439 protein-coding genes and 5 tRNA genes (2 of these 444 running past the window's edge) are annotated in these 444,264 nt (G+C 63.8%); 180 read left to right on the plus strand and 264 right to left on the minus strand.

Annotated features, from left to right (window positions below; genetic code table 11):
* The 3 genes in view from tssC to LSQ66_RS13580 are tightly spaced (at most 9 nt apart) and all read right to left on the minus strand, a layout consistent with a single transcriptional unit that may run on beyond the window.
* Positions 1-145 carry the beginning of a type VI secretion system contractile sheath large subunit gene (tssC, locus tag LSQ66_RS13570; RefSeq protein WP_231765733.1) on the minus strand. It extends 1,334 nt beyond the left edge of the window, so the window shows 145 of its 1,479 coding nt (coding positions 1-145); it begins with the start codon at positions 143-145; the stop codon falls past the left edge of the window.
* Position 146: 1 nt separating this feature from the next.
* Positions 147-653 (minus strand): type VI secretion system contractile sheath small subunit, encoded by a 507-nt coding sequence (gene tssB / locus LSQ66_RS13575; protein ID WP_231765734.1) that lies wholly within the window; start codon positions 651-653, stop codon positions 147-149.
* A 9-nt stretch (positions 654-662) separates the two neighbouring features.
* Positions 663-1,256 (minus strand): tetratricopeptide repeat protein, encoded by a 594-nt coding sequence (locus LSQ66_RS13580; protein WP_231765735.1) that lies wholly within the window; start codon positions 1,254-1,256, stop codon positions 663-665.
* A 158-nt stretch (positions 1,257-1,414) separates the two neighbouring features.
* On the opposite strand from LSQ66_RS13580, the gene tssJ reads away from it, so the two are divergent.
* From tssJ to icmH, 3 genes are read left to right on the plus strand one after another with little or no spacing between them, the layout of a single operon-like run.
* Positions 1,415-1,915 (plus strand): type VI secretion system lipoprotein TssJ, encoded by a 501-nt coding sequence (gene tssJ, locus LSQ66_RS13585; protein WP_231765736.1) that lies wholly within the window; start codon positions 1,415-1,417, stop codon positions 1,913-1,915.
* Positions 1,916-1,931: 16 nt separating this feature from the next.
* Positions 1,932-3,275: a type VI secretion system baseplate subunit TssK gene (gene tssK / locus LSQ66_RS13590; RefSeq protein WP_231765737.1), complete on the plus strand. Its 1,344-nt coding sequence runs from the start codon at positions 1,932-1,934 to the stop codon at positions 3,273-3,275.
* A complete protein-coding gene (icmH, locus tag LSQ66_RS13595; protein WP_231765738.1) occupies positions 3,272-4,048 on the plus strand; it encodes a type IVB secretion system protein IcmH/DotU in 777 nt (258 codons plus the stop codon). Before tssK ends, icmH begins: the two co-directional genes overlap by 4 nt.
* A gap of 4 nt (positions 4,049-4,052) precedes the next feature.
* Here the strand turns inward: icmH and LSQ66_RS13600 are convergent, their stop codons facing one another.
* The 4 genes from LSQ66_RS13600 to LSQ66_RS13615 form a co-directional block, all read right to left on the minus strand.
* Positions 4,053-4,802 carry an OmpA family protein gene (locus LSQ66_RS13600; RefSeq protein WP_231765739.1) on the minus strand — a complete coding sequence of 250 codons (750 nt, stop codon included), beginning with the start codon at positions 4,800-4,802 and terminating at the stop codon, positions 4,053-4,055.
* 9 nt (positions 4,803-4,811) lie between these two features.
* Positions 4,812-5,750, minus strand: coding sequence for a type VI secretion system-associated protein TagF (tagF, locus tag LSQ66_RS13605; RefSeq protein WP_231765740.1), 939 nt, complete (start codon positions 5,748-5,750; stop codon positions 4,812-4,814).
* The gene (tssM, locus tag LSQ66_RS13610) at positions 5,747-9,421 is read right to left on the minus strand and encodes a type VI secretion system membrane subunit TssM (protein WP_231765741.1); all 3,675 of its coding nucleotides are present in this window, start codon (positions 9,419-9,421) and stop codon (positions 5,747-5,749) included. Before tssM ends, tagF begins: the two co-directional genes overlap by 4 nt.
* 75 nt (positions 9,422-9,496) lie before the next feature.
* On the minus strand, positions 9,497-10,246 hold the full coding sequence (locus LSQ66_RS13615; RefSeq protein WP_231765742.1) for a M15 family metallopeptidase: 750 nt from the start codon (positions 10,244-10,246) through the stop codon (positions 9,497-9,499).
* A gap of 126 nt (positions 10,247-10,372) precedes the next feature.
* Here LSQ66_RS13615 and LSQ66_RS13620 point away from each other — a divergent pair, with 126 nt between their 5' ends.
* Positions 10,373-10,975 carry a hypothetical protein gene (locus LSQ66_RS13620; RefSeq protein ID WP_231765743.1) on the plus strand — a complete coding sequence of 201 codons (603 nt, stop codon included), beginning with the start codon at positions 10,373-10,375 and terminating at the stop codon, positions 10,973-10,975.
* Between the two features lie 9 nt (positions 10,976-10,984).
* Here the strand turns inward: LSQ66_RS13620 and LSQ66_RS13625 are convergent, their stop codons facing one another.
* Positions 10,985-11,749, minus strand: coding sequence for an alpha/beta fold hydrolase (locus LSQ66_RS13625; RefSeq protein ID WP_231765744.1), 765 nt, complete (start codon positions 11,747-11,749; stop codon positions 10,985-10,987).
* 87 nt (positions 11,750-11,836) lie between these two features.
* On the opposite strand from LSQ66_RS13625, the gene LSQ66_RS13630 reads away from it, so the two are divergent.
* The 3 genes from LSQ66_RS13630 (at position 11,837) to LSQ66_RS13640 (ending at position 14,427) form a co-directional block, all read left to right on the plus strand.
* Positions 11,837-12,403: a type 1 glutamine amidotransferase domain-containing protein gene (locus LSQ66_RS13630; protein ID WP_231765745.1), complete on the plus strand. Its 567-nt coding sequence runs from the start codon at positions 11,837-11,839 to the stop codon at positions 12,401-12,403.
* 71 nt (positions 12,404-12,474) lie between these two features.
* Positions 12,475-13,221: a YoaK family protein gene (locus LSQ66_RS13635; RefSeq protein WP_231765746.1), complete on the plus strand. Its 747-nt coding sequence runs from the start codon at positions 12,475-12,477 to the stop codon at positions 13,219-13,221.
* A gap of 156 nt (positions 13,222-13,377) precedes the next feature.
* Positions 13,378-14,427: a hypothetical protein gene (locus LSQ66_RS13640; RefSeq protein WP_231765747.1), complete on the plus strand. Its 1,050-nt coding sequence runs from the start codon at positions 13,378-13,380 to the stop codon at positions 14,425-14,427.
* Between the two features lie 96 nt (positions 14,428-14,523).
* Here the strand turns inward: LSQ66_RS13640 and LSQ66_RS13645 are convergent.
* From LSQ66_RS13645 to LSQ66_RS13655, 3 genes are all read right to left on the minus strand, one after another.
* A tRNA-Asn gene (locus LSQ66_RS13645) sits at positions 14,524-14,599 on the minus strand.
* Between the two features lie 44 nt (positions 14,600-14,643).
* Positions 14,644-16,845, minus strand: coding sequence for a TonB-dependent receptor (locus LSQ66_RS13650; protein WP_231765748.1), 2,202 nt, complete (start codon positions 16,843-16,845; stop codon positions 14,644-14,646).
* 201 nt (positions 16,846-17,046) lie between these two features.
* Positions 17,047-19,242 (minus strand): family 10 glycosylhydrolase, encoded by a 2,196-nt coding sequence (locus LSQ66_RS13655; protein ID WP_231765749.1) that lies wholly within the window; start codon positions 19,240-19,242, stop codon positions 17,047-17,049.
* A gap of 227 nt (positions 19,243-19,469) precedes the next feature.
* Here LSQ66_RS13655 and LSQ66_RS13660 point away from each other — a divergent pair, with 227 nt between their 5' ends.
* A complete protein-coding gene (locus LSQ66_RS13660; protein ID WP_231765750.1) occupies positions 19,470-20,918 on the plus strand; it encodes a serine hydrolase domain-containing protein in 1,449 nt (482 codons plus the stop codon).
* A gap of 2 nt (positions 20,919-20,920) precedes the next feature.
* On the opposite strand, the gene galB is transcribed toward LSQ66_RS13660, so the two are convergent.
* The gene (gene galB / locus LSQ66_RS13665; protein WP_231765751.1) at positions 20,921-23,428 is read right to left on the minus strand and encodes a beta-galactosidase GalB; all 2,508 of its coding nucleotides are present in this window, start codon (positions 23,426-23,428) and stop codon (positions 20,921-20,923) included.
* Positions 23,429-23,609: 181 nt separating this feature from the next.
* Between galB and LSQ66_RS13670 the strand changes: the two genes are divergently transcribed.
* The 5 genes from LSQ66_RS13670 to LSQ66_RS13690 all read left to right on the plus strand — a co-directional run bounded on the left by LSQ66_RS13670 (position 23,610) and on the right by LSQ66_RS13690 (position 31,326).
* The gene (locus LSQ66_RS13670; protein ID WP_231765752.1) at positions 23,610-24,884 is read left to right on the plus strand and encodes an ABC transporter substrate-binding protein; all 1,275 of its coding nucleotides are present in this window, start codon (positions 23,610-23,612) and stop codon (positions 24,882-24,884) included.
* 22 nt (positions 24,885-24,906) lie between these two features.
* Entirely contained in the window at positions 24,907-25,620 is a 714-nt protein-coding gene (locus tag LSQ66_RS13675; RefSeq protein WP_231765753.1) for a response regulator, read from the plus strand.
* Positions 25,613-27,049 (plus strand): ATP-binding protein, encoded by a 1,437-nt coding sequence (locus tag LSQ66_RS13680; RefSeq protein ID WP_231765754.1) that lies wholly within the window; start codon positions 25,613-25,615, stop codon positions 27,047-27,049. Before LSQ66_RS13675 ends, LSQ66_RS13680 begins: the two co-directional genes overlap by 8 nt.
* A 337-nt stretch (positions 27,050-27,386) precedes the next feature.
* Positions 27,387-29,996 carry a TonB-dependent receptor gene (locus LSQ66_RS13685; protein WP_231765755.1) on the plus strand — a complete coding sequence of 870 codons (2,610 nt, stop codon included), beginning with the start codon at positions 27,387-27,389 and terminating at the stop codon, positions 29,994-29,996.
* A 19-nt stretch (positions 29,997-30,015) separates the two neighbouring features.
* Entirely contained in the window at positions 30,016-31,326 is a 1,311-nt protein-coding gene (locus tag LSQ66_RS13690) for a sugar MFS transporter (protein WP_231765756.1), read from the plus strand.
* A 42-nt stretch (positions 31,327-31,368) separates the two neighbouring features.
* Here LSQ66_RS13690 and LSQ66_RS13695 read toward each other — a convergent pair whose 3' ends face one another.
* Positions 31,369-32,910 (minus strand): eCIS core domain-containing protein, encoded by a 1,542-nt coding sequence (locus LSQ66_RS13695; protein ID WP_231765757.1) that lies wholly within the window; start codon positions 32,908-32,910, stop codon positions 31,369-31,371.
* Between the two features lie 14 nt (positions 32,911-32,924).
* Positions 32,925-33,998, minus strand: coding sequence for a DUF5694 domain-containing protein (locus LSQ66_RS13700; protein ID WP_231765758.1), 1,074 nt, complete (start codon positions 33,996-33,998; stop codon positions 32,925-32,927).
* A 284-nt stretch (positions 33,999-34,282) separates the two neighbouring features.
* On the opposite strand from LSQ66_RS13700, the gene LSQ66_RS13705 reads away from it, so the two are divergent.
* From LSQ66_RS13705 to LSQ66_RS13715, 3 genes are all read left to right on the plus strand, one after another.
* Entirely contained in the window at positions 34,283-36,748 is a 2,466-nt protein-coding gene (locus tag LSQ66_RS13705; protein WP_231765759.1) for an eCIS core domain-containing protein, read from the plus strand.
* 29 nt (positions 36,749-36,777) lie between these two features.
* Positions 36,778-37,596 (plus strand): AraC family transcriptional regulator, encoded by an 819-nt coding sequence (locus tag LSQ66_RS13710; protein WP_231765760.1) that lies wholly within the window; start codon positions 36,778-36,780, stop codon positions 37,594-37,596.
* A 79-nt stretch (positions 37,597-37,675) separates the two neighbouring features.
* Positions 37,676-38,062: a cupin domain-containing protein gene (locus LSQ66_RS13715; RefSeq protein WP_231765761.1), complete on the plus strand. Its 387-nt coding sequence runs from the start codon at positions 37,676-37,678 to the stop codon at positions 38,060-38,062.
* A gap of 11 nt (positions 38,063-38,073) precedes the next feature.
* Here LSQ66_RS13715 and LSQ66_RS13720 read toward each other — a convergent pair.
* A tRNA-Asn gene (locus LSQ66_RS13720) sits at positions 38,074-38,149 on the minus strand.
* A 149-nt stretch (positions 38,150-38,298) separates the two neighbouring features.
* Between LSQ66_RS13720 and LSQ66_RS13725 the strand changes: the two genes are divergently transcribed.
* From LSQ66_RS13725 to LSQ66_RS13750, 6 genes are all read left to right on the plus strand, one after another.
* Complete coding sequence (locus tag LSQ66_RS13725; RefSeq protein ID WP_231765762.1) at positions 38,299-40,944, plus strand: S8 family serine peptidase; 2,646 nt, start codon at positions 38,299-38,301, stop codon at positions 40,942-40,944.
* 118 nt (positions 40,945-41,062) lie between these two features.
* A complete protein-coding gene (locus tag LSQ66_RS13730; protein ID WP_231765763.1) occupies positions 41,063-41,707 on the plus strand; it encodes a hypothetical protein in 645 nt (214 codons plus the stop codon).
* Complete coding sequence (locus tag LSQ66_RS13735) at positions 41,704-42,408, plus strand: ABC transporter ATP-binding protein (protein ID WP_231765764.1); 705 nt, start codon at positions 41,704-41,706, stop codon at positions 42,406-42,408. Before LSQ66_RS13730 ends, LSQ66_RS13735 begins: the two co-directional genes overlap by 4 nt.
* A complete protein-coding gene (locus LSQ66_RS13740) occupies positions 42,398-43,624 on the plus strand; it encodes an ABC transporter permease (RefSeq protein WP_231765765.1) in 1,227 nt (408 codons plus the stop codon). Before LSQ66_RS13735 ends, LSQ66_RS13740 begins: the two co-directional genes overlap by 11 nt.
* Positions 43,617-44,342: an outer membrane lipoprotein-sorting protein gene (locus tag LSQ66_RS13745; protein WP_231765766.1), complete on the plus strand. Its 726-nt coding sequence runs from the start codon at positions 43,617-43,619 to the stop codon at positions 44,340-44,342. The genes LSQ66_RS13740 and LSQ66_RS13745 overlap by 8 nt, the downstream gene beginning before the upstream one ends.
* Complete coding sequence (locus tag LSQ66_RS13750) at positions 44,339-45,364, plus strand: hypothetical protein (RefSeq protein ID WP_231765767.1); 1,026 nt, start codon at positions 44,339-44,341, stop codon at positions 45,362-45,364. The genes LSQ66_RS13745 and LSQ66_RS13750 overlap by 4 nt, the downstream gene beginning before the upstream one ends.
* Here LSQ66_RS13750 and LSQ66_RS13755 read toward each other — a convergent pair whose 3' ends face one another.
* The gene (locus LSQ66_RS13755) at positions 45,365-46,132 is read right to left on the minus strand and encodes a LytR/AlgR family response regulator transcription factor (protein WP_231765768.1); all 768 of its coding nucleotides are present in this window, start codon (positions 46,130-46,132) and stop codon (positions 45,365-45,367) included.
* A 4-nt stretch (positions 46,133-46,136) separates the two neighbouring features.
* Positions 46,137-47,219, minus strand: coding sequence for a sensor histidine kinase (locus LSQ66_RS13760; protein ID WP_231765769.1), 1,083 nt, complete (start codon positions 47,217-47,219; stop codon positions 46,137-46,139).
* Positions 47,220-47,423: 204 nt separating this feature from the next.
* On the opposite strand from LSQ66_RS13760, the gene LSQ66_RS13765 reads away from it, so the two are divergent.
* Positions 47,424-48,278: a DUF5694 domain-containing protein gene (locus LSQ66_RS13765; protein ID WP_231765770.1), complete on the plus strand. Its 855-nt coding sequence runs from the start codon at positions 47,424-47,426 to the stop codon at positions 48,276-48,278.
* Positions 48,279-48,333: 55 nt separating this feature from the next.
* Here the strand turns inward: LSQ66_RS13765 and LSQ66_RS13770 are convergent.
* A tRNA-Asn gene (locus tag LSQ66_RS13770) sits at positions 48,334-48,409 on the minus strand.
* A gap of 96 nt (positions 48,410-48,505) precedes the next feature.
* Positions 48,506-49,702 carry an amino acid aminotransferase gene (locus LSQ66_RS13775; RefSeq protein WP_231765771.1) on the minus strand — a complete coding sequence of 399 codons (1,197 nt, stop codon included), beginning with the start codon at positions 49,700-49,702 and terminating at the stop codon, positions 48,506-48,508.
* 109 nt (positions 49,703-49,811) lie between these two features.
* On the opposite strand from LSQ66_RS13775, the gene uvrB reads away from it, so the two are divergent.
* A complete protein-coding gene (gene uvrB, locus LSQ66_RS13780; protein WP_231765772.1) occupies positions 49,812-51,896 on the plus strand; it encodes an excinuclease ABC subunit UvrB in 2,085 nt (694 codons plus the stop codon).
* A gap of 45 nt (positions 51,897-51,941) precedes the next feature.
* On the opposite strand, the gene LSQ66_RS13785 is transcribed toward uvrB, so the two are convergent.
* The 17 genes from LSQ66_RS13785 to ndk all read right to left on the minus strand — a co-directional run bounded on the left by LSQ66_RS13785 (position 51,942) and on the right by ndk (position 69,040).
* The gene (locus tag LSQ66_RS13785; RefSeq protein ID WP_231765773.1) at positions 51,942-52,538 is read right to left on the minus strand and encodes a MarC family protein; all 597 of its coding nucleotides are present in this window, start codon (positions 52,536-52,538) and stop codon (positions 51,942-51,944) included.
* Between the two features lie 71 nt (positions 52,539-52,609).
* Entirely contained in the window at positions 52,610-53,155 is a 546-nt protein-coding gene (locus tag LSQ66_RS13790; protein WP_231765774.1) for a phosphoribosyltransferase, read from the minus strand.
* Between the two features lie 22 nt (positions 53,156-53,177).
* A complete protein-coding gene (locus tag LSQ66_RS13795) occupies positions 53,178-54,491 on the minus strand; it encodes an adenylosuccinate synthase (protein ID WP_231765775.1) in 1,314 nt (437 codons plus the stop codon).
* Positions 54,492-54,495: 4 nt separating this feature from the next.
* A complete protein-coding gene (locus LSQ66_RS13800) occupies positions 54,496-55,656 on the minus strand; it encodes an ATP phosphoribosyltransferase regulatory subunit (RefSeq protein ID WP_231765776.1) in 1,161 nt (386 codons plus the stop codon).
* A gap of 269 nt (positions 55,657-55,925) precedes the next feature.
* Positions 55,926-56,801, minus strand: coding sequence for a protease modulator HflC (gene hflC / locus LSQ66_RS13805; RefSeq protein WP_231765777.1), 876 nt, complete (start codon positions 56,799-56,801; stop codon positions 55,926-55,928).
* Positions 56,801-58,084 (minus strand): FtsH protease activity modulator HflK, encoded by a 1,284-nt coding sequence (hflK, locus tag LSQ66_RS13810; protein ID WP_231765778.1) that lies wholly within the window; start codon positions 58,082-58,084, stop codon positions 56,801-56,803. The genes hflC and hflK overlap by 1 nt, the downstream gene beginning before the upstream one ends.
* A 7-nt stretch (positions 58,085-58,091) precedes the next feature.
* Entirely contained in the window at positions 58,092-59,237 is a 1,146-nt protein-coding gene (hflX, locus tag LSQ66_RS13815) for a GTPase HflX (protein WP_231765779.1), read from the minus strand.
* Between the two features lie 53 nt (positions 59,238-59,290).
* A complete protein-coding gene (gene hfq / locus LSQ66_RS13820; RefSeq protein WP_231765780.1) occupies positions 59,291-59,530 on the minus strand; it encodes an RNA chaperone Hfq in 240 nt (79 codons plus the stop codon).
* Positions 59,531-59,712: 182 nt separating this feature from the next.
* Positions 59,713-61,056: a ribosome biogenesis GTPase Der gene (gene der / locus LSQ66_RS13825; protein ID WP_231765781.1), complete on the minus strand. Its 1,344-nt coding sequence runs from the start codon at positions 61,054-61,056 to the stop codon at positions 59,713-59,715.
* A 9-nt stretch (positions 61,057-61,065) separates the two neighbouring features.
* The gene (gene bamB, locus LSQ66_RS13830) at positions 61,066-62,217 is read right to left on the minus strand and encodes an outer membrane protein assembly factor BamB (RefSeq protein ID WP_231765782.1); all 1,152 of its coding nucleotides are present in this window, start codon (positions 62,215-62,217) and stop codon (positions 61,066-61,068) included.
* Positions 62,218-62,245: 28 nt separating this feature from the next.
* Entirely contained in the window at positions 62,246-62,908 is a 663-nt protein-coding gene (locus LSQ66_RS13835) for a YfgM family protein (protein WP_231765783.1), read from the minus strand.
* Between the two features lie 28 nt (positions 62,909-62,936).
* Positions 62,937-64,280, minus strand: a complete 1,344-nt coding sequence (hisS, locus tag LSQ66_RS13840) for a histidine--tRNA ligase (RefSeq protein ID WP_231765784.1) — start codon at positions 64,278-64,280, stop codon at positions 62,937-62,939.
* 2 nt (positions 64,281-64,282) lie between these two features.
* Positions 64,283-65,545 (minus strand): flavodoxin-dependent (E)-4-hydroxy-3-methylbut-2-enyl-diphosphate synthase, encoded by a 1,263-nt coding sequence (gene ispG / locus LSQ66_RS13845; RefSeq protein WP_407659514.1) that lies wholly within the window; start codon positions 65,543-65,545, stop codon positions 64,283-64,285.
* 12 nt (positions 65,546-65,557) lie between these two features.
* Positions 65,558-66,532: a RodZ domain-containing protein gene (locus tag LSQ66_RS13850; protein WP_231765786.1), complete on the minus strand. Its 975-nt coding sequence runs from the start codon at positions 66,530-66,532 to the stop codon at positions 65,558-65,560.
* A 13-nt stretch (positions 66,533-66,545) separates the two neighbouring features.
* Positions 66,546-67,352, minus strand: a complete 807-nt coding sequence (pilW, locus tag LSQ66_RS13855) for a type IV pilus biogenesis/stability protein PilW (protein ID WP_231765787.1) — start codon at positions 67,350-67,352, stop codon at positions 66,546-66,548.
* Entirely contained in the window at positions 67,352-68,524 is a 1,173-nt protein-coding gene (rlmN, locus tag LSQ66_RS13860; protein ID WP_231765788.1) for a 23S rRNA (adenine(2503)-C(2))-methyltransferase RlmN, read from the minus strand. The genes pilW and rlmN overlap by 1 nt, the downstream gene beginning before the upstream one ends.
* Positions 68,525-68,614: 90 nt before the next feature.
* Positions 68,615-69,040: a nucleoside-diphosphate kinase gene (gene ndk, locus LSQ66_RS13865; protein WP_231765789.1), complete on the minus strand. Its 426-nt coding sequence runs from the start codon at positions 69,038-69,040 to the stop codon at positions 68,615-68,617.
* 231 nt (positions 69,041-69,271) lie between these two features.
* Here ndk and LSQ66_RS13870 point away from each other — a divergent pair, with 231 nt between their 5' ends.
* Positions 69,272-69,955, plus strand: a complete 684-nt coding sequence (locus LSQ66_RS13870) for a Bax inhibitor-1/YccA family protein (protein ID WP_231765790.1) — start codon at positions 69,272-69,274, stop codon at positions 69,953-69,955.
* A gap of 49 nt (positions 69,956-70,004) precedes the next feature.
* Here LSQ66_RS13870 and LSQ66_RS13875 read toward each other — a convergent pair whose 3' ends face one another.
* Both LSQ66_RS13875 and LSQ66_RS13880 read right to left on the minus strand, forming a co-directional pair.
* Positions 70,005-70,982, minus strand: coding sequence for an aldo/keto reductase (locus tag LSQ66_RS13875; protein WP_231765791.1), 978 nt, complete (start codon positions 70,980-70,982; stop codon positions 70,005-70,007).
* Positions 70,982-71,866: a DMT family transporter gene (locus LSQ66_RS13880; protein WP_231765792.1), complete on the minus strand. Its 885-nt coding sequence runs from the start codon at positions 71,864-71,866 to the stop codon at positions 70,982-70,984. Before LSQ66_RS13880 ends, LSQ66_RS13875 begins: the two co-directional genes overlap by 1 nt.
* A gap of 97 nt (positions 71,867-71,963) precedes the next feature.
* Between LSQ66_RS13880 and LSQ66_RS13885 the strand changes: the two genes are divergently transcribed.
* A complete protein-coding gene (locus LSQ66_RS13885; protein ID WP_231765793.1) occupies positions 71,964-72,845 on the plus strand; it encodes a LysR family transcriptional regulator in 882 nt (293 codons plus the stop codon).
* A 2-nt stretch (positions 72,846-72,847) separates the two neighbouring features.
* On the opposite strand, the gene rlmD is transcribed toward LSQ66_RS13885, so the two are convergent.
* From rlmD to LSQ66_RS13935, 10 genes are all read right to left on the minus strand, one after another.
* Positions 72,848-74,191, minus strand: coding sequence for a 23S rRNA (uracil(1939)-C(5))-methyltransferase RlmD (gene rlmD, locus LSQ66_RS13890; RefSeq protein WP_231765794.1), 1,344 nt, complete (start codon positions 74,189-74,191; stop codon positions 72,848-72,850).
* Positions 74,192-74,341: 150 nt separating this feature from the next.
* Positions 74,342-75,352 (minus strand): RNA polymerase sigma factor RpoS, encoded by a 1,011-nt coding sequence (gene rpoS, locus LSQ66_RS13895; RefSeq protein WP_231765795.1) that lies wholly within the window; start codon positions 75,350-75,352, stop codon positions 74,342-74,344.
* An 11-nt stretch (positions 75,353-75,363) separates the two neighbouring features.
* The gene (locus LSQ66_RS13900; protein ID WP_231765796.1) at positions 75,364-76,296 is read right to left on the minus strand and encodes a peptidoglycan DD-metalloendopeptidase family protein; all 933 of its coding nucleotides are present in this window, start codon (positions 76,294-76,296) and stop codon (positions 75,364-75,366) included.
* Positions 76,297-76,312: 16 nt separating this feature from the next.
* Positions 76,313-77,179: a protein-L-isoaspartate(D-aspartate) O-methyltransferase gene (locus tag LSQ66_RS13905; protein WP_231765797.1), complete on the minus strand. Its 867-nt coding sequence runs from the start codon at positions 77,177-77,179 to the stop codon at positions 76,313-76,315.
* Positions 77,176-77,913 (minus strand): 5'/3'-nucleotidase SurE, encoded by a 738-nt coding sequence (gene surE, locus LSQ66_RS13910; RefSeq protein WP_231765798.1) that lies wholly within the window; start codon positions 77,911-77,913, stop codon positions 77,176-77,178. The genes LSQ66_RS13905 and surE overlap by 4 nt, the downstream gene beginning before the upstream one ends.
* A 72-nt stretch (positions 77,914-77,985) precedes the next feature.
* Positions 77,986-79,764 (minus strand): KGGVGR-motif variant AAA ATPase, encoded by a 1,779-nt coding sequence (locus LSQ66_RS13915; protein WP_231765799.1) that lies wholly within the window; start codon positions 79,762-79,764, stop codon positions 77,986-77,988.
* Positions 79,765-79,773: 9 nt separating this feature from the next.
* Entirely contained in the window at positions 79,774-80,376 is a 603-nt protein-coding gene (locus tag LSQ66_RS13920; RefSeq protein ID WP_231765800.1) for a toll/interleukin-1 receptor domain-containing protein, read from the minus strand.
* Positions 80,377-80,568: 192 nt separating this feature from the next.
* On the minus strand, positions 80,569-81,516 hold the full coding sequence (locus LSQ66_RS13925) for an IS110 family RNA-guided transposase (RefSeq protein ID WP_231765801.1): 948 nt from the start codon (positions 81,514-81,516) through the stop codon (positions 80,569-80,571).
* Between the two features lie 289 nt (positions 81,517-81,805).
* Positions 81,806-83,767 (minus strand): ATP-dependent DNA helicase, encoded by a 1,962-nt coding sequence (locus LSQ66_RS13930; RefSeq protein WP_231770109.1) that lies wholly within the window; start codon positions 83,765-83,767, stop codon positions 81,806-81,808.
* Positions 83,768-83,865: 98 nt separating this feature from the next.
* Positions 83,866-84,066, minus strand: coding sequence for a YdcH family protein (locus LSQ66_RS13935; protein ID WP_231765802.1), 201 nt, complete (start codon positions 84,064-84,066; stop codon positions 83,866-83,868).
* A gap of 113 nt (positions 84,067-84,179) precedes the next feature.
* Between LSQ66_RS13935 and LSQ66_RS13940 the strand changes: the two genes are divergently transcribed.
* Positions 84,180-84,986, plus strand: coding sequence for a PP2C family protein-serine/threonine phosphatase (locus tag LSQ66_RS13940; RefSeq protein ID WP_231765803.1), 807 nt, complete (start codon positions 84,180-84,182; stop codon positions 84,984-84,986).
* Here the strand turns inward: LSQ66_RS13940 and LSQ66_RS13945 are convergent.
* From LSQ66_RS13945 to LSQ66_RS13970, 6 genes are all read right to left on the minus strand, one after another.
* Positions 84,979-85,689, minus strand: a complete 711-nt coding sequence (locus LSQ66_RS13945) for a hypothetical protein (RefSeq protein ID WP_231765804.1) — start codon at positions 85,687-85,689, stop codon at positions 84,979-84,981. The two genes, LSQ66_RS13940 and LSQ66_RS13945, sit on opposite strands and share 8 nt — an antisense overlap.
* Positions 85,690-85,707: 18 nt before the next feature.
* Positions 85,708-86,805 carry a cell division protein ZapE gene (zapE, locus tag LSQ66_RS13950; RefSeq protein WP_231765805.1) on the minus strand — a complete coding sequence of 366 codons (1,098 nt, stop codon included), beginning with the start codon at positions 86,803-86,805 and terminating at the stop codon, positions 85,708-85,710.
* 53 nt (positions 86,806-86,858) lie between these two features.
* Complete coding sequence (gene lpdA / locus LSQ66_RS13955) at positions 86,859-88,289, minus strand: dihydrolipoyl dehydrogenase (RefSeq protein ID WP_231765806.1); 1,431 nt, start codon at positions 88,287-88,289, stop codon at positions 86,859-86,861.
* Positions 88,290-88,293: 4 nt separating this feature from the next.
* Positions 88,294-88,632, minus strand: a complete 339-nt coding sequence (locus tag LSQ66_RS13960; protein ID WP_231765807.1) for a PspC domain-containing protein — start codon at positions 88,630-88,632, stop codon at positions 88,294-88,296.
* 119 nt (positions 88,633-88,751) lie between these two features.
* Complete coding sequence (gene odhB / locus LSQ66_RS13965) at positions 88,752-90,011, minus strand: 2-oxoglutarate dehydrogenase complex dihydrolipoyllysine-residue succinyltransferase (RefSeq protein WP_231765808.1); 1,260 nt, start codon at positions 90,009-90,011, stop codon at positions 88,752-88,754.
* Positions 90,012-90,072: 61 nt separating this feature from the next.
* Positions 90,073-92,928, minus strand: a complete 2,856-nt coding sequence (locus tag LSQ66_RS13970) for a 2-oxoglutarate dehydrogenase E1 component (RefSeq protein ID WP_231765809.1) — start codon at positions 92,926-92,928, stop codon at positions 90,073-90,075.
* Between the two features lie 305 nt (positions 92,929-93,233).
* On the opposite strand from LSQ66_RS13970, the gene LSQ66_RS13975 reads away from it, so the two are divergent.
* Positions 93,234-93,620, plus strand: coding sequence for a BlaI/MecI/CopY family transcriptional regulator (locus LSQ66_RS13975; RefSeq protein ID WP_231765810.1), 387 nt, complete (start codon positions 93,234-93,236; stop codon positions 93,618-93,620).
* A gap of 210 nt (positions 93,621-93,830) precedes the next feature.
* Positions 93,831-95,834, plus strand: a complete 2,004-nt coding sequence (locus LSQ66_RS13980) for a putative bifunctional diguanylate cyclase/phosphodiesterase (protein ID WP_231765811.1) — start codon at positions 93,831-93,833, stop codon at positions 95,832-95,834.
* A 45-nt stretch (positions 95,835-95,879) separates the two neighbouring features.
* Here the strand turns inward: LSQ66_RS13980 and gltA are convergent, their stop codons facing one another.
* From gltA to LSQ66_RS14015, 7 genes are all read right to left on the minus strand, one after another.
* Positions 95,880-97,184 carry a citrate synthase gene (gene gltA / locus LSQ66_RS13985; RefSeq protein WP_231765812.1) on the minus strand — a complete coding sequence of 435 codons (1,305 nt, stop codon included), beginning with the start codon at positions 97,182-97,184 and terminating at the stop codon, positions 95,880-95,882.
* 42 nt (positions 97,185-97,226) lie between these two features.
* The gene (locus LSQ66_RS13990) at positions 97,227-97,499 is read right to left on the minus strand and encodes an FAD assembly factor SdhE (protein ID WP_407659515.1); all 273 of its coding nucleotides are present in this window, start codon (positions 97,497-97,499) and stop codon (positions 97,227-97,229) included.
* 8 nt (positions 97,500-97,507) lie between these two features.
* Positions 97,508-98,218, minus strand: a complete 711-nt coding sequence (locus tag LSQ66_RS13995; RefSeq protein WP_231765814.1) for a succinate dehydrogenase iron-sulfur subunit — start codon at positions 98,216-98,218, stop codon at positions 97,508-97,510.
* 16 nt (positions 98,219-98,234) lie between these two features.
* Positions 98,235-100,013 carry a succinate dehydrogenase flavoprotein subunit gene (gene sdhA / locus LSQ66_RS14000; protein ID WP_231765815.1) on the minus strand — a complete coding sequence of 593 codons (1,779 nt, stop codon included), beginning with the start codon at positions 100,011-100,013 and terminating at the stop codon, positions 98,235-98,237.
* Positions 100,014-100,016: 3 nt separating this feature from the next.
* Positions 100,017-100,382 carry a succinate dehydrogenase, hydrophobic membrane anchor protein gene (sdhD, locus tag LSQ66_RS14005; RefSeq protein WP_231765816.1) on the minus strand — a complete coding sequence of 122 codons (366 nt, stop codon included), beginning with the start codon at positions 100,380-100,382 and terminating at the stop codon, positions 100,017-100,019.
* 2 nt (positions 100,383-100,384) lie between these two features.
* Entirely contained in the window at positions 100,385-100,807 is a 423-nt protein-coding gene (gene sdhC, locus LSQ66_RS14010; RefSeq protein WP_231765817.1) for a succinate dehydrogenase, cytochrome b556 subunit, read from the minus strand.
* Positions 100,808-100,985: 178 nt separating this feature from the next.
* Positions 100,986-101,786, minus strand: coding sequence for a GntR family transcriptional regulator (locus tag LSQ66_RS14015; RefSeq protein ID WP_231765818.1), 801 nt, complete (start codon positions 101,784-101,786; stop codon positions 100,986-100,988).
* A gap of 232 nt (positions 101,787-102,018) precedes the next feature.
* Between LSQ66_RS14015 and LSQ66_RS14020 the strand changes: the two genes are divergently transcribed.
* The 5 genes from LSQ66_RS14020 to LSQ66_RS14040 all read left to right on the plus strand — a co-directional run bounded on the left by LSQ66_RS14020 (position 102,019) and on the right by LSQ66_RS14040 (position 108,766).
* Entirely contained in the window at positions 102,019-103,008 is a 990-nt protein-coding gene (locus tag LSQ66_RS14020; RefSeq protein ID WP_231765819.1) for a malate dehydrogenase, read from the plus strand.
* 102 nt (positions 103,009-103,110) lie between these two features.
* Positions 103,111-104,100, plus strand: coding sequence for an HpcH/HpaI aldolase/citrate lyase family protein (locus LSQ66_RS14025; RefSeq protein WP_231765820.1), 990 nt, complete (start codon positions 103,111-103,113; stop codon positions 104,098-104,100).
* Positions 104,100-104,612, plus strand: coding sequence for a hypothetical protein (locus LSQ66_RS14030; RefSeq protein ID WP_231765821.1), 513 nt, complete (start codon positions 104,100-104,102; stop codon positions 104,610-104,612). The genes LSQ66_RS14025 and LSQ66_RS14030 overlap by 1 nt, the downstream gene beginning before the upstream one ends.
* A 61-nt stretch (positions 104,613-104,673) precedes the next feature.
* Positions 104,674-107,382 (plus strand): aconitate hydratase AcnA, encoded by a 2,709-nt coding sequence (gene acnA / locus LSQ66_RS14035; RefSeq protein WP_231765822.1) that lies wholly within the window; start codon positions 104,674-104,676, stop codon positions 107,380-107,382.
* A gap of 130 nt (positions 107,383-107,512) precedes the next feature.
* Positions 107,513-108,766, plus strand: a complete 1,254-nt coding sequence (locus LSQ66_RS14040; RefSeq protein ID WP_231765823.1) for a DUF2863 family protein — start codon at positions 107,513-107,515, stop codon at positions 108,764-108,766.
* Positions 108,767-108,792: 26 nt separating this feature from the next.
* On the opposite strand, the gene LSQ66_RS14045 is transcribed toward LSQ66_RS14040, so the two are convergent.
* The 5 genes from LSQ66_RS14045 to LSQ66_RS14065 all read right to left on the minus strand — a co-directional run bounded on the left by LSQ66_RS14045 (position 108,793) and on the right by LSQ66_RS14065 (position 113,174).
* Positions 108,793-109,116, minus strand: a complete 324-nt coding sequence (locus LSQ66_RS14045) for a hypothetical protein (protein WP_231765824.1) — start codon at positions 109,114-109,116, stop codon at positions 108,793-108,795.
* A gap of 29 nt (positions 109,117-109,145) precedes the next feature.
* On the minus strand, positions 109,146-109,610 hold the full coding sequence (locus LSQ66_RS14050) for a CYTH domain-containing protein (protein ID WP_231765825.1): 465 nt from the start codon (positions 109,608-109,610) through the stop codon (positions 109,146-109,148).
* Positions 109,610-110,734: a M14 family metallopeptidase gene (locus LSQ66_RS14055; RefSeq protein ID WP_231765826.1), complete on the minus strand. Its 1,125-nt coding sequence runs from the start codon at positions 110,732-110,734 to the stop codon at positions 109,610-109,612. The genes LSQ66_RS14050 and LSQ66_RS14055 overlap by 1 nt, the downstream gene beginning before the upstream one ends.
* Before the next feature lie 99 nt (positions 110,735-110,833).
* Positions 110,834-112,294, minus strand: a complete 1,461-nt coding sequence (locus tag LSQ66_RS14060; RefSeq protein ID WP_231765827.1) for a catalase — start codon at positions 112,292-112,294, stop codon at positions 110,834-110,836.
* 94 nt (positions 112,295-112,388) lie between these two features.
* Complete coding sequence (locus LSQ66_RS14065) at positions 112,389-113,174, minus strand: transporter (RefSeq protein WP_231765828.1); 786 nt, start codon at positions 113,172-113,174, stop codon at positions 112,389-112,391.
* A 73-nt stretch (positions 113,175-113,247) separates the two neighbouring features.
* Between LSQ66_RS14065 and LSQ66_RS14070 the strand changes: the two genes are divergently transcribed.
* Positions 113,248-113,649, plus strand: a complete 402-nt coding sequence (locus LSQ66_RS14070; protein WP_231765829.1) for a DUF4349 domain-containing protein — start codon at positions 113,248-113,250, stop codon at positions 113,647-113,649.
* Here the strand turns inward: LSQ66_RS14070 and LSQ66_RS14075 are convergent.
* On the minus strand, positions 113,643-114,386 hold the full coding sequence (locus LSQ66_RS14075) for a metallophosphoesterase family protein (protein ID WP_231765830.1): 744 nt from the start codon (positions 114,384-114,386) through the stop codon (positions 113,643-113,645). The two genes, LSQ66_RS14070 and LSQ66_RS14075, sit on opposite strands and share 7 nt — an antisense overlap.
* A gap of 84 nt (positions 114,387-114,470) precedes the next feature.
* Here LSQ66_RS14075 and LSQ66_RS14080 point away from each other — a divergent pair, with 84 nt between their 5' ends.
* Entirely contained in the window at positions 114,471-114,755 is a 285-nt protein-coding gene (locus LSQ66_RS14080) for a hypothetical protein (protein ID WP_231765831.1), read from the plus strand.
* A gap of 3 nt (positions 114,756-114,758) precedes the next feature.
* On the opposite strand, the gene LSQ66_RS14085 is transcribed toward LSQ66_RS14080, so the two are convergent.
* Entirely contained in the window at positions 114,759-115,241 is a 483-nt protein-coding gene (locus tag LSQ66_RS14085) for a DUF6644 family protein (protein WP_231765832.1), read from the minus strand.
* Entirely contained in the window at positions 115,238-115,579 is a 342-nt protein-coding gene (locus tag LSQ66_RS14090) for a DUF6152 family protein (protein ID WP_231765833.1), read from the minus strand. Before LSQ66_RS14090 ends, LSQ66_RS14085 begins: the two co-directional genes overlap by 4 nt.
* Before the next feature lie 87 nt (positions 115,580-115,666).
* On the opposite strand from LSQ66_RS14090, the gene LSQ66_RS14095 reads away from it, so the two are divergent.
* Positions 115,667-116,017, plus strand: coding sequence for a hypothetical protein (locus tag LSQ66_RS14095; protein WP_231765834.1), 351 nt, complete (start codon positions 115,667-115,669; stop codon positions 116,015-116,017).
* Between the two features lie 3 nt (positions 116,018-116,020).
* Here the strand turns inward: LSQ66_RS14095 and LSQ66_RS14100 are convergent, their stop codons facing one another.
* From LSQ66_RS14100 to LSQ66_RS14190, 19 genes are all read right to left on the minus strand, one after another.
* Positions 116,021-116,194 (minus strand): hypothetical protein, encoded by a 174-nt coding sequence (locus LSQ66_RS14100; RefSeq protein ID WP_231765835.1) that lies wholly within the window; start codon positions 116,192-116,194, stop codon positions 116,021-116,023.
* Between the two features lie 143 nt (positions 116,195-116,337).
* Positions 116,338-116,476, minus strand: a tRNA-Pro gene (locus tag LSQ66_RS14105).
* A 25-nt stretch (positions 116,477-116,501) separates the two neighbouring features.
* Entirely contained in the window at positions 116,502-117,620 is a 1,119-nt protein-coding gene (locus LSQ66_RS14110; RefSeq protein WP_231765836.1) for a tyrosine-type recombinase/integrase, read from the minus strand.
* Entirely contained in the window at positions 117,617-117,823 is a 207-nt protein-coding gene (locus LSQ66_RS14115; protein WP_231765837.1) for a DUF4224 domain-containing protein, read from the minus strand. The genes LSQ66_RS14110 and LSQ66_RS14115 overlap by 4 nt, the downstream gene beginning before the upstream one ends.
* A 3-nt stretch (positions 117,824-117,826) precedes the next feature.
* Positions 117,827-118,471 (minus strand): ASCH domain-containing protein, encoded by a 645-nt coding sequence (locus LSQ66_RS14120; protein WP_231765838.1) that lies wholly within the window; start codon positions 118,469-118,471, stop codon positions 117,827-117,829.
* Positions 118,468-119,448: a hypothetical protein gene (locus tag LSQ66_RS14125; RefSeq protein WP_231765839.1), complete on the minus strand. Its 981-nt coding sequence runs from the start codon at positions 119,446-119,448 to the stop codon at positions 118,468-118,470. The genes LSQ66_RS14120 and LSQ66_RS14125 overlap by 4 nt, the downstream gene beginning before the upstream one ends.
* 24 nt (positions 119,449-119,472) lie before the next feature.
* The gene (locus LSQ66_RS14130; protein ID WP_231765840.1) at positions 119,473-119,793 is read right to left on the minus strand and encodes a hypothetical protein; all 321 of its coding nucleotides are present in this window, start codon (positions 119,791-119,793) and stop codon (positions 119,473-119,475) included.
* A 47-nt stretch (positions 119,794-119,840) separates the two neighbouring features.
* The gene (locus tag LSQ66_RS14135; RefSeq protein WP_231765841.1) at positions 119,841-120,224 is read right to left on the minus strand and encodes a hypothetical protein; all 384 of its coding nucleotides are present in this window, start codon (positions 120,222-120,224) and stop codon (positions 119,841-119,843) included.
* Complete coding sequence (locus LSQ66_RS14140; protein ID WP_231765842.1) at positions 120,221-120,595, minus strand: hypothetical protein; 375 nt, start codon at positions 120,593-120,595, stop codon at positions 120,221-120,223. The genes LSQ66_RS14135 and LSQ66_RS14140 overlap by 4 nt, the downstream gene beginning before the upstream one ends.
* A gap of 163 nt (positions 120,596-120,758) precedes the next feature.
* Positions 120,759-121,094, minus strand: coding sequence for a hypothetical protein (locus tag LSQ66_RS14145; RefSeq protein WP_231765843.1), 336 nt, complete (start codon positions 121,092-121,094; stop codon positions 120,759-120,761).
* Positions 121,087-121,572, minus strand: a complete 486-nt coding sequence (locus LSQ66_RS14150; protein WP_231765844.1) for a hypothetical protein — start codon at positions 121,570-121,572, stop codon at positions 121,087-121,089. The genes LSQ66_RS14145 and LSQ66_RS14150 overlap by 8 nt, the downstream gene beginning before the upstream one ends.
* A gap of 221 nt (positions 121,573-121,793) precedes the next feature.
* Complete coding sequence (locus LSQ66_RS14155; protein ID WP_231765845.1) at positions 121,794-122,453, minus strand: lambda exonuclease family protein; 660 nt, start codon at positions 122,451-122,453, stop codon at positions 121,794-121,796.
* Positions 122,450-123,412, minus strand: coding sequence for a recombinase RecT (locus tag LSQ66_RS14160; RefSeq protein ID WP_231765846.1), 963 nt, complete (start codon positions 123,410-123,412; stop codon positions 122,450-122,452). Before LSQ66_RS14160 ends, LSQ66_RS14155 begins: the two co-directional genes overlap by 4 nt.
* Before the next feature lie 118 nt (positions 123,413-123,530).
* Positions 123,531-123,746, minus strand: a complete 216-nt coding sequence (locus LSQ66_RS14165) for a hypothetical protein (protein ID WP_231765847.1) — start codon at positions 123,744-123,746, stop codon at positions 123,531-123,533.
* Positions 123,739-123,918, minus strand: a complete 180-nt coding sequence (locus LSQ66_RS14170) for a hypothetical protein (protein WP_231765848.1) — start codon at positions 123,916-123,918, stop codon at positions 123,739-123,741. Before LSQ66_RS14170 ends, LSQ66_RS14165 begins: the two co-directional genes overlap by 8 nt.
* A 10-nt stretch (positions 123,919-123,928) precedes the next feature.
* Positions 123,929-124,513, minus strand: coding sequence for a hypothetical protein (locus tag LSQ66_RS14175; protein WP_231765849.1), 585 nt, complete (start codon positions 124,511-124,513; stop codon positions 123,929-123,931).
* Positions 124,514-124,565: 52 nt separating this feature from the next.
* Positions 124,566-124,820 carry a hypothetical protein gene (locus LSQ66_RS14180; protein WP_231765850.1) on the minus strand — a complete coding sequence of 85 codons (255 nt, stop codon included), beginning with the start codon at positions 124,818-124,820 and terminating at the stop codon, positions 124,566-124,568.
* A 34-nt stretch (positions 124,821-124,854) separates the two neighbouring features.
* Complete coding sequence (locus LSQ66_RS14185) at positions 124,855-125,031, minus strand: hypothetical protein (RefSeq protein WP_231765851.1); 177 nt, start codon at positions 125,029-125,031, stop codon at positions 124,855-124,857.
* Between the two features lie 36 nt (positions 125,032-125,067).
* A complete protein-coding gene (locus LSQ66_RS14190) occupies positions 125,068-125,256 on the minus strand; it encodes a hypothetical protein (protein WP_231765852.1) in 189 nt (62 codons plus the stop codon).
* 144 nt (positions 125,257-125,400) lie between these two features.
* Between LSQ66_RS14190 and LSQ66_RS14195 the strand changes: the two genes are divergently transcribed.
* A complete protein-coding gene (locus tag LSQ66_RS14195) occupies positions 125,401-125,592 on the plus strand; it encodes a ubiquitin family protein (protein ID WP_231765853.1) in 192 nt (63 codons plus the stop codon).
* A 72-nt stretch (positions 125,593-125,664) separates the two neighbouring features.
* Here the strand turns inward: LSQ66_RS14195 and LSQ66_RS14200 are convergent, their stop codons facing one another.
* From LSQ66_RS14200 to LSQ66_RS14215, 4 genes are all read right to left on the minus strand, one after another.
* Complete coding sequence (locus LSQ66_RS14200; protein ID WP_231765854.1) at positions 125,665-126,405, minus strand: DUF3800 domain-containing protein; 741 nt, start codon at positions 126,403-126,405, stop codon at positions 125,665-125,667.
* Positions 126,406-126,597: 192 nt separating this feature from the next.
* A complete protein-coding gene (locus LSQ66_RS14205; protein ID WP_231765855.1) occupies positions 126,598-127,263 on the minus strand; it encodes an SOS response-associated peptidase in 666 nt (221 codons plus the stop codon).
* Between the two features lie 901 nt (positions 127,264-128,164).
* Complete coding sequence (locus tag LSQ66_RS14210; protein WP_231765856.1) at positions 128,165-128,629, minus strand: hypothetical protein; 465 nt, start codon at positions 128,627-128,629, stop codon at positions 128,165-128,167.
* Positions 128,630-129,038: 409 nt separating this feature from the next.
* Positions 129,039-129,401 (minus strand): hypothetical protein, encoded by a 363-nt coding sequence (locus tag LSQ66_RS14215; RefSeq protein WP_231765857.1) that lies wholly within the window; start codon positions 129,399-129,401, stop codon positions 129,039-129,041.
* Between the two features lie 70 nt (positions 129,402-129,471).
* Between LSQ66_RS14215 and LSQ66_RS24725 the strand changes: the two genes are divergently transcribed.
* The 24 genes from LSQ66_RS24725 (at position 129,472) to LSQ66_RS14335 (ending at position 149,706) form a co-directional block, all read left to right on the plus strand.
* On the plus strand, positions 129,472-129,708 hold the full coding sequence (locus LSQ66_RS24725) for a transcriptional regulator (RefSeq protein WP_269449076.1): 237 nt from the start codon (positions 129,472-129,474) through the stop codon (positions 129,706-129,708).
* Between the two features lie 4 nt (positions 129,709-129,712).
* Complete coding sequence (locus tag LSQ66_RS14225; RefSeq protein ID WP_231765858.1) at positions 129,713-130,015, plus strand: hypothetical protein; 303 nt, start codon at positions 129,713-129,715, stop codon at positions 130,013-130,015.
* A gap of 15 nt (positions 130,016-130,030) precedes the next feature.
* Positions 130,031-130,498: a FaeA/PapI family transcriptional regulator gene (locus LSQ66_RS14230; protein ID WP_231765859.1), complete on the plus strand. Its 468-nt coding sequence runs from the start codon at positions 130,031-130,033 to the stop codon at positions 130,496-130,498.
* A 166-nt stretch (positions 130,499-130,664) separates the two neighbouring features.
* Entirely contained in the window at positions 130,665-130,841 is a 177-nt protein-coding gene (locus tag LSQ66_RS14235) for a hypothetical protein (RefSeq protein WP_231765860.1), read from the plus strand.
* 3 nt (positions 130,842-130,844) lie between these two features.
* Complete coding sequence (locus LSQ66_RS14240) at positions 130,845-131,651, plus strand: hypothetical protein (protein WP_231765861.1); 807 nt, start codon at positions 130,845-130,847, stop codon at positions 131,649-131,651.
* On the plus strand, positions 131,648-132,997 hold the full coding sequence (locus LSQ66_RS14245) for a replicative DNA helicase (protein WP_231765862.1): 1,350 nt from the start codon (positions 131,648-131,650) through the stop codon (positions 132,995-132,997). The genes LSQ66_RS14240 and LSQ66_RS14245 overlap by 4 nt, the downstream gene beginning before the upstream one ends.
* Complete coding sequence (locus tag LSQ66_RS14250) at positions 132,994-133,605, plus strand: recombination protein NinG (protein WP_269449077.1); 612 nt, start codon at positions 132,994-132,996, stop codon at positions 133,603-133,605. Before LSQ66_RS14245 ends, LSQ66_RS14250 begins: the two co-directional genes overlap by 4 nt.
* A complete protein-coding gene (locus tag LSQ66_RS14255; RefSeq protein ID WP_231765864.1) occupies positions 133,602-133,826 on the plus strand; it encodes a hypothetical protein in 225 nt (74 codons plus the stop codon). Before LSQ66_RS14250 ends, LSQ66_RS14255 begins: the two co-directional genes overlap by 4 nt.
* A 185-nt stretch (positions 133,827-134,011) precedes the next feature.
* The gene (locus LSQ66_RS14260) at positions 134,012-134,398 is read left to right on the plus strand and encodes a hypothetical protein (RefSeq protein WP_231765865.1); all 387 of its coding nucleotides are present in this window, start codon (positions 134,012-134,014) and stop codon (positions 134,396-134,398) included.
* A 217-nt stretch (positions 134,399-134,615) separates the two neighbouring features.
* A complete protein-coding gene (locus LSQ66_RS14265) occupies positions 134,616-134,807 on the plus strand; it encodes a hypothetical protein (RefSeq protein WP_231765866.1) in 192 nt (63 codons plus the stop codon).
* Positions 134,807-136,204, plus strand: coding sequence for a terminase large subunit domain-containing protein (locus LSQ66_RS14270; protein ID WP_231765867.1), 1,398 nt, complete (start codon positions 134,807-134,809; stop codon positions 136,202-136,204). Before LSQ66_RS14265 ends, LSQ66_RS14270 begins: the two co-directional genes overlap by 1 nt.
* A complete protein-coding gene (locus LSQ66_RS14275) occupies positions 136,201-136,470 on the plus strand; it encodes a hypothetical protein (protein WP_231765868.1) in 270 nt (89 codons plus the stop codon). The genes LSQ66_RS14270 and LSQ66_RS14275 overlap by 4 nt, the downstream gene beginning before the upstream one ends.
* Positions 136,470-138,542: a molecular chaperone gene (locus LSQ66_RS14280; RefSeq protein ID WP_231765869.1), complete on the plus strand. Its 2,073-nt coding sequence runs from the start codon at positions 136,470-136,472 to the stop codon at positions 138,540-138,542. Before LSQ66_RS14275 ends, LSQ66_RS14280 begins: the two co-directional genes overlap by 1 nt.
* Positions 138,542-138,862 carry an FmdB family zinc ribbon protein gene (locus tag LSQ66_RS14285; protein ID WP_231765870.1) on the plus strand — a complete coding sequence of 107 codons (321 nt, stop codon included), beginning with the start codon at positions 138,542-138,544 and terminating at the stop codon, positions 138,860-138,862. The genes LSQ66_RS14280 and LSQ66_RS14285 overlap by 1 nt, the downstream gene beginning before the upstream one ends.
* 120 nt (positions 138,863-138,982) lie before the next feature.
* Complete coding sequence (locus tag LSQ66_RS14290; protein WP_231765871.1) at positions 138,983-140,029, plus strand: hypothetical protein; 1,047 nt, start codon at positions 138,983-138,985, stop codon at positions 140,027-140,029.
* Positions 140,030-140,080: 51 nt separating this feature from the next.
* Positions 140,081-141,052 (plus strand): phage major capsid protein, encoded by a 972-nt coding sequence (locus LSQ66_RS14295; RefSeq protein WP_231765872.1) that lies wholly within the window; start codon positions 140,081-140,083, stop codon positions 141,050-141,052.
* A 41-nt stretch (positions 141,053-141,093) separates the two neighbouring features.
* A complete protein-coding gene (locus tag LSQ66_RS14300) occupies positions 141,094-141,579 on the plus strand; it encodes a hypothetical protein (protein ID WP_231765873.1) in 486 nt (161 codons plus the stop codon).
* Between the two features lie 91 nt (positions 141,580-141,670).
* Positions 141,671-142,261 carry a hypothetical protein gene (locus tag LSQ66_RS14305; RefSeq protein WP_231765874.1) on the plus strand — a complete coding sequence of 197 codons (591 nt, stop codon included), beginning with the start codon at positions 141,671-141,673 and terminating at the stop codon, positions 142,259-142,261.
* Complete coding sequence (locus LSQ66_RS14310; RefSeq protein ID WP_231765875.1) at positions 142,261-143,166, plus strand: hypothetical protein; 906 nt, start codon at positions 142,261-142,263, stop codon at positions 143,164-143,166. Before LSQ66_RS14305 ends, LSQ66_RS14310 begins: the two co-directional genes overlap by 1 nt.
* Positions 143,167-143,264: 98 nt before the next feature.
* Positions 143,265-144,701, plus strand: a complete 1,437-nt coding sequence (locus LSQ66_RS14315; protein ID WP_231765876.1) for a hypothetical protein — start codon at positions 143,265-143,267, stop codon at positions 144,699-144,701.
* Positions 144,698-145,123 carry a GNAT family N-acetyltransferase gene (locus LSQ66_RS14320; protein ID WP_231765877.1) on the plus strand — a complete coding sequence of 142 codons (426 nt, stop codon included), beginning with the start codon at positions 144,698-144,700 and terminating at the stop codon, positions 145,121-145,123. The genes LSQ66_RS14315 and LSQ66_RS14320 overlap by 4 nt, the downstream gene beginning before the upstream one ends.
* Positions 145,113-146,492, plus strand: coding sequence for a tail fiber domain-containing protein (locus LSQ66_RS14325; RefSeq protein WP_231765878.1), 1,380 nt, complete (start codon positions 145,113-145,115; stop codon positions 146,490-146,492). The genes LSQ66_RS14320 and LSQ66_RS14325 overlap by 11 nt, the downstream gene beginning before the upstream one ends.
* Positions 146,492-147,790 carry a hypothetical protein gene (locus LSQ66_RS14330; RefSeq protein ID WP_231765879.1) on the plus strand — a complete coding sequence of 433 codons (1,299 nt, stop codon included), beginning with the start codon at positions 146,492-146,494 and terminating at the stop codon, positions 147,788-147,790. Before LSQ66_RS14325 ends, LSQ66_RS14330 begins: the two co-directional genes overlap by 1 nt.
* Positions 147,790-149,706 (plus strand): hypothetical protein, encoded by a 1,917-nt coding sequence (locus LSQ66_RS14335; protein ID WP_231765880.1) that lies wholly within the window; start codon positions 147,790-147,792, stop codon positions 149,704-149,706. Before LSQ66_RS14330 ends, LSQ66_RS14335 begins: the two co-directional genes overlap by 1 nt.
* A 126-nt stretch (positions 149,707-149,832) precedes the next feature.
* Here the strand turns inward: LSQ66_RS14335 and LSQ66_RS14340 are convergent, their stop codons facing one another.
* A complete protein-coding gene (locus tag LSQ66_RS14340; protein WP_231765881.1) occupies positions 149,833-150,150 on the minus strand; it encodes a hypothetical protein in 318 nt (105 codons plus the stop codon).
* A gap of 64 nt (positions 150,151-150,214) precedes the next feature.
* Between LSQ66_RS14340 and LSQ66_RS14345 the strand changes: the two genes are divergently transcribed.
* The 8 genes from LSQ66_RS14345 to LSQ66_RS14380 all read left to right on the plus strand — a co-directional run bounded on the left by LSQ66_RS14345 (position 150,215) and on the right by LSQ66_RS14380 (position 154,486).
* Positions 150,215-151,555, plus strand: coding sequence for a hypothetical protein (locus LSQ66_RS14345; protein WP_231765882.1), 1,341 nt, complete (start codon positions 150,215-150,217; stop codon positions 151,553-151,555).
* Between the two features lie 10 nt (positions 151,556-151,565).
* Complete coding sequence (locus LSQ66_RS14350; protein ID WP_231765883.1) at positions 151,566-152,072, plus strand: DUF4376 domain-containing protein; 507 nt, start codon at positions 151,566-151,568, stop codon at positions 152,070-152,072.
* Positions 152,073-152,074: 2 nt separating this feature from the next.
* Entirely contained in the window at positions 152,075-152,362 is a 288-nt protein-coding gene (locus LSQ66_RS14355; protein WP_231765884.1) for a hypothetical protein, read from the plus strand.
* 124 nt (positions 152,363-152,486) lie between these two features.
* Positions 152,487-152,882, plus strand: a complete 396-nt coding sequence (locus tag LSQ66_RS14360; protein ID WP_231765885.1) for a hypothetical protein — start codon at positions 152,487-152,489, stop codon at positions 152,880-152,882.
* A 23-nt stretch (positions 152,883-152,905) separates the two neighbouring features.
* Positions 152,906-153,154, plus strand: a complete 249-nt coding sequence (locus tag LSQ66_RS14365) for a hypothetical protein (protein WP_231765886.1) — start codon at positions 152,906-152,908, stop codon at positions 153,152-153,154.
* Entirely contained in the window at positions 153,151-153,648 is a 498-nt protein-coding gene (locus LSQ66_RS14370; protein WP_231765887.1) for a hypothetical protein, read from the plus strand. The genes LSQ66_RS14365 and LSQ66_RS14370 overlap by 4 nt, the downstream gene beginning before the upstream one ends.
* Positions 153,645-154,169, plus strand: coding sequence for a hypothetical protein (locus tag LSQ66_RS14375; protein ID WP_231765888.1), 525 nt, complete (start codon positions 153,645-153,647; stop codon positions 154,167-154,169). The genes LSQ66_RS14370 and LSQ66_RS14375 overlap by 4 nt, the downstream gene beginning before the upstream one ends.
* A 44-nt stretch (positions 154,170-154,213) precedes the next feature.
* Positions 154,214-154,486, plus strand: a complete 273-nt coding sequence (locus LSQ66_RS14380) for a hypothetical protein (RefSeq protein WP_231765889.1) — start codon at positions 154,214-154,216, stop codon at positions 154,484-154,486.
* Positions 154,487-154,556: 70 nt separating this feature from the next.
* Here the strand turns inward: LSQ66_RS14380 and LSQ66_RS14385 are convergent.
* Positions 154,557-154,633: transfer RNA gene (locus tag LSQ66_RS14385), tRNA-Pro, on the minus strand.
* A 75-nt stretch (positions 154,634-154,708) separates the two neighbouring features.
* Between LSQ66_RS14385 and LSQ66_RS14390 the strand changes: the two genes are divergently transcribed.
* The gene (locus tag LSQ66_RS14390) at positions 154,709-155,545 is read left to right on the plus strand and encodes an SIR2 family NAD-dependent protein deacylase (RefSeq protein WP_231765890.1); all 837 of its coding nucleotides are present in this window, start codon (positions 154,709-154,711) and stop codon (positions 155,543-155,545) included.
* On the opposite strand, the gene LSQ66_RS14395 is transcribed toward LSQ66_RS14390, so the two are convergent.
* The gene (locus LSQ66_RS14395; protein WP_231765891.1) at positions 155,536-156,246 is read right to left on the minus strand and encodes a fumarylacetoacetate hydrolase family protein; all 711 of its coding nucleotides are present in this window, start codon (positions 156,244-156,246) and stop codon (positions 155,536-155,538) included. The two genes, LSQ66_RS14390 and LSQ66_RS14395, sit on opposite strands and share 10 nt — an antisense overlap.
* A gap of 143 nt (positions 156,247-156,389) precedes the next feature.
* On the opposite strand from LSQ66_RS14395, the gene LSQ66_RS14400 reads away from it, so the two are divergent.
* Positions 156,390-156,878, plus strand: coding sequence for a GNAT family N-acetyltransferase (locus LSQ66_RS14400; protein ID WP_231765892.1), 489 nt, complete (start codon positions 156,390-156,392; stop codon positions 156,876-156,878).
* Positions 156,879-156,940: 62 nt separating this feature from the next.
* Positions 156,941-158,301, plus strand: a protein-coding gene (locus tag LSQ66_RS14405; protein WP_231765893.1) for an IS3 family transposase whose coding sequence is annotated in 2 segments (ribosomal slippage) — positions 156,941-157,420 and positions 157,423-158,301 — 1,359 coding nt in all. Because the reading frame shifts where the segments join, the coding sequence is not laid out codon by codon here.
* A 64-nt stretch (positions 158,302-158,365) separates the two neighbouring features.
* Here LSQ66_RS14405 and LSQ66_RS14410 read toward each other — a convergent pair.
* Positions 158,366-159,121, minus strand: coding sequence for a hypothetical protein (locus LSQ66_RS14410; protein ID WP_231765894.1), 756 nt, complete (start codon positions 159,119-159,121; stop codon positions 158,366-158,368).
* Positions 159,122-159,334: 213 nt separating this feature from the next.
* Between LSQ66_RS14410 and LSQ66_RS14415 the strand changes: the two genes are divergently transcribed.
* On the plus strand, positions 159,335-159,739 hold the full coding sequence (locus tag LSQ66_RS14415; protein ID WP_231765895.1) for a hypothetical protein: 405 nt from the start codon (positions 159,335-159,337) through the stop codon (positions 159,737-159,739).
* Here the strand turns inward: LSQ66_RS14415 and LSQ66_RS14420 are convergent, their stop codons facing one another.
* Positions 159,740-161,626 (minus strand): MFS transporter, encoded by a 1,887-nt coding sequence (locus LSQ66_RS14420; RefSeq protein WP_231765896.1) that lies wholly within the window; start codon positions 161,624-161,626, stop codon positions 159,740-159,742.
* A 230-nt stretch (positions 161,627-161,856) separates the two neighbouring features.
* Here LSQ66_RS14420 and LSQ66_RS14425 point away from each other — a divergent pair, with 230 nt between their 5' ends.
* The 4 genes from LSQ66_RS14425 to LSQ66_RS14440 all read left to right on the plus strand — a co-directional run bounded on the left by LSQ66_RS14425 (position 161,857) and on the right by LSQ66_RS14440 (position 165,738).
* Positions 161,857-163,275: a sensor histidine kinase gene (locus LSQ66_RS14425; RefSeq protein WP_231765897.1), complete on the plus strand. Its 1,419-nt coding sequence runs from the start codon at positions 161,857-161,859 to the stop codon at positions 163,273-163,275.
* Entirely contained in the window at positions 163,268-163,834 is a 567-nt protein-coding gene (locus tag LSQ66_RS14430) for a hypothetical protein (protein WP_231765898.1), read from the plus strand. Before LSQ66_RS14425 ends, LSQ66_RS14430 begins: the two co-directional genes overlap by 8 nt.
* The gene (locus tag LSQ66_RS14435; protein ID WP_407659519.1) at positions 163,831-165,213 is read left to right on the plus strand and encodes a sigma 54-interacting transcriptional regulator; all 1,383 of its coding nucleotides are present in this window, start codon (positions 163,831-163,833) and stop codon (positions 165,211-165,213) included. The genes LSQ66_RS14430 and LSQ66_RS14435 overlap by 4 nt, the downstream gene beginning before the upstream one ends.
* Before the next feature lie 204 nt (positions 165,214-165,417).
* Positions 165,418-165,738 (plus strand): BON domain-containing protein, encoded by a 321-nt coding sequence (locus tag LSQ66_RS14440; protein WP_231765899.1) that lies wholly within the window; start codon positions 165,418-165,420, stop codon positions 165,736-165,738.
* 94 nt (positions 165,739-165,832) lie between these two features.
* Here the strand turns inward: LSQ66_RS14440 and LSQ66_RS14445 are convergent, their stop codons facing one another.
* Positions 165,833-167,155: a homoserine dehydrogenase gene (locus tag LSQ66_RS14445; RefSeq protein WP_231765900.1), complete on the minus strand. Its 1,323-nt coding sequence runs from the start codon at positions 167,153-167,155 to the stop codon at positions 165,833-165,835.
* A 30-nt stretch (positions 167,156-167,185) separates the two neighbouring features.
* Positions 167,186-168,409, minus strand: coding sequence for a pyridoxal phosphate-dependent aminotransferase (locus LSQ66_RS14450; RefSeq protein WP_231765901.1), 1,224 nt, complete (start codon positions 168,407-168,409; stop codon positions 167,186-167,188).
* A 142-nt stretch (positions 168,410-168,551) separates the two neighbouring features.
* On the opposite strand from LSQ66_RS14450, the gene LSQ66_RS14455 reads away from it, so the two are divergent.
* The 3 genes from LSQ66_RS14455 to LSQ66_RS14465 all read left to right on the plus strand — a co-directional run bounded on the left by LSQ66_RS14455 (position 168,552) and on the right by LSQ66_RS14465 (position 171,454).
* Positions 168,552-168,929 carry an Mth938-like domain-containing protein gene (locus LSQ66_RS14455; protein ID WP_231765902.1) on the plus strand — a complete coding sequence of 126 codons (378 nt, stop codon included), beginning with the start codon at positions 168,552-168,554 and terminating at the stop codon, positions 168,927-168,929.
* 74 nt (positions 168,930-169,003) lie between these two features.
* The gene (locus tag LSQ66_RS14460; protein ID WP_407659641.1) at positions 169,004-169,447 is read left to right on the plus strand and encodes a peroxiredoxin; all 444 of its coding nucleotides are present in this window, start codon (positions 169,004-169,006) and stop codon (positions 169,445-169,447) included.
* 237 nt (positions 169,448-169,684) lie between these two features.
* Positions 169,685-171,454, plus strand: coding sequence for a PhoH family protein (locus LSQ66_RS14465; RefSeq protein ID WP_231765903.1), 1,770 nt, complete (start codon positions 169,685-169,687; stop codon positions 171,452-171,454).
* 103 nt (positions 171,455-171,557) lie between these two features.
* Here LSQ66_RS14465 and LSQ66_RS14470 read toward each other — a convergent pair whose 3' ends face one another.
* Positions 171,558-171,986, minus strand: coding sequence for a VOC family protein (locus LSQ66_RS14470; protein WP_231765904.1), 429 nt, complete (start codon positions 171,984-171,986; stop codon positions 171,558-171,560).
* 84 nt (positions 171,987-172,070) lie between these two features.
* Here LSQ66_RS14470 and LSQ66_RS14475 point away from each other — a divergent pair, with 84 nt between their 5' ends.
* Positions 172,071-172,271: a heavy-metal-associated domain-containing protein gene (locus LSQ66_RS14475; protein WP_231765905.1), complete on the plus strand. Its 201-nt coding sequence runs from the start codon at positions 172,071-172,073 to the stop codon at positions 172,269-172,271.
* 1 nt (position 172,272) lies between these two features.
* Here the strand turns inward: LSQ66_RS14475 and LSQ66_RS14480 are convergent, their stop codons facing one another.
* From LSQ66_RS14480 to LSQ66_RS14515, 8 genes are all read right to left on the minus strand, one after another.
* A complete protein-coding gene (locus tag LSQ66_RS14480; protein ID WP_231765906.1) occupies positions 172,273-172,992 on the minus strand; it encodes a glutathione S-transferase in 720 nt (239 codons plus the stop codon).
* Complete coding sequence (gene cueR, locus LSQ66_RS14485; RefSeq protein WP_231765907.1) at positions 172,993-173,397, minus strand: Cu(I)-responsive transcriptional regulator; 405 nt, start codon at positions 173,395-173,397, stop codon at positions 172,993-172,995.
* Positions 173,394-175,598, minus strand: coding sequence for a heavy metal translocating P-type ATPase (locus LSQ66_RS14490; RefSeq protein ID WP_231765908.1), 2,205 nt, complete (start codon positions 175,596-175,598; stop codon positions 173,394-173,396). Before LSQ66_RS14490 ends, cueR begins: the two co-directional genes overlap by 4 nt.
* A gap of 92 nt (positions 175,599-175,690) precedes the next feature.
* Positions 175,691-176,542, minus strand: coding sequence for a FecR family protein (locus tag LSQ66_RS14495; RefSeq protein WP_231765909.1), 852 nt, complete (start codon positions 176,540-176,542; stop codon positions 175,691-175,693).
* Positions 176,508-181,691, minus strand: coding sequence for a two-partner secretion domain-containing protein (locus LSQ66_RS14500; RefSeq protein ID WP_231765910.1), 5,184 nt, complete (start codon positions 181,689-181,691; stop codon positions 176,508-176,510). Before LSQ66_RS14500 ends, LSQ66_RS14495 begins: the two co-directional genes overlap by 35 nt.
* A 10-nt stretch (positions 181,692-181,701) precedes the next feature.
* A complete protein-coding gene (locus LSQ66_RS14505) occupies positions 181,702-183,282 on the minus strand; it encodes a ShlB/FhaC/HecB family hemolysin secretion/activation protein (protein ID WP_231765911.1) in 1,581 nt (526 codons plus the stop codon).
* Between the two features lie 264 nt (positions 183,283-183,546).
* The gene (locus LSQ66_RS14510; protein ID WP_231765912.1) at positions 183,547-185,838 is read right to left on the minus strand and encodes a CHASE2 domain-containing protein; all 2,292 of its coding nucleotides are present in this window, start codon (positions 185,836-185,838) and stop codon (positions 183,547-183,549) included.
* Between the two features lie 15 nt (positions 185,839-185,853).
* Positions 185,854-187,470, minus strand: a complete 1,617-nt coding sequence (locus tag LSQ66_RS14515; RefSeq protein WP_231770113.1) for an HD family phosphohydrolase — start codon at positions 187,468-187,470, stop codon at positions 185,854-185,856.
* A 259-nt stretch (positions 187,471-187,729) separates the two neighbouring features.
* Here LSQ66_RS14515 and LSQ66_RS14520 point away from each other — a divergent pair, with 259 nt between their 5' ends.
* Both LSQ66_RS14520 and LSQ66_RS14525 read left to right on the plus strand, forming a co-directional pair.
* Positions 187,730-188,623, plus strand: a complete 894-nt coding sequence (locus LSQ66_RS14520) for an MBL fold metallo-hydrolase (RefSeq protein ID WP_231765913.1) — start codon at positions 187,730-187,732, stop codon at positions 188,621-188,623.
* Positions 188,624-188,626: 3 nt separating this feature from the next.
* A complete protein-coding gene (locus LSQ66_RS14525; RefSeq protein ID WP_231765914.1) occupies positions 188,627-190,954 on the plus strand; it encodes a GspE/PulE family protein in 2,328 nt (775 codons plus the stop codon).
* Here the strand turns inward: LSQ66_RS14525 and LSQ66_RS14530 are convergent.
* The 12 genes from LSQ66_RS14530 to rpsF form a co-directional block, all read right to left on the minus strand.
* The gene (locus LSQ66_RS14530) at positions 190,947-191,399 is read right to left on the minus strand and encodes a GNAT family N-acetyltransferase (protein ID WP_231765915.1); all 453 of its coding nucleotides are present in this window, start codon (positions 191,397-191,399) and stop codon (positions 190,947-190,949) included. The two genes, LSQ66_RS14525 and LSQ66_RS14530, sit on opposite strands and share 8 nt — an antisense overlap.
* Positions 191,396-191,914 (minus strand): GNAT family N-acetyltransferase, encoded by a 519-nt coding sequence (locus LSQ66_RS14535; protein ID WP_231765916.1) that lies wholly within the window; start codon positions 191,912-191,914, stop codon positions 191,396-191,398. The genes LSQ66_RS14530 and LSQ66_RS14535 overlap by 4 nt, the downstream gene beginning before the upstream one ends.
* Positions 191,902-192,468 (minus strand): helix-turn-helix domain-containing protein, encoded by a 567-nt coding sequence (locus LSQ66_RS14540; protein WP_231765917.1) that lies wholly within the window; start codon positions 192,466-192,468, stop codon positions 191,902-191,904. The genes LSQ66_RS14535 and LSQ66_RS14540 overlap by 13 nt, the downstream gene beginning before the upstream one ends.
* A 32-nt stretch (positions 192,469-192,500) precedes the next feature.
* The gene (locus LSQ66_RS14545) at positions 192,501-193,058 is read right to left on the minus strand and encodes a nucleotidyltransferase family protein (protein ID WP_231765918.1); all 558 of its coding nucleotides are present in this window, start codon (positions 193,056-193,058) and stop codon (positions 192,501-192,503) included.
* Positions 193,055-194,026, minus strand: a complete 972-nt coding sequence (locus LSQ66_RS14550) for a bile acid:sodium symporter family protein (RefSeq protein ID WP_231765919.1) — start codon at positions 194,024-194,026, stop codon at positions 193,055-193,057. Before LSQ66_RS14550 ends, LSQ66_RS14545 begins: the two co-directional genes overlap by 4 nt.
* 73 nt (positions 194,027-194,099) lie before the next feature.
* Positions 194,100-195,110, minus strand: coding sequence for an inorganic phosphate transporter (locus LSQ66_RS14555; protein WP_231765920.1), 1,011 nt, complete (start codon positions 195,108-195,110; stop codon positions 194,100-194,102).
* A gap of 33 nt (positions 195,111-195,143) precedes the next feature.
* Positions 195,144-195,770, minus strand: coding sequence for a DUF47 domain-containing protein (locus LSQ66_RS14560; protein ID WP_231765921.1), 627 nt, complete (start codon positions 195,768-195,770; stop codon positions 195,144-195,146).
* A gap of 55 nt (positions 195,771-195,825) precedes the next feature.
* Complete coding sequence (locus LSQ66_RS14565) at positions 195,826-197,226, minus strand: replicative DNA helicase (protein ID WP_407659522.1); 1,401 nt, start codon at positions 197,224-197,226, stop codon at positions 195,826-195,828.
* A gap of 112 nt (positions 197,227-197,338) precedes the next feature.
* Positions 197,339-197,791 (minus strand): 50S ribosomal protein L9, encoded by a 453-nt coding sequence (gene rplI, locus LSQ66_RS14570; protein ID WP_231765922.1) that lies wholly within the window; start codon positions 197,789-197,791, stop codon positions 197,339-197,341.
* A gap of 21 nt (positions 197,792-197,812) precedes the next feature.
* Positions 197,813-198,103: a 30S ribosomal protein S18 gene (rpsR, locus tag LSQ66_RS14575; RefSeq protein WP_107143310.1), complete on the minus strand. Its 291-nt coding sequence runs from the start codon at positions 198,101-198,103 to the stop codon at positions 197,813-197,815.
* Between the two features lies 1 nt (position 198,104).
* A complete protein-coding gene (priB, locus tag LSQ66_RS14580; RefSeq protein ID WP_231770115.1) occupies positions 198,105-198,425 on the minus strand; it encodes a primosomal replication protein N in 321 nt (106 codons plus the stop codon).
* Positions 198,426-198,444: 19 nt separating this feature from the next.
* Positions 198,445-198,825, minus strand: a complete 381-nt coding sequence (gene rpsF, locus LSQ66_RS14585; protein ID WP_231765923.1) for a 30S ribosomal protein S6 — start codon at positions 198,823-198,825, stop codon at positions 198,445-198,447.
* A gap of 218 nt (positions 198,826-199,043) precedes the next feature.
* Here rpsF and lexA point away from each other — a divergent pair, with 218 nt between their 5' ends.
* Together lexA and LSQ66_RS14595 are read left to right on the plus strand one after the other, a co-directional pair.
* Entirely contained in the window at positions 199,044-199,685 is a 642-nt protein-coding gene (gene lexA, locus LSQ66_RS14590; protein WP_231765924.1) for a transcriptional repressor LexA, read from the plus strand.
* 2 nt (positions 199,686-199,687) lie between these two features.
* Complete coding sequence (locus LSQ66_RS14595; RefSeq protein WP_231765925.1) at positions 199,688-200,314, plus strand: glutathione S-transferase family protein; 627 nt, start codon at positions 199,688-199,690, stop codon at positions 200,312-200,314.
* Between the two features lie 49 nt (positions 200,315-200,363).
* Here LSQ66_RS14595 and LSQ66_RS14600 read toward each other — a convergent pair whose 3' ends face one another.
* The 19 genes from LSQ66_RS14600 to LSQ66_RS14690 all read right to left on the minus strand — a co-directional run bounded on the left by LSQ66_RS14600 (position 200,364) and on the right by LSQ66_RS14690 (position 221,662).
* A complete protein-coding gene (locus LSQ66_RS14600; protein WP_231765926.1) occupies positions 200,364-200,813 on the minus strand; it encodes a hypothetical protein in 450 nt (149 codons plus the stop codon).
* Positions 200,814-200,892: 79 nt separating this feature from the next.
* Positions 200,893-202,128 carry a cystathionine gamma-synthase family protein gene (locus LSQ66_RS14605; protein ID WP_231765927.1) on the minus strand — a complete coding sequence of 412 codons (1,236 nt, stop codon included), beginning with the start codon at positions 202,126-202,128 and terminating at the stop codon, positions 200,893-200,895.
* Entirely contained in the window at positions 202,128-203,651 is a 1,524-nt protein-coding gene (gene purF / locus LSQ66_RS14610) for an amidophosphoribosyltransferase (RefSeq protein ID WP_231765928.1), read from the minus strand. Before purF ends, LSQ66_RS14605 begins: the two co-directional genes overlap by 1 nt.
* Before the next feature lie 37 nt (positions 203,652-203,688).
* Positions 203,689-204,177, minus strand: coding sequence for a CvpA family protein (locus LSQ66_RS14615; RefSeq protein ID WP_231765929.1), 489 nt, complete (start codon positions 204,175-204,177; stop codon positions 203,689-203,691).
* A 22-nt stretch (positions 204,178-204,199) separates the two neighbouring features.
* Positions 204,200-205,114 (minus strand): SPOR domain-containing protein, encoded by a 915-nt coding sequence (locus tag LSQ66_RS14620; protein ID WP_231765930.1) that lies wholly within the window; start codon positions 205,112-205,114, stop codon positions 204,200-204,202.
* 11 nt (positions 205,115-205,125) lie between these two features.
* Positions 205,126-206,415 (minus strand): bifunctional tetrahydrofolate synthase/dihydrofolate synthase, encoded by a 1,290-nt coding sequence (gene folC / locus LSQ66_RS14625; RefSeq protein WP_231765931.1) that lies wholly within the window; start codon positions 206,413-206,415, stop codon positions 205,126-205,128.
* A gap of 58 nt (positions 206,416-206,473) precedes the next feature.
* Positions 206,474-207,346, minus strand: a complete 873-nt coding sequence (gene accD, locus LSQ66_RS14630) for an acetyl-CoA carboxylase, carboxyltransferase subunit beta (RefSeq protein ID WP_231765932.1) — start codon at positions 207,344-207,346, stop codon at positions 206,474-206,476.
* Between the two features lie 109 nt (positions 207,347-207,455).
* Positions 207,456-208,253, minus strand: a complete 798-nt coding sequence (gene trpA, locus LSQ66_RS14635; RefSeq protein WP_231765933.1) for a tryptophan synthase subunit alpha — start codon at positions 208,251-208,253, stop codon at positions 207,456-207,458.
* Positions 208,254-208,355: 102 nt separating this feature from the next.
* Positions 208,356-209,588 (minus strand): tryptophan synthase subunit beta, encoded by a 1,233-nt coding sequence (trpB, locus tag LSQ66_RS14640; RefSeq protein ID WP_231765934.1) that lies wholly within the window; start codon positions 209,586-209,588, stop codon positions 208,356-208,358.
* Positions 209,572-210,264, minus strand: coding sequence for a phosphoribosylanthranilate isomerase (locus LSQ66_RS14645; protein WP_231765935.1), 693 nt, complete (start codon positions 210,262-210,264; stop codon positions 209,572-209,574). The genes trpB and LSQ66_RS14645 overlap by 17 nt, the downstream gene beginning before the upstream one ends.
* Before the next feature lie 7 nt (positions 210,265-210,271).
* Positions 210,272-211,102, minus strand: a complete 831-nt coding sequence (gene truA, locus LSQ66_RS14650; protein ID WP_231765936.1) for a tRNA pseudouridine(38-40) synthase TruA — start codon at positions 211,100-211,102, stop codon at positions 210,272-210,274.
* A gap of 45 nt (positions 211,103-211,147) precedes the next feature.
* Entirely contained in the window at positions 211,148-213,943 is a 2,796-nt protein-coding gene (locus LSQ66_RS14655) for a FimV/HubP family polar landmark protein (RefSeq protein WP_231765937.1), read from the minus strand.
* Between the two features lie 279 nt (positions 213,944-214,222).
* Entirely contained in the window at positions 214,223-215,350 is a 1,128-nt protein-coding gene (gene asd / locus LSQ66_RS14660) for an aspartate-semialdehyde dehydrogenase (RefSeq protein WP_231765938.1), read from the minus strand.
* A 22-nt stretch (positions 215,351-215,372) separates the two neighbouring features.
* Complete coding sequence (gene leuB, locus LSQ66_RS14665; RefSeq protein ID WP_231765939.1) at positions 215,373-216,443, minus strand: 3-isopropylmalate dehydrogenase; 1,071 nt, start codon at positions 216,441-216,443, stop codon at positions 215,373-215,375.
* Between the two features lie 15 nt (positions 216,444-216,458).
* A complete protein-coding gene (gene leuD / locus LSQ66_RS14670; protein WP_231765940.1) occupies positions 216,459-217,106 on the minus strand; it encodes a 3-isopropylmalate dehydratase small subunit in 648 nt (215 codons plus the stop codon).
* Positions 217,107-217,162: 56 nt separating this feature from the next.
* Positions 217,163-217,285, minus strand: a complete 123-nt coding sequence (locus LSQ66_RS14675; RefSeq protein ID WP_231765941.1) for an entericidin A/B family lipoprotein — start codon at positions 217,283-217,285, stop codon at positions 217,163-217,165.
* Between the two features lie 31 nt (positions 217,286-217,316).
* Positions 217,317-218,720 carry a 3-isopropylmalate dehydratase large subunit gene (gene leuC / locus LSQ66_RS14680; RefSeq protein ID WP_231770116.1) on the minus strand — a complete coding sequence of 468 codons (1,404 nt, stop codon included), beginning with the start codon at positions 218,718-218,720 and terminating at the stop codon, positions 217,317-217,319.
* Between the two features lie 252 nt (positions 218,721-218,972).
* Positions 218,973-220,838 (minus strand): chemotaxis protein CheA, encoded by a 1,866-nt coding sequence (locus LSQ66_RS14685; protein WP_231765942.1) that lies wholly within the window; start codon positions 220,836-220,838, stop codon positions 218,973-218,975.
* On the minus strand, positions 220,838-221,662 hold the full coding sequence (locus LSQ66_RS14690; RefSeq protein ID WP_231765943.1) for a protein phosphatase CheZ: 825 nt from the start codon (positions 221,660-221,662) through the stop codon (positions 220,838-220,840). Before LSQ66_RS14690 ends, LSQ66_RS14685 begins: the two co-directional genes overlap by 1 nt.
* A 322-nt stretch (positions 221,663-221,984) precedes the next feature.
* Here LSQ66_RS14690 and LSQ66_RS14695 point away from each other — a divergent pair, with 322 nt between their 5' ends.
* The 6 genes from LSQ66_RS14695 to LSQ66_RS14720 all read left to right on the plus strand — a co-directional run bounded on the left by LSQ66_RS14695 (position 221,985) and on the right by LSQ66_RS14720 (position 226,196).
* Positions 221,985-222,452 (plus strand): universal stress protein, encoded by a 468-nt coding sequence (locus LSQ66_RS14695; RefSeq protein WP_231765944.1) that lies wholly within the window; start codon positions 221,985-221,987, stop codon positions 222,450-222,452.
* A 93-nt stretch (positions 222,453-222,545) separates the two neighbouring features.
* Entirely contained in the window at positions 222,546-223,190 is a 645-nt protein-coding gene (locus tag LSQ66_RS14700) for a response regulator (protein ID WP_231765945.1), read from the plus strand.
* Between the two features lie 310 nt (positions 223,191-223,500).
* A complete protein-coding gene (locus LSQ66_RS14705) occupies positions 223,501-224,298 on the plus strand; it encodes a Crp/Fnr family transcriptional regulator (protein WP_231770117.1) in 798 nt (265 codons plus the stop codon).
* A gap of 130 nt (positions 224,299-224,428) precedes the next feature.
* Positions 224,429-224,632, plus strand: a complete 204-nt coding sequence (hemP, locus tag LSQ66_RS14710) for a hemin uptake protein HemP (RefSeq protein ID WP_231765946.1) — start codon at positions 224,429-224,431, stop codon at positions 224,630-224,632.
* A gap of 62 nt (positions 224,633-224,694) precedes the next feature.
* Positions 224,695-225,021: a hypothetical protein gene (locus LSQ66_RS14715; RefSeq protein ID WP_231765947.1), complete on the plus strand. Its 327-nt coding sequence runs from the start codon at positions 224,695-224,697 to the stop codon at positions 225,019-225,021.
* Positions 225,022-225,026: 5 nt separating this feature from the next.
* Entirely contained in the window at positions 225,027-226,196 is a 1,170-nt protein-coding gene (locus tag LSQ66_RS14720) for a DUF2325 domain-containing protein (protein WP_231765948.1), read from the plus strand.
* On the opposite strand, the gene LSQ66_RS14725 is transcribed toward LSQ66_RS14720, so the two are convergent.
* The 5 genes from LSQ66_RS14725 to LSQ66_RS14745 are packed head-to-tail and all read right to left on the minus strand — an operon-like array spanning position 226,193 to position 230,569.
* A complete protein-coding gene (locus tag LSQ66_RS14725) occupies positions 226,193-227,542 on the minus strand; it encodes a sulfite reductase subunit alpha (protein WP_231765949.1) in 1,350 nt (449 codons plus the stop codon). The two genes, LSQ66_RS14720 and LSQ66_RS14725, sit on opposite strands and share 4 nt — an antisense overlap.
* Positions 227,539-228,555 (minus strand): FAD:protein FMN transferase, encoded by a 1,017-nt coding sequence (locus LSQ66_RS14730; RefSeq protein WP_231765950.1) that lies wholly within the window; start codon positions 228,553-228,555, stop codon positions 227,539-227,541. Before LSQ66_RS14730 ends, LSQ66_RS14725 begins: the two co-directional genes overlap by 4 nt.
* Before the next feature lie 3 nt (positions 228,556-228,558).
* On the minus strand, positions 228,559-229,377 hold the full coding sequence (locus tag LSQ66_RS14735; RefSeq protein ID WP_231765951.1) for a DUF4198 domain-containing protein: 819 nt from the start codon (positions 229,375-229,377) through the stop codon (positions 228,559-228,561).
* A gap of 10 nt (positions 229,378-229,387) precedes the next feature.
* On the minus strand, positions 229,388-229,903 hold the full coding sequence (locus LSQ66_RS14740; RefSeq protein WP_231765952.1) for a DUF2271 domain-containing protein: 516 nt from the start codon (positions 229,901-229,903) through the stop codon (positions 229,388-229,390).
* An 18-nt stretch (positions 229,904-229,921) separates the two neighbouring features.
* Entirely contained in the window at positions 229,922-230,569 is a 648-nt protein-coding gene (locus LSQ66_RS14745) for a PepSY-associated TM helix domain-containing protein (RefSeq protein WP_231765953.1), read from the minus strand.
* 191 nt (positions 230,570-230,760) lie between these two features.
* Between LSQ66_RS14745 and LSQ66_RS14750 the strand changes: the two genes are divergently transcribed.
* Entirely contained in the window at positions 230,761-233,019 is a 2,259-nt protein-coding gene (locus LSQ66_RS14750) for a catecholate siderophore receptor Fiu (protein WP_231765954.1), read from the plus strand.
* Positions 233,020-233,067: 48 nt separating this feature from the next.
* Here the strand turns inward: LSQ66_RS14750 and LSQ66_RS14755 are convergent, their stop codons facing one another.
* The 9 genes from LSQ66_RS14755 to LSQ66_RS14795 all read right to left on the minus strand — a co-directional run bounded on the left by LSQ66_RS14755 (position 233,068) and on the right by LSQ66_RS14795 (position 245,977).
* Positions 233,068-233,307, minus strand: a complete 240-nt coding sequence (locus tag LSQ66_RS14755) for a hypothetical protein (protein WP_231765955.1) — start codon at positions 233,305-233,307, stop codon at positions 233,068-233,070.
* Positions 233,308-233,339: 32 nt separating this feature from the next.
* A complete protein-coding gene (locus LSQ66_RS14760; RefSeq protein WP_231765956.1) occupies positions 233,340-233,639 on the minus strand; it encodes a KGG domain-containing protein in 300 nt (99 codons plus the stop codon).
* A 194-nt stretch (positions 233,640-233,833) separates the two neighbouring features.
* Positions 233,834-234,490, minus strand: a complete 657-nt coding sequence (gene pdeM / locus LSQ66_RS14765) for a ligase-associated DNA damage response endonuclease PdeM (RefSeq protein ID WP_231765957.1) — start codon at positions 234,488-234,490, stop codon at positions 233,834-233,836.
* Positions 234,487-236,955 carry a ligase-associated DNA damage response DEXH box helicase gene (locus tag LSQ66_RS14770; RefSeq protein WP_231765958.1) on the minus strand — a complete coding sequence of 823 codons (2,469 nt, stop codon included), beginning with the start codon at positions 236,953-236,955 and terminating at the stop codon, positions 234,487-234,489. The genes pdeM and LSQ66_RS14770 overlap by 4 nt, the downstream gene beginning before the upstream one ends.
* Positions 236,952-238,589, minus strand: a complete 1,638-nt coding sequence (locus LSQ66_RS14775) for an ATP-dependent DNA ligase (protein ID WP_231765959.1) — start codon at positions 238,587-238,589, stop codon at positions 236,952-236,954. The genes LSQ66_RS14770 and LSQ66_RS14775 overlap by 4 nt, the downstream gene beginning before the upstream one ends.
* The gene (locus LSQ66_RS14780) at positions 238,582-239,709 is read right to left on the minus strand and encodes a ligase-associated DNA damage response exonuclease (RefSeq protein WP_231765960.1); all 1,128 of its coding nucleotides are present in this window, start codon (positions 239,707-239,709) and stop codon (positions 238,582-238,584) included. Before LSQ66_RS14780 ends, LSQ66_RS14775 begins: the two co-directional genes overlap by 8 nt.
* A 71-nt stretch (positions 239,710-239,780) precedes the next feature.
* Positions 239,781-241,481, minus strand: coding sequence for a RecQ family ATP-dependent DNA helicase (locus LSQ66_RS14785; RefSeq protein WP_231765961.1), 1,701 nt, complete (start codon positions 241,479-241,481; stop codon positions 239,781-239,783).
* 87 nt (positions 241,482-241,568) lie between these two features.
* Entirely contained in the window at positions 241,569-244,865 is a 3,297-nt protein-coding gene (locus LSQ66_RS14790) for a hybrid sensor histidine kinase/response regulator (protein WP_231765962.1), read from the minus strand.
* Positions 244,862-245,977, minus strand: a complete 1,116-nt coding sequence (locus LSQ66_RS14795) for a hybrid sensor histidine kinase/response regulator (RefSeq protein ID WP_231765963.1) — start codon at positions 245,975-245,977, stop codon at positions 244,862-244,864. Before LSQ66_RS14795 ends, LSQ66_RS14790 begins: the two co-directional genes overlap by 4 nt.
* A gap of 225 nt (positions 245,978-246,202) precedes the next feature.
* Here LSQ66_RS14795 and LSQ66_RS14800 point away from each other — a divergent pair, with 225 nt between their 5' ends.
* Together LSQ66_RS14800 and LSQ66_RS14805 are read left to right on the plus strand one after the other, a co-directional pair.
* Positions 246,203-246,709, plus strand: coding sequence for a GAF domain-containing protein (locus tag LSQ66_RS14800; RefSeq protein WP_269449079.1), 507 nt, complete (start codon positions 246,203-246,205; stop codon positions 246,707-246,709).
* 73 nt (positions 246,710-246,782) lie between these two features.
* Positions 246,783-247,220, plus strand: a complete 438-nt coding sequence (locus LSQ66_RS14805) for a DUF29 domain-containing protein (RefSeq protein ID WP_231765964.1) — start codon at positions 246,783-246,785, stop codon at positions 247,218-247,220.
* Here LSQ66_RS14805 and LSQ66_RS14810 read toward each other — a convergent pair.
* Positions 247,217-248,053, minus strand: coding sequence for an HDOD domain-containing protein (locus LSQ66_RS14810; RefSeq protein ID WP_231765965.1), 837 nt, complete (start codon positions 248,051-248,053; stop codon positions 247,217-247,219). The two genes, LSQ66_RS14805 and LSQ66_RS14810, sit on opposite strands and share 4 nt — an antisense overlap.
* A gap of 93 nt (positions 248,054-248,146) precedes the next feature.
* A complete protein-coding gene (locus LSQ66_RS14815; protein ID WP_231765966.1) occupies positions 248,147-249,304 on the minus strand; it encodes a M23 family metallopeptidase in 1,158 nt (385 codons plus the stop codon).
* A gap of 332 nt (positions 249,305-249,636) precedes the next feature.
* On the opposite strand from LSQ66_RS14815, the gene LSQ66_RS14820 reads away from it, so the two are divergent.
* Positions 249,637-250,389, plus strand: a complete 753-nt coding sequence (locus tag LSQ66_RS14820; RefSeq protein ID WP_231765967.1) for a hypothetical protein — start codon at positions 249,637-249,639, stop codon at positions 250,387-250,389.
* A gap of 450 nt (positions 250,390-250,839) precedes the next feature.
* On the opposite strand, the gene LSQ66_RS14825 is transcribed toward LSQ66_RS14820, so the two are convergent.
* Together LSQ66_RS14825 and LSQ66_RS14830 are read right to left on the minus strand one after the other, a co-directional pair.
* Positions 250,840-251,118, minus strand: coding sequence for a hypothetical protein (locus LSQ66_RS14825; RefSeq protein ID WP_231765968.1), 279 nt, complete (start codon positions 251,116-251,118; stop codon positions 250,840-250,842).
* A gap of 107 nt (positions 251,119-251,225) precedes the next feature.
* Entirely contained in the window at positions 251,226-251,873 is a 648-nt protein-coding gene (locus LSQ66_RS14830; RefSeq protein ID WP_231765969.1) for a hypothetical protein, read from the minus strand.
* A 101-nt stretch (positions 251,874-251,974) separates the two neighbouring features.
* Here LSQ66_RS14830 and LSQ66_RS14835 point away from each other — a divergent pair, with 101 nt between their 5' ends.
* From LSQ66_RS14835 to LSQ66_RS14850, 4 genes are all read left to right on the plus strand, one after another.
* Positions 251,975-252,937: an SOS response-associated peptidase family protein gene (locus tag LSQ66_RS14835; protein ID WP_231765970.1), complete on the plus strand. Its 963-nt coding sequence runs from the start codon at positions 251,975-251,977 to the stop codon at positions 252,935-252,937.
* A gap of 85 nt (positions 252,938-253,022) precedes the next feature.
* Positions 253,023-253,196, plus strand: a complete 174-nt coding sequence (locus tag LSQ66_RS14840; protein ID WP_231765971.1) for a DUF3606 domain-containing protein — start codon at positions 253,023-253,025, stop codon at positions 253,194-253,196.
* Between the two features lie 40 nt (positions 253,197-253,236).
* Complete coding sequence (locus tag LSQ66_RS14845) at positions 253,237-253,866, plus strand: ATP-dependent DNA ligase (RefSeq protein ID WP_231765972.1); 630 nt, start codon at positions 253,237-253,239, stop codon at positions 253,864-253,866.
* The gene (locus tag LSQ66_RS14850; protein ID WP_231765973.1) at positions 253,863-254,063 is read left to right on the plus strand and encodes a hypothetical protein; all 201 of its coding nucleotides are present in this window, start codon (positions 253,863-253,865) and stop codon (positions 254,061-254,063) included. The genes LSQ66_RS14845 and LSQ66_RS14850 overlap by 4 nt, the downstream gene beginning before the upstream one ends.
* A 1-nt stretch (position 254,064) precedes the next feature.
* Here LSQ66_RS14850 and LSQ66_RS14855 read toward each other — a convergent pair whose 3' ends face one another.
* The 24 genes from LSQ66_RS14855 to LSQ66_RS14970 all read right to left on the minus strand — a co-directional run bounded on the left by LSQ66_RS14855 (position 254,065) and on the right by LSQ66_RS14970 (position 279,417).
* On the minus strand, positions 254,065-254,523 hold the full coding sequence (locus LSQ66_RS14855; RefSeq protein ID WP_231765974.1) for a DUF2514 family protein: 459 nt from the start codon (positions 254,521-254,523) through the stop codon (positions 254,065-254,067).
* Positions 254,523-254,960, minus strand: a complete 438-nt coding sequence (locus LSQ66_RS14860) for a D-Ala-D-Ala carboxypeptidase family metallohydrolase (protein WP_231765975.1) — start codon at positions 254,958-254,960, stop codon at positions 254,523-254,525. The genes LSQ66_RS14855 and LSQ66_RS14860 overlap by 1 nt, the downstream gene beginning before the upstream one ends.
* Complete coding sequence (locus tag LSQ66_RS14865) at positions 254,957-255,388, minus strand: hypothetical protein (protein ID WP_231765976.1); 432 nt, start codon at positions 255,386-255,388, stop codon at positions 254,957-254,959. The genes LSQ66_RS14860 and LSQ66_RS14865 overlap by 4 nt, the downstream gene beginning before the upstream one ends.
* Before the next feature lie 35 nt (positions 255,389-255,423).
* The gene (locus LSQ66_RS14870) at positions 255,424-255,948 is read right to left on the minus strand and encodes a hypothetical protein (RefSeq protein ID WP_231765977.1); all 525 of its coding nucleotides are present in this window, start codon (positions 255,946-255,948) and stop codon (positions 255,424-255,426) included.
* Positions 255,945-256,451 carry a hypothetical protein gene (locus LSQ66_RS14875; protein WP_231765978.1) on the minus strand — a complete coding sequence of 169 codons (507 nt, stop codon included), beginning with the start codon at positions 256,449-256,451 and terminating at the stop codon, positions 255,945-255,947. Before LSQ66_RS14875 ends, LSQ66_RS14870 begins: the two co-directional genes overlap by 4 nt.
* Positions 256,448-258,796 carry an autotransporter outer membrane beta-barrel domain-containing protein gene (locus LSQ66_RS14880; protein ID WP_231765979.1) on the minus strand — a complete coding sequence of 783 codons (2,349 nt, stop codon included), beginning with the start codon at positions 258,794-258,796 and terminating at the stop codon, positions 256,448-256,450. The genes LSQ66_RS14875 and LSQ66_RS14880 overlap by 4 nt, the downstream gene beginning before the upstream one ends.
* A complete protein-coding gene (locus LSQ66_RS14885; RefSeq protein WP_231765980.1) occupies positions 258,793-259,779 on the minus strand; it encodes a hypothetical protein in 987 nt (328 codons plus the stop codon). The genes LSQ66_RS14880 and LSQ66_RS14885 overlap by 4 nt, the downstream gene beginning before the upstream one ends.
* 68 nt (positions 259,780-259,847) lie before the next feature.
* On the minus strand, positions 259,848-264,794 hold the full coding sequence (locus tag LSQ66_RS14890) for a phage tail length tape measure family protein (protein ID WP_231765981.1): 4,947 nt from the start codon (positions 264,792-264,794) through the stop codon (positions 259,848-259,850).
* Positions 264,787-265,047: a DUF1799 domain-containing protein gene (locus tag LSQ66_RS14895; protein ID WP_269449080.1), complete on the minus strand. Its 261-nt coding sequence runs from the start codon at positions 265,045-265,047 to the stop codon at positions 264,787-264,789. The genes LSQ66_RS14890 and LSQ66_RS14895 overlap by 8 nt, the downstream gene beginning before the upstream one ends.
* A 101-nt stretch (positions 265,048-265,148) precedes the next feature.
* The gene (locus tag LSQ66_RS14900; RefSeq protein WP_231765983.1) at positions 265,149-265,496 is read right to left on the minus strand and encodes a phage tail assembly chaperone; all 348 of its coding nucleotides are present in this window, start codon (positions 265,494-265,496) and stop codon (positions 265,149-265,151) included.
* A 31-nt stretch (positions 265,497-265,527) separates the two neighbouring features.
* Positions 265,528-266,499: a phage tail tube protein gene (locus LSQ66_RS14905; RefSeq protein WP_231765984.1), complete on the minus strand. Its 972-nt coding sequence runs from the start codon at positions 266,497-266,499 to the stop codon at positions 265,528-265,530.
* 3 nt (positions 266,500-266,502) lie between these two features.
* Entirely contained in the window at positions 266,503-266,694 is a 192-nt protein-coding gene (locus LSQ66_RS14910) for a hypothetical protein (protein WP_231765985.1), read from the minus strand.
* Entirely contained in the window at positions 266,691-267,131 is a 441-nt protein-coding gene (locus LSQ66_RS14915) for a hypothetical protein (RefSeq protein WP_231765986.1), read from the minus strand. Before LSQ66_RS14915 ends, LSQ66_RS14910 begins: the two co-directional genes overlap by 4 nt.
* Positions 267,128-267,433, minus strand: a complete 306-nt coding sequence (locus tag LSQ66_RS14920) for a head-tail joining protein (RefSeq protein ID WP_231765987.1) — start codon at positions 267,431-267,433, stop codon at positions 267,128-267,130. The genes LSQ66_RS14915 and LSQ66_RS14920 overlap by 4 nt, the downstream gene beginning before the upstream one ends.
* Entirely contained in the window at positions 267,433-267,765 is a 333-nt protein-coding gene (locus LSQ66_RS14925) for a DUF2190 family protein (protein WP_231765988.1), read from the minus strand. The genes LSQ66_RS14920 and LSQ66_RS14925 overlap by 1 nt, the downstream gene beginning before the upstream one ends.
* A 61-nt stretch (positions 267,766-267,826) precedes the next feature.
* A complete protein-coding gene (locus LSQ66_RS14930) occupies positions 267,827-269,893 on the minus strand; it encodes a ClpP-like prohead protease/major capsid protein fusion protein (RefSeq protein WP_231765989.1) in 2,067 nt (688 codons plus the stop codon).
* Between the two features lie 123 nt (positions 269,894-270,016).
* The gene (locus LSQ66_RS14935) at positions 270,017-271,561 is read right to left on the minus strand and encodes a phage portal protein (RefSeq protein WP_231765990.1); all 1,545 of its coding nucleotides are present in this window, start codon (positions 271,559-271,561) and stop codon (positions 270,017-270,019) included.
* A complete protein-coding gene (locus tag LSQ66_RS14940) occupies positions 271,561-271,791 on the minus strand; it encodes a hypothetical protein (RefSeq protein ID WP_231765991.1) in 231 nt (76 codons plus the stop codon). Before LSQ66_RS14940 ends, LSQ66_RS14935 begins: the two co-directional genes overlap by 1 nt.
* Positions 271,792-271,869: 78 nt before the next feature.
* A complete protein-coding gene (locus tag LSQ66_RS14945) occupies positions 271,870-272,148 on the minus strand; it encodes a Mor transcription activator family protein (protein WP_231765992.1) in 279 nt (92 codons plus the stop codon).
* Entirely contained in the window at positions 272,148-274,211 is a 2,064-nt protein-coding gene (locus LSQ66_RS14950) for a phage terminase large subunit family protein (protein WP_231770119.1), read from the minus strand. The genes LSQ66_RS14945 and LSQ66_RS14950 overlap by 1 nt, the downstream gene beginning before the upstream one ends.
* Positions 274,212-274,216: 5 nt before the next feature.
* Entirely contained in the window at positions 274,217-274,756 is a 540-nt protein-coding gene (locus LSQ66_RS14955) for a terminase small subunit (protein ID WP_231765993.1), read from the minus strand.
* A gap of 123 nt (positions 274,757-274,879) precedes the next feature.
* Positions 274,880-275,653, minus strand: a complete 774-nt coding sequence (locus LSQ66_RS14960) for a hypothetical protein (protein WP_231765994.1) — start codon at positions 275,651-275,653, stop codon at positions 274,880-274,882.
* 250 nt (positions 275,654-275,903) lie between these two features.
* Positions 275,904-278,660, minus strand: a complete 2,757-nt coding sequence (locus LSQ66_RS14965; RefSeq protein WP_231765995.1) for a DUF5906 domain-containing protein — start codon at positions 278,658-278,660, stop codon at positions 275,904-275,906.
* A gap of 253 nt (positions 278,661-278,913) precedes the next feature.
* Positions 278,914-279,417, minus strand: a complete 504-nt coding sequence (locus LSQ66_RS14970; protein WP_307730215.1) for a phage regulatory CII family protein — start codon at positions 279,415-279,417, stop codon at positions 278,914-278,916.
* 402 nt (positions 279,418-279,819) lie between these two features.
* Here LSQ66_RS14970 and LSQ66_RS14975 point away from each other — a divergent pair, with 402 nt between their 5' ends.
* From LSQ66_RS14975 to LSQ66_RS15045, 15 genes are all read left to right on the plus strand, one after another.
* Positions 279,820-280,500, plus strand: a complete 681-nt coding sequence (locus LSQ66_RS14975) for an XRE family transcriptional regulator (protein ID WP_231765997.1) — start codon at positions 279,820-279,822, stop codon at positions 280,498-280,500.
* Complete coding sequence (locus LSQ66_RS14980; protein ID WP_231765998.1) at positions 280,409-281,317, plus strand: hypothetical protein; 909 nt, start codon at positions 280,409-280,411, stop codon at positions 281,315-281,317. The genes LSQ66_RS14975 and LSQ66_RS14980 overlap by 92 nt, the downstream gene beginning before the upstream one ends.
* 143 nt (positions 281,318-281,460) lie before the next feature.
* The gene (locus LSQ66_RS14985; protein ID WP_231765999.1) at positions 281,461-281,871 is read left to right on the plus strand and encodes a DUF1566 domain-containing protein; all 411 of its coding nucleotides are present in this window, start codon (positions 281,461-281,463) and stop codon (positions 281,869-281,871) included.
* Positions 281,872-281,906: 35 nt separating this feature from the next.
* Positions 281,907-282,191, plus strand: coding sequence for a hypothetical protein (locus LSQ66_RS14990; protein ID WP_231766000.1), 285 nt, complete (start codon positions 281,907-281,909; stop codon positions 282,189-282,191).
* Positions 282,188-282,397 carry a hypothetical protein gene (locus tag LSQ66_RS14995; protein ID WP_231766001.1) on the plus strand — a complete coding sequence of 70 codons (210 nt, stop codon included), beginning with the start codon at positions 282,188-282,190 and terminating at the stop codon, positions 282,395-282,397. The genes LSQ66_RS14990 and LSQ66_RS14995 overlap by 4 nt, the downstream gene beginning before the upstream one ends.
* A 97-nt stretch (positions 282,398-282,494) precedes the next feature.
* Positions 282,495-282,686, plus strand: a complete 192-nt coding sequence (locus LSQ66_RS15000; protein WP_231766002.1) for a hypothetical protein — start codon at positions 282,495-282,497, stop codon at positions 282,684-282,686.
* A 9-nt stretch (positions 282,687-282,695) separates the two neighbouring features.
* On the plus strand, positions 282,696-283,085 hold the full coding sequence (locus LSQ66_RS15005; protein ID WP_231766003.1) for a nucleoside triphosphate pyrophosphohydrolase family protein: 390 nt from the start codon (positions 282,696-282,698) through the stop codon (positions 283,083-283,085).
* A 24-nt stretch (positions 283,086-283,109) separates the two neighbouring features.
* Positions 283,110-283,307, plus strand: coding sequence for a hypothetical protein (locus LSQ66_RS15010; RefSeq protein WP_231766004.1), 198 nt, complete (start codon positions 283,110-283,112; stop codon positions 283,305-283,307).
* Positions 283,304-283,657 (plus strand): hypothetical protein, encoded by a 354-nt coding sequence (locus tag LSQ66_RS15015; protein ID WP_231766005.1) that lies wholly within the window; start codon positions 283,304-283,306, stop codon positions 283,655-283,657. Before LSQ66_RS15010 ends, LSQ66_RS15015 begins: the two co-directional genes overlap by 4 nt.
* Complete coding sequence (locus LSQ66_RS15020; protein WP_231766006.1) at positions 283,657-284,553, plus strand: DUF2303 family protein; 897 nt, start codon at positions 283,657-283,659, stop codon at positions 284,551-284,553. The genes LSQ66_RS15015 and LSQ66_RS15020 overlap by 1 nt, the downstream gene beginning before the upstream one ends.
* Entirely contained in the window at positions 284,553-284,714 is a 162-nt protein-coding gene (locus LSQ66_RS15025) for a hypothetical protein (protein WP_231766007.1), read from the plus strand. Before LSQ66_RS15020 ends, LSQ66_RS15025 begins: the two co-directional genes overlap by 1 nt.
* Before the next feature lies 1 nt (position 284,715).
* Positions 284,716-285,117, plus strand: a complete 402-nt coding sequence (locus LSQ66_RS15030) for a hypothetical protein (RefSeq protein WP_231766008.1) — start codon at positions 284,716-284,718, stop codon at positions 285,115-285,117.
* 32 nt (positions 285,118-285,149) lie between these two features.
* Complete coding sequence (locus LSQ66_RS15035) at positions 285,150-286,091, plus strand: phosphoadenosine phosphosulfate reductase domain-containing protein (protein ID WP_231766009.1); 942 nt, start codon at positions 285,150-285,152, stop codon at positions 286,089-286,091.
* Positions 286,088-286,384 carry a hypothetical protein gene (locus LSQ66_RS15040; RefSeq protein ID WP_231766010.1) on the plus strand — a complete coding sequence of 99 codons (297 nt, stop codon included), beginning with the start codon at positions 286,088-286,090 and terminating at the stop codon, positions 286,382-286,384. The genes LSQ66_RS15035 and LSQ66_RS15040 overlap by 4 nt, the downstream gene beginning before the upstream one ends.
* Before the next feature lie 276 nt (positions 286,385-286,660).
* A complete protein-coding gene (locus LSQ66_RS15045) occupies positions 286,661-286,885 on the plus strand; it encodes a helix-turn-helix transcriptional regulator (RefSeq protein WP_231766011.1) in 225 nt (74 codons plus the stop codon).
* Here LSQ66_RS15045 and LSQ66_RS15050 read toward each other — a convergent pair.
* The 4 genes from LSQ66_RS15050 to LSQ66_RS15065 form a co-directional block, all read right to left on the minus strand.
* On the minus strand, positions 286,882-287,418 hold the full coding sequence (locus LSQ66_RS15050; RefSeq protein ID WP_231766012.1) for a hypothetical protein: 537 nt from the start codon (positions 287,416-287,418) through the stop codon (positions 286,882-286,884). The two genes, LSQ66_RS15045 and LSQ66_RS15050, sit on opposite strands and share 4 nt — an antisense overlap.
* 8 nt (positions 287,419-287,426) lie before the next feature.
* On the minus strand, positions 287,427-288,443 hold the full coding sequence (locus LSQ66_RS15055; RefSeq protein ID WP_231766013.1) for a hypothetical protein: 1,017 nt from the start codon (positions 288,441-288,443) through the stop codon (positions 287,427-287,429).
* A gap of 101 nt (positions 288,444-288,544) precedes the next feature.
* The gene (locus LSQ66_RS15060) at positions 288,545-289,072 is read right to left on the minus strand and encodes a hypothetical protein (RefSeq protein WP_231766014.1); all 528 of its coding nucleotides are present in this window, start codon (positions 289,070-289,072) and stop codon (positions 288,545-288,547) included.
* Positions 289,069-290,409 (minus strand): tyrosine-type recombinase/integrase, encoded by a 1,341-nt coding sequence (locus LSQ66_RS15065; RefSeq protein WP_231766015.1) that lies wholly within the window; start codon positions 290,407-290,409, stop codon positions 289,069-289,071. The genes LSQ66_RS15060 and LSQ66_RS15065 overlap by 4 nt, the downstream gene beginning before the upstream one ends.
* 195 nt (positions 290,410-290,604) lie before the next feature.
* Here LSQ66_RS15065 and mutS point away from each other — a divergent pair, with 195 nt between their 5' ends.
* Positions 290,605-293,274 (plus strand): DNA mismatch repair protein MutS, encoded by a 2,670-nt coding sequence (gene mutS, locus LSQ66_RS15070; RefSeq protein WP_231766016.1) that lies wholly within the window; start codon positions 290,605-290,607, stop codon positions 293,272-293,274.
* A complete protein-coding gene (locus tag LSQ66_RS15075) occupies positions 293,271-294,209 on the plus strand; it encodes a hypothetical protein (RefSeq protein WP_231766017.1) in 939 nt (312 codons plus the stop codon). The genes mutS and LSQ66_RS15075 overlap by 4 nt, the downstream gene beginning before the upstream one ends.
* Before the next feature lie 29 nt (positions 294,210-294,238).
* Here LSQ66_RS15075 and LSQ66_RS15080 read toward each other — a convergent pair whose 3' ends face one another.
* Positions 294,239-295,396, minus strand: coding sequence for an AlbA family DNA-binding domain-containing protein (locus tag LSQ66_RS15080; protein ID WP_231766018.1), 1,158 nt, complete (start codon positions 295,394-295,396; stop codon positions 294,239-294,241).
* A 91-nt stretch (positions 295,397-295,487) separates the two neighbouring features.
* Positions 295,488-295,979 (minus strand): Hcp family type VI secretion system effector, encoded by a 492-nt coding sequence (locus LSQ66_RS15085; RefSeq protein WP_231766019.1) that lies wholly within the window; start codon positions 295,977-295,979, stop codon positions 295,488-295,490.
* Between the two features lie 124 nt (positions 295,980-296,103).
* Between LSQ66_RS15085 and LSQ66_RS15090 the strand changes: the two genes are divergently transcribed.
* Both LSQ66_RS15090 and LSQ66_RS15095 read left to right on the plus strand, forming a co-directional pair.
* The gene (locus LSQ66_RS15090; protein WP_231766020.1) at positions 296,104-296,652 is read left to right on the plus strand and encodes a lysozyme; all 549 of its coding nucleotides are present in this window, start codon (positions 296,104-296,106) and stop codon (positions 296,650-296,652) included.
* 68 nt (positions 296,653-296,720) lie between these two features.
* A complete protein-coding gene (locus LSQ66_RS15095) occupies positions 296,721-297,146 on the plus strand; it encodes a hypothetical protein (RefSeq protein WP_231766021.1) in 426 nt (141 codons plus the stop codon).
* Between the two features lie 32 nt (positions 297,147-297,178).
* Here LSQ66_RS15095 and LSQ66_RS15100 read toward each other — a convergent pair whose 3' ends face one another.
* A complete protein-coding gene (locus LSQ66_RS15100) occupies positions 297,179-297,724 on the minus strand; it encodes an FKBP-type peptidyl-prolyl cis-trans isomerase (protein ID WP_231766022.1) in 546 nt (181 codons plus the stop codon).
* Between the two features lie 82 nt (positions 297,725-297,806).
* On the opposite strand from LSQ66_RS15100, the gene LSQ66_RS15105 reads away from it, so the two are divergent.
* The 3 genes from LSQ66_RS15105 to LSQ66_RS15115 all read left to right on the plus strand — a co-directional run bounded on the left by LSQ66_RS15105 (position 297,807) and on the right by LSQ66_RS15115 (position 299,966).
* On the plus strand, positions 297,807-298,931 hold the full coding sequence (locus LSQ66_RS15105; protein WP_231766023.1) for a cupin domain-containing protein: 1,125 nt from the start codon (positions 297,807-297,809) through the stop codon (positions 298,929-298,931).
* 6 nt (positions 298,932-298,937) lie between these two features.
* On the plus strand, positions 298,938-299,408 hold the full coding sequence (locus LSQ66_RS15110) for a DUF7931 domain-containing protein (protein ID WP_231766024.1): 471 nt from the start codon (positions 298,938-298,940) through the stop codon (positions 299,406-299,408).
* Between the two features lie 291 nt (positions 299,409-299,699).
* Positions 299,700-299,966, plus strand: coding sequence for a hypothetical protein (locus LSQ66_RS15115; RefSeq protein ID WP_231766025.1), 267 nt, complete (start codon positions 299,700-299,702; stop codon positions 299,964-299,966).
* Positions 299,967-300,235: 269 nt separating this feature from the next.
* Here LSQ66_RS15115 and bamC read toward each other — a convergent pair whose 3' ends face one another.
* From bamC to LSQ66_RS15160, 9 genes are all read right to left on the minus strand, one after another.
* On the minus strand, positions 300,236-301,399 hold the full coding sequence (gene bamC / locus LSQ66_RS15120; RefSeq protein WP_231766026.1) for an outer membrane protein assembly factor BamC: 1,164 nt from the start codon (positions 301,397-301,399) through the stop codon (positions 300,236-300,238).
* 31 nt (positions 301,400-301,430) lie between these two features.
* Positions 301,431-302,309, minus strand: a complete 879-nt coding sequence (dapA, locus tag LSQ66_RS15125; RefSeq protein WP_231766027.1) for a 4-hydroxy-tetrahydrodipicolinate synthase — start codon at positions 302,307-302,309, stop codon at positions 301,431-301,433.
* A gap of 80 nt (positions 302,310-302,389) precedes the next feature.
* On the minus strand, positions 302,390-302,941 hold the full coding sequence (locus LSQ66_RS15130) for a class I SAM-dependent methyltransferase (protein ID WP_231766028.1): 552 nt from the start codon (positions 302,939-302,941) through the stop codon (positions 302,390-302,392).
* Positions 302,941-304,143 (minus strand): tryptophan--tRNA ligase, encoded by a 1,203-nt coding sequence (locus LSQ66_RS15135; RefSeq protein ID WP_231766029.1) that lies wholly within the window; start codon positions 304,141-304,143, stop codon positions 302,941-302,943. Before LSQ66_RS15135 ends, LSQ66_RS15130 begins: the two co-directional genes overlap by 1 nt.
* A 5-nt stretch (positions 304,144-304,148) precedes the next feature.
* On the minus strand, positions 304,149-304,820 hold the full coding sequence (locus LSQ66_RS15140) for a site-2 protease family protein (RefSeq protein WP_231766030.1): 672 nt from the start codon (positions 304,818-304,820) through the stop codon (positions 304,149-304,151).
* Positions 304,821-304,880: 60 nt separating this feature from the next.
* Positions 304,881-305,504 carry an L-threonylcarbamoyladenylate synthase gene (locus tag LSQ66_RS15145; protein ID WP_231766031.1) on the minus strand — a complete coding sequence of 208 codons (624 nt, stop codon included), beginning with the start codon at positions 305,502-305,504 and terminating at the stop codon, positions 304,881-304,883.
* A gap of 3 nt (positions 305,505-305,507) precedes the next feature.
* Positions 305,508-306,389, minus strand: coding sequence for a protease HtpX (htpX, locus tag LSQ66_RS15150; RefSeq protein ID WP_231766032.1), 882 nt, complete (start codon positions 306,387-306,389; stop codon positions 305,508-305,510).
* Positions 306,390-306,455: 66 nt separating this feature from the next.
* Positions 306,456-307,289: a 3',5'-nucleoside bisphosphate phosphatase gene (locus tag LSQ66_RS15155; protein ID WP_231766033.1), complete on the minus strand. Its 834-nt coding sequence runs from the start codon at positions 307,287-307,289 to the stop codon at positions 306,456-306,458.
* Positions 307,290-307,335: 46 nt separating this feature from the next.
* Entirely contained in the window at positions 307,336-308,217 is an 882-nt protein-coding gene (locus LSQ66_RS15160) for an alpha/beta fold hydrolase (protein ID WP_231766034.1), read from the minus strand.
* Between the two features lie 146 nt (positions 308,218-308,363).
* Here LSQ66_RS15160 and LSQ66_RS15165 point away from each other — a divergent pair, with 146 nt between their 5' ends.
* Both LSQ66_RS15165 and hslO read left to right on the plus strand, forming a co-directional pair.
* The gene (locus LSQ66_RS15165) at positions 308,364-308,888 is read left to right on the plus strand and encodes a gamma carbonic anhydrase family protein (protein WP_231766035.1); all 525 of its coding nucleotides are present in this window, start codon (positions 308,364-308,366) and stop codon (positions 308,886-308,888) included.
* Positions 308,889-308,891: 3 nt separating this feature from the next.
* Positions 308,892-309,830: an Hsp33 family molecular chaperone HslO gene (gene hslO / locus LSQ66_RS15170; protein ID WP_231766036.1), complete on the plus strand. Its 939-nt coding sequence runs from the start codon at positions 308,892-308,894 to the stop codon at positions 309,828-309,830.
* Positions 309,831-309,972: 142 nt separating this feature from the next.
* Here the strand turns inward: hslO and ftsB are convergent, their stop codons facing one another.
* The 4 genes from ftsB to LSQ66_RS15190 all read right to left on the minus strand — a co-directional run bounded on the left by ftsB (position 309,973) and on the right by LSQ66_RS15190 (position 314,293).
* On the minus strand, positions 309,973-310,293 hold the full coding sequence (ftsB, locus tag LSQ66_RS15175; RefSeq protein WP_231766037.1) for a cell division protein FtsB: 321 nt from the start codon (positions 310,291-310,293) through the stop codon (positions 309,973-309,975).
* A 44-nt stretch (positions 310,294-310,337) separates the two neighbouring features.
* Positions 310,338-311,621 carry a phosphopyruvate hydratase gene (gene eno, locus LSQ66_RS15180; protein ID WP_231766038.1) on the minus strand — a complete coding sequence of 428 codons (1,284 nt, stop codon included), beginning with the start codon at positions 311,619-311,621 and terminating at the stop codon, positions 310,338-310,340.
* Positions 311,622-311,756: 135 nt separating this feature from the next.
* Complete coding sequence (gene kdsA / locus LSQ66_RS15185) at positions 311,757-312,611, minus strand: 3-deoxy-8-phosphooctulonate synthase (protein WP_231766039.1); 855 nt, start codon at positions 312,609-312,611, stop codon at positions 311,757-311,759.
* On the minus strand, positions 312,608-314,293 hold the full coding sequence (locus tag LSQ66_RS15190) for a CTP synthase (RefSeq protein ID WP_231766040.1): 1,686 nt from the start codon (positions 314,291-314,293) through the stop codon (positions 312,608-312,610). The genes kdsA and LSQ66_RS15190 overlap by 4 nt, the downstream gene beginning before the upstream one ends.
* Positions 314,294-314,444: 151 nt before the next feature.
* Between LSQ66_RS15190 and LSQ66_RS15195 the strand changes: the two genes are divergently transcribed.
* Complete coding sequence (locus LSQ66_RS15195; protein WP_231766041.1) at positions 314,445-314,864, plus strand: PRC-barrel domain-containing protein; 420 nt, start codon at positions 314,445-314,447, stop codon at positions 314,862-314,864.
* Between the two features lie 80 nt (positions 314,865-314,944).
* Here the strand turns inward: LSQ66_RS15195 and LSQ66_RS15200 are convergent, their stop codons facing one another.
* Positions 314,945-315,406 carry a GNAT family N-acetyltransferase gene (locus tag LSQ66_RS15200; RefSeq protein ID WP_231766042.1) on the minus strand — a complete coding sequence of 154 codons (462 nt, stop codon included), beginning with the start codon at positions 315,404-315,406 and terminating at the stop codon, positions 314,945-314,947.
* Positions 315,407-315,424: 18 nt separating this feature from the next.
* Positions 315,425-318,556 carry an error-prone DNA polymerase gene (locus tag LSQ66_RS15205; RefSeq protein ID WP_269449082.1) on the minus strand — a complete coding sequence of 1,044 codons (3,132 nt, stop codon included), beginning with the start codon at positions 318,554-318,556 and terminating at the stop codon, positions 315,425-315,427.
* 127 nt (positions 318,557-318,683) lie between these two features.
* Between LSQ66_RS15205 and LSQ66_RS15210 the strand changes: the two genes are divergently transcribed.
* A complete protein-coding gene (locus tag LSQ66_RS15210) occupies positions 318,684-319,466 on the plus strand; it encodes a PhzF family phenazine biosynthesis protein (protein WP_231766044.1) in 783 nt (260 codons plus the stop codon).
* A 107-nt stretch (positions 319,467-319,573) separates the two neighbouring features.
* Entirely contained in the window at positions 319,574-321,988 is a 2,415-nt protein-coding gene (locus tag LSQ66_RS15215) for a TonB-dependent receptor plug domain-containing protein (RefSeq protein WP_231766045.1), read from the plus strand.
* A gap of 60 nt (positions 321,989-322,048) precedes the next feature.
* Here the strand turns inward: LSQ66_RS15215 and LSQ66_RS15220 are convergent, their stop codons facing one another.
* The 8 genes from LSQ66_RS15220 to LSQ66_RS15255 form a co-directional block, all read right to left on the minus strand.
* The gene (locus tag LSQ66_RS15220; RefSeq protein WP_231766046.1) at positions 322,049-322,363 is read right to left on the minus strand and encodes a hypothetical protein; all 315 of its coding nucleotides are present in this window, start codon (positions 322,361-322,363) and stop codon (positions 322,049-322,051) included.
* An 857-nt stretch (positions 322,364-323,220) separates the two neighbouring features.
* Positions 323,221-325,527: an RHS repeat-associated core domain-containing protein gene (locus LSQ66_RS15225; RefSeq protein WP_231766047.1), complete on the minus strand. Its 2,307-nt coding sequence runs from the start codon at positions 325,525-325,527 to the stop codon at positions 323,221-323,223.
* The gene (locus LSQ66_RS15230) at positions 325,524-327,854 is read right to left on the minus strand and encodes a DUF6531 domain-containing protein (protein WP_307730216.1); all 2,331 of its coding nucleotides are present in this window, start codon (positions 327,852-327,854) and stop codon (positions 325,524-325,526) included. Before LSQ66_RS15230 ends, LSQ66_RS15225 begins: the two co-directional genes overlap by 4 nt.
* Positions 327,855-328,032: 178 nt before the next feature.
* The gene (gene coaD / locus LSQ66_RS15235; protein WP_231766049.1) at positions 328,033-329,178 is read right to left on the minus strand and encodes a pantetheine-phosphate adenylyltransferase; all 1,146 of its coding nucleotides are present in this window, start codon (positions 329,176-329,178) and stop codon (positions 328,033-328,035) included.
* Between the two features lie 33 nt (positions 329,179-329,211).
* Positions 329,212-330,546, minus strand: coding sequence for an ATP-binding protein (locus tag LSQ66_RS15240; protein WP_231766050.1), 1,335 nt, complete (start codon positions 330,544-330,546; stop codon positions 329,212-329,214).
* Positions 330,543-331,202 (minus strand): response regulator, encoded by a 660-nt coding sequence (locus LSQ66_RS15245; RefSeq protein WP_231766051.1) that lies wholly within the window; start codon positions 331,200-331,202, stop codon positions 330,543-330,545. The genes LSQ66_RS15240 and LSQ66_RS15245 overlap by 4 nt, the downstream gene beginning before the upstream one ends.
* 33 nt (positions 331,203-331,235) lie before the next feature.
* Positions 331,236-332,741, minus strand: a complete 1,506-nt coding sequence (locus LSQ66_RS15250; protein ID WP_231766052.1) for a DegQ family serine endoprotease — start codon at positions 332,739-332,741, stop codon at positions 331,236-331,238.
* 164 nt (positions 332,742-332,905) lie between these two features.
* Positions 332,906-333,370: an Hsp20 family protein gene (locus tag LSQ66_RS15255; protein WP_231766053.1), complete on the minus strand. Its 465-nt coding sequence runs from the start codon at positions 333,368-333,370 to the stop codon at positions 332,906-332,908.
* A 190-nt stretch (positions 333,371-333,560) separates the two neighbouring features.
* On the opposite strand from LSQ66_RS15255, the gene LSQ66_RS15260 reads away from it, so the two are divergent.
* Positions 333,561-335,456, plus strand: coding sequence for a M61 family metallopeptidase (locus LSQ66_RS15260; RefSeq protein ID WP_231766054.1), 1,896 nt, complete (start codon positions 333,561-333,563; stop codon positions 335,454-335,456).
* A gap of 74 nt (positions 335,457-335,530) precedes the next feature.
* Positions 335,531-336,148 carry a glutathione S-transferase family protein gene (locus LSQ66_RS15265; RefSeq protein ID WP_231766055.1) on the plus strand — a complete coding sequence of 206 codons (618 nt, stop codon included), beginning with the start codon at positions 335,531-335,533 and terminating at the stop codon, positions 336,146-336,148.
* Positions 336,149-336,152: 4 nt separating this feature from the next.
* On the opposite strand, the gene LSQ66_RS15270 is transcribed toward LSQ66_RS15265, so the two are convergent.
* Together LSQ66_RS15270 and imuA are read right to left on the minus strand one after the other, a co-directional pair.
* Entirely contained in the window at positions 336,153-337,622 is a 1,470-nt protein-coding gene (locus tag LSQ66_RS15270) for a Y-family DNA polymerase (protein ID WP_231766056.1), read from the minus strand.
* On the minus strand, positions 337,552-338,262 hold the full coding sequence (gene imuA, locus LSQ66_RS15275; protein WP_231766057.1) for a translesion DNA synthesis-associated protein ImuA: 711 nt from the start codon (positions 338,260-338,262) through the stop codon (positions 337,552-337,554). Before imuA ends, LSQ66_RS15270 begins: the two co-directional genes overlap by 71 nt.
* Before the next feature lie 209 nt (positions 338,263-338,471).
* Between imuA and LSQ66_RS15280 the strand changes: the two genes are divergently transcribed.
* Entirely contained in the window at positions 338,472-339,113 is a 642-nt protein-coding gene (locus LSQ66_RS15280) for a PRC-barrel domain-containing protein (protein ID WP_231766058.1), read from the plus strand.
* Between the two features lie 4 nt (positions 339,114-339,117).
* Here the strand turns inward: LSQ66_RS15280 and hrpA are convergent, their stop codons facing one another.
* Positions 339,118-343,227: an ATP-dependent RNA helicase HrpA gene (hrpA, locus tag LSQ66_RS15285; protein WP_231766059.1), complete on the minus strand. Its 4,110-nt coding sequence runs from the start codon at positions 343,225-343,227 to the stop codon at positions 339,118-339,120.
* A gap of 54 nt (positions 343,228-343,281) precedes the next feature.
* Here hrpA and argA point away from each other — a divergent pair, with 54 nt between their 5' ends.
* Together argA and LSQ66_RS15295 are read left to right on the plus strand one after the other, a co-directional pair.
* Complete coding sequence (argA, locus tag LSQ66_RS15290) at positions 343,282-344,592, plus strand: amino-acid N-acetyltransferase (protein ID WP_231766060.1); 1,311 nt, start codon at positions 343,282-343,284, stop codon at positions 344,590-344,592.
* A 35-nt stretch (positions 344,593-344,627) separates the two neighbouring features.
* Positions 344,628-344,900 (plus strand): oxidative damage protection protein, encoded by a 273-nt coding sequence (locus tag LSQ66_RS15295; protein ID WP_231766061.1) that lies wholly within the window; start codon positions 344,628-344,630, stop codon positions 344,898-344,900.
* A 14-nt stretch (positions 344,901-344,914) separates the two neighbouring features.
* Here LSQ66_RS15295 and LSQ66_RS15300 read toward each other — a convergent pair whose 3' ends face one another.
* The gene (locus LSQ66_RS15300) at positions 344,915-346,366 is read right to left on the minus strand and encodes a PEGA domain-containing protein (protein ID WP_231766062.1); all 1,452 of its coding nucleotides are present in this window, start codon (positions 346,364-346,366) and stop codon (positions 344,915-344,917) included.
* A 77-nt stretch (positions 346,367-346,443) separates the two neighbouring features.
* On the opposite strand from LSQ66_RS15300, the gene LSQ66_RS15305 reads away from it, so the two are divergent.
* Positions 346,444-347,619: a hypothetical protein gene (locus tag LSQ66_RS15305; protein ID WP_231766063.1), complete on the plus strand. Its 1,176-nt coding sequence runs from the start codon at positions 346,444-346,446 to the stop codon at positions 347,617-347,619.
* A gap of 78 nt (positions 347,620-347,697) precedes the next feature.
* Here LSQ66_RS15305 and LSQ66_RS15310 read toward each other — a convergent pair whose 3' ends face one another.
* Positions 347,698-348,060, minus strand: coding sequence for a hypothetical protein (locus LSQ66_RS15310; RefSeq protein WP_231766064.1), 363 nt, complete (start codon positions 348,058-348,060; stop codon positions 347,698-347,700).
* 1 nt (position 348,061) lies between these two features.
* The gene (rpiA, locus tag LSQ66_RS15315) at positions 348,062-348,739 is read right to left on the minus strand and encodes a ribose-5-phosphate isomerase RpiA (protein ID WP_231766065.1); all 678 of its coding nucleotides are present in this window, start codon (positions 348,737-348,739) and stop codon (positions 348,062-348,064) included.
* A gap of 167 nt (positions 348,740-348,906) precedes the next feature.
* Here rpiA and LSQ66_RS15320 point away from each other — a divergent pair, with 167 nt between their 5' ends.
* The 3 genes from LSQ66_RS15320 to LSQ66_RS15330 are packed head-to-tail and all read left to right on the plus strand — an operon-like array spanning position 348,907 to position 350,878.
* Entirely contained in the window at positions 348,907-349,275 is a 369-nt protein-coding gene (locus LSQ66_RS15320; RefSeq protein ID WP_231766066.1) for a response regulator, read from the plus strand.
* A gap of 2 nt (positions 349,276-349,277) precedes the next feature.
* Entirely contained in the window at positions 349,278-349,907 is a 630-nt protein-coding gene (locus tag LSQ66_RS15325; RefSeq protein ID WP_231766067.1) for a chemotaxis protein CheC, read from the plus strand.
* 2 nt (positions 349,908-349,909) lie between these two features.
* The gene (locus LSQ66_RS15330) at positions 349,910-350,878 is read left to right on the plus strand and encodes a diguanylate cyclase (RefSeq protein ID WP_231766068.1); all 969 of its coding nucleotides are present in this window, start codon (positions 349,910-349,912) and stop codon (positions 350,876-350,878) included.
* Positions 350,879-351,022: 144 nt separating this feature from the next.
* On the opposite strand, the gene LSQ66_RS15335 is transcribed toward LSQ66_RS15330, so the two are convergent.
* The 10 genes from LSQ66_RS15335 to edd form a co-directional block, all read right to left on the minus strand.
* The gene (locus LSQ66_RS15335; protein WP_231766069.1) at positions 351,023-352,114 is read right to left on the minus strand and encodes a protein-glutamate methylesterase/protein-glutamine glutaminase; all 1,092 of its coding nucleotides are present in this window, start codon (positions 352,112-352,114) and stop codon (positions 351,023-351,025) included.
* Positions 352,111-352,941, minus strand: a complete 831-nt coding sequence (locus tag LSQ66_RS15340) for a CheR family methyltransferase (protein ID WP_231766070.1) — start codon at positions 352,939-352,941, stop codon at positions 352,111-352,113. The genes LSQ66_RS15335 and LSQ66_RS15340 overlap by 4 nt, the downstream gene beginning before the upstream one ends.
* A gap of 4 nt (positions 352,942-352,945) precedes the next feature.
* On the minus strand, positions 352,946-353,446 hold the full coding sequence (locus LSQ66_RS15345; RefSeq protein WP_231766071.1) for a chemotaxis protein CheW: 501 nt from the start codon (positions 353,444-353,446) through the stop codon (positions 352,946-352,948).
* Positions 353,447-353,456: 10 nt separating this feature from the next.
* On the minus strand, positions 353,457-355,097 hold the full coding sequence (locus LSQ66_RS15350; protein ID WP_231766072.1) for a methyl-accepting chemotaxis protein: 1,641 nt from the start codon (positions 355,095-355,097) through the stop codon (positions 353,457-353,459).
* 32 nt (positions 355,098-355,129) lie between these two features.
* A complete protein-coding gene (locus LSQ66_RS15355; RefSeq protein ID WP_231770120.1) occupies positions 355,130-357,262 on the minus strand; it encodes a chemotaxis protein CheA in 2,133 nt (710 codons plus the stop codon).
* A 2-nt stretch (positions 357,263-357,264) separates the two neighbouring features.
* Positions 357,265-357,561, minus strand: coding sequence for an STAS domain-containing protein (locus LSQ66_RS15360; RefSeq protein ID WP_231766073.1), 297 nt, complete (start codon positions 357,559-357,561; stop codon positions 357,265-357,267).
* A gap of 33 nt (positions 357,562-357,594) precedes the next feature.
* The gene (locus LSQ66_RS15365; protein WP_231766074.1) at positions 357,595-357,963 is read right to left on the minus strand and encodes a response regulator; all 369 of its coding nucleotides are present in this window, start codon (positions 357,961-357,963) and stop codon (positions 357,595-357,597) included.
* Between the two features lie 12 nt (positions 357,964-357,975).
* A complete protein-coding gene (locus tag LSQ66_RS15370; protein ID WP_407659528.1) occupies positions 357,976-359,133 on the minus strand; it encodes a methyl-accepting chemotaxis protein in 1,158 nt (385 codons plus the stop codon).
* A 343-nt stretch (positions 359,134-359,476) separates the two neighbouring features.
* Entirely contained in the window at positions 359,477-360,097 is a 621-nt protein-coding gene (gene eda / locus LSQ66_RS15375; protein WP_231766076.1) for a bifunctional 4-hydroxy-2-oxoglutarate aldolase/2-dehydro-3-deoxy-phosphogluconate aldolase, read from the minus strand.
* A gap of 2 nt (positions 360,098-360,099) precedes the next feature.
* On the minus strand, positions 360,100-362,022 hold the full coding sequence (edd, locus tag LSQ66_RS15380; RefSeq protein ID WP_231766077.1) for a phosphogluconate dehydratase: 1,923 nt from the start codon (positions 362,020-362,022) through the stop codon (positions 360,100-360,102).
* A 220-nt stretch (positions 362,023-362,242) separates the two neighbouring features.
* On the opposite strand from edd, the gene pgi reads away from it, so the two are divergent.
* The 4 genes from pgi (at position 362,243) to LSQ66_RS15400 (ending at position 367,191) form a co-directional block, all read left to right on the plus strand.
* Positions 362,243-363,892, plus strand: a complete 1,650-nt coding sequence (gene pgi, locus LSQ66_RS15385) for a glucose-6-phosphate isomerase (RefSeq protein WP_231766078.1) — start codon at positions 362,243-362,245, stop codon at positions 363,890-363,892.
* Positions 363,892-364,782 (plus strand): SMP-30/gluconolactonase/LRE family protein, encoded by an 891-nt coding sequence (locus tag LSQ66_RS15390; protein WP_231766079.1) that lies wholly within the window; start codon positions 363,892-363,894, stop codon positions 364,780-364,782. Before pgi ends, LSQ66_RS15390 begins: the two co-directional genes overlap by 1 nt.
* Positions 364,783-364,849: 67 nt before the next feature.
* Entirely contained in the window at positions 364,850-366,322 is a 1,473-nt protein-coding gene (gene zwf, locus LSQ66_RS15395; RefSeq protein ID WP_231766080.1) for a glucose-6-phosphate dehydrogenase, read from the plus strand.
* A 14-nt stretch (positions 366,323-366,336) separates the two neighbouring features.
* Positions 366,337-367,191, plus strand: a complete 855-nt coding sequence (locus LSQ66_RS15400; protein ID WP_231766081.1) for an SIS domain-containing protein — start codon at positions 366,337-366,339, stop codon at positions 367,189-367,191.
* Here LSQ66_RS15400 and LSQ66_RS15405 read toward each other — a convergent pair.
* Together LSQ66_RS15405 and LSQ66_RS15410 are read right to left on the minus strand one after the other, a co-directional pair.
* Positions 367,181-368,362: an MFS transporter gene (locus LSQ66_RS15405; protein ID WP_231766082.1), complete on the minus strand. Its 1,182-nt coding sequence runs from the start codon at positions 368,360-368,362 to the stop codon at positions 367,181-367,183. The two genes, LSQ66_RS15400 and LSQ66_RS15405, sit on opposite strands and share 11 nt — an antisense overlap.
* A complete protein-coding gene (locus tag LSQ66_RS15410) occupies positions 368,359-369,384 on the minus strand; it encodes a zinc-binding alcohol dehydrogenase family protein (RefSeq protein ID WP_231766083.1) in 1,026 nt (341 codons plus the stop codon). Before LSQ66_RS15410 ends, LSQ66_RS15405 begins: the two co-directional genes overlap by 4 nt.
* A gap of 93 nt (positions 369,385-369,477) precedes the next feature.
* Between LSQ66_RS15410 and LSQ66_RS15415 the strand changes: the two genes are divergently transcribed.
* The 6 genes from LSQ66_RS15415 to LSQ66_RS15440 all read left to right on the plus strand — a co-directional run bounded on the left by LSQ66_RS15415 (position 369,478) and on the right by LSQ66_RS15440 (position 378,363).
* A complete protein-coding gene (locus LSQ66_RS15415) occupies positions 369,478-370,371 on the plus strand; it encodes a LysR family transcriptional regulator (protein ID WP_231766084.1) in 894 nt (297 codons plus the stop codon).
* Between the two features lie 59 nt (positions 370,372-370,430).
* Complete coding sequence (gene tal, locus LSQ66_RS15420; protein WP_231766085.1) at positions 370,431-371,366, plus strand: transaldolase; 936 nt, start codon at positions 370,431-370,433, stop codon at positions 371,364-371,366.
* A 145-nt stretch (positions 371,367-371,511) separates the two neighbouring features.
* Positions 371,512-372,681: an efflux RND transporter periplasmic adaptor subunit gene (locus LSQ66_RS15425; protein WP_231766086.1), complete on the plus strand. Its 1,170-nt coding sequence runs from the start codon at positions 371,512-371,514 to the stop codon at positions 372,679-372,681.
* Positions 372,682-372,693: 12 nt separating this feature from the next.
* Complete coding sequence (locus LSQ66_RS15430) at positions 372,694-375,843, plus strand: efflux RND transporter permease subunit (RefSeq protein ID WP_231766087.1); 3,150 nt, start codon at positions 372,694-372,696, stop codon at positions 375,841-375,843.
* Positions 375,840-377,285, plus strand: a complete 1,446-nt coding sequence (locus LSQ66_RS15435; protein WP_231766088.1) for an efflux transporter outer membrane subunit — start codon at positions 375,840-375,842, stop codon at positions 377,283-377,285. Before LSQ66_RS15430 ends, LSQ66_RS15435 begins: the two co-directional genes overlap by 4 nt.
* Positions 377,286-377,289: 4 nt before the next feature.
* Entirely contained in the window at positions 377,290-378,363 is a 1,074-nt protein-coding gene (locus LSQ66_RS15440) for a patatin-like phospholipase domain-containing protein (RefSeq protein WP_231766089.1), read from the plus strand.
* 89 nt (positions 378,364-378,452) lie between these two features.
* On the opposite strand, the gene hemW is transcribed toward LSQ66_RS15440, so the two are convergent.
* From hemW to LSQ66_RS15465, 5 genes are read right to left on the minus strand one after another with little or no spacing between them, the layout of a single operon-like run.
* Positions 378,453-379,694, minus strand: coding sequence for a radical SAM family heme chaperone HemW (gene hemW, locus LSQ66_RS15445; protein ID WP_231766090.1), 1,242 nt, complete (start codon positions 379,692-379,694; stop codon positions 378,453-378,455).
* Complete coding sequence (gene rdgB / locus LSQ66_RS15450) at positions 379,691-380,275, minus strand: RdgB/HAM1 family non-canonical purine NTP pyrophosphatase (protein ID WP_231766091.1); 585 nt, start codon at positions 380,273-380,275, stop codon at positions 379,691-379,693. Before rdgB ends, hemW begins: the two co-directional genes overlap by 4 nt.
* Positions 380,276-380,278: 3 nt before the next feature.
* A complete protein-coding gene (gene rph / locus LSQ66_RS15455) occupies positions 380,279-381,007 on the minus strand; it encodes a ribonuclease PH (protein ID WP_231766092.1) in 729 nt (242 codons plus the stop codon).
* A 7-nt stretch (positions 381,008-381,014) separates the two neighbouring features.
* Positions 381,015-381,947, minus strand: a complete 933-nt coding sequence (locus tag LSQ66_RS15460; protein ID WP_231766093.1) for a PP2C family protein-serine/threonine phosphatase — start codon at positions 381,945-381,947, stop codon at positions 381,015-381,017.
* Between the two features lie 4 nt (positions 381,948-381,951).
* The gene (locus LSQ66_RS15465; RefSeq protein WP_231770121.1) at positions 381,952-382,941 is read right to left on the minus strand and encodes a serine/threonine protein kinase; all 990 of its coding nucleotides are present in this window, start codon (positions 382,939-382,941) and stop codon (positions 381,952-381,954) included.
* A gap of 87 nt (positions 382,942-383,028) precedes the next feature.
* On the opposite strand from LSQ66_RS15465, the gene LSQ66_RS15470 reads away from it, so the two are divergent.
* Entirely contained in the window at positions 383,029-383,919 is an 891-nt protein-coding gene (locus LSQ66_RS15470) for a YicC/YloC family endoribonuclease (protein ID WP_231770122.1), read from the plus strand.
* 86 nt (positions 383,920-384,005) lie between these two features.
* On the opposite strand, the gene ltrA is transcribed toward LSQ66_RS15470, so the two are convergent.
* From ltrA to LSQ66_RS15490, 4 genes are all read right to left on the minus strand, one after another.
* Positions 384,006-385,373 carry a group II intron reverse transcriptase/maturase gene (ltrA, locus tag LSQ66_RS15475; protein WP_231766094.1) on the minus strand — a complete coding sequence of 456 codons (1,368 nt, stop codon included), beginning with the start codon at positions 385,371-385,373 and terminating at the stop codon, positions 384,006-384,008.
* Positions 385,374-385,801: 428 nt separating this feature from the next.
* Positions 385,802-386,818: an extracellular solute-binding protein gene (locus LSQ66_RS15480; protein ID WP_231766095.1), complete on the minus strand. Its 1,017-nt coding sequence runs from the start codon at positions 386,816-386,818 to the stop codon at positions 385,802-385,804.
* 33 nt (positions 386,819-386,851) lie between these two features.
* A complete protein-coding gene (locus LSQ66_RS15485; protein ID WP_231766096.1) occupies positions 386,852-387,757 on the minus strand; it encodes an alpha/beta hydrolase family protein in 906 nt (301 codons plus the stop codon).
* 3 nt (positions 387,758-387,760) lie between these two features.
* Positions 387,761-388,336, minus strand: coding sequence for a TetR/AcrR family transcriptional regulator (locus tag LSQ66_RS15490; RefSeq protein ID WP_231766097.1), 576 nt, complete (start codon positions 388,334-388,336; stop codon positions 387,761-387,763).
* Between the two features lie 113 nt (positions 388,337-388,449).
* Between LSQ66_RS15490 and gmk the strand changes: the two genes are divergently transcribed.
* From gmk to LSQ66_RS15505, 3 genes are all read left to right on the plus strand, one after another.
* Positions 388,450-389,091 (plus strand): guanylate kinase, encoded by a 642-nt coding sequence (gene gmk, locus LSQ66_RS15495; RefSeq protein ID WP_231766098.1) that lies wholly within the window; start codon positions 388,450-388,452, stop codon positions 389,089-389,091.
* A gap of 27 nt (positions 389,092-389,118) precedes the next feature.
* Positions 389,119-389,322, plus strand: a complete 204-nt coding sequence (gene rpoZ / locus LSQ66_RS15500; RefSeq protein ID WP_107143459.1) for a DNA-directed RNA polymerase subunit omega — start codon at positions 389,119-389,121, stop codon at positions 389,320-389,322.
* A gap of 73 nt (positions 389,323-389,395) precedes the next feature.
* A complete protein-coding gene (locus LSQ66_RS15505) occupies positions 389,396-391,678 on the plus strand; it encodes a RelA/SpoT family protein (RefSeq protein ID WP_231766099.1) in 2,283 nt (760 codons plus the stop codon).
* A 52-nt stretch (positions 391,679-391,730) separates the two neighbouring features.
* Here the strand turns inward: LSQ66_RS15505 and LSQ66_RS15510 are convergent, their stop codons facing one another.
* Together LSQ66_RS15510 and greB are read right to left on the minus strand one after the other, a co-directional pair.
* A complete protein-coding gene (locus LSQ66_RS15510; protein ID WP_231766100.1) occupies positions 391,731-392,405 on the minus strand; it encodes a transposase in 675 nt (224 codons plus the stop codon).
* A 131-nt stretch (positions 392,406-392,536) separates the two neighbouring features.
* Positions 392,537-393,091: a transcription elongation factor GreB gene (gene greB / locus LSQ66_RS15515; protein ID WP_231766101.1), complete on the minus strand. Its 555-nt coding sequence runs from the start codon at positions 393,089-393,091 to the stop codon at positions 392,537-392,539.
* 51 nt (positions 393,092-393,142) lie between these two features.
* On the opposite strand from greB, the gene LSQ66_RS15520 reads away from it, so the two are divergent.
* From LSQ66_RS15520 to LSQ66_RS15570, 11 genes are all read left to right on the plus strand, one after another.
* On the plus strand, positions 393,143-394,546 hold the full coding sequence (locus tag LSQ66_RS15520) for a sensor histidine kinase (protein WP_231766102.1): 1,404 nt from the start codon (positions 393,143-393,145) through the stop codon (positions 394,544-394,546).
* Between the two features lie 9 nt (positions 394,547-394,555).
* The gene (locus tag LSQ66_RS15525) at positions 394,556-395,203 is read left to right on the plus strand and encodes a response regulator (protein ID WP_231766103.1); all 648 of its coding nucleotides are present in this window, start codon (positions 394,556-394,558) and stop codon (positions 395,201-395,203) included.
* 127 nt (positions 395,204-395,330) lie between these two features.
* Positions 395,331-396,914, plus strand: coding sequence for a GGDEF domain-containing protein (locus tag LSQ66_RS15530; RefSeq protein ID WP_231766104.1), 1,584 nt, complete (start codon positions 395,331-395,333; stop codon positions 396,912-396,914).
* A 303-nt stretch (positions 396,915-397,217) separates the two neighbouring features.
* The gene (locus LSQ66_RS15535) at positions 397,218-398,699 is read left to right on the plus strand and encodes a flagellin N-terminal helical domain-containing protein (RefSeq protein ID WP_231766105.1); all 1,482 of its coding nucleotides are present in this window, start codon (positions 397,218-397,220) and stop codon (positions 398,697-398,699) included.
* A gap of 85 nt (positions 398,700-398,784) precedes the next feature.
* Positions 398,785-399,156 carry a flagellar protein FlaG gene (locus LSQ66_RS15540; protein WP_231766106.1) on the plus strand — a complete coding sequence of 124 codons (372 nt, stop codon included), beginning with the start codon at positions 398,785-398,787 and terminating at the stop codon, positions 399,154-399,156.
* 153 nt (positions 399,157-399,309) lie between these two features.
* On the plus strand, positions 399,310-401,982 hold the full coding sequence (fliD, locus tag LSQ66_RS15545) for a flagellar filament capping protein FliD (RefSeq protein ID WP_269449085.1): 2,673 nt from the start codon (positions 399,310-399,312) through the stop codon (positions 401,980-401,982).
* A gap of 30 nt (positions 401,983-402,012) precedes the next feature.
* Entirely contained in the window at positions 402,013-402,465 is a 453-nt protein-coding gene (gene fliS, locus LSQ66_RS15550; protein WP_231766107.1) for a flagellar export chaperone FliS, read from the plus strand.
* 4 nt (positions 402,466-402,469) lie between these two features.
* On the plus strand, positions 402,470-402,802 hold the full coding sequence (locus LSQ66_RS15555; RefSeq protein ID WP_407659529.1) for a flagellar protein FliT: 333 nt from the start codon (positions 402,470-402,472) through the stop codon (positions 402,800-402,802).
* Between the two features lie 14 nt (positions 402,803-402,816).
* Positions 402,817-404,217 (plus strand): flagellar hook-length control protein FliK, encoded by a 1,401-nt coding sequence (locus tag LSQ66_RS15560; RefSeq protein WP_231766108.1) that lies wholly within the window; start codon positions 402,817-402,819, stop codon positions 404,215-404,217.
* The gene (locus LSQ66_RS15565; RefSeq protein ID WP_231766109.1) at positions 404,207-404,554 is read left to right on the plus strand and encodes an EscU/YscU/HrcU family type III secretion system export apparatus switch protein; all 348 of its coding nucleotides are present in this window, start codon (positions 404,207-404,209) and stop codon (positions 404,552-404,554) included. Before LSQ66_RS15560 ends, LSQ66_RS15565 begins: the two co-directional genes overlap by 11 nt.
* Positions 404,554-405,318 (plus strand): flagellar brake protein, encoded by a 765-nt coding sequence (locus tag LSQ66_RS15570; protein WP_231766110.1) that lies wholly within the window; start codon positions 404,554-404,556, stop codon positions 405,316-405,318. Before LSQ66_RS15565 ends, LSQ66_RS15570 begins: the two co-directional genes overlap by 1 nt.
* A 66-nt stretch (positions 405,319-405,384) precedes the next feature.
* Here the strand turns inward: LSQ66_RS15570 and fliE are convergent, their stop codons facing one another.
* Positions 405,385-405,744: a flagellar hook-basal body complex protein FliE gene (fliE, locus tag LSQ66_RS15575; protein WP_231766111.1), complete on the minus strand. Its 360-nt coding sequence runs from the start codon at positions 405,742-405,744 to the stop codon at positions 405,385-405,387.
* A gap of 242 nt (positions 405,745-405,986) precedes the next feature.
* Between fliE and fliF the strand changes: the two genes are divergently transcribed.
* The 13 genes from fliF (at position 405,987) to fliR (ending at position 417,370) form a co-directional block, all read left to right on the plus strand.
* Positions 405,987-407,705, plus strand: coding sequence for a flagellar basal-body MS-ring/collar protein FliF (gene fliF / locus LSQ66_RS15580; protein WP_231766112.1), 1,719 nt, complete (start codon positions 405,987-405,989; stop codon positions 407,703-407,705).
* A gap of 18 nt (positions 407,706-407,723) precedes the next feature.
* Positions 407,724-408,725, plus strand: coding sequence for a flagellar motor switch protein FliG (fliG, locus tag LSQ66_RS15585; RefSeq protein ID WP_231766113.1), 1,002 nt, complete (start codon positions 407,724-407,726; stop codon positions 408,723-408,725).
* Positions 408,726-408,748: 23 nt separating this feature from the next.
* On the plus strand, positions 408,749-409,510 hold the full coding sequence (locus LSQ66_RS15590) for a flagellar assembly protein FliH (RefSeq protein ID WP_231766114.1): 762 nt from the start codon (positions 408,749-408,751) through the stop codon (positions 409,508-409,510).
* A gap of 1 nt (position 409,511) precedes the next feature.
* On the plus strand, positions 409,512-410,918 hold the full coding sequence (fliI, locus tag LSQ66_RS15595; protein WP_231766115.1) for a flagellar protein export ATPase FliI: 1,407 nt from the start codon (positions 409,512-409,514) through the stop codon (positions 410,916-410,918).
* 32 nt (positions 410,919-410,950) lie between these two features.
* Positions 410,951-411,391 (plus strand): flagellar export protein FliJ, encoded by a 441-nt coding sequence (gene fliJ, locus LSQ66_RS15600; RefSeq protein ID WP_231766116.1) that lies wholly within the window; start codon positions 410,951-410,953, stop codon positions 411,389-411,391.
* A gap of 28 nt (positions 411,392-411,419) precedes the next feature.
* Positions 411,420-412,874: a flagellar hook-length control protein FliK gene (locus LSQ66_RS15605; RefSeq protein WP_231766117.1), complete on the plus strand. Its 1,455-nt coding sequence runs from the start codon at positions 411,420-411,422 to the stop codon at positions 412,872-412,874.
* 125 nt (positions 412,875-412,999) lie between these two features.
* Positions 413,000-413,512: a flagellar basal body-associated protein FliL gene (fliL, locus tag LSQ66_RS15610; protein ID WP_231766118.1), complete on the plus strand. Its 513-nt coding sequence runs from the start codon at positions 413,000-413,002 to the stop codon at positions 413,510-413,512.
* 10 nt (positions 413,513-413,522) lie between these two features.
* Positions 413,523-414,515, plus strand: a complete 993-nt coding sequence (gene fliM, locus LSQ66_RS15615) for a flagellar motor switch protein FliM (protein ID WP_231766119.1) — start codon at positions 413,523-413,525, stop codon at positions 414,513-414,515.
* Positions 414,516-414,527: 12 nt separating this feature from the next.
* Complete coding sequence (gene fliN, locus LSQ66_RS15620; protein ID WP_231766120.1) at positions 414,528-414,947, plus strand: flagellar motor switch protein FliN; 420 nt, start codon at positions 414,528-414,530, stop codon at positions 414,945-414,947.
* Positions 414,944-415,534, plus strand: coding sequence for a flagellar biosynthetic protein FliO (gene fliO / locus LSQ66_RS15625; RefSeq protein WP_231766121.1), 591 nt, complete (start codon positions 414,944-414,946; stop codon positions 415,532-415,534). Before fliN ends, fliO begins: the two co-directional genes overlap by 4 nt.
* Complete coding sequence (gene fliP / locus LSQ66_RS15630; RefSeq protein WP_231766122.1) at positions 415,524-416,273, plus strand: flagellar type III secretion system pore protein FliP; 750 nt, start codon at positions 415,524-415,526, stop codon at positions 416,271-416,273. Before fliO ends, fliP begins: the two co-directional genes overlap by 11 nt.
* Before the next feature lie 11 nt (positions 416,274-416,284).
* A complete protein-coding gene (gene fliQ, locus LSQ66_RS15635) occupies positions 416,285-416,554 on the plus strand; it encodes a flagellar biosynthesis protein FliQ (protein WP_231766123.1) in 270 nt (89 codons plus the stop codon).
* Entirely contained in the window at positions 416,555-417,370 is an 816-nt protein-coding gene (gene fliR, locus LSQ66_RS15640; protein ID WP_231766124.1) for a flagellar biosynthetic protein FliR, read from the plus strand.
* 74 nt (positions 417,371-417,444) lie between these two features.
* Here the strand turns inward: fliR and flgL are convergent, their stop codons facing one another.
* Genes flgL through flgB form a run of 11 tightly spaced genes read right to left on the minus strand, consistent with a single transcriptional unit; the run spans position 417,445 to position 428,174 of the window.
* A complete protein-coding gene (gene flgL, locus LSQ66_RS15645; RefSeq protein WP_307730218.1) occupies positions 417,445-418,686 on the minus strand; it encodes a flagellar hook-associated protein FlgL in 1,242 nt (413 codons plus the stop codon).
* Positions 418,687-418,703: 17 nt separating this feature from the next.
* Positions 418,704-420,677: a flagellar hook-associated protein FlgK gene (flgK, locus tag LSQ66_RS15650; protein ID WP_231766125.1), complete on the minus strand. Its 1,974-nt coding sequence runs from the start codon at positions 420,675-420,677 to the stop codon at positions 418,704-418,706.
* A 51-nt stretch (positions 420,678-420,728) separates the two neighbouring features.
* Entirely contained in the window at positions 420,729-421,691 is a 963-nt protein-coding gene (gene flgJ, locus LSQ66_RS15655) for a flagellar assembly peptidoglycan hydrolase FlgJ (RefSeq protein WP_231766126.1), read from the minus strand.
* 9 nt (positions 421,692-421,700) lie between these two features.
* Positions 421,701-422,819 carry a flagellar basal body P-ring protein FlgI gene (locus tag LSQ66_RS15660; RefSeq protein ID WP_231766127.1) on the minus strand — a complete coding sequence of 373 codons (1,119 nt, stop codon included), beginning with the start codon at positions 422,817-422,819 and terminating at the stop codon, positions 421,701-421,703.
* Positions 422,820-422,821: 2 nt separating this feature from the next.
* A complete protein-coding gene (locus LSQ66_RS15665) occupies positions 422,822-423,469 on the minus strand; it encodes a flagellar basal body L-ring protein FlgH (protein ID WP_231766128.1) in 648 nt (215 codons plus the stop codon).
* A 13-nt stretch (positions 423,470-423,482) separates the two neighbouring features.
* Positions 423,483-424,265, minus strand: coding sequence for a flagellar basal-body rod protein FlgG (flgG, locus tag LSQ66_RS15670; RefSeq protein WP_231766129.1), 783 nt, complete (start codon positions 424,263-424,265; stop codon positions 423,483-423,485).
* 60 nt (positions 424,266-424,325) lie between these two features.
* On the minus strand, positions 424,326-425,069 hold the full coding sequence (flgF, locus tag LSQ66_RS15675) for a flagellar basal-body rod protein FlgF (RefSeq protein ID WP_231766130.1): 744 nt from the start codon (positions 425,067-425,069) through the stop codon (positions 424,326-424,328).
* A gap of 20 nt (positions 425,070-425,089) precedes the next feature.
* Positions 425,090-426,634 (minus strand): flagellar hook protein FlgE, encoded by a 1,545-nt coding sequence (locus LSQ66_RS15680; protein ID WP_231766131.1) that lies wholly within the window; start codon positions 426,632-426,634, stop codon positions 425,090-425,092.
* A gap of 24 nt (positions 426,635-426,658) precedes the next feature.
* Entirely contained in the window at positions 426,659-427,348 is a 690-nt protein-coding gene (locus LSQ66_RS15685) for a flagellar hook assembly protein FlgD (protein ID WP_231766132.1), read from the minus strand.
* A 2-nt stretch (positions 427,349-427,350) separates the two neighbouring features.
* Positions 427,351-427,755 carry a flagellar basal body rod protein FlgC gene (gene flgC, locus LSQ66_RS15690; RefSeq protein ID WP_231766133.1) on the minus strand — a complete coding sequence of 135 codons (405 nt, stop codon included), beginning with the start codon at positions 427,753-427,755 and terminating at the stop codon, positions 427,351-427,353.
* Positions 427,756-427,757: 2 nt separating this feature from the next.
* Complete coding sequence (flgB, locus tag LSQ66_RS15695) at positions 427,758-428,174, minus strand: flagellar basal body rod protein FlgB (protein ID WP_231766134.1); 417 nt, start codon at positions 428,172-428,174, stop codon at positions 427,758-427,760.
* Between the two features lie 162 nt (positions 428,175-428,336).
* Between flgB and flgA the strand changes: the two genes are divergently transcribed.
* The 3 genes from flgA to LSQ66_RS15710 all read left to right on the plus strand — a co-directional run bounded on the left by flgA (position 428,337) and on the right by LSQ66_RS15710 (position 429,910).
* Entirely contained in the window at positions 428,337-429,026 is a 690-nt protein-coding gene (gene flgA / locus LSQ66_RS15700; RefSeq protein ID WP_231766135.1) for a flagellar basal body P-ring formation chaperone FlgA, read from the plus strand.
* Positions 429,027-429,120: 94 nt separating this feature from the next.
* Positions 429,121-429,441, plus strand: coding sequence for a flagellar biosynthesis anti-sigma factor FlgM (gene flgM / locus LSQ66_RS15705; protein ID WP_231766136.1), 321 nt, complete (start codon positions 429,121-429,123; stop codon positions 429,439-429,441).
* 7 nt (positions 429,442-429,448) lie between these two features.
* On the plus strand, positions 429,449-429,910 hold the full coding sequence (locus LSQ66_RS15710; protein ID WP_231766137.1) for a flagella synthesis protein FlgN: 462 nt from the start codon (positions 429,449-429,451) through the stop codon (positions 429,908-429,910).
* Positions 429,911-430,000: 90 nt separating this feature from the next.
* Here LSQ66_RS15710 and motD read toward each other — a convergent pair whose 3' ends face one another.
* The 8 genes from motD to flhB all read right to left on the minus strand — a co-directional run bounded on the left by motD (position 430,001) and on the right by flhB (position 438,822).
* Complete coding sequence (gene motD / locus LSQ66_RS15715; RefSeq protein ID WP_231766138.1) at positions 430,001-430,774, minus strand: flagellar motor protein MotD; 774 nt, start codon at positions 430,772-430,774, stop codon at positions 430,001-430,003.
* 1 nt (position 430,775) lies between these two features.
* Positions 430,776-431,525 carry a flagellar motor protein gene (locus LSQ66_RS15720; protein ID WP_231766139.1) on the minus strand — a complete coding sequence of 250 codons (750 nt, stop codon included), beginning with the start codon at positions 431,523-431,525 and terminating at the stop codon, positions 430,776-430,778.
* The gene (locus tag LSQ66_RS15725; protein ID WP_231766140.1) at positions 431,507-432,238 is read right to left on the minus strand and encodes an RNA polymerase sigma factor FliA; all 732 of its coding nucleotides are present in this window, start codon (positions 432,236-432,238) and stop codon (positions 431,507-431,509) included. Before LSQ66_RS15725 ends, LSQ66_RS15720 begins: the two co-directional genes overlap by 19 nt.
* A gap of 46 nt (positions 432,239-432,284) precedes the next feature.
* On the minus strand, positions 432,285-433,079 hold the full coding sequence (locus LSQ66_RS15730; protein WP_231766141.1) for a MinD/ParA family ATP-binding protein: 795 nt from the start codon (positions 433,077-433,079) through the stop codon (positions 432,285-432,287).
* Positions 433,072-434,499, minus strand: a complete 1,428-nt coding sequence (gene flhF, locus LSQ66_RS15735) for a flagellar biosynthesis protein FlhF (RefSeq protein ID WP_231766142.1) — start codon at positions 434,497-434,499, stop codon at positions 433,072-433,074. Before flhF ends, LSQ66_RS15730 begins: the two co-directional genes overlap by 8 nt.
* Positions 434,500-434,634: 135 nt before the next feature.
* Positions 434,635-435,237 (minus strand): DUF4351 domain-containing protein, encoded by a 603-nt coding sequence (locus tag LSQ66_RS15740; protein WP_231766143.1) that lies wholly within the window; start codon positions 435,235-435,237, stop codon positions 434,635-434,637.
* 280 nt (positions 435,238-435,517) lie between these two features.
* Complete coding sequence (gene flhA / locus LSQ66_RS15745; RefSeq protein WP_231766144.1) at positions 435,518-437,638, minus strand: flagellar biosynthesis protein FlhA; 2,121 nt, start codon at positions 437,636-437,638, stop codon at positions 435,518-435,520.
* A 23-nt stretch (positions 437,639-437,661) separates the two neighbouring features.
* Positions 437,662-438,822 carry a flagellar biosynthesis protein FlhB gene (gene flhB, locus LSQ66_RS15750; protein WP_231766145.1) on the minus strand — a complete coding sequence of 387 codons (1,161 nt, stop codon included), beginning with the start codon at positions 438,820-438,822 and terminating at the stop codon, positions 437,662-437,664.
* 148 nt (positions 438,823-438,970) lie between these two features.
* On the opposite strand from flhB, the gene LSQ66_RS15755 reads away from it, so the two are divergent.
* Positions 438,971-439,756 (plus strand): hypothetical protein, encoded by a 786-nt coding sequence (locus tag LSQ66_RS15755; RefSeq protein ID WP_231766146.1) that lies wholly within the window; start codon positions 438,971-438,973, stop codon positions 439,754-439,756.
* Positions 439,757-439,765: 9 nt separating this feature from the next.
* The gene (locus LSQ66_RS15760; protein ID WP_231766147.1) at positions 439,766-440,968 is read left to right on the plus strand and encodes a glycosyltransferase; all 1,203 of its coding nucleotides are present in this window, start codon (positions 439,766-439,768) and stop codon (positions 440,966-440,968) included.
* A gap of 4 nt (positions 440,969-440,972) precedes the next feature.
* On the opposite strand, the gene LSQ66_RS15765 is transcribed toward LSQ66_RS15760, so the two are convergent.
* Positions 440,973-441,689 (minus strand): pseudouridine synthase, encoded by a 717-nt coding sequence (locus LSQ66_RS15765; RefSeq protein ID WP_231766148.1) that lies wholly within the window; start codon positions 441,687-441,689, stop codon positions 440,973-440,975.
* Between the two features lie 179 nt (positions 441,690-441,868).
* On the opposite strand from LSQ66_RS15765, the gene LSQ66_RS15770 reads away from it, so the two are divergent.
* On the plus strand, positions 441,869-442,165 hold the full coding sequence (locus LSQ66_RS15770; protein ID WP_231766149.1) for a hypothetical protein: 297 nt from the start codon (positions 441,869-441,871) through the stop codon (positions 442,163-442,165).
* Positions 442,166-442,312: 147 nt separating this feature from the next.
* Here LSQ66_RS15770 and LSQ66_RS15775 read toward each other — a convergent pair whose 3' ends face one another.
* The 3 genes in view from LSQ66_RS15775 to LSQ66_RS15785 are tightly spaced (each overlapping or abutting the next) and all read right to left on the minus strand, a layout consistent with a single transcriptional unit that may run on beyond the window.
* Positions 442,313-443,320 carry a S49 family peptidase gene (locus tag LSQ66_RS15775; RefSeq protein ID WP_231766150.1) on the minus strand — a complete coding sequence of 336 codons (1,008 nt, stop codon included), beginning with the start codon at positions 443,318-443,320 and terminating at the stop codon, positions 442,313-442,315.
* Complete coding sequence (locus tag LSQ66_RS15780; RefSeq protein ID WP_231766151.1) at positions 443,313-443,699, minus strand: Rieske (2Fe-2S) protein; 387 nt, start codon at positions 443,697-443,699, stop codon at positions 443,313-443,315. Before LSQ66_RS15780 ends, LSQ66_RS15775 begins: the two co-directional genes overlap by 8 nt.
* Positions 443,699-444,264, minus strand: partial view of an HAD-IIIA family hydrolase gene (locus tag LSQ66_RS15785; protein ID WP_231766152.1) — the 3' portion only. 94 nt of this gene lie beyond the right edge of the window; 566 of the gene's 660 nt are visible here — the last part of the coding sequence; its start codon lies off the right edge, out of view; its stop codon occupies positions 443,699-443,701. Before LSQ66_RS15785 ends, LSQ66_RS15780 begins: the two co-directional genes overlap by 1 nt.

Raw genomic sequence — 444,264 nt, forward strand, 5'->3', positions numbered from 1 at the left:
TGACCTGGTCCACGAGTTCCCCAATGATGTCGCGGGCGCGCTCGTGCTCCGCGCCGGACTTCGCCACCTTGCTGCGTTCGACGATTTCGTCCAGCAGATCGGTTTCCGGCAGGGCCGTCTTGAGTGCTTGCAGTTGTGCCGACATATCACGCATCTCCTTCCGCGGCATTGCGGCGTATGGCTTTCATCCGGTCCGTGTTCTGCAGGACTTCCGTCAGCAGGTCCTCCAGCTTCTCGTTTCCGGCCAGCTTGTTGCGCAGGTCGGCCAGCTTGGTGCGCGCATCGAGCAGGCTGTTGAGCGGCGCCACCTGGCGCACCACGGATTCCGGGCGGAAGTCGTCGATGCACTTGAAGCGCAGTTCGACCGCCAGCTCGCCTTCCCCATTCAGGCGGTTCGGCGCCTGGAAGCGCGCCACCGGCTCAACGCCAGCCAGCACTTCATCGAAATTGCTGTTGTCGATGCTGACGAACTTGCGGTCCTTGAGCCGCTTCTGCTCCACGTCCGAGTTCCCGCCGAAATCGCCCACCACGCCAAGAACGAAAGGCAGTTCCTTGCTTTCCATCGCGTCCCCGATTTCCACGTCGTAGCTCATCTGGACGCGCGGCGGACGCACCTTGGCCAGACGCTTTTGCACACTGTCGTTGTTTGCCATCCCCTGCTCCTATTTGAGTGCGCCGAATGGGTCGGCGCTGCCGGATTGTCCTGAGCCTGATTTCTTCGCAGCGCCGCCTCCCTGCACCTGCGCTGCCCTGCGTGGCGGCGGCGCCTTGGCGCGGGTTGCCGACGCAGGCACCAGCACCTCCTCGCCGAGCGCTCCGCGCAGCAGGTTCGCCAGCTCCTGGGCCTCGGTGCGCAGGCTTCCGCCCAGGTTGTTCTGCTGACTGAGGTCGGCCAGGGCCTTGGTGGAGAGGCGCAGGCCGCTCACCGCGACGATGCTGTTGCCCTGCCGGTCGGCGGGATCGCGCTGCAGCGCCTCGAGCGCGTTGCTGATCGCCTCGCCGTAGCTGCCGCGTTCGAACTTCATCTGCGCCATCTGCAGCCAGGGCGCCTTTTCCGCCGGGTAGCTGGCGCTTGCCGACTTCAACGCGGCATAGGCCTTGTCCTGCTGCCCGGCCACGGCGTGGCGCTCCGCTTCGGCCATGAGCGATTCGAGCGTAGGCCTGGGTGGCCGCTCCGCCCGCAACTGCGGAGCATCCGTGGCGCAGGCGCTGAGCAGCAGCGCGCAGGCCAGGCATGGAATGATCGAGCGTTTCATTGACTCCTCCGTGCTGATAGGTGGAGGCCATTATTGGTGGGATGAAGGCCGGTGCAGTTGCGTTGAAACAAATTGCGTGGCGGCGCTTGCGGCGCCGCAAACAGGCATTGTCAACGCTTGGGTCTAATGGACATCCCGATTCCATGGAGCGCCCGGCCATGCGGCACACCGTACTCGCACTTGCATTTCTCGCGCTGACAGGCTGCGGTGGCGCGGCGCCGCTGGCCGGCGCCATGCTGCACGACAGCCAGGGACCGGCACGCAGTGTGCCGATACGCCTGCACGCCGCCCTGTCGCTCAACTCTGGCCGCGAAGGCAGGCCGCTGGCCCTTGTGGCGCGCATCTACAAGCTGCGCCAGAGCGCGGCCTTCGAACGGGCTTCCTTCGAGAGCTTCATGAACCCGGCCATCGAGCGCGAATTGCTCGGCGCAGACCTGATCGGCGTGCGCGAAGTGCAGCTCGTGCCGGGACAGCGCTACGAGGCTGTGGAGAAGGTGAGCCGCGAGGCTGCCTTTATCGGCGTTGTGGCGCTGTTCAGGGAGCCTGCGGCGAACCAGTGGCGGGCCAGCTTCTCCGCCGCGGACGCGGAGCGCCAGGGCATCACGCTCGGGCTCCAGCGCTGCGGAATGACCGCAGGCGCCGCCGCGGCAACGTGCTAACCAGTGAGGAAACGATATGGCGACACCGTCGAAAGTGCTCTGGTCCGAAGGCCTTTTTCTGCGTCCCCAGCACTTCCAGCAGCAGGACTACTACCATGAAACCCGCCTCCAGCGCATCGCGCACGCGCTGCACGCCTATCCCTGGGGCGTTCTGGAGGCCGAATGGGACGCCGCGGCACTGCGCAACAACACGCTCAGGGTGACAAGGCTGAACGCAGTATTCCGTGACGGCGAGATCGTCGACGCGCCATCGGCAGATGCCCTGCCGCCGCCTATCGACCTCGGCGTCCTGCCGCAGGAAGTGCAGGAGATGGTCTTCTACGCAGGCCTGCCTTCGCTGAACAGGGACGGCGTCAACCTCCCTGCCGATCCGGGAGAGGTCAATTGCCGCTACGCGCGCAAGGAAGCCGACACGCCGGACATGTTTACCGGCGCATTGCCTGCGGAACTGAGCTACCTGCGCAAGACGCCGCGCATGCTCTCCGCTCTCGAACCGCGCGGCAGCTTCGACTGCCTGCCGCTGTTGAAGCTGAGGCGTTCCGTGGCGGGCGGATTCGAAGCCGATGCCGCCTTTGTCGCGCCCTGCCTCACGATTGGCAGTTCGCCATGGCTGCTGGACAGGCTCGAGCAGCTGCTCGAAGCCCTGCAGGCCAAGGCTGGCGCCCTGCAGGGCCATATGCGGGAACCCAGCCGCAATGTGGTGGAGTTCCGCTCAGGCGACGTGTCGGCGTTCTGGCTTCTGCACACGGTGAGCGCCGCGGCCGCGACGCTGCTGCACCATCTGCGCAATCCCGCCCTGCATCCGGAACGCCTGTTCGAAGCGATGCTGACGCTGGCGGGTTCCCTGATGACCTATTCCCGCAGCTACCAGCTGGGCAGCCTGCCGATCTACGCACACGCCGATCCCGGCCCTGCCTTCGCCCAGCTCGACGCCATTATCCGCGACCTGCTCGACACGGTGATCTCCGCCCGCTACTTCTCCATTGCGCTCACCGAAGAAAAGCCCTCCTATCACCTCGGCAAACTCGATTCCGGCAAGATCGATGGCAGCACTACTCTCTATCTCGCGATCGGCGCGGCCATGCCGCTGCTCGAACTGGTGGAGGCGGTGCCGCTGCGGGTAAAGGCAGGCGCGCCCGACGACGTGGAGCAGTGCGTCCTGTCCGCCATGCCGGGGGTCCGGCTGGTCCATGCGCCGCAGGTTCCCTCCGCCATTCCGGTGCGGCCCGATACCTGCTACTTCGTGCTCGAACCGCGCGGCGTTCTTTATGAACAGATGCTGAAGGCGCAGTCGATCTCGGTGTACGTCCCGGCAGGCATCCGCGACCTGCGCCTCGAACTGCTGGCGGTGGCGGCATGAACGCCCACATCGAACGGCGTGCGGCGCCCACGCTCTTCGGCACGGCCCCGGCGGCGGCTGGCGGCGTGCGCGTGCAATCCCTGGTGGACCTGATGCAGCAGGGCTTCCATCTTCTCTTCCTGCTGAAGAACGGATCGGCGCCTCCGGGCGAGGCCGAGTTCGCCGCCAGGGTGATGGAGTTCCTGGATGGCTTCGACCGCGAGGCGCGCGCCCTGTATGCGCACGGCGAGGATATCGAGGCTGCCAAGTATGCATGGTGCGCGGCGCTGGACGAGATCATCCTGTCCTCCGATGCCCCGCTGCGGGAGGCGTGGGAACGCAAGCCGCTGCAGCTCACGGTATTTGGCGATCACCTGGCGGGCGAGCACTTCTTCGACCGGCTCGACGCCCTGCGCAGCAAGGCCACGGCGCGGCTTCAGGCGCTGCAGGTCTTCCATCTCTGCCTGCTGCTGGGGTTCCGGGGCAAGTATGCGCTGGATGCGGCGGACCGCTTGGCCTATCTCACCGCGCGCCTGGGCGACGAGATCGCCCACATCCAGGGCAAGAGCAAGGGTTTCGCCCCCCGCGCCGAGCGGCCGGACCAGGTGGCGCACCGCCTGCGCAGCAGCGCTCCGGCGTGGGCGGCCGGCGCCCTGTTCCTGGTGCTCGCCCTGTGCGTGTATTCGGGCCTGCGCGCTTCCCTCGGCAGCTCCACCCAGGAGGCCCTGGCTGGCTACGCAGACCTTGTGAAGATGCCGCCGCGTGCCGCCAGCTTCTCGGTCACGCTGCCCTGACCGGTCAATCCACCACGCGGAACTCGATACGCCGGTTGCGCGCCCTGCCTTCGCTGCTGGCATTGTCCGCCACGGGGCGGTCGGGGCCATGGCCCGCCACGCTGATCATGCCGGGTGCAATGCCGTGCGCGATCAGGTAGCTTCGCACGGCTTCGGCGCGTGCGAGGCTGAGCGCCAGGTTGCTTTCGCGCGCCCCGGTGTCGTCGGTGTGGCCGATCACCTCGACGCGCTTGCCTTTCACCTTCCGCAGTGCCAGCACCATTTCGTCCAGTATCTGCTGGCCGCCGGGCCGCAGCACTGCCTGCGCCGTTTCAAACTCGATGATGCGCTTTGCCAGCGCGGCGTCCAGGAGCTGCTGCTCCGCAGCGCCGACACGGAGGCCGTTGCGCACGGTGTAGGTGGGGTTGAGCGCAGCGGCCATTTCGCCTGCAATCTGCTGCCGCTGCGCCTCATTCGCCACTTCGCCGCGTATGCCGACGTTATTGCCTTCCACTGTCAGCTGGCCCTTGGAGACCAGCTTGAGATTGGGCTGGATGAGTTTCTGCACATTCGCGCTCCAGCTCGCAGGCAGCACCACGTTGCCTATCGTGACCTGGTCCACCACCCGTTCGGCGCCGTACAGATCGCGCAGCCGAAGAAGGAGCGCGGCCTTGGTTGCCTCGTCGGGCACCACGCCGCTGGCGATGACTTTGTCCGTTCCCTGCGCCTGGCACAAGCCGCAGGCCAGCAACAGCAGCGGAAGATAATGGCGCATCGCGTCTCCTCAAGCGAAGGTTTCATGGAACATGGCGCAGGCCGAACGGATGGAAAGGTCGCCCTGTTCCAGGCAGGCCGCCAGGCGCAGCACCCCGCCATCGTGCTCGATAAGGTCGTCGACCCAGCGCGTATCGTTGAAGTGAATCTGGTGTTCACCCGCGAACTGGGGGTCGATCAGCGCGCGCAGCGGCGCTGGGGAGGCTCCGGAGAAGCCCACTGCCAGCACCGGCCGGCCTTCGCTCTCCGACAGAAAGACGAGCAGCTCCAGGTCCAGATGGCTGAGGAAGGGCGCCATCAGGGAAAGCCAGAAGGCGGCCACCGGAACCTGCATGCCGCGTTCATCCGGCAGTGGCAGCACGAGGCTGCGTTCCAGCTGGCGCGCCCCGCTCCAGCGGAAGGGCTGCAACAGCAGGCCGATGCCGAGCATGGCGCCGCGCACGCTGAAGCCTCCTTTCCCGCTCAGCATCTCCTCCAGGCTGCCCAGCGTTCCATCGAGGCCGCGGCTCTCCTGCGCTTCCGGACGGCTGTTCAGCAGCCGTTCCAGCGCAGGCTCCGGGTCCCCGTCCGCCAGCGCGGCCGCCGCGCCGCTGCGCGCCTGCTGCCAGAATCCCGCGAAGGCCTGCACCGCTGCTTCCAGGCCGCTGCCATGCGGCCTCCCCTCGAGGAGGCTCATGACGACGAAGGGGAAGCGCCGCTGCGAGCGGTCGTGGCTTGCGGCCAAATGCCCGCCAATGGCATGCCTGCTGCGCGTGCCGACAATAGCGAAATCGCAGGGCGGCAATGCGTCGTAGTGCTGCTTCCAGCGCGGGTTGGCGCTCAGGTCGGCCATCGCCGCAGCGACCCATTCGTCCAGAAGACCTGCGAGCTGGCGATGCTCGCCGGCCTTGACGAAGTCCGGCTGGGACGGCAGTTTGCCGAAATAGCTGGTGTGCATGCATGCGTTCATGGCGATCCTCCTGCCGCGCTGCCGGCGGCGGCCAGTTCTGAGGGGCGTGTGCTGCCGACGATGCGGTCCGGCAAACGCATATTGCGGAAACCCTGATCCTGCGGGCCGGAGTCCGCGCTCGCGGCGGGGTTGCTGATGATACGGAGGTCGAGCGCCACGGTCATTCCGCCGCCGCTCCAGCGCAGTTCATGCACGCCGTTCGCCTTCTTCGTCTTCGCCGCCGCCTCGATCAGGCGGCCCAGGCCAGACTGGCCCGGCTCATTGAACAGTTCGACCGAACGGCCATCGAAGCCCACGGCGCTGATGCGCGCTCCAGCAACACCCTGCGGTCCCGGATGCGTCATGCTGGTCCACTGCGCGGGCGTATTCCGGTAGCGCAGCACCTGGCCGTCGATCTCCACGGTGTATTCCAGCGTGTTGGGAGCGGGGCTGGGCAGAATCTGGAACACGGTCTGTGCCGAGGCCTGGGCGTTCGCGCCCGTTGCGGATATCCAGCCCGCAAACTGCTGCACGGCCTCCGGCTGCAGCGATATCCCCATGTCGGCCCAGGTGCGCGGCGTCAATGTGTCGCCACGGCGCACAACCAGCGCGCCCATGGCGGTGTCGACGAACTTTGCCACCTGGCCGGAAGGGCCGAAGATCTGGGCGATTTCAGCGGCACTGGCTTCCATGCGCGCATTGCCGTCGAAAGGATACTTCGAGGCCAGGGTGCGCTTGAACGGCTCCACGACCTGGGCCTGCCAGGTGCGGTTCAGTTCCGCCTCCGCCGGGTTCACGATCACGGCGAACACCTGCATCAGGGGCCTCACCAGCAGTGGACGCAGCGCCTGGCGCTGGCTGTCGCTCATCCCTGTCAGCATCTGTTCGTCGACGAGCTTCAATGCATCGGCCAGTTCGGAGCCGCTGCCCTCGAGGGTCTGCTGCATGAGCTGCCGGGCTCCCGGACCGGGATCACCCTGGTTCTTCAGCAGGTTCAAGCGCGTGCGCAGCCGCGACAGCGCCTCCATATAGCTCTTCATCAGCGTCGCCTGCGAATCGCCGGTCCCCAGCAGCTTGCCCAATCCGGCGAACTCCCGTCCGATGGGCCCCACCGGCCTTTCCAGCCTGCCGGAATCGAGCTGGATGTTGACGTTGACGTTTCCGTTCACCGGCGAAGGCGTCATGCGCAGCACATTGGCCTTGACCCAGTTGAGGAAGCCCGTCTGCGCCTGCTTCATCTGCGCGTTCAATGCTGCGGGGTTGTCCCATGAAGTCTGCAGATGGACGGCCTCCAGCACTTTGGCTATGGGCGAGAACTGCGGGTCTCCAAGCCGGTTCATCGCGGCCACCGCTCCCGGAAAACCGTCCATGCCGGCGATACTCACGCCCTGCACGAACTTCCGCCATTCCCGCGTATAGTCGTTCTTGTACATCTCCACCAGACCCTTCTGGATCTGCTCGGGGCTGCCTTCCAGCGTCAGGTCCTCCTTGCTGGCGGCATTCAGCACCCAGTCGGCGCTTTGCAGCTCCTTGTTCGCCGCATCGCGAATGGCCCCCTCCACATAGCCCTGCCAGGCTTCGCGGGTGAAAGCCCCCGGCACCGCGTGGCTGCCCAGCACCAGCGCCTTATCCTGTTCGCCGACCATGCGCGCCACCGTCATCGCCGGATACCGTGTGCTCGCGCGGGCCCGGATCTCGGCATAGACCCGCTCACGCGCAGGCATGCCGCGCACCACCTGCCGCAGCCTCTCGCGCGCCGCGTCCACCAGCGCGAGCTTGTTCTCGATCACCGGCCAGCCAGGTTCCCCGACGTGCGCCAGGTAGAAAGCCATGAGCCGCTCAGCGCTGCGTATCATCTGCTCGCGCGGCATGGCGCCGCGATTGGCCTCCAGCCAGGTGCGCCAGTAGCGCGCCAGCTGGTCGTTCAAGTGACCGGGCTCCGCATGTCCCGTGTCCGCAAGCATCAGATAGGCTTTGAGAGCGTTGTAGGTTTCCTCGGCGCGGCCTGGCGTCAGCGGCTCGCTGCCGTCACCGGCGGCTTCGTGAAGTTTCGCCTCCAGCGCCGCCGCCACAGGTTTGAGCATGACTTCGCGCATGCCTGCGAAATACTCCCTGTCCAGCATTCGTTCCAATGCAGCGCCCTGATAGAGCCCGAACCCCAGCTGCCACGGTTTTCCATCACGATAGCCGTGCAGCTGCTCCGCCCTGTCCTGCAGAAGAACGAGAGCCTCCAGGCGGGACTGAAGGTCGATGCGGCCCTTCTGAAGGCGCACGGCCTTGTCCAGGTCTGCCTGGACGTTCGACAGGAGCTGGCGATTGCCCAGATAGGACCAGGTCCACCCCGCAAGCGCGCTCCCGAGCAGCAGCACCCCGCAGAACAGCGCCGCATACTGGAGGCGGATGCGGTATGGGCTGGCATACTGCCTCACGAGGTCGCGGTCGGCGAAGATCACCTTGCGGAAGAGGGACAACAGGAAATAGCCCGTTTCTCCGGGAGCCTTGTCCTGGGCTTCCTGCATGCGGAGCTGGAAGCGGTCCGCTACGCGGCGCGACTGCACGCATTCCGCATGTCCTTCCTGCAGTGCGCTGGTAAAGTAGAAGCCACGGAACACCGGCTTGAACTGGAAGGGGTTGTCCTCGAACAGCGTGGCGAGGAAGGCGCGCAGCGGAACCTTCAGCGCAGCGAACTCCATCGGGAAGGTGAACACGCCCGCTGGCATCCGTTCCCTCCCCTGCTGCGTCATGTTGGCGATTGATGTCTCCTTCAGGCCTTCGTGCAGTTCGTCGAAAGCCTGGTCGAAGAAGGCCAGCACTTCCTTGCTGCCCGCCTTGCGCTGGTAAGGCATGGTTGCGCCCCATACCCTTTCACGCTCGCTGCGCTCCGACTGCGCGAAGAAATCGCCGAACCCCGCCACCAGGTCCACCTTCGTAAACATGACATACACGGGCGCGAACACCTCGAGATGCTCGATCAGGTCCTGCACGCGCTTGCGCAGGCTGCGGGCGAGGCGAATCGCGCCATCCGGGTCGCCGCTTCTCAGCTCCGCGATGCTGACGGCGATGATGAGCCCATTGACGGGCGCACGCGAACGGTGCTTCTTCAGCAGGTCGAGGAAACCATGCCATTCAGCCCGGTGCTCGTCCTGCACGGCGTAGCGCCCTGCTGTGTCGAGGAGAATGCCTTCTGACGTGAAGAACCAGTCGCAGTTGCGCGTGCCGCCAATGCCCTGCACCACTTTGCTGTCGGCGAATGGGAACTGCAGACCGGAGTGCGTGATGGCGCTGCTCTTTCCGGCGGACGGATTGCCGATGACCATATACCAGGGCAGCTCATACAACGCCCTGCGTCCCGACACCACACCAAGTCGCGAGCCCTTGATGGTGGCAATCGCCTTGAGCACCCCGTCCCGGACGATCTCGACATCCTTGCGGCTGTTGGCCTCGGCCAGCTGCGCCGGATCGGGTTCCACAATTGCCTTCTCGAGCGCCGCGGCGCTGGCCTGGGCCGAGCGGCGCCGCAGCCACCACACAAGGAGCCAGCCGAGCAGCAGGACAGCGCTCAGCGCAGCGGCCCAGATCAGTGCGATATCGAGAATTTCGGCGCCCAGATAGAAGGCGGCAACCATGAGGAACAGGCCAGCGATCGTCAGCCTGCGGGTGTCGGTAGCAAAAAGCCAGATTCGTCGGAACATGAGATTTCGTTCTCCGAAACGCTTGACGGGTCGGCTGATGGTGCCACCACGCGGCGCATCCGCCTTTGAGAGAACTCAACGGCGATGCCGCAGCTCGGCATGACCGAAATCACGCATGGCCCAACGTCCGCCCCAGGTCAGGCCCGCCGCTTCCGCCAGGCGGCCATACAGTTCGTATCCCCGCATTGCCCACTCATCGCGTTCGCTGATCACGACCTGGCCTCCGCGCAGGAAGGCGCAATCGGCGGCGAGCCCGGACTGGTGATAACTCTGGAACGCCCGCGCCGCGGTCACGTGCGTGCCAGCGCCAGCCAGCCGGTTCTGGCGTTCGGGACTGCGATACCCCTCCAGCATCACCATCTCATACCCGTGCTGCTCGCGCATTGTGCGGAATACCCAAAGAAGGCGCTGGGTGAACTCCCGGTCCAGCAATGCCCAATCCCGGTTCGCGCCGTCCAGCATGGGCCTGGCGAGCGCCACTTCCGCAGTCGTGAATACCTCAGGCGGCAATGGCGAGGGCGGCGCAAGCTGTTCTCCCCGCAGCAAATCCGCGATACGGCCATCCATGGCGCCTGAATCCTCGGCAAACCCGGGCAGGTGGATGCGCGCGCCGGACAGAAAGATGCCTGCGGCGGGAAGCGTCACGATCAGCAGCATGACCGTGGCAAGAAGCACCTGGCGCCGGAAGCGGCGGCGTCCTTGCGACACCCTTTGCAAGAATGCGACCAACGGCGCAAGCACTGCGTCCCGGCCGCCAGGGAAGATAAGGCACCAGGCGCTCATGCAGGCCAGCAGAAAGAGCAAGGCGATAGAGAAGATCAACATGGTGAGCTCCATCAAAGCGCAACGCTGAAGCGCACCGCACACTGGCGGGCGACGACAACGGACGGCTGATCGTAATGCCTCTCACCCGAAGCGGCATGCGGCCAGATCAAAGCTTGGGAGAATGGAGTGAACCCGACAGAAGAAAAATCGCCCAGCAGGGGCATCCTTGCCAGCCTGGATGGCGCGAACCCCGCACAGGGCGCATCGCTTTCGAGGAGGCTCGCCGCACGGTGGCAACCTTATCGCGGGCGCCTTGCGCTGCGCCGCAGCCGCGTCGTGCTGCTGTTCCTGGCCGCCGCGCTCCCAGCCATTTTCTGGATGGCGCGCGGCCCCGGCAAGCCCGTCGCGGGACACGACGCCGTCTTCGCAGCGGCCCCCGCCATGGTCCCGCTCCCGGATGGCAAAGCCGAAGAGATGGCCGCTGCCATTGTCAACGAACCGCTGGCGGTCCCTGTGCCCCGCGCAGAAGCTGCGCCACCAACGGCGCACGCTACTGCAAACCAGCGTCCGCTGGTGCGCAAGCCTGTGCCCCGTCGCACGGCCCGCGAACCGGCGCCGCCCGACAGCGATGTGGCGCTCCTTGCCGCCCTGGTCGCGCATGACAATGCTGCCGCCGCGGCCCTGAGCAAAGCCTTGCCTGCACAGGAGCCGCGCTGCGGCAATCCCCGTGGGGAACGTACACGTGCCTGCGCTTGCGCCCAGAACGATGCTTCATGCCTGCCGCAATAGGCACTGCATTCAGGTGTTCCGCAGAATGAAGCCCAGCATGGCTTCCAGGGTGGCCTCCGCCGCCTCTGCGTGCGGCGAATGGCCGCAGTCCGGCAGCACGGCCTGGCGGGCATTGGCCGCCTGCCCGGCGATGGCGTCGAGCTGCGCCGCGGATCCGTACTGGTCGCGCGCCCCCTGCAGCGCCAGCACGGGACAGTCCATTGCGGGCAGCAGGTATTCGATATTCCAGTGCGCGAACGCGGGATCGAGCCAGGTGTCGGCCCAGGCCGCGAAAACGGCATCCGTCTTGTCGCCGTGATAGCGCTGAAGGCCGCGCAGCTTTCCCTCCGCATACGCCGCCTTCGCGGCGCGGATACCTTGCAGCGTAATGTCTTCGACGAAGACATGAGCCGCCCCGGTGACGACCGCGCGCAGCCCTTGCGGCCGCGCCGCCGCGTGAATCAGCGCGATGCTGCCGCCATCGGAATGGCCCACCAGCAGATACTCGCGTCCAGACAGCAGCGCCTCAAGCACGGCCGGGAGCTCCGTCAACGCAAATTCGTGCAGGTAGTGGATGCTGCGCCGGCGCCGCAGCGGCGACGAGAGCCCATATCCAAGCCGGTCGTACACGAGGCCCTCGCAGCCGGTAGCGGCGCACAGCCTCGCGGGAAAGTCTTTCCACATGGCCGTGCAGCCCAGGCCCTCATGCAGGAACACCAGCACCGGCCGGGAGTCCGCCCCTTCGATCCTGTCGAAGTAAAGCTCAGTATCGGGGCCAAGGCTCAGCAGAGGCATTCAGGTTCTCCAATGTTCGCGGGCGCACAGCGCGGCCCCTGCCATTGTGGCACGCTTTCACCATGCACTTTCAACAGGAGAAACAACATGGCACAAGAACTGAAAGGTAAGCGCGTCGCCGTGCTGATGACCGACGGCGTGGAACAGGTAGAGTACACGGAACCGCGCAGCTTCCTGGAGCAGCACGGCGCCAAGGTCACGCTCGTATCGCCCAAAGGCCAGGGTGAGCAGATCCAGGGATTCAATCACCTTGAACCGGCGCAGAAGTTCGAGGTGGAGATGGACGTGCGCGACGCCCGCCCTATGGAATTCGATGCACTGGTGCTGCCGGGTGGCGTGGCCAATCCCGACCAGCTTCGGCTGAGCACCGAGTCCATCACCTTCATCAAGGAATTCGCCCGCGAGAACAAGCCGATCGCCGCCATCTGCCACGGTCCGTGGACGCTCATCGATGCGGACCTTGCCAAGGGCAAGCGCCTGACCAGCTGGCCGACGCTGGAGCTGGACCTGCGCAATGCCGGCGCCGAATGGACCGACGAGCAGGTAGTAGTGGACGGAAAGCTCGTCACCAGCAGAAAGCCCGACGATATCCCCGCCTTCAATCAGGCCTTGTTGCGTGAACTGAGTGGGGGTAGCGCTGGCACCCGTGCCTGAGCAGGCTGCCCGGCTGGGCCGACACCAATCTGGTCTATCATAGGAACCAGATTCCGCCTGAATGCCCAGCCATGCCAGTCCAGTATCTACGCACCTTTACCGCCGCCCAGCGCACCGAGGCCTCCAATATCCGGCTTGGCCGCGTGCTGGCCTTCGTGGCCGGCGCCGTGAACGCGGGCGGCTTCCTTGCGGTTGGCCAGTACACCTCGCACATGACGGGGATCCTGTCTTCGGTGCCGGACCAGCTCCTCCTGGGCAATCCCGGCCTGGCGGCGACGGCTGCGGGATCCGTGCTGCTCTTCCTGTTCGGGGCTGCCACCTCGGCCATCCTGATCAACTGGGGCCGCCGGCGCCAGGCGCACAGCGAGTATGCGACGCCGCTGGTCCTGGAGGCGGCGCTGCTCCTGGCTTTCGGCCTGGTGGGCGCACGGCTCGGGCAGGAGCGGCTCTTTCTCCTTCCCGCCACCGTGGGCCTGCTGTGCTATGTCATGGGCCTGCAGAACGCCATGATCACCAAGGTCTCCCGCGCCGAGATCCGCACCACACACATCACCGGTATCGTGACGGACATCGGCATTGAGTTGGGCAAGCTCGCCTACTGGAACGGAGCCCTGTCCCGCCAGTCCCCCGTGCGCGCGGACCACGCACGCCTGCGTGTGCTCGCATCGCTGCTCGGGATGTTCCTGCTGGGCGGCGCTGCGGGCGCCGCCGGTTTCGCCTACCTCGGCTTTCTTGCCACGGTGCCGCTGGCCGCGCTGCTCCTGCTTCTGGCTGGCGTTCCCGTTCTGGACGATCTACGCCAGAGGCAAAGCTCATGAAACTCCTTCTCGCGCCGGCCGGCATGGGCAAACCGGCCGCCGAGGCCAAGTGCGGCAGGGGCTAAGCCTGCAGCGTCACCGGGACGCAATTTAGTTGCCTTCCAGATCACTTTAGGTTAAAAAAGTACCCTGACCCGCTAAAAGACTGGAAACCGCATGAACGTGAACCCGAGACCCTGCATCTACGCACTGGCCCTTTCCGCCGCGCTTTCTGGCTGCGCCAGTCCTCCTGCAGAACAGGCCATGTTTGGCAATCCACAGCCGCTGTCGGAGATGATTCTGCGTGGCCAGCTCCAGGACCTGAATGCGCGTCTTCCATCCAGCAATGTCGACTCCAGGATGGCAGTGACACCACTCTGTGCCTTGTCCAGCAATGCCGCTCGAGCGGCGCCCGCCATCGACTATTTGCTGGCACGGGGAGTAGATGTCAACAAGCCTTGCGACGAAAGGAGTCCTAATACGGCAATGGATTACCTGATCGCCGAAATCATCAATCGCGCTTCGCCCGACTCGCCCTACAGGGCCAACCCGCAATATCGACCGTCTGACTTGCCTGTTCTCTACGCAGTCGCACAAAAAATGATCGATAAGGGTGCAGTCACTCACATACGCAGATACACAATTGCTGATATTCAGGAGAAAGTGAGAGAAGCTGTCGGCCAAAATAACGCCAACCTGGTGGCACATCACGAAACGTATAAAGCTACGGTAGCGCGCAATCAGCAGATCCTGGGTGCAGCAGGTGCAGTGGCAGGCGTGGTGGCTGGGGCGAAGATCCTGGCTAGCGACTCCACTGCCGGAGGTATTGCACGCAACAGCTTATCGGCGCTTTCCAATCGGGCGGATGACAAACCAGGTCCGAGCGTCGCCTCTGCGGCAGGTGGTCCTGCCGTACAGAGCCCGTCACGCTTGCCGGCCAACGCTGCTGCCGGTGCGAAGGGCCAGATTTGGCGTGACGACTACAGGAATGAAGTTATAGCTACAGGCGAAATCAAGGACTACCCGGACCATGAACGCAATATCCCAGGTGACGTCGTCATGGCCAAGGTTGGCTCTCGTACGTCTGCCGAACAAGTGTGGACGCAACAGGGAGGCACCGTTACTGATTATTCTCATTGCGGCAGCTGTGGTGTTGGTTCGCGGATTCGCGTAGTCGTAAAATTCAGGCAGATTATCGACTATCACGACTATGTGCGAGAAAAGTAAGCCTTTTTCGCAGCCAGTCCCCGCATAGGCTCCAGAACGAAAAAAGGGCTTACACGCCGAAGCATGTAAGCCCTTGATTCTGCATGGCTTGAATTCTGGCTCCCCGACCTGGACTCGAACCAGGGACCTGCGGATTAACAGTCCGTCGCTCTACCGACTGAGCTATCAGGGAAAAGAGGCCGCATTATATACGGCCGATTTCAGGCTGTCCAGTCCTTAGAACGTGCCCTTGAACTGCACACCCCACTGGCGTGGCTCGTTGATAAAGCCGGTCAGGTTGTTGAAGTCGATGGCGCCGGTGATGCGCTGCGTGCCGGTGATATTGCGGCCGAACGCGGCGATCTCGTACTTGCCGCCTGCCCAGTTGTAGCCGACGCGCAAGCCGCCTTCGGTCATGGCCTTGCCGCTGAACTCCACCGCCTCATACAGGAAGAAGTTCACCTTGCTGCGGTAGGACCAGTCGGTCAGCACGAAGAGATTGCCGTCCGCCAGAGGGTAGTTGTAGCGCGCGCTGGCGTTGATGATCCACTTCGGCGCCTGCGGCAGCGGGTTGCCATTGATGATCACGCGGCCCGACGCGTTCAGCGGATCGGTCACGGTGCACTGGGCGCACTTGTTCACCGACAGGGACGGATCCTTGATCTCGGTGAAGTTGTACGAGGCGCTGGTCGAGACCTTGAAGTCGGGGGTTACGAAGCCTTCCAGTTCCGCTTCGATGCCGCGGCCCTTGGTCTTGGCAGCGTTGATCAGCTTCGTCACGTTCGAATTGCCGCCCACAACGGTCAGCTGCTGGTTCTTCACGTCGAAGTCGTACACGCTCAGGGAGGCGCGCGCGCGGCGGTTCAGCAGGTCGGCCTTGATGCCTGCCTCGTACGAGGTGATGGTTTCCGCATCCGCCACGGTGATCGGCACGGAGGTCGACGCCGCGGCAACGGAAGGCGCGCGGAAGCCGGTGGCCACGCGCGCGTACACGTTCACGTCCTTGTTCAGCACATAGGTGCCGCTCAGGTCCCAATTGAACTTGTCCTTGTCGGCGTGCACGGACTGCGGGCCTACCAGCACGGTGTTCACGGCTTCCAGCGTGCGGAAGTCCTTCACGTCCTTGGTGTAGCGCAGGCCGCCGCGCACGGTCAGTGCGTCGTTCACGGCATAGTTCACGGAGCCGAAGGCCGCCGACGCGCGGTTCTGCTGCTGGCTCAGCACGTGGGTGGTGCGGGCGCCGGCGGTGTTGTAGCCGTCGCTGCCGCCGCGCGCGTCTTCGTTGAAGTAGTAGACGCCTGCCTGCCAGCTCAGGGGACCCGCCTTCTTCGATTCGACGCGGAACTCCTGCGAGTACTGCTGCAGCTCGGGAATGAAGCCTGCGGTCTCCACCTGGAATGGCACCACGCCCGGGCCGTTGACCGGATTGCCGCCGTCGATGTCGCCGCGGCTGTTGTAGTCGGATACAGTCTCATAGCCGCTGATCGAGTACAGCTTCACGGAACCCAGGTCCCAGCTCAGGCGGATGCTGCCGCCCTTGGTGTTCAGGTTCTGGTAGTTCTGGCCGTTGGTGAAGATCTTCTCGGCGTCGAAGCCGTCCACCAGGTCGTTCGTGCCCTTCTTGATGATATTGGCACGGAACAGGCGCGAGCTGCCAACGCCGCTGCGCTGGTGGATATTGAACAGCGCATTGAAGGTGCTGCTCGGCTGGAACAGGAACTGCACGCGCTCGGCGTGCTCGTTGTAGCCTTCCATCGAATCCGGCTGGTTCAGGAAGGCGTTGCTCACGTAGTCGTCGCGGTGCTGGCGCAGGGTCGAAACACGCATGGCCCAGACGTTCGACAGCGGAATATTGGCGGCAGCTTCCACGTTCGCGGTGCCATGCGTCGCGTAGGACAGGTTGTAGAAGCCTTCGATGCCTTTCAGGCTCGGTTTTGCGGATTCGAACTTCACCACGCCGGCCGGGGTGTTGCGCCCGAACAGGGTGCCCTGCGGGCCGCGCAGCACTTCCACGCCGGCCAGGTCGAACATCGGGTAACCCTTCAGGATCGGGTTCTCCTGCACCACGTCGTCATAGATCAGGGAAACGGGCTGGGAAGCGAAGGTGCTGAAGTCCGCATTGCCGTAGCCGCGGACATAGAAGCGGGGGAAAACGCGGCCGGTGGAAGATTCCACGTTCAGGCTCGGTACTTTACCTGCCAGCACGCGGATATCCTGCCCGCTGGAGAGGATCACGTCCAGCTTTTCGTGCGCCAGCATGGACACGGAGACCGGTACTTCCTTGATGTTTTCAGTACGGCGCTGGGCGGTCACGGTGACCGTTTCCAGCTGGCCGCTGGCGGCAGGAGCCGTTTGGCCGGCTTCCTGGGCCATGGCGGTCATGGGCAGCATGGCGCTGAGAGCGAGTAGACGCTTGTGCATCCGGGACAGTTTCATCATCAGTTTTCCTAGGTTTGAAAAAATCGTGCGAAATACAACCCTGTCTCCGTTCTCATTTGTCTGCTGGTCTGCCTGAAATAGCAAAAAGGCCGCGCTCTTGGCGCGGCCCAGCATTTTTGTGGACCGCAAGGATAATGCGTTCCACAACATTAGTCAATCGACACCGCCTTCCGGCAAGCCGGAAGGCGGGCGTTTCGCGCCTCAGGCGCCGCAGCTGCCCAGCACTCCTCCGTCCTTCTTCAGGTGGGCTGGCACGGCGCTCGGCGCCACGCAGATTTCGTGCGACGTTCCGCCGGACTTCTTGCAAACCTTGACCTTGTCGCCGCCGCAGCGCGCGTCGATCACGGGAATCGTCACGGAACCGGCGGCGCTGCAGGCATTCTGGTTCGTGGCCTGGACCGTGAAGCTGTAGGTGCCTGCCGCCGCTGGCGTGAACTGGGTGACGGCGCCGGTGGCGGTGCTCAGGCCTTCCGCAGGCGACCAGGCGTAGGCGCTCACCGAGCCGCTGGCGCCATCGGACGCCGTCAGGGTCAGGCTCTGCGCTCCGTAGCCGAGAACGATGGTATTGGCCGGTGCGCCGGTGGCGGTGCTGTCAGTGCGGCTCACGGCAATCTGCGGCTGCGGAATCGCGCCCAGCACCTTGACGATGGCTGGCGCGGTGCCGACATTGCCTGCCTTGTCGGTTACGCTCAGTTCCACCTGGTTGTCGCCGATATTGCTGCAGCTGAAGCTGTTCTTGCTCAGCACACGCGATTCGATGCCCCAGTTGTCGGTGCTGCCGTTATCCACTTCGTCGGCAGCGATGCTCACATTGCCGCCGACCAGCGTACGCTCGATCGCCCGGGTGCGGACCACCGGCGCTTCCTTGTCGTTGCTCGCCGTGTTGGAGGCCGCGCTTTCGTGGTGCAGGCGGTTCAGGGCGGTCACGGCGTAGTAGTAGTACTTCCCGGCCGGGATGGCGCTGTCGGTGTAGGTGGTCTCGCCGCCGCTGGTCAGCGCCAGCAGGTTGTTGCGGTCTTCCAGGTCGATATTCGGCTGCTCCGAACGGTAGATGGCGTAGCGGCGCGCCTTATCGAATTCGTCCGCGCCTTCCGCGCGGCTCCAGGACAGGGTCAGGGAGCCGTCGCCATTCAGAACGGAGCTCAGCTCATTTGCCGCCGAAGGCACGGTGCTGTCCTTCCAGGGCATGGCAGGCAGCAGCGCAGGCTTGTTATAGATGTTGTCCTTCAGATCCGTGCGGTAGCCCAGCGCGTTCGCCTGCAGGAAGGCGTGGCGGAAGTGGATCTGGCCCGCGATATGGCTGCTGCCGCGGTTCATGGCGATCTGGTTGGCGATCTGCGCAGGGCTGGTCCAGCCAGCGGTGTTCATCTTGTAGTCGGCCAGGCCAATGTACATGTGGCGACCGAAAGCGTTCTCGTTCCACCATGGCACGAGCAGCTGGTAGTCCGAGCCGGTCTGGCCGATGTACCAGTAGACCTGCGGGGCCAGGTAGTCGATCCAGCCCATCTGCAGCCACTTGCGCGAGTCCGCGAACATGGCGCTGTAGTGCTGCAGGGCGCCTGCGGACGTCGGCGAACCGACCGCCGGATCGGTGCTGCTGCGGTAGATGCCGGACGGCGAAATGCCGAACTTCACCCAGGGCTTGGCGGCGGCAATGCTTTCACCAACGCGGGAGATCAGCAGGTTGATGTTGTCGCGGCGCCAGTCCGCACGGCCTGCCGCGGTGTTCGGGAAGCCGCGCGGATCGGCATTGTAGGCCGCATCGTCGATGGTGGCCGGGGTGCCGTTCGGGTAGAAATAGTCGTCGAAGTGGATCCCGTCCACGTCGTAGCGCTGAACGATATCCATCACCACGGCGTGCACGTGATCGCGCACTGCTGGCAGGCCGGGGTTCAGGATCTGCACCGTGCCGATCGTCAGCAGCCATTCAGGATGGGTGCGCGATACGTGGGTGGGGCCGTACATGGCGGTGTTACCCGCGTTCGAGAGCGTGGCCACGGCGCGGTAAGGGTTGATCCAGGCATGGAATTCCAGGCCGCGCTTGCGCGTTTCCTCAAGGGCGAACTGCAGCGGGTCCCAGGCTGGCGACGGCGCCGTGCCGGAGCTGTTGGTCAGGTAGTAGGACCACGGCTCAAGGGTGCTGGGGAACATGGCGTCTGCCTGGCTGCGCACCTGGAAGTAGGCGGCGTTCATGCCGGTTGCCTTGTTGTGGTCAAGGATGGCGGTCAGGGCAGCGCGCTGCTGGGCGGGAGTCTGGGTCCGCACCGGCCAGTCCAGGCCAATGTGTGTACTGATCCATACGCCGCGCATCTCGCGCTTCGGGGCCGTCGTCTGGGCTTGGGGCTGGCCTGCGGCGAACACGCACAGGGCCGCGACCGCACATAGTAGTCTCTTCATATTCCTCGTATATTTTTTAAGGGTTATGGGGGGCATGTCGTCGTGGCGCATGCTCTTTTTACAAGGTGGCCGGCCAAGAGTACGCGCGGGCGCGGAGTGCGCCCAATGAATTTTCGCAGCCAGGCCATAACTTTTGGTATGCAATTTTCAATACCAATTCCTGGCGCAGCTTGGCCTGGCCGCCCCGCTGCCATACAGTAGAGCCACTTCCACCACGAGAGCACAAAATGAGACAACTCTGGATCGCCTTTGCGCTGGCCGTCACGGTCCCTGCGTGGGCCACCCCGGCCTCTGAGCTGGACCGCCTCGCCACCCGCTACCACGCCCTCGGCCAGCTGGATGGCAGCGTGCTGGTCGCCGACCAGGGCAAGGTGGTCTACCACCGCGCCTTCGGCCTCGCCAACCGCGAATGGGAGGTGCGCAATACCACCGATACCGTTTTCCGTGTCGCCTCGCTTACGAAGCAGTTCACCGCCACGCTGATCCTGCAGCTCGCGGAGCGCGGCAAGTTGCGCCTGGACGACAGGATAGGCCGCTACGTTCCCGATCTGCGCCCGGAAATCGGAGAGAAGGTCACCCTGCATCAGCTGCTGAACCACACCTCGGGCATTGTGGACTACGCCAATTTTCCCGGCTTCTGGGCACGGCGGCTCGGCGAGAAAGTGCCAAGGGAGGACTTCCTGGCCATCATGAACCGGCCCCTCGAATTCGAGCCGGGTTCAAAGGGCCACTACAGCAGCTCGAACTACACCCTGCTCGGCTGGGTGATCGAAAAGCAGACCGGCAGGAGCTACGGGGAGGCGCTGGATGAAATGATCCTGCGGCCATCGGGAATGCGCCAGACCGCCTATGATGCGCCGGAGCGCATCATTCCGCGCAAGGCCTCGGGCTATGTGCGCGTTCTGGGAAGCTACCAGCCTGCCGCGCCCCTGTGGATTCCCAATATCGGCGCCGGCGGCGGCGTGGCCAGCACCACGGGGGACTTCTTCAAGCTCGATCGCGCCCTGGCTGGCGATGGCCTGCTCAAGCCGGAATCGAAGCGCCTGATGTTCACGCCCTACGTCAAGGACGATGTCTGGGGCGACCTTGGCTACGGCTACGGATGGCTGGCCGGCACGCGCGTCATTGCGGGCAAGCCGCGCCTCGTTCACGAACATGGCGGCAATGGCAACGGCTTCCGCACGCTCATCACGCGCTATCCGGAGGATGGAAAGCTCGTGATCATTTTCCTCAATGAGGGCAACGGCAACAAGGGCCCCGAAATCTACCGCATGCGCAGCGACTTCACCGATGCGCTGTATGGCAGGAAGGTTCCCGATCCAAAGCCCGCGCTTCACGACATGCTGGCAGAGGAGATCCGCCGCCTGGGAGCCGGCGCCGCCCTGGCCCGCTTCGATGCACTGCTTGCGCGCAGCGAAAAACCGTCGGACGGCAACACGCTGAACCGGCTCGCCTACCAGTACGTGGAAGCAGGCCAGCCTTCAACCGGCATTGCCATCCTCAAGCGCGCCGCCGAGCTCTATCCTCAGGACGGCAATCTCCACGACTCGATGGGCGAGCTATATCTGGCCACCGGGGACAAGGCCCGGGCGCGTATTGCCTACGCGCGCGCCCTGGAGCTCGACCCGGGCAACACGAATGCCGCCGAGGTGCTGAAGACGCTTCAGGAGCGGTAAGCCTAAGGCTTGCTGCTCAGGCTTACCTTGGCGCTTCCCAGCCCTTCGCTCGTGGCGGTCACCGTGATCGCCCCGCCCTGGCCAGGCCTGGTCCGCACGATCGCCAGCGCCAGTCCGTTGTAGACAGCGCGCTCCAGCGACTGGAAAGACACATGGCTGGTGGCATCGCCATTATCTGTCGCCACCAGTTCCGCCGGACCGGTCACGCTGAAGCGAACCTTGTTGCTGGAACGCGGCACCATCCGGCCCTGCCTGTCGGTGACGGCCACCGTCACGAAGGACAGATCCTTGCCGTCCGCCGCAAGTGCCTTGCGGTCGGCAGTCAGCGACAGCCTGGCAGGTGCTCCGGTCGTCTGCACCGTATCTTCGGCCCAGGGCTTGCCCTGTTTGTAGACGACGGCGCGCACCGTGCCGGGCTGGTACTTCACGTCATCCCAGCGCAGCCGGTAGTCGTTCGGCCCGCGCTTCTTGCGGCCCTGCGACTGGCCGTTGACGAAGAGTTCCGCCTCGTCGCCCGATGTGTACAGGTGCACAGGCGTGACCTGGCCCACGCGCTCCGGCCAGTTCCAGTGCGGCAGCAAGTGCGCCATCGGCAGCTCCGGACGCCAGCGCGCCTGATAGAGGTAGAAGCGGTCCTTCCTGAAGCCGGCCAGGTCCACGATGCCGAAGTAGGAACTGCGCGAGGGCATCTGCACTTTCTTCATCGCCGCCAGCTCCTTCGCGGCACGCTCGCGCGCCGCGGGATCGGTGAAGTTCAGTGCATTGGTCGAGTCGCTGTTGTAAGGGGTGGGTTCGCCAAGGTAATCGAAACCCGTCCAGACGAATTCGCCCGCGGCGTAGGGGCTGGCGTCCAGCCCCCTGAACTCCACGTCCGGCGACCAGGCCCAGGGCGGCGCGGTCAGATCGTAGCTGCTGACCTGGAAGTTGACGGCGCCTTCCTTCTTGTCGTCGCTGACGGGGAAGAAGTATTCGCCCCGCGAGCTCACGGTGGATGCGGTCTCGCTGCCATACACCGGGATGTGCGGCGAGCTGCGATGGAATTTGGCGTACTCCAGCGGCTTGTAGTTGAAGCCCACTACATCCACGGCGGTCTGGAAACCGTTATAGCCCGAAATGATGTGGTTGAAGCCGCCCGTTGTCGGCCGGGTGCGGTCTTCGCTGCGCACGATGTCGGCCAGGTGGGCCGCCACCCTCCAGCCTTCCGGCTCGCCCTGCTCCATGATCTCGTTACCGATGCTCCACATGATCACGCTGGGGTGGTTGCGGTCGCGCTTTACCATGGAGCGCAGGTCCTTCTCGTGCCATTCGTCGTAGAGCGTGCCGTAGTCCTTTGGCACCTTGCTGACGCGCCACGCGTCGAAAGCTTCTTCGACGATCAGGAAGCCCATGCGGTCCGCCAGCTCCAGCATCTCGGGTGCAGGAGGATTGTGCGTGGTGCGGATGGCGTTCACGCCCATGTCGCGCAGGATCTCGAACTGGCGTTCCAGCGCCCGGACGTTCAATGCCGTACCAAGCGCGCCAAGGTCGTGGTGCAGGCACACGCCCTGGATCGGCACATGCTCGCCGTTGAGAACAAAGCCGCGCGCCGCCTCGAATACCGCGGTACGGATGCCGAAGGGTGTTTCCACCTCGTCCACCACCTTGCCTTCGCCGGTCACGGTGGTGACGGCGACATAGCGCTGCGGGTCGCGCAGGCTCCACAGCTTCGGCTGCGTAACCTCAAGCGACTGCGCCAGAAGGCTCTGGCGGCCCGCCTTGACCTTGGTCAGCGGCGACACTTCGCTCTGCGCCAGCACCGGTCCGGTCTGCCGCCCCGCGGCATCCAGCGCATAAATCGCGGTGGAGACCTGGGCTGCGGTGTCGCCGCCATTGTTGTCCAGCGTGACCTGGACATTGACCGTGGCCGACTCCTTCTTGATGATAGGCGTGGTGACGTAGGTGCCGTTGTGCGCCACGTGCAGGGGTGACGTCTTCACCAGCCACACATTGCGGTAGACGCCGCCGCCGGGATACCAGCGCGACGATTCCTGTGGATTGTCGACACGGATCGCCACCACGTTCTCCGCCCCCGGCTTCAAATGCGGCGTCAGGTCTACGCGGAAGGATGCGTAGCCATAAGGCCAGCCCCCGACCTGTTTTCCGTTCAGCCAAACCGTTGCGTGCGACATGGCGCCGTCGATATCCAGATAGACGCGCTTGCCCGCGTCGCTGGCGGGCGATGTGAAATGCTTGCGATACCACGCCACGCCCCACCAGGGCAGCTTGCCGGTCTCGCCATCGTATTCCTGCCTGAACGGCCCTTCGATGCCGAAATCGTGAGGCAGGTTCAGTTTGCGCCAAGCCTTGTCATCCAGCGACGGAGATGCCGCGCCTTCGGCGGGCTCACCCTTCAGGAAGCGCCAGTCGGCATTGAAGGAGGCGCGTTCGCGTACGGCCTGTTCGGCGGCATGCGCGGGAAGGACTGCCGCAACGGCGGCGCCGGTGAGGGCAAGCAGGGATACAGTTCGCATATTCATCTGTGTGGGCAGGAAGAAGAGGCTAGTATCGGCCCGTCATGGTCTTTTGAATAATATCGATTTCAAGATAGGATTTTGCCGAAATCGGATAGCTCCGGGGGGTTCGATATAATTGCCCCTCATTTTTAGGGGGAATTGCGTGGGTGCGTCGATTCGTCAGGTGAGCTCCTTGGCCATGCGCGGCAGACTGCTGCGGGCGGCCCTGCTTGGCCTGGCGTGCGCGGCCCCTCTTCCCGCCCTCCCTTCCACCGAATCCCACGACGCCTCGCTGCAGGTGCTGCACTGGTGGACGTCCGCCGGGGAAAGGCGCGCCGCGAAAATCCTTGCCACCCGCCTGGGCGAGGAAGGCATCGAATGGAAGGACAACGCCGTGCCAGGCGGAGCGGGCCTCGGCGCAGGCAAGGTACTCAAGAGCCGCGTCCTCGCGGGTGATTCTCCCGGCGCCACCCAGATCATCGGGGTTTCGGTCGGCGAATGGGCGGAACTGGGCCTGCTGCGCGGCTTCGACAGCGTGGCCGCCGCAGGCAACTGGAACCGCGTGCTCTTCCCCACTGTGTACTCCCTGGTGCAGCATCACGGCCATGTGGTGGCGGCGCCGCTCGGCATCCACCGCATCAACACCCTGTTCTACAACCGCAAGCTGTTCACCCGCCTGCAGCTTTCACCGCCCTCGAACTGGGCCGAATTCGAACAGGTCTCCCGCAAGCTGCGCGCAGCAGGCGTTGCGCCGCTGATGCAGAGCAGCGAGCCATGGCAGGTGGCCACGCTCTTTGAAAATCTTGTACTGGCCGAGAGCGGCCCCGAATACTACCGGGACCTGTTCGTCCGCCTGAGCCCCCAGGCAGCATCGGACAAGCGCCTGCGCGAAGCCCTTTTCCGCCTGCGCGGCATGAAGGGCTGGATGGCGCCGCTCGAAGAACTGTCCTGGCCCGATGCCGTGCGCCGCTTCTCGCGCCGCGAGGCGGCCATGCTGGTGATGGGCGACTGGGCCAAGGCGGAACTGAACGAATGGGGCTTCGCCACGGACGACGAATTCTCCTGCGCCCCGATGCCGGGCACCGCCAAGCTGCACCTGTACAGCGTGGACACGCTGGCCATGCTGGGCACGGACAGCAGCCGCATGGCGGCCCAGGAAAAGCTGGCGAAGCTCGTGGTCACGCCAGCGGTGCAGCAGCAGTTCAATGCCGCGAAAGGCGCGGTCAGCGTGCGGCGCGACGCCGATCCTACCGGCATGGACAGCTGCGCCCGCGATTCCTGGACCACCTTCGCCGGCGGCGCTGCCGCCCAGGCGCCCAGCCTCGTGCACCGCATGGCGGCGGACGAGGAGAGCCGCGACGCGATCATCGCGGAGGTGCACCGCTACTTCATGAACGACAGCATCACCGAAGCCGACGTGCAGCGCCGCCTTGCGGCTGTCCTGCGCGCGCTGAACCTGCGCCGGCGCAAATGACCGGCCACCACGAGGAAAGAGCATGGCACGCAAGATCCTGATTGTCGACGACGACCAGAAAACCCGGATGCTGCTCAAGACCTATCTTGAGAAGAACCAGTACGAGGTGATCCTTTCGCACAATGGCGAAAGCTTCCTGTCCGAGCTGCACCTGCATGCAGGCCAGCTCTCGCTGGTGATCCTGGACGTGATGCTTCCCGATACCGACGGTTTCGCCCTGTGCCGCATTGTGCGCCAGCAGTCCAATGTGCCCATCATCATGCTGACCGCCAGCTCGGACGAAACGGACCGCGTCGTCGGCCTGGAGCTGGGAGCGGACGACTATATCGCCAAACCCTACAGCCCGCGCGAGCTGCTGGCCCGCATCAAGGCTATACTGCGGCGTGTGTCGGCGGAACCGGCGGCCGCGCCGCGCTACTACCGCTTCAACGGCTTCACGCTCGATGCGCTGGAGCGCAAGGTGGTCGACAGCGAAGGCCAGCCCCTCGCGCTCACGGGCCTGGACTTTCAGCTACTGAAGTACTTCGTGGACCATCCGGGCGATATCCTGGACCGCAGCATCCTGTGCGAGGAAACCCGCGGCCGCGACGCCGGTCCTCTGGACCGTTCGCTCGACGTGCAGATCAGCCGCCTGCGCCTGCGCCTGAACGACGACGGCAAGCAGCCCATGCTGATCAAGACCGTGCGCGGCGCAGGCTATGTGTTCTCGGCGGACGTGAGCGTTTCCCATGTCTGAACGGCGCTGGTGGCCCCAGTCCCTTCTGGGCCGCCTCTCGCTGGTGATGGTGGCGGGCCTGCTCATCACACAGATCGCGGGCAGCGCCATCTGGGCCACACAACTGCGGGCCAAGGCCGAGGCGGACGCCAAATCCGCCGCCCAGTACCTGGGCCAGGGTGCGGCCAGTTCCATCCGCTTCTTCCGCAGCCTGCCTCCCAGCTACCGCAGCCTGCTGATCCAGCAGCTGCGCGAAATGGGCGGCACGCGTTTCTTCGTGTCCCTGAACCGCGCCTATGTGCCGGTGCCGCCCATCGCCCCCAACGCGCTGGCCGACACGGCGCTCGGCACCGTCGGCGCCACCCTGCGCAATGACCTGAACCACGACCAGTTCCGCCTCGCCTTTGCCTGGCCCGACCAGCTGGCCGTGTCGCCGGACGGCGTGCATCTGGGCGAGCTGCCGGAGAACTGGGTGCGCCACATCCTGCTGCCAAAGCCGGACCCCGCGCCCATTCTCGTGATCCAGACGGAGCTCGAACCCGGCAACTGGCTGTACATGGCCACGCTGATGCCCGACCCCTACTTCCTCCGCAACAGCGATCCGCTGTCGCCGGACCGGCTGGTGCTGCAGGGCCTCTCGCTGGCCGCCGTACTGCTGCTCTCGATCCTGGTTGTGCGCTCCATCACGCGCCCGCTGGCCGCGCTGTCCGACGCCGCAGAGGCCTTCGGCAAGGACGAAAACGCGCCTGCGCTGCCGGTGACGGGCAGCCGCGAGTTCGTGAACACGGCACGCGCATTCTCCGCCATGCGCGACCGCATCGCGCGCTATATCGAGGATCGCGAACGCCTCTTCATCTCGATCTCGCATGACCTGCGCACGCCCATCACCCGTCTCAAGCTGCGCGCCGAGCTGCTGGACGACGAAGCCCTGCGCAACGAGTTCGAGGAGGACCTGGACGAACTGGACATGATGGTCAAGGGCGCGCTGCAGTGCGTGAAGGACAGCGACATCCACGAGAACCCGGCCGAGATCCGCCTGGACAGTTTGATCAAGCGTCTGGTGCGCAGCGCCCAGCTGGCAGGCCACAGCGTGGCTTTCGGCGGCACGAGCGCCGTCGTGCGCGGCAAGCCGCTTGCACTGAAGCGCGCCATCGGCAACCTGCTGGACAACGCCCTGTTCTACGGCGAGCGCGCCGAGATCAGCGTGCGCACGCTCGATGGCTGGGTGGAAATCGCCGTGCGCGACCACGGCCCCGGCGTGCCGGAAGATGCTTTCCCCAGCCTGTTTGAACCCTATGTGCGCCTGGCCCACGGCCGCGAACGCAACGACGGCGGCATGGGACTGGGCCTCGGCATCGCACGCGGCGTGATCGAAGGCCATGGCGGCAAGCTCCTTTTGGCAAACCATCCCGAGGGCGGACTCAATTCCGTGATCCATCTCCCCGCATGAAGCGTTATTTAGACAAGTGTTTTGTAATGTTTTGTAAGCCTGCCTGACGCTGGGTTTCAGCGCTTTCGGCAGCCCGGCGGGTCCAATGTAAAGATACGTAAGCGGCCGCGCCTTCCCGTCGCATCAATTCCCAATCAAATCAATCAGTTAGCCGAATCCAGCTGCCCATGGAGGCGCGCTGGTGTCACACGGCAGGCCGGTGCTAGCATCGGTTCATCGACACGGTAACTCACACTCCCCTCTTGTGTGTGAGCTTTGTCCGGCGCCACCCCGGCGGCGCCGGTTTTTTTTGGCCTAAGCGATACCGACACTGAAAAAAACATCCAAGGGAGAACGTATGTCCGAGCCATTGATCCGAAAAAAATACCTGACCCAACTGATCGCGATGGCGCTTGGCGCACTATCCGCGCAGGGCCACGCGGCAGGCCAGGCCGATACCTCGGCCGCAGCCGATGCCGCCCCTGTCGTGGAAGTGCGCGGCATCCGCGAAACGCTGAAGCGCAATCTGGCGGAGAAGCGCGATTCGTTGAACATCGTCGACACGGTGACCGCGGAAGACCTGGGCAAATTCCCGGACAAGAACGTGGCGGACTCCCTGCAGCGCGTGCCCGGCATCTCCGTGGACCGAACCTGGGGCGAAGGCCGCGACATCTTCGTGCGCGGCACGGACAAGAACCTGAACATGACGCAGCTGAACGGCCAATCCGTGGCCTCGGCCTACTGGTGGAAGAACGACGCGCAGAGCCGCGGCTTCAACTACGACATCCTTCCTTCCGAACTGGTGGGCAGCCTGGACGTGTACAAGAGCCCTTCCGCCGACCTGGATGAAGGCAGCATCGGCGGCTTGGTGATCGTGAAGACGCGCAAGCCCCTGCAATTCAAGCAGCCCCTCACGGCGCAGTTCTCCGCCGAAGCCACCTACAGCGACCTGCCTTCCAAGACCGATCCCCAGTTCTCCGGCCTCGTGGCATGGAAGAACGAGGCGAAAACCTTCGGTATCCTTGCAGCCTTGAGCCGCCAGCAGCGCACCATGCGGCGCGACGGCCTGGAGAACTTCACCGACGCCACGAAATACAACATCGTGGACCAGAACGGCGCCGTCACGCCGAACGCCTATGCCTCGTGGGGCGGCGGCTCCGCCATCTTCCGCCAGGACCGCGAGCGCACCACCGGCAACCTGACATTGCAACTGCGTCCAACGCCTTCCTCCGATATCTCATTGAACTACATGAATTCGGACATGGACATGGACAACAATAACCAGAACTACCTGTGGCAGGCAGGCGGTCTGGCGGACGCCAATGGCACGCTGCGCGTGACCAACCCGCGCTTCATCACCACCTCGGACGGCACGAAAGCCCTGGTGGGCGGCACCGTGGGCCCGACCACGGGCGTATCCTTCGAGCCCATCTACCGCGAGGCCTATATCAAGTCCAAAGTGCTGGACCTGGAAGGCAACGTGGACGGCGACGGCTGGCAGCTGCACGCCCAGGCGGGCACCACCTCCGGCGCGGGCGGCAGCCTCCACGACCGCAACTTCTGGTTCACCGGGAACACCCGCGCCACCATCAACCTCGCGCCGGACACCTATGAGGTCACCTATCTCGACATGAACCCGCTCGATCCCACGAAGCTTACGCTGCAGGGCGCGCGCGACTGGATCCGCCGCATGGAGAGCAAGGAGAAGTACGGCCAGGCCGACCTCACGCTGGACGTGGACAAGGGCTTCATCAAGAACGTGAAACTGGGCGCCAAGCTGCGCGACAACACGGTGCAGAACCGCCGCGTCATCGGCACGGTGGGACCAGGCAGCACCGGCTGGCAGTCCTTCTCGCTGGCGGACCTCTCCACCGGCCCCTCGCCGAAACTGAGCCAGGAAGCCGCCACGGCAGGCTCCCTTACCCAGTACGCGTGGGTGGACGACGCGCTGGCCTTCAGCAAGGGCTTCCCCATGTACGACAAGGGCATGGTGTATGCGGAAGCGAAGGGCGAGTACTACCGCATCAAGGAACGCATCTCTGCACTGTACGGCAAGGCGGAATTCGCCTACGACAAGTGGCGCGGCGACTTCGGCGTGCGCTATGTGCGCACCCGCCAGACGTCGGAAGCGAACCAGAACCTTGGCGGCACGGGCAACTACACGCTGGGCAGCGTGGAGCGCAGCTACAACGACATTCTGCCCAACCTGAACTTCGTGTACGAACTGCGGCGCGACCTGCTGGTGCGTGGCGCCGTGTCGCGGGTGATGGCAAGGAACACCTTCAGCGACCTGAGCGCCAGCACGGAAGTCAGCGGCACCACGAATGCCGCCACGGCAGGCAACCCGCTGCTGAACCCATACCATGCCAACCAGGCCGAGATCGGGGCGGAATGGTATTTCGCCGACGCGTCCCTGCTGTCCGCCACCCTGTTCAGCAAGCGCCTGGATACCTTCATCTACACCTCCACCGCCATCGAGAACGTGGCAGGCGTGATGCGTCCCGTCACGCGGCCGCACAACGCAGACAACGGCGCCACCATCAAGGGCCTGGAGCTGCAATGGCAGCAGGCATTCGGCAACGGCTTCGGCGCCATCGTCAACTACACCTTCACCGACGCCAAGGCCGGCTCGGTGGCGGGCGGCCGCAAGCTCAATGTGGTGGGCAATTCGCGCAACCAGCTCAATGCCAGCGGCTACTACGAGAAGCACGGCTACAGCCTGCGCGTGTCCTACAACTACCGGTCCAAGTCCTATGGCGGGCTCGATGAAGGCGGCCAGGACGTGACCAGCGCCTACGGCCAGTGGGATGCCACGGCAAACTGGGATATCACTCCCAAGTACAGCCTGTACGCGTCGGCCGTCAATATCGGCAACGAGGTAATCCGCACCAACACCACGGACGGCCTGCCGGTTGGCGTCTACGAAAACGGTGCCCGCTACAGCATCGGCCTGCGCGCGAAGTTCTGAAGCAATGAGGAATCAGGCAATGGAAGTTCCCGGCCAGGCGGCCAAGTCCAGGGAGGTGGCGGTGGCGATGGCCTTCATCGGCCTCATGTTCTTCATCCTCGGCTTCGCCACCTGGCTGAACGGGTCGCTGATCCCCTTCCTGAAAATTGTTTGTGACCTGAACAATTTTCAGGCCCTGTGGGTCACCTTCGCGTTCTACATCGCCTATACGGTGATGGCTCTGCCTGCGGCGGCCGTGCTGCGCCGCACGGGCTACCGCAAGGGCATGGCGCTGGGTCTGGGCGTGATGGCCGTGGGCGCGCTGCTCTTCATACCGGCGGCGCGGACAAGCTTGTACGGCCTGTTCATGCTCGCTCTGTTCACCCTCGCCAGCGGCATGACGCTCATGCAGACGGCGATCAATCCCTACATCGTCTGCATCGGCGCCCGCGAAAGCGCCGCCATGCGCATCAGCGTCATGGGCTTGCTGAACAAGGCGGCGGGGGTGATTGTGCCGCTGGTGTTCTCAAGCCTGATGCTGTCGGGCATAGGCCACTTCTCGGACGCCGAACTGGCCGCGCTGGCGCCCGCCGCACGCGACGCACTGCGTTCCGAGCTCGCGCTGCGGCTGGTGTTCCCCTACATGGCCATGGCGGGCTGCCTGCTGCTCGTGATGCTGCTGGTGCAGTTCTCGCCGCTGCAGGAGATCGCCGCGGAGGAAGAGGAAACGCCGGTGGAACGCTTCGGCGTGCTGCGCTTCCCGCAGCTCGTGCTGGGCGCTCTCTCGCTGTTCGCTTATGTGGGCGTGGAAGTGATTGCGGGCGATACCATCGGCCTGTATGGGCGCCATCTGGGCGTGGAGAAGTTCGGCATCCTCACCTCCTATACGATGAGCTTCATGGTGCTGGGCTACATTGTAGGTGTGCTGGCGATACCGAAGTTCCTGTCGCAGAAGGAGGCGCTGCTGCTGTCCGCCATCAGCGGCATCGCTTTCACGGCGGGGGTTGCGCTCAGCTCACCCGCCAGCACCGGCATCTCGCAGGTGCTGGTGACCTGGGCAGGCGTGCCGGCGGTGCCGGACTCGGTGATGTTCCTCGCCATGCTGGGCTTCGCCAACGCGCTGGTGTGGCCGGCCATCTGGCCGCTCGCACTGGAAGGCCTGGGCAGGTACACGGCCAGCGGCTCCGCGCTGCTGATCATGGGCATTGCGGGCGGCGCCCTGCTGCCCATGCTGTACGGCTACCTGTCCGACGCGCACAGTGCGCAATCGGCGTACTGGCTGATGCTGCCCTGCTATGCGCTGATCCTGTTCTACGCTGTGAGGGGCCACAAGATCCGTTCCTGGCCTTGAGCACGCTGAACCCGGAGGCAGCCGAGGCTCCGCTGGCCGCTACTATGGATAGACCAGCTGAGTATCCGCATACCCAACGCCCTTCTTCACGGCGTCCTTCTCCGGGTTCATTTTTCTGAATCCCAAAGACTCGTACCAGCCCACTGCGGAAAACGCCGAATCGACGCGCAGCTCCGTGCACTCCTTCTGCGCCTTGAAGCGCGCAATGGCATCCTTCACTAGCGCCGATCCGCCGCCCCCTTTGTCCGGGTGGCCAATCAGCCAGCGGATGTACATATAGTTCACCCCCATGTAGTGATCCTTCTCCAGCACCATATAGGCGACCGGCTCCCGATGCGCTCCCTGGTAACTCGCGCTGAGTACATGCTGGTCCTCCGCCTTGCCGAACGGTATGCGTTCGCTGGGCTTCTTCATATCGCCCGAAACGTTTTCCCCTTCGTCGTACTTGTCCCAGTTCCATCCTGATGTGATGTCGTCGCCGTGCTCAGTGCTCTCACCGTCGAACTTCTCGGCGCCGACGACGCGGCCAATACTGCGCCTTCTCTTCTTTGCGGCCTCGCTCCAGGCATCATGGAAACCCTGCAGATCGTGGGACACTGTTTCGTCCTCCGCCTTGTGCCTCTCTATGCCGATCTTCTTCTGCGGAGGCTTCTCCACCGCAGGCAGCTTGACGGTTTCGGCGCGCACATAGCTGTCCTCCGGAGGTTTCACAAACGCTCTGCCGTCCCATACGAACAGCACCTTCAGCCATTTATGCCGGAGTTCGTCGGCCTCCCGGTCCGCCTCGCGCCGGGAAGCCTTCTCCTGGTTTCCACCGCGCCGGGACATGAACACTGCCTCGTCGTCCACAACAATCTTCTGGCCATGCGACAGCTGGCCCAGCTTCCCGGGAACTTCCCTCGACTGCCAGTCATCATGCTCGCCGAACAGCGACTCGCCCCTGGCCTGGACCAGATGGGTGATCGCCCAGCTGACCGTTGCTTCCTTTACGGCCCTTTGCACAGGGCTTGCGCCCGCCGCCGGGGCGCTTGCCGCGCGGGATGGGAGCGTCGCCGGTCCGGGTTTCATCTGTAAGGCTTTCGCCCCCATCACATCGGCCTCGCGCTCCAGCCTCTTGTCGTCATTGACCGGCGTGCCGCGCTTCATCTGCATGGTGGGCTTCACCCTGCCCTGCTTCTGCTGCACCACGTGCCATGCTTCGTGCGCCAGGTGCTTCTCCTGGCCCGATGCCAGATGGATATCGCGGCCCTGCGCATAGGCATGGGCATTCAGCTGGGCAGGCTTGCTGGAGTTGTAGTGAACCTTGACATCGTCCATCGAATGCCCGGAAAGGCGTTCGATGCCTGATTTCAGATTGTCCGGCAGGCCCGTATGATTCTTGGCGCGCTGCGCGACGCCGCTATTGGCCACACCTTCGAGCGCGTGCAGCTGCGCTACTCTTGGGCTGCTGTTGGCCGCCTCCTGCAGCTTTCGCTGCACGGCGGCCTGGGGCCGATTGTCCGCCAGTCCGGCTAACGGCTTAAACCGCCTCTGAACAGGCTCCTTTGCTTCGGACTGTCGCTTATTGCCAGCGTAAGCCTTCATTTGCAGGTCCTTCCCTACAGTAGCGGTGCCGCGTCGACAATGCGCACATCATGCATCTGGTGCAGGTAGGCTTCGAGATAGCCCTTGTGCGAAGCGCCCACCACCACCAGGACGCGCATGCCGGGCTGCGCCTCCATCACCGCGCGGATATTGGACGCCATGCGCAGATTGCGTATCTCCCAGTACGCCACATAGGCGCGGCCGAAGCGCTGCGGCGATGGCTCGTTGAGCGCGGCGCCGAAATCGCTGTCGAACACCAGCTTTCCGGTTCCAGGCACCGTGTTATAGGTGCGGTACATCGACAGCACACCCTCGGGCGTGCGCAGGCCTTCGCGCATCGCCTCGTCCGTTTGCTTGCGCTTTTCGGTCGCCGGATTGTTCCAGGCCTTCATCAGCGCTTCGCCGTATGCCTTCTGGTCCGGCGTCGGGCTGTCGGCAGTATGGTCGTCCATGGGGTACACGCGCTCATGGCCCAGCCGCACCGCGAGCCGTACCGCTATCTGGTAGCTCTCATCGCGTTTGCGTTCCAGCGTCTGAAGCCGTTCGACAAGTACGGCATCGAGCCCGTCGCCAGTCCGCCGTTCGGCTTCCGGTAGCCGGAGCCACTGAACGAGAGCCGAAGCCTGCTCGCCTCCCGCGAGGAAGACTGCCGCCAGGCGGCGGCGCTCGGAGGCGCTGGGCGATGCCGGCCATACGGCCAGCATCTGCTCGGCCTGCGCTGTCGCCGCAGGGATATCCAGCCCCGTCGCTGCTTGCGCAGGCGCGGTATTCCAGCAATAGGATTCGATTGTGTCCTGATAGCGCTGCGGGTGGCGGCGGACGAAGTCGCACTGCACTCCGGAGAGCGCTTCGATGGCGATAGCCTTGGGCTTCCACGCGGCGAGCCTGTCGTTCAGCAGCCGCAGGCTGGCGGTTTCGAAAGTGGACGGCAGTTGCGAGAGATGGGGAGACCCCAGGACCAGGACTTCATTCTGCGTCCCGTTGGCTGGCCCCTTCAGCGCAGCAGGATTAAAATCCGGCTGATAGCCCTGTGCCGCCGCCATCCCGGAAAACGCCAGCGACACCATCAAGCAAGGCAGTTTTGACACGTATCCCCTCCATGCGCATATCGATAATCATCTGATAATTACACTTCCGCGATAAAAAGTCACCTCGGCATGTGACGGGCTGTGACAAAGTGATAGTTTCTTCGAAATCCCCACATGATAAATTCGCTCTCTGAGCGACATCTTCCGGGATGATGATGGAGAAGCTGGTCAAACCTGAACCACCAAGATCACAGGCGCAAGGTGGCCAGAGGGAAGCGCCATCCCGCGGCGCCCTCAGCCAGCAACCCGGACGCCTGGCGCAGGCCGTGCAAGGCAGTCCCCGCATGCTCGCCCAGCGAAAGCTTGCGGACAACATCGCGAACAGCCCGCGCAGCGTGGCCCAGCGCCAGCTCGGCGAAATCGTACAGACGGCACAAGAGAGCGGAGCCGAGGGCCGCAGCGGCCTGCCCGGGCCTTTGAGATCGGGCATCGAAAGCCTGTCCGGCATGTCGATGAGCGGCGTGAAAGTCCATTACAACTCCTCCAGGCCCGCGCAGCTGCAGGCGCACGCCTATGCCCAGGGCAACGACATCCATCTCGGTCCGGGCCAGGAGAAGCATCTGCCGCACGAGGCCTGGCATGTGGTGCAGCAGCGCCAGGGCCGAGTGAAAGCGACGCTCCAGGCCAAAGGAGTGGCGATCAACGACGATAGCGCGCTGGAGCAGGAGGCCGACGTCATGGGTGCGCGGGCGGCCCAGGCGAAGGCTATGCCGCCACAGGGCCGCGAAAGTGCGGCTCCTGCCAGTGTGGGACAGCTGCAGGCGGCGCCGGTGGTACAGGCCTTCTGGCTCCGGCAGGCCGACACCGTCAGCTGGATCGACGACGCCAACCGGGTAGCGCCCCTTCTGGTCGTCAACAAGGTGCCTGAACAGCGCAAGGTCCTGCATTCCAAGAAGTCCGGTAAATACAAGACCAAAATCGTGGATGTCGACGAAACCAGGAGGAGCTACGGTTTCGTCGGCGAGAAAACCAAGGTCTATCGCCTTGCAGGGATTGTCAAGGTCTCCTGGTCCGTCATCCAGAGCCTGATCGACGAACTGGGCGTGCAGCGCGTCGATATCATCTACACGGGCCTCGATTCACGATGGGGGACGGCGCCAGGCATAGGCGCCATCCGCAAGCACAGCGCAAACCTCGCGAACCTGGATATCAGCGTGTTCACGCGGCTGTTCTCGCAACCTTCGCTGGACGTGAGCACATTCCTCAACCTGCTCGGCGTGCACGACTTCGACGAATACTTCCAGGGAACGGTGGCCGAGCAGCTCAAGCTGGTCACGGGCCCCGAACTGAAAGCCTTCCACGGCCTGCTCCAGGCGGAATCCAGCCTGACGTACAGGCGCGTGCTCGATCTCAGCCCCACGGCCAGCCAGGGCGCCCACTTCCTCAAGGAACATGGCGCGCACAGTACACTGCACCAGACCATCGCGCGCGCGGTGGAATACGGCATGGCGCACGGGAACCAGGCCACCAAAGGGAACTGGGCGTCCAACCTGATTGCATCGAGAGCGGTGCAGTGGGCGACGCGAAAAATGGACAACGATGTCAACCGGGCCAACAACGACAAGACGCGCACGGTCGCAGACCTGGATGTCATCACTCCCGCCGCTGCGGCCGCGACAGGCATATTCGCCAACGTCCGCGCCAATGTGCGCAACGCGATCACGAACGGCCCTTATCACACGGGGAACCTGACGGGCGGCCGCGGCGCAGTGACCGCGGCAATCACCGGCACCTACACGGACACCCCAGGCCACACTCACGCCATCCGCGGTAACTTCACCGGCAATCTGATGGGCCCACTGCCGGGCGCCCCTGTCGTCAACCAGCCGGTCACGATAGAACGCCTGAGCGGCAATGGCGCCACGACCGCGGCGATGACAGCACGAACCAGTGCCGCCGGCGTCGCACCTCCGACCCTCAACGGGACGTTGGTCGCGAACCTCCACTACACCGATTCGCATGTGGGCCTGACGATAGGTGGCAACCACTTCGACGGCGTTGGCGATCTGCGTACGGCCATGGATGCTCCGGTCAACGGCGCCCATGCGACGTGGGGCACCACAGGTGCGTACACCGGAGGTTATATCAACGCAAGCGTCAACCAGCAGACCGTGAACGACGGCGTTGGCAACCAGGCCAGGTTGAACCAGGGCGACTTCGTCGCGGGTTACTGGACGAGCCCCAACAATCACGCGGTGAGAGGGAACCTCACGGGCTATTCGAACGGCTGGAATCAACCGGTTGCAAGCGGCGGCAAATACACGAACCTTGTGGCCACGCTGGGCAACCTGCCGCTAGCGGCAGCGGGAGGTTTCGAGCCCAGGACTTTGCATGCGATTGTCAACAACGCGGATGTCGCAGGCAAGACCCTGCACTACGTGAAGATCGCCGGGGGGCCCGGACCACTCACGATCGACGGCAAGCTGCTCGCGCCCACCGTCACGGTCAACGGCACCCTGGCCGACCTGAAGGCGGACCATCTCGTTCCGCTGGCGGTGGCCAGCATCGCCTCGCTGCGGCTGACGACCGACAATATCGTCAAGAACAATGCGACAGCCGCGCCAAACATCGATACCGTGGCCGCGCCGGTTGCCGGAACAACCTACTACAAGCAGATCGGCGCCGACCGCATCGAGTTCCGGCTGCAGGCGCTGGACCTGCCCCCGGCATGGACCGAAACGAACTTCCGCGTGCTGTTCAAACTGACCAGCGCCCACAAGGCGCACTACGAGCCCTTCACCGCGTACTGATTCCATGCCGTTCACGGTATCATCGGCACATGGACCGCAGACTGGAAACAGGTGAGTACTTTGGCAACAGCACCGTGCTGTATGAGCGCGGCGGGCTGGCGCTGAGCGCGACCCGCTTCGCCGGTGAGCTGGATATTCCCAGCCATCAGCATGAGAACCCCTTCTTCTGCCTGGTGCTGGACGGCTGCGGCACACGTCGATGGCCGGGCCGCGCGGGTGAGCAGGCGCCCATGGCCCTGACCATGTTTCCAGCCGAGATGCCGCATGCGAACCACTGGCATGAAGGAGGCGGCAGCGTACTCCACGTGGAGTTCTCCGGCAGCTGGCTGGAACGCATGCGCGAGTCCCGCGCACTGCTCTCGCGCCCCCTTGACTTCGACCGGGGAGCGCCAATGCTCACGGCCCGGCGCCTTGCCCTGGAAACGCGGGTCTTGGACAGCGCATCGCCACTACTGATCGAAGGCCTGGTGCTGGAGCTGCTGGGAGAGTGCGCGCGCAGCCGTGCCGCGCCCACGGGCGCACAGCTGCCAGCGCGCATCCGGCGCCTGCAGGAACTGCTGCATGCCCGCTTTGCCGAGCGCCTGGACCTCGATGAGCTGGCAGACAGCAGCGGAGTTTCGCCCGACTTCCTGGCGCGTGAATTCAAGCGCCACACCGGCAGCAGCATAGGCGACTATGTGCGCCAGCTGCGCGTGGAGTATGTGTGCAATCGCCTGCGCGGCAGCCGGCAAAGCATCGCGGAGATCGCGCTGGCTGCCGGCTTCAGCGATCAAAGCCATTTGAACCGGGTTTTCCGGCGCCTCATGCGCATCACGCCCGCAGCCTACCGGCGCGCCACTACGGATTAGTCCAAAAACAGCGCCTGCGTTCAAGCGCGCGGGGACGGCGCATCCTATGCTGAATGTTCATTCACTCAGGAGCCGCGCCATGCCCATCAACGCCACCCCGGATACGCCCTACCATACCCGCCTGGATGTGCTTTTCGGGCCGCTGGAAATCGTGGATGCCGCCGCTGTGGCAGCGGCCAACGAGCATCCCTGGTTCAACCAGACGCTATGCCGCGTGAACGATTCCGTGGTGCGCCTGGGCGTGCTGCAGGGCGAGTATCACTGGCACAAACACGACAACGACGATGAGTTCTTCTTTGTGGTCAGCGGGCTGTTCGTCATTGACCTGGAGGGCCGCAGCGTCACGCTGCATCCGGGCCAGGGCTTCGTGGTGCCGAAAGGCGTCATGCACCGGCCTCGTGCGCCGGAGAAGACAGTCGTGCTGATGATGGAAACGGCCTCGATCGTGCCGACAGGCGACAGTTGAAGAAAAAATTCTGGCTCCCCGACCTGGACTCGAACCAGGGACCTGCGGATTAACAGTCCGTCGCTCTACCGACTGAGCTATCAGGGAAAAGAGGTGACATTATAGCCGCGTGCAGCGAGCTCTACAACACACTTTCTTTGGACGCACCGTGAGCTAGCGCAAACCTGCGGCGGATACGGGTCATAGACTGAGACAGGCGAGTGATACCCGCTCCCTTACTCCTGAGGAGACCCGTCATGAAGAATTTTCCGCAACACCTGTCACACGCTTCCGGCGCGCCCCTCGCGCTGGAACCCACCCGTCTGCTGCTGGCGCTGAAAGCGCCGCGCGAGCGGTCCGAGGTGGCCCAGTTCCTGCACGGCCTGGACCTTTTCCTGGAGGACGATCCTGACGGCGAGGGCGTCCCCGGCGAACGCGTCAACCACACGCGCAGCCGCTACTTTGTGCAGGCGCGCCGCGCGCTGGACGATGGGCATGTCGCCAAGATCGAGTCCGCCGGCCAGGCGATTGGCCTGGACTGGGTGGGCCCCGTCTACCGCATGGCCGGCCAGGAAGGCCGGCGCGGCCTGATGACGCCCCTGCCCAATGTGGGCGTGATCCGCCTGCGCGACCAGAACGGCCCCGGCTTCGCGGCGGAAGGCCTGAAGACCCAGGGCGCCGAGCCCGTACTCAAGGAAGTGCCGGAGAAATCGCGCTACCTGAACGGCTACCGCTACTTCCAGATCACCAATGCGCGCGAGGTCAACGCCTACGAGCTGCGCGACCGCATCCGTCGCCTGCCCAACGCCGGGGTGATCGACTTCCAGTTCGAAACCATGCCGCTGCTGACACCGACCTCGATTGCGCCCAACGATACCCTCTTCCCGCAGCAATGGGACATGACCCGTATCGAAGCGGGCGGCCCTGGCGTTACCGGCTGGGACATCACGACCGGCGTCGCTACCCAGGTGGTGTGCGTGCTGGACGAAGGCTGCGACCTTACCCACCCGGACCTGCAGTTCTCTGACCCCGGAATCAACCTCGGCACGATGATGCCGGACGGTTCGCCCACCGGCAATCACGGCACTGCCTGTGCAGGCATCGTGGCCGCCACCTACAACAACGGCGCGGGCGTGACGGGCGTGGCAGGCAACGCGCGCATCCTGCCCGTGGCCTTCGATGCCTGGACCGACGTGGAAGTGGCCGCGGGCATCAACTACGCCACCGCCAACGGCGCCAGCGTGATCAGCATGAGCTTCGGCTTCAATGGCTGGAGCACGGCGATCATCGATCCGGCCATCCAGAACGCCTTCAACAACAACCTCGTGATGTGCGTGGCGACCCACAACTACAACGGCCCTATCACCTACCCGGCCACGAACCCGCTGGTGATTGCCGTGGGCGCCTCGGACGAAGTCGACAACCGCAAGACTCCCATGAGTCCGGACGGCGAACCCTGGGGCTCGAACTTCGGCCCCGAGATCTCCGTCGTGTCGCCCGGCGTGCACATTCCCACTACCGACCGCCAGGGAGCAAGCGGCTACGATCCCGGCGACTACGAGTTGGCCTTCAACGGCACCTCCTCGGCCACGCCGCACGTGGCAGGCCTGGCTGCCCTGATCCGCAGCGCCTATCCCACGCTGAGCAACGTGCAGGTGCGCGCCCACATCGAGCGCACGGCGCAGAAGGTCGGCGCGGTGGCCTACGCCGATACCCCCGGCCGCCCGAACGGCAGCTGGAACCAGGAAATGGGCTATGGCCGCATCAACGTCTACCGCGCGCTGGATGAAGCGGACGTGATGATCAAGGACGCACCAGCCGACAATGGCGCCGAGCCTTTCACCGGCGGGAACTTCTGGGACTTCTCCGACATTGTAGTGCGCATCTTCGACGACAACGTCTTCGTGCCGAGCGATCCGGCGCAATCGAAGAACGTGGAACGCGGCCAGGCCAACTACATCTACGTGCGCGTCACCAACAGCGGCTCGCGCGACGCCCGCAACGTCACCGTCAGCACCCGCATCACGCCTTTCGTCGGCCTGCAGTTCGTCTACCCGCAGGACTGGACGGTGTCGGATGCCACGCACGTGAGCCCTACCCCGCTTGCCGCCAGCTTCGGCACCGTGCCGGCGGGTTCCACCGTCATGGCCAAGTTCCGCATCGAAGCGGCGCAAGTGGAAAGCCTGTACGGCTGGATCACGAACAGCGGCTGGCACCCCTGCCTGCTGGCCGTGGTCAATGCGGACAACGACTATGCCTTCGCCACCGCCCCGCTGACGGGCGATCCGATCAGCGCGCGGCGCAACAACCTGGCACAGCGCAACCTGTCCGTGATCGACGTGCTGGCCAATGCCAGCGCCACCTTCCCCTTCGTCATGGGCAACCGCTACAACCTTGAGCGGCGCATGTCGCTGCTGGTGGACCGCAGCCGCCTGCCCGCCGCCATGCCGCTGACGCTGTCGCTGGATGAAGAAGGCCGGGAATTCCCGGCCGTGGACTTCAACAACCAGATACTGCCGGACGACCAGGGCGACAGCATGTGCGACAACGCGCTTGTCTTCCTCGAGGAGACCAGGATCAAGACGCGTTTCGGCTGCTGCACGGGTATCCTCACCCTCGGCAAGGACTCGCGCTTCGACTGCGCCACCCGTCACAAGCTGGGTAATATCAAGGTGGACGGCGGCGAGGTCGTGCTGCGCGATGGCCGGCGCTATGTCGAGATCCGGCAGTCGCTGGTGCGCATCAGCATGGACAAGGAGCCTGGGGCCATCTATCCCCTGGCGCTGCGCACCACCATCCCTGCCTCCGCAGCGGACGGCCAGCAGTACATGCTGGGCGTATCGCAGCAGAATACCCAGGGCATTACCGCCGGCGGCGCCGGTGTGGTCTACGTTGTGAGGTAATTTTCACGGTCGCTGGCGCCATGTTCGGCGCCAGTAAAACAGGTTTCGTCGCATCTCCATGGAGATCGCTCCGGGCGGCCGATAGCCTTGCGCTATCCCTCACCACCCGGAGAAGACGATGAAACACACCACCCTTTCCCTGCTGCTGATCGGCCTATGCGGCAGCGCCCTTGCCGCTCTCGAAGAAATCGCGCCTCCCGGCCTTGCCCAGGCCCGCCAGCAGTTCTTTGCCGCCTCGGGCGGCAACCGCGACGCCAGCGATGGCGCCATCGAGGCGTTCCACAAGCTCGGCGCAGCCCAGCCGGGCCATCCCATCTTCACCGCCTACGAGGGCGCGGCCCTGGCCCTGAAGGCGCGCGACGCCATTCTCCCATGGGAGAAGATGAAGCATGCCGAACGCGGCGCCGACCTGGTGGACAAGGCCCTGTCCCAACTCACCCCTGCGCACGACGAAGCCCTGTTCCATGGCACGCCCGAGAGCATCGAAGTGCGCCTCGTCGCCGCGAACACCTTCCTTTCCCTGCCGGACTTCATGAACCGCCGGGCCCAGGGCAAGCGCGCGCTGGAAACCGCGCTGAACTCCCCTCTCCTGCCGCAGGCCAGCGACCATACCCGCGCCGCGCTGTACGCGGCGGCGGCAAAGCTGGCTGGCAAGGAGCAGCGCAGCAAGGACGAAGCGGCATGGCTGCAGAAGATCGTGGCCCTGCCCAGGACCGCGCAGCACGAGCGCGCCGCCGCCCGCCTGAAGGAGCTGGGCCAATGAAGCGGGATCAATACGGTCCGCTGATGTCGCTGCGCGGCGTCAGCAAGGCCTTCACGCTGGGAGGCGCCACCATTCACGCCCTGCGCGGCGTGGACCTCGATATCGCGCGGGGCGAAATCGCCGCCGTCACGGGCCCTTCGGGCAGCGGCAAAAGCACGCTGCTCAACCTGTGCGGCCTGCTGGACAGCACCGACCAGGGCGAGCTGCTCTTCGAAGGCGAGGCCCTGCCCCGTTCCGACGAAGCGGCGCGCACTGCCCTGCGCCGCGAAACCATCGGCTTCATCTTCCAGAGCTTCAACCTGGTGCCCGTGATGAATGCCCACGACAACGTGGACTTCCCCCTCTATCTGCTCGGGCTGTCCGCCTCGGAGCGCCGCCGGCGCGTCGGCGAGGCGCTGGAACAGGTTGGCCTGTCGGCTTTCGGCAAGCATCGGCCGGACCAGCTCTCCGGCGGCCAGCGCCAGCGTGTGGCGATTGCCAGGGCCATCGTGAAACGGCCCCGCCTTGTCATCGCGGATGAACCCACGGCCAATCTCGACGCCATCACGGCGGCCCAGATCGTGGAGCTCATGCGCCAGCTGGCCCACGAATACGGCACCACCTTCCTCGTGGCCACCCACGATGACCGCATGCTGCCGCACTGCGACCGGTCCCTGAACCTCGACGACGGCGTGCTCGCAGGAGGCGGCCATGTCCATTAATTTCCCCTGGCTGTCCATGGCGCTGAAGAACGCCATGCGCAATCGCCGCCGCTCCCTCGTTACGCTGGCCATTGCCGCCACCGGCACGGCCGCCGCGCTCCTCGGCGGCGGCTTCGCGCTGCACACCTACCAGTCGCTGGCACAGGCCGCCGCGCGGGAAACGGGCCACGTCATCGTCGGTGCGCCGCAGTCCTTCGATGGCGTGGAGAATGCGCCGCTGGAACATGGGCTGGAAGACAGCGGCGCCGTCACACAGCGCCTGCTGGCACTGCCGGAAGTGCGGCGTGTGCTGCCGCGCCTCCAGTTTTCGGGGCTGATCAGCAACGGCGAGCGCAGCGAGATCTTCGTTGGCACTGGCGTCGACCCGATGCAGGAATTCCTTGTCAAGGGCCCCTTCATGCAGCGGGTGTCCGGCGAACTGCTGGACGCCGTGCCGGAAGGCCAGGGCCCCGGCATTGTGCTGGGCAAGACGCTGGCGCGCACGCTGAATGCGGAGCCGGGCAGCTCGCTCACGCTCATGTCCTCCACCGTTTCCGGAAGCCTGAGCGCCGTCGATGTCACCGTCACCGGCATCGTCACCACCGGCATCACGGATTTGGACAAGCGCCTCGCCGTCGTCGATATCGCAACGGCGCAAACCCTGCTGGCGACAAGGAAGGTCAGCTCCCTCGGCGTCTACCTCAACGAGCTGGAAGACAGCGGGCGCGTGGCCGGGCAGTTGCGCGGCGACCGCGCCATCGAGGTGCGCAGCTGGCTGGACCTCGCGCAGTTCTACCAGAGCGTGAAAGGCCTGTACAACCGCATATTCGGCTTCCTCGGCGTGATCGTGCTGGTCATCGTGCTGTTCGCGGTCACCAATACCCTGGCGATGGCGGTGCTGGAACGCACCCGTGAAATCGGCACGCTGCGCGCGATGGGCGCCACACCCCGCGAGGTGATGAAGGTGTTCACGCTGGAAGGCCTCTCGCTTGGCGCTGGCGGCGCCGTGGCGGGCATGGCGGCGGCAGCGGGTATCGCTTTCCTGCTGGTGTTCCTCGGCATACAGATGCCGCCGCCTCCCGGCCGCAGTGGCGGCTATCCGCTGGTCGTGGTGATCTCGCCCCTCATGTTCGCGGTGGCGGCGCTGGCGGTCACACTGCTGTCCGGCCTCGCGTCTTTCCTCGTCAGCCGCAAGGCTGCCCGCCAATCCGTTGTGGAGGCGCTGTCCCATGTTTAAGACCTTCGCTGTAACGATGCTCCTGTGCGGCGCCGCGCAAGCCGCCGACATCGACGCCATCCTGAAAAAAGCCGACAGCTTCCGCATGCTGGAAAGCTCGGCCCAGATAGAAACCCTCGTGCAGACGCTGAAGAACGGCAGTCCGGACAAGGAGAAGCGCTACCAGGTGCTGGTACGCCCTGGCGGCAAGGCCCTTATCCTGTTCCGCTCCCCCGGCGAGGCTGGCCAGAAAGTACTGATGTCCGGCGACGATTTCTGGATGTTCCTGCCCGGCAGCGCACGCCCCATCCGCATCACGCCCCTGCAAAAGCTGCTGGGCGACGCATCGACTGGCGACATCGCCACCATGACCTGGTCCGGCGACTACACGGGTTCCGTCGCTGGCGAAACCACTGTGGACGGTGTGCCCTGCCTGGAGCTCGAACTGAGCGCACTGCGCAAATCCCTCAGCTACCAGCGGGTGGTGCTGCACGTCGCAAAGAATGACTACCGGCCGCTGCACGCAGACCTCTACGCCGCTTCCAACCGCAAACTGAAGCAGGCCTACTACGTGGTGGAGCAGCGCGAAGGCCGTCCGCAGGTGACGCGCATGGTGCTGAAGGACGAAGTGCAGACCTCGCGCGAAACGGTCGTGAATATCCTTTCGACCAGGCCGCGCCAGTTTGGCGATGAGCTGTTCAACGCCATGTACCTGAGCCGGAACGACGTAAAACCATGAGATTGCGCCACACACTGGCCCTGGCCATGCTGCCGCTGGCGCAGCAGGCATGGGCGGATGACTATGCCTATGCCAGCGTACGCGGCCAGTTCGAATCGCGGGAAGCCCAGCCCGGCAATCCGCTTCGCATGAGAGACAGCACCCGGCTGTTCGAACACGCGGAACTGCGCTGGCAGCTGGACGCCCCGCTGCAGAACGCCCTGCGCGGCACCTTCACGGCGCGCCACGACCGCGATGGCGGCAGCACAATCCGCATCAACGAGCTCTCGCTCGAACGCCCGCTGGGCGGCGGCTTCCTCACTGCTGGCAAAAAGGTCATGAGCTGGGATGTTGGCTACGCTTTCCGTCCCCTCGACGTGGTGCAGCAGGAGGACCGGCGCGCGCTCAATCCCGTCACGCTGGAAGGCGTTCCCATGCTCGCCTGGGAGTCCTTCGGCGAAGACAGCGCCATGACGGTCGTGCTCTCCAATCCCGGCCATGGCCGCGCGGACCAGCCCCGCGACGATGGATCGCTGGCCCTGCGGCTCTACCGCCACCGCGGCGAGCGTGATGAATATGCTGTGCTTCGCCTCTCGCGCCGCAACGGCACCGAGGCCGGCGCTTCCTTCTCGCACGTGTTGAATGAAGGCGTGGAGCTGCATGCATCCCTGCTATGGCAGCAGCGCCACGAAGAATGGCAGCGCCAGCGCTGGCAGCCCGCAGGCCGTGGCGCCAAGGCACTGGCGGGCTTCACCTGGACGACCGAAAGCCAGTTCTCCGTGCTCGGGGAAGCCTGGGTGGACCGCAGTGCGGTCTCCGGGCAGGAACGCAATCTTCTGCTGCGCGCGGCCCAGCACTGGGACACGGTGGACGTATCGGCCGATGTGCTTTACCAGCCACAGAACGGCGGCAGGATCGGCACCATGTCCATCTCATGGAAGCAGGGTCCGTGGCTGCTATCAGCGAGCTGGCGGCATTACGGTGGCGCGGCAGGCGCGCTCACACGCAGTGTCGCAGTCGCCACCATCGAGCGCGGCTTCTGACTACATCTGGCGGAAGAGATGCGCGTAAAGGGGACTGACGCGCGGCTTCTCGCTGCGATGCTTCAGGTTGAGCGAGAGCTTGCCGGATTCGTCGCGCACTGCGCTCAGCACGCAGCTGGAGTTGACGATGGTGCCGCGATGGACCTGCCAGAAAAGCTTCTCGTCCAGCTGCGGCAGAAGCTCGCGAAGGCTCATGCGGATCAGTGCTTCACCATCGGCGGTGACCACGTTCACGTACTTGTCCGCGGCTTCGAAGTAGACCACGTCCTGAACGGGAATCATGCGCACCTGGCTGCCCACAGCGGCGCGGATCACGCCCAGGCGCTCGGCCGGGGCAGGCGCCAGCGCCTTCAGCTGCGCCAGCAGCGCATCCATGCCGCCGTTGCGTGCGTTCAGCCGTTCCCTCAAACGCTGCACGGTGCGCGACAGGCGCTCATCGCTGACAGGCTTGAGCACGTAGTCGGCGGCCGCACGGTCGAAGGCCTGCACGGCGAATTCGTCGTAGGCGGTCACGAAAACGATCTGCGGAAAAGGTTCCGAACCGCTCCACTGCTCCGCCAGTTCCTCGGCGACTTCCAGTCCGGTCTTGCCGGGCATTTTGATATCGAGGAAGAGGACCTCGGGGCGCAGGAGCTGCGCCTGATCCAGGGCGGCGACGCCGTTCGGGCAGGTCGCCACGATGCGCAGGTCGGGCCACAGTTTCTGGAGGGTGTTCGCCAGCGTGGCGGCGAGAATCGGCTCGTCTTCGGCAATCAGTGCGGTGGTCATGGTCTCAGGATGGAAGAAGGATGCGGGCAACGGTGCCGCCGTCCGGTGCAGCTTCGAGCGCCACGGATGCCTTGTCGCCGTACAGCGCTTTCAGGCGCTCGCGCGTATTGTGCAGGCCAAGCCCGGTGCCAGGCTTGCCCGGGCCTGCGTAGGGACCGCGCCCCGTGTCGCAGACGGCAAGCTGCAGACGTCCCTCATGCAGCTCCGCACTGATGGCAATGCGGCCGCCGCCGATACTCGGCTCGATGGCGTGCGCAATCGCGTTCTCCACCAAAGGCTGCAGCAGCATCGGCGGAACTGCCGCCTCGCGCAGGGGTTCCGGCAGCGACAGCGAGTACGTCAAGCGTTCGCCCATGCGCACCGCCATCAACCCCAGATAGGCATCGAGCAGGCCGAATTCCTGCGCCAGCGTCGTGCTCTCCGAACGCGAAGATGACAACGTAGCGCGCAGGAACACGATGAGCTGGTCGAGCATGTGCTGCGCGCGCTGCGGGTCGATGGCGATGAGACCTTGAAGATTAGCCAGGGTATTGAACAGCATATGCGGCTCGATCTGCGCGCGCAGCAGCTGCAACTGCGCCTGCACCGCCTGCCGCTCCACCGCCTCCGCCCGCGCCTTCTCCAGCGCCATCGCCGCCTCGGCGCGAATGGCCCGGTCGCGGTTGCGGAAAATAAGGCTCACCGTGACAGTTGCAAGCAGCGTAAAGAGCAGCATGCCGTTGGTCTTGGAGTGTCCTGCCGAATGCAGCATGCCCAGATCGGCGTCCAGGACGTAGCCCGCCAGATGCGATCCCGCGAACTGGCCAAGCGGCACCCCGATCGTCACGATCAGGAGGAAAAGTGCCAGCTTCGGCTTCTGGTCCGCGCCCCACAGCAGGAGGCGCAGGCCGTCGATAAAGGCGAACGCGATGCCGCCGATGCAGTTCGAGATGAAGAGATTGCTCCAGAAATGGTTCCCGCTGCCGAACACGAAAGTGATCAGCAAGGCGCAGATAAGATTGAACGCCGCGACATAAAGCGCATCGATGCCGAAACGGCGCCAGGGAAAGCGGCGTTTCGCTGGCAAGGCGGTGAGGACAGAAGACATGGCGGAACCCGGCTGGAACTTGCCTGATTGTCACCTGCGGCGCTTGGAGCTGGCAAGGCTCTTGCGACGAAACCGGGATTGCCATCCGCGAAACGGGGCAAGCCTACACTTTTGTTGCAATTGTTCTACATTTGTTGCCAGATTCAAATGTAGAATTTCCTAATCCCTCGCGCTGGTGCCAGGGGTTTCAGACACAGGATAACAATGCGATTCACTTCTCTCCGCCCTCTCTGGGCGCTGGCCGGGCTGCTCACCGCCGCCCAGGCCATGGCTGCCGATTTACCCCTGCTGCGCGATCGCACTGAGGCCAACCGCCCGACGCTGATGCTCCTGGGCACGCCCCACTTTGCCAATTACAACCGCGACATCGTCAACACCCAGGTTCCGGATATCCTTTCACCCCAGCGGCAGGCCGAAATCGCGAAGGTCGCGCAAGCGCTCGCCGCCTTCAAGCCGACCAAGGTCGCGGTTGAGATCGCTGCCAAGGGGCAAGACAAGCTCAGCGCCACCTACCGCGCCTATGTGGCGGGCAGCCATAAGCTGCAGAGCGACGAATACCAGCAACTGGGCATGCGCATCGCCGCCGCGGCGGGCCACGCGGACATCTATGCCGTGGACTGGAATGAGATGCCGCCCGGGAAAATCGAGGATATCGATTACGACGAATGGGCGACGAAGAACGGCAAGGCGGCCTTGCTGGACCAGATTCGCCTCAACCCGGCCGTTGCCGAGTACAACAGGCAGCTGCCCCATACCACCGTGGCCCAATGGCTGCTGAAATACAACCAGCCGGAAGCGCTGGCGGACAGCCATCGCCGCTATTTTGATTACGCCATGCTGGGCAACAGCGAACAACAGCCCGGCGCGAACTGGCTTGCCAGCTGGTACGGCCGCAACCTGAAAATCTTCAGCAAGCTCGTGGCCCTGGCCCCGCAACCGGGCGATCGCATTCTCGTTATTTACGGCGCCGGCCACATCCCCCTGCTGCGCGAATACGCCTTGCAATCGGGCGCCTTCAACCTGGCCGATCCCCAGCCCCTGCTGCAGCAGGCGCGCTAGGGAATACGTCAAAAGCAAAAAGCCCAGCCGGTTAAGGCTGGGCTTTTCTGTATTCTGGCTCCCCGACCTGGACTCGAACCAGGGACCTGCGGATTAACAGTCCGTCGCTCTACCGACTGAGCTATCAGGGATTAGAGGCAACATTATATACAGCTCAAACACTCTTTACAAGCACTGTTCCGCACACTTTGTTGCCATCTCGCTGCCGGGCAGCGAGAGACAGGATATTAAAGCACTTTGGCGACCGCGTCAACGACGGTATCGATGTTGCGCGAGTTCAGGGCGGCAACGCAAATACGGCCGGTGTCGACAGCGTAGATCGACTGTTCGCGCAGCTTGCCCACCTGTTCCTTGGAGAGGCCTGAATAGGAGAACATGCCCACCTGGTGGCGCACGAACTCGAAGTCGTGGCCCTTCTCTTTCAGTTTCTTCACGAACTCGTCGCGGGTCTGCTTGATGCGCACGCGCATGCCGGCCAGCTCTTCTTCCCACAGCTGGCGCAGCTCGGGCGTGGACAGCACCGTGGCCACCACCTTGCCGCCGTGCACCGGCGGGTTGGAGTAGTTGGTGCGCACCACGCGCTTCAGCTGGGACAGCAGGCGGGCCGCTTCGTCGGCGCTGGCGGCCACCACGCTCAGGGCGCCCACGCGCTCGCCGTACAGCGAGAAGGATTTCGAGAAGGAATTGGACACCAGCAGGGGCACGCCGGTGGCCGCGAAGCGGCGCACCACGGCGCCGTCTTCCGCGATGCCCGCGCCGAAGCCCTGGTAGGCCATGTCCAGGAATGGAATCAGCTTGGCGGACACGACAGCGTCGATCACCTGGTCCCACTGCTCCTGGGTCAGGTCGGCGCCGGTCGGGTTATGGCAGCAGGCGTGCAGCACGACAACGGAACCGGCAGGCATGGCTTTCAGGTCGGCCAGCATGCCCGCGAAGTTCACACCATGGGTGGCGGCATCGAAGTAGGCGTAATTGTTGACTTTGAAACCGGCGCTTTCGAACAGGGCGCGGTGGTTTTCCCAGCTCGGGTCGCTGATGTAGACCTCGGAGGACGGCGAGAAACGCTTCAGGAAGTCAGCGCCCAGCTTCAGGGCGCCCGTGCCGCCCAGGGCCTGCACGGTGATGGCGCGCTTCTCTTGAATTACGGCGCTGTCGGCACCAAATACCAGCTCCTGCACCGCCTTGTCGTACTGCGCCAGGCCTTCGATAGGCAGGTAGGTACGGGGAGCGGGCTGCTCAATCAGAATGTTTTCAGCCTTCTGTACGCAAGCCAACAGCGGCACTTTGCCGTTGTCGTCATAATAGACGCCTACGCCCAGGTTGATCTTGCTGGGGTTGGTGTCGGCGTTAAAAGCTTCGGTGATCCCCAGGATAGGGTCGCGCGGAGCCATCTCGATGGCACTGAAAACGGAAGGGTTCGTCATGATAAGATTGGATTCGATTGGAAGCGGTTCGCAGCGGGTTGATGTCAGAAGCCCGAAATTCTCTGGCTGGGCTGCTGGCAGCTCTCTATTCTAGCAAAGGTCTGACTTCATGGCTGATTTATCACTGGCGGGCGCTCCCGAGGCGACCGTCGTCACGTTTCCCGACTCGCCTTTCAAGCTGCACCAGCCCTTCCCGCCTGCAGGCGATCAGCCCACCGCGATCGAAGGCCTGTGCGAGGGCATCAGCGACGGCCTGTCCTTCCAGACCCTGCTGGGGGTGACCGGTTCGGGCAAGACTTATACGATGGCCAACGTCATCGCCCGCATGGGGCGGCCTGCCATCGTGTTTGCGCCGAACAAGACGCTGGCCGCGCAGCTCTACAGCGAGTTCCGCGAGTTCTTCCCGCAGAATGCGGTCGAGTACTTCGTGTCCTACTACGACTACTACCAGCCGGAAGCCTATGTGCCCCAGCGCGACCTGTTCATCGAGAAGGACTCGTCGATCAACGAGCATATCGAGCAGATGCGCCTGTCCTGCACCAAATCGCTGATGGAGCGGCGCGATGTGGTCATTGTGGCCACGGTGTCGGCCATTTACGGTATCGGTAATCCGAACGAATACCACCAGATGATCCTGACCTTGCGCGCCAAGGACAAGGTCAGCCAGCGCGACGTGATCGCGCGCCTGATCCAGATGCAGTACACGCGCAACGAGGTGGACTTCGGCCGCGGCACCTTCCGCGTGCGCGGCGACACCATCGACATCTTCCCGGCCGAACACGCCGAACTGGCCGTGCGCCTGGAGATGTTCGACGACGAAGTCGACTCCATCCAGCTCTTCGACCCGCTTACGGGCCGCGTGCGCCAGAAGATTCCGCGCTTCACCGTCTACCCCGGCTCGCACTACGTGACGCCGCGTTCGACCGTGCTGCGCGCCATCGAGACCATCAAGGAAGAGCTGCGCGAGCGCCTGGAATTCTTCCGCAAGGAAGGCAAGCTGATTGAAGAACAGCGGCTGGAGCAGCGTACCCGCTTCGACCTGGAGATGATGGCCGAAATCGGCTTCACCAAAGGCATCGAGAATTACTCGCGCCACCTGTCCGGCGCCCTGCCCGGCCAGCCGCCGCCAACCCTGATCGACTACCTGCCGCAGGACGCGCTGATGTTCCTGGACGAATCGCACGTGCTGATCGGCCAGCTCTCGGCCATGTACAACGGCGACCGCTCGCGCAAGACCAACCTTGTGGACTACGGCTTCCGCCTGCCGTCCGCACTGGACAACCGCCCGCTCAAGTTCGAGGAATTCGAGAACAAGATGCGGCAGACGGTCTTTGTGTCGGCCACGCCCGCCGAGTACGAGCAGAAGCACGCGGACCAGGTGGTGGAACAGGTGGTGCGTCCGACCGGCCTGGTGGACCCGCAGGTCATCGTGCGCCCGGCGCGCACGCAGGTGGACGATCTGATGTCCGAGATCCAGGACCGCATCGCGAAGAACGAGCGCGTGCTGGTCACCACGCTGACCAAGCGCATGGCCGAGCAGCTCACCGAATACCTGGGCGACCACGGCATCAAGGTGCGCTACCTGCACAGCGACATCGAGACCGTGGAGCGCGTGGAGATCCTGCGCGACCTGCGCATCGGCACCTTCGACGTGCTGGTGGGGATCAACCTGCTGCGCGAAGGCCTCGACCTGCCGGAAGTGTCGCTGGTGGCGATCCTGGATGCGGACAAGGAAGGCTTCCTGCGGTCCGAGCGTTCACTGATCCAGACCATCGGCCGCGCGGCGCGTAACCTGAACGGCGTCGCCCTGCTCTACGCGGACCAGATGACCGATTCGATGAAGCGCGCCATCGACGAAACCGAGCGCCGGCGCGCCAAGCAGATCGCGCACAACGAAAAGCACGGCATCGTGGCGCGGGGCGTATCGAAGGTCATCAAGGACATGATCGACGGCGTCTACGATCCGAACAAGGAAAGCACGCAGCTGGAGGCGGCCCAGAAGACGGCGAAGTACGAGTCGATGAACGAGAAGCAGGTTTCGAAAGAGATCAAGCGCCTCGAAAAGCTGATGATCGAGCACGCCAAGAACTTGGAGTTCGAAAAGGCGGCGCAAGTGCGCGACCAGCTGCACTTGCTGAAGGAGCAGCTCTTCGGCGCGCCCGGCGCCGACGTCATCTCCATCACCGGCAAGTGATCGTCATTCCCGCGAAGGCGGCGGTCCGCCGATGCGGAATGACGGTTAAAGGGTTTTGACGAATTCGCGGATGCCGCCGAGGAGCATTTCGACGGACATCGCCGCCAGGATCAGTCCCATCAGCCGCTCGAATGCAGTCATCACCTGCGTGCCCAGCACCTTCTGCAGCTTCTCCGCACCGAGGAACACCGCCAGCCACACGATCACCACCGCCGCCAGCGCGGCGACGTGGATCACCACTTCGCCCGTGCTTTCGCGCGAGAACAGCAGCACCGTCGCCAGCGCCGAGGGACCGGCCAGCGCGGGAATCGCCAGCGGAACGATGAAGGGCTCGCCGCCTTCCGTGCGCCCCAGCACGCCGTCCGGATGCGGGAAGACCATGCGGATTGCAATGAGCAGCAGGATCACGCTGCCCGCAATGCGCAGCGATACTTCCGAGAGGCTCAGGGCCGCCAGGAAGTGGCGGCCGAAGAACATGAAGACCAGCAGCACAATGAAGGCGATCAGGCATTCGCGCACAACGATGCGCCGCCGACGCGACGCCGGCACCGGCGCCAGAGCGGTCGCGAACAGGGGCACGTTGCCGAAGGGATCGGTCACCAGCAGCAGCAGGATAAAGGTCTGGAAGAAGTTTTCGGTCATGCTTTCCTCTTGATGTAAAAAATGGCGGGAGACCTTGCAGCCTGCCGCCATCTTCGCCGGGAGTCGCCTGCTTACGCGGCGCTCTCGCCTTTCTTGATCCAGGCCGCCAGCTGGTGCGGGCGCAGCGCGTCGTAGTCTTCGAACGGCTGGTGGATCCACGGGTTGTGCGGCAGTTCTTCCATCTGGTAGTCCGGCTTGAAGGCCGAGCAGCCCTTGGTCCAGATCACGGCCGAACGCACTTCGCTCACGCCTTCGAAGTTGTCCTTGATGTGCTTCATGACCTTGGTGAGGGTCACGCCGGAATCGGCCAGGTCGTCCACCAGCAGGATCTTGCCGGACAGCGGGCCCTTGGTCATCGTCATGTACTTGGCGATGTCCAGGTCACCGCGCACGGTGCCCGCCTCTTCGCGGTAGGAGCTGGTGGAGAGGATCGCCAGCGGCACGTCGAAGATGCGCGAGAACACGTCGCCGGGACGCACACCGCCGCGCGCCAGGCACAGCACCATGTCGAACTTCCAGCCGGATTCGTGCACCTTGAGCGCCAGGCGCTCGATCAGGCGGTGGTACTCGTCCCAGGATACCCAGAGGTGCTTTTGGTCGGATTGAGGGATGGTCATTGTTTTCCTCTCTTTGTATTTTTTATTCGAACGGATGGCGCAGGACGATGGTCTCTTCGCGGTCCGGGCCAGTCGATACCATGTCGACCGGCACGCCAACCAGTTCCTCGATGCGCTTGATGTAGGCGCGTGCGGCGGCGGGCAGCGCGGCCAGCGACTTGGCGCCGACAGTGCTTTCCTTCCAGCCCGGCATCTCTTCGTAGATCGGCTGGCAGCGGGCCGCGTCTTCGGCGCCGACCGGGAAGATGTCCACCTTCTCGCCGTCCAGGGTGTAGCCGGTGCACAGCTTCAGCGTTTCCAGGCCATCCAGCACGTCCAGCTTGGTCAGGCACATGCCGGACACGCCGTTGATCTGCACGGAGCGGCGCAGCAGCGCAGCGTCGAACCAGCCGCAGCGGCGGGCGCGGCCCGTCACGGTGCCGAATTCATGGCCAACGGAGGACAGGTGGTGGCCCACGCCGGCATCGGTCGGCAGTTCGGACGGGAACGGGCCCGAACCCACGCGGGTGGTGTAGGCCTTGGTGATGCCCAGGATGTAGTGCAGCATGTTCGGGCCCACGCCGGAACCGGCGGCGGCATTGCCCGCCACGCAGTTGGACGAGGTGACGAACGGGTAGGTGCCGTGGTCCACGTCCAGCAGCGAGCCTTGCGCGCCTTCGAACAGCAGGTTGGCGCCTGCCTTGTGGGCTGCGTACAGGGCGCTCGACACGTCGGCCACCATCGGGCGCACGCGCGGCACGTAGGACAGCGCGTCGTCCAGGGTCTTCTGGTAGTCCACCTTCGGCGCCTTGAGATAGTTCTCCAGCACGTAGTTGTGGTAGTCCAGGTTCTCGGCCAGCTTCTCGGCAAAGCGCTTTTCGTTCAGCAGGTCGGCGATGCGGATGGCGCGGCGCGCCACCTTGTCTTCATAGGCCGGGCCGATGCCCTTGCCGGTGGTGCCGATCTTGGCTGCGCCGCGCGCCGCTTCACGGGCCGCGTCCAGCGCGGTGTGGTAAGGCAGGATGACGGGCGAAGCTTCGGAGATCTTCAGGCGCGAGGACACTTCCACGCCAACGCCTTCCAGCTTGTCGATTTCGCGCAGCACGTCCGGCACGGAAACCACCACGCCATTGCCGATGTAGCAGGCCACGCCGGGACGCATGATGCCCGAAGGGATCAGCTGCAGCGCGGTCTTCACGCCGCCGATCACCAGCGTGTGGCCTGCGTTGTGGCCGCCCTGGAAACGCACCACGCCTTGCGCGTGCTCCGTCAGCCAGTCGACGATTTTGCCCTTGCCTTCATCGCCCCACTGGGTGCCGATAACGACGACGTTCTTTGCCATGATTTTCTTTGACATCACACTAACCTAAGTTTTTAAGAATCCAGTTGCTGCCTTGATCGTCGAGCACCAGCGCGCGGTCGCACTCGAACTCGTCCTGCTCATCGTTGTGACCCGGCAGGGACTGGATCACAACTTCGCCGGACTTGCGCAGTTCGGCGATCTTGTCTTTCAGCTCGGGCGCATTGCCCCAGGGCGCGCGGATGGCGTGCTTGCGGTCTGCCGTGGGCAGCAGGCGGGCCAGCTCGCGCAGGTCCATCGAGAAGCCGGTGGCGGGACGCGCGCGTCCGAAGGCTTCGCCCACGTGGTCGTAGCGGCCGCCGCGCGCCACGGCGTTCGGCAGGCCGGGCACGTAGAGGGCGAACATGGCGCCGCTTTCGTACTGGTAGCCGCGCAGGTCCGCGAGGTCGATGGCCACGTCGGCCTTGCCGATGGCCGATGCGGCCAGCGCCGCCAGTTCAGCGAGCGCCTTGGTGATGCCGGGCAGTTCCGGCAGCTTCTCGCGCGCCTGCTTCAGCACTTCCACATCGCCGTAGAGATGCGGCAGGGCCAGCAGCGCTGCGCGGGTTGCGGGCGCGTAGCTGGCAGTTTGCGCTTCCAGGCCGGGAACGTCCTTCGCGCGCAGCAGCTGCACGATGGCGTTGTGGTCCTTTTTGGCGGCGGCGTCCTGGTCCAGGATGGCGCGCAGCACGCCCACATGGCTCAGGTCCAGGCGCACGTCGGTAAAGCCTGCCATCTCCAGGGAGGCCAGGGCCAGTTCCTGGATTTCGGCGTCCGCTTCGAGGCCGGCATGGCCGTAGATCTCGGCGCCGATCTGCAGCGGCTCGCGCGTGGCGTGCAGGCCGGAGGGACGGGTGTGCAGCACGGGACCGGCATAGCACAGGCGGGTCACGGAGGCGCGGTTCAGCAGGTGGGCGTCGATGCGGGCGACCTGGGTGGTCATGTCGGCGCGCAGGCCGAGCATGCGGCCGCTGATCTGGTCCACCAGCTTGAAGGTGCGCAGGTCGGTGTCCTCGCCGGCGCCGGTCATGAGGGACTCGACATATTCCAGCAGGGGCGGCATAACCAGCTCGTAGCCGTAGCGCCGGAAGTTGTCCAGCATCAGGCGGCGCAGCTCCTCGATCTTGCGCGCCTCGGACGGCAAGACGTCGGCAATATGTTCAGGCAAAAGCCAATTCGGCATTGGATTCGGTGTTATTGAATTTCGGGCAATGGGGGCGCAAGAGCGCCGTTCGGCAGCGGAGGCCGAACCGCATATTTTACGCGAAAATGGTGTTAAAGAGGAAAAAAGGTGGTGCCGCGGCGGAGGGGACAGACCCCGGATGGGGTCTGTCCCCGAAAGCATAGTCCACCACTAAACATAGTCGGCCAACTATGTTCGGTGGCGGACTGAGGCACCGGGGACAGACCCTGGTTTCGGCTTCGCCGAAAGCAGGGTCTGTCCCCTCTCCATCATTTGCCCGAACCGGCGCCCTTGAAGTATTTGAAGAAGTCGGAGTTGGGGTCGACCAGCATCACGTCGGCCTTGTTCTTGAACGAGGCGCGGTAGGCTTCCAGGCTGCGGTAGAACTTGTAGAACTCGGGATTGCGGCCGAAGGCCTCCGCGTAAATGCCGGATGCCTTCGCGTCGCCCTCGCCGCGGATCTTCTCCGCTTCGCGGTAGGCTTCCGCCAGGATCACGGTGCGCTGCTTGTCCGCATCCGCACGGATCTTCTCGGATTCGGCGGAGCCGGTGGAACGCAGTTCGTTGGCCACGCGCACGCGCTCGGCCTTCATGCGCTCATACACGGAGTTGTTGATCTGCTCGACGTATTCCACCCGCTTGAGGCGCACGTCCACGATCTGCACGCCGATCTTGCGCGCCTCTTCCACCACCTTCACGCGGATGGCTTCCATGGTCTTGCCGCGCTGGCCGGAAATCACTTCGCGCACGGTGCGCTTGGTGATCTCTTCGTTCAGCGCCGCCTTCACGATCTGCGCCAGGCGGTCGCGCGCACGGTTTTCCTCGCCGCCGAAGCTCACGAAGTACAGGCGCGGCTCGATGATGCGCCACTTCACGAAGGAATCGACCAGGATGTTCATCTTCTCGGCGGTGATGAAGCGGTCAGCATCAGCCGAATCCAGGGTCAGGATGCGCTTGTCCAGATACAGCACGTTCTGGAACGGGGGCGGCAGCTTGAAGTGCAGGCCCGGCTCACTGATCACCTGCTTCACTTCGCCCAGTGCGAACACGATGGCGAACTTGCGCTGGTCGACCACGAAGACGGTCGAGGACAGGATCATCAGGGCGATAAAGCCCGTCACGAGTATGGTAACGAAGCGGTTCATCAGCGGCCCTCCCGGTCACGGGACGATTCGCGGGAACGGCTGTCGCGGCGGTTCAGGTCCATCGAAGAAGTCTCCGGTGGCGGCAGCAGCACCGCGGTGGGCGGCGGCGCCGTAATGTTGGCACGGTTGGCTTCAGTGGCGGCCACTTGTGCAATCAGCTTGTCCAGCGGCAGATACAGCAGGTTGCTGCCCGCCTTGGCGTCGACCATCACCTTGCTGGTGCTGGAGAAGATCTGCTGCATGGTTTCCAGGTACATGCGGTCGCGCGTCACGCCGGGCGCCTTCTGGTACTCGGCGAGCACGGACTTGAAGCGGTCGGCATTACCCTGCGCGTTCTCGGTGACCATGGAACGGTAGGCTTCCGCCTCCTGCACCAGGCGGAAAGCGGCGCCGCGCGCCTTGGGCACGATATCGTTGGCGTAGGCCTGGCCCTCGTTCTTCTGGCGCTCGCGGTCCTGGCCCGCCTTCACCGCGTCGTCAAAGGCGGCCTGCACCTGCTCGGGCGGCTGCACGCCCTGCATGGTCACGTTCGTGATCAGCACGCCGGAGGCGTAGCGGTCCAGGATCTGCTGCATCATCTGCTGCGTGTCCTGCGCCACCTTCTCGCGGCCTTCGTACAGCACGTAGTCCATCTTGCTGCGGCCCACGATCTCGCGGATCGAGGTCTCGGCCACCTGGCGCACGTTCTCCTCCGGGCCGCTGTTGTTGTACAGCCAGGCCACGGGGTCCTTCAGGCGGTACTGCACGGCGAACTGGATGTCGATGATGTTCTCGTCGTCCGTGAGCATGAGCGATTCGCGGGTCTGCTTGTTGCGGGTATTGCCCTGGTAGCCCACTTCCACGGTGCGCACCTGGGATACGTTCACGGTCTCGTTGGCCTGGAAGGGATAGGGCCAGCGCCAGTTGAAGCCCGCGGGCGTGGTGTGGCTGAAGCGGCCGAAGGTGGTCACGACGCCCGTTTGGCCTTCCTGCACGATGAAGGAGCCGGTCGCCAGCCAGACCAGCAGCCCGATCACGGTCACCGCGCCAACGGTGGCGCCGGCGCCTTTCATTTCGCCGCCGCTGCCGCCACCGCCGCCGTTATTGCCGTTGCGGTTCTTGCCGCCGAAAAGGCCGTTCAGGCGCTGGTTGAAGTCGCGCCAGAGCTGGTCCAGGTCCGGCGGGCCATCGCCGGGCTTCTTACCTTCCTGGGCCTTGTTCGTGTCCTTGCTGCCGTTCCCCCAGCGAGGGTCGTTCAGGGACAGCTTCAGGCCTAGTCTTTTCAAGAGAGAGGAAAAGGGCATGTTTTTCTTAGTGTGATCCAGCATGGGTGAATGTGGAGATACTATCCGGCGCAACATCCTCTTGCGGATGCAGGCTGGCTTCCTGCGCGTCGAGCGCTGCCTCGCTGATGGCGGCGCGCAGCAAATCTAGGCCCTGGCCCGTGCGGGCACTGATGAAAACGCGGGAAATTTTATCATATTCATCACGTTCCACCGCCGGCTCCAGGCCGGTGGCATCGATCTTGTTCCAGACCAGGATTTGCGGAATATGGTCGGCTCCGATCTCCTTGAGCACGAGGTTGACCTGTTCGATCTGCTCCATGCGCACGGGGCTCGCCGCGTCCACCACGTGCAGCAGCAGGTCGGCATGGATGGTCTCTTCCAGGGTGGCGCGGAAGGCGGCCACCAGCTGGTGCGGCAGCTCGCGCACGAAGCCGACGGTGTCCGACAGCACGATATTGCCCACCTCTTCGCCCATGTAGACGCGGCGCGAGGTGGTATCGAGGGTGGCGAACAGCTGGTCGGCGGCGTAGACGCCTGCCTTGGTCACGGCATTGAACAGCGTGGACTTGCCCGCGTTGGTGTAGCCCACCAGGGACACGGAGAAGGTCTGGCTGCGGCCGCGCGAGCGGCGCTGGGTCTCGTGCTGCTTGCGCAGCTTTGCCAGGCGGGCGCGCAGCATCTTCACGCGCTCGCCGATCAGGCGGCGGTCGGTTTCGAGCTGGGTCTCACCCGGACCCCGCAAGCCGATACCGCCCTTCTGGCGTTCAAGGTGGGTCCAGCCGCGAATCAGGCGCGTGGCCAGGTGCTGCAACTGCGCCAGTTCCACCTGCAGCTTGCCCTCGTGGCTCTTGGCGCGCTGGGCGAAGATGTCGAGAATAAGGCTGGTGCGGTCCAGCACCCGGATGTTCAGGCGCTTTTCCAGGTTGCGCTGCTGCGCGGGGGACAAGGCATGGTTGAAGATGACGATTTCGAGCTTCTGGTCCAGCACCGCATGGCCGATCTCGTCGGCCTTGCCGCTGCCCACGAAGTAGGCGGCATCGGGACTGGAACGCTTGCCCGTGATCGTGGCGACCGGCTCCGCTCCCGCGGAGCGCGCGAGTAGGTTCAGTTCCTCGATACTGGCAGCGAAATCGCCCTGACCGAAATCGACACCGACTAAGGCTGCGCGCATAAGACGGTCAGGGAGCAATGAAGCGGTTCGGCACGGCGTTCAAACGCAATGCCTTACTCCGCCTCGTTGTTGTCGATGTTGAGGTTGACGGCGCGGGCCGGCACCACGGTCGAAATGGCGTGCTTGTACACCATCTGGGTCACCGTGTTACGCAGCAGGACGACGTACTGGTCGAAGGATTCGATATGGCCTTGCAGCTTGATACCGTTGACCAGGTAGATTGAGACGGGAACGTGCTCTTTGCGCAGCGCATTCAGAAATGGGTCTTGTAACAATTGCCCTTTGTTGCTCATGACAGCTCCAGTTATGTTGTTGTGTTCGAATTGGAGGCGAAACGCTTGAATTCAAGTGCCGGCTGACACCCCCTACTGCTTTCAGATCGCAGTGGGGATGCTCCGAAGCTACTGTAACCTGTTTTTTTGAATTGTGCAGGGTGTCCGAATGAAAACCAGCTTAAATCGCCGGTTTTCCTCAACTATTTTTCGGATTTCGCGAAGGGATTCTTGCTCGTGCGCAACTCAATGCGCAATGGCGTGCCGACCAGGGAGAAGGTGTCACGGAAGTGCTTCTCGAGGTAACGTTTATACGGTTCGCTCACCGCATCCAGCGAGTTGCCGTGGATGACGATGATGGGCGGATTCATGCCGCCCTGGTGGGCGTAGCGCATCTTCGGCCGCACGCCGCCCTTGCGCTTGGGCTCCTGCTTCTCGATCGCTTCCTGCAAGGCGCGCGTGAGCTTCGGCGTGGAGAGGTCGGCGGTCGCCGCCGCATAGGCCGCGTCCACGGACTTCATGAGCGGGCCGATGCCCGTGCCCTTCAGCGCCGAGATGAAGTGGGTCTTGGCGAAGCTGAGGAAGTCGATCTTGCGGTCCATGTCCATCTTGATCTGGTCGCGCTGGTCCGAAGTCAGGCCGTCCCACTTGTTCACGGCCAGCACCAGGGCGCGGCCCGATTCGAGGATGAAGCCCGCAATGTGGGCGTCCTGCTCGGAGATGTTCTGCTGCGCATCCAGCATCAGGATCACGACGTTCGCTTCCGAGATCGACTGCAGGGTCTTCACCACCGAGAACTTCTCGATGGCTTCGAACACCTTGCCGCGGCGGCGGATGCCGGCCGTGTCGATCAGGGTGTAGTGCTTGCCGCCACGCTCGAATGGAATCTCGATGGAGTCGCGCGTGGTGCCGGGCATGTCGAAGGCGATCACGCGCTCTTCGCCCAGCAGGGTGTTGATGAGGGTGGACTTGCCCACGTTGGGACGCCCCACCAGCGCCAGCTTGATGCCCCGCTCTTCCGGCAGGAGCTCCTCTTCGTCCGCCGGACGGAAGGCGAAGGCCTTGTCCAGCGCCTCCTGCACCAGGTCGTGCACGCCGTCGCCATGGGCGCCGGAGATGGCATAGGGGTCGCCCAGGCCCAGCTCATAGAAGTCCGACACGGCCGAGGTGTACTTCATGCCCTCGGCCTTGTTCACCACCAGCAGCACGGGACGGCCGCTCTTGCGCAGGAAGTCGGTAATGGTCTTGTCGTGCGGCGTCATGCCCTGGCGGCCATCCACCAGGAACACGACGACATCCGCCTCGGCGACGGCCTGCTTGGTTTGCAGGGCCATCTGGTACATGATGCCTTCCTTGGCGACCGGTTCGAAACCGCCGGTATCGATGACCAGGAAGGGACGGTCGCCGACGCGGCCCTCGCCATAGTGACGATCGCGCGTCAGACCAGGCAAGTCCGCCACCAGCGCGTCGCGCGAGCGGGTCAGACGATTGAAGAGGGTCGATTTCCCGACGTTCGGGCGGCCCACGAGTGCAATTACCGGCTTCATTTATTCTTGTTAGTCGACCGTGATAGCGGCCACTGTTCCTGCTTGAGTTTGGAAAATCATGCTGTTGCCGGCCACTTGCGGGGCCGACTTGATGGCGCTGCCATCGGTTTCGACGCGGCCCAGCATGGAACCGTCTTCGCGCGACAGCAGGTGCACATAGCCCTGGTAGTCGCCCACGGCCACCACGCGGCCATAGGATACGGGGGTGGACAGCACGCGGTTGCCCAGCGAGTCGTTCTTCCAGGCGCTGGCGCCCGCGTCGCGGCTGTAGCTGTTCACATTGCCCTTGTCGTCCGCCACGAAAACGAAGCGCTGGTCCACGGCCACGCCCACGTCGGTGGAGGTTTCCTTGGCCCAGCGGCCCACGCCGGTGGCGGAGTCGAAGCAGCCCACCTTGCCCTGCCAGGTCGCGGTGCACACGTCCTTGTCGAAGACCACGGGCGCGCCGCCGATATCGGACACGCGCTCCAGTTCCGTCGCGCCCTTCGGATCGGCCACGGAGACTTCGAAGCGCGGCACGCCGTTGGCGAGAGCCAGCGCAATCAGGCGGCCCGCAGGCTGCGGCACGTACACGTTGCCGTTGGCGACCACCATGCCCGAGGCGCTGCGCAGGGTCAGTGCAGGCGTCGTACGCTGCAGGAACCATTTGCGTTCGCCGGTCTTGATGTCGTAGGCGGTAATCTTGTTATCCAGGCTGCGCACGATCACCAGTTCGTCGCTGATCGCCGGGCTGGCCAGCACTTCGCTCGATGCCTGGGTTTCCCACAGCAGCTTGCCGCTGCCGTCGTACACATACACGGCGCCTTTCAGGCCGCCCACTGCAACCACCTTGCCGTTGGTGCCCACGCCCGCGGTCAGCTCGCCCGGCGCCTTGATGCGCCACTGCGAACGGCCCGTGGCCGCTTCCAGGCGCTCGATGGTGCCGTCGTTGGCGGCCACGAAGACGCTGCCGTCCGCCACGGCGGGCGTGAACTGGTACAGGCCAGCCTTGCCGACCGAATGCTTCCACAGCACCTTGCTGGGGACCGGCGACTTGATCTCCACCAGCTTGGCGGGCGGGTTCTTGTCCTTGTCCTTGAAGGGGTTCAGCCAGCTCAGGGAACTGCAACCTGCCGTCAGCGCCAGCAGGCTCACGCCAACTACTTTTCCGGTGATACGCATATTGTTCTTGACCTTGTGTCTCGGTTACTCAGGCAGCGGGCGCCGCCGGCTTCTGTTCAGGCACCGTGCCGCCGATGGCTTCCAGTTTCAGCTCGATCAGCTGGCGGCCCGGGTTCTTCTTGTCGGTGCCTTCCAGCGCGGCCTTGTAAGCGGCGCGGGCGTCGGCCAGCTTGTTCTGCGCGGCCAGCACGTCGCCCTTGCGGTCGTTGACGGCGGCGGCGAACTGCGGCTTGGTGTCGCCTGCCAGCACCTTCAGCGCCTCGCCGTAGGCCTTTTCGTCCAGCAGCACACCGGCCAGGCGCAGCTTGGCCACGGCCTGGTATTCGTCGTTGCCGTGCTCGATGGCCCACTGCAGCTGGGCCTTGGCGGTCTTCAGGTCGTTCGCTTCGAAGGCGCTCTTGGCGGCAATCAGCGCGCCCATGCCCGCATAGGCGGTGCGGCCGAATTTGCTTTCCATGTCGCCCGCGGCGCGCTGCACCTTGGCGTTGTCCTTCTTGCCTGCGGCGTCCTGCAGCTCGTCGTACAGCGCCGAGGCCTGCACCGCCTGGGTGCGGATGTAGTACTGCCAGCCCGCCCAGCCGGAATAGGCGGCAAGGCCTGCCACCAGCAGCCAGGTGGCCAGGTTGCCGTATTGCGCCCACCATGCTTTGAGGGAGGCCAGCTGTTCTTGTTCTTCGAGATCGTATGCCATGTTTCGGTCTGCTCGTCAGGTTGGTCGATTAATGATGATAGTGAACGTGGTCGTGGTCATGATCGTGGTCTCCAACGATCTGGTCCACCACGTGGTCCACCACGCCGTCGAACGGCACGGAGGTTTGCTGCGCTTCGCCCTCTTCCCCGCGCAGCGCCTTTACGCTGGCGGTGTTGTTGGCCACTTCGTCCTCGCCGATGATGATGGCGAAGGCGGCGCCGCTGGCGTCGGCCTTCTTCATCTGGGACTTGAAGCTGCCCGCGCCGCTGGCGGTCGCGCAATGGAGCATCACGTCCAGGCCCGCATCGCGCAGGCGCTCGGCCAGCACGAAGGACTGGAGCTGGGCCGCTTCGCCCTGGTGCACCATGTACACGTCGCACTGGTTCGGCGCGGCGGTCTCGCCGCTTTCGCGCATCAGCTCAATGAGGCGCTCCACGCCCATGGCGAAGCCCACCGCCGGTGTCGGCTTGCCGCCGAACATTTCGATCAGGGGATCGTAGCGGCCGCCCGCGCACACGGTGCCCTGGGCGCCCAGCTGGTCGGTCACCCACTCGAACACGGTGCGGTTGTAGTAGTCGATGCCGCGCACCAGGCGGGTATTGATGGTGTAAGGGATGTTGTTGTGCTTCAGGATCTTCTGCACGCCCTCGAAGTGGGCCAGCGATTCCGCGCCCAGGTAGTCCAGCAGCTTCGGCGCACCGTTCACCATGTCCTGCATGGCAGGGTTCTTGGTGTCCAGGATGCGCAGCGGGTTGGTGTGGAGGCGGCGCTTGGCCTCCGCATCCAGGATGTCCTCGTGCTTCTCGAGGTAGGCGATCAGGTCCACGCGGTGGCGTGCGCGCTCCTCGGCATCGCCGATGGAATTCAGTTCGAGGCGGATGTTCTGCAGGCCCAGGTCGTCCCACAGGCGGCGGCACAGCATGATCAGTTCCGCGTCCACATCCGGGCCGGTGAAGCCCACGGCTTCCGCACCGATCTGGTGGAACTGGCGGTAACGGCCGCGCTGCGGCTTCTCGTGGCGGAACATCTGGCCCTTGTACCACAGGCGCTTGGGGCCTTCGTAGGTCAGGTTATGTTCCAGCACGGCTCGCACCACGCCTGCCGTGCCTTCCGGGCGCAGGGTGAGCTTGTCGCCGTTCATGGAGTCTTCGAAGGAATACATCTCCTTCTCCACGATGTCGGTCACGGCGCCGATGGCGCGCGAGAACAGGCGGGTCTCTTCCACGATGGGAGTGCGGATCTGCTGGAAGCCGTAGCTTTGCAGGATGGACTGCGCGGTGTTCTCGAAGATTTCCCACAGGTGGGCATCGGCCGGGAGGATGTCGTTCATCCCCTTGATGGCTACGATCTTTTCGGCTTTTTTGTCGGTCATGTTTATGCTGCTTGTTTGCTGTAGTTCTTCTGTACGTAGTCCAGCACGATGGCCTGGAACTCCTGCACGATATTCTCGCCGCGCAGCGTGGCCACCTTCTGGCCATCGACGAATACCGGCGCGGCGGGCGATTCGCCGGTGCCGGGCAGGCTGATGCCGATGTTGGCGTGCTTCGATTCGCCGGGGCCGTTGACGATGCAGCCCATCACGGCCACGTTCATCGCTTCCACGCCCGGATAGGTCTTCTTCCACTCCGGCATCTGCTCGCGCAGATAGCTCTGGATGTCGTCCGCCAGTTCCTGGAAGACGGTGGAGGTGGTGCGGCCGCAGCCCGGGCAGGCGATCACCATGGGAGTGAACTTGCGCAGGCCCATGGTCTGCAGGATCTCCTGGCCCACCACCACTTCCTTCGTGCGGTCGCCGCCCGGCTCGGGGGTCAGCGAAATGCGGATGGTGTCGCCGATGCCTTCCTGCAGCAGCACGGAGAGCGCCGCCGTGGAGGCCACGATGCCCTTGCTGCCCATGCCCGCCTCGGTCAGGCCCAGATGCAGCGCGTAATCGCAGCGCTTGGCCAGTTCGCGGTAGACGGCGATCAGGTCCTGCACGCCGGAGACCTTGCAGGACAGGACGATCTTGTCCCGCCCCAGGCCCAGCTCCTCGGCGCGCACGGCGTTCTCGATGGCGGAGGTGATCAGCGCCTCGTACATCACCTGCTGCGCGGTCCAGGGATTCTCGCGGCTCGCGTTTTCATCCATGATGCGGGCCAGCAGGGCCTGGTCCAGCGAGCCCCAGTTGACACCGATGCGCACCGGCTTGTTGTAGCGCGCCGCCACTTCGATCATCTGGGCGAACTGCGTGTCGCGCTTGGCGCCCTTGCCCACGTTGCCGGGGTTGATGCGGTACTTGGACAGCGCCTGCGCGCAGTCCGGATAGTCGGTGAGCAGCGTGTGGCCGTTGTAGTGGAAATCGCCCACCAGCGGCACGTCGATATCCATGCGGTCCAGCTGCTCGCGGATATAGGGTACGGCGGCCGCCGCTTCCGGACGGTCCACCGTCAGGCGCACCAGCTCCGAGCCGGCGCGCGCCAGCTCCTTGATCTGGATGGCCGTCGCCACCGCGTCGGCGGTGTCGGTATTGGTCATCGACTGCACCACCACGGGCGCATTGCCGCCCACCCAGACCTGCTTTTCCTTGTACGCGACCAGCACGCCGCGGCTGGCGCGGCGGGCGGACGGACCGGATGGGATGGCGGTATTGGAATCCATGCTCATGTTTCTTTACTTGATGTTCACGCGGGCGATGGTGCCGTTCGGGACCACCGGCAGCTCCAGCGGCTGGCCGCGCAGCGTGGCGCGCACGTTGCCCGGCTTGCCGACGATGAGCAGCGCGTCGCCGTCGATTTCGAAGGTCTCGGTGCTGCCGCCCTTCACCAGGCGGGCGATCATGGACGACTGGCCGCCCGGACGGCGGATCTCGATCCAGGAATCGTCCACCACGTTCAGCACCAGGGTGCCCGGCGCGGCGGCGGCGGGAGCGGCCGGCGCGGGCGCGGGCGCCGCAGGCGCCGCTGCGGGCGGCGTGGCCGCGGTACCCGGCGCGGCGGGCGTTGCGCCCTGCGCAGGCGGCGTGCCTGCGGGGGCGGCCGGTGCGGCGCTTTCGCTTGCAGGAGCCGCGGCGGGCGCCGAAGCGCCATTGTTCACCAGCGGCACCACGGGCGCGGGCAGCGGCGTGCTGGCGACACCCGGCTGTTCGGCGGCGGCCGGCGCCGAACTCTCCGCGGAACCGCCCTGGGCGCCCAGCATCTGCGGCGAGATCAGGCCCGCCTGCCAGGCGCCGATGGCGGCGGCCACCACCACGGCCACCAGGCCGAAGGCGATCAGGCCGCTCGGCTTGGACTGGCGCTCGGTCATCGACGGGAAACGCGACTCGCTGAAGGACGTGGCCTTGTCGCGGCGCGGCGCGGCCGTTTCCACGATGGGCGCGGGCTCCACTTCAATCATGGCCACCAGCGGCGCCGGGTCCATGCGCAGCACTTTCGCGTAGGCGCGGATGAAACCGCGCGTCACGGCCATATTCGGCAGCGCGGCGTAGTCGCCCGCTTCGATTGCAATCACCTGGCGCTGGGCCAGCTTCAGCTGGTCGGCCACCTGTTCGACGGTGAGGCCCATGGCCTCGCGCTGTGCCGCCAGCGCTGCTCCGGGCGTAGGAGCCTTGCGCTGGTTGTCCGGCTGTTCCTGCCATTCAGAATCCATTGGTACTCCAGTATCACTCATCAAACGCCCCACGTTGATACGCAGCGTATTCAGGCGAAGTTGCATGGTGGCGGCGCAGCTGCGTCGCCAGGGCCTGTTCCGCGCTGGTGTCTCCCAGCTTGTGCTGCACTTTGATCGCCAGCCACAGCACGTCGGCGGGCAGGCTGTCTGGTTTGCTCACTTTGCTCAGCCGGGTCACGAAGAACCCGGCGCGCGTGTAGTCGCGCTTCTCATAGTAGACCCGCGCCAGGTTGGCATTGGTCGCGGGCAGGTCCGGCGTCTGCTGCAAGGCGGGCAGCAGGTATTTCTCGGCAAGCGCGTAGTCCTTGATCCGGATCGCGCAGGCGCCCGCATTGTTCAGGGCCCGGCCCGGCGCGGCATAAGTGCGCATCGCCAGGGCCGCATCGAAATACTTGAAGGACTCGGCGGCATGCCCGCCCTGGCACAGGAAATAGCCGTAGTTGTTGCTGATCTCCGGATTGTTCGGCGCCAGCCTGAGCGCCTGCTGGAAGCTGCCGTCCGCCAGGGCCGTTTCGCCCATGGCCATGTAGATCAGGCCGCGCACGCTGTACGCCTCGGCGTCCTCCGGCGAAGCGGCAATGGCCTTCTTGATCTCGTCCAGCGCCACGGTGTACTGCCCGGTCTCGTAATAGCCTACCGCCAGCTGCAGGCGGATCTCGGCGCGCTTCTGCGCGCTGGTCTGGTCCGACGCGGTCGGCAGGTCGGCCTGCTTGCCCGGTCCCGCCGCGCAAGCCGCCAGCAGGCCCGCCAGCGCAAAGGCGGCAAGGCGAAGGAAGCGGCGCGGGCTCAGGTCTGCCATCAGGAACGGATCTCCACGATCTTGCCGAAATCGGCGCCGAATTTCTGCTGGTACTCGGCCATTTTCTCCATGCGCTCCTGCACGCGGGTGCGGTCCTTGACCTCGCCCGCCAACTGGCCGCAGGCGGCGTCGATATCGTCGCCGCGCGTCTTGCGGATGGTGGTCACGATGCCCGCATTCATCAGGATCTCGGCGAAGGCCTTGATGCGCGGATTCTTCGAGCGCTTCAGCCCCGACTCCGGGAAGGGGTTGAAGGGAATGAGGTTGAACTTGCAGTTCACGCCGTATTCCGGATGGTTCACCAGCGCCACCAGTTCGCGCGCATGCTCGTCGCTGTCGTTGAAGCCGTCCAGCATGCAGTATTCGAAGGTGATGAAGTCGCGCGGCGCGAATTCCAGGTAGCGCTTGCAGGCCGAGAGCAGCTCGGCCAGCGGGTACTTCTTGTTCAGGGGGACAAGGCCGTTGCGCAGCTCGTCGTTCGAAGCGTGCAGGGACACGGCCAGCGCCACCGGCACTTCCTGCGAGAGCTTGTCGATCATGGGCACCACGCCCGAGGTGGACAGGGTCACGCGGCGGCGCGACAGGCCGTAGGCGTTATCGTCCAGCATGAGCTTGAGCGCCGTGGCCGTGGGCTCGTAGTTCAGCAGGGGCTCGCCCATGCCCATCATGACCACGTTGGTGATCTGGCGTTCGCCCTTGGGGCCGGGCTCGATGCCCTTGGTCTTGCGCAGTTCGAATTCGGCCATCCACAGCTGGCCGATGATTTCGCCCACCGTGAGGTTGCGGTTGAAGCCCTGCTTGCCGGTGGAGCAGAAGCGGCAGTTCACCGCGCAGCCGGCCTGGGTCGAAATGCAGAGGGTGCCGCGGTTCTCTTCGGGGATGAACACGGTTTCCACCGCGTTGCCGTTGCCCACGTCCACCAGCCATTTGCGGGTGCCGTCGGCGGAAGTATGGTCGCTGATGACGGCGGGCGCCGTGATGTGGGCGCGCGTCTTCAGCTTCTCGCGCAGGGACTTGGCGAGGTCGGTCATGCTGTCAAAGTCGGAGGCACCGAACTGGTGGATCCAGCGTTGCAGCTGCTTGGCGCGGAACGGCTTCTCCCCCAACTCCGCACAGTAGGCGATCAGTTGCGCGGGATCCAGGTCCAGCAGATTGGTGAGAGTCGATTCCATAAGCACAAGTATTTCAAAAAAGCCTTTGCCCCGGACATCAGGCCGGGGCAAACGGGGTACAGCTACAGCAGCGCTAATCGCCGAAGCGGATTAGCGGGAGTACACGTTCAGTGCTGGGAAGAAGTAAGCGATTTCCACAGCGGCGGTTTCGGCAGCGTCCGAACCGTGAACGGCGTTGGCGTCGATGGAGTCGGCGAAGTCGGCGCGGATGGTGCCCTTCTCGGCCTTCTTCGGATCGGTAGCGCCCATCAGGTCGCGGTTCTTGGCAATGGCGCCTTCGCCTTCCAGAACCTGGATCATGACAGGACCGGAAACCATGAAGTCCACCAGGTCCTTGAAGAAGGGACGGGCGGCGTGCACAGCGTAGAAGCCTTCGGCTTCAGCGCGCGACAGCTGGGTCATGCGAGCAGCAACGACCTTCAGACCAGCGCCTTCGAAACGGCTGTAGATCTGGCCGATCACGTTCTTGGCTACTGCGTCTGGTTTGATGATCGACAGGGTGCGTTCGATTGCCATTATAAAAAACTCCAATAAAAAGAAAGGTTTAAAACGAAATTGATATCTCGATCAACCTTTGATTTTACCATACAACACACCATATACTGTCGATATTGGGGCAGAAGATGGCGTGGAGGGCGATTTAAGCCAATCCTAAGACCGTCAAGCCGGGCTTTAAGCCCATTTTATGGCACCTGCGTGCTATGCTTTTAGTAAAGGTACGCCTGTACCGCATCCTTTTGGAGGGCAATGATGGATCTGCAAAAAACCTATGACTACTCTGGCAGCCGAGCGCTGGTCCAGAACCGCGTCCTGCGTAACACTTACTGGCTGCTGGCCCTGTCGATGGTGCCAACCGTGCTCGGCGCGGCAATCGGCGTCATGTTCGGCGTCCCGATGCCGCGCGGCTTTATGGGCGCCCTGCTCTTCCTGGGCGTAGCCTTCGGCTTTATCTGGGGCATCGAGAAGAACAAGGACAGCGGACTGGGCGTCGCCCTGCTGCTCGGCTTCACCTTCTTCATGGGCCTCATGCTCACGCCCCTGCTGAACCGTACCCTGGGCTTCACCAACGGCGGCTCGCTCATCATGCTGGCCTTTGGCGGTACGGCTGCCGTGTTCGCCACCCTGGCCAGCGTGGCCACCGTGTCCAAGCGCGACTTCTCGGCCATGGGCAAGTGGCTGTTCGCGGGCGTGATCGTGCTGATCCTGGCATCGCTGGCGAACATCTTCCTGCAGATTCCGGCGCTGTACCTGACGATCTCCGTGATCGCCATCGGCATCTTCTCCGCCTACATCCTGTATGACGTGCAGCGCATCGTCAACGGCGGCGAAACGAACTACATCAGCGCCACCCTGGCCCTGTACCTGGACGTGTACAACATCTTCACCAACCTGCTGTCCATCCTGGGCATCGCAGGCGGCAGCCGCGACTGATCCTCGGTGGCAGCGCAAAAGCCCCGGCATGCCGGGGCTTTTTTTTTGCTCAGCGGTCCACGAAGGCCATGCGTTCCTTGCTGTAACGCTCGCCGGACACCTGCTGCAGCGCCCTCTCCAGCTCCGCCACTTCGCCGGCGCTGAGCACCAGCTGCGCGGCGGCCGCGTTCTGCTCCAGGTAGCGGCGGCGCTTGGTGCCGGGAATCGGCACGATATCGTCCCCGCGCTGGAGCACCCAGGCCAGCGCCACTTCGGCCGGGGTAACGCCGCGTGCCGCCGCCAGCTCCGTCACCGCCTGGGCCGCGCGCATGTTGGCGTCGAAGTTCTCGCCCTGGAAGCGCGGATCGAGATGGCGGAAGTCCGACGGCGGATAATTCTCCGCGCGCTGCGCCGTGCCGCTCAGGAAGCCCCGGCCCAGCGGGCTGAATGGCACCAGGCCGATGCCCAGCTGACGCAGCAGGGGCAGGAGTTCCTCGTCCAGGTTGCGCTCCCACAGCGAATACTCGCTCTGCAAAGCGCTGATGGGGTGCACGGCGTGCGCCCGGCGGATGGTGCCGGCGCCCGCCTCGGACAGGCCGAGATAGCGCACCTTCCCCTCCCGCACCAGGTCGGCCATCACGCCCACCACCTCCTCGATGGGCACGGCCGGATCGACGCGGTGCTGGTACAGCAGGTCGATGTAGTCCGTATCCAGGCGCCGCAGCGAGCCCTCGACCGCCTTGCGGATCGTCTGCGGGCGGCTGTCCACGCCGTTCAGCGCGCCCTTGGTGAGATCGAAGCCGAACTTCGTCGCCAGGATGACCTGCTGGCGGCGGCCCTTGAAGGCGCGGCCGAGGAGCGACTCGTTCTCGTAAGGTCCGTACTGTTCGGCCGTGTCGAAGAAGTTGATGCCAAGGTCGATGGCGCGGTGCAGAGTCGCGATAGACTCCGCTTCGTCGGCCTCGCCGTAGATGCCGGTCATGCCCATGCAGCCCAGGCCAATGGCCGATACCGTCAAACCTTGCGATCCCAATGTGCGCTGTTCCATTACGAGCGGCTCCGATGTGTGAAGAGTTGAAGGACGCCCTTGCCCGCGAACTGGTTCGCCAGCACCGCGGCAAGGATCATGGCCATGCCCAGCACCTGCGCGCCGCTCAGCACCACGTCGAAGAACAGCACATCGACCGCGATGGCCACCAGCGGATAGATGAAGGAGAGCGTGGCGATGGCTTCGGTGCGCAGGCGCTGGAAGGCGGCGTACATCAGGTTGTACATCAGGCCAGTATGCACGATTCCGAGCGTGAGCACGCAGGACCACGCCTTCAGCGGCAAGCTGTCAAGGCTGAAGCGGCTGAATGGCGCCAGCACCAGCGCGCCGACGATCAATTGCAGGCCTGCGATCTGGGCGGGGGCAAGGCAATTCAGCTTGCGCGTTGCCAGCGTGGCGATGGCGTAGAGAAAGGCTGCGGCCAAGGCGAGCAAGGCCCCTGCCAGCATGCCGGTATCGGCGCCGGAAAGATCGATATCAGCCGCCAGGGCCACGCCTGCGAAGGCCAGCGCCAGCCAGGCCAGCTTCGCGACCGGCGGCAGCTCGCGCTGCAGCAGCGCCCCGAGCAGGATCAGGAAGAACGGCTGCACGTGGTAGACCACGGTGGCCACCGAAATGCTGCTGCGGCCATAGGCCGAGAACAGGCAGAGCCAGTTCAGGATCAAGGCGGCGGCGCCGCCCAGGAGCCAGAGCATTGCGCGCCTGTCCAAGGCCTGCCATTGCCGCTTCAGGAGCAGCCAGCCCAACAGCGCCGCCCCGCCGATCAGGCAGCGGAAAAACACCACAGTGAGCGGTTCCAGTCCGCTGCCCACCACCAGCATGCCTATCGTTCCCGACAGCGCCATTGCCACCGTCAACCGCCATTCCCCGCCCCGTTTTTCCATTGCCGCCTCCATTCAAGTTGCTTGCAGTATGGTTTAGGCACAAAAAATCCACAATTACACTAGAATGCAATAGATTATTGATGCAGGTGCAACGATCATGGAAATGCTGAAGGAAATGGCGATTTTTGCTGCCGTGGTGCAGCACGGCGGTTTCTCGGCCGCTGCGCGCCAGCTGGGGCTGACCACATCGGCTGTCAGCCGCCACGTCACGCGGCTGGAGGCCTATATGGGAGGCCGGCTGCTGCAGCGGACGACCCGCTCCCTCTCCCTGACGGAGCTGGGAACGGAAGTGCATGCCGGATGCGTGCGCCTGCTGAATACTGCCCGGGAGATCCATGCTTTCGCGGGCAGCTACCGCGCCCAGCCGAGCGGCCTTATCAAGGTCAGCGCGCCTATCGTGTTTGGCCAGGTCTGGCTCGCGCCGAAGCTGCCGGGATTCCTCGCGCGCCATCCCGAAGTCGACATCCGCCTCACACTGGTGGACCGCAAGGTTGACCTGATCGAGGAAGGCATGGACGTGGCGATCCGCATTTCAAACGAGCTTGCGCCCGGCCTGGCAGCCCGTCCTTTGTGCGGGATGCGCTATGTGCTGGTCGCCACGCCCGCCTATCTGCAGCGGCACGCGCCGCCCGGCGAGCCTGCGCAGCTCGCGGATCATTCCTGCATCTATCTGGGATACTCCGACTTTGGCGAGCATTGGCCGCTCCAGCGCGGCAGCGAGCAGGTCACCGTCAAGGTCAGGTCGCGCATGACGATCAATAACAGCGCGGCCATTCTCGCGGCTGTGGAGGCGGATGGCGGCATTGGCCTGATGCCGGACTTCACGGCGAAGGCCGCATTGGAAACGGGCCGTGTGGTGCAGGTGCTGCCGGATTGGTCGCTGCGCGAACCCTATGCGGGCGCGGTGCACGCCGTGTACGTGCCCGGCCGCCACGTGGCGCTCAAGATCCGCGCTTTTATCGACTACCTGCTTGCCTGACTTCAGTCGAGGTCGAATACCGCCATCGATTCCACGTGCGAGGTGTGAGGGAACATGTTCACCACGCCCGCCTGGCGCAGCGTGTAGCCTGCGCGGTGCACCAGCACGCCCGCGTCGCGCGCCAGCGTGGACGGGCTGCAGGAGACGTAGACGATGCGCTTCGGCAGCAGCTCGGGGTTTGCATCTTTCAGTTCCGCCAGCGCCAGGCCCAGGGCCATGGCGCCGTCGCGCGGCGGGTCGATCAGCATGCGGTCGAATTTGCCGAGGGCGACCAGGTCGTCCTTCGTCACTTCGAACAGGTTGCGGGTCGAGAAGCTGGTCTTGGCATCGAGGCCGTTGACCTTGGCGTTCGCCAGCGCGCGCTCGGTGAGCGCCGTGCTGCCTTCGATGCCCACCACTTCGCGCGCCTGCGTCGCCAGCGGCAGCGTGAAGTTGCCCAGGCCGCAGAACAGGTCGGCCACGCGGTCGGTGGGCTGAACATCCAGCAGGCGCAGGGCTTTCGCCACCAGCACGCGGTTGATGTGGTGGTTCACCTGGGTGAAGTCCACCGGCTTGAATGGCATCTTCACGCCGAATTCGGGCAGCAGGTAGTGCAGCTGCTTGTCCAGCGGGTAGAAGGGATAGGCGGTGTCCGGGCCCTTGGGCTGCAGCCACCACTGAATCTTGTATTCGTCGGCGAAGGCTTTCACCTTCGCTTCGTCGTCCGCCGTGAGGGGCTCCATATTGCGCATCACGAGCACCGTCAGGTCTTCGCCGATGGCCAGTTCGATCTGCGGCACCTTGTCGAAGATGGAGAGCGAGTGGATCAGCGCGCGCAGCGGCATCATCATGTCCGATACGTGCCTGGGCAGGATCTGGCAGCTCTGGATGTCGGCCACGTAGACGGACTTCTTCTCGTGGAAGCCCACCAGCACCGTGCCCTTCTTGGCCACGTAGCGCGAGGACAGGCGCGCGCGGTAGCGGTAGCCCCACGTCGGGCCGTACATCGGGCGCATCATGGTTTCCGGCTTCACCTTGGAGAGGTGCCAGAGATTGTCCTCCAGAACGCGCTGCTTGATCGCTACCTGGGCCGAGGGCTCCAGGTGCTGCATGGAGCAGCCGCCGCAGTAGTCGAAATGGACACACTTGGGCGCCACGCGCATCGAGGATTCGCGGTGCAGCTCGATCATGCGGGCTGCTTCCCAGTTTTTCTTCTTGCGGAAGGTTTCGAAGCTTACCCGCTCGCCTGGCAGGGCGCCTTCGACAAACACCACCTTGCCCGGGGTGCCGTCCTCGTTGTCCTGCATGTGGCCGACGCCGCGCGCGTCCATGTCGAGGGATTTGATGTCGATGGTGTTGTCTTGCATATTAGGTGCTGCGGGTGGTGTGGGGAACCCGGTATGATAGCAGATCGCGGTTGTTACTGACTGTGGTTGGTGGCTGACTGCGGTACCGGGGACGGACCCCGGTTTCGGCTGCACCGAAAGCGGGGTCCGTCCCCTGCGCCGCCTTTTCCCCTACAGCAGGGAGTCGCGGACGACGCCGCGGGCGGCCATGGCGCGTTTGAGCTTTACGAGCGCTTCCTGCTGGATCTGGCGGACGCGCTCGCGCGTGACGCCCATCTCCTCGGCCAGGGTCTCCAGCGTCGCGGGGTCGTCGTTGTCGAGGCCGAAGCGGCGCATGATGACGATGCGCTGCTTGTCCGGCAGCTTGGTGAGCCAGTCGCGCACCAGCACCCGCATTTCATGGTGCTCGGCCCGCGCATCGGGGCTGTCTTCGCTGTCGCCGGGCAGCATGTCCATCAGCGAGGACTGCGGGTCGTTGTCCAGCGGCGCATCGAGCGATGTGGCGTGCTCGGAGAGCGCAAGGATGTCCTGCACCTCCTCCACCGGACGTCCCACCAGGTCGGCGATGTCCTCGGCGGTGGCGTCCTTGCCGTTGTGGTGCTGGGCTTCGAGATGGTATTTGCCGCGCAGGATCTGGTTCAGCTCGCGCACCATGTGCACCGGCAGCCGCACCGTGCGCGCCTGGTTCATGATCGCGCGCTCGATGCTCTGGCGGATCCACCAGGTCGCATAAGTGGAAAAGCGGAAGCCGCGCTCGGGCTCGAACTTGTCGATGGCGCGCATCAGGCCGATATTGCCCTCCTCGATCATGTCGAGCAGGACCACGCCCCGGTTGATGTAGTGCTTGGCGATGGAGACCACGAGCCGCAGATTGTGCTCGATCATCTTCTGCCGGGCCGCAAAGTCGCCCTGCTTGGCCAGGGTCGCGTAATGGACTTCCTGTTCCGCCGTCAGCAGGGGCTTGGCGCCGATCTGGTTGAGGTAGTGCTGGGTGGTGTCGGTGGAGAGCTCCGCCGCCAGCACCTTTTTCAGCTCGTCGACACTCTCGATGACGGTAGTGCTGGCCTCGACGGCGGTGGGACCGTCGATCTCGCCCGCCTCGGCCCCATCGTCGATTGGCTCGTCCGGGTAATCCTCCGGAACCGAGTCGTCTTCCAGGTGGTTATGCGGCGAGCGTGTCATGGGCGGCTTGTCTAACGGTTCGGCAGGAACTTCGATGGATCCACCGGCTTGCCCTGCTGCCTTATCTCGAAGTGCAGCTTGACCGAGTCGGTATCGGAATCCCCCATTTCGGCAATTGCCTGGCCCTTGTTCACCGTCTGCCCCTCCTGCACCAGAATGGAGCGGTTGTGCGCATAAGCCGACAACAGGCCGTTACTGTGCTTCACGATTACGAGATTACCATAACCACGGATCCCGCTGCCTGCATACATTACCTTGCCTGCACCGGCCGAGACCACCTGCTGGCCCGCGCGTCCGGCGATGTCGATGCCCTTGTTCTTGCCTTCGTCGAAGCTGCCCACCACCTTGCCATCGGTGGGCCATTGCCAGCTCACGGCGCGATCTTCGGTGCTGAGCGCGGGCGCTGCCGGTTTCGGCAGGCTGGGCGCCACACTGGCCAGCTGGGTCGGCTTCTCGGCAGGCTTGTCGGCCTTCTCAGGCTTGTCGTTGCCGTTCTTCTGGAGATCGGCCAGGTTGTTGTCGGTGTAAGGCTGTTTGTCGGCCTTGGGCGAGGTCTTCTTCGGCGCGGACGGCTCGGCCGGGGCGCGCGTCAGCGAGGGCGGCGGCGCCACCGAAGCGGTCTGCACGCCGCTGCGCTCTTCCGGGGGCTCCACGCGCAGCACCTGGTCCACCTTGATGTCGTTCGGGTTGGACAGGTTGTTCCAGGCCACCAGGTCGCGGTAGTTCTGGCCGTGATCGAGGGCGATGCGCAGCAGGGTGTCGCCCTTCTTCACCGTGTACATGCCGGGCTTGTCTTCCACCTTCGGCGCCGGGGCGGGCGTCGGCTGGGCCGGCGGACGCGAAATGTGCAGCTCGGATACCGGGGCCTGGTTCGGCGTGGACGTACAGGCGCTCAGCAGCGCCAGCGTGATCGTGCTCAGGAACAGGGAACTTGTTTTCGTCATTCTCATCTAATCAGGTCTAAACGATTCCAGGCCGCAAGGGCACAAAATGGCAGTCTTCGAGCGTCTGGCGCACCCACTCGGCCTTGCCGGTGCGGGTGACGAGTTCCAGATGCTGAGTGCGTGCGCCCACGGGCGCGACCAGTCTGCCGCCAATGGCGAGCTGTTCCAACAGCGCCTGCGGCACCTCCAGCCCCGCCGCAGCAAGGATGATGCCGTCGAAGGGGGCGGCCTGGGGCAGCCCAAGCATACCATCTCCATAATGCAGACGCAGATTCGCTACCCGCAGGGGCCGCAAGTTGGACTTCGCCAGCTCATGTAACGGCTTGATGCGCTCAATGGAATACACCTCTTGCGCAACACAGGCCAGAACAGCCGCCTGGTAGCCGCAGCCGGTGCCGATTTCCAGGACGCGCTGCAGCTGGCCGCCGTTGCGCATCACTTCGATCATTCTGGCAACAATATACGGCTGGGAAATGGTTTGGTGGTGTCCGATTGGCAAGGATGCATCGATATAGGCCTGGGAAGCCAGGCCCTCATCCATGAACATATGCCGCGGCACGGTTTCCAGCGCCGACAGCACCACCTGGTCCTGCACGCCCTGCCTGGCCACGCGCTGCACCATGGCGCGGCGCACCGCGTCCGACACGAGGGGATTCTGGCGCGGCGCGGCAAGCGGCTGGGGCTGGGCCCGCTCCTGCGCATAGCTGTGGGCGCGCGAGGGAGTCGCGGCGGGAGGCGGCGGCGCCCAGGGGCTCTTGGCCGCCGTGGTGGCCGCGTTGCGGGTCGCCGTCTGGGGCGTGGCCACGGTGGGCCGGAATTCCGTGCCCGGCTTCTTCGCCGTCACCGAGGACAGGGGCAGCGGGAAGCGGGGCTTGGCGCTCATGCCAGCACTTCCTTCAGCTGGGCCAGCTGGGGCTTGTGGGTGAGGTCGATCTGCAGGGGCGTCACCGAAATCTTGCCCTGCTGCACCGCGTGGAAATCCGTGCCCTCGCCCGCATCCTTGCAGGCGCCAGGCGGGCCGATCCAGAAGATTTCCCGGCCGCGCGGGTCATGCGCCTTGATGACGGGCTCGGCCTGATGGCGGCGCCCAAGGCGGGTAGCGGTCAGGGGGCCCAGTTCCTCGTACGGCAGGGTCGGGATGTTCACGTTCAGCAGATAGGGCTTTTCCAGGGCATCGCGGTAGCGCTCCACGATGTCGCGCGCCACGCGGGCGGCCGCGTCGATGTGGGCCCAGCCGTAGGCGCCTTGGGAAAAAGCGATGGCGGGAATACCGAAGAGATAGCCTTCCGTCGCGGCAGCCACCGTGCCGGAATACAGGGTGTCGTCCCCCATATTCGGCCCATTGTTGATGCCGGACACGATGAGGTCGGGCCGCTCGGTCAGCATCCCCGTGAGGGCGATGTGGACGCAATCGGTTGGCGTGCCGTTAACAAAATAAAAGCCGTTGGCGGCCTGCTGCACGGACAGGGGCCGGTCCAGGGACAGGGAATTGGAGGCCCCGGAACGGTTGCTGTCCGGGGCCACGACCACGATATCGGCGATGGGCGCCAGGGCTTCGGCCAGCGCATTGATGCCGGGCGCCAGGTAGCCGTCGTCGTTACTGATAAGGATACGCATGCGACTAATTTTACCTGAAGCAACGCTCAGCCAGCGCATGCCGGGAGCCGCCGGGCGGAAAAAATCGCCGCTTCAGCGCGCGCCGATGCGCGGTTCCGACAGTTCCTCTTCTTCGCGTTCGTGCTCGCTGCCGGCCGGCGCCATGCCCCGGTAGCTGCCCAGTTCCTGCTCCACGTTCAGGATGCGGTGGCGCACGCCGTCGCGCCGGCCCTGCTCGGGCATCTGCTCCAGTTTGCCGCGCAGCTGGGCCAGGCCGCGCCGCACCCGTTCGGTGTCCGGATGCAGGGTGCCCAGCAGGCGGCTGCGGGAGGCCAGCACCCGTTCGAGCAACGGCAGGGCCAGCTCCAGCCGCCCTGCCCTGGCCAGGATGTCCGCCCGCACGGCGAGGGCGTCGATGGTGGCGGGGTGGTCGTCGCCCAGCTCGCGCTCGTGGGCATCGATGACGGTGTCCTGCAGGGCCAGCGCGTCGGGGAACTGGCCCAGTTCGGCCAGGGTCACGCCCAGGGCCGTGCTGGCGAGCAGGGTGGCGCCGGCGCCCGCGCCTTCCGCCGCCTCCAGTGCGGCCAGCACGGCCTCCTGCAGGAAGCGCGCCTCCTGGAATTTTTCCTGCTGGAAGAGCACGTCAGCCAGGGCGGCCTTGCTGTGGAGGGTATCGGGATGGTCTTCGCCCAGCAGCAGGCGGCGCAGGGCTACGCTTTCGTCCAGCACGGTGAAGGCCTGGGACAGGGCCCCGTCGCGCCGGTACAGCCTGCCGAGGTCCAGCAGAGCTGCCGCCAGGGCCAGCGAGGCAGGCCGTCCGGCGCCCTCTTCCAGCGCCCGGCGCGCATGGGCGGCGGCGGACAGAAGGGGAATCTCCTCGCGCGACTGCCAGGGGCAATGGCCGCCCTCGAACCAGTCCAGGAAGGCGGAGAAGCTGCGCGTCAGGGAGAAGCGGTCGCTTTCCTCGTCGCTCAGCACGGGCAGCGGCTCGCCATATGCCAGGCCGCCCAGCTGCTGGAGCTGTACTTCGTCGAAATAGCTCTCCAGCGACAGGCGGGACTGCCCATAAGCCTCCGCCAGGCTGCGCTCGAACTGCTGCTGGTAGCCAGGAATGTTGCGCGCCGGGTCGCCGCGCCGCCACAGGGAGCGGACGGCGGCGTCGCCCGCGTCGATGCGGGTCGGCAGGGGGTAGATCAGCAAGGGGCGCTGCTCGTCCTCATGGCTGCGGCGGTAGGTGGTGGCGCGCTGCACCAGGCTGTCCAGGCCCTGCAGGCTCTGGCGGCCGGGTGTGAAGACCAGTACCAGACGGGTGGGAAGCAGGGTGGTGCAGATGCCCGCCACGTCCCCCTGCCCTGCGGGCGAATCGACCAGCACATGCCGGAAATGGTGGGCCGTGCAGGCGGCGAAGGTGCGGAACAAGGCGGGACAACTGTGGAAGAGCCGGTCCCAGTTCAGGCTGGCGAGGCGCTCGGCGTAGCTGGCGTCCTGGCGCCCGGCCCGCATGAGGAACAGGGGGCGGGCCTGGTCGGCCCTTACCACGTAATCCTCCCAGCCCACGGCGTCGAGCACGGCCTGTGCCAGGTCGGCGTCGTTGCGCTCGCGCCGCCCGCGCTGGAGCTGGGCGTCGCAGGCGGCGAACAGTTCCAGTACCCCCGGCCCGTCCGCGTCCACGCCGAAATAATGGTGCAGGGACGGCGCCTCGAGGTCCCAGTCGATCATCAGCACCGGCCTGCTGCCGCCCTCGCGCCTGGCCAGCAGCAGGGCCAGGTTGGCCAGCGCCATCGTGCGGCCGGCGCCGCCCTTGTGGGAGTGGAAGGTGACGACTTCGCCAGGCTCGTTGCGTGGCGGGAGGGACAGGCGCTGGGGTTCCATGACGGGCCTTTAACGTGGAAAGTGTGGAGGCGGGGTGGCGCGCCACTCCGGTGGAATGTCGGGCAGGACAAAACGGCTGCAGTCGTGTCCCGGCGGGATGCTGTACTTGAGGAAATGGTAGTGGGCGACGATGCGCTGCACGATGCGGTCGATGTCGGGCAGGAAGTCCGGGTTGGTCTTCAGGTCGCCCGTGGCGAGCGTGTAGCGCGAAAAGTCCACATACATGCCCTCGCTGATCTGGGGCGGCAGGCTGAGCGGATGGCGCGTCATGATCACAGGAATAATCAGGTGGCTGGGCAAGGGATACCAGTGCCGCCTCTCCTCTTCGATAAGTTGCATGGCTGCAAATTCACGCCGGGTGTAGGCGTGGGCTTCGTACTTCGGCGTGTAGATCACGATCATGCACACGCTCTGGCAGAGCGCGAGCGCAATCTTGCGGTCCAGGTCGTCACCGCCGCCCAGCTGCTCGCTGTCCACGAACAGCTCGGCTTCGTTATCGAGATGGGGTTCCAGATAGCAGCGCAGGGCATCGGCCAGGTCGGTCTTGAACTTGCTCATGTAGGCATGGTGGCCATGCGCATAACTGAAGAAACAGCCGTAGCGGATCGTCATGTCGTCCCCTCCTGTTTCTCCCCTGACATCTTGTTCTTTTCACGATTTCCGTTCCACTTTAACAATCCCTTCCGTGGGGACTTTGCGCTAGCGCAAACGTGCAGGACTGCTGGGCTACGTGCAAAATGCTGGCGCGAATATGCTGGAAGTTGGCATAACGAAGACGCAGGGGACAGCAACTGTCTTGATTAATTAATCGAGGGTTGCTGCCCACCTCTCGTTGTTATGCAACATGGCGTTCATGGTGACGAGCAGCTTGCGCATGCAAGCCACGATGGCTACTTTCTTGAGTTTTCCTGCCGCGAGCAGCCGGGCGTAGGCGCTTTTGAGGACGGGATTGTGTCGGATGGCGACCAAGGTGGCCATGTAGAGGACCGCCCGTACCGATGCCCTGCCACCCCAAATTCTTCGCTTCCCCCGCATCTTGCCGCTGTCACGGCTGTATGGGCAGACGCCAACCAGCGCACCGATTTCGCGCCGATTGAGCGTGCCAAGCTCGGGTAACTGCGCCAGCAGGGTTGCGACGGTGATGGAGCCTACGCCGGGGATGGATGAGAGCAGGTCGGCTTTAGCGTGCCATAGCGGACTTTCCTTGATAGCCCGCCCCAGATCACCATTGGTGCCCTTGATACGCTGCTCGAGCCATTCAATATGCTCATTGATCTCTTTTGCAATGAGAGCGGTCGCCTGCAGCTTTCGGTTCTTCTCAGCTGTGAGCATATCGACCAACTGGCGTCTTCGAGTCAGAACGTCCTCCAGATGGCGTAGCTCACCGTCTTTAATTGGACGCAGTGCCGGTTTGACCGCTTGCCCGAAGCGGGCCAGAACAATGGCATCGACCTGGTCAGTTTTCGCAAGCACGCCAATGGCCTTGGCGAAATCCCTGGCCTGTTTGGGATTGATGACCGCCACTGGCAACCCCGCAGTTGCCAGTACGCTGACCAATTCCATTTCGAGACCGCCGCTCGCCTCCACCACGATCCATCGCGGCTGTAGCTGCAACAACCTGGCTTTCAGGTTCTGATGACCACCCGCGTCATTGGGGAACTGCGCCCGATGTGACAGCGGAAGACTATCGACGTCCAGACTCTTCTTGCTGACATCGATCCCGACGTACAACCCATCGTCTGCGTTCTGCATGATTCTTTCTCCCATTCTTACTGATCCGGGGTTCGCCCCCTGACAACTGTTCGGGCTACAAAGAATCGAGCATGCCGTCATTGGCTGTCCCACGGGATTTGCTCCCACAGACCTATCAGACTGGCATGCCCGCAGACATAATTTAGCGTATGTTGAAGATATAAGACCCCGGATGGGGTCTGTCCCCGGTAACCTGGTCGACCACCGAACACAGTCGGCGCGGACTGGAGTTCGGTAGCGAACCGAGCTTTCGGGGACAGACCCCGTCCGGGGTCTGTCCCCTCTGCCGCTACTGTTCTGGGGAGAAGAAGGCGATCACCTCGGCGGCGTCGCGGGTGCGCTTGAAGGGGGGCAGGCTCTGCCAGATGCGGCGGCCGTAAGGTTTGGAGATGACGCGCGGGTCGCACAGCATGAGCACACCCCGGTCCGTTTCGTCGCGGATCAGGCGGCCCGCGCCCTGCTTCAGGTTGATGATGGCTTCCGGCAGGGTGTGGTGCATGAAGCCGTTCAGCCCCTGCCGCTCCATCACCTCGATACGCGCCGCCAGCACGGGATCGTCCGGCGGAGCAAACGGCAGCTTGTCGATAATGACCAGGGACAGGGCGTCGCCCCGCACGTCCACGCCTTCCCAGAAGCTCTGGCTGCCGATCAGCACACCGTTGCCCGCCTTGCGGAACTGGTCGAGCAGCTCGGTGCGGCCGCGGTCGCCCTGCACAAAGAGGGGGAAGCGCAGGCCGCGCTTCTCGAACTCGTCGCGCAGGCGCTCGGCGGCCCGCTTCACGGCACGTAAAGTGGTGCAAAGCAGGAAAGTCCGGCCGCCCGCCGCCTCGATGATGGGCAGGGCGCAGTCCAGCACGGCGTCCGTATAGCCGAGGGAATTGGGGTCCGGCAGGCCTTGCGGCACATACAGCATGCCCTGCTGCTCATAATTGAAGGGGCTGGGCCAGGTGCGGGCGACCTCGCCGGTCAGGCCCATCTGCTCGGAGAAGTGCTTGAAGTCGTTCTTCACGGCCAGGGTGGCCGAGGTGAAGATCCAGCTGCGCGGCACGCCTTCGCGCTGGCTGTTGAAGATGGGCGCGATGGACAGGGGCGTCTTGTGCAGCTGGAGGGAGCTGGTATAGGCCTCCACCCAGAACACGGCTTCCTCGCCCGGCGCCACCTTGGCCTTGGGGTCGTATTTCCAGTTATCGAGCTTCTGCTGCAGTTCGTGGCCGCGCACCCGGCACTGTTCCAGGGTCTCGGCGCGCTCGGCCTGCTTTTCCAGCACGGCCAGCAGGCCCGCCAGCTGCTCGCGCAGGACATCCAGCGCCGGGAAGAAGTCGCTGGAGGGTGCAATCTGTGGCAGCGAGAGGCGCACCACGTCCTGCGGGAAGGTCAGGCGCAGGTCGCGCGCCGCCTTTTCCACCACGGACACTGTCTTGCCCCAGTCCGCGCCGTCGCGGGCGTGCGCCAGGCCTTCGGCCAGCACGTCGCGGCACAGTTCCAGCACCTGGGAGGTGGAGAAGGTCTCGCCGAAGAAGAGGGTCGCCGTGTCCGGCAGCTGGTGCGCCTCGTCGAAGACGATGGTGTTCGCCGAGGGCAGGAGTTCGGCCACGCCCGTGTCCTTCAGGGCCACGTCGGCGAAGAACAGGTGGTGGTTGACCACCACCACGTCCGCCTGCTGCGCCTCGCGGCGCGCCTTCATCACGAAGCAGTCCTGGTAGTACTGGCACTCGGCGCCCACGCAGTTTTCGCGGGTCGAGGTGACGAGGTTCCAGACCGGCGCGGTTTCCGGCACGCGCGCCAGTTCGGCCTTGTCGCCGGTGCTCGTCATCTTCAGGAAGCGGGAGATCTCGCGCAGGTAGCCCACGTCCTCGCGCGAGGTCATGCGGCCGTTCTGCAGGGTGCGTTCCAGGTGGTAGTGGCACAGGTAGTTGCCCCGCCCTTTCAGCAGCGCCACCGACACGGGCGCCTGCAGGGCGGCGCGCACGGTGGGAATGTCGCGCAGGAAGAGCTGGTCCTGCAGGTTCTTGGTGCCGGTGGAAATGATGGTCTTGCCGCCCCACATCAGGGCCGGCACCAGGTAGGCGAAGGTCTTGCCGGTGCCGGTGCCCGCCTCGGCGATCAGGGTCTGCTGCTCGGAAATGGCCTGGGCGATGGCCTTGGCCATCTCCGTCTGGGATTTGCGGGGACGAAAACCGCCGACCGCCGGCCCCAGCGGGCCGCCGGCGCCGAACAGGCGCTCGATGTCGGCGTCGTGCTTGCCGGGCATGGCAGGTACGCCTGCTTCGCCTTGCGGCGGCAGCTCGGGCAGCGGAAGTGAATCGGTCAAAATAGGATCAGGTGGGGCAGCGGCGCATCGGGCGCCGGTCAGGCCGGAACATCAGGCACCAATTGCATTTTCAGCAAGGTGATATAGTCTTTCAGTTGCAGCTTGCGCTTTTTGAGGCGACGCAACTGCAGCTGATCGTGGTGGCCATCCAAGGTGAGCATCTCAATCACCGCGTCCAGGTCCCGGTGCTCGACGTCCAGTTCGATGATACGGCGCTTGATTTCTTCTACGTTGGTCATGAGCTTCGAAAAGTGTTTCGCGTGGACAACATGCGCTTGCGGCTAAACCGTCTTACAGTGCATAGTTTAACTCAGGTAAGCACCAGAAAGAAGCAGCAAGGACTTCCTCCACAATGAGCGCCTATAAAATCGAGGCCGGCACCGCGCAGCATCTTGGCAGCCGTCCGCAGCAAAACGACCGCGCCGCCCTGTTCACCGCTCCGCACGCCCCCGGCTATGTGCTGGCCGTGGTGGCGGACGGCGTGCATGGCGGCGCCGTCGCCTCTGAACAGGCCCTGCACACGGCAAGGCAGCTGTTCGACGAGTACAAGGTCGGCGACGCGCCGAATCCCGCCCGGGTGGCGGAGCTCCTGCGCGGCATCGCGCAGGAGGCGCACGACATTCTCCTGATGAACGCCATCAGCAGCAGCGCCGAGCCCCAGGCCACGCTGGCCCTGCTCATGCTCACGCCGCAGCAGCAGGCCATCTGGGCCACCGTGGGCGACACCCGCATCTACCGCTTCAGCGGCGGCGCCTGCACGGGCCGCAGCAACGACACGGACTACGTGGAGCACCTGGTGCGCAACGACGGCCTGCCACCCGATGCGGCGCGCAAGCACCGCAGTTCGCGCCTGCTGGCCAATGTACTGGGGAACAAGTTGAAGAAGCCCTTCGTGAGCACCGGCACGCAGGAGAACCTGAAGGCGGGCGACGCCTTCATGCTGTGCAGCGACGGGCTGTGGCAGTACTTCACGGACAGCGAGCTGGCCACGGTGGTGGCGCGCAAGACGCCGCGCGAGGCGGCAGAACTTCTCATCAACAAGGCGGGGGAACGCGCCCAGGGCAAGGGCGACAACTGCACCATGGCGATCGTGAAGCTGGCGGCCCTGCCGAAGGAAGTGCCGACCTACACCGTGCAGAAGCTGCGCAAGGCTATCTAGCTCCGGCCTTCGCGCGGGCCGCTTCGATGGCGGCCTGTTTCGCCGCTTCCGCCTCCGCGCGGCGGCGGCGCTTCTCTTCCTTCTCCGCCAGGCGCCTGGCGACGCGCGCCTGCCTGCGTTCCGATTCCTCCACGCGGCGCTGGTGGTCCTCTGCGTTCTGGGCGCGCTGCGGCGCTTCCGCCGCATCCTGCGCCTGCTGGCGCTTCACCTTGGCGTCGTGTTCGGCCTGGCGCTGCACCGGCGTGACGGCGGCGGGACGCGCCGGCGCGCGTTCTGCCGGCTCCTCGCGCGGCGCAGGCGCAGGCTGGGCGGCACGGGCCGCCTCTTCCGCCGCATCCTGCTGCGCGCGGTCCTCCAGCTCGCGGTCGCGCTGGTCAACGGCGTACTTGCGCTTGAAGTAGTTGGCTTCGATCTCGATGGCGCGCAAGCCGGCCAGGCGCTCGCGGCGCACTTCCTTGGCCTTGTCCACGCAGGCATTGACGAAGAATTTCGTGTAGCAGACCTGCTCTGCGGCGCTGAATTGCGCTTCCACGGCCTCGCGGTCCTGCTTCACCTGGGCCAGGCGGGAATCGGCCTGCTCGACCGAGTGGCTGGGCGGCACGGCGGGCGCGCCGATGGGCATCTGGCCCAGCTTCTGCGCCATCGCCGGCATGGTGATCGCGGCCAGCACGGCGGCGCACAGCAGTTTGATTGGTTGCGGCATCTTGTTCTTGTCCCCGTTTCAGGCCAGTGCGGCGGCTGCGCCGCGCTGCGCCTTCTCCATGTACTCGCGCGACTGCATCTCCACGATGCGCGACACGGTACGGTGGAATTCATTGGCCAGCATACCGCTAGTGTACAGCTCCTCCGGCGGCACTTCGGCCGACATGATCAGCTTCACGCCCTGGTCGTAGAACACGTCGATCAGCCAGGTGAAGCGGCGCGCCTCGGAGGCCATACCGGCCGACATCATCGGTATCCCGGACAATATCACGGTATGGAAACGGCTGGCGATTTCGAGGTAGTCGTTCTGGGAACGCGGTCCGCCGCACAGGGTGGCGAAATCGAACCACACCGTGGTGCCCGCGCGTCGCAGCGCCGCGATCTCGCGGCCCTCGATATGAATATGCCTGTCCTCGTCCGAGGTTTCGGCGACGCGGGTAAAGGCATCGCGCAGGGCCTGGTCGGTGGCGGCATTGAGCGGCGTGTAATAGGCCTGCACCTGTTCCAGGGCGCGGCCCCGGTAATCGACACCGGCGTCCACGTTCAGCACATCCATCTTCTCCTTCAGCAGGGCGATGGTGGGCAGGATGCGGTCGCGGTGCAGCCCGTCGGGATACAGGGTCGAGGGCTCGTAGTTGGAAGTCATGATGAAGGACACGCCGTTGTCGTACAGCGCCCGCATCAGGTTGTACAGGATCATGGCGTCGGCCACGTCCGATACATGGAATTCGTCGAAGCAGATCAGGCGGTACTTCTTGGCGATGCGCCTGGCCACTTCGTCCAGGGGATCGGCCACGCCCATCAGCTCGTCGAGCTGGATGTGCACGGCGCGCATGAATTCGTGGAAGTGCAGGCGCGTCTTGCGCACCACGGGCACCACGGAATAGAAGGCGTCCATCAGGAAGGACTTGCCGCGCCCCACCCCGCCCCACATGTACACGCCGCGCGGCACATCGGGACGGTTCAGGAAGCGCTTGAAGCCGTTCGAGCGCTGGGCCTTGTATTCCACCCACTCGTCATAGCACTGCTGCAGGCGTTCCACGGCGCGGCGCTGGGCTTCATCAGCCTTGAAATCGCGCTGTTCAAGCGCATGCTGGTAGTACTCTAGGACGTTCATGGGAAGAGACAGAAGCCCCAACGCCCGCCGTAGCGGGCGCCGGGCGGAGGGACTTAGAAGTTCAGCGTGCGCTTGTCGACGGCCAGCGCGGCTTCCTTCGTTGCTTCGGACAGCGAAGGGTGAGCGTGGCAGATGCGCGCGATGTCTTCGGCGGAGGCCTTGAACTCCATCGCCACCACGGCTTCGGAGATCAGCTCGGAAGCCATCGGGCCGATGATGTGCACGCCCAGGATCTCGTCGGTCGCGGCGTTGGCCAGGAACTTCACCATGCCCGAGGTATCGCCCAGCGCGCGCGCGCGGCCGTTGGCCAGGAAGGGGAAGGTGCCAGCCTTGTAGGCCACGCCTTCAGCCTTCAGCTGCTGCTCGGTCTTGCCGACCCAGGCGATTTCCGGCGAGGTGTAGATCACCCAAGGAATGGTGTTGAAGTTGGTGTGGCCGTGCTGGCCGGCGATACGCTCGGCCACGGCAACGCCCTCTTCTTCCGCCTTGTGCGCCAGCATCGGTCCGCGCACCACGTCGCCAATCGCCCACACGTTCGGCAGATTGGTCTTGCAGTCGCCGTCCACGGCGACGAAGCCGCGCTCGTCCAGCTGCAGGCCCGCCTTGTCGGCGCCCAGGCCGTTGGTGTTCGGGGTGCGGCCGATGGACACGATCAACTTGTCGAAGGTCGCGTTCTGCGCTTCGCCCTTGGCGTCGGTGTATTTCACGGTGACGTCGTTCTTGCCCGCGGTGACGCTCTCGATCTTGCAGCCCAGGTTGATGCTCAGGCCCTGCTTGGTGAACATCTTCTGCGCTTCCTTGGCAATCTGCTCGTCGACTGCGCCCAGGAAGGTTGGCAGGCCTTCCAGCACGGTGACCTTGGAGCCCAGGCGGCGCCATACGGAGCCCATTTCCAGGCCGATCACGCCGGCGCCGATCACGCCCAGATTGGCAGGCACCTCGTCGATGGACAGCGCGCCGGTGTTCGACAGGATCAGCTTCTCGTCGAACGGAGCGCCCGGCAGAGCGCGCGCGTTGGAGCCGGTGGCCACGATGATCTGCTTGCCGGTGATGGTGTCGGTGGTGGGACCGCTGATGGCGATCGGGTAGCCTTCGGCGCCAGCCGCGCCGGCGAATGCGCCGCGGCCGTGGAAGAAGGTGACCTTGTTCTTCTTGAACAGGAAGAGGATGCCGTCGTTGTTCTGCTTCACGACGGTGTTCTTGCGCTTGATCATCTGGCCCAGGTTCAGGGACAGGCCAGCCACGTCGATGCCGTGCTCCTTGAAGGCATGGCCGGCGTGCTCGTAATGTTCGGAGGACTGCAGCAGGGCCTTGGACGGAATGCAGCCCACGTTGGTGCAGGTGCCGCCCGGTGCGGGGCCGCCCTTTTCGTTGGCCCACTCGTCGATACAGGCCACGGAGAAGCCCAGCTGCGCGGCGCGGATGGCCGCGATATAGCCGCCGGGACCGGCGCCGATCACTACTACGTCGAATTGTTTGCTCATTGTCTTATTTTCCAATCAGTTCGTCCTCGGGGACGAATATCCACAGGAGGATGTAGATCACCGCGCCGAAGCCGAAGGAGATGGTGAAGAGCGCGAACACCAGGCGCCAGATCCAGGAATCGACACCGGACGCGCGCGCGAGGCCGCCGCAGACGCCACCGAGCCAACGGTCGGTGCGCGAACGGCGCAGGCTGGAGAACTCGCTGGCGAAGTCGCCGCCGCCCGGCGCAGCGGGCGGCGCGCCGTTCAGCAGGCGCTCCTTGGCGCGGGCAAATTCTTCGTCGCTCAGGGCGCCGGCCTGGTGCAGCTCGTGCAGGCGTTTGATTTCTTCGGATACGCTCATTGAAACCTCTCACTTCAGTGGGGGTGAACTACAGCGCTAACGTCGCTCCCGCAGCAGCGGGAGCCCAGGGGTGAGCCGCGGACGGCACTCCTGGGCCCCCGCCTGCGCGGGGGTGACACTTACAGGTCCAGCAGCAGGCGGGCCGGATCTTCCAGCGCTTCCTTCATCGCCACCAGGCCCAGCACGGCTTCGCGGCCGTCGATGATGCGGTGGTCGTAGGACATGGCCAGGTAGTTCATCGGACGGATGACGATCTGGCCGTCTTCCACCACGGCGCGGTCCTTGGTCGCGTGCACGCCCAGGATGGCCGACTGCGGCGGGTTGATGATCGGGGTCGATAGCATGGAGCCGAAGGTGCCGCCGTTCGAGATGGAGAAGGTGCCGCCCGTCAGGTCTTCCAGGGTCAGCTTGCCTTCCTTGGCCTTGGCGCCGAACTCGCCGATCTTCTTCTCGATCTCGGCGATGCTCATCTGGTCGGCATTGCGCAGGATAGGCACCACCAGGCCGCGCGGCGAACCGACGGCGATACCGATGTCGAAGTAGCCGTGGTAGACGATGTCGTTGCCGTCCACGGAGGCGTTCAGGATCGGGTACTTCTTCAGCGCGGCCACGGCCGCCTTCACGAAGAAGGACATGAAGCCCAGCTTCACGCCGTGCTCTTTCTCGAACTTGTCCTTGTACTTGTTGCGCAGGTCCATGACCGGCTTCATGTTCACTTCATTGAAGGTGGTCAGGATGGCGTTGGTGGACTGCGATTCCACCAGGCGCTCGGCGATACGGGCGCGCAGGCGGCTCATCGGCACGCGCTCTTCCGGACGGTCGCCCAGGTTGGCGACGGCAGGAGCGGCCACTTTCGGCAGCGCGGCCTTGGCGGCCGGTGCGGCCATCGGTGCGGGCGCTGCGGGCTTCGGTGCGGCGGCGGCAGCCAGGGCGTCGCCCTTGGTCACGCGGCCGTCCTTGCCGGAACCGGCAACGTCGGAAGCGGACAGGCCGGCTTCGGACAGAATCTTGGCGGCGGCCGGCATGGCCACGTCGCCCTTCGAACCGCCGGTGGCGGCAGCGGGAGCGGCGGCAGGAGCCGGTGCGGCGGCTGGCGCAGGCGCGGCAGCGGCGGCCGGCGCGGCGGCCTTGGCGGAGGCGTCGGTGTCGATGATGGCGATCACTTCGCCTGCGACGACGGTTGCGCCGTCATTCTTCAGTACCTGGACCACCACGCCCGCGTCCGGGGCCGGCAGTTCCAGCACGACCTTGTCGGTCTCGATGTCGATCATGTTCTCGTCGCGCGCAACGGCGTCGCCGACTTTCTTGTGCCACGAGAGCAGGGTCGCTTCCGCGACGGATTCGGACAGCTGGGGGACTTTAACTTCGATTTGTGCCATGTATTACTCCGTAAATTCGATGTGCGTAGGCGCCGCCTGCAAGGCAGGCGGCGCGCCGTGATTATTTGGTGAGGATAAAGCCCTTCAGCTTCGAGAACGCCGTTTCGAGCAGCTCTTTCTGCTGCGCGTAGTGCTTGTCGTAGTAGCCGACAGCCGGCGAGGCGGAAGCGGGACGGCCGGCATACGCCAGGCGCTGGCCCGATTCCATCGATTCGAAGATGTTGTGCTGGATCTGGAACCAAGGGCCCTGGTTCTGCGGCTCGTCCTGCGCCCACACCACTTCCGTCGCGTTCGGGAACTTCTTCAGTTCGGCGGCGAAGGCCTTGTGCGGGAACGGGTACAGCTGCTCGATACGCACGATGGCGGTATCGGTCTGGCCGCGGGTCTTGCGGGCGTTGGCCAGGTCGTAATACACCTTGCCGGAGCAGGCGATCACGCGCTTGACCTTCTTGGCGTCGATTTTCTCGTCGACTTCACCGATCACGGTCTGGAAGGCGCCCTTGGCCAGTTCGGCCAGCGGGGAGCCTGCATCCTTGTTACGCAGCAGCGATTTCGGGGTCAGCACGACCAGCGGCTTGCGGAACTGGCGCACCATCTGGCGGCGCAGCAGGTGGAAGATCTGCGATGCGGTGGTCGGCTGCACCACCTGCATATTGTTGTCCGCGCACAGCTGCAGGAAGCGCTCGGGGCGTGCGGAGGAGTGCTCCGGACCCTGGCCTTCGTAGCCGTGCGGCAGCAGCATCACGAGGCCGGAGGCGCGGCCCCACTTCACTTCGCCGGAGCTGATGAACTGGTCGATCACGACCTGGGCGCCGTTGACGAAGTCGCCGAACTGGGCTTCCCAGATGGTCAGGGTGTTCGGCTCGGCGGTCGAGTAGCCGTATTCGAAGCCCAGCACCGCCTCTTCGGACAGCACGGAGTCGATCACGGTGAACGGCGCCTGGCCTTCGGAGATGTTCTGCAGCGGCACGTAGGTGCCCGCATCCCAGCGCTCGCGATTCTGGTCGTGCAGCACGGCGTGGCGGTGGGTGAAGGTGCCGCGGCCCGCGTCCTGGCCGGTCAGGCGCACGGCGTAGCCGGAGGACACCAGGGAAGCGTAGGCGAGGTGTTCGCCCATGCCCCAGTCCAGGTTCAGCTCACCACGGCCCATGGCAGCGCGGTCGGCCAGCACTTTCTCGACCAGGGAGTGCACCTTGAAGCCTTCCGGCACGGTGGTGACGCGGGTGGCCAGGCGTTTCAGTTCCGTCAGCGGCACGGCGGTATCGGCCGCGTCGGTCCACTTGCGGTTCAGGAAGGGCAGCCAGTCCACGGCGAACTTGTTCTTGAAGTTCGAGATGACCGGATCGACCGTGTGCTTGCCGGCGTCCATGGCGGCGCGGTAGGCGGCCACCATCTGGTCGCCGCCGTCGGCCGCGATCACGCCCTGGGCGGCCAGCTTGTCCGCGTACAGCTTGCGGGTGCCTGGGTGCTGGGCGATCTTCTTGTACATCAGCGGCTGGGTCAGTGCAGGCGTGTCCTGCTCGTTGTGGCCCAGTTTGCGGTAGCAGATGATGTCGACCACGATGTCCTTCTGGAACTGCACGCGGTAGTCCAGGGCGATCTGCGAGGCCAGCACCACGGCTTCAGGGTCGTCGGCGTTCACGTGCAGCACCGGGGCTTCGATCATCTTCACGACGTCGGAGCAGTAGATGGTGGAGCGCGCGTCGCGCGGATCCGAGGTGGTGAAGCCGATCTGGTTGTTGATCACGATGTGAACCGTGCCGCCCGTGCCGTAGCCGCGGGTCTGCGCCAGGTTCAGGGTTTCCATCACGACGCCCTGGCCAGCGAAGGCGGCGTCGCCGTGCACCAGGATCGGCAGCACCTGCGCGCCGGCCTTGTCGCCGCGGCGGTCCATGCGGGCCTTGACGGAGCCTTCCACCACCGGATTCACGATCTCCAGGTGGGAAGGGTTGAACGCCAGCGACAGGTGCACAGGGCCGCCTGCGGTAGCGATGTCGGAGGAGAAGCCCTGGTGGTATTTCACGTCGCCAGCCGGCAGGTCGTCGGCGTGCTTGCCCTCGAACTCCTCGAACAGGTCCTTGGGCGCCTTGCCCAGGGTGTTCACCAGCACGTTCAGGCGGCCGCGGTGGGCCATGCCGATCACGATTTCCTGCACGCCCTTCTCGCCGGCGCGCTGGATGATCTCGTCGATGGAGGCGATGAAGGTCTCGCCGCCTTCCAGCGAGAAGCGCTTCTGGCCGACGTACTTGGTGTGGAGGTAGCGCTCCAGGCCTTCGGCCGCGGTCAGGCGCTCCAGGATGTGCTTCTTCTTCTCGGGCGTGAAGTTCGGGGTCGAGCGGATCGACTCGAGGCGCTCCTGCAGCCAGCGCTTCTCGGCCGGGTCGGAGATGTACATGAACTCGGCGCCGATGGAGCGGGTGTAGGTGTCGCGCAGGAAGTTGGTCAGGTCGCGCAGGGACGCGGTCTCCGGACCGAAGTAGGTATTGCTGATATTGAACACGGTGTCCATATCGGCGTCGGTGAAGCCGTACGATGCAGGCTCCAGCTCAGGAATATTGGGACGTTCCTGGCGCTGCAGCGGGTCCAGGTTGGCCCAGCGCGAGCCCAGGTAGCGGTAGGCGGCGATCAGCTGGGTGGCGGCCACGCGCTTGCGGCCCATTTCGGCGTCGCCCGAGGCCGTCACGGTGCGGATCGGGCCCTGCTTCGCGCGTTCGGCGAAGGAGGCGATCACGGAGGCGTGGGCCACGTCGGGTTTGTTGGAGCCGTCGACGGCCGGCACGTGCTGCATGGCGTCGAAATAGGCGCGCCAGTTGTCTGGCACGGAACCTGGGTTGGCCAGATACGCCTCGTAGAGTTCTTCTACGTACGGCGCATTCCCACCAAACAGGTAGGAGTTGGACGTGAGTTGCTGCATCATTCTTGCTCACCTTTCTTCGCGCTTCGCGAGGAATTAGCGGGTTAGTCTAACCTTCCGCGACACGGCCTGACCGGTTAGCGGATTGCACATCAAGTTGTGGGGGAAGGGCTGTGGTACTTTTCTCGTTACAAAAACGGTTGTTTAGGATAGCACGCGGCATTGTATACGGACAACCGCCGCGTGAGGAAAAATAGGCAGTCCCGGCCATCCTGCAATGCCGGAAAATTAACATTTCGCGGCCCGGCTAGACATTTTGATCTAGATAATTTATTCTACTTCCATCCCCTCCCCTTGAGAGATGCGCCATGAGCACCCCTGCCCTGCCGAAACCGACCGCCGCCGAACTGGAGATGCTGCGCCTGCTGTTCGCCCTCGGCCCGTCCACCGCGCGCCAGGTGCACCAGGCTGCCCTGGACAATAAACCTGAGACCACCTACGCCAATGTGCTGCGCCAGCTCCAGCTGATGCACGCCAAAGGCCTGCTCACGCGCGACGAAAGCCAGCGTGCCCACGTCTATGCGCCCGCCCAGGAACAGGAGTCGGTGCAGACCAATCTGCTCAAGGAACTCATCCATAAAGCCTTCGCGGGCTCGGGCAAGGCCCTCGTGCTGGCCGCGCTCAAAGGCGGCCATGTCAGCGCCAAGGAAAGGGCCGAAATCCAGGCCCTCCTGGACGAAGACCCTGAAAAATAAGGCTTCCGGGCTCAGCAGTTGACCAATTGGACGGCGCTCCCCCGCCCTTTCATGCACACTATCCACATGAAATGAACGACGCCTGCCTGCCGGGAGCAGCCGCCGTGGCCGTTACTCCGGCATATAAGACCAATCATTCAGGGGAGCGGTATGAGCGAAAGCGGGCAGGAGCCGGCCGTCGCGGTCGGGGCTTTGCCTCTACGGGACATCATGAACTTGCTTGTAGGCACTTTCTATGTTCTCGACGAGGCCGGCTACTTCGTTTTGTGGAACGAAAAGGTTGAACAGCTGACCGGCTTCGGTCCCGAACAGCTGCGCGGCATGCACATGCTGGAGCTCTTTCCGGCGGAAGAAAAGCCCAGGGTCGCCCGCGCCTTCTGCGCCGTGTTCCAGCAGGACGAAAAGATCCAGCTCGAAGCTTGGATACGCCTCAAGGGCGAACTCGTTCCCTATCTGTTCTGGGGCGCGCGCATGCGGGCCGGAGAGACCATGTACATGTTCGGCATGGGCATGGACCTCTCCGCCCCGCACCGCCAGCAGTCGGCCCTGGACCTGCGCGAGCGCGCGCTGCACGCCGCCAGCAACGGCATCGTCATCACCCGGCACGATGGCATGAACAATCCCATCGAATACGTCAATCCGGCCTTCGAGCGCATCACCGGCTACAGCGCCGAGGAAGCGCTGGGGCGCGATTCGGGCTTCATGGCCATCCCCGGCATCGACGAGGAACAGCGCGGCATCCTCGCCGCCGCCATCGCCGCCCAGCGCCCGGCCAGCGTGACCTTCCGCAACCACCGCAAGAACGGCGAGGTGTTCTGGAACCACCTGACCATCACCCCCGTGAGCGACCGCAACCGCCAGGTCACGCACTACATCGGCATCATCGAGGACATCACGGCCCTCAAGGTGCGCACCGCCGAGCTTGAGCACCAGGTGACGCACGATCCCCTGACCAACCTGGCCAACCGCATCCTCCTGCGCGACCGCCTGGAGCAGGCCATTCACGCCGCCCAGCGCAACCAGCACCTGGTGGCCACCATCCTCATGGACCTGAACAAGTTCAAGGAGATCAACGACACGCTCGGCCACGCGGCGGGCGACCATGTGCTGCGCGAAGTGGCCAGCCGCCTGCAGTCGGCGGTGCGCGAGAGCGATACCGTGGCGCGCCTGGGCGGGGACGAATTCGTGCTGGTGCTGGCCAACCAGCCCTCCTTCCGTTTCACCCTGCAGATGATCGAGCGCGTCCGCCGCGCCATGGCTCCGGAAATGGACATCGACGGCCGCCCTCTGGCCGTGGGCGCCAGCATGGGCGTGGCGCTCTATCCCAGCGACGCCCTCGGCGCCAGCGAACTGCTGCACGCCGCCGACACGGCCATGTACGAGGGCAAGCACGGCGGCCCGGATGCGGTGCACTTCTACTCGCCCGCCATCGCCTCCAGTTCCGCCGCCCGCCAGCGCATGGAGCACGCGCTCAAGGAGGCCCTGGAGCGCGACGACCTCTATCTGCTCTTCCAGCCGGACGTGTGCATCACCTCCGGCCGCATCCTCGGCCTGGAGGCTCTGCTGCGCTGGCGCCATCCCGAGCGCGGCGAGCTGCTGCCCGCGGACTTCCTGCCCGAGGCCGAGGAGAACGGCCTCATTGTGCCCCTGGGGCGGCGCGTGCTGGAGGAGGTGTGCGACACCCTGCACCACCTGGCGCAGCTGGGCTTTCCCGACCTGCCCATCTCCCTCAACGCCTCCGGGCGCGAGATCAGCCAGCGTGATTACCTGCCCCATATTGCGCGCCGGGTCGCCCACCACGGCGTCAAGCCGAGCAGCCTGGCGGTGGAGGTGAGGGAGGAGCAGCTGGTGAACAATATGGCTCAGGCCAAGCGCCTGGCGGACGGCATGAGCGAGCTGGGAATCAAGCTCTCGGTGGACGATTTCGGCGCCGGGCTGTCCAACCTCAGCTACCTGCAGGAGCTGCCGGTCAGCCAGCTCAAGCTCGCGCGCCGCTCGGTCAGCAATCTGAGCCAGGGCAACGGCAGCTGGGCGCTCGCCAAAACCATGCTGGACATCGGCCACAACCTGAACATCCGCGTGGTGGCCACGGGGGTGGAAACCCAGTCCCAGCACGACTTCCTGGCCGCCAACGGCTGCTCCAGCATCCAGGGCAACTACGTCAGCCGCCCCATGAGCCGCCCGGCCCTGGACCGCTGGCTTACTGCACAATGAAAAAAGCGGGCCGCAGCCCGCTTTTTCCATGCGCGAGGCATGGGATTACTTGCGGTCCTTCAGCGGCGGCACGTTGCGCACCGGGGAGCCGATGAAGAGCTGGCGCGGACGGCCGATCTTCTGCTCCGGATCGGCGATCATCTCGTTCCACTGGGCGATCCAGCCGATGGTGCGGGCCATCGCGAAGATGCCGGTGAACAGGGACACAGGGATGCCCAGCGCCGACTGCACGATGCCCGAGTAGAAGTCCACGTTCGGGTACAGCTTGCGCGACACGAAGTATTCGTCGTTCAGGGCGATCTTTTCCAGTTCCATCGCGAGCTTGAACAGCGGGTCGTCCTGCAGGCCCAGTTCGTTCAGCACTTCGTGGCAGGTCTCGCGCATCAGCTTCGCGCGCGGGTCGAAGTTCTTGTACACGCGGTGGCCGAAGCCCATCAGCTTGACGCCGGAGTTCTTGTCCTTCACCTTGGCGATGAAGTCGGGGATGTTCTCGACCGAGCCGATTTCCTTCAGCATGGTCAGCGCCGCTTCGTTCGCGCCGCCGTGGGCAGGGCCCCACAGGCAGGCGATGCCGGCAGCGATACAGGCGAAGGGGTTGGCGCCCGAGGAACCGGCCAGGCGCACGGTGGAGGTGGAGGCGTTCTGCTCGTGGTCCGCATGCAGGATCAGGATGCGGTCCAGGGCGCGCACCAGCACGTCGTTGACCTTGTACTCTTCGCAGGGATTGCCGAACATCATGCGCATGAAGTTCGCGCTGTACGACAGGTCGTTGCGCGGGTACATGAAGGGCTGGCCGATGGAGTACTTGTAGGCCATGGCGACCAGGGTCGGCATCTTGGCGATCAGGCGGATCGCGGAGATCTCGCGCTGCTTGGCGTCGTTGATGTCCAGCGAGTCGTGGTAGAAGGACGCCAGCGCGCCCACCGTGCCCACCAGCACCGACATCGGGTGCGCGTCGCGGCGGAAGCCGCGGAAGAAGAACTGCATCTGCTCGTGGACCATGGTGTGCTTAGTCACGGTGTCCACGAATTCGCTCTTCTGCGCGGCGTTCGGCAGTTCGCCGTTCAGCAGCAGGTAGCAGGTTTCCATGAAGTCGGCGTTCACGGCCAGCTGCTCGATCGGGTAGCCGCGGTACTGCAGCTCGCCCTTGTCGCCGTCGATGTAGGTGATCGTCGAGTTGCACGAGGCGGTGGACATGAAGCCCGGATCGTAGGTGAACTTGCCGGTGCCCGCGTACAGCTTGCGGATATCGATCACGTCCGGACCAACCGTGCCCTTGTAGATCGGGAATTCGACCGATGGGCTGCCGTCGGAGAACGACAGTGTGGCTTTGTTATCAGAGATGTTCATGTGCTCTTCCTTTTCCTGGAGAGATGCGGCTATTAAAAAAAATCAGGCGCGGCGCAGGCGTGCCAGCAATGCGTGCACATGCGGCAGATCGATCTCGCCCTCCGGCTCCTTGCGGGCCAGCACCAGATCCATCAGCGCATTGTCCGACAAGTCGAGGAGCCGCGTGAACGCGTCCACTTCCTCGTCAGTCAATTCCGTTTCGTGCGCATCCAGAAAACGCGTCAGGATGATGTCGTTTTCCAGCAGGCCCCGCCGCGCACGCCAGCGCAGGCGCGCGCGGTTGGCGGGGTCCGACTGATGCGCAGGATGTTCCATTTGCGTCATCAGATGGCGCGGCGGACCATCAGCTCCTTGATCTTGCCGATGGCCTTGTTCGGGTTCAGGCCTTTCGGGCACACGTCCACGCAGTTCATGATGGAGTGGCAGCGGAACAGGCGGTACGGGTCTTCCAGGTTGTCCAGGCGCTGGCCGGTGGCTTCGTCGCGCGAGTCGGCGATGAAGCGGTAGGCCTGCAGCAGGCCCGCAGGACCGACGAACTTGTCCGGGTTCCACCAGAAGGACGGGCAGGAGGTCGAGCAGCAGGCGCACAGGATGCACTCGTACAGGCCGTCCAGCTCTTCGCGCTCGGCGGGCGACTGCAGGCGCTCCTTCTCGGGCGGAATGGAGTCGTTGATCAGGAAGGGCTTGATCGAGTCGTACTGCTTGAAGAACTGGGTCATGTCCACGATCAGGTCGCGGATCACCGGCAGGCCTGGCAGAGGACGCAGCACGATAGGCTCGGTCAGCTCGTTCAGGTTGGTGGTGCAGGCCAGGCCGTTCTTGCCGTTGATGTTCATGGCGTCCGAACCGCACACGCCTTCGCGGCAGGAGCGGCGCAGGGCCAGGGAATCGTCCACGTCGGACTTGATGCGCTGCAGCGCATCCAGCAGCATCTTGTCGGTATCCTTCAGCTCGACCGTCAGGTCTTGCATGTAAGGCTTGGCGTCCTTGTCCGGATCGTAGCGGTAAATCTTGAATTTGAGAGTGCGTGGCATATCTGTGAGCCCTTGCTTAGAAAGTACGTGCTTTTGGCTTGAAGGTTTCGACCGTCAGCGGCTTGGTGACGACTGGCTTGTACTCCAGGCGGTTGCCTTCGGAGAACCAGAGGGTGTGCTTCATCCAGTTTTCGTCGTCGCGGTTCGGGAAGTCGCTGTGCGCGTGGGCGCCGCGCGATTCCTTGCGCGCTACTGCCGAGGTGATGGTGGCCTTCGCGGTCTCGATCAGGTTGTCCAGCTCCAGCGCTTCCACGCGGGCGGTGTTGAACACCTTGGACTTGTCCTTGAACGACACGTGCTTGCGGCGCTCGTCCAGCTTCATGATTTCTTCGTAGCCCTGCTTGAGCAGATCGTCCGTGCGGAACACGCCGCAGTACTTCTGCATCGTGGCGCGGATGTCGTTGGCTACGCCCTGAACCTTCTCGCCGCCGGTGGAGGTTTCCAGGCGGTTCAGGCGGTCCATGGCGAAGTCGGCCGCATCCTTCGGCATCGGCTTGTTTTCCTTCTGCTTCAGGTTCTGCGCCACCACGTGGTTGCCGGCCGCGCGGCCGAACACCACCAGGTCGAGCAGGGAGTTGGTGCCCAGGCGGTTCGCGCCGTGCACCGACACGCAGGCGCATTCGCCGATCGCGTACAGGCCGTTGACCACCTTCTGCGAGCCGTCGCCGGCGGGCACGACCACCTGGCCGTGGATATTGGTCGGAATGCCGCCCATCTGGTAGTGGATGGTCGGCACGACAGGAATCGGTTCCTTGGTGGCGTCCACGTTGGCGAACTTGTGGCCGATCTCCAGGATCGACGGCAGGCGCTTCTCGATGGTTTCCTTGCCGATGTGGCGCAGGTCCAGCAGCACGTGGTCCTTGTTCGGGCCGCAGCCGCGGCCTTCCTTGATCTCCTGGTCCATGGAGCGGGACACGAAGTCGCGCGGCGCCAGGTCCTTCAGGGTGGGCGCGTAGCGCTCCATGAAACGCTCGCCTTGCGAGTTGATCAGGATGCCGCCTTCGCCGCGCACGCCTTCGGTGATCAGCACGCCCGCGCCGGACACGCCGGTCGGGTGGAACTGCCAGAATTCCATGTCCTGCAGCGGCAGGCCGGCGCGCGCCGCCATGCCCATGCCGTCGCCGGTGTTGATGAAGGCGTTGGTGGACGCGGCGAAGATGCGGCCTGCACCGCCGGTGGCGAAGATGGTGGTCTTCGCTTCCAGGATCATGCACTCGCCGGTTTCCATTTCCAGGGCCATCACGCCCACCACGTCGCCTTCGGCGTCGCGGATCAGGTCCAGGGCCATCCACTCCACGAAGAAGTGGGTGCGGGCGCGCACGTTGCGCTGGTACAGGGTATGCAGCAGGGCGTGGCCGGTACGGTCAGCCGCGGCGCAGGCGCGCTGCACGGCCTTCTCGCCGAAGTTCGCGGTGTGGCCGCCGAAGGGACGCTGGTAGATGGTGCCGTCCGGGTTGCGGTCGAAAGGCATGCCGAAGTGTTCGAGCTCGTACACGACTTTCGGCGCTTCGCGGCACATGAATTCGATGGCGTCCTGGTCGCCCAGGTAGTCGCCGCCCTTGACGGTGTCGAACATGTGCCAGAACCAGTTGTCCTCGGCCATGTTGCCGAGGGAGGCGCCGATGCCGCCCTGCGCCGCCACGGTGTGGGAGCGGGTCGGGAAGACCTTGGACAGCACGGCCACGTTCAGGCCCGCTTCCGCCAGTTGCAGGGAGGCGCGCATGCCGGAACCGCCGGCGCCAACGATCACCGCGTCGAAGCGGCGGGTAGGGATTGCAGATTTGATAGCTGCCACGATTTACACACTCCAGAGAATCTGCACCGACCACACGGCACAAGCGATCAGCCAACCGATGGTGGCAATTTGCAGGGTCAGGCGGATGCCGACCGGCTTCACATAGTCCATCCAGATGTCGCGCATGCCCACCCAGGCGTGGTAGAACAGGCCCAGCAGGGTCACCATGCTGAAGAGCTTGAACCACTGCTTCGCGAACAGGCCGGCCCAGCCTTCATACGTGAAGTTGCTGCCGGTGAGGAAGGAAATCAGGAGGACGGCGGTGTAGATCACCATCAGGACGGCGGTCACGCGCTGGGCCAGCCAGTCCTTCACGCCATAGTGGGCGCCCACGACCAGGCGCTTCGGGCCGATATTGTTGTTAGCCATTTTTAGAACACTCCGAACAGTTTCAGGGCAACCAGGGCCGTTACGATCAGGCTGATCACCAGCACGGTGGCGGCGCTCTTGCGGGCCGAATCCTTGTCCAGGCCGACGTGGGTGTCCATGATCAGGTGGCGCACGCCCGCGCAGAAGTGCTGCATGTAGGCCCACACCAGGGCCAGGATGACCAGCTTGGCGAACCAGTGGGAGGCGATGCCCTGGAAGTAGGCGAAGGAGATTTCGGATTGAATGCTCAGTTGCAGCAGGTACAGCACCACCGGCAGCAGCGCGAACATCAGGAAACCACTGATGCGGTGCAGGATGGAAACGACGCCGGCTAAAGGCAAGCGGTAGTTGGACAGTTCCAGGACATGGATGTTACGGAACTCCCGCCGTTCTTTTTTGGGTGCTCCCCTTACGGCTTCTGACATGACAAAACCTCCCTATGCTATTGCTAAATTATGATTCCCGCAGAGCCCGGCTACGGGAGTGAGACTGCGATTTTCGCCGATTTCCCACATCTCACCAATATGTATTCTTACATATAACAAAAATTATGTTGCGGCGCGGTCTATTTCTTGCAAACCCGATAATGCCATTTCCTTATCGCTAATTCAGGTCGTTCTGGTAGTGGTGGCGGTCCGTCAAATACAGGCCGCGGCGCAGCTCGACCGGCTTGTCGCCGTAGGTGAAAGACACGCGCTCGGCGCTGAGCAGGGGCGTGCCCGGTTCCACCTTGAGCAGGCCCGCGTCTTCCGCACCTGCACAAACGGCTTTCACCTTTTCCTCTGCGCGGATCATGCGGGTGCCGAATTCGGATTCGAACAGGCCGTACATCGGCCCCTTATATTCGGACAGGCGCTCCGCCGTCAGGCCCTTGAAGATGGCGCCAGGCAGCCAGAGTTCTTCCACGATGGTGGGCACGGCGTCGAAGGACTGCACGCGCTTGATGTAGATGACGGCGTCGCCCGATTTCAGGTCCAGCAGGCGCGCCACGTCGGCGGGCGCGCGCAGGCGCTTGACTTCGATGAAGGTGGAGGCGGGGTAGCTGGGCTGGCCCTCGTCCGGGCGCAGGCGCAGGAAGCGGATATGGGCGCGCGCCTCGTGGTGGGTGGCCACGAAGGTGCCCTTGCCCTGGCGCCGCATCACGAGATTCTCGGCGGCCAGCTCGTCGATGGCCTTGCGCACCGTGCCCTGGCTCACCTTGTAGCGGTTGGCCAGCTCCACTTCGCTGGGGATCATCTCGCCCGGCTTCCACTCGCCCGACTGCAGGCTCTGGGTGATGAGGGCCTTGATCTGCTGGTACAGCGGAGAAAAGGTGGGGGACGGCGCGGACGCTCCGGAGCTCGCCGCAGCGGGCGCGCCCGAGGCTGCACCTGCACTGGTATTGTTGGGCGGGACCGGGTTCATAGACCGCGATTTCACCACAAAAGGCAAAACCCGTCCAGTAAAACCCGACAACTTATCTGTCTTATATAAGACATAAGATATGATTGACAGAAGGCCATGCTGAGCCTACACTCGCCGTCGAAATTGCCGCGCGCGCGGCAGAAAGACCCTGCCGGTTTTGGTATCATTATAAGTTCCCAAGCCAGGCACAGGCCCAGCTTCGACCGTTTTCTATCCACTTTGGAGATTCACCATGGCTAAAACCCCAATGCGTGTTGCCGTCACCGGCGCCGCCGGCCAGATCGGCTATTCCCTGCTGTTCCGCATCGCCAACGGCGACATGCTGGGCAAAGATCAGCCAGTCATCCTGCAACTGCTGGAAATCCCTGACGAGAAAGCCCAGAAAGCGCTGAAAGGCGTGATGATGGAAATCGACGACTGCGCCTTCCCGCTGCTGGCCGGCATGACCGCCCACTCCGACCCGATGACCGCCTTCAAGGACGCCGACGTGGCCCTGCTGGTGGGCGCCCGTCCGCGCGGCCCGGGCATGGAGCGCAAGGACCTGCTGGAAGCGAACGCCCAGATCTTCACCGTGCAGGGCAAGGCGCTGGACGCCGTCGCCTCGCGCAACGTGAAGGTGCTGGTGGTGGGCAACCCTGCCAACACCAACGCCTACATCGCCATGAAGTCGGCCCCTTCCCTGCCGGCCAGGAACTTCACCGCCATGCTGCGCCTGGACCACAACCGCGCCCTGTCGCAGGTTGCCGCCAAGACCGGCAAGGCCGTCAAGGACATCGAGAAGCTGACCGTGTGGGGCAACCACTCCCCGACCATGTACGCCGACTACCGCTTCGCCACCGTGGAAGGCAAGTCGGTCAAGGACATGATCAACGACCAGGAATGGAACGCCAACGTGTTCCTGCCGACCGTGGGCAAGCGCGGCGCCGCGATCATCGAAGCGCGCGGCCTGTCCTCGGCTGCTTCGGCTGCCAACGCCGCCATCGACCACGTGCGCGACTGGGTGCTGGGCACCAACGGCAAGTGGACCACCATGGGCGTGCCGTCCGACGGCTCCTACGGCATCCCTGAAGGCATCATGTTCGGCTTCCCGGTCACCACCGAGAACGGCGAATACAAGATCGTGCAGGGCCTGGAAATCGACGCCTTCTCGCAAGAGCGCATCAACATCACGCTCAAGGAACTGACCGAAGAGCGCGAAGGCGTGAAGCACCTGCTGCCGTAATTCCTTAACGCTGTGGAGCCGGTCAAACCGATCCGCAAGACCCGCCGCGCTGCCGACAGCAGCGCGGCGGCATCCGTTTCTGTACCTGTTTCCGCTACACCGATGCACCCATCCGAGGTTTTATTCCAGGGCAAACGCCAGCCGCATCTGCTGCCGGCCTGCGACCATTACGCAGGTTCCGAAAAGCTGATGCGCAAGTCGATGGCCTTGCAACAAGAGCTTGGCCCTGTCTTTGACATCACCTTCGATTGCGAGGACGGCGCCGCCGCCGGCAACGAAGAAGCGCACGCCCAGCTGGTGGCCCAGCTGCTGCTGGACGAAGCGAACCAGCACGGCCGCATCGGCGCCCGCGTGCACGACCTGCACAGCCCCCATTTCGAGCGCGACGTGGAAATCATCGTCGGCGCCGCCGCGCACAAGCTGGCCTATATCGTGCTGCCCAAGCCCGAAAACGCGCAGGAAGTGATGCGCGCCATCGATATCGTCAACAAGCACGCGGCCAAGGCGGGCCGCGCCGACCTGCCCCTGCACGTGCTGATCGAAACTCACGGCGCCCTGCGCGAAGCGTTCGAGATCGCCGCCCTGCCCCAGGTCGAATGCCTGTCCTTCGGCATCATGGATTTCGTGTCCGCCCACCACGGCGCCATTCCGGCCAATGCCATGCGCACGCCGGGCCAGTTCGCGCACCCGCTGGTGGTGCGCGCCAAGCTGGAGATCGCAGCGGCCTGCCACGCCCACGGCAAAACGCCGTCGCACAACGTGACCACCGAGATCAAGGACAGCGCCGTCGTGGCCACGGACGCCCAGCGCGCGGCCGCCGAATTCGGCTACACGCGCATGTGGAGCATCCATCCCAGCCAGATCAAGCCCATCGTGAAGGCTTTCACGCCGCGCGCCTCGGAAGTGAACGAGGCCGCCGCCATCCTGCATGAGGCGGAGAAGGCGCAGTGGGGCCCGATCAGCATGCACGGCCGCCTGCACGACCGCGCCAGCTACCGCTATTACTGGACCGTGCTGCAGCGCGCCCGCCTCGCAGGCCTGCCGCTGCCGGAAGCGGGAGCGGCGCTGATGAACGAACAAGGAGCATCGTAATGCGTCTGAACAAACTGCTCACCGCCCTCAGCCTGGCCGCCCTCGCCGCCAGCACCCTGCTGTTCTACAGCGAAGCCCTGGCCGCCGATACGCCCAAGGCGGAGGCGCAGAAGAAGCCAGCCGCCAAGCCGAAGGCGAAAGCCAGGGCAAAGGCTGCCCCTGCGCCCAAGGCGCCCGACCCCGAGGCCGACGAGCCGGATACGCAAGGCTCCACCGTCACCGATTACACCTGCGAAGTGGGCAGCAACATCACGATCTACGAGAACGCGGCGGACGATTCGCATATCGCGCTGCGCTGGAAGAAGCGCCTGCACCGCCTGACGCGCGTGGCCACCACCACCGGCGCGCAGCGCTTCGAGAACAAGCTGTATGGCCTGATCTGGATCGGCATTCCCGCCAAGGGCATGCTGCTCGATTCGAAACTGAACCGCCAGCTTGCCAATGAATGCCGGAATGCCGAGCAGTTGAAACCGGCCAGCGTGGAGGCCCCGCAGGCCGCCCCGCAAACCTGAATGCAGTAACAGTTTTAGCTTCAACATCAATAACAGACGATACCCACCTGAAGGAGAGGTCATGTCCCGCAACACACTGAATACGCTCAAGGAATTCCCTATTTCCGGCAGCAAGAAAGGTAAGTTCTACTCCCTGCCTGCGCTGGAAAAAGCCCTGGGCGCCAAAGTCTCCCGCCTGCCGGTGTCGATCCGCGTCGTGCTGGAATCCGTGCTGCGCAACTGCGACGGCAAGAAGGTCACGGAAGAGCACGTGCGCCAGCTGGCGAACTGGGGCGCGACCGCCGACCGCGTCGACGAGATTCCATTCGTCGTGGCCCGCGTGGTGCTGCAGGACTTCACCGGCGTTCCGCTGCTGGCCGACCTGGCCGCCATGCGTAACGTGGCCTCCAAGATGGGCGTGAACCCGAAGAAGATCGAGCCGCTGGTTCCGGTGGACCTGGTGGTGGACCACTCCGTGACCATCGACCACTTCCGCGAGCCCAAGGCCCTGGACCTGAACATGAAGCTGGAATTCTCGCGCAACAACGAACGCTACCAGTTCATGAAGTGGGGCATGCAGGCCTTCGACACCTTCGGCGTCGTGCCTCCGGGCTTCGGCATCGTTCACCAGGTGAACCTGGAATACCTGGCGCGCGGCGTGCACAATGCCGACGGCGTGTACTACCCTGACTCGCTGGTGGGCACCGACTCGCACACCACCATGATCAACGGTATCGGCGTGGTGGGCTGGGGCGTGGGCGGCATCGAGGCGGAAGCGGGCATGCTGGGCCAGCCTGTGTACTTCCTGACCCCGGACGTGATCGGCGTGAACCTGACCGGCGCCCTGCGCGAAGGCTGCACCGCCACCGACCTGGTGCTGACCATCACCGAGATGCTGCGTAAAGAGAAAGTGGTGGGCAAGTTCGTCGAGTTCTTCGGCGAAGGCACCGAGTCCCTGACCGTGACCGACCGCGCCACCATCGCCAACATGGCGCCGGAATACGGCGCGACCATGGGCTTCTTCCCCGTGGACGACGCCACCATCGAGTACTTCGAAGGCACCGGCCGCACCCGCGCCGAGATCGACGCCTTCGCAGGCTACTTCAAGGCCCAGGGCATGTACGGCGTGCCGAAGGCCGGCCAGATCGACTACACCCGCGAACTGCACCTGGACCTGTCCACCGTGACCCCGTCGCTGGCTGGCCCGAAGCGTCCGCAGGACCGTATCGAGATCGGCAACGTGAAGGCCACCTTCACCGACCTGTTCTCCAAGCCGACCACCGCCAATGGCTTCAACAAGAACCCTGAAGACCTGACCACCGTGTACGAAACCAGCAATGGCGTGCACGTGAAGAACGGCGACGTGCTGATCGCGGCGATCACTTCCTGCACCAACACCTCGAACCCGAGCGTGCTGCTGGCCGCGGGCCTGCTGGCCAAGAAGGCCGTGGAAGCCGGCCTGACCGTCGCCCCGCACATCAAGACCTCGCTGGCCCCCGGCTCGCGCGTGGTGACCGAGTACCTGACCGCCGCCGGCCTGCTGCCCTACCTGGAAAAGCTGGGCTTCGGCGTGACCGCCTACGGCTGCACCACCTGCATCGGCAACGCGGGCGACCTGACGCCGGAACTGAACGCCACCATCACCAGCAACGACATCGTGGCTGCTGCGGTGCTGTCCGGTAACCGCAACTTCGAGGCGCGCATCCACCCGAACATCCGTTCGAACTTCCTGGCTTCGCCGCCGCTGGTGGTGGCCTACGCCATCGCCGGCAACGTGACCCGCGACCTGATGACCGAGCCGGTTGGCAAGGGCACGGGCGGCAAGGACGTCTACCTGGGCGACATCTGGCCGACCTCCGCCGAGATCAACAAGCTGATGAAGTTCGCCATGAACTCCAAGGTCTTCAAGGAGAACTACGCCGACGTGAAGGGCGCTCCGGGCAAGCTGTGGGAAGCCGTGTCCTCGACCGAGGGCCAGGTGTACAACTGGCCTGAGTCCACCTACATCGCCGAGCCTCCATTCTTCGAAGGCTTCCAGATGAAACCTGCGGCCGCCGCAGCGGGCATCACCGGCGCGCGCGCGCTGGGCGTGTTCGGCGACTCCATCACCACCGACCACATCTCCCCGGCAGGCTCGATCAAGGAAGACGGCCCGGCAGGCAAGTGGCTGAAGGAAAACGGCGTGATGAAGGCCGACTTCAACTCCTACGGCTCGCGCCGCGGCAACCACGAGATCATGATGCGCGGCACCTTCGCCAACGTGCGTATCAAGAACAAGATGATCCCGCCGAAGGCCGACGGTTCCGCAGTCGAAGGCGGCATCACCATCCACCAGCCGAGCGGCGAACAGCTGTCGATCTACGACGCGGCAATGAAGTATGTGGCGGAAGGCACCCCGACCATGATCTTCGGCGGCGAAGAATACGGCACCGGCTCCTCGCGCGACTGGGCGGCCAAGGGCACCCAGCTGCTGGGCGTGAAGGCCGTGATCTGCCGTTCCTTCGAGCGTATCCACCGTTCCAACCTGGTGGGCATGGGCGTGCTGCCGCTGCAGTTCATCGGCAACGACAGCGTCGAGACCCTGGGCATCACCGGCAAGGAGATCTATGACCTGAAGGGCCTGGAAGGCGAGATCAAGCCCCAGCAGCTGGCAACGCTGGTGATCCACCGCGAAGACGGCTCCAGCCAGGAAGTGAAGGTCCTGCTGCGCATCGATACCCCGATCGAAGTGGACTACTACAAGCACGGCGGCATCCTGCCATTCGTGCTGCGCCAACTGCTGGCAGCTTAAGCGCCCGCCGGAGGTATCGCACCAAAAACGCCGGGTCATCCCGGCGTTTTTCATTGAACGTCCCCACCCTTGCCGAATCCACTACAATACGAGTAATTGCAATTTTTTCTGACTGAGAACCGTAAGCGCCATGCGTCGCCCATCCAAAGATTCATCCCATAAGTTGTCCGCCGACAGCCAGCGCCTTCTCACCCTTGCCCAGGCCGTGGGCCAGGCGTCCAGCCGCATTGAAGAGCGCAACTGGGAGCGTGCGCTCGACAACCAGCTGCACAAGCTGCTCAAGACCGGCCACCAGGACACCGTCGACGGCGCCCTGAACGCCCTCTTCAGCCTGGACCTGAACGCCTACGACATCCTCATGGACAGCGTGGAAGCGGTCAGCGAGTCCGCCACCATCGTGCATGAGGACGCCGAATACGACGTGCTGCTGGTCGCCGCCCCCATCCTGGCCTGGACCCGCTTCTCGATCGCCTCGGGACCGATTCCGGCCGATGTGCTGAACACCCTGTCCGCCCACTTCTCGGCGCATCTGCTGGCCGACAACACGCATATGGCGATGTCGTCCATGCTGTTCTCCATCGACCAGCTGCCGCGCACCCATGCCGAGGCCTACAGCAAGACCCACAAGCTGGCCCTGGCCGCGCTGAAGGGCGCGGCCGTGAAGACGGAAGTGAAGATCCAGGAAACCGCTCCCTTCCTGGCCGACACGCGCTACCTGGTGGCCGCCGTGGTCGCCCCGGCAGGCGAAGCGATGTTCCGCTGGCAGATGCCGGGCGCCCACCTGCACCAGGCCGAGGAACGCCGCCTGGCGCTGGAACAGTGGCGCACCCAGGCCATGCCCACCGTGGCGCGCCTGCTGCCCGGCTGCGGCATCGAACTGCTGCTGCCGGAGGCCTACTACATGGCCTGCCGCGAGGCGGACAAGCAGATCCGCCCCATCTCGATCCGCGCCGCCGTGCACTACCTCACGCATTCCCTGGCCTGGGAGCCCTCCGACCTGCGCGCCGTGATTGCGGGCTTCGGCGAGGAGAACGCGGACGGCCAGATCGACGAATACCGCGTGGCCTTCACCCGCCGCGCCGAGTCGGACGTGATCTATGGCGTCGTGTGGCCACTCTACGGCCAGGAAGACGAGGAAGGCACGCCGCCCGAAGGCCCGCTGGCAGGCGGCCTGGCCGAGCTGCTGCAGCCGCGCACGCCGGTCGAGGAAATTGTCGAGCACTTGAATGCCGCAGGCGTGACCATCGTGAAGAAGCTGGGCGAACGCTATGTGGCCGAGTATTGCGACGACTGCGGCGCCCCTCTCTTCGCCGACCCGTCAGGCGAGCTGGTCCACGCCGAAATGCCGGAAGACGCCCCAACAGGCACCGAGCACTTCCACTAAACAAAAGCCTCGCACTGCGAGGCTTTTTATTTGGATGGCGGCTGAGGCGGGTTAATTGTCACCGATCCCCATTGCTGAACCGGCGGCGCTGCTCCTGCTGCTGGTTGCGGCGCGGGGCTGGCCTGGACCGGGGGCGGCGGGGGCTGCTGTTTTAGATAGAAGTTCCCCATCGCCAAAAACAGCCCGCCGAAACCTATGAATATTCCAATTACGGAAGCAAACATCCATTTCTGCGTTTCGCTGGCAACCCTGAGCATTTCCGCATGCAATGCCTCCACGTCGGCCTTTGTTGCCAAGGTCGGCAGGATGGCTTCGATGTGCGCGAGGCGCGAATGAACGTCGTTGTCCATTCCTCCAGACTAGTACGAAAGCGCGCGCCTTACCAGCGGGAGTATGGATGTTTGATGAGGTTGGAGTTGAGGTAGCGCACGTCGTGGGTCACTTCCTCGCCCACCCAGTCCGGCTTCTCGAAGGCCTGCTCTTCCGAGGGCAGCTCGATCTCGGCCACCACCAGCCCGGCGTTCGCGCCGAGGAACTCATCGACTTCCCACACGAAGCCGCCGTAGGGGATGCGGCGGCGGTATTTCTCGATGATGGGCTGCTCGCACAGCCTGTCAAGGAACTCGGCGGCGTCCGCCATCGGCAGCTCGTATTCCCACTCGCCCCGGCTGACGCCCACCGCCTTGCTCTTGATCGTCATGACCGCGCGCTCGCCCTCGATCCGCACGCGCACCACGCGCTCCGGATGCGAGGACAGGTAGCCCTGGCGCAGCAGTACCGGCTCGCCCTGGCGCAGCCAGCCGTCGTGAGCCACCAGGAACTTGCGTTCGATCTCGACGCCCATCAGTCGTCCAGCGACAGCAGGATGGGCTGCAGGATGGCCATGCCCAGCGCCGCGCTGCGCGCGCCGTTCCAGCCCACCGTCGGCGACGGCAGGTCGGCGTTGTCCTTGAAGGGCATTTCCAGCGTGAGCGAGAGCACGCCGAAGTGGTGGCCCACGTACTTGGATGCGAGCGTGAGCATGTCTTCCTTGTACTTGCTGACCGGGTAGCCCACTGCGTCCTGGAAGTCCGGGCTGGCCGCCTTATAGCGCTCGATGAAGGCCTTCTGCGCCGCCATGCGTTCCGGCGTGAAGTTCTCCAGCATCTCGTTACCGGCCACGAAGTTGTAGGGCAGGTTCTCGTCGCCGTGGATGTCGAAGAACATGTCGATGCCCACTTCGTGCATCTTCTGCTTCACGCACAGCACTTCCGGCGAACGCTCCAGGGTCGGCGTCATCCACTCTCGGTTCAGGTTCGCGCCCGCTGCATTGGTGCGCAGGTTGCCGCGCACGGAACCGTCCGGATTCATGTTCGGCACGATGTAGAACACGCAGCGCTGCAGCAGCTTGCGGGCGATGGGGTTGGCGTCGTCCAGCAGCGCATCGATCAGGCCTTCGATGAACCACTCGGCCATCGATTCGCCCGGGTGCTGGCGCGCGATGAACCAGATCTTCTTTTCCGCTTTCGGGTCGCCGATCACCACCAGGTTCATGTCGCGGCCATCGACGCTGGAGCCGATATCGTGCACGCGCGCCAGGGGATTTTCGGCCACTTCGCCCAGCAGGCGCAGGTGGCGCTCCCACGAGTAGGGCTCGAAGTAGGCGTAGTAGCAGCTGTCCAGGTCCGGCGTATGGCGGATGGTCATCACCTTGCCGTCGAAGGAGGTGGGCACGCGGAACCAGTTCTCGCCGTCGTAGCTCGCGCAGGCATTGTAGTTCTCGTAGCCTTGCGCATAGGTTGCCTCGCCAGCGTTCAGCACTTTCATGTGAAGCGCCTGGCCGCGCGCGCCCTGTACGCGGAAGTGGAACCACTGCCAGATGTCGGCGTGCGAATCCTTGCGCAGTTTCAGTTCGATGTTGGCTGCATTGTCCGCGTTCACCACCTCGATGGCGCCCGAGTCGAAGTTCTGGCTGATTTTGATTGGCATTGTCGGTTCCCGCTCCACGAAATTGCGATCCCGCTATTGTCCTCGCTTTGCCGGGTTTACGCAAAAAGGGCAAACGTTCCCGCTTGCCCTTTCGTCAACTCAGTCGATGTTGCGGCCGCGCGCTTTCAGCGCCGCGCGAACGCCCGCGCCGTAGGCGGGATCGGCCCTGTCGAAGTGGCCCAGCTGGCGCAGGATGATCTCGTCGCTCACCTGGCTCATGGGGCCTGCCAGGTTGTCGAAGAGGTTCTGGCGTTCCTGCGGCGGCATCAGGCGGAACAGGTTCCCTGCCTGCGTGTAGTCGTCCTCGGCGCCCCGGCCGTCGTAGCGCGCAGCCGCGCCATGCAGCGCCAGCGGCGGTTCGCCATGGCCCAGGCCTTCCCGTTTGGCGCCGCCCGCGGCCACCGTGCCGTAGTTCTGCGCCGAGCCGCCGTTATTGATCGCCATTGCGCCATCGCGCTGGTGGTTATGCACGGGGCAGCGCGCCGCGTTCACGGGCAGGTGCTGGTGGTTGGTGCCGACGCGATAGAGCTGGGCGTCGTGATAGGCGAACAGGCGGGCCTGCAGCATCTTGTCCGGCGAGAAGCCCATGCCGGGCACGATGTTCGCCGGAGACAGCGCGGCCTGCTCCACTTCCGCGTGGTAGTTCACGGCATTGCGATTCAGCTCGAACACGCCCACGGGAATGAGCGGGAAGTCGCCGTGCGGCCAGACCTTGGTGAGGTCGAAGGGATTCCAGCCGGTGCGGGCGCTCCATGCGTCCAGCTCCGCCTCCGTCGCCACCTGCAGCATGACATTCCAGCGCGGGAAGTCGCCACGGTCGATGGCGTTCACCAGGTCGCGCTGCGCGTAGTCGGGATCTTCGCCTGCAATACGCACCGCGTCCGCCGCGCTCAGGTTGCGGATACCCTGCTGCGTTTTCAGGTGCCACTTCACGTACACGCGCTCGCCAGCTTCGTTGATCAGGCTATAGGTGTGGCTGCCGAAACCGTCCATGTGGCGGTAGCCGTCCGGCGTGCCGCGGTCGCTGAAGAGCATTGTCACCTGGTGCAGGCTTTCGGGCGCCTTGCTCCAGAAGTCGAACATCATTGTGGGTGACTTCAGATTGGTGCGCGGGCAGCGCTTCTGGGTGTGGATGAAATCCGGGAACTTGATGCCGTCCTTGATGAAGAACATGGGCGTGTTATTGCCCACGAGGTCCCAATTGCCCTCTTCCGTGTAGAAGCGGGCCGCGAAGCCGCGCGGGTCGCGTTCCGTATCTGCGCTGCCCTTCTCGCCGCCCACGGTGGAGAAGCGCACGAAGGTTTCGGTCTGCTTGCCGATGGCGGAGAACAGCTTCGCTTTGGTGTAGCGCGTGATGTCGTGCGTGACGGTGAAGGTGCCGTAGGCGCCGGAGCCTTTCGCATGGACGACGCGCTCGGGAATGCGCTCGCGGTTGAAGTGCTGGAGCTTTTCGATCAGGTGAAAGTCCTGCAGCAGCAGGGGGCCGCGCGCGCCGGCACTGGCGGAATTCTGGTCGTCCGCAACGGGGATGCCGGAGGCGGTGGTAATTGGCGGATTCATGGTCTTGCACTCCTCTGTTTGAACATGTGTTCATTCTATGGAGGGCAAGACGATTAACAAAGATAATTAATTAAATCAATTCAATAGCAATTTACTATATCTTGATGGAGATGCCGATAGTAAAAGCATTGTCCGGCGTGTTGCGGTTCAGGCCGCGCGACCAGGCCGCGTCCAGCTGGCAGTTCTTGCTCAGCAGCCAGGCGCCGCCCAGGTCGAAGGTGTATTGCGAACCGCCGTTGCGGGCCTTGGCGATCTGCGGCGCGGAGAGTTCGACGAAGGTGCGGAAGCTGTCGGTCCAGGACTTCCCGACGACGATGCCGAAGATGCCGTTCACGGCGCGCTTGCCGGTGTCGTTCTTGTCCCAGATCAGGCCGGGCATGATGCCGAGCGAATAGTCGTCCGGCAGCTCCCATTCGGCGGCCAAGCGCAGGGACGGGCGTACGCCCTGCCCGCGGAACGCGCTCGAGCCGGAGTCCAGGTCGGCGTGCAGCAGCAGGCCGATGGACGGGCCCTTGTCGTCCTCGTCGCGCGCGTGCCATTTCACCCCGATAGAGGTGTCGGCGTAGCCGCGCTGGCGCAGCGCGCCTTCCGGCCCGTCGCTGCGATAGCGCATGCGGCCATCCGTTTCGGCGCGCAGCTCCAGCGTATCGCTGACGCCGTAGCGCAGCAAGGTTGGTGTGGAAGAGGTGCGTTCGCGCACGCCCGCGTCGCGGTTACGCTCCAGCGCTACGCTGGTCTCGATCTGGAAGCGGCCCTTGCCCACCACATTGCTCGACTCCACGAAGTCCGGCCGGTCGGTGACGATGCTGTCGTCCTCCGGCTCAGCGGCCTGCGCAGCTTGTGCGCACAAAATCAGTCCAAGCAATATCGGTGCACGCATCTTCTCTCCCGGCGGCTAAGTCTTCAGTTCAGCGCCCCCCGTGCATTGCCGTTCGACAGACTCAGGAGGACCTATGAATGGTACACCGGTTGACGCCCGCCACGACAGGGCGGATGATGGTCGCGAGGCACGATTGGCAAGATTGGAGGCCGCTGTGGAAGCGCTGGCGAAATCTCTTGATACGCTGCAGCAGCATACCGAGCAGCTTATCGAGATTCGCGCCGAACTTCGCGTGCTACAGGCGCGCATAGCCGCACTTGAGGCACAGGTGAGTTCGCTCCAATCCCGCGTATCCGCGCTTGAATCGCGCTTCTCTGCGCTTGAGATTCGGCTCGTCGCCCTGGAGGAATCCAGTCGGGACATCAAAACCGAAGTCCGCGCCCTGCGCAATGAAATCCGTTGGGTAATTGGCACGCAGATTGCCACACTCCTTGCAGCCTTCTCCCTCATCGGCCACGCAAGCGGACTTTACTGACGCGGCATGCGGCCGGTAGCCAGCGCATGCGCCCAATCGGGGCGTCCGTTGGCGTTGGCGAGCGAGCTCATCTCATCCCAGTTGTAGGCCACCGCAATGTGCTCCACCTGCCACTGCTGCCCAATACGTTCGATGATGACGTAGCGCGCATGCGGCGTGCCGTTCTCGGCCTTGTGGGGCAAAGGATGCACATCCGAATACGCCTGCAGCCCCACGCTGCCGGGGTTGACGATCAGCCGCCCGTCATCAAGCAGCACACTGCGCGGCACATGCGTGTGGCCGCACAGGATCAGCGAAGCCTGCGCATCCCCTGCCCGCTCCAGCACCTCCTCGTAACTGGCCTGCCGCTGCCCACGGTCATCCACCGACTCCATCCAGTACACCAGATCCGACGACGGCGTGCCATGCACCAGCAGCACATCGGGCGTGAGCCGCAAGGTGGACGGCAGGCTGCGCAGCCAGGCGCGCTGCAGCTCGGTGATTTCGTCATAGGCGAAGCGGTCCGAGTCCCCCATGCGCTCCACAGCGTGCGTCAGCACCTGGCGCTCGTGGTTGCCCGCGATGGTGGGGAAGTCCAGCGCCATCAGCCGCTCCGCCGTGGCACGCGGCTGAAGCGGGCCGGACAGGATATCGCCGAGGTTGACCGTGACATCCGCGCCACGCTTGGCGATATCGGCCAGCACCGCTTCCAGAGCGGGAAGGTTCCCGTGGATGTCAGAAATTGCTGCAATTCGCATAAGCATTGTTACTTTTTTGAACGGGCTTGTTAGAATAGAATACGTCTTGCCGTAATGCCAGCTTGATTATTAAAGAGGAAACAAATGCAACAGTTTGAAATCGCCCACATCCGCGAACAGGGCGTGGATCTGATCATCATACCGCTCGATACGGAATTCGGCGACAAGGATCCAGGCGATCAGCAGACCATTCTTATCACGCTCCAGGAAGCGGCGAAGTTCGCGGGCCTGGCGGGCACCGTCGTGCCCGTATGGCGCGTGGGGAACAGCCACAACTTCATCGCGCCCAAGAACTGGCACCCCTTCTTCGCCAGCCTGCCTTACTCGCGCGTGGTGGCCAGCCTCAACAAAGTACTCACCATCAACTGACGCTCAGGTATACGCCAGCAGCCGTCCGCAGCAGATCACCCCGATCCACAAGCACAGGGAAAGAAACCCATGCAGGCGCGCCAAAGGCGGCGCGCTGCGCCGGGTATCCCATTCCTCCGCCGAGCGGTAAACACCGACATGGAACAGTGCGGCATTCACCCCCGCCGCCGCAATCAAGCCCATCTTCAGCCAGAAGGTACGGTTTCCCAGGAAGTCCTGCGGCTGCGCGCTCAGCATCAGCAGCCCCGCAGGCACAATCAGCAGCAGGCTGGCGAGCGACCAGGGCAGCAGGTGCGCCGCAAGCGCCCGCACGGACAACGCCTTCGCGCAGCCCAGCAGGCGCAGGTCGAACATGGCAATCGAACCCACCAGCACCGCGAAGCCGACGATGTGCACGATCTCCACCGAGGGATACAGCCATACGCTGCCCCGCATGGCTTCGGAGAGCGGCGTCGCCTCCAGCCAGGCCGCGAGCGAGGAAATCAACGCAGCTCCGTGGTCTTGTCCTGGATGGTGATGCGTTCGGCGCGCAGCTCATTGTTCACCGTGCGGTGCGGGTAGCCATAGACGATGGCCTGCGCGCCCGCCGCCATCACCTCCTTCTTCAGACCGCGGCTTTCCATGCGCGATGGCGGAGCCAGCACGACGGTCCAGTTCTTGTCCGCCGTTTTCAGGTGCAGCATGCCGTGCGGCTGCCCGTAAGTGCTGTCGATGATGGTGCCGCTTAGCTGGAGCGGCTTGCTGGAGTCGTATTCGCTCCAGCCGTGATGGGCAAAGGCCGAGGTGGCGGCGAGCGCCGCCGAAAAGAACAGAATCGCTTTCATACGCCCTCCGTGAGGTATTGGGGAAGATCGCAAAACCGGAGGCGATTGTAGCGCAGGCCCTTACAATGTGCGCAACAGGAGGAAATCATGGAATCATTTCAGCAGCGCGTGCAGCCATGGATGCTGGCCTGCTTCGGCGCGGAGATTGCAGCCGACAGCACCGAGCGCAATCACCGCTTTCTTGAAGAATCGCTGGAGCTCGCGCAGTCCTGCGGCTGCACGGCGCAGGAAGCGCACCAGCTGGTGGACTACGTGTTCGGCCGCGCGGCGGGCGAGAAGCGGCAGGAAGCGGGCGGCGTGATGGTCACCCTGGCCGCGCTGTGCCTGGCGCACGGCATCGACATGCACGCCTGCGGAGAAGAAGAGCTGGACATGATCTGGGAACGGATCGACGCAATCCGTGCCAAACACGCGGGCAAGCCGAAGATCCGTGCGTGAGCGCTACTGGAGCTCCATCTGGTCCACCAGCAGGCGTCCCAGTTCAATGCCGCCATCGCCCGCTCCCAGCGGCACGAAGTAGCTGAACACCACCTTGCCGTCCTTGTAGACGGAACCCATGCAGATCTGGTAGCCCTTGTAGTCGATCGATTTGTCGTCTGTGGCGATTTGCAGCATCGCAGCCTCCCTGTCACGTTTGGCTTGAGTGTAGCGTGGCGCGCGCGGCGCTTATGTGCGCGCACTCACCGACGCCAGCGGGCTGCCCGGCGTGCAAATGAAAAAGGCCAGCTCAAAGAGCTGGCCTAAGTCATTGAATCTAATGGTCGGGGCGAGAAGATTCGAACTTCCGACCCCCTGCACCCCATGCAGATGGTTTCTGGCTTGAAACCCGCATGAATGCTGGCTTTGCAGTAGAGCTGTATAAAATACAGTATCTCAACGACTGCCGTCCACGCCCCGAGAACATGCTATTTCCGGCGCGGTTTTATACAGGTTTCCAGGGTAGCGCCATCGCCAGTTCGGACACGTCCGGCACCAGTTCCTTGATGTAGATCTCGGTGGTCTCGGCACTGGTGTGAGCCAGGCGCTTCTGGATTTCTTCCCTCTGCTGGCCGCGCAGCGCCGCATCCGTCGCCGCCCTGGCGCGGATATCCTTGAACGTCACCTCCCCCTCCAGGCCTGCCCGGTCCTTGGCCCGGCGCAGCATCGAGGACAGCCCGGACTTCGTGTACGGCTTGCCGCTCTTCGACGGGAACAGCGTGTCGCCTGGGATGCCTCGCTCCGCCTTGATGCGCCTGGCGCGGTCGATCACCTCCTGAATGGCTGGTGTGATCAGGATGTCCACCGCCTTGCCGCTGCTCTTCGCCGTCTTGGTCGGCCGCATGCGGATATAGCGGTCCACGATCTGCTCTTCGCGCATGAGGCGGATATCGATGGCGCGCTGCCAGAGCAAGTAGGCCATGTCGATGATGCAGGCGAACATCGGTCCGCTGGCCGTTGGCGCCGTGCTCCCGGTATCCTTCCTGGCAATGCTCTCCATCCCGGCTGCCCGCAGTTTCGCCAGCTGCTCGTGCGTCGGAACGGCTGTGCGGCCCTCAGGCTTGTAGCGGCTCAGGTCCACCTGGTCGAGCGGGTTGTCCTGCCGCAGCCCCAACTCCGATATCCCGTACCGGAATACCTTACGGGCCAGCGCGGTGATCTTCCGCGCGCTGTTGGCCTTCCCCTTGTAGTTGTTCTTCAGGAACTCGGACCAGTCCCGCGTGCGCACGTCGCCGACCTGGAACTCCTCGAAGTCCGCGGCGATCTGGTCCAGGTATCGGCCGTAATCCTCGATGGTCGTCTTGCTGTAGCCGTTGAGGCGCTCCGCTTTGAACATGGCGCACAGGTGCGGCATCGAGCCTTCCTCGTTCACCTTGGCGCCCAGCAGCTCTCCCAGGGCGATCAGCATGCGGCTCTCGCCCTCTTCCACCGTGGCCAGGTGAATCCAGCGTTGCAGCCGCTTTGAGCGCGGGTCCATCATCGGCTCAGCCGCCAGGTAGCGGTACGCCCCGTTCTTCAGGTAGACCCTGCGCGGCAAACCCTTGTTGGTCTTCCGCTTCCTCATTTCTTCGAGGACTTCAGGCGAGGGCCGACGGGCGCTGCGGTGCCAGCGGCCGGCGCCTGCAGGTGCATGCGCATTACGCGCACCGTGTTGTCGCGCAAGCGCTTGGCAGGTATTCCCAGGGCAGCCAGAGTTTCCAGCTGCTCCTTCGGGCGCTTGTAGTGCGTCAGCGCTACGATTTCTTCTGGACTAAGATACTCGGTCATTGCTCACTCCTTCCCTGCGCTGGCGCGCTTGAACTCGACTACCCATACCCACGGGTTGGCGTCCCAGGCGCCAGCGCCGTTGATGGTCTCCCATAGGTTGCAGTAGGCATCCCGGTAGTCCGGCATCGGGAAAGAGCATGCGCACTTCGCTTCTGGCTCGCCGCAGTTCACGCAGTCGCCGTCCGTGATGCCTTCCGCACGTGCGTCATCCTGGCTGATGTCCTGCAGGCGCTCCACGCGCACCGACACGATCTCCAGCAGGATGCGGCTGTCGGCGCGGAACATATGGATCGCAGGCGTCCAGCGCTGGACGACGCAATGTGCGCCGTCATCTGTATCGGCGCGGTAGGTAAGACGCGGGCCGATGTCGGCGTAGGTTTCGCGCACCCACAGGCGGTCGCCAGGCTGGCCGTAGGGGCATGGAATCTGCCGCAAGGACTCATCGCCGTCGGTTTGCAGCACCCACCACTGGGCCGTTTCGGCACACTCAAATCCCCAGCACGTGGGGTCATTAATCTGGCCGTTGCCGCCGACGAAATCGAACGGGAAGCGAGAGCTGCGCTTCACAACGCGCCGCGTCTGCGTCTTGCTGCCGTCCAGGATGGCGCGGACCATCGGCGCGGAGAAGAGAATTGGGCGCTCTTTCATGCGTTCTCCCCTTTCTCAGCGCTGGCGCTAAGGGCGGCGGCCTGGGCATCCTTCAACCGATGCAACTCCAGTTCCAGCACCAGCTTTTCAGCCAGTTCCGGCAGGTCCTGATAGCCGTGACGATGCCGCGCCGCCTCCGGGCCTTTCAACGCCACGGCCACCCCCGCCAGCAACTTGCCCATGCGGTCGATGACATAGGCGTCCTCTTCGGCCTCGTCGCTCACCGCTTCCTTGCTGGCTACAGGGGCGACTGCATGCTTGCGCACCATCTCGATCATGCGCTTGGCCTCGCCCGCGTAGCGCTGCCAGACCTCGCCCCACGGCTCGGGCGGGTTGCCTTCCCAGATCAGTTGATGCGGGTCTGCGCCTTCTTCCTCGGCTAGCGCCATCGCCAGTACTTCCCAGCCTTCGCAGTTGTCGTCAGGGTGGGCTCCAGGCTGCGCGGCCAAGCGCTCGCGTTCGCCGTAAAGGAATGCCATGCGAGCAGCGTGCTGCTCATCCGTGTCTACTGGATATTCTTCGTCCGTATTGTCTACAGGCTGCGCGGCGAGAAGGGCGCGGACATCGCTGACAAGATAGAACTCTTCGTGCTTTTGCCAGTAAGTCTTGCTGATGCTGTCGCCGGTGTATTCGGGCAGCCCGCTCAAGTCCACCGCTCCTTTCTCTGCGGTGGTGGGGGTGGGCTGCATGGCATTCTCGGCATCAGAAATATGCACTTTTTGCATATTTTCGTTAACTGCTTTCTCGGCAAGGGCGATCAGTTCCGGAGCAGCGTTGCGGATCGCGGCTATGAAGTCGGCGTCCTCCTGCTTGCCGAACCTCTCTCCGGGCTCGGCATGTTCATGTGGGAAGCAGATTTCGGCAACGCTATCGTGCGATTCCATGTGAATCTCACCCATCCCAGGCGAGTGCCACGGCCCCTCAGTGGCTAAGGCTTCGAGTTCTTTCAGGTCTTTCAGGTCTTTGGCATTCATCATGTTCCTTTCAGGGAAGGCGGGAAATTAGGAGGCGACGCGGCGCGCCCAGACCCAATACGGAGTGTCTTCGCCCATGTGGATGCTCAGGGTATGCCAGCCTTCGCCAGCGGCGGGCAGCACCGGAGTCCAGTCCGAGATGTCAGCCTCGCCGTCATCGAAGTAACGGACGTATGCTGGGTGGTCGATGTCTTCCGACTCCAGCGCAGCGTAAGTGGTTTCAAGCCCTTGCGCCTCCAGCCATGCCTTGTAGGCTTCGTGGTCTTCATCGAAGTTAGGCACGCCTGGATTCGTCCAGCAGCCTTCTTTATCGCGTTGCACCGGCACATTCAGTTCGATCAGTTCCAATTCATTCTCCTTCAGGGTAATAGCCGCCACTTTGGGCGGGGTGGTGTTCAGGGGCGGTTGTCCGCGCCGCAGTTGGGACAGTCGTTTAGGTAGCGTTGGATGTCCCCGATAAACCGACCGCAGCCGGTGCAGTTATGGACCTCGGCGCGCGGTCTGCGCGGCTTCGTGAGAACGATTCCCGTGCCCGCAAGCGCCTCGTCGCACTTCACATACTGCATATCCACTGCCGGGCGCGTCTTGGCATCGATATAGCTCTTCGGCCAAGGGATATCGGTTTCCCGGATCTGGTGCCGAGCCACGGCGTCGGCCTTGCTATAGACCTGGGCCTTGCTGATATCGGTCGTATAGCCATTGCCGTCTTTCGCCCAGAACAGCATGTCGTTACCGACGTAGCTCCTGCTGTCTTGCAGGTAGAACAGGTCGTCGCTCACTTGCCCGCCTCCTTGCCCATAGCCTTGCGGGCGCCTTTGTACTGCGGCTGAGGCTTGTCAAGCGGGTCAGGCAGCGCGAACTCCAGGATGCAATTCCAGTTCGTGCGGTTGTTCAACACCACCGGCCCAGCATCGCCATCCACGGTTCCCTTCACTGGCGGCACGCCCAGGTTATCAACCAGCATGCATGGCACAGCGATAGTGCTCACCCCATTGTGGTAGTAGTCCTTATTGGCAAGCACATCGTCCTCGGCGTACCTGCCAGCCCAAGAAAGCGGCCATGCGTACCCGCAGTCATCAGGGCGCCAGAACGTGATGTATGGGCTGTCACGGCGTGTCCACTTCACGCTGACGATGTAGCAGGCGCTCATGCCCCTTCCCCGCCTTCCTGCTTAGGCGCTGGCCCTGCAACGATCTGGCGCATACAGCGGCACAACGGGCAATAGGTGGATACCTTGCGGCCAGCGGTGGTCACACGACGAAAGATGTGAAACTTGTGGCCCTTCGGGCATTTCGCCCTGTCCATGTAGGTCTTCATGCGGCACCGCCTTCCTGCTTGCCCATGGCTGCGATAGCGGCGTCGATGGCGGCATCGAGCTCTTCGCCAGATCGGTACTCCCACCGCCCCGGAGCAAATTCCTTGTCAATCACGTTGCCAATGGCTTGATCCGCATTACGCAGCCAGCGATAGCGCGCAGCATCTACGGCATCCTGAGATTGGCTGTTACCGGCAGCGGCCAGGAGCGCGCGCAGCTTCTTCGGAACGTCCGTCAGCGCCTCGCCTTCTTTCATGCCCAGCATGGATGCACACTCTTCCAGCGTTGCGGCCCATTGCAGGGCAGCCGCATCCTTCTCGTATTGGTCATCCATTCTCTTGCTCCTTCTGTTTAGAAGTGGGAGGGGATGGCAGGGGCTGCCAAGTCGAAGGAAAGTAAGCGCGCCCACCGTCCTGCAAGAAGTTACTGGCGCCGCCTTCGTGCTCCCACCACCGACCACGAACCACACTCCAGCCATCACTCAGGAGAATATGTGGGCCGTATTGATGCCCTCCATCGCGGAAAACGCAATCCTTCGAAGCCGTCTCAATCGGCATCCACCCCTGCACCGCTGGCTGTACTGGTGCTGGTGGAGCGGCGGCGAGCATGGCGGCGTAGCAAAGGCGTGCTGCGAATGCGGATTGCTGGCAGCCGGACATTTGCTCGTACGCGTCCCAGTGCTCGGGCTGGAATACTGGATCGGGCCGCGACTCAAATCCGCGTATGACCATGTCCTCGGTCGGCTCCACCGGCACCAGCTTCCAGCCTTCCGCCACCGCCCCTACAGCTTTAGCATCGTTATCCTTGTTCATTTCATCCCCTGTTCTGTTAGTGCGGCTCTAACCATGCCGCCATGGGCCTGTGCGCATTCAGGCTAGCGTGCCGTCCCTCCGGCATGTGACCTACGAGGTCGTTGGCCCTTCCCCAACTGGCACCCGTTACCGGGCACGTCGCGCAATCACCAACCGGAACACCAAGGAGAAAGCTGGCTCACGCTGCGGGTGTTTTGCCCCACTACCCGCTTGGGGCCCGGTCACGCTGCTTGTTTGCGAAAGATGCGCTCGTAGCGGCCTACGAGGTCGTTGAACTGCTCCAGGCGCGTGGCCATGTCGGCGATGAACGCTTCGTCGCGGTGGATGCGCTTCACGTACAGGTCACGCTTTACAGGTGCTAATTCGGGCACGTACATGATGAAATCGCACCACTCCCGCTCAGTGATCCACATGCCTCCCTGCATCTGGTGGATGTACTCGGATACGTCGCCGGTTTCCAGAACGTGCGCAATCTTCACGGTGTCGATTGGAGCCTTGACCTCGATCAGGCCATCGCGCTCTACCAACCCGTCCGAGCTGTAGGCGAATACGTTGCGGTCATCGATGCAAATGCCAGCCTCGGTTACGAACGCCTCTTGACCTGGGCGAGCCTCGTACAGTCGGCGTGCAACCGACTCCATTTCGTGCCCGCGCTCCAGAACCCAAGCCTTCACCGGTTCACCATGTGGGCGACCGCTGATCCGCTCCATGGCTACATCTGCGGCATAGCGCTCAGCGACGGCGGTTGGATCGCCCACATTGCGCTCAGTTGACTTGCGGGTGCAGACCGATACAGCGTCGGCAAAGCGGCTGGCAGTGATGAGGCCCGCACGCATTTGGAGCCAGTCGGGGCTACCCTGTGGAACCTCGATGAACTTCATTCCTGTACCCCCGCGAATGCGTCTTCGTATGCCTGGGTGTCGGTCGCTGGCACTTCGGTCGCCTGAACGTCCACCACATCGCCAGCGGACTTTTTCCGCAGCTCGGCGCGGTGGCGGGCAATCTCGGCCTTCAGCTTGGCGTGATCCTGGGGCTGCTTCGCAAGGCGTCCGTTGTTCGCCTTCCAGTACGCGAGCGCCTCGTCGTCGGTCTTGGTGCGCAACGCTTCCGCAATCAGCGGCGCAACGTCCAGCCAGTCATTCGGCTGATCGGGCGCTGCCAGCCCTTCCCCGTTCTCGTTATTGAGCTGGTTCATGGCGGTATCCATGCGCTCGGTCTTGGGCCACAGCTTGTAGGCGCGCTTGATGACCGTCTTCTTGATCATTTCGCCCTCGTCGGTCGCCCATGGGCCGCTGCTGTTGCGCTTCCACGATTCGGAGCGGTTGCGGATGGAGTAAATGTCCTCAATCGCCATCGTGGTAGTTAGGTAGTCGCCGTCCGCTGTCTTGGCCACCACGTATGCGCCGACGATATCCCCGCGATCCGTGCCGAACGGGTTGAATGCGTGCGTAGGCGGCTTGTCGAAGCCGTTGAGGGTGAAGGCGTCATTGGCCCGCACAACCTCCGCTTGGCCCCATTTGATCGATCCAGAAGCCACAGCCAGATCCAGCAAGCCGATATAGCTGATGTCGAGGCAGATTTTCCCGCCGCGAGGCACCAGATACGCCTGTTTGCGCGCGGGGTTCAGGCTGATGCCGATTGCCGCGATGTTCGTGACCGCTGCGAGCAGAGATTGCTTGCTGCCCATGGCGATCTTCATGGCGAAATCGTTGTTCTGCAGGATTTGGATAGCAAACCCCGATTCCCGCTCAAAGCTGATGGAACGATCCACCAGCACGCGGGAGAAGTCCTCGCGGGCCTCCTGGATTGCGCCAGTGACGATTGCAAGTGCGTTGCTCATGGTGTCCTCAGTAGCCGTGACGGTAGGTGTTCAGAGCACGCATGAAGGCTGCACGTGCGCCCATGCCAATGCGGCGGTAGAAACGGTAAAGGCGGAAAACGACTCGCATGCTCTGCTCCTAGTCTGTGTATTCGGGTTCTGTTGCTCGTACTGCTGCCTCGTGGATCGCTGCTAACCTGGGCTTGAACCCTTCCAGGCTGCCGAAGTTCTCGATCCACTCTTCACGCTCGGCCTCAACCAGTCGGTCGAACTCGGCTTGGTACGCATCCTCTTGCTGCTCGCGCAGCTCGTCGTACTTCTCGCCGCTCACGATCCGACCATGGAAGTTAGGCATGGCTTGTCTCTGGATGAAGAGGCGTTACGGTCACCTTCTTGGGCGCGTCTTCGAAGCCGTAGCGGCGAGCCTCACGCAATGCCATGCTCTCGGCCTTAAAGCGGTCGTCCGCTTCAACGTCCGTGCCGAAGCTCGGGCCCTTCTTAAAGTCGATGTTCACGATGTAGCGCATGGCTAGCTCCTTACGCCGCAGCCTTGAGCTGATCGGCTTCCCACTTCGCGCAAACCTCGCGCAGGCGCTTTTCTTGAGCGGCCCTGGCAGCGTCCCCGGCAGCGGCCCAGGCAGCGGCCCCGGCAGCGGCCCTGGCAGCGTCCCTGGCAGCGTCCCCGGCAGCGGCCCTGGCAGCGGCCCAGGCAGCGGCCCTGGCAGCGTCCCTGGCAGCGTCCCCGGCAGCGGCCCTGGCAGCGGCCCAGGCAGCGGCCCAGGCAGCGTCCCCGGCAGCGTCCCCGGCAGCGGCCAGTTCGTCGTCGGTGGCTTCGCCATTCGCGTGGCGCTCAGCGACAACCAGCGCCCGCTTGCTGCGCTCGTCTTCCATCAGATGCTCCACTTGCCGTGCACACCAAACTGCATACAGGCGAATCTCGCAGTCACAGCCTTTCACTGCGCGCAGGCACCAGAGCGCATCATCCAGCCCGTTGCTGTCGAGGATTTGAATGATGCTGACCAGCTCATCGTCGGCCTTGGTCTTATCCAGCGAGCGCAGCAGCTTCGCCCAGCCTTCCTCGCAAGGGCTGTGTTTGCGGATTTCGTTCAGGGTAGTTTTCAATCTCTGCTCCTTCAGGTTTTTATCTGCGCCCCATGCTGGCGGCGCGGGTGATTTAGTATTTCTCGGCACAGAACGGGCAGTATGTGAAAACCATGTTTTGCGTCTGCCTCTTTTCTTTCATGCCGCCCTTCTTCAAGGGGAAAGAAGCGGTAGAAGCGATGGTCATGCAACCTTTTTGCTCCAGCTTCTCGCCAAAAATCAGCGCGTAGCCTTGCAGCGAAACGCAGTGCCCATTGGCTTCTGGGCTTTGCTCCTTAAAGCGCTCCAACAGCTTTTCTTCCAGATCCTTTTTGCAGTTGCACGCCATATCGTTCTCCTTTGCTGGTGGTGCGGTGGGGTTGTTAGGCGGCAAGTACCACACGGATGCCCCCAATCAGTCCACGGGCGTCAAATTCGTTTTGCTTCTGCACTTCGGTTTGCGTGCGCAGTTGGCCTTCCCGGAGAGCGGTCGAAATGATCCGCTCTGCATCGGTCAAAGCCGCTTCCAACTTGGCGATACGTTTCTCGGTGGCATTCATGTTCTTCGCTCCTGTTATCTGCCGCGCCCAATGCGCTTAGAAAGTGTTCGCCGCGCGCTTGGCTGCGGCCCGTGCTGCGTGCGCCTCGTGAACCTGCTTACGAAGACGCAGATCCGGACGCTGCTCTTCAAAGTGCGCAATCAGCGATGCGCCGAAGTAGCCGCGCAACTGCCCTGCCTTGCGCTTCTCTGCTCGCTTTTGTTCCCGGGTCGATTTCGTGTTCATGGGTTCTCCTGGGGTTTCTTGGGTGTTTGTGGAGTGTTTGTGCCGATGAGTGAACTTTAGTTCTAACTAAATTCAATGTCAAGTGTTTTATAAACTCTAGGACGATATTTTTCTCCGTGCTAAGGTGTGACCAAGGAGGAGGCTATGAACGACCTATGGGAAGAGAGAAGGAAGAAGCTGGCTGCCGAGCTTGAGCGGGCGGCTTTGGAGGTGCTGGGGCAATCCGGCGCCGCGTCGGTCTGGATACCGATAGAAGGGACAAGCCCGCAGCTTTACGTGGCTGTGGGAGGGCTAGAGGATATTGCCAGGGCTGTGGAGCGGAACAGGCGGGAATGAAAAAGCCCGCTCGGGGCGGGCTGGTGGGGCAGGCAGTACTCGCTGTTCTGCGTAGCGGCCTCCGGAGAGGACTTAGGCCCGATGCTTCTGCAGAGGGGGTGCGGACAAAGCTGCCGTCGATTCGGCGAAAAACAACTCTTTCACTCTAACAAACGGCTTGAGTGTTTCCCAGTGGTTTGATTTTTTGAACTCATAGTGAGTCCCGACGACCCCAGCCAACATATCGACAAACTGAAGATTTAGGCAGGACTTACTGTCCCGGTTCAGTATCTCCACCGTAGTATCCGCTTCGATTTCGTAGAGTGCCATTTCGAGATAGCTGTGGAGACAATTGCCATTCTCTACTTTGATCGACCGCGGATCAGGGACCAGGGTAACGTGACGATAGCGCCGCATCTCGTCCAAAAGGAGTAGCTTCAACATATAGTTGTAAAGCTTGTTACTATCGGCCCGAAGGTTCGGGGCTACCCGCTGTTTGTTGACGACGATGGCTCTGTAAGCGACCTCTTTGTGTTTGGCGCAAAGGTCAACTGCAGACTTGGCGTAGGTTTCGCGGGATGCCTCGGGCATGTCCACCCACTTCTTTTCTCGGGTTTTATCCCATCGTCCGGCATGGTACAGGTGCTTAACCTTGCGAGCTGGCAAATGATCAAGAGCATCCGGTATAAGCATTGCAGCTATCGTCAGGTAACGACTGGATCCCCTCTTGCCGTAAGGCTGATCAAACGACCAGCCCAGGTCGCCACTCTCATCGACGTAAATCAGCACTAACAGCCCCAGAAAGAAAAATGGCCCCGCGTCAGACGGAGCCATTGGAATTAGGTGGCAGCCCCTAGGATCGACGCGTTTACAACGCGCTTACGACGCCTTTTCGGTATCGCGGTTGCCCTAGGATTTACCTGCTCGGTACCGATGATACCCATACGGGCATACTCAGTCAATATGATTCCGCAATGCAGCCTATCATTTAGCAATGCCGCAGCTCTATTGCTCCTGGCATGTCGGTCAAATCGGCAGCGCCAACTGCGAACCCTGATTCCGCACGTTGCCCACTGCCCTATCGACTTTGTGCCAGGCGAAGTACTCAGGGCCCAAGGCGCACTCTCGGGCCAACTGTTCGGCCAGCTCGGGCGGGGTAGCAGGATCTAGCCAGGTTGCGGCATCGGCTGCCGTGAAGACAATGGGCCTGCGGTCGTGGATATCGATCATGCCGCCATGGGCGTCAGCGGTAATAAGGGTGAAGCCATTTGCAGCTTGTATCTCCCCTTCCGGCCCGAAGCTGGCCAGGCCCGCCAGGTACAGCAAGTGCCCGTCTGCCCGGTGAATGTGCCATGGTTGCTTATTGGGCTTCTCGCCGGTCCACTCGTACCAGCCATTCGCGGGCATGATGACGCGGCCCCGCTTCAGGAGCCCGGACCAGTATTTGCCAGTGATCTTCTCAAGCTTGGCGTTGATGGCCATGGGGACTTTGCCGACCGCCCAGGCAGCCTGATATCCCCAATGCAGATCATCGAGTGCCAGCGCCCCTCCCTCCACGTGCAAGACTGCCCTGCGCATCGTCGGCGCCACGTTCCAGCAAGGCTCCGCCCGGCTCCGCCGATAGGCTTCATCTGCCCAGCTGAAGTCGCTGAGTAGGTCGTCAAGATCGCTTTGGTCAATGCGGCCGCACATGAGGAGAGGATATCAAGAATGTGGAAACGCTGGTAAACCGCTGGGTTACGTCGTAAACTTTGAGGACGGACAACTGCCAGGGAGGTCTGATGAAGGCGCGGACGCTACAGATCAGCAGCAGATCGAACGGAGTCTATAAGGTGCGGGAAACGGGGCCTGACGGCTATCTATTGACTACTAACTGTCACAGTTGGGCAGACGTGCAGGTATTGATCGACCGTATAAAGCCGCCATACACAGCGCAAGAAAAACGCGAAAAGTCACCTGTTGCGCGTCGCGCTTTCGATTCGCACATGGCTCTGATCACTGCAGCGCTGCAAGAAGGGATTGATGCAGGATCTCAAATGCCTGGATCTTCTGATCGGAAGATTGCCCAGCCAGGAGGCTCGCATGCTTGCGCTCAAGCGCGGTGGAAAGCTCTGCAATGGCTTGTGAATCTCCTTTGTGGAGAGCCAGGCAGAGGCGATTCCTGCCACAACCGTAACCATCCCACCTAAGAAAATCTCAATTCGAAGCATTAGGCAAGGCAAGCAACCATCGTAATTTCCCGATCTGGCCGGTTGCCCCCGCTAGCTGACCATCCAGCATTGACTTGTCGGAACAAGACCATGTAGAAGCGTCTTTGACCGAACAGCCATGCAAGGTTATAGGGTAACCCTCTGACCAAAACGTTACCGTCCCATTGTTGGAGTCTGCCCTGAACGTCGTCTTGGTGAGCACGTACGTCTTACAATTCTCAAGGCATATTTTCTGATGGACGACCACTTCGTCGCTGAAGGGGTTAGGGATGAGCCATGCTACCAAACCCAAAAATGCGAGGAAAAACACGAATTCGACAGTCCGGTTTAGCTCCATGATTAGTCGCTTAATCTCCATAAATTCCTCTCCGGTTTGTGTCGCGTCAATGCGCCGGAATGTCGTTCTCAAACAAATAAGCCTGGATTCGTTCTCTTTCGTCATCGATTGACACTTCCGCACCAGAGATTTTGAGCATTCCTCGGATGATCTCGTCAAGTGGCAGATCAAGGTTTCGCATACGCCAGCGAAATTCTTTGACCTCCTGTGGGGCACCATAGTCTTTCGCATGGGCGTACAGTATTGCCCCTATGGCCCAGAGGACATATCCCCAGCTGAGAATTACCGACACCAAAGCAACCGACTGGATGAGCGCAAACTTGCCAACAGTTCCCAAAATGCCACGCTTGGCGTCGGACGCGGTACGCTGCTTGGGCGTTTGTGTAAGCCAGCTATGGCGCATGCCGATCTTGCGTAGGTTTCGCTCTGCCTGTGAATTGATCTTAGTTAGAAGCAGGATCAAATTGCAGAGCCAAACTAAAAACGCTACGCCGAGGCCAGTTTCATACATCTCAGTACCCCCCACTTAACGCTTAAAACTTGTAACAAAAAGAAACATCCAAAATATAGGTTTCATGTAGCCCGGCCCGTGGCACCACGCGGTTGCCCAATGGAAATTGCGTTAAATGTTAAAAGCCTAATTGTTACGACCTGTAACAACCACAGGTGGAACTTTTTGAGCTACCTCACTACAGTGAAACGACACGCGAAGCTAAGAATCTGGCTGCCAGCAGAGCAAACCGCTCCGTGATCCCGCAGAGGAAAATTAACAATTCCACCGCAGCGAGGACGATATGCACCGGGCCACCGAACTTGTTCAACTCTTCTACGGCTGCGACCCCCACGCCCAGGACACCTTACTTCGGATCGCTCGTCGGTACGCTAGCGCGTGGCCAGCGTCTACGAAAAGCGAGCTCCGCTTAGTAACCAGTGGTCCTGGCTGCAATATGTCCTCTGACAGCCTCCACCGCTTCGTCAATCTCCCTACGCTCTCGCTGGTTGGCGAGTCGATAGACGGTGAGAAGTCGTAGCTCCTCCGCACTCTCCACACGTAGACCTATCGCATCAACTGGCGAAACGGGCTGCTCAACTGCCACCTCCGCATCGAGTCTGTCTAGAAAACCATCGCCCATCTTGTAGTCACGCTCTAGCCTTCGGGCAAGCCTTTCTCCGAAGGAAGCTCCGCTTTTCAGCTGGGAAAAAAAACTACGCTCTTTCACTGGCACGCCGTTTTTCTCGACCCACCGCCTTAAGTTCTCACGCCGTATTTCCATTATGTCCATTCTGAAAGTTTAGCTGCGGCTCAATTAGTAATCACTTGACTTCGTGTTTAGTGCACACTAAAGTATCGCTATGAATCTCAAAACCTACATTGCGAGCGAGCGCGGGCGAGCTTCCACCCTGGCTGCAGCGCTTGGTGTGTCCCCTTCTTACCTCTCCCAAATGGCGAGCGGCAAGACTCCCATCTCTCCCGAACGATGCGTGGCTATCTGGCATTTCACTTGCGGTGTTGTAACCCGTCAAGAGTTGCGTCCGGACGATTGGATGCGGATCTGGCCGGAACTCGACACCACAGACAGGGAGGGCTAACCCAATGACGCCAGTGTCATCCGCCGACGCTGAAAAGGCACGCAAGTACCACTCGCTGGCCTTGCAACGGATTTCGTCCGTTGGTCAGAACAACATGGCGGAGCGTCTGAAGACATCGGAATCGACGGTGTCTCGCTTCGTGGCAGCCGATCTGGAGCGCGCGTGCGCCTTCCTGAGTGTGCTGGGTTTGAAGGTCGTGCCGAGCGAAATGAAGTGCTACGACGCCAAGACCATCGACACGTTGATGCACCTGGCGCGCGAGCACCTGAACCGTCTTGAAACCCCGGAACAGCTTTCTTTCGACTGATTGCAGGAGGTCGCCATGCCAGAGCGTCATTACGTAAAGGGCCTGAACCAGATGAACTACGCGCTTGCGTATGCAGTGCGTAAGGATCGCCCGGTGAATGCTGCGGAAGTCGCGCGCCATATTGGCACGACCATTTCATCGGCTCTGTACTACCTGCATCAATTGACCACGGCCAAGAGACTCCAGCGCGAGCCCTGGAAGCGCGGCGTTGAGGGGATGACGTTCAGTGTGCTGGACGCTACACCGATCCCGCTGCCTGAGCCTGTGGTGAGAGCGAAGCCACCCAAGGTGCCACGTGTCCGCAAAGAGCGCCCCATCGAGCTGCCTGTTAAGCGTCCCTCTATGAAGGCCATTAAAGCACCCTCCATTGCCGCCGCCAAGAACGTCGCTCAGCGCCGCGTCATCCACAAACAGGCCGAGCAGATCGGCATGGTCCGGGATGCCCTCGTAGCCGCGTTATTTGGTGCCTGGAAGGCCGCGTAATGAATTCCCAAGGCCCCACCACCCTCCGCCCTGACGCACACCTTGCAGGGCCGAAAGAGATTGACGACGCCCAGCTCTTGCAGATGCTTGCACAACTCGACCCATACGGCAAAAAGGTTGCAAAAGCATTCCTGATTGCCCTCGTAACGCTTAACCGGAAATAGCCATGCGCCACGCCATCAAAGGTCTTTACGGCCGCAAACGCGCCACACGCCGCGCGCCAGCCACAGACATGTACCGCTACGAGGCCATGAAACTGGAATGGGCCACGTTGAACCCTGGTGCTACTGGCCAGCAGTACGAGGCCGCTATGCGCAAGATTGCTCAGTACTGCGGGGTGTGAGCAATGGCAAGGATTCGCACCATCAAGCCTGAGTTCCCCCAGTCGGAGAGCATGGGCAACGTTTCGCGCGATGCTCGGCTGACGTTTCTCCAACTCTGGACGATTGCCGACGATGAAGGGAGGCTTCGCGGAAATTCGCGAATGCTCGCGAGCCTTCTTTTTCCATACGATGACGACGCTCCAGCACTCATTGACGGATGGCTTGCAGAACTTGAGCGCGAAGGCTGCATCGTTCGCTATCAGGTCGGTTCGCAGAACTATCTGCAAATCGCTAACTGGTTGATTCATCAGAAGATTGATAAGCCCAGCAAGTCAAAAATCCCTGAATTCGTTCCTGCCCCGAGAGTCATCGCGAATGTTCGCGAATATTCGTCGGAGGATCAAGGATCAAGGATCAAGGATCAAGGAAAGGATCACATAAGTGCTCCGCCCGTCGCTGTCGCTCCTCCCGTTTCTGAAATCGAGAAACCAAAGCGAAAAGCAGCGATTGACCTCCCGACATTCCTGTCCACCTGCAAGGCGAACAACGAGAAGCCCATTCCTGACGGCTCTCCGGTGTTCGTGTACGCCGAGGAGGCGGGCATACCGGACGACTTTCTGCGGCTTCACTGGCTGGAGTTCAAGGAGCGCTACGGGAGCACTGACGGCAACGGGCGGCACAAGAAGTACGCCGACTGGCGCAAGGTGTTCAGCAACTCCGTTCGCGGCAACTGGTTCACGCTGTGGCGCGCCAGCAGCGAGGGCGGCTATGTCCTGACGACACAGGGCGTACAGGCGAAGAACAAGCACGCAGCTGGAGGCCACGCATGAGCGACATGTCGAACACAATTTCCATTGAAGCCGAGCAGTCCGTCCTAGGCGCGCTCCTGGCTGACCCGCTTGCCCTGGATCGCGTCACCTTCCTGCAGGCCGAGCACTTCTACCGCCCGGAGCATCGCGTGATCTTCGCCGAGATCCTGCGGCTGGTTGCGGCGAACCAGGCCATCGATCCCATGACCGTCGCCGACAAGGTCAGCGGTCGGGTTGAGGACGCCTTGGCGTACCTGGGGAAACTGAGAGCCGTGGAGCCAACCGGCGCCCGCGTGCGTGGCCACGCCGACATTGTGGTCGAGAAAGCAAAGTGCCGTGACCTCCTGGCCCTGACAACGCAGATCCAAGACGCTGTCGCGGGCCAGACGGACGTGCGCGAGATTGCCGACATGGTGGTGGGGCGTATCGAGGCGCTGGTCCGGTCTAGCGCGACGCAGGAGCCACAGCGGATGGCGACCATGATGTCGGCCTACTGTGACACCCTGGAGGGACGCCATACCGGGGCTATCAAGCCCGTTTCGACCGGCCTGACAGACTTGGACAAGATTCTCGGCGGCGGGCTGGATCGGGGAACCCTCAACATCGTCGCCGCTCGACCGGCCATGGGCAAGACTGCATTCGGTCTCGGTCTAGCACGCCATATCGCGATGGATGACGGAATCTCCACCTTCCTCTCCATGGAAATGGCTCGCGATCAGGTCATTGACCGGAACATTTCGGCAATGGCCCAGATCCCCCTGGCATGGCTTCGCTGCCCGGACTCCAACACTGACTACTGGAACCGCTTCACCGCGACCGCCCAGCGGGTGAACGATATGGGACTGTTCATTGACGACCAGACTGGCCTAAACATGATGGCGATCCGGGCAAAGGCGAGGAAGGTCAAGCGCTCGGCAGGCCGCCTCGACATGCTGGTGATCGACCAGCTGAGCTTCATCGTGGGATCGAAGCTGGAACGGCGGCACGAGCAGGTGAGCGAGTACACGCGCTCGCTACTCGCCCTGGGGAAGGAACTGGACTGCCCCATCGTGCTCCTGTGCCAACTGAGCAGGAAATGTGAAGAGCGCCCGAACAAGCGCCCGATGCTATCCGACCTAGCGGAATCGGGTGCCATCGAGCAGGACGCAGACACGATCATTTTCCTGTACCGGGACGAAGTCTACAACCCGGAATCGCCCGATCGGGGAACCGCTGAGGCGATCGTGGCGAAGAAGCGCCAAGGATCGACCGGCATGGCGCGACTAACTTACGTCGGCGCGCAGACACGCTTCGACAACCTGTCGCACAGCTGGAGGCCGGAACTCAGACCAGAGCAGTACAAGATCAAGAAGCGGGGGTTCGATTGAACGCCCCCCTTCCCCGCACCGCATTCAAACGGAAGGCAACACGCAAGTGCGTGATCTGTCGTACAGAGTTCGAATCTCGGGGGATGGGGCATAAGGCGTGTTCTCCAGGTTGTGCTGTGGAGGTAGCAGTACGGGCCAGGGTGAAGAAGGAGGCGCACGCGAAGAAGATGGAGCGCAGGGCGGATCGGGCGAAGCGAGAGAGCTTGAAGACGTATCCGCAGCTCGTCGCGGAGGTGCAAAAGGTCTTTAACGAAGCAATCCGGCTCCGGGACGCTGGCAAGCCGTGCATCTGCTGCGGCAGGACTGAGACAAAGGTTGACGGGCTGAACTCCCACGGATGGGACGCTGGCCACTACCGCTCTACCGGCTCCGCGCCTCACTTGCGCTTCAACGAGGACAACGTGCACGCCCAGCTTGTGTACTGCAACAGGAACAAAGCCGGGAACGCTGTCGATTACAGAATCGGCCTGATCGCACGAATCGGCTTGGAACGGGTCGAGGCACTGGAATCGGACAACACACCACGCAAGTGGACACACGAAGAACTCAGGGCCATGAAAGCGCACTACCAGGCCAAGGTTAGGGAATTGAGGAAGGAGAGAGCATGAGAATCCTGAACAAAATCAAATGCGCGCTCGGATTTCATCCCAGCTACATGGTGCTTCAGCAGTTCTCGCCAGGGACGCGACGCATCTACTGCCCGCACTGCATGAAGGACTACGCAATGAACGACTACGAGCGCATTTCGGTTCCATGGGACTGCAGTTTTCAGGAGTTCTATGAAGGCCTGGGCCACGTCATCAAGCCTTTGCCAGCGAGGAAGCCATGACCGCGCATCCAGTCCGAATGTACAAAGACCCTCTCGATGCATTAATCGAGGAAGAGGAAAGGACCTGTAAGGGCTGCATCCACAGGGACAGGATAGGAAACACAGATGTATGCAACAACCCTGAAGTAAAGAGCGTGCTGGCAAAGCGGCGCTGTGATGAATACGAGACTGTTTAGGGAGGGGGAATGAAACAAGACATGAGCCGCATCAAGGAGCTGCTAAACGAGTGGGCCGGGTTCTACATGGACTTTGTAGGAACCGGCTACCCGAAGCAGTCCGCATTTGCGACGGAGCGAGTTCAGACTAGCAACCGCTCGACCGAGACCCTTAGGTCAATCCCTGATGACGTACTCCGTCTGAATCGGGAGATTGAACTAATGGCCCCGGCATTCAAGCAGATCATCCATCTGGAGTACATGGACAAGCGACCGGCAAAGACTAAAGCCGCCGTCATCAAAATTCCGCGCCAGGTGTACCACCTTCGGTTGAACTGGTGCTACGAGCATTTGGACTATCGCATGTGGCATACAGCGGAGGAAAAATACCTCCTGCAACGAATGAAAGTGTCATGACAAAATACCCCGAGACAAAAGTGTCATGCAGGAATTACTATCTAATCTGTAATCTGTCTCAGTGTCACTAGACGGACTTTCCCTGTCTCCTCCACTACCCTAAGCGGTGGACTTCGCCCGGCTCCCGCTGGGCTTTTTTTTTGCTCACGGCACCGAAGCGAAAGCTCCACGGTGATGAGATATGGCCGCAAGAATGCGTAAGAGGCACCAAGACGAGGTGCGAACGAAGATCCAGGCAAGTCAGCTGATAAATCGTCTTACCGATCATGCACTTGGCCTGAACGATTTGACGCCAACACAGATCAAGGCAATCGAAATACTGCTGCGCAAGTCGCTGCCCGATCTTAGTGCCGTTGCCCATGAAGGCGAGATTGATAGCAGTATCACTGTCAACATCAAACACTTCTAATGGACATCGACCTGCCCAACGGGTGGGAGCCACGCCAATACCAGCTCCCAGCATGGCGGTATCTGCAGGGTGGTGGGCGGCACGCGGAGTTGATCTGGCACCGACGTAGCGGGAAGGACGAGATTGCGCTTCACAGGGCCGCGTGTGCGGCTTTTGAGCGGGTGGCGGGCTACTGGCACATGCTGCCGGAGTACAGCCAGGCGCGTAAGGCAATCTGGGATGCGGTGAATCCGCACACCGGGAGGCGCAGGATTGACGAGGCTTTCCCGCCCGAGCTGCGCAAGACCACGCGCAACCAAGAGATGATGATCGAGTTTAAGAACGGATCGTCATGGCAGGTGGTTGGGTCAGATAACTACAACAGCCTTGTGGGTTCGACGCCTGCAGGGATTGTGTACTCGGAGTGGGCGCTAGCCAATCCAACAGCACGCGCCTATCTCAGGCCGATCCTGCTGGAGAACAACGGCTGGCAGATATTCATCACAACGTCGCGGGGCAGGAATCACGCCTACACGACACTGAAAGCAGCACAGAAGACACCCGGATCGTTCGCCCAGATATTGGATGCGAATCAGACGGGCGTTTTTACGCCTGAGCAGCTTGCTGTAGAGCTGGAGGCGTACATAGCCGAGTTTGGCGACGAGTACGGGCGCGCGAAGTTTGAGCAGGAATATCTGTGCTCCTTCGATGCGGCGAACCTCGGGGCCATCCTGGCGCGCTCCATCGGGATTGCGGAGCGTGAAGGCCGGGTCAGCGATGAGATTGACTTCGATCCGAACGGTGCACCGTTTGAAGTCTCTGCCGACCTTGGCAGGCGCGATACGGCTACATGGTACTTCTGGCAGTCGCGTCTAGGTGGGCATCACGTCTTCGACTACGACGGCGGTTGGGGCCTGGATGCGGAGCAATGGGCAGACAGGCTGGAAGCTAAGTTCAGGCCTTACAAGCTGAGCGACGGCAAGCCAGCACTCGGAAAGATCTGGCTTCCCCACGATGCCAGGGCCAAGACGTTCGCCGCAAAGCATAGCGCCTTGGAGATATTCATCAAGAAGTTTGGCGCGGATCGCGTTCGCATCACGCCTGACTCCAAGAAGGCCGACCGGATCAATGCGGCCAGGGTGGTAACACCGCATGTGGCATTCAACGCCGCTCGGTTAGAGCGCGGCCTTGACGGACTTCGGGCATGGTCGTTTGAGTACGACGAAGAGAAGAAGATCTTTAGCAGCGAGCCTAAGCACGATTGGGCATCGCACGATGGCGACGGGTACAGCTACGGCTGCCTGATTATGCAGATGACCAAGCCTCCCATCATCAAGCCTGAGAACAAGTTCCTTGAACAGGCCACGCTTAACGATCTGTGGAAGGCACAGCGCCCGAAAGGGAAAGGAAGAATATGATCTACTCAAACACTGGCGCACCGGTCAATAAGACGGCGACGGGAGTTGTTGCAACGGCCTCCGCGCAGCTTATCGGCGTCTTCTGCGCTTCGTCCAGCTCTGGAACGCTCAAGCTGTACGACAATGCCTCGGCTGCCTCTGGGACGGTCGTGGTGAACACCTTCAGCCTGACGGCGGCTACCTTCTACCCTATCCCGGCTTCGCTCGCGAATGGCCTGCACGCCACCATTGGCGGGACTGCTGACGTTACGTTCTTCGTCGCCTAATGGATAAAGAGTTTGATCTCGCTTCGCTGAAGCGGCGCTACTTGCTCGATATCGAGCTGTACGAGCGCACCTATGAGTCGTGGCATAAGCGCGGCAAGAAGGTCGTCAAGCGCTACCGCGATGAGCGAAACGATCTGGCAGAAGCAACAGGTACGACCGAGGCTCGCTACAACATTCTGTGGGCGAACGTTCAAACGGTCGTCCCGGCCGTATTTGCACGCCTGCCTAAGCCGGAAGTGACGCGGCGCCATAAGGACAAGGACCCAGTAGCGCGTGTCGCGTCCATGATCCTTGAGCGCGCGCTGCAGTACGAGATTGAGCAGTACACCGACTACTCGTCGGCGGTCCTGAATAGCGTAGAGGATCGCGTACTACCTGGGCGAGGGATTGCATGGGTCCGCTATATCCCGGTGATGAAGTCCCTGGCGTTGCCGTCAGCACAGATCACCGAGGACGTGCCCGAGGTAGACAAGCAAGCGGAAGGCGCCCAGCCTGACACGGCAGAGGTTATCGACTACGAGTGCAGCCCGGTAGATTACGTCCACTGGGAGGACTTCGGCCATAACGTCGCCCGTACTTGGGAAGAGGTGTCCGTTGTCTGGCGCATCGTTCCGCTAGACCGCAAGGAGTTAATCAAGCGCTTTGGCGAAGAAAAGGGCAAGCAGATAGCCCTGGACATGAAATCGCCGCTGGAGGACGAGGCGCTTGCCACTCCCGAGGGCGAATCGCTGAAGAAGGCGCGGATCTACGAGGTCTGGGACAAGAAAGCCGGGCTGGTTGTCTGGCTATCGAAGTCGAGCGAAGAGGCGCTGGATGCGAAGCGCGACCCGCTGGGTCTGGAGGCCTTCTTCCCCTGCCCCAAGCCAATCTATTCGACGGTCACGACCAACAGCCTTATTCCGGTACCGGACTACTGCCTTTATCAGGACCAGGCCAAAGAGCTCGACCTGATCTGCGAGCGGATCGAGGGGCTGACCGAAGCTCTCAAAGTAGCGGGCGTCTACGACTCGTCGCAGGACGGAATCAAGCGTCTATTCACCGAAGGAGGCAATACCCAGCTGATCCCCGTAGATACCTGGGCCGCGTTCGCGGAAAAAGGTGGCATCAAGGGCGTGATGGACTTCGTGCCTCTGGATCAGATCGTCCAAGCGCTCAATGCCCTGTACATGGCGCGGGAGCAGGCAAAGGCGGTCATCTATGAGGTGTCGGGTATCGCGGACGTCATCCGTGGGGCATCTGACCCCAACGAGACCGCTACAGCCACCCGCACCAAAGGGCAGTTCGCCTCCCTCCGTTTGAAGAAGATGCAGGGTGCAGTTGCGGAGTTTGCTACCGATCTACTGCGCATCAAGGCGCAAATCATCTGCAAGCACTACCAGCCAGAGACCATCGCCATGATCTCGGGCGTGGAGCAGATGTCAGAGCAGGACAAGGCTCTTGTGGGCCCGGCTATCGAGCTTCTGCGCAATGAGCCGATGCGCGGCTTCCGCATCGATATCTCGTCGGACTCCTTGCTTGAGGTGGACGAGCAGCAGGAGAAGCAGGACCGCATGGAGTTCATCACAGCGGTAGGTGGATTCGTCCAGCAGGCATTGAGTGCTCCGCCAGAGATTGCGCCATTGCTCGGCGAGGTCCTGCTTTTCGCTGTACGCGGCTTCAAGGCTGGCCGCAGCCTGGAGGGCGCCTTCGAAGAAGCTATCGAGAAGCTGCGCAAGAAAGCCGAACAGCCGCAAGGCCCCGACCCGGAACAGCAAAAGCTGCAAGCAGAACAAGCCCTGGCTCAGGCAAAGCTCCAAGGCGAGCAGCAGCTTGAACAAGCCCGCCAGCAAGCCGAAGAAGCCCGCCACCAGCGCGAAATGCAGATGGAACTGGCTTTGGCGGAGCAGAAAATGGCCATGGAAGAGCGGATGCGCACCATGGAAGCGGCGATGGATGAACGCTTTGAGCGCTGGAAGGCAGAGCTGGATGCTGCAACGAAGATCGAAGCAGCAAACATCGCGTCCAAGGCCAAGGTTGAGGACGAAGCCACCCAGGCAGCCACGAGCGAGATTGCCAGTGAGGTGCAGCAGTAATGCCGATCTACGCGACCAAATGCCCAGCCTGCGGCAAGAAAGAGGACGTATTCCTGCCCGTGTCCCGCTACAAGGAACTACCGGAGTGCTGCGGGAAGATGGTGGAGCGCGTTATCTGCGCACCGTTCGTCGCTGCAGATATCCAGCCTTACAAGTCGATGATTACCGGCGAAATGATTACCAGCCGCAGCCAGCACCGCTCACACCTGAAGGCGCACGGAATGGTAGAAGTGGGCAACGAAAAGCTGCCAGCGCCGAAGAAAGACATTCCCGAAGTCGGAGGGCTGCGGGAAGAGCTCTACGCCCGCATATCGGGCTGACCACACCACGCCGGGAGGTGTCACGGTCCCTTTGATGGATTGGCCCTTGTGCCATGCAGTACCCCGCTGGGAAGCGGGTCTTTCCCCACGCCCGAAGCATGGGCCTTTGATGGAGTTTTTATGTCGGACGCTGAAATGAACGGCGCCACCGATGACGGCCTGCGCGATTCGCTGGCAGCCGCATTGAGTGGGGCAGAAGAAGCACAGACGGAAACCAGTGATCCAAGTGAGGCTGTGTCCACAGAGACAGCAGCCGAAACCGAAGCACGGTTGCGCGATGAGCGAGGACGATTTGCCAGCAAGGAGGCGGAGCAAGCCGCCCAGCAGGCGACCGACCAGCAAGCAGCCGAACCCGCCCCGCCTGTCCAGGCCAAGAAGGCCCCGCAGAGCTGGCGGCAAGAGGTCAAAGACCACTTCAACAACCTACCGCCCGAAGTGCAGGACGAAATCTTGCGCCGGGAGACAGATTTCAACAAGGGCATCCAGAAGTACGCCGAAGCCGCCAAGTTCGCGGAGTCGGTGAAGCCGGTCTTTGACCAGTGGATGCCATACATAAGCCAACTAGGAGCGACACCGGAACAGGCGTTCCAGGCGCTCATCCAGGCTGAGTACACGCTGCGCACCGGCTCCCCGGCGCAGAAGCAGGCGGCTTTCGCCAAGCTTGCACAGGATTACGGTCTTGCGATGCCAGAACAGGCAGAGCCGGGCCAGTTGGACCCCAATCTGCAACACGCACTGAGCCGTGTCCAGCAGTTGGAAGCGTATATCCAGAAAACGGAGTACGAGAAGCAGCAGGAAGCAGCAAGGCATCAAGAAGCCGAGATGGCCGAGCTCCAAAAGCAAGTTGAGCAGTTTGCGTCCGGTGCGGATGCCCCTCACTTCGACAGTGTGCGTGACGACATGTCCCGTCTGCTGCAAGCGGGGTATGCCACCGATCTGAAAGACGCATACGAGAAGGCTTGCTGGGCGCGGCCAGATATTCGCGCATCGCTACTCCAAGCGGAGGAATCGAAGCGGATTCAGGAAAAAGCCGAGCTTGCAACGAAGGCAAAAGCGAAAGCCGTCAGCGTCACGGGGTCCCCGTCAGGCGCAGCCGTGCCGGTAACTGGCGTCAGCATTCGTGATGACCTCATGGCCGCGATGAGCGGTACTGCTGGTCGCATGTAACTCACTTAGCACCGCTGGGAAGCGGCGCATTCCTATTTACGGAGATATCACATGGCTTCGCCTAATCTTTCTGAAATCGTAACTACCACGCTCCGCAATCGGAGCGGCAAACTGGCTGACAACGTCACCAAGAACAACGCTCTGCTGAACCGCCTGAATAAGCGCGGCAACGTGAAGCCTGTCGATGGTGGGCGCACTATCGTTCAAGAGCTGGAATACGCCGAGAACAGCACCTACAAACGCTACTCCGGCTATGAAACCCTGAACATTCAGCCGTCCGACGTGTTCACCGCAGCAGAATTCGACTGGAAGCAGGCCGCTGTCGCGGTGTCGATCTCTGGCCTGGAACAGCTTCAGAACTCCGGCAAAGAGAAGGTCATCGACCTGCTGGAGTCGCGCATCAAGAACGCCGAGCGCACCATGCAGAACAACCTGTCTGCTGACTGCTACTCGGACGGCACTGCAGACGGTGGCAAACAAATCGGCGGTCTGCAACTGCTGGTGGCCGACAGCCCTAGCACTGGCACCGTCGGCGGCATCAATCGCGCTACTTGGTCGTTCTTCCGCAATGTGTCGTATGACGCAACAACGGATGGCGGCGCCGCAGCTACGTCGGCGAACATTCAGAGCTACATGAACCGCGTCTGGCTGCAACTGGTTCGTGGCACTGATCGCCCGGACCTGATCATCGCAGACAACAACTACTTCCGCTTGTACTGGGAGTCGCTGCAAGCCATCCAGCGCATTACGTCGGACGACATGGCCCAGGCTGGCTTCAGCTCCCTGAAGTTTATGGACGCCGACGTGGTGTTCGACGGCGGCTACGGTGGTGCGGCTCCAAGCAACCACATGTACTTCCTCAACACGAACTACATCTACCTGCGCCCGCACAAGGACCGCAACATGGTTCCGCTTGACCCAGACCGCTTCAGTGTCAATCAGGATGCAATGGTGAAGCTGACCGCCTGGGCGGGCAACATGACCCTGTCGAACGCCTTCCTGCAGGGCGTGCTGAAGGACTAATCGAGGGGGCTACGGCCCCTTCACTCTTTTCGGAGAATCATATGTATATCTTTGGCATTGACCCTACCAAAACCAGCACGACGGCTGAATTCGATGTGGGCCAGATCGGCTTCAACACTAGCAGCGACGGCGCGAAGGGCTACATGTATGTTCAGGCGAACGGCGCCATCACTGGCGACGGCTACGTCTGCGACATTGATGTGAGCTCGTTTGACGCCGCCATGTCCACCACCACCACTACTGCGCCGGGCACCGGCCAGGGCAAGCCCGTAGGCATTGCACGAGTCGCATTCGCAGATAACGACTACGGCTGGGTGCAAATCTACGGTGTCGGTGTGGTCCGCGTGGCGGCGTCGTGCGCCGCGTACACCGCCCTGAACTCCACCGCTACTGCTGGCCAGATCGATGACGATGCTACCGCAGGCGCGGAAGTCATTGAGGGCGTGATTCTGGATGCAGCAAACGGTGGTTCCGCTGGCACCGTGGCGGGCTTCATCAACTGGCCGCGCGTCGGTCGCACGCTGTAACGCTTGCCGATATAGGCATTTCGCGCAGCAACCCGCTGCGCTTTCCAAGGGGGGGCTTCGGCTCCCCCTTCTTCATTAAACAGGAGTCCCAATGTTTGCAGAAACGACCGTCCATGGCGGCCACGTAAAGCACGGTAGTGACGATTCGGCTTACGTCCGCTTTTACAAGCGCAACGAGAAGGGCGTAGCCAAGGATTTTGTTGAGATCATCTTCCCAGGCGATAACAAGACAGTAGTCAATCGCCAGGTCAAAGAGGATGACACACACCGCTGGCCGAAGCACTGGCAAGCGTACCTATCGGGTGAAGAGATCAAGGCATCCGGATTCCCTCTTGAGCAATGGCCAGAAGTGGCCGCAGATGAAGGCATGCTCCGTGACCTCACCCACAAGCATATTTACACCATTGAACAACTGGCAGCCGTTTCGGACCAGAACCTAGCGAACATCGGGCTTGGCGCACGCGCACTGGTGGCGAAAGCGCAGGCGTTCCTGGCCGTTCAGAAGGACTCTGGCGCAGTGGCCCGATACGCAGCGCAATTCGAGCAGGTTTCCGAGGAAAACGCCATGCTCAAACAGCAGTTGGCAGACCTTGCTGCACGTTTGCAAGCTGTCGAGGACGGCACGGAAGACCCCAAAGCAGAAGACAAGCCACGCCGTGGCCGTCCACCAAAGGCTGAGTAATGACCCTCCTTGAACTCGCCCAGGCTGTTGCCGGTGAGCTTGGCTTGCCGAGTCCGAGCTCGGTCGCCACGAGCACCGATAAGCAAGCCGTCCAGATACTCGCCCTACTGAACAAGGTCGGGCAGGATCTCGTTACCGAGGCAGAGTGGCAACGCCTGGACAAGGAATATAGGTTCACCACGACGGTGCTAACCCTCACCGGATCGATCACTAGTGGATCGGCCATCGTCACTGGACTGTCTTCGACCGCTTCTCTTGCGGCGGATACCTTCATGGCAACCGGTGATGGTATCGCTTCGGATTGCTACATTCAGTCGGTTGACTCGGGAACCCAGGTCACGCTTGATCAAGCGGCTACCGAGACTGGATCGGTATCGATCACCTTCACCAAGACAAAGTACGCCCTTCCCTCGGATTGGAACCGCCCAATCAATCGCACCGATTGGGATAAGACGAACCATTGGGAGCTGCTCGGCCCGAAGAGCGCGCAGGAATGGCAGTACCTCAAGGGCGGCATCGTGGCCACTGGGCCGCGCATGCGTTACCGCATCCTGGGGAATACCCTACAAATCTGGCCTCCCGCCACCACGACATCGCGCCTTGGACTTGAGTACATGTCAAAGAGCTGGGTAGTGGCTGTTGACGGCACGACCTACAAGACATCGTTCACGGCAGACACCGATAGCGCGCTCTACCCGGATCGCCTGATGATTACCGGGGCCAAGTTCGAATTGTGGAACGCTAAGGGCCTCGATGTCACAACCTTACGTGCAGACTACGACGACCAGTTAGAGAAGGCGAAGGCACAAGACAAAGGCGCGCCAACGCTCAGCATGGGCAATCGCTCTACCCAAATGTTTATTAGCCCGGGGTCGATCCCGGATGCTGGTTACGGCCAACAGTAATGGTCTCTCGTCGCAAACCTCCGCGTGGACAAGTAAGCCAGTCCGCATCCCTTCCTGCGCCTGTAGGGGGATGGAATGCTCGTGACCCGCTGGCCAATATGGCACCAACCGATGCTGTCATTCTAGACAACTGGTTCCCGCGCACGGGCGATGTGCTCATGCGTCTTGGCTCCCAGGATTGGGCGACCGGCCTCCCAAATCAGGTCAATACCCTTATGGCGTACGCGGGGCCGACTAGCAGCAAGCTGTTCGCAGTGTGTGGTCCACAGATCTTCGATGCGAGCTCGCAAGGCGTAGTCGGCGCAGCCGTGTACTCAACGCTGACCAGCGACAAGCTGAATTACATCAACTTCCGTACGGCTGGAGGGCAGTTTCTTTGGGCCGTGAATGGAGCTGACCTAGCGCTTCTGTACGACGGCACGAGTTGGACGAATCCCGCAGTAACGGGAATCGGGTCTCTAACAACGGCGAACTTCAGCAACATCAATATTTGGAAGCAGCGAATATTCCTAGTGCAGAAGGACAGCATGTCCATCTGGTATCTCGGTATTAATTCGATCTCAGGCACAGCTTCGGAAATTCCTCTCGGCCCGCTCTTCAAGTTGGGCGGCAAGATCGTCGCTACGGCTACATGGACGCTTGACGGTGGCTACGGCATGGACGATCACTTGGTGATTGTCACGTCCAAGGGCGAGATAGCGGTGTATCGCGGTACGGACCCGGCATCGGCATCGGAGTTCGCACTGGTCGGCATTTATCAGTTGGGCGCCCCAGTGTCGGATAAATGCTTTGTGAAGGTCGGCGGCGATCTGGTCTTGATGACCCTCGACGGCTTCTTCCCGCTCTCTGCAGCCCTGGAATCCACACGCCTGGACACGCGCAGCGCGATCTCCGACAAGATCTCGGGCGCCGTGACACAGGCAACCAGCAGCTACCTCAATAACTTCGGCTGGCATCCGATTCTCTTCCCGAAAGAGAACATGCTGCTCTTTAACGTCCCTGTCAATCCTGGGATCGAGACCCACCAATACGTGATGAACACCCTCACGAATGCATGGTGCAGGTTCAAAGGATGGAATGCCAACTGCTTCGAGCTGTTCAACGATAACCTGTACTTCGGCGCGAATGGCAAAGTTTGCCGGGCCTGGCAGTACAACGACGACAGCACTGTAGCCATTACTTCAGAGGTAAAAACGGCCTTCAACTACTTCGGCGCGATGGGGCGCACAAAGCACTGGAAGATGGCGCGGCCAGTCTTCACCGCATCCGAAACCCCGATGCCGAGCTTCGGCTTGAACGTGGACTTTGAGGACGCGGACGTAACTGCTTCTATCACGGTGTCAAATGCATCGGCGCTCTGGGACGTGGCGAAGTGGGACCAAGCAGTGTGGGGCGGTCCCACGATCTACCGTGACTGGCAGTCCATCCAGGGGCTTGGCTACTGCTGCGCTCTGCGCATGAAGATCGTTTCAGCTACCAATGAGGTCTCCTGGGCCGCTACTGACTGGTTATACGAGGTCGGGGGCGTCGTGTGAGGCGGATCATTGCCTACGAGCCAGAGCGCGTCGGCGCATTCGTTTCAACCATACTCGGCGGTGCGTGCTGGTCGTCCTATCAAGCTATTGGCCTAGAGGATGAAGGGCAGCTAATAGCGGGCGTCGTGTTCGACAACTACAACGGTGCTTCCGTGTGCATGCACGTAGCGGCCCTCCCCGGCAAGCGCTGGCTAACGCGGGAATTCCTTTGGTACGCGTTCTATTACCCCTTCGAAGAACTGAAGGTCCGTCGAATTACGGGCCTGGTCGCAGAGGGCAATGCGGCCGCACGCAAGTTCGATGAACACCTCGGGTTCAGGTTGGAAACGCGCCTCAAGGACGCTGACCCGACCGGAGACCTACTCGTCTACTGCATGACCAAAGCCGATTGCAGATTCTTGGAGCTTAAACATGGGAAGTAAAGGTAAGCCACCACCAGCGCCGGACTACGTGGGCGCAGCACAGGCCCAAGGTGCCGCAAATGTTGACGCAGCGCGCACTAGCGCCAAGCTCAGCAACCCGAACATCATCAACCCCTACGGCACCCAGACTGTCACGTACAACGGCGACCAGGCGACAGTAAATCAGCAGCTCAGCGATGTCGGCCAGAAGCTCTTCGACCAGCAGAATCGCATTAGCCAGGGTATGGGGGATCTGGCTGAAGGAGGCATTTCCCGGGTCGGCAACATGCTCGGCACGGGGTTCGACACCAGCAAGCTTCCGACAATGACAGGTCGCGTTGGGGTGCAACCGACCGAGGCAGGTACGGATGGTATCACTACCCAAATTGCCGACCCTCGCAGGGCGGTGCAATACGATATCGCCGGTCAACAGAACGCCATAAAAGGGAGCATTGATCCGCGCTTTGATCAGTCTGGGCAACAGGTCGAAGACGCGCTGTACCGCCGCCAGACATCGCGGCTAGACCCGCAATTCCAGCAAAGCGAAGCCGATATGACGGCACGCTTGGCGAACCAGGGGATTATGCAAGGCAGCGAGGCGTACAAACGCGAGATGGACAATTTCGCCCGGGCGAAGAATGATGCCTACTCCGGCGCCCGTGATTCGGCCATTCTGGCGGCCGGTCAGGAGCAAAGCCGCCTGAACGATATGGGCCTGTCGCGGGCTAACTTGGCCAACACTGCTAACGCGCAGGAATTCGGGCAGGCGGCCACCCGCGCTGGCTTCAGCAACGCAGCCAACGCACAGGAGTTTGGTCAGAACGCGCAGAGGGCTGAATTTCAGAACGCGGCTGCCGGGCAGATGTTCGGGCAGAGGCTCGCGGCAAATGGCCAGAACTTCAATCAGGGTCTCGCTGCCGGTCAGTTCGGTAACCAAGCACGCCAGCAGCAGCTTCAGGAAGATCTCACCACGCGCCAACTGCCATTGAACGAGATCAATGCGCTCAGAACTGGGGCGCAAGTCAACGTCCCTCAGTTCCAGCAGTACTCAGGCCAGCAAGTCCAGGCTGCCCCAGTCTTCCAAGGTGCGCAGGCACAGGACCAGGCTAATATGTCACGGTACAACGCTCAGGCTGCGCAGGGCGGCAACATGATGAACGGGCTCTTTGGTCTGGGCAGTGCCTATCTCATGTCTGACAGACGCGTCAAAGAGGGAATCAAACGCATCGGCACGACCGACGGAGGCATGCCGGTCTACACCTTCCGTTATAAGGGCGATCTGGCTACCCACATGGGTGTGATGGCGCAGGATATTGAGAAGATCCGTCCAGACGCGGTGATCGACCACCCATCCGGCGTCAAGATGGTTGACTATTCCAAGGTGGCGTAATGGCGATCAACAATGTAAGCCTCGTTTCCCAGCCAGACCTGGCCGCGCAGCAGTCCGCACTGGAGCGTCAGCGGAGAATGGCCGAAGCGCTCCAGCAGCAATCCCTGACTCCAGACCAAGGCCAGAACGTCGGAGGCATCTACGTCCCTCCCAGTATCACTCAGCACGCGGCTAAACTCGCCCAGGCATTGGTGGCTAAGCGCAGCTTTGATGAGGCTGACAAGAAGCAAGCGGGCTTGGTGCAGCAGCAGCGGCAACGCTTGGCCGACATAATCACTACCTCTGCGCCAGAGGGCATGTTTGCCGAGGGTTCGAGCGAAGCAAAGGTGGAGGGTCCCGGATTCACCCCGCCAAAGTACAAGCCAGAGGAAAAGCGCAAGTGGGAACAGCTTCGTGCGATCTACCCTGATAACCCAGCGCTGGGCGGCAAGATGCTAGAAAGTCTGCTGGCCGAGGACGAGTATTCGACCGATCCAAAATACGATCAGTTCGGTAATGCCTACGTTCAAAGCAAGCGCGGAAAAACCAAATACATTGATGGTGTGAAAGATCGCACCAAGATCATCAATGATAACGGTACTTACCGCAGCGAGTACGATACGACGCCTCAGGGATTCGCCCCAATGAACCCTAATGAGCCGTTCGCTATGGGACCAAACGGCCCCGTACCCAACATGCCGTACCAAGAGTATGCAACCAAGAAGGCAAGGGCTGGCGCGCCCAGTGTGTCTGTTAAAACCGACCTGAAGGCCGCAGAAAGCATCGCTGGCCAAGTCGGGCCAATCCTCACCAAGTCGCAAGAGCAGGCAGAGGGAGCCGTAGGACAAATTGACGCAGCGGACCGCGTCCTGAAAGCCGTAGAAACTAACAAACTGTTCACCGGCCCGCTGGCGTCTAAGCGCATGGCTTTTGCGCAGCTCGGAGATACGCTTGGGATTGCTGGCAGGGACGAGCAAGAGAAGATCGCGAATACCCGCCAGGCTGTGCGTGGCCTGGCTGAGTTGACCTTGGAAGGCCGCAAGCTCATGCAGGGTCAAGGCCAGGTTACCAATCAAGAAAGTGAGCTGGCCGAGAAGGCTATCTCGGGGAATATCGACAGCATGACCCCGGCAGAACTGCGGATCGTCGCTAATGCGTCAAGGCGAGTGGCTCAATTCAAGTTCGCGCAGCACCAAAAGAAAGTAGAGAAGGCTAGATCTAATCCCGCAACGTCTGGCATTGCCGATTATTTCAACGTCGATCTGCGCCCGAGTGGCGGGGATATCGATTCGCTTCTCAAGAAGTACGGGGGACGGTAATGGCTGATATCGCACGGCTCGAACGCGCACTACGCAACGCTGATGCTGCTGGCGACGTTGATGCGGCGCGCATGCTGGCTGCCGAAATCATGAAGATGCGCGGAGCTACCACGACGCCCCAATCCGCCGCACCATCCGACCCAACAGAAGGCATGAGCGGAACGCAGAAGTTCCTAGCGGGGACTGGCAAGGCGTTCGTGGATATCGGGCGCGGTGCTGGTCAACTTTTGCGCGAAGGTATCGAGGCAGTGGCGCCACCACAAAAGCGACTCTCCGATTTGGTTACTGGCGGTCGCGGTTCGTCGTTTGCCGATACCATGGGGTTGCCAACTAGGGCGGACATCGACGAGGCTAAGAAGCGCGACGCTGCTCTGATGAATACCGGCGCCGGGCTAGCTGGCAATATCTTTGGCAATGTCGCAGCCGCCGCCCCAACGGCCATGATCCCCGGTGCGAACACTATCACTGGGGGCGCGCTGGTCGGCGCTGCCTCATCTGCTATACAGCCAGTGGGCACCGACGATAGCCGTTTCAAGAACATCGGTATAGGCGCGGCTGCTGGTGGCGCTGTTCCGCTTGCCATCAGGACAGGCAAAGTACTTAAGGCCCTTTCCGATCCTCTTACTGAAAAAGGGCGTCAGCAAATTGCTGGCAGGGTGATTAATAGCGCAGTTGGTGACCGGGCAAAGGCGATGGCTAACTTGGTCGCCAATCGTGGTGCCACGCCAGGATTTTCCCCGACTGCCGGGCAAGCAGCACAGGATGCAGGCATGGCGTCCTTGGAAAGGACAGCGCGGGCAATAGACCCTGGTGGCTTTGGTGCAGTTGATGATACCCAGCGAGCGGCCCTGGTCAATGCTCTACGTGGCATTGCGAAGAATCCAGAGGACAAGGCAGCCGCTATCGCGGCGCGAGACGAGGCGACGAACTCCTTGTACGACACCGCAAAGAAAGCAACCGTACCCGGCGACTCAGAGTTTGAACAGCTCATGCAACGCCCGTCCATGCGGGCTGCGATGGAAGAGGCAAAGAACCTCGCCCAAGAGAGGGGCCAGGCTTTTGCAATGCCGCAGGGCCCTGCCCCGGCAGGTGCAGGGATTCTGGACGCCTCCGGCAACCCAATGCGGAGCGCAGCACAACAAGCACCCGCACAATACTCTGGTCAAGCGCTTCATGACCTGAAGATGGGCCTGGATACTGCTATCAAAGATCCCGCAAGGGGGTTCGTTGAGGCCAAGCGAAAAGCCGCAATGGGGACCAAAGACGAGTTCTTGCAGTGGCTTGAACAGCGCATTCCAGAGTACGGCGCTGCTCGGCAAACGTACGCTGAAATGAGCAAGCCGATCAACCAAATGGATATCGGCCAAGAGCTCTACAACCGGTTTGTTCCTGCCTTGGCCGATAACACGGCAGTTCCATTCAAGTCACGCGCTGATGCCCTCGCCCAAGCACTACGCAATGGAGATGAGCTAGCAAAAAATGTAACGGGTATGCGTGGTGCCACTATGGCAGGAACCATGGAGCCCGAGCAAATGCAGACACTGGCTGGCATTGTGAAGGACGCGCAGTTAAAGGCAGCGGCAGACAGCGCCGGGCGTGGTGTCGGTTCGGACACAGTACAGAAAATGTCTATGTCCAACCTGATTGACCAGTCCGGCATTCCTACCTGGGCTGGGGCTATACCGTTCGGTAGCCGTCTGGGTGGCTTGGCTCAGATGGCTGGCGACAAGCTGTACAAAGGGGCGGACGAGCGCATGCGCAATCTATTAGCTGAGACCCTGATGGACCCGGAAGCAACACTCAAGGCAATGCAGCGGGCAGGTGTCCCACCGTCCAAGATCGCTGAATATCTGCGCATCTCCGCGCAAGGTCAAGCAATGGCACTACCAGCGGTTGTGAATGGGGCGCAGCAGTAAGCGCTTCCACTTTCCATCCTTCATATGGCGCTGGACGAAGATACGTCCAGGGAGCGCGCAGCAACCGAATAGAAAAAGCGCACCAAGCGGTTTTAGGATCAAAGCGATTGTCCAAGTCTCCATACGTTACCCCTTGCATTTCACAAACATATTGCGTTTAGTGCTGACACCAGAGACAGCGTTAAATGATCCTTTAGATTTGTTGCGGTCAGCCTCGATGCCGCCAGACGCAACCGAAAAAGGCACCGCACTGCCGTACTGATCTACGATAGAAAATCCAGCTGCGCCGCAGATCTCGCCTGCTTTCTCAACGCATGCGCCCATTGTCTGGTAACCGCCGTTACAGGTAATTGAGTGGCCCATGGAGCCATCCGCAAGATAGGTCGGTTTAACGCTGACACAGCCAGATAACACTACGCAAAGAAAAACAAGCAAGGTTTTCATTTTCTTTCCTTCAGCCGCTCATGCGGCTTTTTTTTGCACGTCGGGATGACGTTCAGGAGTTCATATGCCCCGTAATGGCAGTGGCGTCTTTACGCCCTTCACGCCCGGTAATCCGGTCGTTACCAATACTACCATCAGTAGCACGGCGTTCAATAATACCATTGATGATATAGCAACCGGCCTAACCCAGAGTATTTCCAGCACGGGGGTTACTACGCCGTCTGCCAATCTGCCGATGGGCGGGTTCAAGTTCACGGGAATGGGCGCTGGTACTGCGGCGACGGACTCCGCGACCCTGGGCCAAGCGCAGACGCAAACCGCAACATTCGCGGGAACTGCTGGTGGCACCGCGAATGCGCTGACGCTCACTCCTACCCCTGCGATCACCGCCTATGCGATAGGCCAGTATTTCCGATTCAAGTCTGGGGCTTCGGCCAATACCGGCGCAACGACCGTGGCAATTTCTGGCCTAGCTGCCGTTACGGTGCAGGTGAATGGAGCCGCCTGCGTTGGCGGCGAGATTATGCCAAATCAGTGGTACGAAATTCTGCTGGATACCGCTGGCACTTGCCAACTCAAGCGCATTGGCGATAGCGCCGGGATCAAGGGGCCGGATATCGCCAGCGCTGCAACAATCAACCTTGACACCGCGCCTGGCGATTTTGCGCACATCACCGGGACCACCACAATCACCGCTATCACACTCACCTCGGGGCATGAGTACGAATTGGTATTTGATGGCGTACTTACGCTGACGCACAACGCTACGAGCCTGATCCTCCCAGGTGGCGCAAGTATCACCACCGCAGCCGGCGACCGCGCAAAGTTCCGTGGCGACGGGGCCGGAAACGTGCGATGCATGTACTACACCAAGGCTAGCGGTACCTCCGTTATCTCGCAGTCCCCGGGGGTAATCTTTATCGCATCACTTACGCCGACAGCGGCAGCCAACGTAGATTTCCTCAGCACCTTTACGTCAACTTATGACAACTATCTCATACAGATCAGTGGTGTTATCCCTGCGTCATCGGATGTCCTGCGTGCTAGGTTTGCGATTGCCGGCTCAGTGAACTCTGGCGCAACATACGGTAATGATTCTGTAACTGCGGGCACGGCCACAACGGGCGATTCGTTTATGTCTGTAACCACGGCTAGTGTTCTGGCAAACAGTACGGGCGGGGTCTGTGGCACTCTCCACGTCCACAACGCCAATAGCGCAGCGTCCGCAAAGGTCCTGATTTCGCACACCATGTGCATGACTGGTACGGCGACCCAGGCGCAAGCAGACACCATCGGATCAAACTTCGTGTCCGCCAATGCTGTCAGCGGCATTCGATTCTATTGGTCAGGCGGAGCTAATTTTGCAGCAGGCGGGAGTATCAAGATTTACGGGGTACTAAACTAGAGGTCAGCTAATGGACAAAATTTGCTATTGGGACGACACCGAAAAGGTGCAGAAAGAGCGTGATGCCACGCCAGAAGAACAAGCGGAGATCGATGCTAACCGGGCTGCTGCCGTTTCTCTGGCCGCGCTGCGGCAATGGGAAGCGATCAAGCAGCTCCGTGATGCCAGGATCTTGCAAGGCGGATTCCCGGTCGGTCCTCACTGGTTCCATAGTGATCTGATCTCCCGTTCTCAATTCTTGGCCGCAGCACGGCGCGCGGATTTGGTGGCGGCGTCTGGGGGCGATATGAATGCGATTCTGACGAACTCGGAAGGCAATGCAATAGCCGTTAAAACGATGGACAACGGGCATGTCCCAGTAACGGCTAGTTTGGCCCACACGATTATGAGTGCTGCCGAGTTGCAGGAATCGAACACCTACAAAGTCGCCTTGCAACATAAGGCCGGCATGGAAGCCGCCGAAAACCCGGCAAGCTACGACTACAAAACTGGCTGGCCACCCATTTTTGGAGAATAGAAATGAACGTGAGGCACGGCTTCTACCAACTGTTTATCGCCTTCGATCAGCTTTGCAATGTCGTTCTAGGCAATCCGTTTAGCACCGAGACTTGGGCAGACGAGACTGTCTCGTCGCGTTGCGGCCGCCTCGGCGACCGTTACCCGTACAAGGTATTCAGAGTCGTCATCGACAGCTTGTTCTATCCATTCCAGGGTCCGAACCACTGCTGGAACGCCTACCAGAAGGAGCTTAGCCGGTATCAGTTCCCGCCCGAGCAGCGCAAAGTTTCCAACGACCAGCCCGCATAAGCGGGCATTTTTTTGAAAGGTAGCAAATGAAAAAAGACCTGTTCGCAGTGGGTGCAGGTGGTGGCCAACAGCGACCGCCTGAAAAGAAAACTTCCACCCCACCCCAGACTCCGAAGCCTAAGAAATGAACTGCTGGCGCTCCCGCTTGATCCTCGGAGTGGTGTTCTGGCTCGCCATGGACATTCACGCCGTTGTGACCGCTGATCTGCCGAACACGCCCGCTGGGATGCTGATCTTTCACGGGAGCGCCGCGGCGGTTGATTTTTTCTTGCTGTGGTCAACGCCCTGGCTATTGTCTGGGCGACTTTGTACCGACATGGAGACCCTATGTCTCGTTTCCATTGTCGGCAATGCGCTCGGATGGGCGCTCTATCTGGCCTATGCCCCGCCAGTGATTTACAACACTTTCATGTGGGGCTTGAGCTATGTGCAATGGGGCAGATTGTTACTACCAGACCGTCATGCTGCTGATTATCTCGGGATCGATATGGTTTGCGGCGCTGCTGGTCGGCGCGGTTGATCGGATTTTAAAGAGGCGAATGAATGAACGAGCCAGAAATCGTACGCACGGCCGTAGAAGCGGCTAGCAATCCGAAAGTAGCTACCGGCGTGGCAGCGGCGGTGACTTCGGCTGGAGCGGCTGCCAAGCTAGATTTGATTCAGGGCTGGTTGAGTACGGCGACGATGAGCATTGGCTTGGTGACGGCAGGCGTAGTCCTGGCGATCCAGCTGATCAAGCTGGCGCGCACGTGGCGCGCCTACCGCAAGGACGAACGGGAGAATGAAGAATGACGCCCATCCGCCTGCTGCAGACCGCCATCATGCCCGCGCTGAACGAGCTGGCGACCCTTGGCATCCCCGCTAACATCCGCGCCGCGCGCTTTATGCTGGCCATCGCCCTGCAGGAAACCGGCTTGAACCACCGCCGCCAGGTGCTGGCCGGGGGCGCCGAGGAAGGCCCCGCTTGCTCCTTCTGGCAGTTCGAGAAGGGCGGCGGCTGCAAGGGCGTGCTCACCCATCGAAGCACTGCGGCCCACATGGCCGAGCTTTGCGACGCATTCAACGTGAAGCCCGAACCGCAAGCGCTATGGGAAGCCATGCGCTACCAGGACCTCGTCGCCGCCGCAGCGGCCCGGCTCCTGATCTACACGGTCCCGAAGGAGCTCCCCCAGAACCCGGACGAAGGCTGGCAGCAGTATCTAGCGGCCTGGCGGCCTGGCAAGCCGCACCCAGAGACCTGGGCGCGCAACTGGGATATCGCCACCACCACCGTAGGAGTGAAATGATGGGCCCCCTGATTCCGATTGCTATGCAACTGGCGCAGTATGCGCCGAACATCATCAAGATCCTGTCCGGCAGCGACAAGGCGGCCGAGGTTGCGGAGAAGGTTGTCGGCGTGGCCCAGGCCATCACCGGCCAGCCGGACGGCGAAAGCGCGCTGGCCGCCCTGAAGGCTGATCCGAACAAGGTGCTGGAGTTTCAGGAGGCCATGGCCGCGCAGCAGCTGCAGCTGGAGCAGATGTACCTGGCTGACACCCAGAACGCCCGAGCCCGCGACGTGGATCTGGCCAAGGTCGGCATCCTGAACTACCGCGCCAACATGCTCGCGGGCGGCGCGGGCGCGCTGGTGGTCTTCTGCCTGGCGATCATGGTGTGGCGTTCGGGCTTGGACAACGATGCGAAGGCAGTCATCACCTTGATCCTTGGCCGCGCCCTGGGCTGGATTGAGCAGGTCTTCTCGTTCGAGTTCGGCACGACGCGCGCCAACAAGGTGAAGGACGACACGATCAAGGCACTTTCGAAGTAATCCCCGCTGACTGATATACTGTGTTTGCATACAGTACATTGGCCATGAAATATCCTCCTTCGCTCACCAAGGCTGAGCTTCTCGAAATCCAAGCGCGCCGCAGTGCCGACGACGTGCTGCGGCTTCTATGGGAGATCGCACGCCTGCGCCGCCGTATCATGAAGGCACGCCAGATCGCACACATGATCTACGGCAAGAATGATGCCCTGGGCATGCTGGCCGAGCAGTTTCGGAAAGATCTGGAAGAAGAGGCGGTAGTTGCCGAGTGGAATGCGGAATGGGCTGGGCGCCATCCGAAGGGCGAGGAGAACAGCTGAGTATTATACGGCTGTATAAAATACAGTGCTGAGTATACATACACCCAGCACTGTAAGTGCCTGATTCTAATGGTCGGGGCGAGAAGATTCGAACTTCCGACCCCCTGCACCCCATGCAGGTACGCTACCAGGCTGCGCTACGCCCCGACGAGCCACGAATTATAGCAGAGGGGTTGAAGGTTTTGCTATCCTTTCTTGCGAACTGATTGCACTCATCTTTCCATGGCCCTCGATACCGCCCAGATCCGCCGCGCCGCCGACCTTCTCGACGAGGCCGACGGCCTTATCATTGCCGCCGGCGCGGGCATGGGCGTGGACTCGGGATTGCCGGATTTTCGCGGCAATGAAGGCTTCTGGAAGGCCTACCCTGCGCTCGGCCGCAGCCGCATGGACTTCGCCCGCATCGCCTCCCCCGTCGCCTTCGAGCGCGATCCTGGCCTGGCCTGGGGCTTCTACGGCCACCGCCTCGCACTGTACCGGTCCACGCGGCCGCATGCGGGGTTCGGCCTGCTCCGCGCCTGGGGCGAGGCCATGCCGCAGGGCTGCCGGGTTTTCACGAGCAATGTGGACGGCCAATTCCAGCGCGCAGGCTTCGATCCCGCGGCAATTTACGAATGCCACGGGTCCATCCACCACCTGCAATGCATGGACGGCTGCGAGAGCGCCATCTGGGAAGCCGAGTCCTTCGCGCCCGAGGTGGACCAGGAACGCTGCCGCCTGCTGAACGAGGCCCCGCGCTGCCCCCACTGCGGCGGACTGGCCCGGCCCAACATTCTGATGTTCGGCGACGGCGGCTGGATCGAACGGCGCAGCGCGCAGCAGGCGCGGCGTCTGGAGGCCTGGCTGGAGATGGTGGAGCGCCCGCTCGTCATCGAGCTGGGCGCGGGCACGGCGGTGCCTTCGGTGCGCTACTTCAGCCAGGGCATCGTGGCGCGCGGTGGGCGGCTGGTGCGGATCAATCCGCGCGAGCCGGAGGTGGCCAACCGCCGCGACGCCGGCATCGCCGCCGGAGCGCTGGAAGGCCTGCAGGCCATCGCGGCGCTGCGCGCTCAAACGTAGCGGACGGAGAGCTCGGACAGGCCTTCGATACGCGCGGTCAGGGTCTGGCCGCGCTGCACGGCACCCACGCCTTCCGGCGTGCCCGTGAAGATCAGGTCCCCCGGTTCGAGCGTGAACAGGGTGGAGAGGTTGGCGATCGTCTCGGCGATGGACCAGATCAGGTGGCTGACATGGCTGTCCTGCTTCATCACCCCATCCACCTGCAGGCTGATGGCCGCCTTCTCGATGCCCGGCACCGAAGCGGCCGGGTGCAGCAGGCCCACGGGCGCGGAATAGTCGAAGGCCTTGCCGATTTCCCAGGGGCGGCCCGCGTCTTTCATTTTTCCCTGCAGGTCGCGCCGCGTCATGTCGAGGCCCACGGCGTAGCCAAACACATGCGAGAGCGCCTCGCCGATCGGAATATTGGCGCCGCCCTTGCCGATGGCGGCAACCAGTTCGCACTCGTGGTGGAAGTTGCTGGTCTGGGGCGGGAAAGGCAGTTGCGCCGTGACGCCCGGCATCACGGCCACAACGGCCTGGGCATCGCCGGGCTTGCAAAAGAAGAAAGGCGGTTCGCGCGTGGGGTCCGATCCCATTTCGCGCGCATGGCCCGCATAGTTGCGGCCTACGCAATAGACACGGCGCACGGGGAAGCGCGCCTCCGTTCCTGCTACCGGCAGGGCCGCCATCTGTGGCGCAGGAATCACGAAATTGCTGCTCATATTGCTCCATTGGAGAGGGAAGTTCAGCCTCCACTGTGTACACACAGCAGTGATTTGTCAAACCGTCCAATCTTGGTGTTATGATGATTACGCAGCTCCCGCTTCGCCAACGCCGTTCTCTCGCTCAGGAAAGACGCACCGCTATGGCCACCCGGACTCCACGCACTATCGAAATGCGCGCCGCCGAACCTGCCGACCAGGCTTTCATGGAGCAGCTGTACGCGCTCACGCGCGGCGATGTCTCCCATATGGAGGGCTGCGACGCCAGCACAGGCGCCCTTCTGCTCTCCCTGCTGTACCGGGCCCGCCAGAGCCACTTCGAAAAGCTCTATCCCTATGCCGACCTGGCCATCATCACCGAGCACGAGCTGCCCATCGGCCGCCTCTACGTGAATTACAGCCAGGACGAAATCCGCATCATTGACATGAGCCTGCTGCCCGAATGCCGCAACCGGGGCATCGGCCTCGGCCTGCTGCGCAGCCTGCAGGCCCAGGGCGTGCGCATGCGCGTACCGCTGCACGTGGATGTGCTGCTGGGAAGCCCGGCCCAGCGGCTTCTGCAGCGCTGCGGCTTCGTATCGCAGGGCAGCAACGGGGTCTACAACGCCATGAGCTGGCAGGCTCCGGGATAAAAAAAAGCCCGCATCAATGAACTGAACCCCAAGAGTTGGACACCAACTTTTGGGGTTTTTTCATGACGAAGTACGATGAGAAGTTCAAGCTAGCGGTAGTTCAGCAGTACCTGCGCGGCGGGGCCGGTTACAGGACGATCGCGCAAGAGCATAGGGTCGCATATGGGATGGTGCGACGCTGGGTGGAGTCGTTCCGGGCCCATGGTGTCGGAGGACTCAAGAAGAAGTTCAGCCACTACAGTGCCGAGTTCAAGCTCTCAGTCTTGCGGCACATGTGGGAAAATGAACTTTCATACGGTCAGACGGCCGCTCAGTTCAATATCCGCAATCCTGGCATTCTGGCTGCTTGGGGGCGTAGTTACGAAAATGGCGGGCTGGATGCCCTGCAGCCCGGCCAACGAGGAAAACCGAGCAAGATGGCAACCGCAACGGAAAAAACAGAAGATTCCCCCAACGATGACACGCGCACCCGCGAGGAGCTGCTGGCGGAGGTAAACCATCTCCGCATGGAGGTGGCATATCTAAAAAAGTTGCGAGCCTTGGTTCAAGCACAGCAGAAGGCGACTCCCGCCAAAAAGCGCAAGTAGTGCAGGAACTAAGGCAGCAGTATCCAATTGCCGGATTGTTGAAGCTGGCAAAGCTGCCGCGCAGCACCTTCTACTACCAGCAGAAAGTGCTTCAAGGCGGCGACAAGCACGCGCAGGTTAAAGAGCAGATCAAGACGATATTTAATCGTCACCAGGGACGTTATGGCTATCGCCGCGTCACTGCCGCGGTGCGTCAGCTGGGTCTGCTGGTCAACCATAAAAAAGTACAGCGCTTGATGGGAACGCTGGGACTGAAATCGCTGGTTCGACCCAAGAAATACCGATCATTCAGGGGCGAGGTGGGGCGTGCTGCATCGAACGAGCTGAACCGCCAGTTCCAGGCCGATGCCGCCAACCAGAAGTGGGTTACCGATGTGACCGAGTTCAATGTGGCCGGCAGGAAGCTGTATCTTTCGCCTGTGCTCGATCTCTACAACGGCGAAATCGTCGCCTTCGAAACCGCCGAGCGTCCCAAGTTCGAATTGGTCAGCTCAATGCTGAAGCAGGCACTGGCGAAACTCGGCCCCAACGACAAACCGATGCTTCATTCCGACCAGGGGTGGCAATATCGTATGCCCGCCTACCAGCGTCAGCTCCACCAACGCGAGCTGGTGCAAAGCATGTCGCGGAAGGGAAACTGCCTCGATAACGCGGCGATGGAGAGCTTTTTCGCGGTGTTGAAGACCGAGTTCTTCTACCTCAATAAGTTCAACAGCGTCGAGGAACTCAGGGCTGGGCTGAAGCGCTACATCCATTACTACAACCATGACCGCATCAAGCTCAAACTAAAAGGGCTGAGCCCGGTACAATTCCGGACTCAGCCCTTGGCTGCCTAACTAAACTGTCCAACTCTTTGGGGTCAGTTCACAAGCGGGCCCTTTCTTTGAGATGGCTTCGGAATCAGGTAGTGGTGACTGGTACGAAGCTGATCGTCAGGCTTTGCAGGTAGATGCTGCTCGTGTCCTCGAAGCCGGAGTCGATACCGAACAAGACCCACACCTTGCCTTCCGCATCGGTCTTGACCGTGATGCCGGTGGTGTTGCGCAGCAGCTTGGCAACGTAGCGCGGAGGCGCATTGCAGGCCACGCCGTTGGCGATATTGCCCAGCACCATGCTGGCCGCGCCAGGGGTGCCCTGGTTGCCGCGGTCGATGTTCACCTTGGTGTAACCGGTGCTGTCCGCCGTGGCCTTGGGCTCGGTCGGCGAGGCGGCCGCAATCACGTACACCGATTCGCCCGGAGCGCCGCCCACACCCAGGCAGCCGGAAGGCGCGCTGCTCACCAGGTTGGCCTGGATGGTGAAAGTGTAGTTGGTGGATGCCGTCAGGCCAGTGAACTGCTTCTTGATGTACAGGAAGGCGTCGTCGCTGTTGTTGCGCCCGCCGATGAACATGGCCTTGGTGTCGACATACGGTGCAGGAAGCGCACGCTGCTCGAATGCCACGCCGGTCGGCGCGGTAGCCGCCGTGTAATCGCTGGATTCGCCGTTCCAGCCTGCCCAGTTTGCCGGGGCCTGGCTGAAGTCGGAAGTGTAGAGGCCGCTCACGGCCACCGGGGTGCTAGTGCTCGGCGCAGCGGGATCGTCGCCCCCGCCGCCGCAGGCGGTCAGCAAGGCAAGGGTGGCGGCGGAGAGACTGGCAAGCCAAATGCGCTTCATTATTGTTCGTTCTTTCTGTGAGTCGGAAGTTTTGATTGTAAGAAGTATCAATTACTTCCGCATAATCATTTTGTAACGAGTTGTACAGATTGCGGACGATACAGTACCACGTTCGGCGCCTGTTGCAAAACCGGCATGGGCGGGGCCCGAAGCGTTGCCGAGCATGGTCCCGTCCGCTAGAATGCCTGCGCTATCCAACCACCGGGGAACGCCGTGAAACAAACCGCAGTACGCCAAGTCAAGAGCTCCTTCACCATGGCCGACCTTGTCGGCAACGCCCTGGTGGTCAAGTTCACCTACACGGACAACAAGGCGTCGAGCGTGATCTTCCCCGGCTCCATCGTGCTGTGGCTGCTGCGCCATATCCCCGTGAACCAGAATCCCGACCTGAAACAGCCGCCCGAGCCGCAGCCGCTGTTCCGCGAAGAGTGGGACGACGCCGTGACGCCGCGCGTGCTGTCGGTGCAGTGCAAGCAGTTTGAGGATGGCGTGCGCATGAACCTGGAGCTGAACCGCAAGCCGGACCTGAGCCTGCTGCTGGATGCCGGGAACCTGGAGCTGATTCGCCAGGTCTTCGGCATGTACGCAAACGAGCTCGTCAACATCGACGGGCTCTGATTACTTCCAGTCTCCCCGCAGGTCGAGCACGGCCTGCTGCAGCCGTTCCGGCGTTGCCACGGTCGGCGCCACCGGCTGTCCCACGGCGAGGGCCAGGCGCGAGCGCAGCCCCTTGCGGAAGGCGCGCTCGAAGACGTTATCCTTGCTGCGGCTGAGCAGGTGGCCCCACAGGCCGCGCAGCGCCATCGGAATCACCGGCACCTGCGAACGTTCGATGATCTTCGCAATGCCTCCCTTGAACTCATTGATCTCGCCCGTTGCAGTCAGGCGTCCTTCCGGGAAGATGCACACCAGCTCCCCGTCGTGCAGCGCGTGCGCGATATCCACATAGGCCTTCTCCAGCAGCCACGGGTCTTCCTTGGCGGGCGCAATCGGAATCGCCTTGGCAGTACGGAAGATCCAGCCCAGTAGCGGCGTATTGAAGATGCGGTGGTCCATCACGAAGCGGATCGGACGCGGGCTCGCCGCGCCGATCACAATGGCATCCACATAGCTCACATGGTTGCAGACCAGGACTGCCGCGCCCTCCTCCGGAATGCGGTCCGCGCTCTGCACTTTCACGCGGTGCAGGGTGTGAATGAGCAGCCAGGCGAGGAAGCGCATGAGGAACTCCGGCACCAGCGAGAAGATGTACACGGCCACCACCGCGTTCATGATCGCCGTCGCCAGGAAGAGCTGGGGAATGGTGAAGCCATGGCCGAGCAGCAGCATGGCCACGCCCGCGGCGGCCACCATGAACAGCGCATTCAGGATATTCATGCCCGCGATGGTGCGCGAGAGATGCTTGGGATCGCAGCGCAGCTGGATCAGCGCGAACAGCGGCACAATATAGAAGCCGCCGAACACGCCGATCATCACCACATCGAATGCCACGCGCCAGCCGCCGGGCTGCGCCAGCATGCCCAGCGCATCCACCGAGGAGGCGGCGGTGTAGCCAAGGCTGGCGAAGTACAGGTCGACGCCGAACAGGGAAAGGCCGATGGAGCCGAAGGGCACGAGGCCGATCTCCACCTTATGCCCGGACAGGCGCTCGCACAGCAGGGATCCCGCGCCGATGCCGAGCGAGAAAGCCGTCAGCAGCATCACGAACACGCTATGGTCGCCATGCAGGTAGTTCATGGCATAGACGGGGAACTGCGCCAGCACCAGGGCGCCGTAGAACCAGAACCAGGAGTTCCCCAGCATGGAAAGGAAAACCGTCCGGTTCTGCTTTGCATAGGAGATGTTGCGCCAGCTTTCCGTGAGCGGATTCCAGTTGATCTTCAGTTCGGCGGCCGGTGCGGGGGTGACGGGAATGCGGTAGGCTGCCATGAGGCCCAGCACGGCGAACAGCAAGGTTCCCGCCGCCACCATGTGGATGCCGTAGGGCTGCTGCATCACGATCACATCGCCCGCGATCTGGCCCAGCAGGATGCCGACAAAAGTCCCCATCTCCACCATGCCGTTACCGCCGGTGAGTTCTTCGGGCTTGAGCTGCTGCGGCATATAGGCGTATTTGACGGGGCCGAACAGCGTGGAGTGCGTGCCCATGCCCACGATAGCGAGAATCAGCAGCCAGAGCGTATGCGTAAACCAGCCTATGCCCGCCACGGCCATGATGCCGATTTCCAGCCACTTGATGAAGCGCGTGAGCCCGGACTTCTCGAACTTCTCCGCGATCTGCCCTGCCGTGGCGGAGAACACCACGTAAGGAAGAATGAAGAGACCTGGAATGAGGTTCGTCACCATCGAGGGCGAGAGCGTGGTCCACTTCGCCGCGTCGAAGGTGAGGATGACGATCAGCGCCGTCTTGAACAGGTTGTCGTTGAAGGCGCCGAGGAACTGCGTCCAGAAGAAGGGGGCGAAGCGGCGCTGCGTCAGCAGCGTGAACTGGCTGGATTTGCTCATGTCGCTGAGGTTGATTATTAAGAATCGACAACATACATCACAATGGCACGGCGGACAACATGGCAAGTCAACGCCCCAGCCAGGCTTGAGCGCTCTCAAGCCGAGCCCGTGTCACCTTCTGGTGCCAGGCACCAGAAGGTGACACGGGCTCAGGCGTTGGGCTGCTGAGCCAAGCGGACGCGCCGCTGCTGGGTTTTCTCCTATGATGCTAGGTCAACCGCCCTCGCATCATGATCACAAAGCTTTCGTTCCGCCAACTTCTGCTGGGCGTCTTCCTGCTGATTGCCCTGCTGCTCAGCGCGAGCTCGATCCACGCGCTGGTGACGCTCGACCAGTTGGCGGCGCTGAGCCGGGCCACCGGGCGCGACGCGCTTCTCCTTACCGCGAATGCCCAGCGCCTGGCGGAGCGCAGCGTGGCCATGGAGCGCAGCGCGCGCCAGTTCCTGGTGCTGAACGATCCCGTCTTCCGCGAGCGCTACGCGGAGGCCTGGCGCGATGCCCAGGCGTCCCTCGAAGCGATTGCCGGCGGGCTGCCGAACGCGCAGCGCGGCGCTTTCGAGGACTGGCGCCGCCAGGGCGAGAACGCCTGGAAGGCGCTGGACATGCCGCGTTCGCGGCGCAACGCGCGCCAGCAGCTTCTGAATGCTGCCCTCCTCCGCCTCCCGGCCATCAACGAGGAACTGGCGGACGAGGTGAAGATGGAGGTCGACCGCCGCAACAACGAGGTGCTGCGCGAGCTGGAAGCGCGGCGGCATACGATGACAGGCCTCGCCGCGGGCTCCATCGGCCTCGCGGCCATCCTGGCTTTCGGCTTCGGCGTATGGCTGGCGCGCCCGCTCAAGCAGATCGAAACGGCCGTGGGCCGCCTGGGCGGCAACCGCTACGACCTGCCCATCGTGGTGGAAGGCCCGCACGACCTGCGCCGCCTCGGCCAGCATCTGGACTGGCTGCGCCAGCGCCTCGCCGCACTGGAGGCGGACAAGTCGCGCTTCGTGCGCCATATCTCGCATGAACTCAAGACGCCGCTCGCCGCGCTGGTGGAAGGCGTGGCCTTGCTGGAGGACGAAGTCGCCGGTCCGCTCGCGCCCAACCAGCGCGAGATCGCCGCCATCCTGCACCAGAACACCGCGTCACTGCAAAACCAGATCGAGGACCTGCTGCGCTACAACGCCGCCAGCTTCGAGGCCCAGCGCCTTCTGCGCGAGCCTGCCGACATGAAGGCCCTGATAGAGAAAGTGATCGAAACCCAGCGCCTGCAATGGCAGGCGCGCGGCCTCACCGTGACGGTGGAAGGCGATGCGCCTCCCGTCAACGTGGATGCGGACAAGCTCTCCGCCGCCGTGAGCAATCTGCTGTCGAACGCGGTGCGCTTCAGCCCCGAAGGGGGCGCGGTGCGCTTCCATCTCTCGGCCTACCGCAAGCTGCTTACCCTCGATTGCATCGACAACGGGCCCGGTGTCGCGGATGCCGACGCCGACCATATTTTCGAGCCCTTCTACCAGGGCCAACGCCAGCCGCCGGGCGCCAGACGCGGCAACGGGATCGGCCTTTCCATCGTGCGCGAATACATCAACGCGCACGGCGGCAGGCTGCGCCTTCTTCCCTCGCCGCAGGGTGCTCACTTCAGGATCGAACTGCCTTATGAATAAGAATATCCCCTCGCTCTGCCTGCTGGCGATGCTGGCCGGGTGCGCCGCGCAGCCGCCACGCCCTCCCGCGCACGTGCTGCCCTCTCCCCCTCCGGTGAAGCCGGTGCCGCTATCGGTGGCGCCGGTGCCGCCGCCGGACGAGGTCTCGCCGCTGCTGGCCTATCACCAGTCGCTGCGCCGCATGACGCAGGGAGAACTGCTCAAGGAATTGAGCGGCCTCACTCTCCAGCAGCGCACGCCCAAGCTCATGCTCCAGTCGGGAATGATCCTGATGCTCACGCATGGCAATGGCGACCTGGCGCGGGCCCAGGCCCTGTTCGATACCGTGGCCACAGCGGGCGAGCCAGAAGCGCAGGGACTGAAGTCCTTCGCGCAGCTGCTCTCCACGCATTGCGCCGAGGCGCGCAGGCTGGCCGACCATGCGGAGAAGCTTCAGGCGCAGCTGAAGGAGAACCAGCGCAAGACGGACCAGCTGAACGAAACGCTGGAGGCGCTGAAGGCCATCGAGCGCGGCCTCCCTGTCCGGCCGCAAACCGGCAGCACACCGGGAGGCAAATGATGGCGAACGGCGCCCATCTCCTCCTGGTCGACGACGATGCCGACCTGCTGCGCCTGCTCTCCATGCGGCTCACCGCCAACGGCTACCGCGTGACGGCCGTGGACAGCGCGGAGGCGGCCCTCGCCCGCATGTCCATCGAACTGCCTGCCATGGTCATCAGCGATATCCGCCTGCCCGAACGCGACGGCATGGCCCTGTTCCAGCAGATCCGCAGCGAATACCCTGCCCTGCCCGTGATCCTGCTGACCGCGCACGGCACCATTCCCGATGCGGTGGAGGCCACGACGCTTGGCGCCTACGCCTACCTCACCAAGCCTTTCGATGCGAAGGTGCTGCTGGAACGCATCGAGCAGGCCCTCAGCATGACGGCGCCCAGCGCATCGCACACCTCGCGGGACGACGAATGGCGCGCGGAGATCATCAGCCGCAGCCAGTCCATGGCGGAGCTGCTGGCGGAGGCCCGCCTCGTCGCGGCATCGGATGCGAGCGTGCTGATACGCGGAGAGAGCGGCACGGGCAAGGAGCTGCTGGCCCGCGCCATCCACCGCGCCAGCCGCCGCGCCAAGGCGCCCTTCATCGCCGTCAACTGCGGGGCGATACCGGAACAGCTGCTGGAGTCGGAACTGTTCGGCCATGTGAAAGGCGCCTTCACGGGCGCCGTGGCGAGCCGCGAAGGCCTGGTGCAGGCGGCGGATGGGGGCACGCTCTTCCTCGACGAAATCGGCGACATGCCCTTGCTGCTGCAGGTGAAGCTGCTGCGTGTACTGCAGGAGCGCGTGGTGCGCCAGCTGGGATCGGACAACGGCCGCCCGGTCGACGTGCGCGTGCTCTCCGCCACCCACCGCGACCTGGACGCGGCCATGCTGGAAGGCCAGTTCCGCGAAGACCTTTACTACCGCCTGAACGTCATCACGCTCACCTTGCCGCCCCTGTCGCAGCGGCGCGAGGATATCGGCCTGCTGGCCACGCAGTTCCTGCAATCCCTGGCGGCGAAATACCAGAAGACCGTGAACGGTTTCGCGCCGGACGCGCTGGAAGCGCTGACGCGCGCCTCGTGGCCGGGCAACGTGCGCCAGCTCTACAACGTTGTGGAACATGTATGCGCGCTGGCCACGGCGCCCCTGGTGCCGCTCTCGCTGGTCCAGCGCGCCTTGCGGGTGCCCTCGCTGGAAGTGCTCAGCTATACGGAAGCGAAGCAGCGCTTCGAGCGCAACTATCTCGTGCAGCTGCTCAAGCTGACGGATGGCAATGTCGCCGACGCGGCCCGGCTCGCCGAGCGTAACCGCACGGAGTTCTACCGCCTGCTCCAGAAATACGACCTCAACGCCAGCCAGTTCAGGGGGGACGGTCCACCTGTCGCCGAGGAGCGACAAGAATAGTTCCTTAAAAATCAGCCACTTATACGATTGCGCCCGCCATCTGTCGCCAGGTCCCGACAGATGGCGGGCGTTTTTTATTTCTGGTCGGAACGGCAATATTGCAAGCCCTTGATTTTGCTGGCTTTTCGCAAGCTGGCACGGCACTTGCGATACAGGGGCTAACGTCACACTCGGCGTTACTCAACCATGAATGGAGATAAGACCATGACGCATACCAAACTGATCGCCTCCCTGCTGGCCGCTGCCACCATGGGTGCCGCTTCGCTGACCGTCATTGCTGCCGAGCCGCAACAAGATGCCGCGATGGCGGGCGCCGCTGCGGCGACCGGGGATACCGCGCTGACTTCCAAGGTGAAGGCTGCGCTGGCAGACCAGAAACAAATCGGTGTCACGACCAACCAGGGCGTGGTGGTGCTGACGGGCACCGTTGCCAGCACCGATGAAGGCACGAAGGCGATCCAGGCGGCATCCGCCGTGGCCGGTGTGAAGGAAGTGAAGAGCGAACTGACCGTCGCTAGCAAGTGAGCAAGTCCCAGTAGTACCCGCAGTACCAGCATCTGAGAGTAGTAGAAGTACCTCCCCTTAGAACGGGTGACGCGCAAGCGTCACCCGTCTTTTTTTACGCGAGGTTTTCGAGGCGGATCTTGGTCACGCTGCCCAGCACCGTGGGCAGGCCTTCCATGCGGGCGATGGCCGCCTGCACGTTCTTTTCCTGCGACTGGTGCGTGAGCATGATGATGTCGGCGTGGGTTTCGCCTTCCGCCGGCTCCTTCTGCAGCATGGCGTCGATGGAGATCGAGCCGTCCGCCAGGATGCGGGTGAGGTCGGCCAGCACGCCAGGCTGGTCGGCCACGCGCATGCGCAGGTAGTAGGATGTGGTCACTTCGGCCATCGGCAGGATGGCGATGTCCGCCAGCTCGTTCGGCTGGAAGGCCAGGTGCGGCACGCGGTGCTCGGGGTCGGCTGTGGCCAGGCGGGTGATATCCACCAGGTCCGCGATCACGGCGGAAGCGGTAGGCTCGGCGCCCGCGCCCTTGCCGTAGTAGAGCGTGGCGCCGATGGCGTCGCCCTGCACCAGCACGGCGTTCATGGCCCCTTCCACATTCGCGATCAGGCGCTTGGATGGAATCAGCGTGGGGTGCACGCGCAGCTCGATGCCTTCCGTGCCGTTCACGCGTGCGCGCTTGGCAATGCCCAGCAGCTTGATGCGGTAGCCCAGCTGCTCGGCATAGCGGATATCCACGGCTTCGAGCTTGGTGATGCCTTCCACGTGCGCCTTGGAGAACTGCACGGGAATACCGAATGCGATGGCGGACATGATGGTGGCCTTGTGCGCCGCGTCCACGCCTTCGATGTCGAAGGTGGGATCGGCTTCCGCATAGCCCAGCTCCTGCGCCTGTTTCAGCACGGTGCCGAAGTCCAGGCCCTTGTCGCGCATTTCGGAGAGAATGAAGTTGGTGGTGCCGTTGATGATGCCCGCGATCCATTCGATGCGGTTGGCGGTGAGGCCTTCGCGCAGCGCCTTGATGATGGGGATGCCGCCTGCAACGGCAGCCTCGAAGGCCACCATCACGCCTTTTTCCTGCGCGGCCTTGAAGATCTCGTTGCCGTGCACGGCCAGCAGGGCCTTGTTGGCGGTGACCACGTGCTTGCCGTTGGCGATGGCCTTCAGCACCAGCTCCTTCGCGGTGTCGTAGCCGCCGATCAGTTCAACGACGATATCGATTGCGGGATCGTTGACGATGTCGAAGGGATCGGCCACCACCTTCACTTCGCCGTTCGTGCGCTGCCTCGCGCGCTCCAGGTTGCGCGCCGATACCGCAACGACTTCGATGCCGCGGCCCGCGCGGCGGCGGATCTCTTCCTGGTTGCGTTTCAGGACGTCGAAGGTGCCGCCGCCCACATTGCCTACACCCAGCAGGCCTACTTTGATGGATTTCATAATTCTGGTTCTTGTTGCGTGTTGATCGGGTCAGCCCTGCCGTTTCCGGTAGCCGTCCAGGAAGCGCGCAATGCGTCCGAAGGCGTCCGTCATGTCGTCGGTATTGGGCAGGAACACCACGCGGAAGTGATCCGGCGATATCCAGTTGAAGCCCGTACCCTGGACCACCAGGACCTTGGTTTCTGCCAGCAGATCGTAGGCGAACTGCTGGTCGTCCGCGATCGGATAGACCTTCGGATCAAGACGGGGGAACATGTACAGCGCTGCCTTGGGCTTGACCACGCTGACGCCGGGAATGTCGGTCAGCAGCTGGTATGCCAGGTCGCGCTGCTTCAGCAGCCGCCCGCCGGGGCCCACCAGGTCTTGTATGCTCTGGTAGCCGCCGAGCGCAGTCTGGATGGCAAACTGGCCCGGTGCGTTCGCGCACAGGCGCATCGAGGCCAGCATGTTCAGGCCTTCGATATAGTCTTTCGCGTGTCTCTTCTCGCCCGACACCACCATCCAGCCGGCGCGGTAGCCGCAGGAACGGTAGTTCTTGGACAGGCCGTTGAAGGTCACGCACAGCAGGTCCTCGCACAGGGAGGCGATGGAAGTGTGCTGGGCGCCATCGTACAGCACCTTGTCGTAGATTTCGTCGGCGTAGATGATGAGCTGGTGCTGGCGCGCCAGCTCGATAATCTGCAGCAGCACCTCGTCCGGATACAGCGCGCCGGTCGGGTTGTTCGGGTTGATGACGACGATGGCCTTGGTATTGGGCGTGATCTTGCGCCGCATGTCCTCGATGTCGGGATACCAGTCCTGCTGCTCGTCGCAGATATAGTGCACGGGGCGGCCGCCGGACAGGCTGACGGCCGCGGTCCACAGGGGATAATCCGGCGCGGGCACCAGCACCTCGTCGCCGTTGTTCAGCAGCGCGTTCATCGACATCACGATGAGCTCCGAGGCGCCGTTGCCGAGGTAGATGTCGTCGATGCTCACGCCCGCAATGTTCTTGCTCTGGGTGTAGTGCATCACCGCCTTGCGCGGTGCAAACATGCCCTTCGAGTCGGTGTAGCCTGCCGCATTGGGCAGGTTCACCATCATGTCGTGCACGATCTCGTCGGGCGGGTCGAAGCCGAACACCGCCAGGTTGCCGATGTTCAGCTTGGTGATCTTGTGGCCCTCTTCTTCCATCTGGCGCGCCTTTTCGGGCACGGGACCACGGATCTCATAGCAAACTTCAGCCAGCTTGTTCGATTTCTGAATCGGTCGCAAAATCTTCCCCGGTGTAAAAATGCTGCATTGCGAAAATAAAACCCATTCTGCCGAATGCGCCTGATTTAATCAACCACCGGGGGCGGCTGGCGGGGAAAACGTTACAATAAAGGCTCTTTTGCCAGCAATATCCCCTCCGATCATGAAGCTTCACGCCAGTTCTACCCAGCAATATCAAACCATTACGGGTTATTTCCCCGGCGGCGTCGAGATCAACGCCAAGCCCTACGACGCCAGCCTGCTGGTGCTGCCCGAGGTCGCGCCCCGCCCCTGGCCGGTGGAGAACTTCGCCTCCCTCACGGTGGAGCACTTCGAGCAGCTGCTGGCCGAGCAGCCGGACGTCGTCATCCTGGGCACCGGGGAGCGCCAGCGCTTCGTGCATCCGCGCCTGAGCGCGCCGCTCACCAGCCGCCAGATCGGCGTGGAGTGCATGGACACGAACGCCGCCTGCCGCACCTACAACATCCTGATGGGCGAAGGGCGCAAGGTGCTGCTCGCCCTCATCATCGAAAAGTCTTGAAAACAGAAAACTTGCCTCAATATTAAAGACCAAAATAACACTTCCTCCAGGAGAACCTTGTGGCCGACAGCCTCATCGCCGACTTTTCCGCTCCCATGACGGGCGGACAGACCTTCCAGCTCTCCGGCCGTCCGGCCAAGTCCACCGTGCTGTTCTTCTACCCCAAGGACAATACCCCGGGCTGCACCACGGAGAACATGGCCTTCCGCGACCTGCACGACAAGTTCACCGCCGCGGGCGCCGAGGTGTATGGCGTGAGCCGCGACTCCCTGCGTTCGCACGAAGGCTTCAAGGCCAAGCTGGGCCTGCCTTTCGAGCTCATTTCCGACCCCGACGAGGCGCTGTGCCAGATCTTCAATGTCATGAAGCTGAAAAAAATGTATGGCAAAGAAGTACGGGGAATCGAGCGCAGCACGTTTGTCATTGACGCAAACGGCCGATTGGTGAAAGAATGGAGAGGCGTGAAAGTACCTAATCACGTGGACGAAGTGCTGGAATTTGTAGCGCGTCAGGGCTGAACGAACGCGCTGCACACTCAGCGATGCTCAACCGCAGCAGAACCTTGAAGTGTGTTAGCCAGATTTTGAGTCAAGCGAGTTCCTCTTCTCAAACTGCCAGGCGGCTGTCCGGCCGCCTCCCGGTATGTTTTACGGGCACGCAAAGCCCGCAGGCATCCTTATTATCCAAACCAGTCTCCGATACGCACCCTGGCTCCTGCCATGGCGTGTGCGGACATTTTTCATATTGAGATCCTGATGCCACTGCCAAAACTGCCTACCAAGCCAGCCACGCTCCTGCTGGCAAAAGATTACCCGAAGGCCGGCGGCGCCAACGCCGTGCCCTTCCCCGACGAAGAAGCAGCGCCTGCGCCGAAGAAAGCGGCCGTGAAGGCAGCTGCGAAGACCGCCAAGCCCGCGGCAAAGAAAACCGCCGCGAAGAAAGCGCCCGCGCTCAAGCTGGCGCCGCCCGCGCCGCAGCCTGCGGCCGAAGCGCCCGTGCGCGCCAAGACCGCGCGCAGCAAGCTCACGCCCGTCAAGGCCGAAGCGCCGCATCCGGCCAAGCACAAGCCGCATGAAGTGCAGATCAAGTCCTCCACCAGCCGCAAGGCCGACAAGAGCGGCCTGACGAAGCTCTTCGTGCTCGACACGAATGTGCTGATGCACGACCCGACGTCCCTCTTCCGCTTCGAAGAGCACGATGTCTTCCTGCCGATGATGACGCTGGAAGAACTGGACAACCACAAGAAAGGCATGTCCGAAGTGGCGCGCAACGCGCGCCAGGTGTCGCGCACCCTGGACGCGCTGGTGGGCGGCACCGAGGAAGACGCCATCGAGCAGGGCATCCCCCTGTCGAAGCTGGGCAACAAGGATGCCAAGGGGCGCCTCTTCTTCCAGACCCGGGTGCAGGTGGCGGACCTGCCGGAAGGCCTGCCGCAAGGGAAGGCCGACAACCAGATCCTGGCCGTGGTGCGTTCGCTGGAAAGCGAGCAGCCTGGCCGCGCGGTGGTGCTGGTGTCCAAGGACATCAACATGCGCATCAAGGCGCGCGCCCTGGGCCTGCCCGCGGAAGACTACTTCAACGACCACGTGCTGGAAGATACCGACCTGCTGTACTCGGGTATCGTCCAGCTGCCGGACGACTTCTGGAACAAGCATGGCAAGGACATGGAGTCCTGGCAGGACACGCGCAACGGCTACAGCACCACGTTCTACCGCGTGACCGGCCCCTTCGTGCCTTCGCTGCTGGTGAACCAGTTTGTCTACCTGGAGCCGAACAACGGCGAGTCCTCTTTCTACGGCCAGGTGAAACAGCTGAACGGCAAGACCGCCGTGATCAAGGTGCTGCGCGACTATAGCCACAACAAGAACAATGTGTGGGGCGTGACCGCGCGCAACCGCGAGCAGAACTTCGCGCTCAACCTGCTCATGGATCCGGAATGCGATTTCGTCACCCTGCTCGGCCAGGCCGGTACGGGCAAGACCCTGCTGGCGCTGGCCTCCGGCTTGGCGCAGGTGCTGGAGACCAAGCTGTATAACGAGATCATCGTCACCCGCGTCACGGTGCCGGTGGGCGAAGACATCGGCTTCCTGCCCGGAACGGAGGAAGAGAAGATGGGTCCGTGGATGGGCGCCTTCGACGACAACCTCGAAGTGCTCAACAAATCCGACGGCGACGCGGGTGAATGGGGCCGTGCGGCGACGCAGGACCTGATCCGTTCGCGCATCAAGATCAAGTCCCTGAACTTCATGCGGGGCCGCACCTTCGTCAACAAGTTCCTCATCATCGACGAAGCGCAGAACCTCACGCCGAAGCAGATGAAGACCCTGGTGACGCGCGCCGGTCCCGGCACGAAGATCCTCTGCCTGGGCAATATCGCCCAGATCGACACGCCCTACCTGACGGAAGGTTCGAGCGGCCTGACTTACGTGGTGGACCGCTTCAAGGGCTGGTCGCACAGCGGCCACGTCACCCTGGCGCGCGGCGAACGCTCGCGCCTCGCCGACCACGCCAGCGACGTGCTCTAAAAATTCCTTAAAGGGGACAGACGGGGACGCCGAGTCCCCTTTAAGAAACAAGAGCAGCAGCGCAAAAATTGCTTAAAGGGGTCTGTCCCCTTTAGGCAATTTTTTATTGGACGCGGCGGGCGATGGGGTGATCGGGATTGAGCTGCAAAAGGTCCCACAGGTTGCCGTAGAGGTCCGCGAAGACGGCGACCATGCCGTAGTCCGCTTCCTTGGGCTCGCGGACGATGCGCACGCCGCGCTCCTGCAGGCGGCGGTAGTCGCGCCAGAAGTCGTCCGTGTTCAGGAAGAGGAAGACGCGGCCGCCCGCCTGGTTGCCGATGAAGTCTTCCTGCTCGGGCTTGGAGGCGCGCGCCAGCAGGATGGTGGTGCCGCTGCCGCCCGGCGGCGCCACCACCACCCAGCGCTTGTCCTGCTCGGCCTGATAGCTGTCGTCCAGCAGCTCGAAGCCGAGCGTGTTGACGTAGAAGTCGATGGCCTCGTCGTAGTCGCGGACGACAAGGGCGATGTGTACGATGGATTGTTTGGCTGTCATGCGAATATTGTAGACCGCATTCGCTTGACCTTGCCACGGTGGGAAGGACTAGAGTGAAGCCATCACCACTGCGAAGGAGTTGTTATGTACAAGCTGGAAGTAGACAAGATGAGCTGCGGCCATTGCGTGGCCACCGTCACCAGGGCCGTCAAGGCGCTCGACAGCGATGCGAAGGTCGATATCGACCTGGCCAGCAGGCAGGTCAAGATCGACACCGATGCGGAGCTGGACGAGGTGCGCGAGGCCATTGCGGCGGCGGGCTACCCCGTCCTCAGCGCGGCCTGATTCAGCGTTCCAGTTCGGGGTAGCGGCGGAAGATGCCGTCCTCGTTGAAGGGAATGCGCCGCTTCGACGCGAGATAGGCCGCGATGTTCGGCCGCTCTGCCACCATATCGTGCAGGGCGATGAGTTCGGGCCATTGCGGCTCGAGTCTTGCCATCGCCTTGGGGAAGGCGTAGCGCAGGCCCTCGACCAGCTGGAACAGGGAAAGGTCCACATACGTCAGCCGCGAGCCAACGGCGAACCTGCCCCGCCCGGCATGGTTCCGCACCACCTGTTCGAAGTAGCCGAGGTATTTCGGAATGCGCCCGCTGGTGAAATCCTGCGCGCGCTTCTTCGCCTCCTTCTTCTGGTCCTCGTAGTAGAGGTTCGTGGACACGGGATGGTGCGTGTCGTGCGCCTCGTTGACGATATCCGCAATCGTCAGCTGCAGCTGGTTGCACCATAACCTGCCCGCCTCGCTGCGCGGCGCCAGGCCGTGGCGCGCGCCGAGGAAGAGCAGAATGCTCGCCGTCTGCCCGATCAGCAGATCCCCCGCCTTCAGCACGGGCGGCGCGAACGAGGGCGTTCCCGGCTGGGCGTGGTCGATGGACGCCATCAGCGCTGGCATGCCCTTCCTGTTCCGCGCCACGTCGGCATAGGGGATGCCCGCCTCCTCCAGCGCCAGCCGCACGAATTCGCCGCGTCCCTGGATGGTCGGCCAGTAGTACAGCACGTAGGGTTCCATTCAAGCCTGCCTGGTTTCCAGGTGCCCGAGCGTTTGCAGGATGGGGCAGTCGGGACGATCGTCGCCATGGCAGCAGCTCGCAAGCGATGCCAGCGTGTCGCGCATCTCGGTCAGTTCCCGGATGCGCTGATTCAGTTCATCCACATGCGACAGGGCGATACTCTTCACCGCCGCGCTGGCGCGCTGCTTGTCCTGCCACAGCGAGAGCAGGCCCTTGATCTGCTCCAGCGAGAACCCCAGGTCGCGGGCACGGCGGATGAAACGCAGCGTGTGCAGGTCCCGGTCACCGTAGATGCGGTAGCCGCTGTCAGTGCGCTGCGTCGCGGGCACGAGGCCGATGCTCTCGTAGTAGCGGATCATCTTGGCGCTGACGCCCGAGGCGGCAGCGGCTTCACCGATATTCATGCGTGCTCCTTGCTGCCCGGCTGCCAGCGGCGCAGCAGCAAGGCGTTGGTGATGACGCTGACGGAACTCAGCGCCATGGCCGCTCCCGCCGCGACGGGGCTCAGCATGCCCAGCGCAGCCAGCGGAATACCAGCCAGATTGTAGACGAAGGCCCAGAACAGGTTCTGGCGGATCTTGCGCATCGTGCGCTGGGAGATGTCGATGGCATCGGCCACCAGAGCGGGATCGCCGCGCATCAGCGTCACCCCAGCCGCATGCATGGCCACGTCCGTGCCGCCGGACATGGCGATGCCTACATCCGCAGCGGCCAGCGCGGGCGCGTCGTTGATGCCGTCGCCCACCATGGCCACCACCGCGCCCTTGCGCCGCAGCGCGGCTACGTGCTCGGTCTTGTCCCCGGGAAGCAGGTCGGCGTAGGCCTCCGCAATGCCGACACTGGAGGCGATGGCATCCGCGCTGCCCTGGTTGTCGCCGGTGAGCATGGCCACAGCGATGTGGCGGCGCTGCAGGCGCTGAACGGCTCCCTGCGCGCTGGGCTTGGGCGGATCGGTGAAGGCCAGCAGGCCAAGCAGGCGCCCTTGGTCCGCATCCGCAAGCCAGGACACTGTATGGCCGCTGCGTTCCAGCTGCCGCGCGCCCTCCTCCAGTGCCTGCAGAGCGATGCCCTGCTCCTGCATCAGGCGAGAACTACCCAGCAGCACGCTCCGTCCCTCGACCCTGCCTTGCAGGCCGCGCCCCGGCAGCGCGGACACTGCCGCCGCAGCCGGGACCGGCAAACCCGCTGCCGCATCGAGCACCGCCCGGGCCAGCGCATGTTCGCTGCCCCGCTGCAAGGAAGCGGCCAGCGCCAGCACGCGCTGCTCTTCCACACCCTCTGCCGCCTTCAGTTTCGCCAGGACGGGGCGGCCCTGGGTCAGCGTGCCGGTCTTGTCGAAAACGACGGTATCGATCCTGTGCGCCAGCTCCAGCGCTTCTGCATCCTTGATCAGGATGCCATGACGCGCGGCGACGCCGGTGCCTGCCATGATGGCGGCGGGCGTCGCCAGGCCGAGCGCGCAAGGGCAGGCGATCACCAGCACCGTTACCGCATTGATGGTGGCCAGTTCGAGGTCGCCCGAGTGCCACGCCCATCCGGCGAAGGTGAGCGCGGCCAGCACCAGCACCACGGGAACAAAGATGGCGCTCACCCTGTCCACCAGTTTCTGCACAGGCGCCTTGGCGGCCTGTGCGTCCTCCACCAGGCGGATGATGCGGGCAAGGGTGCTCTCTGCGCCCACTGCGGTGGTGCGCACAACGAGCATGCCTTCGCCGTTGATGGAGCCGCCCGTGACGCGGTCGCCGGTCTCGCGCGGCACCGGCAGGCTTTCACCCGTCATCATGGATTCGTCCACGTGGCTGGAGCCCTCGGCCACCACGCCGTCCACTGCAATGCGCTCGCCAGGCCGCACCACCACCATGTCACCAGACCTAACCTGCGCGACGGGCACGTCCACTTCTTCCGCGCCGCGCCGCACGCGCGCCGATTCAGGGCGCAGGCTTTGCAGGGCGCGGATTGCAGCCGTCGTCTGGCGCTTGGCCCGGGCCTCCAGCCATTTGCCCAGCAGGACAAGAGTGATCACCACGGCCGATGCTTCGAAATAGAGATGCGGCATGCCTTCCTGCCCCGCCAGCAGCAGGTAGACGCTCAGGCCATAGGCCGCGCTGGTGCCGAGCGCCACCAGCAGATCCATATTGCCGGAGCGCGCCATCGCCGCCTTCCAGCCCGCGCGGTAGAAACGCGCGCCGAGAACGAACTGGACGGGCGTGGCCAGGAGCCACTGGATGCGGGAATCCAGCATCCAGTGATAGCCCAGCCAGTCGAGCAGCATCGGCAGCATCAGCGGCAGCGAGAGCGCGGCCGCCAGGGCGACGCGGGCTCCCTCGCCCAGCAGCGGCTCGGCGGCAGGCGCCGGCGCCGCGGCGGGGCCGGCAAAGGCGTCGTTGGCCGCTTCCGCGTGGTAGCCCGCGCGTTCGATCGCCTCCTGCAGCAGGCCGAAATCCAGGGCCTGGGCCGATTCGACACGCGCCGTTTCGGTGGCGAGATTGACGCTGGCCTTGCCTACGCCCGGCACCGCCTCAAGCGCCTTCTCGACACGGGCGACGCAGGACGCGCAGCTCATGCCGCCGATCTTTACTGCCTGGGTATGGGGGGAAGTGCTCATCGGGATACTCCTTGACCATGATTTGGCCACAGCATGAAGTATCCCATGATGGGAAGGTCAAGCGCTGTTTCGCAGCGCCTGACCTGGGAGGATTAACGTACTACGCAGTCCACTGCGCTACCCTGGCCGGGCCCGGAGGATGCGGTGGGGCCGGTCGAGGAATTGAAGCTCGGCGGCGGTGTGAACTGCAGGCCGGGATTGTTCGGGGGAACGACGACCGGCGGCTGGGTTACGCTCGGCACATAGCCGAACTGCCCTGCCGAGAACTGTGCCGTGCCGCCCGGGTTCTGGACCATGATTGCGCCGTCCTGCACGGCGATGTGCAGGCCTGGCGGCGGACCAGGCGGCGCCGTTGGCGCCACTGGCGCCGCAGGAGCTTTGCCGCCACTGGACGACGGCGGCGCAAGCGGGGGAGCTGCGCCCGGCGGCAGGCCGCCGCCCAGCAAGGCCCCTGCGCCGGGTGGAAGTGGCGGCGAATAGTTCACGATAAAGGTCGTGCCGCGGATACCGATGGTGGCCACGGGCGTCTTCAGCGCGAACTTCTCCTTGCTGCGCTTGCCCAGCAGGCCGGTCACCGAACGCAGGCCGCCCTTGACGAGGTTGAACTTCGCCTCGTCGCCTTCCGGCTTGCCATCGTCGAAGCTGAAGTTCTCGATCGTCATCGACGTTGCGGGGCGCAGCGTCATGGTGCTGTTGTCGATCATCTTCACCATCGCGTAGGTGTTCTTCTCGGTGATGAGCGTGTCGCCGTTCTCCACCTCGGACTTCAGCGAGAGGATCTTGGTGGCGCCGTTGGCCTTCTTCGCCAGCAGCGGCCCGCTCAGCTGCACCACGGTGCCTGCCACGGGGCCCGCCAGCGCCAGCGTGCTGACGGCCCACAGGGCCAGGACCAGGAAACCGCGCAGCGAATTAGTTGCAATAGGTTTTAGCAGGTGGTTTTTCATTTTGCGTTCCCTGTTTTTCAGTGGTGGCCGTTTCCTTCTCGGCCTTCTTCTGCTCGTCCTTGTCGGTCGCGGCCGGACCACCGCTGCTGTCGGAGCCCTTGCCGCTGCTGCTGCCACCACCCGAGGAGGAACCGGATCCCGACCCTGAACCTTCACGCGTGATGGTCTTGATCACTTCCTTGGTTGCGGCCTGCACTGGCTTTTCCGGCTCGCTCGCGGTAGGCGGCGACAGCACCTGGCACAGCGCCGAATTCGGAGCGATGGTGCAGATGTCGGCCGTCGGCGGCGGATTCACCGGCGGCGGATTCACTGGCGGCGGATCGACCGGGGGCGGATTCACCGGCGGCGGGTTGACCGGCGGCGGATCGACCGGCGGCGGGTTCACCGGCGGTGGATTCACGGGCGGCGGATTCACCGGAGGTGGATTGACCGGCGGCGGATTCACTGGCGGCGGATTGACCGGCGGCGGGTTCACCGGCGGAGGATTCACGGGCGGTGGATTCACGGGCGGCGGGCTCACGGGCGGTGGGCTCACGGGCGGAGGGCTCACCGGTGGCGGACTCGAAGGATTCAGGTTTGGCGTCCTGGTGACGGTGCTGCCGGTGACGGTGCCGTTGCCCAGAATGGCATCACCTGCCTTCAGCAGAACCGTTCCGCCAGTGGTCACCGAGCTGTTGATCGTCAGCTTGTCGCTGCTCGAACCGCTTGCACCTGCCTCGAGGGTGATGTTGCCGGTCGTGGACTGCACGTTGCCGCTGACGGTCAACGGGCTATGGGCTGCCACATTGATGTTGCCGCTGCTGGTGGTCACCGGACCCGCGATCGTGGTCGCGCCGTAATTGCTCAGCGTGATGCTGCCATCGCCGCTGCCAACAACCAACTGGTCGACCTGCAATGCCTGCGGGGCCGACGAGCTGTTGTTCACGATATTGATCGAATTTCCCGTGCTGCCGTTCGTGACCACATCCAGGTAGTTGACCTTCGTCGACAGCGCCAGAGAGCTGGTGCCCACAGCGCCATCCGCCTGCACCTGCAGCTTGTCGGCCACGATGGCGCCGGTACTCGTGAGCGACCCGCCAACGGTCAGCTTAAGCGTATCGGTGACATAGGCGTTGAAGAGGTTCAAGCCCGTCGTGGTCTTGAAATCGACGCCCTGTGCCTTGGCTGTACTGGTCCCCAGCAGGACATTCGAAACCGCGTTCGCGGCGTTATTCAGGGTCACGGTGCCCGGGGTAAGAATGTTCAGCGTGGACACGCCGATCGCACCCGTTTGAGCGATATTGCCCGAAGCGTCGAGTGTGATTTGCGTGATGGCCGCATTGCTGGCCGTATCTCCAGTGCCGCCAATGCCCGCGATGTCGATCGTGCTGGTGTTATAGCTCATCCCGAACTGCACTTTGGGAGCATTGATGAAGGAGAGATCCTTGAAGGACAGGCAATTGCTGGTGGAGCAATCCGCCCCAATAACCATGGAATACTTGGTGACGCCATCCGTCAGTGGCGCAATGTTCACCTTGTTGGTGGCATTGATCGCTGCGTTGACGTTCATCGAATTCGCCTGCAGCGTGACACCCGCCGCTGTCACCGGTGCATTGATGTCGATCGAGCCGGAGTTGGACACCAGGACGATGTTACGTGCGCCCCGGTCGACCGCGCCTGCCACGGTGACCCCATTCGCGCCGCCAACCAGCACCTCGCCGCTGACCGCGTCGAGCATGGCGCTATTGAGGTAAGTGGTCGTGCTGTCCTGGGTGCCATTCACCTGCATCAGGCCATTGGAGCGAGACGTGGAGAAGTTGACGGCATAACTGCCGGCGGCAATGCTGGCGCCCGTCAGGTCATAGTTCGCCGCGGCCATGGCCAAGCCCTTGGACGCCGTCACGGTGCCACTGATGTCCAGGATGCCTTGCGTGTAGAGCGAGGTGAACGAAGGCAAAGTGACGGTACCCACGGTCAGGTCATCGCCATACCCCGCAGAGACATAAATTGCCTGCGCGTCGATCTTGCCCAGGGTTGCGGAAGTCAGGCGCAGCGCAGAGCCTTCCACCGCGCTGAAGGTATCGCCGACGTAAATATCATCGCTGGACAACAGTGAAACCGTGCTTGCCGTCAGCGTTCCGCTCATATTCAGTGCACTGGTGTTGACGATCACGCCGCCGCCCAGCACCTGACCGCCGGCAGGTACGGTGACCGTTGGTGCAGCCAAGGTGACAGCGTTGGTCTTCGCATCGACCTGTTTCGCGGTCAGCGTTGCGCTGCCGGAGAGGTTCACATTGATATGCGATGCGGTCACCGTGCTCGGCATGGTGAGCGATTCCAGCGTCAGGCTGGTGGAACCGGTGTAGTCCAGGGAACTGATTCCGTTTGCCGTCAGCTTCGACACCTGGTTGGCCACACCGCTCAAGGTGTAGTTGCCTCCTCCGAGCAGGGTCAGCTCGTTGGCCACCAGCGGTGCACTGAAGGTTTGGGTCAGCGAGCTGGCGGTCAGGGTAATGCTGTCGGCATTGACGCCTTCCAGGCCGTTGCCGCTATCAAGTTGAATGCCATCGACGTCCTTGAACGCGAAGGTAGTGCTGGCGGAACCCACCAGCTTGTTCACATCGTTCAGGCCACCCAGGTCGACGGAGGCGCCTGTGACGTACAACTTGTCGGCCGTTACCGCAGCGCTCCCGCTCACGGCGCCGGAAGATTTCAGTTCCAGCTCGGCAGGCACAGTTACCGCGCCGTTTATTGCAACCGCTCCCCCTTCCAGCGTCACCCGGCTCAGGCCAGTCTGTGTGCTCAGATCGAGCGTACCTTCGACGCTGGTCGTGCCGAGGTAGCCGGCCGCGCTGCCGATCTTGATATTGGTCGCGGAAAGAGTCTTCAATTCCGCCGTTGTGACTTGCGCGCTCGGGTCCGAGCCGACCTTCAGTGCAGCCGTGCTGCTTTCCAGGTCCAGATAGACAGTGTTGCCTGCAATAGTGCCGGCGGCGCCGCCCAGGCGCAGGTCGTCCGAGCGCAGGTAGACGTCGCCAGCGCGGACGCTGCCGCCGCTCACCACATTCAACTTGCCCGAGCCCGTCGTACCCATGTAGATGGTATGCAGGGTGTCGGCGCGCACCAGGGCATTCACATTGATGTCGTTGTTCGACTGGAACGACAAGTGCATGCTCTTGCCCGAGGTATTCAACTCGGAATTGATGTTGATGGTGCCACCGTTGGCGTTGCCCAGAGCCAGCTCGTAGGCATCGATGTGGGCCAGCTCGTCATTCGTGAGCGACATGGAGCTTGCGCTCGTGGTGTCCGCCGCATTGATATTGATTTCCCGGCCAACGGTACGCGTGGCGATCGAAACGAAACCGCCGCCGTTGTCCGAGTTGGTGATGCTGCCCGCGATATCCAGGTTGTCCGCCGTCAGCGCAATGGTAGGCTGCGGATCCGTAATGGAGGCCGGAGCTGCCCTCAGGCTGCCCGAGGCGAGAATATTGATCGTGCCGCCCGGCTGGGTGGTTGCTGTGATGTCGCCCGCGGAAGAGTTCACCGCCGCAGCGACATCGATCCGGGGTCCCTTGAGCACCACGTTGCCGCCAGCGGTCGTGATGCCCTGGTTAACGTAGACCGTGCCGGCAGCATTGGCCGTGCCGGATGCGATATCGCCCGCAGAGAGGGTGACGGCGCCGCCGTTGGTCGTGATGGCCTGGTTCACGTTGATGTTGTTGCCCGCCTGTGCGGTCAGTCCCACGTTCGCCGTTGTGATGTTGACAGCGGCATTGACGTTGATGTCGTTCTTCGCCAACAGCACCACATTCGTGCCTGCCCCATTGATGTCGGACGCGTTGATGCTCGAGGTGGCCGTGCCGCCCGCGCCGCCATTGAAGTCGGCCATGTCGGCCAGGCCGTAGCCGCCGCTGCTGGAAACGATCTCGATGTTGTAAGGGTCCAGGAGCCAGACGCCATTGGTGTCCTTGCCTGTGGTATCGACGCGCAGGCCCGCCACGTCGAGGTAGTGGCCGGAGGTTTCGACGAAACCGCCCTTGCCGTTTGCGCTGCGCGCGGAAATGGCGCCGTAGGCCTGGGCCGATTCGTCGCCCCAGACGATGACTTTACCGCCGTCGCCGCTGGCCAGCGCATCGGCCTTCACCACGGCGTTCTTGCCAACGAAGGTTTGCTTCGCGTTCTGCACTGCTGCGTTCTTGCCCTGGTAGTCGCCGCCCAGCAGCACCGAGCCGCCGCCTTGCTGGCCGCTCGCGTCCACCACGGCGTCGCCGTTCAGGCCGACTTTCTCGCCCAGGATCTGGATATCGCCGCCCTTGCCCGCGCCGGTGGCGGTGGTTCGGCTGCCTGCATCGGCCAGCACGGTGCGGCTGGCCTTCAGGATGATCTTGCCGTTCTCGCCGCGCACGGCGCTGTCGGCGTTCACGATGCCGCGCTGGTTCACCAGCGCGCCGTAGATGCCCACGCGGCCGCCCTGCGCCACGATCTGGCCCAGGTTCAGCGCCTGGTCTTCAGGCGCCGACACCACCACCTGGATGGCAGGGTTCGAGGAATCCACCAGCTGCACGCTCTTGCCCGCAGCCAGCAGCACCTCGCCGTTCGGCGCGGTGATCACGCCATGGTTCTCCACGGTAGGCGCAATCAGGAAGACCTTGCCGCCCTGGGGCGTGGTGATCTGCCCCTGGTTCACGACCTTGCCGGCATGGCCTTCGGCGTTGAAGTTGTTCTTACCAGCCAGGAAATCGGCGTTCGAGAGCTGCAGGCTGGATGCCACCAGGCCGTTCACGTCGATGCGCGCGTCCTTGCCGAACATGATGCCGTTCGGGTTGATGAGGAAGACCTGGCCGTTCGACTGCAGGGAACCCAGGATCTGGCTCGGGTCCTGCCCCGTGATCCGGTTCAGCACCTTGCTGTCGCTGCTTTGCTGGATGAAGCGGGTGATCTCGTCGCGCTGGACCGAGAAGCTCTGCCAGTTGATGATCGTGTTCGGCGTGTTCGTGATCGAGAACACATTGCCCTGCTGGCTGAACGTGGCCTGGCCCGCCACCACCTGTGGCAGGGTGGGATTGGCCTGAGCGACGCCGAAGCATGCCGCGATGGTTGCAGCCAGCAGCTTGCGCTGCAGCTGGTAGCCCCCTTGCGGAGCGCGCTGGTGTTGGTCGAGATGTGTCATGATGTCCGCCTCAATAAGAAAGGCCAAGCCGCACGTGCAGTTTGTCCGCGCCGTCACGCTGGGTAGCGCCGGCCCGCACCACATGCCCGTAGTCCAGTTGCAGGTTCACGTAGCTGGAAACCAGCAAACGCAGGCCGAGGCCCACGCTGCCAATCGAAGTACTGGTCATTTCACCCGGCAGGGAGTGGTTCCGTTTCACATAGGCGTTGTCGTAGAACGCCAGCGCGCGGCACTGCCAGGCCTTGTTGCCGCACAAATTCGGGGTGTACACCTCAAGGTTCGCGCCCGCGCCCGAATCGTTCGAGATCTCGCGTTCGCCGAAGCCGCGCACCGAGCCCGCGCCGCCCGCGCCATACTGCTCGCCGGGGATCAGCGCGTCGCGCGTGTACTGGGCGTTGATGATGGCGCGGAACTGCCAGTCCTGCGGCAGCACCGTGCTGTAGCTGCCGCTCAGGCGCAGCAGGGTGTAATCGTCCTTGGCGCCGGTGCGCACGCGGGTGAAGTCTTCCTGCTTGCCGCGCGAGCCGCCCGGCACGTTGCGGATCAGGGAGACCGAGCCACCCAGCTCGCCGTCCGGCATGCCGAGCGAACCCTGATAGGTCACGCTGAGCGGATGCACCGTCACGTTGTTGCCCAGCTCAGTACCGAGCAGCAGGATGCTGTTCTTGAAGGCCTTGTAGTCCACGCCGTACACCAGCTTGGACTCGTACTCGCCCTGCTTCATCAGGTTGTGCGTATAGCGGCCGCCGTAGACGGCGCCCTTGCCGCTCACGGCCAGGTCGAAGATGCCGGCGGTCACGGTGCCGGAATCCACGTTCGAATAGCTGGCGAAGAAGTCCAGCGAATCGCCCAGGGCGTACAGCGGAACGTGGTAGCCCAGGCCATACACCTTGATCGCGCCCGGCTTTTCCGCCGTGGTGGTGTACTGCAGGCTGGCCACGTGGTCGCGCCCGAACAGGTTCGCGTGCTGCAGCACGAAACCGAGGTGGGTCTTGCCGGTGGTGCTGGTGCCCGTGTTATCGCCATTCATCATGACCTTCCACGGGCTCTCGTCCGTCACTTCCAGCGCCGCATCGACCTCGTCGTCCTTCTCGCCGCTTTGCAGCTTCATCGCCACTTTCTTGGACGGGTTCTCGTTCGAGAGCTTCAGGCTCTTCGAGATGTCGCGCAGGTTCGGCGTCTGGCCGGGCTCAAGGCCTGGCAGCGCGCGGCGCACGTTGGCCTCGTCGAAGTACTGGTTGTTCTTTACGGTGACGCGGCCGATCTTCGTTTCCACCACCTTCAGCTGCACCACGCCGCGGTCCAGTTCCTGCTCCGGCAGCTCCACCGAAACAACGGAGTAACCGATTGCGCGGTAGGCCTCTTCCAGCGCTTCGAGGGCATTCTGCACGCTGCCGAAGTCGCGGTCCTTGCCGACGAAAGGCGCCACGGCACGCTGGGCCACGTCGGCGGGCAGCAGCGTGTTGCCGGTGATGTCGAAGCGGGTAATCTCGAAACGGATCACGTCGGTCGCGGGCTCTTGGGCCCACGCGGCGGCGACAGCAGTGGCAAGGATCGAGCCTGCGAGCAGGCGCGCAAAGCGGTATTTCATATGTCGGCTCAGGATGTTGTAGTTTTGGGTGTTTTTTTTGATACAAGTCTTGTTAATCTGACTTGCCGCTCCCCTGTCTCAGGCGCAACAAGATTATCCCGCATTTACGTCCCGGAAATAAACGTTTTCCTCATTCCATGAAGAAATTTCAGGCAAAACCGACACAAAAATGCGGCTTGCAGCGCCCCATGAGGCTCAGAATACCCCGGAAGCACAATTATTTCTTACCAGAAAGTCCGGGAATTTGTCGGAAATTTGTAGACGCTACTTGGTCTCAAAGGTGGTCACCCCGTCCCAGTCGGCGCCGGGCGGGTGTTCGCGGTAGAAGGCGATGCGCTCTTCGTAGAGCTGGTAGACGGGGCGCACCGGGAAGCGCGCGGCCAGCTCCTTCAGCCCTGCCTCTGCGGCGTCCCACTGCTGGGAACGGATCAGGGCCAGGGTCTCGTGCCATTTTGCCAACTCGGCGTGGGTGGCCTCGTCGATCTGGTCTTCCCGGGCGATAGGCTCGAAGATGGCCACGGGTTCGTTCTTGCCTTTCACGCGCACCAGGTCCAGTTCGCGGTAGGCGAACTCCTGGGCCAGGATACGGGTGGTTTCGCCCACCACAATACCCACGCCATAGACCTTGGTGATGCCTTCCAGGCGCGAGCCCAGGTTCACGGCGTCGCCCATCACGGTGTAGGCGCGGCGGATGCTGGAGCCCATGTCGCCCACGTGCATCATGCCGCTGTTCAGGCCAATGCCGATCTTCAGCTCGGGCCAGCCGCGCTTCAGGAAGTCCTCGTTCAGGCGGGCGGCGCTGGCCTGCATCAGCAGGGCCGTGGCCACGCCGCGGCTGGCGTGGTCGTTGAAGGCCACGGGCGCGCCCCAGAAGGCCATCACGGCGTCGCCGATGTATTTGTCCAGCGTGCCGCGGTGGCTGTCGCGGATGTCCTCGGACATGGCCGTGAGGTACAGGTTGATGTACTCGCGCAGCTGGCGCGGGCTCAGGCCTTCGGAGATGGTGGTGAAGCCGCGCACGTCGACGAACATCACCGTCAGCTCGCGGCTTTCGCCGTCCATATTGTATTGCTCGGGGTTCTCCGCCATTTCGGCCACCAGCTCCGGCGCCACGTATTCGCCAAAGCGGGACACGAGCGCGCGGCCGCGCCGCACTTCGAAGAAGTAGCCCCAGGCCACATTGAACACGAAGAGCAGCACGATCAGCAGCAGCGTGATCGCCACATTGGTCACCGCATCGAGGTCGGTGTAGAGGTAGTAGTTGAAGGCCGATGCCGCCACCAGGGCAGCCGCCGCGATCAGGATGGACCACAGCGGCGGCAGCACGGCGAGGGCGAAAGTCAGCACCACGCCGATCAGCACGGCCTGGCCGAACTCGATGGCGAGCGCGAAGTCCGGCCGCGCCTTGAAGCTCTCTTCCAGGATGGACTTGATCACGTTGGCGTGAATCTCCACCCCGGGGTATTCGGCATTGACCGGCGTGGCCCGCAGGTCGTTCAGGCCCGCGGCCGTGGTGCCGACCAGGACGATCTTGTTCTCCAGCTGTTCTTTCGGCGTGCGGCCCGCCATCACATCCGCCGCGGACACATAGCGGAAAGCGCCGCCTTCCGGGCCGCCCGTGCCGCGGAACTGCACGGTGGTGGTCAGGCCCGCGCCGACGGGAATGGCGATGCGTCCCTGCTCGTGGAACAGGGCGATGGCATCCAGGCCGCCATTGGTGCGCTCCGCGTCCGACAGCGTATCGACGGTGCCCTGCCAGATGGGCGCAATGGCGCGCGCGTTCAGCGCCGCTGCCACGGTAGCCAGCGACAGGGTGGGATAGTAGCCGTCGCCTATCTTCTGCAGCAGGGCCGTGGTGCGCACCACGCCGTCCGAATCGGGCAGCGCCGTGAAGATGCCCGCTCCCGCTGCCGCCTGCTGCAGGCGCTCGATATTGGCTTCGTAGCCCTTGGAGTCGAAGGCGTCGAGGGTGCGCCCGTTCAGGTCCTCCACGGTGAAGGCGGGCTTGGGCAGCACACCCTTCTTCGCCGCTTCGGTCGATACGTTATAGCCCAGCACCACGGGCTGGCCTTCCATGGCCTGGGCCAGCAGGCCGTCGTAGTCCATCTGGGTTTCCAGACGCTGCAGCTGGCCTTCCAGGCCCGGCACATCCTTCAGCTGGTTGCGCGCGAGGGATTGCAGCACGCCGTAGCCGGAGCTGGTATCCGGCTCGGGGAAGGAAACGTCGAAGCCCACGCCCGCCACGCCATAGTGTTCGGTGAGCTGGCGCACCAGGAGCGCCACCTTGTCGCGGCTCCAGGGAAAGCGGCCCACCTGCGTCAGGCTCTTCGTGTCGATATCCACGATGACCACGTTCTGGTCCAGCACCGGCTTTTCCAGGCGCATGCGCAGGTCGGCGATGCCGGTGTCCATGCGGTCCACCAGGTCCATGTGCAGGTAGTGGGTGATCTGCAGGGCGGCAATGGCCGTCAGGGCCAGGCCGACCAGCCAGCGCACACCGTACTTGGCGGCGACGCGGCCTGCTACCTTGGCGAACTTGGGGGCTCTCAGTGGCAAGGGGTGCTCCGCGCGTCAGGGCACGTAGCCGGGGATCTTCGACTCGTCGACTTCGTCGATCTGCTCCGGGCTGAGGTTCTTCTGCGCGAACTGCATGTACACCTTCTTGCGGATGAAGATGTCGAACAGGTCCGGGTCGATATGGCCGTTCAGCTTGAAGTTGCCGAGGATGTGCAGCGACTCGGACAGCGACTTGGCCTTCTTGTACGGGCGGTCGTGCGCGGTCAGCGCCTCGAAGATATCGGCAATGGCCATGACCCGCGCCGGCACGGACATCTGCTCGCGCGTCAGTCCTTTCGGGTAGCCCTTGCCGTCCATGCGCTCGTGGTGGCCGCCCGCGAACTCCGCCACCTTCTGCAGGTGCTTCGGCCATGGCAGCGATTCGAGCATGCGCACCGTCACCACGATGTGGTTGTTGATGATCTTGCGCTCGTCGTCGTTCAGGGTGCCGAAGCGGATGGTGAGGTTGGTGAGCTCGTTCTCGCTGAGGAATGGTGCATCCTGCCCTTCCGGATTGGTCCAGCGGTACTGGGCGATCTGGCGCACGCGCTCCTGGTCCTCAGGCTTCATGCCCTCCCCGCCAACGTTTGCGCCGCGCAGGAAATCGCGGTCCGAACGCAGCTGCGCCAGTTCGGCCTGCAGCGCTTTCTGGATGGTGTCCGCATCGCCGCCAGCCAGCTGCGCCTTGAGTGCACGGATTTCCGCGTCCCGCAGCAGCACTTCAAAGCGCGTATCCACCATGTGGATGCGGTCGAAGATGGTCTGCAGCTTGGTGGACTTGTCCACCACGTGAACTGGCGTCGTGATCTTGCCGCAGTCGTGCAGCAGGCCCGCGAACCACAGCTCCTTGCGGTCGGCGTCGCTCATGCGGAAGTCCGCCAGCGGACCCTCGCTCGTTTCGTGCACCGCCTCGGCCAGCATCATGGTCAGCTCGGGCACGAACTGGCAATGGCGGCCGGTGTAGGGAGACTTCTCGTCGATGCCGATGTTGATCAGGTTGACCAGCGCTTCCAGCAGCTTCTCCAGCTGGAGAATGAGCAGCTGGTTCGTGAGCGCCATCGCCGCCTGAGCAGCCAGCGCCTCGATGAAGCGCTGGTCGGTGGGCGTGAAGGCGCGGATCTCGCCGGTGTCGCGGTCCTTGGAGTTGATCAGCTGGAGAACGCCCAGCAGCTCGCCCTCGTGGTCGCGCATCGGCACGGTCAGGAAGGACTGCGAGTGGTAGTTGAACTGCTGGTCGAAATTGCGCATGCCCGAGAAGTTGAAGCCCTCGGCCTGGTACACGTCCTCGATATTGACCGACTGGCCTTTGTTGGCCGCGTAGGCCGCCACGGAAGCGAGGTTCTGCTCCCCTTCCGCATCGAACAGGGGCACAGGCGGGATTTCGGCCTTCTTGCCGCTCGATCCGCCCAGGTGGATGCCCAGGGTGTCGTTGATGCTGAGGGCGAACACCAGGCTGCGGCGGTCCTCGCTGGGACGGTAAAGCGTGCCGCCGTCCGAATTGGTCATGCCTTTCGCCACCTGGAGAATGCGCTCCAGCAGCAGATCGGTGTTATGGCTGGAGCCCAGAGCCACGCTCAGTTCGGTGAGCTGGTCCAGCCGCTGCGCGATTTGGGCGTGGTTGAGTTCCTGCATGGTGTTCAACTTCCGCATCTATTGATGCATGGACATAATTTTGGAAGTGTAACGTTACTGCTCCTTCGTGTACATCTGGAAATACAAAACAATGCAGATTTGCCACCCAGAAAACCCTACAATGGCCCCAAATCGCAACTTCACGCTCAGAAACGATGAAAAAACGGCTATCATCGCAGGATATTTTCGCTGCGCTGCCGTGGGCATAGGTAGTGCGGCAGAGCAACAATAAAAAGAGTGATCACAGGGGTCTGAGCACATGAAATTCAAATTCTGGGGGGTTCGCGGTTCCATTCCCTCCCCCGGCCCGCGCACCGTGCGCTATGGCGGCAACACCACCTGCATCGAGATCCGCAGCGACGACGATACCCTGATTGTCATCGACGGCGGCACCGGCCTGTTTCCCCTGGCCCAATCGCTGGTCGCTTCCGGGAAGCGCCCCATCTTGGCCAATATCTTCATCACGCACAGCCATTGGGACCATATCCATGGCTTGCCCTTCTTCACGCCGCTCTTCATCAAGGGCAGCCGCGTGCGCCTGCACGGCGCCATCGATCCTGATACGGGCAAGGGCATCGAACATGTGATGGGCGTGCAGCTGCAGAACAGCTATTTCCCTGTCAGCGAAACGCAGATGGACGCCACCATCGAGTACCGCACGGTGGGCGTGGACGAGGCGGTCCAGGTGGGCGACGCCACGGTGCGCAATGTGGTGATGAGCCACCCCGTCACCGACCTTGGCTACCGCGTGGACTGCCATGGCAAGTCCGTGTTCTTCACGGGCGACCATGAGCCGCTGTTCAACATCTATCCAGTGGACCACCCGGAGCACGCCGCCTTCCAGCTGCATGTGGAGCAGCGCACGGCCGCCATCGACGACCTGGTGCGCGGCGTGGATGCCCTCATCGTGGACAGCTCCTACACCCGCGAGGAATACCCGTCGAAGGTGGGCTGGGGCCATGGCACCTTCGACAGCGCACTGGCCATGGCCATCCGCTGCGGCGTGAAGCAGCTCTACTGCACCCACCACGAGCCGACCCGCAGCGACGACGAGCTGGAAGCCGTGTTTGCCGAAGTGATGGCGCGCCATGAGCCGCTGCCGAACGGCCTGAAGGTCGTGCTGGCGTACGAGGGCCTGGAAGTCGAGCTCTAAGCCATGGGCGACACCGACCTGCGTCTTGAGTTTTTCCGCAAGCTGCAAGCGGTCACCACGAAAATCCACGCCACGAGCAAGCTCGATGAGATCATGCTCGACCTGGGCATGGAGTTCTGCGACCTGTTCCAGTGCGACCGCTTCACCCTCTATGCGGTGGATGGAGACTGCATCGTTTCAAAGGTGAAGACCGGCCTCACATCGTTCAAGGACCTTCGCCTGCCCGTCACGCCGCAAAGCATTGCGGGCTATGTGGCCCTGAACCGCCAGGTGCTCAATATCTCCGACGTCTACGACGAGCAGGAACTGCGCCGCATCTCGCCGGAGCTGCGCTTCCAGCAGGCCGTGGACCAGCGCACCGGCTACCGCACGCGCCAGATGCTGGTGGCGCCCCTGGTCTCGGTGCAGTCGAAGGAGATGCTGGGCGTGGTCCAGTTCATCAACACGCGCAGCGGCCAGCCATTCACTCCCATCGCCGTGGAAGGCGTGCGCGAATTGTGCGAGACCCTGTCGGTGGCGTTCAGCCAGCGCATGAAGCCTCCCCAGCTGGTGCGCAGCAAGTACGACGGCCTGGTGGAAGATGCCGTGCTCGCGGCGCCCGAGCTGGAACTGGCCATGCGCTCGGCGCGCAAGAAGGACTCCGACCTCGAAGAGGTGCTGCTGGAAGAATTCAACCTGAAGCTGGGCGCCATCGGCCAGTCGCTGTCCCGTTTCTACGGCGTGCCCTACGAGCCTTTCAAATCCGAGCGCGTGAAGCCCGTTGAACTGCTGCGCAACCTGAAGCGCCAGTTCGTCGAGGAGCATGGCTGGGTGCCCCTGGACGACACAAAGGAAGGCCTGGTGGTGCTGGCGATCGATCCGGAAGCCACCGCGAATGCGCGCCTGGTCACCCAGATCTTCCCGAAATCGAAGAAGCTTCAGTTCCGCGTAACGACGGCCCGCGAGTTCGAGCTGACGCTGGACCAGTTCTACGGCGCCGCATCGGGCGACAGCGCCAGCGTGGGCGAACTGCTGTCCGGGATGGATGTGGACGACGAGGACGGCGAAGCCTCGGCCGATGTCTCGGAAGCGGTGGAGAACGAGCTGGTCAAGCTGGTCAACAAGATCATCGTGGACGCCTACCGCCAGGGCGTGTCGGACATCCACATCGAGCCACTGCCCGGCAAGGGAAAGACGGGCGTGCGCTTCCGCAAGGACGGCACGCTGGTGCCCTATATCGAGATTCCCGCAGCCTACCGCGCCGCGCTGGTCGCACGCATCAAGATCATGTGCGACCTGGACATCTCCGAGCGCCGCAAGCCGCAGGACGGCAAGATCAAGTTCCGCAAGTACGGCCCGCTGGATATCGAGCTGCGCGTAGCCACCATTCCCTCCACGGGCGGCGTGGAAGATGTGGTGATGCGTATTCTCGCAGCGGGAGAACCGATCCCGCTGGACAAGCTGGGCGTGCTGCCCGCGAACCTGGAGCGCCTGCGCTCGGCCATCGAGAAGCCCTATGGCCTGTTCTTCGTCTGCGGCCCCACCGGCTCGGGCAAGACCACCACCCTGCACTCGGTGCTGAACTACCTGAACACGCCGGACACCAAGATCTGGACGGCGGAAGACCCGGTCGAGATTACGCAGAAAGGCCTGCGCCAGGTGCAGGTGAACCGCAAGGCGGGCCTCGACTTTGCGACCGTGATGCGCGCCTTCCTGCGCGCCGACCCGGATGTGATCATGGTGGGCGAGATGCGCGACAAGGAGACCGTGAGCATGGGCATCGAAGCCTCGCTCACCGGCCACCTCGTGTTCGCCACGCTGCATACCAACAGCGCGCCCGAATCCATCGTGCGCCTGCTGGACATGGGCATGGACCCCTTCAACTTCGCCGACGCCCTGCTGGGCATCCTGGCACAGCGCCTGGCCAAGCGCCTGTGCACCAGCTGCCGCGAAGCCTACCATCCCACGGAGCTGGAGCTGCAGGTGCTCCTGATGGAATACTGCGAAGAGCTGAACAACACCGAGGCCTTCCAGCGCGACGAAACGGGTTCGCGCGCCGCCGTGCTGGCGGGCTGGCGCGAACGCTACGCCGACGACAAGGGCCGTTTCACGCTGTACCGCGCGGTCGGCTGCGAGGAGTGCAACAAGGGCTACCGCGGCCGCGTGGGCCTGCACGAACTCATGATCGGCACGGACAAGGTCAAGAAGCTGCTCCAGGAGCATGCTCGTGTGGCCCAGCTGCTGGCCGCCGCGCTGGAGGACGGGATGATGACGCTGAAGATGGACGGCATCGAGAAAGTGCTGGCGGGTCTCACGGACATCAAGATGGTCCGCATGGTCTGCATCAAGTAAGCCGCTTGGCGTAGCAGCCCGCCAGGGCATTGCCCTCGTACTTGCCGAAATTGCCGATGCGGCGGTAGCCGTGCTTCAGGTAGAAGGCCGTCGCGCGTTCGTTCACGAGCCGCGTTTCCAGCCACAGCTCGCGGTAGCCCATGGCCGCTGCCGCCGACTCAAGGTATGCGAGCACGGCGCGCCCCACGCCCCTGCTTCCGGGCCGTGCATACATGCGCTTCAGCTCCGCCACGCCATCCTCCAGCGGCCGCACGGCGCCGCAGCCGAGCGCCCTGCCCTGGGCGTCGCGCGCCACCACGAAGCATCCGCCTGCGCCGCGCACATCGTCCGCGCTGAACGACGCCTTGCCGCTGTCGCCGGTTATCGCGGCCAGCGCGGCGGACAGTTCGCCGATCAGCTGCGCCGCATCGGCCGATTCGGGGTCTTCGGCTTCGATGCGGATCACAGGCGCTTGTACATCACGGTGGTGGAGCCCAGCGTACCGTCGGGCATGGTAGCGAAATCGGGAATCGTGCCGCAGACCTGGTAGCCGAGCTTGAGGTACATGGGCTCGGCCTGATAGCCGGTGCAGGTATCGAGCACGATCAGGCTGCGGCCTTCTTCGCGTGCGCAGGCCTCGGCATGCAGCAGGAGGGTCTGGGCGATTCCCTGGCGGCGTGCGCGCGAATGCACCAGCATCTTCGCGATCTCCGCGCGGTGGCGGCCATTGGGCATCCCTGCCAGCACCAGCTGGGCCGTGCCGCAGATGACGCTGTCCTCGCCGCGCATCGCGAACAGGCGGCGCTCCCTGCGCTCCAGCGAAGGCACAAGGCCAAGCCAGAAGGCGCGCGCCTCGTCATGCGGGAAAGGCAGCTCGAAGCCCACGCTGGCTCCGTTCAGCACACAGTCGCGCAGCACCTCGGCCAGCGCATCCGCCTCGGCGCGCAGGCCGGCGGCATCGAGTTCGATCAGGGTTCGCATATTGCTATCAGGTAGTGGGCGGCGTGGGGGCCGGGGCAGTGGAACCGGGTGGCGCCGAAGAGATGGAAGCGCAGGCAGTCGCCCTTCTGCAGGCGGTGGGTGACACCCTCCAGCGTGTATTCAAGGACGCCGCTCAGCATCCACATGTGCTGTTCGAGTCCGCGCACCGGCGGCAGCGGATAGTCGATGACCGCGCCCGGCGGCAGGCGGCCTTCGATCAGCTCGGTGCGAAAGCCCTTGGCGGGCGGCGACACCATGCGGCGCGTAAAACCGCTCTCGATATCGGCCCAGGTGGACTGTTCGGCGGCCCGTATCAGCTGCGCGGGCTGGGCCTCCGCCTCCGCGATCAGCCGCGACATCGGCATGGCGTAGACGGCGCACAGCTTGCCGAGCAGTTGCGCGGTGGGGCTGGTTTCGCCCCGCTCCAGCCGCGACAAGGTCGCGCGGCTGATGCCGCTGGCATTGGCCAGCTCCTCCAGCGAGAAGCCGCGCTCCTCGCGCAGCGCCGCAAGCCGTTCGATCAGCCGCAGCTCAAATGCGTTGTCATTTCCCATATTCGAGACAATATCTCAAATATGAGACAACATCAAGCCATTTCGGTCCTCACCTGCGGCCATCGTTCGCTGAAGCGCTTCTGCGCAAGGCGGGCAGCGAATTCCTCTTTACTTACTGACGCCGGATTGCGGCGCACACGCATGGCGAAAAGGTCTTCCAGGCCATGGGGCGCGACGACCCGCACGTCGCCGCCATGCAGAGCAAGTCCCACGCAGGTCGCAAATTCTGGCCAGCCTGCGACACCCGCCTCAAGGGAAGGAATCGGAGCGATGGGCCGCCCGAATTGGGCCGCGTACCAGCGGTGCACGGTAGCCTGGTTCGTCACTTCCCATGGGATACCGGGTGCGGCAAGCGACAGCCGGAGCTCCAGTTCTTCCTCATTCTCGGCGCCGTGCAAGAAGTAGACGAAATCGACGTCGGCCAGCGCGGGCGGCATGGTGCGGCCATGCAGGGCGTCCCAGACCAGCGTGCGCACTGCTCCGGCGCCGATGCACCAGTCCTTCAAACCCAGCGAGGCGCCCGCCTTCAGGAGAGGCATGAACCACGGACTGGCATGTGCCAGGGCGCGCAGCTGCGCGGCGTGCTTCACTGCGAATCGCGTTTCGCGAAGCGCTGGGCGAGAACAGCGCAGACCATGAGCTGGATCTGGTGGAAGATCATCAGCGGCAGGATGATCATGCCGAGCGAGGACGCCGCAAACAGCACCTTGGCCATCGGCACGCCGCTCGCCAGGCTTTTCTTCGAGCCACAGAAGACGATGGTGATCTGGTCTTCCTTGTTGAAACCCAGCCTGCGGCTGAACCAGCCCGAGAGATAGAGCACCACGGCCAGCAGCACGCAGGAGACCACGACCACGCCGGCGAGCGCCTCCACCGGCACCTTGTGCCACAGGCCTTCCACCACCGCCTCGCTGAACGCCGTATAGACCACCAGCAGGATCGACCCCTGGTCCGTGTATTTGATGAGGTGCTTGTTGCGGTCCACCCAGTGGCCGATCCAGCGGCGCATGACCTGGCCCGCAATGAAAGGCGCAAGCAGCTGCAGGGTAATCGCAATCACCGCGTCCGCCGGAGAACGGGCCGTGGCGCCGGTGGCGACAAAAGCGCTCACCAGCAGCGGCGTGAGGAAGATGCCCAGGAAGTTGGACGCCGACGCGCTGCACACCGCCGCCGGCACATTCCCCCGCGCCATGGACGTGAAGGCGATGGAGGACTGCACGGTGGACGGCAACATGCACAGGAAAAGGAAGCCGACATAAAGCTCCGGCGTCAGCACGCTGCCCGCGAGAGGCTTCATCAGCAGGCCGAGCACGGGGAACATCACGAAGGTGAGGCACAGCACCAGCAGGTGCAGCCGCCAATGCGTCAGCCCCGCGATCACGGCCTCGCGCGAGAGCTTCGCGCCATGGAAGAAGAACAGCAGACCGATGGCAAAGGTGGTGATCCTGCCCATAACGACGGCGGTAGCGCCTTCGCAGGGCAGCACAGTCGCCAGCGCGACGGTAATCAGGAGTGCGGCGGTGAAGCCGTCGGGAATGATGCGGGTCAGAAGTCTCATCGGGACATTCTAACCTCTGCGGGCGAAAAAAAAGGGAGCCGGCGGCCCCCTTTTTTCTGCAGCGCGCAGCTGCTTACATGATGTGCGTGCCGATCCACCAGCCGATGGCGGCTACGAAGGCGGATGCGGGGATCGTGAAGATCCAGGCCCACACGATGTTGCCCGCCACGCCCCAGCGCACGGCCGACAGGCGCTGCGCCGAACCGACGCCGACGATGGCGCCGGTGATGGTGTGGGTGGTGGAAACGGGAACGCCCCAGAAGGACGCCATCAGCAGCGTGATCGCGCCGCCGGTCTCCGCGCAGAAGCCGCCTACGGGCTTGAGCTTGGTGATCTTCTGGCCCATGGTCTTCACGATGCGCCAGCCGCCGAACAGGGTGCCGAAGGAAATCGCCGCATAGCAGGCCACGATGACCCAGGTGGGCGGCGCCGCGTCGCCCGCCGCCACGTGGCCGGAGGCGATCAGCAGCATCCAGATGATGCCCATGGTTTTCTGCGCGTCGTTGCCGCCGTGGCCAAGGCTGTAGCCTGCCGCGGACGCCAGCTGAAGGCGGCGGAACCAGCCGTCGATCTTGCGCGGTGTGGAGCGCACGAACACCCAGGACACCAGCAGCATGATGACGGAACCCAGCACAAAGCCCAGCAGCGGCGCCACCACGATGAAGACGACAGTCTTGATCAGGCCACCGGAGATCAGGGCGCCCGTGCCCGCCTTGGCCACCGCGGCGCCCACCAGGCCGCCGATCAGGGCGTGCGAGGAAGACGAAGGAATGCCGTAGTACCAGGTGATCAGGTTCCAGACGATGGCGCCCACCAGGGCCCCGAAGATCACGTAGTGGTCCACCACATGGGGGTCGATGGTGCCCTTGCCGATGGTGGTCGCCACCTTCAGACCAACCACGAAGATCGCGATGAAGTTGAAGAAGGCGGCCATGGCCACCGCGGTCTGCGGTTTCAGGACGCCGGTGGACACCACGGTCGCAATCGCGTTCGCGGCATCGTGGAAGCCGTTCATGAAGTCAAACACCAGCGCGAGGAAGATCAGTGCTGCCAGGGCGTAGATGCTGATTTGGAGGGTCTGCATAGATTATTCTTTTCTGATGCCTGCGAGGGCTTTTTATGCGTTTTCGACGATGATGCCTTCGATGATATTGGCCACGTCTTCGCAGCGGTCCGTCACCGTTTCCAGGATCTCGTAGATGGCCTTCATCTTGATCAGGTTGCGCACGTCAGGCTCGTCGCGGAACAGCTTGGACATGGCGGCGCGCATCACGTGGTCGGCGTCCGATTCCAGGCGGTCGATCTCTTCGCAGATGGCCACGATGTCGCGCGCATTGTTCATGTTGGCCAGCAGGGCCACGGCGTCCTTGACCTTCTCGCAGCAGGCCAGCACCAGTTCGGCCAGGCGCTTCGCTTCCGGGGTCACGGAGTGCAGGTCGTACAGGGACACGGTCTGGCCCGCGTCTTCCATCATGTCCAGGATGTCGTCCATCTTGGTGATGAGCTTGTGGATGTCGTCGCGGTCGATGGGGGTGATGAAGGTCTTGTGCAGCAGGTCGACGCAGGTATAGGTGATCTTGTCGGCCTGCTTCTCGATGCTCTCGATGGCGTGCACGCGGTTTTCCAGGTCGTCGAAGCTGGTCATCAGGCCCAGCATCTCGCGCGCGCCCTTCACGCACAGTTCCGCGTGCTGGTTGAACAGGTCAAAGAATTTGCCCTCGGTGGGCATCAAGCGTCCAAACATTTTATTCTCCGTTAATTGATTCGTCGGTACTGCCAGGGCCGAGGGCCCCTCTGGGTTAGTCGCCTTGGTAGATCGACAGGTTACCCGTGTAGTTGCCAAACTTGGTGTACATGCCCATCCACGTCAGGCGGATCGCGCCAATCGGGCCGTTACGCTGCTTGCCGATAATGATCTCGGCCGTTCCCTTGTCCGGCGAGTCGGGGTTGTACACCTCGTCGCGGTAGAGGAAGATGATCACGTCCGCGTCCTGTTCGATAGCGCCGGATTCGCGCAGGTCGGACATCACGGGACGCTTGTTCGGTCGTTGCTCCAGGGAGCGGTTCAGCTGCGACAGCGCGATCACCGGGCAGTGCAGCTCCTTCGCCAGGCCCTTCAGCGAACGCGAGATCTCGGAGATCTCGGCGGCGCGGTTGTCGCCCGGCTGCGAGCCCTGCATCAGCTGCAGGTAGTCCACGATGATCAATCCCAGCTTGCCACATTGGCGCGCCAGGCGGCGCGCGCGGGCGCGCATCTCGATGGGGTTCAGGGCCGGCGTCTCGTCGATATAGAGCTGGGCCTCGTTCATCTTCTGGATGGCGTGCGTCAGGCGCGGCCAGTCCTCGTCGTTCAGCTTGCCGGTCCGCAGGCGGTGCTGGTCCAGCTGGCCCACCGAGCCCAGCATACGCATGGCCAGCTGGGCGCCGCCCATCTCCATGGAGAACACGGCCACGGGCAGGCCCGCCTCGATGGCGACGTTCTCGCCGATGTTCACGGAGAAGGCGGTCTTGCCCATGGAAGGACGGCCCGCCACGATGACCAGGTCGCCCGGCTGCAGGCCGGAGGTCATGCGGTCCAGGTCGATAAAGCCCGTGGGCACGCCCGTGATCTCGCTGCCGCTGTCGCGCGAGTAGAGTTCGTCGATGCGCTCCACCACCTGGGTCAGCAGGGGCTGCACGGCCGTCCAGCCCGAGGCGCCGCGCGCGCCCTGCTCCGCGATGGCGAAGATCTTGGACTCGGCCTCGTCCAGCATCTGCTTGACTTCCTTGCCCTGGGGGTTGAAGGCGTTGCCCGAGATCTCGTCGGCCACGGTAATGAGCTTGCGCAGCACGCCGCGGTCGCGCACGATCTCCGCATAGCGGCGGATGTTCGCGGCGGACGGCGTGTTCTGCGCCATGGCGTTCAGGTACTGCAGGCCGCCCACCTCCTCGGCCTTGCCGAGCATGGTGAGGGTTTCGAAAACGGTGATGACGTCGGCGGGCTTGCCGGCGTTAATCAGGCGCACCATCTGTTCGAAGATGATGCGGTGGTCGTAGCGGTAGAAATCGTCCGCGTGCATGAAGTCCGCGATACGGTCCCAGGCCGCGTTGTCGCGCAGCAGACCGCCGATCACCGATTGCTCGGCTTCGATGGAATGGGGCGGGATGCGGAGGGCGTCGACTTGCGGATCGGATGGAGCGGCGGCGTTCATGGCGGGCATTATACCTGCTTCAGCAAGGCGTCAAAAAATTCCGGCAATAAAAAAGCCGGGGCGAACCCGGCTTTTTTATTTGTACAACAGTCTTGGCGTGGAAGGAATTCCAGGCCTGGACTTAGGCAGCTTCGCCCACGACGGCGACGGTCACTTCGACCACCACGTCGGTGTGCAGCTGCACGGACACAGGGTGCTCGCCCGTGGTCTTCAGCGGGCCGGTCGGCATGCGCACGGCAGCTTTTTCCACGGCGAAGCCGGCCTTGGTCAGGGCTTCGGCGATGTCGTAGTTGGTCACGGAACCGAACAGGCGGCCATCCACGCCGGCCTTCTGGGCCACGGTGACGGTCATGCCGTTCAGCTTCTCGCCTTGCGCCTGGGCGGCAGCCAGCTTGGCAGCGGCGGCTTTTTCCAGTTCAGCGCGCTTGGCTTCGAATTCGGCCACAGCGGCGGTGGTGGCACGGCGTGCCAGTTTTTGCGGGATCAGGAAGTTACGTGCGTAGCCGTCCTTGACCTTCACCACGTCGCCCAGGTTGCCGACGTTGATAACTTTTTCCAACAGAATGATTTGCATAGTGTTCTCCAGGATGGCCGATTAAGCGTGGTGCAGATCGGTGTAAGGCAGCAGGGCCAGGTAGCGGGCGCGCTTGATGGCGGTGTCCACTTGACGCTGGTAGTGCGCCTTGGTGCCGGTCAGACGGGCTGGCATGATCTTGCCGTTTTCCTGGATGAAGTCTTTCAGCGTGTCTACATCCTTGTAGTCCACTTGCTCAACGCCGGCGGCGGTGAAGCGGCAGAACTTCTTGCGCTTGAACAGAGGATTTTGCTGCTTGCGCTTTTCTTTCAGCTTAGCTTTGTTTTTGTCGAACTTTTTACCGAATGCCATTTTAGGCTCCTGTATCTAAATGTGCGCTGCTCTCGGCAGCACGGAAATCAATGATGTGAAATACCAGGCTTTTGCTGTTGCGGTTTTTCTTGGCCAGGAAACCCGTGAACTCGTAGACTCCGCCCAGGGCCGCCGCGTTGAACCGTCCTGAAATCTCCCCCGCAGCGACTGCGGCGATGTCGAACTCGGTCAATCGGGCGATGCCTGCCTCCATCTGTTGCGAACTGTGCTGCAGTACTGCATTCACAATCGGCAGACCGGCCGGGGTGTAGCGCAAGGCGTCCCGTTCGGTGATGAGGGCGGTGAACTGGAGTTGGTTCAGTTCCGTTTCCTGCTAAGACTTAGGCCGCTGCGGCTGCTGCTGGTGCTTCGGCGCGATGGCTCTTGGCCGCGTCTTCACGCTGGACCGACTTCATCATCGGCGAAGGAGCGGTTTCCGCTTTCTTCATCTTGACGGTCAGGTGACGCAGCACGGCATCATTGAATTTGAATGCGGTTTCCAGTTCGACCAGAGTCTCGTTGTCGCACTCGATGTTCATGCAGATGTAGTGTGCCTTGGCCAGTTTCTGGATCGAGTACGCCATTTGACGGCGGCCCCAATCTTCCACGCGGTGCACGTTACCGCCGCGCGAGGTCACGCTGGCCTTGTAACGTTCGATCATCGCGGGCACTTGCTCGCTTTGGTCCGGATGGACGATAAATACGATTTCATAGTGACGCATGCAAACTCCCTTAAGGACTGTGAAAATAGCCCACCCCGGCGTCAAGACGAGTGTGGGAAGAGGTAAGCCCGCAAGCATAGCAGGTTTCGCTGCTGATTGGAAGAGCGGCCAGGGGGACAGACCCCTTTAAGAAATATTTCGCCCAAAACAACAAATTCCTTGCAATATCCCTCGCACTGTACAAAAATACAGTCTGTCGATATCCACAGTGACACACCATGATCAAGCTGACTGCAAGGCAAGAAGAAATCCTCAATCTCATCAAGGACGCGATCGAGAACACCGGATTCCCGCCGACCCGCGCCGAGATTGCGGCCGAGCTGGGCTTCAAGTCCGCCAACGCCGCCGAGGAGCACCTGAAAGCGCTGGCGCGCAAGGGCGCCATCGAAATTACCGCCGGCACCTCGCGCGGCATCCGCCTGCTGGGCTCCTTTGCCGAGTCCAGCACGCCGATGGCGCACGTCCCTGCCCCGCTACTGATGAGCCTGCCGCTCATCGGCCGCGTCGCCGCCGGTTCCCCCATCCTGGCCCAGGAAAACCTGGAGACGAGCTACAGCGTCGACCCCAGCCTGTTCACCTCCAAGCCGGACTACCTGCTGAAAGTGCGCGGCGAGTCCATGCGCGACGTGGGCATCATGGACGGCGACCTGCTGGCCGTGAAGAAGGTGGACAGCGCCAAGAACGGCCAGATCGTCGTCGCCCGCCTGGGCAACGAAGTCACGGTCAAGCGCTACCGCCGCGTGGGCTCGGTGATCGAACTGCTGCCGGAGAACTCGGACTTCAAGACCATTACCGTCAACCCCGATGACGAGTTCGCGCTGGAAGGCTTGGCCGTCGGCCTGCTGCGCACCTGGCACTGAGCATGGGGTTCCAGCTTTACGGCAGCTGCGAGTCCGGCCACAGCTACAAGGTTCAGCTGATGCTGAACGTGGCGGGCGTGCCGCACGAGTACGAGGAGATCGACCTGCGCCTGGCGCGGGAAGACCGTCCCGAGCCTTTCCGCAGCCTGGCGAAATACGGCGAAGTGCCGCTGCTGGTGCATGACGGCAGGCCCTATGTGCAGTCCAACGCCATCCTGCTGCACATGGCCGAACACCTGAACGCCTATGGCGGCGAAACGCAGGAGCGGCTGGAACGCGTGCGCGAATGGCTGTTCTGGGAAGCGAACCGGGTCGGCATGTCCATGGCCCACCTGCGCTTCGGCCAGAAGTTCGACGACGAAGGCGCTTATTCGGGCACGGTGCTGCCCTGGTTCCGCCGCCGCTTCGATGCGGACATGATCCGTCTGGAAGAAGAGCTGGCGGACGGCCGCGCCTTCATCCTGGACGACCAGGTCAGCGCAGCCGATTTTTCCCTGTGCGGCTATATGTACTGGCCCGGGCAGGCCAGCGTGAGCTATCCGCCGCTGGTGCAGGCCTGGCTGAACCGCATCGCGGCCCTGCCAGGCTGGCAGCATCCTTACGAGATGCCGGGCGCCGATCCCTGGTAGTTCAGGCCAGAGCGGCGATCTTCAGGCGCCGGACGCCGATCCCTGGAAATTACCTGGGCTTGGCCGATATCACGGGCCGGCTGCGCGATTCCCACGCCAGCTCGCGGCGGCGCGCCTCCGTCGCCCGGCGCGCCTCCATAACTGCAAACTGGGCCAATTCCAGCTCCGCCATCTGGCGCGATAGCGCGACCCAGTCCGCATGCTGTTTTTCGACACCGGCTACTGCCGCCTGCGCCTCTTCCGAGAACGCCACGAACAGCTCTACCGGGAATTCCTTATTGTTGACCAACTCGGCGTTCAACCGGTCGGCAAAGCGCTTATAGCAAGCCTGCCAGCTCCGGTATGCCGCTTCCGTGCGCTGCGCAGCCTCCTCATTGCTTACCGGCTTGAGTGCGGGCGGCTCGCAGCCCGACTGACTGTAGCCGAGATGGTCGAATGGGGAGGCGGCCGATGCGGCGGTTGTCAGGGCGGCCAGAACAATTGCGCTCAGGGCTTTCATGTAAGGCTCCTTTCAGGATTGAGAGACTGCAGCACACCTTATCTCATCTCCGGAAGAGGAGCAATTCACTTGCATTGCGCTATCCAGCCGATAGCGCACCCCGGAAATCTTCCAGCAGATCGGCCGTATCTTCGATGCCCACCGAAACGCGGATCAGCGATTCGGCGATGCCCATGGAGGCGCGGCGCTCAGCCCCCATTTCGTAGAAGATGGTGTGCGCCACCGGAATCACCAGGGTGCGCGTGTCGCCCAGGTTCGAAGCCGGGACGGCGATCTTCAGGCGGTTCAGGTAGTCGAAGCAGTCGATGCCCTCTTTCAGCTCGAAGCTGAACAGCGAACCATAGGCCTTGAACAGTTCCGTGGAAACGCCGTGCTGGGGATGCGAGGCCAGGCCCGGGTAATACACGGCGGCCACCCTTTCGTCCTTCTCCAGCATTTCAGCCAGCGCCCTGGCATTGGCGCAGGTACGCTCCATGCGCAGCGCCAGCGTTTCAGCACCCACGGCGATATGGTGGGCCGCTTCCGGCGCCAGCGAAGCGCCGAAGTCGCGCAGGCCCTTGGCGCGGATCTGGGTGATGCCCCACATCGCAGGCGCCGCCTTCTTGTAGTTCTCGAAGATGTTCGGGAACTTCGACCAGTCATACATGCCGGTGTCCGTCAGGCTGCCCCCCAGGGCGTTGCCATGGCCGCCGATGGACTTGGTCAGCGAGTTCACCACCAGGCCCGCCTTCACCGCCTTCGGGCGGAACAGATAGGGCGTGGTCATGGTGTTGTCCACGATGTAGAGGATGCCGCGCTCTGCGCACAGCTCGCCGATGCGCTTCAGGTCCGCCACCTGGGTGCGCGGGTTGGCGATGGTCTCGACGAAGACAAGGCGGGTGTTCGGCTTCAGCGCCGCGGCCACGTTGGCCACGTCGGTCGCATCCACGAAATCCACACCCACGCCCTGCCCTGCCACCGTCTGCCACAGCGAGTTCGTGTTCCCGAACAGGAAGGAGGACGACACCACATGGTCGCCCGAGCGCAGCAGGCCCTGGAACACGGCGCCGATGGCGCCCATGCCCGTGGCGAAGCACAGCGTGGCGACGCCGTCCTCCATCTTGTTCACCTTGTCCTCCAGCGCCGACACGGTGGGATTGCCCTGGCGGCCGTAGCGGAAGCCGGGCTCCTTGCCCTGGAAGACGGAAGCCAGCTGGCGCGCGTCCGAATAGCCGAAGGCCACGGCGGTGTGGATGGGCTTGTGCAGCGAGTTCTGCTCGACCGGCTTCTGCCGGTCGTTGTGCAGGATGGTGGTGGTGAAGCCGTACTGTTTCATCAAGCTTCCGTGGTGGCGTAGTTGAGGTTCAGCTGGGTGCGCGCCGCATCCTCCACGCCCTTCTCCTTCGGATGGTGGCGTGCGTATTCGATGCGGTCCAGGTAGTCGGCCGACACGTCGCCCGTGATGTACTTGCCGTCGAAACAGGAAGCCTCGAACTGCTTCAGTTGGGGGTTCACGTCGGAGATGGCCTTCTTCAGGTCATCCAGGTCCTGGTACACCAGCGCGTCGGCGGTGATCTCCTTGCACACCTCTTCCACGGTGCGGCCATGGGCAATCAGCTCGTCGCGGGTCGGCATGTCGATGCCGTACACGTTCGGGTAGAGCACGGGCGGCGCGGCGGAGGCAAAGATCACCTTCTTCGCGCCGGAGTCCCGCGCCATCTGCACGATCTCGCGGCTGGTGGTGCCGCGCACGATGGAGTCGTCCACCAGCAGCACGTTCTTGCCCTTGAATTCATCGCCGATGGCGTTCAGCTTCTGGCGCACGGACTTCCTGCGCAGCGACTGCCCCGGCATGATGAAGGTGCGGCCGATGTAGCGGTTCTTGATGAAGCCTTCGCGGTATTCCTTGCCCAGGCGCAGGGCCAGCTGGATGGCGGCGGGACGGGAGGAATCCGGAATCGGCATCACCACGTCGATATCGTCCGCCAGGCCTTCGCGCTTGATCTTGTCGGCCAGGTACTCGCCCATCTTCAGGCGGGTGCTGTACACGGAGGCGCCGTCGATCACGGAATCAGGACGCGCCAGGTAAACGAACTCGAAGACGCAGGGATTGAGCGAAGGATTATCCGCGCAGATGCGGCTGTGCAGCTGGTTGTCGGCATCGATGAAGATGGCCTCGCCCGGCTCCACGTCGCGCACGAAGCGGAAGCCCATGCCTTCCAGCGCCACGGATTCCGAGGCGATCAGGTACTCCTTGCCCTGCGGCGTATCGTTCTCGCCCAGGCAGAGGGGACGGATGCCATGCGGATCGCGGAAGGCCAGCATGCCCACGCCAGCGATCTGCGCCACGGCAGCGTAGCCGCCGCGCACGCGGCGGTTCAGCACCGTCACGGCCTGGAACAGGGTAGCCGGTTCCAGCGAATAGCCGGTGGTGGCTTTCTGGATCTCGTGGGCCAGCACGTTCAGCAGCACTTCCGAATCGGAGTCCGTATTGATGTGGCGGCGGTCGTTCTTGAACATCTCGTTCTTGAGCTGTTCCCAGTTGGTCAGGTTGCCGTTGTGCGCCAGGGTGATGCCGAAAGGCGCGTTCACGTAGAACGGCTGCGCTTCCTCTTCGCTGGACGAACCGGCGGTGGGATAGCGGCAATGGCCGATACCGGAATTGCCCATCAGCGAACGCATGTTACGGGTGCGGAAAACGTCGCGCACCAGGCCATTGGCCTTGTGCATGCTGAACATGCTGCTATGGTTGGTCGCGATGCCTGCCGCATCCTGGCCGCGGTGCTGCAGAAGCAGCAGCGCGTCATACAGCAGCTGGTTGACGGGTTGGTGGGAAACGACGCCGACGATGCCACACATGGTGTGCTCCTAAACGAATGCTACGGATTTGAGGTATTCAAAATTGCACGTGCTGCGCCAGGGCAGCCGGCAGAAATGGTTTCACGGTGCGGGCGCCGTCTTCCGCCAAAGGGCTCAGCAGCGCGCGCTTCCAGAATTCCTGCTGCGGGATCGACGTCATCCCGCACAATATGACGGCGGCCAGCACGATTACAAGGCCGCGGCCCAGTCCAAAGATGGTGCCCAGCAGGCGGTCCGCCACCGTCAGCCCACTAGCTTCGATCAGCGCGCCCACGGCCATTGACAATAAACCCATCAACAGGCGCGCGCCGATGAACAGCACGACGAAGGCGAGGATCAGGCGGATCACTTCACCCGGAATGGCCGGGGGCAGCATGGCGGCTAGCGAAGCCCCAAAAGCATTCGCAACCACGAAAGCCACGACCCAGCTGGCCAGCGACAGTATTTCCTTCACCAAGCCGCGCATGATGCTGATGATGAGCGAAGCAATCAGCACGAACAGCACCAGGTAATCGAAAATCGTCACGCCGACTGCTCGCTGCAATGCCTCAGACGGTTCCGAGCTTGCCGCTCAGGCCAATCTTTGTCAGCTTGGCACGCACCTTCTCCGCTTCTTCCTTGCTGGCGAAAGGACCGGCCTGCACGCGCGTCAATTCGCCGTTGGCCGTGCTCACCTTCTGTGCCGTGGAACGGATGCCTGCCTCGCGCAGCTTGCCCTGCAATTCTTCTACCTTGTCCTGCTTCGACAGTGCCGCAATCTGGATCACATAGCGGGTGGAGGCGGCAGGTTTGCCTTCCAGGATGGCCAGGGCGCGGGCATCGTCGCTGCGGCTCTCCTTGGGCTCCGGCTTGGCCTCGGCGCGCTTGGGCTCGGGCTTCGCCTCCTTCGTTTCCGGCTTGTGCTCGTTTTTGGCAAGCTTCGCCTCGGGCGCTTTTGGCGCCTCCTTCACTTCCGTTTTCGGCGGCTTGCCGGCCGGCTCCGGCGCCAGCTTCACCTCGGCCACCGGCGGCGGCGCGGTCACCGTCTTGGCGGGCGGCGGCTCGATGATTTCTTCGCTCTTGTCCAGGGCTGCGGCCTGCTCCACTTTCGCCGGGGCGGCGGGCGCGGGCTGCGGGGCGGCCTCCATCGGCTTATCCTTGGACGGGATCTGGATGGCGATATCGTTGGCGAGGGGCTTGGGTTCGGAATCGAGGATCATCGGCAGGCCGATGGCGACGGCCAGCGCCAGCGCGACGGCGCCTACCAGGCGGCGGCGGGCGCGCTTCTTTTCCGGCAAAACGGGATCGGCGGCGGCATCGCGCGCGGCGCGGCCACGGTTGCGGGTGGCCCCGCCCTCGCTGTGGGAAGCGCGCTTGGACTTGGCCTTGTCGGCCAGCGACCTGTCGTCTGCTGCGCGATAGTAGCCACTGTCTTCGCCAGTGGATTCCTGCTTGTTTTTACCGAGTTTCGAGAACAAGCCCATGCGTGAGTTTCTCAGTGGAGTGAGGACTTTCGTGCCGCCATGACGCCTGCCACGGTGAGGAACGATCCAAAGACCACAATTCTATCATTCTCCCCGGCACGGCTCAGCGCATTCGCGTAGGCCTGGGCGGGAGTCTCGAAAACATTGATGGTTCGTTCAGCCTTGTCGGGCTGGTTCAGCTGGACCTTGGCCGCCAGCTCCTCCGCGCTCGCCGCGCGGGGCGACGGCAGGCCGGTGAGGCACCAGTGGTCCACATGCTCGGACATGGCCTTGATCACGCCGTCGATGTCCTTGTCGTGCATGGAGCCGAACACCGCGAAGGTGTAGGGATGGAAGCCCATATTGCCGAGGTTCTGGTTCAGCGCCGACGCGGCGTGAGGGTTGTGGGCCACGTCGAGAATGACGCTTGGGCGGCCCGGCAGCACCTGGAAGCGGCCCGGCAGCTCGACGGTCACGAGGCCGGTGCGCACTTCCTGCGCGCCCACGGGCAGCTCCAGCTTCAGCGCCTCCAGCGCCGCCAGCGCGGCCGAGGCGTTCAGCAGCTGGTTCGCGCCGCGCAGGCTGGGATAGGCCAGCGCGTTGCGGCGCATGGTGCGCCCGCCGTAGTTCCACTGCTGCTTGTCGCCCGAGTAGTTGAAATCGCGGCCCATCAGCCACAGGTCGGCGCCGATCTCGCGGGCGTGATCGATAAGCGACTGCGGCGGCACGGGATCGCTGCAGATGGCGGCTTTCCCGGTCCGGAAGATGCCTGCCTTCTCGAAGCCGATCTGCTCGCGCGTGCCGCCCAGGTAATCGACGTGGTCGATATCGACGGAGGTCACGATGGACACGTCCGCATCCACCACGTTCACCGCGTCGAGGCGGCCGCCCAGGCCCACTTCGAGGATGGCCACATCCAGGCCCGCCTTCGACATCAGGTGCATGATGGCGAGCGTGGTGAACTCGAAATAGGTCAGCGTGGTTTCGCCGCGCACCGCCTCCACGGCATTGAAAGCCTCCACCAGCTGCGCATCCGTGGCCAGATCGCCATTGATGCGGGCGCGCTCGTTGAAATCCAGGAAGTGGGGCTTGATGTACAGGCCAACCTTGTAGCCCGCGCGCAGCAGGATCGATTCGAGCATGGCGCAGGTCGAGCCCTTCCCGTTCGTACCCGCCACCATGATGACCGGACAGTTGAACGCCAGCTGCATACGCTCCTTGACGGCGCGCACGCGGTCCAGGCCCATATTGATCACGGTTTCGGCATGGCGCGACTCAAGCAGCGCAAGCCATTCTGGCAGGGTAGTCGGGAGTTGGGACATAGGAGGCACTTCAGGAAGACGGCACGCGGAAAGCCCCGCGCGCCATCGGGGATGGATCTCAGGCCAGCACTTCGGCGGCCTGGTTTTGCAGCAGCGCCAGCAGGCGGGCGATTTCCTCGCGCATCTTGCGGCGGTCGACGATCATGTCCACGGCGCCCTTCTGCACCAGGAACTCGGCGCGCTGGAAGCCTTCCGGCAGCTTCTCACGCACGGTGTTCTCGATCACGCGCGGACCGGCGAAGCCGATCAGGGCTTTCGGTTCAGCCATCACCACGTCGCCCATGAAGGCGAAGGAAGCGGACACGCCGCCCATGGTGGGATCGGTCAGCACACTGATGAAGGGCAGCTTCTTCTCGGCCAGCTTGGTCAGCATGGCAGTGGTTTTCGCCATCTGCATCAGCGACAGCAGGCCTTCCTGCATACGTGCGCCGCCGGTGGCGGTAATGCAGATGAAAGGCACCTTCTGCTCCAGCGCCACTTGTGCAGCGCGGGCGAAACGCTCGCCCACCACGGAGCCCATGGAACCGCCCATGAACTCGAACTCGAAGCAGGCCACCACGACGGGCAGGCTCATGATCGAGCCGCCCATGGCGATCAGCGCATCGGTCTCGCCGGTGGCTTCCATGGCCTGTTTCAGGCGATCCGGATACTTCTTGCTGTCCTTGAATTTCAGGGTGTCGACAGGCAGGGTCTCCTGGCCGATCTCATAACGGCCGCCTGCGTCCAGCAGCGCATCCAGGCGCTCGCGGGCGCGGATGCGCATATGGTGATCGCACTTCGGGCAGACGTGCAGGTTCGACTCCAGGTCCGTACGGTACAGGACGGCCTCGCAGGAGGGGCACTTGACCCACAGGCCTTCAGGCATCGTCTTGCGAGCGGCAGTGTCCGAGCGCTGGATGCGCGGCGGCAGCAGTTTCTCTAACCAGCTCATATTTTCTCCTGTTGCACTAACGTAGGCCGGAAGTGTAGCCGTTTTGGCCTGCCCTGTCGAACCTTCCCTCTAAAGTTGCAAGAGCCACAACATTACGCTCGGCGCACCCCTACGAATCAAGAGCCTGCCGGATGCCTGCCACGAAGGCCTGCACGGCGGCGGGCGCCGTTTCCGGCGTGGCTGCCTCGATTTCCTGGATGATGCGGCTGCCGATCACCACTGCATCCGCTACTGCCGCCACCGCCTTGGCCGTTGCCGCATCGCGGATACCGAAGCCCACGCCGATGGGCAGCTTCACGTGCTTGCGGATCGCCTCGATGCGCTGCGACACCTCGGCCGTATCGATATGGCCGGCGCCGGTCACGCCCTTGAGCGACACGTAATAGCTGAAGCCGCCGCCCACCTTCGCCACCTGGGCGATGCGCTGCTCGGTGGACGTGGGCGCCAGCAGGAAGATCAGGTCCAGTCCGGCGGCCCGCATCTTCGCGGCGAATTCCTCGCACTCTTCCGGTGGATAGTCCACCACGATGGCCCCATCCGCCCCCGCCTCTTTCGAGGCCGCAATGAACTCATCCACCCCAATACGCTCGATGGGGTTGGCATAGCCCATCAGCACCACAGGCGTATGCTGGTTAGTCTTGCGAAACTCCTTCACGTACTCAAACACATGGCGGATGCCGACGCCATGGACCAGGGCGCGCTCGCAGGCGCGCTGGATGACGGGCCCTTCCGCCATTGGATCCGAGAAGGGCACGCCGAGTTCCAGCACATCCGCCCCTCCCGCCACAAGGGCATGCAGCAGGGGCACGGTGGAAGCAGGCGCCGGATCGCCCGCGGTAATGAACGTCACCAGCCCGGTCTTCTTTTGCGCCTTCAGCGCCTCAAACGTCGCAGCAATACGAGACATATCTTCTCTCTCAGCAATTAGTTTCTTAATAGGGGACAGACCCCTTTAAGCAATATGGTTTGTTTCTTAAAGGGGTCTGTCCCCATTTAAGCAACAAAAGGCTTAGCTGAAGTTGAGGCCGGCGCGCTGGGCGACGGTGTGCATATCCTTGTCGCCGCGGCCGGAGAGGTTGGCCAGCACGATCTGGTCCTTCGGCAGCGTGGCCGCGAGCTTCACGGCGTAGGCCAGGGCGTGCGAGCTTTCCAGCGCGGGGATGATGCCTTCGATGCGGCAGCAGTCGTGGAAGGCTTTCAGCGCTTCCTCGTCCGTGATCGGCTCGTAGGTGGCGCGGCCGGAGTCCTTGAGCCAGGCGTGCTCGGGACCCACGCCCGGATAGTCCAGGCCCGCCGAAACACTATGGGTCTCGATGATCTGGCCATCCTCGCTTTGCAGCAGGTAGGTGCGGTTGCCGTGCAGGACGCCGGGGTAGCCCATCGTCAGCGAGGCGGCGTGCTTGCCGGTCTCGATGCCTTCGCCCGCCGCTTCCACGCCTACCAGCTTCGTGTCCTTCTGGTCGATGTAGGGGTAGAAGATGCCCATGGCGTTGGAGCCGCCGCCCACCGCCGCCACCACGTAGTCGGGCTGGCGGCCTGCCAGTTCGGGCATCTGCACCAGGCACTCTTCGCCGATCACGGACTGGAAGTCGCGCACCAGCATGGGGTATGGGTGCGGGCCCGCCACCGTGCCGATGATGTAGAAGGTGTTTTCGATGTTGGTGACCCAGTCGCGCATGGCTTCGTTCAGCGCGTCTTTCAGGGTGCGCGAGCCTGATTCCACGGGCACCACGGTGGCGCCCAGCAGTTTCATGCGATAGACGTTCTGCGCCTGGCGCTTCACGTCCTCGGAGCCCATGTAGACCACGCATTCGAGGCCGAAGCGCGCGCAGATGGTGGCCGTGGCCACGCCGTGCTGCCCCGCGCCCGTTTCGGCGATGATGCGCGGCTTGCCCATGCGCTTGGCCAGCAGCGCCTGGCCAATGACGTTGTTGATCTTGTGTGCGCCCGTGTGGTTCAGGTCTTCGCGCTTGAAGTAGATCTGCGCGCCGCCCGCGATTTCGCTCCAGCGCTTGGCGTGGTAGATAGGCGAGGGACGGCCGACGAAGTGTTTGAGCTCGTAGCGGAATTCTTCGAGGAAGGCCGGGTCCTGGCTGTATTTGGCGTAGGCTTCCCGGAGCTCGTCCAGGGCGTAGGTCAGGGTTTCGGCGACAAAGGAGCCGCCGTAGGGGCCGAAGTGGCCGGTGGCGTCGGGAAGCTGGTAGTCGGTGGCGTGGAACAGGCCTTTAGCTTGGGCTTTCATGGTGGGGATCTCTTTCAATAGTGGCATCGGCTGCCCGGACCGCCGCAATGAATTCGGCAATCAAACGGGCATCTTTGATGCCCTTGGCGGCTTCGACGCCACTACTGACGTCAACCGCGTAAGGGCGAACGCGTGCTACCGCGCCAGTCGCGTTGTGTACGCTCAAGCCACCACTCAAAACGGCCCGATGCGCGAGATCTTTTGGAATGAGAGACCAATCGAAAACCTTTCCTGCGCCGCCATAGGCATCCACGAAGGTGTCGAGCAGGAGGCCCGAGAACAGCTTGCTGGAGCTACGGCTTTGTTGTTCATATTCTAGCAGCTCTTCGCCGCTGGTGTCCGGTTTCACGCGGAAGACGCGCATGTAGGCGCGGTTGGCCGCGTGCGCCGCCTCGGCGCACTGCGCGGCCGTTTCGTCGCCGTGGAATTGCAGCAGGGAGACCGGGGCCGAGAGCACGGTGGCAGCCACTTCTTCCGCGCCGGCGTTGACGAAAAGGCCTGTCGCGGTAACGAAAGGCGGCAAGGTGGCGATGAGTTCCGCCGCGCGCTGCGGCGTCACATAGCGCGGGCTTTTGGGATAGAAGACGAAGCCCACCGCGTCGGCGCCCGCGCTCACGGCGGCGGCAACGTCTTCTTCGCGGGTCAGGCCGCAGATCTTGATGCGGGTGCGGTGCATGTGGTCCTCAGAAAGCGGGGAGGATGCGCGGCTGTTCGCGCGGCAGCTCCCATTTGGCATCGTACTCGATATCGGCGAGATACAGCCCGTCGGGCATGAAGGTGGGCGCGGCCTGCACGCGGTCGCGCCCTTCCAGCAGCTGGCCGAGCCACTCGATGGGCTCCCTGCCCTGGCCGATATAGACCAGCGAGCCGACCAGGTTGCGCACCATGTGGTGCAGGAAGGCGCTGGCGCGCAAGGTGAAGAGGATCATGTCGCCATGGCGTTCGATGCCGATCTCGTACATGTCCTTCACCGGCGTCTTCGCCTGGCAGCCCGCAGCGCGGAAGGCGCTGAAGTCGTGGCGGCCGATCAGGGGCCTGACGGCTTCGCGCATGCGTTCGATGTTTAGCGGCCGGTGGCAGAAGCCTGCGCGCCCGGCCAGCAGGGGCGAACGTACCTGGTGGTTGTAGAGCAGGTAATGGTAAGTGCGCGAGCGGGCGCTGAAGCGGGCGTGGAAGTCCGCCGCCGGGTCGAATTCGGCGGGGTCTTCGCTGTAGGGGATCACGTCGTGCAGGACCTTCGCCCAGCGCACGCCGATGGAGTCGGGCAGGAAGGCGTTGATGCCGCGCACCCAGGCGTGCGGCTCGCGCTGGATACCGGTGTCGAAGTGGACGACCTGGTTCAGGGCGTGCACCCCGGCGTCGGTGCGGCCCGCGCAGGTGGTGCCGATGCGCAGGCAGGCGAATTGTTCGATCGCCTGTTCCAGCTTGTCCTGCACCGTCTGGCCGTGCGGCTGCACCTGATAGCCTTGCCAGCCGGCGCCGTTGTACTGGACTCCTAGTGCGATGCGTTTCACTTCCCTGCTCTGCGGTTGGTCTGCGGAGCAGGGATTATAGCTGCATCAGCCCAGCAGGGCCTTCATCTCGTTGGCGCGCGCCACCTGGGCGTCGCTGCCGCCGCGGATCACTTCGTCCAGCAGCTCGCGGGCGCCTTCCTTGTCGCCGATCTCCTGATAGGCGACGGCCAGGTCGAGCTTCGTGTCCATTTCCATGTGGTGGGCGGACAGTTCGGCACCGGCCATGGCCTGCGGCGATGGCGCCGGAGCTTCGGCCGCTGGCTGGGCGGTGTCGAGCTCCAGGTCCAGGCCGGAGAGGTCGAACTCCTGGCTCGCCGCTGCGGGAGCGGCCGCGGGCGGCTCTTCGGCTGGCAGGTCCAGCTTGAAGTCGTCGGCGGTGAGCGCCGCGGGCGGTTCCGCCGGGGCCGGTGCCGGAGCTGGCGCCGAGGTGCCGGGCAGGTCGAAGTCCATCATGTCCAGTTCCGCCAGCGGATCGGCAGGCGCTGGCGCGGGGGCCGGTGCGGGCGCAGGCCCGGGTTCGGGTTCCGGCTCGGGCACGGGTTCCGGCTCGGGCGCAGGAGCCGCTGCAGCGGCCTTTTCCTCGCCCGGCAGGTCGAGGTTGAAGTCCAGGTTCAGGTCAGCCAGTGGAGGCCCATCGTTCGACGGGGTGGCGGTCTTCTCCAGGCCCATGTCGAAGGACAGGTCCAGGGCTTCGGCGGCCGGAGCTTCCGAGGCGCTCGGTGCGGGCGCTTCCGCAGGCTTCGATGGCGGCTCGAAGCTCAGGCCACCGAGGTCGAAGTCCAGCATGTTGTCGTCGGCGGCTTTCGGCGGCTCGGCCGCGGGAGGCGTCGGCGCCGGCTGGGCGGTGGGCTCTTCGTCGAAGCTGAAGTCCATCAGGTTGTCGGCGGGCGCTGGCGCAGGCGCCTCGGCAACCGGCGGTTCGGCGGGCGCGCCCAGGTCCATGTCCAGCATATTGTCTTCCGCTGGCGGAGGCGGCGCGGCGGCGAAGTCGCTGGCGAAATCGGCAGCCGTCAGAGGCAGTTCGTCGGGGAAGGCCGCGGCGCCTGCAGCGGCGCCCGCTGCCGCACCTGCGCCCGCAGCCTGCGCTGCGCTGGCGTACAGGGGATTCTGCGGATCGATGGACAAGCCCAGCGCAGCGGCCTGCGCCCAGTCGTCGCCCTGCCCTTTCGTGTGCGAATACAGCTCGCCTGCCTGCATCTCGAAAGCGCGCAGGTCCTTGCGGTTGGCGTAGATCTCGAGCAGTTTCAGGCGCACGGCATTGCGCTCGGGGTGGGTGCGCAGCGCTTCCTTCAGGATCTCTTCGGCCTGTGCGTCGCGGCCATAGGCGATGTACACGTCCGCCTCGGCGACCGGGTCCACCTCATTGGTATCGAGCTGGCTGGCGGAGGGCGCGAAGTTCGAGTTGAACACGCTGTTGCTGGTGTCGACATTCTGGCCGCCCGGTTCGGCGAACATGGAAGGGGCCTGCGTGCCCACATCGCCCAGGATGCTGGTTTCGTGCTTCGGCAGCACCATCTGCGCCTTGCGGCGGCGCGAGAGCATGAGCGCGACGGCGGCGAGCAGCGCGGCCAGGCCTACGCCGACCAGCTGCACGTTCTCCATCAGCTTGTCCATCAGGGTCGGCTGCTCGATCGGCGAAGGCATCGGCACGGCGGCCTTGGGCGCGGACTTTGGCGGGGCAACGGGCTTGCCCGACACGTCCATCTCCGGCACCTTGTTCTGCGCCGTGGCGGCGGACTTGTTCTTCACCGCCATCAGTTGTTCCAGCTGGCTGACGTTCTTTTCCAGTTCCTTCACGCGGGCCGCCGCTTCGGCGGCCTGCTGCTGCTTGGCGATCTTGTCTTCCACGCTGGCGGTCTGGCCTGCCTTGCCGGAGGTTTCGCCCGCCTTGGAAAGCTTCAACTGGTCCTTCGCCTCATTCACGGCGTTCGGCTTTTCCTGCACTTTGGCCGTGATCTTGCCTGCCGCGCTTTGGGCCGGTTCGGCTTCCTTGGCGGGCGTGCTGGCTTCCACCTGGCCGGCGAGCTTGTTGCGGTAGGCGTTGAAGTCCGCCGCATGGGCGACCACCACGCCGCGCGCCTCGCTCTGGCTGGCGCCGCCGCGGATGGCGTCGGAATCGGGCACGGAGAGAATCACGCCGGACTTCAGGCGGTTCATGTTGTTGCCCGCAAAAGCGTCCGGGTTGGCGCGGTAGAGCGCCACCAGCATCATGTCCAGCGATACGCCCGCAGGCTTGAATTCGGCGGCGATGCGGCCCAGCGTATCGCCCGGCTTGACCTTGTATTCGCTGGCGGCCGTGGAGGTGTCGGCCGGTTCCGGCGCGGGACGCGGCTCGCGCTGCGGGCGCGGTTTGGGTGCGGGCGGCGGTGGCGGCGGCGCCGAAGCGGATGGCGCGGCGGCGGGAGCCGGGGCCGGGCGCACGGCAGGCGCGCCTGCCTGGGCGGCGCGGCCGATGTCGACCGGCGCGGCCACTTGCGGCGCCTGGGTGTTGCGCATGTCGGCCGGGTCCAGCAGGAAGGTGTACTCGCGCACCAGGCGGCCATTGGCCCACTTCAGTTCCAGCAGCATGTCCACGAAGGGCTCGTTGATCGGCTGGGCCGAGGAGACGCGGATGAACTGGCGTCCGCCCCGCTGTTCGATCTCGAACTGCAGGCTCAGAAGGGCCGGGTTGAAGTCGATGTTCGCCGCGCGGAAGGCTTCGGCGGGCGCCAGGCGGGCCTGCAGGTCCGCGGCCTCTTCGGCGGACACGGCGGTCAGTTCGATCTCGGCGCGCAGCGGCTGCCCCAGGGAGGAGAGCACAGTCAGCTTGCCAAGGCCGGCAGCATTTGCGGAGGTAAGCACTGCGCTGAGGACCGCGCCGGTGAGTGTTTGCAAAGCGAACGAAACGGCCCTGGAGCGTTTTTGTACTGGCATAGTTGGGTGTTATGTGAGTTATTCAGAGGAGCGTAGACGGTCTCCCAGACGTCCCAACATAACATCATGCCCTGCGGCATGCAAGCATTCCGCCCCTCTGGAGCCCCCTTCTGTGCCTCCTATGCCAAAAAATGGCATCAATCCAAAGAAAAAGGGCTGATTTCCCTGTGAAATCAGCCCTTTGAAGCGGAAACCGCAAGTGTTTGATTACTTGTCCAGCACGATGCGCAGCATGCGGCGCAGCGGCTCGGCCGCGCCCCACAGCAGCTGGTCGCCAACGGTGAAGGCGGAGATGTAGTCGCCGCCCATTTCCAGCTTGCGCACGCGGCCCACCGGGATGGTGAGGCTGCCGGTGACGGCGGCCGGGGTCAGGTCGCGCATCGAAGCCTCGCGGGTGTTCGGCACGAACTTCACCCACTGGTTGTCCTTGGCGATGATGTCGTTGATCTCGTCCAGCGGCACATCCTTTTTCAGCTTGATGGTGAGCGCCTGCGAGTGGCAGCGCATGGCGCCGATGCGCACGCACAGGCCATCCACCGGAATCGGCGTGGAACCGAAGTCCGCGCCGCGGCCCAGGATCTTGTTGGTCTCGGCGCCGCCCTTCCACTCTTCCTTCGACTGGCCGTTGCCCAGGTCCTTGTCGATCCAGGGAATCAGGTTGCCCGCCAGCGGCACGCCGAACTGCTTGGTCTCGTCGGCGGACAGGCCGTGCTGGGTCGCCAGCACTTGGCGGTCGATCTCCAGGATGGCGGAAGCCGGATTGTCCAGCAGCGCCTTGACGGAGCTGTTGATGGTGCCGAACTGGGTGAGCAGCTCGCGCATGTGCTGAGCGCCGCCGCCCGATGCCGCCTGGTAGGTCATGGACGTCATCCACTGCACGAGGTCCTGCTTGAACAGGCCTCCCAGGCCCATCAGCATGCAGGACACGGTGCAGTTACCACCGATGAAGTTCTTCACGCCCTTGGTCATGGCGTCCTTGATTACGTTCAGGTTGACCGGATCGAGCACGATCACGGCATCCTTTTCCATGCGCAGCGTGGAGGCCGCGTCGATCCAGTAGCCGTTCCAGCCAGCCGCGCGCAGCTTCGGGAACACGGCGCTGGTGTAGTCGCCGCCCTGGCAGGAGATGATGATTTCGCAGCGCTTCAGTTCATCGATATTGTTCGCGTCTTTCAGCGTGGTTTCGTTCTTCGCCATGGCCGGCGCAGCGCCGCCCGTGTTGGACGTCGAGAAGAACACCGGTTCGATGTGGGCGAAGTCGCCCTCTTCCTGCATGCGCTGCATCAGGACCGAACCGACCATGCCGCGCCAACCTACCAGACCTACGAGTTTCATTTTGATTTCCCTTGATGTTGATTTATGCGAGAGCCGCGACAACCGCGTCGCCCATTTGTTCCGTTCCCACCCTGGTGGTGCCTTCTTCGTAAATATCCGGCGTGCGCAGGCCCTGCGCCAGCACCTTCTTCACGGCGTTCTCGATGCGGTCCGCCTGCTCCGCCCTGTTCAGCGAGAAGCGCAGCATCATCGCCGCCGAGAGAATGGTGGCCAGCGGATTGGCCACGCCCTTGCCCGCGATATCCGGCGCCGAGCCGTGCGAAGGCTCGTACAGGCCCTTGTTGTTCGCATCCAGCGAGGCCGATGGCAGCATGCCGATGGAGCCCGTGAGCATGGCCGCCGCGTCGGACAGGATGTCGCCGAACATATTGCCGGTCACGATCACGTCGAACTTCTTGGGCGCGCGCACCAGCTGCATGGCGGCGTTGTCCACGTACATATGGTCCAGCGCCACGTCCGGATACTCCTTGTGCACGTCGGTAACGATGTCCTTCCAGAACTGGAAAGTTTCGAGCACGTTCGCCTTGTCCACGCTGGTCAGGCGCTTGCCGCGCTTCTGCGCCGCCTGGAAGGCCACGTGGGCGATGCGGCGGATTTCGCCTTCCGCATAACGCATGGTGTCGAAGCCCTCGCGCTGGCCCTTGAAAGGGCCGTCCGGGCACTCGCGCACGCCGCGCGGCTGGCCGAAGTAGATGTCGCCGGTCAGTTCGCGCACGATGAGGATGTCCAGGCCCGATACCACCTCAGGCTTGAGCGTCGAGGCGCCAGCCAGTTCAGGGTAGAGGATGGCGGGACGCAGGTTGCCGAACAGGCCCAGGTTCTTGCGCAGGCCGAGAATGGCCTGCTCGGGGCGCAGGGCGCGTTCCAGCGTGTCGTACTTCCAGTCGCCCACGGCGCCGAAGAGCACCGCGTCGGCGGCTTTCGCCAGCGCCAGCGTGGCCTCGGGCAGCGGGTGGCCATGGGCCTCGTAGCCCGCGCCGCCAACGGGCGCGGTCTCCATCTCGAATTGTTCGCCCAGCGCATTCAGGACCTTCACGGCCTGGCTGACGATTTCCGGGCCGATGCCATCGCCCGGCAGGATTGCGATTTTCATGTTCTTCTCGAAGAGTTAAATGACGTTGGCCAGCCAGGGCTGGCTCGCCAGATGACGCTCTTCGAAAGCACGGATGCTGTCGGCGTGACGCAAGGTCAGGCCGATATCGTCGAGTCCATTCATCAGGCAGTATTTGCGGAAGGCGTCGATCTCGAAGGGATAGGAGATGCTGCCATCGGCGGTGGAAATGCGCTGATTTTCAAGATCCACCACCAGGCGGTAACCGGGGAAGGCCTTGACTTCGTTGAACAGATGATCGATCTGCGCTTCAGTCAACACAACGGGCAGAAGCCCGTTCTTGAAGCAGTTGTTGAAAAAGATGTCGGCAAAGCTGGGCGCCACGATGGCGCGGAAGCCATACTGCTCCAGCGCCCAGGGCGCATGCTCGCGCGAGGAGCCGCAGCCGAAATTCTTGCGGGTCAGGAGAATGGAAGCTCCCTGGTAGCGCGGCTGGTTCAGCACGAAGTCCGGATTGAGCGGACGCTTGCTGTTGTCCATGCCGGGTTCGCCGTGATCCAGGTAGCGCCATTCGTCGAACAGGTTGGGGCCGAAGCCCGTGCGGCGGATCGACTTCAGGAACTGCTTCGGAATGATCGCATCGGTATCGACATTGGCGCGGTCGAGCGGTGCAACGAGTCCGTCAAGAACAGTAAATTTTTCCATGATACTCAGCGGGTTGGTGCGACGGCGGGACCGTCGCGGCCCGCCGTACTGCGGTGTTATTTTTTGCCGGCGCCTTCCACTACCTGGCCGACTTTCTGAACGTCCTTTCCGATGCCGGAAATGGTGTTGCAGCCAGTTAGAACGATAGCGGTGAGGGCGATGGCGATAATGGTTTTCATGTGTTTGGACTCTTGAACTGGTTGTTATGGGTCAGCGCAGGGCGCGCACATCGACGAAATGGCCGGCGATACCGGCGGCGGCCGCCATGGCAGGCGATACCAGGTGGGTACGCCCGCCCTGGCCCTGACGGCCCTCGAAATTACGGTTGGAAGTGGAGGCGCAGCGCTCGCCCGGTTCCAGGCGGTCGGCGTTCATGGCCAGGCACATGGAGCAGCCGGGCTCTCGCCATTCGAAGCCAGCGGCCTTGAAGACCTGGTCCAGGCCTTCGCGTTCCGCCTGCTCCTTCACCAGGCCAGACCCTGGCACCACCAGCGCCAGCTTCACGTTCGAGGCGCGCTGCTTGCCGCGCACAATGGCGGCGGCGGCGCGCAGGTCCTCGATGCGGGAGTTGGTGCAGGAGCCGATGAAGACCTTGTCGATGCGGATATCGGAGATGGGGGTATTGGGCGTGAGGCCCATGTAGACCAGCGCCTTCTCCATGGCGTCGCGCTTGACGGCGTCCTTCTCCTGGTCGGGATCGGGCACGCGGCCGTCGATGGCGGTGACCTGCTCGGGCGAGGTGCCCCAGGTGACCTGCGGGCGGATCTCGGCGGCGTTCAGGGTGACGACCATGTCGAACTTCGCGCCCGGATCGGAATGCAGCGTGCGCCAGTAGGCCACGGCCTGCTCCCAGTGCGGGCCGGCGGGCGAAAAGGGACGGCCCTTCACGTAGTTGATGGTGGTGTCGTCCACGGCCACCATGCCGGCGCGCGCGCCCGCCTCGATGGCCATGTTACAGACCGTCATGCGGCCTTCCATGGACAGGGAACGGATGGTGGAGCCGCCGAATTCGATGGCGTAGCCGGTGCCGCCCGCGGTGCCGATCTTGCCGATCACGGCCAGCACGATGTCCTTGGCCGTCACGCCGGGGGGCAGAGCGCCGTCCACCTGCACCAGCATGGATTTGGACTTCTTCGCCAACAGGGTCTGGGTGGCCAGCACGTGCTCCACCTCAGAGGTGCCGATGCCGTGCGCCAGGCAGCCGAAGGCGCCGTGGGTGGACGTATGAGAGTCGCCGCAGACCACGGTCATGCCGGGCAGGGTCGCGCCCTGCTCCGGGCCGATGACGTGCACGATGCCCTGGCGCTTGTCGTTCATGTTGAAATAGGTGACGCCGTATTCCTTCGTATTCGCGTCCAGGGTCTCCACCTGGAGGCGGGAGACGGGGTCCTCGATGCCGTGGGAGCGGTCGGTGGTTGGCACGTTATGGTCGGCCACGGCCAGGGTGGCGGACAGGCGCCACGGCTGGCGGTTGGCAGCGCGCAGGCCGTCGAAGGCCTGTGGACTGGTCACTTCATGGACGAGATGGCGGTCGATATACAGGATGGCGGTGCCGTCGTCCTCCGTGCGCACCACATGGGATTCCCAGAGTTTGTCGTAAAGCGTCTTCATGATTGCTGCTACTGCCTGTGAGAGAGAGTTCCATTTTGATTATGCCACAGTTTGTGCGCTGCAAAACAAGCCCGGATTCCGCCTCGTGAGCCGATACGTCCTGATGCCAAGCGCGCCTGACGGCGCCGTAGTTATTGCTTAATTGGGGACAGACCCCTTTATTAAACTTTCTTAAAGGGGTCTGTCCCCTTTAAGAAATTAAAAAAGCCTGCGGTGTTGAGTCGCAGGCTTTGGGTACTGGGTGATGGTGCTTTGTTATGCCGCCATCCGTACATTGCTCCTGCAACCGTCCATGAGGAAGGATAGGCCTACTACTAGGACCAGCTCGCCTTCCGCGGAGCGCGCGGTGCCGGTAATGCCTTCCACCGCAATGGCGGTCATCGGTTTAATGACGAGGTCGGCAGTGCCGTCCACCGCTTCCACCGACAGGATATAGGGCTGGGGCGAATTGATGACGATGCCCACGCGCTCGGAGCACAGTTCGTAGCCCAGCGCACCGGCCAGGGAACGCACCGGCAGCGGACGGCCCTGGTCCTTCAGCACGGGCGCACCACCCACTTCCATGAAGGTTTCCGGCAGTTCCACGACGCGCTGCACCACGGCCATCGGCAGCGCCAGCAGCGCGCCCGAGGTCGAGACCAGCATCGTCGGCACGATCGACAGTTCGATCGGCAGGCGGATGGCGAACTTGGTGCCCTTGCCCAGCGCCGATTCGATGTGGATGGCGCCGCGGTTCTTTTCCACCGCCGTCTTCACCACGTCCATGCCCACGCCGCGGCCGGACACGGAAGACGCCACTTCCTTGGTCGAGAAGCCCGGCAGGAACACCAGCTGGTAGGACTCGTCGTCCGTCAGGTTGGCGCTCGGCGAGATCAGGCCCTTTTCGGCCGCCTTGCGGCGCAGGCCGGCGGGGTCCATACCCTTGCCGTCGTCCTGCAGCACGATCATGACGCTGTTCGCTTCCTGCCATGCCTTCAGGGAGATATAGGCCTTGGCGGGCTTGCCTGCGGCCACGCGCACGTCCGGCGCTTCCACGCCGTGGTCCAGCGCGTTGCGCAGCATGTGCACCAGCGGGTCGTAGAGGCTGTCCACCACCACGCGGTCCACTTCCGTTTCCGCACCCTCGATGGTGAGTTCGACTTCCTTGCCCAGATCCTTGGCCAGTTCGCGCACCAGGCGCGGGAATTTCTGGAACAGGCGGCCCACCGGCTGCATGCGGGTGGCCAGGGTGGCGCGCTGCAGTTCGGTGGAGTAGCGCGATGCGCGCTCCAGGGTTTCGGTCAGGGCCGACATGAGCGTGGCGGCCTGGCCTTCGAACTTGAACTGCTGCAGGCGCTCCAGCAGCACGGCGGCCTGGTTGGCGGCCTGCACGGATTCGCCCGCCACTTCGAGCAGCGCGTCCAGCTTGACCGCGTCGATACGGATGCTTTCTTCCTTGGCCGGCGCCGTGGTGGGCTTGCTTTCCTCGCGGCGCTCGACGCCGTCCCATTTTTTCCCGGCGGGGGCTTCCGCAGCGGCAGCGGAGGCCGCCGCCAGCGCTTCCGGCGTGGCGCCGCTTGCCGCAGGCGCCGCAGGACGGGTGTAGCTGCCCGGCGGCATTACGGCTTCGTACATGCCTTCCCAGTCCAGGCCATCGGCCGATGGCGCTGCGGCGGCGGCCGGCGCGGCAGCAGCCGGGGTGGCTGCGGCAGGGGCCGGCGCGGGCGCGGCGGCAGGCTTGGCCGGCGCCGCGCTGGCCTTGCCCTCGATGGCGTCCTTCAGGATCGCTTCCAGGTCCGGCGGCATGGCGGGCAGGCTTTCGGGCGCGGCGCCGTTGTTCAGTTCGGACAGCTGGTCGGCCACGAAGCCCGAGGCCTGCAGCGCCGCTTCGATCGACAGCGGCGTCACCGGCGCGGCGCCCGTGCGCAGCGCGTCGAACAGGTTTTCCGTGAGGTGGCAGGCCGTGACCAGCGCGCCCAGGTTCATGAAGCCCGCCCCACCCTTGATGGTGTGGAAGGAGCGGAACACCGCGTTCAATGTCTCTTTGTTGTCTGGGTCGCGTTCGAGGCGCAGCAGGTGCTCCTCGACGTTGACTGCCAGGTCCATCGCCTCAACGACGAACTCCTTGAGCATATCGTCCATTAGAATCCCAGATCGGCAAGAAGGTCATCCACACTATCCTGGCTCAGTGCCACGTTCGGCGTCGACGGGCCAGACATCAGCGACACCTCTTTTTGTGCAATCTTCTCGCGTACGGAAGGCGGCGCGTTGTCCTTGAGCAGCTGCGCCAGCTCGTTCTCGACAGTCTTGGTGATGACCACGACCTTCTTGATCAGCTGGCCGGTGATGTCCTGGAAGTCCTGGGCCATCATGATTTCCAGCAGGCGGGCCTTCTCGGCTTCGGTCGCTTCGGACACGGCCTGGGCAAAGGCGCGCGAGTCGCCCGCCAGGGTCTTGAATTCCTCGATGCTCAGCTTGCCCTCGAACAGGGCGGCCCAGCGGTCTTCCATTTCCTTGGATTTCTTGGACAGCACGTCCTGGGCGGGCATGCCGTCGTCCAGGGTGTTCAGCACCTTGTTGGCGGCCTGCTCGGTCAGGCTGGCCACGTATTCCAGGCGGTCCTGCGCGTCCACGATCTGGGAGGAGGCTTCGGTCAGGGCCTTGTCGTAGCCCAGTTCGCGCAGCGAGTCGTGCAGCAGGCGGACGATGCCGCCCAGGCGTTCGAACATGCTGCCGTCGTGGCTGGCTTCCTCGGCCGCTACGGCCGGAGCCGCTTCAGCGGCGGGCGCGGCGGCGACAGGCGCGGCCGGGCGGGCGGACGAGATTTCGTCGAACAGGCTTTCCAGATCGTCTTCTGCCGCCGCGGCCGGTGCCGGAGCGGGTGCCGGGGCCGGAGCCGGGGCGCTGGCGCGCTGCGCGGACACTTCCTCGAATAATGCGTCGAAATCATCAGCGGCGTCGGTCATAATCCCTGCTTCTCCATAATCAAAAAATTGCTGCCGTTCTTGCTCCACGCTCATTCCGCGATGACGCTAGGCAATATTAACGCACTTACGCGAGTGTAGCAGGGGCCTGCCCCCTTGTTCAATCACCCTATCCCCAAAGACTGGCCAAAGTGAAGCCCTTTCCGGCTAGTGTTGTATTTGGGTTCTGCTTAAAAGCACTATTTGCGCCGAATTTGCGCTGTTCCACGCTGTTTCTTGAGCGATATCAAATCTTTCCAAGCTGGCAAGCCTTGCAAATCGGACTACAATGAACTTGTGGTCCACTCTTTCGAGGGAGGCTGTTATGTACCGCAAGATCCTGGTCACGACCGATGGCTCGGCCGTGTCGCGCATGACCGCCTGCGCGGGCGTGTCCTTTGCCCAGCAGATGGGGGCCGAGGTGCTGGCGCTCTTCGTGGCGCCGGAATACCAGTACCCCATCTATGTGGAGATCATTCCGCCCAGCTATCCGAGCGAGGAGGAATACCGCGCCGCCATGGCGCGCGCGGGCGCCGAGCACGTGCAGTCCATCGTCGAGGCCTGCGCCAGGAAGGGCGTGCGCTGCGAGGCCATGACCGCCTTTTCCGAGAGCGCGGCCCTGAAGATCGTGGACGTGGCCCAGAACAATGGCTGCGACCTCATCTTCATCGGCTCCCACGGGCGCAGCGGCTGGGGCCAGCTCCTGCTGGGGAGCGTTACCAACAAGGTGCTGTCGCATACGCGCATACCAGTTCTGGTGCACCGTTTGCTGAAGGAGCCGCAAGCCGAGTGATTTCAGCAACTTGCGGGATCGTTTCCACCAAGCATTGCATACCAGTTAATGTAATAATGCATTCAAGATCTGCTTTTTTCCGGGCCCATATCAATGATAAGAATCGTTATCGCCGATGACCACACGATAATGCGCGAAGGCCTGAAACGCATCCTCGACGGCGCCCAGGATGTGGACATCGTCGGGGAAGCGACCGACGGTTTCGAGGTGTTGCGCCATGTGCGCCAGGGCGGCTTCGACCTGCTGCTGCTCGACCTGTCCATGCCGGGCCGCAGCGGCGTGGACCTGATCCGCCAGGTGCGCAGCGAGGCGCCCAAGCTCGCCGTGCTCATCCTGACAATGCACGAGGAAGAACAATATGCCGTGCGCGCCATCCGCGCCGGGGCCCAGGGCTATCTCACAAAGGAGTCCGCGGGCACCCAGCTGGTGGGGGCCATCCGAAAAGTGGCATCTGGAAGGCCTTATATCAGCACCGAGGTCGCCGAGCAGCTGGCCCTCAATATCATGACGCCCAACGAGAGCCTGCTGCACAAGCAGCTGTCGGACCGGGAATTCGAGGTGTTTTCCCTGCTCGTGTCCGGCAAATCCATCACCGAGATCGCCAACGGCCTGCACCTGAGCGTGAAGACGGTGAGCACCCACAAGACCCGCATCATGCAGAAGATGGGGATGAGCTCGCTTTCCGAAATGGTTCAATACGCGGTTGCGCACAAGCTGCTGTCGCCGTTCAAGACGTAAAGATTCCCACCCCTCGCCCCCCTGCTCCGCCCCCTTGATCCCTCTGGGCGGCAGGCCGAGGCACTAGGAAGATTCCTACACCCTGACGCCTGCTCCTACGCGCATATTCAGCGCTTACCGATATCATTCCTACCACCTAGTTGGCATACTGAAACCATTCGAAGTGAGTTGCCGCCAAGAATTCAGCATGTTCTGACGGCACGGTAAAAACCCCGTAGTCCAACTTCCGGCACTCGGATGACCTGAACAGGAGAACAGCATGCACTCCATGCAAACTACCGACATGCGTGCCACCAGCCCCGCCACCGTCATGGAAGCGGGCCGCCAACGTCAAGGCCGGCTGTGGTCCAACCTTAAAGAAGTCTGCGACCTGCTGCGTATTCCGGCCTGCAATATCCATACCGATGAACTGCTGTTCCAGCACGTGCAGTTCAAGACGGGCCAGCGCATCCACACCATCGGCCAGGCCTTCGACACGCTCTACATCGTCAATTCCGGCTTCCTGAAAACGGTGCTGATCGACGAATTCGGCAACGAGCAGGTGCTGAGCTTCCCCATGAAGGGCGACATGCTGGGCGTGGACGGCATCCACACCCGCCACTACGCCTCGGAAGCGGTGGCCCTCTCCGATTGCGACCTCATCCTGTTGCCCTTCAAGAAGCTCACGGCCCTCGGCCGCGTGCACCTGGAACTGGAGAACATGATGTACGGCGTGATGAGCCGCGAACTGGTGCGCGAGCAGGCCATGATCGGCATGCTGGGCGCCCTCAGCGCGGAGGCGCGCGTCGCCCGCTTCCTCATCTCCCTGGCCGAACGCTTCGCCCAGATGGGCTATTCGAGCAAGCTGTTCAACCTGCGCATGACGCGCCATGAAATCGGCAGCTACCTGGGCCTGACCCTGGAAACCGTGAGCCGCACGCTCTCCGCATTCAACGAGATCGGCCTCATCACGGTGGACCAGCGCACCATCGGCATCAAGGATCCCGAAGCCCTCAAGACCCTGCGCCGCCTGCCGCCTTCGCGTTCGCGCGCCAAAGCCCCGGGCGCGGCCCGCGGCAAGGCCGCCGAACCCGCCGCCCCGCCCGTGCAGCTGGTCGCGGCAGTCTGATCTCTCACTCGGCTTACCCAGCTTGGCCCGCTTCGGCGGGCTTTTTTTCATTTGTACAGAAAACACTTGCGTTTCCGGCACGGCTGGCCAATAATTCAAATGCGAATGATTCTTATTTAGAGGACGACATATGCCAAGTACGACCGCCCCACCCGGCACAGCGGCCCTCGCGCCCGCAGCCGGCGCCAACGCTGCGGCCCCCGCTGCCCCGGCCGTGCGCCGCTTCAGCACCGCCAGCCTCATGCAAGACCAGCGCGAAGTCGAGATCGAGCACGCCGGCCGCATCTACCGCCTGCGCATCACCCAGCTGAACAAGCTGATCCTGACCGCCTGACCCAATCCCAGCCAGCCATCCGCCCCGGCGGTAGCCAGCGACCCACTCCCAAGGAGAGTCCGATGGCTATCGAACACACCGCCCCCATTTTCGCTTCCCCCGTCCAGCCAGGCCATCGCCCCGAACTGATGCTGAGCGCCGTGCTGCACCTCATGTCGCACTACACTGCCAGCGCGGACCGGGGCGCCTGCCTCAAGCTCGCTTCCGTCATCGAACGCCACCTGAAGGCCCTTGCAGGCCTGCCGGAACTGGCGCCTGTGCTCAGCGCCACCTGCCAGCAGCTCTCCGAACAGTGGGCCTCCGTCGTGGAGCGCTCCCTGCCGCCGCAGGAGGACGGCTTCCTGAGCCGCATCATGTCCCGCCACCGCACGGCCCCGCAGGCCGTCTGAACGCCATGTGCGACAGGCATCAGGCAGCGGCGGACGGCGCCAGCCCGCGCCGGCGCCGCCTGTGGGATCTCGGCCACGCCTGCCACTGCCCCCTGATCGGCACCGGCCTGCCGCTGGGCGCTCTGCGCAAGCTGGTGGGCAAGGTCACGGGCGGCACGGTGATGGCGGACGACTACGAGGTGCACGTGGGCGTGGTGAGCGAATGCGGCACGCGCAACCGGCTTTCGGAAGCCGTGCAGAAGGAACTGGACCGGCGTTATGCGCCCGTGCTGCTGCGCTTCCGGCAGGCGCGCAGCAGCGAACAGCTCGCCCAGCTGTGGCAGGCCGCCGTGGCGGGCGGCGCGGAGGTGCCGGGCGCCTTCTGGGCCGCGCTCACGCATGTGCGCTGCACCGCGGCGCTCGAAGAAAAAATGTGCCGCGACCTGCACATGATCCAGCACCAGGCCGGAGCCTGCGCGCGCGCCGACATTCACCGGTTCCATGCGGTGCTCGATGAGAAGGCCCAGCTGGAACAGGAGATGGCGCGGCTCCGGCAGCGCAGCGCCGCCATGCAGCTCGAACGGCGCGAGGAGCAGGAGCGTCATGCGGCGCAGGCCATGCAGCTGCGCGCCCAGCTCGTGGGCCGGGACAGCATGATCGATTCGCTGCGCCAGGAGCTGGAACATCTGCGCGCCTCGATTCCGGGACTGGCGAGCCGCGAACGCCTGCAGCAGCAGCTTGCGCTGAGCCTCGACCGCGAACACGGGCTGCGCCAGCAGGTCGCCGAACTGAAACGCGAACTGGCCGATGCGGCAGCAGCCGCACGCGCCGCCGAATCCATCGCCAGCGCGGAGTCCAGCGAGCCGCCGCCCGCTGCGGCGCCGCTGCTGCCGCAACTGGCGGAACGCAGCGTGCTGTGTGTGGGCGGGCGCAATGGCAGCGTGGCGGGCTACCGCATGCTGGTCGAGCGCAGCGGCGCACAGTTCGCGCATCACGACGGAGGGCTGGAAGACAATGCAGGCAGGCTCGAATCCAGCCTTGCAGCGGCGGACCTGGTGATCTGCCAGACCGGCTGCATCAGCCACAGCGCCTACTGGCGTGTGAAGGATTTCTGCAAACGCACCGGCAAGCGCTGCGTGTTCGTGGACAATCCCAGCCTCTCCAGCCTCCAACGCGGGCTGGAGGAGCTGGCCTAGTAGACGTCGCGGCGGTAGCGGCCCGCCGCTGCCAGCGCATCGAGTTCCGCATTGCCGGCGATCTGGCGCAAGGCGGCATCTACGCCAGCCGCCATGCCTTCGAGACTGCCGCAGACATAGATTGCTGCGCCATCGGCAAGCCAGGCGCGCAGCGTGGACGCGTGTTCCGGCAAAAGGTCCTGCACATAGCGCCGTTCCTGCTGGTCGCGCGAGAAGGCGAGATCCATGCGTTCCAGCAGCCCAGCTTCGCGCCACGCCGCGAGCTCCTCGCCGTAGTGCATGTCGTGCGCCGCATTGCGCTCGCCGAACAGAAGCCAGTTGCGCGCCTGCCCGGCCAGCACGCGCGCCTTCAGGTGGCCGCGCAGGCCTGCCATGCCGCTGCCATTCCCGATCAGGATCAGCGGACGCGCGGCGTTGTCCTCCAACCGGAAGCGGCGGTGCTGGCGCAGCCGCAGCCGAACCGTTGCGCCGAGCGGAGCGTGATGCAGCCAGCCGGAGGCGGCGCCATGGCTGCCGTCCGCGTGGCCGTGCAGGCGCACCAGCAGGTGCAGGCGGCCGTCTTCCGGTATCGATGCAATAGAGTAGTCGCGCGCGTGTTCGGCATCGGCAGGCGGCGCGATCTGCGCCAGGTCGCCGGACTGCCATTCCGGCAGGCTTCCTTCAACCGGCTCCAGCTCGAGATGCGCGAGCGGCGCGCCTGCGCTGCCAGGATTGACGATGCGCCGCTCGGCCAGGCGCCAGCTCGCGAAGGCTGGGGCGCCCCAGTCGGGCGCATCGCTCGTGCCTGCAAGGTGGCTGAGCTGCTGGCGCCAGTGGCCAAGCGCCTGCGAGGAGCTGCGGTCCACGTCAATACGCTCGAACAGCGGCTGCGCGCCCTGCTCCGCCAGCCACGCGTCCAGCGCGCGGCCGAAGCCGCAGAACTGGCTGTAGGCGCTGTCGCCCAGCGCCAGCACGGCGTAATGCAATGAAGGCAGCGGCAGCGCGCGCGTCATGATGCGGCTGGCGAAGGCTGCCGCCGCATCGGGGGCATTCCCTTCTCCGTACGTGCTGACGATGAAGAGCGCGCGTTCGGCGCCGCGCAGTGCGGCTTCGTCCAGCGTCGAAAGTTCCATGGTTTGCACGGCGATTCCGGCAAGCCGCAATGTGGCGGCGGTCTGCCGCGCCAGGTCTTCCGCATTGCCGGTCTGGCTGGCATAAGCCAGCAGCCAGCCGCCAGGGGCCGCGTCGGCACGCGCTGCGGCGCGTTTGCGGCGGTAGCGCAGCCAGGGCAGCAGGCATGTGAGGCCGTAGGCGGCGAAGCAGGCGGCGGTCAATGCCAGCCTGCCGGTGTCGTTCGTCAGTATCATTCTTCTTCCAGCATGGCGCGCATGGCGCTGCTCATGTATTCGCGCAGGCCGCCTTCTTCACGCACGAGGAAGTGCACGGCCAGGCCCTTGCGTTCGGCCAGCGCCACGCCATCCCTGGCGCCCAGCACCGTCATCGCAGTGGACCAGGCATCGGCGGCCATGCACAGCTCATGCACCACCGTTACCGAGGACACGCCGTTCGATACCGGCGTGCCCGTGCGCGGATCGATGGTGTGCGCATGGCGCCGTCCCTCGTGCATGAAGTAGCGGCGGTAATCGCCGGAGGTCGCCACGGCCAGCCCGTGCAGGGCGGCGACGATTTCGCCAGCGGATTGCTCCGGGCTTTCAAGCGAGACCCACCAGGGCAGGCCATCCGGTTTCACGCCAGCCCCACGCAGCTCGCCGCCCACTTCCACCAGATAGTTGGCAACGCCCGCCCCGTCCAGATGGCGTGCGAGGCAATCGACGGCGTAGCCCTTCGCAACGGCGGAGAGATCGAGCTGCACGCCACCGGGCTGGAAGGCGCGGCGGCGCGGCGCATCGAGCTCGATGCTGCGCTGGCGGCGCATGGCGTCCTGCACGGCTTGCGGCGAAGGCGGCACAAAGTCCGGCTGCCCGAAGCGCCCGTGGGGGCCGAAGCCCCACAGGTTCACGATTTCGCCCGCACACGGATCGCAGGCTCTGCCCGATTCGCGCGACACGTCCATGGCAAATGACAGCACGTGGAAGAACGCTTCCGGCAGCACGTGCCAGCTGCCAGCAGGCGCGCGGTTGAATCGGCCAAGGTCCGAGTCCGCCTCCCAGTGGCTCATCTGCGCCACGACGGCATCCAGCTCGGCCTGCAGTGCGGCGGCATCCGTCCCATGGTCAGCGGGCCAACCCTCCACCACCCGGACGGACCAGGTGGTGCCCATGGTTTCGCCGCTGTACTCGCGCAGGACGCCCCCTGTGGGCGGCGGCTCCTGCGAAATGGCCGGAGGCAGCAGTATCCGGCGCGCGGCGGCTGGCGGCATGGCTTATTGCGGCAGGACTTCGACCGTGGCCGCGTAGGTCAGGCGGCGCGCAGGCATCTGCGGCGGCTGGCCGGGCTGCGGCGCGGCCATCGCGGGCCAGCTGGCGCTCACGAGGTACATGCCTGCGGCAGGGATCGTGAAGGTGATCTCGCCATTGCCATCCGTGGACTGGCGGATTTCGCCAAGCGTGCCGCGATAACGCACGCCGCCCGGAATCAGGCTGAATGCCTGGTTGGCCGCCGGTTTGCCGTCGACAAGGAAGCGCCAGGTGGCTTTTTCGCCCGCGCGCATATCGTTCGGATGCGTCACCGGCGCCAGCTCCAGGCCCTTGCCCGTCGGCTTGAGCACCGCGTCGTCCGTGCTGTTGGCGCTGACGAAGGTCTCCAGGCGGCTGCTGGTGCGCGACACTTTCAGCTCGTCCGCATTGGCCGGAACTTCCTTCGCCATCGCTTCTTCGCTGCCCCGCCAGCGCTTGGTCTCCCCGTTCACCTTCCACGACGCCATCACGTTCTGCTGCACAAGCGCGATCTTGTAGGTGCCCGGCTTGGCCATCTTCACATCGAAGGTGCTGCGCAGCTTGCCCGTCTGCGCGTTCTGCAGCGGCACGGTGGCGCCATCCGGACCGATGACCGTGATGCCATCGAGCTTGAGCGGCACGTGATCGATGTCGAACAGGCCTTCCGATACGGCCGCATCGACGGTGACCCAGGGCTCCTTCGAATCGACAAGCGAGGACGAGGGCAGCAGCCACGGTTTGTGCGCCTGGGCGCCGAAGGCGGCGCCGGCCAGGGCCAGCGCGATGAGGGTTTTGCTCAGTTTCATGCGCTGCTCCTTATGGTTTCAGCTGGAGGGCGACCTTGCCCAGTTCTTCCTTGCCCTGGGCAGGAATCTCCTGCGCCGACTTGGGCGGCCATGCGAACGGCACTTTCACCAGTTCGCGCCCGCCCGCTTCGCGCGCCGCTTCCACCACCAGGGTGTACTGGCCCGCTGGGAGCTTCGCCAGCGCTTCCTTCGAGCCGGGGAAAGTCAGCGTGTGTTCGCCCGGCGAACGCGTGGCGCCGCTCACGCCGTCCACCGGCATGGCAAGGTCGCGGCCAGCCTTGCGCCACCACTGGCGCATGTCCTTGAGCCATTTGGTGCCTGCGTTGTCGCGCTTCTTGACGTCGTACAGCACCGCCAGATTGGCGGCCACCTTCTGGTCCGCGCCTTCGATCCAGGCGGCGATGTAGGGACGGTGGTATTCGGCCACGTTCAGTTGCGGGATGTCCAGCTTGAGGGCCAGGTCGGCCGCCATCGCGGAGGTGCCGAGCAGGGGAAGGCCCAGTGCGACGGTGTAGCGAGATTTCATGTTGTGCCTGTGAGGATGTTAGTGGATGAATAGCAGGGCTATAACAAAGGGAATGAGCACGCCGAGTCCAACCATGGGCCAGGTGAAGGGACGGTTGGCGGCGTGGAACTTCAGGATCAGCAGGCCCGTAACGCAGAACACCAGGCAGGCCGCCGCAAAAATATCGATGAACCAGTTCCAGGCCGTGCCCGTGTTGCGGCCCTTGTGCACGTCGTTCAGCCAGGAGATCCAGCCCCGGTCGGTGTTCTCGAATTCGGCGGCGCCGTCTTCGAGTCCGATGCGCACCCAGGCGTCGCCGCCCGCTTTCGGCATGGGCAGATAGACTTCGTCCGCCGACCATTCCGCATCGCGCCCGCCCGCCTTGAGCGACCAGGTGTCGAGCAGCCAGCGCTCCGCCGCTGCGGGCAGGGGCGCCTTGATGCCGTCGTGCTCCTGGGCGAAGGCCTTCAGCTCGCCCAGCACGGGCGCTGGCACACTGCCCTGCTTGCGCTCGATGCTGGGTTTGGCTTCAATCTGGGACGCATGGTTGAGCGTAATCCCCGTAATGCTGAAGAGGAACATGCCCAGCAGGCATAGTGCCGAACTGATCCAATGCCACTGGTGCAGGTTCTTCAGCCACACTGCCTTGCTGGCAGCCTTCGCTTGCTTGGTGTCGGGACCGCTCAATTTGCGCTTTCGAATTAGATACCGTCAAATGATAATGATTATCATTTGCACAGTCAACGAAGCTTTCGTATTCTAATGTAAAGCTTGCAAATGCAATTGAGAAGCATTACCATTTGCGCCGAAATAATGACGCGCCAGCCAGTTCCAGCAGTGGACCGCCAGCCTATGACGACCACTACTGGAGAAATCACTTGTCCCCTATCCGCTCCCGCAAGCACACGCTGGCGACCCAGCCGCTGCTGAACCAATCCCTGTTCGCCCTCGCAGCCATCGGCCTGCCCATGGCCGCCTCCGCGCAGGTCGCCGAGAAAACCATGTCGGAAGTGAAGGTGGAAGCCAGCGCCGACCTGCCCTACAAGGCCGAGAAGGTCTCCTCGCCCAAACTGACCCAGCCCCTGGTGGATACGCCCCAGACCATTTCCATCATCAAGAAGGAAGTGCTGCAGGAACAGGGCGCGAGCTCCATCGTGGAAGCGCTGCGCAATACGCCGGGCATCACCATGCAGCTGGGCGAGAACGGCAACACCAGCGCGGGCGACACCTTCCAGATGCGCGGTTTCTCGGCCCAGACCTCCGTCTTCATCGACGGCATCCGCGACCTTGGCGCCGTCACGCGCGACGCTTTCAATATCGAGCAGGTCGAAGTATCCAAGGGCCCGGCGGGCGCCGATATCGGCCGCGGCGCCACCGCAGGCTACATCAACCTGGTGAGCAAGCTGCCATCGCGCGAGAACTCCACCGGCGCCACCGTGAGCTACAACAGCGGCGAGACCAAACGCGCCACCGCGGACCTGAACCGCACCTTCGGCGAAACGGGCGCCTTCCGCCTGAATGTGTACGCCCAGGATGGCGGCCAGATGGGCCGCAAGGTCATCGACCGCGAAGGCCGCGGCATCGCGCCATCGGTCGCGCTGGGGCTCGGCACGCCGACCCGCGTCTACCTGTTCTCGCAGCATGTCCGCCAGGACAACAAGCCGGACGGCGGCCTGCCCTCGGTCGGCATCCCCGGCTTCTACAACGCCAGCGCCTCCCTGCGCAGCGCGCCGCGCGTGGACCGGGAGAACTACTATGGCCTGAACAGCGACTACGAGAAGATCGATGCCGACATGGGCACCGTGAAGATCGAGCACGAGCTGGGCTCGGGCGCCACGCTGACGAACACCACGCGCTACGGCAAGTCCAGCATGGACCGCATCCTTACCGGCATCAATACCCTGACGGCGAGCGGGGCGCAGAACACCTGGACGGTGAGCCGCTCGCGCCAGAGCGTGCTGCAGGATAACGAGATCCTCGCCAACACCACCAACCTGGTGAGCGCCTTCAAGACGGGCGATGTGGGCCATACGCTCTCCGCCGGTATCGAGCTGCTGTCCGAATCGCAGTTCTCGCCCACCCGCGCCGGACTGGGAACAGTGGCCGCCGCCAACCTGTATGCGCCGAATCCGGCCGATACCCTGAGCGCCTATGCTCCGGCGCTGACCGGCGCCTACACGGACGGCAAGACCCGCACTGCCGCCGTCTACGCCTTCGACACCATCGAACTGAGCCCGCAGTGGCAGCTCAACGGCGGCCTGCGCTACGAGCACTACAAGACCGCGACCAGCAGTGTGACCGCCTCCACGGCCACCAGCCACCCCACCCTGCCCGTGGGCAGCCTGGTCGGCAGCCGCGTGCAGGCCTCGGACGAACTGGCCAGCTTCAAGGCGGGTGTGCTGTACAAGCCTGCAACGAACGGCAGCGTCTACCTGTCCTACGCCAACTCGAAGACGCCGCCGGGCAGCGCCAACTTCTCGCTCAGCGCCACGGCGGGCAATATCAATAACCCGAACATGGAGCCGCAGCAGACGACGAACATCGAGCTGGGGACGAAGTGGGACGTGCTGCAGAACAAGCTGGCGCTGACGGCAGCCCTCTACCGCACCGAGAACGAGAACGAAATCACGCTGCTGGATACGGCCACGAATACCTACTCGCAGCTGGGCAAGCGCCGCGTGGAAGGTGTGGAGCTGGGCGCGGTGGGCCAGATCACGGACCGCTGGAACATCATCGCGGGCCTCGCCACGATGGACGCGACCATCAAGGAAGGCACCACCGGGAACAATGCAGCGGGCGCCGCCACGCGCTGGTCGCCTGACCTGAGCGCCACGCTGTGGACCAGCTACAAGCTCTCCGACCAGTTCACGGTGGGCGGCGGCGCGCGCTATATGTCGAAGCAGAAGCGCGTGATCGATCCGAGCGTGGATGTGTCGCTGCAGAACGTGCCTTCGGTGCCCTCCTACGCGGTGGCGGACGCAATGCTCAGCTACAAGGTCAACAAGAACGTGAGCCTGCAGCTCAATGTCTACAACGTGTTCGACAAGTTCTACCTGAACACGCTGAACAACAGCGGCGCGCGCCTGACGCTGGGCGCCGAGCGCTCCGCGCAGCTGACGGCCAGCTTCCTGTTCTAAGCCGTAAACCAAAAAGCCCCGGCCAAGAGCCGGGGCTTCCGATTTCACTCAAACGCCGGAACTGGCTTCCGGGCCCGGCGCACCGCCTTCGGTGCCGGGAGGTTCCCCGCCCTGCTTGGAACCTTGATCAACCGCGCTTTGGCGACTGCCTGGAATTGGCTTGTCTACACGGCGTACTTCGGTTTCCGGGATGTCCACGTTGCCCAAGCCCGGATGGTCGGTATCGACCAGTACAAAATTCTGCTCGCTGTTTTTCTTCTGACGGGATTTGTCCGAGGGAGTGTTCATGCTCATCTCCTTGCGGCGTCCGTTCAGTACGATCAGCCCTGTCGATTGTCGGTACGGGACTCTGCCTGCTCCTGCTGGCCGCCCTGGTTGCCGCGCGATGCGCTCTGGCGATTGCCGTTCTTGTGGCTCATGGCGCCGGCGCGGCGAGCTTCCTCTGAAGTGAACTCGTGTGCGGTGCCTTTGGCGTGCGCTGCGCGTCCGCCCTGGGAGGCAATTTCACGCTGGCGCTGCGGGTCCATCGATGCGAAGCCGCGATTGCGGGTCGAGCTTTGCTTGTTCCCTTGCGATTCGCCTTGTCGGTTACCTCGGTTGTCCTGATTCGATGATGCCATGGTGGTTCTCCTGAAGTGGGGGTCAATGGAATGCTGATGGCGGGAGGGGTCTTGGGGGGATTCCCGCAGCCCGATCGCTATCACCGACCAGCGACGATCTTTTTCGTAACGATCGGGCTTCAGGAGTCTTCATAGTAGGGCATGCACTGCAGAGGCAATATAGGACGCCTACAGATATCGATGTAGGATATCGCCTACCGAATTTCAATTGGGAAAATTGATTGCTCCGCCAGCACAAAAACGCGCTCACCAGGAAGCGGCGCGATCACGTGACCGCCGGTAAACGCACCGAAGGAAGGCAGGATGGCGCGCCGCTCGCCAAGCAGGAAGCAAGGCAGGCGCAGGGACTCCCAGCCTGAACTGAGGCGGTAGACGGGATGCACATGGCCCGCCAGCACATAGCCCGCTGCGGCAGTGTCGGGGTGGTGGCAGAAGGAGAAGGGTCCCACGTCGAAAGGCTCGTCCACCATGCCGACCTGCAGCAGTTCGGAAGGGTCGCCCGCATGCCAGTCGTGGTTGCCGCGTACCAGGGTCAGGCGCAGCCTGGTGTGGCGCGCGCGCCAGGCGAGCATGGCGCGCAGGGTCGATACCGCGTGCGCCGCCTTCGCGTGCAGGAAGTCGCCGAGGAAAACGATGTGGGCGATGTCCCAGGCCTCCAGCAACGCATCGAGGCTGAGCAGATTTTCCGTGGTGGTGCCGCGCGGGACGGGGATGCCGAGCGCGCGGAAGGAGGCCGCCTTGCCGAAGTGGATGTCGGCGATGACCAGCATTCTCTCGCGCGGCCACAGCAGCGCCTTCTGCGGCAGCAGCACGACGCGCTCTCCCGCCAGTTCGATCTCCAGCCCGCTCATGGTCCCGCAGCCTTCTCCAGTTCACGCAGCACGCGCGCCACCCGGTCCGACAGCTTCTCCGTGGTGAGCTTCTCGCGGAACCGTTCCACCATCAGGGCGAAGCCGAAAGGCGTGGCGCGCTGCGTTTCATGATAGCTGACGCGGCGCGCCTGCAGCTCGGTGAGCGTGGCGCGCAGGCGGTTCAGCTCCAGCTCCTGTTCCAGGACCTCGCGCTGGGCCTGCGTGAGCAGCAGGTTGCCCGCATCGTGCTTGCGGAAGACCTCAAAGAACAGGGAAGAGGAAGCCTGCAGCTGGCGGTTGCTCTTCGGCTGGCCCGGATAGCCCTGGAACACCAGGCCCGCAATGCGCGCAATCTCGCGGAAGCGGCGTTGCGAGAGTTCAGTGGCGTTCAGGCTGGCCAGGGTGTCCTCCAGCAGGTGTTCGGTCGTGAAGAGGCCAACGTTCCTGCCCTCCAGTTCCGAGAACACCTCCGGCCAGTCCACCGCTTCCGGCGCCAGCAGCTCGAAGCCGTAGTCGTTCACCGCAATCGAAAAGGTGGTGGGCCTGCTGCGGCCCACGCGGTAGGCGAACAGCGAGGCGAGGCCGATGTGCACCGCGCGCCCGGCAAAGGGATACATGAAGAGGTGATGGCCCTCGCGGCTGTGCAGGCTCTCGATCACCGTGGCGACTGGCGTTGGCAGGGCGGACCAGCGCTGCTGCACTTCCAGCAGCGGGCGCACGGCACGCATCTCGGGGCCCTTGTAGGTTCCCTCGGTGGCCAGCCGCATCTGCTCCAGCACGGCGTGCGCGAGTTCCGACGACAGGGGCATTTTCCCGCCCTGCCAGCGCGGTACCGCGCCTTTGGCGCCGGTGGCGCGGCGCACATAGGCTGTCATCTCGTGCACGCGCACGAACTCCAGGATGCGTCCGCCGAAGAGAAAATGGTCGCCCTTGTTCAGGCGGGAGATGAAGCCCTCCTCCACGGTGCCCAGCCGGCCCCCGCTCATGTACTTCACCTGGATCATGGCCTCCGACACGATGGTGCCGATACCGATGCGGTGGCGGCGGCCGATGGCGGCATCGGGCACGCGGTAGACGCCTTCCTCGTCCGGCAGCACGCGCCGATATTCGGGATAGACGGTAAGGCTCTGGCCGCCGCGCGCCACGAAGTCCAACGCCCACTGCCATTCCTCTTCGCTCAGATCGCGGTAGGACCAGGCGCTGCGCACCTCGGCCAGCAATTCTTCCGAGCGGAAGCCGCCGCCCAGCGCAATGGTGACGAGGTGCTGCACCAGCACGTCCAGCGGTTTCTCCGGGACGGGCCGCGCCTCGATATCGCGATCCTTCACGGCCTGGATCGCCCCCGCCGCTTCCAGCAGTTCCAGCGTATGCGTGGGAACCAGGGTCACGCGCGATACGCGGCCAGGCGCGTGGCCCGAGCGCCCGGCGCGCTGCAGCAGGCGGGCGATGCCTTTTGCGCTGCCGATCTGCAGCACGCGCTCCACGGGCAGGAAGTCCACGCCCAGGTCCAGGCTCGACGTGCAGACCACGGCCTTCAGCTGCCCTTTCTTCAGGCCCAGCTCCACCCAGTCGCGCACTTCCTTGTCCAGCGAGCCGTGGTGAAGTGCGACCAGCCCTGCCCAATCCGGCCGCGCGTCGATCATGTTCTGATACCAGAGCTCCGCCTGCGAGCGCGTGTTGCAGAACACGAGCGTCGTCGCGTGCTGTTCGATTTCCGCGATCACCGGCTGCAGCATCTGGATACCGAGGTGGCCCGCCCAGGGAAAGCGCGAAGGATTTTCCGGAATCAGCGTATCGACCAGGATCTCCTTGCGCACGCTGCCTTCGACGATGGCGCCACCCTGCTCCACTCCCAGCAGCACATGCGTCGCTCTTTCCAGGTTGCCGAGGGTGGCCGACAGGCCCCACACCACGAGCTGCGGATTCCAGTTCCGCAGCCTCGCCAGCGCGAGCTGGGTTTGCACGCCGCGCTTGTTCCCCATCAGCTCATGCCACTCGTCGATGATCACCATGTCCAGCATCGCGAACTGGCTGTGCGCGTCGGCCTTGCTCAGCATGAGGGTGAGGCTTTCCGGCGTGGTGATGAGCGTCTCCGGCAGGTGCTTCGCCTGCCGCGCGCGGGCGGCGGACGAGGTGTCACCCGTGCGGGCATCGATGCTCCAGCCGGGCATGAGCTCCGCCGCCGACTCCTGCAGGGCGCGCAGCGTATCGGCCGCGAGCGCGCGCATGGGAGTGATCCACAGCACGCGAAGGCCTGCCTTGCGCCGTCCCGTCTTCTCGCGCAGCGCGCGCTGCAGGGCCGCGAACCACACCGCGAAGGTCTTGCCCGAACCGGTGGTGGCGTGCAGCAGGCCGGACTCGCCTGCCACAGCGGCCTTCCATACGGCCCGCTGGAAAGGAAAGACCTTCCAGCCCCTGCGCGCGAACCACTCGTCGATCTGCTGCGCGGCAGCGGCCTTGCTCATGAGCCGCCAGCCTGGGCGAGCAGGCCTTTCAACGTATCGAGGGTATCCGCGTCGTCCACCGTCTTGTCGTCGCGCTTGCGCAGGATGCGCGGGAAGCGCACGGCGATGCCGGACTTGTGGCGCGGCGACAGCGATATGCCTTCGAAGCCGATCTCGAACACCATGGTGGGGCGCACGCTGCGCACCGGCCCGAACTTCTCGATGGTGGTGCGGCGGATGGCGTTGTCCACCTGCGCGATCTCGGCGTCCGTCAGCCCCGAATAGGCCTTGGCAAAGGGCACCAGCTTGCGCTCGCCGCTGTCGTCGCTGTCCCACACGGCGAAGGTATAGTCGGTATAGAGCGAGGCGCGGCGGCCATGCCCTGACTGCGCGTAGATCAGCACCGCGTCCACGCTGTAGGGGTCGATCTTCCACTTCCACCACGTACCCACGTCCTTGGTGCGGCCCACGCCGTACTGCGCCGCTTTCGCCTTGAGCATCATGCCTTCCACGCCGCGCATACGCGACTCCTCGCGGATCTCCGCCAGCTCCTCCCAGCTCCCGGCCTCCACCAGCGGGGAGATGCGCAGCTGCGGCACGCCGACCTGCTCCACAAGCTTCTCCAGCAGCGTGCGGCGCTCGCACTGCGGCAGGGTGCGCAGGTCCACGCCATCCTGTTCCAGCAGGTCGTAGGCGACAAGGGCGGCGGGCAGTTCGGCCAGCAGCTTCGCCGACAGCGTCTTGCGGCCGATGCGCTTTTGCAGGTCGGCGAACGGCGCAGGCGCATCGCCCGCTTTCCAGATCAGGATCTCGCCGTCGATCACCGTGCCCTCGGGCAGGCGGATGGAGGACAGCTCGGGAAAGCGGTCGCTGATCAGGTCTTCGCCACGCGACCAGAGCCAGTTGCCACCCTGCCTGCACACGAGCTGCGCCCGCATGCCGTCATACTTCCATTCGACCTGCCAGTCCGCGAGGCCGCCCAGCGTCTCCGGCGCCGCCTGGAGCTGGTGGGCGAGGAAGAAGGGATAGGGCTGGCCGCCGCGCATGGCGTGCTCCTGGTCGGACTGCGCGGAGATCAGCTGCAGGAAGCCTTTGGCCGTGGGGCTCACGCTGCCGTCCGTCCAGCCCATGAGGCGCTGCGCAATCAGCTTGCCGTCCACGGCGGCGATGGCGCTCAGCGCGCGCGTGACGAGCAGGCGCGACACGCCGACGCGGAAGCCGCCGCCAATCAGTTTGATGAGGAGGAAGCGTTCGCGGGTCTCCAGCTGGTCCCAGTAGGAGAACAGGGCCTCCCGTATCACCTCCGGCTGGGCCCCGCGCAGCGGGGCAATGCGCTGTTCCACCCACTCTGCCAGACCCACATCGCTGCGGTGCCTCGGTTCGGGCAGGATGTGGGCGATGGTTTCGGCAAGGTCACCCACCGCGTCGTAGCATTCGTCGAACAGCCAGTCGTCCAGGCCTGCGTATTCGGTGGCGTACTGCCGCAGCAGCTTGACCGGCACGGCCTGGCGCGGCTTGCCGCCTGCGAGGAAATAGACGGCCCATGCGGCATTCTCCGGCGCGGCGTGGCTGAAATAGGATTTCAGCGCGTCGAGCTTGCGGTTGGTGGCCGTGGTTTCATCCAGCTCGGCGAAGAGGCGGGCAAACTCACGCATCGCCGCCCTCCCCGCTGGCCGCCTTGCCTGCCGCGCGCGCCGCCTCCGCCTTGTCCGCCACCGCCCAGCGCGCGGCCACGGGATCGGGTTCCGCCGCTACGCCTTCCGCGGCGGCGCCTGCGCCCGCAATGTCTTCCGCCTCGTCGTCGCCGTACTCCGTGTCGAAGCCTTTCGCATCGAGTCCGTTCTGGCACAGCCAGCGCACCATCACGGGAATGGAGCCGTGCGTCACGATGACCTGCTGCGCCTCCGTGGCCTTGATGGCCTGCATCAGGCCCGGCCAGTCCGCATGGTCGGACAGCACGAAGCCCCGGTCCACGCCACGGCGGCGGCGGGCGCCGCGCAGCAGCATCCAGCCGCTGGCGAAGGCGTCGCTGAAATCGCCGAAGCGGCGCGCCCATGGCGATCCTCCGGCCGACGGAGGCGCGATCACCATGGAGCGGCGGATGTCCGCCTTGTCCACTTCGCTCACCATGCGCGTGGGCGGCAGCGGCACGCCTGCCTCCCGGTAGACGCGGTTCAATGGCTCCACGGCGCCGTGGCAGATGATGGGACCAATCGAAGGATCGAGGCCGCTCAGGATGCGCTGCGCCTTGCCGAAGGAGTAGCACAGCATGAGGCTTGCCCGCCCTTCCGCCGCATTCCGGCGCCACCATTCGTTGATATCGGCGAAGGTCTCGCTTTGCGGCTCCCAGCGGTAGATGGGCAGGCCGAAGGTGGATTCCGTGATGAAGGTGTGGCAGCGCACCGGCTCGAAAGGCGTGCAGGTGGCGTCGCCTTCCACTTTGTAGTCGCCCGAGGCGACCCAGACCTCGCCGCCGCATTCCATGCGCACTTGCGCCGAGCCGAGAACGTGGCCGGCGGGATGCAGGGAGATCTTCACGCCATTGTGTTCGACCTGCTCACCGTAGGCCAGACCCTGGACGGTGATGTCGCCCAGGCGCGAACGCAGGATGCCGACACCCGGTTCGGCCGCCAGGTAGTGGCCGTGGCCCACCCGCGCATGGTCGCCATGGCCGTGCGTGATCACGGCGCGGTCCACCGGGCGCCAGGGGTCGATGTAGAAACCGCCAGGGACGCAGAAGAGCCCCTCTTTGCGGACGACGACCATATCGGACATGGCATGCTCTCAACACTGTTTGGCTCATTGTAGCCAAAGCTGCCGGGCAGGCTCCGTCCGCCAGCGCACGTTCAGGCAGGCTGCACGAATTCGGCCATGAAGGTGCGTGTCACGTGTTCGGGAAATTCGATGGTGACCTGGCCGCCCGCCACCGAGAGCACGGTGCCGATGTCGAACTTGGGCACGCGCACCTGGCTGCCGACGGTGAATCCGGGCAGTTCGGGCTCGGGTTCCGGCGGTACGGCGGCGGGCAGTACGACATCCTCCACCGCCTCGGCAGGGGGCGACAGGCAGTTGTCGCAGCCGCCGCAATGCTCGATCCCGGCGGAATCGTCGCCGAAATAGTCGAGCAGGAGCTTCCAGCGGCAGTAGCCGCTCTGGGCGTACGCCACCATCTGCTCCAGCGCCTCCTTGTCGCGCTCCTGCTTCTGTTCGTAGATGGCGGCCCGCTGCTCGAAGTCGCGGGCGCGCGGCTCGCGCGCTGTCGGCAGGTATTCCAGCTTGCGGTTCTGGCGCAGCAGCTTGCCGTCCTTGAGGAGCTTGAGGCAAACCTTCAGTTTGCTGTCCGGCAGCTCGTCCAGGGCACCCTTCAGGGCGGCGTAGCTGAAGGGCGCCAGCTGTGCGGCGGCCTCGTACACCGCGCGCAGCTCCTCCGCGCCGGGATAGTGCTTCACGAGGAAGAACTGCTGCACGCGCTTGTCGTCCTGGAAGTAGAGCAGCGTGCACTCCGCATCGCTGCCGTCGCGGCCCGCGCGGCCGGACTCCTGATAGTAGGCTTCCAGATTAGCGGGCACCTGGAGGTGGATGACGAAGCGGGTATCGCTCTTGTCGATGCCCATGCCGAAGGCGTTGGTGGCCACCATCACGCGCCGCTCGCCGTTCATGAACAAGTCCTGGTTTTCCTTGCGCTCACTCGCCCGCAGTTTGCCGTGATAGATGGCGGCGCTCTCGCCAGCCTCCTCCAGCAGGGCATGAAGCTCCTCGGCCGCCTTCACGGTGGCCGTGTAGACGATGCCCACGCCGGGAGACTCGCGCACCAGCCGCATCGCCTGGTCGATCTTCTCCTGGGGATTGGTCACCTGCACCACGCGGTAGTGCAGATTGGGACGGTAGATGCCGGTGTTGATGACGTTCATGCGCGGCACGCCAAGCTGCTGCGCGATGTCCTGCACCACGTCGTCGGTGGCGGTGGCCGTCAGCGCCAGCACCGGCGGGCCGCCGAGCGCGCGGATGGCGGCGCCGATCTCCAGGTAAGCGGGCCGGAAGTCATGCCCCCATTGCGAGATGCAATGGGCCTCGTCCACCACGAGCAGCGAGATGTCGGTTTCCTTCAGCACTTCCAGGAAGTCCGCCGAGGCAAGGCGCTCAGGCGTGCAGAAGACGATGCGGCTCTGGCTGCTGCGTACGCTCTCCAGCGCTTCCATCTCCTCTTCGCGCGACAGGCTGCTGTTCAGCTGCGCCGCGCCGATGCCGATTTCCTCCAGGCTTTCCAACTGGTCTTTCATGAGCGATATCAGGGGCGAGACCACGACGGTGGTGCCGGGCAGGATGGAAGCGGGAATCTGGTAGCACAGCGACTTGCCGCTGCCCGTGGGCATGATGGCCAGGGTGTCCCGGCCTTCCAGCACGCTGTCGATCACGCGCTGCTGCCCGGCGCGCAGCTTGTCCACGCCGAAGACATTGCGCAGCAGGCTGCGGATGCGGCTCGCGCGCGCAGCGCCGCTGCGTTGCACGCCACGCTGTTCGCGCACATTCAGTTTTCTGGTGACCATCTTCGTCCATTCGCCATTTGACGCCTACACTGTAGGCGCGGCGCGGACTTTCTTCCATAGGACGGAGCCTACTCGGCCCGTAGGAACTCAGGAGCGGGCCTGGTCGAGCGCCGCCTTCAGCTCCAGCAGATCGTAGGGCTTGCGCAGCAGGCTGGCGCGGAACTCCAGGCCTTCCACTTTATCCATGCCGTAGCCGGTGGAGAAGATGACGCGTATGGACTTGCGCCGCTGCGCCCTGCGCGCCAGTTCGATGCCGGACATGCCGGGCAGGCTCACGTCCGTGAACAGGATGTCGAAGTCCTGGTTCTGCATCAGCTCCCAGGCCGTTTCGCCGTCGGACACGCCGCTGACGGTGTGGCCCAGCATGCCCACCAGCTCGCACACCATCTGCTGCGAATCCAGGTTGTCCTCCACCACCAGCACGCGCAGCGAGGCGTTCTGCTCGATGGAGGGCATGGGCGGCAGCAGGTCGCTGGCGGCGCCATGGCGGCGCTGCCGCGCCTTGATGGCATGTTCGCGGTTGTTCAGCACATGGCGCAGCTTGCGCGCCAGTTCGTCGCGCCGGTACGGCTTGCTCAGCAGTTCAAGGCCCGCATCCAGCTGGCCGCCATGCACGATGGAGTTCTGCGGATAGCCCGAGGTGAACAGCACGGCCAGGTCGGGCACCAGTTCCTTGGCCAGGCGCGCCAGCTCGGGGCTGCGCAAGGGGCCGGGCATGACCACGTCCGTGAACAGCAGGTCCACGTGGGCGCCGCCTTCCAGGATGCGCAGGGCCTTTTCGCCGTTCTCCGCTTCCAATACGCTGTAGCCGAGGGCGCGCACCATGTCCAGCACCACCTGGCGCACGCCTGCGTCGTCCTCCACCACCAGAATGGTTTCGTCGCCGCCGCGAATCGGGCCGTCTTCCTGCTCTGACTCCTCGGCCTCGGCCTGCATGGAGCGCGGCAGGTAGATCTTCACGCTCGTGCCCTGCCCCACTTCGCTGTAGATCTTGATATGGCCGCGGCTTTGCTTGACGAAGCCATAGGCCATGGAAAGGCCGAGGCCAGTTCCCTCGCCTTCCGGCTTGGTGGTGAAGAAGGGCTCGAAGGCGCGCTGCAGCACCTCGGACGGCATGCCGCAGCCGGTATCGGTCACCGACAGCATCACGTACTGGCCAGAGGGCACGTCGATCAGGTTGTTGACGTAGTACTCGTCCAGCACCGCGTTGCCAAGCTCGATGGTCAGGCGGCCTTCGCCTTTCATGGCGTCGCGCGCGTTGATGGCGAGGTTCAGGATGACGTTCTCGATCTGGCCCGGGTCCACCATGGTGTTCCACAAGCCGCTGCCGGTCACCGTCACCAGCTCCACCGCCTCGCCCATCGCGCGGCGCAGCAGTTCGTCCATGTTGCGCACCAGGCGACCCAGGTCGGACACCACAGGCTGCAAGGGTTGGCGCCGCGCGAATGCCAGCAGCTGCGAGGACAGCTTCGCGCCGCGCTCCACGGCGGCCACCGCCATCTCCAGGCGGCGCTTCGCCATTTCGTCGCCGCCGAGGTGGTGATGCAAAAGGTGCAGGTTGCCGGAGATGATCTGCAGGACGTTGTTGAAGTCGTGCGCCACGCCGCCGGTAAGCTGGCCCACCGCCTCCATTTTCTGCGACTGGCGCAGCGCCTCCTCGGCCTTGTCGCGCTGGGCGATCTCGCGCGCCACGCGCTGTTCCAGGGTGTCGTTCAGGTCCCGCAGCGCCACTTCGATGCGCCGCCTTTCCGTGATGTCGGTCTTCACCGCAATGAGCGCCAGCGGCTGGCCCATTTCGTCGTCCAGGCGGCTCATGCTGCTGGAGATCCAGACCCAGGAACCGTCCGGCTTCTGGTAGCGCTTCTCCAGCGTGAAGGGCTGGCCGCTGCGTTTCAGCTGCTCCACGTACGCCGTGTTCTCGGCCTTGTCATCCGGGTGGATCAGGTCGTCCATGTGCAGGCCGAGCAGCTCCTGCTGGGTGCGCCCCAGCATCTGGCACAGGGCGCCGTTCACGCGCTGGAAGCGGCCCTGGAGGTTCAGTTCGGAGAGGCCGACGGAGGCCTGGCCAAAGATGGCGGCAAGGCGGTCCTGGCTGGTGCGCAGCTCCTGCTCGATCTGCTTGCGTTCCGTGATATCGAACACCACCCCCACGTAGCGGCGCCGGTCCGGCGTGGGACCTTCGGTCACTTCGCCCTGGCGCGCCAGCCAGCGCAGCTCCCCATTGTCCGGCCGGCGGATGCGGTACTCCGCATACTCGAGCGGATTGCCGCCTTCGCGTATGCGCAGCGGACCGACGCGGTCGCGGTCACGTTCGTCAACCAGTGATACCAGCAGGTCGGCGGTGATATCCACATCGTCCGGCAGCCCCCAGATGCGGCGGTAGGTGCTCGATGCCAGCACCTTGCCGGTGGCGGGGAACCATTCGAAGCTGCCGATGCCGCCCGCCTGCTGGGCCATGCGCAGCCTTTCCTCGGTGATGATGCGGTCCGTAACGTCCGAGCCTTCCAGGAAAACGCCTGTCACGGCGCCATTGTCGGCCCGCAAAGGCTGGTAGACGAAATCCAGGTAGCGCGCCTGGATGCCGCAATCCGGCGCGCGCAGTTCCACCTTCATCTGCCTGCCCACAAAGGGTTCACCGCTGGCGTAGACGCGGTCCAGCAGCTCGACGAAGCCCTGCTCGCGCAGCTCGGGCAGCGCGAGCGCCACCGGCTTGCCGATCAGCTCCCGCCCACCGGTAAGACGCGCATAAGGCTCATTGGCCAGCTCGAAGATATGCTGGGGTCCGCGCAGCACGGCCATGAAGCTGGGCGCCTGGGCGAACAGCTGGCGCAGCAGCTTGCTTTCCTCTTCCAGCTGCAAATGCTGGCGGTCCAGCGAACGGGCGCGGCGCACGCGCTCCGTCACTTCCACCACGGAGCACAGCACCCCGCCCACCTCGCCGCAGCTGTCGTGTACGGGAGTGTAGAAGAGATCGAACCAGACTTCCTCGGGGACGCCGTTGCGTTCCACGACCATGCCCGCTTCCAGTTCCTGGCGCAGCTCCCCACGGAAGCCGCTCTCAAGGATAGCGCGGTTCCAGTCCCAGATTTCGGGCCAGATCTCGGGCACCTTGCCGCCAAGCGCGGCGGGGTGGCGCTTGCCTGCGATTTCGGCATAGCCGTCGTTGTAGATCATCACGTGCTCGGGGCCCCACATGAGGACCATGGCGATGGGTGAATTGAGCACGATATCGACCGTGGTGCGCAGCGCGGGCGTCCAGCCATCCATGCTGCCCAGGGGCGTGGAGGGCCAGTCGAAGGACCGTACCAGTTCGCCCACGGCGCCGCCTCCCTGCGGCTGGTAGCAATCGCTTGCCTTCAGGTGCGCACGGCCGCTCAAGTTCATGCCGCCCAGGCTTCCGCCGCGCGCCGCGGCAGCTGCACGGTAAAGACGGTGGTGCCGAGCGCTTCATCGGCGGCCGCATCGATCCGGCCGCCATGGGCCTTCACGAAGGCGCAGGCCGTATAAAGCCCCAGGCCGATGCCCTGCCCCGGCTTGTGCGCTTCGCTGCCATGCTGGAAGGGGTCGAACAGGGCAGCCTGGCGCGCATGAGGGATGATGCCGCGATTGCTGACCGTGAGCACCACGTTCTCCGGCACCCGGCCATCGATGCGCAGGAGTACCGCATGCCCGGGATCCCCGTGCTGCAGGGCGTTGGCGATCAGGCTGGAGATCACTTGCGACAGCAGGCCGCCGTCGACATGGGCCTGCGTATCGCCCTCCACCTCCACGACGACGCGCTGGGACTTGTCGCCCGCCTGGAATTCCTCCGCCACGGTGCGGCACATCTGCTCCAGATCCTGGCCCGCGCAGCGCAGCTGCAGCTCGCCGCTGCGCACGCGCGCCAGGTCCAGCAGCTGGTCCACCATCTGCGCCATGCGGCGCGCGCTGCTCTGGATGCGCTGGGCCGTGACGCCGACCTTGGGGTGGTCCGTCATCATCGGCAGCAGCATGGCGCCGTTCATCACCACCGACAGCGGCGTGCGCAGGTCGTGGCCGAGAACCGCCGTAAACAGCTCGTTCAGGCGCAGCGCGCGCTTCAGTTCCTCGAGCTGCTGCGCCATCTGCTTCTTCTGCTGGAACAGTTCGACAAACACATTGACCTTGCTGGCCAGGGCCTTCGCATCGATCGGCTTGTAGAGGAAATCGACTGCGCCCGCCTCGTAGCCGCGGAAGCTGTAGCTTGCCTCGCGCGGCGCGGCGGTCAGGAAGATCAGGGGAATACTGCGCGTGCGTTCGCTGCCGCGTATCAGTTCGGCCAGCTCGAAGCCGTCCATGTTCGGCATCTGCACGTCGATCAGGGCCAAGGCCACTTCGTGCACGAGCAGCAGTTCGAGCGCCTCCGCTCCGGAGGATGCCTTCAGCAGGGCGACGCCTGGCCGGGCCAGCAGCGCTTCGACAGCAACGAGATTCTGCTGAATATCATCGACAACAAGGATATTGATTGGGGAAGTCACAACAATTCTTCAGTCTGGATTCGTCCGGACGCAAAAAACCAGCCGCCCGGGCGGAAGGCCGGCAGGGCAACTGTTTTTGACGTTGCCTAATGCTACCAATTTTTTGACAAAAAGATAGCGAGTGTTTCAATCGTGCGCATTAAATTGTTGACAATAAACTCTTCGGCAGCCGCCCGTAAATCCCTGTAACATGCCCGCTTTCCCGTATTTTTTAGCCCGCACACCATGACTTTCACCATCAGCGACACCGCCTACTCCACCGACAGCGCCGAAGCCAAGGAGGCCATGTACGTCGACCTGCGCTCGCAGCTGCAAGGCCTGGTGCACGGCGAAACGGACTGGATCGCCAATACCGCCAACTTCAGCTCCCTCGTCTTCAACAGCATGCCGGACCTGAACTGGGCGGGCTTCTACTTCCTCAAGACGGAAGACGAACTGGTGCTCGGCCCCTTCCAGGGCAAGCCCGCCTGCATCCGCATCAAGAAGGGCCGGGGCGTGTGCGGCACGACGGTGGAAAAAGGCGAGGCCATCGTTGTGCCGGACGTGCATGCCTTCCCCGGCCACATTGCCTGCGACGTGAACTCGCGCTCCGAGCTGGTAGTGCCGGTGTTCTCGAAAGGCGCCATCGTCGGCGTATTCGACCTGGACAGCCCCCTGCCCAACCGCTTCGACGAGGTCGATGCGCAAGGCATCCAGTCCCTGGTCCAGATCCTCGAAGCCACCCTCGCCTGAGCGCCCTCAGGGCCGCAGCCGATAGGGCTGGACTTCCCGGCCGATGGTGCTACCGTGAAGCGGGAGGTGTGCGATGAAGCTCGCTGGCGCGTCCGAAGCAGTGCCCCTGTACGAGGACGATTTCGCCCTCTGGGCGGAGTCGCAGGCGGCTTTCCTGCGCGACCGGCGTTTCGAGCTGCTGGACATCCCCAACCTTTTCGACGAGATCGCGAGCATGGCAGGCCATCAGCGGCACGAGCTTCGCAGCAGGCTGGTGGTCCTGCTTGCGCATCTCCTGAAAGCTGCCTATCAGCCCGAACGAATGGGCAAAAGCTGGCGCGCGACCATCCGGCTTCAGCGCAGGGAAATCGGCTCCGTGCTCATGGACAGCCCAAGCCTGCGGCGCGAACTTCCTGCCATGCTCGCATACGCTTACCCGCACGCAGTGGCCGAAGCGGTGGACGAGACCGGCCTCCCGAAGCAAACCTTTCCTGCAGACTGCCCCTACACATTGGAAGAAGTGCTGGGTTAGACCAGCAGCGCGCTGCTCATCGACTTGGCATCTTCCGCCGCATCGTCCAGGCAGGCGAGGATCTCGCTGTGTTCGTCCAGATAGCGCGCCAGCGCGGCGCTGTGCGTGGGATAGCTGTCCTCGTTGCGCGGCAACGGGCAAGGTACGGGGCTCAGATGGCGCGCCAGCAGCAGGGTATCGCGCAGGCCTTCTGGCGGAATGCCCACCACCGCCCCGCGCAGGGCCACGACGGCATTGGCCACCGGCTCCGGCACCTTGAGTTTCTTCATCAGCTCGCGGGCGATGATTTCCTGCGCCGCCCCCATCCAGTCTTCGGGGTCCTCCAGCAGGCCCGGCATGGCGTCGGCCCGCCCCAGCAGGTAGAAGCCGCCCACCTCGTGCATGATGCCTGCGAAGAGCGCGGTATCCGCATCCACGCGGGTGACGCGGGCGGCGATCACGTAGGCCAGCGCCGAGACATGGGCCGTGTAGCGCCACAGCTGCTCCGCCTGCGCCCGCAGTTCGCGGTCCTGGATCTTGGCGCCGAACTGGCGCACCACCATGGCGGCGGCCAGGGTATAGAGATTGCGGTAGCCGAGGCGCATCACGGCGGCCCGCACGCTCGTCACGAGCGCTGCCCCATTCGAGCGGAACACCGCCGAATTGGCCAGCGCCACGGCACGCGCCGCGAGAATGGGCTCGGCGAGCACCTTGCGGATCACCTCCTCGTCGTGGCAGTCCGGGTCGGCAAGGACCAGCTGCAGCGCCAAGGCCGCATTGACGCTGGTGGGAAACACCAGTTCCCCCCGCTGCGCCTCGGCCACGATGGCCGCCAAATCCTTTAGTTTTTCCATAACGACACTATACCCGTTTGCAACTTTGTGCCCGGTGCGCACGATTGGAAATTACATTAATTGGACAATTTTGCAGACAAAAGCGGGAATGTGCTAATCGTCTGCCGGGAAATGAACAACGCTGTTCGCCGCCGGGAACGTTGCCCTGACCGGCGCGGCGGGCACTTCCCTCCATGCTCCGCCGCTGACGGCCATCCCCAGCGTATCGTAGACGCCTGCCGTCTTCATGCCGTCGACAAGGAAAGGCAGGCCATCGGCCAGCAAGGGATCGGCGGAATCTCCCAGGTGGAAATGCAGGTGGGGATGGACCGCGTGGCCGGTCGTGCCGATCCGGGCGATAAGCTGTCCACGGCGCACCGGGTCGCCCGGCTTCACCAGAAGCCCCGGGCTCAGGTGCTCGTAGGTCGCAAATTTGCCGTTGCCGAGGTCGAGGACAATGAAGTTCCCCGGAGCGCCGGAAAACGGTGTGCGGCGCGGATCGGTGCCGGGCGCGGGCTCGGGAACGCCGTCATGGACCGCTGCCACCTTCGCGTCCGCCACCGCGAGCACCTCGGCCCCTCCGCCCAGCTTGGGCGGCCTGCCCGAGGCAGGAGCGGCGAGCATCCAGTCGATGGCGTAGCGCCCCGGAATGCGCTGGGTTCCGTTCAGGGTGAATACCGTGCGGCGGTGGCCGCGCTCCATCTGCGGGTCATAAACGGCAACCCATGGCCCGCCTTTCAGGGGAGGCCCGAGTACCGGCAGGGGGCTCGCATCCACCTGCGTGGACGCGGCCTCGATCCAGTATGGCTGCTGCTGCCCGCCCACATCGGCGCTGAGGTGGACCCGGTGCCGCACGGCGGCGGGCGCAGCGCCCGGCAACGCGATATCGAGGTAGACGATGACGGTCTGGCCCGGCTTGATCAGCTCGGGCGAAGTGCGGGGGGCGCCAAGGTAGGGGCCGATGGATGCGGCCAGCTTCTCCCCTGCCGCCTGGTGGATGACTGCCTGCGTCCGGGCATCCAGCACTTCCAGCCGCGTAAGCGTCAGAGGCTCCCACGAGAAATTGGTCAGGCCCAGTTCGTAGCGCAGCGAAGCGCCGTCCGCGTTCGGCACAGCCACGGGCGCGGTGCGGACCGCCATGTCCAGGCTATGCCGGATCTCCGACTGGCGGCGTTCCTTGCAATCCCGCTCCGCTCCCTGGGCGGACCAGGCCGCCACCAGCATCACAGCCAGGCCCGCAACCCGGCTCCACTTGGACAGTATCGTTCTCATACGTTCTCGTTCAGGCATTGACGGGCAATGGCAGCCCGGACGATTGCCGATGATACATCCCTTTGACCGGGGCGGCTCCCGCTGGCCAAACACGCCATGCCTGCACGCGGAAGAGGTAAAATGCTGCGTTTAAGGGCGCCTGCGGCGCCTGTGCAACCGACACTGAAACAATGAGCGCCATCCCGAACGAAATCAACGCCGACGCCGTCAAGAACAGCCCTTCCGAGAAGGTCACGCCGATGATGCAGCAGTGTGTTTCCCCTATGAAACCAGGGCTTGACTTTCGAAACCTACGCTAAAAGTTACGCCGATGGGCAGGGGGACGACGCTAGATGGACACAAAGCAAGCTTTTGCGACTGCATTTCAGTATTTGGGTTTTCTCGGCATAACGGCTGTCGGCTTCGCCGGCGCGGCTTACGCACTTTTTAAATGGCTCGGCAGTAAATGGCTGGAGAATAAGTTCGCCGAGCGGCTGCAAAACCTGAAGGCGGAGCAGGACCACTCCATCCGAATGGTCCAATCATCAATCGACCGTGAAATACATCGAGCGAAGAAGCTCTACGACAACGAATTCACTGCACTAACCGAATCTTGGCGCCTGTTGCGATTAGCTTTTGACAGTTCTGCAGCAAGTATCGGGTCTATGGTTGCTGATGTTTCCAGGATGAACGCTGATGAGCTCGAACGTCACCTTACCAAACGCGGTATGGAGGAGTGGCAACGAAGGGAACTGTCCCAGCTGGCCGGACAAGAACGACAACACGAATACTACATATGGTCGGAATGGCAACGGGCAATTGATTGCAATAACAAATGGCGCGAATGTCGGCAACAAGTCGACGCTACCAGCATTTTCTTCCCCGATGGTTTTACGGAAAAATTCCGCTCGATATTAGAGTTGATTATCGGCAGCAATGTCGAGTTCGAATATCGAATTTTGGAGTACAAAAAACATACATACGGGCAAACGTGGGATTCGTTTCAGGGAACCAAAGAGCTCGAAAGAGTAGGCCGACCGCAAATGGCTGAGCTTGAGCGGATGGTTCGGGCTAGACTATGGTCGGTGGCCAAGGATAGCGACTAAGGCACTTCTTAGCAGACGCGAAGGCCGGAAAACTGACTTACTAGACCTCAGAGGGTTACAAGTTCGCGCTTGTGGCCCTTTTATTTCTTTGGAACATCAAATTCCAAATTTTGGAAGATGGCGGAGAGTACTGCACTCTTAGCCCAGATCAATTCGTCGCGATACGCCACCGCCACACTCCTACTGGATACCCAGGAGAAGCCATGCGTACGATCTCTGCGCTTGTTGAGAAGGAAGAGCTGATCGAGTTAGGCCTGAGGCTGGTGGTGACACGTGGACGGCACTGGACTGCTCGGTTCTTGGCGGAATGCGGCGTCCCGCTAAACGCTATTGCACGTGTCCTGAGCCCCGAGGGACCGCGGCGCTCACAGCCCAGAGGCCGACATCATTCAGATCTACTGAGCATTCGGCCTAGTTAGGGTCGAACCCACCGCCTCGAATAGGCCAAGATCACGCAAAACCTTCTACTATGGGGTTCGGTAACAAAAAAGGCTTGGTCAGATCTTCTTCTTCAAAAGGTAGAAATGAGCCTGCCGCAAGTTGCTTGAGAATGTACCGCCGATCCTGTTCGCGATTCCACCAAAGATGAGAGGCGCCCATATCGAGAATATGGTCGTTTAGGAAGGCCACTTCTTCGGTCGCCAATCTGAGTTCTTTTGTAAGCCGAGCGCGGTCAATCTCAGTAAGTGGACGGCAATCGTCGTTGCTCTCAATATAGGTGATAGTCACAGCGCTCCTCCGCTCGAGTTCTTCGTTCTGGCAATTGGCCCAAAGTGCAGAATATCCTACAGGCCCGCGTTTGGCGAACTCTCAGGGAAGCCGTCCACATCAGGTGCTTACATGTCGCGCTTGTCCCACCCTTCAGTGGGTACAGGGAAATCGTATGCGCACAGCCAGCTTTGTTGAAATACGGCTGAGGGCTTATCAATCCACGCACCGTGGCGCTCGAATCCGTCAAGTTGATACCGGTCCTCCCCCATCCAGGCAATGTCGGCATCCAAAAGCTGGTATCCCATGGTGCCTCGTTGGCCCACTTCCGCAATTGCGGTGATGCGCCCCAATTCGGAATCCTGCTCGAACCGAAGTGAGATCGGCCCCGGCCACCAGTAGTCCTTGTTCTGCTCCTTTGCGCCACGTTTGAAGAGCTTGCGGATGCGCAGCCTCCCTTGGTCGAACGGCGGCGCCATCCTGCAATACCATGACTGCATGCAGCCGATGACGTTCTTATAGTCGTCGCGCCCACGCTCGATACCGACCAGCAATAGGGCTTGATCGCTGAGTCGAAATAGTCGTACATTGGTCAACTCTACGATGGTTCGCAAAGGAACAGCCAACTTGAGCCGGGCTACCTTGATGGGTGCTCTGGTCCCCTGATCAGTGGTGGTCTCGATACGCAGCTCAAGTGGCTCCTGCAGGATCAGTCCATCCTCTGGGCACGAAAGAATCGCCCCAGCATCCCGCCGGCGAACTGCCCACACTTTCACTTTTTTCCTCCTGGCAATACTGTATATGCATACAGTATTTTATACGCCGCTTTGAGATAAGATCAAGTTTTCAGATAAGCGGACCGAGGCAGACACAGACTATGTGCTATTCAGCGAAGGTGTGGGCAGACTACAGGCGCTACGTGAAGCATTTCGGCGCCCACGTAGATATCGAGGAATTTGTCGTGCTCCTCAACCGGCGCGCCCGCGGCGAAAAGATCGTCGTGCCGAAGTCGTTCACCGATGCCTTCAAGTACGGTACCCCGACGAATGAGGGCGAGAAGGAATGTCAGGAACTCGTGCGTGCGTACGACGCCGCGCAGATCCCGCTCCTGCAAGAGAAGTTGTTTGAGCAAAAGCGCCGCTTGGCCGATGCCGAGCGGACGCTGGCGACAAAGGTTACAAAGAAGGCGAGCGAGGATAAGCGCATCGCTACCAAGAAGATTCAGGATTTCACCCGAATGCTGAATGACCTGGAGCGAATAGAATATTTGGAGAAGGACGATCGAATCTTCCCTGGGAATTTCTGCCCTGTGATGCTCCGCGGTGACGACGGCGAGCTCCACATTCGACCGATGCGGTACCTGTGCAGACCGGCTGGCAGGCCCGCGTTCTTCGATACAAAATATCCGGGTACATACAATGCTCGACGTGACAGTCTGGATGGCTATTGGAAGAATGTCTTCGCAAGCACCCACGCCATCATTGTTGCGACTGAGTTCTTCGAGAACGTAAAGCGGCACCGACTCGACGGGCGCGAGCTTTCGCCCGGTGAGGTGGAGGAGAACGTCATCCTCAAGTTCGCACCTGAAGGGGGACAGGTGATGCACCTGGCGTGCCTTTGGTCCCACTGGACCGGATCGGGCGAACCGGACTTGGATTCGTTCGCAATCATCACCGACGAGCCACCACCAGAGGTGGCAGCGGCCGGCCACGACCGCTGCCCTATTCCACTTAAGCCAGAGAACGTAGAGGCTTGGCTAAGTGCGCCCTCGCCGACCGACTCCGAGGCGCTGCTTGAGGACAAGGAGCGACCGTACTACGAGCACAAGCTAGCAGCGTAAGGACCATCCTCTTCACTTCCAACGTGTGTGATCGAACGTACACGGCCTCCGGCCGCGCGGATACTGGAGAAAAGGAGGATTTGACATGGACGATCTCAAGAACCGTGGCGCCCAAGATCGTGCGCGCATAAACGTGAATGAACCACATGAGGTCCGCTACTGGACAGAACAGCTGCAGGTCACGGAAGAGCAGCTGCGAAAAGTGGTTGGGGAGGTCGGCGTCAGTGCAGACGCCGTAAGGCAGAAACTCGGCCGCTGAGTGCGAGGTGGCCGGGCTTGTCTTTGACCAGTTGACGCCAATGCTGCTCGACGAGCGCACGGTAGCGCCAACGGACCAGGCTGACTATGTCGCCGAGATCAAGTATGACGGCTACCGCGTATTGGCCCTCTTTGGCGACGGAAGCTGCAGGCTTCGAACGAGGAACGGTACGGATTGCACGGCATGGTTCCCTGAAGTGGCTGAAGCACTGGGAGGCTTGAAGGGTGGTCCTACCATCGTGGATGGCGAGGTGAGTATGCTGGACGAGATTGGCCGGTCGGACTTCGACGCCCTCCAAGCTCGGGCTCGCCGGAGAAGCCTCCCTGCGGGCGCGCCTCCCGTTACCTACTGTGTGTTCGACCTGCTCCAGTTCAAAGGCCGGCCTGTAATGTCGGAACCACTTCGAAAGCGAAAGGCCAAGCTGGCAAAGCTTTTGGCGCACCAGCTGGATCATGTGCTATACGTCCAGCACCTCGATGGAAGCGAAGTCACGAATCCCCTATCGTGGCTCTATACACATGCGCTGGAGCTGAAGCTAGAGGGCATTGTAGGGAAGCGTGCAGATTCGGTATATGAGCCAGGCGTGCGCTCCCCGAACTGGTTCAAGCTGAAGCGGCCGGGCGCCGTACCGCCTGAGCGATTCCAGCGCAGTAAAAGGGAGCCCCGATGAACGAGATCTGGGAAGCCAGACGCAAGGAACTGACCTCGGCACTGGAGCGAGCCGCTCTCGACCTCGTGCAACATAGCAATGGTGCGGCGTCCATAACGATCCCGATCCATGGCACCACACCTCGGGTCTATATCGTCATCGGCGAACTGGCTGACGTAGTTGCAGCCGTGAACAGAGCGCAGAGCAGGAAAACGTAAGCTACTGAGGCCACGCCTCCTGTAGGGTTCGAACATCGTTCACGTGCCGGTCAGCTTTTTCAGCCAGCTCTCGATATCTTGTTTGGCAGTTGTCGAGTACGGCTGCGAGGGCAACGGTTGAGTTACGGTTGGCATCCGCGGTGGCGCCGGCAGCGGCGCGACTGAGGCCGGAGAGATACTCCCGCAGGCTGCTAGAGGAAGCACCAGCAGCAGTAGCCAGATTCCGTATCGTGATATCGCGTTCGTTCGCATTTTTTCGTGCCTCCTCAGTTTTTTGATGCCAGAATTTCTCCTTCTCCCTCGCCAGCTCTTTAGCTGCCGCCAAAGCTGCCGCATACTGCCTCCGAACCTCTTCACGGCCTTGTTCACGCAACCCCTCGTTATACGAGTGAATGGCCCAGGTGGCGGCCGTCAATAGGATCAGTGCCCCCGCACCATACGCAAGCAGCCGGATCGACATTAGACGATACCTCTCTCATAGACGACACCACCAGGGACGAATACCGCAGTCAGAACCTGTCCCCTCGGCGGGCCTTCCGACAGGGCGATATGTACCCAAGTTCCCTCGAAAATAAGCTGGTCGAACACCACCCCAGCATCGATGACGACGCGCGCAAGCTCTTTGGGCGTCATACCGGGCGCAGTAATGTCTGCGGCCAGGCCGAGTAGATGCGCGCTTTTACCGGCCCCGCCCACCGCCGCGTTCACAGCCGGCGAACGGTAGCCACTCGATACCGCAATGGGACGGCTGGCCACCGCGCGCACCTGTTCGAGCAGCGCCGCAAGACGCCGCAGGTTGGCGAGCGCTGCGGGACCAGGCCTGTTGTCGAGCCGGTGCCGCACTGCGATCTGCGATTCAGTTAGTTCCTCCAGCGTGAAATGCTCGGTCAGCTTCATAGAGCACCCCGCACGTCCTTGACGACCTCGGCTGCATCGTGCGCGATCTCGCCAATATCCTTGCCACGGCGACGCTCGAACCACAGGAATACTCCGCCGAGAATCCACCAGGCCGGCAACGCCGCCGCGAGCAGGAATGGCGCAGCGACGCCCAGGATGCCGAGGAGTGGGTCCACGTGCGCGGCAGCTGCAGCGTGTCGCGCCGCGTCGAAGAGTTCCGGCCATTTGGCATACACCGCCATCGCCAGGAGTGGCCCCGCCGTAAAGGACGAGGTGATCGCGCACGTGAAGCGCACGAAGCCCTCGCGCATGCTCTTGGGCCACATGAACAGGAATCCCAGCGCAGTGGCGGCGGCGCCGGCCAATACCGGCACGCCGAGGATCTTTAGGATGACGCCGCCCGCGCCAGCTGTCGTTTCGATTGCCATAAAATCTTTCATAGTCGTGGTGCATTTGGTGCCGGTCAGCCGGCGGTCGGAATAACGCAGGTGTGTGCAGCAGCCAGCGCGCAGGGGTCAAAGCGCCATGAGTCCGGGTGTCCGCCAGCAGAAGCGCAAGCCTCACTACATGTGACACGCCCTTCATCTTCGTGGATGAACCAGGCAATGAAGCCGAGGATCAGCTGCCAATCGTATGGCATGCCCTCGTTCTCCACGAACCAGCGCGCCGCCTGTCGGGCATCGCGCTGCAGATCCAGCAGGTCCCATTTGTCAGGGTCCAGCTGGATGCGCTTGAAGCGCACGCCGCCGGCGCGACCTGGCCGCCGCTTCGACCATGCCGGCAGGCGCTCGGCAGCCACGCTGGATGCGCACCAGTAGGCGCCGTTCACTGGTTCGCAGGTCCCATCCGGCATCAGGGCGTCGACCCCGTCACCAGGCATGAACACGATCTCGCTGTGACTGTATTGGCCACCAAGCCGGATACGGATGAGCACATTCGCAATGCCGTGCAGGCCTGGGCGCGTGGCCTTGTAGGAGGCGAGTTTCATTTGATCGGCCGCTCCGAGAGCTCGACGGGCGCGTCCAGGATCTCCAGCGCGCGGCCAGGTGGCAGGATCCCTGCCAGCTCCAGCTGCAGCACGCCGTCGCGCGTGTCCTCGCGGTCCAGATCGACGTAGCTAGATGCGGCGAGATCGGCCTGCAGCACCCGGATTTCGGCGGCTTGTTGACGTTCCGCCAACGACTTCGCCGGGTCGTCAATGGACGCAAGGTCGATGTGAATCTTTTCCGCCTTGGTGAAGCGGTTGCGCATCGCCAGCACGGTGATCTGGCGCGAGAGCGCGGGGCCTGCTGGCGGCGGCAGGGGCACTAGTGAGCCAGCCTCCCATTTGTAGGCCCCCAGCTGGAAATCGGCAGGTAAGTCAACCTCCACGATGCTCCAATCGCTGAGGACGGATTTCGGATAGATGATGTCCGGCGCGCTAATGACATCTCCTTGTTCCACCACATGGATGGCGAGGATGGTTTCGCCTTGAATCAGGATTTGGGTCATGCTGCAATCTCCACGTTGAGGACTCGAATTCGGTTGCCACTGGTCAGGCCCGCTGCACCGCCTGCCGCACTTGCCACCAGGACGATACGACTGGTGCTGGGGGTGCAGATGTTGTGCGGAACGTTGACGAGGCCCGGCACGGAGATTGAGCCTTTCATGTTGATTTTTTCGCCATTGGACGAGAACACCAGGAGGTCCGATGAAGGATTGTCCGAGCCAGGCTGCATGCCCATGACGTAAACTCCAGACGACATTCGGACTGCCGGGTGTGGCAGCGAGGCCGCTACATAGCTGCATCCCTTTTCCATCCGCTCATGCGTACCGGTCGTGATAGCAGTTCCAGTAACCTTGTATGGAACCAGACGGTATTTGGGCGCCACCGTGCCACTGATAGAAACCCCGTCCACGGCAACCGTAACGAATTCTGCCGTGCCAGGTGGCAGCAGGGTGGCAGAGCCGACACCACCTGCTGTCGCAGCGGATACGTTCCTCATGGTGTCCGAGCTGCTGACACCGATACCGGTTCCTGTGTCGGTGAGAATGGTCATCCGCCAGAGGCCGGTGTTGGTCGTCCAGATCGCCATCACTGCGGAGGCTGATACGGGAAACAGGCGAGGTGTGAACCGATTTGCAGGTAAGTTGCTCGAACTGTAGCCCTGCTCAAACGTAAGTCCGGTCTCCAAGCTGGCGAAGGAATTTGGCACTATGGAGAGTGCGCTGATCGCCAAATAAACGTAGCCCACAGTCGTGCCGCTGTTGTTGCCAAGCATCAGTGCTCTGGTCGCCGAGAAAACTGCCACTGGTGTGCTGTTGCTCCCGCTGTACGCCATTCCGGTCGCCACTACCGCCCCCTTTCCGGTCGTAGTGTTCGACACGGTCAACATAACCGCCTCATAGAAGCCTGTTCCAACGTTCCCGAAAATCATCAGGACATTGGAGCCGCACAAGTAGACACTCTGTGATCCGATGAGCGTGCTTTGGGTAGTAGTGTTGGGGATTGGTACCGGGCTGCCGATTGTGGCGGTATTCCCCGAAACCTGGATTGCCACAGCACTGGCTACATTGCTGCTTTCGACATAGCCGCACAGGTAAGACGTAGCACTGAGCTGTACCAGACGAGAGGCGCCGGTAGAATCCTCCCCACCCCAAGTTGGAATCGAGCCGGTGGTCAGCGTGGGCGAGCTGACGATGGACATCGTGCGCGACGGCGAGGTGCCCGACACGTTGACGAGTGAGATCCGATGATTCGTGGTATTGAGACTTTGCCCAGGGTCCGGGCCATAGAATACGATGAACTGCGTTGAGGTTACCTTCCACGCCGCAGCTGGCACATCACCACTGGCCGCGCTGATTGTGAGCGGCGTGCTGACCACCTTACCTGCGTTGTCTACCAGGATGGCTGCAAAGCCGTTCGAGGCGATCTGCACGAAGTGCACCGAGGTATCGCTGTCCAGCACCACATTGGCCTTCATGGCGACGGTGCCGCCATAGGTAGCCGGGAGCGGGGTATCCTGCACGACCAGCCCTGCCTCCAGCCCGGTCCCAGTAATGGACCACACTCCCGCCTGTGTGCCCGCCGTCTTCAGCGATACGTAGGCAATCCCGCCAGCGGCCATGGCCCCAATTAGTGTGCCCGCGTTGTTGCGGATGCCAGCTGGGACCTCCCCTAGCGAATTGTCGATGATGTACATCGGCCCGCCCGGGGTCAGGCTGGTCGCATCGGGCAACTTGGCCGACTTGCCCTTGGTCGCCATCTGCACCGGCAGGTATTGGTACACACCCGTGAAGGTGAAATCCGTCGTTGCAACGGACAAGACCTCGGAAATGCCTGCGAACTCCCAGGACTCTGTGATGCCATTGGTACGAAGGAATTTGCCCGCGTTGCCAGCCTGAATCGGTCGTGGCGAGGCCGATGCAGCATATCCCTGAGCAGCGAGGGCGGCATCAGCGGCATCAGTCGCGTACTTCTTCGCGCCGTAGCCCTGTCCTGGCTCCACTTCAGCATCCGTCTTCGTTGCCCAATTCTGGGCAAGTTCAGCGCTGACAGTAAGCGAGTTAGCAGCTGCTACCGCCTGGTCCCGGCTTTCCTCGGCCGCCAAGGATGCACTGTCGGCTTCCTCAGCCCTCGCTACGGCGACGCCGGCGGCGGACTGCGCAGCATTTGCTCGCTCTGCCGCAGCCAGGGCGTTCTGGTAGGTCGCCGCAGTCGCTGCGTTTGTCTGCTGGACCATGCCCGGCAGCGCAGCAACCCAGTCATCGGCTTCGTCATCAAAATTGTCGGGATCGTCCGTGCTGGGCCCCACGGGCAGCTCGTCAATCGGCGCTGGGGCGACGATATCGGTCATAGTTCTTCCACTTCGAGGTTGATTACGCCTTGCGGCAGGGATTCCAAGTCAATACTGAATTCTTTTGGCAGGCCGAAAATGAACAGTGGTTCGAAGTAATCCAGGCTGAAGTCATCCAGTCCGGACCACACGGCAGGTCGGCCATTCGTTTCCTCACGCAGTTGCAGAATGCGCGAGGTGAGCTTCTTCGGGAACAGAACGGTCCCAATAGCCTTCGGAACCGACCGCTCAGGATCGAGTTTGGCGCGTCCGAACTTGTCACGCTCGATGACCGAGAAATTCAAGTGGTCTGAGCGAGCCTTGTATTGCATGTCACCGATGTAGACAGCATTACCGAGATGGATTCCGCCAACGCGGCGCGTGCCCGATGACTTGCGCACGACGACGGTGATCTCCGCATTCCGGTAGGGTGGCAAATCGAAATACTGGACGTTTTTCCGATAGGCGAAGGCCCCGTATAGGTAGTCACGCCATCCGAAAGACTTGCGCTTCTTCAGGTTCTCCGTCCGGGAATATTTCAGTTCGCCAGCCACGTGGACAAGTATGTCGACGGCGTGCGCGTCAAGGCCAACCACCGCGACGGTCGACACTCGCTGTCCCGGGGCAATCACGTAACTCATATCGACCGGCGCCGTCGCTTGCGTATTGCGAAGTTGGTCGAAGACACACCACCGGTTCGTGGGTTCATCGAGCTTGAGCCAAGCAGTCCCCGTCCCAAGCGGCTGGCCAGTATTGGAAGCTAACTGCGATTCGTAGACTGCGTGCCCGGCAGGATCAATCACCCTGTGACCGAGTGCGTAGGTCGCTGCGACGTCGTAAGTGCCGTAGGTGTCACCGATCGCCTGCCACCAAGTGGGACTGCTTTCCGGCGTGTTCGCGGCATTGCCCGCCTGCAGCGACTTGAACACAGAAATGGTTCCCCCAAGGCTTCCTCGGCTCGCCAACGCCCCCAAGGCGTAGGACGTAGCAGAGTTGTACGCCATGGGAGCCTCCTCCACCACCGTCGTGCTCACCAACATCGCGTCAGTGATTTGAATCGGAACCGTCACCCTCACGTCGCGACCTCCTTCGTGACGAGGTAATCACCGCCGCGCGTGACGCGGGTCAGCAGTCGCTTCGATTCTTCCCCGGCCGTTGCAGTACGCCCGGTGGCCGAAACTATCGAGTCAAGCCGAGTGGCCAGATTACGCAGTTCACGCACCAGGACCGAGTAATCCTGTTGCAGAAGATCCTTCATCTTCGAGGTACTATAAATGCGGGATGGTCCGGTTACCTCCAGTTCTGGGCCGCCCCCGTCGCCGACGATGCGAGCGCCTCCGGCATGGAAGCCACCGTTGGCGAACGCTGGCGGATGTTTGGCCTTGTACTCGGTGCTGTCCAGGAACTGCTGGCGGATCTGCTCGATCGTTTGACCGCCATCCATGGCCGCTTCCCAGAAGTCGACCCCTGCAGCTTCGCCGCTACGTCCAAGCAGCTCCTTGTAGAGCGATTGGATCTTCGCCTCGTTCGAGCCTTTGATCGCACCGACCACGTCCTTGCCCATGCCAGCCTGGCCCTGCCAATACGTCACCTCGTCGGCACTCGCGTCGCGGCCCAGATAGGCCTGGTATGCGCTCTTCACGGCCGACGGTGCGGCTGCTACCGGGTTGGCCATCGCCGCAGCAATTGCGGCCTGCAGCGACTGTATCGCCGCAGGAATGGTTGGGAGGATGGCATTCGCGCCCGTCAACTGAGCCACTTGTTGCTGTGCGGCCGAGAAAATCCCGTCCAGACGAAACATCTCCGCCGCATGGGCCTTGTCGATCGCCAGCGCCTGGTTCTTCAGGACGATCAGCTGGCGTTCCTGCACGCCAAGCTGGACATCCGTAATCCCGGAGAGTTCAGAAATCTCGTTCGCGGTACGGTATGCATCCCGCTGATATTCCAGGTATGAACCGAAACTGCTGGCAGCATCCTGCGTCAGCGTGCTTAAAGCGCCAGATAGCGCATCGGCATCCGGAAGCGCGCCACCGGCCTTGGCAATTGCCAGCGCTGCCTGGATCTGGGACCGCGCTTCCGCACGTTGCGCCATCTCATTCCCGGGGACGCGGATCTGCCGCATCGCCGAACGGAGCGATTCGGACAACCCGCGCAGGCGGTCAAAGCGCTCGCTCTCGGCTTGTGTGGTCGCCCGCAGCGCCTCGAGTTCTTCATCGTGTGCCTTTTGCTTCGCACGGCGCTCGGCATCGATCGCTGAGCTCACTTCACCTAATGCCGCGTTCACGTTGGACATCAGGCCAGTGGCCTGGGCCTTGATCTCCGCGACCGCGGCCTGTTCATCTTGGAGAGCGTAAACGCGCTCCTGCAACGGACGCAGAGTCGCATCCATCGCAGAGAGCTCAGCCTGCCGCTGCCGCGCCGTGGCCTGCGCCGTCGTATGGGTCAGGTCGTAGATTTGTGCCTCAAGGGCTAGCCGTTGAGAGAGCACCTGCGACGAGTCAGCGGTGTCATTCATCGCGGGATACAGCTGCGCGAACTGCGCCTGGAGGCCAATCAGCTGTGCGAACTGCTTGGCGCCGGCCGCAGTAGTCTGGTCCAATCCCATCACCACCTGCTTGAATTGCTCGCGGGATGTGATCCCAGCAAGCCCCATGGCAGCAAGCTGCTCCGTCACGTACTTCTGCACCGGTGCCAGTCGCTCCTGCTCGGAAAGGTAATTTTCCGAAAAACCGCTCACGCTCTGGCTGAGCTTTTCCACGCCGCCCGCAGCCTCGATCAGCTGCTCGCGCGCCGCGGCAGACGCGAGGCCGACACCATATAACTCCGCGCCGGTCTTGCCCAAGGCAGCGGCTACGGCGTTCGTCGTCTGGAATTCGGTCGTGACTCGCGAGAGCGCGGCGCTGACGGACTCGGTCGGACCGCGCAATGCGGCCAGGTCCTGCAGCGTGACCGCCACGCCGAAGATCGCCTCACCGGAGCCGGCAAGCGCCTGGCGATACTGCAGCAGGGCCTGCGCCTCGGCGGCGAGCTGGTCGGTCGTCCCCTTGAAACCGGCAATGAGGCTGGACAGCCCAGGGCTCACACCCTCAAAAATCGCATTCAGGCGGTTTGCGAACACGGCGTCCAGCTGCCCGGAGGCATTGGGGTTGGCGCCCTCGGCACCCGTACGCGCGGTGAAGGACTTGCCGGTGATCGCATCCTTTACCGACGCCCTCTCAGCGGTGCTCAGGAAGGCCGACAGCGAGTCGTCCACCTGGGTCACGGACTTAATGAAGCCCTGAACCGCATCCTGCCGCCCGTCCATCCAGAACGTCGAGGACAGACCAAAGGTGCCGAACGCGCCGGTCGAGTACCCGTCGATATACGACTGCCCCACTTTGCCTTCGTTGCCACGCTCGTTGATACTGATGTTACCCGGACTGTTGTTGCTGGTGAAGGTGAGCCGGGTGTCCTTCTCCTTGCCTTTGTCGAAGAGCTTGACGGCGGCCACCAGGGCGAGCGCGTATGGCGCAATGGCGCCCAACGCCATGCCGGCGCCCGAGGCGAACGCGCCGTTCGCGATCATGGCGCCGCCCGCCTGCAGGCCGGCGCTCACTCCGGTTCCGACGACCGTGTTCATGAAGCCAGTCGCGAGGGTGCCCGTGAATGCCGAAACCGCCGAGCCGATGCCTGCGAGGTTGCTCAGCGCATTCCCACCCGCCGACGCCGCGGCGTTCCCGCTGGCGGCCTGCGCCGCACCAGCGATGCCGCCGCTACCGGTAAGCGAGGCGGCGATATTGACCACCCACTTCTTCAGGGTGAGCTGGTACAGGTAATCGAAGAACAGGTTCTTGACGGAGTCGCGTGCCCGTGTCGCCGCATTCTTGGCGCCGCCTTCAAGGCTCACGAACGTGTCGTGGAAGGTGCGCTCCAGGGATTGCACCATCTGCCGCTGCTGGTCCAGCTGCGGCTTCGCGACTTGGTTGGCGTACCACTGCGCGAACTCGGCCTGCAGTTGCTTTTGGGCCTCGGTGCCCTCACCGGCCAGTTCGATGCGCTGCCGCCACATGTCGGCGTCGATTTCACGGATTGCGGCTGCGCGCGCCTCCTCATCCAGGATGGCGTCCGCAGCGAACCGCCGGTTCTCCTGACGCAGCTGCTCGGCACCGGCGTAGGCCTGCGCCTGCCCCATAAGGCTGGCAATATCGGCCTTGCGCGCAGACGTTGCCTTCGCCAAGTCTTCGGCTTCCTGCGCGCTGAGCACATGGCCCTTCTCCTGCCATTTCTGGACAACCTGCCGTGCCTCGGCGTCCACCTTGAGCTGGGCGGCCGCGATCTTGCGCGCCTCGCCAGTCTTAGCGAACAGCGTGGCATCCTCCGTCAGAGAGGCCCGGTCATTTGCGGAGGCGGCAAGCCAGGCTTTTGACTGGTCGGAAACGACCTTCGCCGCATCGAAGCCGACTTTTGCGATCGAATCCGCAGCCGCCTGAATGATGTTCTTGCGCCGCTGCTCCAGCACCGCCAGCTGGCCGAGATACTCCTGCCGCTTTGACAGGTCGGATTGGCCTCCGGCCAGGTCGGCCTGCTTCTGAGCGACGGCGACATCGGCGACCAGCTCCTTGAGCTGCAGGTCGCGCTTGCGGGCGATGAATTGCTCGTCACTGATCAGCTGCTGCTGATGCTGGCTTTCCAGCGCTTGCAGGCTGCCCGCCAGCACCTCGCGCTGCAGGTCCCGCTGGTTTTGGAGCGCCGCCAGCCCTGCATTGCTGAGCGAAGAATACTGCCGCCGGACCGCAGCGAGGCGGTCGGCGATATCCTTGTCGGAAACACCGGCGTCGAGGCCGGCCTGCCTCGTGGTGGCCAACTCCTTTTCTAGGCGCTGCTGGTCGGTGAGGAAGCGATTTCCGTCCTGAACCCACTTGATGCGCGCCTCGTCCAGCTTGACGCTGATCGCCTTCTGCTCGGCGTTCCACTTCTGGGCGGCGGCCTCCTGCATGATGCCGTCAATGACGGCCTTCTGCTTTGCGATCTGATCGTTCAGCGACGAGACATTGCGCTTACGCGGGGAGACCCGGTCCATGTCGGCGGCGACCAATAACTGCGCCTCCAGCGATGCCAGGTATTGCTGCGCCTTCGCCAGCTTGGCCTCCGGCCCTTCCTCGCGGCCGACATCCAGGATTGCGTCCCAGCCGCCCTTGGCGGCGCCAGCGACCGCGCGCCAGCCGCGCTCGACCAGCCCGAGGTTGTCGTGCACCTCCTTGGCGCGCTGTTCGAACGCGGTGGAGTAAGCCGCCTGAGCGATCACGGCAGCCTCTTCGGTCCGCCCTTGATCCTCCAAAGCTTTGATCTGCTCAAAGGTCGCGGCGGTGAGGTAGTGGTACTGCTGGGTCAGCTTGAGGCTCGCCTCGACCGGGGAGTGGCCCAGTTCAGCGTAGTTGGCGGCCGTTTTCTCGATGCTGATGTCGAGCTCTTTCTGAGCTGCAATGGCACTGGTGCTGAAAGACGCCAGGTTTTGCGCTGACACTTCGCCCGTTGCGGTGATGGCAGCGAGCGCTGCAGCGGCGTCGCCGCGCGTGCTGCCCGCGGCATCCTTCACTTCGCGAGAGAGATCGGCGAGCTGACCTGCGGACACACCGGCGGCGTTTCCGCTCATAGCTATGGCCCGGGCGTAGGCTTCCGCCTCTTTCCGTCCTTCGTTGTACGCGACGGCCAGGCCAACTCCCGCCGCAGCAGCTATCGAGAACGGATTGACCAGGCCGACCACATAGCCGCCGAGCGCCCGCGCTGCGGCGCCCGTGCTGCCGAACATGTCACGCAGCTGGCCGCCCTGCTGGAGCAGCACGGTGAGCGGCGCCTGCCCGGCCTGTAGGCTCACGATGATGTCGGTGACTTGCGCCGGCACCTGGCGCAGTGCAGCTGCCGTACGGCGGGAGGAATCGTCAACGCGCTGCATCGAGCCGGTTGCGCTGGCGCGCAACCGCTCGAATTCCCGCACAGCCTGCTCGGCCTGCGCTGTGATGATGACGCGTGTTTCAGCCATTACGCATTTCTTCCCATGCCTCGACGGCAGCAATTTCCATGATCTGAACTTCAACGAAGCGCTGGTCGCGCAGCTCCTCCGCCACTCGCCGCTTCAGCACGATGTCCAGTGCCGAATAGTCCAAGCCGGTCCGGAAACCTTCGGCATAGCGCCACTGCGTGCCCACCGCGTGAAACAGATTCCAGGCCGGCACACACTCCGGCCAAAGGTAGAGGTAGGCTTGCTCCGTTCTCCCGCCCTTTGCCCACCTCACACCGGCCAGCGCGGCAAGGGCCTTGTCTACCTCGTCCTCCTCGCGCGCGGTCCTTTCCTCGTCTACCAGTTGGCCACGGGCCCAAGCGCGCGCGAGCGCTGCTAGTTTTTTTCCTTCGCCCCGTTGTCCCGGTTGTAGGCGTTGAAGCAGACCAGGCCCATAGCCTGGATCGACAGCAGCGCGTCGAAGGCTTCCTCACTGAACTCGGCCGACTGTCCAGTGGTGTTGTCGAGCACCAGCTGTTGGCCATCCCAGCCCTTCACCTTCTGTTTCAGGAAGTCCGCGTAGATCAGGCCGCTGCCTTCGTAGGCCTTCTTGACCTCCTCCTGGCTCGAACGGTTGCAGATCAGGACGAACTCGAAGTCCTTGGGTTTGCCATCCTCACCCGGCACGGTGCCTTTCACAGTGGCGCGGAAGATGTCGCCTACCAAAACTTTGAACTTGCTCATGTAACTCCTTTGTGTCCGGCGGCGCCGGTGTTTAGAAACTGGTCGTAATGCGGATTTCGTCGTTGCCGGTGAGCGGCGTCATGCGCAGCTTGAAGCCGTTGAAGCGCGAGCCCTTCAGCTCGTCCTTGGTCGGGTCCACCAGCTGCACGGCCGGCATGAACACCATCACCTTGTCGCCAGCGACCGTGCCGTGCTCGAGGCCGATGCTGGTGAGACCGGCCGCCTTCACCTGGGTAAGGAACGCAACTTCCTGCGATGCGTTCAGCTCCAGCTTCAGGTCGCCGGTCACCTTGCGATCAGTGATTGGCACCGACTCACCGCCCAAGACTGCCTGGAACTCGGCCGTCACGCCCAGATCGACCATCAGGCCTTGGCTCGGGTAGAAGGTGCCGCCGGTCAGCGCTGGCGCCAGCAGAGCGGAATGCGTCGCGCCGAAAGTCAGGTTGCCGGAATTTGCGTCCGTCACCAGCTGGGGCACGCGCCAGTCGGACAGATCGGTCGACGGATTCGCCGCTGCGGATACGCCGCCGTCCAGCGCCACGAACTTGAACGAGATGACAGGCTTCTTGCCCACGGACAGGTCCATCGATGCGGTACCGCGGGCGCCCAGCCCCTTGTGCAGCACACCGTCGTCGTACCAGTAAATCGTGACGGACTCGAACGCATTGGAGATCGGCGTGTAGTCGACACGGACATCCTCCGTGATGGTTTCTGCAAAACCGATGGCACGCATCAGCGGGCCCCAGGCTGGCGCGACGCCAGCGTCGCCGGAACCGACCAGCTCGACGTCGAAGCCCATTTCGAGATAGGTCGCGCCGACCAGCTGTTCCGAATTACCCAGATACGCGCGAATGATGTCGCGGTCCACGTTCTCGGCCTTCAGCGGGTTGATACTCAGATTGCTCACCACCAGCGCATTTGCCGCGCCGCTCGGCGCAGCATCCTGTGCATAAGTGGTTTCCAGTTTCGCCAGAATGGCGGTCTTGCGGATGAGGCGGCTCATTGCTTACTCCTTTTCGATTTTGTTTGCGGTGGCAGCAGCCAGCTGCCCGGTCTCGGGGTCGCGCTTGAAGCTGCCGCCCACCTGGGGCTCTACAGCCACCGGCGCGATCCGGAGACCAGGCTGGAGCACCACACTTTTCGTCGCAGCCGATGGTTGCGGCGCGGCGCCGGCGTCATTGGCGGTATCGGTGGTCATGGGTTCAGTGTCCTTCCTTGTGTCTGGTGGGTGATAACGAAGCGCGCCGTCACGCACGCCAGGCTGGAATCCAATTCGTCGTTGTCCCAGGTCAGCGTTTCGCCTTCCGATGGCTCGAGAGCCGAAACGGTGCCGTCTAGGGTTGCATTGGCGTCCAGGCAGGCGAACACCTGGTCGAGCACAGCATCCGCCGCGGTGTTCGGCTCGTCTGCCGTTCCGCGTCCATAGCACTCCACACTAATGAGGGTGTGCCAGGTTGGTCGCGCGCCGAGCACCTCTGGCAGCGTGGAGGCACTGCGCTCGAGGCGCACCACGACCGCACGCCCTACCTCCCTACCAAGGGCACGAGCCCGCGACGCGAATACCTTGCCGCTTGCAACATTGGCGTCCTTCAGGACGTCAACTACTTTGTCCAGGACCTGCTGGTGCGCGCTCATGCCGCCTTTTCCAGCAGCACAGTCGTCAGGCCGGCCATGGAAGTGCCGTCCGGCTGGCAGTCGGCAACACGCCACACTGCGCCATTCACGGTGACGGAAGTCCCGACGAACGATTCCGGCACCTTGTCCGATGCCAGGATCATTTGCGGCGCCGCGGCGCCCATTCCGATGGTGCCGACCATCCCGACTTTGAATTGCGCGTCGAAGACAACCGGCACCTCCTCGCCGCCGATGACGACGCGCGCGTTCGCAAGCTTTGCCAGGGCCGCCAGGTGGAGCCGGGCTTCGAGCTGGTCGAACATCAGGCGTTCAGCTTCAGTGCAACGGTTGCGACGCCGGCGCCAGCATCAGCCGCCGCAAAGCCGGCCTTGGTGTTCCCCGAGGCGGTTTCGGTCAGGCGGCTGTTCGCCGCGTCCCAGTAGAGCTCCTCGCCGAGTTTCGTATCGTCGGTGGAAAGCTTGGGCAGGGTAAACACGCCTTCCACCGCAACCGACGCAGTGGCGCCGATAGCGATGTCGGCCAAGGCAACGCCCACACGCTTGTTCAGCACCACCAGGGCGCCGGACAGGATTGCTGCGCCGGTGGAATTGGTGTAGTCCAGCACACCGCCTTCTTGCACATAGTTCTTTGCCATCTTTGGCTCCTGAATCGTTGAATGAAACGCGCAGCGCCGGGCGCCGCGCGCGGTAAGGCGCTTACGCGCCCGGGTTCTTGGCCATGGTGCGGAAGGAAAGCGCCTTCACGCCCGCGTCCAGGCGCACTTTGAATTCGGTGCCATCGACATTCCAGCCCTCCTGGCGCTCCAGCGTCGGAGACTGCACGCCGTCCAGGTAGCTCACCTCAACGGTGTCGTGCATGTCCTTGTTCGCTGCGCCGTACCAGATGGTCGGCGAGGCGGCGTCCAGGCGCGCGTCGGAGATGACTTCGAAGGTTCCGCGCACCGAGTTGGGCACGGTGTTGTTCTTGTTAGCGGCGCCGACGTCATACTCGCTGTCGCGAACCACGCGCGCGGCGCCTTCCAGCGCGATCGGCACCAGGATGTTGGCCAGACGGATGTTAAGGATGGCCTCGCCGTCCTTCTGGGTGGCCATCGCGACACGCATGGCGTCCACCGCGGCGGTGCTGAGGCCGCCACCGGCCAGCAGATTCTTGTGGTCGGCATGGAACAGGGCGACGCCGTCCGACATCACCTGGTTCTGGGTCAGCACGGCATACACCAGGTTGCCAACCGTGCGGATCGCGGCACGGCCCATGGCGCGAGGGATCTTGGTGAATGCATCCAGGTCGTCGTTGATGATCGTCTGGCGGGTCAGGTTGAACATCTTGCCGTAGGTCGCCAGCTGCACGCTCTCGCCGCGCTCGCCCATCTGGGCATTGTGGTATTCGCCGCCGTCGCGGATCAGGTCCAGCGAAGGGAACGAGCCCAGCTCGATGCGCTTGCCGATTTTGAAATCGGTCAGCACGCCGGTGGAGGTCCATTTCTGGAAGGTTTCGTCGGCTTCCTCGTAGCCCTTCATCATCGCCTTCTCGGCGATGTTCGTCAGCAGGATCGGGAAGTCCGAACCCGTGCCGGTGAAGGCTGCGGCGACCAGGGCCATCTTGTCCATGCCGAGGGCCTTGATACCCGCGCGTTCTGCCGAAGCACGGGCAATGTCCATCAGCGAGTAGCTGCGAAAGTTGTTCGCCGTATCATCCTTGGCCAGACCGGCGCGAGCCATAATCGAAGCGGTTACGCCGGCGCGGAACTTGTCGCGCTCGTCTTCCAGGGTGACGATGCGCGGGCCGCTGCCTGCGACCGGGGTCGTACCGGCACCGAGGTGCGCCAGCAGCTGCTTGTTCGCCTTCTCGACCGTGCAGTCGAGATCGTCCACGCAGGCCGTTTGCAGCGCCTGCACGCCTTCGACATTGGTGAATTTGGCGAAGGCCTGGGCGATCGCAGTGCGACGGGCCTTGTCAGCAGCCAACGCCTGGGCGCGGATCTGCTCTTCGTTCAGGGGCTGCGCGGCGGCAGCAGGGGTTGCAGCAGACATGGTGTTGCTCTCCTCGGGAGTGGAAGTAATAGGTGCCGGCGGGACAGCAGCAGCGCGTGCTTCCGACAGCATTGGGAACGACGCGAAGCGCGCCTTGATGGAACCGTGCAGGGTGGCGGCGGCCGCGAGAGGCAGCGCCGGGACGACGACGTCGATCAGCTTTTCCGCGAGCGCCTGCTCCGCGGTGTACCAGTGGTCGACGCCATCCGACAGCAGGGCGAGCGCCGCGGCCTTATCATTCGAGCGGACCGCGTAGCTGGTTGCCATGGCTTCGGCAAAGCTGTCCAGCTGGTCGGCATACTCGCGCAGCTGCACGGCATTGCCGCTGACCCAGTTTAGCCATGGGGCGTGGATCATCAACAGCGCATTCTCGGCCATCTCTATGCTGTCGCCCGCCATAGCGATCAGGCTCGCCACGGACGCGGCGACGCTATCCACGATCGTGGTGACCGTCGCCTTGTGGCGACGGATGGCGTTGAAGATCGCGATACCGTCCGGGACCGAGCCGCCGAAGCTGTTGATGCGAATGGTGATGTGATCCACGTCCAGCGCATCGATCTCGCGCACGAAGTCCCTGGCGGCGACGGTATCCTCATACCAGCTCTCGCCGATGTCGCCGTAGATCAGGATCTCAGCGCTGCGCGCGCCGGTCGATGCCGCAGGCTTCGTCTGGGCGCGCACGGAGTACCATTTGGCAGGGTGTGCGCTGGGATTGGTTGCTGGTCCGGACATTCAAGGCTCCTTGTTCTGAGCCTGCAGTTTCCAATTTGCATCGTCCCATTTCTACGCAAAAGTGAGACAGAATTGATGAGCTGCCGAAATGCGGCGGGCCCGCTAATGCGGACCCGCTGCGCACTACTCGTCTGCAGGCCCGGGAGGCGGATCAACCTCGCGCTCGGGCTGTGCCGCCTTGCTGTGGTTTTTGAAGTCGGAGGAGAAGACGAGGCCGCGCGAGCCGGCATCCTTGCGCCAGGTGTCGATCTGGTCCAGCTGGTCGCGCGGGTTGACGCCTCGCTTGCGCATGACCTCCACTTCGCTCGCGAAACCGCCCTGCACCAGCTGCAGCCACGCCATGGCCTCCTTCAGCGGGTCGATCCACGGCATGGACTGGCCGATGAAAAGTGCATCGTCCATGCTGTCGGGATCGACGTCTGCGGGCATCGGCACCACGCCGGAAAGGTGCGCGGCCTGTACGAACGTGCTCCAGATCGGCTGCACGTACTGGCCGACGAACTCGTCGGTCAGTACGGCGTAGTTGATCCACTGCTCCACCAGCTCCTGGCGCTGCGCGGAATAGGTGCCGCTATAGTCGCGCGCGAGGCTGGAATAGCTAGCGCCCAAGCCGGCGGCGACGGCCCGCAGCTGGCCGCCGCGGAACGTCACCAGATTCGGATTTGGCCGGTTCGAATCGATCAGCCCGATTTCCTCACCTGCGACAAGGGTGTCGATGATCATGCCGGGTGCGAAGCTCATCTCCCTGGGCGCAGAGGCGGTACCGGCCACACCTTCCGTGACCTGAAAATCGTCAGGCGAGCCCTTCTTGATGTAGGCGGTCAGCGATGCCGCGACCTTCGCCGCAATGCGCTCCGACTCCTCGTAGTCCTTGATGTCTTCCAGTCGAGTGATCACGCTGGCGAACTCGGACACGCCGCGCATCTGCCCAATGCGGTCCACTGACTTCAGGTGCACTATGCGCTCGGCCGGCACGCGCTTCACCTCGAACTGCTTGCGCGCCCAGGTGTCGCTCCCAGGGAATTCCTTGTAAGCGTAATAAGCGGTCGGCCGACCCCAGGCATTGCGCTGGATGCCCTGCCAGATATTCGCCGCGGCGTCGTGGTACTCCATCGGGATGAAGTCAGGCTCGATCAACTCGACCGAGTACGGCACGCGCGTGCCGTGCACCAGGCCGGTGGCATTGCCGATCAGGTGCTGCGACAGGCATTCGCCATCACGCAGCCAGGTCTTTGCCACCAGGCGCTGCGTCTTGGCCCAGTGGTGCTGCTGCGTAACCTCGGGCGCCTTGGCCCAGTCGCGGTAGGCGTCGCGCAGGGCCTTGGCATATGCTTCGTGGATCTTGCCGTCCCTGCCGCGGGGCTGCGGCTCGATGCCGATCCCGGATGGGCCCACCACGTTGTTCACCAGCGTGCGGAGCGCGCCGCGCGCGATGTCGTGGTTCTGCTCCAGGTGGCGCGCCTGTTCGCGAAGCGCTACGGCGCCCTGCTGCACGTCCACGTCCGGCGCGCGGCCGGCCCGTAGGCCTTTGCGCAGGCGCGATGGCTTGGCCGCCTCATACTGGCCCAACACGCGGCGCGCCGCCATGCGCCTCACGCCGGCCGCTGGCGAGAGAAACGCGATCAGCCGGTCCAGCCCATTCAGGCGGACTTTCTTCTGCGACTCCATCAGCGCCCCGCGAAGCTGGCCACCGAATACCCGGCGCCGCCGAATGTCGGGCGCCCAGCTGCCCGCGCGCGCTCCGCCGCGACCTTGGCTTCCCATTCCTTGCGGCCTGCGCGCACGCTGTCCAGGTCCTCCATCCGCAGTTTGCGGTTTTCGAACTGGACCTCCTTGCCTTCGAGGATCGCCAGCTCGGCCTGCATGTACTTGGCCAGCATATCGGTTGCGACGGACATTTCGAACTCCTTTTTCGTTGCGAATAGGGGCACCCTATCAGCGCCCACGTCCCATTTCTACGCAAAGCCGGGACAGTCTCAGCTGCCCTTGAGGAGCCGGTAGAACTGGCTCCTGCTGCAGCCCAGCTCCGCCTGCAGCTCCTCCCTGTTGCGCCCGTTAAACCGGGCCCGGATAATCTCCGCGCGGGCATCGGCGTCGGTGCCGGTCTTCTTCACGTACACAGCCTGCCCGCCCCAAGCGCGGCGGAACTTCGCTTCCAGCTCGCGCTCGGTCTTCGGGTCGAGCGCGGCATCCCCAAGCGTGGCACGCATCTCGGCCAGGATCGCTCCCACGATGTCTAGTTGTTGTTCATGCATTATCTGAATCCCCTACTTGCCCAGCCGTCCGAAGCGAAGGGACTTGGCGCCACCGCACGACCCGACACAGGCGCCGGCGTTGCGGGCGGCGGCGTAACCTTCACCTCGCGCGCAGTTGCTGGATCACCGGCCGGCGCCGGCGCCGCGAACAGGTCCACTATCGACGGCGCCACCTTCTCTTCCAGCTCGTCCCAAAAGCGGGCGCTCTTCTTCGGCAGGTCGAGGTGAGTCTCCAGCCAGACGCCATAAACTGTGCAGTCCCACGCTTCAACGCGCTTGCGCAGCGGCGTCCAGCGCGATTCCTTTCCGCCGGCGGAAGCGCGCTCAACTCGTGCCTCACCGGCCATTTGCTTGTAGAACTCATCGCTTGCGTCCTTCGAAAAGTGGGTGTAGCCAGGCCCGGTCTTGGTGATCTGCAGGCGGCCGTATATAAGATCTTTGGCCAGGTTGGTTCCGACGTGCCAAAGCAGGAGGCCTTTCTTGACCTTTTTGCCGCGCCAGTCGATGTCCACCTTGCCGACCCCGTTCTTGATGTGCTTCTCGACGCCCGGGCTGCCGCGCACCGCATAAATCTTGTGCCCGAGCCGTGCCTGTGCCGCCACGAAGCTGTACACCGCATGCGTGTGGTGGCCCTGTGTATCGATCGCCGCCGCGTGGATCTTCATCGGCGCGCCACCCGCGTGCACGAGAGTCGCCTCCCACAGGTATTCAGCGAGGTCGCTCCACACCTGATCCTCTGACGGGTTGCCATAGAAAATGCGATAGTCCACGTACCACACCTCCATGCCGCGGCCTATCGCGCGCACCAGCACCTCGATCCGGTTGTCCTGGGTATCGCAGCTGGCGAGCAGCAACAGGCCGCCCAGCGGCACCGTGCCGTAGGCGTATGGCTCGGCGCGCTCCTTCAGCTGGTCGGCATCGGTCTTCTCCATTTCGACTTCCCATGGCAGCCCGAGGGTGGTGTTGGTGAAGGCCTTCAGCTTCGTGATGTCGCCGGCCTGCGCTTTGGCGTAGGCGGACAGGAACTCGTCCACCAGGTTGGACCACGTCGCGGCCGGGCTGTAGGCCGTCCAGACGTGAAACGCGATGTGCTCCATCGGCGCGATCTCATGGCCCAGGGCATTACGGAACACGCCGTCGGCGTCGATGGTCACGCTGCCGTCGACGTTCTGCCAACGCCCCTGCGGCGCCAGCGCCAAGTACTCCGCTTGCGTGATGAGCGTGCCGCAGCCAGGATGCGGGCAGAGGTGCCGCACAGAGTCGGGATCGCCGGGCAGCCAGCGCATGCCGGTCGCGTCGTCTTTTTTGCCCCAGACGAGCGGATGGAAATTGCCGCAGCCGGGGCATGGAATGGCGTATTTGAAGCGCTCGTCCGCGGCCTCGTACCGGTCCTGGATCAGCGAGAAGCCCGCGAGCTTCGGCGTCGATCCCGTAACCATTTTGGGGAACGTCGCACCTTCCACGCGTTTGGCGGCCAGGATGTCGGGCGCGCCCTCCTTGTCGATGTCGCGCAGGAAGGCATCTAGCTCGTCAAGGAAGGCCACATCCACTGAAATCCTGCGGTAAGCACGCGCCGCGGTACCGCCGCGCGTGTGCAGCAGGCAGCCCAGGAACTTCTTCTGGGCCAGCGTGTTGTCCTTGTGGCGCGCGAGGTGCGCCGGCATCGCCCGCGCCATCACGCCGACGTCGCGCAGCATCGGGTCCAGCTCGGTCTTTACGAACTCGTCGTTGTCACCGTCGGTCGGCTGCCACAGCGCCTGGTTGCGGCGCTTGTGCTCAGCGAAGTAGCCGATGGCGGCGAGCAGGATCTTGGTGTAGCCGACCCGGGCCGACTTCATGAAGTCGATGAAGCGGATATCGTCGTTGCTGATGCAGGCCATGATCGCGCGCTGGAAGGGCCACGGCGTCCACGCGCCTTCCACGTACGAGGATTCCTTCGATAGGTAGAAGTGCTGCCGGGCCCACTGCTCGAGACTGAGTGGTTCCGGCACGCCGAACGCGCCGAGGCCGCGCTGCACGGTGGCGCCGAATTCGGGCGACTCCCAGCCCAGCACCTCGTACATATCGCTCACTGGCCACCCTCCTCGTCTTCCATGTCACCCGCAGCAGACTCATCGCCCGACGCGCCAGCGGGATCGTCGCGCAAATCGGCGAGCGACATGCCGGCAACGACGTTGCGGGCGCGCGCGATCTCGTGCGCGATGGCCTTGACCTCCTCGGCCGGAAGGCTCGGCACGCGGCGGCGGACGGCGCCGGGGATCGCGTCGAAGATTGCGGCAACGCGCGCGCCGGATTTCGCGAGCACCTCTTCGATCAGCGTGACCGGCGCCAGCACCTTTAGGCGCTCGGCGTTCTGCAGGGCCACGCGGATGCGCTGCTCGCGCGCCAGGCCTGCGCGCTCCTGCGCCAGGTCGAGGTCCCCATTGGCCGCGCGGCCAGCGGCCTGCTCGCGCAGATGCGAGCAGTACGCGTGGAGCATCTGCAGGCCCGGCATGCTGGGGTCCAGCACCTCGCGGGCGATCAGGTTGCCGACCGCCTGCTGGCTGATGCCGACCAGCGCGCCGAATGCGGCTTGGGTCATGGGCTGGTTCAGGTCAGGCTGCGACAATACAACCCCCTGGGGATGGTGCTGTGACTAGCGCGGAGACAGGGTTCGAATTACCCCTGCCACCCGAGGCAGCGGAGTACCTTGGAAACCGTTTCGTCGCAGCAACAAATGGGTGGAAGGGGTTCATCGTGCGGTCTCCTGCGCCTCGATCCAGGCTTTCGCGAACTGCCCCGCGAACTCGCGTTCGACCGTCAGCTGTGCGACGTATTCGAAGTCGAAGCGCTCCTGGTAGACGGCGCTGCGCACGAAGATCACCACCGGCCTGACTGCCGTGCCACGTGCGAACTGCACACGCTGCCAGATGCCTCGCGGCAGGCGGTCGCCCGGGCTGCCTGCGAAGTACACGTAGCCCTGCTGCCGCTTTGTGCCGCGGGCCAGCGCCTCGCGGCGCGCCGCCGTGGTATTCGCCCGGTAGCCCATCTCTGGGAAAGCCTGGAAGTAGGACAGGATCTGGACGATCTGCCCGCGGCTCATGTTGCCGTAGGCATCCAGGCGGGCGCCGCTGCCGGGCACGGCCCGGAAGCCAGCGGGCATGGCACCCACCGCCTGGAGCGCGCGTTCGAAGCGCTTCTGGCCTCGCAGGCCACCCCTCACCTGAGGCGCCAGGAACTTGGAAGCAGGCGTCGCTTTTGTCGCGTCGTCCTTCAGCTTCACTTCGGCGGACAACCGTTGTGCGGTGGCGCCACGGACCGCGACGCCAGACAGCGTGTAGGGTGTGGGATTACGGAAGACGTCGCGCATCTCGCGCTGCTCGGCTTGCGCTGCCAGATGGGCAGTTCGGGTCAGCGCGACGCGAGTAGCGAACGCCTGCTGTTTTGGCAGCGTCTGCGTGGTGTGGCGCGTTATCGACGCTATCGCTTCTCGAACATCGACTTTCATTTCCCATTCCTTCATCATCTTTGTTGCAGCCTTAGCAGCCTTACGTTCGAAGCCTGCACAGTGCAAAGCGGCTCCAACTCTACTTCTGGGCAGGGTATGCAGGGTTTCAGGGTTGTTTACAACGTGGTGAGCAACAAATTTCACGTGCCAACCCAACTTTCCTCGCATACGTGCGGCGAACCCTGCAAACCCTGACACCCTGCTCAGATCGAGCATTCATGCGGCTTTGCGCTATGCAGGGTTCGTTACCAACCGTGCATAGGCTGCGCTAACCCAGCGCGCCATCCGCCCGAACATCGGCTTCCTTCCTGAAGTGCTCGAGATCGTTCTCCAAGCTCTTCTTGTCGTCTTTATCCCCGATGATGAACATCATTCGGGACTTCGCCTGCTTGTTCCCAACGGAGACTTTCTTCTTCGCCTTGTGCTCCCTGCTGGCGATCAGGCCGGCGAACTTGCACAGGGTGAGCGGCTTCTCACCACTCTTGTCGCACCAGCGCCGGTAGATGTTGAACAGGTCTTCGCTCAGGCAGGAGCAATACGGCGCATCCAGGTAGCCGTCCTTCCAGGCGCGATGGAATGACATCCATCCGCTTAGGCCGAACTCGATAACGCGCTCCTTGGCCAGCGTCATCGGCGGCTTGGTGTGTTCGTTGAAGCCTTCCAGCGGGAACGTCAGCAGGTAGTAATAGAAGGCCTCAATCGCTCCGGCCGCGATGGCGTCCGTGACGGATTTGTAGAAGGCCTCGTCCTGCTTCGCCCTGGCCTCGATCACCATCATGCGTCGGTCCTCAAGCTCGATCGGTATCGGCTGCGGCTCGTTCGACAGGAACGCGGCGTTCATGTGATTCGTTTCGGTCCGCTCCGGCAGGTTCTTCTGGTTGATGCTCATCTGCTTGCCTGTGATCATGTACTTCAGTGTCCCGTTGTGGCTGTACTTGTCGTCGCGCGACAACACCTCTTCGAAGAGCACGAACAGCTTGCGAGAACGCCAGGCAGTGAACGTGGAGTCCAATTGGTGCTGGCTGGCCACGGTGCCATAGTCGCCATAAATCGGGGCGATGATGTCCTGAAAGAAGAGGCTTTTGCCCGTCCCCTGCTTCTCTCCGAACATCAGCAGCGCGGTCTGCATCTTCGCGCCCGGGTGCTGGAGTGGATACGCCAGCCAGCGCAGTATCCACACCACACATTCGTCGATCCGGTCCTCGGCGTTGCAAAGGGACGACAGGAGCGCGAGGATTGGCTTCACCAGCTCATCGTTGCGTTTCGGCGTGAGCGGCCAGCCGAGGAAGATGTTCACGTGTGTGACAGGATCGGCCCGCTGCGTGGGGTCGAACACCAGGTTCTTCGCCTCCACCGTCTTACGCAAGCTGTGTTCCTGCCAGCGAGCTGTCAGGTCGGCGGTGTAATCGGCCCGCACGGCGCCGAGCGACATCACCTGCTGCCCAATGCCGTCCCACACGGTTTCCGTCCCGCGCAGCAGCGTCAGGTGCTCCAGCATTTCGCCGAGCTTTCCTCCCTCTCCGCCTGGACCGACGGCTTTGCCGCCGACCAGCGCCGGGAGGGATTCACGGAGAATCGTTCGGCGTGTCTCAGCCTTCTCCCACTGCGAGGCCAGCTCCTTCCCTACCCAAGCCGTGAAAGAGCTCTTCTTCATGCGCTGCTTGCGCAGCCCGTCCCATACATCGGTGGTGGGATAGATTAATGCGAAATGCGAGAGCAGAACCTCCAACGTAGGCACCCGCAAACTGACCAGCTCGTCCTCTGGCAGGGGAGAGGTTGGTTCCCCTGCAGCAGCCGACGGAGGCGATTCGCAAGACCTCTCCCCCTCTTCCTGTGCGGCCAGGGTGCCCCACGGGCTATCGGCCGCAGCGTGCGCCTCCTCCAGGGCAGAAGCGATCTGTGCGCACGCCGCCTCCGGCGACTCGTTCACCCACAGGTCATTGAAATCCGACCATTTGTTCTCGCCGCGCTGCTCAAATTTTGGCACGCAGACCATGGACCGCCCGACGGCTGCGGCTGCCGCACGCGCCTTCGATAGCCCAGCGTTCTCAAACTTCAGGATGCGCACGCGGCGGCCTGCCCGGATGTCGCATTCAATGTACGGTGTGTTGGTCGAGTCCTTGCGCCAGGTGGCACGCACCGTTACCGACTCGCCTTTCCCATTGAGGCACACGTGATCAGCGCCATCGATAGGCGGCGCCGTTTCGACATCAAAGTCCTCGGACAGATCGCGCTGGTAGCGTTGTACGAGCTGCCAGTCGTCGTCCGCGAAGAACAGCAGCAGGGCATCAGGAAAATCCTCGCGCAGCTGGCGCGCAACGGCCAGCAGATTGCCCGCATTGAATGCCACCATCAGCGGCACCCGGCAGTCGGAAGCGCGGCGCACTGTCTGAGCGGTAGCGTATCCCTCCCCAATTCCGATGACGCGGGTTTCACCGCGCACGATGGTGCCGATCAGGCATGCAACCCCTGACATGTCGGCACCGGCATTGAAGCGCTTCTCGCCATCTGGCGCGATTTTCTGTACGCACGCCAGCTCTGCGCGCTGCCCAGTACGGTAGCGGCGAGCAGGCACCAGCAGTGTGCCATCGAGGGCCACACGCGCACCCTCGCCATCGATCTGCTTGCGCTGCAGATATGGAACCGCTGCAGGGTCAGTTACCGCTCCAGCACGCTTCCACTCTTGCGCCGCACGGTTGGCTGCGAAGCGAGCGGCATTTTCGCGGCGCCGCTCTTCCTCCTGCTCAATCTCGGCCTGGCGGCGCGCTGCCTCAGCGCGCTCTTCGTCGGTAGCCCCCTCCCAATCGACCTTCACGGAAACGGTGTTTGGGTTCTGTCCCTGCCACAGTCCATATGCCCCTGTAACCACCGTTCGGCCGGAACGTAGCGTGAATTCGCGTAGGCGGTACCACGCTTTCTTGCCCTTGCCGAACTTGTTGATCTTACCGTTCAGGCGAGGGTGCCCGGGCGGCATGGGTGGCAGATCTACTGCCATTTGCGCGATCACGCTGGCCAGGTCAGCCATACGCAACTCCGCACAAGGGCATGCTAGCGAAAGGGAGACTCAGGCCCAGGTCACGCATCGGTCGCGCTCTCCGCTACTTCCACAGCGGGCGACCTGTATGGGAGCTCCTGGCTCCCGACGCGGGAGGGAAAATTGCGATAATCCAGTGCACCGTCCCGCAGCACCATGTAAGCGCCCCCCGGGCGGTACCGCCCCATCTGGCCCGTGGAAAGCGGCTTTTCGGCATTATTCGACAGTTTCGCCATTTCGCTCCTCACTTTCCCGCAATCTGCTCAAGCCGGTCGAGCAGCTGGTGCATGGCCTGGTTCGAACGGTAGACCGCCTCCCGTACTTTCTCGATCTCGGCAGCATCGATGCGACCGTCCATCAGTGCCGCACTCACTTCCGCGCCGACATCGCCATTGCTGGTCATGACCTTGACGACGAGATCCAGCAGGCCCAGGTCGGACACCGGCGCCGCGGGATCGACCTTCACGCATACGTGGCTGTGATTGGCCGCCAGCGCGTGCAGTACGCGCATGTCGCCCGTGATGCCCATGACCTGGTCGGCATCCTCCAGCAGCACACGGTTCGACATGTTGTTCGGATTGGCTTTGTTGCGCAGGATCTGCGCTGACATACCAAGCCGAACAGCGATGGCCTCGCAACCACCTGGGGCCTCGTGCACGGTCTTATGGAAGGCGTCTTGAATGTTCATTTCGTAAGTTTCAAAAAAAATGGAGAAATTGCAAATTGGAAATTCGATAATCTTCGGCATGGACAAAGCACAATCGTAGTCACATGAAAATTTCCAAAGTGCAACATTTTGGACGCGCCAAGGGCGCCCTGCGAACCAGCTGGATCTGCACTACCGGCTACGAGTTAATTTGGTCCGTGGAGCGCCTTCCCCAAGCGCCACCGCCCTCAAGAGCCTCAAAGACTTTGGGGTTTGCAAGCCTCAAAAACCTCAGTTGAGACTTGGGGATGCCGCGACGGCGCCATTCAGAAACTGACGGCGGACGGACTTCACACATGCGCGCGACTTCAGACGTCCCGCCTAAGGCGTCAATGATTTCATCAGGCGTAGCAAGCTTAGACATGGAGTGATTTTAGGCATGCCTAATTCTAAAAGCAAGCAATTTTTAGGCATCTCTCACGCCTATGTTGTTAGGATTGCCTAATGGACTGGCATAGAAGACTTACACAAGCACGCGAAGCGATGGGTTTGCGAAAATCCGCCTTTGCAAAGCTCATTGGCGTTTCTCCCCCTACGGTGACCGACTGGGAGAATGGCGAGACAAAGATGATTGAGGGTGCGAACCTGGTGCGAGTGTGTAGCGCGCTAAACATCACTCCTGAATGGCTACTACATGGCAGCAACAGCACGACAACAATGCTCCCTGGCGCCCGATTCGTCAATGTAGCAGAGGACGGTAGTCCTCATTTTGTCCAAATTCCGAAGGTCGCATTACAGTTAAGAGCTGGCGTCACCGGGTTTCGAACTGAGCCAGATGAGCGCGATGGCGGCACGACGGACATTTCCAAAGAGTGGATTAAGCGCAAAGGATATGATCCAGCTCAGCTCATAGCGATCGAGGTCAAAGGAGAGAGTATGGAGCCGACCCTTTACGAAGGCGATACAGTGGTCATCAATCTTGCCGACAAAAAACCAATGGATAATGCTGTTTTCGCTTTTAATTATGAAGGCGAGCCGGTCGTAAAACGTCTATCAAGAGATGCCGGTCAGTGGTGGCTTCTTTCAGACAACCATGATCAACGCCGATTCTATCGAAGAATGTGTAAAGGATCGGAGTGCATTATTATTGGTCGAGTTGTTCGACGCGAAGGTGATCGTTTCTGAGGCCGCCATGATGAAATCTCTTGCATTTGTTGGCTTAATTTGCGTGTCGCTTATTGGATGCGGGCGTAGCGCACAAGCAGATAGCCGCCCCTCAGCCAGCCAGGTAGGCGAGAGGAGCGCTACAGCCGAACAATGGAGCCGGGCGGTCAATGGCACATTCGATAAAATCAGCGTAAAACAGCTTCGCGACAAGAAGAATCCAGCCTACGTTTTGGATTCCGGCATCACTGATGAAAATGGCGTGACCGATTTCTTTGCGTGCTTCGACAAGGCCCCGCCAAAATGCGACCTCTCTATGGTGGGCCGCCGTGATAATTTCAGAAAAATCTTGTTTTTCAGGGACCCGGTTTTGCGGTGGTCAACTGACGGAGCCAAATACTCTGGCCCCACGGGCAAGGCGTCTATAGACGGGTATATTTCCTTAAAGGATTGCTCCCATCCAAAAATCCTGCTAGAGCCAACATTTCGCGGAGGAGAATGGCTGTTCATAGAGCGACTTGGGATTATGGCGGACGACTCACTCGTCATCGACCGTGAATTAGATCTCGGCAGTATCGAGAAAGAAAATAGTCACAATGCAGTCTCGGAATCCATACACATAATGCTAACTGATCCCGAGCTGGGCGCGCTCCGAAAGATCGTCACTGCACAGCAAGTTCTCATACGAATTACTGGGAAGAAGGGGTACATTGGCATCGACCAGCAAGGTACTAAGGCCTTCGTGCAAGGCATGTCCAAGACGCTTCGACTGTATGACGCGCTAGGCCATGCAATCGCCCCGTTAGGAGATGTTAAGGAGAACGCCTGCGCAACGTAGTCCCGAAAGCCCCTCCCCCTCTCAAGCAACGGAATCAGTGTGAGCACACAAAAAAAATTAGGCAAACCGAAAATTTAGCTTGACCAATTCTTTAGGTATGCCTAATATTTCTCCATCGCAGCTCAACAACGATGGAGAACCTGATGAACGCCCCTACCGCCCAGCCGGAAGCCAGCAGCACCAACACCACTCTGCAGTTCCCTAAAATCGGCAGCGCCTTCGACGGCGGCACTTACGCCGGCCTGATCCGTGGCGTCGGCGACCAGCCGGACCAGCACTTGGTGCTGCTCGCCGACGAGGCCGACTCCATCAACTGGAATGCGGCCCTCGAATTCGCCGCGGCGGCCGGTGGCGAACTGCCCACCCGCCGCGAGCAAGCGCTGCTCTTCGCCAACCTTCCCGAGCACTTCAAGCGCGACTGGTACTGGTCCTGCGAGCAGCACGCCGGTTACGCCGACTATGCCTGGTACCAGGGCTTCGGCAATGGCTACCAGAGCACCGGTCACAAGTCGGCCGCTGGCCGCGCCCGCGCCGTCCGCAGATTGCCAATTTAATCCTTCATCAATTCCTTTCCTTGATGGAGGCGACGATGGCCATGCTGCCCACGACCAAAGCGGACCGTTTCAAGCAAACGCCCGCGGAAATTATCGCCCAGCTGCTTGCCAAGGCCTTCTGCCCTGGCAGTGGCCGTATGCATCGCAGCGACGAGTACAAGGCGGGCGTGCGCGCCATCCTGCTCACGCATTTTGTCGGCAAACCCCTTGGGTGCCCGTACAAGATCGGCACGTCGGGCGCCGATGCATTTTTCGCCGGCGTGGATGAAGGCCGCACGATCTGGGCCGAGTACCAACGCGTGCAGGAGCGGGCGGCATGAACGCCCAGGAATACAGGGCGGCGATCAAGGCCGCCGCCGAAGCCTCCCTCAGGGAGTACCCGGACGATCCAGGGCTTCGGAAGTCCAGTTTCGTGCCATTTCTCGCTGGGTGGTTGTCGGATTCCGACCCCGAAAGTGCCGCCATCCTGCGCCAAGTGTATTCGCAGCGCGCCAATCGGGCCGCAAAAGGCGAAGAGCAGCAATGAACCTTCTGCGCGAATACCTGTTCTACCGTCGCCGAGGCGCGAGTGTGTTGTCCTCGCTGCGCCGCGCAGTCCACGCGACCTTTCACGGGTTTTAGCCATGCACCAGGTGCAGCCCGATCGCGTTGCACTCGAAATTGCCCTGCGCGGGCTGAACACCAGCATGCCGCTGGAACAGATGCTGGAAAACCCAGCGCTGCGCATCGTTCTTGAAAACCGGGCGCGCTATCACATGCAGCGGCGCTCCCGGGTGGATGTGAAGAAGCTGCAGGCCAATGACAACGATTCCTGAGAGGACCTTATGAATTTTCAACTGAACGCCCCTGCCCTGCTGACGGCAGGCCAGATCCTGAACCAGCAATGCCATGGCGCCGCCGTCCACGCGGGCTGGTGGAACGCCCCGGCTACCGGCAGGCGCCTGGAGCGCAACGTCGGTGAAACGCTGATGCTGATCGTGTCCGAAGTTGCCGAGGGCATGGAAGGCCACCGCAAGGGGCTGAAAGACGACAAGCTGCCTGCGCGCGACATGCTGGAAGTGGAGCTGGCCGACGCGGTTATCCGCATTTTCGACCTGGCGGGCGCGCTGGGCTACGACGTGGGCGCGGCCATCGCCGAGAAGATCGCATACAACCTTCAGCGCGACGACCACAAGCCCGCCGCGCGCCTGGCTGCGGGCGGCAAGCGCTACTGATCACCAACCAAGAAAGGAGACTTCATGAAGAAGCCCATCGGTCCCGGCAGCGCCGTGACCTTCGACACGGAACACGGGTCGCAGACCGGAACCGTCGAAACCATCCAGACCGACATCACCAACGGCGCCAGGATCGCCGCGGTCAGCGTGCCAGGCGCAATGAATGGCGCGCCGTGGAAGGTGCTTGTCAACGACCTCAAGCCTGTGCTGGAGGCCGCATGAGCGCCAAGGGCGGCAAGGCGTTCTCGCTGGTCTTTCAGGACCTGCGCGATGGCCGCGCCCATGCAGAAATGACCGGCCAGCTGTCGGAGCTGCTCGCCGCCGTCAAGGAAACCGGAAAGCCCGGCTCGCTGACGCTGAAGATCGATGTGAAACCCTCCGGCCGCGGCTCGGACGTGGACAAGGTCTCGATCATCGACACGATCACGGCCAAGGTGCCGAAGCCGGACCGCGGCAGCGACTTCTTCTGGCTGACCGAAGACAACGACCTGTCGCGCAATCACCCGCGCCAGCACAACCTGGACCTGCGCGATGCAGGCAATGGTCAACCCTCCTCATTCAAGGAAGCATAATGTCCGAGAACACCCAAGATACCAGCGCCATGCCTGGCGCGGCCCCGCTGGCCTCTGTGGCTTTGCCGCACGAGTCGCTGCAACTCACCGAGAGCGCGCTGCAGATGATCACGCGGCAGGCCGCCGCTGAAACGCGCTTCCGCTCCCTGGAAGGGACCTACCACTTCGTGGTGCCGGAAGGCTACAAGCACATCGACCTGACCGGCATCGTGGAAAAGGCGGCGCCGCATCCGCGCCGCAAGGCGGGCACAGTGACGCTGGGTGACCTGGACAGCTTCATCACCTACGTCAGCGACCAAGGCGACCCGATGACCACCCGCGTCTATGCGGACGTCGAAACCCGCACCCTGACGGCGGTGCTGAATGACCATAGCGACTACGCCGAGGATAACTCCGCTGGCTGGCGCGACTACCGCGCTGTCTATCAGGCCGAACTGAGCCGCGAATTCAGCAACTGGCTGAGCCACAACCAAAAGCCGATGGAGCAGGAAGCATTCGCCATTTTCCTCGAAGACAACATCGCGGATATTCAGGAACCGAGCGGCGACACGCTGTTGAAGGTGGCCCTGACGCTGCAGGCGACGACCGAGGTGAACTTCAGCAGCAGCAAGCGCCTGGACAATGGCCAGGTGCAGTTCCAGTACACGGAAGCCACGGAAGCACGTGCCGGGGGCGGACTGCTGGAAATTCCCCGCGAATTCTCGATCGGCCTGCGCCTGTTCAAGGGTGGTGAAGGCTTCAAGATCAAGGCTCGCCTGAAGTACCGCCTGGGAGGCGGCAAGCTGAAATTCTGGTATGAGCTGGACCGCCCGCTGAACGCCGTCGAAGCCGCGTTCAAGGAATACGTCGACCAGGCGCGCAGCGGCCCGTACGCGCTGGTGATCGGGAAGCCGTAATGACCTTCGAGAGCTGGCGCATCACATTTCAGTCTGGCGAACAGGCCGCCCGGGCAGCGTTTGCACGGGTTCAGGAATTGGAGCGAGAGGTCTATTCGCTGAAAGCGGATAACGCTTACTTGACCGCCAGACTGAAGAAGCAGGTCGAGGAGACTGCATAACGTGGCCACCTCCGCCAAACCGCGCCGCGCCCGGGTAGAGCGCGAGGCCAACGTTCCGATCACCTGCGAGACAGCGCGGCGCCTGGCGCTCGAAATCCGGTTGGCTGTTGAAGCTCTGATCGGAGCCCCTTCACCAGCGGCCTACAACCAGCTGTCGAAGATGCTCGCAGCCCTCAAGGCCGCTGGCATGCAGGGAGAACCCCTGGAAACCGCCACGGCGACTATGAACGCAATCTGCGACCGCTACGAGCGTGTGGGCAAAGTGGGCCTCAAGGATGCGGAGGCGGAGGCGCTGCGCACGGACGTGGCACTGATTGAACAAGCACTGCCGATTTTGCCGTTGAACGTATTCGCCCGGGCCGTCGCCCAGGTTGAAGTTTTCTGCGCCGTCATGGGCGCTTAATCCGCAATACAACGATTCTTGAAAGGATCATCATGAATATGGACATCCCTCCCCTCCCGGCCGCCATCGGTGCCGCACTGAACGGCGGTTATTTCGCTGGCCTCTATCTGCTGTACGGAGAAGTGTATGGCCTGGTTGTCGCACCCCGTGAAGGGGAAATCGAGATGCCGTGGCACGACTCGCTTGCGATGATCGAGGGCGCGCGGAGCTACGTGGACGGTTTTGCCAACACCCAGGCAATGGCCGCTGCGGGCAGCAAGATGGCGAAGTGGGCCCGCGGGCTCGCCGTAAACGGCGCCGACGACTGGTACCTGCCGAGCCGCGACGAACTGGAGCTGGTCTATCGCAGCTTCAAGCCGACCACGGACACGAACAATCCCTACGGCCGCCATGGCGAGAACCAGTGTGCCCTGCCTCCCACGTATGCGTACACGGAAGACAGTCCGGCGCAGGGACATACGGTTGTCAGTTGGCAGGGAGTGCGGCGCGATGAGTCCGAAGCGCGCAAGGATGCGCTGAAATTTGAGCCGCTGGGTGGCCGGATGTTCATCTATAGGCCCATCGTTGATTGGACCAAAAAGCAGGCTTTCGAGTACTGCGCTGCCCGCGGCCGTCATCCGAACCCGCTCTATTCCGAGGGCTGCGACCGTGTGGGTTGCGCGCCATGCATCAATTCAAAGAAGGATGAAATCCGCCAGACCAATCTGCGCCGGCGCCATCACCTGGTGCGCATCAGCGAGTGGGAACGCATCGTGTCGCTGGCTAGCAAGCGCGGCTACAGCACCTTCTTTCATAAGGTAGACAATCAGGGAGGGTTGCGTGCCTCTGCCATCTACTCGCGTAACGAAGTGTGGCAGGTGGTGGAGTGGGCGCAGACGAGCCGCGGCGGCAGACAGTTTTCGCTACTCAATCAATTGGACGATCCCGCTGGCTGCTCGTCCTCTTATGGCCTTTGCGACCAAGGGACGCCATGAGCGAACGCATACAGACCGCCCAGTTCGACGGCAAATGCGAGGGCGACGTGAACAGGGCGCATAAGCAACCAGGCCGCCCTGATGCGGAGCGCCACAACCGCGTCCTCCTGCACGCGCTGCAAACCGGCCACCCGGTCCAACGTGGCGGCCGCAACGCATTTATCAAGGCACTCTACTTTCAGGACAACGGCGGCGGGATCGATGTACGCTTGTATCTCGCCGGGGACGCCGAACCACATGCACCGGATGAAATCGAACTCGCATCAAACCATCACAGCCTTGACCTTGAATAGAGAAAAGGTCGCGCAGGTGAAATCTCAAACGAGGCAAACCATGAGCAACAAGAAGGAACGCGCAGCGTTCGAGGCCTGGGCCATATCAATGGGACAGTGCATCGGGAAGGAAGACGGACGGTATGTCAGTCCCACGGACTATCTCTGGCAGGGTTGGCAAGCCGCCGTTACTGCGGCCCTTACGCGAAAGGGCAACATGCCAACGCTACCTGTCTGTCAAAACGAGCGCCAGGTCACCCGTTCGACTACGCGCCCCGGTAGGTGATGGAACAAGCAATGAAGCCACTGTACTTGGAACTGAACGAAGTAGCCGCAATCCTGACACTCGCTGAGGCGACAGTCCAGAAGCTTGTTCGCGACAATGAGTTCCCGAAACCGCGGCAACTCTCCGGCCGCCGCGTAGCTTGGCTCGTTCGGGAAGTGGAAGAATGGGCCGAACTGCGCCCTGTCTCAACCCTGCCTCCCCCGCCGAACACCAGCCGACGAAAGACGCACGTTTAGGTGGGCCGTGTCTCATCGCCGTTGACGACTGTAGCTAAGCTGTTACGCAGGGATTCAGCATGTGCAATAGCCCGTTCGGCGTCGTAGGCATCTTTGATGAATGCGGCCGGGAAAACCGCAATCACTACGATTGCGACTTGCCACAACGTGAGTATTGTTAGCAGAAAGAACGAGATACCTCGCAGGAACACAACGTGTTGCAGAATCCCGGGAATCTGCTTGATCAGCGGCGCCGCGATCCCGATCAATAGCAAGCAGACCAATATGATTGTAGAGTGCACGGCCGGCGTGAGCAGCAAGCCCACATTATCTGAGCCGGCGCTCTTCCTATCGCCACTCTTCTTGAAGGACAGCTTTAAGCGTTCAGGGTAAATAATTGCAAGCCAGGCACCGACCACTGCAAAAATGATCGACGCGGTGGTTCGCAACGCCTCAAACAATGGCCACTGATTTGCGAAGGGAATGTTCTGGCCGTAAAGAAGAGCCGCCACGCAGAACACTATGGCGACTATCCCCACAACGACTAAGAACATTACACGCTTCATTTGCGGAAATCGAGGATAGTTTTCTTCTTGTCTTCCAGCGCCTTCACCAGCGACGCCAACTCAATAGTATCGTTTTTGATATTAACATTGAGCGTGATTTCACCCCTACACCTTTCTCGACCAAGCCAATGTGGGTTCGGATCCTTGTCGAGCATGAATCCCATATCATCCCATCCGTCCGTATTTGGGTCATTCATTTCCGCCTCGATCATCGCTTCCAGCTCAGCCTTCGTTGGGCGGTAGTCGACTTCCATCATTACTCGCTGCCCCACTGCGTTGGTGCTGGCCGACAAGCCTCGGATGAACGCGATTGCGCCCTGCCAAGCCTTGCGGCCCACCGCGTTCGTTGTCGTTACATGCCCGCGGCGGATCACGCGACGGATCCGAGCGTAGTTTGCAATGAGCTTCTTGTGGCGATCGGGCTTCTGAGACACCGAAGTGCGAAACACCGGCCTCACGCCTTGTTGCGGGACGCCATCCCCCTTGTCGGTGTAGCCGACAACGGTCGAGTCTGTACCGCTCACTTTCTTGATCACGTAACTGGAAAATTGGGCCATGAACTGGCTCACGTAGCTGACCAACCCACCTTGGCCAGAACGGCTCATTTCAAAGCGGACCGTCGCAAGAACGTTCTCCCCAGGGATGATCCAAAAGTAGCTCGGATAACCAGGGATGGAAAACTGGTCGATCGCATTCATCTTGACCTGCGCGCTACCGACTTTTGCCTTCATGCTCACTGATGGAACACCAGCGTCCGAATGTGGAATTTCGTTCCAGGTGGATACTACCCAACCCGTAGCGCCTTTCTCGATCCCGAACAGGTACACAGGTTCCGCATCCTGGTCATTGGTGTCGAGTACTTTGGTCTGCTGGAGCTCCATTCCAGTGGACCACTTGCGCAGTTGGGTAAATACATCGTCCACAGAACCAAATTGCGGGGTGCTTTGCCCGTAAGGATAATATCCACAGCGTGTGATATCAAAAAAAGTTATTCGAGCATTGAGCTGGATCATCGTGTGTTCGGATTGGCAAATTAAATTGCCATTTTACAAGATGCCAGCCTTGAATTTCTCTCACTTTGTCACGAGCCGCGCATCACATCAGCGGGCTAACCTCAAGCGCCGGGCATACCGATTTTCAAGCCGGACAGGTCAACCGTTCCGAACCGGATCATTTCCTCGATCGAAGCCAGGTAGCCGATCAAGAAGGCCAACTGGTTCGCGAGAGGTGGGTCGTCAGACGCGCCCGCTGATGACGGCCGCACAGCTTCGACAAACTGTTTGTACTTGGCATCCACCTTTTTGCTTTCCAGCTTGTGCGCCAACTCGTTGCGCAGTTCGTTGAGAGCATCGACCATTGGCCAAACGTCTGTCGGGAACGGTAGGCCGTTCGCATCCCGCTCATCGATCAGTGCCCGGGCTAAGCGTGACTTCAGATGGAAGTGCAGGCTCGACACGTTCAGGGCGCCCGGATTCGGAAGCTTTGACTCGATCAAATCACCTAGGATTTCCTCCACCAGAAGGTGGGCCTTAAGCACCAGTAAGACAGGATCAGGCGTCCTCGGCATGTGCTCCAAGAACCGCGCGAACCTTTGCTTCGCCCCAGGTAGCCTGTCGATCACCTCGATAAAGTCCTCGCTCACACAACCTCCTTCTCTTTGCGCCGGCGGCTCACCAGGTTCTGTGCAGCGGATGACATGGCAGCCAGGGCTTCGAGCTTCTCGTCAAGACGGGTGAGCCAAAGGCGCTTCTCGGCATCGTATTCGTGACGATTGTAGATACCTTTGACGCCTGGTTTCATGTGTCCCAGGATGGCCTCAGCAACCTCTTCAGGACAACCCAACGATGCGAGTAGCGTGCGCGACGTCCGCCGAAGATCATGCGGCGCCCAGCGATCGACCGGCAAGCGTGGCCGCTCATATGTGGGACGGGTTTGCGCGTAAGGCATGTGCATCCACACTTGGGCGCCGATCGTCTTCTGCTGCACGTGATCGAACTTGCCGCTTGAGGGGAAGAGGTGCCCACCGTTGGCCACGGCGAGCCGCCTGCGCACCACAACTTCCGCGCGCCCAACGATCGGAACGCGGAAATCGGTCGCACCCTCGCGACGCCGGTTCTTGGTTTTCCCGAGCGGGCAGGTCCACCAGAGCCCGTCCGGCTCATCCGTAAATTCGGTGGCATGCATCCAGCACAGCTCTGATCCGCGCGCGGCTGTCCAGAGGTAGACCGTCAGCGCATCCTCGACCAGGCGTGAGAAATTGGGCAGCCAGGGGATCAGGACCGTCAATTCGGCCTCGCTCAGGACGCGCTTGGCCACACCGACCTGCTGCCCCTGCAGCTTGCGCCCCTTGCTTCGTAACTTCCCCCGCAGGATCAGGCGCCACCAGTTCGGAACGCTTTCCGGCAGCCGGCCGGAATCGAGCCCGTAATCCCAGGCAGCACCCAGCTCCGCGCGGACCTTGCCGGCCTGCACTGGGGTATCGGCCAACGATTCGATGTGGTCGAACGCTACCGACCGCGTGACATCGGCCGCGCGCATATCACCGAGCGCGCCCAGCTGCTTGTCGAAAATCCTGCGCACTTCCGCCGCGCCCTTCGTGCCGCGGTTCCGGAGCACGTGCTTCGCGTAGTAGTGGTTGCATAGATCCAGGACAGTGACAGTATCCGCCAGTTGGCGCTCTCTTTCGGCAGCAGCTTCCGCGCGGTCAAGGTTGCGCTGCGCGCGGCGCGTGGCGCTGGGATCATCGCCGTTGGCGCGCGCGCCGCGCAACCGCTCCCACTCAACGGCCGCCACCGCCAGCGACATTGCCGGCCACTCCCCAATTTTCGCCTGACGCATACGGCCGTCCACCGGGCTTTTGTAGCGGTATATCCAGGAACGCCTGGTTGCAGTCGCCTCCAGGCGCAGACCGGGGCAGTCGGAAATGGTAAAGTGTTGGCCTGCCTCCAGCAGCTTGGCGGCGCGCGCATCGAATTGCATAGTGACCTCGGCGTAGGTCCGGCGTAGGTTTATCAGGAATTGCCGGCACAGTCGAGGATTTTAGCGTAACTTCCGTTTGGGAAACCAAAAAAGTTACGCCAAAACAGCAAGTGTAGCGATGTGTTGATGGGCGACGATATGAGAGTGAACGGTGCTCGCTATCAAAAATTGCTGAACGAAATCAGATACTTAAGAATGAATATAGCGTCAAATCAAGAGGTTAGCGGCGAGATTCAGGGAAAGATCACGCCGATGATGCAGCAATACCTGCGCATCAAGGGCGAGCATCCGACCATGCTGGTGTTCTACCGCATGGGCGATTTCTACGAGCTGTTCTACGACGACGCGGAGAAAGCCTCGCGCATTCTCGGCATCACGCTGACGGCGCGCGGCTCGTCGAACGGGGTGCCGATCAAGATGGCGGGTGTGCCCTTCCACTCGCTGGACGGCTACCTGGCCAAGCTGGTGAAGCTGGGCGAGTCCTGCGCCATCTGCGAGCAGATCGGCGATCCCGCCACGAGCAAGGGGCCGGTTGAACGCAAGGTAGTGCGCATCGTCACGCCCGGCACGCTGACCGATGCCGACCTGCTGCCGGAAAAGTCGGAACGTCCCCTGCTGGCCATGTTCCTCATGAACCAGCGCAAGCACACCACGGCGGGCCTGGCCTGGCTGTCCCTCGCCAGCGGCGCACTGCGTCTGATGGAGTTCTCCGGCGACCAGCGTTCGGTGCAGACGCGCCTGATGCAGGAACTGGAGCGCATCGCCCCTGCCGAAATCCTGCGCGCCGACAGCGGCGAACTGTTCGACGACATTTCGATCTGCCACGTGAACAATGTGCCCGAGTGGCACTTCGACGTGGTGCACGGGCACAAGGCCCTGCTGGACCAGCTGGGCGTGGCCACCCTGACGGGCTTCGGTGCGGACGGCCTGGGCCCGGCCTTCGGCTCGGCAGGCGCCCTGCTGCGCTACGCGCACTCGACCCAGGGCCGGGGCCTGCAGCACGTGCGCAGCCTCACCTGCGAAACGGAGTCCGAATTCATTGGCCTCGACGCCGCTACGCGCCGCAACCTGGAGCTGACTGAAACCATCCGCGGCCAGGAATCGCCCACGCTGTTCTCGCTGCTGGACCACTGCCGCACCCCCATGGGCTCGCGCCTGCTGCGCTACTGGCTGCACCACGCGCGCCGCGATCAGAAGGTGGCGCGCGCCCGCCACGACGCCATCGCCGCGCTGATGCAGAACGACGTCACGGGCTCCCTGGCCTACCACCTGCAGCACATGCCGGACATCGAACGCATCACCACCCGCGTGGCCCTGCTCACGGCGCGCCCGCGCGACCTGGCCAGCCTGCGCGACGGCCTGCAGCAGCTGCCCAAGCTGCGCAAGTCCCTGGAACGCAGCCTGCAGCACGACACGAGCGGCAGCCTGCTGCACACCATCCACGACGCCCTGGCCACGCCGGAAGACTGCGTGGACCTGCTGGTGCGCGCGGTGATGCCAGAACCGGCCAACATGGTGCGCGACGGCGGCGTGATTGCGCGCGGCTTCGACGCCGAACTCGATGAGCTGCGCGGCCTGTCCGAGAACGCGGGCCAGTTCCTGGTGGACCTGGAAACGCGCGAGCGCGCCCGCACCGGCATCGCCAACCTGCGCGTGGAATACAACAAGGTGCACGGCTTCTACATCGAGGTCACCAACGGCCAGGCCGACAAGGTGCCGGACGACTACCGCCGCCGCCAGACCCTGAAGAACGCCGAGCGCTACATCACGCCCGAACTGAAAGCCTTCGAGGACAAGGCCCTCTCCGCGCAGGACAAGGCCCTGGCACGCGAGAAGCAGCTCTACGATCAGCTGCTGGGCGACCTGGCGCCGCACATCGGCACGCTGCAATCCATCGCCCAGGCGGCGGCGCAGCTGGATACCCTCACCGCGCTGGCCGAGCATGCGCTGCGCCACAACTGGTGTGCGCCGCAGCTGGTGGAAGAGCCCTGCATCGACATCATCGAAGGCCGCCACCCCGTCGTGGAGAACCAGATCGAGCGCTTCATCGCCAACGACTGCAAGCTGCTCAGCGAACGGCGCCTGCTGCTGATCACGGGCCCGAACATGGGCGGTAAATCGACCTTCATGCGCCAGGTCGCGCTCATCACGCTGCTGGCCTATATCGGCAGCTACGTGCCCGCCGCCAACGCCACCATCGGCCCCATCGACCGTATCTTCACACGCATCGGCGCCACCGATGACCTGGCGGGCGGCCGCTCCACCTTCATGGTGGAGATGACGGAAGCAGCCACCATTCTGAACGGCGCAACCGAGCATTCGCTGGTGCTGATGGACGAAATCGGCCGCGGCACCTCCACCTTCGACGGCCTGGCCCTGGCCTGGGCCATCGCGCGCCACCTGATCGACACAAGCCGCAGCTTCACGCTGTTTGCCACCCACTACTTCGAGCTCACGCAACTGCCCGAAAGCCACCCGACCGCGGCCAATGTGCACCTGTCGGCTGTGGAGCACAAGGACAGCATCGTTTTCCTGCACGCGGTGCAGGCTGGTCCCGCTTCGCAGAGCTACGGGCTGCAGGTGGCGCAGCTGGCAGGCGTGCCGCAGACCGTCATCAAGGCCGCGCGCAAGCACCTGGCGCGCCTGGAATCGCAGGCGCTGGACGCCACGGCGCAGCTGGACCTGTTCGCCGCTCCGCGCCAGGAAGAGGATGTGGATGCGCCCGAGCCGCAGGCCGCGCTGAACCCTGCCCTGCAGGCCCTGCTCGACGCGGTGGACGGCATCGACCCGGATGCGCTGACGCCGCGAGAAGCGCTGGAACGCCTGTACCAGCTGAAGCGCGTCGCGCAGAACGCCGCGGCATGATGCGGCTGGCGCCACTGCTGCTTGCAGGCGCCCTGCTGGGCGGCCTGCCCGCGCACGCGGCCAAGCAGAAGCCCTTCCACTTCGGCGTGATCGGCCACACCTTCCCGAGCGAGACCGGGGACGAAGACCTGAAACGCGCCATCGCCGAGGCCAACGAATCGCGTCCCGCCTTCGTGCTGGCCAGCGGCATCAAGTCGGCCAGCGAACCTTGCAGCGACAAGCTGTACACGCAGCGCCGCGCCCTGCTCAACACTTCGGACCGCCCACTGGTGCTGCTGCCCGCCGCGAGCGACTGGACCGGCTGCCGCAATTCGGCAGGCCGCTCGAACGCCATCGAGCGCCTGAACCGCATCCGCGAAATCTATTTCGACAGCGCCGATTCGCTGGGCGAGCGCAAGATGGAATTGAGCCGCCAGTCGAATATCGCCAAGTTCCGCAGCTATGCGGAGAACGCGCACTGGGAACAAGGGGGCGTGCTGTTCGCCACCATCAATCTCCCTTCGAACAACAACCACTTCCTCACCGAGGCAGGGCGCAACAGCGAATATGAGGACAGGCTGGTGGCCAACCGCTCATGGCTGCAGCGCCTCTTCGGCCTGGCCAAGCGGCGCAAGCTGCAGGGCATCGTGCTGTTTTCGGATGGGGATCTCGGCGCGCACCGCGAGGAAGGCTTCTCGCTCCTCTCCGGCTTCACGCGCAAGCAGGACGGTTTCGCCGAAACGCGGCGCCTGGTGCGTGCGCTGGCGGAGAAGTATCCCGGCAAGGTGCTGCTGGTCGACACCACCAAGGAGCGCGCGCCGGACGATACGGCGAAACCCGGCACCCTGGTGTGGCGCGGGAACCTGGGGCATGTAAGCCTGACGGGGGAATGGGCGGAGATCGAAGTGACGCCGGGAAGCGGCGACCTGTTCTCGCTGCGTAGCGCCGAGAAGTAAGGAACGTTGATCAGCTAGAATGCCGAATTCTACGATTTGTAGTTCCCGTCGGCATCATAATTCGGGCTACCTTCGTACCCGAAAGCGTTCCAAAAAATGTCGAATATGGGACGCATTAGCTCCCAGCTGCGGAATGACTGAATATCTTCAATCAGTGCATCCGGCAGTATTAATACTGGCTCCGAATAACGGGTGGCACGATACGGCGGCCGACTTCCAATCATTAAGAAATGTCCCTCCACGCCGATGAATGAAAAGCTAACTACATATGGCGCCAAAATCCCACGTTGGGAAAGTTGTTCCACTATCTTTTCCAGGGTGCGGAGAGTCGGGACTTCGACGAAAAAGCTAGGGATGCCTTTGTCCGTACGGTTAGTATCTATCACCATGGTTGCTTCCACTGCCCCAGAGCGAAATACTTGCGTATACATTTCAGAATCTGAGCCGCGCTGATCGGTGAGTATGAATCCATCCGCATTAGGTCTTTGCAGTTTCGTCGAATCCTCGTATAGGGGAAAGTCAGAGCGCTCTGATTTCGGGACGACGAGCTGCTGGTTATTATTTCGCGCAAGGCTCGAAAGTGGCAGAACATGAAGTACCACCTTAACTCCGTCGGTCAATGACACTGGAGTCCGACGCTGTTCAATCCTCAGCAGTCGGTCCACTACAAAACTTTGCACCTTCGCCGCCTGCTGGTCGGCGTAAAGAAACGCTTCCCGAAGCTGAGATACGTCCATCGGGAACGTAGAGGCTGACCCACGCGCATAGAACTGGACGTGACTTCCTACTGCAATACGGTGCGGAAGAAGCCAACTGCGGCGAATACGCACGATGAGAACACAGACTTCATCTTGCATGGGAACTATATGCATTGCCACGCCTGGGATACGCGGTTCCACACAGTTTTGCAGCATTGACTCAAGGCGAAGCTTAAGCGAATCTATTTCCAGAAGCGGGATTCCAGTCGCAGCTACCGGTACTCCCTCGTTTGCCTCTATTCCGTAAATTAGATCACCGCCATCGGTGTTGGCCATACCAGAGACAGTTCTCAGAAACTTCACCTTATCTCCATCGGAATTTGCTGGCGGGACCTTCTTGTATTCGATAGTCCGGCTTTCAACAACGGCATTTTCGAGCAGCTGCTGTACGTCGTCTTGCGTGATTGATTCAAGTTGTTTAGGAATCATTGCCATCTCACTGGAGCCCAAGTCAAGCAATGATACTCCCCAAGCAGCGCTCAAATGAAAACTGTGGCCGGTACGTAAAATGATTCACAATTCAAGCGACCTTATTGGCCGCACAATCCCAGCCTCCAACAGTGCTTCCCCCTGCACCGCCACCAATGTTCTGCTGCGTGTATCGCCAGCGCACCTTGGAGAATTTTAGGCTAACGTGCTCGCCAAGTATCGATCCCGCTTCGATGCCAGGATGGATCGCGCCGACCAGCACGTTTTCAAGCTCTATCTCAAAATACTTGATCGGCGTACCGTTGCCGTCCGCTCTCATGAATTCAAACTTCGCCTTGGGAATCGTCCGTCCCATCGCGCATTGCTGAAGCAGGATCGGCGACGACAAGTCGGCGACTTTACTGAACGTCACCTCCTGCAGTTCCGCTCGTTCAGCCGTGTGCCCTCCTCCGGTTGAAGCAGTGGCGCTTCTGGGCTGCGTGACTCCCCAGTTGACCGTGGTGCATTCAATCCAATCCTTATGGCGGTCGTCGCGCGACTCCCCTTTGATGCCGTCAATTTGCAGGTATACGTCGATGGCCATAGCTCCTCCAGATGTATGCGATCCCTCCATGCTGCAGGAATGCCGCTGACGTCCTATGCGCGAGCTCAAAAGTTCATCTTTCCTGGCTGCTACATTGGCTTGCCAGTCAACTGGGGAGAAGAGAATGAACGAACAAGCCGGATCGTCTTCAGGTTCGAGTGCAAGTATGAGAATGAGTCCGGAAGCCAAAACCCGGATGCGCGCGACGGAAAAGGCGGTCTACCACTACTACAACGATATGGGCAGGAACCGAGGAAACTGCACGTGGGGTGCAGGAATTCTTGCACACAAAGGTGTTTGCAGCGCTGATGAACTGGGCAAGAGAGTCAGCGCAGGACAAGTAGACATGGAGTTCGAGCGGCGCGTGGCCGAAGCGGAGAAGGCCGTCCGACGCAACATTACAGTCGCACTCAATCAGGCTCAGTTTGACGCGCTATGCAGTTTGACATTCAATGTTGGGGCCACAGGTGCACGCGACACTTTTGGATATGTCAATCGCGGAGACTTTGCGGGAGCTGCCAGCAACATCTCCAGGCTCACCAAGGTTTCCATCCACGAGGGCGGCAAGACGAAGCTGGTCACGGCAACTGGTTTGATAAAGCGGCGCAAGGAGGAGAGCGCGCCATTTCGCGTTGCACAGCCCACCAAGGCTGCAGCCAGCAAAGGGCGATAACGATGCGGCGCCTTTACGGATCGGAACTGCATCAGTGTTTTCGCGCGCTCGCGATAGTAGGGGTTTGTTTGCTGACCAGCGTACGGCTAGCGCCCGTCCATGCCATGGATCAGGGAAAAGAGATCATCGGGTCATGGCGCTTTACTGCCGCATTGGATACGTCTGAAATCGCCGCACTCGATGAGCGCGAGGCCCGACAGCTGGTTGGCAGGGTTCTCACGATTGATAAAGACCGGGTGGAGCTTGGCAGCAGGATCTGTTCAGCGCCCAGCCTTGAAACCGAATGGGTCGAGCCTCGCCTTTACCTGCTTGAACAAGCACATGCCAGCTCACAGAAGCTTGGCTTGCCGAATCCCGTGGCGGTTGTGGAACTTGGCTGCACGATCGCATTCATAAAAAATCCGAATCAGCTTATCGTGCATTGGAAGGGATGGTTCTATGACGCGGAACGAGTTCCGCGGCCGGTCCCTTTCCACAACAAACGAGAGAAGTGACCGGCCTTCAGGGGACTGCTTAGGCGTAGCGCTTAGTGAATCGGATGGGTGCGGAAGTGGTCGCCCTCTTCCCCTTCATCGTCCTCGTCGCCGTGATGGTGGCCATGGGCGCCGTGCACGTGCTCGTGGGCGATCTCTTCTTCGGTGGCTTCGCGCACGTCCATCACCTTCAGTTCGAAGCGCAGGGCCATGCCGGCCAGGGGATGGTTACCGTCCAGCACCACTTTGTCGTCCGCGATGTCGGTCACGGTGAAGATCATGGCTTCCTCGTCGCCGTCGTCGCCGTCCGGCATGCCTTCGAACTGCATGCCCACCTCCAGGGGCTCGGGCAGGCGGCTGCGCGGCTCAACCTTCACCAGGCTGGCGTCGTAATCGCCAAAGGCATCCTCCGGCTCAATCTGGATCGTGTTGGCATAGCCCACTTCCTTGCCGTCGAGTTCTTCTTCGATCTTGGGCAGGGTGTTTTCGTACCCGCCGTGCAGATAGACCATGGGCTGGCTGCCGTCTTCGATCAGATTGTTCTGGGCGTCGGACAGTTTGTACTGCACAGTCACGACTGTGTTCTTGGCGATCTTCATAAGGCTTCCTTTCGTAATAAGCTGACCGGATTATACCGCCTGCACGACAGGGTCATCGCCGGGGTGCTTGTTATAATGGGGCATGAAAAAACTACCTCTTCTGGGCGATATGTCGCCTGCGCAATTCCTGCGCGACTACTGGCACAAGAAGCCCCTGCTGATCCGCCAGGCCATTCCCGGCTTCAAGCCCCTGCTCCCCTTTGAATCGCTGGCCGACCTGGCCACCAAGGACTATGTGGAATCCCGCCTCGTCACGCTGACGGATGGCGAATGGGATATGCAGCACGGCCCGCTGAAAGGCCTGCCGCCGCGCAGCCAGCGCGCCTGGAGCATGCTGGTGCAGGGCGTGAACCTGCAGAGCGATGCGGCCGACCAGCTGCTGCGCCAGTTCCGCTTCGTGCCCGATGCGCGCCTGGACGATCTCATGGTGAGCTTCGCGACGGACGGCGGCGGCGTGGGTCCCCATTTCGATTCCTACGACGTCTTCCTGCTGCAGGCCGAAGGCCAGCGCCGCTGGCGCATCAGCGCGCAGAAGGACCTGAGCCTGGTGGAAGGCCTGCCCCTGAAGATCCTCAGCAAGTTCAAGCCGGAACAGGAATTCATCCTGGAGCCGGGCGACATGCTCTACCTGCCGCCGCACTATGCGCATGACGGCGTGGCCATCGGCGACTGCCAGACCTATTCCATCGGCTTCCGCTCGCCCGCCTACCAGGAACTGGGCGAAGCCTTCCTGCAGTTCATGGCCGACTCCATCGACCTGCCCGGCCGCTATGCCGACCCGGACCTGGAAGCAGGCAAGAAGCCCGCGGAAATCCCCAAGCACATGCTGTCCACCATTGCGGAGGAACTGAACAAGGTGCGCTTCACGGAGGAGGACATCACCATCTTCCTGGGAGAATACCTTTCCGAGCCCAAGCACAATGTCTTCTTCACGGGCCCGGCCCAGCCTTTGACGGCGGGCCGCTTCCGCCAGACTGCCGCGAAGAAGGGCGTGAAGCTCTCGCGCAAGACGCAGATGCTTTATCGCGGCAAGAACGTCTTCATCAATGGCGAATCCTTCGCCGTGGGCAAGGCCGACAAGGCCTCCCTCGAAACGCTGGCCAATGAGCGGGCCCTGACGGGTGCGGAAGTGGCCGAAGCGTCGGAAGACGTGATGGAAGCGCTGTTCGCCTGGTACACGGACGGCTGGCTGGAACTGGCGGACTGACCGGACATGGACCGCCAGCTGTTCGACAGCCGCAGCGCCTTCCAGGCCGCCCTGCAGACCTGCATGGGCCGGGCGCGCCTGACCCTGCAGCTGTTCGACCCGGATTTCGGCTGGTGGCAACTGGGCGCCTCCTCCACGGATGCGCAGCTGCGCGCCTTCCTGCGCGGCGGCGGCCGCCTGCTGCTGGCGGCGCACAGCAATGAACTGATCGAGCGCGATCATGCACGCTTCCTGCGCCTGCTGGACGACTACCGGCACCAGATCGAGTGCCGCCTCACCCCGCGCAATCTGCGCCACCTGACGGATTCCTTCTGCATCGCCGACGGCCGCGATATCGTGCGCCGATTCCATTGCGATCACTTCCGCGGCGAGGTGTGCCTGGACGATCCGGAGTCCACCCGCAACAGCGCGGAACGCTTCGACGCTATCTGGATGGAAACCTTGCCGGGCCTGCAATCGAACACCACTGGATTGTGACAAAAAACTATGTACAATGCGCGTGTTCGACCGGTAGGCCGGCAATGCCGGGAGAAGCGGGCAGATCGGCCCAGAAGAGAAATATTGCGAGAACGCAAAATAGTTGCGAATCTGGCTCGATTTGCTATTGCGACGCACCAAAAAACGCTATAATATTGGGTTAGGAAGTTTACGATGTCTGAGGCACCGTACGGTACGAAAGCATACGAAACGCCCTAATGAGCGATAATTACCGGTAATTATTCATCGCAACATTGTTATTAATTTTTGTGAATTAATTAAGGAAAACAAATGAAAAAGTCCCTGCTGATCGCCTCCCTGCTGGCTGTTGCTCTGGCTGCTTGCTCCAAAAAAGAAGAAACCCCAGCTGCTCCAGTAGCAACCCCAGAAGCTGCTGCTCCTGCAGCCGCGCCAGCAGCTGACGCTGCTGCTCCTGCTGCCGCTCCAGCCGCTGACGCTGCTGCTGCCGCCGCTTCCGACGCTGCTGCTGCTGCTTCCGCAGCCGCTTCCGCTGCTTCCGCTGCTGCTGACGCCGCTTCCGCTGCTGCTTCGAAGTAATCAGCTCGCAGGGAAAAAAAGCCGGCCGCAAGGCCGGTTTTTTTTCGCCTGTGCGATTGGCAGCTGCAGAGGGGACAGGCCTCAGGGGGCCTGTCCCCGGTAGCTGAGTCCGCCACTGAACACGGTTGGCGGACTGTGATCGGTAACGGACTGGGATCTCGGGGACAGACCCTGGTTTCGGCTGTGCCGAAAGCAGGGTCTGTCCCCTGCCCTTCGATACGCATAAAAAAACCGGCCCTCGGGCCGGTTTTCGTTAGAGCTGAGGCTTGTTACTTCAGCTGTTCCTGCAGCAGGGTCAGGATCTTCTCGCCCACCGGCGTTGCATCCGGCTGGCCCTGGTTGTTCTGCACCGTGACCTGGCTGGTGTTGGCCGTGCCGGCCTTGACCTGGATGCGGTAGCGCTGGGCTTCCTTGTCCTTGTCCGAGTTCCAGCTGAAGATGCGCGAGAACCAGCCCTTCACCTCCGCGGTGTCCGGCACGTAGCGCACGAAGTAGACGCCCTGCACGCGGTCGCGGTCTTCCACGGTGAAGCCGGCGCGGTCCAGCGCCAGGCCTACGCGGCGCCAGGAGCGGTCGAAGCCCTCGTCCGTTTCCACGTAGCGGCCCGCGCCTTCTCCCTTCAGGAAGGCGTGCAGCGGCTGCACGATGGCATTGTCCACGGCCACGCGGGACTGGGCTTCCTCGCCGCCGCCCAGCTTGGTCATCAGCTTGGCCAGGAACACGGCTTCCAGGTTGGGATCGGTGGGACGCACGGTCCACTGCGCGATTTCCTTCTGCGGGCCGGTCAGCACTTCTTCCACGCCGCGGTGGCTGATGAAGATTTCGGTCGAACCGTCAGGCTGGCGCTCCAGGCGGGTGCGGAACTTGTCCTTCTGGCCGCTGGAATAGGCCGAATCGAAGACCTTGCCGATGGTGTTGCGGATGAAGTCCTGCGGAATCTTGGCGCGGTTCTCGTTCCATTCCGTTTCCATCACGCCTGCGGTGGCGTTCTCCTGGGCCAGGGTGAAGCCGGACTCCTCCCAGAAGGACTTGAGCTGGGGCCACAGCACTTCCGGGCTCTGCTTGACCACCAGCCAGCGCTGGTCGCCGGAACGCACCACGCTCACCTTGGTGTTGCCGGTGCTGGCCACTTCATTGGTCGAGGCCACAGGACCGGCAGCCACGCCGCCCATGGCGGCGCGCTGGGCCGCATAGCCCGAGGCGGTGGCCACGCCGATGCCGCCGGAATCGGGCAGCGCGTAGCGCGCGTCCTTGGACAGCTGGGTCAGGTCGGGCGGCACGTCCAGGGTGTTCGCCTTCTTGGCCGACTTGTAGTCCACCGTGGTCTTGCCGACCACCGATTCGACCATGCCGCAGCCGGACAGGCTGAGCACCATGGCGCCGAGCACGAGCCCGCTTTGCGGGGTGAGGGAAGCTTTCTTGCGAATAGTCATGTGGTTACTGAGGTAGAAGCTACGGAAGAGCTTAGTTCAACACACCCGCTTCGCGCAGGGCGGCGCGAACGGTCTCCTGGTATTCCTTGGCCAGCGGCACCAGCGGCAGGCGGATACCGGCCGGCATTTTGCCCATCTCTGCCAGCGCCCATTTGACGGGCACCGGATTGGGCTCGACGAACAGTTTCTGGTGCAGAGGGAATACCTTGTTATTGAGGGCGATGGCGGTCTTCAGGTCGCCGGCCATGGCGGCCTTGCACATCTCGGCCATGGCGCGCGGCGCCACGTTGGCGGTGACGGAGATATTGCCCTTGCCGCCGGCCAGCATCAAGGCCATGGCGGTGGGATCGTCGCCGGAGTAGACGGCGAAGTCCGCCGGGGCCAGGCGCAGCAGGTCGTAGCCGCGGCCGATATTGCCCGTGGCATCCTTCACGCCCACGATGTTCGGAATCTGCGCCAGGCGCAGGATGGTTTCGTTCGACATGTCGGCCACGGTGCGGCCGGGCACGTTGTACAGGATGACCGGCAGGTCCACCGCTTCGGCGATGGCCTTGAAGTGCTGGTACATGCCTTCCTGGGTCGGACGGTTGTAGTAGGGCACCACCTGCAGGGTCGCATCCGCACCGGCTTCCTTGGCGAAACGGGTCAGGTTGATGGCCTCCACGGTGGAATTGCCGCCGCTGCCTGCGATCACGGGGATGCGGCCCGCCGCACGGTCTACGGTGGCCTTGATCAGCGCGCAGTGCTCTTCCACGCTCACGGTGGCCGACTCGCCGGTGGTGCCGACGATCACGATGCCATCGGTGCCTTCCGCAATATGCCAGTCGATCAGCTGGTTCAGGCCCGCGTAGTCCAGACTGCCGTCCGGGTGCATGGGGGTGACGATTGCAACAATACTGCCCTTAATCATAGGAACCAATAGCGTTAAGTATTATTCAAAACAAGGATTGTAGACGATAGCCTGTGCCTGTGGTGCATTTCGGCTTGGAATCAACCCTCGAACGGCGCAAGAAGGGCTGCTTCCCGCGGAAAATCGGCCTTTACCGCGCAAATTCGCTGAACCATGGCCGGTTTCGGGTGGTTAACGATGCCATCCTCATAAGCGATGACACGCAGCCCATGCTTATTTGCAAGTTCCAGCAGTTCGCCCGGCTGGAGCAGGAAGGCGGGGCGGGATGGCTTGCCGAAGGCGGCATTGCCGTCGGCGAAGGTCTCGTAGAGCAGCACGCCGTCCGGCGCCAGGCTGCCCGCCATGGCATCCAGCAAGGGGCGATGCAGATAGTTGGTGACGACGATGCCCGCGAAGCGGCCGGGGCCGAACGGCCACAAGGCGCCCTCCGCTTCCAGGTCGATTTCGCTGGTGCAGATGCCGGGACCGGCTGCCGCGGCCAGGGCTTCCGGGTCGCGGTCCACCGCCATGACGGCATGGCCCAGGGCCGCCAGGTGGCGGGAATGGCGGCCGCTGCCGCAGGCCAGGTCCAGCACCTCGCCGCCCGGCACCAGGGGCGCGAAGCGCGCGATCCAGGGGGAAACGGCGTCCATCAGCTATAGGAGAGGCCCATGGCCTCGCGCACGTCGCGCATGGTTTCCTGGGCCAGCTTGCGGGCGGTTTCGCAGCCGTCGGCGACGATGGCGCGCACCAGGGAGGGATCGTCCAGGTAAGGCTGGGCCCTTTCGTGCATGGGCTCCTGTTCCTTGACGATGGCGTCGATCACGGGCTGCTTGCACTCGATGCAGCCGATGCCCGCGGAACGGCAGCCCTTCTGCACCCACTCCTGGGTAGGCTGGTCGGAATACACCACATGGAACTGCCACACGGGGCAGCGTTCCGGCTCGCCTGCATCGGTGCGGCGCACGCGGGCGGGGTCGGTGGGCATGGTGCGGATCTTCTTCGTCACCACATCCTTGTCCTCGCGCAGGGCGATGGAATTGCCATAGCTCTTGGACATCTTGCGGCCGTCCAGGCCGGGCAGGCGCGAGGCCTCGGTCAGCTTGGCCTGCGGCTCCACGAGGATGATCTTGCGGCTGCCTTCCAGATAGCCGAACAGGCGCTCGCGGTCGATCATGGACAGGCTCTGGGCATCGTCCAGCATGGCTTTGGCCTGTTCGAGGGCGTCGTCCTGGCCCTCCTGCTGGTAGGCAGTGCGCAGTTCGTTGTACAGCTTGGCGCGCTTGCTGCCCAGCTTCTTCACCGCCTCCTGCGCCTTCTGTTCGAAGCCCGGCTCCTTGCCGTAGAGGTGGTTAAAGCGGCGTGCGATCTCGCGCATCATTTCGATATGGGGCACCTGGTCTTCGCCCACCGGCACTTCGCTGGCGCGGTAGATCAGCACGTCGGCCGCCTGCAGCAGCGGGTAGCCGAGGAAGCCGTAGGTCGCCAGGTCGCGGTTGGACAGGTTCTCGATCTGGTCCTTGTAGGTGGGCACGCGTTCCAGCCAGCCCAGGGGCGTGGCCATGGACAGCAGCAGGTGCAGCTCGGCGTGCTCGGGCACGCGCGACTGGATGAAGAGCGTGGCCTGGGTGGGGTCGATGCCCGCCGCCAGCCAGTCCACCAGCATGTCCCAGGTGCTCTTCTCGATGATGGAGGGATCGTCGTAATGCGTGGTCAGGGCATGCCAGTCGGCCACAAAGAAGAGGCAGGGCTGCTCCGCCTGCATGCGGATCCAGTTCTTCAGGGCGCCATGGTAGTGGCCAAGGTGCATGGTCCCCGTGGGACGCATGCCGGAAACGACGCGGTCGGGATACATGGCGGTCAGTTCAGTAAGAGATTAAGCGGCAGCACCAGCAGGCCGATCAGCGATACGAAGAGGCTCACCATGCCGGACAGCAGGGAGCTCAGCACGCCCGTGTACATCAGCACGATCAGGCCGATGAAGATGTAGGGCGTGTAGCGCTCGATGCTGGCGTACGGACGCGCCAGCTCCATGGGCAGGATGGCCGTCATGATGCGCCCGCCGTCCAGCGGTGGAATGGGAATAAGGTTGAAGACGCACATCACGGCATTGACGTTGATTCCCGCCACCGCCATGCCCACCAGGAAGGGTTCGCTGATCCCCATGCCGCGCAGGAGCACGAGCATGACGGCCCAGCCCAGGGCCATGGCGAAGTTCGCGGCCGGTCCGGCGGCGGCCACGAAGCCCATCTGCTTCTTGGGATTGCGCAGGCGGCTGTAGTCCACCGGCACGGGCTTGGCGTAGCCGAAGGGCATGTGAATCGTGAGGTAGAGAATCAGGGGCAGGACCACAGTGCCGAAGGGGTCGATGTGCTTCATCGGGTTCGCCGTCAGCCTGCCCTGCTGGGAGGCCGTCGGGTCGCCGAAATAGCGGGCCACATAGCCATGGGCTGCTTCGTGCAGCGAGATCGCGAACAGCACGGGAATCGCATAGACCGCGATCGTCTGGATGGCTTGGGAGATATCACTCATGGGCAAAATTTTACCAGACCGGGTGCGCCGGGCCGGATCTCAGGGTTGGGAGGGGCGGCCTCAAAGTCCCAGCAGCGCGGGGTCGCCACGGCCGTGGCGCACCAGCTCGGCATCCTCGCCGGTGAGGTCGACCACCGTGGTCATTTCGAAGCTGCAGGCCCCGCCATCGATGATGAGGTCGATCTGCTTGCCGATGCGCTCACGGATGGCTTCCGGGTCGTTCAGGGGCTCGTCGTCACCCGGCAGGGTGAGGGTGGCGCCCAGCAGGGGCTGCTCCAGCTCGCCCAGCAGGGCTTCCACGACGCTGTTTTCCGGCACGCGCAGGCCGATGGTCTTGCGCGAGGGGTGGCTGAGGCGGCGCGGCACGCAGCGCGTGGCCTCCAGGATGAAGGTGAAGGGCCCCGGCGTGGCGTTCTTGAGCAGGCGGAACTGGCGGTTGTCCACGCGGGCGTAGACGCCGATCTCGCTCAGGTCGCGGCACAGCAGGGTCAGGTGGTGCTTCTCGTCGATGCCGCGGATGCGGCGCAGGCGCTCCACGGCGGCCTTGTCGTCCAGGTGGCAGACCAGGGCGTAGCAGGAATCCGTGGGCAGGGCCACCACCCCGCCCCCGTGGATGATCTGCACTGCCTGTTTCATCAGGCGGGGCTGGGGGTTGAGGGGATGGACCTGGAAGTATTGACTCATACCTTAGCGCAGCGCCTGCAGGGCGGCGATGCGCTGCTCGAACGGTGGGTGGGTGGAGAACAGCGCGGACCAGCCGGCGCCGTTGCTGATGCCCGAAGCGGCGATATTCTGCGGCAGCGCGCCCGGCTCCTGCCCCGCCAGGCGGGCCAAAGCGTTCTGCATGGGGATGGTGCTGCCCAGCAGGCGGGCCGAACCGGCGTCGGCGCGGAATTCGCGCTGGCGCGAGAACCAGGCCACGATGATGGAAGCGAGCAGGCCGAACACGATTTCGCAGACGAACACCGTCACCATATAGCCGATGCCGTGGCCGCGGTTTTCGTCGTCGTTGCCGCGCAATAGGACCTTATCGACGAAGAAGCCGACCACGCGCGCCAGGAACACGACGAAGGTGTTCACCACGCCCTGGATCAGGGTCAGGGTCACCATGTCGCCGTTGGCGATGTGCGCCACCTCGTGGCCCAGCACGGCCTCCACTTCCTCGCGGTTCATGGACTGCAGCAGGCCGGTGGACACGGCCACCAGGGCGGAATTCTTGAAGGCGCCGGTGGCGAAGGCGTTCGGCTCGCCGTCGTACACGGCCACTTCAGGCATGCCGATGCCCGCGCGCTGCGCCAGGCCGTGCACCGTGCTCACCAGCCATTGTTCGGTGGAGTTCTGGGGCGCATCGATCACGCGCGCGCCCGTGGACCACTTGGCCATGGGCTTGGACATGAGCAGGGAAATGATGGAACCGGTGAAGCCCACCACCAGGGAAAACACGAGCAGGCTGCCCATTTGCAGCTGTCCGCCCGCGCCGGGACGGCCCACGCCGAGCACCGACAGAACGATGGACAGCACCAACATCACGGCGAGGTTGGTGGCAATAAACAGGATGATACGTTTCATGGATCGAGGTCTCCGGGATTAACCGAACATTAAGATAGGGATGAAGAAGAGAAATACAAGAGTTTGTCAGAACCAGTCATGCCAGACCGGCGTGACGCTCGACGGCAGGGGCGGCAGCAGAGCGAAATCCACCCTCGCCTCCCCTGGCGCGTGGAAATCCGTGCCGCGCGAGGCCAGGAAGCCATAGGCATTCGCCAGCTTCGCGTACTCCGGGTACTGGTCCGGCGTATGGCTGCCCGTCACCACCTCAATGGCCGTACCGCCCAGCTGCTTGAACTCGTCGAAGAGCACGCCCTGTTGCATGGGCGTGAATTTGTAGCGGCCGGGGTGGGCGATGACGGCGACGCCGCCCGCTCCCCTGATCCAGCCCACGGCCTGGGCCAGGGTGGCCCAGCGGTGCTCCACATAGCCGGGCTGGCCCGGCGAGAGGTATTTCTTGAAAACTTCTGGGATATCCCGGCAATAGCCCTTATCGACGAGGAAGCGCGCGAAGTGGGTGCGCGACATGAGGGCCGGGTTGTCGACGTAATCGAGGGCGCCCTCGTAGGCATCCGGAATGCCCACCTTGGCCAGCTGCGCGCCGATCTCCTTGCCGCGCGCATCGCGGCCGGAACGGGTCGCTTCCAGGCCCTGCTGCAGGGTCTGGTCGTTCTCGTCGATCTGCAGGCCCACGATGTGGACGGTTTCGCCGCCCCAGGTGATGGATATCTCGACGCCCGGCACGAAGCGCATGCCCTGCTCCGCTGCGGCCGCACGGGCGGCTGCCGTGCCGCCGACTTCGTCATGATCGGTGAGCGCCCACACATCCACCCCGCCCCGGCGCGCATGCGCGGCCACTTCGGCGGGCGGAAGCACGCCGTCGGAAACGTTGGAATGGCAGTGCAGATCGACTTTCAACATACAAACTTTGCATCCTGTGGCGAAGTTTGCATTGTACGCCGACTGATTATTCCCCGGCCAGGAAGTCCTCGACCATCCTTGCGAGCAGCTCGGGCTGGTCATGGTGCAGCATATGGCCCGCATCGGGCATCATCTTCGGCGTGACCTTCGCGAGGTGGCCGAGGCGGCGGTCCACTTCGTGGCGGGCCTCTTCCTTCGGGCCCATCCACAGCCACATATTGGTGTCCTCCGCCTCCACCCACAGCACGGGCGCGGTGATGGCCTTCCAGCAGGCCATGAAGTCTTCCGCGTGATAGAGCAGCGGGCTGGCCTGCTTGTGAACGGGGTCGCCCAGGATCTCGAATTCGCCCGCCGCGTTCGGCGCGGACCAGTGCTGGGCCAGGAAAGCTGCCTTCTCGTCGCTGAGGCGCGGATTCGTCTTTTGCAGGCGGGCCGCCACGGCTTCGCGGCTCGGATAGGCGCGCATCTCGGGCGGCGCCAGCAGTTCGTCCAGCCACTGGCGGTATTTGCGGGGCGCCTGCTCCGGCGTGGCCGCCTTCAGGCCGAAGCCTTCCAGATTGATGAAGCGGCGGATACGCTCGGGCCGCGCGCCCGCATAGATGCCGCACACATTGCCGCCCATGCTGTGGCCCAGCAGGTTGACCTGCCCTTCCGGCTGGTAGTGGCGCAGGATGGCGTCGAGGTCGGCCACGTAGTCGGGGAACCAGTAGGTATCCGTGCCCGCTCGCTCGGTGAGGCCGAAGCCGCGCCAGTCCGGCGCGATCACATGCCAGTCGCCTTCCATGCAGTCCACTACGAACTGGAAGGAGGCGCCCACATCCATCCAGCCGTGCAGCATGAAGACCTTGGGCGCGCCCTCGCGGCCCCAGTGGCGGACATGGGTGCGCAGGCCGCGCACGCTAAGGAATTCGGAACGGGAAGCTTTCATCGTGATCTGCCTTGAAATGCGCGCATGTGGCGCAATATGCGAACCTTGCTGCCGCAAAAACAGCATAATAGCACGACCGTTCCAATTTCAGGACACGCAGTGCCAGGGCGTAAAATAGCGCCAAAACATTCCACCTCGGGGCCAACATGAGCATCTACCAGCTGGGCGAGCATGCGCCCGAGATCGACGCATCCGCATTCGTGGCCGACAGCGCCACCCTGATCGGCAAGGTGACGCTCAAGCCGAACAGCTCCGTGTGGTTCGGCGCCACCATCCGCGGCGACAACGAGCGCATCACCATCGGCGAGAACAGCAATGTGCAGGAAGGCACGGTGATGCACACCGATATGGGCTACCCTCTGACGGTGGGGAGCGATGTGACCATCGGCCACCAGGCCATGCTGCACGGCTGCACCATCGGCGACGGCGCCCTGATCGGCATCCAGGCCGTGATCCTGAATGGCGCGAAGATCGGCAAGGGCTGCCTGGTGGGCGCGGGCGCGCTGGTCACCGAGGGCAAGGAATTTCCGGACAATATGCTGATCATCGGCTCGCCCGCCAAGGCGGTGCGCGAACTGACGGCGGACGACGTGGCGCGCCTGAAGGGCAGCGCCGACAGCTACGTGAAACGCGGCCAGCTGTTCAAGACGCAACTCAAAAAGATTGGATAAAGCATGACCCAGGATACGCTGCAAAAATTCATTTTCGAGAACGCCGCCGTACGTGGCGAGCTGGTCGACATTTCCACCACCTGGCGCGAAGTGCAGGCCCGCCACGAATACCCGGCGGCCGTGAAGCGCCTGCTGGGCGAGATGGTGGCGGCCGCCGCCCTGCTCTCGGCCAATCTCAAGTTCAACGGCTCCATCGTGATGCAGATCCACGGCGACGGTCCCGTGCGCCTGCTGGTGGTGGAATGCGACTCTGAGCTGAAGCTGCGCGCGACCGCCAAGCTGAACAGCGACGCCATCCCCGACGATGCGGGCCTGACGGCCATGCTGAACCAGCATGGCAAGGGCCGCTTCATCATCACTCTCGACCCGGCCGAAAAAGTGCCGGGCCAGCAGCCCTACCAGGGCATCGTGCCGCTGGACGGAGAAGACGTGGCGACGGTGATCGAGCACTACATGCTGCGTTCCGAGCAGCTCGACACGCGCCTGTGGCTGGCGGCCAACGACGAAGTCTCGCGCGGCCTGCTGCTGCAAAAGCTGCCGCTACACGGCGGCAAGGCCGAAGCGGCGCCGGTGACGGAAGACGAAGCGCTGGAAACGTGGAACCGCGCCGTCATGCTGGGCAACACGCTCAAGCGTGAAGAACTGCTGGAAACGACGATCGACGTGCTGTTGAAACGCCTGTTCTGGGAAGAGACCATCCGCGTCTTCGACCCCATGCACCCGGGCTTCCACTGCACCTGCACGCGCGAGAAAGTGGGCAACATGCTCAAGATGCTGGGCCGCGAAGAAGTGGAAGCGGCGCTGGAAGAGCAAGGCCGGCTCGGCATCAACTGTGACTTCTGCGGCAAGCACTACGACTACGACGCCGTCGACTGCGCCCAGCTCTTCGTCAGCGACGCCCCCGCCGAAGCCCTCCTCCACGCCTCCGACACCAAGCAATAAAGCTCAGCTCGTGTCCAAACCTGGTGCCAGGGAAGAAATTTGGACACGAGCACAACACTAGCGTACTAGGGCCGAGTTCGTGTCCAAATTTCTTCCCTGGCACCAGAAGTGGACGGGACGGCCGCCGGCGGACTGGGCTGTATCAGTTTTTGGTGGGTTCGGGGGTGGCGCTGGCTTCGGGGCGGGTCTGGCCCTTGCCGAGGATCTGGATGTAGATCTCGTTCTGTTTGATCATGCTGAGCTCGTAGCGCGCGCGCTCTTCCACTGCGCCCGTGCCGTCTTTCAGGTCGCGCACCTCGGAATCCAGCTTGGCGTTGCGCTGCTTGAGGGCGTCGTTCTTCTGGTGCGCTTCTTCCACCTGCGCCTCCAGGTCGGCCACACGCACCCAGCCACCCTTCCCCAGCCAGAGCGGGTATTGGATCAGCAGCAGCAGGGCGGCAAGGGCGACAGTGATCAAGCGCATGCGGATAAGAATCCGGCCGGGAGTGCCGGCCGGAAAAGTTTCTCTTACTTCAGATTATAGAACGCCTCGCGGCCCGGGTAGCTGGCGATGTCGCCCAGGTCTTCTTCGATGCGCAGCAGCTGGTTGTACTTGGCCATGCGGTCGGAGCGGGACATGGAGCCGGTCTTGATCTGCAGCGCGTTCAGGCCCACGGCGATGTCGGCGATGGTGGAGTCTTCCGTTTCGCCCGAGCGGTGCGAGATCACGGCGGTGTAGCCGGCGCGCTTGGCCATCTCGATGGCGGCGAAGGTCTCGGTCAGAGTGCCGATCTGGTTGATCTTGATGAGGATGGAATTGGCGATGCCTTTCTGGATGCCTTCCTTCAGGATCTTGGTGTTGGTGACGAACAGGTCGTCGCCCACCAGCTGCACCTTCTTGCCCAGGGCCGCGGTCAGGGTGGCCCAGCCTTCCCAGTCGCCTTCGCCCATGGCGTCTTCGATGGAGATGATGGGGTATTTGTCGCACCAGGTGGCCAGCAGGTTGGTGAACTCGGCGGCCGTCAGGGACAGGCCCTCGCCTTCCAGCTCGTACTTGCCGTTCTTGTAGAACTCGGATGCCGCGCAGTCCAGGCCCAGCGCGATCTGGGTGCCCGGCTCGTAACCCGCTTCTTCGATGGCCTGGATGATCAGCTTGATCGCTTCTTCATGCGAGGCCACGGAGGGAGCAAAGCCGCCTTCGTCGCCCACGGCGGTGGTCAGGCCTTTCTTGTGCAGGATCTTCTTCAGGGTGTGGAACACCTCGGCGCCGTAGCGCATGGCTTCCTTGAAGGTGGGCGCGCCAACCGGGATGATCATGAATTCCTGGATGTCCAGGTTGTTGTCGGCGTGGGCGCCGCCGTTGATCACGTTCATCATCGGCACGGGCATCTGCATGGCGCCGGAGCCGCCGAAGTAGCGGTACAGGGGCAGGCCAGCCTCTTCGGCGGCCGCCTTGGCCACGGCCATGGACACGGCCAGCATGGCGTTCGCGCCCAGGCGGGACTTGTTCTCGGTGCCGTCCAGGTCGATCAGGGTGCGGTCCAGGAAGGCCTGCTCATTGGCGTCCAGGCCCATGATGGCTTCGGAGATTTCAGTGTTGATGTGCTCGCAGGCTTTCAGCACGCCCTTGCCGAAGTAGCGCTTGGGATCGCCATCGCGCAGCTCGATCGCTTCGCGCGAGCCGGTCGAGGCGCCGGACGGCACGGCCGCACGGCCCATCACGCCCGATTCCAGCAGCACGTCGCATTCGACGGTGGGATTGCCGCGCGAGTCGATGATCTCGCGGCCGATAATGTCTACGATTGCACTCATTTCTTGTTCTCCAAAGTTAAAGCGTCACGGACTGCGCGGGATACGCACGCGCAAAAATTGCAGCAAGGGTAACAGAGGATGGCCGGATGTGGAAGCGGGCCCGGCGCTTGTAACGCGGGGCCCGCCGACATCAGATCAGTTGAAGCTGGATTCGAGGAAGCCAGCCTTCTTGGTGATGCGGTCCAGTTCGATCAGAGTGGACAGCAATTCTTTCATGCGGCCCAAGGGAACCGCGTTCGGACCGTCGGACAGGGCCGTGGCCGGGTTCGGATGGGTCTCCATGAAGAGGCCATCCACGCCCACGGCCACCGCCGCGCGAGAGAGCACCGGCACCATCTCGCGCATGCCGCCCGAGGAAGTGCCGTTACCGCCCGGCAGCTGCACCGAGTGGGTAGCGTCGAACACCACGGGCGCCTTGGTCTCACGCATGATGGCCAGGGAGCGCATGTCCGATACCAGGTTGTTGTAGCCGAAGGAAACGCCGCGTTCGCAGGCCATGAAGTTGTCTTCGTTCAGGCCTTTGGCGCGGGCCGCGGCGCGCGCCTTGTCGATCACGTTCTTCATGTCGTGCGGCGCGAGGAACTGGCCCTTCTTGATGTTCACCGGCTTGCCGGACTGCGCGCAAGCGTTGATGAAGTCCGTCTGGCGGCACAGGAAGGCCGGGGTCTGCAGCACGTCCACCACCGACGCCACCACTTCGATTTCCTCGATGGTGTGCACGTCGGTCAGCACCGGCACGCCCAGTTCGCGCTTGATGTCGCCCAGGATTTCCAGGCCCTTCTCCATGCCGGGACCACGGTACGAGGTGCCCGAGGAGCGGTTGGCCTTGTCGAAGGAGGACTTGTAGATGAAGGGGATGCCCAGCGCGCTGGTCATCTCTTTCAGCTGGCCCGCCACATCGAAGGACATCTGGCGTGATTCCACCACGCAGGTGCCAGCGATCAGGAAGAACGGCTTGTCGAGGCCGACGTCGAATCCACACAGTTTCATGCTGCATCTCCTTGCAGTGCGACCGCCTTCAGGTGGCCCTTGCCGCCTGCCGCCTTGTGCGCCAGCGCGGCCTTGATATAGGACGTGAACAGCGGATGGCCGTCGCGCGGGGTCGATTTGAATTCAGGGTGGTACTGCACGCCCATGTACCAGGGGTGGGCGTTCTCGCCTTCGCGCGGCAGTTCCATGATTTCGCACAGGTCTTCGGTCGGCGTGCGCGCCGCCACGATCAGGCCTGCTTCCTCGACGCGGCCGAGGTAGTGGTTGTTCGCTTCGTAGCGGTGGCGGTGGCGCTCGGTCACCACGCTGCCGTAGATTTCGGAGGCCAGGGTGCCCGGCTTCACGGCGCAGGCCTGCGCGCCCAGGCGCATGGTGCCGCCCATATCGGAGTTCGCGTCGCGCTTCTCGACCTTGCCGTCGTGGTTCTGCCATTCGTCGATGAGGGCCACCACCGGCTGGTCGGTGTTCGGCTCGAACTCGGTGGAGTTGGCGTTCGTGAGGCCTGCCTTGTGGCGGGCGTATTCGATCAGCGCCACCTGCATGCCGAGGCAGATGCCCAGGTAAGGCACCTTGTTCTCGCGCGCGAACTGCGCCGCCTTGATCTTGCCTTCCACGCCGCGCTTGCCGAAGCCGCCCGGCACCAGGATGGCGTCGTACTTCGCCAGTTCCGCCGTGCCTTTCGCCTCGATCTCTTCCGAGTCGATGTATTCGATATTGACCTTGCTCTCGGTGTGAATGCCCGCGTGGCGCAGCGCCTCGGTCAGGGACTTGTAGGACTCGGTCAGTTCCACATACTTGCCCACCATGCCGATCGACACTTCCTGCTTCGGATTCTCCAGGGTGTGAATCAGCTTGCTCCACACGGAGAGGTCGGCCGGCGCGGGATTGATGTCCAGCGCCTCGCAGATGATCGCGTCCAGGCCCTGGTCGTGCAGCATCTGCGGCACTTTGTAGATGGTGTCCACGTCCCACACGGAGATCACGCCGCGCTCTTCGATGTTCGAGAACAGGGAGATCTTCGCGCGCTCGTCTTCGGGAATGGCGCGGTCGGCACGGCACAGCAGCGCGTTCGGCGAAATGCCGATCTCGCGCAGCTTCTGTACCGAGTGCTGGGTGGGCTTGGTCTTCAGTTCACCGGCCGATGCGATGTAGGGCACGAGGGTCAGGTGGACGAAGGCCGAATTCTTGCGGCCCGCGCGCAGGCTGAGCTGGCGCGCCGCTTCCAGGAAGGGCAGCGACTCGATGTCGCCCACGGTGCCGCCGATCTCGCACAGCGCCACGTCGTAGCCTTCCGCGCCGCGGCGGATGTAATCCTGGATCTCGTTGGTGATGTGCGGGATGACCTGCACGGTCTTGCCGAGGTATTCGCCGCGGCGTTCCTTGCGGATGACGGATTCGTAGATCTGGCCGGTGGTGAAGTTGTTCACCTTGCGCATGCGGGTGCTGATGAAGCGTTCGTAGTGGCCGAGATCGAGGTCGGTTTCGGCGCCGTCGTCGGTAACGAAGACTTCACCGTGCTGCATGGGGCTCATGGTGCCAGGGTCCACGTTGATGTACGGGTCCAGCTTGAGCATGGTGACTTTGAGGCCGCGCGATTCCAGGATCGCGGCGAGGGAGGCGGCGGCAATCCCTTTGCCAAGGGAAGACACGACACCACCGGTGACGAAGACAAATTTGGTCATTGCGAGATCAGGTGCCGAACGGCACTAGCGGGAAATTGAAATTATATCTCAAATTGCCCGTTTCTTCATCATCGCGCCAAAAATGTGTGCCAGCGAACAGACCCCGCCGCTGTCGAGGCGGAGAATATCTTTATTTCAACAGGAGGCAACCATGAGTTACGAACGCGACGCAGACGGCAACTACAGCGATGGTGGCCACCGTGGTCCCGGCCCTCGCCTGATGGGCGCGGACACGCTGATCGGCGACCATGTCCACAACCTGAAGAACGAACACCTGGGCACCGTGAAGGAGATCATGCTCGACATGCAGACCGGCCGCGTGTCCTACGTGGTGATGGCCTCGGGCGGCGTGCTCACCATCGGCGAGAAGCTCTTCGCCGTGCCGTGGGACGCGCTGTCGCTGGACACCGCCAACCACCGCATGACCCTCAATATCGACAAGGACCGCATCGAGAATGCGCCCGGCTTCGACAAGGACAACTGGCCCGACATGGCCAACCAGGCCTGGGCTACCGAGGTGCACAACTACTACGGCACCAGCCCCGCGAACCTGAACCAGAGCGCCCGCTAAGACGGGCCAGCGATTTCCTCGTTTTCGGCCATCACCAGGCCGCAGGCGCGCCGCTCCTCACTGGACGGCGCGCTCTTTTTTTATACGGCCAGGCGCATGGGGATGTAAGCAATGCCATGCTGCTCGATTTTCCCGCTCGTGGGTTCGAAGCCGAAGTGCCGGTACATGTCGAAGGCATACACCGACGAATTCACGGTGAACTGGCCGGGGTTGCCCAGCGAGAGCGCATCGTCATACGCCGCCTTCCACAGCACGCGCCCCAGGCCCTGGCCGTGGAAGCGGCGCGCCACGAAAAGATGGAAGAGATGGCTGTTGTCGCGAACGGCCGCAACGCCCGCCAGCTCGCCTTCGACGAAGGCCAGCTGGTAGCGGAAGTTCGGCGCGCTCACATAGCGCTGCATGGCCGGTACGCCGAAGCTCTCGAGGAACTGCTCGGCGCCCTGTGCATCCGGATGAATGGTCATCATCGGCATGAGGTCCATGATGAGGGCGCGGATGGCGTCCACATCATCCGGCGTGGCGAAACGGATCGTAGGGTTCATCGCCGTATTGTGCCAGAGCTAGCAGAAATCGCGGCTGGAGGTGGGCAGGCGGCCCAGCATGGGCGTGAGGTCCACCAGGCGCTTGGCGACCAGGTGGCGCACGATGCCCTCCTGCTGCCAGATGCCATACACCCCCAGCAGCGAAGCGCCCAGTACTTCGCGCCGGAACTGCTCGACCAGGTCGGGCCAGACGATGACGTTCACATTCCCCGTTTCGTCCTCGATGGTGATGAACAGCACCCCGTTCGCCGTTCCCGGCCGCTGCCGCACGGTGACCAGGCCGCAGCCCCGCGCCAGCTGGCCGTTGCTGAAGGTGTTGAGCACTTCGGCGGGCAGGAAGCGCTTGGCCAAAAGCTTCGGGCGCAGCAGCGCCAGCGGATGGCGGCCCAGGGTCAGCCCCTGCGCGCGGTAGTCGTGGAGAATCTCCTCGCCTTCCGTGGGCGGACGAAGCTGCGGCGCTTCCTCCTGCGGCTTCGTGGGCCGCAGCAGGTCCTTGTCCGGCACGGCGCCCACGGCATCCCACAGCGCCTGCCGCCGGTTGCCGGACAAGCCCTGCAGGGCATTGCCGCCCGCGAGCACCTGCAGGTCGTGCCGTTCGAGGTCCGCCCGCCGCGCCAGGTCGGCCACGCTGTCGAAGGGACGGATCGCGCGCGCCACTTCGATACGCTGCGCCGACTCGGGCCGCATGCCGCGCAGCAGCGACATGCCAAGCCGCACCGCAGGCTGCGGCCGCACGCCATTCGCATCCGCCGGTTTCTCCTCCAGGGTGGAATCCCAGTTGCTGATGGCGATATCGACAGGCCGCACTTCCAGGCCGTGCCGCCGGCCATCCTGCACCAGGGCCGAAGGGCTGTAGAAGCCCATTGGCTGGCTGTTCAGCAGCGCGCACAGGAAGACCGCCGGTTCATGGCATTTGATCCAGGAGCTCACATAGGTGAGCAGCGCAAAGCTGGCGGCGTGCGATTCCGGGAAGCCGTATTCTCCGAAGCCGGTGATCTGGGCGCAGATGCGGTCCGCGAAGTCGCCATCGAAACCGTTCTTCACCATGTTCTCCTTGATGCGCCGCTGGTGCTGCTCGATATTGCCCTTTTTCTTCCAGGCCGCCATATCGCGCCGCAGCTGGTCCGCCTCGCCTGCCGTGTAGTTTGCTGCCAGCATGGCGATCTGCATGACCTGCTCCTGGAAAATGGGCACGCCCAGCGTTCTTCCCAGAGCAGGCTCCAGGCGAGGTTCGCAGTCGGGCGTCTGTTTTCCTTCCCGCCGCAGCAGGTAGGGATGCACCATGCCGCCCGAGATCGGGCCCGGACGCACGATGGCCACCTCCACCACCAAGTCGTAGTAGCAGCGCGGCTTCAGGCGCGGCAGCATGCTCATTTGCGCGCGCGACTCGATCTGGAACACGCCGATGGTGTCCGCCTCGCAAATCATGTCGTAGGTGGCCGGGTCTTCGCGCGGCACCGTATGCATCTCCAGCGGCGCGCCGTGGCGCTCGCCGTACAGGTCGAAGGCGCGGCGCATGGCCGAGAGCATGCCCAGCGCCAGCACGTCCACCTTCAGCAGGCCCAGTTCTTCCAGGTCGTCCTTGTCCCACTGGATCACGCTGCGGTCCTTCATCGACGCGTTCTCGATGGGCACGAGGCGGGACAGCTTGTCCTGCGCGATGACGAAGCCGCCTACGTGCTGGGACAGGTGGCGCGGGAAGCCGCGCAGCAGCTGCGCCATCCATGCCCATTCGCGCGCCATCTTTGATGTGGGATCGAGCCCGCATTCGGCCACGCGGTCGAGGAAGGCTTCCGCGCTGTCGAACCAGTGGTGAGACTTGGCCACCTTCTCCACCACCGCCAGGTCCACGCCCAGGGCCTTGCCGCTGTCGCGCAGCGCGCTCTTGGAGCGGTAGCAAATCACCGTGGCGGCAATGGCGGCGCGGTGGCGTCCGTATTTGTTGTACACGTACTGGATGACTTCTTCGCGCCGCTGGTGTTCGAAGTCCACGTCGATATCGGGCGGCTCCGCGCGCTCGCGCGACAGGAAGCGCTCCATGAGCACATTGCTCTCGTTGGGATTCACGGCCGTCACGCCCAGGCAGTAGCAGACGGCCGAATTGGCGGCCGATCCGCGCCCCTGGCAAAGAATCTTCTGCTCCCGCGCGAACTTCACCACGTCGTAGACCGTGATGAAGAAGAACTCGTAACGCAGCTCGGCGATCAGTTCGAGCTCCTTCTCCAGCAGCTCCATCACCTTGAGCGGTATGCCTTCCGGATAGCGCTCGTGCGCCCCCAGCATGGTCTCCTGCCGCAGATAGCTGGACGGCGTATGCCCCTCGGGAATCAGCTCGTGCGGATACTCGTACTTCAGCTCCTCCAGCGAGAATGCGCAGCTGCCCGCAATGCGCATGGTCTCTTCCAGCGCGCGGCGCGGATAGACGTTGGCCAGCCGCAGCCGCGAACGCAGGTGCTGCTCGGCGTTCTGCGACAGTTCGTAGCCGCATTCCGCCACCGGGCGGCCTACCCGCACGGCGGTCAGCATGTCCTGCATGGGCTTGCGCGAGCGTACGTGCATGCAGACATGGCCCGCCGCCACCACAGGCATGCCGTGCTGCAGCGCCACCTCGTCGATGCTGATGCGGTGCGCGTCGTCGAAGGCGCGCTGCAGCATGGTCAGGCCGATCCAGCTATGGCCGCCGAAGGTGGCGGACATCCACGCCGCCTGGCGGTGCAGGCGGTCCACATCCCCCGCCTCGTACACCGGATAGTCGGGCAGCAGGATCACGGCGCAATCGGGCAGGCCGCGCAGGTGGGCGCGTTCGGGCGGTGGCGCCGCGAAATCGTCCGGATGCAGCAGGTAGCTGCCCTTTGCGATGCGGGTGCGGGCCAGCGTGATCATCTCGGAGAGGTTGCCGTAGCCGTTGCGGTTCTGCGCAATGGCCAGCAGGGACAGGGCATGGCTGCCATCCGGATTGGTGAGGCGGAACCAGCTGCCGATGAGGAGCTTGCCGTCCCACCCATGCCGCTTCGCTTCCCCGTGTGCACGCACTACGCCCGCCAGAGAACACTCGTCCGTGATGGCCAGCGCCTCGTAGCCCAGCTCCATGGCGCGCAGCACCAGCTCCTCGGCGTGCGAGGCGCCCTGGAGGAAGGAAAAGTTCGTCATGCAGAACAACTCTGCATAGGCGGGCAATCCGAACTGTGAGCGGGGAACCATGGCTTAATACTGTACAAACATACAGTATTATACCCCTCCCCCACGCGTTCCGGCGGAGTCCGTTATGCTGTGAAGTATGGAAACTTTTGAATTGAAATGCTTCGGCGTGCGCGCCGGTGAAGGCAACCTTGCTCTCGTGATGCTGAACGACACACGCGACGAAGCGGCACGCCAGCGCTTCGCCGCCGACGCTGGCAAACCCGCCACCGTTTTCGTCACCGCCGGCGACAGCGAGGCCGCCTACACGCTGGACTACTTCTATCCCCACACCCGCAGCCCGCTCTGCCTGCACGCCACCCTCGCGGCTGGACGCGTGCTGCTGGACCGCCAGCCCGGCCCCCTCATTGTGCGCACGGCGATGCGCGGCCAGCTCCTGACCCTGTCCGCACAGGACGGCCGCATCTTCATCGGCATGGCGCGCCAGGCGGCGCCTGACGTTCCGCTGCCGCCCGAACTGCCCGGCCAGCTGCTGGCACAGCCCGGCGTCGTCCTCGCCTCCCCTCCCGCCATTGCCTCGGTCGGCAGCCCCAAGCTGCTGCTCGAAGTGCAGGACAGCGCCACCCTGCAAGCCCTGGAACCCGACCTGCCTGCCGTCCTCGCCTGGGGCAAGGCCCACGGCGTAAGCGGCTGCTACGCCTGGTGCCGCCGCAGCGACGGCAGCTTCGAAGGCCGCAACTTCAACCACCTCGACCCGGCGCTGGAAGATGCGGCCACCGGCGTGGCCGCTGGCGCACTCACGGTCCACCTCGGCCGCAGCGTCAGCCTCTACCAGGGCGCCCGGCAGGGCCAGCCCTGCCGGATCGACACGGTGCTGGAGGGCGAACACATCCTGATCGGCGGAGCCGCCGAAGCGGCCTAGCTGTTGCGTTGTACATACAGTAAATAATGTATGTTCGCAAAATTGTCACAAGACCAAAATTAGTCATAGTTCACCATGGACCGGTTCGCATAGAATCAAATTTTTCCATGGGAGATGCCAACGTGTTTTCAAACTCCACGCTTCGTAAAGCTGTATTGCTGGCCCTGTATGGCGGCACCGCCCTCTCGCTGGCCCCCGCCGCCCTCGCGCAAACCGCTGCCCCTGGGGCCAAGAGCGATATCCAGACCGTGAATGTGGTGGGTTCGCGCCGCGCCGTGGCCGCCACCTCCACCACCGACACCGTGGTGCCGGTCGACATTATTCCGCTGACCCGCGCTTCCGAGCAGGGCGGCCAGTTCGACCTGTCGCAGACTTTGACCTTCGTGTCCCCCTCCTTCAATTCCACCCGCCAGACGGGCGCAGACGGCGCCGACCTGGTGGATTCGGCTGCCCTGCGCGGCCTGGGCTCGGACCAGACCCTGGTGCTCGTAAACGGCAAGCGCCGCCACACCTCGGCCCTGGTGAACCTGTTCGGCGCCCGCAACCGCGGCAACACCGGCACCGACCTGAACGCCATCCCGCTCATGGCCATCAAGGACGTGCAGGTGCTGCGCGACGGCGCCGCCGCCCAGTATGGTTCGGACGCCATTGCCGGCGTCATGGATATCGGCCTGAAGAAGAACGTGGGCTGCGAAGCGGTGGCAGGCTACGGCCAGTACTCGGCCGGCGACGGCAAGAACTACCTGGCCTCCGCCTACTGCGGCTTCGCCATGGCAGGCGGCACCGTGGGCATCACGGGCGAATACCTGGACCGCGGCCGCTCCGACCGCTCCGAGCCGGACAATCCCCGCATCATCGGCGACACCAAGACCAAGAACAAGACCGTCTACGTGAACGGCGAGATCCCGACCGCGACGGGCCGCTTCTACTTCACCGGCGGCGCCCAGACGCGCGACGCCTCCAGTGCCGCCTTTGCACGCGGCGGCGTGGGTTCCGACGACATCCCGAGCCGCAACTCGGCCGCGATGTACCCGGACGGCTTCGTCCCCTTCATCAACGGCGACCTGGACGACCGCTACGCCACCGTGGGCCACCGCAGCCAGCTGGGCGAATGGAATACCGACATCTCCCAGACCTACGGCTACAACAAGCTGATGTACAACATCAGCAATACGCTGAACGCCTCCATCGCCAACAAGGATCTGGTGGGCGGCGGCAAGGGCATCAGCCCCAACCACTTCGACGCGGGCGGCTTCTCCTTCGAGCAGTGGACCACCAACCTCGACTTCAACCGCTACTTCAACGGCGTCACGGGTGACGGCCTGAACGTGGCATTCGGCGGCGAATACCGCGTCGAGAAATACAAGATCTTCGCGGGCGAACCGGGCTCCTACATCGACGCCGACGGCGTGGGCTTTGGCGGCAACGCCGGCAGCCAGGGCTTCCCCGGCTTCCAGCCAGGCGACATCACCAACGCTCGCCGCCACAGCAGCGCCGCCTACCTGGACCTGGAATCGGACCTGAACGCCAAGACCAAGCTGCAAGGCGCGCTGCGCTACGAGAAGTTCAGCGACTTCGGCTCCACCCTCAACTGGAAACTGGCGGGCAGCTACCGCGTGGCCCCTGAAACCCTGCTGCGCGGCTCCGCCAGCACGGGCTTCCGCGCGCCCTCGCTGCAGCAGGCCTACTTCTCCTCCACTTTCACCGACTTCATCGGCGGCGTGCCCACCGACGTGGTGCTGGCCCCGAACGGCGGCGCCGTGGCCACCCTGGCGGGCATTCCGAAGCTGAAGGAAGAGACCTCGCGCAGCTTCACCCTGGGCGCCACCTGGACGCCGAGCGACGCCATCTCCGTGACGGCCGACCTGTACCACATCAAGATCAAGGACCGCATCGTGCTGTCCGGCCGCTTCGATGCGGACAACTACCCCGAGCTGGCAGCCAAGCTGTCCACGCTGGGCGTAGGCCAGGCGCAGTTCTTCGTGAACTCGGTGGACACCAAGACGCAAGGCCTGGACCTGACCGCATCGCACCGCGGCACCCTGGCAGGCAACAAGCTCACCACTTTCCTGGCCATGAACTTCAGCAAGACCGACGTGACCGACATCCACGCCCCGGCCTCGCTGGCAGGCTTCGAGGACGTGCTGCTGTCCGAGCGTGAGCGCCTGTTCATCGAACAAGGCGGCCCGCGCCGCAAGGCCACGCTGGGCTTCGACTACGTGACCGGCCCGGTGGAAACGGATTTCAAGATCATCCACTTCGGACCGCAAACGCTGGGCACCTTCAGCGGCACAGCGGGCGGCGTGCCAAACGCGAAGTACGAAGCGAAGACCTCGGCGGACCTGAGCTTCACCTACACCATCAACAAGAACATGAAGTTCACCATGGGCGGCAACAACATCTTCAACGTCAAGCCGACCAGCCAGAACCCGGACGAAACGGACAACGGCTTCAAGTACGACAGCGTGCAGTTCGGCCTGAACGGCGCTTCCTACTTCGCCCGCCTGTACGTTAAGTTCTAAGCTGAATTACCCCGTAGTACCTTGCGCCTCGCACAGCACTGTGCGGGGCGTTTTTCTGTCTTATTTGCGAATACCTGTCTGCTGCTCCCATTTTTGAAGCACTGATTCATATCGTTTCGTATGCTGTTCATGCTGCGTCAGCAACGCATCCATCCGTTTCTGTTGCGCCTCCACCGCCGCCAACTGCTCATCCGCCCTTTGAAGCTGCTGAGAGTACGTTTTGGCCTGCTGCCTTTCCTGAGCATCTGCGAACACTGAAACGTGCGTGTGTGAAACCGAGAGGGGTCTAAAAATGAAGATCCAGGACAACCAGAACGTCGCCACAAAAATAAACGCCTTAAGAAAATAGAGGAAGACTTCTTTTGCAGTTTTCACGATCGCTCCTATCGCACAATGACTGAGAGCGCCTCATCACTGCTCCCGGTCTGCCGAAAAGCTCCTTCCGCTAATATCTGCGTTGGGGGTCGTCCACACACTGTGCTTAGGGGATGGAGCTCACATACTTTGGTATCTAAAGGCGATTATCGACCACCTAAGCTGCTGCCGCCGCATTTCTATTTCGAACTGGATACGGCAAGATGTACTCCATGCCCAGCCCTTAAATTTCGCGAGTGCTTCCCCGCCGACGAACTTGTAGGTATAGAGCCATCTGCTCAGTTGGATGTGTGCGTCGGCACCACACAGTCTTTCCAACCGTTCGTCGCGTGGCAATAGGCGCTCTGCCTCGTCCCAGGCTTCAAGCTCTGATACCAAAAGAGGTGGCAGGAAAACAAGCGCGAGCGACACCGCTCCAGCGACCACAAGCCCCCTTTGGAACCGCCTACCTACCATCATTGTTTTCTTCTTCAACTTCCTGTCCAGGTATGTGCATAATTCAGACATGAGGATGGGGAGTACGATACATTGGGCAGCCACAGGTTGCGACTACCGTACCAGTTATAGCAACACCTGCGCCGTACGCATTTGTGCCTATGTTCGTTCGTCCAGCGGTGGCGTGTAGGGCGACATCTGTTGGGTATCTGCTTAAGTCAGGTGACCGCCAGTTTGAATCGACGCTTCCGTCATTTATTTCTTATCACGATCTTCCCACTCGGCAATCATTCCATTCACAATCAATGCCATGCCGGCTATGACGGATGCCCACAAAAAATCCAGCCTAAAGAAGTAGCTTCCCACTGCTCCGGCCGAAAGCGATATGGCCGCCCAAATTATGATGTGAAGGAATTTTCGCATCACCGGCACCCGCAACTCATTGCGTTAGCTGGCCCGCCAAAAGCGAGATCCGCCCCGACAGCATTGATGGGAGTGTTGGTTCGCCCGGCTGCGACTTTGATAGCCGCATCAGACCCGTATTCGTTCATTAGATCTCCATAGTTCTTGATCCTATAATTTGAGCCTGCCAACGGCCCCCTCATAACTCTCTTCAATCCATTTCGGAAAACCATGGCCTCTGAACCGTTCGTGGCTAGTGCGGCACCTGCCTTGGCAATGCCGGCATATAGCATACGCCCCATACCGAAACCGAGTGATGCCCACTCCCCCACCGCATAGGCGGTCGAACATCTATTCACGCCGCCATCTACACCAAGGGCTTGCCGGGCCACGGGACCCAATCCCAAGGACGCAGCGTCTGCAATGCCAGTCAGGAAGTCAACTGTCGGCCGGGGAATAGTGGGCAGGTCCGCAGCACTAATCAATCCAAAGGGATCAGTGTATAACAGCGGATTGCCTGATACGTAGGCATAACTATTCGGCCCAGCAGCAAGGCCGATCGGGTCAGACTGGATATACCGTCCCGATTGCGCATCGTAGTCCCGCTGGCCGTTATAGTGGAGCCCGGTTTCTCGGTCGTAGTATTGCCCCGGGAAGCGAGGGTTGTAGATAAAAGTTCCGCGGTCCGTTGATGTCCCAACCGCTGCATCGAGTCCATACGGATCGGAATTATCCCAGCGCCATACCACCGTATTTCGCAGCGAGTCAACGATCACTCTTGGTGTCTCGATGTGGTCCGCATAGACGTAATAGATGCCAGGTTGGGACCTACTAGTTACTCCTGGCTTCAGGACCGCAACGGGCATCGGGCCGAGATAGATCGTTTCCTGAACAGATTGGCCGGAGGTGTCGTACTCACCAAGCAGGGAGGCCCCCGTTGGGTCATATAAAAAATGAATCTTACCTCCTTCCACGCGCGTTTCGGTCGCCTTTTTAAGTACACGTTCTCCCATTCCATTGTAGAAATAGGTGACTTTGCTAACGCTGCTTGTCGCCGACTGCATGCGACCAAGGGCGTTGTAGGCGAACTTGATGTTGCCATCGCTAACTAGATTGCCCAAGGCGTCGTAACTAAGCGCTCGTGCAGATGGCGGGCCGCTCATCGCCATCAAGTGATTGCTGGCGTTGTCGTAGGTGTTGATGTATGTATGGACGCCAAACGTCGAACTCACGCGGTTGCCATTGTCGTCGTAACTGTAGCCTTGGGAGGTGTTTGCGCCGGAGAAGTAAGTTAGCCGGTCAAGGTTATCGTAGACGTATGACTGGTCGAGCTCTGGCAGCAGCTTGCCTTGCAGGCGATTTTCATGCAGTGTGCGGATTATCCTTCCTGCGGCGTCATACTCCAATTTACGGAATACACCGTTGCCTAGGTCGTAACCAACGATTCTGCCATCCAGATCGTATTCCCGGCTGTAGTGGCGCGCTGCGCCCAATGCCGTACTGCCCCAAGTCCATGAGCTCACGGGGCCGAAAGGTTGATGGCGGATATCCTGCAGCAGCGGCACGGTCGCTCTGTCCACAGTCACCAGCGTCATTTCCGCCAATTGGCCTGTATTGTTGTACGTGTAGCGAACAGTATTCCCGCTTGGATAGCGCATCGCAGTCACCTTTCCCAAAGCACCACCGCTTCTTCCGTATTCATAACTCACGACAAACGTTCGTGTGCCGATGGTTTGTTCCTTGCTGAGGAGTCGTCCCCGGTCATCGTACTGGTAGCGCGTTTGTCCCGAGTCATCCGTCATTCTGCTGAGTTTTCCCACTGCGCCGGGCGATCCTGTGTCGTACTCGAACGTGGCTCCAACACTACCCGCGTAGCTCACCCTAGTTAGCCTATGCAGCGCGTCATAGCTGAAATTGGTGACCTGCCCCCGCGCGTCTTTCGTCTGCACTACGTCGCCGACGGCGTTCACGGCGTAGCTAGTGGAACCTGTATCGGGGCTCTTCGTCAGCGAGCGGTCGCCTAAGCCATTGACCGTATAGTTCGTTGTCAAATTCCTTGGATCGGTGACACCGGTCAGTTGGTCCTGGGAATCGTAGGCGTAGGAGATCGTCGGCGCTGAAGGACCGTCGATGGGTGCGGGAAGGGTCTGTTTAGTCACCCTTTCCAGCGTATCGAACTGTTGTTGCGTGGCGTGCCCCAACGGATTGACAGTTCGCGTCAGATTACCTTCGGCATCGTACTCATGGCGCGTCATATTCTGCGCTTTTGGTGAAGAAGCTAGGGAGGCGGCCAGCAACAATCCCAATGTAATGGACGGAGTTTTCATTTGGCTTTCTCCGTGCTGTCCTGAAGGCGATTGAGGACGTCATACACGCGCGTCACCTCCAGCTTCAGTGCTCCTGATGCGTCGCGCACTTCCTCGCGGACGCGATTGCCCATGCCGTCCAGGGTGTACTGAATGGTGTTGCCGGCCTTGTCTGAAATGGCGGTCAAACGTTCCGCTGCATCATAGCTGTATTGAAGATATGATGAATCCGGTAGGTCGACCCTACCCAACAATCCTACCGCGTTATAGCTGAAAGTGGTCGTTTCCGCTTCCGGTGTCCCCGACACGATGACTTGGCTGGTGATGCGCCGCAAAGCATCATAGCTACGCTCTGTCAGTGTACCTTGGGGTGTACGGATCTTTGTCGCAAGGCCCGACGGTGTGTACTCCAGATACTCGGTGACGTGGCCTTTGGGATCGATGACTTTCCACAAGTCGCCCATCGTATGTGACGGAGACGATTCTACGTAGTACTCATAGCGGCTCGTGCTGCCATCTGCCGCCGTGCTGGACAACATTTGGCCTACGGCGTTATATGTGTACGTCGTCACGCGTGGTGGACCGCTCCGGACGGCGGCAAAGCCGTTGTTACCAGTACTGTCAAGAGTTGCCTGTTCGATGCGCTTGCAAATCACCGCTACCGGTGTCCCGTCCGGCAGCGTACCGCTATCGGCGCATTGAAGAGTTTTTCCGTCCCGGTCTGGCTGGCCGTTATAGATGAAGTTTGTGATCCTGAGAGGTTCGGCGATGCCCGTTTTCAGATCCCATACCGGATGCCAGTTCGTCGATATCTTGCGTTGGCCTAACGCCAAGGAGGCGCTGACCGGACAACTGCTGGCAGAGGCCAGCCCTTCAATACGGCTGATCTCCAAGGCGCGGATGGCATGGCTGACGAAACAGATCTTCTGCCCATTGAACTTGACCAGACTGGATAACGCCCCGTTGGGATCGTAGTCGAATTTGCGCGCCGCCGGGCCACAACCCGATCCCCCGGGTTGGTTGATCTCCGTAATGCGGCTGTACTGGTTGATTTCCGCGTACGCGTATCGACGAATGGCTCCCAGCGGATCGGTGACGATGGTGCTGGAACTGTCCGGGTAGGAAAAAGTGTAGCGGTAGGCACTCCCAGCGTGCTCTGACACCAGAACCCGGCCTTCGTTGTCGTAGGTGAACTGAGCGAATTTTACTCCCGGCTCATGTTCGATGCTGTCGATAAGGAAGTGGCTCTGCCACGTGTCCCCATCGACATAGTGGTAGCGCGTGCTTTTCAGTTCCTCGTTTCTCAGATTCCGTCTGGATTGGCTGCGAACCCTGTACACGCCCGCAATCCCGGCACCTACGGTTTCATGCTCATAAACGGAAGCACCTTCCGCATTGCTGATCTCGGCAAGGGTCCCCTCTGTCGTCCATATGAGATCAACGGCCCGGCCAAATCCATCAACAATCCGAGTCAACCTGTCTCCCTCGTCATAGACATAGTTGATCCGGAGTCCTGCAGCGGTGTGCGTGCTCGCCAACCGATAACCATTGCCGGCTCTCTCGTAGATGTCTAACAGTCCAGTCGGCTGTAGATGAGCCCACCTGTAAAAGCCAGCATCCAGCGGCTTCAATACGCCGGTCGAAGTCTGTGATCGAAATCCCTCGCGAGTTCTCGAATACCTGTCGAGACTTCCGTCGCTGTTGGTGATCGTGACCTCGTAAGGGGTGGTGCCTGTCACGTCGAAGCTACGGTCGAAAGAAAAAGACCAGATCTGGCCTCGCGACAAGCCGGGCATTGCTTCGCGCATGGATCGATAGAAGCGAACTACGCGATGCAGGGATGAAGGGCCCCACTCAAAATCTGTGACGTCTTCCACCTTGCTTCCTGAAGTAACCGCGACTGGATTACCTACTGTGCTAGTGGGTTCGCTTGATAGGCAAGCTGCTGGGGGTTTTGGTTGGCGGCGGAGGGGGCGGCTACAGACCCCCGGCCATGCCCGGCCCAGGCCTCGTGAACAAACAAGCCTAGTGCCCAGTTTGTACTTACCACCTCCTAAGTCATGCCGATACCAGCAATCGTACATCATTGTGCTCCAAGCAGCACTGACATGAGCTGCTGGTTCAGCGAACAAAAATTCATCCTTCAAAATGCGAAGGTTGCGCCGACACGCTTCATCAGGTGTCGAGGCATACCCGACATCGTCCAGAACAAACGACCTGGAATACATCCAGCCTTGACCGCTGTCTTGTGCCAAGCACTGCCAAGACCATGAGGATAGCAACAGCACCAAGACACGAACTGCACGGCGCATCGATGTGGCGTCGGCGTGCTCTTGGAAATTCCGCATGATGGCTCCCCTTCTCACGAGAATAGTCGCTCTACCGAGTCTCAGTGATGCTAAAGGGGTGTGGGCGCCTGAGGTCTGCTATATATCAGGTTGATGTTGCCGTATGGGACCTAAAACTTGCCGAAAATCAACGGCACTGGAGATTCGTGATCAATGGGCGGGCTCGTCCAGCGACGGATCAGGCGAGGGACGCGAGCTCGTCGGCCATGTTGGAAAGCGCGAGAGTGTTGTACTGGTCGGCGAAGTAGGCGTCGGCGAAGAGTTTGCCGGAGGCGGCTTTGGCGCTGAGATGCTGGAGGACCTGGCCGCGCTGGTGGCGGTAGTCGTCGCCGACGATGTGGGCGTACTCGGCGCGGATGCCGCGGGCATATGCTCCATATACTTCCTGGTCCTGGCCGAGAATGGCGAGGTCCACGCCCAGCATGGCGTCCTTCAGCGGATGGGTGATGCTGCTGCCCTGGAAGTGGTCGGTGACGCGGATCAGCTGGGCCACTTCGTCGGCACGGCCTGCGTCGCTTTCGAGGCCGCTGGAGAGCCACAGGCGCGCGCTGGCTTCTTCGTTGCTCAGGCCTTCCTTGGCCGCAGCCGGATCGTACTGGGCGTCGTGGAACCAGAAGGCGGCGCGCACTATGTCGGCGTCGCGCTTCGCTGCCTTCGTGTTGGCGGCCCAGGCGCGGATTTCGGCCAGGCCGTGCACGAGGTGGTCGAGGTTGTGATAGGCGCGCGCGGCTCCGCCGTAGGCGCCCTCCCCCGTCAGCAGCTCGAACCAGTGGTTGACGTTGGCCTGCGCCGCTGCATCGGCAGGCCGCCACAATGCGTCCCATTCCTTGCGCAGCCAGCTCATGACCCAGGCGCGGTAGGCCGGGCCCGGCACGAATTTCTTCATCGTCCAGTTCCAGCCCACCGGTCCTTCGAGCGCCTTGACGAAGCTGGAGCTCACGGAGCCGAGGTCGCGCGGGGGCATCACGAACAGGGTCTTAGCGCCGCCGATCACTTCGACGTTCGTTTGCTGGATCAGGTTTTCGTAGTCGAAATCGGCGGTGGTGCGGATGCCGCGAATGAGGTAGTCGATGCCGTGGCGGCGGGCGACGCGCGCCGTGTAGTCGCTTTTCACGACCTGCACCTGCACATTGTGCCAGCCACGCTCGGCGCAGCTTTCGAGCACGATGGCGCGCCGTTCTTCGGCGGAGAACTTGGGCTGCTTGGTGGAGTTCTCGGAGAGGAAGACGACGACTTCTTCCGCGATGGAGCGGGCTTCGCCGATAACCCACATGTGGCCATTGGTGATCGGGTCCAGCGTGCCCGAGAAGCCGATTTTTTTCATGCCCCGCCCTTTGACTATGTCGATGGCGGTATTTTAGCCGGGTTTCACTCCAGGAAACTGCACCAGCACCTTGAGGCCGCCGAGGCGTTCGGAGCTGTCCAGGGTGAGCGTGGCGCCGTGGCGTTCGGCGATGGCCTTGATGATGGCCAGTCCAAGGCCGCTGCCGCCCGCTTCGCTGCCGGGCACGCGGTAGAAGCGGCTGAACACGCGCTCGCGTTCTTCGGGCGAGATGCCCGGGCCGCTGTCCTCCACCACCAGCTGCACGCCTTGCGGCGTATCGTGCAGCGAGAGGTCCACGGTGCCGCCCTGCGGGGTGTACTTGATGGCGTTGTCCAGGAGGTTGCGCAGCATGACGAGGAGCGCATCGCCCTTGCCCTGCACGGTGACTTCGTCCGCGTGCTGCAGGCCCAGGTCGATTTCGCGCGCCTGAGCGGCGCCTGCGAGGTCGGCCAGGGTGCGCTTGGCGAGATCGGTCAGCTGCACCGGTTCCAGCTTCACTTCGGAGGCCTCCTGGCGCGCCAGCACGAGCAGCTGTTCGACGAGGCGGGTGGCGCGTTCGATGCCTGCCGTCAGGCGCTGCACGGCGACCGAGCGGGCCTGTTCATCCTCGGCGCGTTCGAGGCTCAAGGCCTGCAGCTTCAAGGCGGCCAGCGGGGAGCGCAGTTCGTGCGCGGCGTCGGCTACGAAGTGCTGCTGCGCGTCGAAGGCGTTGCGCACGCGGCCGAACAGGAGGTTCAGTTCCTGCACGAGGGGTTTCACTTCGTCCGGCAGGTCCGCTTCCGATACGGGAGAGAGATCGTCCGCCTGGCGCGTGGCGACCTGGCGCCGCACGCGCGATACCGGCGCCAGCGAGCCGCTCACCACCCACCACACCACCAGCATGAGCACCGGCGCCATGAGGGCGATAGGGCCGACCGTGCGCAGGGCCAGCGCGCCTGCCATGCGCTTGCGCACGGCCATGTCCTGGGCGATCTGGATGGTCTGGTTGCTGGTTTGGACGGAGAACACGCGGTAGGTCGTGCCTTTTGCTCGCACATTGGAAAAACCAAGCACGGCGCGCTGCGGCAGTTCGGCGCGCGAGAGCGAGCGGAAGACCTGGATGCCGTCCGGCGTCCACACCTGCACCACCATTTCGTCGTTGCCGGGGTCGGCCACCGTGCCGCCTGCATTGGCCAGCGGCGCGCTGGAACGCAGGGACAGGGCCACCTGCTGCATGTGGTAGTCGAAGATTTCGTCGGCGTCGTGCAGGGCGCTGCGGTAGGCGATCATGGCCTGCGCCACGGCGGCCATGGTGATGGCCGCCAGCAGGAACCACAGCAGGCGGCCGCGCAGGGAGTGGGAGACGTTGACCTTGGGGACCGCCATCATAGCTTGGGCACCATGTAGCCTAGCCCGCGCACGTTCTGGATCAGTTCACTGCCCAATTTCTTGCGCAGGCCATGGATGTAGACTTCGACGGCGTTGCTGTTCACTTCGTCCTTCCAGCTGTACAGCTTTTCTTCCAGCTGGGCGCGCGAGAGCACGATGCCGGGCCGCGCAATGAGCGCTTCCAGCACGGCCCATTCGCGGGCGGAGAGATTGACGGGCTGGCCGTTGTTGATGACTTCCCGCGTCTGCGGATTGATGCTCACGCCCTTGTGCTCGAACACGGGTTCGGCGCGGCCCGCGGAGCGGCGCAACAGGGCGCGGATGCGCGCCAGCAGTTCGTCCAGGTCGTAAGGCTTGAGCACGTAGTCGTCCGCGCCCGCGTCGAGGCCGGCGATGCGCTGCTCCACTGCGTCGCGCGCCGTGGCTACCAGCACGGGGGTGAGCTCCTTGCGGGCGCGCATGGAGCGCAGCACTTCCAGGCCGTCCTTCTTGGGCAGGCCCAAGTCCAGCAGCACGAGGTCGTAGGTCTGGGTCTGCAGGGCCGTGTCGGCCATGGCGCCGTCCTTCACCCAGTCGACAGCGTAGTGCTCGGCCCTCAGCAGGTCGAGCACTACTTCGCCGATCATCGTGTCGTCTTCCACCAGCAGGAGGCGCATGGTCAACCTTTCTATTTCGTCAAGGCCCGCAGTTTATCCCAATCGTACCGGAATAAAAATGCGTTCATCGCCACGCTGGATCAGGAGGGCGACGGACTTGCTGGACTTGCCGACCATTTCACGCACCTGCTCCACCGAATTCACCGCCCGCCCGTTCACGGACAGCAGCACGTCGCCCGGCTGCACGCCGGCGCTGGCGGCGGCGCCGCCCGCGTTCTCGATCACGAGGCCGGAAGGCAGGCCAGCCTGGCGGCGCTCCAGCGGGTCGAGGGGGCGCAGGGCCAGGCCCAGGCGCAGCTTGGCCGTGCCTTCGTCGTCGTCCATCACTGCCAGCGAGCGGCGCTCGTTGGCATTGCCCAGCTTGCCGCTCAGGGTGACGGGTTTGCCCTGGCGCCAGACTTCCAAGGTGACCTTGTCGCCCGGCGTGGCCAGCGCCACCAGGGCAGGCAGGTCGCCCGAGGCCACGATCTTCTGGCCATTGAGCTTGCGGATCACGTCGCCCGGCTTCAGGCCTGCCTGTTCGGCCGGGCTGCCCTTCTCCACGTTGGCCACCAGGGCGCCTTCCGGCGACTCCAGGTTGAAGGAATCGGCAAAGCTCTGGTTCACTTCCTGCACCGTCACGCCGAGGCGGGCGTGCACCACCTTGCCGGTGGCGACGATCTGGTCCTTGATGCGGTTGGCCAGGTCGATGGGGATGGCGAAGGAGAGGCCCTGGTAGCCGCCCGTCTGGCTGTAGATCTGCGAATTGATGCCCACCACCTCGCCGCGCGTGTTGAACAGCGGGCCGCCCGAGTTGCCGGGGTTGACGGCCACGTCGGTCTGAATGAAGGGCACATTGCTGTCATCGGGCAGGGAACGGCCCTTGGCGCTGACGACCCCCGCCGTAACGGTACTCTCCAGACCGAAAGGCGAGCCGATCGCCAGCACCCATTCGCCAACCTTCAGGTCGGTCGAACGCCCCAGCGGCACCACTGGCAGGTTCTTGGCATCGATTTTGAGAACGGCCACGTCCGTTTTGGGATCCGAGCCCAGCACCTTGGCCTGGAACTCGCGGCGGTCCGTGAGTTTGACGGTGACTTCGCGCGCATCGCGCACCACGTGGGCATTGGTCAGGATGACGCCGTCGGCGCTGACGATGAAGCCCGAGCCCACGCCGTGGCTGGGAATCTCGCGGCCGCGCTGCGGGCCCTGGAAGCGGCGGAAGAACTCGGCGAAGGGATCGTCGCCGAAGGCGTCGCGGTCGTCCATGGCGGTGCGCACGCGGCCCGTGGTGCTGATGTTGACCACGGCGGGGCCGTTGCGCGATGCGATCACGCTGAAGTCCGGCAGCGCGATCATGGGCGCCGGGGTGGGGGCCGGGGCGCCCGCGGCGGCGTTGGCCGGTACGGCGGGCGCGGCGGCCGCAGCCTGGGGCACGGCCGGAGCGGTCATGTTGCGCTGGACGGCGATGGCAGCGCCGGCGCCCAGCACGCCAACGGCGGCCAGCGCGGCCACCATGCGTTTGAAGGTGAAGCTTCCGAAGTGTTTGTTGTTGCGCATTGCTGCACTCCCGAATTGAATGATGTCGATGTGTTCAATATGGGCCAGCAAGCTTAGGCATCACTTAATCTCAGCCTTACGGCTTGCTTAAGCTGAACGTACAAAGGCCGGGTTGCCCCGGCCTTTTGGTCACTGCTGTTCAGCGGGCCGGGGCCCGCTCCGTCTTACGCTGCTTCGCGCGGCTGCTCGAGGGCAGTCACGTTGTTGGTCACGCCGTCGATGGCGATCTTGCGCGGCTTCAGGGCTTCGGGCACTTCACGCACCAGTTCGATGGTCAGCATGCCGTTGTTGAAGGACGCGCCGGTCACCTTGACGTGGTTGGCCAGCTGGAAGCGCTGCTCGAAATCACGGGCCGCGATGCCGCGGTGCAGATAGGTGCGTTCCACGCCGTCGCGCTGTTTGCGGCCGACGATCTGCAGGGAATCACGCTCGGTGGTGATGTCGATTTCGTTGCGCTCGAAGCCTGCCAGCGCCATCACGATGCGGTACTGGTCTTCGGACACCAGTTCGATGTTGTACGGCGGGTAGCTGGGCGCGGAGTCGCCGCGCTGGGCGTCGTTCAGCAGCTGGGCCAGGCGGTCGAAGCCGATGGCGGTACGGTACAGGGGAGTGAGGTCAAAAGTACGCATGATAGATATCCTTTTCAAGTTAAGCGATATGTCCAACGGTCCCCGGATGGGCAACCGCTGATCCCGATATACGGTTGGCCAAAATGATTTCAAGGGGTATTTTTTGAAAAATTTTGCTGTTACTTTTTGAAACATTCGATGTTTCCAGCGTGCTACACTCGCCGGCTGGACCATTCACCTACTGAAGAAAATGACCCTGCCTTTTGCCCCTCGCTTCGCCCTGCTGCCGCTGCTGCTGGCCACTGCCTTTTCCGCCAGCGCCCAGTCGATTCCCAAGCCGGTGGACCAGCCCTATCCGGGCACCATCCAGATGAAGATCGACGCTTCGGACACCACCCAGCACGTCTTCCGCATCCAGCAGACCATCCCTGTCAAGCCGGGCAAGATGACCTTGCTCTATCCCCAGTGGGTGACCGCCCAGCACGGTCCGACGGGCGCGCTGAACCAGCTGGCGGGCCTGAAGGTGACGGCCAACGGCAAGCCCGTGGCCTGGAAGCGCGATCCGCTCTACGTCTACGCCTTCCACGTGGATGTGCCGCGCGACGCGAAGACCCTGGAGCTGGAATACCAGCACCTCTCGCCCATCACGGGCAGCCAGGGCCGCATCGCCGTCACGCCGGACATCCTGGGCATCCAGTGGCAGTCCATGACCATGTACCCGGCGGGCTACTACACCCGCCGCATTCCGATCCAGACCACGATGAAGCTGCCCGCAGGCTGGCAGTTCGGCACGGCGCTGGAAACGGCGAGCCGCAACGGCGACGAAGTGCAGTTCAAGACCACCGACGTGGAAACCTTCGTCGATTCCCCCGTGTTCGCGGGCCGCTACTTCAAGCGCATCGACCTCGATCCGGGCGCGAAGGTGCCGGTCAACCTGAACATCGTGGCCGACAACGAGGAAGCGCTGGAAGCCAAGCCTGAACAGATCGAGGCGCACCGCGCCATGGTCAAGCAGGCCTACAAGCTGTTCGACTCCCACCACTACGCCCACTACGACTTCCTGTTCGCCCTGAGCGAGGAGTTCGGCGGCATCGGCCGCGAACACCACCAGTCCAGCGAGAACGGCGTGAAGACCAACTACTTCACGGACTGGGCCAAGAGCGAGCCCGTGCGTGCGCTGCTGCCGCACGAATACACCCACTCCTGGAACGGCAAGTTCCGCCGCCCGAAAGGCCAGGACGTACCGAACTTCAACACCCCGCTGGAAAACAGCCTGCTGTGGGTGTACGAAGGCCAGACCCAGTACTGGGGCCAGGTGCTGGCCGCGCGTTCGGGCCTGATGAAGACGGCCAGCGTGCGCGACCTGATCGCCGCGACGGCAGCCTACTATTCCACGGTGCCGGGCCGCAGCTGGCGCGCCCTGGTGGATACCACCAACGACCCCATCATCAACTATCGCCGCCCCCAGGTCTGGGGCAACTGGCAGCGCAGCGAGGACTACTACTCGGAAGGCATGCTGATCTGGCTGGACGTGGATACGAAGATTCGCGAGCTGTCCGGCGACAAGCGCTCCCTGAACGACTTCGCCCGCAAGTTCTTCGGCGTGGCCGACGGCAAGGTGACGGCCGAGCACTACAGCTTCGACGACGTGGTGAGCTTCCTGAACGGCATTCAGCCTTACGACTGGGCTTCCTTCCTGCGCACCCGCGTCGAGAACATCGGCCCGGCGCCGCTGGACGGCCTGGCCCGCGCGGGCTGGAAGCTGGTCTACGCGGACAAGCCGACCGAGTTCCAGAAGACGGTGGAAGGCATGTCGAAGGCCACCAGCTTCCAGTACTCGCTGGGCTTCTGGCTGAGCAATGAAGGCAAGGTGGAAAGCATTGTGTGGGAAGGCCTGGGCTTCAAGGCCGGCCTGACGGCCAATGCCACCGTGCTGGCCGTGAACGGCCAGGCTTATAAGGCCGATCTGCTGCGCAATGCCATTACCAAGGCGAAAACGGACAGCAAGCCGATCGAGCTGCTGGTCAAGCAGGGCAGCCAGTACCGCACCGTGTCCTTCGACTACCATGAAGGCCTGAAGTACCCGCGCCTGGAGCGCATCGAAGGCACGCCGGACCGCCTGGAAGCCATCCTGCAGGCGCTGTAAGCAGCACCGCCGGGCGCGCCAGCGGTGCGCCCGGCCCTCCCCGCCTTCGCTACAGTGCAGCCAGGAGGCTGCACATGATCACACTGCATACCTGGACCACGCCCAACGGGCGCAAGCCGGTCATCATGCTGGAAGAGCTGGGCTGGCCCTACCGCATCGTGCCCGTCAACCTGCACAAGGACGAGCAGTTCAAGCCCGAGTTCCTTGCCCTCTCTCCCAACAACAAGATTCCCGCCATGGTGGACGACGAGGCCGGTCTCACCATGTTCGAGAGCGGCGCCATCCTCAGCTACCTGGCCGAGCGCAGCGGGAAGCTGCTGGCGCCGGAGGGCGCGGCGCGCTACCAGGCGCTGGTGTGGCTGCACTGGCAGATCGGCGGCCTGGGGCCGATGCTGGGACAGCTGGGGTATTTTTCGGAACAGAAGGATGCCGCCGCCATCGCGCACTTCGCCAAGGAGGCGGACCGCCTGCTTGGCGTGCTCGACAGGCAACTGGCCGCTTCGCGCTACGTGGCGGGCGAGGACTACACCATTGCCGACATCGCCTGCTATACCTGGTCCCACGCGGCGGCCGAGCGGCTGAAGGGCGTGCTCGGGGAAAAGCTGGACAACAAGCCGCACTGGCAGCGCTGGCTCTCGCTGGTGGGTTCCCGGCCTGCGGTGCAGCGGGGCATGGCTTGGGAGGTGGCGTAGGCTGTCAGCCGAACAGGCCGTGGAGGAACCAACGCTGCCCCTCCTCCCCTCCGCTCAGGCGCTCGCGGTAGACCCAGTAGAACACCATGTCCTCCCCTTCCGCGATGAAGTAGTCGCGCGTCTGGGCGTCGCTCCACCAGCCTGCTTCGATGCGCTCGGCGCCGGACACCATGCGCAGCGGCGAACCGTAGAAGGGGCGGTGGTCGCGCATGAGCAGCGGCACCGGCTTGGGCAGCAGCCAGGTGGGCCGCAGCAGGGGTTGAGGCGGCAGCTGGGCCTGCACTTCGGCCGCGCGCAGGGCCTGCTGCACGGGCACCCAGGCATTGGCGTGCTCGGGGCGGTAGTCCGCCTTCGGCGCAGGCTGCAGCACCTGGTCCGCGCCGAGGCGGGCGGCCAGCACTTCGAACAGGCGCTGGCGGTCCTGCGCGTTGCCGCCCGGCTCGGGAAACAGGGAGTCGCTGAGCGGCGCCATGGGCTTCACCTGCGCCGCATCCAGGCGCAGGCCGATAACGGGCGACTCCAGGGTGAGCTTGCCCAGGCGCTCCTTCAGCAGCCGCAGCAGGTGATCGTCGCGCCATACCGCTTCGGCCAGCACAATCTCCACCACCGTGGGCGGCTTGGCCACCCTGCCCCGCTCATGTTCCAGCGACAGGCGTATGCCTTCCACGGCCAGCTGGCGCGCGCACAGCCAGCCCGTCATCTGCTGCAGCAGGCGGCCCGCGCCGGACAGCAGCAGGTCCGTGTTCTCGATGCGGCCGAAGAGCTCCATCTTGGCCTGGAAAGTGGGCGGCGCTTCGATCCAGTCGTACACTTCCGGCGCTTCGCCGCGCGCCGCATCCAGCACGTCCAGCAGGGCGCGGCCGCAGCGCCTTTGCAGGCCGGGCCGGGGCAGGCGGCACAGGTCGGCAAAGCTGAAGCAGCCGATGCCGTCCAGCCAGGCCAGATAGGGCCGCGCGGGCGGCAGCACGGCGGGCGGCACGCTCGCCAGCCTGCGCAGCATGGATTCCGTTGTTAAAGAGCGGCCGCCCCGGTGCTGCGCGAGCAGCCAGGCCGCGCGCCCCGTCGGCGCGCAGCTCAGCACAGCGGTAAAGCCCAGTTCGCGCATCGTGCGGCGTACCAGGCGGCACAGGCGACGCACGCCGCCGAACAGGCGCAGGCTGGCGCCCACATCCAGCAGCAAGGTCGCATCCTCGCCCTGCGCCACCTGCGGCGTGTACTGCAGGAGCGCCATCGCCACCTCCTGCAGGGCCTCGGCCTCGCGCAGGAGGTCGCGCTCCATCATCTGCGCTTCGGGCGCCATGAGCAGCGCGCCATTGCGCCGCATGCCCGGCTTTACGCCCAGCGCCAGCGCCTGGGCGGATGCCGCCAGCACGCCTTCCTGTTCCAGCACCACCGTGCAGGCATCATCCGACCAGCACGGGCAGAACACTTCCAGCGGAAGCCGGGGCAGATGCAGGCCGATCCAGAGGCGCATGACGTCGTTGCAGCAAAGAAGGTGTTAAAGGTAAAAACAGCGGTTCATCACGCTGCGGCCCGCGCCGCTTCAGGAAAGCGATCTGCACGCCGCCCGCCACCGGTTCCAGGGCCAGCCGCAGCGGCGCCGGCGAGGCCTCGCGCGCTTCCGACATGGGACGCAGCATGCAGAACAGCGTGTCCCCGCTTTGCGCCGCCAGGTGCAGCCGGCGCAGGTGTTCGCCGCGCGCATGCTGGTGCCACAGCAGCACGGCGCCGCAGCTGCCGCTGCGCAGAATCTGCTCGGCCGCCCACAGGCCGTCCGAGCTGCGCGGATTGCTGCGCACCCAGATCAGGCGCGAAGGCGGCAGGCCCAGCGCGGACAGCGCGAGGGTCTGCGGAATCTGCGGCGGCTGCACCAGCACCACCGGCCCCTTCTGCCGCACCAGCGCAGGCTGCAGCAGCCGCATTTCGCCCACGCCCGCCTGCGGCAGCAGCAGCTCGTTCAACGCCCCCACCGGCCAGCCGCCGCCCGGCAGCTGGGCGGACAGGGCGGCATAGCCCGTGTCCACGCAGCGGGAAGCGGAACGCGCCAGTTGCGATGCAAGCCAAAGCGAGGGATGCAAGGCCTCCGGCGCCGTGATCGGGTCAGGGCGGGCCATGTTCGTAATGGATGAAATACTGTATGTATATACAGTACTCCGTGCGGCCCGATTTGGCAAGGTTTACTTGCGGTGTTGTCCAGCACCTCGCACTGTTGAATCCCTGCAAGGACGCGAAAAATGGGACTGCGCTATGCTGAAATTCGCTCCGCCGTGCATGACTGCGGTGGATTTTTTTCGATTGGTTTTTCGAATCACAGGAGACCGAAATGAGCTACCTAGACCGAGACCCGTTTGGCATCTATCGTGACAACGACAATCAGGGCCCCGGCCCCCGCCTGATGGGCGCCGATACCCTGATGGGCGAAGATGTGTACAACCGCCAGGAAGAAGACCTGGGCGATATCAAGGAAATCATGCTGGACATGCAGACCGGGCAGATCGCCTATGCCGTGCTGTCCTTCGGCGGCATTCTGGGCATGGGCGACAAGCTCTTTGCCGTGCCATGGCAGGCGCTGCAGCTCGATACCGTCAACAAGCGCTTCATCCTCGACTGCACCAAGGAGAAGCTGGAGAACGCGCCAGGCTTCGACAAGGACCGCTGGCCCGACATGGCTGACCAGCAGTTCAGCAGCGCCATCCACAGCTTCTACGGCACGCAGCAGGCCATGCCGGGCCAGCGCACCTCCACGGGCAGCGTGATGGGCAGCGGCACCAGCACCATGCAAAGCGGCAGCGGCGGCAGCTACAGCACGGGCGCCAGCACCAGCAGCAGCGGCATCGGCTCGGGCAGCAGCCAGTCCGATCTCGGCGGCAGCAGCCAGTCCGACCCCTACGGCAAGAACGTGAACCAGGTGGGCGGCCTGTCGAACCAGAACACCAGCATCGATCCGGACAAGGACCGCATCTGAGTTCCTAGCGCTGCATCGACTCCCACACCTTGAACAGGCGCTTGACGGACACCGGCATCGGTGTCCGCAGCTCCTGAGCGAACAGCGACACCCGCAATTCCTCCAGCATCCAGCGGTATTCCACCAGGCGCGGATCGGTATTCTTGCCCGCCGATTTGTCGCGCGCCACGCGCAGGTAAGGCTGCGCCGCCTGGTGCCATTCGGCCATGGCCTTCGCATCGCGCGTTGAATCGGCGCGCAGTTTTTCCAGCCGCACGTTCATCGCCTTCAGGTAGCGCGGGAAGTGCGAAAGCTGGGAGAACTCGTTGTCCGCAATGAAGCGCTTGTGCACCAGGCCTTTCAGCTGCTCCTGCATGTCCTGCGCGGCCTGCTGGTTCACGCCCTGCAGGCGCTTGGGCAGGCCGTGGAATTCGGCCAGCACCTGCCCCACCAGGCGCGCGATCTCGTTCACCAGCAGCACCAGGCGCGACTTGCCTTCGTCCTTGCGCTTGCCGAAGGAGGCCGCATCGGTGGGCAGCGGATCCTGCAGGCAGGCGATATCCAGTGCCTTGTTGATGATCTGGTCGCGCAGCTCCTCCTGCGTACCCATGGACATGAACTGCATGCCCATCTGCTGCAGGTTCGGAATGCTCTTCTCCACGAACTTGATCTGGTCCTTCATCTGCAAGGCGAACAGGCGGCGCAGGCCCACGCGGTGCGTGCGCGCGGCCACGTTGGGATCGTCGAACACTTCCAGGTCGCAGTGTGTGCCCTTGTCCACCAGCGCGGGGAAGCCGATAAGACTCAGCTTGCCCTGCTTGATCTCCAGCAGTTCCGGCAGCTCGCCGAAGCTCCAGCTGGTGATATTGCTGTGGGCTGCCGGGGCGGCAGCTTCCGGCGCGGGCGCAGGCGCTGCCTTGACGGAGCCGCGCGCCGCATCGGCCGCAATGCCGCCGTGCGCAGGCTTGGGCGGCGGCGCAGCACCTCCCGTCAGCTGCGCCAGTTGCGCAGGCGTGGCCTCGGCCATCTTCTGGAAGCTCTCGCGCGCCTGGCTGCCGTATTCCGCCTGCAGCTTGGCGAGATTGCGGCCCATGTCCAGCTGGCGGCCATGCTCGTCCACCACCTTGAAGTTCATGAAGTGGTGGGCGGGCAGCGTTTCGGGCTTGAAGTCCGTGGTCAGCACGTTGATGGTGATCTGCTCGCGGATATCGGCAATGATGGCATCGATCAGGTCACCGCGCCCGAAGGCCAGGCGGTCGTGAATGCGGTCGCAGAACTTCGCGGCATATTCCGGCAGCGGCACCATGTGGCGGCGCTGCTTCTGCGGGAGGGATTTGAGCAGCAGGTGCACCTTCTCCTTCAGCATGCCGGGCACCAGCCATTCGCTGCGTTCGCGCGAGAGCTGGTTGAGCGCATACAGCGGCACGGTGAGCGTGACGCCGTCGCGCACGCTGCCCGGCTCGAAGTGGTAGCTCAGTTGCAGCTCCAGCCCCGCCGCCATCATCTTCTTCGGGAACAGGTCGGTCGTCACGCCCGCCGCCTCGTGGCGCATGAGGTCTTCGCGGATCAGGAACAGCAGCTTGGGATCGTCCTGCGATGCCTTCTTGTACCAGGCCTCGAAGCCCGCGCCGTTCACCACGTCGGCCGGAATCTGCTTGTCGTAGAAGGCCTCGATCAGCTGGTCGTCCACCAGCACGTCCTGGCGGCGCGACTTGTGTTCGAGGTTCTCGATCTCCTTCACCAGCTTGTGGTTGTGGGCGAAGAAGGCCGCGCGGGTGTCGTAGTCGCCGCCCACCAGCGCGTCGCGGATGAAGATCTCGCGCGCTTCCGCCGGGTTGTGCAGGGCGTAGTTGATGCGGCGCTGGCTGTACACGATCAGGCCATACAGGGTGGCCTTCTCCGCCGCCGTCACCTGGGCGGGGCGCTTCTCCCAGCGCGGCTCGCCCCAGGATTTCTTCAGCAGGTGCAGGCCAATCTTCTCCACCCACTCCGGCTGGATCTGCGCCACGCAGCGCGCATACAGGCGGTTCGTTTCCACCAGCTCGGCCGCCATGATCCACTTGCCTGGCTTCTTCGACAGCGAAGAGCCGGGCCACACGTGGAAACGGATGCCGCGCGCGCCGAGGTATCCCGCGCCCGGCTCATCGTCCGACTTGAAACCGATATTCCCCAGCAGGCCGGTGAGCAGGGCCAGATGCAGGTTCTCGTAGGTGGCAGGCGCCTCGTTCAGGCGCCAGCCCTGCTCCTTCACAATGGTGAGCAGCTGCGAATGCACGTCGCGCCACTCGCGCAGGCGCAGCTGCGAAAGGAAATTGGAACGGCAGTTGTCCGCCAGCTGGCGGTTGGTTTTCTTGTGCTCGATGGCCTCTTCGAACCAGCGCCAGATCTTCAGGTAGCTGAGGAACTCGGACTTCTCGTCCGCGAACTTCTTGTGCGCCTGGTCTGCGGCCTGCTGGTGCTCGATGGGGCGGTCGCGCGGGTCCTGCACGGAGAGCGCGGAGGCGATCACCAGCATCTCGCTCAGGCAGGCGTTCTCCTGCGCGGCCAGGATCATGCGGCCCACGCGCGGATCGAGCGGCAGCTTGGCCAGCTTGCGGCCCAGTGCCGTCAGCTGGTTGGCTTCATCGACAGCGCCCAGTTCCTGCAGCAGCTGGTAGCCGTCCGCAATGGCGCGCGCCAGCGGCGGCTCGATGAAGGGGAAGGTCTCCACGTCCGTAAGATGCAGGGACTTCATGCGCAGGATGACCGAGGCCAGCGAGGAGCGCAGAATCTCCGGATCCGTGAATTTCGGGCGCTGGTTGAAATCCTGCTCCTCGTAGAGGCGGACGCAGACGCCGTCGGCCACACGGCCGCAGCGGCCCGCGCGCTGGTTGGCGGCGGATTGCGCAATCGGTTCGATCTGCAGCTGCTCCACCTTGTTGCGGTAGCTGTAGCGCTTCACGCGCGCCAGGCCCGCATCCACCACGTAGCGGATGCCGGGAACCGTCAGCGAAGTCTCTGCCACGTTCGTGGCCAGCACGATGCGGCGCGCGTTCGTGGTGCGGAACACGCGGTCCTGCTCCTCCACTGAGAGGCGGGCGAACAGGGGCAGGATCTCCACATGCGGCGGATGGTGCTTGCGCAGCGCTTCAGCCGCATCGCGAATCTCGCGCTCGCCGGGCAGGAAGACCAGCACGTCGCCGGAACCGATGCGGCACACTTCGTCCACGCCATCCACCACGGCGTCCATGAGGTCGCGCTTCTCGCGCAGGGCCGCTGCGGCGCGCAGCTGGGGCTTCGCGGCGTTGGAGCCTTCCGGCAGTGTGATCTGTTCGCGCTCCACGGGCCGGTAACGGATCTCCACCGCATACAGGCGACCGGAGACCTCGATCACCGGTACGGCGGGCTTGCCCTCCTGCGCGAAGTGGCGCGCGAAGCGCTCGGCGTCGATGGTGGCCGAAGTGATGATCACCTTCAGGTCCGGGCGGCGGGGCAGCAGCTGCTTCAGGTAGCCAAGCAGGAAGTCGATGTTCAGGCTGCGCTCGTGGGCCTCGTCGATGATGATGGTGTCGTAGGCCTTGAGCAGCGGGTCGGTCTGGGTTTCAGCCAGCAGGATACCGTCCGTCATGAGCTTGACCGAGGCGCCCTTGTGCAGGGTGTCGTTGAAGCGCACCTTGTAGCCCACGTGCTCGCCCAGCGGCGATCCCAGCTCCTGCGCAATGCGCTTGGCGGTGGACGACGCGGCGATACGGCGCGGCTGGGTGTGGCCGATCAGGCCCTTCTGGCCCCGCCCCAGCTCCAGGCAGATCTTCGGCAGCTGGGTGGTCTTGCCCGAGCCGGTTTCGCCGGACACGATCACCACCTGGTGTTTCGTCAGCGCCTCGGCGATCTCCAGGCGCCGGCCGGACACCGGCAGGTCCTCAGGGAAGGTGATGGGCGGCAGCGGGTTGCGGAACAGGCGTTCCGCTTCGCGCGCGGCGCGTTCGGCCTCGCGCGCGGCCTTCTGCTCCGGCGTCAGCGGCGCACGCTCCTCGCGGGCGCGCCGGGGCCCGCCGGCGGACGGCGAAGCGCCCCGGGATGGTCGCGGGTGACGCTGCTGAGCATCGGATTGCGGGACTTTAGCGGGAGATTGAGGCTTATTGCGTGCTTCTGACATTGTTTTTTACATAGTTTTGCTGCGAAAACCGCGCAGCGAATTATAATGCGGCGCATGGAAAACCCTGTCGAATTCGTCCACTGGCTGCGTTCTGTCGCGCCCTACATCCACGCCTTCCGCGGCAAGACCTTTGTCGTGGCCTTTCCAGGGGAGCTCGTCGCCGCCGGCGCGCTGCAGGTGCTGGCCCATGACCTGTCCCTGCTGCACGCGCTGGATATCAACGTGACCGTCGTCTACGGCTCGCGTCCCCAGGTGGCCGAGCAGCTGGCCCTGCGGAACGTGGAGGGCCGCTTCCACAACGGCATCCGCATCACCGACCCGGCGGCCATGGAATGCGCCAAGGAGGCCGCGGGCGAACTGCGCCTGGACATCGAGGCCGCCTTCAGCCAGGGTCTGCCGAATACGCCCATGTCCCATGCGGCCATCCGTATTATTTCCGGCAACTTCATCACCGCCAAGCCGCTGGGCGTTATCGACGGTATCGACCTGGAACTCACCGGCGTGACCCGCAAGGTGGATGCCGAGACCATCCACTCCATCCTGGGTTCGGACGGCCTGGTGCTGCTCTCGCCCCTGGGCTTCTCGCCCACCGGCGAGGCCTTCAACCTCACCATGGAAGATGTGGCCTGCAGCGCCGCCATCGCCCTGCATGCGGACAAACTGATCTTCATCACCGAAACGGAGATGATGAAGGACCTGGGCGGCGCCGAAATCCGCGAGCTCTCCTCGCACCAGGCGGAAGCCGTGCTGCAGGCGGGCTTCCTGCCCGATGCCACCGCCTTCTACCTGAAGCACTGCGTCAAGGCCTGCAACAACGGCGTGGAGCGGGCGCACATTGTGCCCTTCGCCATGGACGGCTCGGCCCTGCTGGAGCTCTTCACCCACGACGGCGTGGGCACCATGATCTCGCACGAGAACCTGGAATCGCTGCGCCAGGCCACAATTGAGGACGTCGGCGGGATTATCAAGCTCATCGAGCCATTGGAAGCAGACGGCACCCTGGTGAAGCGGGGCCGCGAGCTGATCGAGCGCGAAATCGAGCGCTTCTCCGTCATCGAGCACGACGGCGTGATCTTCGGCTGCGCCGCCCTCTACCCCTTCCCGGAAGAGAAAATGGCCGAAATGGCATGCCTGACCGTCAACCCGGAAGTGCAGGCCCAGGGCGACGGCGAACGCATCCTGAAGCACATGGAGAACCGGGCCCGCGCCAGCGGCATCACCAAGCTCTTCGTGCTGACCACGCGCACGGCGCACTGGTTCATCAAGCGCGGCTTCGTGCCCGCCACGGTGGACGCCCTGCCCAAGGACCGCCAGCACATGTATAACTGGCAGCGCAAATCCCAGGTTCTCGTGAAGACCTTATAATCTGGTTTTCGAATCACGCTTTAGGAGCAGCACAGATGGCCCGTACCGTCCATTGCATCAAACTGAACAAGGAAGCCGAAGGCCTGGCTTTCCCACCCGTGCCGGGCGAAATCGGCAAGAAGATCTACGAATCCGTGTCGAAGGAAGCCTGGGATGGCTGGCTCAAGCACCAGACCATGCTGATCAACGAAAACCGCCTGAACCTGGCGGACCTGCGCGCCCGCAAGTATCTGGCGGCGCAGATGGAAAAGCACTTCTTCGGCGAAGGCGCCGACGCGGCCGCGGGCTACGTGCCCCCGACGGCCTGAGCAGCTAGCAGCCTTCAGCGGAAAGGGGCGAAGGCGCGCGCCAGACGCGCATTCGCCGCCTTCTGCTGCCACTCCTTGCCCAAGGCCTGGTTCAGGGGCAGCCCGCCTTTCCCGTAGTAATAGAAGTAAGCCAGGTTCTGCATCGCTTCCGGCTCGCCAGCCTCGGCGGCCTTGCGGAACAGGCCAGCGGCGACCTTGTCGTCCCGCTTGCCGATCGGATTTTCGCCCTTGTACTCCTCCATATACCAGAGACCCAGCAGGGACATCGCGTCCGCGTCCTCCAGCTGGGCGGCGCGCTCGATCATCCGGCCCGCCGTCTTGAGATCTTTCCGCACTCCCTGGCCATTCAGGTAGAACTTCCCCAGCCAGTACAGCGACTTGGCTTCGGCATAGCCGCCCTCGGCGCCGGAAGCGACGGCCTTCTCCAGCCAGGCGCGCGACTTGTCGAGCTGCTCCTGCGGCCAGGGATCGGTCTTCAGTTCCATGAGGGCCTGGTAGTACATGGCACGCGGTTCGCCCAGCCTTGCAGCCTGCAGCACATAGGCCTGGTACTTTTCCATGTCTTTTTCGAGCCCGCCCAGACCCGCCTGATGGAGGTTGGCGAGCGCGAACACGGCCCGCCCCGACTGCAGCGTTTCGCCCTTGCGCGCCCACTGCACGGCCTGCGCCAAGTCGCGCGGCACGCCCCAGCCGTTCAGGAAGAAGGCCGACACGGCGCCCACGCAGGGCGCGTGGCCCGCATCGGCGCAAGGGCGGTACCAGCGATAGGCTTTCGCGTAGTCCTTCTGCACGCCGATGCCGTTCTCGTAGCGTGTGCCGATGGTAAACATGGCGCCCGGATCGCCCTTGCTGGCGGCCTTTTCCAGCCAGCTGGCTTCGCTCACCTCGTCGGCCGCCACGCCCGCGCCCTCGCCATAGCGGCGCGCGACCTCGACCATGGCAGGCGTGTCGCCCGCTTCCGCCCTGGCCAGCACGGCGGCGAAAGCGGCCTGTTCGCGCCGGGCGGCCTCGTCGGCCACGCGCTGGCGTTCGGCTTCCGCGCGGGCAGCCGCAGCGCGCCGCTCTTCCTCGGCCTTCGCGGCGGCTGCGCGGCGAACTTCTTCCTGGCGCCGGCCTTCCTCGGTCAGGTGCGGCGCGGAGAGCGCGACTTCCACCTTCTTGACCACGCCGCTGCCCATCCTCACCTCCTGCATGAAATCGCGCTCATGCAAGGCGTCGACCGGTTTCAGCACGCGCAGCTTGTACAGCCCTTCTGCCAGGGCAATATCGATCGGGCATTCGCCCTTGAACTTGCCGTTGATGCTCACTTCGGCGCCCGCACCGTCCTCGTCGCAGGCCACACGCAGCAGCGAGTCGGCCGCCGGCGCGGGGACGGACGGGGCAGGCTTCGCCGGGGCGGGCCTGGACGGCGCGGCCACTGCCAGGCTGGAGGCGAACAGGAAGGGAAGCAGGCGGAAATCAGTCATGGAGCGGCCGAAAGATGTTGCGGGACCGGCAAATCTTGTTACATTACCGCTTGTAAGTCAATTTCCGATGAGCATAAATGCGACGCTTCTTCCCTGCCCTGCTGCTGTTCCTCGCCCTGCCGGGCGCCGGCCAGAACAAACTGCTGGAAATGAGCGACAAGCTCGACCAGCTGGAAAAACAGGATTTCCAGGCCGCGCTGGACAAGGCCCGCCTCTGCACCCTGCGCCGCGATTACGATTGCGCGGAGTCCGCGCTCGCCAAGGCGGCCAAGTCGGCGGGCAGTGCTGCCGACCGCAGCAGTCTGACGCGGGGCCGCCTGGCCTTGTACGAAGAAAAGGAGGAGGAAGCCCGCGAGCTGCGCGAAGCCGAAGAGCGGCGCCTGGCAGCGGAGCGCGCCGAGCGGGAACGCATCGCGCGCGAGGAGGAAGAAGAACGCCTGGCCGAGGAAAGGGAGGCCGAAGCCCGCCGCCGCCAGCGTGAAATGGAAGAGGAGAGCAGCAGCCCCAGCGAAAGCACCGCGGCCATGCTGACGCGCTATATCCAGCAGAAGGCGGCGGAGAATGCCGCCATCCTCAACAAGCTGAACCGCGACACGGCGGCCGCCTTCGCGGAAACCAACCGCCGACTCGCGGCGCAGCAGGCCGAGCGCGACCGGGCACGGCGCGATGCCGACGAGCGCGAGGCGGACCGGCGCCGCCAGGCGGCGCGCGAGCGCGACCAGCGCCAGGCTGCCGAAGACAGGCGCCTGGCCGCGGAACGGCGGGAAAACGAGCGGCGCGCTGCCGAAGCGCGGGAACGCGAGCGCGAGGCCCAGGACAGGCGCGACCGCGCTGAACGCGAACGCATCGCGGCCCAGGAAAAGGCCGAGCGCGAACGCCAGCTGGCGCAGCAAAGGGCGGACAGGCTGGAACAGGAACGCCGCGACAAGGCCGCCGAACAGGCCGAACGCACCGCCTACCTGCAGCGCATGGCGCGCGAGATCCAGCTGGGTGTGGGGAAATGCCCGGACGGCGAAGGCCATTACTACGCCAACGGCACCATGCCCAGGGGCGGCAAGGAGGTGGTGTCCTGCATCGACGTGCACTACGAGGCGAGCTGCCCGGGCAGCAACATCGTGAGCCGCGGCGTGGCGGACAATTTCGTGGGCCTGAGCGGCTGCTACGGCGACACGTACAAGATCGAGCCGCGCCCCGCCTGCAAGGTGAGCGAGGTCAGGATCCGCGTGGTGAAGGTGACGGAAGGCTGCAAGTGAGATCGTCCCCGCGAAGGCGGGGCGGTTCAGGAGAGCCGGCGATACACCCCTGGGTTCCCGCCTGCGCGGGAACGACGGCTAACGGGCCATCGGCCTGCACTGGCGCAGCTCGCAGCGCGCCAAGAAAACGCGGCCGTCGCTGCAGGCCATGCGGTAGACCTCGACCGGGCCCGGCGCCGTCATCAGCCCCGCGCCCAGCCCGCCTTCGCAGCCCGCCTGCTTCGCCAGCCGCTCCACCGTGGCGGACGATACGCCCGGCTTGAACTCCACTTTCTGGATATCGGTGCCCTCGTGCTGCGCCAGCGGCGTACCGTCGGCCGCCGTGGGCGGCGGTGCAGGCCTGCGCGCCACGGGCGGCGCTTCCGCCGCGGCCTGGGGCCAGGGCCGCCAGGCGCAGGCGCTCAGAGCGACCGCCATTGCCAGCAGTGCGAGGCGCCGCATCTCAGTAGCTCAGGGTGCGTACGCCGTCCGCCATGCCCAGCAGGCAGACGTTGGCGCCGCGGGCGGCGAACAGGCCAACGGCCACCACGCCCACGATCTGGTTGATCTGCGTTTCCAGCGCCACCGGATCGGTGATCGCCAGGCCGGCCACGTCGATGATGTTGCCGCCGTTGTCGGTCACGAAGATCTCGTCCGAACCGGCCTTGCAGCGCACCTTGGGCTGGCCGCCCAGGGCCGCCAGCTTGCGCATCACGGCGTTGCGCGCCATCGGCAGCACTTCCACCGGCAGCGGGAACTTGCCCAGGGTCTCCACCAGCTTGGAGCCGTCGGCGATGCAGACGAACTGCTTCGATACGGAAGCGACGATCTTCTCGCGCGTGAGGGCCGCGCCCCCGCCCTTGATCATGGCGCCCAGGGCATTGATCTCGTCCGCGCCGTCGATGTAGACGGCGATCTCCGCCACCTCGTTCAGGTCGAAGACGGGGATGCCGTGGCCGCGCAGACGCGCCGCCGTCGCTTCCGAGGACGCCACGGCGCCCTTGATGCGGTCCTTCATCTTCGCCAGTTCGTCGATGAAGAAGTTGGCGGTGGAGCCGGTGCCCACACCGATAATCTCTCCTTCCACCACATAGGAAATGGCCGCGCGGGCGACCGCCTGTTTCAGTTCGTCTTGGGTCATAGTGCAAAAATAGTAAGGCAGGAATACCCGCCATTTTACCGGAAGCCCCCTCGGCGGGACCCGTCATTATTACGATTGGACAACAAATTTCGTAAATTTATACACACCAGCCCTGATACGATGTGAGAAAATGGTCAATCCCTAAAAGTAATAAAGATGAGTGAGACATGGTAGCCAACCCGGTCGTATTGATCGTTGACGACAGCCGCGTATCGCGCCTGATGGCCAAGCAGTACATCCTCGCCCGCCACGCCGACTGGACAATCGAAGAAGCCGCCACCGGCGAAGAGGCCCTGGACAAGGCCGGCACCCTGAAGCCGAACCTGGTGGTGCTGGACGTGAACATGCCCGGCATGGGCGGCGTGGCCGCGGCCGAGCAGCTGCGCCTGTTGCTGCCCGAGGCCCATATCTCCCTGCTGACGGCCAATGTGCAGGACGCCACCCGCGCGCGCGCCGAAGGCATGGGCATCGCCTTCATGGAGAAGCCCATCACCGCCGAACGCATCGCGCGCCTCGTGGCGCCGCTGGAAGCCTGACCATGGTCGAGCTGAGCGAACTCGAGCACGACGCCCTGGTGGAGATCTTCAACATCGGGGTAGGCCAGGCGGCTGCCGCGATGAGTTCCATCGTCAGCGAACCGGTCACCATGTCGGTTCCCTCGATCAGCTTCCTCAGCCGCGCCGACGCGGCCCAGCTGCTCTCCGGCGTGCGGCGCGGCGGCGGCGACAGGATCTGCGGCGTGAGCCAGCATTTCGACGGCGCCTTCCACACCGAAGCCATCCTCATGTTCCCGGAGGATAAGAGCCTGGAGATTGTGCGCCTCATGGTGGGCGAATCCGTGCCCCTCCAGGCCCTGTCCGAGATGGAGCAGGAGGCGATGAGCGAGATCGGCAACATCATCCTCAACTCCTGCGTGGGCACCCTGGCCAACATCTTCCAGCAGGAGCTGCATGGCTCGCTGCCCGTCTACCACGTGGGCACCAGCGACGAGATCCTGAGCGCCTCCGGCCAGCGGGCGGACACCGTGGTGCTGATGCTGCACATCGACTTCATCCTGGAGAAGCACCAGATCCACGGCTATGTGGCCTTCATCCTTGACGTATCCGCCTTGCACGACCTGAAGGAACAGATCAATCTGTACCTGGCGCGGGCCATGGGACAGCATTGAGCATGGCGGAACCGAATCGTCTGCAACTGCTGGAAAGCGTTCTGGAGGCCGTGAGCGTGGGCGCGATTGTGCTCGACAGCGCGCACCGCATCGTCCTGTGGAACAAGTGGATGACCCGCCATAGCGGCTGGGACGCGCACCAGGCCATCGGCAGCAATCTCTTCGAACTCTTCCCCGAGCTGCGCGGCCTGCGCGTGGAAGCGGCCGTGCAACAGGCCCTGAGCAACAACTTCTCTTCCCTGCTCTCGCCCACGCTCAACCGGGCGCCCTTCCCGCTGTACGGCAATCCCGGCGCGCAGGGGCGGGGCGAGCGCATGCAGCAGGCGCTGGCCGTCACGCCGGTGGAAGTGCCGGGCGAAGGCCGTTACTGCCTGATCCAGCTGAACGACGTGAGCATGGCGGCAGCGCGCGAGAAGCTGCTGCGCGAACAGACCGAGCTGCTGCGCACCCAGACCTTCCTGGACGGCCTGACGGGCGTGGCCAACCGCCGCCACTTCGACGTGGCCATCGACAAGGAGCTGCGGCGCGCCAAGCGCAACGGCGCCAAGCTCTCCCTGCTGATGATCGACATCGACTACTTCAAGCCCTACAACGACCATTACGGCCACCAGCAGGGGGACGACTGCCTGATCCGCGTCTCGGCCGCCATGGCCTCGATGCTGCAGCGTTCCACGGACGTGCTGGCGCGCTACGGCGGCGAGGAGTTCGCGATGATCCTGCCCGATACCGACGCGGCCCAGGCCATGCAGATGGCGCAGGCCATCCGCATGCGCATTATCGGCCAGCAGATTCCGCACGAATTCGCGGGTGGGGACTTGAAGCAGATCACGGTCAGCATCGGCATCGCCACCTTGACGCCGGAGTTCCCGATGGAAGTGCCGGCCCTGATCGGCGCCGCCGACCACGCCCTCTACGCCGCCAAGCGCCTGGGCCGCAACCGCGCCGTCGCCCAGCCGCCAGGGCTGGAATAGACAGAGGGGACAGACCCCAGGGGGTCTGTCCCCGACATCCCAGTCCGTTACCGAACTCCAGTCCGCGCCGACCGTGTTCGGCGGTCGACTGAGGCACCGGGGTCAGACCCCGTTCGGGGTCTGACCCCTGCCCTGCGGCCCGCCTCAGCTATTCCTATGCGTGGAGCACTGCGAGATGATTTCCTTGTCGATGGCCTTGAGCGCCACCGTCTTTTCCACCGCGCCGCGCTTCATCGCCTCCTTCGGCATGCCGTAGACCACGCAGCTCTCTTCATCCTGCGCCACCGTGCGCGCCCCGGCCTTGCGCATTTCGAGCAGCCCGGCCGCGCCGTCGTCGCCCATGCCCGTCATGATGATGCCCATCGCATTGGCGCCCGCGTGCTTGGCCACTGAGCGGAACAGCACGTCCACCGAAGGCCGGTGGCGATTCACCAGCGGCCCGTCGATCACATCCACATAGTATTGCGCCCCATCGCGCCGCAGCAGCATGTGCTTGCCGCCCGGCGCGATCAGGGCCTGGCCGGGCAGCACACGTTCGCCGTGGCGCGCCTCCGCCACGCGGATCTGGCACAGGCCGTCCAGCCGCGCTGCAAAGGCCGCCGTGAACTTCTCCGGCATGTGCTGCACGATCACGATGCCCGGCGTGACACGCGGCAGCGCCGTCAGCACCTCTTCCAGCGCCTGGGTGCCGCCGGTGGACGTGCCGATGGCCACCACGCGCTCCGTGGTCTGCAGCGTGCTCCTGCCCTCGGGCGCGGACGGCAGGATCACGTCCGCCGTATGCTTGACGGGGACGGCGGGCGGCAGGCTGCTGCGCGAAGCAAGCCTGCGCACATTGGCCGCAGCGGCAGCGCGCACGGCGCCAATCAGCTCGTCCGCGCTCTCCTTCAGGAACTCCTGGAGGCCCAGCTTCGGCTTGGTGATGATGGACACCGCGCCTGCCGCCATGGCCGCCATCGTGGTCTCCGCCCCCTTCTCCGTCAGCGTGGAGCAGATGATGACGGGCGTGGGCCGCTCGGCCATGATCTTGCGCAGGAAGGTGATGCCGTCCATGCGCGGCATCTCCACGTCCAGCACGATCACGTCCGGCCACTGCAGCTTCATGCGCTCCATCGCCAGCAAGGGATCGGAGACCGCATGCAGCATCTCGATGCCCGGCGCCGTCGCCAGCATCGCGCCGACCACCTTGCGCACCACGGCGGAGTCGTCCACCACCATTACACTGATCTGTTTCATGCCTTGCGCGGCCCAACTTTGCGATAGACGGAAGGCACGACGGCACGCACGGCGTCCGTGACCTCGTGAAGGCTTTCGGAATGCCCGATGAAGAAGTGGCCGTCCGGCCGCAGCTGTCCCACGACGCGCGCAACGACCTGGCGCTTGGTGTCGCCGTTAAAGTAGATCATCACATTGCGCAGGAAGATCACATCGAACTGGCCGAGATCGGGCAAGGCCGTGTTCAGGTTCACCTGCCGGAACTGCACGCGGCTGCGCAGCGAACGCTCCACCAGCAGCGTCCCCTGCTGCTCGCCCATGCCTTTCAGGCAGAAGCGGCGCAAGTAGTCCTGCGGGATATGCTGGGTGCGTTCCATGGGATAGTGGCCGGTGCGGGCGCGCTGCAGCACGCGGGTGCTGATGTCCGACGCCACCACTTCCCATGGATGGTTCGTTCCCAGGCAGTCGGCCAGCACCATGGCAATGCTGTACGGCTCTTCGCCGGAGGAACAGGCCGCGCTCCACACACGGAACGGCGTGTTGCGCCAGGCCGCACGCGCATCCAGCGCGGCTTCGCGCAGCAGCTCGAAATGGCGGGCTTCGCGGAAGAAGTAGGTTTCGTTGGTGGTCAGCAGATCCACCGCCAGCTGCACCTCGTCCGGCGACTGGCCGTCCGAGAGCAGCTTGAAGTAGGCGGCATAGCTGGGCAGCTGGTAATGCTGCAGCCGCTTGGCGAGCCGCCCGCTGACCAGGGCCTTCTTCGCTGCGGACATGGTGATGCCCGCGATGTTGAAGATAAAGCGCTGGAACTGCGCGAACTCCTGCTCGCTGATCTGGAAGGCATTCATGGTCTCATGCGGCGGCGAGATCGGCCGCCGTCATCTCCGGCATATTGGCCAGGGCCTCGAGCGCCAGCACATTGTGCACGTTCAGCAGGATCACGAACTTGCCGTTCACCTTGCCCATGCCTTCGATGAAATCGCCGCGCATGCGGGTGCCGAAGGACGGCGCCTTCTCGATCTCGCCATCGGCAATATCGAGCACCGCGTTCACCGCATCGACCACCACGCCGGTGACCTGGCGTTCTCCGTCCACCTCCAGCTCCACGATCACGATGCAGGTACGCTTGCCCGGCACCGAGAGCGCCTTGCCGAAGCGCGCGGAGAGATCCATCACCGGCACCACGGCGCCGCGCAGGTTGATCACGCCGCGTATGCAGTCCGGCATCATGGGCACTTCGGTGATGCCGCTGAATTCGATGATCTCCTTGACCGCCATGATGCCGAGACCGAAGGTCTCCCCGCTCAGCATGAAGGTCAGGTACTGCTGCGATCCGTCCTGTTCTTGCTTCATGCGGTCCTCCTCAGAATGATGTGAAGTGCGCCTCGTCCGGCGCGCCCTGCACGGCCACCGGATCCGCCAGCTTCAGGGTGGCGCCGCGGCGCACGGTTTCGCGTGCGGGCGCGGGTTGGCGGCGGCCCAGGGCCACGGCATTCGTGCGGCCCGAACCTTCGACGCGGAAGAAGGCCATGGCCTGCTGCAACTGCTCCGCCTGGCTGCTCATCTCTTCGGCGGTGGCAGCCAGCTCCTCGGAGCTGGAGGCGTTCTGCTGCGTGGTCTGGCTCAGCTGCACTACGGCGGAATTGATCTGGCCCACCCCCGAGGACTGTTCCTCGGAAGCGGCCGTGATCTCCTGCACCAGGTCGGAAGTCTTGCGGATGTTCGGCACCATCTGGTCCAGCAGCTTGCCGGCGCGCTCGGCCAGCTCCACACTGTTCGTGGCCACTTCGCCGATCTCCTGCGCCGCCACCTGGCTGCGCTCGGCCAGCTTGCGCACCTCGGCCGCCACCACGGCGAATCCCTTGCCATGTTCGCCCGCGCGCGCCGCCTCGATGGCCGCGTTCAGCGCCAGCAGGTTGGTCTGGTAGGCGATATCGTCGATGATGCCGATCTGCTTGGCGATCTGCTTCATGGCCGTAACGGTGGCTTTCACCGCCTCGCCGCCTTCGGCCGCTTCCTGGGCGGCCTTGGCCGCCATGCCGTCGGTCACGCGTGCGTTCTCGGTGTTCTGCGAGATCGAGGCCGTCATCTGCTCCAGGGAGGCGCTGGTCTCTTCCACGCCCGCGGCCTGCTCGCTGGCCGCCTGGGACAGCGACTGCGCCGTGGCGCTCACCTCTTCCGAGGCGCCGGCCAGCGCCTGTGCGCCGCCATTCACTTCGCTCACCACCTGCTGCAGCTTCTCCACCATGGTACGCATGGCCGCCAGCAGCTGACCCGCCTCATCGCGCGCCACGCTGCCGATGCTCACCGTGAGGTCGCCCTCGCCCAGGCGGTTGGCGACGTCCACCGCTTCCCGCAGAGGCTTCGTAATGCTGACCGTGATGAAGGCCGCAATCGCCAGCGCCAGCAGAACTGCTGCCACGGAAATTTCGATCACCAGGGTGCGCGTTGCCTCGTAAGTCTGGTTGGCCTCGGCGGCGGATGCGGTCATGACCTTGGCTTGGTGGGCTGCCAGGGTATCGAGGGCCTTGTTGAGGCGTGCGCTGGCAGGTGCAACATCGCTGCGCACGTAGTCGGCGGCGTGTTTGCGGTCGCTGCGCGCCAGCTGGTAGAACTGCTCGTACTTCGATTCCACCACGGCGCGGCTGTCGGCGATGTCCTTGAACAGCTCGCGCCCGCGCTCGCTGGCGATGAGCTTCTGGACCCTGGCCATCATTTCGGCCAGCTCGGCGCGGTTCGCCTCGATGGTCTTGCGGTACTGCTCTCCTTCCGCCTCGTTCGCGGCCAGCAGGATGGCGCGCATGTCGGCATCATTCTCGGCGGCGATGCGCTGCATGTCCTTGGCCATGGCCACCTTCGGGTAACTGCTTTCCACCATTTCGTCGGTGGCGGCATCGATGCTGGCCATGCGCTGCACGCTTACCACAGCGATCGCCAGCAGGAAAAGAATGAGCGCGCCAAAACCCAGGCCAAGACGGACGCCGATTTTAAGATTTTTGAGCATGATGCTCTCCGATGTAGAAGTAAGAGTTGAATCTAGGCTGCAAGAGCCTCGGTGTTTTCGTTTTCGATGCCGTTCAGCAGAGCCACCATGTCCAGGATCAGCGCCACTTCGCCGTTACCCAGAATGCTGGAGCCGCTGAGGAAACGCACACCGCTGAACACTTTGCCCAGCGGTTTGATGACGGTCTGGAACTCACCCAGCAGGCTGTCCACCACCAGGCCCGCCCGCTTGCTGCCATAGCGGACCACGACGATGCTCTGGCGGCGCGCCGGCGGCCCGGATACGGCGAAGCGCTCGCGCAGGCGCACGAAGGGCAGCGCCTGGCCGCGCAGGTCGATGTAGTCGCGTCCTTCCTCTTCGCGGAACTCGACGCACTCCTCTACCATGTCCATGGGGATCACGAAGACGGATTTGCCCAGGCCGACCTGGAAGCCGTTGATGATGGCCAGGGTCAGGGGCAGGCGCACGGTGACGGTGGTGCCCACGCCCTCCTCGCTCGCGATCTCCACGCTGCCGCGCAGGGCCTGGATATTGCGCTTGACCACATCCATGCCCACGCCCCGGCCCGACAGATTGGTGACCTGCTCCGCCGTCGAGAAGCCCGGCTCGAAGATCAGGCCATAGATCTCCTTGTCGCTCAGCACGCGGCCAGGCTCCACCAGCCCGCGCTCCACGGCCTTGGCCAGGATGCGCTCCTTTTTCAGGCCGCCGCCGTCGTCGCTCACCTCGATCACGATGCTGCCGGAGTCGTGGTAGGCGTTGAGGGCCACGCAGCCCTGAGCAGGCTTGCCGCGCGCGGCGCGCAGCTCGGCGCTTTCGATACCATGGTCCATGGCGTTGCGCACCAGGTGGGTGAGCGGATCGCCGATCTTCTCCACCACAGTCTTGTCCAGTTCCGTATCCTCGCCATTGACGGAGAGCCGAATGTCCTTGCCGATCTCGCGCGACACGTCATGCACCACGCGCTGGAAGCGGTTGAAGGTGGCGCCGATCTTCACCATGCGCAGCTGCAGGGCGCTGTCGCGCACGTCCTCCACCAGGCCGCTCAGGGTGGAGGTGCATTCAAGCAGTTCGGCGATCTGCGTGCGGCGCGCGATGACGTTGGCGCTGGCGCCCGCGATGATCAGCTCTCCCACCAGGTTGATGAGGCGGTCCAGCTTGTCCGCATCCACGCGGATGGAACGGTTCTCCTGCGCGGCGCGCGGTTCGCCCGCCTGCTTCTGCTTCGCCAGCGCGGCATCCACCACCGGGGGACGCACGGCGCCCTGCTCGACCAGAATGGCGCCGATGGGCCCAGCCTGCGCGCCGGCAGCGCTTTGCAACGCCAGCGCCTGTTCCAATTCGTGGGCCGTCACGCTGCCGCACTTCACCAGCATTTCGCCCAGGCGGCTGCGCTCTTCCGGCAGTTCTCCGATCAGCTGGATGTATGCGGTAATAAGGCTGTGCGGCGGCAGGATGCGCACCAGGCAGTCTTCGCGCACGAATTCGAACACGCCGTCGATGGCCGCCTTGTCCGCGCTGCTGCGGAAGGCGATCTCGAAGCCGAGATAGCAGGATTCGGGATCGAAGTCTTCGGCAGCAGGCAGCGCGCCGTGCAGGGTGGCGATGCCGGTGATTTCGCCCAGTTGGCCGAGGTAGCGCAGGAAGGACAGCGGGTCCATGCCGTTGCGCAGCACGTCCTGGCCAAAGCGCAGGGAGATATGCCAGTGCTCCGCTTCGCCGCGTACATCCGCAGCGGAATCAGCGGCAAGCCTGGGCGCCGCGCTGGCGCCCTCGCCCAGATAGGCCTGCAGTTGGGCCGTCAGCGGCGCTCCGGCCGCGGCCAGCGCCTCGTTGCCGTCCCGTTCACCGCTTTCCACGGCGTCGACCAGGGAGCCGATATGGTCGCAGCAGGCGAGCAGCAGGGCCACCAGTTCGTCGCTGACGGGCAGGCGGCCGTCGCGCACGCGATCGAGCACGCTTTCCGCGACATGGGTGAAGGCCACCACAGGCTCCAGGCCGAACATGCCCGCCGAACCCTTGATGGTATGGGCCGCGCGGAAGATGGCGTTCACCGCCTCCGCGCCGCCTTCGGGCTGGGCCACCGCGAGCAGGGCGTTCTCCATCTCGTCCAGCAGCTCGCGGCTTTCGGCGATAAAGGTGTGCATCACTGCATCGATATCAATGCTCATGCCGTGGCTCCTTCGAGAATGGTGAACTGGCTCGTCATGTCCAGCAGCGCCAGCACTTCGCATACCGCATCGCTGGGCGCGAGCAGCTGCAGCGTAGCCTGGCGCTGCGCCATCAGCAGCAGCTGCAGGCCGGCGCTGTCGAACTCCGTCACCTGCGACAGGTCGAGCGCCAGCGCGCCGCCCGCCGCCGCCTCCAGCAACACCGGCTTCAGCTCGGCGGCGCGGTAGATCGTCAGCTCGCCTTCAATGGCGAGGGCGGACCTCGCCCCTTGGCTCTCTTCGCCAATACTCATGGTGCTTCTCCGTGTAAGAAAGCGCTGCCGGTCCTAAGGCATGACCAGCTTCTGCACCGCGTTCAGCAGCTGCTCGGGCTTGAAGGGCTTCACCATCCAGGCTTTCGCGCCGGCGGCCTGACCCTGCTGCTTCTTCTCTTCCTGCGATTCGGTGGTCAGCATGATGACGGGAGTGAACTTGTAGGCAGGGAGCTGCTTGAGCTCACGGACGAAGGTGATGCCGTCCATATTGGGCATGTTCACGTCGCTGATGACGAGGTTGATCTTCTGCCCCTTGAGCTTGGCCAGCGCGTCCGCGCCGTCGGTGCCTTCGATAACGTCGTAACCCGCCTGTTTGAGCGCGATGCCGACGACCTGGCGGATCGACAGCGAGTCGTCCACTACCATGATGGTTTTGGCCATGTCAGGTTCTCCCTAGAAAAATGTAATCTCTTCTTCCTGCTGCGGCGCTGGTAGTGCGCCGGTCTTGTGCAGTGTTCTTTCTTCCGCCATGGCGTAGGTGCTTTCCAGTTCGGCCAGCATGGCGCGCGCATTCAGCGGCTGCAGGGCTTCATCCGCCGCGAACTGGCGCCGGTTGTCGTCCAGGATGGCGGGCAGGCGGCTGATGTTCTGCTGCACGTGGCTCAGGATCTGGCTCACGCGGTCCTGGAACTGCAGCTGCACCAGGGCTTCCGCCACCTCGGACTGAATGCCCGCGCTTTCGTGCTTCAGCAGTTCGGACGACGCCACCAGCCCGTCCGTCACGCCGCGGAAGCCGGAGAGCACGCGATTGATCATTTCTTCGGACGCATGCACCGAGCGCTCTTCCTGCTTTTTGGAGTCGGCGGCGGCGCTGCAGGTGGCGTTGATGGCGGAGCTGATCTGGCCCACCTGCTGCGAGATATGCTTGCCCGCTTCCGCCGAGCGGTTGGACAGCATGCGCACTTCGTTGGCCACCACGGCGAAGCCGCGTCCCGCCTCGCCGGCGCGCGCCGCCTCGATGGCCGCATTCAGCGCCAGCAGGTTGGTCTGCCAGGCGATGCTGGCCACGTCGGCCGCCATTTTCTGCAGCTGCGCCGTAATGACCTGCAGGCCTTCGATCTTCTGCAGCATCATGGACTTGCTGGCCGCCGCCTCTTCGAGCATGGACAGCAGCGAGCGCAGTTCCTGCTCGCTGCGCGTGTAGATGCCGACCACGTCGCTGCCGGACTGGGAGGCCGACGATGCGGCCAGCGCCTGCTCCAGGCGGCTGACGATGGTGGAAAAGCGTTCGATCAGCGACACCACGGCGCCTTCCATCTGCGCGCGCGACGCCTCGAGGTGGGAGCTCCAGACCCCGGATACTTCCTCGCTGAAGTGTTGGCGGCTGTCCAGGTAGTGGCGGATGGCGTCTTCCGGCTTGGCGTTCAGCGCCGCCGCGTGGCGGCTGGCGGCAAAACCGAGGGCCGCCAGGGCGGCCGCGGCGAGCAGTGCGGGCCATTGCCAGCCACCCAGCACGGCCAGTGCGGGAGCTGCCAGCAAGGCCAGGATGAGGGGGTAATGCGGAGCCAGCAGACTCGATTGGGACCGGGACACCAGATATTCTCCAGGCATGAATAAAACGCGGTCGAATTACTCAGGAAACTAATGCGGAAGTATTCAATTCGGCGGCACGGGATGACGCCCCGAACTGCTGAGATGATGCAACGAGAATTTCCGTAACGCAAGACACAAGAAACAATTTTTCCACTACTGGTCGCAAAAAACACACAGCTTGCCCGGATTGTAAGCTGGCACTTTTAACAAACTGACGGTTATCTTCTCAGGGAAACTATTGGAAGCTCCGCAAATATCACTGCGGAATATTTCGCTTCATCAAATTCCCTCCAAATACCAGGCAAATAAAAAATCGGCGCATTAATGCGCCGATTTTTCTGGAATATATTTCAAGTAATTGTCATGGCTTCAGCGCGCTCGCTGCCTTGGCCAGCGCCGTGATATGGTCCCAGTCCCCGGCCTTCATGGCGTCCTTCGGCGTGAGCCAGGAACCGCCCACGCAGGCCACATTCTTCAGCGCCAGGAAGGCCGGCGCGGTCTCCTGCGAAATGCCGCCCGTGGGGCAGAACATCACGTCCGACAGCGGCCCCGCAATCGCGTTGAGCATGCCCACGCCGCCTGCCGGCACCGCGGGGAAAAGCTTGAGCTGATGGAAGCCCTGCTCGCGCGCCGCCATCACTTCGGACGGCGTCATCACCCCCGGCAGCAGCGGCAGGCCGCTGGACTTGGCGGCTGCGACCAGCGAAGGCGTGAGGCCCGGCGATACGCCGAACACGGCGCCTGCGTCGCGCGCGGCGGCGAATTCCTCCGGCTGGGTGAGCGTGCCCACACCCACGATGGCGCCTTCCACTGCGCTCATGGCGCGGATGGCGCCCAGGCCGTGCTGCGTGCGCAGCGTCACTTCCAGCACGCGGATGCCGCCTGCCACCAGCGCTTTCGCCAGCGGCACGGCGTGATCGGGATCGTCGATCGCGATCACGGGGATCACGGCCGAAGTACGCATAATGTCGAGCAGGGTCATGGTCAGGCTTTCTTATTGATCAGGAAATCTTCATCGGAACCGGGCACGGTATTGCCCACGTTGTCGCCGCCGTGCAGCTCCACGGTGGTCGGGATGGGCGACGGCAGCGGGAAGGTGGTGGCGCCGCCTTCCGCCGCGCACACGCTCTTGCGGTACATGGTGAACAGCTCCCGGCCCATACCGATATGGTTCGGCGACAGGTCGGCCTGCGCCAGCGCGCGCGAATGCCACACGTCGGATGCCACCAATGCCTCGAGCGTGCCGCTGGCCGCGTCCAGGCGGATCACGTCGCCGTCGCGCACCAGGCCAAGCGGACCGCCTGCCAGGATCTCGGGCGACACGTGAATGGCCGCAGGCACCTTGCCGGAAGCGCCGGACATGCGGCCGTCCGTCACCAGCGCCACCTTGCGGCCCGCGTCCTGCAGGTTCGCCAGCGCCGGGGTCAGGGCGTGCAGCTCGGGCATGCCGTTGGCGCGCGGGCCCTGGAAGCGGATCACGGCCACGAAGTCGCGGTCCAGGCTTCCCGCCTTGTAGGCCGCCATGAAGTCTTCCTGCGAGTTGAACACCAGCGCCGGCGCTTCCACCGAACGGTGCTCAGGCTTCACGGCGGAGACCTTCATGATGGCGCGGCCCAGGTTGCCCTGCACGAGCACCATGCCGCCATCCTTCGAGAAGGCATTGGCGGCGGTGCGCAGCACGTTCTCGTCTGCGCTCTGGTCCGGCGCCGACTTGAAGTCCACACCCTTGCCGTCCGCGCTCAGGAAAGGCTCGGCGCAGTGCTTGCTCAGCCCCTTGCCCAGGATGGTGGTCACGTCGTCGTGCAGCAGGCCGGCCTTCAGCAGCTCGTGGATCACGAAGCCGGTGCCGCCCGCAGCGTGGAAGTGGTTCACGTCCGCATCGCCGTTCGGGTAGATACGGGCCAGCATCGGCACCACGGCGGAGAGGTCGTTGAAATCGTCCCAGTCGATCACGATGCCCGCCGCCTTCGCGATGGCGGGCAGGTGCAGGGTGTGGTTGGTGGAGCCGCCCGTGGCCAGCAGCGCCACGATGGCGTTGACGATGGACTTCTCGTCCACCACATGGCCAACGGGGATGTATTCATTGCCCTGGTCCGTGATTTCGGCGGCGCGCTTCGCGGCGGCTGCCGTCAGCGCATCGCGCAGCGGGGTATAGGGGTTGATGAAGGCGGCGCCCGGCAGGTGCAGGCCCATGACCTCCATCAGCATCTGGTTGCTGTTGGCCGTGCCGTAGAAGGTGCAGGTGCCCGCGCCGTGATAGGACTGCGCCTCGCCTTCCAGCAGCTCTTCGCGTGTGGCCTTGCCCTGGGCGTAGCGCTGGCGGATGGCGGCCTTCTCCTTGTTCGAGAGGCCCGATGTCATGGGACCGGCCGGCACGAACACCGCAGGCAGGTGGCCAAAGTGCAGTGCGCCGATCAGGAGGCCCGGCACGATCTTGTCGCACACGCCCAGGTAGAGGGCGGCGTCGAACATGTTGTGGGACAGCGCGACGGCCGTGCCCATGGCGATGGCGTCGCGCGAGAACAGCGAGAGCTCCATGCCCGGCTGGCCCTGGGTCACGCCGTCGCACATGGCCGGTACGCCGCCCGCGAACTGCGCTACGGCGCCCGCTTCGCGCACGGCATCCTTGATGATCTTGGGGAAGCTCTCGAACGGCTGGTGGGCCGAGAGCATGTCGTTATAGGCCGAGACAATGGCAACGGAAGGCTTGCGCACTTCCTTCAGCGCCAGCTTGTCGTTGGCCGGGAAGGCGGCAAAACCGTGCGCCAGGTTGGTGCAGGAGAGCGAACCGCGCTGCGGTCCCTTCATGCGGGCCGCCTGCAGGTGCGCCAGGTAGGCGCCGCGCGAGGGACGGCTGCGCTGAATGATGCGCGCGGTGACTTTTTCCAGGACTGGATGCAATGCCATGGTCTTTCCTTATCGATGAATTCTCGAAATTTTACTACAGAATTGAGTGAAAGGTCGAGCCGCAACACCGTAATGTGTGCTGCAGAGCAATTCCACCTGGCAAGCCACAGCAGCCCGCTCCCTCGACAGAAAAAAAATTTGCACCGCACAAAAACAGTTGTAGTGAATTTACCTGTTTTTGCTGTATAGTTGGATAATATTCCCAAACCGCCATCAGAACATGCAACAGCCCGCCCTCACCACGACCGCCAGTTTCCAGGCCCTGCAATCCCACGCCGCCGAGGCGCGCGACTGGCAGATGCGCCAGCTCTTCGCCGCCGACCCGCAGCGCTTCCCCCGGATGACCACCGACGCGGCAGGCCTTTTCCTCGACTATTCGAAGAACCGGGCCGACGCGCGCACCATCGAGCTGCTGCTCGACCTGGCCCGGGAGCGGGGCGTGGAGGCGCAGCGCGACGCCATGCTGTCTGGCGAAAAAATCAATCTTACCGAACATCGCAGCGTGCTGCACACGGCGCTCCGTATGCCGCGTGGCAAACAGCTGGTGGTGGACGGCCAGGACGTGAATGCGGACGTGCATGCGGTGCTCGACCGTATCCGCGTCTTTACCGACAAGGTGCGCAACGGCACGTGGCTCGGCTACAGCGGCAAGCCGGTGACGGACGTCGTCAATATCGGCATCGGAGGCTCGGACCTGGGCCCGAAAATGGCCGTGCTGGCACTGCGCTCCTACGCCCACCCGCGCCTGAAGATGCACTTCGTGTCCAATGTGGACGGCCACGATATGGACGCGGTGCTCTCGCAAGTGAATCCGGAGACCACGCTCTTCATCGTCGCTTCCAAGACCTTCACCACCGCCGAGACCATGCTGAACGCGCAGACGGCGCGCAAATGGTTCCTGTGCGAGGCGAAGGAAGCGGACCTGCCGCGCCACTTCGTCGCCGTGTCCACGAACACCAAGGCCGTGGAGGCCTTCGGCATCGATCCAGACAATATGTTCCCCTTCTGGGACTGGGTAGGCGGCCGCTATTCGGTGTGGTCGGCCATCGGCCTGTCCGTGGCGCTGGCCGTGGGCTTCGGCTACTTCAGCACCTTCCTCGAGGGCGCCCACGCCATGGACGAGCATTTCCGCACCGCGCCGCTGGAGCAGAACATGCCCGTGCTGCTGGCCCTCATCGGCTTCTGGAACCGCCAGTTCCTGGACGCGGGTTCGCTCTCGATTGCGCCCTACCACCAGGACCTGTCGCGTTTCCCGGCCTACCTGCAGCAGCTCGACATGGAAAGCAACGGCAAGCGCGTGACGCGCAACGGCCGCCAGGTCGATACGCCCACCTGCCCGGTGGTGTGGGGCGAGTGCGGCACCAATGCGCAGCATGCCTACTTCCAGCTGCTGCACCAGGGTACGGACGTCACCCCCATCGACTTCATCGCCGCGCTGCGCGCCACGCACGACCTGGAAGGCCACCACGACGCGCTGCTGGCGAACTGCTTTGCCCAGTCCGAGGCCTTCATGAAGGGCAAGACGGCCGAAGAAGTACGCGCGGAGCTCAAGGCCCAGAAGCTGCCGGAAGCCGAGGTCGAGGCGCTTCTGCCGCACAAGACCTTCCCCGGCAACCGTCCGAGCAACACCATTCTCATGGACCAGCTCACGCCCGCGACGCTGGGCGCGCTGATCGCGCTCTACGAGCACAAGACCTTCGTGCAGGGCGTGATCTGGGATGTCGCCAGCTTCGACCAGTGGGGTGTTGAACTGGGCAAGGTGCTGGCAAAGCAGATCCAGGGCGAACTGGCGGGCGAAGTGAGCCCGGCCCAGCACGACAGCTCGACCAATGGCCTGATCGTGATGGCCAAGGCCGCGAAGGTGCAGTGATGGATGCGAAGGTTGACGTCGCGTTCGACGAGGCCATGGTGGTGGGCGAATGCCCGCTCTGGGCGCCGGACGAAAAGGCCCTGTACTGGGTCGACATCGAAGGCTTCGCCGTGCACCGCCTGTGCACCGCGAGCGGAAAGCACGCATCCTGGAAGATGGCCAGCGAACCCTCTGCCCTCGCGCGCAATGCAAGCGGCGGCCTGGTGGCCGCCACGCGCAGCGGCTTTATCCACCTGGACACCGCCAGCGGCGAAGTGAGCGCCATCGCGCCGGCGCCGTTCGACCAGTCCACCACGCGCTTCAACGACGGCAAAGTGGATGCGGCCGGGCGCTTCTGGGTCGGCACCATCTACGAGCCGCGCGACAAGCCCGCAGCCGAAATGTATGTGCTGGAGCGCGGCAGGCTGCGCAAGGCCTGGTCGGGCGGCATGACGAATTCCAACGGCCTGGCCTTCAGCCCGGACAACAGGACCATGTATCACGCCGACACCGCCACGCACCGCGTGCGGCGTTTCGATTTCGATGTGCAGGCGGGCGCCGTGGGCGAAGAGCGGGAATTGCGCGTCTTCCCGTCGGACAAGGCCTCGCCCAGCTACGGCGGCCGTCCGGATGGCGCCGCGGTGGACAGCGAAGGCAACTACTGGGTGGCGATGTTCGAGGGCGCCCGCATCCTCAAGCTCTCCCCTTCCGGCGAAGAGCTGGACGAGATCAGGCTGCCCGTGAAGTGCCCCACCATGGTGGCCTTCGGCGGCGCCGACCTGCGCACGCTCTACATCACGAGCGCAGGCAAGCGCCCCGCCGAAGAGCTGGCGCAGTACCCGCTCAGCGGGCGGGTGCTGTCGGTACGCGTGCCGGTGGCAGGCCGCATCGAAGCGGCTTATGTGGGATAAGGCGTCCGGTAGTATAGTTACACGAACGTATAGATAAACAGTCGTAAATTTTCAGAAGATAACGAATATGGCACTCTCCGATTTCGACCTGGTCCTCTTTGGCGGCAGCGGCGACCTGGCAATGCGCAAACTCCTGCCCGCGATGTTCAGCCGCGACGTGTGCGGCGACCTGCCGCCCAATGCCCGCATCATCTGCATCGGCCGCCACGAGGCCGGCCAGGAAGAGTTCATCAATACGGTGAACACGACCTCCAGGCCGCACATCAAGTCGCCCAAGGTCACGCCGGAGAACTGGGAGCGCTTCACCAAGCGCATCGTCTACGTATCGCTGAACGCCACCGATGCCGCTTCCTACAAGGCCCTGTCGGCGGCGCTGCGTCCCGACCCGGCGCTGATCCGCGTCTACTACCTGGCCACGCCGCCCGCCATCTTCTCGAAAATCTGCGAGAACCTGAAGACCAGCGGCCTGGTGACGAAGAATTCGCGCGTGGTGCTGGAAAAGCCACTGGGCCGCGACCTCGCCTCCGCCAAGCAGATCAACGCGGAGGTGGGCAAGTTCTTCGACGAATCGCAGATCTACCGTATCGACCACTACCTGGGCAAGGAAACGGTGCAGAACCTGCTGGCTCTGCGCTTCGGCAATATCCTGTTCGAGCCGCTGTGGCGCCGTGAATGGATTTCGGACGTGCAGATTACCATCGCCGAGAAGCTGGGCGTGGGCAACCGCATCGGCTACTACGACACTTCGGGCGCCCTGCGCGACATGCTGCAGAACCACCTGCTCCAACTGCTCTGCATCGTGGCCATGGAGCCGCCCGCCTCGATCGCGCCGGATGCGGTGCGCGACGCCAAGCTGCAGGTGCTGCGCTCCCTGAAGCGCTTCACCCCCACCACGCTGGCGCAGAACATCGTGCGCGGCCAGTACCGCGCCGGCCATGTCGATGGCCAGGCGGTGCCGAGCTACCGCGACGAACCGGATGCGCCGCAGAATTCGCGCACCGAGACCTTCGTGGCGATGAAGGCGGAAATCGACACCTGGCGCTGGGCGGGCGTGCCCTTCTACCTGCGCACCGGCAAGCGCATGGCGGACGGCCTGGCGGAGATCGTGGTGCGCTTCAAGCAGATTCCGCACTCCATCTTCAACCAGCCCACCTCCAGCTTCCAGCCGAACTCCCTGGTGATCCGCCTGCAGCCGGACGAGGGCCTGCGCATGAACCTCATGGCCAAGACGCCGGGCGAAGGCATGCGCCTGAAACAGGCCGAGCTGGAACTGGACTTCCGCGAAACCTTCAAGACCCCGCGCATGGACGCCTACGAGCGCCTGCTGCTCGACGTGCTGCGCGGCCAGCTGACCCTCTTCATGCGCGGCGACGAACTGGAAGCGGCATGGGAGTGGGTGGAGCCTATCCTCAATAACTGGGAACAGGACGACACCGCACCGCTGCCCTATGCCTCGGGCACCTGGGGCCCGGCCGCCGCCAGCGCCCTGATCGGCCGCGACGGCCTGCAATGGCGTGAAGAAGCGCTGCCGGAAGACTGAGCGGAGCGCTGCACGTGCTACTTGATTCGATCCGTACCCAGCTCGACTCGCTGTCCAAGTCCGAGCGCAAGGTGGCGCTGGCGGTGCTGGACAATCCCAGCCGCACCGTGGGCGCCAACATCACCGCGCTGGCCAAGACGGCGCAGGTCTCCGAGCCTACCGTGGTGCGCTTCTGCCGCACCCTGGGCTATGACGGCTGGCACGAGTTCAAGCTGAAGCTGGCGCAGGGCCTTGCCCTCGCCCTGCCCGGCCTGAATGAGCAGCCCACGCAGGACGACCTGGCCTCCGATCTCGTCAACAAGATCTGCAGCCGCTCCATCAATACGCTGCTGGACCTGCGCAACAACCTGCGCCATGAACCGATCCAGCAGGCGCTGGACATCCTGTCCAAGGCCAACAAGATCGAGTTCTACGGCCAGGGCACCTCCGGCATCGTGGCGGCGGATGCGCAGCACAAGTTCTTCCGCTCCGGCGTGCCGACAGTCGCCTATTCCGACCCGGCCATCCACAGCATTGCAGCAGCCCTGCTGCGCAAGGGCGATGCGCTGGTGGCGATTTCCCAGCGCGGCAACAGCCCGGCGCTGGTGCGCTCCGTGAGCCTGGCGCGCGACGGCGGTGCGGACGTGATCGTGCTGGCGCCATCCGGCACGCCGCTGGCGGACCTTGCGACGGTGCTGATTCCCATCGACCTGATTTTCAACACCGACCCGTACACGCCCATCTCCGCGCGCCTGGCCTATCTGGTAGTGATCGACGTGCTGGCCGTGGGCCTGGCGCTCAAGCGCGGGCCGGAGTTCCGCAAGAAGATGCAGAACGCGCAGAAGGCGCTGCAGGAATTCGAAGTGCAGTTCGACTCCTTCATCGGCTAAGCAGCGACAGTCCCAGCGCGATGGCGGTGCCGCAAGCCAGCACCGCCAGCAGCGCCTCATACCCTCCCCCCGCCACCAGCAGCGCCGCCGCGAACGGAAAGCCGTAGCGCGGCACCAGGTAGCTCATGCTGAACACCGACATTGCCGCAGGCGCGCCTCCCGGCGGGGCGTGGGCGATGGCCTGCGCCTGCATCAGCGGGTAGGCCAGGCCATAGCCCCCGCCCAGCAGGAATGCGCCTGCCGCATAAAAGTATGCGGAGCGCCCCGCCAGCGCGAGCAGCGCCAGGCCCGCAAGTACAAGGCCAATCAGCAGAGGCAGCAGTCTCGCGAGCTCGCAGCGCCTGCCAAGCCATGCCGCCGCGAAGCGCGCCGCGATGGCTGCCACGGTGTACCACAGGAAGAAGACGCCGAAGCGCTGGCTTTGCGCCGCGGCGAAGCCGGTCTGGAAATTGACCATGCTGGTATAGGTGCAGGCAGCCAGCGCCACCATGATGTAGAAGGCCGCGCCGGGCCAGCGCAGCACGGCCGCAGCGCCGGAGATGGCGCGGTTCGCCGCTGCCACCTCGTGCGCAGCGCGATCCCACGGCGGCAGCCGGGCATCGCCTGCCAGATGCACGCCGCGCCTGCACAGGAAGAAGGCCGCCGCGCTGCATGCGGCGGCGGCGAGGAAGAGCCAGGCGAAGGCGCCTGGCGCGCTGTCCAGCACCATATCTGCCACCAGGGGCGCGGCGCCGCTGCCGATGCTGCCCACGGCACCCAGCAGCAGAAGCGCAGGCGCGCGCTGCGGCGCTTCGCTCGCCGACGCCATGCACAGCGGCTGCAATGTGAAGCATAGCCCCCATCCCCAGCCCTGGATCAGCGATGCGAGAAAGAGCAGCGGCAAGGGCGCAGCTGCCCATGCCCCGGCTGCGAACAGCAGCGCGCCCAGGGCGAAGATGGCGCTGCCCAGCGGCGCGAGGCGGCGCAAGCCCGCACGCCGCACCAGCCAGGCGCTTCCCGCCGAACACGCGATGGCGCCGACAGCGCCCGCGCCGATCAATTGCGCCGCCTGCATCTCGTCGTGTCCCTGCCGCGCCACGAACAGCGGCAGGATGTAGAACATGCCGACCGCGAAGTAGACCAGCAGGCACTCCAGCAGGAAAAGGCGGCGCGCCCGCCGCTGCGCCGTCACGGCGCGAAGCCGGAGAGCACGGTCTTGCCGATGCTGCGCCCTTCCGCCATGCGCTGCAGGGCCGCGCGCAGGGTTCCAGCATTCAGCGGCGTAACGTGCTCCGTCATCGTGCTGCGGACGAGGCCCGCATCCACTTGCGCCGCCACCTCGGCGAGCATCTCGCCAATGAGATGGCTGCGCTCGGGCGTGTACTCGTTGCGGGTGAAAACCATCTCCCACACGAGGGTGGCGCTCTTGTCCCACAGCGCGGCCCAGTCGATGGGCTTTGTCGCTTCCACCACCGTGCCTATCGTGCCCTCCGGCGCAACGGCCTGCACGGCGGCCGGATAGTAGGTGTCCGTGTCGCTCAGTATCAGCACATAGTCGGCGTAGCGGAAGCCTGCCTGCGCCATCTGGGCAGGAATATCCTTCCGGTGGTCGATCACGTGGCTTGCGCCCAGCGCAAGGACCCAGTCGGCGGACGCCGGCCGCGATGCGGTGGCGATCACCTCGAGGCCGGCAACACGCGCGGCAAACTGTACCGCCATCGAACCCACGCCGCCCGCTGCGCCGATAATGAGGATGCGCTTCCCCGCATTTGCCGCCGGATCGCGCGGCACCTTCATGCGGGCGAACAGCGCGCTCCAGGCGGTGAGCGCCGTGAGCGGCAAGGCAGCGGCTTCCGCATGGTTCAGGGACTCAGGCTTGCGGGCGGCCAGGCGCTCATCCACCAGCTGGAACTCGGCGAAGCTGCCCTGGCGGCCCAGCTCCCCGGCGTAGTAGACGCTGTCGCCGGGCCGGAACCTGGTGACGGCTGCTCCGGCGGACAGCACCACGCCCGATGCGTCCCAGCCCAGCACGCGCGGCTGCTCCTCCACCTTGTCCTTCGGGCGCCGCACCCGGTTGTCGAGAGGATTGATGGCGGTGGCTTCCACGCGCACCAGAATGTCGTGCGGGCCGGGGGAAGGCATGGGCAGGTCGGTGTCGAACAGGGATTCCGGCAGTTCCGGCGGCAGATAACGTTGCAGGGCAATGGCTTTCATGGTTCCTCCTTGATGGGTTGAAGTATGAAAGCTTTGCCATATTAGATAAACACATCCATAATTGATTGACCATCAAATCTCATTTGATAATCGATGTATCAGCTTCCCGACCTGAAACTCTTCCTGCGCATTGCCGAAACGGGCAATCTCTCCGCCGCCGCGCGCGACCTTGGCCTGTTGCCCGCGACCGCCAGCGCGAGCCTGAAACGCATCGAAAGGCAGCTGGACTGCCGCCTGTTCGAGCGCACCACGCGCAGCATGCGGCTCACGCAGCAGGGCGAGCTTTTCCGCGACTATTGCGCCAGCGCGCTGCAGGTGCTGGCGGATGGCGAAGCTGCCCTGAACGACAGCCGCAAGGCCCTGCACGGCCAGCTGCGCATTTCGGCGCCTGCCGACTGGGGCCGCAATGTGCTGCGCCCATGGCTGGACGCCTTTCAAACGGCGCATCCGCAGCTGGGCCTGACCCTGCAATGCTCGGACTACCGCAGCGACCTGTTTCGCGATCCCTTCGATCTGGCCTTCCGCTACGGCAGGCAGGACGACTCCACCCTCATCGCACAGGAAATGGCAGCCAATGAGCGCATCCTCGTCGCCTCCCCCGCCTATATCAAGCTGCATGGAACGCCGAAGACCCTGGATGCCCTGCGCCAGCACAACTGCCTGCTGCACAACCTGAACCAGCTGCGCACGAATATCTGGCGCTTCCGTGGGGCGGGCGGCCTCACCGAAATCACCGTCAGCGGCAACCGCGTGGCGGACGACGGCGGCGTGGTGCGCGCCTGGGCGGTGGATGGTCTGGGCATCGCCTGCAAGTCCCGGCTGGACGTGCAGGAGGACGTGCGCGCCGGCCGCCTCGTTCATATCCTGCCCCAGGTGCGGGGGCCGGACTGGCCGCTGTATGCGGTCTACCCTCACCGCGACAGCGTGTCGCCCGCCGTGCGCGCGGCGATCGCCTTCGTGCGCGGGCGGCTGTCCCAAACACCATGAAATCCGGGCCTCGCGGTACAATAGCGGTTTCGTCCCCAACCTTTGCACCCGGCCGCAAAATGAACCAACTCGAACAGCTCAAGCAGTACACCACCGTCGTCGCCGACACCGGCGACTTCCAGTCGATCAAAGCCTACACCCCGCGCGACGCGACCACCAACCCCTCGCTGATCCTGAAGGCCGTGCAGAAGGACGAATACAAGCCCCTGCTGGAAAAGGCCGTGCGGGACAACCCGAGCGCCTCCACCGGCGAGATCATCGACCACCTGCTGATCGCCTTCGGCACCGAGATCCTGAAGATCATTCCGGGCCGCGTGTCCACCGAGATCGACGCCGCCCTGTCCTTCGACGTGGCGGGCAACGTGGCCAAGGGCCGCGAGCTGATCGCCCTGTACGAGAAGGCGGGCATTCCGCGCGAGCGCGTCCTGATCAAGATCGCCTCGACCTGGGAAGGCATCAAGGCCGCCGAGATCCTGGAGAAGGAAGGCATTCACTGCAATCTGACGCTGCTGTTCTGCCTGCCCCAGGCCATTGCCTGCGCCGAAGCGGGCGTCCAGCTGATTTCCCCCTTCGTCGGCCGCATCTACGACTGGTACAAGAAGTCCACCGGCATCGACTACCAGGGCGCGGAAGATCCGGGCGTGCAGTCCGTGAAGCGCATCTACAACTACTACCGCAAGTTCGGGTACAAGACCGAGGTGATGGGCGCCAGCTTCCGCAACACCAGCCAGATTCTGGAACTCGCAGGCTGCGACCTGCTCACCATCAGCCCCGACCTGCTGCAAAAGCTGGCCGATACCCAAGGGCCCGCCGAACGCAAGCTGGCCGCCGCCGATTCCTGCGCTACCGGCATGAGCAAGATTGCGGTGGACGAGAAAACCTTCCGCTTCATGCTCAACGAGGACGCCATGGCGACCGAGAAGCTGGCCGAGGGCATCCGCGCCTTCTTCGCCGACTCCGGAAAGCTGAAGCAGATCATCGCCGGCATGAAGTAATCGCCCGCCACGCACACAAAAAAGGGAGCTTCGGCTCCCTTTTTTTATTGCCATTTTTAGCAGCTTGTCTATACAAAACGTTACAAATGACAGTGATATACAATGTCCCGCACCTGTCCCAACCCAACGCAGAAACGAGACATCCATGAGATCTGTACCTCGTCACACTTCCCTTGCATTCGCAGTCATCACCCTGTCGCTCATGGCGGCTTGCGGCAAGAAAGACGCTCCTCCTCCGGCACCGCCTCCCCCCACCGTTTCCGTCATTACCGTTGCTCCCGGCTCCGTCGCCGTAACCGATGAGCTGCCGGGCCGCGTGGAGGCTTACCGCATCGCCCAGGTGCGCGCACGGACCGCGGGCATCGTGCTCAAACGGGTATTCGAGGAAGGCAGCGACGTGAAGGCGGGACAGGTTTTGTTCCGAATCGACCCGGCGCAGTTCCAGGCGAGCTTCGAGAGCGCCCAGGCGGCCGTCTCCAAGGCGGAAGCGAACCTGGCGCAGGCGGAGCTCAAGGCGAAGCGCTACAAGCCCCTGCTGGCGGCGCAGGCCGTGAGCCAGCAGGAATATGACGACGCGGTGACGGCGCAGAAGCAGGCGGCCGCCGACCTGGCGAATGCCCGCGCCGCCCGCACCAATGCGGGCCTGACGCTGGGCTATGCCACGGTGACCTCGCCCATCTCCGGCCGCGTGGGCCGCGCGCTCGTGACCGAGGGGGCGCTGGTGGGCCAGGGCGAAGCGACGCCCATGGCCACGGTGCAGCAGCTGGACCCTATCTATGTGACCATGACCCAGTCCTCCACCGAGCTGCTGCGCCTGCGCGAAGCGCTGGCGAGCGGCAAGCTGAAAAGCGCGGGCAAGGACCAGGCGCGCGTGACGCTGATTACCGAGGACGGCCAGCAGTATCCCGCCACGGGCAAACTGCTGTTCTCCGACGTGGCCGTGGACGAGAGCACGGGCTCCGTTTCCCTGCGCGCCGAGTTCCCGAACCCGAAACGCACCCTGCTGCCAGGCATGTATGTGCGCGCACGCCTGGAACAGGGCGTGAACGAGGCGGCCATCACGGTGCCGCAGCAGGCCATCGTGCGCGGCGCGGAAGGCTCCTCGGTGCTGATCGTGGGCCCGGACAACAAGGTCAGCGCGCAGCCGGTGAAGGCCGAGGCTTCCGAAGGCAACAACTGGGTGGTGAGTTCGGGCCTGAAAGGCGGGGAACGCATCATCGTCGAGGGCTTCCAGAAAGCCAAGCCGGGCGCTCCTGTGACGCCGGTGGCATGGAAACCGGCAGCTCCCGCCACCGCGCCCGCGGCGGCCAAGTAAAGGACAGCATCGATGGCAAAATTCTTCATTGACCGCCCCGTGTTCGCATGGGTGATCGCGCTCTTCATCCTGCTGGGTGGGGCACTGTCGATCACCATGCTGCCGGTGGCGCAGTACCCCACCATCGCACCGCCGTCCATCGTCATCAACGCCAACTATCCCGGCGCCACCGCCCAGGTGCTGGACGACGCCGTCACCAGCGTGATCGAACAGGAGATGAACGGCGCGGACGGGCTTCAGTACGTCGAGTCGCAAAGCGATGCAAGCGGCGGCGTGACCATCACCGTGACCTTCGTGCCCGGCACCAATCCCGACCTGGCGGCCGTGGACGTGCAGAACCGCATCAAGCGCGTGGAATCGCGCCTGCCGCAGGCGGTGACGCAGCAGGGCGTGCAGGTGAACAAGGCGCGTTCGAACATCCTCATGTTCGTGGGCCTTTACTCCACCGACGGCAAGATGGACCCGAACGCCATTGGCGACTACATGGCCCGCAACGTCGTCAACGAGATCAAGCGCCTGCCGGGCGTGGGCCAGGCCCAGCTCTTCGGCACCGAGCGCGCGCTGCGCGTATGGCTCGATCCGAACAAGCTCACGGGCTACAAGCTCAATATGAACGACGTGACGGCGGCGATCCGCGCGCAGAACGCGCAGGTGGCATCCGGCACCATCGGCGACCTGCCCAATCCCGCCTCGCAGACCTTCCAGGCGCCCGTGGTGGTGACCGGCCAGCTCACGTCGCTGGAACAGTTCGGCGATATCGTGCTGCGCGCGAATCCCAATGGCTCCACCGTGCGCCTGAAGGATGTGGCGCGCCTGGAGCTGGGCGGCGCCAACTACAACATCAGCGCGCGCCTGAACGGCCAGCCCTTCGTGGCCATCGCCGTGCAGCAGTCCCTCACCGGCAATGCGCTGGCGACGGCCAACCTGGTGAAGGCAAAGATGGAGGAGCTGTCCAAGTACTTCCCGCCCGGCCTGAAATACACCGTGCCATACGATACTTCGCTGTTCGTAAAGATCTCCATCGAGGAAGTGGTGAAGACCCTGCTCGAAGCGGTGCTGCTGGTGTTCCTGGTGATGTATCTCTTCCTCCAGAACTTCCGCTACACTCTGATTCCGACCATCGTGGTGCCGGTGGCCCTCATGGGCACCTTCGCCGCCATGCAGATGTTCGGCTACTCCATCAACGTGCTCACCATGTTCGGCATGGTGCTGGCCATCGGTATCCTCGTAGACGACGCCATTGTGGTGGTGGAGAACGTGGAACGCATCATGAGCGAGGAAGGCCTGTCGCCGCGCGAGGCGACGCGCAAGGCCATGTCGCAGATTACGGGGGCCATCGTCGGCATTACCCTGGTGCTGATCGCGGTGTTCATTCCCATGGCCTTCTTCGGCGGCGCCGTGGGCGCCATCTACCGCCAGTTCTCGCTGTCGATGGTGTCGGCCATGGTGTTCTCGGCGCTCATGGCGCTGTCCCTTACCCCGGCCCTGTGCGCCACCATGCTCAAACCGGTGGAAGCGGGCCACCATCACGAGAAGCGCGGCTTCTTCGGCTGGTTCAACCGCGGCTTTGCACGCACCGCACGCGGCTACCAGGGCACCGTCGCGAAGATCGTCACCCGCACCGGGCGCTTCATGCTGATCTTCGTGGCCCTGCTGGGCATTGTGGCGTGGCTGTACGTGCGCCTGCCTTCCTCCTTCCTGCCGAACGAGGACCAGGGTTACATCGTGACGAACGTCCAGCTTCCGCCCGGCGCCTCGCGCAGCCGCACCGAGGCCGTGCTGGCGAAGGTGGACGAGTATTTCCGCAAGCAGCCAGGCGTGGCGCGCACCATTGCCGTCGCAGGCTTCAGCTTCTCGGGCAATGGCCAGAACGCGGGCCTCGTGTTCGTGCCGCTGAAGGACTGGAAGGAGCGCGGCAAGGACCAGTCGGCGACTGCGATTGCCGGCGCGGCCTTCGGCGCCCTGTCCGGCATCCCTGATGCCATCGTGTTCCCGCTGAGCCCTCCGCCGATCCGGGAACTGGGCAACGCAACCGGCATCACGGCGCGCCTGCAGGACCGCAGCTCGCTGGGCCATGAAGCGCTGATCAACGCACGCAACCAGCTGCTGGGCATGGCCGGCAAGAGCTCCATCATCAAGGGCCTGCGTCCCGAGGGCCTGGAAGACGCGCCGCAGCTGCAGATCGATATCGACCGCGAAAAGGCCAATGCCCTGGGCGTGACCTTTGCCGACATCAATTCCACGCTGTCCGTCGCCCTGGGCTCCTCGTATGTGAATGACTTCAACAGCAGCAACCGCCAGCAGCGCGTGATTGTGCAGGCAGACCAGACCCGCCGCATGCAGCCGGAGGACATCCTGCGCCTGAACGTGAAGAGCGCGACGACGGGCAATATGGTGCCCTTCGCCTCCTTCGTCCGCTCGCACTGGGTCAATGGCCCCGTGCAGCTGGTGCGCTATAACGGCTACCCCGCCATCAAGCTCAGCGGCGACGCGGCGCCTGGCCACAGCACGGGCGAGGCGATGGAGGAGCTTGAACGGCTGGCGGCCCAGCTGCCGCCGGGCTTCGGCATCGAATGGACCGGGCAGTCGCTGGAGGAACGCACCTCGGGCGCGCAGGCGCCTGCGCTGTTCGCCCTGTCCATGCTCGCGGCCTTCCTTGTGCTGGCAGCCCTGTACGAGAGCGAGTCGATCCCGGTGGCCGTGCTGCTGGTGGTGCCGCTCGGCGTGCTGGGCGCCCTGCTCGGCGCCCACCTGCGCGAGCTGCCGAACGACGTGTACTTCAAGGTGGGCCTGATCGCCATTATCGGCCTCTCCGCGAAGAACGCGATCCTGATCATCGAGTTCGCCAAGGACCTGCAGGCCCAGGGCATGGGCCTGATCGAGGCGACGCTGGAAGCGGTGCACCTGCGCTTCCGCCCGATCATCATGACCTCCCTGGCCTTCATTCTCGGCGTGCTGCCGCTCGTGGTGGCAAGCGGCGCCGGTTCGGCAAGCCAGCGCGCCATCGGCACGGGCGTAATGGGTGGCATGATCACAGCGACCGTGCTGGCCGTATTCCTTGTCCCCGTATTCTTCGTGGTGGTGCGCCGCATCTTCAAGGGCAGCGAACGCCAGCGCCGCCTGGCAGCGCATGAACTCGACCTGCCGGAGACCAAGCAATGACGACGACGAAACCGACTCTCCGATCCACTGCCGCCGTCCTGCTCGCGGCGGGCCTGCTGTCCGCGTGCTCGATGGCGCCTGTCTACGAACGCCCAGCCGCCCCTGTGGCAGCCGAGTTCCCCGCCAATGCGCCCGCTGCTGGCGCCACAGGGACCGTGCCGCCTGCGGCCGATGCGCGGGCCGCTGTCGATACCGGCTGGCGTGAATTCTTCGCCGACGAGCGGCTGCAGCAGCTGATCGCCACGGCGCTGGAGAACAACCGCGACCTGCGCACCGCCGCATTGCGCATCGAGGAGGCGCGCGCCGCCTACAATATCCAGCGCGCCGACCGCCTGCCCAGCGTCAACGCCAACCTTTCCGAAACACGCGGCAAGACGCCGGGCTTCGTCAACGGCACCGGCCAGTCCATCACCGGCGGGCGTTTCGATGCCGGGCTGTCCATCCCTTCCTTCGAGCTGGACTTCTTCGGCCGCGTGAAGAGCCTGAGCGATGCGGCCCTGGCAACATACCTGGCAAGCGACGAAGCGCGCCAGGCGGCGCAGATCGGCATTGTGGCCGAAGTGGCGAAAGCCTACTTCACCGAGCGCGCCTACGCCGAGCAGTACTCGCTGGCCCAGCGCACCTACGAGGCTCGCCGCCGCACCTACGAACTGACGCAGCAGCGTGTGGAAGTGGGCGCGTCCTCCCGCCTGGACCTGCGTTCCAACGAAACGCTGATGGAAACGGCGCGTGCATCCGCCCTCGCCCTGGCCCGCCAGCGCGCGCAGGCCGAGAACGCGCTGACGCTGCTGGTCGGCGCCCCGCCTGCCCAGGCGGCAAGCGGCGTGATGGCAACGGATGCGCAGATCGATGCCATGAGCGCCGTCCCCGCCGGGCTGCCTTCCGACCTGCTGGCGCGCCGTCCGGATATCCGGGCTGCGGAACAGCGCCTGAAGGCGGCCAACGCCAATATCGGCGCTGCCCGCGCAGCCTTCTTCCCGCGCATTTCGCTCACGGCCGCCATCGGCAGCGCGAGCCCCGAGTTCTCCGGCCTGTTCGACGGCGGCAACGGCACATGGTCCTTCGTGCCGCAATTGACGCTGCCGATCTTCCAGGGCGGCCGCAATGTGGCGAACCTGAACCTGGCCGAAGTGCGCAAGAACATTGCGGTGGCCGATTACGAGAAAACCATTCAGGTGGCGTTCCGCGAGGTGGCCGATGCGCTGGCGGCGCGCACCTATCTGGGCGGCCAGGTGGCGGCCCAGCGGGCGATCCAGGATGCGCAGGCCGACCGCCTGCGCCTGCTGCAGCTGCGCTTCGAGAACGGCGTGGCGAGTTCGCTCGACGTGCTGGACGCGCAGCGCGAACTGTTCACGGCCGAACAGCAGCTGGTGCAGGCCCGCCTGCTGCGCACCACCAGCGCCATCGACCTGTACCGCGCGCTGGGCGGAGGCCTGAAGTAGCGCAATGGACTCGCCCATCAGCATCCGCCTCGGTCCGCGGGCGCGGCAGCGCATTGCGGCCGAAGGCCTGCAGGCAGCCGATATCGCCATCGTTCCCGCCGCTGCGGGCGGACCGAAAGGCCTGATCCTCAGCGGCATCGATTGCTGGATGTTCGGCGACTGGCTGAAGCAGGCGCCGCGCGAGCGCCGCCTGGTGGGCGCTTCCATCGGCGCCTGGCGTATGGCGGCTGCGGCCTTCCACGATCCCGTGGCGGCGCTGCGCCGCCTCGCGTATCACTATTCCCACCAGACCTATCCTGCGAAGATCGACGCGGCCTATGTCAGCCGCACCTGCCGTGGGCTGCTCGACGAGGTGCTGGACGGACGCGGCTCGGAGCCGCTATGCAATCCGGACTACCGGCTGTCCATCATCACCGCGCGCGGCATCGGGCCGCTGGCTGCCACGCGCGGTGTGCGCTGGCGCGAGATGGCGGGTTTCCTGCTGGCGGCCGTTGGAAATACCATGTCGCGCGCGCGGCTGGCAAAGGCGATGGAGCGCGTGGTCTTCCACGATGCGCGCGACGATGCGGCCTGGCTGCGGAAGGGCTTCGATGCCTTTGCATCCACTTTCGTGAATCTGTCGGAAGAAAACCTGCGCGATGCGCTGCTGGCATCCGGCTCAATTCCACTGGTGCTGGAAGCGGTGACGGGCATTGCAGGCGCGCCAGACGGCGCGTACTGGGACGGGGGCTTGATCGACTACCACCTGCACCTGCCCTACCAGCGCAGCGAAGAGCTGGTCATGTATCCGCACTTTACCGACCATATCGTTCCGGGGTGGCTGGACAAGTCCATGCCTTGGCGCCGTGCGCGCGATGCGGCGGTGGAAAATGTGGTGCTGGTGTCGCCTTCGGCCTCATTTGTCGCGCGCCTGCCGAACGGCAAGCTGCCTGACCGCTCGGACTTCAAGCACTATGGCCAGAATCATCAGGCGCGCATCCGCGACTGGAACTTCGCCATTGGCGAGAGCGAGCGCATGGCGGAGGCACTCGCGCGGTGGGTGGAGAAGCCGGATTTGAAGCTGGCGGGAAGTTTCTGACTGTGTTCGGTGGCGGACTCGGGCACCGGGGACAGACCCTGGTTTCGGCTATGCCGAAAGCAGGGTCCGTCCCCTGCGTCTCGTTCTAATCAACCCAGGAACATCTGCTGGAGGTCGTTGAGGAAGCGGTGGCCCAGCTCCGTGGGGCGGATCACTTGGTGGTCGAGGTAGAGCAGCCCCTTGGCTTCCGCCGCCTGCAGCTGCTTCTCGATCACGTTCATCGCCAGGCCGGTTCGCTCGGCAAAGAGGTTGGGGGCGAAGCCGTCCTGCAGCCGCAGTGCGTTCAGCATGAACTCGAATCCCATGTCGCCGCGTCCGATCTCGTGCTCTTCCTGCACAGGATTGCCCGCCGCCACCTGCTCCATATAGCTCCTGGGCTGCTTGTAGCGCGCCTGCCGCAGCACGCGGTGCGGGAAGGAGAGCTTGGAGTGAGCCCCCGCCCCGATGCCAAGGTAATCTCCGAACTGCCAGTAGTTCAGGTTGTGGCGCGCCTGATGGCCCGGCTGGGCGTAGGCGGATACCTCGTAGTGGCCGTAGCCCGCCGCCGCTGTCATCTCCGCGATCAGGTCCTGCATGTCGGCGCTGGTGTCGTCGTCCGGCAGCTGCGGCGGGTATTTGGCGAAGACGGTATTCGGCTCCATCGTGAGATGGTAGAGCGACAGGTGCGGCGGCTTGAAGGACAACGCCGTTTCCAGGTCCGTGCGCGCCTCCCCCAGCGTCTGCGATGGCAGGGCGTACATCAGGTCCAGGTTGAAGTTGTCGAAGTTCGCCTGCGCGATCTCGACGGCGCGGCGCGCTTCGCCGCTGCCGTGGATGCGGCCCAGGGCCTTCAGGTGCTGCTCGTTGAAGCTCTGGATGCCGATGGACAGCCGGTTGATGCCGCTGGCGCGGTAGGAGCGGAACTTCTCCGCCTCGAATGTGCCGGGGTTTGCTTCCATCGTGATCTCGGCCGCACCGTCCAGCGGCAGCAGCGAGCGCAGGTCGGACATGAGCCGATCCAGCGCGGCCGCGGACATCAGGCTCGGTGTACCGCCGCCGATGAAGACCGTATAGATCTTGCGGCCCCAGATGAGAGGCAGCGCCATTTCCAGATCGCGGCGGAGCGCGTCAAGGTAGGCCTGCTCGGGCACCTCGCCTTTCGCCTCGTGCGAATTGAAGTCGCAGTACGGACATTTGCGCACGCACCAGGGCCAGTGGATGTACAGGGACAGCGGCGGCAGCGCGGACAGGTTCAGTGCACCGGGCTGCAGGTACTGCATCGCCACGCCTGCGGCGCTGTCGATGCTGCGCGTGCCGGCGGGCTTGCTGCCGGCAGGTTTGATGGGGATCATTTCAGCTTCTCTACCAATGCGCGCAAGGCCTGGCCGCGATGGGACAGGCGGTTCTTCTCTTCCTTCGACAGCTCGGCGGCACGCTTGCCCAGCTCCGGAACATGGAAATAAGGATCGTAGCCGAAGCCGCCCTCGCCGCGCGGCTCGGGCATCATGACGCCGTTCCAGCGGCCATCCGCAATCACGGGCTGCGGGTCGTCCGCATGGCGCACGAACACCAGCACGCAGTAGTAGTAGGCGGACTTGTCTTCATGCTTCGCCAGCTCCGCGACGAGCTTCTCATTGTTGCGAGCATCCGATTTCGGTTCCCCCGCATAGCGCGCGGAGAATACGCCGGGCGCGCCGCCCAGGGCGTTGACGCAGACGCCGGAATCGTCCGCCAGTGCGGGCAGGCCCGTGAGGCGGGAGGCATGGCGCGCTTTCGCCAGCGCGTTCTCGACGAAGGTGAAGAAAGGCTCCTCCGCCTCCGGCACGCCGAATTCGCCCTGCGGGTGGGCGCTGAAGTCCACGGTGGCGAGCAGTTCGTTGAATTCCTTGAGTTTGCCCGCGTTGTTCGAGGCGAGCACCAGTTTCCGGGTCATGGCTTACAGTTCCAGTGCCTGCTTTTGCAGCGCGACCAGCTGCTTGATGCCGCTGTCGCCCAGGTCGAGCAGGCGGTTCATGGTGGCGCGGTCGAAGGCGTCGCCTTCCGCGGTGCCCTGCACTTCCACGAAGTGGCCGCTGTCCGTCATGATGATGTTCATGTCGGTATCGCAGTCCGAATCTTCAACGTAGTCGAGGTCCAGTACGGGCATGCCCTTGTACACGCCGACGGAAATGGCCGCGACGAAATGCTTGACCGGGATCGCTTCGATCATGCCACGCTCCTTCAGCTTGCTGAAGGCGTCGTAGGCCGCCACCATGGCGCCGGTGATGGACGCGGTACGCGTGCCGCCATCAGCCTGGATCACGTCGCAGTCCAGGTGCAGCGTGCGCTCGCCGAAAGCCTGCAGGTCGAAGGCGGCGCGCAGGGAGCGGCCGATCAGGCGCTGGATCTCCTGCGTGCGTCCGCTCTGCTTGCCCTTGGCCGCCTCGCGGTCCATGCGCGAATGCGTGGAGCGCGGCAGCATGCCGTATTCCGCCGTCATCCAGCCCTGCCCTTTGCCCTTCAGGAAGCCCGGCACCTTCTCTTCGATGCTGGCGGTGCAGATCACTTTCGTGTCGCCGCATTCGATCAGCACGGAGCCTTCGGCATGCTTGGTGTAGTTGCGGGTCAGGCGCACGGTGCGCAGCGCATCGACCGCACGGCCGCTGGGACGGGATTCAAAGCTCATGTTCTTCCTATTTGAGTAGCTGGGATGATTTCTCGATGGCGCCGCGGATCTCCGCTATCGCCTTTTCAATGTCTTCGTCGTTGAAGGCCGCGTCGCCCGGGCTCCCCTGCACGATGGTGCTGGGCGCGTCTTCCGGCATCGCCTCGGTGGACACCATGGTGGACATGGCCATCGTCGACGTGGCGATGCTGTCCACCACCGCGCTGCCCTGCCACATGATGGCCAGCGCCGTGACGTTGTCGCTGTGCTCACCCGCGCGTTTCAGGGCCGCCTTCACAAGGTCCGGCACCGCGCGCACGATGGTTTCGCCCGACATGGTGTGCAGCACTTGCTCTTCAGGCACCATGGCCCACAGGCCATCCGAGCATAATAACATCTGGTCGCCGGGCAGGAGGCTGGCGCGCCCGGAGACTTCCACGCGCGGCAGGCTGGAGGCGCCAAGGCAGCTATACAGCTTGTTGCGGTCGGGATGGCTGGCGCGCGCCGACGCGGGCACCTGGCCCCGGTCGATCATCTTCTCCACATGCGAATGGTCGCGCGTGCGCGCCATGAGCTGGCCACCGCGCAGCCAGTACAGGCGCGAATCGCCGCAGTGCGCCCAGATCGCCATATTGTGCTGGATGAGGCAAGCCACGATGGTGGTGCGCGGCGTGTCCGGCAGGTTCTCCAGGGCGCTGTACTTGTGGATCCCGCGGTGCGCGGCCATGCAGGCCTCTTCGAGAAAGCGCTCCGGCCCTTTCACATAGGGCTTGGCCTGCTGCTGGAACATCTCCGAGAAGGTCTTTAACGCGATCTCCGCGGCGGCCTCGCCGCGCAGATGCCCGCCCATGCCGTCCGCCAGCACCAGCAGCAGGGCCTCGCGCGTGTAGCTGTAGCCCATGCGGTCCTGGTTGACCTTGCGGCCGCCGATCTGGCTTTCCTGGTAGACGGAGAACTGCATCGGCTCAGCCCTGCAAGGTGTCCGGCGCGGGCTTGCGGCCAAGGCCCATGCGCTGCACCAGGCCGCGCAGCTTGTCCAATGCGCTTGGCGCAGGCGGCGGCGCGCTCTCCACTTCCGGCAGGCGCAGAAGCTTCTGCAGCGCGAACAGGCTTTGCGGACGCGCCAACGGATCGAGTTCCAGCGCCCAGCGCACCACGCGCAGCAGCTCGGGCGAATACTCGCCTTCCAGCCTGGTGAAGTGGGCTTCCATCTTGTCTTCCTTGCGGCGCTGGTCCGCAGGCTGCGGCGGCGAGCCGGTCATGCAGCAGAAGATGGAAGCGCCAATGCTGTACACATCGGTCCAGGGGCCGAGCGCTTCGGTCTTGGAATACAGTTCGGGTGCGGCGAAGCCGGGCGTGTACATGGGCGTGAGCTTGGGACTGTCCGTGTTCACGGTCTGGCGCGCGGCGCCGAAATCGAGCAGCATGGGCGTGCCGTCCCGCCGCAGATAGATGTTCGCGGGCTTCAGGTCCAGGTGCAGCAGCTTGTTCGCGTGGACTTCGCGCAGGCCGTTCAGGGTCTGCATGAATATTTGGCGAATGAATTTTTCGCCGACGTTTGCACCTCTTTGGTGCTGTTTTTGAATATGCTCCTGAAGCGAATGTCCCGATTCGTAGGCCATCACCATATACACGGTATCGTGCGCACGGAAGAAATTCAACACTCTTACAACATTTGGGTGAGAAATTCTGGCCAGGGCCCGACCCTCTTCAAAAAAGCATTTCAGCCCTATTCTAAAGACGGAAAGCTTGGATTTCTCCACCACAGGGACCAATTCGCCCTCTTGACGTAATGCGAGCGCGCTTGGTAAATATTCCTTGATGGCGACCGCATTGCCGTCCGTGTCATAGGCCAGGTAGACAATACTGAACCCACCGGACGCAATTTTCTTTACAATGCGGTAACCAGCTATTTCCAGCCCATCCGGCAGTGGGGCGTTGTTTTGTGCAGCCATATGTTCCTCGCCTCGACAACCGGATTGTGTGGACAAAACCATGTATTGTAAAGACAAAATCGGGGATATCCATTGAGCATTTCCAGCATGACAGGCTACGCGGTTGCCACGAGCGAGAGCGCAGCGGGAACTCTGACTATCGAGATCAAGAGCGTCAATTCGCGATTCCTTGACCTTCAGTTCCGCATCAACGACGACCTGCGCGCACTCGAACCCGATTTAAGGTCTGCCATCATGGCCGCCATCACGCGCGGCAAGGTGGAGATCCGCCTCTCCTTTGGCCGCAAGGCCGCAGCTGCCGGCACCCAGGCCCTCAACGTCACCCTGCTGAACGAGCTGGCCCGCCTCCAGACCGAGGTGGGAAAGCACTTTGCCGGCGCGCAGGCCATGTCCGTGGCCGAATTGCTGCGCTGGCCCGGCGTGGTGGAAGAGGCGCAGATCGGCCAGGAGACGCTGCAGGCTGACGTGGGCGCGCTGATGGCGCGCACCGTGGAGGCTTTCGTCAACAGCCGCCAGCGCGAAGGCGCTGCGCTCGAAGCGATGCTCATCTCGCGCATCGAGTCCATGGAAGGCATCGTCAAGCGCATCACGCCCCTGATTCCCCAGGTGGTGGCGCAGTTCCAGCAGAAAGCCGTGGAGCGCATGCAGGAAGCGCTCGGGCTTGCCGCGGGCAACTCGAACAGCAGCCTGTCGCGCCAGGATGCAATGGAGCGCATTCGCCAGGAAGTCATCCTCTACGGCATCCGTATCGATGTGGCCGAGGAACTGGGGCGCCTGTCCGCCCACCTGACGGAAACCCGCCATATCCTCAAGAAGGGCGGCCAGGTCGGCAAGCGGCTGGACTTCATGATGCAGGAGCTGAACCGCGAAGCGAACACGCTGGGCGCCAAGGCTTCCGTCAAGGAACTGGCCGATGCGTCGATGGAGCTCAAGCTCCTGATCGAGCAGATGCGCGAACAGGTGCAGAACCTGGAATAGGCATAGGGGCGGTCAGTTTGACTGACCGATCCCCTGCCACACCACCCGGCATGCGGGTCCGCACCGGGCGGTTCAAGAAGTTGAGGTCAGGAAAGGCGAGGCACACCCAGGCGGTCAAAGTAGGCAATAGTGAGGGTGGTTTTCAGCAGCCTGTCACTGTTGCGCCACCAGCGACGGCTATTCGCCGCCACCTGTTTTGCCACCGATGGCGCGGCCCCAAGTTTGACCAATTCCCGGTACATGGTAGTTCCGCGTTTCCAGTGCTTGAGCTGGATTGCCCGCAGCCTATGACGCAGCCATTCATCGAGTCTCCGCCAAATCTTCGGAGTTTGCGCCAAGTGGAAGTACCCCTTCCATCCCAGCATATAGATGCGTAGTTTTGCCACCACTTCCGCCATGCTGCGCCCGCCGGAGCGGCCGGTGAGCTCCCGGAGGCGTTGTTTAAAGGCTGCCAGCGGCTTATGAGCCACTGCGCGCTTCACTTGGCCTCCGCGTGCCACCCACAGACTGTAACCGAGGAACTTGCGACCAAAGGCGCTGGCCACCGCGCTTTTGCTTTCGTTGACCATGAGGTGCAACTTGGCATAACAGCGCCGCAACAGCGCCATCACCCGCTGCCCCGCCTTGATGCTGCGTACGTAGACGTTCGCATCGTCGGCGTAGCGCGCGAAGCGATGGCCGCGCCGCTCCAGTTCCTTGTCCACCTCATCGAGCATGATGTTGCCAAGTAGCGGGCTGAGCGGGCCACCTTGAGGCGCTCCATCAGTCCGTTCCAGCACCACGCCATGGTCCATGATGCCGCTGTTCAAATAGGCCCGGATCAGCCGGATGACCCCGGCATCTTCAATGCGCTTGCGCAGACGGTCAATCAGGATGTCATGATTGACCCGATCGAAGAATTTCGACAGGTCAACGTCAACCACGACTCGCAGGCCCGACTGGACATACGCTTGGGCGGCTAAGACCGCGTCTTGCGCACGCCTACCCGGACGGAAGCCGTAGCTGTGCTCGCTGAAGGTGGGATCAAGTATCGGTTGCAGCACCTGCAGGAGTGCTTGCTGGATCAGGCGATCCGTCACCGTCGGGATGCCAAGCTCGCGCTCACCGCCGTCCGGTTTCGGGATCGTCACCCGGAGCACCGGGCTGGGCCGGTACGTCCCTGACAGCAGTTGTTCGCGTATGCCCGGCCACGCGGTCGCCAGATGATGAGAGGTTTGGTTGATGTCCAGACCATCGACGCCAGCTGCTCCCTTGTTGGCGCGCACACGCTTGAACGCCCGCCGCAGGTTCTCTGTTGTCAGCGCCGCAGCAAGCAGCGCTGTCCCCGTGTTTCCGGTGGCATGCCGCGGGCATTCCGCTTCGTCGCTGAAAGCATCAGACAAGGCTTCACCTTGCCTTACGGCCTCCCGCCCCGCTTGCACGGGCATCTGACGCATGGCTGGCTGCATCGGCATATCGGACTCACTCCTTCTCGTTCGGTCCTTCAGTGGCGGAGTCGAGCCTTCCCGGCGCTACCTCCAGCTACTATGACCTCTGCTGAGACCCCGCTCCGATTTTTTTTTCGTCGCCCTTTCAGGCATAAAGCGGGGCGTCCCCAGGTAAGGGCCGCACTCCTTCATCACACAACCGCCGCATCTACACCACCGTCCTTTGACCACAAGAGCTTTGCGGTTTTATGCCCGCTTGCCCTGAGCAGCAGTGCCTTCTATGCGATTCGTGTTCCTCGGCTCATGATTTACGCTCCACGCTTCCTTCCCACGGTCGGTTACCCTTCCGCAGTTGCGCTTCGCTCACTGTGGTCAGCTCGCGGCGGGACTTGCACCCGCAGGAGTACGCCCATGCTGGGCGCACATAAAAAAAAGCGGCCGGATGGGCCGCTTTTTTACTTCCAGCCTGCCGCTTCGTAGATCGCGGGCACGGCGTCGAGGTGTTTCGCGATGCGGCCCAGGGGCGTTTTGTCCCCTTTGTAGCTGCCCAGTTTCGCCAGGCCGGGATTGGCCGATTTCGCCGTGGGCACGGCCGGCCACTCGTTGTTCCCGTCCGCGAAATACACCTGCGCTTCGTCCGAGGCCAGATACTCCAGGAACTTGATGGCGTTCTCGCGGTTGGGCGCGTTCTTCAATACGCCCGCGCCGGACACGTTCACGTGCGTGCCGTAGTTCTTCTGATTGGGGAACACGATCTCGATGTTCTCCATCAGCTTGCGGTCCTCCGGCTTCTCGGAGCGCAGCAGGCGGCCCAGGTAGTAGGAGTTGGTGAGGGCCACGCCGCATTCGCCGCCCGCCACGCCGCGCACCTGGTCCAGGTCTCCGCCCTTCGGCGGACGCGCCATATTGGCCACCACGCCCTTTGCCCACTGCTCCGTCTTCCTCTCGCCATTGTGCTCGATCATGGAAGCGCCCAGCGAGATGTTGTAGGGATGGCCGCCGTTGCGCACACAGAGCTTGCCCTTCAGGCGCGGATGGGACAGGTCTTCGTAGTTCTGCACCCACTCCGCCTTCACCGACTTGTTATGCACGATGACGCGCGTGCGCACCGAAAAGGCAAACCAGTCGTTCGTGCGCAGATGGGCGGGAATGCGTTCGTTCAGTACCGCCGACTGCACGGGCGCCAGCAGGCCTTCCGCATTGGCGCGCGCCAGGCGCACCAGGTCCACGGTCACCAGCACGTCCGCCGGGCTGCTTGGGCCCTCGTTCCTGATGCGTTCGACCACTTCGTTCTCGCCCGCCTCGATGCGGTTGACGGCGATGCCGGTCTGCTTCGTGAAGTTCTCGTAGAGCGCGGGGTCGGTGTGGTAATGGCGCGAGGAGTAGAGGTTGATGACAGGACCATCGGCGGCCTGGGCGCAGGCGCAGGCCAGCATCAGTGCAGCCAGCGCTGCAGGCTTCATCGGCGTCATGAATCGTTACCTCGGGTGTGGGCGATGCCCGCATTATACCGGCGGATGCCCCCGGCGCGGCGCTTCGCCCACCCCTTCGAACCAGTCCAGGGCCGCACGCCACAAGGGTTCGGCGTGCGCGCGGAAGTAGCCCATGTGGCCAAGTTTGCCCAGCCCTGAACGCGCGGGATCGATGTCCACGCCGAACCAGGGCGCGTTGCGGTAGCCCGCCATGAAGGCGTCGCGCGAGGCGGGCGGCGCCCAGCGGTCGTCGCGCGCATTGGCGGCCATGATGGGCGCCTGCACGCGGCTGAAGCCATCCGTCACCAGCGACATGGAAGGATCGTCGAAGAAGTAGCGCGGATAGGCGCACCATTTGCGCCACTGCCGGTAGACCTGCAGCGGCAGGTCCTCGCCCATGCCCAGACGGCTCCAGCTCAGGAAGCCGTGGCGGCGCGTCATCAACGGCCCCATCACGCGCCACATGAAGAGCACGCGCAGGCGCTCGGCCAGCGGCATCCAGCCGTGCCAGCCCGCGCCGGTGGCGAAGGTATAAAGCGCATTCACCTTGTGATGGTTGGGCAGCAGGCCGAAAGCATGGCCGCCGTAGGAATGGCCCACCATGTACAGCGGCGTGCCCGCCTGCGCCATCTCCTCCACGGCCGCTGCGAGGTCGAGCCGTGCCCAGTCCAGGAAATCGCCGCCGAAGCCGCGCAGGCTGGCGGGGGCGGACTGGCCGATGCCGCGGTAGTCGAAGGTGAGCACGGTGAAGCCGCGCTTCGCGGCGTATTCGGCGAAGCGGCGGTAGAAGCCCTGCGGCACGCCCGTGGCCCCTGCCACCACGATGCGCGCACGCTCCGCGCCTTCCGCGCGGTAGCGCACGGCCGCCAGCGCATAGCCGTCCGCCGCGTGAAGAGTGAGTTTCTCGGGCTGCTGGGCAGCGGGCGGCATCTGGCTCATGGCTTACTCCTTGCGTATCAGGGACAGCAGGGTTTCGGTGGTCTGCTCCATGGGAGCGGTGTCCTGCGCCACGCGCGACTGCAGCAGCGCGCCTTCGTAGGCGGAGATGATGAGCGCAGCGAGGCCCTCGGCGCGGCGCGGGGCATGGCCGATCTGGAGCAAGGCCGCCGCGACGCGCGCGCGCAGGGCCGCAAAGCCTGCGGCCAGGGCCTGGCGCAGCTCCACGTCCGCCGCGGTGGATTCCAGGGCCACGGCCGCGAGCGGGCAGCCCTGCTCGAAGCGGCTGCTGTACAGGCCTTCCATGGCGCGGGTGATCCACAGGCGCAGCGCGGCGGCGGCATCGCCCTGCTCGCGTTCCACGTACTGGTCCATCTTGTAGCAGAGGTACGACACCGTGCTTTCGATGGCCGCCACGGCCAGCTCGTTCTTCCCGCCGGGGAAATGGTGGTACATCACACCCTTCGGCGCCTGGGCCTGGGCCAGGATCTCGCTCAGGCCCGCGCCATGCAGGCCTTTGTGCTGCAGGGTGTGGATCATGGCGTGGACCAGGCGGTCGCGGGTGGTGGGCGCTTTGTTCATGAAAACATTCTATAGACCGGTCGGTCCAGTCGTCAAGCAAAGAGTGGGATTTGGCGATTGCTCTTGGTAAAATACGTCTTTGGGCCCTCGCCCAGGCAAAACGACTATTTCTTATGAGCCAACACTTCTCTGGCAGCCTGTTCATGGTGGCCGCTCCCTCCGGAGCCGGCAAATCGACGCTGGTGAACGCCCTGCTGGCGCAGGAACCGTCCATCAAGCTCTCGATCTCCACCACGACGCGCCCGCCCCGTCCGGGCGAGCAGCACGGCCGCGAGTATTTCTTCACCTCGCCGCAGGACTTCGTGGCCCGCGCGGAAGCGGGCGAATTCCTGGAGTGGGCCGAAGTGCACGGCAACTACTACGGCACCTCGCGCATCTTCGTGGAAGAGCAGATGAAGGCGGGCACGGACATTCTGCTGGAGATCGACTGGCAGGGCGCGCGCCAGGTCAAGAAGCAGTTTCCGCAGGCGGCGGGCATCTTCATCCTGCCGCCCTCGATCGCCGCGCTGGAAGAGCGCCTCAACAAGCGCGGCCAGGACGAACCGCACGTGATCACCCGGCGCCTGCTGGCGGCGGGCGGCGAAATCGCCCACGCGCCGGAGTTCGAGTATGTTATTATCAATGAAGAGTTTCCGGTCGCCTTGTCCGAGCTGAGCGCGATCGTCCGATCGGCCCGTTGCCGGTTCGCGCAACAAGCCGCCCGCAGCGCCGCACTGTTCGCCCAGCTGGGCATCCATGCCGCGTCCGCCGAATAAATACCGAATTGACATCAGGAGTTGTAAATGGCCCGTATTACGATTGAAGATTGCCTGCAGAATGTGCCGAACCGCTTCCAGCTGACCTTGGCCGCCACCTACCGCGCCCGCCAGCTGCTGCAAGGCCATACCCCGAAAGTCGAAGCCAAGGACAAGCCCACCGTGCTGGCCCTGCGCGAGATCGCCGCCGGCAAGGTCGGTCTGGAAATGCTGAAAAAGGTCCCAATGTAAGCTGGGAACCTGGGTTCCCGATCAGCGTTTTTACCGTGTCACAGGTTCTCGACCAACGTCACTGCGACCAGCCATGAACCTGACCCCAGCCGATCCCGGCATCAGCGAAGCGCCCGCCCCGCGGGCGCGCCGTTCGGCGAAGTCCAAGCCGGAAGCGGCCGCGCCTGCGGCGCCGTCCATCTCCACCTCTCCCCTTGCCGCCCCCACCGTGACCGCGGGCGTGGCCACCATCACCCACCTCAGCGAAAAGCTGGCCGAGTACATGTCGGAAGCGGACCTGAAAAAGGTCAAGGAAGCCTACCGCTTCTCCGACGAGATGCACCTGGGCCAGGTGCGCAAGTCCGGCGAGCCCTACATCTCCCACCCCATCGCGGTGGCCGAGATCTGCGCCGACTGGAAGCTGGACGCCCAGGCCATCATGGCCGCGCTGCTGCACGATGTGATGGAAGACCAGGACGTCAAGAAGGATGAGCTGATCGAGCGCTTCGGCGCGCCGGTGGCCCATCTCGTGGACGGCCTCTCCAAGCTGGAGAAGATCGAATTCCAGAGCCAGATCGAGGCGCAGGCGGAGAACTTCCGCAAGATGCTGCTGGCCATGGCCTCGGACGTGCGGGTCATCCTCATCAAGCTGGCCGACCGCCTGCACAATATGCGCACGCTGGACGTGATGGCGCCCTCGAAGAAGCGGCGCATCGCGGGCGAGACCATGGAAGTGTATGTGCCCATTGCGCACCGCCTGGGCCTGAACAATATCTACCGCGAGCTGCAGGACCTGGCGTTCGCCCACCTCTACCCCATGCGCTACCACGTGCTCTCGAAAGCCGTGAAGGCCGCGCGCGGCAACCGGCGCGAAGTGGTCAGCAAGATTCTCGATTCGGTGAAGAACACCCTGTCGATGGCGAACATTCCGGCCGAGGTGTACGGCCGCGAGAAGACGCTGTACGGCATCTACAAGAAGATGCGGGCCAAGCACCTCTCCTTCTCCCAGGTGCTGGACGTGTACGGCTTCCGCGTGGTGGTGGACAGCTTCCCCAACTGCTATGTGGCGCTGGGCACGCTGCACTCGCTGTACAAGCCCATGCCGGGCAAGTTCAAGGACTACATCGCCATCCGCAAGCTGAACGGCTACCAGTCCCTGCACACCACGCTCATCGGCCCGTATGGCACACCGGTGGAATTCCAGATCCGCACCCAGGAGATGCACCGCACGGCCGAATCGGGCGTGGCGGCGCACTGGCTGTACAAGAACGGCGAGAACAACCTGTCGGACATGCAGCAGCGCACGCACGCCTGGCTGCAGTCCCTGCTCGACATCCAGCAGCAGACGGGCGATTCGGCCGAGTTCCTGGAACATGTGAAGGTCGACCTCTTCCCGGACTCGGTGTACGTGTTCACGCCGAAGTCCAAGATCATCGCCATGCCGCGCGGGGCGACGCCGATCGACTTCGCCTACGCCATCCACACGGGCATCGGCGATCACACCGTATCGGTGACGATCAACGGCGAACCGGCGCCGCTGCGCACGGAACTGCGCAATGGCGACATCGTGGAAATCGTCACGGACAACAACTCGCGGCCCAGCCCGAGCTGGCTCAGCTTCGTGCGCACAGGCAAGGCGCGCTCGGCAATCCGCCACCACCTGCGCACCATCAACCTGCCGGAATCCATCAGCCTGGGGCAGCAGCTGCTGACGCAGGCGCTGAACGGCATCGGCGTCGACCCCGAACTGCCGGAGCCGCTGGTGGAAAGGCTGCTCAACGAATCGAGCGCGAAGTCGATGGACGAGCTGTACGCCGACATCGGCATCGGCAAGCGCATGGCGGCCCTGGTGGCGCGCCACATTTTCGGCCTGCTGGGCGGCGAATCGGCCAGCGTGCCGGTGGACCACAACAGCGCGGCCGATCTCGACCCGGTCACCATCTACGGCAGCGAAGGCGTGTCGGTGCAGCTGGCGCCCTGCTGCCTGCCGATTCCGGGCGACCAGATCATCGGCCAGCTGCGGCGCGACCAGGGCCTGCAGGTGCACACGGCCGACTGCACGGTGGCCAAGCGCCAGCGCCAGAAGGAGCCGGACCGCTGGATTCCCGTGAAATGGGGCAGCGAGCTCAACCGCCGCTTCGACAGCCGCATCCGCCTGCTCATCAACAACGAGAAGGGCATCCTGGCGCGGGTGGCGGCGGAAATCGGCGAATCGGACGGCAACATCACCTTTGTGGGAATGGACGAAGACAGCGAGCACGTCCTGCACCAGCTGCGCTTCACGATCCAGGTCAAGGACCGCGTGCACCTGGCGGGCCTGCTGCGCAACGTGCGCAAAGTCGCCGGCGTCAACCGCGTCACCCGCGAGCGCGGCTAATAATTGCTTAAAGGGACAGACGGGGACGCCGAGTCCCCTTTAAGAAATGTTCCTAGTTGTTCCAACGACGCCCCCGTTTACCGCCCGATGCACCAGGCACGTGCCCGCAGTTAATGCTGCCGCGCAACTCCTCGAGTTGCTTCACTGTGAGCGGGCGGCGGAACAGCTGGCGGTAACATTCGTGCCGTTCACCCGGGTCGGGAGCCAGGCCTTCATAGAGAAAATGCGGGGTGAGTAATGGATCCTCGCGGAATCCCGCATTCCCGTTATAGCTTGACCAACGGTAGAGCTCTGGCGAATCCACCATGCCCGCACGCACGGGGTTCAGCTCGATATATCGCTGGCAAGCCATCACATAACGCTCCGTTGGCACGGGACAGGAGCGGTATCGGCCTTCCCACAGCGCGCCGGTGCGGCCAGCACGGCGATTGATGTATTGCGCGTACTCCTGGGCTACCCCCTTCATTACACAAGCGATATCGGTCAGTTCGCTGAAAGAGGCCAGTACGTGCACGTGATTCGTCATCAGGACGTAGGCGTGGATGGGACAGTTCAGGCGTCCCGCAAAATCCTGAAGCAGGCTGAGGAAAAACAAATAGTCCGTCTGATTGAAGAAGCATTGCTGCCGATTGTGCCCTCGCTGGACGATATGCAATGGCATTCCCGGCAGCAGCAAGCGTGCACGACGCGGCATACGCACCTCCAGAGTCACGATCTCCATAATCATGACAGCTCATCAGTAACACTCCCTGCTGCATCTCAAATAGCGACGAAAATTTCTTAAAGGGGTCCGTCCCCTTTAAGAAACGATGGTGCCCTAGAATTTATTTCTTAAAGGGGTCTGTCCCCTTTAAGAAATTATGGGGAGGGGTAGGAAACTTCGAGGATGTCGAGCTGCTCGGGGCCCTTGGGGGTGTGGAGGACGACCGTGTCGCCTTCCCGCGCTTTCGTCAGCGTGCGGGCAATGGGGGAGATCCAGCTGACCTTCCCTTTCAGGGGGTCGAATTCGTCGATCCCTACAATCGTGATGGTGTTTTCGTCACCGTCCTCATTGGCATAGGTGACCGTGGCGCCGAAGAAGACCTGGTCGCTGCCATGGTGCACGCTGGGGTCGACCACTTCGGCCAGGTCGAGCCGCTTGGTGAGGAAACGGATGCGGCGGTCGATCTCGCGCAGGCGCCGCTTGCCGTAGATGTAGTCGCCGTTCTCGGAACGGTCGCCGTTCGAGGCGGCCCAGTGCACCACCTTCACCACCTCCGGCCGCTCGACGTCGATCAGCTGCAGCAGCTCGGCCTTGATGCGGGCATAGCCCGCCGGCGTCATGTAGTTCTTCGAGCCGGGCGGGATCGCCGGGGCCTGGGCGATGTCGTCCTCGTCCTCGTTGTCGGTTTCTTTTACGAATGCTTTGTTCATGTTGCGGGTGTCACGTATCATCCAGCGAATGCTGACCGATTGTACACATTTATGAGCCAAGCCCCTTCCTGCCTGGACGCGATCTGGCAATCCACGCGCAGCGAACTCTTTCTCTTCGATCCGGATTCGCTGCGCTGCGTCGCCGCCAATCCCGCGGCCTTGCGCCAGACGGGCTACGCCGAGGAGGCCCTGGCCAGCCTGCAGCTGCCCGTGCTCGCGCCCCTCGCACCGCCGCTGGATGGCCCGGACCGGGCCGCCACCCTGCGCCGCGCCGACGGCAGCAGCTATCCGGCCACCCTGCGCCTGCTGTCGACCCACGGCGAGGGCCGCACCCTGCTGCTGCTCATGGCCGAAGACGCGGCCCTGCAGCAGGTGCAGGCGCGCTTCGATGCCATCGTGTCCCATACCCCGGGCCTGGTCTACCAGTTCCGCCAGCATGCCGACGGCCGCGTGGCCTTCCCTTACCTGAGCGAGGGCTGCCAGGCGCTGCTGGGCCTGCCCGCCGCCCAGCTGCATGCCGAGCCGGAGCGCTTCCTGCAGTTGGTGCTGGCGGAGGACCGGCCGTCCTACCTGGAGTCGATGCGCGCGTCCGCCGCTTCGCTGTGGAGCTGGAACTGGGAGGGCCGCATCTGGATCGATGCCTGGAAGGATGTGAAGTGGATCAACCTGCGCTCCACCCCGCACAGGCTGGCCGATGGCGCCGTGCAGTGGGAGGGCATCATGACCAATATCACGGAGTCCAAGCTGGAGCAGATGGAGGTGCGTGCCAGCCGCGCCCGCCTGGCCGAGCTCACGGCCCACAGCGAGAAGGTGAAGGAGCAGGAGCGCACCCGCATCGCCCGCGAAATCCACGATGACCTGGGCGGCAATCTCACGGCCATCAAGATGGCCCTGGCCATGCTGGCGGCGCGCCTGCCGGAGGAGCCCGCCCTGCACCAGAAGGCGGCCTATGTGGATGAACTGGTGGACCGCACCATCGACGCCGCCCACCGCATTACCCTCGACCTGCGCCCTTCCATCCTGGATTTCGGCCTCGTCGCGGCCCTGGAGTGGCAGGTGAAGGAGTTCGCCAGCCAGGCGGGCCTGGCCTGCAGCTTCCAGTCCAGCGAGCCGGAAGTGGCCCTGGATGCGGACAGCGCCACCGCCCTCTTCCGCATCGTGCAGGAGGCGCTCACCAACATCGCCAAGCACGCCCAGGCCTCGCGCGTCTCCGTGCGCCTGGCGCCCACCCGCCAGCATATTGCGCTGAAGATCACGGACAACGGCAAGGGTATCGGCCCCGCCGACCGCGGCAAGCCCGCCTCCTTCGGCCTGCGCGGCATGGCGGAACGGGCGCGCGCCCTGAACGGAACGTTAACGCTGAGCCACGCCCCGGGGGGCGGGACTGTTGTCGCGATCAAAATACCCCGGCCGCGCGATACAATAAGTGGTCAAGAAGTTGCAGTAACGAGATAGCGAGAGTGCATGTCTGAGAAAAGCGTCATCAAGGTCTTCATCGCGGACGACCATGCCATCGTGCGCGAGGGCCTGAAGCAGATTCTGGCCGATACCCGCGATATCGTCGTGGCGGGCGAGGCCGAGAACGGCAGCGATGCGCTGCGCCTGTTCCGCAAGTCCGGCGCCCAGGTGGTGCTGCTGGATATCTCCATGCCCGACCGCAGCGGCATCGAGGTGCTCAAGCAGCTGAAGAAGGAGAAGCCGGAGCTGCAGGTGCTCATGCTGTCCATGCACCGCGAGGACCAGTACGCCATCCGCTCCCTGAAGGCGGGCGCGGCGGGCTATCTCACCAAGCAGAGCGCGCCGCGCGAGCTGGTGAACGCCATCCGCACCGTGGCGGGCGGCCTGAAGTACATCAGCCCCGCCCTGGCCCAGGAACTGGCCAAGCATGTGGGCGACGACCACGAAGCGGCCCTGCACGAGACGCTGTCGGACCGGGAGTACCAGACCCTGACCATGATCGCCTCCGGCATGACGGTGGGCGCGATCGCCAAGGAGCTGTCGCTGTCGGTGAAAACGGTGAGCGAGTACCGGGCCCGCCTGCTGGTGAAAATGAAGCTGAAGAACAGCGCCGAACTGACGCACTACGCCATCCGCAACCATCTCATTGAATAATTACTATCAAGGCAAAAGCCATGCCGAAAAGTAAGTACTGAAGAGCCCGCTTATTGCCCGATTGACCAGCTCAGCAGTACCATAAGATTCAGGCTATCGGTAATCTTTTGTAAAGGCAGTACCTCAGATGTCGAGCAAACCACCTGCAAGCCCTGGCCAGAACCCGGCCGACATTGCCCGCGAAGCCTTCCGCCGCCTGGCCACCCGCCGCATCGCCCCGACGCCTGAAGCCTACACCGAGATCTATTACGAAATCGCGGGGACCACGCCGCCCGCGCCGCCGCCTCTGGCGGGCACGGCCGAACCGGCCGACCCGGGCCCGGAGAACATGCTGAGCCAGTTTGCCGCCCGCCTGACCGAACAGCCGGGCGACCTGGCCGAGTTCGGCCGCCGCTTCAACCGCGCCGTCAAGGCGCGCGACTGGGACAGCTATGCCCGCGCCCTGTCCGAGCTGGCGGAACGTCCCGTCAAGCGCGGCGGCATCGAGCTGGCGCCCCTGCCGGAAAATGAGCAGACGCGCCTGCTGCGCGACCTGCTGAGCCGCACCCTCACCTTCGCCGTGGCCTCCCTGCTGAGCGGCACGCCCAAGCTGGTGGAGGAAGCCGAGGCCCTGGGCGCGGCCACCCGCGAGGCCCACACGGAGGCCGCCCTGTCCGAGATCGCCGTGCGCCTCAAGCAGCTGTGCTACCAGATCGAGCTGCGCAGCGGCGACATCGGCGAGCAGCAGGAGCTGCTGCTGCGCCTGTTCCGCCTGCTGCTCGAGAACGTGAGCGGCCTGCTGGACGACGATTCCTGGCTGCGCGGCCAGATCGACGCCGTGCAGGAGCTGATCTCCGGCCCCATCGACCAGCGCGCCCTGGAGGAAGCCACGCGCAGCCTGAAGGACGTGATCTACAAGCAGGGCCAGCTCAAGCACGGCATTGCCGACGTCAAGGCCACCGTGAAGAACATGATGATGACCTTTATCGACCGCCTGGGCTCGGTGGCTGTGTCCACCGGCAACTTCCACGAGAAGATCGGCGGCTATTCGGTGAAGATCAGCAAGGCCGAGAACATCACGGAACTGAACAAGATCCTGGACGAGGTGCTGCACGAAACCCGCCTGGTGCAGGACGAGGCCCTCAAGGCGCGCGACAATATGGTGACGGCGCGCAAGGAAGTGGAGGACGCCGAGGCCCGCATCCACCAGCTGGAAGCGAAGCTGCAGCATATGAGCGAGCTGGTGCGCGAAGACCAGCTGACGGGCAGCCTGAACCGGCGCGGCCTGGACGATGTGTTCGAGCGCGAAACGGCGCGCTCGGAGCGGCGCAACACGCCCCTGTGCATCGCCGTGCTGGACCTGGACGATTTCAAGAAGCTCAACGACACCTACGGCCATATCGCGGGCGACGGCGCCCTGAAGCACCTGGTCAAGATCGTCAAGGACACCCTGCGCTCGATGGACGTGATCGCCCGCTTCGGCGGCGAGGAATTCCTCATCCTGCTGCCCGAGACCACCATCGAGGCCGCCGTGGCCACCATGACCCGCCTGCAGCGCGAGCTCACCCGCCACTTCTTCATGCACGAGAACGAGAAGGTGCTGATCACCTTCTCCGCGGGCGTGGCCCTGCGCCGCCCCCACGAGGAGCAGACGGAGCTGGTCAAGCGCGCCGACGCGGCCATGTATATTGCCAAGAAGACCGGCAAGAACCGGGTGGTGGTGGCCGATTAGCCATGGTTCCCGCCCTCCCCGGCCCGCCTCCCGGCGGGCTTTTTCATTTCCGGGCCATTTTTTTCGCGTGAAAAAAAACTTTTTTTCGGCCTAAAGATCGCCAAAACCGGGCCGTTTAAGCGGGCGCAATCGACCTCGCTTGAGAGTGAAAACCGCAAATTTTCCCTCTCATTTCTCCCTAAAGCTTCCCCATGGGCAACCGTTACCCAAAACAACAGCGGCTTGATCGTTCCAGTACAGCGGAGCGGGCCAAAGTTGAAGAGCAAACTGCCCAATCAGTAGTACAAGTTTTGGAGAATTACCATGGCCTCAGTTATCAATACCAACATCGCTTCGCTGAACTCGCAACGCAACCTGAGCATGTCGCAGTCGAGCCTGAACACGTCCCTGCAGCGCCTGTCCTCGGGTCTGCGCATTAACAGCGCCAAGGACGATGCTGCAGGTCTGGCAATTTCCGACCGTATGTCTTCCCAGATCCGCGGTATGAACCAGGCAACCCGCAATGCGAACGACGGCGTGTCCCTGGCTCAAACGGCCGAAGGCGCACTGTCCTCCTCGGGCGACATCCTGCAGCGTATCCGCGAACTGGCAGTGCAGTCCTCGAACGCCACCAACTCCGCTTCGGACCGTCAGGCTCTGCAGACCGAAGTTGGCCAGCTGTCCCAGGAACTGAACCGCATCGCCCAGACCACCACCTTCAACGGCCAGGCCCTGCTGGATGGCACGATGGGTACGGCGAACTTCCAGATCGGTGCGGATGCCAACCAGCTGATCTCGGCAAACGGCGCGAACTTCCTGACCAACACCTACGGCAACAACCGTCTGGAAAACGACGCTGTGCAGGTCGACACCGCCCTCGCCGGCGGCCAGCTGACCGTCAGCGGTTCCCGCGGCTCGAAGAGCTACACCTCCACCGCTACCGACACCGCCAAGTCCATCGCGGCTGAAGTGAACAAGCTGACCTCCGACACCGGCGTGACCGCTACGGCAAAAACCGAAGTGAACATGAAGCTGGAAGGCGGCGAGTCCTACAAGATCGACCTGACCTCGGACAACAGCACCGCAGTGTCGATCTCCTTCGCAGTGGGCGGCACCGGCACCACCGGCACCGCTACCGACTACGCCGGCGCCATCAACGCCATCAATGCCCAGTCGGCCAAAACCGGCGTGACCGCCCAGTACGACCAGAAGAACGGCGGCCTGAAGCTGACCAACGCCACCGGCGAAGACATTTCGGTCCTGAACAGCGGCTCGAACAACACCACCTTCGACCTGTCGACCTACGAGGCGGATGGCGACCTGCTGGCAGCTGCAGCGGTGTCCCAGGCAACGTCCGGCGGTACCGCATCCGTGGCCCACGGCCGTGTGACCTTCGACTCGGACTCGAGCTTCTCCATCACCGACGCCGGCACCGGCCTGGGTCTGGGCGAAGCCGCGGCAGGCACCAACGCCCAGGGTTCCACCCTGAAGTCGGTGGCTGACCTGGACGTGACCACCTTCGACGGCGCCCAGCTGGCCATCAAGATCGCCGATGCCGCCCTGTCGACCGTGAACAACCAGCGCGCGGCCTACGGTGCACTGCAGTCCCGCTTCTCGTCGGCGATCTCGAACCTGAGCGCGACCACCGAGAACCTGTCCGCATCCCGCAGCCGTATCGTCGATACCGACTTCGCAGCCGAAACCGCAAGCCTGACCCGCGGCCAGATCCTGCAACAGGCCGGTACCGCCATGCTGGCCCAGGCCAACTCGCTGCCGAACGGCGTGCTGAGCCTGCTGCGCGGCTAATCGCTAGCGTAACAAAGTAGCAAGCAAGCGGTTCCCCGCCTGGACTTTTCCAGTCGGGGAACTTTTACCATGAAGGAGAGGCACCATGACTATCGACGCGATAGCCTCAGCCGCAGGCACTAAAACCGAACGCAGCAGCTATTTGCCGGACTCCGGCGCTGCCCAGGCGAGCGGCCGCGCCGCCGCCCCCACCCAGACCGTGGACGCCGTGACCGCCAAGGCCGCCGTGCCTTCCCAGCGCGAGCTGGAAGAGGCCGTCGAGCAGATCAACCGCTCGGTGCAGGCCAAGTCCCAGAGCCTGGAGTTCTCGATCGACAACGACAGCAAGCGCACCATCGTCAAGGTGATCGACCAGAGCACCAAGGAAGTGCTGCGCCAGATCCCCACGCCGGAAGCGCTGCAGATCGCCAAATCACTGGACAGCGGCATAGGCCTGCTGATCAGCCAGGAAGCCTGAAACAGGCTCCCCACAAGCCGGGCTGCCCTCCCTCCGCGGGACGGCGGCCTTTGGCGTTTTCGCAAGCGGCGAACTGGACGGACTTTTCCCCTCTCAAGTCCCGTTTGAAACTGCCGATAATCACTTATATTGTTGCTTTCTCAGGAGCAAACCGTGGCCACCTCCGGCGTTTCATCCAGCACAGGCGTCCTTGACGTCAACGGCATCGTCAGCCAGCTCATGCAGGCGGAATCGCGGCCGCTGGCGAACTACGACAAGAAGACGGCCGCCTTCCAGGCCACGCTCAGCGCCTATGGCTCGCTGAGCGGGGCCATCGGCGTCTTCCAGAGCGCCCTGGGCGGCCTGACCAAGGCCAGCGACTTCAAGGCCCTGAGCGCCATCGCGGGCGACGCCACGGTGCTGAGCGCCTCGGCCGGCGCCAAGGCGGTGGCGGGCAACTACAACGTCAACGTGCAGCAGCTGGCGCAGGCCCAGACCCTGACCTCGGCAGGCGTGGCCAGCAGCAAGTCGGCCATCGGCCTGGGCGCCCGGACCACCCTGTCCTTCCAGTTCGGCAGCATCGGCAGCGGCAACTTCGGCCTGAACGGCACGGCCCTCGGCGCCGGCGTCCTGAGCAGCGGCATCGGCAACGGCGCCCTCACCATCAACGGCACGGCCATCGCCACCGACAGCACCACCAGCAGCGCGCGCGCCCTGGCTGAAGCCATCAATGCCAAGAGCACGACAACGGGCGTCACGGCCACCGCCAGCGCAGCCAGCAGCTCGGCCACCCTGTTCGCCACCTTCGGCGACATCGAAACGGGCGCCGACGGCGGCTACACCCTCTCCGTGGGCGGCGTGCAGATCGCGGCCCAGGGCGCGGGCGTGCTGGCCGGGAACGGCGTGACGGCCGCCGGCATCGACGCGGCCCTGGCCGATCCCAGCCCCGTGCTGACGGCGCTCACCAATGCGGGCATCACCGTCAGCGGCACGGCTGCGGCGGGCGACCTGCAGTTCACCCGCGCCGACGGCGCCAACGTGGTGGTGCAGGAAACCGTGACGGGCAGCCCGGCGGCCGTGAGCGGCGGCATCGGCCTGGCGCCGGGCGCGGCCAACGGCGGCTCGACCGTCACGGCGGGCAGCAGCATCGTGCTGAGCTCCACGAACGCCAGCCCCATCACCGTGGGCGGCAGCAACCCGGCCCTGGCCGGCCTGACGGCGGGCACGGGCGGCAGCTACCTGAGCGGCGCCTTCACCCAGGACGCGACCCTGGCCTCGGGCACGGTGGTGATCGACTCCACCAACAATTCGCTGGAAGGCATCCGCGACGCCGTCAACAAGGCCAATATCGGCGTGACGGCCACCATCGTCAACGACGGCAGCGCCAATCCTTACCACCTGGTGTTTACGGCGACGGCCACGGGCGCCAATGCCTCCATGAAGATCTCGCTCGCGGGCACGGATCCGGACCCGGCCGACGCCGCCCTGGAAGCCCTGCTGGCCTACGACCCGGCCGGCGCCCAGAACCTGACCCAGACCTCGGCTGCCCAGGACACCAAGCTGTCGGTGAACGGCATTGCCGTCAGCGCCCATTCGAACAATGTGTCCGAGGCGATCCAGGGCGTGAGCCTGACCGTGACCAAGGTCGGCAGCAGCTCCCTGAACATCAGCAAGAACACCTCTTCCCTGAAAGAGAATATCAACGGCTTCGTCAAGGCCTACAACGACCTGACGGGCACGCTGAAAAAGCTCACGGCCTACGATCCCGACACGAAGGCGGCGGGCCCCCTGCAGGGCGATGCCACGGCCCAGTCCGTGCAGGCGCAGCTGCGCCGCATGCTGGGCACCTCCGTCACCGGCATCGGCGGCAGCCTTACCACGCTGAGCCAGATCGGCATCACCTTCGACAAGACGGGCACCCTGTCCCTCGATTCGGGCAAGCTGCAGAAGGCCATCGACGAGAACTTCGACGAGATCGGCGCCCTGTTCGGCGCCATCGGCAACACGACGGACAACCAGGTCAGCTTCGTGAGCTCGACCTCGGCCACCAAGCCGGGCACCTATGCCCTGTCGATCACGCAGATGGCAACCCAGGGCGCGCTGCAGAGCGACGCCGCCGTGGCGCCCACGACCACCATCGCCAGCGACACGAGCTGGTCCGTGATCCTCAACGACACGGTGCCGAGCAGCAGCAGCAATATTGCCACCGTGACCATCCCGGCGGGCGACTACACGCCGGAGGAACTGGCCAAGGTGCTGCAGTCCTCAATCAACGGCATTGCCGCCTTCTCCAAGAAGGGCGCCGCGGTGACGGCCAGCATCGATGCGGACGGCAAGCTGGTGCTGTCCTCGTCCAAGTACGGCTCGGCCTCCAACATCGCGCTGGCCGACGTCAGCGGCAGCACCGTGGACAGCGTCTTCGGCGCCGCCACGCCGACGGCGGGCCTGGACGTGGCGGGCACCCTGGGCGGCCATGCCGTGATCGGCAGCGGCCAGACCCTGACCGGCGCGGCGGGCTCGGAAGTGGAAGGCCTGAAGGTGGACATCACCGGCGGCACCACGGGCGACCGCGGCACCGTCAGCTTCTCGCAGGGCTACGCCTACCAGCTGAACAACCTGGCCACCACCTTCCTCGCGAAGTCGGGCCTGATCAGCAGCCGCACGGACGGCATCAACAAATCGATCAAGGATATCGCCAGCGCGCGCCAGAAGTTCGCAGACAAGCTGGACGATATCGAAGCACGCTACCGCAAGCAATACACTGCCCTGGATGTCACCCTGTCCCAGATGCAGACCACACAACAATACCTGTCGCAGCAACTGGCAGCCCTGGCCGCCAACAGCTAAAAGCAACAAGACTGAGAAGGAGAGAGCCTCATGTTCGGAAACACGCAACGCGGCGTCAACGCCTATGCCAAGGTCGGCCTCGAAACGGGGGTCAGCGCCGCTTCGCCGCACAAGCTGATCGTCATGCTCTACGACGGCGCCATCGTGGCCATCCTCAACGGCCTGACGCACATGAAGGCCGGCAATATCGAGGAAAAGGGCAAGGCCATCTCCAAGGCCATCCAGATCATCGACAACGGCCTGCGCGCGAGCCTGGACAAGCAGGTGGGCGGCAGCATCGCCCAGAACCTGGACGCCCTGTACGAATACATGAGCAACCGTCTGCTGACGGGCAATATCCAGAACCAGCCGGAAGCCCTGGAGGAAGTGCACCGCCTGCTGGCCGACCTGCGCGACACCTGGAACCAGATCGGCGATGCCCCGGCCGCCGTGCCGGGCGCCCTGAACGGCCAGAAGCCTGCCCCTGTTCTCGCGAGTGTGTAAAGCAATGATGATGACGAATCAAGAAGTGCTGTCCGTGTATGCAGCCATGGGCGAACTGACGGGCCAGATGGTATCGGCCGCCGGGAACGCCGACTGGGACCGCCTGGAAGCGCTGGAGCAGCGCGTCACGGCCCATGTGGAGAAGCTGAAGGCCAATGAGGCGGCCATCGAGCTGGACGGCGAGCAGCGCCAGCGCAAGGTCTCCCTCATCCGCAAGATGCTGGACGACGACCGCAAGGTGCGCGACCTGACCATGCCCTGGATGGCCCAGCTGTCGCGCCTGATCAACAGCACCGGCGCCGAGCGCCGCCTCGCCAACGCCTACGGCGGCGTCTGAGCAGGGAGGGCGTCGTGGTCAGCCGCCTGGACGCCCCGGCAGTCCGTCCGCTCACCCCGGCCGGTCCCATCCTTTCCTCGGTCGACCCGCGCCAGGCCGCCTTCCAGCGCGCCCTGGCGCCGCTGGTGGGCCAATCCCTCGCCGCCGAGGTGCTGTCGAAGATGGACGACGGCAGCTACCTCGTACGCATCGCCAACACCAATGCCCGCATGGTGCTTCCCGCAGGCACCCAGGTCGGGGCCGAAGTGCCCATGACCGTGCTGGCGGCCCAGCCCCGCCCCATGTTCCAGATCGGCGGCCAGCCCGTGCAGGCCGCCGCCGCGCAGGAGGCGCCGCCCCTGCCGCAGGGCGCGCCCGGCCTGCCGGACACGGACAGCCTGCCTTCGCAGGCAGCGCCCCGTCCCACGCCCCAGCCGCAATCCGGCCAGCCTGCCCCCCTGCCCACGCCGGCGCCCGGAGCGGCGCTGCCGCCTGGCAGCCTGCCCGCCCCAGCAATGCCGCCCGGGTTGCCGCAAGCAGCCGCACCCGCCCAGCCTGGCCAGCCCGCGCCAGCCCAGGGAGCCAACGGCGCCGCAGCGCCGGCGCCCGACCTGCCGGATGCCGGGCTGCCGGGCGTGCCGTCCCGGCCCCTGAGCCCCGGTGCAGCCCTGCTGAGCAAAGCCCCGCTGACGCCTGCCGAACAGCTGCCCCAGCTCGACCATACGACACCGCAGGCCTCGCTCAGCCCGGCCGCACGCGCCATCGCCAGCGCCCTCTCCACCGCCTATACCGCGCCTGGGGTGCCCGTGACCATCAACGGCAAGGCGCCCCTGCTGCAGGGCGGCAGTCCCGATCCCGAGCAGATCGAGGGCCAGCTGCGCCGCGCCCTGGGGGACAGCGGCCTCTTCTACGAGTCCCATGTGGCCGAATGGGCCCAGGGCAAACGCCCCCTGCAGGACCTGGCGCGCGAGCCGCAGATGCAGCGTTTTGCCCAGGCAGCGGCCCAGTCGGCCAGCGAGGCGGCGGCCAAGGCGCAGGGCGGGCCCGACCTGAGCGGGGCGCAACTGATCAACCAGCAGCTGCACACCCAGGAACTCGCGCGGGTGCAGTGGCAGGGCGAAGCCTGGCCGGGCCAGCCCATGCACTGGGAGCTGCGGCGCGACGAAGCCGAACAGCAGCAGCCGGGCGAAGACGGCGGCCCACCCGAGCCGGTATGGCGCAGCGGCCTGCGTTTCAGCTTCCCCCTGCTGGGCAAGCTGGCGGCCAATGTCACGCTGACGGGCGGCCAGGTGCACCTGCAGGTGGAAGCGGGCAGCGAGGAAACGGCGGCGACTCTGCGCGCCTGGGCCGGCCAGCTGCAGCAGGCCCTGGAGGCGGCGGGCTCGCCCCTGTCCTCGCTCAGCATCCAGGCCGAAGGAGGAGGCGATGGTGAGTGAAGACGCCCGCCGCCCCCTGCAGAGCGCCGTGGCCCTGGCCTACAAGGAAGGCACGCGCGCGCCCAAGGTCGTGGCCAAGGGCCGCGGCCTGGTGGCGGAACAGATCATCGCCGTGGCCGAAGAGCACGGCGTTTTCATCCATGAATCGAAGGAACTGGTGTCCCTTCTCATGGATGTGGACCTCGACAGCCAAATTCCGCCGGCCCTTTACCGGGTAATTGCAGAACTGCTGGCCTGGTTATATCATATTGAATCGGCGCAAAAGTCTGGACAGCCCCTGCCCCCGGCCCCGGACTTGAGCGAACCACCCAACACTACCCCAGAAAACGGTAACTGATGCAAGCGCAGCCTATCAATTTTGACGAGGAAATGGAGAACTGGCACGACTACACAGTCGAGTCGCGCCGCGAAATCGTTTCCCTCCTGCGCAACATCGGCGAGAAGAACCAGCTGCTGCGCATGCTGGTCCGGGGCGAGTCCGACGTTGCCGTGACTTCCATCCTCGATGTCGAGCCCGACGAGGGCTATATGGTGCTCGACTGCCCCATCAGCCGCGACCAGACGCGCCGGGTGCTGGCGGCCCATTCCCTGCAGTTCGAGACCTCGCTGGACAAGATCCGCATCCTCTTCTCGAGCGACGGCGCCGAGGAGATGGAATACGACGGCCGCGCCGCGCTGCAGGTGGCGATTCCCGCCACCATGATCCGCCTGCAGCGGCGCGAGTACTACCGCATGGCCACGCCGGTGACCAACCCCGTGCGGGTGCACATTCCCATTCCGGTGGAACTGGGCGGCGGCGACAACACCTTCCCCCTGTCGGACATCAGCTGCGGCGGCATCGCCATCCTCGACCCCAAGCTCATGCTGGGCGACACGCCGGGCATGATCTTCAAGAACTGCCGCATCGACCTGCCGGACGGCCCGATCACGACCGATCTGGAAATCCGCAGCGCGCAGGAAGTGACGCTCCTGAACGGCAAGACCAACCGCCGCCTCGGCTGCCAGTTCGTCGACCTCAGCCGCGGCGCCCTGGCCGCCGTGCAGCGCTACATCACCAAGCTCGAACGCGAACGCAACGCCCGCCTCGCCGGCCTCGGCTGAAAAACAAAAAGGAGCCACCCCGGGCTCCTTTTTGTTTCTTAAAGGGGACAGACCCTTTTAAGCAATTTATACCTGCATGTTCATGATGTCGTGGTAGGCCTGCACCAGCTTGTTGCGCACCTGGACCGTGGCCTGGAAATTGATGCTCGCCTTCTGCATCTGGATCATCACGTCCGACAGGTTGACCGATTCGTCTCCCATCTGGAAGCGCTTGCCCAGGGCCTCGGCCTTGTTCTGGCTCTCGGCCACGCCGTCCAGCGCCCCCTTGAGGGCGGCCGAGAAGTCGACCTTGGTGGAAGGCTGGGCCGCATTGGCCGCGTCCGGACGCAATACGCCCGGCGCCATGGCCTCCGGCCGCTGCGCCGCCGCCTTCAGCTGGGCAATCATGGCCTGGATCTGGCCGCTGTCAATGCCGCCTGTTTTCATCTTGACTCCATATTGTTGCTATAGCGAAACAACCACAGGGCTGCCGGCCCTGGGCGCGCTACAATGAGCTCTACCGTCAGGCTTCCAGAATAGCAGCGCCAGCGCCAGATGCAGGCAGGAGGAGGACGGGAAACGGGCTTCTTTTCCTGCGATTAAAACTTGCCTCAGAGACCGATAATGTGCTTCAGGCCCGTTCCGTCCCGGCGTGGCCCAGGCCCTTAACAACCATTCGGAAACCACTCATGGCAGCAGCCGCCGAACAACTCGATATCGACGCTCCCGCTGAGGACCAGGCGCAGGAGAAGCCTTCCTTCTTCCAGACCCCCATGGGCAAGAACCTGGCCCGCGGCGGCGCCGCGGCCGGCGTGCTGGCCGTGATCCTGATGCTCTGGCTGTGGAACAAGGAGCCGGATTACAAGGTGCTGTTCTCCAATTACAGCGACCGCGACGGCGGCGCCATCACGGCCGCCCTGGACCAGATGCAGGTCAAGCACAAGTTCTCCGAAGGCGGCAGCGCCATCCTGGTGCCTTCCGAGCAGGTGCACGATGTGCGCCTGCGCCTGGCTGCCCAGGGCCTGCCCAAGGGCGGCAATGTGGGCTTCGAGCTCATGGAGAACCAGAAGCTGGGCGTGTCCCAGTTCCTGGAGCAGGTCAATTACCAGCGCGCCCTGGAAGGCGAGCTGGCCCGTTCCATCGAATCCATCGCCGCCGTGCAGTCGGCCCGCGTGCACCTGGCCCTGCCCAAGCCTTCCGTCTTCGTGCGCGAGCAGCAGAAGCCCACCGCTTCCGTGCTGCTGAACCTGCACCCCAACCGCGTGATCGACCCGGCCCAGACCAGCGCCATCGTGCACCTGGTCGCCTCCAGCGTGCCGGAACTGATGCCCGCCAACGTGACGGTGGTGGACCAGTCCGGCGCCCTGGTGTCGGACCTGAACAAGAATGGCAGCGCTGGCAACAATGCCAAGAACCTGGACGCCAGCCAGCTGAAATACGTGCAGGAACTGCAGAAGCAGGTGATCAAGCAGGTCGAATCCATCGTCACCCCCATCGTCGGCGAAGGCAATGTGCGCGCCGAAGCCGTGGCGGACGTGGACTTCTCCCAGATCGAGCAGGCGGCCGAGATGTACAAGCCGAATTCGCCGCCCGCCGCCTCCGCCATCCGCAGCCAGCAGAGCAGCGAGACCAGCGGCAACCAGAACGCCAACCCGGGCGGCGTGCCGGGCGCCCTGTCGAACCAGCCGCCGGCCGACGCCAGCGCGCCCATCGACGCGGCCGCGCCGGGCACCCCGGCCGGCCAGGTGGCGGCCTCGTCCTCGAACAACAGCCACAAGGAATCGACCACCAATTACGAAGTGGACAAGACCGTGCGCTACGAGCAGAAGGCGATGGCCGGCCTGAAGCGCATGACGGTGGGCGTGGTGGTGAACTACCGCCGCATCGTGGACAAGGAAACGGGCAAGGTCACCGTGCGCCCCCTGAGCGCCGAGGAAATGAACAAGATTAACAGCCTGGTGCGCGAAGCCATGGGCTACAACCAGGACCGCGGCGACTCCGTCAGCGTGGCCAACGCGCCCTTCGACGGCGTGGACCGCGAGGCGCCCGTGGCCCTGGACTGGTGGCGCGATCCGGCCAACCTGCCCCTGGCCAAGGAGCTGGCCAAGTTCCTGATCACGGCCCTGATCCTGCTGTATGTGGTGCTGCGCATCGTGCGCCCGATGATGCGTCCGGTCTTCAAGAAGATCGACGAGATCAACGCGCCCGAGCCGGAGCCGGAAGTGCCGGAGATCGTCGAGCCGGCGGGCCCGACGCCGGAGGAGATCCTGGCCCAGCAGATCGCCGAGATGGAAGAGAACACGGCCCGTACCTACCGCGACAACCTGGCCCTGGCCAAGAAGCTCGCGAACGAAGATCCGCGCATCGTGGCCAACGTCATCAAGGCGTGGATCGGCAACAACGACTAAACCGAAGGTCAAGCATTTATGAGCACCGAAAATACCGGACTGCAGAAAGCCGCCATCCTCATGCTGGCGATGGGCGAAACCGAGGCCGCCGAGGTCATGAAATTCCTCGGCCCGCGCGAGGTGCTGAAGCTGGGCGCGGCCATGGCCACCATGAAGAGCATCCCGCACGAGCAGGTGGTGGGGGTGATGGACGACTTCCGCGACGAATGCGCGGCCGCCTCCACCGTGGGCCTGGATTCGGACGAATACATCCGCCAGGTGCTGACCAAGGCCCTGGGCGACGACAAGGCTTCCGTGCTGCTCTCGCGCATCCTGGGCGGCAAGGACGCTTCCGGCATCGAGAGCCTGAAGTGGATGGACTCGAACTCGGTGGCCGAGCTGATCCGCAACGAGCACCCGCAGATCATCGCCACCATCCTGGTCCACCTGGAACGCGACCAGGCCTGCGAGGTGCTGGGCCACTTCACGGACCGCCTGCGCAACGACGTGGTGCTGCGTATCGCCACCCTGGACGGCGTGCAGCCGGCCGCCCTGCGCGAGCTGAACGACGTGCTCACCAAGCTGCTGTCGGGTAACGAGAACATCAAGAAGTCCACCCTGGGCGGCGTGCGCGCGGCGGCCGAGATCCTGAACTTCATGAGCGGCGAGCAGGAAAACTCCGTCATGGACAATATCAAGAACTACGACAACGACATGGCGCAGAAGATCATGGACGAGATGTTCGTGTTCGACAACCTGATCGATATCGACGACCGGGGCATCCAGCTTCTGCTGCGCGAAGTACAATCGGAGATGCTGATCATCGCGCTGAAAGGCGCCTCGCAGGAACTGCGCGAGAAGATCTTCAAGAACATGTCGGCCCGTGCCGGCGAAATGATGCGCGAAGACCTCGAATCGAAGGGCCCCGTGCGCCTGTCGGAAGTTGAAGCGCAGCAGAAGCAGATTCTGCAGATCGTGCGCCGCCTGGCCGACGAAGGCCAGATCGTACTGGGCGGCAAGGGCGACGATTCGTTTGTCTGATGCCGTACTGAGCGAGGAAGAGTTTGGCCCATATTCCGAAAGAACAGCAGACCGCTTTCCAGCGCTGGGAGATGAAGTCCTTCGGCGACCTGCGCCCGAGCGCCGTGGCCGCCCGCCAGCGCGAGGAGGAGGAAGCCGCGGCGGCCGCCGCGGCCGAAGCCGAAGCCGCCGCCGCGGAGGAAGCGGCGCGCCAGGCCGAGTACGAGGCCGAGCTCAACGCCCCGCCGCCGCCGGAATATCCGACGGAGGAGGAACTGGCCGCCATCCGCGAGGAGGCGCGCCAGCAGGGCTATGAGGACGGCTACCGCGCCGGCCATGCGGACGGCCAGGCCGCCGCCCTCGACGCGGGGCGCGCGGCCACCCAGCAGCTGCTGGCGCCCATGGAATCGATCGCCGCCAACTTCTCGGAAGCCCTGCGCGGCGCCGACCAGCTCATCGCCAACGACGTGCTGGAGCTGGCCCTGCACCTGGCCAAGGGCATGCTCAAGCAGGCCCTGCCGGCCCGCCCCGAACTCATCATTCCCATCGTGCGCGAGGCCGTCGAATACCTGCCCACCGTGCAGCAGCCCGCCCTGCTCATGCTCAACCCGGAGGATGCCGCCGTGGTGCGCGAAGGCATCGGCGAGGAGCTGGACAAGGGCGGCTGGCGCGTGGTGGAAGACCCCACGATCGAGCGCGGCGGCTGCAAGATCGACACCGCCACCAACCAGATCGACGCCCAGGTGCAGTCGCGCTGGACCCGCCTGAGCCACGCGCTCGGCAAAGACCTGGACTGGCTGGCCTGAGATGGACGCCCCGCAAGGAGCCCAGCTGCACGCCGGACGCTGGCGCAGCTTCCTCGGCGACTGCGGCGCCCTGCTCGACTTCGTCGAGCCGCTGCAGGTGTCGGGCCGCGTGACCCGCGTCGCGGGCCTGGTGATGGAGGCCGTGGGCCTGCGCCTCGCCGTGGGCGCGGCCTGCACCGTGCCCCTGCCCAGCGGCGGCAAGGTGGAGGCGGAGGTGGTGGGCTTCGAAGGCGAGCGCCTTTTCCTCATGCCCCAGAGCGACGTGGAAGGCATTGTGCCCGGCACCCGCGTCTTCCCCGTCGAACCCCTGATTCCGAAGCCGGGCGCGGCGCCCCATCCGCGCCGGCGCATCAGCGACCGCGCGCGCCAGCTGCCCGTGGGCCAGGAACTGCTGGGCCGCGTGGTGGACGGCGCGGGACGCCCGCTCGACGGCCTGGGCCCCATCCACACCACGGACAGCGCCCCCATCAATGTGCGCCCCGCCAATCCCCTGGGCCGCGCGCCCATCGTGGAAACCCTGGACGTGGGCGTGCGCTGCATCAACGCCATGCTCACCGTGGGCCGCGGCCAGCGCATGGGCCTGTTCGCGGGCTCCGGCGTCGGCAAGTCCGTGCTGCTGGGCATGATGGCGCGCTATACGGAGGCGGACATCATCGTCGTCGGCCTGATCGGCGAACGGGGCCGCGAGGTCAAGGAGTTCATCGAGCAGATCCTGGGCGAGGAAGGCCTGCGCCGCTCCGTCGTGGTGGCGGCCCCGGCCGATACCCCGCCCCTGATGCGCATGCAGGGCGCCGCCTATTCCACGGCCATTGCCGAGCACTTCCGCGACAAGGGCATGAATGTTCTGCTCATCATGGATTCGCTCACCCGCTACGCCATGGCCCAGCGCGAGATCGCCCTGGCCATCGGCGAGCCGCCCGCCACCAAGGGCTATCCGCCTTCCGTTTTTGCCAAGCTGCCCGTGCTGGTGGAGCGGGCGGGCAATGGCGAACTGGGCGGCGGCTCGATCACGGCCTTCTACACAGTGCTCACCGAGGGCGACGACCAGCAAGACCCCATCGCCGACTCGGCGCGCGCCATCCTGGACGGGCACATCGTGCTGAACCGCCGCCTGGCCGAAGCCGGGCACTATCCGGCCATCGACATCGAACAGTCGATCAGCCGCGCCATGCATTCGATCACCTCGCACGAGCACCAGAACCAGGCGCGCCGCCTCAAGCAGCTGTTCTCGCGCTACGAGCGCAGCCGCGACCTGATCGCGGTGGGCGCCTACACGCCGGGCACCGACCCCGTGCTGGACGAGGCCATCAACCTGCACGGCGAAATCGAGCAATTCTTGCAACAGCAGATCACGGAACAGGTCAACATGGGCCAGAGTTTGGGCCAATTAGCCTCGCTATTCGACTGATGGGATGGCGCGGCCCTTCCCTATAATGAGCCATGGCCTCGACCACGCAACTTGAAACCCTGATCGATCTGGCGCGCCGGGAGACCGACGACGCGGCGAAACGGCTGGGTGCGGCCCTCAAGGCCGTGCAGGATGCGGAAGAGAAGCTGAACATGCTGATCGGCTACCGCGACGAGTACGCGCGCCGCTTCGAAGCCTCCCAGCAGGCTGGCATCACCCCCATGGCGTATCGCAACTTCCAGGCTTTCATGGAAAAGCTGGACAGCGCGATCCACGGCCAGCAGGAGGTGCTGCGCCACACCCAGAAGCGTGGCGAGCTGGAAAAGACGAATTGGCAGGCGGCAGAGCGCAAGCGCATGTCGTACACGACGCTGCTCGACCGCGAGGAAGCGAAGTTGCAGAAACTGGAAGCCAAGCGCGACCAGAAGGCCATGGACGAACACGCGGCACGCCAGGCCTTTTACAAACGCTGAGCGTTCCCCACTTTAGACGGCGCATATCATGCAGACTCAGGCAATCCAGAATCCGGCCCTCAACACCTCCCCCTCCCCGGCCCGCAGCGGCCTGCAGGGCGAGGACGACCAGCAATTCAAGCTGACCCTGGCCCGCCAGATGGAAGCCCAGCCGGTTTCCGCTCCGGCGTCCGCCCCGGCACGTCCGGCCGCCAAGCAGGCCAACGCCCCCGCACCCGCAGCCCAGGCGTCCCGCCAGCAGGCCCAGTCCGCGCAGCAGGCGCGCAGCCAGCAGGCCAATGCCGCCGGGGCCCCGAAACAGGCGGGCAGCGCCCAGGCAGGCCAGCAGGCGGAGGCGGCGGACGCCGCCGATGCCAGCCAGGCCGCCGCATCGGCTGAACCCGCCGAGCCTGTCACGGAACAGGCGGCAGCCGCCACCCCGGCCGACAGCGCCACCGATGCTGTCGGCGCCGACAGCTCCGCCGTGGACCCCGTAACCGACATGCTGGCCATGGTGGCCGCCTACAACCAGGCAGGGGCGGCGGACAACACCGCTGCCCAGGCAGCCGCTGCCGCGGCAGCCGCCATCCAGCAGGCCGCCCAGCCTGCACCGGCCGTCGGCGCCGCCCAGCAGGAGATTGCCGCCATCGGCGCGTCGGGCAAGGAGAGCGCCGCGCCTGCGGCAGCCGATTCCCTGCTCGCCGCCGACAGCGCCGGGGAGCGTTCCGCCGTGGATGCCGCCCTGGCCGCCGTGGCGCCCGCCGATGCGACACCGGTGACCGCCGAGGGCAAGGCCGACGCCAAGGCAGGCAAGGCCGGCACCGGCTTCACCCTGCCAGCGGAACTGCAGGGCAAGCCCGAGCAGGCCGCCGGCGTCCAGGCTCCCCGTGCCGAAAACAAGCCCGCCGAGGGCGCCGCCCTGCGCGCGCCAGCCGAGATGATGAAGGCCGAAGCGGCGCCTGCGCCCGTGCCGGACGCCGCACCCGCCGCGCCGCAGCCCGTGGCGCCCCAGGCCGCGCAGCAGCTGGCCCAGACCGCGCAGGCGGCCAATGCAGCCGCCTCCAACCAGCTGCACGCCCGCGTGGGCAGCAATGCCTGGGACCAGCAGCTGGGCCAGAAGGTGGTATGGATGGTGGCGGGCGGCGACCAGAGCGCCTCGCTGACCCTGAACCCGCCGGACCTTGGCCCGCTGCAGGTGGTGCTGAACGTGTCGAACGACCAGGCCAGCGCGACCTTCTCCTCGGCCGAGCTGGAGGTGCGCCAGGCCATCGAGAACGCCCTGCCGAAACTGAAAGAAATGATGAGCGAAGCCGGTATCCAGCTGGGCAACGCAACGGTATCGTCCGGCATGTCGGACCAGCAGCAGGCCTTTGCGGAAGCGGCCGCGAACCGTTCCGGCAACGGCGGCGCGCGCTTCGGCGCGGGCTCGGTGGCGGCCGAAACCGAGGCGCCCGCCCCCGTCGTGCGGCGCAGCGTGCTGGGTGCGGTCGATACCTTTGCTTAAGAATTTATAATATTGAAACGTTTGAGATGGGCATTGTATTGCCCTCTATTCGGCGTATCCGTCAGCCCGGCTTATGCCGATAATGACATAATGGCGACGATAACCAATACTTCCGCAAGGCCCGAATGAAAGCGAATCCCAAAGCAAAAGCCGAGGCAAAGCCCGAAGCGGCGGCGCCCGTAGCCGGTTCGAAGAAGAAGCTGCTGATCATGATCGGTGCAGCCGTGCTGGTGCTCGGCCTGGCCGGCGGCGGCGCAGCCTGGTATTTCCTGCACAAGAGCGGCGACCAGACCGAGGAAAGCGCGCCCAAGAAAGAGGTGGCGCCGCCCGAGTACGTGGCCATCGAGCCCTTTACCGTGAACCTGCAGCCGGAGGATGGCGAGCAGTACCTGCAGCTGGCCTTTACCCTGCAGGTGGGCGGCCTGGAGCAGGTGGAACTGATCAAGAAAAACATGCCGAAGGTGCGCAGCCGTATCCTGCTGCTGCTGTCGAGCAAACATGCATCGGAAATCAATACGCCGGAAGGCAAGCAGCAGTTGAGCACGGAGATCATGCAGACCCTGAAGCAGCCCTTCACGGCCGGCGAACCCGAGCAGGACGTGAGCGAAGTCTTGTTTACCTCCTTTATCATTCAGTAGTCATTGAGTCATGGCGGATAATTTTCTCTCCCAGGAAGAAGTTGATGCCCTTCTGAAGGGCGTCAACGGCGATCAGGACGACGCCGTCGCGCCTGAGGAAGTCGCGGGAGTACGGACCTACAACCTGGCCACGCAGGAGCGCATCGTCCGTGGCCGGATGCCGACGCTGGAAATTATCAACGAGCGTTTCGCCCGTCTGCTGCGCGTGGGCCTGTTCAACTTCCTGCGCCGCAGCGCGGAGGTGTCGGTGGGCTCGGTGCGCGTGTCCAAGTACAGCGAGTTCATCCGCAACCTGGTGGTGCCGACCAACCTGAACCTGATCCACATGAAGCCGCTGCGCGGCACGGCCCTCATGGTCTTCGACCCGGGCCTCGTGTTCCTGCTGGTGGACAACCTGTTCGGGGGCGACGGCCGCTTCCATACCCGGGTCGAGGGCCGCGACTTCACGCAGACGGAGCAGCGCATCATCCTGCGCATCCTGGACATCGTGTTCGAGGCCTATACCAAGTCCTGGGAGCCGGTGTTCCCGGTGGAGTTCGAATACATCCGTTCCGAGATGAACACCCAGTTCGCCAACATCGCCACGCCGAACGAGGTGGTGGTGGCTTCCACCTTCACGGTGGAACTGGGTTCGGTGTCGGGCCAGATCCACTTCTGCATGCCCTACTCGATGATCGAGCCGATCCGCGATGCCCTGACCTCTTCCCTGCAGGGCGAGGCCCTGGAAGTGGACAAGCGCTGGATCCGCCTGATGACGCAGCAGATCCAGATCGCCGAAGTGGAGCTGGTGGCCAGCCTGGGCACGGCCAAGACCAGTTTCGACGAGATTTTGAACATGCGGGTGGGCGATATCGTCCCCCTCAATATTCCGGAAACCATCGAAGCGACGGTGGACGGCGTGCCGGTGCTCGAATGCACCTATGGCGTGCTGAACGGACAATATGCCCTCAAGGTAGAGAAGCTGCTGGCCAATAGCGACAATCTCGGCCAGGGCACGAAGTAACAGGAGAGAACCATGTCTGACAACCAAGACGATCAAAGCAGCCTCGACGACGATTGGGGCGCGGCCATTGCCGAGCAGGCCAAGGCGGAAGCGGAGGCCATGGCGAGCCAGGCTGCCACCGCTGCCGTGTTCAAGGACTTCGGCAAGACCGCCGCCAAGACCGAGACCCATAACGATATCGACTTCATCCTCGATATCCCGGTCCAGCTGACGGTGGAGCTGGGGCGCACCAAGATCGCCATCAAGAACCTGCTGCAGCTGGCGCAGGGCTCGGTGGTGGAACTGGACGGCCTGGCGGGCGAGCCGATGGATGTGCTGGTCAACGGCTGCCTCATCGCCCAGGGCGAGGTGGTGGTCGTGAATGACAAGTTCGGTATCCGTTTGACTGATATCATCACACCTTCCGAACGCATCCGAAAATTGAATAAATGAAGAAGAACGGTTCCGTTTCCTTCCTGCTGGCAGCCTTGGCTGCCAGTTTGTGTTTCTGCGCCCTGCCTGCCTCAGCCCAGAAGGCGGACGCCCCGCCTGCCCCGGCGGCCGCGGAAACGCCCATCGCCCCGCCTGCGCAGGCTCCTGTGGCAGCGCCCGCCGCGGCTGCGCCCACGCCCGAACAGCAGGCCGCCCTGGCGGGCGCGCGCGCTCCGGCCGTGTCGCCCGCCGCCGCGCCGTCCGCCGTCGGCAGCCTGCTGCAGACCGTGCTGGCCCTGGCCGTCGTGCTCGGCCTGCTGGTCGGCCTGGCCTGGATGCTCAAGCGCTTCGGCCCGCGCCACATCACGGGCGGCACCACCGTCAAGCTGGTGGGCGCGCTGAGCGTGGGGGCGCGCGAGCGCATCCTGGTGGTGGAAGTGGGGGAGCAATGGATCGTGGTGGGCGCTTCGCCCGGGCGCATGAACGCGCTGGCCACCCTGCCGCGCCAGGAAACGCCGGACCTGCCGGAGCAGCCGCATGGCGCCCTCCCGGCCGCCAATTTCGCGGAATGGTTCAAACAGACGATTGAAAAGCGCAATGGCAAATAAGCGCATCCTGAGCGTGCTGGGCGGCGTGCTGGCCCTGGCCCTGCCATTGTGGGCGGCGGCCGAGCCCACCATCCCGGCCTTCACCACCACCCCGGCGCCGGGCGGCGGCACCAACTACGGCCTGTCGCTGCAGACGCTGATCATCATGACGGCGCTGACCTTCCTGCCGGCGGTGCTGCTGATGATGACGGGCTTCACGCGCATCATCATCGTGCTCTCCCTGCTGCGCCAGGCGCTCGGCACGCAAACGGCGCCGCCCAACCAGGTCATGGTGGGCCTGGCCCTCTTCCTCACGTTCTTCGTCATGGGGCCCGTGTTCGACCGCATCTACACCGAGGCCTACCAGCCCCTGCAGCGCAACGAGATCAATGTGACCCAGGCCCTGGAACGGGGCGCGGCGCCGCTCAAGACCTTCATGATGAAACAGACGCGCCAGGCCGACCTGGCCCTGTTCGTGAAGATCTCGCGCACGCCCGCCCTGCAGGGCCCGGACGATGTGCCCCTGCGCGTGCTGATCCCGGCCTTCATCACGAGCGAGCTGAAGACGGCCTTCCAGATCGGCTTCGCCATCTTCATTCCCTTCCTCATCATCGACATGGTGGTCGCCTCGGTGCTCATGTCCATGGGCATGATGATGATGTCGCCCGCCGTGATCTCCCTGCCCTTCAAGCTCATGCTGTTCGTGCTGGTGGACGGCTGGCAGCTGCTGCTGGGGTCACTGTCCCAGAGTTTCTACTGAGGAGCTGAGCGATGAATCCCGAAACCGTCATGACCATGGGCCGCCAGGCCATGGAAGTCACCCTGCTGGTGGCGGCCCCGCTGCTGCTGGTGGCCCTGGTGATCGGCCTCATCGTCAGCATCTTCCAGGCGGCGACCCAGATCAACGAATCCACCCTCTCCTTCATTCCCAAGCTGGTGGGCGTGTTCGTGGCCCTCGTGGTGGCCGGGCCGTGGATGCTGTCGGTCATGCTCGACTACATGCGCCAGGTGCTCACGGGCATTCCCAACCTGGTGAGCTAAGTGCTCTTCCTCTCGGCCGCGGACGTCAACGCCTGGATCGCCGGGCTGCTGTGGCCGCTTACCCGCATCCTCGGCCTGATCGCGGCCGCGCCCGTGTTCGGCAACAGCCGCATTCCCGCGACCGTCAAGCTCAGCCTGGGCGTCATGATCGCCCTGGTGATCGCCCCCACGGTGCCTGCCGTACCGGCCGCCGAGCCCACGTCCTGGGCCGGGCTCATCATCCTCGCCAAGGAACTCATTACGGGCGTGGCCATGGGCTTCGTGATGCGCATCGTGTTTGCGGCGGTGGAAATGGCGGGCGAGATCAGCAGCCTCACCATGGGCCTGGGCTTCGCCAGCTTCTTCGACCCCATGTCGCAGGGGCGCTCCTCGGCCATCGGCCAGTTCCTGGTCTGGATCGCCACCCTGTCGCTGCTGGTGGCCAATGTGCACCTGCTGCTGTTCGAGGCGCTGGCGGAAAGCTTCGTCACCATGCCCATTTCAGCCGAGATGCTGCATGGGGGCGGCTTCTGGAACGTTGCCACCTGGGGCGCGAAGATCTTCAATGCGGGGCTGCAGCTCTCGCTGCCGATTGTCGCGGCGCTGCTCATCACCAACGTCGCGCTGGGCATCCTCACGCGCGCCGCGCCCCAGCTGAACCTGTTCGGCATCGGCTTCCCCATCACGCTGGGGGCCGGTTTCCTGGTGCTGATGATCTCCCTGCCCTACCTCACCACCCCGATGCTCAACCTCTTCCACCAGGGCACCGAAAAAGCCCGCCACGAACCACGCGCCCTGCAAGGCCAGGGCGACACCCTCCCCCGCAAGCGGAAATAATTTCTTAAAGGGGTCTGTCCCCTTTAGGAAAGACCCTAGGGTGTTTCTTAAAGGGGACGGACCCCTTTAAGAAATTAGAGGTAGTTGAAGAGGGAGAGGGAGGAGGCGGCCTTGAAGCTTTTCTGGGCGGCTTCCAGGCTGGCCTGCTGCTGGGTGAAGCGGGAGATGGCTTCGATGGGATCGACTTCGATGAACTTGGCGATCTGCGCTTCGTACTGGATGTTGATGTCGATGCCGGAGCTGTCGAGGTAGTCCACTTCCTTCAGCCCCGCGCCGATCGAGGCGCGCACGGACAGCACATTGTCCTGCGCATTCGTGATGTTCTGGTTGGCGATGCTCAGGGCGTTGGTCAGCGCGGCGCCATCCGCCGGCGTGCCCGCCGGGCCGCGCAGGGTGTCGATCACGCCCTGGATGGTGGTGAACAGCGACTGGTTCTGGCTCGGCTTGACCGTGAAGATGTCGCCATGCGCCGGTTCGCCCTTGATGTCGAACTGCATTCCGTCGAAGACGATCGGGTCGCCCGCCTTGTACGGCAGGGCGGGCGACGTCAGCAGCGTACCCGTGGTGGCGTCCGTCACGGTGTATTCCGTCAGGTTGGTGCCGTCCGGTTGGGCCGTGATGGTGAAGTCGACCGTGTAGTCGTGCCCCGTCAGCAGGGCCGCGTCGACCACGGAACCCGGCGAGACCACGCCCGTGCCGCCGCGCCCCACGTTGCCGGGATCGGCCTGCGTCAGGAAGGTGCCGTTGCCGGTGATGTTGTTCTCGAAGATGGAGGTGCCCGAGGTGCTGATGGCCAGCTTGCGCCCCGTCGCCACCTGGAGTTCGCGCACGCCCTGGTCGCCGAAGTAGTTCGCGCCCGTGGCGGTCTGGACGTACGGCTGGGTGTTGGTCTTGTAGCCGGAGAAGAGATAGCCGCCCGTGCCGTCGGCGCTGTTGGCCAGCGCCAGCATGTCGCGCAGCCGGCCTTCGAGTTCGACCGCCAGCGCTTCCCGGTTGGCCGGGGTCAGGGACGGATTGCCCGCATACAGCACCGTGTCCTTCACGTCGTCCAGCAGGTCGCCTACGGAGCTCAGCGCCAGGTCCACCTGGGACAGGGTGCTGTTCGCCGTCTGGCGGTTGGTGGCGTACTGCGTGTTCAGTTCCTTGGACTGCGTCACTTCCAGCGCGCGCGCCGAGGCGACCGGGTCGTCCGACGGCGTGAGGACGCGGCGCCCGGTGGAGAGCTGGAGCTGGGTCTTCAGCAGGTTGCCCTGCAAGGTGCTCAGCTGGCTGACGCCCGCATCGTAAATCTGGCTGGTACTGATCCGCATGCCCATGGTGAAATCCTCTTATATCAACGCAGCGAGAGCAGCGTGTCGAACAGTTCGCTGGCCACCTGCATCACCTTGCCTGCCGCCTGGTAGGCCTGCTGGTAGCGCAGCAGGTCGGCCGCTTCTTCATCCAGGTTGACGCCGGACACGGTCTGCACGGCCGCCTTGGCCTGCGAGACCGCCGTTTCGCTGGCCTCGCTGCTGATCTGCATCTCGCGCGTCTTGTTGGCCACCATGTTGACGGTCTGGGCGTAGCTGCCCTGGAAGGTGGCGGTATTGCCAGCCAGGATGTTCTTGGTCTGCAGCCCCGCCAGCAGCACGCCGTTGCGGCTGTCGCCCACGCCGCTGCTGTTGGGCGCCACGGTGAACACGTCGCCTTCCTTCGGTTCGCCCGCCACCGTCACCGTAATGCCGTTGAAGCGGATGGTGGCGTTCGGCTCGTAGGCAATGGTGGTGGTGCCGGCCGGATAGGTGGTGGAGCTGCCGTCCTGGAGCGTGACCACGATATCCGTCGTGCCCGGGAAGCCGTCCAGGGTGCGCGTGGCCGGGTCGGCCGGATCGGCCTGGTGGAAGGTCAGGGGCAGGGGCGCCGTCAGTGCATTGCCCGCGGTCAGGTAGTCCACGTCCACACTGCCCGGCGTGATGGTGCCGTTGCCTTTGTTGGCGCTGCCCACCGAGGTGGCGACGGGGGCCGCCAGCGCAATCTTGCTGCGGTCCGTGATCGCCACCTTGAATTCGGCCGCCGCGTTGTAGGTGGGGCGCACCTGGAAGTGGTCGCCCTCCACCGCCGCGCCGGTGATCATGTAGCTGACGCCGTCGATCTCGACCGGGTCCGTCATCGGGTCGGGCAGGTAGGTGGTCTGGCCGTCGCTGCGGCGCACGACGTACTGGCCGCCTTCGTACTTCACGTCGTAGTCCATGCTGGTGAGCTGGCTCGCGTTCGTGATGGTGGCGTCGATCGTGGCGGCACTGGAGGGCGAATTCCGGGTGTCGTAGCCCACATAGGCCTTGGTGACGGCGAAGAAGTTGCCGCCCAGGTCGCCGTTCAGGTCCTGCCCCAGCCTGTGCTGGTCGTTGAAGCTGGCCGCCAGGCCCGCCGCCATCTGGCCGAGCGAGTTCTGCACGCGGTCCAGGGACTCGCTGCGGAACTTCATCACGCCGCCCAGGGCGCCGCCCGTGAAGGCGCTGTCGGGCAGGGCCGAGACGCCGCCCGAGGTCTGGTAGCCCACCGTCACGCGGCTGGGGTCGGTCGGCGAGGTGCTCACGCCCAGCTCGACGGTCGTGGCCCCGATCACCAGGGGCTGGCCGCTGCCGAAGGAGAGGCTGAGCATATTGTTATCGCTCGGCATCACGTTGACCTGGATGTGCTGGTTCAGTTCACGGATCAGCTGGTCGCGCCGGTCGAGCAGGTCGTTGGGCGGGTTGTTCTTGTCCAGGCTCAGGCCCGCGATCTGGTTGTTGAGCTTGGCGATCTCGCCCGCATAGGAGTTGATCTGGGCCACGCTGGCGGTGATCGTGCTGTTGACGCCCGCCTGGATCTCCGTCAGGCGCCCGCTCACTTCCTGGAAGCGCGAGGCCAGGGTCTGGGCGGCGGACAGCATGGAGTCGCGCGCGGCAGGCAGCGAAGGGGTGGAGTTGGCGTTCTGCACGCCCTTGAAGAAGTCCTGCAGCGCGGGCGAAATGCCGATGCTGCTGTCGGCCAGCATATTGTCGATCTGGCTGATCTGGCTGTAGTAGGCGTCCACCGAGGACTGGGTGGCCTGGGCGCCCATGAGCTGCTTGTTCAGGAAGTCGTCGTAGAAGCGCTTGATCTGGGCCACTTCCGTGCCCGTGCCCACGAAACCGACCCCGATGCCGATGGGCTTCGTGGTCGATTGCACCACCTGCTGGCGGCTGAAGCCCGCCACGCTGGCATTGGTAATGTTGTGCCCTGCCGTGGCGAGGCCCGTCTGGGCCGCCAGCAAACCGCTCTTACCAATGCTGAGTAGACTGCTCATGATGTGTTTTCTTTCCCGCTTGGTCTGTTAACGGCACACATGGCCTGCGCTTTAGGCCAGTGTCTTCTTGATAATGGCCGCCAGTTTGGTGGCGTAATTCGGATCGGTGGCGTAGCCCGCCTTCTGCAGCCCGCGCGCGAAGCTGGCGGCGTCGCCGCCGCTGGCCAGCACTTTCTCGTAGCGCGGATTGTTGGTGATGAGCTTGGCGTAGTCCTTGAAGCTGTCCGCGTAGCTGTCGTAGGCGCGGAACTTCTCCACCCGGCGCTGCGCCCGGCCGTTCACGTATTCCGTGGTCACCGCCTCCACCACCTTGCCCTTCCAGTCGGCGCCGGCCTTGATGCCGAAGAGATTGTGGCTGGCGCTGCCGTCGCGGCCCTTGATCTCGCGCCGGCCCCAGCCGCTCTCCAGGGCGGCCTGGCCCAGCATGAACTTGGCCGGGATGCCGGTGGCGCGGCTGGCCTCCTCGGCGTGGCTGGCGAGCTTGTCCTGGAAGGCCTTCACGTGCGGCAGGCGCGAACCGCCCGCGGCGCCGGACGCCGCGGCGGCCGTGTCCACGGCGCTGGCGCCGCCGGCCGCCTCGATGGAGCGCTGCAGGCGCGCCGCGTCGAGCAGGCTGCGCGAGAAACCGCCGTCCTTGAGCACGGCGCCGTCGCTCTCCACGCCGCTGGCCACGGCCGCGTCCATGCCCTGCACGCCGCTGGTCTTGGACAGCTGCCGGATCAGCACGTCGGCCAGGCCCACGCCCTTCTTGGCCAGGTTCTGGCTGGTCTGCTGGTCCAGCATGGTGGTAAACATCTTGGTCTGCTGGTTGTCCAGCATGCCTTCCGCCGGGGCCGCCTCGCGCATGCTCTTCATCATCATGTTGATGAACATCGCTTCGAACTGCTGGGCAGCCGTCTTCAGCGCCTCCGGCGAACCGGCCTGCGCGGAACGGCGCAGGTCGCCCAGGCCCTTGCTGTCGATGGCAAGGTCGGGCGCGCTCAGTTCCTTCGGGCTGCTGGTCTGGCGGATCATGGCTGGTCCTTAGATGATTTCCAGCTCGGCGCGCAGGGCGCCGGAGGTCTTCATGGCCTGCAGGATGGCCAGCAGGTCCTGGGGCGAGGCGCCGATGGCGTTCAGGGCCTTCACCACGTCGGCCAGGGCGGCGCCGCCCGGCAGCATGATGACCTTGCCGTTATCCTTCTTGATGTCGACCTGGCTGTTCTGCGTCACCACGGTCTGGCCGCGCGAGAAGGCGTTCGGCTGGCTCACCTGGGGCTCGCTGTTGACCGAAACGGTGAGGTTGCCGTGCGAGATGGCGCACGCCTCCAGCGTGACGGCCTGGTTCATCACCACCGAGCCCGTGCGGGCGTTCATGATGACTTTGGCAGCCAGCTTGGCCGGATTCACGTCCAGCTGCTCGAGCTCGCCGATAAAGGCCACGCGCTGGTCGCTGCCGTTGGGGGATTGCACGCGGATCACGCGGCCGTCCAGGGCATAGGCGATGCCGCTGCCCCATTTGTCGTTGATGGCCTGCACCACGCGGCTGGCGGTGGAGAAATCGGTGTTGTGCAGCTCCAGGCGGATATTGCCGCCCTCGCCCACATTGCTGGCCACGGCGCGTTCCACCGTGGCGCCGTTGGAAATGCGGCCCACGGACAGGTGATTCACCTGCACGGAAGCGCCGCCGCCCGGCGCCTGGGCGCCCACGCCGCCCACCACCAGATTGCCCTGGGCCATGCCGTAGACCTGGCCGTCCGCGCCCTTCAGGGGCGTCATCAGCAGGGTGCCGCCGCGCAGGCTCTTGGCATTGCCCATGGACGACACGGTGACGTCGAGCTGCTGGCCCGGCTGGGAGAACGGCGGCAGCGAGGCGGTGACCACCACGGCGGCCACGTTCTTCAGCTGCATGTTGATGCCCGCCGGCAGGGTGATGCCCATCTGCTGCAGCATGGAGGCAATGCTCTGCACGGTGAACGGGGTCTGGGTGGTCTGGTCGCCCGTGCCGTCCAGGCCCACGACGAGGCCGTAGCCCATCAGCTGGTTCTGGCGCACGCCGGCGATGCTGGCGAGATCCTTGATGCGCTCCGCCTGCACGGCGGGCGCCAGCAGCAGCGCCAGGCTCAGGCCCAGCACCTTGCAGGTCGTGGCGAAGGTCTTCATGGTCAGAATGGCAGCAGGCTGAGGAAGAAGCGCGAGGCCATGGAGCTCAGCTCGGCACGGTCCACGTGGGAATTGGTGCGGTATTCGACGCGCGCATCGGCGATGGCGGTCGAGGCCACGGTGTTGCCGGGGCCGATGGAATCGGGGTTCACCATGCCGGAGATGCGGATGAACTCGGTGCCCTTGTTCATGGCGATCTGCTTCTCGCCCGCCACGATCAGGTTACCGTTGGGCAGCACCTCGACCACGGTGGCGCCGATATTGCCCGTGAAGGTGTTGCTGGCCGACTGGTTGTCCGCATCGGCGAACTTGTTGTTGGCGCTGGTGGACAGGTCGGCGCCGAACTTCCCTTGCAGGGGGCCCGGCACGCCGAAGTTCACGCTGCCCGACTTGCTGGCCGAGCTCGCGCCCGATTTCACGGCGGAGGTGCGCTCGGTGATGGCGATATTGATCACGTCGCCGATCTGGCGCGCGCGGCGGTCTTCGAAGGCGGGGCGGTAGCTGCTTGCCTGGTAGATGGAACCGTTGGTCGGCGCGGGCTGGGCCACCACCAGGGGACGGGCCGTGGTGGGACCGGCCACGATGCTGGTGGGGGTGCTGGCGCAGCCGGCCAGGGCGGCGGCGGTCAGGGCGATAAGGGCTTTGTTCATGGCGGTGTCTCGCTTACATCTGCGACAGTTTCTGCAGCATCTGGTCCGAAGTGGTGATGGCCTTGCTGTTGATCTCGTAGGCGCGCTGGGTCTGGATCATGTTGACCATCTCCTCCACCACGTTCACGTTGGAGGTTTCCACATAGCCCTGCAGGATCACGCCGGTGCCGTTGGTGCCGGGCACATTGTCCTGCGGCGCGCCGGAGGCGCCCGTTTCGACGTACAGGTTCTCGCCCTTCGACTCCAGGCCGGTGGGGTTGATGAAGGTGGCCAGCTGGATATTGCCGATCTGCTGGGGCGCGGCCTGGCCCGGCAGGGTCACGGAAACCGTGCCATCCTTGCCCACGGTGATGCTGCTGGCATTGATGGGAATGGTGATCGCGGGCTGCAGCACATAGCCGGTGGAGGTCACCATCTGGCCGTTCTGGTCGCGCTGGAAGGAGCCGTCGCGGGTGTAGGCGGTGGTGCCGTCGGGCAGCAGCACGGTGAAGAAGCCGTTGCCGTTGACCATCAGGTCCTTGTCGTTGCCGGTGGCCTGGGGGTTGCCCTGGGTGTGGATGCGCTCGATCGTCACGGGGCGCACACCCGTACCCACCTGCATGCCGGAGGGAAGCTGGGTCTGCTGGGAGGAGGCGGCGCCGGGCTGCCGTACGTTCTGGTACAGCAGGTCCTCGAAGACGGCGCGCGATTTCTTGAAGCCGTTGGTGCTGACGTTGGCCAGATTGTTGGACACGGTGTCCATCTGGGTCTGCTGGGCTTCCATGCCCGTCTTGGCGATCCATAGCGAACGAATCATCTGCTTTCTCCTGTCAGGGCAAAAGCCCTTTTTCATGAAAGCATTATGCGGCGTTCAGGATCAATTCAAAGCGAGGATCTGGGTGGCTTTCGCAGCGTTATTCTCGGCATTCTTCAACAGGCTCATTTGCGTGTCGAAGGAGCGCGCCAGGGCGATCATGTCGACCATGGCGTCCACGGGATTGACATTGGAGCCCTCCAGGGCGCCCTCGGCCAGGCGCACCGTGGCGTCCGGGTCGGCCGGCTGGCCCGAGCGCTGGCGGAACAGGCCGTCCGAGCCCCGCTCCAGCCCCGCCGTTGGCGGATTGACCAGCTTGATACGGCCCAGCACATTGGCGGGACCCGGCTGGGTCTGGTTGGTGTCGATCACGCTCACCGTGCCGTCGGCGCCGATGGCGATCTCGGTATTGGGCGGAATGGCGATGGGGCCGTTCTCGCCCTGCAGGGTGTGCCCGGCGCCCGTCTGCAGCAGGCCGTTCTGGCTGATCTTCAGGCTGCCGTTGCGGGTATAGGCCTCGGACCCGTCGGGCGACTGCACCGCGATAAAGCCCTCCCCGCGCAGGGCCACGTCCAGCGGCCGGCCCGTGGTTTCGATGGGGCCGGCGCTGAAGTCGCTGCCCGAGGTGGCGTTGACCACGAAGCTGCGCGTGGGCAGGCCTTCGGACACCACCGGCACGGCGCGGAAGCTGTCGAGCTGGGCGCGGAAGCCGGTGGTGGCCACGTTGGCCAGGTTGTTGGCGGTGGAGGCCTGCCGGTCCAGGATGTGCCTGGCGCCGGTCATGGCGGTGTAGACGAGCTTGTCCATGGCTTACTCCCGCATCAGGCTTAGCGCATGTTGACCAGGGTCTGCAGCACGGAGTCCTCGGTCTTGATGGTCTGGGCATTGGCCTGGTAGACGCGCTGGGCCGTGATCATGTCCACCAGCTGCTCGGTCAGGTCCACGTTCGACGATTCCACGGAGGAGGAGCGCATCAGGCCCATGCCGCCCTCGCCCGGCACGCCGATCTGGGGCACGCCGGAGGCCGAGCTCTCGGCCCAGGCATTGTTGCCCAGCGGCGTCAGGCCGTCCACGTTGGAGAAGTCGGCCAGCACCAGCTGGGCCAGCGGACGCGACTTGCCGTTGCTGTACTGGCCGATGATGACGCCGTTCTCGTCCGCCGCGAAGCGCTGCAGGGTGCCCGAGGAATAGCCGTCCTGGCTGGACAGTTTTTCCGAGGTGGGCTGGCCGTACTGGGTAATGCCGTCGAAGGTGGTGGCGATCGGCATGTTCAGGATGGCGCCATTGTCCGGGAAGATGGGCAGGCTGATATTGAAAGGCAGGGTCTGGGCCGGGGTCAGGGCCGCCATGGCCGCCGCGTCCAGCTGGCCGGACTTGTTGAACACCAGGGTGCCCACCTTCACGGCCGGCACCGACACGGCCTTCTCGAAGGCGGCGTTGATGATGTCCGGGTTGTTGCCCGCGACGGCGCCCACGTCGGTCGGCGCCGTGAACAGCTCGGTGATGCGCGCAATGGTTGCCGCATCCGCGCCCTGGGCCGTCGCCTCGGCCACGACGGCGGCGCCGGCGGCGGCCGAATAGGCCTGCTGCGCGGCCAGCACGGCGGCCGGGTCAGCCGGAACGGCGTTGACGGCGGTGAAATAGTCGGCGCGCGCGGTAATGGTGGCCGCATCGGTGGTGGTGATCTGCATGACGCGCTTGGCCTGGGCTTCGCGGCCGTCGTTGCCGGCATACACATCCCATTGGCCGCCGGCCGTCTTCACATAGAACATCGACATCACGTGCTCGTTGCCCAGCGAGTCGTAGACGGGCAGCACGGTCTGCTTGTTGTAGGTGGTGGGGTCGGCCGCATCGAAGGGCACGGTGGCCGGGATCTCGGCGCGCGAGTCCAGGTTGATCTTGAAGTTGGCCTTGGTGGTCTGCACCGGCGCCAGGTCGGCGGTATCGATGACGATGGGCACGGGCGCGCCGGACAGGATCAGGCCGTCCTTGTTCGCCATGTAGCCCGTGACCTGGGCGCCCTGGGCGTTGACGAGGGTGCCGGCCTTGTCGAGCAGGAACTGGCCATTGCGGGTGTACTGCACGGCGCCGTCCACCACGGTGCGGAAGAAGCCGCCGCCGTTGATCGAGATGTCCAGCGGATTGTTGGTCGTTTCGATATTGCCCTGGGTGAACTGCTGCGCCAGGCGGGCGACGCTCACACCGATGCCGGGGTTGTTGCCGCTCACGCCGTTCAGCGAGTTCGCGTACAGGTCGGCGAACTGGGCTTCCGAGCTCTTGAAGCCCACGGTGCTGGCGTTGGCGATGTTGTTGCCGATCACGTCGAGCGATTTGGTGGCGGCGTTCAGGCCGCTGAGACCTTGTTGGAACATGGTTTTCCCCTGTGTGTGGTGGGCTTACAGAATTTGCTTGATGTCGTCCATGGTCAGCTGACCAAGGTTCGGAATATTGAGTTTCACGCCGCCGGCGCCGTTCGACACGCTGGCCACGGTGCCGAAGCTGAGGGTGCGCACTTGCTCGCTGGTCAGGGGCTCGTCCTTGACCTTGGCCTTGACGCTCAGCACGTAGTTGCCGTCGGCGATGGTGCTGCCGTCCTTCAGCTTGCCGTCCCACACCATGGGCAGGGCGCCGGCGTCGACGTCGTTCATGGTGATGGTGTGCTTGATGTTGCCGGCCTTGTCCTTGATGTCGACCGTGACTTCATCGGCCGAGGTGGCCAGCTCCAGGCCGAAGATGCCCTTGCCTTCCGTGACCTGGATGGAGGTGCCGGGGGCGAGGATGCCGTGGTTGATGAGGCTGGTTGCCTGCAGGTTGGCGGCGGCCTGCTGGTCCGAACGCAGGGTTTCCAGCGTATCGTTGAGCTTGTTGATGCCGGTCACGGTGTTCAGCTGCGCCAGCTGGCTGGTGACCTGGGCGTTGTCGAGCGGGTTCAGCGGATCCTGGTTCTTGAGCTGGGTGATCAGCAGCGTCATGAACTTGTCCTGCTCGGCCGAGATCTTGTCGCTGGTGGAAGGCCCTTTCGGGTTCACGGCGTTCAGCAGGGCCGAGGACGGCGCGGTATTGGTATTGGTGGTGGCGACGGCCATGGTTATTGTCCGATGGTGAGGGTTTTGAGCAGCAGCGACTTGGCTGCGTTCATGGTTTCCACATTGGTCTGGTAGGAGCGCGAGGCCGACAGCATGTTCACCATCTCGTCCACGACATTCACATTGGGCATGCTCACATAGCCCTTCTCGTCGGCCAGCGGGTTCTTCGGATCGTAGACCTGCTTCAGGGGCGAGGGATCCTCGATCACCTGGCGCACCTTGACGCCGGTGGAAGCCTTGTCGCCCGCGGGCGTGGCTTCGAACACCACCTGCTTGGCGCGGTAGGCTGTGCCGTTGGCGCTGGTGGCCGAATCGGCATTGGCCAGATTCGACGCCACCACGTTCAGGCGCTGGGCCTGGGCGCTCATGGCCGAACCGGATACATTGAAAATATTAAACAGCGACATGATTACTGACCTCCCTGAATGGCCGCCAAGAGGCCCTTGATCTGGGAATTGATCAGGGTGACGCCCGCTTCATAGCGCAGCGCGTTGTCGGCGAACTGATTGCGTTCCACATCCATGTCCACGGTATTGCCGTCGACCGAACCCTGCACCACGCCGCGGTAGAGCAGCGGCGTGCCGTCGGGCAGGGCCTTGCCGTCCTGCGCGGGCGCCCCGTAGTGCTTGGCTGCGGTGGTCTTCAGCCCGGCCTGGTTCGCATTGCCCAGCGCATTGCTGAGGGCGGCGCTAAAATCGATGTCGCGCGCCTTGTAGCCGGGCGTATCCGCGTTGGCAATATTCGAGGCGATGACGGACTGGCGCTGCGAGCGCAGGCTGAGCGCGGTCTCATTGAATCGCAGGTAATCGTCGAGTTTCCCTAGCATGGCAGCTCCATGGCATCTTCTGGTAGTGACAGGTTCGATCATACGGAGCCGGGGGCGCAAACAATCCGATGAGAAAGACGGGCTTTTCCGCCCTATTCCCCGCTTCGCTTTACACGGCCGCCTTTAAGATGGCTGCATTCCCCACTGTATGAAGTGCCCGCCATGAAACTGCCGATGTTCACTGCCGCGCTGCTGCTGAGCTCCCTCGCCCAGGCGCAGACGCCGCCCAAGACGGACGCCGCCCGCCTGCGCCAGACGGTCGAGCAATTCCTGCAGGTGCAGAGCGCCGGCCTGCCGGGCAAGGTGAATGTCACGGTGGGCGCCATCGACAGCCGCACGGCGCTCGGCCCCTGCGCCGCGCCGGAGGCCTTCCTGATGCCCGGCGCGCGCGCCTGGGGCAAGACTTCGGTGGGCGTCAGGTGTGCGGCGCCCTCCACATGGACGGTATATATTCAGGCTAACGTGTCGGTGCTGGGCAACTATATTGCCGCCGGCGTGCCGCTGGCCCAGGGCCAGACCATCCAGGAAAGCCAGCTGGTGACCCTGCAGGCGGACCTGACGACCTTGCCATCCAACATCGTCACCGACAAAGCGCAGGTGGTTGGCCGCAGCAGCAATATTTCGCTCGCGGCCGGGATGCCTTTGCGTTTGGACAACATGCGGAACAAGCCCGTGGTGCAGAACGGCCAGCTGGTGCGCCTGGTGGCGGCCGGCGCCGGATTCAGCATTTCATCGGAAGGCAAGGCCACCGGCAATGCGTCGGAAGGCCAGGTGGTGCAGGTAAGGACGGCGAGCGGCCAGCAGGTCTCGGGCGTCGCCAAGGCAGGAGGTCTGGTCGAGGTCGCGTTCTGAGGATTTGCCGGCCGGGCTAAAGTTTTCGCCGCCTGCGCCGATATATGACTCGTGTACCGGGGTAAAAGTACTCCAACCAGACGAGGAAGATGCTGTGAAAATCAACGATACATTAAAGAGCACGAACGGCTTGCCGGCGTCCTCGCCCAATACGGCCGGCAGTGCGCGCACTGCCGAAAAGGCCGCGGCGACCGCGGCACAGACCCAGGCCAGCTCGGACAATGTGCGCCTGTCGGCCCAAGGACAGGCGCTGGCGGCCAGCGGCACCAGCGGCGCGAATGCGGTCTTCGACAGCAAGAAGGTCGAGCGCATCAAGCTGGCGATTGCCGATGGCCAATTCCAGGTCAATTCGGAGAAAGTGGCGGACGGCCTGCTGGAAACGGTCAAGGACCTGCTGCACTCCCGCAAACGATAGGTAGAACATGCACACCGCCACCCCGATGGACAGCCTGCGCGCCGAGCAGGCCCTGATCGCACAATTGCTGGACGTCCTGCAAGAGGAACAGCAGTGCCTGGTGGCGGCCGAGATCGATGCGCTGAGCGAACTGACGCCGCGCAAGTCGGCCCTGATCGGCGAGATGGCGGTGCTGGCCTCGCAGCGCCACCGTCAGCTGGGCGCGGCGGGCTTTGCGGCCCAGGAATCGGGCATGGACGCGTGGCTGGCCGCGCATGGCGGCGACGCCGGCGCGGCGCTCTGGCAGCAGCTGCTGGACCAGACGCGCGAAGCGAAGGAACTGAACCGCCTGAATGGCATGCTGATCAACCGCCAGCTGGGCCACACCCAGGGCGCCCTGCAGGCCTTGCGCCCGCAAGCGGCCCCCGTCTACGGCCCCAACGGCCAGACCGCCCCCCGCCCCGCCAGCCGCGGCTTCGTCGCCGGCTGATCCACCAAAAATTTCCTAATTGGGGACAGACCCCTTTAAGCAACACCCTAGGGTGTTGCTTAAAGGGGTCTGTCCCCAATTAGGAAATTTTCATTGCGCCGGGGTGGTGGGGATTTCTTTGACGACGTCCGGTAGGTTGGAGAGGATCGTCACCGCCACGCGGCGGTTGCGGGCGCGGCCTTCGGCTGTGTCGTTCGGGGCCACGGGGTGGTTGGCGGCGTGCCCCACGGCCGTGAGCCGCTCGGGCGCCACGCCCGCGTCGATGAAGAGGCGCACCACCGCCGCCGCCCGCACCGCCGACAGCTCCCAGTTCGAGGCGAAGGCCGTGCGGATCGGCTGGTTGTCGGTATGGCCTTCCACCTGCACCGCATGCGGATCGTTCTTCAGCAGCCCCGCCACGGCGCGCAGGGCTTCGCGCGATTCGTTCGTCAGCCGCGCATCGGCCGGCTCGAACAGCACGCTGGCGTTGATCTCCACGCTCACGCCGCGGCTGGTCTGCGTCACCCTCACCTTCCCTTCCTTGACCAGCGGCGCCATGGTGGACATGAGGTCCTGCGCCAGCTTGGTGAGCTGGGTGCGCTCGCGCTTCATCATTTCCTGGCGCCGTTTCAACGCGGGATTGGGCAGGGGCAGATTGGGAATGTCGGTGTCGATGCGGCGCGCCGCGCCCTGGCCGCCGAAGGCGTCGCCCAGGGCGTCGGAGAAGATCTTGTACTTGCCCTCGTTGACCGAGGAGATGGAGTACATCACCACGAAGAAGGCGAACAGCAGCGTGATGAAGTCGGCGTAGGAGATCAGCCAGCGCTCGTGGTTCTCCGGCTCCTCGTCGAACTTCCTGCGGGCGCGCCGGTAGACGAAGGCCATGTCAGTGCTGCTCCCTCAGCAGCGTGGCGATGCGTTCGTCCATCACCCGCGAGAGGTCGCCCATGGCGATGTCGTTGAACACGGCCGCCGCGATCTCCATCTGGTGCACCTGCTGGATCACGATGTTTTTCAGCTTGTTGGCAATGGGGTAGAACAGCAGGTTGGCCAGGCCCACGCCGTAGATGGTGGACACGAAGGCGACCGCAATGCCCGAACCGAGCTTGCTCGGTTCCGTAAGGTTTTCCATCACGTGGATAAGGCCCAGCACCGCCCCCAGGATGCCGATGGTGGGCGAATAGCCCGCAGCCGATTCCCACATGCGCACGGCCTGCCGCTCCGCCATCTCGAAGGCGGTGATCTCGGTGTCGAGCAGCTGGCGCATCTTGTCCGGCTGGATGCCGTCCACGATCATGCGCAGGCCCTTGGCGGTGAAGTAGTCCTTGGTGCCCAGCATGTGGCGCTCCAGTGCCAGCGGGCCTTCGCGGCGCACGGTCTGGTTCCAGGCGGCGATGTCGCGCGCCAGGGCGCCGCGCGTGTCTTCGGGCGGACGGATGACCCAGGCCAGCATGCGCACGCCGCGCCGCAGGGTGGCGGGACGGGTCTGCAGCATGACGGCGCCGAACGTTCCCACCACCACGATGGCGAAGGCGGCAGGCTGGATCAGCGAGGCGGCCTTGCCGCCTTCCAGCGACTGGCCCACCAGCAGGCCGGCCAGCGCCAGCACAAGGCCGATTATGCTGGACCAGTCCATGCCTGCTCCCGCAAGGTGGCGCGCAGGCGGGCCACAGCCTGCGTGTGCAGCTGCGAAACCCGCGATTCGGATACGCCCATCACGGCGCCGATTTCCTTCAGATTGAGTTCTTCCTCGTAGTACAGGCCCATGAGCATCTTCTCGCGCGGCGGCAGCGCCTCGATGGCGTCGATCACGGCCTGGCGGAAGTCGGTGTCGAGCAGCGCGCGCAGGGGATCGGCGTCCTCGTCGTGCGCGTAGCGGTCGAGGAAGCTGTCGTTGCCGTCGTCGTCGTGGAAGTCTTCGTAGTAGACCAGCTGGTGGCCGCCGCCTTCGGACAGCATCTCCTGGTAGTCCGCCAGCGAGAGCTTGAGCGATTTGGCCACTTCCGATTCGCTGGGCGGACGGCCCAGGCGCTGCTGCAGCGCGGCCATGGCGTTCTCGATCTTGCGCATGTCCTGGCGCATGGAGCGCGGCATCCAGTCGCTGCTGCGCAATTCGTCGAGCATGGCGCCGCGGATGCGCATGACCGCATAGGTCTCGAACTGGGCGCCGTGGGTTTCTTCGTAGCGGTTGATGGCGTCGAGCAGGCCGATCATCCCGGCCTGTACCAGGTCATCGACTTCCACACTGGGCGGCAGCTTGGCCTTCATGTGGTGGGCAAGGCGCTTGACCAACGGCATATGCTCCGTCAGCAAGGATTCCTTGTCCACTTTCCCTTTGACCGTGTACATATAGTTCTAGTTCTTCTCAGGCGCCAAGATGGTTGCCACTCCCTGTTCAGTATGCCGGCGAGCCCGCCAGGGCCAGACGTCCGGCCAGCTGGCGGAAGGCCACCGAGGCGCCTGCCAGCGGGAAGGCATCGACCACCGCGCGCCCGAGGCGCGCTGCGCGATGCAGGTATTCGTCCGCCGGCACCGAACCCATGGAAACGAGGTTCACGGCCAGGTAGCGGCTTGCCGCTTGCGCCATATTATCGTAAACCACACGGGCTTCGGCCTCCGATGCTCCCGTGACAACAATCCCGAAGGGACGGCGCCCCAGTTCATGGTTCAGGCGCTTGATCATCATGTAGGCGTTCTTGATGGAGGTGGCGCTGTTCGAGACCTGCACCACGATGTCGGAGCTGGCCATCACGGGCACGGGGAAGGCCTCGCCGTCGAACTCGCCGTCCACGATCACGATATCGGTCTGCGCGGCCAGCACGTCGAAGGCCTTGGCCAGGCGGCGGCCTTCGTCCGGCCCGCGGCGCATTTCGCCGCGCGTCATGGAGACCACGTTGAAGCCCTGCGGCGCCTGGTGAATGACCTCGTTCAGGGCGCACTGCTGGCGCGCCACGCTGAGCAGGCTGGCGCCGTCGTCCACACCGAGGCGGGAAGCCACGCCATGCGCGCTGGCGCAGGCGTCCACCAGGGTCACGTCCGTACCGGCCCGGGCCAGGGTCGCGCCCAGGTTGACCAGCATGGCGCCCTTGTCGTCCTGCGGGGTGGCGGAGAGGAAGGTGACGATGCGCGGCCGCGGGCCGGCCAGCATCCGGCGCAGGCCTTCGGCCTGGTCGAAATTGAAGTTAGCCAAGGTGCACCTCGCGCAGCATGCTGTCGGCGCCCGCGGCGGCCATCAGCAGGGGCAGTTCGGAATCGGCGTACTGGGTCGCGGCGGCGCCCTGCTTCAGGCTGAAGGCGCGCTCGATCAGCTCGGCGGGCTTGGCCAGGTGCAGGTCTTCCGGCACGCGCTGGCCGTTGGACACGTAGTAGAGCTGGAGCTTCTGGCGGATCACTACGTCCAGCACATTGCCCAGGGAGGCCGCTTCGTCCAGCTTGGTCATGATGCAGCCCGCCAGGCCGCTGCCCTGGTAGGCGCGCACCACTTCGTTCAGGGTTTCCTGGGTGGCGGTGGCGTTCAGGCAGAGAATGCGCTTCACGTCGGCGTCCGCGCCTTGCAGCATGGCCACCTGCTCGGTCACCATCTGGTCGCGCTGGCTCACGCCCACGGTATCGATCAGCACGGTGTGCTTGTTCTTCAGCTCCTTCAGGGCGATGCGCAGGTCGGCCTCGTCCTTCACGGAGTGCACCATCACGCCCAGGATCTTGCCGTAGATGCGCAGCTGCTCATGGGCGCCGATACGGTAGGCGTCGGTGGTGATCAGGGCCAGCTTTTCCGGGCCGTGGCGCATCACGCAGCGCGCGGCCAGCTTGGCGGTGCTGGTGGTCTTGCCCACGCCGGTGGGGCCGACCAGGGCGAACACGCCGCCCTGCTCCAGCAGCGCGTCCTCGTTGCCGAGCGCGGAGAGGTTGCGGGTCAGCACGGTGCGGATCCAGTCGCGGCTGTCGGCGGCGCTGCGGCCCTGCGGCAGCTTGTCGAGCAGGTAGCGCGAGAGCGTGGCGGAGAAGCCCGCGGCCAGCATCTCGCGCAGCACGGTGGTCTTGTGCGGGTCGCGCTGCTGGGTATTGCCCCAGGACAGTTCGGCCAGCTGGGTTTCCATCATGCCGCGCATGGCGCGCAGTTCGCTCATCATCGTGCTCATTTCGGCGGCGGCGTTGGCCTTGGCGGCGTTGACAGCGTCGGCCACCATGGCGGAGATGCGGTCCATGTCCATCGCGGGCTGGGCCGGCGCGGCGGCGCGCGGCGCGGCGGGACGGGCCGGAGCCGTGGCCGCGGCGCGGGGAGCGGCTGCCGGGCGCACCGGGGCGGGACGCTGGGGAATGTTCAGGGGAGCGTTCAGGCGGGCGGCCATGGCCTCGTCATAGGCCTGGGCGATGCTGGCCGAACGGGCGGCCGGGGCCTCGTCCAAGTCCAGCTGGGGCTGGGGCGCGGCCATGGGCGAATCGGCGGCGGGGCTGGCCAGGGAAGCGGCATCGTCATTGGCCAGGGCCAGGATCTCCACCACGCCGTCCATGGGACGGTTGGAGAGGATCACCGCATCCGGGCCGAGGGCTTCGCGCACTTTGCGCAGCGCCTCACGCGACGTGGGCGCGGTAAATTTTTTGACGTTCATTGCGACTCCTGTTGGGCTGGTCCCGCGTTTCGCACGCGCGGTTCGACTCGTATGGTCAAATTATTGACGATGCCCAAGAGAAATCATCGGTGGAACAGGCCGGGAAATCCCCTGTATTTCCCGGATGGCTGATTGTTAATTGAACAGCTCCTCGGGCGTGCTCGCGTCGTACAGCCTGGCGCCCCATTGCAGCAGCTGCTCGGAGCTGGCCCCATCGAGCCTTGCACGCACGGTACCGGACAGCGCGCCAAAGCGCCGCTCCAATTGCGCAGTCAGCATGGCAAGAATCCCTTCGCGCCTGCCCTGCTCCAGGCCCTGTTCGAGGCCCTTTTCCATGCCGAAGCGTTCAGCATTCGATATCCAGCCCATGTTGCTCTCCTTCTCGAAAGTGGAAATGCGGCTCCACAATTGCTTCTCGAGCTCAGGTGGCAGACGCATCATCCAGTCGATCACCTTGTACAAATCGATAATACGCTGCTTGTCCCAGGAGCGCTCATAGAGAAGCCGGGTGAGGCGCCATTTGGCGTCGTAGCGCTCATGCGGAGCCCGGCGCGTGCTGCCGGTCAGCAGGTGCGCCGCTGTCACGAGCGCGAAGGGATTGGGATTGCCCAGCAGCGCGTCCATGCTCTTCGCATGGTCCTGCAGCTTGGCCGCCGCGAAGCGCAGGCGCAGGCTGCAGCCCAGCAGCTCGTAGCCGAAACTGCGGGGACGCCAGCACTTGCCCCGGTCGGCCAGCACGACGCTCGCCCTGCGCCAGCGTGTGGACCGACACCAGCCGGTCGGCGATGCGCCTGCCCTGCCTGCCATCCTGCGCGATGGCCGCCAATTCGGTATCGAGGAAGACGTAGGGACGAGTCCAGTCAATGGCCGCGTGGGCTGATGGGAAGTAGAAGGCGAGGAAGTCCGGGAAGTAGCGCGTGATGGCATCCTTCCACGGCGCGTCGAAATCGTCGGCCATCCTGCCAGTCTATTGCGCCGGCCGGCACGGGTGGCCGACTGGCGCAAAGGACGGGCACGATCAGGCCGGGTTGCCCACCAGCGCCGTGACGCGGATGGTCTTGGTCTCCGGGATCTCGGCGTGCGACAGCACCTTCAGCTGCGGCAGCGCGCGGCGCAGGAAGCGCGACAGCAGCGCACGCAGCGGGCCCGGCACCAGCAGCACGGGCGTGACGCCCAGCGCTTCCTGCTGCGCGGCCGCCTGCTGCGCCTGCTGGGCGATGGTATCGGCCAGGCCGGGCTCGATGCCCTCGCCGCCGCTCGTCTGCAGGGCCTGCATCAGCAGGCGCTCCAGGCGGTTGTCCAGGGTCATCACGGACAGCTCGCCGCCGCTGGGGAACAGCTGCTGCACGATGGCGCGGCCCAGGGCCACGCGCACCAGCGCCGTCAGCTCGTTCGGGTCCTGCGTCTGGGCGGTGTGCTCGGCCAGCGACTCGATGATCGAGCGCATGTCGCGGATATGCACGCCTTCCTGCAGCAGGTTCTGCAGCACCTTCTGCAGCGCGGACAGGGAAATCATCTTCGGCACCAGGTCTTCCACCAGCTTCGGCGATTCCTTGCCCAGGTGGTCCAGCAGCGCCTGCACTTCGCCCCGGCCCAGCAGCTCGGAAGCGTGCGTGGTGATGAGGTGGTTCAGGTGCGTCGCCACCACCGTGCCTGCGTCGACCACGGTATAGCCCATGCCCTGGGCCTGGTCGCGCATGCCGGCGTCGATCCACACGGCGGGCAGGCCGAAGGCCGGGTCGGTGGTCGCCAGGCCGGGCAGCGTGCCGCTGGCCATGCCAGGATTGATGGCCAGGAACTGGCCGTTGTAGGCTTCGCCCGCCCCCACTTCCACGCCCTTGAGCGTGATGCGGTAGGCGGAAGGCTTGAGCTCCAGGTTGTCGCGGATATGCACGGGCGGCGCCAGGAAGCCCACTTCCTGCGCGAACTTCTTGCGGATGCCCTTGATGCGCTTCAGCAGCTCGCCGCTCTGCGCCTTGTCCACCAGCGGAATCAGGCGGTAGCCCACTTCCAGGCCGAGGGTGTCCACCGCCATCACGTCCTGCCAGGTGGCTTCTTCCGATTCGGCAGGCGCCGCTGCACCGGCGGCGCCTGCGCCCCCTGCAGCACCCTGCGCTTCCGGCGAGGCGGCACGCTCGGCTTCCGCCTTGGCGCGCTTGGACAGCAGGTAGCCCGCGCCGCCCAGGGCGCCGCCCAGCAGCAGGAACACGAGGTTCGGCATGCCGGGGATCAGGCCCATGCCGCCGATGATGGCGGCCGTCACGTACATCACCTGCGGCTTGGCGAAGAGCTGGCCGATCACCTGGGTGCCGATGTCGGTTTCAGCGGCCACGCGCGACACGACGATACCGGCCGCGATCGAGATCACCAGCGAAGGAATCTGCGCCACGAGGCCGTCACCGATGGCCAGCAGCGTATAGTTTTTGATCGCCTCGCCGAAAGGCATGTCGTGCTGGATCAGGCCCACCAGCAGGCCGCCCACGATATTGATGACGGTGACCAGGATGCCGGCCACCGCGTCGCCGCGCACATACTTGGACGCACCGTCCATCGCGCCATAGAACTCGGCTTCCTGGGACACTTCGGAGCGGCGGCGGCGCGCCTCGGCTTCGCCGATCAGGCCCGCGTTCAGGTCCGCGTCGATGGCCATCTGCTTGCCCGGCATGGCGTCCAGGGCGAAGCGCGCGCCCACTTCGGCGATACGGCCCGCGCCCTTGGTCACCACCACGAAGTTGATGATGGTCAGGATGATGAAGACCACGATACCGACGGTGTAGTTACCGCCGATCAGGAAGTGGCCGAAGGCCTCGATCACCTTACCGGCAGCGTCGGCGCCGGTGTGGCCTTCGGTGAGCACCACGCGGGTGGAGGCCACGTTCAGGGACAGGCGCAGCATGGTCGACACCAGCAGCACGGTCGGGAAGGCCATGAAGTCCAGCGGCTTGACCGTATAGAGGCTGGTCAGCAGCACGATGATGGACAGCGCGATATTGAAGCTGAAGAACAGGTCCAGCATGAAAGCCGGCAGCGGCAGGATCATCATCGCCAGCAGCATGATGATCAGGATCGGCGCCGCCAGGCTGCGGCCGTTCACGCCGGACAATCCGGCCATCCATGCTGGCATTTTCAGGCTGTTCATGATTCAGCTTCCCTTGGTATGACTTAGTTGTTGTCAGGCTTCTTCTGCGAGGCCGGGTTGTGCGGGTCCATATCGGCCGGCACGTCGAGCTTGCTCGGACGGTCCGGATAATGGCCGCCCGGACGGTAGGCGCGCAGCTGGTAGACATAGGCCAGCACTTCGGCCACGGCCGCGTACAGGCGGGCCGGGATCTCGTCGCCGATGTCCGTATGCTTGTGCAGCGCACGGGCCAGGGCAGGCGCTTCGAGGATGGCGACCTTGTGCTCCTTCGCCAGCTCGCGGATCTTGGCCGCCACTTCGTCCGTGCCCTTGGCCACCACCTTCGGCGCGCCGCGCGAGCCGTCGGCGTATTTCAGCGCGACCGCATAGTGGGTCGGGTTGGTGACCACCACGTCGGCGGTCGGCACGTCGGCCATCATGCGGCGCTTGGCCATCTCGCGCTGCATCTGGCGGATCTTGCCCTTGATCTGGGGATTGCCGTCCGATTCCTTCGATTCCTGGATCACTTCCTGGCGCGTCATCTTCAGCTTGTTCGCGTAGTGCCACATCTGGTAAGGCGCGTCGATGGCGGCGATGAAGCCCAGCGAACCCACAAGGAAGAGGAAGCTCATGGCCATCATGTCCAGCAGGTGCGCAAAGGCCTCGCGCGGCGGCTCGTTGGCCAGGCCGAACATGGCTTCCTTGTTCTTCATGATGACGAGGTAGGCCACGGCGCCCACCACCACGGTCTTGGCGATGGCTTTCACCAGCTCGACCAGGGAGTTCTTGGAGAACAGGTTGCTGATCCCGTTGATCGGGTTCAGCTTCATGAAATTGGGGGTGAAGGCCTTGGAGCTGAACAGCCAGCCGCCCACCAGCAGGGGCGAGGCCAGGGCCACGATCATCACGGCCGCGCCCAGCGGCAGGCAGGCGATGAGCACCTGCACCAGGTCCATGAGAATACGGTGGATCAGCACGTCGGGATCGAACACCTGCTCGCGGGTGAGCGAGAGGCCGGACACGAGGGTGGAGCTGAGCTGGCGCACCAGGCCCGAACCGGTCATCCACAGGCCGGCGCCCGCCGCCATCAGCACGGTAAACGTCGCCACTTCCCGGCTTCGGGGAACGTCGCCTTCCTCGCGCGCCTGTTCAAGGCGCCGGGGTGAGGCTGATTCGGTCTTTTCGGCGTCGCTGTCTTCCGCCATGGGGCACTCCTGTTTCGATAGCTGACATTATTGCCGCGCCAGCAAATGCGCCATGGGCCGAACAGAGGGCAAAACCCGCGTTAATTGGAGATTTCCATAGAGAAAGTAGGAGGCAAAATCACCCCTGTGGCGTGCTAGTATTGCGCGAATGCAAACCATCCATCACTCGACGGTCGTGCTGCGGCCCGGCCTCTACATCCTGCGCCACCCGGGCCGCGGCGGCCCCCTGAGCATCGGCCGCGCGGCAGGCGATCCCGCCCATTGCGGGACCATGGAACAGCTGTCCACCCCCGGCACCCACGGGGCCGTGCTGCGCGGCCCGCAGGACTGCATCGTGCTCCAGGTGGCAACGGCGCCGGTCGAGCTGCTGGTGAGCGCCTATGGCGCCGAACCGGCCGAGCTGCGGCTGGACGCCATCGACCTGTCCCCGCCCCGCCCCGCACTGCAGGTGCCCGCGCAGGGCGTGAGCGTTGTCGGATACGTGGACGGCGCAGGCGAACAGGTGGCGAGCGGCGGCGCCCTGCTCGGCAGCACTGGCGATGGCGGCCGGCTGGAAGGCCTGCAGCTGCTCTGGCCTGACCGGCCGGAGGACGTGGACCTCGTCTGCCGCATCACAATGGAAGGCAAGGGCCACTCCCCCGTCGTGCCCAGCGGACGCTTCCTCGGCAGCCGTGGCGAAGGAGGACGTATCGTCGCCCTCTCCATCGGCCTGGCGGGGCCGGGCGCCGCCAATTACCAGCTCACGGGCTGGGCCTATTTTTCCGGCGCCTACATGCTGCCGGTGACGAGCGGCGCCGTGCTGAGCGGGCCGACGGGGCTGGAACACCTGACCGGGATCGGCGTCAATGTGCAGGCCGTACTGCAGGAAGCGAAACCCGCAAAGGCCGCGAAGGCTGCAGCCAAACCGCGCGCCAAGCGCAAAACGAAGCGCTGACGCGGCAAGATGAACATCCTGTTCATCCACCAGAATTTTCCGGCCCAGTTCGTGCACCTGTCGGCTGCGCTGGCGGCGGAGCGGGGGAACCGCGTTGTGGCCCTGGCCTTCAACGACAACCCGGCGCCGCCCGGTGTCGAGGTGCAGCGCTACCGCCTGCTGCGCGAACGCGCGCCGCAGACCCATGCCCTGCTGGCGGAAAACGAACAGGACGTGCTGCGCGCCGAGGCCTGCGCTTCGGCGGCCATGCAGCTCAAAGCCTCGGGTTTCGAGCCGGATGTCATCTACGCGCATCCCGGCTGGGGTGAAGCCCTCTTCATCAAGGATGTGTTCCCGGCGGCGAAGCTGCTGGTCTATTGCGAATACTATTATTCGGCCGATGCGCCGGACGTGGACTTCGATCCCGAGGCTCCGCGCATGAGCTTCGCGCTGCGCGCCAGCACCCGCATGCGCAATGCCCTCCAGCTGCTCACGCTCGATGCGGCGGACGCAGGCATCGCTCCCACGCACTGGCAGCGCGCGTCCTTTCCCGCAGCCTACCAGCCGAAGATCAGCGTGATCCACGACGGAATCGACCTCGCCGCGCTGCAGCCCCAGCCGCATGCCCGGCTGGACATCCAGCAGCCCGGCGGCGGCGCCATCCGGCTTGGCGCCGGCGATGAGGTGCTGAGCTACGTCGCCCGCAGCCTGGAACCCCTGCGCGGCTTCCCCGTGTTTATGCGCGCCCTGCCCGCCCTGCAGCGCCAGCGCCCCAGGGCCCAGACCGTGATTGCGGGGCTCGACCAGCAGATCTACAGCTATCGCCATCCCAGCGGGCGCAGCTGGCGCGAACAGATGCTGGCCGAGCTGGATGGAAAGCTCGACCTGAGCCGCATCCATTTCGTAGGACACATTCCGCGCGCCAGCTACCTCGGCCTGCTGAACGTGGCGAAGGCGCACTGCTACCTGACCACGCCCTTCCTGCTCTCCTGGTCCTTCCTGGAAGCGGCGGCCAGCGGCATGCCGGTGATCGCCTCCGATACCCCGCCGGTACGCGAGTTCGCGGCCGCATTGCAGCCGCAGCTGCTGCCCTTCCACGATCACGGCGCGCTGGGCGAGGCTCTGGCGCGCGCCCTGGCTGCGCCGCGTGCGCCGCGTTTGGTGCGCCAGGCGCCGGAAATCGAACTGCAGGCCTGCCTCGCGCGCCAGAAGGCGCTGATCGGATCCTTATGACACCTCAGGCCGGAGCCAGCATGGCCAGCTGTTCCTCGTTGAGATAGCACCACTCGCCCTCCTTCAGGCCGAGCGCGTCGAGCCCCAGGCGTCCGATGGCCGAGCGGTGCAGCGCGGCGCAATGGTTCCCCGCCGCGGCCAGCATGCGTTTGACCTGATGGTATTTGCCCTGCTCCAGCACGATCTCCAGCTGGTGTTCGCCCTTCTTCTCGCAGACCAGCGCCGCCAGCGGCCCAGGTTCATCGTGCAGCTGGACGCCGCCGAGCAGCTGCTGCACCAGGGCATCCGTCACCGGCTCCTGGGTGGTGGCCTGGTAGACCTTCGGCACATGGCGCTTGGGCGAGGATTGGGCGTGGATGAAGGGGCCGTCGTCCGACATCAGCAACAGGCCCGTGGTGTCATGGTCGAGGCGGCCCACCGGCTGCACGTCGCGCCAGGTAAACTGCTCGGGCAGCAGTTCGAGCACGCCCGGGTGATGGCTCGGCTTGCGCGAACATTCGTAGTTGGCGGGCTTGTACAAGGCCAGATAGACGTGCTCGCGGTAGACCCAGCGCTCGTCGAACACTTCGAGCACGAGGCCCTCGGTTTCGATCTGGGTCTTGTAGCTGCTCTGCAGTTCGCCGTTGGCGATCACGTCGCCGTCCTCGATGAGGGCGCGGCAGTATTTGCGGGTGCCGAATCCCTGCGATTGCAGGATGCGGTCTAGTGTCTGTTTGCTCATGACAGAATTTTACCGGAATGGCGCCATGCGCCAGGCGATTGCGTTGGGTGAAAGTGGTATGACATCGCGATTGACGCAGATCAATGGCCTGACCAATTCGTATTGCTACACTGAAAGCATGGTAGGAATCTGCTGAACGTTCCTATCGGAAAATTGGTGACCAACAACACGGAGAGAGCATGAAACTGACTGTCGACCGGGCGTCGCTCGCCCGTCATACCGCGGCGCGCCACACGGCGGCGCTGGCGGTGGCCCGCTGGCGTTTGCCTGAGGAAGCGGAGGATGCCTTGCACCAGCCCATGCCGCAGGCGCGCTGGCTGGAACTGACGCAGGAACGTTTTCTGGCCTGGCTGCGCCACGGGGGCTTCGCCCAAAGTGGCGGCAGCGCGCAATCGTTTGCTGAGGAAGAAACGAAAACAGCGGCACGAGGCCGCCGTTTTCCAGTCCCGTCACAGGACTCTTACGAGGAATTGTAATTCTCTCTTTTTCGCATCCGTGATGCGCTCGGAGTAGTTCACCCAAGTTGGTGCAGATAACTGAGCGATGCTTGATTTGCCCTCCCTTGTTCCGAACTACATGACCACTATAGGTCACAAGCCCGGATATGCAAGGGCGATTTGGGCCTAGCGCAGCGCGGGTTTCGCGGCCTCCACCGTGGCCTTCATGGCGCCCGCTCCCACCGAGGCGCCAAATTTCTTCAGCACACGTTCCGGCAGGCCTTCGTGCTGGGTATAGTCGATCACGTCCTCGGCTTTCACGATATCGCGCGCCACGCTGTCCACGCTGCCCAGGCCGTCCGCCAGGCCCATGTCGATGGCGCGCGCGCCGGTCCAGTACAGGCCGGAGAAGGTCTCGTCCGTTTCCTTCAGCCGCTTGCCCCGTCCCGAGCGCACCACCTCGATGAACTGCTGGTGGATTTCGTTCAGCATCTGCTGGGCATGCGCCTTGTCCTTGTCGGACTGCGGGCTGAACGGGTCCATGAAGCTCTTGTGGGCGCCGGCGGTCAGCAGGCGGCGCTCGACGCCCAGCTTTTCCATGGTGCCGGTAAAGCCGAAGCCCTCCATCAGCACGCCGATCGAGCCGATCACGCTGGCCTTGTTGACGTAGATGCTGTCCGCCGCCGAGGCGATGTAATAGCCGCCCGAGGCGCAGATCTCGTCCACCACCGCATACAGTGGCTTGTCGGGATAGCCCTTGCGCAGGCGGCGGACCTCGTCGACGATCATGCCCGCCTGCACGGGGCTGCCGCCGGGGCTGTTGATATGCAGCACGATGGCGACCGAGCCGCTGTCGGCAAAGGCCTTGTTCAGGGCCGGAATGACGACGGCCGCCGAGCCGCTGCCCTCGCTCTCGATATTGCCTTCGATCTCGATCAGGGCCGTGTGCCGCCCCACTTCCGCATCCCCGCTGAGGATGCTGAAGTTGAAGTAGTTGGCGACCGCCAGGAAGATCACCACGAGGATGAAGACCTTGAAGAAGATGCTCCAGCGGCGGTTGGCGCGCTGCTCCTTGATGGTGGCAAACACCAGCTTTTCCAGCACCTCGCGCTCCCAGTTGATGGGCGGCTGCACTGGCGGCGGCACGGGGGCCGGAGCGGGGGCTGGCGGGATGTGGCTGTTCTCTTCACTCATGATTGTCTTCTTTCGGTGGGCACGGCCGCACATAGTCGTCCGGATGCCAGTAAATCTGCCCGTCCCGCTCGCTGATTGCGATCGGACGCAGCCTTCCGCCGCGGCAGGGACCGCCAACGCAATGCCCGCTCTCCGGCATGTAGATGGCGCCATGGGTGGCGCACATGATGTACAGGCCGCTCGATTCGAAGAACTCGCCCTGCATCCAGTCCAGCTCGACGGGAACGTGCGCGCAGCGGTTCAGGTAGGCGTAGGCGCGCCCGCCATGGCGCACGACAAAGCCCGTCTCCGCGTCGCCGCCCGCCAGGACGGGGAAGCGGATGCCCTTCCCGCCGTCGACGACGTCGGCGGCCGCGCAGATCAGGATGCCTTCGCTCATCAGGCGTTCTCGTTCAGCCACTGCTGCAGTTCCGGCACCGAACGGGCCGAGAACAGGGGGCCGCAGGCGGCCAGCTGGCTCACCGGGTGCGCGCCGTATTCGACGGCGATGCCCGACGATCCCGCATTTTGCGCCATCATGAGGTCATGCGTGGTGTCGCCGATCATGACGGTGCGCTTCAGGTCCTGGCCCAGCTCGCGCGTCAGCTCCTGCAGCATGGCCGGGTGGGGCTTGGAGAAGGTCTCGTCCGCGCAGCGGGTGGCGTGGAAGGTGGACAGCAGCTTGGCCGCATTCAGGGCCCGGTTCAGGCCGACCCGGCTCTTGCCGGTGGCGACGGCAAGGAAATAGCCCTGCTGGCTCAGCTCGTCCAGCAACTCCGGCACGCCGTCGAACAGGGTCAGCTCATGGTCCTTGCTCAGGTAGTGGTAGCGGTAGCGCTCCAGCATCCGGCCCAGCATTTTCTGGTCGAGGCCGGGCATCACCGTCGCCATCGCCTCCGTGAGGCCGAGGCCGATAACGTGGGCGGCGGCCTCGCGGCTCGGAATGGGCAGCCCGAGGTCCTTGG

The organism is Massilia endophytica, from assembly GCF_021165955.1.
Lineage (GTDB): Bacteria > Pseudomonadota > Gammaproteobacteria > Burkholderiales > Burkholderiaceae_D > Rugamonas > Rugamonas endophytica.

What these genes read in the sequence shown, in the direction of transcription:
- rlmN (WP_231765788.1), bottom strand. Translation starts at nt 68,524, where the DNA reads ATGGAATCGACTCTCACCAATCTGCTGGACCTGGATCCCGCGCAACTG.
- LSQ66_RS14245 (WP_231765862.1), top strand. Translation starts at nt 131,648, where the DNA reads ATGAGCGACATGTCGAACACAATTTCCATTGAAGCCGAGCAGTCCGTC.
- LSQ66_RS14050 (WP_231765825.1), bottom strand. Translation starts at nt 109,610, where the DNA reads ATGGGCGTCGAGATCGAACGCAAGTTCCTGGTGGCTCACGACGGCTGG.
- LSQ66_RS13625 (WP_231765744.1), bottom strand. Translation starts at nt 11,749, where the DNA reads ATGCCTCTGCTGAGCCTTGGCCCCGATACTGAGCTTTACTTCGACAGG.
- cueR (WP_231765907.1), bottom strand. Translation starts at nt 173,397, where the DNA reads ATGAATATCGGTGAAGCCGCTGCCGCCTCGGGCGTCAGCGCCAAGATG.
- LSQ66_RS15165 (WP_231766035.1), top strand. Translation starts at nt 308,364, where the DNA reads ATGAGCATCTACCAGCTGGGCGAGCATGCGCCCGAGATCGACGCATCC.
- LSQ66_RS14900 (WP_231765983.1), bottom strand. Translation starts at nt 265,496, where the DNA reads ATGAGCAAGTTCAAAGTTTTGGTAGGCGACATCTTCCGCGCCACTGTG.
- LSQ66_RS15680 (WP_231766131.1), bottom strand. Translation starts at nt 426,634, where the DNA reads ATGTTCCAACAAGGTCTCAGCGGCCTGAACGCCGCCACCAAATCGCTC.
- LSQ66_RS14275 (WP_231765868.1), top strand. Translation starts at nt 136,201, where the DNA reads ATGATCTACTCAAACACTGGCGCACCGGTCAATAAGACGGCGACGGGA.
- LSQ66_RS15485 (WP_231766096.1), bottom strand. Translation starts at nt 387,757, where the DNA reads ATGAGCCAGATGCCGCCCGCTGCCCAGCAGCCCGAGAAACTCACTCTT.
- hfq (WP_231765780.1), bottom strand. Translation starts at nt 59,530, where the DNA reads ATGAGCAACAAAGGGCAATTGTTACAAGACCCATTTCTGAATGCGCTG.
- tssJ (WP_231765736.1), top strand. Translation starts at nt 1,415, where the DNA reads ATGCGGCACACCGTACTCGCACTTGCATTTCTCGCGCTGACAGGCTGC.
- LSQ66_RS14520 (WP_231765913.1), top strand. Translation starts at nt 187,730, where the DNA reads ATGAAATTCAAATTCTGGGGGGTTCGCGGTTCCATTCCCTCCCCCGGC.
- LSQ66_RS13915 (WP_231765799.1), bottom strand. Translation starts at nt 79,764, where the DNA reads ATGGAACCCCAGCGCCTGTCCCTCCCGCCACGCAACGAGCCTGGCGAA.
- LSQ66_RS14760 (WP_231765956.1), bottom strand. Translation starts at nt 233,639, where the DNA reads ATGGCATCATCGAATCAGGACAACCGAGGTAACCGACAAGGCGAATCG.
- LSQ66_RS14775 (WP_231765959.1), bottom strand. Translation starts at nt 238,589, where the DNA reads ATGCGTGAGTTTGCCCGCCTCTTCGCCGAGCTGGATGAAACCACGGCC.
- rpiA (WP_231766065.1), bottom strand. Translation starts at nt 348,739, where the DNA reads ATGACCCAAGACGAACTGAAACAGGCGGTCGCCCGCGCGGCCATTTCC.
- LSQ66_RS15360 (WP_231766073.1), bottom strand. Translation starts at nt 357,561, where the DNA reads ATGAGTATTGGCGAAGAGAGCCAAGGGGCGAGGTCCGCCCTCGCCATT.
- LSQ66_RS14225 (WP_231765858.1), top strand. Translation starts at nt 129,713, where the DNA reads ATGACGCCAGTGTCATCCGCCGACGCTGAAAAGGCACGCAAGTACCAC.
- LSQ66_RS15720 (WP_231766139.1), bottom strand. Translation starts at nt 431,525, where the DNA reads ATGGACTGGTCCAGCATAATCGGCCTTGTGCTGGCGCTGGCCGGCCTG.
- flhA (WP_231766144.1), bottom strand. Translation starts at nt 437,638, where the DNA reads ATGAACAGCCTGAAAATGCCAGCATGGATGGCCGGATTGTCCGGCGTG.
- LSQ66_RS13900 (WP_231765796.1), bottom strand. Translation starts at nt 76,296, where the DNA reads ATGACGAAAACAAGTTCCCTGTTCCTGAGCACGATCACGCTGGCGCTG.
- flgB (WP_231766134.1), bottom strand. Translation starts at nt 428,174, where the DNA reads ATGCTAGGGAAACTCGACGATTACCTGCGATTCAATGAGACCGCGCTC.
- LSQ66_RS15525 (WP_231766103.1), top strand. Translation starts at nt 394,556, where the DNA reads ATGTCTGAGAAAAGCGTCATCAAGGTCTTCATCGCGGACGACCATGCC.
- ispG (WP_407659514.1), bottom strand. Translation starts at nt 65,545, where the DNA reads ATGGATTCCAATACCGCCATCCCATCCGGTCCGTCCGCCCGCCGCGCC.
- sdhD (WP_231765816.1), bottom strand. Translation starts at nt 100,382, where the DNA reads ATGGCTAACAACAATATCGGCCCGAAGCGCCTGGTCGTGGGCGCCCAC.
- fliJ (WP_231766116.1), top strand. Translation starts at nt 410,951, where the DNA reads ATGGCCTCGACCACGCAACTTGAAACCCTGATCGATCTGGCGCGCCGG.
- LSQ66_RS14735 (WP_231765951.1), bottom strand. Translation starts at nt 229,377, where the DNA reads ATGAAACTGAGCAAAACCCTCATCGCGCTGGCCCTGGCCGGCGCCGCC.
- LSQ66_RS15255 (WP_231766053.1), bottom strand. Translation starts at nt 333,370, where the DNA reads ATGCGTACTTTTGACCTCACTCCCCTGTACCGTACCGCCATCGGCTTC.
- LSQ66_RS14100 (WP_231765835.1), bottom strand. Translation starts at nt 116,194, where the DNA reads ATGCTGCAAATCGCCACAGACGACAAATCGATCGACTACAAGGGCTAC.
- fliG (WP_231766113.1), top strand. Translation starts at nt 407,724, where the DNA reads ATGAGCACCGAAAATACCGGACTGCAGAAAGCCGCCATCCTCATGCTG.
- LSQ66_RS14140 (WP_231765842.1), bottom strand. Translation starts at nt 120,595, where the DNA reads ATGAGCGCCTGCTACATCGTCAGCGTGAAGTGGACACGCCGTGACAGC.
- LSQ66_RS15780 (WP_231766151.1), bottom strand. Translation starts at nt 443,699, where the DNA reads ATGAGCGAAGGCATCCTGATCTGCGCGGCCGCCGACGTCGTCGACGGC.
- LSQ66_RS13835 (WP_231765783.1), bottom strand. Translation starts at nt 62,908, where the DNA reads ATGGCATACGATCTCGAAGAACAAGAACAGCTGGCCTCCCTCAAAGCA.
- LSQ66_RS15130 (WP_231766028.1), bottom strand. Translation starts at nt 302,941, where the DNA reads ATGGACGCCGTTTCCCCCTGGATCGCGCGCTTCGCGCCCCTGGTGCCG.
- LSQ66_RS15015 (WP_231766005.1), top strand. Translation starts at nt 283,304, where the DNA reads ATGAGCGCCAAGGGCGGCAAGGCGTTCTCGCTGGTCTTTCAGGACCTG.
- LSQ66_RS24725 (WP_269449076.1), top strand. Translation starts at nt 129,472, where the DNA reads ATGAATCTCAAAACCTACATTGCGAGCGAGCGCGGGCGAGCTTCCACC.
- LSQ66_RS15765 (WP_231766148.1), bottom strand. Translation starts at nt 441,689, where the DNA reads ATGAGCAAACAGACACTAGACCGCATCCTGCAATCGCAGGGATTCGGC.
- LSQ66_RS14075 (WP_231765830.1), bottom strand. Translation starts at nt 114,386, where the DNA reads ATGCGAATTGCAGCAATTTCTGACATCCACGGGAACCTTCCCGCTCTG.
- lexA (WP_231765924.1), top strand. Translation starts at nt 199,044, where the DNA reads ATGATCAAGCTGACTGCAAGGCAAGAAGAAATCCTCAATCTCATCAAG.
- flgL (WP_307730218.1), bottom strand. Translation starts at nt 418,686, where the DNA reads ATGGGCATGCGGATCAGTACCAGCCAGATTTACGATGCGGGCGTCAGC.
- LSQ66_RS14840 (WP_231765971.1), top strand. Translation starts at nt 253,023, where the DNA reads ATGGACGATCTCAAGAACCGTGGCGCCCAAGATCGTGCGCGCATAAAC.
- LSQ66_RS15300 (WP_231766062.1), bottom strand. Translation starts at nt 346,366, where the DNA reads ATGACTGATTTCCGCCTGCTTCCCTTCCTGTTCGCCTCCAGCCTGGCA.
- lpdA (WP_231765806.1), bottom strand. Translation starts at nt 88,289, where the DNA reads ATGAGCAAACAATTCGACGTAGTAGTGATCGGCGCCGGTCCCGGCGGC.
- flgJ (WP_231766126.1), bottom strand. Translation starts at nt 421,691, where the DNA reads ATGATCCGCCAGACCAGCAGCCCGAAGGAACTGAGCGCGCCCGACCTT.
- LSQ66_RS15025 (WP_231766007.1), top strand. Translation starts at nt 284,553, where the DNA reads ATGACCTTCGAGAGCTGGCGCATCACATTTCAGTCTGGCGAACAGGCC.
- LSQ66_RS15725 (WP_231766140.1), bottom strand. Translation starts at nt 432,238, where the DNA reads ATGTACACGGTCAAAGGGAAAGTGGACAAGGAATCCTTGCTGACGGAG.
- LSQ66_RS14790 (WP_231765962.1), bottom strand. Translation starts at nt 244,865, where the DNA reads ATGAACTTGAGCGGCCGTGCGCACCTGAAGGCAAGCGATTGCTACCAG.
- LSQ66_RS13730 (WP_231765763.1), top strand. Translation starts at nt 41,063, where the DNA reads ATGAAACACACCACCCTTTCCCTGCTGCTGATCGGCCTATGCGGCAGC.
- flhF (WP_231766142.1), bottom strand. Translation starts at nt 434,499, where the DNA reads ATGAACGTCAAAAAATTTACCGCGCCCACGTCGCGTGAGGCGCTGCGC.
- LSQ66_RS15270 (WP_231766056.1), bottom strand. Translation starts at nt 337,622, where the DNA reads ATGCGCCTCTGGATCGGCCTGCATCTGCCCCGGCTTCCGCTGGAAGTG.
- LSQ66_RS14870 (WP_231765977.1), bottom strand. Translation starts at nt 255,948, where the DNA reads ATGAAACTCGCCTCCTACAAGGCCACGCGCCCAGGCCTGCACGGCATT.
- LSQ66_RS15035 (WP_231766009.1), top strand. Translation starts at nt 285,150, where the DNA reads ATGAATATGGACATCCCTCCCCTCCCGGCCGCCATCGGTGCCGCACTG.
- LSQ66_RS14365 (WP_231765886.1), top strand. Translation starts at nt 152,906, where the DNA reads ATGAACGAGCCAGAAATCGTACGCACGGCCGTAGAAGCGGCTAGCAAT.
- flgA (WP_231766135.1), top strand. Translation starts at nt 428,337, where the DNA reads ATGAAACTGCCGATGTTCACTGCCGCGCTGCTGCTGAGCTCCCTCGCC.
- LSQ66_RS13755 (WP_231765768.1), bottom strand. Translation starts at nt 46,132, where the DNA reads ATGACCACCGCACTGATTGCCGAAGACGAGCCGATTCTCGCCGCCACG.
- LSQ66_RS14165 (WP_231765847.1), bottom strand. Translation starts at nt 123,746, where the DNA reads ATGCCTAACTTCCATGGTCGGATCGTGAGCGGCGAGAAGTACGACGAG.
- ndk (WP_231765789.1), bottom strand. Translation starts at nt 69,040, where the DNA reads ATGGCAATCGAACGCACCCTGTCGATCATCAAACCAGACGCAGTAGCC.
- LSQ66_RS14285 (WP_231765870.1), top strand. Translation starts at nt 138,542, where the DNA reads ATGCCGATCTACGCGACCAAATGCCCAGCCTGCGGCAAGAAAGAGGAC.
- imuA (WP_231766057.1), bottom strand. Translation starts at nt 338,262, where the DNA reads ATGGCCCGCCCTGACCCGATCACGGCGCCGGAGGCCTTGCATCCCTCG.
- LSQ66_RS14970 (WP_307730215.1), bottom strand. Translation starts at nt 279,417, where the DNA reads ATGCCGAAGATTATCGAATTTCCAATTTGCAATTTCTCCATTTTTTTT.
- leuB (WP_231765939.1), bottom strand. Translation starts at nt 216,443, where the DNA reads ATGAAAATCGCAATCCTGCCGGGCGATGGCATCGGCCCGGAAATCGTC.
- LSQ66_RS14400 (WP_231765892.1), top strand. Translation starts at nt 156,390, where the DNA reads ATGGCCACCCGGACTCCACGCACTATCGAAATGCGCGCCGCCGAACCT.
- LSQ66_RS14015 (WP_231765818.1), bottom strand. Translation starts at nt 101,786, where the DNA reads ATGAACCCGGTCCCGCCCAACAATACCAGTGCAGGTGCAGCCTCGGGC.
- LSQ66_RS15010 (WP_231766004.1), top strand. Translation starts at nt 283,110, where the DNA reads ATGAAGAAGCCCATCGGTCCCGGCAGCGCCGTGACCTTCGACACGGAA.
- LSQ66_RS14945 (WP_231765992.1), bottom strand. Translation starts at nt 272,148, where the DNA reads ATGCATGAACAACAACTAGACATCGTGGGAGCGATCCTGGCCGAGATG.
- LSQ66_RS15430 (WP_231766087.1), top strand. Translation starts at nt 372,694, where the DNA reads ATGGCAAAATTCTTCATTGACCGCCCCGTGTTCGCATGGGTGATCGCG.
- hrpA (WP_231766059.1), bottom strand. Translation starts at nt 343,227, where the DNA reads ATGTCAGAAGCACGCAATAAGCCTCAATCTCCCGCTAAAGTCCCGCAA.
- rpsR (WP_107143310.1), bottom strand. Translation starts at nt 198,103, where the DNA reads ATGGCATTCGGTAAAAAGTTCGACAAAAACAAAGCTAAGCTGAAAGAA.
- rdgB (WP_231766091.1), bottom strand. Translation starts at nt 380,275, where the DNA reads ATGACCCGGAAACTGGTGCTCGCCTCGAACAACGCGGGCAAACTCAAG.
- LSQ66_RS14380 (WP_231765889.1), top strand. Translation starts at nt 154,214, where the DNA reads ATGAAATATCCTCCTTCGCTCACCAAGGCTGAGCTTCTCGAAATCCAA.
- LSQ66_RS14375 (WP_231765888.1), top strand. Translation starts at nt 153,645, where the DNA reads ATGATGGGCCCCCTGATTCCGATTGCTATGCAACTGGCGCAGTATGCG.
- LSQ66_RS13790 (WP_231765774.1), bottom strand. Translation starts at nt 53,155, where the DNA reads ATGACCATCCCTCAATCCGACCAAAAGCACCTCTGGGTATCCTGGGAC.
- LSQ66_RS14290 (WP_231765871.1), top strand. Translation starts at nt 138,983, where the DNA reads ATGTCGGACGCTGAAATGAACGGCGCCACCGATGACGGCCTGCGCGAT.
- LSQ66_RS14600 (WP_231765926.1), bottom strand. Translation starts at nt 200,813, where the DNA reads ATGAAAGCCCTGAGCGCAATTGTTCTGGCCGCCCTGACAACCGCCGCA.
- LSQ66_RS15210 (WP_231766044.1), top strand. Translation starts at nt 318,684, where the DNA reads ATGGAAACTTTTGAATTGAAATGCTTCGGCGTGCGCGCCGGTGAAGGC.
- LSQ66_RS14880 (WP_231765979.1), bottom strand. Translation starts at nt 258,796, where the DNA reads ATGACCGATATCGTCGCCCCAGCGCCGATTGACGAGCTGCCCGTGGGG.
- LSQ66_RS14300 (WP_231765873.1), top strand. Translation starts at nt 141,094, where the DNA reads ATGTATATCTTTGGCATTGACCCTACCAAAACCAGCACGACGGCTGAA.
- LSQ66_RS14490 (WP_231765908.1), bottom strand. Translation starts at nt 175,598, where the DNA reads ATGAGCACTTCCCCCCATACCCAGGCAGTAAAGATCGGCGGCATGAGC.
- LSQ66_RS15080 (WP_231766018.1), bottom strand. Translation starts at nt 295,396, where the DNA reads ATGATTCCTAAACAACTTGAATCAATCACGCAAGACGACGTACAGCAG.
- htpX (WP_231766032.1), bottom strand. Translation starts at nt 306,389, where the DNA reads ATGAAACGTATCATCCTGTTTATTGCCACCAACCTCGCCGTGATGTTG.
- LSQ66_RS13785 (WP_231765773.1), bottom strand. Translation starts at nt 52,538, where the DNA reads ATGACCGAAAACTTCTTCCAGACCTTTATCCTGCTGCTGCTGGTGACC.
- hflK (WP_231765778.1), bottom strand. Translation starts at nt 58,084, where the DNA reads ATGCCCTTTTCCTCTCTCTTGAAAAGACTAGGCCTGAAGCTGTCCCTG.
- LSQ66_RS13580 (WP_231765735.1), bottom strand. Translation starts at nt 1,256, where the DNA reads ATGAAACGCTCGATCATTCCATGCCTGGCCTGCGCGCTGCTGCTCAGC.
- LSQ66_RS15000 (WP_231766002.1), top strand. Translation starts at nt 282,495, where the DNA reads ATGCACCAGGTGCAGCCCGATCGCGTTGCACTCGAAATTGCCCTGCGC.
- LSQ66_RS14980 (WP_231765998.1), top strand. Translation starts at nt 280,409, where the DNA reads ATGATCAACGCCGATTCTATCGAAGAATGTGTAAAGGATCGGAGTGCA.
- LSQ66_RS13875 (WP_231765791.1), bottom strand. Translation starts at nt 70,982, where the DNA reads ATGGAACAGCGCACATTGGGATCGCAAGGTTTGACGGTATCGGCCATT.
- LSQ66_RS14950 (WP_231770119.1), bottom strand. Translation starts at nt 274,211, where the DNA reads ATGTACGAGGTGCTGGGCTGGGAGTCGCCCGAATTCGGCGCCACCGTG.
- LSQ66_RS14780 (WP_231765960.1), bottom strand. Translation starts at nt 239,709, where the DNA reads ATGTCCGATATGGTCGTCGTCCGCAAAGAGGGGCTCTTCTGCGTCCCT.
- LSQ66_RS13935 (WP_231765802.1), bottom strand. Translation starts at nt 84,066, where the DNA reads ATGACCAACGTAGAAGAAATCAAGCGCCGTATCATCGAACTGGACGTC.
- LSQ66_RS14420 (WP_231765896.1), bottom strand. Translation starts at nt 161,626, where the DNA reads ATGAGCAAATCCAGCCAGTTCACGCTGCTGACGCAGCGCCGCTTCGCC.
- LSQ66_RS13750 (WP_231765767.1), top strand. Translation starts at nt 44,339, where the DNA reads ATGAGATTGCGCCACACACTGGCCCTGGCCATGCTGCCGCTGGCGCAG.
- LSQ66_RS14205 (WP_231765855.1), bottom strand. Translation starts at nt 127,263, where the DNA reads ATGTGCGGCCGCATTGACCAAAGCGATCTTGACGACCTACTCAGCGAC.
- LSQ66_RS14770 (WP_231765958.1), bottom strand. Translation starts at nt 236,955, where the DNA reads ATGAGCAAGGCCGCTGCCGCGCAGCAGATCGACGAGTGGTTCGCGCGC.
- ftsB (WP_231766037.1), bottom strand. Translation starts at nt 310,293, where the DNA reads ATGCGCTTGATCACTGTCGCCCTTGCCGCCCTGCTGCTGCTGATCCAA.
- LSQ66_RS14150 (WP_231765844.1), bottom strand. Translation starts at nt 121,572, where the DNA reads ATGAACAAGGATAACGATGCTAAAGCTGTAGGGGCGGTGGCGGAAGGC.
- LSQ66_RS15390 (WP_231766079.1), top strand. Translation starts at nt 363,892, where the DNA reads ATGGATGCGAAGGTTGACGTCGCGTTCGACGAGGCCATGGTGGTGGGC.
- LSQ66_RS15345 (WP_231766071.1), bottom strand. Translation starts at nt 353,446, where the DNA reads ATGAAGCAAGAACAGGACGGATCGCAGCAGTACCTGACCTTCATGCTG.
- LSQ66_RS14845 (WP_231765972.1), top strand. Translation starts at nt 253,237, where the DNA reads ATGCTGCTCGACGAGCGCACGGTAGCGCCAACGGACCAGGCTGACTAT.
- LSQ66_RS14080 (WP_231765831.1), top strand. Translation starts at nt 114,471, where the DNA reads ATGCAACAGTTTGAAATCGCCCACATCCGCGAACAGGGCGTGGATCTG.
- LSQ66_RS15480 (WP_231766095.1), bottom strand. Translation starts at nt 386,818, where the DNA reads ATGACGCCGATGAAGCCTGCAGCGCTGGCTGCACTGATGCTGGCCTGC.
- LSQ66_RS14065 (WP_231765828.1), bottom strand. Translation starts at nt 113,174, where the DNA reads ATGCGTGCACCGATATTGCTTGGACTGATTTTGTGCGCACAAGCTGCG.
- LSQ66_RS13640 (WP_231765747.1), top strand. Translation starts at nt 13,378, where the DNA reads ATGAACGTGAACCCGAGACCCTGCATCTACGCACTGGCCCTTTCCGCC.
- LSQ66_RS15415 (WP_231766084.1), top strand. Translation starts at nt 369,478, where the DNA reads ATGTATCAGCTTCCCGACCTGAAACTCTTCCTGCGCATTGCCGAAACG.
- trpA (WP_231765933.1), bottom strand. Translation starts at nt 208,253, where the DNA reads ATGTCTCGTATTGCTGCGACGTTTGAGGCGCTGAAGGCGCAAAAGAAG.
- LSQ66_RS15260 (WP_231766054.1), top strand. Translation starts at nt 333,561, where the DNA reads ATGACCCTGCCTTTTGCCCCTCGCTTCGCCCTGCTGCCGCTGCTGCTG.
- LSQ66_RS14695 (WP_231765944.1), top strand. Translation starts at nt 221,985, where the DNA reads ATGTACCGCAAGATCCTGGTCACGACCGATGGCTCGGCCGTGTCGCGC.
- LSQ66_RS13715 (WP_231765761.1), top strand. Translation starts at nt 37,676, where the DNA reads ATGCCCATCAACGCCACCCCGGATACGCCCTACCATACCCGCCTGGAT.
- LSQ66_RS13905 (WP_231765797.1), bottom strand. Translation starts at nt 77,179, where the DNA reads ATGAGCGCCAAGCCCCGCTTCCCGCTGCCCCTGTCCTCGGTGACGGCG.
- LSQ66_RS14195 (WP_231765853.1), top strand. Translation starts at nt 125,401, where the DNA reads ATGAACGACCTATGGGAAGAGAGAAGGAAGAAGCTGGCTGCCGAGCTT.
- LSQ66_RS14270 (WP_231765867.1), top strand. Translation starts at nt 134,807, where the DNA reads ATGGACATCGACCTGCCCAACGGGTGGGAGCCACGCCAATACCAGCTC.
- hflX (WP_231765779.1), bottom strand. Translation starts at nt 59,237, where the DNA reads ATGCGCGCAGCCTTAGTCGGTGTCGATTTCGGTCAGGGCGATTTCGCT.
- LSQ66_RS15240 (WP_231766050.1), bottom strand. Translation starts at nt 330,546, where the DNA reads ATGATGGCGGTCCCCAAGGTCAACGTCTCCCACTCCCTGCGCGGCCGC.
- LSQ66_RS15440 (WP_231766089.1), top strand. Translation starts at nt 377,290, where the DNA reads ATGGACTCGCCCATCAGCATCCGCCTCGGTCCGCGGGCGCGGCAGCGC.
- LSQ66_RS15660 (WP_231766127.1), bottom strand. Translation starts at nt 422,819, where the DNA reads ATGAAGACCTTCGCCACGACCTGCAAGGTGCTGGGCCTGAGCCTGGCG.
- hemW (WP_231766090.1), bottom strand. Translation starts at nt 379,694, where the DNA reads ATGATCCCCATCAAACCTGCCGGCAGCAAGCCCGCCGGCACGCGCAGC.
- LSQ66_RS14720 (WP_231765948.1), top strand. Translation starts at nt 225,027, where the DNA reads ATGTGCGACAGGCATCAGGCAGCGGCGGACGGCGCCAGCCCGCGCCGG.
- LSQ66_RS14185 (WP_231765851.1), bottom strand. Translation starts at nt 125,031, where the DNA reads ATGAATGCCACCGAGAAACGTATCGCCAAGTTGGAAGCGGCTTTGACC.
- LSQ66_RS15195 (WP_231766041.1), top strand. Translation starts at nt 314,445, where the DNA reads ATGAGTTACGAACGCGACGCAGACGGCAACTACAGCGATGGTGGCCAC.
- LSQ66_RS14920 (WP_231765987.1), bottom strand. Translation starts at nt 267,433, where the DNA reads ATGTTCGACCAGCTCGAAGCCCGGCTCCACCTGGCGGCCCTGGCAAAG.
- LSQ66_RS15470 (WP_231770122.1), top strand. Translation starts at nt 383,029, where the DNA reads ATGACAGGCTACGCGGTTGCCACGAGCGAGAGCGCAGCGGGAACTCTG.
- LSQ66_RS14470 (WP_231765904.1), bottom strand. Translation starts at nt 171,986, where the DNA reads ATGACAGCCAAACAATCCATCGTACACATCGCCCTTGTCGTCCGCGAC.
- LSQ66_RS13850 (WP_231765786.1), bottom strand. Translation starts at nt 66,532, where the DNA reads ATGGATTCTGAATGGCAGGAACAGCCGGACAACCAGCGCAAGGCTCCT.
- LSQ66_RS15110 (WP_231766024.1), top strand. Translation starts at nt 298,938, where the DNA reads ATGGACCGCCAGCTGTTCGACAGCCGCAGCGCCTTCCAGGCCGCCCTG.
- ltrA (WP_231766094.1), bottom strand. Translation starts at nt 385,373, where the DNA reads ATGCCGATGCAGCCAGCCATGCGTCAGATGCCCGTGCAAGCGGGGCGG.
- LSQ66_RS14730 (WP_231765950.1), bottom strand. Translation starts at nt 228,555, where the DNA reads ATGCCGCCAGCCGCCGCGCGCCGGATACTGCTGCCTCCGGCCATTTCG.
- LSQ66_RS14715 (WP_231765947.1), top strand. Translation starts at nt 224,695, where the DNA reads ATGGCTATCGAACACACCGCCCCCATTTTCGCTTCCCCCGTCCAGCCA.
- LSQ66_RS13725 (WP_231765762.1), top strand. Translation starts at nt 38,299, where the DNA reads ATGAAGAATTTTCCGCAACACCTGTCACACGCTTCCGGCGCGCCCCTC.
- LSQ66_RS14240 (WP_231765861.1), top strand. Translation starts at nt 130,845, where the DNA reads ATGGCAAGGATTCGCACCATCAAGCCTGAGTTCCCCCAGTCGGAGAGC.
- flgC (WP_231766133.1), bottom strand. Translation starts at nt 427,755, where the DNA reads ATGTCGCTGTTTAATATTTTCAATGTATCCGGTTCGGCCATGAGCGCC.
- LSQ66_RS14990 (WP_231766000.1), top strand. Translation starts at nt 281,907, where the DNA reads ATGGCCATGCTGCCCACGACCAAAGCGGACCGTTTCAAGCAAACGCCC.
- LSQ66_RS14090 (WP_231765833.1), bottom strand. Translation starts at nt 115,579, where the DNA reads ATGAAAGCGATTCTGTTCTTTTCGGCGGCGCTCGCCGCCACCTCGGCC.
- LSQ66_RS14565 (WP_407659522.1), bottom strand. Translation starts at nt 197,226, where the DNA reads ATGCCCGCCATGAACGCCGCCGCTCCATCCGATCCGCAAGTCGACGCC.
- bamC (WP_231766026.1), bottom strand. Translation starts at nt 301,399, where the DNA reads ATGACTATTCGCAAGAAAGCTTCCCTCACCCCGCAAAGCGGGCTCGTG.
- LSQ66_RS15265 (WP_231766055.1), top strand. Translation starts at nt 335,531, where the DNA reads ATGATCACACTGCATACCTGGACCACGCCCAACGGGCGCAAGCCGGTC.
- LSQ66_RS14960 (WP_231765994.1), bottom strand. Translation starts at nt 275,653, where the DNA reads ATGATGAAGGAATGGGAAATGAAAGTCGATGTTCGAGAAGCGATAGCG.
- leuD (WP_231765940.1), bottom strand. Translation starts at nt 217,106, where the DNA reads ATGGAAAAATTTACTGTTCTTGACGGACTCGTTGCACCGCTCGACCGC.
- LSQ66_RS13975 (WP_231765810.1), top strand. Translation starts at nt 93,234, where the DNA reads ATGAGCACCCCTGCCCTGCCGAAACCGACCGCCGCCGAACTGGAGATG.
- LSQ66_RS13690 (WP_231765756.1), top strand. Translation starts at nt 30,016, where the DNA reads ATGGAAGTTCCCGGCCAGGCGGCCAAGTCCAGGGAGGTGGCGGTGGCG.
- LSQ66_RS13740 (WP_231765765.1), top strand. Translation starts at nt 42,398, where the DNA reads ATGTCCATTAATTTCCCCTGGCTGTCCATGGCGCTGAAGAACGCCATG.
- LSQ66_RS14070 (WP_231765829.1), top strand. Translation starts at nt 113,248, where the DNA reads ATGAATGGTACACCGGTTGACGCCCGCCACGACAGGGCGGATGATGGT.
- LSQ66_RS14595 (WP_231765925.1), top strand. Translation starts at nt 199,688, where the DNA reads ATGGGGTTCCAGCTTTACGGCAGCTGCGAGTCCGGCCACAGCTACAAG.
- LSQ66_RS14705 (WP_231770117.1), top strand. Translation starts at nt 223,501, where the DNA reads ATGGAAGCGGGCCGCCAACGTCAAGGCCGGCTGTGGTCCAACCTTAAA.
- LSQ66_RS14995 (WP_231766001.1), top strand. Translation starts at nt 282,188, where the DNA reads ATGAACGCCCAGGAATACAGGGCGGCGATCAAGGCCGCCGCCGAAGCC.
- LSQ66_RS15105 (WP_231766023.1), top strand. Translation starts at nt 297,807, where the DNA reads ATGAAAAAACTACCTCTTCTGGGCGATATGTCGCCTGCGCAATTCCTG.
- LSQ66_RS14465 (WP_231765903.1), top strand. Translation starts at nt 169,685, where the DNA reads ATGCCACTGCCAAAACTGCCTACCAAGCCAGCCACGCTCCTGCTGGCA.
- LSQ66_RS14180 (WP_231765850.1), bottom strand. Translation starts at nt 124,820, where the DNA reads ATGGCGTGCAACTGCAAAAAGGATCTGGAAGAAAAGCTGTTGGAGCGC.
- LSQ66_RS15075 (WP_231766017.1), top strand. Translation starts at nt 293,271, where the DNA reads ATGATGCGGCTGGCGCCACTGCTGCTTGCAGGCGCCCTGCTGGGCGGC.
- motD (WP_231766138.1), bottom strand. Translation starts at nt 430,774, where the DNA reads ATGGCCTTCGTCTACCGGCGCGCCCGCAGGAAGTTCGACGAGGAGCCG.
- LSQ66_RS13765 (WP_231765770.1), top strand. Translation starts at nt 47,424, where the DNA reads ATGCGATTCACTTCTCTCCGCCCTCTCTGGGCGCTGGCCGGGCTGCTC.
- LSQ66_RS14685 (WP_231765942.1), bottom strand. Translation starts at nt 220,838, where the DNA reads ATGGACGATATGCTCAAGGAGTTCGTCGTTGAGGCGATGGACCTGGCA.
- LSQ66_RS14305 (WP_231765874.1), top strand. Translation starts at nt 141,671, where the DNA reads ATGTTTGCAGAAACGACCGTCCATGGCGGCCACGTAAAGCACGGTAGT.
- LSQ66_RS15200 (WP_231766042.1), bottom strand. Translation starts at nt 315,406, where the DNA reads ATGAACCCTACGATCCGTTTCGCCACGCCGGATGATGTGGACGCCATC.
- LSQ66_RS13930 (WP_231770109.1), bottom strand. Translation starts at nt 83,767, where the DNA reads ATGCCCGGCAAGCACGACGCCGACATCGAGCGCCTGTTCGGCGCCGGC.
- LSQ66_RS15530 (WP_231766104.1), top strand. Translation starts at nt 395,331, where the DNA reads ATGTCGAGCAAACCACCTGCAAGCCCTGGCCAGAACCCGGCCGACATT.
- fliF (WP_231766112.1), top strand. Translation starts at nt 405,987, where the DNA reads ATGGCAGCAGCCGCCGAACAACTCGATATCGACGCTCCCGCTGAGGAC.
- LSQ66_RS15280 (WP_231766058.1), top strand. Translation starts at nt 338,472, where the DNA reads ATGAGCTACCTAGACCGAGACCCGTTTGGCATCTATCGTGACAACGAC.
- LSQ66_RS15085 (WP_231766019.1), bottom strand. Translation starts at nt 295,979, where the DNA reads ATGGCCATCGACGTATACCTGCAAATTGACGGCATCAAAGGGGAGTCG.
- LSQ66_RS14620 (WP_231765930.1), bottom strand. Translation starts at nt 205,114, where the DNA reads ATGGGCTTGTTCTCGAAACTCGGTAAAAACAAGCAGGAATCCACTGGC.
- LSQ66_RS13925 (WP_231765801.1), bottom strand. Translation starts at nt 81,516, where the DNA reads ATGCAGAACGCAGACGATGGGTTGTACGTCGGGATCGATGTCAGCAAG.
- LSQ66_RS14435 (WP_407659519.1), top strand. Translation starts at nt 163,831, where the DNA reads ATGATGGCGAACGGCGCCCATCTCCTCCTGGTCGACGACGATGCCGAC.
- acnA (WP_231765822.1), top strand. Translation starts at nt 104,674, where the DNA reads ATGTCCCGCAACACACTGAATACGCTCAAGGAATTCCCTATTTCCGGC.
- LSQ66_RS13970 (WP_231765809.1), bottom strand. Translation starts at nt 92,928, where the DNA reads ATGATGCAGCAACTCACGTCCAACTCCTACCTGTTTGGTGGGAATGCG.
- LSQ66_RS15770 (WP_231766149.1), top strand. Translation starts at nt 441,869, where the DNA reads ATGAAACTGACTGTCGACCGGGCGTCGCTCGCCCGTCATACCGCGGCG.
- LSQ66_RS15050 (WP_231766012.1), bottom strand. Translation starts at nt 287,418, where the DNA reads ATGTTCTTAGTCGTTGTGGGGATAGTCGCCATAGTGTTCTGCGTGGCG.
- LSQ66_RS14505 (WP_231765911.1), bottom strand. Translation starts at nt 183,282, where the DNA reads ATGAAATACCGCTTTGCGCGCCTGCTCGCAGGCTCGATCCTTGCCACT.
- LSQ66_RS15605 (WP_231766117.1), top strand. Translation starts at nt 411,420, where the DNA reads ATGCAGACTCAGGCAATCCAGAATCCGGCCCTCAACACCTCCCCCTCC.
- LSQ66_RS14335 (WP_231765880.1), top strand. Translation starts at nt 147,790, where the DNA reads ATGGCTGATATCGCACGGCTCGAACGCGCACTACGCAACGCTGATGCT.
- purF (WP_231765928.1), bottom strand. Translation starts at nt 203,651, where the DNA reads ATGTGTGGCATCGTCGGCGTCGTTTCCCACCAACCCGTCAACCAGCTG.
- LSQ66_RS14295 (WP_231765872.1), top strand. Translation starts at nt 140,081, where the DNA reads ATGGCTTCGCCTAATCTTTCTGAAATCGTAACTACCACGCTCCGCAAT.
- LSQ66_RS15555 (WP_407659529.1), top strand. Translation starts at nt 402,470, where the DNA reads ATGATGATGACGAATCAAGAAGTGCTGTCCGTGTATGCAGCCATGGGC.
- hflC (WP_231765777.1), bottom strand. Translation starts at nt 56,801, where the DNA reads ATGAACCGCTTCGTTACCATACTCGTGACGGGCTTTATCGCCCTGATG.
- LSQ66_RS15205 (WP_269449082.1), bottom strand. Translation starts at nt 318,556, where the DNA reads ATGACGAACTTTTCCTTCCTCCAGGGCGCCTCGCACGCCGAGGAGCTG.
- greB (WP_231766101.1), bottom strand. Translation starts at nt 393,091, where the DNA reads ATGAACAAAGCATTCGTAAAAGAAACCGACAACGAGGACGAGGACGAC.
- LSQ66_RS13615 (WP_231765742.1), bottom strand. Translation starts at nt 10,246, where the DNA reads ATGTTGATCTTCTCTATCGCCTTGCTCTTTCTGCTGGCCTGCATGAGC.
- LSQ66_RS13695 (WP_231765757.1), bottom strand. Translation starts at nt 32,910, where the DNA reads ATGAAGGCTTACGCTGGCAATAAGCGACAGTCCGAAGCAAAGGAGCCT.
- LSQ66_RS13685 (WP_231765755.1), top strand. Translation starts at nt 27,387, where the DNA reads ATGTCCGAGCCATTGATCCGAAAAAAATACCTGACCCAACTGATCGCG.
- edd (WP_231766077.1), bottom strand. Translation starts at nt 362,022, where the DNA reads ATGGCATTGCATCCAGTCCTGGAAAAAGTCACCGCGCGCATCATTCAG.
- LSQ66_RS13980 (WP_231765811.1), top strand. Translation starts at nt 93,831, where the DNA reads ATGAACTTGCTTGTAGGCACTTTCTATGTTCTCGACGAGGCCGGCTAC.
- tssB (WP_231765734.1), bottom strand. Translation starts at nt 653, where the DNA reads ATGGCAAACAACGACAGTGTGCAAAAGCGTCTGGCCAAGGTGCGTCCG.
- LSQ66_RS15540 (WP_231766106.1), top strand. Translation starts at nt 398,785, where the DNA reads ATGACTATCGACGCGATAGCCTCAGCCGCAGGCACTAAAACCGAACGC.
- LSQ66_RS14475 (WP_231765905.1), top strand. Translation starts at nt 172,071, where the DNA reads ATGTACAAGCTGGAAGTAGACAAGATGAGCTGCGGCCATTGCGTGGCC.
- LSQ66_RS14555 (WP_231765920.1), bottom strand. Translation starts at nt 195,110, where the DNA reads ATGCAGACCCTCCAAATCAGCATCTACGCCCTGGCAGCACTGATCTTC.
- LSQ66_RS15065 (WP_231766015.1), bottom strand. Translation starts at nt 290,409, where the DNA reads ATGCAATTCGATGCGCGCGCCGCCAAGCTGCTGGAGGCAGGCCAACAC.
- galB (WP_231765751.1), bottom strand. Translation starts at nt 23,428, where the DNA reads ATGCGAACTGTATCCCTGCTTGCCCTCACCGGCGCCGCCGTTGCGGCA.
- LSQ66_RS15310 (WP_231766064.1), bottom strand. Translation starts at nt 348,060, where the DNA reads ATGCGGCGCCTCGCACTGCTGGCAATGGCGGTCGCTCTGAGCGCCTGC.
- LSQ66_RS15250 (WP_231766052.1), bottom strand. Translation starts at nt 332,741, where the DNA reads ATGCGCAACAACAAACACTTCGGAAGCTTCACCTTCAAACGCATGGTG.
- LSQ66_RS14605 (WP_231765927.1), bottom strand. Translation starts at nt 202,128, where the DNA reads ATGAAACAGTACGGCTTCACCACCACCATCCTGCACAACGACCGGCAG.
- LSQ66_RS15160 (WP_231766034.1), bottom strand. Translation starts at nt 308,217, where the DNA reads ATGAAAGCTTCCCGTTCCGAATTCCTTAGCGTGCGCGGCCTGCGCACC.
- LSQ66_RS14315 (WP_231765876.1), top strand. Translation starts at nt 143,265, where the DNA reads ATGGCACCAACCGATGCTGTCATTCTAGACAACTGGTTCCCGCGCACG.
- LSQ66_RS13800 (WP_231765776.1), bottom strand. Translation starts at nt 55,656, where the DNA reads ATGCCGAATTGGCTTTTGCCTGAACATATTGCCGACGTCTTGCCGTCC.
- LSQ66_RS13675 (WP_231765753.1), top strand. Translation starts at nt 24,907, where the DNA reads ATGGCACGCAAGATCCTGATTGTCGACGACGACCAGAAAACCCGGATG.
- kdsA (WP_231766039.1), bottom strand. Translation starts at nt 312,611, where the DNA reads ATGAAACTGTGTGGATTCGACGTCGGCCTCGACAAGCCGTTCTTCCTG.
- LSQ66_RS15535 (WP_231766105.1), top strand. Translation starts at nt 397,218, where the DNA reads ATGGCCTCAGTTATCAATACCAACATCGCTTCGCTGAACTCGCAACGC.
- LSQ66_RS13960 (WP_231765807.1), bottom strand. Translation starts at nt 88,632, where the DNA reads ATGAGCGTATCCGAAGAAATCAAACGCCTGCACGAGCTGCACCAGGCC.
- LSQ66_RS14410 (WP_231765894.1), bottom strand. Translation starts at nt 159,121, where the DNA reads ATGAAGCGCATTTGGCTTGCCAGTCTCTCCGCCGCCACCCTTGCCTTG.
- LSQ66_RS15350 (WP_231766072.1), bottom strand. Translation starts at nt 355,097, where the DNA reads ATGCTCAAAAATCTTAAAATCGGCGTCCGTCTTGGCCTGGGTTTTGGC.
- LSQ66_RS14160 (WP_231765846.1), bottom strand. Translation starts at nt 123,412, where the DNA reads ATGAGCAACGCACTTGCAATCGTCACTGGCGCAATCCAGGAGGCCCGC.
- LSQ66_RS14120 (WP_231765838.1), bottom strand. Translation starts at nt 118,471, where the DNA reads ATGAAAGAGCGCCCAATTCTCTTCTCCGCGCCGATGGTCCGCGCCATC.
- LSQ66_RS15465 (WP_231770121.1), bottom strand. Translation starts at nt 382,941, where the DNA reads ATGGCTGCACAAAACAACGCCCCACTGCCGGATGGGCTGGAAATAGCT.
- LSQ66_RS14355 (WP_231765884.1), top strand. Translation starts at nt 152,075, where the DNA reads ATGAACGTGAGGCACGGCTTCTACCAACTGTTTATCGCCTTCGATCAG.
- LSQ66_RS14425 (WP_231765897.1), top strand. Translation starts at nt 161,857, where the DNA reads ATGATCACAAAGCTTTCGTTCCGCCAACTTCTGCTGGGCGTCTTCCTG.
- eda (WP_231766076.1), bottom strand. Translation starts at nt 360,097, where the DNA reads ATGACCCTGCTCGACATTATGCGTACTTCGGCCGTGATCCCCGTGATC.
- tssM (WP_231765741.1), bottom strand. Translation starts at nt 9,421, where the DNA reads ATGTTCCGACGAATCTGGCTTTTTGCTACCGACACCCGCAGGCTGACG.
- LSQ66_RS14215 (WP_231765857.1), bottom strand. Translation starts at nt 129,401, where the DNA reads ATGGACATAATGGAAATACGGCGTGAGAACTTAAGGCGGTGGGTCGAG.
- LSQ66_RS13990 (WP_407659515.1), bottom strand. Translation starts at nt 97,499, where the DNA reads ATGGAACATCCTGCGCATCAGTCGGACCCCGCCAACCGCGCGCGCCTG.
- flhB (WP_231766145.1), bottom strand. Translation starts at nt 438,822, where the DNA reads ATGGCGGAAGACAGCGACGCCGAAAAGACCGAATCAGCCTCACCCCGG.
- LSQ66_RS14055 (WP_231765826.1), bottom strand. Translation starts at nt 110,734, where the DNA reads ATGCCAATCAAAATCAGCCAGAACTTCGACTCGGGCGCCATCGAGGTG.
- LSQ66_RS15040 (WP_231766010.1), top strand. Translation starts at nt 286,088, where the DNA reads ATGAGCGAACGCATACAGACCGCCCAGTTCGACGGCAAATGCGAGGGC.
- LSQ66_RS14985 (WP_231765999.1), top strand. Translation starts at nt 281,461, where the DNA reads ATGAACGCCCCTACCGCCCAGCCGGAAGCCAGCAGCACCAACACCACT.
- hemP (WP_231765946.1), top strand. Translation starts at nt 224,429, where the DNA reads ATGCCAAGTACGACCGCCCCACCCGGCACAGCGGCCCTCGCGCCCGCA.
- LSQ66_RS14060 (WP_231765827.1), bottom strand. Translation starts at nt 112,294, where the DNA reads ATGAATCCGCCAATTACCACCGCCTCCGGCATCCCCGTTGCGGACGAC.
- LSQ66_RS15190 (WP_231766040.1), bottom strand. Translation starts at nt 314,293, where the DNA reads ATGACCAAATTTGTCTTCGTCACCGGTGGTGTCGTGTCTTCCCTTGGC.
- LSQ66_RS14445 (WP_231765900.1), bottom strand. Translation starts at nt 167,155, where the DNA reads ATGAAATCCATCAAAGTAGGCCTGCTGGGTGTAGGCAATGTGGGCGGC.
- LSQ66_RS14975 (WP_231765997.1), top strand. Translation starts at nt 279,820, where the DNA reads ATGGACTGGCATAGAAGACTTACACAAGCACGCGAAGCGATGGGTTTG.
- LSQ66_RS14170 (WP_231765848.1), bottom strand. Translation starts at nt 123,918, where the DNA reads ATGCGCTACATCGTGAACATCGACTTTAAGAAGGGCCCGAGCTTCGGC.
- LSQ66_RS13760 (WP_231765769.1), bottom strand. Translation starts at nt 47,219, where the DNA reads ATGTCTTCTGTCCTCACCGCCTTGCCAGCGAAACGCCGCTTTCCCTGG.
- LSQ66_RS14115 (WP_231765837.1), bottom strand. Translation starts at nt 117,823, where the DNA reads ATGACCGAGTATCTTAGTCCAGAAGAAATCGTAGCGCTGACGCACTAC.
- LSQ66_RS14675 (WP_231765941.1), bottom strand. Translation starts at nt 217,285, where the DNA reads ATGAAAACCATTATCGCCATCGCCCTCACCGCTATCGTTCTAACTGGC.
- LSQ66_RS15155 (WP_231766033.1), bottom strand. Translation starts at nt 307,289, where the DNA reads ATGTTGAAAGTCGATCTGCACTGCCATTCCAACGTTTCCGACGGCGTG.
- LSQ66_RS14800 (WP_269449079.1), top strand. Translation starts at nt 246,203, where the DNA reads ATGACTTTCACCATCAGCGACACCGCCTACTCCACCGACAGCGCCGAA.
- LSQ66_RS14330 (WP_231765879.1), top strand. Translation starts at nt 146,492, where the DNA reads ATGGCGATCAACAATGTAAGCCTCGTTTCCCAGCCAGACCTGGCCGCG.
- LSQ66_RS13650 (WP_231765748.1), bottom strand. Translation starts at nt 16,845, where the DNA reads ATGATGAAACTGTCCCGGATGCACAAGCGTCTACTCGCTCTCAGCGCC.
- LSQ66_RS15755 (WP_231766146.1), top strand. Translation starts at nt 438,971, where the DNA reads ATGCAAACCATCCATCACTCGACGGTCGTGCTGCGGCCCGGCCTCTAC.
- LSQ66_RS15490 (WP_231766097.1), bottom strand. Translation starts at nt 388,336, where the DNA reads ATGAACAAAGCGCCCACCACCCGCGACCGCCTGGTCCACGCCATGATC.
- LSQ66_RS14515 (WP_231770113.1), bottom strand. Translation starts at nt 187,470, where the DNA reads ATGCAGGAACTCAACCACGCCCAAATCGCGCAGCGGCTGGACCAGCTC.
- LSQ66_RS13945 (WP_231765804.1), bottom strand. Translation starts at nt 85,689, where the DNA reads ATGCCGCAACCAATCAAACTGCTGTGCGCCGCCGTGCTGGCCGCGATC.
- LSQ66_RS14230 (WP_231765859.1), top strand. Translation starts at nt 130,031, where the DNA reads ATGCCAGAGCGTCATTACGTAAAGGGCCTGAACCAGATGAACTACGCG.
- LSQ66_RS14865 (WP_231765976.1), bottom strand. Translation starts at nt 255,388, where the DNA reads ATGGCAATCGAAACGACAGCTGGCGCGGGCGGCGTCATCCTAAAGATC.
- LSQ66_RS15325 (WP_231766067.1), top strand. Translation starts at nt 349,278, where the DNA reads ATGGTCGAGCTGAGCGAACTCGAGCACGACGCCCTGGTGGAGATCTTC.
- LSQ66_RS13885 (WP_231765793.1), top strand. Translation starts at nt 71,964, where the DNA reads ATGGAAATGCTGAAGGAAATGGCGATTTTTGCTGCCGTGGTGCAGCAC.
- LSQ66_RS14125 (WP_231765839.1), bottom strand. Translation starts at nt 119,448, where the DNA reads ATGATGAATGCCAAAGACCTGAAAGACCTGAAAGAACTCGAAGCCTTA.
- gmk (WP_231766098.1), top strand. Translation starts at nt 388,450, where the DNA reads ATGAGCCAACACTTCTCTGGCAGCCTGTTCATGGTGGCCGCTCCCTCC.
- LSQ66_RS14260 (WP_231765865.1), top strand. Translation starts at nt 134,012, where the DNA reads ATGAAACAAGACATGAGCCGCATCAAGGAGCTGCTAAACGAGTGGGCC.
- LSQ66_RS15685 (WP_231766132.1), bottom strand. Translation starts at nt 427,348, where the DNA reads ATGGCCGTCGCCACCACCAATACCAATACCGCGCCGTCCTCGGCCCTG.
- LSQ66_RS13735 (WP_231765764.1), top strand. Translation starts at nt 41,704, where the DNA reads ATGAAGCGGGATCAATACGGTCCGCTGATGTCGCTGCGCGGCGTCAGC.
- LSQ66_RS14210 (WP_231765856.1), bottom strand. Translation starts at nt 128,629, where the DNA reads ATGTATGAAACTGGCCTCGGCGTAGCGTTTTTAGTTTGGCTCTGCAAT.
- icmH (WP_231765738.1), top strand. Translation starts at nt 3,272, where the DNA reads ATGAACGCCCACATCGAACGGCGTGCGGCGCCCACGCTCTTCGGCACG.
- LSQ66_RS15020 (WP_231766006.1), top strand. Translation starts at nt 283,657, where the DNA reads ATGTCCGAGAACACCCAAGATACCAGCGCCATGCCTGGCGCGGCCCCG.
- LSQ66_RS15760 (WP_231766147.1), top strand. Translation starts at nt 439,766, where the DNA reads ATGAACATCCTGTTCATCCACCAGAATTTTCCGGCCCAGTTCGTGCAC.
- LSQ66_RS15245 (WP_231766051.1), bottom strand. Translation starts at nt 331,202, where the DNA reads ATGCGCCTCCTGCTGGTGGAAGACGACACGATGATCGGCGAAGTAGTG.
- hisS (WP_231765784.1), bottom strand. Translation starts at nt 64,280, where the DNA reads ATGACCGACAAAAAAGCCGAAAAGATCGTAGCCATCAAGGGGATGAAC.
- tagF (WP_231765740.1), bottom strand. Translation starts at nt 5,750, where the DNA reads ATGAACGCATGCATGCACACCAGCTATTTCGGCAAACTGCCGTCCCAG.
- LSQ66_RS14360 (WP_231765885.1), top strand. Translation starts at nt 152,487, where the DNA reads ATGAACTGCTGGCGCTCCCGCTTGATCCTCGGAGTGGTGTTCTGGCTC.
- pgi (WP_231766078.1), top strand. Translation starts at nt 362,243, where the DNA reads ATGCAACAGCCCGCCCTCACCACGACCGCCAGTTTCCAGGCCCTGCAA.
- rph (WP_231766092.1), bottom strand. Translation starts at nt 381,007, where the DNA reads ATGAGCTTTGAATCCCGTCCCAGCGGCCGTGCGGTCGATGCGCTGCGC.
- LSQ66_RS14540 (WP_231765917.1), bottom strand. Translation starts at nt 192,468, where the DNA reads ATGGGAAATGACAACGCATTTGAGCTGCGGCTGATCGAACGGCTTGCG.
- zwf (WP_231766080.1), top strand. Translation starts at nt 364,850, where the DNA reads ATGGCACTCTCCGATTTCGACCTGGTCCTCTTTGGCGGCAGCGGCGAC.
- LSQ66_RS13710 (WP_231765760.1), top strand. Translation starts at nt 36,778, where the DNA reads ATGGACCGCAGACTGGAAACAGGTGAGTACTTTGGCAACAGCACCGTG.
- LSQ66_RS13995 (WP_231765814.1), bottom strand. Translation starts at nt 98,218, where the DNA reads ATGCCACGCACTCTCAAATTCAAGATTTACCGCTACGATCCGGACAAG.
- LSQ66_RS15710 (WP_231766137.1), top strand. Translation starts at nt 429,449, where the DNA reads ATGCACACCGCCACCCCGATGGACAGCCTGCGCGCCGAGCAGGCCCTG.
- LSQ66_RS13940 (WP_231765803.1), top strand. Translation starts at nt 84,180, where the DNA reads ATGAGCGCCTATAAAATCGAGGCCGGCACCGCGCAGCATCTTGGCAGC.
- LSQ66_RS13705 (WP_231765759.1), top strand. Translation starts at nt 34,283, where the DNA reads ATGCTCGCCCAGCGAAAGCTTGCGGACAACATCGCGAACAGCCCGCGC.
- LSQ66_RS14110 (WP_231765836.1), bottom strand. Translation starts at nt 117,620, where the DNA reads ATGAGGAAGCGGAAGACCAACAAGGGTTTGCCGCGCAGGGTCTACCTG.
- LSQ66_RS13630 (WP_231765745.1), top strand. Translation starts at nt 11,837, where the DNA reads ATGGCACAAGAACTGAAAGGTAAGCGCGTCGCCGTGCTGATGACCGAC.
- LSQ66_RS14020 (WP_231765819.1), top strand. Translation starts at nt 102,019, where the DNA reads ATGGCTAAAACCCCAATGCGTGTTGCCGTCACCGGCGCCGCCGGCCAG.
- LSQ66_RS15320 (WP_231766066.1), top strand. Translation starts at nt 348,907, where the DNA reads ATGGTAGCCAACCCGGTCGTATTGATCGTTGACGACAGCCGCGTATCG.
- LSQ66_RS14095 (WP_231765834.1), top strand. Translation starts at nt 115,667, where the DNA reads ATGGAATCATTTCAGCAGCGCGTGCAGCCATGGATGCTGGCCTGCTTC.
- LSQ66_RS15045 (WP_231766011.1), top strand. Translation starts at nt 286,661, where the DNA reads ATGAAGCCACTGTACTTGGAACTGAACGAAGTAGCCGCAATCCTGACA.
- LSQ66_RS14340 (WP_231765881.1), bottom strand. Translation starts at nt 150,150, where the DNA reads ATGAAAACCTTGCTTGTTTTTCTTTGCGTAGTGTTATCTGGCTGTGTC.
- LSQ66_RS15335 (WP_231766069.1), bottom strand. Translation starts at nt 352,114, where the DNA reads ATGAAACAGATCAGTGTAATGGTGGTGGACGACTCCGCCGTGGTGCGC.
- LSQ66_RS13660 (WP_231765750.1), top strand. Translation starts at nt 19,470, where the DNA reads ATGAGACAACTCTGGATCGCCTTTGCGCTGGCCGTCACGGTCCCTGCG.
- LSQ66_RS14480 (WP_231765906.1), bottom strand. Translation starts at nt 172,992, where the DNA reads ATGGAACCCTACGTGCTGTACTACTGGCCGACCATCCAGGGACGCGGC.
- LSQ66_RS14500 (WP_231765910.1), bottom strand. Translation starts at nt 181,691, where the DNA reads ATGACACATCTCGACCAACACCAGCGCGCTCCGCAAGGGGGCTACCAG.
- fliI (WP_231766115.1), top strand. Translation starts at nt 409,512, where the DNA reads ATGGACGCCCCGCAAGGAGCCCAGCTGCACGCCGGACGCTGGCGCAGC.
- flgG (WP_231766129.1), bottom strand. Translation starts at nt 424,265, where the DNA reads ATGATTCGTTCGCTATGGATCGCCAAGACGGGCATGGAAGCCCAGCAG.
- LSQ66_RS13880 (WP_231765792.1), bottom strand. Translation starts at nt 71,866, where the DNA reads ATGGAAAAACGGGGCGGGGAATGGCGGTTGACGGTGGCAATGGCGCTG.
- hslO (WP_231766036.1), top strand. Translation starts at nt 308,892, where the DNA reads ATGACCCAGGATACGCTGCAAAAATTCATTTTCGAGAACGCCGCCGTA.
- pilW (WP_231765787.1), bottom strand. Translation starts at nt 67,352, where the DNA reads ATGGCAGACCTGAGCCCGCGCCGCTTCCTTCGCCTTGCCGCCTTTGCG.
- LSQ66_RS13655 (WP_231765749.1), bottom strand. Translation starts at nt 19,242, where the DNA reads ATGAAGAGACTACTATGTGCGGTCGCGGCCCTGTGCGTGTTCGCCGCA.
- asd (WP_231765938.1), bottom strand. Translation starts at nt 215,350, where the DNA reads ATGAAACTCGTAGGTCTGGTAGGTTGGCGCGGCATGGTCGGTTCGGTC.
- LSQ66_RS15115 (WP_231766025.1), top strand. Translation starts at nt 299,700, where the DNA reads ATGAAAAAGTCCCTGCTGATCGCCTCCCTGCTGGCTGTTGCTCTGGCT.
- LSQ66_RS14145 (WP_231765843.1), bottom strand. Translation starts at nt 121,094, where the DNA reads ATGGATGACCAATACGAGAAGGATGCGGCTGCCCTGCAATGGGCCGCA.
- LSQ66_RS14325 (WP_231765878.1), top strand. Translation starts at nt 145,113, where the DNA reads ATGGGAAGTAAAGGTAAGCCACCACCAGCGCCGGACTACGTGGGCGCA.
- LSQ66_RS14455 (WP_231765902.1), top strand. Translation starts at nt 168,552, where the DNA reads ATGAAGCTTCACGCCAGTTCTACCCAGCAATATCAAACCATTACGGGT.
- LSQ66_RS14560 (WP_231765921.1), bottom strand. Translation starts at nt 195,770, where the DNA reads ATGTTTGGACGCTTGATGCCCACCGAGGGCAAATTCTTTGACCTGTTC.
- LSQ66_RS15225 (WP_231766047.1), bottom strand. Translation starts at nt 325,527, where the DNA reads ATGAAAACTCCGTCCATTACATTGGGATTGTTGCTGGCCGCCTCCCTA.
- LSQ66_RS14740 (WP_231765952.1), bottom strand. Translation starts at nt 229,903, where the DNA reads ATGAAATCTCGCTACACCGTCGCACTGGGCCTTCCCCTGCTCGGCACC.
- fliQ (WP_231766123.1), top strand. Translation starts at nt 416,285, where the DNA reads ATGAATCCCGAAACCGTCATGACCATGGGCCGCCAGGCCATGGAAGTC.
- mutS (WP_231766016.1), top strand. Translation starts at nt 290,605, where the DNA reads ATGAATATAGCGTCAAATCAAGAGGTTAGCGGCGAGATTCAGGGAAAG.
- LSQ66_RS14855 (WP_231765974.1), bottom strand. Translation starts at nt 254,523, where the DNA reads ATGTCGATCCGGCTGCTTGCGTATGGTGCGGGGGCACTGATCCTATTG.
- argA (WP_231766060.1), top strand. Translation starts at nt 343,282, where the DNA reads ATGGAAAACCCTGTCGAATTCGTCCACTGGCTGCGTTCTGTCGCGCCC.
- LSQ66_RS13775 (WP_231765771.1), bottom strand. Translation starts at nt 49,702, where the DNA reads ATGACGAACCCTTCCGTTTTCAGTGCCATCGAGATGGCTCCGCGCGAC.
- rpsF (WP_231765923.1), bottom strand. Translation starts at nt 198,825, where the DNA reads ATGCGTCACTATGAAATCGTATTTATCGTCCATCCGGACCAAAGCGAG.
- uvrB (WP_231765772.1), top strand. Translation starts at nt 49,812, where the DNA reads ATGGCTGATTTATCACTGGCGGGCGCTCCCGAGGCGACCGTCGTCACG.
- der (WP_231765781.1), bottom strand. Translation starts at nt 61,056, where the DNA reads ATGAAGCCGGTAATTGCACTCGTGGGCCGCCCGAACGTCGGGAAATCG.
- fliP (WP_231766122.1), top strand. Translation starts at nt 415,524, where the DNA reads ATGGCAAATAAGCGCATCCTGAGCGTGCTGGGCGGCGTGCTGGCCCTG.
- LSQ66_RS14190 (WP_231765852.1), bottom strand. Translation starts at nt 125,256, where the DNA reads ATGAACACGAAATCGACCCGGGAACAAAAGCGAGCAGAGAAGCGCAAG.
- LSQ66_RS15295 (WP_231766061.1), top strand. Translation starts at nt 344,628, where the DNA reads ATGGCCCGTACCGTCCATTGCATCAAACTGAACAAGGAAGCCGAAGGC.
- LSQ66_RS15520 (WP_231766102.1), top strand. Translation starts at nt 393,143, where the DNA reads ATGAGCCAAGCCCCTTCCTGCCTGGACGCGATCTGGCAATCCACGCGC.
- LSQ66_RS15775 (WP_231766150.1), bottom strand. Translation starts at nt 443,320, where the DNA reads ATGAGTGAAGAGAACAGCCACATCCCGCCAGCCCCCGCTCCGGCCCCC.
- fliO (WP_231766121.1), top strand. Translation starts at nt 414,944, where the DNA reads ATGAAGAAGAACGGTTCCGTTTCCTTCCTGCTGGCAGCCTTGGCTGCC.
- LSQ66_RS14370 (WP_231765887.1), top strand. Translation starts at nt 153,151, where the DNA reads ATGACGCCCATCCGCCTGCTGCAGACCGCCATCATGCCCGCGCTGAAC.
- tal (WP_231766085.1), top strand. Translation starts at nt 370,431, where the DNA reads ATGAACCAACTCGAACAGCTCAAGCAGTACACCACCGTCGTCGCCGAC.
- LSQ66_RS14395 (WP_231765891.1), bottom strand. Translation starts at nt 156,246, where the DNA reads ATGAGCAGCAATTTCGTGATTCCTGCGCCACAGATGGCGGCCCTGCCG.
- surE (WP_231765798.1), bottom strand. Translation starts at nt 77,913, where the DNA reads ATGCGTATCCTTATCAGTAACGACGACGGCTACCTGGCGCCCGGCATC.
- LSQ66_RS14835 (WP_231765970.1), top strand. Translation starts at nt 251,975, where the DNA reads ATGTGCTATTCAGCGAAGGTGTGGGCAGACTACAGGCGCTACGTGAAG.
- trpB (WP_231765934.1), bottom strand. Translation starts at nt 209,588, where the DNA reads ATGAAAGCCCAAGCTAAAGGCCTGTTCCACGCCACCGACTACCAGCTT.
- LSQ66_RS14430 (WP_231765898.1), top strand. Translation starts at nt 163,268, where the DNA reads ATGAATAAGAATATCCCCTCGCTCTGCCTGCTGGCGATGCTGGCCGGG.
- LSQ66_RS13680 (WP_231765754.1), top strand. Translation starts at nt 25,613, where the DNA reads ATGTCTGAACGGCGCTGGTGGCCCCAGTCCCTTCTGGGCCGCCTCTCG.
- LSQ66_RS14910 (WP_231765985.1), bottom strand. Translation starts at nt 266,694, where the DNA reads ATGACCACCGATACCGCCAATGACGCCGGCGCCGCGCCGCAACCATCG.
- LSQ66_RS15435 (WP_231766088.1), top strand. Translation starts at nt 375,840, where the DNA reads ATGACGACGACGAAACCGACTCTCCGATCCACTGCCGCCGTCCTGCTC.
- folC (WP_231765931.1), bottom strand. Translation starts at nt 206,415, where the DNA reads ATGTCCCAACTCCCGACTACCCTGCCAGAATGGCTTGCGCTGCTTGAG.
- flgF (WP_231766130.1), bottom strand. Translation starts at nt 425,069, where the DNA reads ATGGACAAGCTCGTCTACACCGCCATGACCGGCGCCAGGCACATCCTG.
- LSQ66_RS15005 (WP_231766003.1), top strand. Translation starts at nt 282,696, where the DNA reads ATGAATTTTCAACTGAACGCCCCTGCCCTGCTGACGGCAGGCCAGATC.
- LSQ66_RS14820 (WP_231765967.1), top strand. Translation starts at nt 249,637, where the DNA reads ATGGACACAAAGCAAGCTTTTGCGACTGCATTTCAGTATTTGGGTTTT.
- LSQ66_RS15340 (WP_231766070.1), bottom strand. Translation starts at nt 352,941, where the DNA reads ATGAATGCCTTCCAGATCAGCGAGCAGGAGTTCGCGCAGTTCCAGCGC.
- LSQ66_RS14550 (WP_231765919.1), bottom strand. Translation starts at nt 194,026, where the DNA reads ATGAGACTTCTGACCCGCATCATTCCCGACGGCTTCACCGCCGCACTC.
- LSQ66_RS14155 (WP_231765845.1), bottom strand. Translation starts at nt 122,453, where the DNA reads ATGAAGTTCATCGAGGTTCCACAGGGTAGCCCCGACTGGCTCCAAATG.
- LSQ66_RS14935 (WP_231765990.1), bottom strand. Translation starts at nt 271,561, where the DNA reads ATGGAGTCGCAGAAGAAAGTCCGCCTGAATGGGCTGGACCGGCTGATC.
- LSQ66_RS15135 (WP_231766029.1), bottom strand. Translation starts at nt 304,143, where the DNA reads ATGTATCCCGACCGCGTCGTTTCCGGCATGCGTCCCACGGGGACCATG.
- LSQ66_RS14850 (WP_231765973.1), top strand. Translation starts at nt 253,863, where the DNA reads ATGAACGAGATCTGGGAAGCCAGACGCAAGGAACTGACCTCGGCACTG.
- LSQ66_RS15090 (WP_231766020.1), top strand. Translation starts at nt 296,104, where the DNA reads ATGAACGAACAAGCCGGATCGTCTTCAGGTTCGAGTGCAAGTATGAGA.
- LSQ66_RS14390 (WP_231765890.1), top strand. Translation starts at nt 154,709, where the DNA reads ATGGCCCTCGATACCGCCCAGATCCGCCGCGCCGCCGACCTTCTCGAC.
- LSQ66_RS14255 (WP_231765864.1), top strand. Translation starts at nt 133,602, where the DNA reads ATGAGAATCCTGAACAAAATCAAATGCGCGCTCGGATTTCATCCCAGC.
- gltA (WP_231765812.1), bottom strand. Translation starts at nt 97,184, where the DNA reads ATGAACATCTCTGATAACAAAGCCACACTGTCGTTCTCCGACGGCAGC.
- LSQ66_RS15410 (WP_231766083.1), bottom strand. Translation starts at nt 369,384, where the DNA reads ATGAAAGCCATTGCCCTGCAACGTTATCTGCCGCCGGAACTGCCGGAA.
- fliN (WP_231766120.1), top strand. Translation starts at nt 414,528, where the DNA reads ATGTCTGACAACCAAGACGATCAAAGCAGCCTCGACGACGATTGGGGC.
- LSQ66_RS14810 (WP_231765965.1), bottom strand. Translation starts at nt 248,053, where the DNA reads ATGGAAAAACTAAAGGATTTGGCGGCCATCGTGGCCGAGGCGCAGCGG.
- pdeM (WP_231765957.1), bottom strand. Translation starts at nt 234,490, where the DNA reads ATGAGCGGGCTGGAGATCGAACTGGCGGGAGAGCGCGTCGTGCTGCTG.
- LSQ66_RS15665 (WP_231766128.1), bottom strand. Translation starts at nt 423,469, where the DNA reads ATGAACAAAGCCCTTATCGCCCTGACCGCCGCCGCCCTGGCCGGCTGC.
- LSQ66_RS15145 (WP_231766031.1), bottom strand. Translation starts at nt 305,504, where the DNA reads ATGAGTCAATACTTCCAGGTCCATCCCCTCAACCCCCAGCCCCGCCTG.
- LSQ66_RS13870 (WP_231765790.1), top strand. Translation starts at nt 69,272, where the DNA reads ATGATGGATCTGCAAAAAACCTATGACTACTCTGGCAGCCGAGCGCTG.
- fliE (WP_231766111.1), bottom strand. Translation starts at nt 405,744, where the DNA reads ATGAAAACAGGCGGCATTGACAGCGGCCAGATCCAGGCCATGATTGCC.
- LSQ66_RS14040 (WP_231765823.1), top strand. Translation starts at nt 107,513, where the DNA reads ATGCGTCGCCCATCCAAAGATTCATCCCATAAGTTGTCCGCCGACAGC.
- accD (WP_231765932.1), bottom strand. Translation starts at nt 207,346, where the DNA reads ATGAGCTGGTTAGAGAAACTGCTGCCGCCGCGCATCCAGCGCTCGGAC.
- LSQ66_RS14725 (WP_231765949.1), bottom strand. Translation starts at nt 227,542, where the DNA reads ATGATACTGACGAACGACACCGGCAGGCTGGCATTGACCGCCGCCTGC.
- fliS (WP_231766107.1), top strand. Translation starts at nt 402,013, where the DNA reads ATGTTCGGAAACACGCAACGCGGCGTCAACGCCTATGCCAAGGTCGGC.
- eno (WP_231766038.1), bottom strand. Translation starts at nt 311,621, where the DNA reads ATGAGTGCAATCGTAGACATTATCGGCCGCGAGATCATCGACTCGCGC.
- LSQ66_RS14235 (WP_231765860.1), top strand. Translation starts at nt 130,665, where the DNA reads ATGCGCCACGCCATCAAAGGTCTTTACGGCCGCAAACGCGCCACACGC.
- LSQ66_RS15565 (WP_231766109.1), top strand. Translation starts at nt 404,207, where the DNA reads ATGGTGAGTGAAGACGCCCGCCGCCCCCTGCAGAGCGCCGTGGCCCTG.
- tssK (WP_231765737.1), top strand. Translation starts at nt 1,932, where the DNA reads ATGGCGACACCGTCGAAAGTGCTCTGGTCCGAAGGCCTTTTTCTGCGT.
- rpoZ (WP_107143459.1), top strand. Translation starts at nt 389,119, where the DNA reads ATGGCCCGTATTACGATTGAAGATTGCCTGCAGAATGTGCCGAACCGC.
- LSQ66_RS15425 (WP_231766086.1), top strand. Translation starts at nt 371,512, where the DNA reads ATGAGATCTGTACCTCGTCACACTTCCCTTGCATTCGCAGTCATCACC.
- LSQ66_RS15055 (WP_231766013.1), bottom strand. Translation starts at nt 288,443, where the DNA reads ATGATCCAGCTCAATGCTCGAATAACTTTTTTTGATATCACACGCTGT.
- LSQ66_RS14045 (WP_231765824.1), bottom strand. Translation starts at nt 109,116, where the DNA reads ATGGACAACGACGTTCATTCGCGCCTCGCGCACATCGAAGCCATCCTG.
- LSQ66_RS14525 (WP_231765914.1), top strand. Translation starts at nt 188,627, where the DNA reads ATGGGCGACACCGACCTGCGTCTTGAGTTTTTCCGCAAGCTGCAAGCG.
- LSQ66_RS13670 (WP_231765752.1), top strand. Translation starts at nt 23,610, where the DNA reads ATGCGCGGCAGACTGCTGCGGGCGGCCCTGCTTGGCCTGGCGTGCGCG.
- flgK (WP_231766125.1), bottom strand. Translation starts at nt 420,677, where the DNA reads ATGAGCAGTCTACTCAGCATTGGTAAGAGCGGTTTGCTGGCGGCCCAG.
- LSQ66_RS15365 (WP_231766074.1), bottom strand. Translation starts at nt 357,963, where the DNA reads ATGGCCAAAACCATCATGGTAGTGGACGACTCGCTGTCGATCCGCCAG.
- LSQ66_RS13920 (WP_231765800.1), bottom strand. Translation starts at nt 80,376, where the DNA reads ATGACGATCCGCTACGGCTGTTTCTTCAGTTATGCGCATGGCCACCAT.
- LSQ66_RS14915 (WP_231765986.1), bottom strand. Translation starts at nt 267,131, where the DNA reads ATGAGCGCGCACCAGCAGGTCCTGGACAAAGTAGTTGACGTCCTGAAG.
- LSQ66_RS14700 (WP_231765945.1), top strand. Translation starts at nt 222,546, where the DNA reads ATGATAAGAATCGTTATCGCCGATGACCACACGATAATGCGCGAAGGC.
- LSQ66_RS15140 (WP_231766030.1), bottom strand. Translation starts at nt 304,820, where the DNA reads ATGAGTGATATCTCCCAAGCCATCCAGACGATCGCGGTCTATGCGATT.
- LSQ66_RS15570 (WP_231766110.1), top strand. Translation starts at nt 404,554, where the DNA reads ATGCAAGCGCAGCCTATCAATTTTGACGAGGAAATGGAGAACTGGCAC.
- LSQ66_RS14025 (WP_231765820.1), top strand. Translation starts at nt 103,111, where the DNA reads ATGCACCCATCCGAGGTTTTATTCCAGGGCAAACGCCAGCCGCATCTG.
- LSQ66_RS14535 (WP_231765916.1), bottom strand. Translation starts at nt 191,914, where the DNA reads ATGCGAACCCTGATCGAACTCGATGCCGCCGGCCTGCGCGCCGAGGCG.
- LSQ66_RS15230 (WP_307730216.1), bottom strand. Translation starts at nt 327,854, where the DNA reads ATGCGGAATTTCCAAGAGCACGCCGACGCCACATCGATGCGCCGTGCA.
- rpoS (WP_231765795.1), bottom strand. Translation starts at nt 75,352, where the DNA reads ATGACACGCTCGCCGCATAACCACCTGGAAGACGACTCGGTTCCGGAG.
- LSQ66_RS14930 (WP_231765989.1), bottom strand. Translation starts at nt 269,893, where the DNA reads ATGTCCGGACCAGCAACCAATCCCAGCGCACACCCTGCCAAATGGTAC.
- LSQ66_RS14280 (WP_231765869.1), top strand. Translation starts at nt 136,470, where the DNA reads ATGGATAAAGAGTTTGATCTCGCTTCGCTGAAGCGGCGCTACTTGCTC.
- LSQ66_RS14905 (WP_231765984.1), bottom strand. Translation starts at nt 266,499, where the DNA reads ATGAGCCGCCTCATCCGCAAGACCGCCATTCTGGCGAAACTGGAAACC.
- LSQ66_RS14440 (WP_231765899.1), top strand. Translation starts at nt 165,418, where the DNA reads ATGACGCATACCAAACTGATCGCCTCCCTGCTGGCCGCTGCCACCATG.
- LSQ66_RS13600 (WP_231765739.1), bottom strand. Translation starts at nt 4,802, where the DNA reads ATGCGCCATTATCTTCCGCTGCTGTTGCTGGCCTGCGGCTTGTGCCAG.
- LSQ66_RS15460 (WP_231766093.1), bottom strand. Translation starts at nt 381,947, where the DNA reads ATGCAGTTCTCCGTCTACCAGGAAAGCCAGATCGGCGGCCGCAAGGTC.
- LSQ66_RS14350 (WP_231765883.1), top strand. Translation starts at nt 151,566, where the DNA reads ATGGACAAAATTTGCTATTGGGACGACACCGAAAAGGTGCAGAAAGAG.
- LSQ66_RS13795 (WP_231765775.1), bottom strand. Translation starts at nt 54,491, where the DNA reads ATGTCAAAGAAAATCATGGCAAAGAACGTCGTCGTTATCGGCACCCAG.
- LSQ66_RS14495 (WP_231765909.1), bottom strand. Translation starts at nt 176,542, where the DNA reads ATGAAAAACCACCTGCTAAAACCTATTGCAACTAATTCGCTGCGCGGT.
- fliM (WP_231766119.1), top strand. Translation starts at nt 413,523, where the DNA reads ATGGCGGATAATTTTCTCTCCCAGGAAGAAGTTGATGCCCTTCTGAAG.
- sdhC (WP_231765817.1), bottom strand. Translation starts at nt 100,807, where the DNA reads ATGTCAGAAGCCGTAAGGGGAGCACCCAAAAAAGAACGGCGGGAGTTC.
- LSQ66_RS14815 (WP_231765966.1), bottom strand. Translation starts at nt 249,304, where the DNA reads ATGAGAACGATACTGTCCAAGTGGAGCCGGGTTGCGGGCCTGGCTGTG.
- LSQ66_RS14200 (WP_231765854.1), bottom strand. Translation starts at nt 126,405, where the DNA reads ATGGCTCCGTCTGACGCGGGGCCATTTTTCTTTCTGGGGCTGTTAGTG.
- coaD (WP_231766049.1), bottom strand. Translation starts at nt 329,178, where the DNA reads ATGAAAAAAATCGGCTTCTCGGGCACGCTGGACCCGATCACCAATGGC.
- LSQ66_RS14755 (WP_231765955.1), bottom strand. Translation starts at nt 233,307, where the DNA reads ATGAACACTCCCTCGGACAAATCCCGTCAGAAGAAAAACAGCGAGCAG.
- LSQ66_RS13745 (WP_231765766.1), top strand. Translation starts at nt 43,617, where the DNA reads ATGTTTAAGACCTTCGCTGTAACGATGCTCCTGTGCGGCGCCGCGCAA.
- LSQ66_RS15305 (WP_231766063.1), top strand. Translation starts at nt 346,444, where the DNA reads ATGCGACGCTTCTTCCCTGCCCTGCTGCTGTTCCTCGCCCTGCCGGGC.
- fliL (WP_231766118.1), top strand. Translation starts at nt 413,000, where the DNA reads ATGAAAGCGAATCCCAAAGCAAAAGCCGAGGCAAAGCCCGAAGCGGCG.
- rplI (WP_231765922.1), bottom strand. Translation starts at nt 197,791, where the DNA reads ATGCAAATCATTCTGTTGGAAAAAGTTATCAACGTCGGCAACCTGGGC.
- LSQ66_RS15100 (WP_231766022.1), bottom strand. Translation starts at nt 297,724, where the DNA reads ATGAAGATCGCCAAGAACACAGTCGTGACTGTGCAGTACAAACTGTCC.
- LSQ66_RS14690 (WP_231765943.1), bottom strand. Translation starts at nt 221,662, where the DNA reads ATGACCGACGCCGCTGATGATTTCGACGCATTATTCGAGGAAGTGTCC.
- dapA (WP_231766027.1), bottom strand. Translation starts at nt 302,309, where the DNA reads ATGATTAAGGGCAGTATTGTTGCAATCGTCACCCCCATGCACCCGGAC.
- LSQ66_RS14805 (WP_231765964.1), top strand. Translation starts at nt 246,783, where the DNA reads ATGAAGCTCGCTGGCGCGTCCGAAGCAGTGCCCCTGTACGAGGACGAT.
- LSQ66_RS14940 (WP_231765991.1), bottom strand. Translation starts at nt 271,791, where the DNA reads ATGTCCGTCGCAACCGATATGCTGGCCAAGTACATGCAGGCCGAGCTG.
- LSQ66_RS14890 (WP_231765981.1), bottom strand. Translation starts at nt 264,794, where the DNA reads ATGGCTGAAACACGCGTCATCATCACAGCGCAGGCCGAGCAGGCTGTG.
- LSQ66_RS14310 (WP_231765875.1), top strand. Translation starts at nt 142,261, where the DNA reads ATGACCCTCCTTGAACTCGCCCAGGCTGTTGCCGGTGAGCTTGGCTTG.
- LSQ66_RS13635 (WP_231765746.1), top strand. Translation starts at nt 12,475, where the DNA reads ATGCCAGTCCAGTATCTACGCACCTTTACCGCCGCCCAGCGCACCGAG.
- LSQ66_RS14030 (WP_231765821.1), top strand. Translation starts at nt 104,100, where the DNA reads ATGCGTCTGAACAAACTGCTCACCGCCCTCAGCCTGGCCGCCCTCGCC.
- LSQ66_RS14345 (WP_231765882.1), top strand. Translation starts at nt 150,215, where the DNA reads ATGCCCCGTAATGGCAGTGGCGTCTTTACGCCCTTCACGCCCGGTAAT.
- LSQ66_RS15215 (WP_231766045.1), top strand. Translation starts at nt 319,574, where the DNA reads ATGGGAGATGCCAACGTGTTTTCAAACTCCACGCTTCGTAAAGCTGTA.
- LSQ66_RS14860 (WP_231765975.1), bottom strand. Translation starts at nt 254,960, where the DNA reads ATGAAGCTGACCGAGCATTTCACGCTGGAGGAACTAACTGAATCGCAG.
- odhB (WP_231765808.1), bottom strand. Translation starts at nt 90,011, where the DNA reads ATGGCACAAATCGAAGTTAAAGTCCCCCAGCTGTCCGAATCCGTCGCG.
- LSQ66_RS14925 (WP_231765988.1), bottom strand. Translation starts at nt 267,765, where the DNA reads ATGGCAAAGAACTATGTGCAAGAAGGCGGTGTGCTGGACTACACCAAT.
- rlmD (WP_231765794.1), bottom strand. Translation starts at nt 74,191, where the DNA reads ATGCAAGACAACACCATCGACATCAAATCCCTCGACATGGACGCGCGC.
- LSQ66_RS15330 (WP_231766068.1), top strand. Translation starts at nt 349,910, where the DNA reads ATGGCGGAACCGAATCGTCTGCAACTGCTGGAAAGCGTTCTGGAGGCC.
- LSQ66_RS14885 (WP_231765980.1), bottom strand. Translation starts at nt 259,779, where the DNA reads ATGGCGTACAACTCTGCTACGTCCTACGCCTTGGGGGCGTTGGCGAGC.
- LSQ66_RS15370 (WP_407659528.1), bottom strand. Translation starts at nt 359,133, where the DNA reads ATGCCTGGAGAATATCTGGTGTCCCGGTCCCAATCGAGTCTGCTGGCT.
- bamB (WP_231765782.1), bottom strand. Translation starts at nt 62,217, where the DNA reads ATGCGTATCACCGGAAAAGTAGTTGGCGTGAGCCTGCTGGCGCTGACG.
- LSQ66_RS15505 (WP_231766099.1), top strand. Translation starts at nt 389,396, where the DNA reads ATGAACCTGACCCCAGCCGATCCCGGCATCAGCGAAGCGCCCGCCCCG.
- LSQ66_RS14645 (WP_231765935.1), bottom strand. Translation starts at nt 210,264, where the DNA reads ATGCACCGCACCCGCATCAAGATCTGCGGCCTGACCCGCGAAGAAGAC.
- LSQ66_RS14785 (WP_231765961.1), bottom strand. Translation starts at nt 241,481, where the DNA reads ATGGTCACCAGAAAACTGAATGTGCGCGAACAGCGTGGCGTGCAACGC.
- LSQ66_RS15510 (WP_231766100.1), bottom strand. Translation starts at nt 392,405, where the DNA reads ATGATTATGGAGATCGTGACTCTGGAGGTGCGTATGCCGCGTCGTGCA.
- LSQ66_RS14875 (WP_231765978.1), bottom strand. Translation starts at nt 256,451, where the DNA reads ATGACCCAAATCCTGATTCAAGGCGAAACCATCCTCGCCATCCATGTG.
- zapE (WP_231765805.1), bottom strand. Translation starts at nt 86,805, where the DNA reads ATGAACGTCCTAGAGTACTACCAGCATGCGCTTGAACAGCGCGATTTC.
- LSQ66_RS14965 (WP_231765995.1), bottom strand. Translation starts at nt 278,660, where the DNA reads ATGGCTGACCTGGCCAGCGTGATCGCGCAAATGGCAGTAGATCTGCCA.